This is a genomic window from Pseudomonas sp. S2_A05, assembly GCF_054668485.1.
This window is the reverse complement of sequence record NZ_CP162775.1, coordinates 3,780,789-4,239,829: the sequence shown is the minus strand read 5'-3', so window position 1 is coordinate 4,239,829 and position 459,041 is coordinate 3,780,789. Positions and strand designations below refer to the sequence as shown.

The window sequence follows — 459,041 nt, the reverse complement described above, 5'->3', positions numbered from 1 at the left end:
TATCAACGAGCCACGCGACCCGCCAACCGAGTGCGCCCATGTCCCAGGATTTCTACTTTTTACTGATGCCGGGGTTCTCTGCCATCGGCTTTATTTCCGCGATCGAACCGTTGCGCGTGGCCAACCGTTTTCGCGGCGAGTTGTACCGCTGGCATGTGCTCAGCGCCGATGGCGGCGCGGTACTGGCGAGCAACGGCATGTCGGTCAACGTCGATGCGGCGCTGGAGCCGCTGAAGAAAGGTGCGACCTTACTGGTGGTGGCCGGCTTCGAACCGCTGAAGTTCATCACGCCGACGCTGGAACACTGGTTGCGCAGGCTGGATAAGGACGGCGTAACCCTCGGTGCGATCGACACCGGCAGCTTCGTCCTTGCCGAAGCAGGCCTGCTCGACGGCCATCGCCTGACCCTGCACTGGGAGGCGATCGATGCCTTCAAGGAGTCTTATCCACAGCTCAGCGTCACCCAGGAGCTGTTCGAGATCGACCGGCGGCGGATCACCTCGGCGGGAGGTACGGCCTCGATTGATCTGATGCTCGACCTGATCGCCCAGGCCCACGGCCCGCAACTGGCGATTCAGGTCAGCGAGCAGTTTGTGCTCGGGCGCATACGCCCGCGCAAGGATCACCAGCGCATGGAAGTCGCCACGCGTTACGGCATCAGCAACAAGAAACTGGTGCAGGTGATCGGCGAGATGGAACAGCACAGCGAACCACCGCTGACCACGCTGCAACTGGCGGAGTCGATCAAGGTGACCCGGCGGCAACTGGAGCGCTTGTTCCGGCTGCATCTGAACGATACGCCGAGCAATTTCTATCTGCGGTTAAGGCTGGAAAAGGCCCGGCAGTTGCTGCGCCAGACCGACATGAGCGTGCTCGAAGTCAGCATTGCCTGCGGGTTTGAATCGCCGTCGTATTTCACCCGCAGTTATCGCGCGCGTTTCGCCCGCTGCCCCCGGGAAGACCGGCGTACCGCGCAGGCGTGAATGGTTTCAGCACCACCCTAGAACCCTGTGGGAGCGGGCTTGCCCGCGATGAGGCCAGCACATCCAACATTGTTATTGCCGGACACACCGCCATCGCGGGCAAGCCCGCTCCCACAGGTTCCAAGGTGATTTCGGGAATCGGCTTATTTCTTCACCAACGCCGAGCACGCCGCCTTGTAAGCCTCATGCTGATATTTGTTCAACGTCCCGGGCAGTTCGAAATTGTGCTTCTTGGCCTGGGCATTGATCGTCTGCGGCGACAGCAGCGTTACCTCACAACCATCGAGCAGTTGAAACACGCCCTCGATCTTGAATGTCGTCGGCCCACCGGCAAACTCGCCCTTTTTGCTGCGCTTCTTGATCGCAATCCGGTCCACCGAGTTCTCCCGCACAAACGATGCCACCTGCGCCGCGAACCGCCGCACGTTCGCCGCCTCGTCGTCGTCATCCAGAGCAATCTTCTTCGTGGCGAGAGGGACGTGGCTCAACGTCGAACCATCGAGCGCCGCCACGGCGATGATCGCTTCGCTGCCTTTGATTTCAATGCCGCAGATGTTCATGGGAATCCTTAGACTGGCTTAAGAGGTTCAGCTTACAGCTCAAAACACTCACTCCTGCCCAATCGACTCCAAAAACTCCGACCGTTCATCACTCATCCGCGCGACACAGTCATTCTGCGCAATGGTGAAGGCCTTGCTCCCCGCCGTGGACGGGAACGCTTCCACCGCGCAATCCGCATCCCGCGTCTTCAACCACTGCTGCTGGGCGGTTTTCAGTTTGGCGGTGATGTCGGCCAGTTGCGTCGGGTTCTTGCCGTAGGCGGCCTGCATGCGCTCGTTGAGGCTGGCGTAGTTGTCTTTGAGCAGGTCTTCGGCGGTGCTGCGGCTGTAGGCGGAGCATTCCAGGGTCTGGATGTCGTTTTCCACCGCGTCGCACGGGTTGTTCTCGGATTCTTCGGCGGCGTGGGCGCCGGTCGCAATCAGTGCCAGGGCGAGGATTATTGATTTCATTGGGGTCGCTCTAATCCGTTGGTAGGTGCAGGCTGCGGCAGATTCTGGCGCAAGCGCGCGGGCTTGAACAGCCAGCCGATGAGGACGGCTGACGACCCTTTGTCGCGGATTGACGCTTTCGGCAATTCCCCTGTCGTTTTTGCACCCGGTCGCCCCGGCACCGAGGCATATGCTGGCCCCAAAGCGCCGGCAGACGATTCGGCGCATGAATTGCCAATAAGGGGACGCCTGATGAGCCCAGCCGAATTACACGCCGACAGCATCGTTATCGACGGTCTGATCATTGCCAAATGGAACCGCGAGCTGTTCGAAGACATGCGCAAGGGCGGTCTGACGGCAGCCAACTGCACTGTGTCGGTGTGGGAAGGCTTTCAGGCGACCGTGAACAACATCGCTGCCAGCCAGAAACTGATCCGCGAAAACAGCGACCTGGTGATGCCGGTGCGCACCACCGCCGACATCCGTCGCGCCAAGGAGCAGGGCAAGACCGGCATCCTCTTCGGCTTCCAGAATGCCCATGCCTTTGAAGATCAGATCGGCTATGTCGAGGTGTTCAAGCAGCTCGGCGTCGGTATCGTGCAGATGTGCTACAACACCCAGAATCTGGTCGGCACCGGTTGCTACGAACGCGACGGCGGACTCTCGGGTTTCGGTCGCGAGATCGTCGCCGAGATGAACCGCGTCGGCGTCATGTGCGACCTGTCCCACGTCGGTTCCAAGACCTCCGAAGAAGTCATTCTCGAATCGAAAAAACCGGTCTGCTATTCGCACTGCCTGCCGTCGGGTCTCAAAGAACATCCGCGCAACAAGTCCGACGCAGAGTTGAAGTTCATTGCCGACCACGGCGGTTTCGTCGGCGTGACCATGTTCGCGCCGTTCCTCGCCAAGGGCATTGATTCGACCATCGACGATTACGCCGAAGCCATCGAATACACCATGAACATCGTCGGCGAAGACGCCATCGGCATCGGCACCGACTTCACTCAGGGCCACGGTCAGGATTTCTTCGAATACCTGACCCACGACAAGGGCTACGCCCGCCGCCTGACCAGCTTCGGCAAGATCATCAACCCGCTGGGCATCCGCACAGTCGGCGAATTCCCCAACCTCACCGAAACCCTGCTCAAGCGCGGCCATTCCGAGCGTGTGGTGCGCAAGATCATGGGTGAGAACTGGGTAAGCGTTCTTAAGAACGTCTGGGGCGAATAACGCTTTCTCAAGACCGCCGCCGATCTGCCCCCTCTCCTGCGGGAGAGGGCTGGGGTGAGGGCCGCGGCCAACACTGAACCATCATTTTTCTGGAGTTAAGTTTCCATGGCCAAGATCGCCCCGCAATTGCCTATCGAAGTCGACAGCGAGACCGGTGTCTGGACCTCCGACGCCCTGCCAATGCTCTATGTGCCGCGTCACTTTTTCGTCAACAACCACATGGGCATCGAGGAAGTGCTCGGCGCTGAAGCCTACGCCGAGATCCTCTACAAGGCCGGCTACAAATCCGCCTGGCACTGGTGTGAAAAGGAAGCCGAATGCCACGGCCTGGAAGGCGTCGCGGTGTTCGAGCACTACATGAAACGCCTGTCGCAGCGCGGCTGGGGTCTGTTCAAGATCCAGGACATCGACCTCGACAAAGGCACCGCCAGCGTCAAGCTCGAGCACTCGGCGTTTGTCTATGTCTACGGCAAGGTCGGGCGCAAGGTCGACTACATGTTCACCGGCTGGTTCGCCGGTGCCATGGATCAGATCCTCGAAGCCCGTGGCAGCAAGATCCGTACTGTGGCCGAACAAGTCTACGGAGGCTCCGAAGAGGGCCACGATGACGGCCTGTTCATCGTCAAGCCGTTGTAAGCCGAGGATCGTGCCATGGCTTTCGAAGCAATGTTCCAGCCGATCCAGATCGGCAAACTGACCATCCGCAACCGCGTGCTCAGCACCGCGCACGCCGAGGTCTATGCGACTGACGGTGGCATGACCACCGACCGCTACGTCAAGTATTACGAAGAGAAAGCCAAGGGCGGCATCGGCCTGGCCATCTGTGGCGGTTCGTCCGTGGTGGCGATCGACAGCCCGCAGGAATGGTGGAGTTCGGTCAATCTGTCCACCGACCGGATCATTCCGCACTTCCAGAATCTGGCCGACGCCATGCACAAGCATGGCGCCAAGATCATGATCCAGATTACCCACATGGGCCGTCGCTCGCGCTGGGACGGCTTCAACTGGCCGACCTTGATGTCGCCCTCGGGCATCCGTGAACCGGTGCACCGCGCCACTTGCAAAACCATCGAGCCGGAAGAGATCTGGCGGGTGATCGGCAACTACGCTCAGGCGGCGCGCCGCGCCAAGGCCGGTGGCCTTGATGGTGTCGAACTGTCGGCCGTGCACCAGCACATGATCGACCAGTTCTGGAGCCCGCGCGTCAACAAGCGTACCGATGAATGGGGCGGCAGCTTCGAAGGGCGGATGAAGTTCGGCCTGGAAGTCCTCAAAGCCGTGCGCGCCGAGGTCGGTGACGATTTCTGCGTGGGCATGCGCCTGTGCGGTGACGAGTTCCACCCGGACGGCTTGTCCCACGAGGACATGAAGCAGATCGCCAAGTATTACGACGACACCGGCATGCTCGATTTCATCGGCGTGGTCGGCTCGGGTTGCGACACGCACAACACCCTGGCCAACGTCATTCCGAACATGAGTTATCCACCGGAGCCGTTCCTGCATCTGGCTGCCGGGATCAAGGAAGTGGTCAAGGTGCCGGTGTTGCACGCGCAGAACATCAAGGACCCGAACCAGGCTACGCGCATTCTTGAGGGCGGTTACGTCGACATGGTCGGCATGACCCGCGCGCACATCGCCGACCCGCACCTGATCGCCAAGATCAAGATGGGCCAGATTGACCAGATCAAGCAGTGCGTCGGCGCCAACTATTGCATCGACCGTCAGTATCAGGGTCTGGACGTGCTGTGCATCCAGAACGCCGCGACCTCCCGTGAGTACATGGGCGTGCCGCACATCATCGAGAAATCCACCGGGCCGAAGCGCAAGGTGGTAATCGTGGGTGCCGGCCCGGCCGGGATGGAAGCCGCGCGCGTGGCTGCCGAGCGTGGCCACGACGTCACGCTGTTCGAGAAAAAAGACTTCATCGGCGGGCAGATCACCACCGCATCGAAAGCACCGCAGCGTGACCAGATCGCCGGCATCACTCGCTGGTTCCAGCTGGAACTGGCGCGGCTGAAAGTCGATCTGCGCCTGGGCACGGCGGCGGATGCCGACACCATCATGGACCTGCGTCCGGACGTGGTGGTGCTGGCGGTCGGCGGTCATCCGTACCTTGAGCAGAACGAACACTGGGGCGCGGCCGAAGGGCTGGTGGTCAGCAGCTGGGACGTGCTCGACGGCAAGGTTGCGCCGGGCAAGAACGTGCTGGTCTACGACACCATCTGCGAGTTCACCGGCATGTCGGTGGCCGACTTCCTCGCCGACAAGGGCAGCCAGGTCGAGATCGTCACCGACGACATCAAACCGGGCGTGGCCATCGGCGGCACGTCGTTCCCGACCTACTACCGCAGCATGTACCCGAAAGAAGTGATCATGACCGGCGACATGATGCTGGAGAAGGTCTACCGCGAGGGCGACAAGCTGATCGCAGTGCTGGAGAACGAATACACCGGCGCGAAAGAGGAGCGGGTGGTCGATCAGGTGGTCGTCGAAAACGGCGTACGCCCGGACGAGGAAATCTACTACGCGCTCAAGGACGGCTCGCGCAACAAGGGCCAGATCGACGTCGAAGCGCTGTTCGCGATCCAGCCGCAACCTTCGCTGAGCGAAGCGGGCGACGGCTACTTGCTGTTCCGCATCGGCGACTGCGTGGCGCAGCGCAACACACACGCCGCGATCTATGACGCACTGCGGTTGTGCAAGGATTTCTGACGGCTTGCACCAAACCCTGTGGGAGCGAGCCTGCTCGCGAATGCAATCTGTCAGTTGACGATGATGTCGACTGACTCACCGCTTTCGCGAGCAGGCTCGCTCCCACAGTAAAGCGGATCGTGTTTCTCCAGGTTGCACTGGTGGGAGCTTCACCTATGTTGAACACCCTTCTTCCAATCCTGTTGTTCGCAGCCCTGGGCCTTGCTGTCCTCGGCGCGTTGCGGCGGATGAACATGTGGCGCCGGGGGCGGGCGGCGAAGGTCGATCTGCTCGGCGGTCTGCTGGCCATGCCCAAGCGCTACATGGTCGACCTGCATCACGTCGTCGCGCGGGACAAATACATTGCCAACACCCACGTCGCCACGGCGGGCGGTGCGGTGGCGTCGATTGTGCTGGCCATTCTGGTGCACGGTTTCGGCCTGCATAACCGCATCCTTGGCTACGCCTTGCTGCTGATGTCGGCGGTGATGTTTGTCGGTGCGATCTTCATGTACCTGCGTCGGCTCAATCCGCCTGCACGTCTGTCGAAAGGCCCGTGGATGCGCCTGCCGAAAAGCCTGCTGGCCTTCTCCGCGTCGTTTTTCCTGGTGACCCTGCCGGTGACGGGGATCCTGCCGGAAAACTTCGGCGGCTGGGTGCTCGCAGCCATCCTCGGTGTTGGCGTGCTGTGGGGCGTGTCGGAACTGTTCTTCGGCATGACCTGGGGCGGGCCGATGAAACATGCCTTTGCCGGTGCGCTGCACCTGGCCTGGCACCGTCGCCCGGAACGCTTTGGCGGCGGGCGCTCGACCGGTCTGAAACCGCTGGACCTGAACAATCCCGATGCGCCGCTGGGCGTGGAAAAACCCAAGGATTTCACTTGGAACCAGTTGCTCGGTTTCGACGCCTGCGTGCAGTGCGGCAAGTGCGAAGCGGCTTGCCCGGCCTTCGCCGCCGGACAGCCGCTGAACCCGAAAAAACTGATTCAGGACATGGTCGTCGGCCTCGCCGGCGGCACTGACGCGAAGTTCGCCGGCAGCCCGTATCCGGGCAAACCGATCGGCGAGAATGGCGGCAATCCGCATCAACCGATCGTCAACGGTCTGGTCGACGCCGAAACCCTGTGGTCGTGCACCACCTGCCGCGCCTGCGTCGAGGAATGCCCGATGATGATCGAGCACGTCGATGCGATCGTCGACATGCGCCGGCATCTGACCCTGGAAAAAGGCGCTACGCCGAACAAGGGCGCCGAAGTCCTCGAAAACCTGATCGCCACCGACAACCCCGGCGGTTTCGCCCCGGGCGGGCGGATGAACTGGGCAGCGGACCTGAACCTCACTCTGCTCAGCGAAAAGAAATCCACCGACGTGCTCTTCTGGGTCGGCGACGGCGCGTTCGACATGCGCAACCAGCGCACCCTGCGTGCCTTCGTCAAAGTGCTGAAGGCAGCGAAAGTCGACTTCGCTGTACTCGGTCTTGAGGAGCGCGACAGCGGAGATGTGGCGCGGCGTCTCGGCGACGAAGCAACGTTCCAGCAGCTCGCCAAACGCAATATCCAGACATTGGCCAAATACAGTTTCAACCGCATCGTCACCTGCGATCCGCACAGTTTCCATGTGCTGAAAAACGAGTACGGCGCCTTCGACGGCAACTATCTGGTGCAGCACCACAGCACTTACATGGCCGAGATCATTCAGGCCGGCGCGCTCAACCTCGGGCAGCACAAAGGCAACAGCGTGACCTATCACGATCCGTGCTACCTGGGCCGCTACAACGGCGAGTACGAAGCGCCGCGCGAAGTGCTGCGTGCCCTCGGCATTGAAGTCAAAGAGATGCAACGGTCCGGCTTCCGCTCGCGCTGCTGCGGCGGCGGTGGCGGCGCGCCGATCACCGACATTCCGGGCAAGCAGCGCATCCCCGACATGCGCATGGAAGACATCCGCGAAACCGGCGCCGAACTGGTGGCGGTGGGTTGTCCACAGTGCACGGCGATGCTCGAAGGCGTGGTCGAGCCGCGTCCGCTGATCAAGGACATCGCCGAACTGGTCGCCGACGCGTTGCTCGAAGACGCCGCGCCAAGCAAGCCTGCCACCCCGGCCAAACGTGAACCTGCGGAGGTGCACTGATGAGCGACATTATCCGCCGCGACCCGCGCGCCGAATGGATTGCGCGCAACCGCCTGCATCCGCTGCACGCGGCGATGCAACCGGCGCAGCACAGCTGGATGGGTCCCAATGGCGTCATCCGCAAGAATCTGCACGGCATGGGTTTTATCGGCCCCAACGGCATCAAACGCATTGACCGCAGCGGCGCGCAGCAGGGTGGGGCGGTCAAACGCTCGGCTGCTGTTGAAGTGCAGTTGCCGCTGCATCAGGTACCGGCCCCGGCGTTCTACATCAGTGTGGTGCCGGATATGGTCGGTGGTCGCCTGAGCAGCCACGACCGCGATCTGCTCGGCCTTGCTCACCAACTGGCCGGCACCGATGGTGCGGTGCTCGCCGTGGTGTTCGGCGAGCACAAGGAAAGCGCTTTCGAAACCGCGGGCGTTGATCGCTTGCTGGTGCTTGAAGGCGAGGAATTCAGCGGTTATGCACCGGAGCAACGGGTGCAGGGGTTGCGCGCTGTGGATAACCAATTCAACCCGCGTCACTGGTTGCTGCCGGACAGCCGCAGCGGTGGCGGCGAACTCGGCCGGCGCTTTGCTGCTGCACTGGGCGAGCGCCCGGCCACGCGGGTCTGGCAGGTCAAGGATCAGGAGTGCATCGGCCGCGCCGGGGCCGGATTGCAAGATCTGGCGCGTCCGGTGGCGCGGTTGATTCTCGCCGCTGCCGAATGCGCAGAACCGGTCAGCGAAACTCGTCACGAAGCGTTGCCAGTGGAGTTATCCACAAGCGTCGCGCGCAGCTTGTCGCGAATCGAAGATCTTGGTGCCGTGGCGGTGGATCCGGCTGCTATTCCGATGGCCGAAGCGGAGTTCATTTTCTCCGGCGGCAACGGCGTCAAGGACTGGCAGTTGTTCCACGAAACGGCAGCAGCCCTCGGCGCCACCGAAGGCGCTTCGCGGGTGGCGGTGGACGACGGCTTCATGGCGCGCGATCGTCAGGTCGGCGCGTCCGGCACCTGGGTCACTGCGCGGGTTTATGTGGCTGTGGGCATCTCGGGAGCGATCCAGCACCTGCAAGGCATTGGCGCCTGCGACAAGGTGGTGGCAATCAACCTCGATCCGGGTTGCGACATGATCAAGCGTGCCGACCTCTCGGTGATCGGCGAAAGCGCAGAGATTCTGCAAGCGTTGATCGAAGCGGTCGCGGCTTACCGCAACGAAGCCAAGCGCGATGCGGCGTAAGGAAACCCTATGAACACGAACGTTATCAGTCTGGTTTCAATCGGCGCTCACCCGACCTCAGGTCGGCCACGGCGCGCCGATCAGGATGCGCGCGCGGTGGAACTGGGCCTGCAATTGGCTGGGGATAACCTGCAAGTGCTGCATGCCGGTGATGTTGCCGAACCGGCCCTGCGTGCCTATCTGGGCATGGGCCTGGAACAGCTGCATGTGCTGGAACAACCCGCTGGCGCCGACGCCTTGCCGGCGCTGACCGCGTACCTGCGCGATGCCGGGGCGCAAGTGGTGCTGACCGGCAGTCAGGCGGAAACCGGGGAAGGTTCGGGAATGTTGCCGTTCCTCCTGGCGGAAGGTCTGGGCTGGCCGCTGGTGGTGGGCCTGGCGCAGGTCGAATCGATCAATGACGGTTCGGCGCTGGTCCTGCAAGCGTTACCGCGCGGGCAGCGACGCCGCTTGAAGGTGAAACTGCCGTTTCTGGCGACTGTGGATAACGCCGCCCCCAAGCCTCGGCAGAGCGCGTACGGCCCGGCGCGACGGGGCGAATTGGCCGCCGATGACGTTGAAGTTGTTGAGGACCAATTGTTGGCCGTCGCCACGCTGCAACCGGCCAAGCCACGACCCAAGCGCTTGAAGGTGATCAAGGCCAAGAGCGGCGCCGACCGGATGAAAGCAGCGACAGCTAAGGCCAGTGGTGGCGGTGGGCAGGTGCTCAAAGGCGTCACCGCGCAGGCCGGGGCGGAGGCGATCCTGAAGTTGCTTATTGAAGAGGGCGTTGTCCGCTAGTCACCCTCTTCCAGGGAATAACTCCTGTGGGAGCGAGCCTGCTCGCGAAAGCGCACTGTCAGCCGACACATGCATCGACTGACCCGACGCATTCGCGAGCAGGCTCGCTCCCACATTGGCATTTCTCCACCGCCAATCTGTACTGCTTACCCACAATCGCTGTTGGCGAAGCTGTGGATAACGTGTTCGCCCTTCCGCGCACCCCACGCCGTTCAAGCCTTCCAGCCATAAGATCAAAAAACGATCAGTGTAACTCACGGATTTAACGGGCTTTTCACTCGGTATTAATCGAGAAGTTGCCCCCAATCTCTGTTGGCGCTTCTGTGGATAAGATGTTCGCTACCAGCTATAGGCCATATGGAGCAGGGCTTACATGGGTTTGATCAATTATTGATCAAATGTGATCCCCGGGGGCCAAGAGCTGTTAACGCGAAGGGTTTTTCCCCAGTCACAGGTGTTTTTCCACAGGAGATTGAAAGTTGTCCCCGATCTCTGTTGGCGCTTCTGTGGATAACATGTTCGCTACCCGCTACAGGCCTCTGAATACGTGTTGTGTACGAGTGTGATGAAAAAAAACGATCAATTGTTTTGAGAAACCGCGATTCAGCATAAGTCACGATTTTTCTTTGCAAATCAGCAGGATATTTTTTGAGTCATCCACAGTTACCCCCATTTGCTGTGGGCGGGTATGTGGATAACTTGTTTGCGGAAGGCTGGAGGGCTTGGTGGGTATGGGTGCGAGGGTGGTTGATCGGAAATTGATCAGCTGGAAGATGTAGCGTGGGTCAGGGCGTCTTCGCGAGCAGGCTCGCTCCCACAGGGGAATGCATTCCACCTGTAGGAGCTGCCGCAGGCTGCGATCTTTTGCTCTTGATCAGCACTGAACCGGTACGCCTTTGAGGTAAGGCGCTGGCTCAGCCCCGAGGTTGTTCAACATCCGCTCGCTGTACCAGTCGACGAAGTTGACCACGCCGAATTCATAGGTCTTCGAGTAAGGCCCCGGCTGGTAAGCGGTGGAGTTGATCCCGCGCTGGTTTTCCTCGGCCAGACGGCGGTCCTGATCGTTGGTCGCGTCCCACACCTGGCGCATGCGCTCGACGTCGTAATCGACACCTTCCACCGCATCCTTGTGCACCAGCCACTTGGTGGTGACCATGGTTTCCTGAGCGCTGATCGGCCACACGGTGAAGACGATGATGTGGTCGCCCATGCAGTGGTTCCACGAGTGCGGCAGGTGCAGGATGCGCATCGAGCCCAGGTCCGGGTTCTTGATGCGGCCCATCAGTTTGGCGCAGCCCTGTTTGCCGTCGAGGGTCATCGACACGGTGCCCTTGAGCAGCGGCATACGCACGATCCGGTTGCGCAAGCCGAAACTGGCGTGAGCGTAAGGGATCTTTTCCGCTTCCCGGGCAGCGGCGGAGGCGGCGACGTGATCCTTGAATGCCTGATCGGCGCGCGGGTCGGTGACGTCGTCCCATTCCAGCAGGGTTTTCAACAGTTCCGGGTGCGATGCGTTGCAGTGGTAGCACTCGCGGTTGTTTTCCAGCACCAGTTTCCAGTTGGCCTTTTCCATCAAGGTGGTGGTGATCGCCACCTTGGTGTTTTCCATGTCGTACGGTTCCATGTAATGGTTGAGCGTCGACAGGAAGTCATCGATGGCCGGCGGGTTCTCCGCCAGGCTGATGAAGATGTACCCGCCAGCGGTTTTCACGTTCACCGGTTTCAGGCCGTACTGCTTCATGTCGAAGTCGGCGCCCATCTCGGTGCCGGCGAACAGCAGGCGGCCGTCCAGTTCGTAAGTCCACTGGTGGTAATGGCAGACCAGTTTGGCGACTTTGCCTTTTTCACTGGTGCACAGGCGCGAGCCACGGTGGCGGCAGACGTTGTGGAACGCGTGCACCACGCCCTCGGCGCCGCGAATGACGATGATCGGGTTCTTGCCGACCTGCAGGGTCAGGTAGTTACCCTTGGCCGGGATCTCGCAGGTCATGCCGGCGATCAACCATTCCTTCTGGAAGATCTCCTGCATGTCGATATCGAACAGGCGCTCGTCGCTGTAGAACGGCTGTGGCAGCGAGAAGGTGCGCTCGCGCTCCTGCAGCATTTGTGCGGTGGCCTTGCGTGCGGGTTCCAGCGGATCGCCCAGGCTGATTTTTGCGGTGACGTCCATCGATGTAATCCTCATGGCCCTCTGCGTGGCCGGCGAAAGTGGCTGATCAGGTGTGCTGCAAAACGGTTGCTACGCAAGGTGTAAAGAAGTCGTCTTGTGTTGGGGCGAGTGTGGGGCCGGCGCTGGGGGGAACCTTATCCATGCGCGACATGGCGCAATCTGTTCCCGACGCGCAAGCCCCGGTGTTCAAGGGCTGGTCGCGATAAGTATGTCAATGTCGCGGATAGGTAAACGCACGGTCTGCGCTATACGCAGAATCGCCGACAAGAGGCCGACAGTCGGCCGTGGAGAACAGCATGTCCAACAGCTTCCTGAATCCGGTCACCACCCAGACCTGGGCCAATGGCCGACACATTGTCCGTTGCGTCAAAGTCATCCAGGAAACCTGGGATGTGCGCACCTTCTGCTTTATGGCCGACCAGCCGATCCTGTTCTTCTTCAAGCCGGGGCAGTTCGTCACCCTGGAGTTGGAAATCGAAGGCCAGCCGATCATGCGCTCGTACACCATTTCAAGCTCGCCGTCGGTGCCGTACAGCTTCTCGGTGACGATCAAGCGCGTGCCGGGTGGCAAGGTCTCCAACTGGTTGCACGACACTTTGCATGAAGGTCAGGAGCTGGCGGTGCATGGCCCGGTCGGGCTGTTCAACGCCATCGACTTCCCGAGCCCGAAAGTCCTCTACCTGAGCGGCGGCGTCGGCATCACGCCGTGCATGTCGATGGCGCGCTGGTTCTACGACACCAACGCCAATGTCGACATGACCTTCGTGCACAGCGCGCGGTCGCCGAAAGACATCATTTACCACCGCGAGCTTGAGCACATGGCGTCGCGGATCGACAACTTCAGCCTGCACCTGATCTGCGAAAAACACGGCCTCGGTGAGCCATGGGCCGGTTATCGCGGTTACCTGAACCACAAGATGCTCGAACTGATGGTTCCGGACTTCCTCGAACGCGAAGTGTTCTGCTGCGGCCCGACGCCGTACATGACTGCGGTCAAACGCTTGCTGGAAGCGGCCGGCTACGACATGTCGCGCTACCACGAAGAATCCTTCGGCGCCACGCCACCCGAGGCCCGCGCCGACGCGGTGGAACAGGCCGAACAAGCCGCCGATGCGCCGGAAATCGACGCCGCGGATCTGCATCAGGTGGAATTCACCGCCTCCGGCAAAAGCATTCGCGTCGGCCCGGGCGAAACCGTACACGCAGCCGCCGCCAAGCTCGGCCTGATGATCCCGAAAGCCTGCGGCATGGGCATTTGCGGCACATGCAAGGTGATGAAACTGGGCGGTGAAGTTGAGATGGAGCACAACGGCGGGATTACCGAGGATGACGAGGCTGAAGGGTTTATCTTGTCGTGCTGCAGCGTGCCGAAGGGGGATGTGCGGATTGAGTTTTAAATAGGCATGAACTTGGGTCGATCTCCTAAATGAGGAGATCGACCGGGAAAGTGCAATTTCAAATCAGCCCGAACAAAGCGAGCAGGCCGAAGCCCACAAAGGCAAAGCCAAATATTTGCTGGTATTTATTCAGTTTGAGCAGGTCGCGTTTGAGTTTTGGCGGGAAATTCTTAACATCTCTTGCGCTGACTTTGCCTTGGGAAATGTACCGTGCGGGTTTTTTGAGGATGCCGAAAATTTCACCCAACATATAAATACGTCCCCCCAGGCCCGCTTGCCATAACATGAGCAAAGACGATGTGATTGAACTGCGTTTTAGGCTGTTTAGGATCGTTTCCAGTCTTCTCTTGGCGGTATAAAGTAAAATTCCATTTACCACTAAAAGACCTGTGAAACTCACCAGTGTCATGATCACAATTGGATCTTTTACGATATTGTTAATTTGATCTACGGATGAGCTTATTCCCAGGCACATCATAATTGCAAAAAAAATGAAAACCAGTTTGTATAAAATAATCAGGTTCTTTTTCAGTTTTTTGGGGAAGTTTTCGAAGTCTTTCGCGCAAAGCTTTCCTGTGTGAATGTAAAATTCAGGGTTTCGCATGATGTCGAACACTTCTCCCATCATGTAGATTTTGCCCCAAGGACCTCCGTGCCAAAGCATTATCAGTCTGCTCGAAATAGAACTGTTTGTTAGATGATCCAATATGATTTCGGTCTTTGTTTTCGCGACATACAACATCACTCCTATCAAAGTAAATATGCCGACGAAGTCTACAATACCAATCAACAAGAATATTTTCTCTGAAGTATGAAGAGTCATTTAACAGCCTCGTATACTTTCTGTGCGATCCGTTCGCCGCCTTTCTCGCCCAAAGTCCCGCCGGCATAATTTCCGAGTCCTGCCAGTAGCGCACTGCAAAGTACAGTGCCAAGCCCGCCTGTCGGGAGGCCAGCGCCTACGCAAATCGTTGAGGCAGTCAAGCTTACGAGCGCGCCGGCAACCATTCCGCCACCCACACCACCCAAAAAGCTTCCGCTCTCCGTGAACTTCACTTTTTCACATGCCTCCGCGCTTCCGTGCATGCAGACATCCTGCACCTTTAAGGCGGAGGCGCCACCACCCACCGCTGTACCGATCCAGCCGCCATATTTAACGTACTGTGATGCTTGGCTGACTGCCCGAATATGCGTGGCATAACCTGGGTTCTGGCCGATGCCGCCGGCTTTTCGCCAGTGGTGCACAAGATAGGGATGATCAATGCCTAGAGTGGTCTTCAGGCTCGGGTAATCGGGGATGCCAATACTCTGCCGGGTGAACCGATTGAGTTGGACGTCCAGCTTTTTGAGTAATTGGTCACGCTTGTTTATGAATTCTTCAGAGGCCCGGTGGCCTTTTACGCCCAGCGTTTGAACATGCAACTTCTCAAGATCTGCGAGAACATTTTTTATGCCATCCAGATGATTGGCTGCCATGGCCGTGACGACCCCGATCACTTTTGATTCATAGGCGAGTGCGGTCTGGATCACGCCATAGTGCTGCGCCATGAAATCCGCTTCCTCCACGGTCAGCGGTTCCAGCGTCGCACTGACGAAACGCGCGGTCTGCATCAGCAATGCTTCCTCGTATGTGCATTGCTGATTGTCAGGGTCGCTCAGCACGATCATCGAACCGGCTTTAATCATGTCCGGGGTCGGATTCAAACTTCTGAATCTGGCGATGACATTCGGGTTGGCGGAGGGGAGCAGTTGTGCCTCAAGCTTCTCGGCGACAATACTTTTCGGCACGATGTAAAAACCCGGCTCCGATGGGGCCGGACGATCTTGCGGCCAGTGCTCGCTGGGGAAGAACTTCAAGTCGTTGATGGGGTGAGGGCTGCGCGCGGTGCTGCTGTTATTAACGCGCGCCACCCTGAGGTTCTGCTGATGAATCGCGCGCAGCAACCTGTCTGGATCGGAGCGCGAGGCAGGCTGCCTGAGCATCGATAACAGGCGTTTTTTCACCGCTTCAGGAACGGCACCTTTGGTGCCGCGTACCAGAACTCTGGATTGGTTCAGAAGATGACGCTGTTCCTGTGCAAAGGCGTCAAGGCCCATGTCCGCTGAAAGGCGGCCGCTGGCGACATCATCGACAATGCCCTTGGCGAAGCGCGCGACCTCCTGATTGAACTGCACGCGCGCACTGCCGAATGCCAGATGACGTGAGCCGACTGTCTGTGCCTGTGCGAGCAGCTTGCCGGCAACGTGTCGAACGTCGCTGAGACCATGGCGCCGATCGCTCAACCTTCTTCGCCCCACGAGGCATGGCCGCTGGTCCCGGCGAGGTGATGCACCCAGCTGATGCCACGATAACGAATGGCGACCTGCTCCTGAGGTTCCGCGTCGTTGTGCAGAATGACGTGGGGCATATCCAGGTTCAGTTCGGTGAGCACCGCACCGTCGATCGAGACAGAAAAGTATTTTTCCTGCTGACCCTGAGGGGAGGTTCGGTAGAAGTTGATCTTGCAGTCGATCTCTTCACGGTTGGCCAGTGCCTGGGCCAGCAGCGGTGAAGATTTGTCGACGACTTTGGTGACAATGACCGGCGCGTGGGTGGCTCGGTGAGAGTTGTCGAGGTTGGCGAGGTTGTGGCTGTACGACAGCACCATGATTTGATCGGTGTGTGCCGCCTGATATCTGTTGCCGACCGAATCAGGCGTTGAGCAGCCTGCCGAAATCAGCCCTTGGGTCTTGCCCGTGATCGTCATGTAGCCGGGAATTGCCATCGCGTGCGCTCCTTGAATCGGGAGCGGGCAGTCTATGGCGGGATTTTCTTGCTTTCTGTAGGCCTTGGTGTAGTCCGATTCTGAAAATGCAGGTCTGCGACGCGCAGCCTCTGGGTTGCATTCCCGTGCTGAGCATGGGAATGCAACTTGGAGGGGAATCAGGCCGACATGACCTCGCGAATATCGCGCGCCAGTTCGCGCACGCGTTCTTCTTCGGTGTCCCAGGAGCACATGAAGCGTGCGCCGCCCTTGCCGATGAAGGTGTAGAAGCGCCAGTTCTTTGCAGTCAACGCAGCGATGGCCGGCTCCGAGAGTTGCAGGAACACGCCGTTGGCCTGAACTGGGAACATCAGTTCGACCCCGGGAATGTCGCTGACCAGTTCTGCCAGCAGTTGCGCGCAGTGGTTGGCGTGGCGGGCGTATTTGAGCCAGGCGTCGTTTTCCAGAATGCCGACCCACGGTGCCGACAGAAAGCGCATCTTCGACGCCAGTTGCCCGGCCTGCTTGCAGCGGTAGTCGAAGTCTTCGGCCAGTTTGTGGTTGAAGAACAGGATCGCTTCACCCACCGCCATGCCGTTTTTCGTGCCGCCGAAGCACAGCACGTCGACGCCGGCTTTCCAGGTCAGGTCGGCGGGCGAGCAGCCGAGGAATGCGCAGGCGTTGGAGAACCGCGCGCCGTCCATGTGCAGGTGCAGGCCCAGTTCCTTGCAAGTGGCGCTGATGGCGCGGACTTCTTCCGGGGTGTAGACACTGCCGACTTCGGTGGCTTGAGTCAGGGTCACCACGCGCGGTTTCGGGTAGTGGATGTCCTGGCGCTTGAGTGCAACTTCGCGGATCGATTGCGGGGTGATCTTGCCGTTTTCGGTGCCGGCGATCAGCAGCTTCGAGCCGTTGGAGAAGAATTCCGGAGCGCCGCATTCGTCGGTTTCGACGTGGGCGGTTTCCGAGCAGATCACGCTGTGGTAACTCTGGCACAGCGACGACAGGGCCAGCGAGTTGGCGGCGGTGCCGTTGAAGGCGAAGAACACTTCGCAGTCGGTTTCGAACAGTTTGCGGAAATGATCGGCCGCGCGGGCGGTCCATTCATCGTCGCCGTAAGCGCGCTGGTGGCCGTGGTTGGCCTGTTCCATGGCGGCCCAGGCTTCAGGGCAGATCCCGGAATAGTTGTCGCTGGCGAATTGTTGGCTCTTGTCGGTCATGGCCGGCTTCCGTAATCGAGACTCTTGTGAAGGCTCGTGGTCAATGAGGATGCGCACTTTACCGAAGATCTTCCGGGGAGCACATGCAATGTCGGGTGGGGAAAATTACCAGTTTATGGGCCGATTATGCACCTGAGCCAACGCGACGGTGCCCTGGATCTGCTCAAGTGGCTGGCGCTGCTGAGCATGTTGCTCGATCACCTGCGATATGTCGGCTTCTCCGCCGATTGTTTGTATGTGCCCGGGCGATTGGCGTTTCCATGGTTTTGCCTGGCGATGGCGGCGAATCTGGCACGAGACGGTTCGCGCAAGATGGAATGGCGCTATCTGGGCTGGCTGTTGTTGTTCAGCGCCATCAGCGAAATCCCTTATCGCTTTTATATCCCCGACCCTGACACGTTCAACGTGATGCCGACGCTGGCGCTGGGCCTGCTGGTGGCGCGCGGCTGGCAGGATTCAGCCTCGGTGGCGCGATTGCTCGCACTGGCCGCGCTGGTGGTTGCGGCGGTTTTTTCAGAACGACTGATGTTCGGTTTCTTCGGCGTATTGTTGCCATTGGCGATGCTGCTGGTGTTCTGCCGACCCTGGTATTTCAGCCTGTTGCCGGGGCTGGTGTGTCTGGCGGCGAACCAATGGCAGGTGTTGCTCGAATCGGCGCGCTTCGGCAACAGCGTGGCGATTCTCGGCCTGGCGACATGTCTGCTTGCGCCAATGCTGGGAATGTTCCTGTTGCGACATGGGCGACATCTGCAGCCACCACCGATGCGGCGCTGGGCATATGCGCTGTATCCCGCGCATTTCTTCCTGCTGCTTGCCATCCGCCAAATCATCGCCTGACCCCTGTGGGAGCGAGCCTGCTCGCGAAAGCGGTCTGCCAGCCAACTTCTATGTCGGATGTGCCGGCCTCTTCGCGAGCAGGCTCGCTCCCACAGGGGATCTGCGGCGTTTCGAAGAGGTCATTTCCAGCCATGTCGTAAACGCACCTTTGCGTGGCGTCCGCAGGCATTTGAGCTGTCTGTGCCGGTCATACCATCGCATCAAAGGGCACTGCCATCATTGCCAGTGCCTTACCGAGACGAATGGCGCACAGATGCCGCTGGGAGAGACGCGATGTTCAGCAAGCAAGACCAGATCCAGGGTTACGACGATGCACTGCTGGCGGCGATGAATGCCGAGGAGCAACGTCAGGAAGATCACATCGAGCTGATCGCGTCGGAGAACTACACCAGCAAGCGCGTCATGCAGGCGCAAGGCAGCGGGCTCACCAACAAATACGCCGAAGGCTATCCGGGCAAGCGCTACTACGGTGGCTGCGAGCATGTGGACAAGGTCGAAGCGCTGGCCATCGAACGCGCCAAGCAACTGTTCGGCGCCGACTATGCCAACGTCCAGCCGCACTCCGGCTCCTCGGCCAACAGCGCCGTGTACCTGGCGCTGATCCAGCCGGGCGACACTATCCTCGGCATGAGCCTGGCCCACGGCGGTCACCTGACCCACGGCGCGAAAGTGTCGTCCTCGGGCAAGCTCTACAACGCCGTGCAGTACGGCATCAACACCGACACCGGACTGATCGACTACGACGAAGTCGAGCGTCTGGCGGTCGAGTGCAAACCGAAAATGATCGTTGCCGGTTTCTCCGCTTACTCGAAGACTCTGGACTTCCCGCGCTTCCGTCAGATCGCCGACAAGGTTGGTGCACTGCTGTTCGTCGACATGGCCCACGTCGCCGGTCTGGTCGCTGCTGGCCTGTATCCGAACCCGCTGCCGTACGCCGATGTGGTCACCACCACCACGCACAAGACCCTGCGCGGTCCGCGTGGCGGGCTGATCCTGGCCAAGTCCAACGAAGAGATCGAGAAAAAGCTCAACGCGGCCGTTTTCCCCGGCGCCCAGGGCGGTCCGCTGATGCACGTCATCGCCGGTAAAGCGGTGTGCTTCAAGGAAGCGCTGGAGCCTGGCTTCAAGGCCTATCAGCAACAAGTGATCGACAACGCCCAGGCGATGGCCAGCGTGTTCATCAAGCGTGGCTACGATGTTGTGTCCGGCGGTACCGACAACCACTTGTTCCTGGTCAGCCTGATCCGTCAGGGCCTGACCGGCAAGGACGCCGACGCCGCGCTGGGCCGTGCCCACATCACCGTGAACAAGAACGCCGTGCCGAACGACCCGCAGTCGCCGTTCGTGACCTCGGGCCTGCGCATCGGCACCCCGGCGGTGACCACGCGCGGCTTCAAGGTCAGCCAGTGCGAAACCCTCGCCGGCTGGATCTGCGACATCCTCGACAACCTCGGCGACGCCGATGTCGAGGCCAATGTCGCCCAGCAGGTCTCGGCCCTGTGCGCAGACTTCCCGGTTTATCGCTGAGTCGGTTTTGGAGTAATGACTATGCAACGCTATTCCGGCTTCGGCCTGTTCAAACACTCGCTCAGCCACCACGAAAACTGGCAGCGCATGTGGCGCACGCCCACCCCGAAAAAGTCTACGACGTGGTCATCGTCGGCGGCGGCGGGCACGGCCTGGCGACGGCCTACTATCTGGCCAAGGAGCACGGCATCACCAATGTCGCCGTGGTCGAGAAGGGCTGGCTCGGCGGCGGTAACACCGCGCGCAACACCACCATCGTGCGCTCCAACTACCTGTGGGACGAGTCGGCGCACCTCTACGAACACGCGATGAAATTGTGGGAAGGCCTGTCGCAGGATCTCAACTACAACGTGATGTTCTCCCAGCGTGGCGTCTACAACCTGTGCCACACCCTGCAGGACATCCGTGATTCCGAGCGTCGGGTCAGCGCCAACCGCCTCAACGGCGTCGACGGCGAATTGCTCGACGCCAAGCAGGTTGCGGACGAGATTCCGTACCTGGACTGCTCGAAAAACACCCGCTACCCGATCATGGGCGCGACCGTGCAGCGTCGCGGCGGCGTCGCCCGTCACGATGCCGTGGCCTGGGGCTTCGCGCGTGCCGCCGATGCCTTGGGCGTGGACCTGATCCAGCAGACCGAAGTGATCGGTTTCCGCAAGGAAAACGGCGTGTGCATCGGCGTCGAAACCAACAAGGGTTTCATCGGCGCCAAGCGCGTCGGCGTGGTGACGGCCGGTAACTCCGGGCACATGGCCAAGCTTGCCGGTTTCCGCCTGCCGATCGAATCCCACCCGCTGCAAGCGCTGGTGTCCGAGCCGATCAAGCCGATTATCGACAGCGTGATCATGTCCAACGCCGTACACGGTTACATCAGCCAGTCCGACAAGGGCGACCTGGTGATCGGCGCCGGTATCGACGGTTACAACGGCTACGGCCAGCGTGGTTCGTACCCGGTGATCGAACACACCATTCAGGCTATCGTCGAGATGTTCCCGGTGTTGTCCCGCGTACGCATGAACCGCCAGTGGGGCGGCATCGTCGACACCACCCCGGACGCTTGCCCGATCATTTCCAAGACGCCGGTACCAAACATGTTCTTCAACTGCGGTTGGGGCACCGGCGGTTTCAAAGCCACACCTGGCTCGGGCAACGTGTTTGCCGCGAGTCTGGCCAAGGGTGAAATGCACCCATTGGCTGCACCTTTCTCCATCGACCGTTTCCACAACGGTGCGTTGATCGATGAACACGGCGCTGCTGCGGTTGCCCACTAACAGGAGAAATCCCCATGTTGCATATCTTCTGTCCTCACTGCGGCGAACTGCGCTCTGAAGAGGAATTCCACGCATCCGGTCAGGCGCACATCCCGCGGCCGCTGGATCCGAACGCCTGCTCCGATGAGGAGTGGGGTGACTACATGTTCTTCCGCGATAACCCGCGCGGTCTGCACCACGAGTTGTGGGACCACGTTGCCGGTTGCCGCCAGTACTTCAACGTCACTCGCGATACCGTGACCTACGAGATTCTCGAGAGCTACAAGATCGGCGAGAAGCCGCAATTCACCGACAAGGCTGGCACTGCGAAAACAGCCACGACGGCGCTGGGAGAGAAGGTATGAGCCAGACCAATCGCCTGTCCAACGGTGGACGGATCGACCGCAACAAAGTGCTGAGCTTCACCTTCAACGGCCAGACCTACAAAGGCTACGAAGGCGACTCGCTGGCCGCTGCACTGATCGCCAACGGCGTCGACATCATCGGCCGCAGCTTCAAGTATTCGCGCCCTCGCGGCATCTTCGCTGCCGGTTCCGAAGAGCCGAACGCCGTGCTGCAGATCGGTGCCACCGAAGCCACGCAGATTCCCAACGTGCGCGCCACGCAACAGGCGTTGTATCAGGGCCTGGTCGCCACCAGCACCAACGGCTGGCCGAGCGTCAACAACGACATGATGGGGATTCTCGGCAAGGTCGGCGGCAAGCTGATGCCGCCGGGCTTCTACTACAAAACCTTCATGTACCCGCAATCGTTCTGGATGACTTACGAGAAGTACATCCGCAAGGCTGCCGGCCTCGGCCGTTCGCCGACCGAGAACGATCCGGACACCTACGACTACATGAACCAGCACTGCGACGTGCTGATCGTCGGCGCTGGCCCGGCCGGTCTCGCCGCTGCCCTGGCCGCTGCGCGCAGCGGTGCCCGCGTGATTCTGGCCGATGAGCAGGAAGAGTTCGGTGGCAGCCTGCTTGATTCCCGCGAAAGCCTCGACGGCAAACCGGCGATGGAATGGGTCGCCAGCGTCATCGCTGAATTGAAGAACACCCCGGACGTGCTGCTGTTGCCGCGCGCCACGGTCAACGGTTACCACGACCACAACTTTCTGACCATTCACGAACGCCTCACCGATCACCTCGGTGACCGCGCGCCAATCGGTCAGGTGCGTCAGCGCATCCACCGTGTCCGCGCCAAGCGCGTGGTGCTGGCGACTGGCGCCCACGAGCGTCCGCTGGTGTACGGCAACAACGATGTGCCGGGCAATATGCTCGCTGGTGCGGTGTCGACTTACGTGCGTCGTTATGGCGTAGCGCCGGGCAAAAAACTGGTGCTGTCGACCAACAACGATCACGCCTATCGCGTCGCTCTGGATTGGCTCGATGCCAGTCTGCCAGTAGTCGCCATCGCCGACGCGCGCAGCAATCCGCGCGGTGCATTGGTTGAGGAAGCGCGCGCCAAAGGCATTCGCATCCTCACCGGCAGCGCCGTCATCGAAGTGCGTGGCAGCAAGCGTGTGACCGCTGCCCGCGTCGCCGCGATTGACGTAAAGGCCCACGCCGTGACCAGTCCGGGCGAATGGCTCGACTGCGACCTGGTGGCCAGCTCCGGTGGTTACAGCCCGGTGGTTCACCTGGCTTCGCACCTCGGTGGCAAACCGGTCTGGCGCGAAGACATTCTCGGTTTCGTACCGGGCGAAGCACCGCAGAAGCGCGTGTGCGTCGGTGGCATCAATGGCGTCTACGCGCTCGGCGATTCGCTGGCCGACGGTTTTGAAGGTGGCGTGCGCGCTGCTGCCGAAGCCGGTTTCCAGACCGTCGAAGGCGTGTTGCCGAAAGCCCTGAGCCGTCTCGAAGAGCCGACCCTGGCGCTGTTCCAGGTGCCGCACGAGAAGAACTCGGCGCGTGCACCGAAGCAATTCGTCGACTTCCAGAACGACGTCACCGCCGGTGGTATCGAATTGGCGACCCGTGAAGGTTTCGAGTCGGTCGAGCACGTCAAACGCTACACCGCGCTGGGCTTCGGCACCGATCAGGGCAAGCTCGGCAACGTCAACGGTCTGGCCATTGCCGCCCGTTCGCTGAACGTGACCATCCCGCAGATGGGCACCACCATGTTCCGTCCGAACTACACGCCGGTGACCTTCGGCGCCGTGGCCGGTCGACACTGCGGGCACATCTTCGAACCGGTGCGCTACACCGCGCTGCATGCCTGGCATGTGAAGAACGGCGCCGAGTTTGAAGACGTCGGTCAGTGGAAACGTCCCTGGTACTTCCCGAAAAACGGTGAAGACCTGCACGCGGCGGTCAAGCGCGAATGCAAAGCCGTGCGCGACAGCGTTGGCCTGCTCGATGCTTCGACCCTCGGCAAGATCGACATTCAAGGCCCGGATGCCCGCGAGTTTCTCAACCGCGTGTACACCAACGCCTGGACCAAGCTCGACGTGGGCAAGGCTCGCTATGGTTTGATGTGCAAAGAAGACGGCATGGTCTTCGACGACGGTGTGACGGCTTGCCTGGCCGACAACCATTTCGTCATGACCACCACCACCGGCGGCGCGGCTCGCGTGCTGCAATGGCTGGAGCTGTACCACCAGACCGAATGGCCGGATATGAAGGTGTACTTCACCTCCGTTACCGATCACTGGGCAACCATGACCCTGTCCGGGCCGAACAGCCGCAAGCTGCTCAGCGCCGTGACCGACATTGATCTGAGCAACGAAGCGTTCCCGTTCATGACCTGGAAAGAAGGTCTGGTCGGCGATGTGCCGGCGCGGGTGTTCCGTATCTCGTTCACTGGTGAGCTGTCGTACGAAGTCAACGTGCAGGCCGATTATGCGATGGGCGTGCTGGAGAAAATCGTCGAGGCCGGCAAGCAGTACAACCTGACGCCGTACGGCACCGAAACCATGCACGTGCTGCGGGCCGAGAAGGGTTTCATCATCGTCGGCCAGGACACCGACGGCTCGATGACCCCGGACGACCTGAACATGGGCTGGTGTGTCGGTCGCACCAAACCGTTCTCGTGGATCGGCCAGCGTGGCATGAACCGCGAAGATTGCGTCAAGGAACAGCGCAAACAACTGGTGGGCCTGAAGCCGATCGATCCGACCAAATGGCTGCCGGAAGGTGCGCAGCTGGTGTTCAACACCAAGCAGGCGATCCCGATGACCATGGTCGGCCACGTGACCTCGAGTTACGCGCACAACTCCCTCGGTTATTCGTTTGCCATGGGTGTGGTCAAGGGCGGCCTCAAGCGCATGGGCGAGCGGGTGTTCGCACCGCTGGCCGATGGCAGCGTGATCGAGGCGGAAATCGTGTCTTCGGTGTTCTTCGATCCGAAGGGTGATCGCCAGAATATTTGACACTGATCGTTCCCACGCTCTGCGTGGGAATGCATCCCGGGACGCTCCGCGTCCCAAGAGCGGACACAGAGCGTCCATGGCGGCATGCCCACGCAGAGCGTGGGAACGATCAATACAAGAAGGTGCTTTATGACCACAGCCAATGTTTACCAGCAACGCCCGACCACCGGCGCCCGTGCCGAGTCGTCGCTGCACCATGCAGACCTCGCCAGCCTGGTCGGCAAGGGCCGCAAGAACGCCGGCGTGATCGTGCGTGAGAAAAAACTCCTCGGCCACCTGACCATTCGTGGCGATGGCCACGATGCAGCCTTCGCGGCCGGTGTGCACAAAGCGCTTGGCATTGAATTGCCCGGCGCGCTGAGCGTGATCGTCAAAGGCGAAACCAGCCTGCAATGGATGGGCCCGGACGAGTGGCTGCTGATCGTGCCAAGCGGCGAAGAATTCGCCGCCGAGCAGAAACTGCGCGAAGCGCTGGGCGATCTGCACATTGCCATTGTCAACGTCAGCGGCGGCCAGCAGATCCTCGAACTGAGCGGGCCGAACGTGCGCCAGGTGCTGATGAAATCCACCAGCTATGACGTGCACCCGAACAACTTCCCGGTCGGCAAAGCGGTGGGCACGGTGTTCGCCAAATCGCAGCTGATGATTCGTCATACCGCCGAAGACACCTGGGAACTGCTGATCCGGCGCAGCTTCTCGGATTACTGGTGGTTGTGGTTGCAGGATGCTTCGGCCGAGTACGGCCTCAGCGTTCAGGCCTGAAAGATCAAAAGCTACCCCCTCACCCCAGCCCTCTTCCCCAAGGGGGAGAGGGGAAAGGGAGCAGATAGATGATCGTTCCCACGCTCCGCGTGGGAATGTATCCCGGGACGCTCCGCGTCCCAAGAGCGGACGCAGAGCGTCCATGGCGGCATTCCCACGCAGAGCGTAGGAACGATCAGAGGAAAAAATATGAGCCGCGCCCCAGACACATGGATTCTGACCGCCGACTGCCCCAGCGTCCTCGGCACGGTGGACGCGGTCACGCGTTTTCTGTTCGAGCAGGGCTGTTATGTCACCGAGCACCACTCGTTCGATGACCGCCTCTCCGGGCGTTTTTTCATCCGCGTGGAATTCCGTCAGCCTGATGGTTTCGACGAACAATCTTTCCGCGCAGGTTTGGCCGAGCGCGGAGAAGCGTTCGGCATGCTCTTCGAGCTGACCGCGCCGAACTACCGGCCGAAAGTTGTGATCATGGTCTCCAAGGCCGATCACTGCCTCAACGACTTGCTCTACCGCCAGCGCATCGGCCAGTTGTCGATGGACGTGGCGGCGGTGGTGTCCAACCATCCGGATCTCAAGCCGTTGGCCGACTGGCACCAGATTCCCTACTACCATTTCCCTCTCGACCCCAACGACAAACCGGCGCAGGAGCGTCAGGTCTGGCAGGTGATCGAAGAGGCCGGTGCCGAACTGGTGATCCTCGCCCGCTACATGCAGGTGCTATCGCCGGAGCTGTGCCGCAAGCTCGACGGCAAGGCGATCAACATTCATCACTCGCTGTTGCCGGGCTTCAAGGGCGCCAAGCCTTATCACCAGGCTTACAACAAGGGCGTGAAACTGGTGGGCGCGACGGCGCATTACATCAACAACGACCTCGATGAAGGGCCGATCATCGCCCAGGGCGTCGAGGCGGTGGATCACAGTCATTACCCCGAGGACCTGATTGCCAAGGGCCGGGATATCGAAGGCCTGACCTTGGCGCGGGCGGTTGGGTATCACATCGAAAGACGGGTGTTCCTGAACGCCAACAGAACCGTCGTTCTCTAGATCGCTTTCGCGAGCAGGCTCGCTCCCACAGGGGTATGCATTCCAATGTGGGAGCGAGCCTGCTCGCGAAGGGGCCAAAACAAACAACGCAAGACCAACAAGCAATACCCGAGCACTCAACGCGCTGCCCAACCGGGGCAACGCAGTTCCATAAAAACAACAGCGAGGTGAAAGCATGTCTGGCAATCGTGGTGTGGTGTATCTCGGCGCTGGCAAGGTCGAAGTACAGAAAATCGACTATCCGAAAATGCAGGACCCGCGTGGTCGCAAGATCGAGCACGGGGTCATTCTCAAAGTGGTTTCCACCAACATCTGCGGCTCCGACCAGCACATGGTGCGCGGCCGGACCACGGCGCAGACCGGTCTGGTGCTGGGTCACGAAATCACCGGCGAGGTGATCGAAAAGGGCTCCGATGTCGAAAACCTGAAGATCGGCGATCTGGTCTCTGTTCCGTTCAACGTGGCTTGCGGGCGCTGCCGTTCCTGCAAGGAGCAACACACCGGCGTCTGCCTGACCGTCAACCCGGCCCGTGCCGGCGGCGCATACGGTTACGTCGACATGGGCGACTGGACCGGTGGCCAGGCCGAATACGTGCTGGTGCCGTACGCCGACTTCAACCTGCTGAAACTGCCGGATCGCGACAAGGCCATGGAGAAAATCCGCGACCTGACCTGCCTCTCCGACATCCTCCCGACCGGTTACCACGGCGCGGTTACTGCCGGCGTTGGCCCGGGCAGCTCCGTGTACATTGCCGGCGCCGGTCCGGTCGGTCTGGCCGCTGCCGCTTCCGCACGCTTGCTCGGTGCTGCGGTGGTGATCGTCGGCGACGTCAACACCATCCGCCTGGCCCATGCCAAGGCGCAGGGCTTTGAAGTCGTCGACCTGTCCAAGGATACCCCGCTGCACGAACAGATCGCCGCGCTGCTGGGCGAGCCGGAAGTCGACTGCGCAGTGGACTGCGTCGGCTTTGAAGCACGCGGCCACGGCCACGACGGCGTCAAGGCCGAAGCCCCGGCCACGGTGCTCAACTCACTGATGGGCGTGGTGCGCGTTGCCGGCAAGATCGGTATCCCGGGCCTGTACGTCACCGAAGATCCGGGCGCCGTCGACGCTGCCGCGAAAATGGGCAGCCTGAGCATTCGCTTCGGCTTGGGCTGGGCGAAATCCCACAGCTTCCACACTGGGCAAACTCCAGTGATGAAGTACAACCGCCAACTGATGCAGGCGATCATGTGGGATCGTATCAACATCGCTGAAGTAGTCGGCGTGCAAGTGATCAGCCTCGATCAGGCGCCAGAAGGTTACGGCGAGTTCGATGCGGGCGTGCCGAAGAAGTTTGTGATTGATCCGCATAAGTTGTTCAGTGCGGCGTAAGTTCTACCCATGTAAGAAGGGCAGCCGATCGGGCTGCCCTTTTTTGTTCTGAACACGATCAGTTATTTAAAGGCGCATTTGCGGGCGTCACCATCCTTGGTTGCACACTCATCACCATTCCAATTGCTACCGGTGGCTTGAACCGGAGTGTCGTTTCTGTAGCCAGCCGAGACGCCAAGGTCTGCCTCACCTTCGTATCGGCAGATGACAACTGAATTAGCAGTGTCTTTATCTTTAAGTCGGGCAGAAGTGAAGGTTACATCTTCGGCGCCTTGCGCATGAGTCACTGATATCGTTGGGCAGGTTGCAGCATAGGCAGTACTCATCATGGTCAGACCAAGCAGGGCGCCAGTGACAATTTTCAACTTCATCTTTTCGTACTCCGTTACGTAATTGGAGTGGAGATATTCACTTGCATCGTTATGACTGCCAACTGTCAGATCTGACAGTTGGTTAGTTCCAATCGAAATAAATAGTCGGGTTTTCAGTGTGAAGTCGAATAGTGAAGTGGCTATTCAACGATTGAACAATTCATTTAGGTGAGTGCGTAGAGAAGGGGATGCGCCGGGAGGAACATGCCGCCCAATACCCGGTCAAACCGGCAGTTTCGTCGCCGTTGTCCGGTGGCAGCTTTTCCACAAGAGGATGTCTGAATGAAGATTTCACGCGGTTTTGCCTTGGCATCGCTCCTGACTCTGGCCGCCGGGCCGGTGTTTGCCGGTTTCAGTTTGAACGACGTGGCCGGTGCGGTAGCGGGGATGCAAGGTGGTGACAAGGCGGCCGCTGCAGCGCCGACTTCGGAGACCGCTGGTTTGTTGAGTGCTTTGAGTGCGCTGGACGTCACGCCGGAGCAGGCCGTTGGCGGTACCAGTGCGATGCTTGGGCTGGCGAAGAATCAGTTGAGCAGCACCGACTATTCGCAACTGGCCAAGGAAGTGCCGGGCATCGACAAACTGTCCGGTGGCAGCGGCAATCTGGCGGCGCTCGGGGCTTTGCTCGGTTCGTCCGGCAAGTCCGCAGGCCTTGAGAATGCACTGGGCAATGTCAAAGACAGCAACGATCTGAACAACGCGTTCAGCGCGCTGGGCATGGACAGTGGCATGATCGGCCAGTTTGCCCCGGTGTTGCTGCAATATCTCGGTCAGCAGGGCGTCGGTGGTTCGCTGTTGAGCAGCCTGGGCAGCATCTGGGGCACCGGCACCGGCACTTGAGTCAGCCGCGCTCGTTGCGCAGCTCGACGATGCGCTGATCCTTCTCGGTCCAGAGCTGGTTGACCCAGTTCTGGACGCGCTGGCGAAACGCCGGATCTTTCTCGTAATCGCCCTGCCACAGCGCCGGGTCGAGTTCGCGGGTCCTGATGTCGATGATCACTCGCGGCACGTTGCCGCTGATCAGGTCCCAGAAGCCCGGGATCTTTTCCTGCGGATACACCACCGTCACGTCGAGCATCGCGTCGAGCTGTTCACCCATCGCCGCCAGCACGAACGCCACGCCGCCGGCCTTGGGTTTGAGCAAGTGGTTGAACGGTGATTCCTGCTGGGTGCTTTTCGCCAGGGTGTAGCGCGTGCCTTCCAGATAATTCACCACCGTCACCGGCTGGCGCTTGAACAGCTCGCACGCCGCTTTGGTGATTTCCAGATCCTTGCCTGCCAGCTCGGGGTTCTTTGCCAGAAAGGCTTTGGTGTAGCGCTTCATGAACGGGTAATCCAGCGCCCACCACGCCAAGCCCAGGAACGGCACCCAGATCAGCTCTTTCTTCAGAAAGAACTTGAAGAACGGCGTGCGCCGGTTGAGGGTCTGGATCAGTGCTGGAATGTCGACCCACGATTGATGGTTGCTGACCACCAGATAGGACGTGTCGCGGCGCAGATCGTCGCCGCCGCGAATGTCCCATTGCGTCGGGATGCACAGCCGGAAGATCAGCTTGTCGATTTCGGCCCAGGTCTCGGCGATCCACATCACCGCCCCCGATGCGTAATCCCGCCAGCGCCCGGGTGCGACCAGTTTGAGCAGGGCAAACACCATCAATGGCCCGATCAGGATCAGGGTGTTGAGCAACAGCAGCAGGGTGACGAAACAGCCGGTGAGCAGGCGGCGCATAAGCAACTCTATGAAGTGGCAGGGGCGAGCCATGATAAGCAGCTTCGCGCGACAGGCCAAATCGGCGCTGACGAATGTTTCACTTTTTGCCGGGTATGCTTCGCTCAAGATTGGATCTGAATGCACTGGCCTCTTCGCGAGCAGGCTCGCTCCCACAGGGGAATGCATTTCAAATGTGGGAGCGAGCCTGCTCGCGAAGAGGACCGAAGCGAACGAATAACTCGGCGCGTGTCTAAAACTCCAGTCCGCCGCCCTCAATTTCCAAGGAAGCCCCTTACGTGAAATCCCTCCTTGCTCTGTTTGCCCTCGTCGCGCTGCCGGTCATGGCCGCCGAGCCGACGCTGTACGGTCGCTACGAATACATCGCGCTGCCGGAAATCGGTGGCGAAGTGCTCAAGGCCAAGATGGACACTGGCGCGCTGACCGCCTCGCTGTCGGCCAAGGACATCGAGACCTTCACCCGTGATGGCGAAGACTGGGTGCGTTTTCGCCTCGCCACCAAGGACGCCAGCAACAAGGTTTTCGAGCACAAGGTCGCGCGGATCAGCAAGATCAAAAGCCGTTCCGACGAGGACGATGAAGAGCGCGACAGCAGCGATGTCGCCAAGCGCCCGGTGGTCGATCTGGAACTGTGCCTCGGGCAACGTCAAGCGCACCGTCGAGGTCAATCTGACCGACCGCAGCCACTTCAACTATCCGCTGCTGATCGGCGCCAAGGCTTTGCGTGAGTTCGGCGCGGCGGTCAACCCGGCACGGCGTTACACCGCCGACAAGCCTGACTGCTAAGTGGTCTGATTGACGTAACCCCGGGCTTGGGGCACCGTTCGCGCACTAACTGCCACGGGCTCGGACGCCATGCCGCACATCCTGATTGTCGAAGACGAAGCGGCGATTGCCGACACACTGATTTTTGCCTTGCAGGGCGAGGGGTTCAGCACCACGTGGCTGAACCTCGGCGCGGCGGCGCTGGAGCATCAGCGGCAAACCCCGTCCGACCTGATCATTCTCGATATCGGTCTGCCGGACATCAGTGGCTTCGAAACCTGCAAGCAGTTGCGGCGCTTCACGGAAGTGCCGGTGCTGTTTCTCAGCGCCCGCGACGCCGAGATCGACCGCGTGGTGGGTCTGGAGATCGGTGCCGACGATTACGTGGTCAAGCCGTTCAGCCCGCGTGAAGTGGCGGCGCGGGTCAAAGCCATCCTCAAACGCATGGCGCCGCGCGCAACCCTGGAAGCAGGCTCAACGCTGTTTCGCATCGATGCCGAACGCGTGCAGATCAGCTATCGCGGCCAGCCGCTGAGCCTGACCCGCCATGAATTCCGCTTGTTGCAATGCCTGCTCGAACAACCTGAGCGGGTGTTCAGCCGCGAGCAATTGCTCGATGCGCTGGGCGTAGCGGCAGACGCCGGTTACGAACGCAGCATCGACAGCCACATCAAAAGCCTGCGCGCCAAGTTGCGCCTGGTGCGCGCCGAAGCCGAGCCGATCCAGACCCATCGCGGCCTCGGTTACAGCTATAGCCCGGGGCACAGCTGATGTCGCTGGGGCTGCGGATCTTTCTGGTGTACGTGCTGTTTGTCGGCCTGACCGGTTATTTCGTCCTCAACACGGTGATGGAGGAAATCCGCCCCGGCGTGCGCCAGTCCACCGAAGAGACGCTGGTGGACACCGCCAACCTGATGGCAGAAATCCTGCGCGACGATTTCAAGGCCGGCACCCTCAGCGAGAACCGCTGGCCGCAATTGCTCCGCGCCTATGGCGAGCGGCAGCCGCAAGCGACCATCTGGGGCTTGCCGAAAAATCAGGTCAACCACCGCATCTACGTCACCGACGCCAAGGGCATCGTCGTGCTCGACTCCAGCGGCGTCGCGGTCGGCCAGGATTATTCGCGCTGGAACGACGTCTACCTGACCCTGCGTGGCGAGTACGGCGCGCGCTCCAGCCGCAGTGATCCTGACGATCCGAGCTCTTCAGTGATGCACGTCGGTGCGCCGATCCGCGACAACGGCAAGATCATCGGCGTGGTCACCGTGGCCAAGCCCAACAGTTCGTTGCAACCCTACGTCGATCGCACCGAGCGGCGTTTGCTGTTTTACGGCGCCGGACTGATCGGCCTCGGTCTGCTGTTCGGTGCACTGTTGTCGTGGTGGCTGAGCCGTGCGCTACATCGTTTGACCGGTTATGCCCAGGCGGTCAGCGAAGGCCGGCGCGTGGAAGTGCCGCATTATCGCGGCGGCGAACTGGAGCAACTGGCGACGGCGGTCGAGCAGATGCGCACGCAGCTCGAAGGCAAGGCCTACGTCGAGCGCTATGTGCACACCCTGACCCATGAATTGAAGAGTCCGCTGGCGGCCATTCGGGGTGCGGCTGAGTTGCTGCAAAGCGAGATGCCGGCCGTCCAGCGTTTGCGCTTTGTCAGCAACATCGACAGCGAAAGCGCGCGGATGCAGCAGTTGATCGAGCGCCTGCTCAACCTGGCGCAGGTCGAACAGCGCCAAGGGCTGGAAGAACGGGTGGCAGTACCGCTGGCGCTGTTGGTCGCAGAACTGCTCAAGGCGCAGGCCGCGCGGATCGAGGGCAAACAACTGCGCGTCGAGCAAGCGATCGGCGAGGATCTGCTGTTGATTGGCGAGCCGTTTCTGCTGCGCCAGGCGTTGGGCAATCTGCTGGAAAACGCCTTGGATTTCACCCCGGCGCAGGGCCTGCTGCGCTTGCGTGCCGAGCGGGTTGGCGAGCAGATCGAGTTCCGCCTGTTCAACCAGACCACGCCGATTCCCGATTACGCCTTGCCGCGCCTGACCGAACGCTTCTACTCGTTGCCGCGCCCGGACAGCGGACGCAAGAGCACCGGGCTGGGGCTGAACTTCGTTGAGGAGGTGGTCAAGCTGCATGGTGGGGTGATGCGCATTGGCAATGTCGAGGGCGGGGTTGAGGTGGTATTGCGCTTGCCGTGAGACCCAGTTGCTGCCTTCGCGAGCAGGCTCGCTCCCACAGGAGAATGCATTCTCCACACAATCTCCATATTCCCCCCACACTCCCACCACAGCGCATCAGCAGACTCCCCCCATCCAAACAGGGAGAGTCCCATGAACAAGAATCTGACCATCAAGCTCGGCGCGATTGCCTTGTTGATCCTGCTGTTGCTGATACCGCTGTTGATGATCGACGGCATCATCGACGAACGTCAGCAACTGCGCGACGGTGTGCTCGAAGACATCGCGCGCAGCTCCAGTTACAGCCAGCAGCTGACCGGGCCGGTGATGGTAGTGCCATATCGCAAGGTGGTGCGCACCTGGAAAACCAACGAGAAAACCAACAAGCGCTACGAGGAGATCGGCGAAGCGCGCGGGCGTCTGTACTTTCTGCCAGAGCGTTTTGAACTCGACGGCCAGGTGCAAACCGAACTGCGCAAACGCGGCATTTACGAGGCGCGACTGTTCCACGCCGACAACCGCATCGATGGGCATTTTTCCCTGCCGGCGCAGTTGGGCATCAAAGAGAACTTTGCCGATTACCAATTCGACGCGCCGTTCCTGGCTGTGGGTATCAGCGATATTCGCGGCATCGAAAACGCGCTGAAACTCGAGCTCGGCGGCCAGCAACTGGACTTCGTGCCCGGCAGCGAAGTGGCCTGGATCGGCGAGGGTGTACACGTCACTCTGCCGGCGCTCGACGCCAGCAAAGCCACGCAACTGACCTTCGGTTTCGACCTGCGCCTGCAAGGCACCGGCTCGCTGCGAGTGGTGCCGGTGGGCAAGACCAGCAGCGTCAGCCTCGCCGCCAATTGGCCGCACCCCAGCTTCGTCGGCAACTTCCTCCCGGCCAAGCGCGAGATCAACGATCAGGGTTTCAGCGCCGACTGGCAGACCTCGTTTTTCTCCACCAACCTGCAAGAGGCAATGGAGCGCTGCGTCGCTGGCGACTGTGATGCACTCAACGGGCGCAGCTTCGGCGTGAGCTTCATCGATCCTGTGGATCAGTACCTGAAGAGCGACCGGGCGATCAAATACGCGCTGCTGTTCATCGTCCTGACATTCGCCGGTTTCTTCCTCTTCGAAGTGCTCAAGAGCCTCGCGGTGCACCCGGTGCAATATGCCTTGGTCGGTGTCGCGCTGGCGTTCTTTTACCTGCTGCTGTTGTCGCTGTCGGAACACATCGGTTTTGCGCTGGCGTATCTGTTGTCGGCGAGTGGCTGCGTGTTGCTGATCGGCTTCTATGTCAGCCACGTCCTGCGCAGCGCGCGGCATGGCTTGAGTTTTTCGGCGGGGCTGGCGGCGCTGTATGGCCTGCTGTACGGATTGCTAAGTGCCGAGGATTACGCGCTGCTGATGGGCTCGCTGATGCTGTTCGGTCTGCTCGGGGTGTTCATGGTGCTGACGCGCAAACTGGACTGGTACGGGATTGGTTTGAAGCCGGCCAGGCCGCTGGAGTTTGACGTGGAGGCGATGCAATGAGCGGGTGGCTTGGGTTACGCGAGGAACAGCGGGAAGCGGAGGTTTTGGTGACGCTGCTTATTGCGTCACTACCTCCGAAACCGAGTTGGTGCATTCGCGAGCAAGCTCGCTCCCACATTGGAATGTGGTCAACTGTGGGAGCGAGCCTGCTCGCGAAGAGGCCGGAACAGGCAGCCCAGATCTAAGGCTTGGGCATCGTCGCCACCATGGACGGTCGCTGACTCACCTCGAAATACCAGTTGGCCAGTTGCGGATTGGCTGCACGCCAGTCCATGTCCGGGAAGCGCAGATCCAGATAGCCCAGTGCGCAGGCCACGCTGATCGCCGCGACATCGAAATGGCTGGTCAGCTCGGCAATTGCTTCGTTTTCCAGCACGGCGAGGGCGCGGCGGATCTTGTCGCGCTGGGCGTCGAGCCATTCGTCCCAGTGTTTTTCCACCGGGCGCAGCACAGTTTCATAACGCACCATCACCGAGGCATCCATGATCCCGTCAGCCATCGACGCCAGGGTCAGGCGCCGCCAGCGCGCCGCACCTTCCCGGGGGATCAGCGGATTGCCGACGTGCTGCTGATCGAGGTATTCGAGGATGACGCGGCTGTCATGGATGACATTGCCATCGGCCAGACGCAGGGCAGGGATCTTGCTCAGCGGGTTGTCGGCAATCAGCGCCGGGTTCGGGCTGACCGGGCTGAGCACGCAGTCCTGCAGCGCTACACGATCCTGCTGACCGGTTTCGTGCAGCAGCACCATGACCTTGCGGACGAAGGGCGACAGGGTGTTGTGGTACAGGGTCATGCTGGGGGCGGACATGGCAAGGTCTCGATCAGGACAATGATCGGGCAGCATAGCCTGCTCGCGTGCGGCGCAGAACCCATGTGGGAGCGAGCCTGCTCGCGAAGGCGTTGTGACAGTCGACTTTGATGTTGAATGTCTGGGCGCTTTCGCGAGCAGGCTCGCTCCCACAAGGGATTCTCAGCTTCGCCGCATTAATCCTTTCATGGCCAGAAATGCCGGCACGCCAAGCCCGACCCAGCTCAACGCATCCCAGATTCCATCCCCCAGCAAGGCCGCAAACAGCCCCGCCGCACTGAGCAAGGCGATCACGATCGGTGTGCTGAAAACCTTCCAGAAACTCGACTGACGCGGCTTCATGCCGAGGCCTCCGCCGCTTCCAATACAGGCTTGGCCGCCTTGCGCCGCACCACCCACAAATACACACCACTGGCCAGCACGATGATCGTCAGCACATCCAGCGTCGCCCAGAGAATCTTCATCGGCATGCCGCCGTAGTCACCAAAGTGCAGCGGCTGCGACATGCCCATGGCGTCCATGTACCACGGCCGTTCGGCCACGGCGGTGACCTGCAAGGTCGTGGCGTCGATCAGCACCGGTGTCAGCAGGTGCGAGGTCAGGTGCGTGCCGCCCTTCATGAACACCGAATAATGGTGCTCGCTGGAAAAACGGGTGCCGGGGAAGGCGATGAAATCCGGCTTCATCCCCGGTGCGACTTCCTCGGCGATGTCGAGCAGCCGCGTAGCCGGCGCCAGTTGAGTCAGCGGCGGCGCATCGCGATACGGCGCGATCAGGGTGGTCAGCGCGTCGTTGCGCCAGGCGGCGATGAGCAGGTCGGCGCAGGCGCTGATCACCCCGGTCACGCCCACCACCAGGCACCAGGTCAAAGTGACGACGCCGATCAGGTTGTGCAGATCGAGCCAGCGCAGGCGCGTTGATTTGTCCTGGCGCACGGTGCCGAATTTCAAGCGGCGCATGAATGGCAGGTACAGCACCGTGCCGGAGACGATCGCCACGACAAACAGCAGCCCCATGAACGCCAGCAGCAGCTTGCCCGGCAGCCCGGCGAACATGTCGACGTGCAGGCGCAGGATGAACAGCATCAAACCTCCGTTGGCCGAAGGGGTTTCCAGCGCTTCGCCAGTGCGCGCATCGAGCATGAAGGTGTGCGAAGAGTTCGGCTCGGTGTCGGCAGTCCTGGCCATGATCGCGAACGCCGCGTTCGGCTCTTCGTCGTCATAACCGAAGTACTGCATGACTTCGCCCGGGCGATGTTTCTGCGCGGCATCGACCAGTTGCTGCAGGTCGAGTTGCGGCGTGTCGGCCGGCATCTCGCGCAGCTCCGGGGCGTTGCCGAGCAAATGATCGATCTCGTGGCTGAAAATCAGCGGCAGACCGGTCAGCGCCAGCATCAGCAGAAACACCGTGCAGATCAGGCTGGTCCAGGTGTGAATGAACGACCAGCGGCGGATGGTTTTACTTTTCATTGCATGACCTTCAAAAACACCGAAGCCGCCCGGTTCGGACGGCTTGGTAACAGGGCCTGTTTCAGCTCACTGGCTTACCACTTGTAAGTGGCGCTGGCGACGACACTGCGCTGGTCGCCGTAATAGCAGTAGAAGCTGTCGCAGGTGGAAATGTAGTCCTTGTCGAACAGGTTGGTCGCGTTCACCGCCAGCGACGCACCTTTGAGGCTGTTGTCCAGACGGCCGAGATCATAATGCACGCTGGCGTCGAACACGGTGTAGGCGTCAGCCTTGCCCAGCCAGGTGTTGGCCTTGTCGCCGTAGGTATTGCCGGTGTAGCGCACGCCGGCGCCAATGCCGAAACCGTCGAGCACGCCGGCGTGCCAGGTGTAGTCGGTCCACAGCGAGGCTTGTTGGTTGGGCATCAGTTGCAGACGATTGCCCTTGTCGACGCCTTTTTGCACTTCGGACTTGGCCAGGGTGTAGGCGGCGATGACTTTGAGGTTGTCGGTCACATCCGACACGGCCTCGAGTTCCAGGCCTTTGACCTTCACTTCGCCGGTCTGGCTGGTCACCGAAACGTTGTTGACGAAGGTGTTCACCGCGACGTTCTTCTGGGTCAGGTCATACACGGCGGCGGTCAGCAGGGTCTTGCTGCCCGGAGGCTGGTATTTGATGCCCAGTTCCCACTGCTTGCCTTCGGTTGGCTTGAGCGAGCCGGTCGAGGTGGCATCGGCGCCCGTGGTCGGCTGGAATGATTCGGCGTAGGACAGGTACGGCACGAAGCCGTTATCGAAGACGTAACTGAGCGCCGCGTTGCCGCTGAATTTCTTGTCACGCTGGGTGTTGGTGGTGTCGCTCTGGTTGATGAATTGGGTGCTGGTGTGCACCCAGTCTTCACGGCCGCCGAGGGTCAGGCGCCACTGGTCGAGGGCCATTTGGTCCTGCACGTAGAGGCCGGTCTGGTAGGTCTTCTGGTTGTAGTCGTAAAACGCGGTGGAGCGTGCTGGACGTACGATCGGCTGGCCGTAGATCGGGTTGATAACGTTGGTTTGCAGACCATCGCCAAAAATCGAGGTGTAGTTGGTGTTGCTGCGCTGGTGATCCAGACCCAGCAGCAAGGTGTGGCGAATGTTGCCCGTGGCGAAGTCGGCCTGGAAGTTGTTGTCCACGGCGAACTGGCTGATGTCTTCGTCGGCGTTAGTGGTACTGCGACCGACATTGCCTTGATCGTCCACGGTAAATCCGGCAAACGATGGGTTGTAACTGTTGACGGTCACGGTCTGGAACGACAGGTCGGATTTGGTGTAGCGCAGATTCTGCTTGAACTGCCAGACATCGTTGAGGCGATGTTCGAAGGCATAACCCAGCGCGTAATAGGTGCGGTCGTAATAATCGTAGTCGGGATCGCCGAGATTCTTGTGATGGGAAATCTTGCCGAACGGCATGTCGATCTTGGTGCCCTGGATGGGATAGAACTGGCTGGTGACGCCGGTATCGTCGCGGGTGAACTGGCTCAGTAGAGTGATTTTTGTATCGTCGTCGATGTTCCAGGTCAGGCTCGGTGCGATGTTGTAGCGCTTGTTGTCGATGTGGTCGATTTGCGTATCGCTGTCGCGCACCACGCCGCTGAGGCCATAGAGAAACTGCCCGGCGTCATCGATCTTGCCGGTGCTGGCGAAGTTGATCTGGCGGTGGTTATCGCTGCCGTATTGCAGCTGGATTTCACTGCTGGCTTCAGCGCTCGGGCGGCGGCTGACCATGTCGAGCAAACCACCCGGCGGGGTCTGGCCGTACACCGACGAGGCCGGGCCACGCAGCAGGGCGAGGCGGTCGAGGTTCCAGGTTTCCTGTTTCGGGTTGGCGTACACGCCTTTGGGCAGCGGCAGGCCATCGAGGAATTGGGTCGGCTCGAAACCGCGTACGCGCAGCCAGTCGGCACGGGTGTCGCTGCCGTAGCTGCTGGCGGTGATGCCCGGCATGTAGCGCACGGCGTCATCGAGGCTGTGCACGCTGCGGTCGTCCATTTGCTGGCGGGTCGCCACCGAAATCGAACGCGGTGCTTCGACCAGCGCAGTGTCGGTCTTGGTGCCGGCGGCGGTGCGGGTCGCGGTGTAGCCTTCGACTGGGCCCCAGGCGCTTTCGAAGTTTTCCACGCCGATGACCGAAGTTTCCGGCAGGGCCAGCGTGCCTTCAGGCACGGCCACCAAGGTGTAGGTGCCGGCGCTGCTCTGTTCCAGTTGCAGACCGGTACCGCGCAAAGCCGCGCGCAGGGCCCCGGCGGCGTCGTACTGGCCGTTAACCGGCGCCGAGGTTTTGCCGGCGGCCAGCGCAGGATTGAGCGACAGGGCGAGGCCGCTCTGGCTGGCGATCTGGTTCAGGGTGGTCGACAGCGGCGCCGCCGGCAGGTTGTAGGCGCGCACGCTGGACGCTTGCTCAGCGGCGAGCAACGGGCTGCTGATCAGCGGCGTGCCGAAAGCGATGGCAAAAGCCAGCAGACTGGGGCGCAACAAGGTGTCTGGCGAACGGGACATACGGCGGCTCCTGAATGGAAATATTTCTCAATTGCCTGTGTGCCGGACGAGATTGGAAAAGTGATAGGGCTCGGTGGAAATTATTTTTTGCTGGAAATGGTTGTGCGGCTGATGCCGTCATCGCGAGCAGGCTCGCTCCCACAGGTGATCGCATGCCAATGTGGGAGCGAGCCTGCTCGCGAAGGCGGTTTTCCTGCCGACGCATTACTCAGGCTTGATATCAGCCTTCGCCACGGTGACCCAATACGGCGTATGCCGCTCGATCTGCACCGGCAGAGTCGGCAGCAAAGCGCTCAGGGCCTTATCAGTGTCGTGCAACGGAAAGCTGCCGGTAATGCGCAGATCGGCCACTTCCGGCGCCACGCCCAGATGGCCACGACGATAGCGCCCCAGCTCGTGCACCAGATCGCCCAGCCGTGCGTTGTCCACCACCAGCATGCCGCGCGTCCAGGCATCGGCGCCGGGGGCGAGGGCGGCAATCGAGCCCAGCCCGTCACTGCGCAGCAACACCTGCTGGCCTTCGCGCAGAATCTGTTCTTGCGGGTTGGCCTGGGCATGGGCCGCGACCGCCGACTGCAACACGCTCAGGCGGGTGCCATCGTCCTCGCGCTTGACCAGAAACCGCGTGCCCAGCGCGCGCATGCTGCCTTCGCGGGTTTCGACGATAAACGGCCGCGCATCGCCATGGCCGGTCTCGACGAGGATTTCGCCTTCCTGCAACACGATCAAGCGGCGCTCGTCATCGAAGCGTACGTCGACCGCGCTGTGGGTATTGAGGTTGAGCAGAGTGCCGTCGGACAGGCGCACGGTGCGCTGTTCACCGGTGGCGGTGCGCTGATCGGCGAGCCAGTAATCCAGCGGCAGATAGCGCTCGCTGACAAACAGCCCGAGCCCGATGATCACCACGACACTGGCCAGCCCGCTGCCGAGTTTTCGCACGCGCCGACGGATGCCTTCGCGCGATTGCAGCAACGCACTTCGGGCCGGGCCTTTGGCGACGCTGAAACGCTGATCGAGCATGCCCAACTGACGCCAGGCGCGGGCGTGTTCTTCATGTGCCGCGTGCCATTTGGCGAATTCCTCGCGCTCCAGTGCGGTGCTCGAATCGAGGGTCAATTGCCGGGCAATCGCCGCGTCCAGCACATGCGCCGGCACCGGCCGCGAACTGGCCGCGGTCATGTCGGTTCACCGTAAAGGGCGATGTAGCACTGGCGCAGGCCTTGGGCCAGGTACTGCCGCACGCGCGGCACTGACACGCCGAGTCTGGCGGCGATTTCGCCGTGGCTGAGGCCGTCGAGGCGGTTATACAGGAAGGCCGCACGAGCCTTGGTCGACAACTTGCCGAGCAGGCGATCGATGGCCTTTAGGTCGTCGAGGATCATTTGCTGTTCTTCCACCGACGGCTGTTCGTCTTCGGGGATCAGCATCAGTTCGGTGAGGTAGGCCTGTTCCAGCGCGGCGCGGCGGAAGTAGTCAAACAACAGGCCTTTGGCGATCGCCACCAGAAATGCCCGAGGTTCGCGCGGCGTCAGCAGTTCGTCGCGGTTGAGCAGGCGCACGAAGGTGTCCTGGCTCAGGTCCTCGGCACGCTGCGGACACGCCACATTGCGCCGCAACCACGCCAGCAGCCAACCGCGATGGTCGCGATACATCGCACCGACGAGCTCACTGTGGGGGTTGGGCACTGACGACACCGGACATCACCGATTGGGAAATGTTAACTAACGAGAATAGTTCGCGATTCTGGCAGAGGTGGGAATGGTTAGCAATTGGCCACTGGTCAGGTGATCTGAAGCAACGCGTTGCCTTGTGGGAGCGAGCCTGCTCGCGAAGGCGGCTGGGGAGGTGCCGAAAAGCTAGAAGGACGGCGCCTGCTGCCGCCGCTTCCACTGGCTCAACCGCTGCTGCAACTGCAACGGACTGTAAATCTGCTGCGCCCGAGCGCGGCTGAACAGAATCAACGCCAACTCCGCCGTGGCCAGTGCATCGGCACTCGCGTTATGCCGCTCGAACACTTCAAGGCGAAACCACTCGATCCACTCATCCAGCCCGGCCTCGCGAATCTGCGCCTGCGGACACAGAAACGGCGCAATGTCCGCCACATCCAGAAACACATGCTGCAGCTTATGCCCCAAGTGCTCCTTCACTGCACGCCCGAGCATGTGCTGATCGAACGGCGCATGAAACGCCAGCACCGGGCTGTCGCCGATGAACTCCAGCAACTCCAGCAACGCTTCCGCTGGGTCGCTGCCTGCGGCAATTGCACTAGGGCCGAGGCCATGAATCAGCACGCTGGGGCTGAGCTTCAATTCGCGGCATTGCAAGGTGCGTTCGAACTGCTGACGGAAATCGATCGCGCCGTCCTCGATCACCACCGCGCCGATCGACAGAACCCGATCCTTGCTCATATTCAGGCCGGTGGTCTCCAGGTCCAGCACCACCCAGCGCTGCTCGCGCAGGCTGCATTCGCTCAGCTCGGCAAGCGCCGGCAGCTTCGCCAGCCGCTGCTGCAAGTCCGCCGACACCACGGGGCTGGCCGGGCGTAGCCAGGAGAACAGGCTCATAGCTGATACCGCAAGGTCAGGCTGCTTTGCAGGCGCTGCGCCTGGCGCAGGGATTCGCGCAGGATGCGCCGGTCGAGATGATTGAGGCTGTCGGGATCGACGCGGTTGGAGTACGGCTGATTTTCCCGGGTTTGCAACTGATGCTGCTGCATCCGCGTTTGTTGAATGAAGTGATAGGCCTCTTCATACGCCGCGCCGTCGAGCGGCTCGATGACCTCTTTATCGACCAGTTGGCGAAAGCGTTCGAGGGTGTTGTTGGCGTCAATGCCATTGGCCAGCGCCAGCAGACGGGCGCCGTCCACGAACGGCGTCAGGCCCTGGATCTTCAGATCCAGCGTGGCTTTCTCGCCGTTCTTGCGGGCCAGCACGAATTCACGGAAGCGCCCAACGGGAGGGCGATTGCGCAGCGCGTTCTCGGCCAGCATGCGCTGGAACAAACGGTTGTCGGCGACCTGATCGAGAATGCCCCGGCGCAATTGCTCGCAGCCTTGCTCATCGCCCCAGACCACGCGCAGGTCGAAATAAATGCTCGAGCCCAGCAGGTTCTCCGGCGTGGCTTCGCGGATGAACGCCGCGAAGCGTCGTGCCCATTCGGCCCGCGACAGACACAGCTCGGGATTGCCGGCCATTATGTTGCCCTTGCACAGTGTAAAGCCGCACTGCGCCAGGCTCTGGTTGATCTGCTGGGCAATCGGCAGCAGCTTGCCGCGTATTTCTGCTGCGTGCGCCGCATCGCGAGCATCGAACAGGATGCCGTTGTCCTGGTCGGTGTGCAGCGTCTGCTCGCGTCGACCCTCGCTGCCGAAACACAGCCAACTGAACGGCACGCCCGGGTCGCCCTTTTCGGCGAGGGTCAGTTCAATGACCCGACACACCGTATGATCGTTGAGCAGGGTGATGATGTGAGTGATCTGCGTCGACGACGCGCCGTGGGCGAGCATGCGCTCGACCAGTTGGCCGATCTCGCCGCGCAAGGTCACCAGTTGCTCGATCCGTTGCGCGCTGCGGATGGTCCGGGCGAGGTGGACCAGATCGACCCGTTGCAGGGAGAACAGGTCACGCTCGGACACCACACCGCACAGGCGTTGATCCTTGACCAGGCAGACGTGAGCGATGTGCCGCTCGGTCATGGCGATCGCCGCATCGAAGGCGCTGTGATCCGGCGACAGATAAAACGGTGAACGGGTCATGTGCTGTTCGATGGCGTCGCTGAAATCACCGACACCTTCGGCGACCACGTGGCGCAAATCGCGCAGGGTGAAAATCCCCAGCGGCGCCTTGTGCTCATCCACTGCGACGATGCTGCCGACCTGTTGCTCGTGCATCAGCTTCACCGCTTCACGCAGCGGCGTCTCGGCGCTGCAAGTCACCGGATGGCGCATCGCGAGTTCACCGAGACGAGTGTTCAGCGAGTATTGGGTGCCGAGGGTCTCCACGGCTTTTTGCTGGACTTGCTGGTTGACCTGATCGAGCAGGCTGCTCACCCCACGCAAGGCGAAATCGCGGAAGGCGCTGGAAAGGGCGAACAGTTTGATGAACGCCAGTTTGTTCAGTTGCAGGCAGAAGGTGTCTTCGCCCGCCAGATGTTCGGTGCGTGTGGCGCGCTCACCGAGCAGCGCCGCCAGCGGAAAGCATTCGCCGGTGGTGATTTCGAAGGTGGTCTCTGTGCCGGGCTTGGTGATGTGCTGGCGTTCGCCGACCACCCGACCCTGTTTGACGATATAAAAGTGCTCCACCGGGCCGTCAGCCGGTTTGATGATGCTCTCGCCCTGGGCAAAAAAACGCAGCTGACATTGCTCCACCAGATAGGCGAGGTGGGCGTGTTCCATCTGATTGAAGGGCGGGAAGCGCTGAAGGAATTGCAGGGTGCCCTGAATGTTCTGCAACACCGCGGTTTTCCCTGCCTGGGTGAAGGCGTCCGCTTTGCTCATAACCATTACCGCAGTCTTTTTCGAATTGTTGTTGTCGGATCGTTGCCACCATGGTCAACCCCGGCGGGCAGGGTGCCCATTGGACGTAAGTCTAGGTTTTGCCACCATTGGCCGATTTTCGGAAATAACCTACGCAAAAGCTCGGAAAAGCTTGCGCTAGCCACTTGGAAAAAAATCCGACGAAGTGCACATTGAAGCGCTGTCCGGTGATGTCTGACGACTTGCCAGGGATTGTTTGAACATTTAGAGAGCGCCATGTCCGACCACGATATTTTGAGCGACGCCGAGCGGGAAGCGCTCAGCGCAGTGATGCTCGAACCTGATCTGCCGCCGCAGCGTGTCCTGATCGTCGACGACGACAAGGACGCCCGCGAGCTGTTGTCGGAGATACTCGCGCTGGACGGCATTCGCTGCATGACCGCAGCCAGCGGTGAAACCGCGCTGAAAATGCTCGATGAAAAGCCTTCGATCGGTCTGGTGATTACCGACCTGCGCATGGGCAATGTCGACGGCCTCGAGCTGATTCGCCAGGTGCGTGAATCGGTACGGGCAGCGATGCCAATCATCATCGTCTCCGGCGATGCCGACGTGAAAGATGCGATCGAAGCGATGCATTTGAGCGTGGTGGATTTTCTGCTCAAGCCGATTGATACGGGCAAGTTGCTTGAGTTGGTGAAGCATGAATTGGGCATTGAGCCCTAGAAGCCCCTCACCCTAACCCTCTCCCAGAGGGAGAGGGGACTGACCGCGGTGAATGTTGGAGGTACACCGACCTGAATTTCATGAGTCGAACTCAGGAATTGAAACTTCCCCAATCTGCTCCCCTTTCCCCTCTACCCCTTGGGGGAGAGGGCTGGGGTGAGGGGGATGGATCTCAAGCCCACCACAACAATCCAATCCACCTCACAAACAAAAAGGCCCTGATCTCTCGATCAGGGCCTTTTTCACTTCCAGCGTCAGCGCAAATTACAGACCATTCGCGGCCTTGAACTCACGACGACGACGGTGCAGCACCGGCTCGGTGTAGCCGTTCGGTTGCTTGGTGCCTTCGATGACCAGTTCGACCGCCGCCTGGAAGGCGATGTTGCTGTCGAAGTCCGGTGCCAGCGGGCGATACAGCGGGTCGTTGGCGTTCTGGCGGTCAACCACTGGCGCCATGCGCTTGAGGCTTTCCATCACTTGCTCTTGGCTGACGATACCGTGGCGCAGCCAGTTGGCGATGTGCTGGCTGGAGATCCGCAGCGTCGCACGGTCTTCCATCAGGCCGACGTCGTTGATGTCCGGCACTTTGGAGCAACCGACACCCTGGTCGATCCAGCGCACCACGTAACCGAGAATGCCCTGGGCGTTGTTGTCCAGTTCGTTCTTGATCTGCTCTGGTGTCCAGTTCGGGTTGACCGCCAGCGGGATGGTCAGGATGTCATCCACCGAGGCACGGGCACGTTTGGCCAGTTCGGCCTGACGCGCAAACACGTCAACCTTGTGGTAGTGCAGCGCGTGCAGCGCAGCGGCAGTCGGCGATGGCACCCAGGCAGTGTTGGCGCCGGCGAGTGGGTGAGCGATTTTCTGCTCGAGCATCGCTGCCATCAGATCCGGCATGGCCCACATGCCTTTACCGATTTGCGCACGACCTTGCAGGCCAGTGCTCAGACCGATATCGACGTTCCAGTTCTCGTAGGCGCCGATCCACTTCTCGGCCTTCATGTCCGCCTTGCGCACCACTGGGCCGGCCTCCATGGACGTGTGGATTTCGTCGCCGGTACGGTCGAGGAAACCGGTGTTGATGAACACCACGCGCTCGCTGGCGGCCTTGATGCAAGCCTTGAGGTTGACCGTGGTGCGGCGCTCCTCGTCCATGATCCCGACTTTCAGGGTGTTGCGCGGCAAGCGCAGGACATCTTCGATGCGCCCGAACAGCTCGTTGGTGAACGCCGCTTCTACCGGGCCGTGCATCTTCGGTTTGACGATGTACACCGAACCGGTGCGGGTGTTGCGCCGCGAGGTGTTGCCGTTGAGGTTGTGCATTGCCGCCAGACAGGTCACCAGACCATCGAGGATACCTTCCGGTACTTCGTTGCCTTGGCTGTCGAGGATCGCATCGATGGTCATCAGGTGGCCGACGTTGCGCACGAACAACAGCGAACGACCGTGCAGGGTCACTTCTCCGCCATTGGGCGCGGTGTAGGTGCGATCCGGGTTCATGGTGCGGGTGAAGGTCTGGCCGCCCTTGGACACGGATTCCGCGAGGTCGCCCTTCATCAGGCCGAGCCAGTTGCGGTAGATCACCACTTTGTCGTCGGCATCGACGGCGGCCACGGAGTCTTCGCAGTCCATGATCGTGGTCAGCGCCGCTTCCATGAGGATGTCTTTGACCCCGGCGGCATCGGTCTGGCCGACCGGAGTGCTGGCATCGATCTGGATTTCGAAGTGCAGGCCGTTGTGCTTGAGCAGAACGGCGATCGGCGCGTTGGCGTCACCCCGGAAACCGATCAACTGAGCGTCATCGCGCAGGCCGCTGTTGCTGCCGCCCTTGAGCGTCACGACCAGTTTGCCGTCAGCGATCCTGTAGCCGGTCGAATCGACGTGGGAGCCTGCGGCCAATGGCGCGGCTTCGTCGAGGAAGGCGCGGGCGAAGGCGATGACTTTGTCGCCACGCACCTTGTTGTAGCCTTTGCCTTTTTCCGCGCCGCCGTCTTCGCTGATCGCGTCGGTGCCGTAGAGAGCGTCGTACAGCGAGCCCCAGCGGGCGTTCGAAGCATTGAGCGCGAAGCGCGCATTCATCACCGGCACGACCAATTGCGGGCCGGCGGTGCGGGCAATTTCATCATCGACGTTTTGCGTCGTCGCCTGGAAATCAGCCGCTTCTGGCAGCAGATAACCGATCTCTTGCAGGAAAGCTTTGTAGGCCACGGCGTCGTGCGCCTGGCCGGCATGCTGCTGATGCCAGGCATCGATGCGCGCCTGGAAGTCATCGCGTTTGGCGAGTAGGGCTTTGTTCTTCGGCGCCAGGTCATGAATAACCTTGTCGGCACCTTCCCAGAATTGTTCGGCGGTGAGGCCGGTACCGGGAATGGCTTCGTTGTTCACGAAGTCGAACAGGACTTTGGCGACCTGCAGGCCACCGACTTGAACGTGTTCAGTCATTGCTTGCCTCACTCTGCTCAGCTATTTCGCTTTTCAGCTCGTCAATTTAACAATGAAGCTTCCGGCCATTTAAACCACAAACCTGCGGACCAGTACATGCCATTGCTGGCGGCTGGGCTAGGACCAATCAACGGCTTGGAGGCCTTGCTGACGGGGCTTTCAGGGTTGCGAAGGGCCTTGGGCAGACATCGATCCAGCGTTATGTAGTGCGCGCTGCGGCATACTACATGATGAGTTGCGCTTGTGAAAATCAGACTAATTACGTCGTTCTGCGACCTCATGACGCATTGCGGTCACGTCGCGGAACGGGATGTTCTCAAAAAAGCATTGGATTGTTCCAGCTAAATATCGAAAGTTGTACACATAATTACTGTTTGACTGCTATGGCGCGATTTGGCGTCTCCCCCTTTGCGATGAGCGAATCTGTGGCGAGGGGATTTATCCCCGTTTGGGTGGCGAAGCCGCCCCCTGCGGTCCGGCTGGCAGACCCAATTGGCAGGACTCACGACTGCTGCGCAGCCGGACGGGGATAAATCCCCTCGCCACAGGTCATCATCTGCCAGCACTGGGTCAGGCTGAATCAAGCCGCTTGCCTATACTTGCCCTTCGATAACAAAAGTCATGACAAGAGGGCTGCGCCATGGACCATCTCGTACTCACCGTTTTCGCCCCGGACAAGCCCGGGCAGGTCGAGCGCATCGCCCAATGCATTGCCGAGCACGGCGGCAATTGGCTGGAAAGCCGCATGTCACGCATGGCCGGGCAGTTCGCCGGGATTCTGCGCGTGGGCGTGCCGGCGGAGGCTTACGACGAACTGGTCGATGCCCTGCAAGCGCTGTCGGCCCATGGCATTCGGGTATTGATTGCCGAAAGCGGAGTGGAGCAGTCCTGCACGTGGAAACCGATCGCCATGGAACTGGTCGGCAATGACCGGCCGGGTATCGTCCGCGATATCACTCGGCTGTTGAGCGAGCAGGGCGTAAACCTGGAGCGACTGGTAACTGAAGTGCGCCCGGCGCCAATGAGTAGCGAGCCGCTGTTCCACGCCGAGGCGATTCTCGCGGTACCACTGACGCTGTCGCTGGATGTGTTGCAGGCGCGCCTGGAAACCCTGGCCGATGATCTGATGGTCGAACTGGTGTTGCGCACAGAGGTTTAAACGTTCACAGGGTTATTCAGGTTTAACGTGCACCTGCCTGTGGATAACCTGTAGAGACAGACCGCCACGCCACGCCGGCCGTGGCTTTGCGCAGGTTGATCAAAAAATCGCCAACATTCAGTGACTTGCGCACAAACGGCGGGGATCACGCTGTGGATAAGCTTGGGAAGGAACGATGCAGGCCACGAGAACCGTGGCCTGCGGAGGTTTGTGCGTTTTTTGATCAGGCGCGCCGGCGCAAACTTATCCACGCATCAACGCTGTAGACCGCCAGACCGGCCCAGATAAACATGAACGCGACCAGCGTGCTGGACGACAAATGCTCGCCAAACAGCAGCACGGCTTGCAGCAACACCAGCGTCGGCGCGATGTATTGCAGGAAGCCGATGGTGGTGTAGGGCAAGTGGCGGGTGGCGGCGTTGAAACACACCAATGGCACCAGCGTCACCGGGCCGGCAGCCACGAGCCACCAGGCTTCAGAGGTGGTCCAGAAGGCCGGCTGCACACTCGTGGCAGTCTGATTGAACAGCAACCATGCGATCGCAATCGGCACCAGCATCCAGGTTTCCACTACCAGCCCCGGCAACGCCTTGACCGGCGCCTGCTTGCGGATCAGACCGTAGAAGCCGAAGGTCAGCGCCAGCGCCAGCGACACCCACGGCAAGCTGCCGACCTGCCACACCTGCTGCGCCACGCCGATGGCAGCGAGACCGACCGCGACCCACTGCATGCGCCGCAGCCGTTCGCCAAGGATCACCATGCCCAACAGCACGTTGACCAGCGGATTGATGTAGTAACCCAGACTCGCCTCGAGCATGCGGCCGTTGTTCACCGACCAGACATAGGTCAGCCAGTTGGCCGCGATCAGCGTGCCGCTCAGGGCCAGAATCGCCAGGCGTTTTGGATTGTCGAGCAGCTCGCGCAGCCAGCCCGGGTGTTTCCATACCATCAGTAGCAACGCACCGAACAGCGCCGACCACAGCACCCGATGGATGATGATCTCGACGGCCGGGACTTCGGCGATGGCTTTGAAATAGATCGGGAACAGGCCCCAGATGATGTAGGCGCTCAGGCCCAGAATGTACCCGCGACGCGGGTTGGCGGCTTGCATGCAGAATCCTTGCTCAGGCAGCTGACAAAGGAGGGATTGTAAGGAGATTTGTCTGCAAGTGAGTTGTGAATTTGTGAACACCGGACAAATGTAGGAGTGAGCCTGCTCGCGATAGCGTCGGGTCAGCCAACATCAAAGTTGAATGTCCGTCCGCTATCGCGAGCAGGCTCGCTCCCACAGGGTTCAGGTTTGAATCAGAAAAGTTTCAGCGGCTCTTCATTCAGTGCCGCCAGCTGCTCACGCAACGCCAGCACCTGGTCGCCCCAATACCGCTCCGTGCCAAACCACGGAAAGCTGTGCGGGAATGCCGGGTCGTCCCAGCGCCGCGCCAGCCAGGCGCTGTAGTGCATCAGGCGCAGGGCGCGCAACGGTTCGATCAGTGCCAGTTCGCGCGGGTCGAAATCATGGAATTCGTTGTAGCCGTCCATCAATTCCGACAACTGCCCCAGACACTCCTGGCGATCGCCGGCAAGCATCATCCAGATGTCCTGCACCGCCGGGCCCATGCGGCAATCGTCGAGGTCGACGATGTGGAACATCTCGTCGCGGCACATCATGTTGCCGGGGTGGCAGTCGCCGTGCATGCGGATGTTCTGGTGCGGCGTGGCGGCGTAGACATCTTCGACGCGTTTGAGCAGGTCGCGGGCAACCGACTCGTACGCCGGCAGCAGGCTCTTGGGAATGAAATTGCCCTCAAGCAGGGTGTTCAGCGAGGCATGGCCGAAGTTTTGCACCGCGAGGGCTTCGCGGTGCTTGAACGGCTTGGTACCGCCCACCGCATGCATGCGCCCGAGCAACTGGCCGAGGCGATACAGCTGATCAAGGTTGCCCGGCTCCGGCGCACGGCCCCCACGGCGCGGGAACAGGGTGAAGCGGAAACCGGCGTGCTCATGCAGGGTTTCGCCGTTGTGGATCAGCGGCGCTACTACCGGGATGTCGATGTCGGCCAGTTCGAAAGTGAACTGGTGCTCTTCGAGGATGGCCTCGTTGGTCCAGCGCTGCGGACGATAGAACTTGGCAATCAGCGGCTCGGAGTCTTCGATACCGACCTGATACACACGGTTTTCGTAGCTGTTGAGCGCCAGAATGCGCGCGTCGCTGAGGAAACCGATGCTTTCAACGGCATCCAGGACGAGATCGGGGGTGAGGGTTTCAAACGGGTGGGCCATGCTGACTCCTGCGCGCAGCAGGCTGCTGCGTCCGGCCCGGCATGGTAGCGCAGATGGCAGCGCGAAGGGTGTTGGTGTCTGCCCGGGCCTCTTCGCGAGCAGGCTCGCTCCCACCTTGGAATGCGATTCCCTGTGGGAGCGAGCCTGCTCGCGAAAGCGGTTTATCAGGCGCCGACGATCCCGCCGTCTTCGCGGGTAATCGCCATCACCGAAGACCTTGGCTTGCCGTTGGGCAGGTGCTCGGGGAAGGTCGAACCACCGTTTTCGCCCGGATGCTGGATGCCGACAAACAGGGTTTTCTGATCCGGCGAGAAGCTGATTCCGGTCACTTCACAACCCACCGGCCCGACCATGAAACGGCGAATCTCACCGGTCGCAGGATCGGCGCAGAGCATCTGGTTGTTGCCCATCCCGGCGAAGTCGCCAGCGTTGCTCGAATCGCCGTCAGTGAGAATCCACAGGCGTCCGGCCTTGTCGAACCCCAGACCGTCGGGGCTGTTGAACATGTTCTGCGGGGTGATGTTGGATGAGCCACCCTTCGGCGTCCCGGCATGCACGCCCGGGTTGCCGGCGACCACAAACAGATCCCAGGCAAACGTCTTCGAGGCGTGATCGTTGCGGTCGGTACGCCAGCGCAGAATCTGCCCGTAAACGTTCTTCTCGCGCGGGTTTGGACCGCCCACCGGTTGCCCGTCTTCACCGCGCTTGGCGTTGTTGGTCAGGGTGCAATAAACCTGGCCGTCCTTGGGGCTGACGACGATCCACTCCGGGCGGTCCATGCGCGTTGCGCCAACCACGCTGGCGGCAAGGCGCGCGTGGATCAGCACTTCCGCCTGATCGGCAAACCCGCTGCTGGCGTCGATGCCGTTCTTGCCGTGGGTCAGTTCGATCCACTGGCCCCGGCCTTTCGGGTGATCAGGGTTGCGGTCGCCGGCATCGAATTTGGCTACATACAACGTGCCGTGATCGAGGATGTCGCGGTTGGCTTTCTGATTGCGATGGTTGATGCGGTCGCGGCTGACGAATTTGTAGATGAACTCGCCACGTTCGTCGTCGCCCATGTACACCACAGCGCGACCATCGTCGGTCTCGGCGAGTGCGGCGTTTTCATGCTTGAAGCGGCCCAGCGCGGTGCGTTTGACCGGAGTCGATTGCGGATCGAATGGGTCGATCTCGACCACCCAGCCGTGACGGTTGAGCTCGTTGGGGTTCTTGGCCATGTCGAAGCGCGGGTCGTGCGGGTGCCAGTTGATGTCCTTGCTGCTGGCGACAACGCCGTAGCGCTTTTGCGCGGCATCGAATTGCTGCTGGGCGTTGCTGCTGCCGAAGCAGTCGGTGAAGTTTTCTTCGCAGGTCAGGTAGGTGCCCCACGGCGTCTTGCCGTTGGCGCAGTTCTGGAAGGTGCCGAGGACTTTTTTGCCGTGCTTGTCGGCGGCGGTTTTCATCAAGTCGTGGCCGCGGGCCGGACCGCTGATGCGCAGCGGCGAGTTACCGTGAATCCGACGGTTGTAGCGCGAGCCCTGGACGAATTGCCACTGGCCGTTCTTGCGCTGCACTTCGATCACCGACACGCCTTCGCAGGCCAATGCCTTGCGCACGTCTTCAGCCGACTGCGGCATGCCGCCATGCGGATACAGGTAGCGGTAGTTGGTGTATTCGTTGTTGATCGCCATCAGCGCGCGGTTCTTGTCGTCCGGGAAGGCGAACAGGCTCATGCCGTCGTTGTTGTCGCCGAACTGCACTTCCTGTGCGGCAGCGGTGCCGTTACCGCTCGGATCGAAGGCTGGGCCGTTCTTGTGCAACGGCTGGCCCCAACTGATCAGCACCGAAGACTTGTAGCCCTTGGGCAGGCTGATGGCGTCGCTGGTCGCCGCCGGAATGCTCTCGAAACCGAGCAGGCGGCTGTTGCCGGCGCTGACGCTGGCGGCCATGACGCTGCGGCTCAACAGGTTGCCGCCGAGGAACATCGCCGCGCCGCACAATGCACCGGCGCTGATGAAACCGCGACGGCTGAGGCCGACCATTTTTTCCAGATCAGTGGATTGGTTTTCTTCTAATAGGCTCACATCAGGCTCCCTGCTTGGTTATGGGCAACACCTTAATGCGGGTCGATGACGCTTTTGTGGCAAGGACAAATCAGAGCGGCGTGCCGATCAGCACGTTGGACGGCGCGCATTGCACCTGCACCGCAGACCCCACGGCGAGTTGCTGGTTGCGCAAGTGCAGCGGTTCGGCCAAGGCGCAAAGTGTCTGGCCGTTGGGCAGGGAAATGCGCACCTCGCTGGGACCGTCCTCGGCATCGAGGATGGCTTCGATGGTGCCGCGCAGGACATTGTGTCCGGGCGTGGCCGGCTGATCGGCGCCGAGCAACTCAAGCCAGCCAGCCTTGATCAGCGCCATGACTTCGGTACCGACCTGCAATTCCAGATGCACGGTGCTGTCGTGGGTGATCTGTGCCTCCAGAGCAATGCCTTCTGCCAGTTCGAGGCGGATCAGATCGTTGCGCCCCTGCGGCTGAATGGCCGCGACCGTGCCATGCAGCTGATTGCGCGCGCTGGTCCTGAGCATCAGCCGCCCGAGCAGGTCGAGATCACTGGCGTCTTCCGCCGCTTCCAGCACCTGTGCCTGCAACGCCTGCAATTTCTGATACAGGCGCAGCACTCGCTCGCCCTCGCTGGACAATCTGGCGCCACCGCCACCCTTGCCGCCCACCACGCGCTCGACCAAGGGTTTCTGCGCCAGGTTGTTCAGCTCATCGATCGCATCCCACGCCGCCTTGTAACTGAGCCCCGCGCTCTTCGCCGCACGGGTGATCGAGCCTTGCTCGGCGATGTGTTGCAGCAGGGCAATGCGCTGCGGGCGGCGGACGATGTGCTGGGACAGCAGGGTGGGCAGGGACATGGCAGAACGCTTCTGGCTCGGGCGATGAAATGGACGTTGGCCACTTGCAACGCATGAGTCAAGCCTGACGCAAAGCCCCCTGTGGGAGCGAGCCTGCTCGCGAAAGCGGTTTGACCAACAACAGCTTTGTTGAATGTGATGCCCATTCGCGAGCAGGCTCGCTCCCACACGATATCTGTATTCGCTTCAGGTACCGGGTTTCGGCGTGCGGGCCAGGCAATACACATCGACCCGCGCCGCACCTGCATTCATCAGCAACCGCGCCAGCGCTTGAGCGGTCGCGCCCGTGGTCAGAACATCATCCACCAGCGCGCAATGGCGGCCACTGACCTGCGCGTCAGGCACCAGCGCAAAGGCATTGCGCAAATTGCGTTTGCGCGCCTTGGCGTCGAGATCCTGTTGGGCATCGGTGTCGATGACTCGCCGCAGCAGCTGTTCTTCGCACGGCAAATCCAGCGAAAAACTCAACCAGCGCGCGAGCATCGCCGCTTGATTGAATCCTCGCCGACGCAGTCGTTTATTCGCCAACGGCACCGGTAGCAACACATCGGGGCGCGGCAGGTCCTCGGCGAAGCGATGCTGCAGGTATTGGCCGAGAACGTCGGCGAGCAGGTGACCAAACGGCCATTTCGCGTTGTGTTTAAACCGTGTAATCAGACTGTCCACGGGGAAGCCATAAACCCAGGGCACGGCGACCTGTTCGAAGGCCGGAGGCTCTAGCAGGCATTCGCCGCAAGTCAGGCCATCCGCCGCCAGCGGCAAAGCGCAGGTCTGGCAGTGACTGCCGAGCCAGGGCAGCTCGGTTTCACAGGCCTCGCACATTGGCATTTGTGCTTCTGCGGGCTCATCGCACAGCAAACAGGCCTGTACGTTTTTTAAACAGATGTAAACCTGTCCTTGGTATTGCGGTTGACAGCGCATCGCTCTTCCTTAAATATGCCGAACATCCGTGTAGCGGCTGTGGGTATTCCGTTTCCCCCAGCGCCAGCCAAGCATAACCAAGGAATTGCCCATGAGCGCGAGCACCACCGCCACCCTGCGTCACGATTGGTCTCTGGCCGAAGTCAAAGCACTCTTCGTACAGCCATTCAACGACTTGCTGTTCCAGGCGCAAACGGTGCACCGCGCGCATTTCAACGCCAACCGCGTGCAGGTCTCGACACTGCTGTCGATCAAGACCGGCGCCTGCCCGGAAGACTGCAAGTACTGCCCGCAGTCCGGGCACTACAACACCGGTCTGGAAAAAGAAAAACTGATGGAAGTGCAGAAGGTCCTCGAAGAAGCGGCCCGCGCCAAAGCCATCGGTTCGACGCGATTCTGCATGGGCGCGGCGTGGAAACATCCGTCGGCCAAAGACATGCCGTATGTGTTGAAGATGGTTGAAGGAGTAAAAGCCCTCGGCCTGGAAACCTGCATGACCCTCGGCCGTCTCGATCAGGAGCAGACTGAAGCGCTGGCCAAGGCCGGTCTCGATTACTACAACCACAACCTCGACACCTCGCCGGAGTTCTACGGCAGCATCATCACCACCCGCACTTACAGCGAGCGCCTGCAGACGCTGGCCTATGTGCGCGAGTCGGGAATGAAAATCTGCTCCGGCGGCATTCTCGGCATGGGCGAATCGCTGGACGATCGCGCCAATCTGCTGATCCAGTTGGCCAACCTGCCGGAGCACCCGGAATCGGTGCCGATCAACATGCTGGTAAAAGTCGCCGGCACGCCGCTGGAAAACGCCGAAGACATCGACCCGTTCGACTTCATCCGCATGCTCGCCGTCGCGCGCATCCTCATGCCGCAATCCCACGTGCGCCTGTCCGCCGGTCGCGAAGCGATGAACGAGCAGATGCAGGCCCTGGCATTTTTCGCTGGCGCCAACTCGATTTTCTACGGCGACAAATTGCTCACCACCGCCAACCCGCAGGCGGACAAGGACATGCAGCTGTTCGCGCGCCTCGGTATCCAGCCTGAGGCTCGCGAAGAGCACGCGGATGAGGTGCACCAAGCGGCGATCGAGCAGGCGCTGGTGGAGCAGAAAAGCAGCGAGCAGTTCTATAACGCTGCCGTTTAAAAGCTGCACGGATTGCGCTGAAGGAATGCAAAACCCCTGTGGGAGCGAGCCTGCTCGCGAAAGCGGTTTGGCTGCGAATATCCATGTTGGATGTGACGCCCATTCGCGAGCAGGCTCGCTCCCACAGGGGATCTGTGTCATTTGAAAATCGAGGCCTGCATGTCTTTCGATCTCGCCGCACGCCTTGCTGCCCGTCGTGCCGACAACCTTTATCGCCAGCGCCCGCTGCTCGAATCGCCGCAAGGCCCGCAAGTCGTGGTCGACGGCCAACCGCTGCTCGCTTTCTGCAACAACGATTATCTGGGCCTGGCCAATCATCCGCAGGTGATCGAAGCCTGGCGCGCCGGTGCCGAGCGCTGGGGGGTCGGCGGTGGCGCGTCGCATCTGGTGATCGGCCACAGCAGCCCGCATCACGCACTGGAAGAAGCGCTCGCCGATCTGACCGGGCGCCCACGTGCGCTGCTGTTCACCACCGGCTACATGGCCAACCTCGGCGCGGTCACCGCGCTGGTCGGGCAGGGCGATACGGTGCTCGAAGACCGGCTCAATCATGCCTCGTTGCTGGACGCAGGCCTGTTGTCCGGCGCGCGTTTCAACCGCTATCTGCACAACGACGCCGAAAGCCTGGGCAAACGCCTGGAGAAAGCCACTGGCAACACACTGGTGGTGACCGATGGCGTATTCAGCATGGACGGTGACATCGCCAATTTGCCGGCACTGGCCCGCGCGGCCAAGGCCAAAGGCGCGTGGCTGATGGTCGACGATGCCCACGGCTTCGGCCCGTTGGGCGCCAACGGTGGCGGTATCGTCGAGCATTTCGGCTTGAGCCAGGACGATGTGCCGGTGCTGGTCGGCACCCTCGGCAAAGCCTTCGGCACCGCCGGGGCCTTTGTCGCTGGCAGCGAAGAGTTGATCGAAAGCCTGATCCAGTTCGCCCGCCCGTACATCTACACCACCAGCCAACCGCCGGCGCTGGCCTGCGCGACGCTGAAAAGCCTCGAGCTGTTGCGCAGTGAACACTGGCGCCGTGAGCATTTGCAGACACTGGTCCGCCAGTTCCGCCACGGCGCCGAGCAGATCGGGCTGGAGCTGATGGACAGCTTCACGCCGATCCAGCCGATCATGATCGGCGATGCCGGCCGCGCGGTGCGGCTGTCGCAAATGCTCCGCGAGCGCGGCTTGATGGTGACCGCAATTCGCCCACCGACCGTGCCGGCCGGCAGCGCGCGGTTGCGCGTCACGCTGACCGCCGCCCACAGCGAGGCGCAGGTGCAACAGTTGCTGGATGGGCTGGCAGATTGTTTCGCCCGATTGTCGTTGGAGCCAGGCCATGCGTAATCGTCTGATCCTGCTGCCCGGCTGGGGCCTCGGCGTGTCGCCGCTGGAACCGCTGGGCGCAGCATTGCGTGGCCTCGACGAACATCTGCAAGTCGAGATCGAACCGCTGCCGGAGCTGGACTCCGCTGATCTTGAAGACTGGCTCGACGAACTCGATGCGCGCATTCCGCAGGAAGTCTGGCTTGGTGGCTGGTCTCTGGGCGGCATGCTCGCCAGCGAACTGGCGGCACGACGCGGCGAGGCGTGCTGCGGGCTGCTGACGCTGGCGAGCAACCCTGCGTTTGTCGCCCATGAGCAGTGGCCGAGCGCGATGCCTGGCGAGACCTTCGATGCGTTTCTTGCCGGTTGCCAGGCCGATCCGCGTACCACGCTCAAGCGCTTCTCTCTTTTATGTGCGCAAGGTTCACCAGACCCGCGCGGCTTGTCGCGCTTGCTGCTCGCTGGCGCGCCGGCAACCGCGCCGGCCGCGCTGATGGCAGGGCTGGAGCTGCTTGCGCAACTGGACACACGCCAGGCGTTGCAGGGGTTTCGCGGCCCGCAGTTTCATCTGTTCGGCGGACAGGACGCGCTGGTCCCGGCGGAAGCGGCCGGCGCATTGTTCGCGCTATTGCCGGATATCGAAATTGGTCTGATCGAACAGGCCAGCCATGCTTTTCTGCTGGAAGACCCGCATGGAGTCGCGGGCGCGATCCAGGCTTTTCTACATGAGTGCGCTGATGACTGACCTGTCCCTTGTGCTGCCTGGGGGCTTGCCCGACAAGCGCCAGGTGGCGGCGTCTTTTTCCCGCGCTGCGGCCAGTTACGACAGTGTCGCGGAGTTTCAGCGTGACGTCGGCACGCAGCTGCTTGAGCGTTTGCCTGGGAGTTTCATGCCGTCGCGGTGGCTCGATCTCGGTTGCGGCACCGGCTATTTCACTCGCGCGCTGGCCTCGCGTTTCACCCAGGGCAGCGGTGTCGCGCTGGACATCGCCGAGGGCATGCTCAATCACGCACGGCCGCTGGGTGGCGCTGAGCATTTCATTGCCGGCGATGCCGAAAGGCTGCCGTTGCAGGACGCGAGCTTTGATCTGATTTTCTCCAGCCTTGCAGTGCAGTGGTGCGCCGACTTCGAGGCGGTGCTCAGCGAAGCCTTGCGCGTGCTTAAACCGGGCGGGATTTTTGCGTTTGCTAGTCTCTGTACAGGGACGCTGTTCGAGTTGCGTGAGAGTTGGCAGCAGGTCGACGGGCTGGTGCACGTCAATCGCTTCCGCGAGTTCGCCCGCTATGAACAGTTATGTGCCGGCAGTGGCATGCGCATTTTGGCGCTGGAGAATCAGCCGCACGTGTTGCATTACCCGGATGTGCGCAGCCTGACCCATGAGCTGAAGGCGTTGGGCGCACACAATCTGAATCCCGGCCGGCCGGGCGGTTTGACCGGACGGGCGCGGATTCTCGGGCTGATCGACGCGTACGAGCGGTTCCGTCAGGCGTCGGGGCTGCCGGCAACGTATCAGGTGGTATACGCCGTGTTGGAGAAACCTCTATGAGCGCAGCCTATTTCGTCACCGGTACCGACACCGATGTCGGCAAAACCACCGTTGCTGCCGGATTGCTCCATGCGGCGCGGTCGGCAGGCTTGAGCACGGCGGCGGGCAAACCGGTGGCATCGGGTTGCGACGTCACGCCCAAGGGCTTGCGCAATTCCGACGCCCTGGCGCTGCTGGCCGAATGTTCGTTGCCGCTGACTTATCAACAGGTCAACCCGGTGGCGTTCGAGCCAGCGATCGCTCCGCATCTGGCGGCGCGCGAAGCAGGAGTGGCGCTGACGGTGCAATCGCTGCTGGCGCCGATGCGCGGGATTCTGGCGATGAACGCCGATTTCACCCTGATCGAAGGCGCGGGCGGCTGGCGGGTGCCGTTGGCGGATCAGGACAATCTCTCGGACCTGGCGATTGCGCTGAAGCTGCCGGTGATTCTGGTGGTGGGCGTGAGGCTGGGGTGCATCAGTCATGCGTTGCTGACCGCCGAGGCGATTGCCCGCGATGGTCTGCAATTGGCGGGGTGGGTGGCGAATATCATCGATCCGAAAACTTCGCGGCTGGAGGAAAACCTCGCGACCCTGGCCGAGCGCATCCCCGCGCCGTGCTTGGGCCGGGTGCCGAAACTCAAGGCGTTGAGCGCCGAAGCGGTGGCCGAGCATTTGCAACTGGATTTGCTCGATTAAGTTTCTCGCTATGAACAGGCACTGTGCCATTAGTGTTTTTGACGGGCGTTTTGCCGGCGCGTCTGCTTCAATGGCGAGCATTGATCCTTTGCAGGGATGAGAGTGACTATGGAAATCTCCGGCAACACAGCTTTTTATGCGGGGCTGAGCTCGATTCAGTCCGGGCAGAACCGCGTCGATCAGGCCGCCAGCCAGATCGCCAACAACACTATCGAACGTTCGGTGACCAGCCAGTCGTCCGAAGTGCAGGTAAATCGCCTGCGCGGTGTGGATCGCGCACAAGAATCGGACCTGACGAGCAATATCGTCGAGCTGTCGCAGGGCAAGATCCAGGCAGAGTTGGGTGTGAAGGTGGCCAAGGCATCCGACGAAGTGCTCGGGACGATCATCGATACCTTCGCCTGATCGAATTTGTTGTAGACCCCGAAACGCCGCGCCCTGTCGCGGCGTTTTTCGTTTAAGTCCTTCTTGCTCAACTAATCTTTTTACAACGCCCGTGGCTTACGTGAAGTCGCGGCGATTTCCAGTTTCCGGCATTTGGAGAACGTGATGACGAACGGCAAAAGAACGATGCTTGACAAGATTTCGGCGTAAACGTATGTTTCAAACAACTGTTTGACCGTCACAACAACTCAACACGGTCGTTCATTCCCGGTTACATCAGCAGAGGTTTATCGCTATGCCTGACTACAAGGCCCCCTTGCGTGATATTCGCTTCGTTCGTGACGAACTGCTCGGCTACGAAGCGCACTATCAGAGCCTGCCAGCGTGCGCAGACGCCACGCCGGACATGGTTGACGCCATCCTCGAGGAAGGCGCCAAGTTTTGTGAGCAGGTACTGGCGCCGCTGAACCGCGTGGGCGACATCGAAGGCTGCACCTGGAGCGAGTCCGGCGTGAAAACCCCGACTGGCTTCAAAGAGGCGTACAAGCAATTCGTCGAAGGCGGCTGGCCAAGCCTGGCGCACGACGTCGAGCACGGCGGTCAGGGCCTGCCTGAGTCGCTGGGTCTGGCGGTGAGCGAAATGGTCGGCGAAGCCAACTGGTCTTGGGGCATGTACCTGGGTCTGTCGCACGGTGCGATGAACACCATCTCCGAGCACGGCACCCCAGAGCAGCAGGAAGCCTATCTGACCAAACTGGTCTCCGGCGAATGGACCGGCACCATGTGCCTGACCGAACCGCACTGCGGCACCGACCTGGGCATGCTGCGCACCAAGGCCGAGCCTCAGGCCGACGGTTCCTACAAAGTTTCCGGCACCAAGATCTTCATCTCGGCCGGTGAACACGACATGGCCGACAACATCGTCCACATCGTACTGGCCCGCCTGCCCGATGCACCGGCTGGCACCAAAGGCATCTCGCTGTTCATCGTTCCAAAGTTCCTGCCAAACGCCGATGGCACCATTGGCGCGCGCAACGCAGTGAGCTGCGGTTCGCTGGAACACAAGATGGGCATCCACGGCAACGCCACCTGCGTGATGAACTTCGATGGCGCCACTGGTTACCTGATCGGCCCGGCGAACAAAGGTCTGAACTGCATGTTCACCTTTATGAACACCGCTCGCCTCGGTACCGCACTGCAAGGTCTGGCTCACGCCGAAATCGGCTTCCAGGGCGGTCTGAAATACGCTCGTGATCGCCTGCAAATGCGCTCGCTGACTGGCCCGAAAGCGCCGGACAAAGCCGCTGACCCGATCATCGTCCACCCGGACGTGCGCCGTATGCTGTTGACCATGAAGGCGTTCGCCGAAGGCAACCGCGCGATGGTCTACTTCACTGCGAAGCAGGTCGACATCGTCAAATACGGCGTCGATGAAGAAGAGAAGAAGAAGGCCGACGCACTGCTGGCGTTCATGACCCCGATCGCCAAAGCGTTCATGACCGAAGTCGGTTTCGAAGCCGCCAACCACGGCGTGCAGATCTACGGCGGCCACGGTTTCATCGCCGAGTGGGGCATGGAGCAGAACGTTCGCGACAGCCGCATTTCGATGCTGTACGAAGGCACCACCGGCATCCAGGCCCTCGACCTGCTCGGCCGCAAAGTGCTGATGACTCAAGGCGAGGCTCTGAAAGGCTTCACCAAGATCGTCCACAAGTTCTGCCAGACCAACGAAGGCAACGAAGCCGTCCAGGAATTCGTCGCGCCGCTGGCTGCACTGAACAAGGAATGGGGCGAGCTGACCATGAAGGTCGGTATGGCTGCCATGAAAGATCGCGAAGAAGTCGGCGCGGCCTCCGTGGATTACCTGATGTACTCCGGTTATGCCTGCCTGGCTTACTTCTGGGCAGACATGGCACGTCTGGCTGCGGAAAAACTGGCTGCCGGCACCAGCGACGAGGCGTTCTACACCGCCAAGCTGCAAACCGCGCGCTTCTACTTCCAGCGCATCCTGCCGCGTACCCGTACGCACGTGGCCACTATGCTGTCGGGTGCTGGCAACCTGATGGACATGAAAGAAGAAGACTTCGCACTGGGCTACTAAGCCTTAACGCAGTCTGACGAAAACCGCTGCTCCCGTTAGGGGGCAGCGGTTTTTTTGTTTGTGGATCGCTCAGATAGTCGAGCTTCCGGCCGTTACAGAGACCGTGTGTGATCTGGATCACATTGTATGGGCTTGGCCGCACTTTGCAGGCACAATGCCATCTCTTTGCTATGACGGGTCGGAGCTTACCCTTGCCGCGTTCTTCCGCTGTACGTTTCAGCCATTTCCTGCCATCACTGCTGTTATTGCTTGCGGGGCTGGCGGCTGCGTACGTCAAAGACCTCAGTGTATTCTTCACGTCACTGTTCAACGTCCTGCCGACATTGGTTCTGCTCCTCGGTGGCGCGTATTGCGCGGTGTACCGACGTCAGCGCGAACTGTTTCTGATGCTGACGGTGTACATCGCCTACTTTCTGCTGGACACCCAGACAGATTTCTACCGCGACAACGGCAAGGTCCGCGAAGACGCTGCGGTGGTGTTTCATCTGGTCTGCCTGCTGCTGCCGTTGTTGTTCGGATTATTCGCCGCATGGCAGGAACGTACCCATCTGTTTCAGGACATGGTCGCGCGCTTTGCCGTGCTGCTGGCATTTGGCAGCGTGGCGCTGGGACTGGAGCAAAGTTACCCACAGGCGCTGCTGCTGTGGTTGTCGGAGATCCGCTGGCCGGCGCTGCATGGGGCATGGATGAGTCTCATCCAGTTGTCCTATCCGGTGTTCATCTCGGCCTTCCTGCTTCTGGCCTGGCAATACTGGCGCAACCCGCGCCCTTTGCACGCGGCGCAACTGGTTGGCTTGCTCGGTGTGTTCTGGATGCTGCCGAAGACCTTCATTCTGCCGTTCACCCTGAACATCATGTGCAGCCAGGTGATGCTGATGATCGCCGCCGCCGTTGCGCATGAGGCTTACCAAATGGCCTTCCGCGACGAGCTCACCGGCCTGCCGGGACGACGTGCGCTCAACGAACGTATGCAGCGACTGGGGCGCAACTATGTGCTGGCGATGAGCGACGTCGATCATTTCAAGAAATTCAACGACACCCATGGCCACGATGTCGGTGACCAGGTGCTGCGCCTGGTCGCCAGCAAACTGTCGAAAATCAGCGGTGGCGGTAGGGCGTATCGCTACGGCGGTGAGGAATTTGCCTTGGTGTTCGCAGGCAAGACCCTTGAGGAGTGCATGCCGCACCTGGAAGTGATCCGTGAATCGATTGCGTCTTACAGCATTCAGTTACGCAACCAGGAAAACCGCCCGCAGGATGATCAGCAAGGTCGCCAGCGCCGTAGCGGTTCTGGGGCTTCGGCGGTGTCGGTGACGGTGAGTATCGGCGTCGCCGAACGTGTCGAGCAGCGCACCCCTGAAGAAGTGCTCAAGTCCGCCGACCAGGCGTTGTACAGCGCCAAGGGCGCCGGGCGTAACTGCGTCATGGCGTTCGGGCAGAACCGCCGTGGCGCGGTGCGCATGGACGCTGCTGCGGGTTGAGTGATGACGGCGCATTCAGCGCCTGCACAGTGATTGTCGCGCGTGGTGGCCAGCAGTAGGTTGAACAAATCTGCTGACGGAGAAGCCACTATGCCCGAGTACAAAGCTCCCCTGCGCGACATGCGCTTTCTGATCGATCACGTCTTCGACTTCCATACCAACTACGCCAATCTCGGCGCGCATGACGCCAGCCCGGACATGATCAGCGCGATCCTCGAAGAAGGCGCGAAGTTCTGCGAGAACGTGCTGGCCCCGCTCAATCGCAGCGGCGATGAAGAGGGCTGCCATTTCGACAACGGCGTGGTGACAACGCCTACAGGCTTCAAGCAGGCCTTCGCACAATATGTCGAGGGCGGCTGGCATGGATTGGCGGCCGATCCGGCTTACGGTGGCCAAGGGTTGCCGAGTTCGCTGGGGCTGGTGATCAGCGAGATGGTCGGCTCCAGCAACACGTCCTGGGGCATGTACCCCGGCCTGACCCACGGCGCGATGTCGGCGATCCACGCCCACGGTACCGCCGAGCAGAAAGACACCTATCTGAGTAAACTCACCGCTGGCCAGTGGACCGGCACCATGTGCCTGACCGAAGCGCACTGCGGCACTGATCTGGGCATCATCAAGACCCGCGCGGTGCCACGGGCCGACGGCAGCTACGCGATCACCGGCAGCAAGATTTTCATTTCCGCCGGCGAGCATGACCTGAGCGACAACATCATCCATCTGGTCCTCGGCCAAGCTGCCGGACGCACCGGCCGGAACCAAGGGCATTTCCCTGTTTATCGTGCCCAAGTTCCTGCCCGATGCAGCAGGCGAAGCGGGAGAGCGCAATGGCGTTTCCTGCGGCTCGATCGAGCACAAGATGGGCATCAAGGCTTCAGCCACCTGCGTGCTGAATTTCGATGCCGCCACGGGTTACCTGATCGGCGAGCCGAACAAGGGCCTCAACTGCATGTTCACCATGATGAACCACGCGCGGCTTGGTACTGGCATGCAGGGTCTGTGTCTGGGCGAGGCGAGTTTTCAGGGTGCGATCAAGTACGCCAACGACCGCCTACAGATGCGCGCGCTGACCGGCGCCAAGGCCCCGGAAAAACCTGCCGATCCGATCATCGTCCACCCCGATGTGCGGCGCATGTTGCTGACCATGAAAGCCTTCAACGAAGGCAACCGCGCGCTGACCTATTTCACCGCGCAGATGCTCGACGTCGCGCACCTGAGCAGCGACGCCGAGGCGCGTCAGGAGGCCGAAGACCTGTTGGCGTTCCTCACGCCGATCTGCAAGGCCTTCATGACCGACACCGGGCTGGAAGTGACCAACCACGGCATGCAGGTGTTTGGCGGCCACGGCTTCATTCGTGAGTGGGGCATGGAGCAACTGGTGCGCGATTGCCGGATTGCGCCGATCTACGAAGGCACCAATGGCATTCAGGCGCTGGACCTGCTCGGGCGCAAGGTGCTGGGCAGTCAGGGCAAGCTGCTGCGCGGCTTTACCAAAATCGTCCACAAGTTCTGCGCAGCGAACGCCGACCACGCGCAATTGGGCCGCTTCGTCGCGCAACTCAACGGGCTCAACGAACAGTGGGGCGACCTGACCATGAAGGTCGGCATGGCGGCCATGAAGAACCCGGACGAAGTCGGCGCCGCATCGGTGGATTACCTGATGTACAGCGGATACATCATCCTGGGCTACCTGTGGCTGCGCATGGCGTTGGTGGCCCAGGCACAGCTGGAGGCGGGCGAGGGTGAGGCTGATTTCCTCAAGGGCAAACTGGCGACGTGCGAGTTCTACTTCAAGCGCTTGCTGCCGCGTACGGCTGCGCATCAGGCGGCGATCGAGGCGGGGAGTGATTGTTTGATGAATTTGCCGGCGCAGGCGTTTGCTTTGTAGGGCAGATCGAAAGATCGCGGCGATCTTTTTCCGGTGACCAGAAATAACAAATCAGTCACCGGTTGACCCTATGTGTCGCAAAAGTTGTTGAGGTACACTCCGGATCAACGAAAACATCATTCCACGAACCACCTGTTTAGATCTTGCGAGGTTTGCCATGGCTGACTACAAAGCGCCGCTGCGCGATATGCGCTTCGTCCTCAATGAAGTGTTCGAAGTCGCCAAACTCTGGGCCGAGCTGCCGGCGCTGGCCGAGACCGTCGACGCCGAAACCGTTGAAGCGATTCTCGAAGAGGCCGGCAAGGTCACCAGCAAAAGCATCGCGCCACTGAGCCGTGCCGCTGACGAGGAAGGTTGCCATTGGGCGGACGGTGCCGTCACCACGCCGGCCGGTTTCCCACAGGCCTATCAGACTTATGCTGAAGGCGGTTGGGTCGGTGTTGGCGGCGATCCGGCCTACGGCGGCATGGGCATGCCCAAAGCCGTGTCGGCGCAGGTCGAAGAAATGGTCAACTCCGCCAGCCTCGCGTTCGGTCTGTATCCGATGCTGACCGCCGGCGCCTGCCTGTCGATCAATGCCCACGCCAGTGAAGAACTGAAAGCTGCGTACCTGCCGAACATGTACGCCGGCATCTGGGCCGGTTCCATGTGCCTGACCGAGCCGCACGCCGGCACCGATCTGGGGATCATTCGCACCAAAGCCGAACCTCAGGCCGATGGTTCCTACAAGGTCAGCGGCACCAAGATCTTCATCACCGGCGGCGAGCACGACCTCACCGAAAACATCATTCACCTGGTACTGGCCAAGCTGCCGGACGCGCCGGCCGGTCCAAAAGGTATTTCGCTGTTCCTGGTGCCGAAGTTCATGGTCAATGCCGACGGCAGCCTCGGTGCGCGTAACCCGGCCAACTGCGGTTCGATCGAGCACAAGATGGGCATTCAGGCCTCGGCGACCTGCGTGATGAACTTCGACGAAGCCGTGGGTTATCTGGTCGGCGAGCCGAACAAAGGCCTGGCGGCGATGTTCACCATGATGAACTACGAGCGCCTGGGTGTTGGTATTCAAGGCCTGGCCACGGGCGAGCGCTCTTATCAGAACGCTGTTGAATACGCGCGCGATCGTCTGCAGAGTCGTTCGCCGACCGGTGCGCAGAACAAGGACAAAGTCGCCGACCCGATCATCGTCCATCCGGACGTGCGACGCATGCTGCTGACCATGAAAGCCTCGAACGAAGGCGGCCGTGCGTTCTCCACGTATGTGGCGATGCAACTGGACACCGCCAAGTTCAGTGAAGACGCGACCACCCGCAAGCGCGCGGAAGATCTGGTGGCGTTGCTGACGCCGGTAGCGAAAGCCTTTCTGACCGACCTGGGTCTGGAAACCACTGTCCACGGCCAGCAGATTTTCGGCGGCCACGGCTACATCCGCGAGTGGGGCCAGGAGCAACTGGTGCGTGACGTGCGCATCACCCAGATCTACGAAGGCACCAACGGTATTCAGGCGCTGGACCTGGTCGGGCGCAAGATCGTTGGCAGTGGCGGCGCGTTCTACCAGCTGTTCGCTGACGAGATCCGCCATTTCACCGCAACCGCCAGTGCTGATCTGGGCGAGTTCACCAAGCCGTTGAACGATGCCGTCGACACCCTCGACGAGTTGACCGCGTGGCTGCTGGACCGGGCGAAAAACAATCCGAACGAAATCGGCGCGGCCTCGGTCGAATATTTGCAAGCGTTCGGCTACACCGCTTACGCCTACATGTGGGCGTTGATGGCCAAAGCCGCGCTGGGCAAGGAAGCGCAGGAGGATTTCTACGCGAGCAAGCTGGGCACCGCGCGCTTCTATTTCGCCCGTCTGCTGCCGCGTATCCACTCGTTGAGCGCGTCGGTCAAGGCCGGTAGCGAGTCGCTGTTCCTGCTGGATGCGGCACAGTTTTGATCCTGTAGACGTCATGTAAGCATTTGCTTACGTGACGTGCTGCTGTTCTCCCATATCCGTATATTGGATCCACGGCTAATCTACATTTCATGGACGTCGCGCAGGAAGCGCAAAGTAAACAACACGGACACGTAGGATTCTGCCAGGGTGGCGGAGTGAAATGGATGTCAGGGAAACAGTCTGCAAAGCCCCGCTTCGGCGGGGTTTTCTTTTGCCTGAAGAAAAGTTTCAGGCGAGCGGATCAAGGGGCGGCTTCGTTTCGCGGTCGATCACCTCTTCAAGCAATGTCCGCAGCAATGCCAACGAGGCCTGCTGGCGTTGCACATCACGGCACACCAGGCCAACTTGCAACGGCACCCGTGGTTCGCTCAGCGGTTTCCATAGCAGATCTTCATCGTCATATTCCTTTTGCGAACGTCCCGGCAGCACCGTTGCCAGCCTGGTGTGCGGCAGGCTGTCGAGAATCCCCAGCATAGTGTTCAGCTCGGCCTGCACCTGCGGGCGTCGTCCGAGGCTGGTCAGTTGTGCCTGCCAGATCTGTCGGATCTGGAACTCTTCGCCGAGCAGCAACATGGGCAGCTCTGCAGCCTGGCGCATCGAGACCTTCTTGAACTCGCGCAAGGGATGGTCCGCCGGGATCACCAGCGTCAGTTCGTCTTCATACAGCAACACCCCGTGCAGACCGGGTTGGCGCGGCGGCAGATAGCTGATGCCGATGTCCAGCGAACCATTGAGCAGACGCCGCTCGATTTCCAGCCCCGTAAGTTCATAGATCTGCACCACCAGATGCGGCTGCGCCTTGCGCACACGCTCGAGCATTTGCGGCACGAGGCTGGTGTGCACCGTTTGCAACACACCGATCGCCAGGGTGCGCAACGCCTGCCCCTTGAAATTACCCAATGCCTCGCGTGCCCGCTGCAAGCCATCGAGCAATGGCAACGCGTGGTTGTACAGCGTATGCGCAGCGAGGGTCGGCAGCAGGCGTTTACTGCTGCGTTCGAACAAGGTGACGTCGAGATTCTGCTCCAACTGACGGATCTGTTGCGACAGCGCCGGTTGCGAGATCGACAAGCGCTCAGCCGCACGGCCGACATGGCCTTCTTCGTAGACCGCGACGAAATAACGCAGTTGTTTGAAATCCATAAGTAGCGCTTATCGAAATGGCTGAAAAATCGAAATGGCCTGAAGCCGTTTGCGCGCCTAGTCTAACCGCATTCACAAGGCTTGCAGGGCCAGAAAGCGTGACGAATTCAATTTGCTTCGTTCGTGATTACATAGGCAGTTCAAAAACCTCCAGCGAGGTTTTTCCGCATGAATCTGTTCAGTTTGCGGCGCCAGACGCCGAGTCTGGATGACCTCTGCTTCGAGGCGGGGCCATCCGCTATGACCGACCATCTCAATGCCCAACGCCTGATGCCCAGCGTCGATCGGCCGCAACAAGTGTTCGTTCGCGGCCAGGGTTCATGGCTATGGGACAGCAACGATCGCGCCTACCTCGACTTTTCCCAGGCCGGCGGCGCCAACAGCCTTGGCCACAGCCCCACGGCGCTGGTCAAAGCCATCGCCAATCAGGCCCAGGCGCTGATCAATCCAGGCTGCAATCTGCACAATCGCGGCATGCTCAGCCTCGCCGAGCGTCTGTGCGCCAGCACGTCCAGCGAACAGGCGTATCTGCTCAACAGTGGCAGCGAGGCTTGTGAGGCGGCGATCAAACTGGCGCGCAAATGGGGGCAGCTGCATCGCGGCGGCGCCTCGCGGATCATCATGGCTGAGCAGGGTTGTCATGGCCGCAGTCTGGCGACGATTGATCGAGTGCCATTCAACGACCTGCCGGCGCTGCATGCGGCGGTGGACGCGCAGACCGTGGCGATCATGCTGGAGCCGATCCAGAGCGACGCCGGGGTCATTCCGGCGACCGAGCATTACCTCAAAGGGGTCGAGCGACTGTGTCGTGACCTGGGCATTCTGCTGATTCTCGACGAAGTGCAGACCGGTATCGGCCGCTGCGGCAGCTTGCTCGCCGAACAGTCCTACGGCATTCGCGCCGATATCGTCGTGCTCGGCAAAGGCCTTGGCGGCGGCTTGCCATTGGCGGCTTTGCTGGCGCGGGGCACGGCCTGCTGTTTCGGCGTTGGCGAATTGTGCGGCACTCATCACGGTAATGCACTAATGACGGCGGCCGGTCTGGTAGTGCTCGACAGCATCCATGACCGCAGCTTTCTCCAGCAGGTTAACGACAGCGGCCAGCATTTGCGCGAAGGCCTTGCGCGACTGGCGCACCGCTACCGCCACGGCGAGTTGCGCGGCCAAGGCCTGTTTTACGGGTTGACGCTGTCCGAGGAATGCGCCGACGCCGTCGTCCATGCCGCACTTCACGAAGGCCTGATATTGAACGCCGCGCAGCCTGACTGCCTGCGCTTCACCCCGGCCCTCACTGTCAGCAAAGCCAACATCGACGAAATGCTTCTGCGCTTGGGCCGCGCCTTCTCGCGAGTGCGCACCGCCCAAGTGCAATGTCGCAAGGGCATTGCCGTGTGAGCTGAGCAGCCCCAACCGATTACTCGAACCGTCTCGCGGTATAACGCACGCCCCACGCCTGATTCTTTTGGCGTGGGGCGTTTTTTTGTGGTGCTGGCGATCAAATAGCAAGCGTAATGAACCCTGACGAACGGCGCAGGTCGATTAGCTTGTATGGCTCAAGTGAGCCAACCCCCATTCAGGAGCTGCCCCATGGATTTCATTCGTATCATCATCGCTATTCTGTTGCCGCCACTGGGCGTGTTTCTGCAGGTCGGGTTTGGCGGGGCGTTCTGGCTGAACATTCTGCTGACGCTGTGCGGCTACATTCCAGGGATCGTGCATGCGGTGTATATCATCGCCAAGCGTTGAGTCCAGTGGCGTCTGATCAATAGCTATCGCGGGCAAGCCCGCTCCCACAGTGTTATGAGTGATCACAATTTTTGTGTACACCAAATAACCTGTGGGAGCGGGCTTGCCCGCGATTGGAGCTACGCAGTCTCAAAGTGAGGGCTCAGTCAGTTAGCCCCATCACCCGCCGATAAAACGTCCACTCCTGCTCCAGCGCATGTGCCTGGTTGGCCGCGCGGCGGAAGCCGTGCCGTTCGTCAGGGTAGTAATGCGCTTGGACCGGGACGCCGTTGTGCTCCAGCGCCGCGACCATGTCGCGGGTCTGTTGCGGCACGACCACCGCGTCCAGTTCACCTTGAAAGAAAATCACCGGCACGCGAATGTTGTCTGCGTGCAGCAGTGGCGTGCGGGAGGCATAGCGTTCGGCATCTCCTTCGGGATCGCCGATCAGCCAATCCAGATAATCGCCCTCGAACTTGTGCGTGGCCCGGGCCAGCGCGACCGGGTCGCTGACGCCATAGAGGCTGGCGCCCGCGCGGAAAACCTGCCTGAACGCCAGTGCACACAATGTGGTGTAACCACCTGCACTGCCACCGCGAATGAACGCGCGGTCGCCATCGATCAAACCTTGGTCAGCGAGATAAGTCACCACCGCGCAGGCATCCTCGACATCCACCTCGCCCCAGCGCAGATGCAGCGCTTGCCGATATTCGCGACCATAGCCACTGCTGCCGCGATAGTTGAGGTCGGCGACAGCAAAGCCGCGCTGGGTCCAGTACTGGATACGCGGATCGAGGATCGGATAGCACGCCGATGTCGGGCCGCCGTGGATAAACACCACCAGCGGAGGTTTCGCTTCACCGCTCATGGCCGGGTAAAAGAAACCGTGCGCCTCGCCGGAGCCGCTCGGATAACGCAAGGTCTGCGGACGGCTGATGCGTTCGGCAGGCAATGGAGCCACGCCGCCAGCGAGGATTTTCACGGCATGCGACACACGATCAATGGCGATCACTGCCGACGGGCTGGTCGGCGATGCAGCGATGCAATAGATGAATTGTTGATCCATCGCCAAGTGGCGGAAGCGGCTGTAGTCACCGCTGAAATCTTCACTTCCAAGGGCCAGGCGACCGAAACCACCCTCGCTCCAACTGGCTAAAAATTGATCACCGACAGGCAGCCACGTGCAGCCGCCTAGCTGCCACGGCGCGGGCGCGTGATCGGCCTCGGCACTCGGTAGCGCGTGCAAGCCATCAGACGTTTCGCCCCACGGCTGCCAGTAGCCGCCACGGTCCGTCAGGCAACAGAGCCGCCCATCAGCGTCGAATCGCGGCTGCTGGATCGACTCCTCCATCTGCTCACCGGCAGCACAGCGAGGCGCAGAAAAATCGCCTTGCGCGACCATCAACCGGGTCGAGGTCCACGGCTGATGCGGGCGACTCCACTCGATCCACGCCAGCCGCTGGCCATCGGGGCTGAGCGTTGGCGACGCATAGAAATCCGCACCTTCGGCCAGCACCTGTCGCGTACCGGTCGCCAGATCGATCGCCACCAGGCGATGTCGATCCTGCTGCTCTTCGACCGCCAACACCCGGCCAGCGGCGAATTGCAGATCGCCGTAGCGGCAGTCAGTCGACGTCAGCGCGACCGGCTCGCCATCCAGCGCCTGCCGATACATCTGCTGATCCGCTTCATTGACGAAAACCACCCCGTCAGGCGTCAGACAAAACGCACCACCGCCATATTCGTACACGCGGCTACGCACGCTGAAGCCGTCCGGCGTCAGACTTTTCGCTGCGCCATCGCGCCAATGCCAGATCCGGCATGCGGCATCCTCGGGGCGGTATTCATTCCAGAACACACCATGGGCGCCGAGCTGCAGTTCGGCGAAGTCGGTTCCGGCGGCGACGGCCTGGGCGGCGCTGAAAGGCTCAGCCCTTGGCGATGAGGCGTGAGTTTCGTTCATTGCGAAAGGCCAATTGTTCGATGGTTTGAGTGGCGGTCTCGGCTTCTTCGCGGGCCTTGAGGATCACGCCGTGATGTTCGGACTTGCTGCACACCGGGTCGGCATTACTGGCGTCGCCGGTGAGCATGAACGCCTGGCAGCGGCAGCCGCCGAAGTCTTTTTCTTTCTCGTCGCAAGAGCGGCACGGCTCGGGCATCCAGTCGTAATCGCGAAAACGGTTGAAGCCGAACGAGTCATACCAGATGTGTTGCATGCTGTGATCGCGCACGTTGGGAAACTGCACCGGCATCTGGCGGGCACCATGGCAGGGCAGGGCGGTGCCGTCCGGGGTGACGGTCAGGAAGATGCTGCCCCAGCCGTTCATGCAGGCTTTCGGGCGTTCTTCGTAATAGTCCGGAGTGACGAAAATCAGCTTGCACGGATGCCCTTCGGCTTCCAGCCTGGCCCGGTATTCGTTGGTGATGCGTTCGGCGCGCACCAGTTGCACCTTGGTCGGCAGCAGGCCAACACGGTTGAGCTGCGCCCAGCCGTAGAACTGGCAAGTGGCGAGTTCGACGAAGTCGGCCTCCAGCGCAATGCACAGTTCGATAATGCGGTCGATCTTGTCGATGTTGTGCCGATGGGTGACGAAGTTCAGCACCATCGGATAACCGTGGGCCTTGACTGCGCGAGCCATTTCCAGCTTTTGCGCAAAGGCCTTTTTCGAACCGGCGAGCAGGTTGTTCACTTGCTCGTCGCTGGCCTGAAAACTGATCTGGATGTGATCGAGCCCGGCCTTTTTGAAGTCGCTGATTTTCTGCTCGGTCAGGCCAATGCCGGAGGTGATCAGGTTGGTGTAGAAACCCAGCTGCCGCGCTTCATGGATCAGTTCGGCCAAGTCCTGACGCACCAGCGGTTCGCCCCCGGAAAAGCCCAATTGCGCCGCGCCCATCTCCCGCGCTTCGCGGAACACCTTGATCCATTGCTCGGTGGTCAGCTCTTTGCCCTGCTCGGCGAAATCCAGTGGGTTCGAGCAATACGGGCATTGCAGCGGGCAGCGGTAGGTCAGCTCGGCGAGCAACCAAAGGGGCAGGCCGACTTCAGGTTTCGGCGGTACTTGCACTGACGAATCAGGCAAGTTCGATCCAGTGCTGCGCACGGGCAACCTCCATGAATTGCTCGATGTCGTCACCGAGCTCGGGCACGCCGGGGAACTGCTCGTCGAGTTTGGCAATGATCGCCGCGACATCGCGTTCACTATCAATCAAGCCGCCGATCAGTGCGGCGCTGTCGTTGAGTTTGATCATGCCTTCAGGGTAGAGCAGCACGTGACCCTTTTGCGCCGGCTCGTATTGGAAGCGATAGCCCGGGCGCCAGCTCGGCACTTTGCTGCGGTCGAAACTCATAAGATGATTCCTTTATGCCAGACCCGTTGTTCGGTCACGCTGTGATACGGCGGACGGTTCAGTTCGTAGGCCATGCTCATGGCATCGAGCATGCTCCAAAGAATGTCCAGTTTGAACTGGAGAATTTCCAGCATGCGCTCCTGGCCTTCGCGGGTCTTGTAGTGCTCGAGGGTGATCGCCAGCCCATGTTCGACGTCACGCCGCGCCTGACCGAGGCGGGTGCGGAAATATTCATAACCGGCCGGGTCGATCCATGGGTAATGCTGCGGCCAACTGTCCAGACGCGACTGGTGGATCTGCGGCGCGAACAGTTCGGTCAGCGAGCTGCTGGCGGCCTCCTGCCAACTGGCGCGACGGGCGAAGTTGACGTAGGCATCGACGGCGAAACGCACGCCGGGCAGCACCAGTTCCTGGGAGCGCAATTGGTCCGGGTCGAGGCCAACAGCCTGGCCCAGACGCAGCCAGGCTTCGATGCCGCCATCTTCACCGGGTGCGCCGTCGTGGTCGAGCAGGCGCTGAATCCACTCGCGGCGGATTTCCCGATCCGGGCAATTGGCGAGGATCGCTGCGTCCTTCAGGGGAATGTTCACCTGATAGTAGAAGCGGTTGGCGACCCAGCCCTGAATCTGCTCGCGGGTCGCACGGCCTTCGTACATCGCCACGTGGTAAGGGTGGTAGATGTGGTAGTAGGCGCCCTTGGCGCGCAGGGCCGCTTCGAATTCGGCGGGGGACAGCGGGGTGTCGGTCATGTCTGTTCTCCGGGAACAACCCCGGAAATCTCTGGTGTCTGTGCTGGCCTCTTCGCGAGCAGGCTCGCTCCCACAGTTGATCGCATTCCATTGTAGGAGTGAGCCTGCTCGCGATAGACCGCGCAGCGGTCTCGATTGCTTAAAGCACGATACTCATGCCATCAAACGCTACTTCAACGTCACGCCGCGCCAGTTCGGCACGCTCCGGCGAATCCTCGTCGAGGATCGGGTTGGTGTTGTTGATGTGGATAAGCACCTTGCGTTGCTCGGGCAACTGCTCCAGCACTTCGAGCATGCCGCCGGGCCCGTTCTGCGCCAGATGGCCCATCTCGCGACCGGTGCGGGTGCCGACGCCACGGCGCTGCATTTCATCGTCATCCCACAGCGTGCCGTCGACCAGCAGGCAATCGCTGCCCGCCATGATTTCCAGCAACGGCGCATCGACCTTGCCCAGTCCCGGCGCGTAGAACAGCTTGCCGCCAGTGTTGAGGTCTTCAACGATCAAACCGATGTTGTCGCCCGGATGCGGATCGAAACGGTGCGGTGAATACGGCGGCGCGGCGCTGCGCAACGGCAACGGGGTGAAACGCAGATTCGGGCAGGCGGCTACGGTGAAGCTCTGGTCGAGCTCGATACGGTTCCAGTCCAGCCCGCCGTTCCAGTGGGTGAGCATCTTGAACAGGGGAAAACCGGTGCTCAGGTCTTCGTGAACCATGTCCGTGCACCACACCTGATGCGGGCAGCCTTCGCGCAGACTGAGCAGGCCGGTGGTGTGGTCGATCTGGCTGTCCATCAGGATGATCGCGCTGATGCCGGTGTCGCGCAGCGCCCGGCCCGGTTGCATCGGGGCGAAGCTTTGCAGTTGCGCGCGGATGTCCGGCGAGGCATTGCACAACACCCAGTTCACGCCGTCATCGGAAATGGCGATGGACGATTGGGTGCGGGCCTTGGCGTTCAGGCTGCCGTCGCGAAAACCTGCGCAGTTGACGCAGTTGCAGTTCCACTGCGGAAAACCGCCACCGGCGGCCGAACCCAGAATCTGGACGAACATGAACGCTCCATCATTTCAACGCGGAAAATAAAACGCCTCGGCGAGCCGAGGCGTTGCACTGCGATTCTGCGTAGGCAGAACTCAGCGGCTGGCGAAGTACATGGTGACTTCGAAGCCGATACGCAGGTCGGTGTAAGCAGGTTTGGTCCAGGCCATGAGATGTCTCCTTCTGAGGGTTGGGATAGCGCTATCCATAGTTATAGTCCACGGTAGCGCGGTGATGTTCCAATTAGTTAGGCGGCTATGTTACTCAAAATTTCAACGCCGTGACCCGTGAATCTTTGAGAAAGCTCCTTGCAGCCTCGGTAATGATCAGTTTGTCGCTTGCCACGGTGTGCCCGGCATCGATTCATTGGCCAGGCAATGGTAGCCGCCCTCGGCATTGATCAGGCGTTGCGCAGCGGCCAGCAAAGCCTGGCGATCGAGTTGCCGGATCGCCGTGACCAACTGCTCCCGGTAATCCGACGAATGGCCGGCAAGTTTGCCTTGCCAGAGGAGTTCGGCGGCATCCTTGGTGGACAGTGTGGTGTCGTCGAACTGATCGGCGAGGCTTTGACGCTGTTGCTCGAGGCTTGCTTCATCGAGCGTTTCGATCAACGCGGGAATGCCGTTGAAGAACTCCTGAATGTATTCGAGCAACTTGCCCGCCAGGTTCGTCGGCGATTGCACGCCAAAGACAATCGCGGTCATGCCGTGCAATTGACGCAGCGCGCTGAACACGGCGTACCCCAATTGCAATTCGACGCGCAGGCGCTGGTAAAAAGGCGTCTGGCACAACTGAGCCACAAGGCGCCACGCCGCTTCGTCAGCAATATCGCGGCTGGCTGTCGGGCAGATCAGCAGCAAGGCGTGTTCGCTGGAGGCCGTGTTGATCTGGCTCCAGTGGTACTTGCCTTGGGCGATCGGTGTCACCGGTAGCTGATTGTCCGGTGTGCCGGGAATGCGGCTCAGCGCCAGGCCCAAGGCTGACTGGGTGGATTGGTTAAGGCCTAGAGCGAGGCCGTCCCAGCGCGAAGTTGTCCACAGCTGATTGGCGTCATCGCTGGTTTCAATCGTGGGCAGGGATTTCTCTGGCAACGCTTCGAGTAGTTGGCGGATCGGCATCGACGGTATCTGCACCTCGTCGCGCGGCGAATCGGCGTCGATCATCGTCAGACATTTCAGCGCATGCTCGAGGATGCTGGGCATCGGTTCCTGTAGTCCGGTCATTTTCAGCAGGCATTGGTTACCTGCGGCGCTGAAAGACAAGTCCACTCCGGCTTCGGACGCATCCTGTTGGGTCTGGCGCAGACTGCGCTGCAATCTTGCGCGCAGATCGGCGCTGGCCGCCGTCTCGACCTGCCAGCGCAGGTAAATCGCGCCCTCATCGCTGTTGTCCGGCAGGGCCTGGCTGAACTGCATCGGCGATCGCTCGCGACGACTGCGCGAGCGATCCTGGGCGAAGGTGCGCAGGCCACGGTGGGCGCTGGTCTGGCCGCGAATCAGCCCGGCGTTGGCCAGCGGTTCACTGGCGCGCAAGAAAGGGTTGGCGGCGGGCAGGAGCCAATGATCGCTGAAGTTATCCACAACAGCGATTTCGCGGAGGATGTGCTCAAGCGCGGCAGCGCCGGATTCGGACAGGCCGAATGCTTGCTGCTCGATGTCGGTTCGCGCCAGTTGCAATGCGCCGCTGACTTGCTGCTGGCGCTGAAGCAGGGCGGCGTATTCCTCGCGCAACGGCGTCCAGTCCTGACGGGCGAAGAAGCTCAGCCAGTCCAGCAGGTGTTCGCGAATGGTATCCAGGCGGTCGCCGCCAGCATTGAATTGAAGATGCAGCAGCGCTTGGCCGGCGAACTGGTAGAGCGGCGTGGCTTTCAGGCTGTCAGCCAGATTCTGTTGATGCAGGTATGCGAGCAATCCACCAGGTTTTGCGCTATTCAACCAATGACAGAGAAAAGCCATCGCCTCGGCGGATGACTCGGGCAACGCGTCGAAAGCGAATAACAGGTTCGCGTGAGCGCCGACCTGTTGATAACTGTTCACTGCCAACAGTGGCGGTGCGGCCTGGGCAACTTTATCCCCAACCGGCAACACCGCTGCGAATTGCTGCGCCAGCTCCCGAAGCTCATCGATACTTTGTGGCCCGACCATACTCAGGCTCATTTGCCCGGTTCGATAAAACTGCTGATGGAAGTCTTGCAGCGCCCACTGAAACCCTGGCGATTCGACCTGCAAGCTGTCCCGATTGCCCGCATGAAATCCACGCAACGGGTGGTGCGCGGGTAAACCTGCATACAGGGCAAACTGCTGTTGCGCTGTCGGATCCTGCGACCAGGCGACAAACTCCGCCTGCAGCACTTCCCGTTCACGCAGTTGATCGTCCCGATTCATCCGTGGCCGGGCGAGCATGTCTGACAGACGCTCGAGCCCCGCGCTGAAGGACGACACAGGCAACTCGAAGAAAAAATCCGTGGTGCGCTCACGGGTGCTGGCATTCACTTGGCCGCCGTGACGTTGCACGTAGGCCATCAGCCCTTCGTCTGTGGGAAAACGCTCGGTGCCGAGAAACAGCAAGTGCTCAAGAAAATGCGCCAGCCCCGGCCATGCCAATGGCACGTCATGGCTGCCGGCCGCCACGCGCAACGCGGCAGCGCTGCGCTTGAGACCGGGCACGTGACGCAGGGTCACGCGCAGGCCGTTGGCCAGGGTTTCAGAGTGGGGGCGGGGATGAGTCGGCGCGGGCATGGGCACTTCCAGAACAGTGAAGTGCCCATGCTAGCGGATTAGCGGCGGTTGAGCGCGCCGTAAAGCTCCGGGCGGCGATCGCTGAGATAGCGATTGGCCCGGCGTGAATCGTTCATCAGTTGTCGATCCAGTTCACCGACGATCAACGCCTCGTCCAGACCTGCCAGAGCGATGCGGCTGCCGTCCGGCGCGGCAATGCTGCTTTGCCCGCAATACTGGATATCGCCTTCATGTCCGCAGTAATTGGCGTAAGCCACGTAGCACTGGTTTTCGAAGGCGCGGGCACGCACGGTGACATCGGCAACGAAATCGAACGGAATCATGTTGGCCGTCGGCACCACGATCAGCTCGGCGCCGGCCAAGGCCAGGCGCCGCGCGTTTTCCGGAAACTCCAGGTCGTAGCAGATCAGGAAGCCGAGCTTCCAGCCGTTCAGCTCAACCACCGGCAACTCCGCTTCGCCGGAGCTGAACATCGACCGATCGAGGTCGCCGAACAGATGCGACTTGCGGTAATTGCACAGGCGCTCGCCATGGGTGTCGATCAGTTGCACGGCGTTGTAGATCTGCCCGTCGGCGGTGCGCTCCGGGTAACCGTAAACGATCGCCAGACCCGCAGCCTTGGCAATCCGGCCGATCTGCTGCGCCCATTCACCGTTATAGACCTCGGCCAGCGTGCTGACCGCTTCGGCGCCGATGTTGTAGCCGGTCATGAACATCTCCGGCAGCACCAGCAGATCGGCGCCTTTGGCCTCCATCGCTACTTGATGCAGGCGATGCAGGTTGGCGGCGGGGTCCAGTGGCAGCGGTGGACATTGGTAAACGGCTACGCGCATCGGGGAATCCTCTTACTCGGGCAGGGCGATAGGGCCGATGTCTTTGAACACATCACCCGGGCCGGGGTTCTCTTTATGTGTGGAGCCGCCGAAATGTTTCATGATGCCCCACACCGCGTTGAGCGAAGTCTGCACTGCGCCTTCGACCCACGCCGGTGTCCACGACACGTCGTCGCCGGCGATGAAAATCCCGCGCTGCTCGGCCGGCATGTCGTCCTGCATGAAGTGCGCGTACATGCGCTGGTTGTAGCGGTAATGGCCGGGCAGGGCGCCTTTGAAGGCACCGAGGAAATACGGATCGGCTTCCCACGACACGGTGATCGGGTCGCCGATGATCCGCGCGGCGATGTCGACTTTCGGGTAGATCTTTTTCAGTGCGTTCAACGCCAGCTCAACGCGTTTTTCCACCGGATGCGGGAGCATTTTCAACGCGTCGCTCATCCACGAGTACGACAGGCAGATCACCCCCGGCTTGTCGTCGCCGTTGTCGAACAGATAGGTGCCACGGGTCAGGCGATCGGTGAGGGTCATGCTCATCACGTCGCGGCCGGTCTCCGGATCCTTGTCTTTCCAGAATGGCCGGTCGACCATCACGAAGGTTTTCGACGACTGCATGTAGCGCGTGCGGTCGAGGGCCATCCACATCTTCTGCGAGAACAGGGTTTCATCGCATTCGATCTGAGTGGTCAGCAGCCAGCTCTGGCAGGTTGTCAGGACGGCGGCGTATTCGCGGGTGTCACCGTTGTTGTCGGTAACGGCGAAACGGCCTTGCGGTGCGTGAGCAATTTTCTTCACACCGGAACGCGGTGCGCCACGGTGCAGGGATTTCAGGCTGGTGCCGGCCGGCCAGTGCACGCAGCGCTCCGGCACATGGCGCCAGATGCCCTGTGGCACCTGTTCGACGCCACCGACCACCAGGTGTTGGTGATCGTCGCAATTGGTCATCACCACGCGGAAGATTTCCAGCATCGAATTGGGGAAGTCCGAATCCCAGCCGCCGGTGCCGAAACCGACCTGCCCGAACACTTCGCGATGCTGGAACGACAATTTGGCGAAGGCTTTCGAGGTGGCGACGAAGTCATAAAAGGTCCGGTCGTCCCACAGCGGCACCAGCTTGTTCCACAGCTCTTTCAGGCGCGGCACATCGCGATCGCGAATGGCTTGCTGGATATCGGAGAACTGCGAACCGGCTTCCAGCGCATCTGCCCAGGCGTCAGCGACTTCCTGGAACAAAGCAGGAAGATCCTTCAGGCTTTCGGCGTAATAGGTTTCGCCTTCCAGATCGATCACGGTACTGCCCGAAGCACCGGTCAGCGGGTTGGGGAAAGGCTTGGTTTCGAGGCCGAGCTTGTCCACGTAGTGATAGAACGCCGTGGAGGACACTGGAAAGCGCATGCCGCCAAGCTCGGCGACGATGGCGTCGGTACCGTTGAAGGCTTGCGAGCGCAGACGACCGCCGAGTTTCGACGCCTCGTACACCACTGGCTTCAAACCGAGTTTCATCAGTTCATACGCAGCCACCAGACCGGCAATGCCCGCCCCGACAATCGCCACCTCAGCGCCATGGTGCTGCTCAGGAATGCTCCCCAGCCCGGCGGGATGCTCGATCCAGTCGTCAAACGCGAACGGAAAGTCCGGACCGAAAATGGTGACTGGTTTTTTTCCGTCTGCAGGATGGCGGTTGTTCTTGTTCATGGCTGACCTTGTTGGCGACCCGACGCAGGATTCACGTCTGAGTATAGGAAAAGATGTCAGCCATTCTAGGGAGCGTGGAGCGCGTTAATAAGACGCAATGTGTCGTCGTTTTGCCTGATTATTGTGCAGATTGACGATTTCAGGCTGCATACCGACCAAAATGTGGGAGCGAGCCTGCTCGCGAAGAGGCTCTGAAATTCACCCGAGAAGCTCGATCAAAATCTTAAACCGGCTGACCCCGATCTATCTTGCTACTCAGAATGATAGAAGTCGTGGTCTTCTCCACCCCATCGACACTGCCAATCTGATCCAGCAGCTGATCGAGCTGCTCCGGCGAATCGGTGCGTAACCACGCCACATAATCAAACTCGCCACTCACCGCACACAACTGCTGCACCTGCGCCATCGCACTCAAACGCCGCAACACGTCCTTGCCGGAACGCGGCTGCACCTTGATCCCGACGTACGCCTGCAAGCCACCATCGACTACACGCTGACCAAGACGCACGCCATAACCGGTGATCACTCTGGCCTTTTCCAGCCGGGCCAGGCGCGACGTCACCGTCGTGCGAGCAATGCCTAGCTGACGGGCGAGCATGGCCACGCTTTCGCGGGCGTTGATTTGCAGCGCGGCGATTAGCTGGCGGTCGATTTCGTCGAGGATGGGTTGGCGGGTGTCTGGCAAGGTGGGCTCCATTGGCGTTGAGTCGGAGGGAGGCGCACTTTACAGGCAAATAAGGAAAGGCTTTTGCGCCATAGCAAAGTGGTCACTGATGAATTTGATGAAACAAATGTTCTGACAATTGATTTGACTTGTCTGCCCTGTTTCCCAAGAATGCCAACAAGAGCGCGAAATCTGCTGCCTTGCAGGGCATTAGCAGATGTAGGTACCTCAGCGATGCTGCAACATCGGTGTCAGGTGAGACCTCTTCATCCCATTTCCTGAGGATGCAAATATCAGGATTTAGATGTTACGGGCAGCCCGATGGCTGCCCTTTTTTTGTCCGTAAGAATGTACCGCCTATACAAAAGCTCGCCTTTTCGATGCCTGTTCATGGCTCTCGCCGGAGCGTGCATAAAATTCCACAGAACGTGTCCATTCCGAATGTCTACAACCACAAGCATGTCATTTTTTGCCTCATAGGCATTGATGAATGCCACGCGGTGTCCGCCGTTATCGTATCGGACTTTCCATATTTCAAAGGGTCCCGTTAAGGTATCGATAGCGTGTCGAACATAGCGCTCGCGCGAGTCCGGGCGTTTTTCAACGATGTGGGCCAGTTTGTCTCTCGCAACCGCAACGTTTCCAATCGGCGTCAGGATCGTGACGGCCATAACAGACTCATCGATGAATCCGAAGTATTCCAAGAGTATTCCCAAGGCACCCGCTGCATCGTCAGCCCTTTTTTATTTCTGTGATTGCGGCTGATCGAAGTTCTTTTGAGAGTGTTCTCAAGTCGGGTAGGGCAAGATCGATCCAGGTTGCTTGGTCGGCTGCTTCGCTGATTGTTGGAGCAGCATTCATGAGCATGGAAACAGTCCTGGGCGGCGATGGCGTCAGGAGATTAATTGCTCGCAGGAAAGCCTCACAAGGCTGCAAACGTCCCGGAAGCATCGCTTCAGAATGATCCTACAGATAGCGCAGCTTTCTTCCTGGGTCGGAATTAGCCAGACTGAGAAACCGCACCCACAAAAAAGCCGCGCATTCAGCGCGGCTTTTCAATTTGGTGGGCCCACACGGACTCGAACCTTTATGTGGTACTAAAATTGTGCGCTCGGAAACTGTCCGTCCGGTCTGAATGTCATCGTAAGTCAGCAAGTACAGGGGATTATGGCCATTAGTCAATCGCCACAACTATGGTTTTATAAATACAACCTTGGTGTTGTATTTGGATGGTTTGGCTAGTAAGCAGGACTTCGAAATATTGAGCATTAAACACTCGCCAAAATCCCACATACCCGCAGTCCCCGGGGGCCTGGATGGCTGTGTCAAAGTCGCGGCAATCGCTGACTTGTTTGGAACCCAGCCAGGTTGTCGGTGCTTGAAAGGTTTGGCTGACCAGCGCTGTACTCTCGCGGGCTCCCTCAATGCGTTCGGTCATATCGTCGCGGACGGTGCAGTTGAGCTTTCGACCGATTGCCAGGCCCAAGTCCTGGCCGGGGCATATCTGCACATCCTCGATGGTCACTAGACTGGCCGATCCGCTGGACAACACCTTAATCGCACCCAGTGCCTCAATCGTCTTGATCCCAGCGACGGGCTCGCTGCTTTGCTTGTCGACCTCGACAGCACTGGTCTGATAACGCTCGCTGTTCTCCAGCGCCTGCACCTTGCGCTCTCTGGCGTGGTTGGCAATCCGGGCAATCTGTCTGCCGGCACCAGTTGCCCTCGGCGTCAGCGCGTTGCTGCACGGCTTGGCTGTGTTGCCACAATGTTCGGGAGCTCAAATTCGACGAAGCGCAGATGGTGTATCTGGAGGACGAACATATTGGCCACCTACTGACCCATCTGGCAACGTTGCAGGATGATACGCTGCTGATTTCGGAAGTATGTCTGGCGACCGGTGCGCGCTGGGGTGACTCAGAAGGCCTGCAACCTTGTTAGGTGCGCGGTAGGGCGATTCACTAAGGCAAGACGGAGTCGAGTAAGAATCGAACCATTTCGATCTCTGAAGAGCTTGAGGTGCGGTTGAAGAATGCGCTGTCGTTCAAGCCGTCCTACGATACTTTCAGGCGGGCGGTTGCTGCTATGGAGCTTGATCTGCCAACTGGGCAGTTAACGCATGTTTTGCGGCATACGTTTGCCAGCGGTTACATGATGAATGGCGTGGATATCATTACGCTGCAAAAGGTGTTGAGGCATGCGGCGTTGGCTATGACGCAGAAGTACGCACATTTTATTCCGGGGCATATGGCGGTAGTTATTAATATGAATCCGTTGGCGAAGTTTAGGTAGGGTAGTTGACCGGATGAGTCGGAAAAATTTAGATACAGATTGGGTTCGCAAAGCTTTTGGACTGGACTTTGTAGGGCCGCGTTTGCCTTTGCCGGAATATCCGGTAGATAAGAAAGTACCTTTAAGGAAAGTTTTTGAGGCGATCCCGCTGAGTCCTTTGGGTGCCACCCTTCAGTCCATGAGTCTGACTAGAGGGCAGTGGATTGATCTTGCGGCTAGTGAGCTATTGGCTGGAGTGGTAGCTAAGTGGAATAAGTTATGTGAAGGCGCTGAAAGTGTTGTTTTTCACTATAAGTCGCTATTGGCTTTTCGCGATATTACATTCGTGTATAAAACATTTGATGACTTTAAGAGCTGTTCAAGCTTCAGGTTCTTAACTTCTGGTCTATCTTTTGCGGATGTTTTGCAAGAACATTATGGCTCAAATCGTAATCAAATCAATGCACTGTTTTCAAATATAGAAAGCTCTGCTGCAAGTCGGAAATTAAGAAAAGCAGTGCTTGAGCTTTTGCGGGGCGACTTAGGTAGTAAATATTCAGTCGAATATTTGATGTTGGTGATTATTATAGTTCTCGGGTTTATGGGGAAAGTCACAGATGTTGACGGATTTATCTCTGTTGTTTGTAAAACCCTTCCGTCAGAAAATGTTTCTTCTGACTATTACTCAAACATTTGTGCATGGCAAAAAGGGTCTAGCAAAAGCGACGAAAATCAGTTCGCAAGCTCCGGGGCATGGTTTGTAAAAAGAGATAATGTTCACCTACGGAATGGGCCAGTGTAAATTTTGACTCCGTCGTGAGGTTGCGGGAATACGGCACATTTCAATTGGTGGAAGATCCAGGTACCGGATGGCTGAAGATCAAGACGGAGGTGCAAGGACTGAGGTACGAAGGTTGGATGGCCAAGAGGTTTGCTGTACATATCAGGGACTCAAAAAAATGAGTGTGGACGCTTTCATGAATTAGAGGGCGGGCGACGTGATAGAAAAGGGGAGGCTTTCAAAGTGGTGGGCCCACACGGGCTTGAGTAGTGAGCATTTTCTTGCGTGTCCGGAGTCATTACAGCAACACCACGGGGCGCTGCCCCAGACCCCGCTCTGCCCCGCCCGAGGGGCTCGGGAAGCGGTCAGGCAGAGCCTAACCCCTTCCAGAGCTTAGGCTGTCGCTGCGCTGGGCAGTGGTGCTGTCAATAAAAATAACGGTTTCTACCCGAGCTTTGCCGGGCAGACACTCCGTGATTTTTTTTGACAGTTCAGTACCGAGGTGGAGCAGGGGTAAAGATCTCAAATCGAGAATCCCACGCACAGGGTATCGCTGCGGTTTGGTCGAGCCACGCCTTGCTGTAAAAGCGTTTGGGTGCTCAGGATTAGGGCCAGTCGTTTGGATCGGGAGATGGCCGTGTACAGCATACTCCGCTCCACGAATTCGCTCTCGCTGAGTGAGCAGATGATAGATGTCTGATACTCACTGCCCTGAGCCTTATGGATTGAGATGGCATAAGCAAGCTTTACGCCTAGCAGGAACAGCTCTATCCGAGAGAGGACGACTTCGAGCCCATTGATGCTGAAGATGCCAGCGCTCTCCCCATCAACGACTGTCATACCGGACATCACACCAGTGTTTCCGTTGAACAGGTTATGTTCGTAGCTGTTCTGCGTGACGATGACTGGATCGTTAACGCGCAGCCAATACTTACCCAGTTTGATGCCTGGCGTCTCATCCGTATGTTGAAGGACGCTTTGCAGATGATTGTTAATCTTATGGCCAGAATCAGGCATTCGATCAGACATGTGAGGCGTCAAGATCTGAGCATCGGGGATGAGCTGCTTGATTCGAGCCAGGTGGCGAAGCAAATCCTTTGTGGTGGTGCAGGGAATGAGAAACACCCCGTCGCGCTCACCGTTCCATATTGGAAGGGTGCTCAGTTGCCCTGAGCGAATCTGCATGGAGGTCTTCTGAAGGTCACTATCGCCAACCGTCCTGTGAACCTTGGTCAAGTGGGTTGATGGTATCGCCTTTGACTTAGCCAGCGCGTGAAAGAAGATGCCATAGCCTACCGGGGATAGCTGACCAGTATCGCCGACTAGGAGAAGTGAAAGCTCTTTCTTGGCGAAGGCATTGAGCAGCTTGAGCATCAGTGCGATGTCGACCATGCTGGCCTCGTCAATGACCACAAGCGGGTCGCCACCACCGTTAACCCCAGACGACTCTGTGCTGATCTTGATCAAGAAGCTGTGGATCGTATGAGTGTCTCGATCAATCGCCTCCCTGGCTCGCTCCTTGGCTTTACCACTGAGCGCTAGGACGTGTACAGGGCGGTGTTCTGAAGCGATATCAACAATTGTCCTCAGCACCGTCGTTTTCCCGGTGCCCCCGAAACCAGTCAGCGTACTGATTCGGTTCGTAAGGGCCATTAGCACCGCGCCCTTTTGTTCTAATGTTAGCGAGTGTCCAGAGGATGCCTCCATGCGAGCGCAGTAGCCCTCAATGGTCTTCTCCAGTTCTCGTGGTGAGCTATGGAGGAGCGACATCTGGGCAGATGTTAAGTTGGCTATACGCTGCTCAAGCTGGCTCTCAACCAGCGCGGCACCTAGCGGCTGTATGAAAGGCACACCGCCCAGTCTCTTGATGCATACAGCTCGCCTATTAAGGGCGGAAGTTATTGATAGGTCGACTAGGTCAGGAGCTGGGATTTTCTGCCTCAGTAGCGCCTTAAGATCTTCTAGCGAACATGCTGTGTGTCCCTGATCAAGGCGGGTGTACAGCAGGTATTCGACTATCCCTGAAAGCCTGCGAGGGTCATCTACAGTGATCCCCAGTTTGGCGGCTGCAGCTTCAACCGTTTTCCAAAGGTTTGGATGAACTCCATGAAACGCCACTAGGCTGTAAGGGTTGCGCTTTATCCGTTCAACGGTGTCTGTCTGGCACACCTTGAGAATGCTCTTGGCAAGTCCTGGGTCGAAATCATGCTCCATCAGAAATTGAATGGTTGAAATCTCGTTCTGTAGAGTTCCCCATGCCTCAACGAGTTTCTGGGCTAAGTCAGGATTGATGACTTCAGCCAAGTGGCTGGTTCTTCCAGCTGTCAGGGTCTGAGCAAGGTTCTCAGCACCGAACTCCCGAACCAGCTTTGCTACTTTGGCTTTCCCGAATGCAAGTCCCCGAAATGCCGGATGCTTGATGAGGAGGCGTTCGACATACGCAGCCACCGGCAGGTTAACAATGTGGCAGCTTTCGACCAGCACAAAATTTCTGAACTGATCATGACCCACGATCGCCCCCCTGACTTGCCAGCATTCACCTGGCTGCGGAACGCGGGTGATAATTTTGTAGCTGGCTTTGCAGGTGAAGATCTTATTCTCACCAATGATGCGACCTGAGAAGATAGCACCGCCGAAACTGCCGGGCTTCACCGAGCCCACCTGCACTACATTGGATAGTTGACTCATAGAATGAATGACCGTCCAGAATCAATCATCAGATCTTGCTGGCCATTGACCTCTGAAGCAGCCGAGCGAAGCACGCGCAACTCATCTGAGAGACGCTCTACTTGCTCTCGAAGTAATTCATTTTCCTTTGACTTCTGCTCAAGCATGGATCGCAGTCGGCTGGCCTCTTTGCTCTTGGAATCAGCCATCTCCATTAGGACTGATTCAGGGTCTTTGGGGGTATAGACCTCGCTCCCTATTCGACGAATGTCTTTAGCTATCACCTGCTCAAGAGTATCGCCTTGGGGGCAGAAGACCTTTTTGGCGCTTTCAGAAAACCACTGTCGCCGGTTGCCGCAGTCGTCAGCAATCCGACTGAAATTGACATCCCCGAATTGGTTAACGGGAAACTTTTTGCCAGCCTGCTCCAACTGTGCAACATAGTCTCTGTAGCGCTCAAATGGTGTCCGCTTCGGATTATTGCTGGCCATGATTTTTCTCTTTGGATTTCAACCAAGCAACGAATGGTTCGGTTAGCTCCTTTGGCGCAAGCCCTTCCTCTGGTTCAAGGTCGTTATAAGCGCACGTAATTTTTTTGGTTTGCATATCAACGGAAAACATACCGTCACTGGCGTCCAACACTAGTTTCAAAGCACGACAAGTTTTGTCAAACTTCGTCAGGTTCGATTGATCTCTGTCCTGTTCGTTCGGAATTGGCTTTGGCGCGGCGCCATGTAGCCGGAGGGCAGCTCGAAGAGCCTCCACCTCATTCTGTAATCTTTCAACTTCAGACTGAAGATCGTTTGCCCGCTGTGCAGCCAGCTTTCCCACAAGCTTGTCTTTTCTGGGCCCCATGCTGTCTTTAAAGTCCCAATATCTGTAATAGAGCGGGCCGATCAATGCCCAGTAGTCAGAGCTCTGCACAAAGGTTCTGTATCCGATCTTCTTCTCGTTGACAGGAAGCCCTTCATTGTACAGTTCGGCACAAAATCTGGAGAATGGTGTGATTCCCTCAAATGTGGCCTTGCCTGCGTAGGCCTTTAGTTTTGGTATTACTTCCTCTTTGATCCTACCGATTCGGTAATCAAGATTGCGCTTCTGCGAGCCCGCAAAACGATTCTGGCCTGGCTTGGCACCCTTGCTCATACTTCGACGCTCTCAGGGTTGGATATAAGCTTGAGAATCGAATTGGGACGTTCTATGGCCATGGGCTTACTCATTGCCTCACTCAGGTCATGGAGAGAGAGGCCTAGAACTTCGCAAGCCGATCGGATGAGGCCCCTGAACTCATCGATCAATGTGAACCCGGTAGGCGCTTCTTGAAGCATTCGGTTGAAGTCTCCGGTAAATGCCAAAAGTTTGTTCCGCGCGACCATTATCTGACGTTTGAGTTGAGGGGTGAAGTATTCGGCATGTGATTTAGCTTCGGCAGTTTTGGCTATCAGATTGGTTAGCGTGTGGTCTTCCAGTACTAGGCGTTCCAAGTGTTCTGTTACGATCTCAGGCTTTTCTATTAAAAGGTCAGAACGCGCTTTGACATCTTTCAGCATTTGCTCAAGGCAGTGAGCTGTAACGCTCCATGAAATTATTTCAGAAGCAAGAAACTTACGATGATTGGCCTTCTGAACCAGGCTCTCGGGCGATGCTCCGTTTCTTTTAGCTTCGGCGATATGGCTTTCCAACTCGGTGCATTCATCGGTCAGTACACGGATATGGCCGTGGATTCTGGGCAGATGATCTACCGTCTTGATCGAATAGTAACAGCCCCCGCAGGGCATTACTGACCCAGGCACTGCGCCAAAATCTCGAACGACATCTGCAGTACAGTGATTGGCGTATGGGCAGATGTGAGTCGGCATAAACGCTAGTGAATCGATCGGGCGCTGCTTTGCAGCCCTAATTCCTGATACCACGTCATCCTTAGTTTCACGGTCAAATGATATTGCACCGAAGTCGAGGAGAGTCTGCTCTTTGTTTCGGCGAAACGCCTGCTGTAGTTTAGAGTTCACATCCTCAGCTTTGATAGACGAAAAAGCTGGGCGATCAAGATGCCAGCCCTGCTCGACACTCATTTTCTGATATCTGGCTAAGGATTTTAAGTAAGCTGGGTCTACCTTGGCGTAATACATGACATGAGCCTCGGTCGCCTGCCCTGTCAAATAAGTACCGATGATGTGCGGAGGAAGAATACGAATGTATTCCGACACCACAGATACCCTGCATGAGTGCGGTGTGTGCTCGATTAGCTTGCAGGCCTCTCCTTCAAGCTTAATGGCTGACAAAAAGTCAACAGGTTCATCGATTGTATCAAGTTCAGACAACGCTTCTGGCATCTGATTGGATGCGTCCACAAGCAACTGATACCGGCAAAATAGATCAAAAGAATAAATCAATTTTTTGAAATATTTCATATAGGTATCTGGGTTGAGTGGCCCCGGCTTCATCCAGTTAGGGAAAATCGTTATGATTTTTCCAAACCTGCTGTCCTCATGGTCGTCATACCATACCTCTTCTGACATTGAAGGGTCTTCGAACCAATCAAGCATCGCACACTGCCGATCTAGCAGGTCGATTACACTTTTTGATACAGATGCATCCCAAGGGCCGTTGGCCTTGTCTGTATTGACGTGGAGCTTGCAGATGGGTGGCAACCTACGAGAACGATCAATGCTCTTGTCGTACTTTCTTTTGTCGAGCCATCGGATATGAATGCTCCGAACTCCAGTCTCCAAAGCCACAATGTTATGACGGATGTAGTTGGCCTGAGGATAAAACACCCAAGTGCCATTGTTTTCTATCGAGTGCTCAATTATAGGTACTACCGATCTAGATATGAGTTTCAGTGGCTCATATTTGATCGGCTGATTATCTGGGCTTTTAGGAGTGGAGGGGTCGAATAGTGGGTTCTTGTAGAATACTACTGGCACGTAACCCAGCTTCTCGGTTTGGATGACTTTATGTGCATCATGCCAATTCTTGGATTTGATGTCAGATCTATATTGTTCGTCGTACAGGTTTATCTGTTCGTAGTGAACCTTCTCGGACAGGTAGGTCGTGAATGATTCAATGGCGTAGCAGTATTGAAGTAGGTATGGGAAGTGCTCTGAGTGGAATGCAGGCTTATTGCTGCTAGAGCCCCTTCTGACGATCGGAAAATCAATGTCGGCAATCGGGTTGGAAAATCCAGCCAAGCCCTTGTCGGAGCTGGAGTGTGCAGTTAAATAGTCAAAATACGCATTCAGCTGATACATGAGCTGTTGCACTGTGGATGAAGATCTTCCTGTCTTGATTTCTTTAAGAAGACCTTTGTATCCGTCGCCTTCCATATGCGTGCGATTGAACTCGCTTGGTAGTGGAGGGCGAAGACCAACTTCGGGTAGCGTACCAAATAAGAAGGTATTCAGTATTGCTAAAGCGCGCCAGTATGAGTCGTAGGTCTTAATTCCGCGAGACTTCAGCGTATCAACGAACTTGTCTTGGTATTTCAGCCATAATGAAACTGTTTCCGAATGTTCGTCCGGAATATGAAATTCGCCCTTGTTGATTGCAGCTTTTGAGGCCTGCAAGTCATTCTTGATTTTGTTATCCCGGTCTTCAGTCCTGCACCTGTCAGGGTAAAGTCTCTGGATGTACGAGAATAATGCTTTGGGCGCAAGTGGGTATGTTATCCAGTTGTTGGTGCCCTTTCTAGCAGAAACTAAAGCGTTGGCGCACTCTGCGATGTCGATCGGGTCAATATCTTCAATAACGTACCAGTTGGTTGCACGTACAAGTCTCCATGCATTCCAACCGAAATTGTCAACAGCAGATGCCTTCATCACTGTGCGGATGTCAGGTATGTCAGCATGTTGATAATGGGTCACATTTGGAGTGCTGACAAGTGCCAGGACTTCATGATATGTAGAGGCGGCGAATTCTTTGAAGTTCGATCCCGTGACGGAGTCTCGTACGGTTGGCTTCTTCAGCGTCATTGGCAGTAGAACTGCACCTACGTGCCATAGGAAATGGAGAATCAACAAGGCGTCTTGGCTGAGTCTTGCTAGAGAGGTCTTATTGAGCCAGCTGTGTGCACTTATAGGTAGTACTCGCCTTGCCAACTCTGGAGTCGGTGTTTTTAGCGCGCACAAGAATAGGCTATGCACCCATTCTTCATCCAAGATCAAAGAGTCAGAGCAGTCTAGATGATTTTCGAAAAGCCGGAATATGGAGGCTTGATAGAACTCATTTCTAGGAGAGCTCGTAACCTTGCTTGGGGATATAAATGCCCCATTATATAGCTCGTTCTTTACGCAATCCTTGGAGAGTGAGATCGCAGACTTAATGCAGTCTGATAGCTCCAAGCCTGACTTGATAGGCATTACTTCGCGAGTCAGATTAATCATGCCGCACGCCCCTCAATCCGATCTGCTTCTTTTCGCAAAATTTCAAGCTGTCGGATATGGAACTCTTGGCGTATTGTTCTGATTGACTGTTCGCCCTGCTGAGTAACATATTGATTAGCATGCTGCAGGTAAGCTTCTAACATATCCGTGTCTTGCCTAGCGTACTTCATTGTCGAGGTTATACTGGAGTGACCCATTAGGATTTTTACATATGTGATTGGCAAGCCTGTGGTGCTTTGGCCAGGTAACGGCATGTAGTTCAGGGTGTAGGTTCCGTACATATGCCTAAGGGAATGCAGGCTGATCCCCTTGATATTTGGCAACCCCGACGCCTTAGCATACTTCTTGAAGGTTTTGTCTCGGCTGCTCCTGTCGCTTGCGAAGAAAGGCCGGCCATCGGCATCCTGAAAGACGAAATCATGGTTCACGCTGGAGTTGTATTCGAGGCTCAGGTACTTCTCAAGGTTGTCCCAAAAAATACTGGCGAATGGTTCAATCATGAAAGTCATTTCCGTGTCTCGACCCTTCCATGAGAGAAGTTCGTATTCGTCCTCGGTGATGCCAGGAATTTTCCTGCTGAACGGATCGCGAAGAAATACCTTGAATTCATCGCTGTCGATGTCACACATCCTGAGCTGCAAAACTTCGCTTGTCCGGGCGCCAGTAGCACTCAGCAGGGCATAGAGCGACATATCGCGATGAAAGGTTCTGGATCTCTTGGGCTTGGCTTGCCTGACCAAATCGACAGACCGTTCGATGGGATACGCGGTGGTCTTGAAGGGCTGTTTGTCGTTTTTCCTGTCTCTGCGCTTCGCTTGCGGAAATAGTTTGTCCTGTCTGCTCTTAGGGATTGCTGAATTCAGCGAATCGCGAATGACGCCGGCTAACCACGAGTTGGCTTTCTGACCCGAAATCTCGTGTTGGCTCCGGTACTCGTCGCGACTCAGGTAAAACGGACTGAATAGCTGATCGGGGGCGACGCTGTTACTCGCAGCTGCCCCCTTCAGAAACCAAACTATGGCCGTCTCGATGGTTTGAGCCAGTGAGTTATGGCTGGTGAGTTTTTCTTTGCCCAGGGTTTGAGCCAGCGTGCGGGCAATGGGATTTGCCGAATCTTTACCGAACAGAAGAAACGATTGGTAGCTGTAGATGATGGTCTGAATGGTGAGTTCGACATCTGCTGGGAAGGGGGTCTTCGATGCCTCGTAGACGTAATCAATGAATCGAGCAACGTGCTCGGAATAGAGCTTCTGGGTGTTGAGAGCGAAGCCTCTGCTCGCTAACCAGGTCGAGTAGCGGGAGAAGGGTTGGAAGACCCTTTCCTCGTCGGATAGGCCTCGATCAAGGCGAAGCAGGAGGTATCTCGCCTCGCTTGTCTGCGGCGCATCGATCAGGATGAAATTTTTCATGAGCCCACTTCCAAATACCACACCTTTTTTAGCATTGCGGTGTGGCACTTGTGGTGTCAACAAGTTTTTTCAGACACGAGTTCTTTGGTGGTGGCTACTCCCGCCAGATCGGGCAGTGATCTCTTGAATTAGCCGATGCCTGCTAGGGAGGAGGCAGCTTGTGGAAGCTCAGCTGACCACATTGGGGCCAGTCTCAGAGGGGCAGTGCTTTTGAGCTGGAATGAAAAAGCCAGACCTGGCGGTCTGGCTTTTGGAATGGTGGGCCTCCCCGGAGTCGAACCGGGCACCAACGGATTATGCTTACCAGCTACAGCTTTCGCTGCCCCTTTCGGGTTTGTGGTCTGGACTGTCTCTTGCCTTTACGGCTCGCCCGTACAGTCTCTACACCTTCCTCTTTCGAGGCTTGGCTCGGGATTACCACGCCGAAGCAGAGGCTTCCCCGAATTTGAGCGATTCTACCAAGGGACAGAGTTAACTTACCCCAGGGCAACCCATTCGTTCAGTACCATGCCAACAGGGTTAGGTACTGAGCTGCTAAGTCCGCTGCTCTAACCAACATGAGCTAGAGGCCCTAAAACATCGCGTTAAACTATCAAAAACCGGTTCCAAATACCACACCGGCATTCATACCACATAAGAACCGTGGACCAAAGGATTATGAGTCCTCTGCTCTAACCAACTGAGCTATAGGCCCTCAGTAGGCCGCGGATTATAGCGACGGTTTCGCGGCTGTGCTATCCGAAAAATCCGATACGGTTATATGCAGAAACGTCGCGGCGAATTCGTCCGGGGGCAGCGGCAGGCTGACGATGTAGCCCTGGATCTGTTCACAACCTTCTGCGGCGAGGAATTGTTGTTGCGCCTGGGTTTCCACGCCTTCGGCAATCACGGTGAATTGCATGCTGCGACCGAGCGCGATGATGGCGCGCACAATGGCCGCGTCGTGGGGGTCGTCAGGCAGTCCGCGGACGAAGGACTGGTCGATCTTGAGGATGTCCAGCGGCAGGCGTTTGAGATAGCTGAGCGAGGAGTAGCCGGTGCCGAAGTCATCGATCGCCAGTTGCACGCCGAGGTGTTTGAGCTGGTGCAACACTGCCAGCGCCTCTTCGGCCTGACTCATGATGAAATTCTCGGTAATTTCCAGTTGCAGTAAATCCGGCCTGAGGCGGTTGTCCTTGAGCAGTTGCTCGATGCGCACCAACAGGTTCGGCTGACGCAGCTGTGCGCCAGCGAGGTTTACCGAGAGCGGCCCGAGCGGTTGGTAGATCCGGCTCCACTCGAACATTTGCCGGCAAGCGGTTTCGAGCACCCAGTCACCGATCTGCAGGATCATGCCGTTCTCTTCGGCCAGCGGAATGAAATGCTCGGGCGGCACGTCGCCGAAGGTTGGGTGGCGCCAGCGAATCAGCGCCTCTGCACCGACCAGACTGTGGTCGACCAGGCTGATTTTCGGTTGGTAATAGAGAAACAGCTCATCGCGCTCGATGGCGCGGCGCAGTTCGTGTTCCAACGCTACGCGCTCGCTGGCTTGGGCGGTGAGGTCGCGGGTGTAGCTTTCGACGCGGTTACGCCCCTTGGCTTTGGAGCGGTACATCGCCGCGTCGGCGTTTTTCACCAGTGTGGCGACATCGCAGCCGTCGCGGGGATAAAGGCTGGTGCCGATGCTCGCGCTGATAAAAAACTCGTGTTCGCCGGCCTGGAACGGTGCACCGAAGCAGTTGAGCAGTTTCGTCGCGATGTTGTCGGCGTCGCTGGCTTGCTGCAGGCCCGGTAGCAGAATGATGAACTCGTCGCCGCCCAGCCGCGCGACCGTGTCGATATCGCGCAATTGTTCTTTCAAGCGCACGGCAATGCCCTTGAGCAACAGGTCGCCGACCGGGTGGCCGAGGCTGTCGTTGATGTGTTTGAAACGGTCGAGATCGAGAAACAGCACGGCACCCTGGCCGCCATTTTCCTGCTGGCTGGTCAGGGCCATTTGCAGGCGGCTCTCGAACAAGGTGCGGTTTGGCAAGCCGGTGAGCGGGTCGTGGTGAGCCTGGTAATCAAGCTTGGCCTGGGCATGCTTGAGGCTGGAAATATCGGCGAACACCGCGACGAAGTGGGTGATGAACTTGTCGCGATTGCGCACGGCGCTGATGGTCAGCCAGCTTGGGTACAGCTCGCCGTTCTTGCGCCGGTTGGAAATCTCGCCCTGCCAGTGGCCTTCGTCGGTCAATTGGTGCCACATCGCCGCGTAGAAAGCGCTGTCATGCAGCCCTGACGCCAGCAAGCGTGGCGTGTGGCCCAGCGCTTCACTTTCGCTGTAACCGGTGATTTCGGTGAAAGCGCGATTGACGGCGCTGATGTGTTGTTGAGTATCGGTGATCAACACGCCCTCGGCGGTGCTCTCGAAAACGGTCGCGGCCTGCTGCAGTTTTTCCTGCATGAGATGGCGTTCGGTGATGTCGCGGGCGATGGTCAGCATGCAATCCTCGTCGCCGATCGGCAGCGGGCGACTGGACACTTCGCACAGGCGAATCTGCCCGTCGCTGCGACGGATGTGGCATGTGAAGTCGCGGACAAACCCGTCGCGCTTTAGCAGATCGAGCATCTGTTTGCGTTCGTTGAGGTTGACCCAGATGCCCAGATCCAGCGTTGAACGATCCACCGACATGGCGCTGTTGAAACCAGTGATACGACTAAAACCTTCGTTGACCTCCAACAGCAGGCCGTCGCTCTGGCGCGACAGCAACAGGCCATCCGGCGACGCATGGAAAGCCTTGGCGAACTTCTCTTCAGAGGTTTGCAGTTGCTGTTGGGTTTCCTTGAGCTGGCTGATGTCGCGAACTACCACCACCAGCGCCGGGGTGGTGTCGAGGTCGAAAGGCTCGGCGGAAATCAGCCCGGTGAACAATTGGCCGTTGTTGCGGCGAAAGGGCATTTCCAGATTACGGATGCTGCCGGCCTGCAAACGCTGCAAGAGGCCCGGCCCCACCCCGGGGATGCCCCAGATATTGAGGTTGGTGGCGGTCTGGCCGATCACCTCCTCGGCCCTAAGGCCGATCTGCTCTTCGAAGGCCTCGTTAACCTCCAGCAGGCAGCCGTCGGACAGGCGCGCAATCACCAGAATGTCCGGGCATTGCTCAAACACCGAAGCGAACTTCTGCTCGGACAGGCGCAGCGCCTCTTCGGTGCGTTTGATTTCGCTGATATCGATCATCAACCCGCGCATCACCGGTTCGTGGCCATGCTCGATCAGGCTGACAATGTCGCGCACCCACAGGCAGCGGCCGTCGGCGGTGATCACGCGATAATCAACGATGTGATCGCGGCCCTGGCGCAGCGCTTCCCTGCAATAGTTTTGCGTGCGGGTCAGGTCGGCCGGGTGAATGATGTTGTGCCAGAAACCCGGAATCAGCCAGTGAGACTGTGGATACCCGAGCAGGTCTTCAGCATGGGGCGACACATAGCTGTAGGTGAAGTCGCTCATCCGCGCTTCCCAAGCGATCGCCGACAAGCTCTCCACCAGACCGCGGTAGTGATATTCGCTGCTGCGCAATTCCTGTTCGAGGTCGATGCGCCGGGAGATTTCCGAGCTCAGGCGGCGGTTGATGCGAATCACCACGGCCAGCACCGTCATCAACAACAACAGACCGGGCAGGCCATACATCAGCAGATCTGACCAGAATGTGCGGTGGTCGAGCACATTACCGACCCAATGTTCCTGAATGCTGCTGATTTCCGCCGGTGTCATGTCGGCCAGGACTTTATCGAGAATGCCCACCAACATCTTGTTGTAGCGGGGCACGGCCATCGCCAGTTGATAGCGATACGGGGTTTCGCCGCTGACGTAGAGGCCGTCGAGTTTGAGCTGGCGCAGGCTCCAGACGCTGGAAGCCAGATCGCCGACCACCGCGTCCACTTCATCGGTCGCCAGGGCTTGCAGCGCCGAACTGACATTGGGCATGGCCACCAGATTCAGATCGGGATGGTGAGTGCGCAGCAGTTCGTGGGGAGCGTAGTTTTCCACTACGGCGATTTTCAGACCGTAGAGGTCGTCGAGTTTGCGCGGCTGGGCCCCGCCGACATGGGCCAGAATGACGATCGGGAAGTCGAGATACGGCCGGGTAAATGACAGGTAATTCTGGCGTTCCGGCGTGGACATGATTCCCGGCAGCAAATCGATCTTGCTTTTTTTGACCTGCTCCAGCACCACCGTCCAGCTTGCCGGTTCGATGGGCGTCAGCTTGATCGCCAAACGTTGGCGAATCACGTCGATATAGTCAGCGGCGAGACCCTGATAGCGGTTCTGGTCGTCACGAAATTCGAAAGGCGGCCACGACGCGTCGACACCCAGGCGCAAGTCAGGGTGAGCCGCCAGCCAGCTGCGTTCTTCATCGGTGAGAGTCAGCGCGTCAGCCGTGGCGGTGCAGATCATCAATGACAGCAGAAAAAGCACGGGCGCCAGTCTGGGCATAACGCTCTCGTCAGGGCTTGGGATGATTGTTTCGAGTGTAGACGGGGTACGCGACGGGGAGGGCGGAGCGGGGAATTTAATCTGCCATAAAGCAAAACCCCCGGCCTGGGCCGGGGGTTCTGGTATCACTCGTCGAGGAAGGAGCGCAGATGCTCGCTTCGCGTCGGGTGGCGCAGCTTGCGCAGCGCCTTGGCTTCGATCTGACGGATCCGCTCACGCGTTACGTCAAACTGTTTGCCCACCTCTTCGAGCGTGTGGTCGGTGTTCATGTCGATACCGAAACGCATGCGTAGTACCTTGGCTTCACGGGCAGTGAGGCCGGACAGCACTTCGCGAGTCGCTTCCTTCAGGCTTTCCACTGTGGCGACATCGATTGGCGACTGCATGGTCGAGTCTTCGATGAAGTCGCCCAGATGGGAGTCTTCGTCATCACCGATCGGGGTTTCCATGGAGATCGGCTCTTTGGCGATCTTCAGTACCTTGCGGATCTTGTCCTCAGGCATTTCCATGCGTTCGCCAAGCTCTTCCGGAGTCGGTTCGCGACCCATTTCCTGCAACATCTGCCGGGAAATACGGTTGAGCTTGTTGATCGTCTCGATCATGTGCACCGGGATACGGATGGTGCGCGCCTGGTCGGCGATCGAGCGAGTGATCGCCTGACGGATCCACCAGGTGGCATAAGTCGAGAACTTGTAACCGCGACGGTATTCGAACTTGTCCACCGCCTTCATCAGGCCGATGTTGCCTTCCTGGATCAGATCGAGGAATTGCAGGCCGCGGTTGGTGTACTTCTTGGCGATCGAGATCACCAGACGCAGGTTGGCTTCAACCATCTCTTTTTTCGCGCGGCGGGCCTTGGCCTCACCGATCGACATGCGACGGTTGATGTCCTTGATTTCTGCGATGGTCAGGCCGGTCTCGGTTTCCAGCGCAATCAGCTTCTGCTGGCAACGGATGATGTCCGGCTGCACGCGACCGATGGCTTCGGCGTACTTGCTCTTGCCTTTGGCCAGGGCGTCGGACCAGCTTTCGTCGACTTCGTTGCCCGGGAACTGACGCAGGAAATCGGCGCGCGGCATACGTGCATCACGTACGCACAGCTGCATGATCGCGCGCTCTTGCTGACGCAGGCGATCCAGGGCACTGCGTACACGCTCGACCAGGGCTTCGAATTGCTTCGGCACCAGTTTGATCGGCATGAACAGCTCGGCCAGGGCCAGCAACTCGGCAACGGCTGCCTTGTTGTGACGACCGTGCTTTTTCAGGGCCTTGCGGGTGATTTCCATCTGGTCGGCGACGGCACCGAAGCGCTGCGCAGCGATGACCGGATCCGGACCGCTTTCGGCTTCTTCTTCATCGTCGGAAGATTCGGCATCATCGTCGTCGGTATCGTCGTCGGCCTTGACGGCTTTCGGGTCAACCGGCGGCGGCACTTCTGCCGCAGGCGGCGCGATGCCGTCGTCCGGGTCGATATAACCGCTCAGGACGTCGGACAGGCGACCACCTTCGGTGGTGACGCGGGTGTACTCGGAGAGAATGTGGTCAACCGTGCCTGGGAAGTGCGCAATCGCGCTCATCACTTCACGAATGCCTTCTTCGATCCGCTTGGCGATTTCGATTTCGCCTTCACGGGTCAGAAGCTCGACCGTACCCATTTCACGCATGTACATGCGCACCGGGTCAGTGGTGCGACCGATATCGGTCTCCACCGCCGCCAACGCAGCGGCTGCTTCTTCCGCAGCGGCCTCGTCGGTATCGGCGTCGGCCAACATAAGGGCGTCCGCATCCGGAGCACTCTCGTGTACGGGGATCCCCATGTCGTTAATCATGCGGATGATGTCTTCCACCTGCTCCGGATCTGAAATATCCTCGGGCAGGTGGTCGTTGACCTCGGCGTAAGTCAGATACTTCTGCTCACGACCCAGTTTGATCAACTCAATAATACGAGACTGCTGTTGCGCTTTTCCGGACATAACACCCTATCCACTGAAGGTCTTGGCGGGCAAAAAACAAGCCGAGGATTATACCTGAGCTATGACCTCACGCGCCAGTTGAGGTCGGGTTTGATGCGGAAACATTGCGACTTAAAAGGTCGCGCAGTTGATTTTTCTCTTCGCCGCTCAGTTCGCTTTGCCGCGCTTTCCTGAGTAACTGTTCGAGATTTCGCTCGCGTTGGCGGGCGGACAAGCTAGTAATGGTGTCGAAAAACTGTTGTTCAAGGTTATCTCCGTCAATCAGCCATTCCTTTTCTGCCAGCGCCTTGAGTAAGCGACCCTGTTCAGTACCGTGCCATCGCGCGATCAGCTGAAATGAGTTTAGCTTGGGATTCTTCTGTACGGCTTCGAGCAGCGCCACAAGCAGCTGGGCGTTGGTCTGATTTTCATCGGCAATGTGCCCGGCGTCTTCGACGCGCTTGGCCAGTTGCGGATGATGGAGCAATGTTCGCAGTGCCGTCAGGGTTGGCGATTCAACGCCAATCGGCGTACGCGGGCGCTGCTGTTCGCGATCGCCACCACGCTTGCCGTTCTTGTCCCACGGTTTCTTGTCCCACTTCTTGCCGCCGGCGCCGGGTTTCTTCGGCGTCCATTCCTGCTGCGGCGCATACATGTCCTGCGCCTGCGGCTGATGGTAGTCGCTGTAGTCCGGCATGGCGTCATAATCGAAGCCCGGATCGTAGGCGGGCGGTGCTTCCTGCGGCGCATTCTGAACCAATTGGCTGACGGTCTCGCTGCTCAGGCCGGTAATCTCGGTCAGGCGCTGACGCATGAGGATGCGCAGGTTCGCTCCCGGCACCTTGTCGATCAATGGCGCGGCGAGGGTGGCCATGTGCGCCTTGCCCTCAAGTGAGCGCGGGTCGGCTTCTTCGGTCAGTTGCTGGAAAAAATAATCGGCCAGCGGCTGCGCGTGCTGATTGATGCGCGCCTTGAAAGCATCGGTGCCTTCGGCGCGAACCAGGGTGTCCGGGTCTTCGCCTTCGGGCAAAAACAGGAACCGCGCGCGACGACCGTCCTGCAGGCACGGCAGGGTCGCTTCCAGTGCACGCCAGGCTGCGTTGCGGCCGGCCTGGTCGCCGTCGAAGCAGAACAATACGTTCGGGACGACGCGGAACAAGCGCTTGAGGTGTTCTTCGCTGGTCGCGGTACCCAGCGTGGCGACGGCATTGCGCAAGCCTTGCTGGGCGAGGGCTATGACGTCCATGTAACCCTCGACGACGATGATTTCGTCGAGGTTGCGATTGTTCTTGCGTGCTTCATAAAGGCCGTAGAGTTCCTGGCCTTTATGGAATACCGGGGTTTCCGGTGAGTTCAGGTACTTGGGCTTGTCGTCGCCCAGTACGCGACCGCCGAAGGCGATGATCCGTCCACGGGTATCGCGAATCGGGAACATCACGCGATCGCGGAAGCGGTCATAGCGTTTGCCGGTTTCGGCGTTCTCGATCAGCAGGCCAGCTTCGATCATGGCCTTCTGTTGCAACGTGTCGCTGCTCAGATGCTTGAGCAGGTTGTCCCAGCCCGGCGGCGCAAAACCGAGGCCGAAATCCCGAGCGATCTCGCCCGTCAGCCCGCGCCCCTTGAGGTAATCCACCGCAGCCTTGCGCGACGGATGACTCTTGAGTGCCTGTCGGTAAAAATCAGCGGCGGCGGTCAGCAGCGGGTACAGCGGCGAATCGGTCGGCTGGCGCGGCTTGCGCTCGCGACCGCTTTCTTCGCGGGGGATTTCCATGCCGGCGGCTTTGGCCAGATCTTCGACGGCCTGGGGGAAGTCCAGGTTGTCGTGATCCATGAGAAAGCCGAGGGCGTTGCCGCCGGCGCCGCAACCGAAGCAGTAATAGAACTGTTTGTCGGGGCTGACGCTGAATGACGGGGTTTTCTCTTTATGGAACGGGCAGCAGGCGGTGTAGTTCTTGCCGGCCTTCTTCAATTGCACGCGCGAGCTGACCACGTCGACGATGTCGGTGCGGTTCAGCAGGTCGTCAATGAAGCTCTGGGGAATCAGCCCGGCCATGGCGTTCTCGTCGTCTGCGCTGCAATAAATCCGTTGCGACAGGCCGTCGGACGCGGGCCATTGCTGGAAACGCACAAAAGTGCGGCTCGACCGGTGTCGTCTGCGTAATCGCTGTCGGGAAGTGTATCTGCCGAAAATCCACTGACGTTAGTACCTATCAGTCTTCGACTATGTGAAAGTGTTGCGCTGAATCCGCTGACGGCCGATTGTCGACCTCGGATAGCTCAATAAAGCGGGCACGCATGCAGGTGCCTTGGGCTGATCGTCGTAAGAGGAATCAGTGGGTGTGCTCGTCAGTAGCCTTGAAAGGCTCGTCAGAAAAGACGTGCACCGCTGGCAAAAGAGCCAGGCCTGACGCGGTGAAGCAGATTTGTCTCGGTCGCATCGGCGGCGTCGACGGTGAAGCATCAAGCGTTTTACGCAAATGCCATTAGCCCGGCTGAGGGCCGGGCTTAGGCAAGAAGCTTGCTACGAACGTCTGTGGATTAGTACAGACGAACGGCGCGGCGCTGTTCGCGCTGAACTTTCTTGGCGTGACGCTTAACAGCGGCTGCTGCCTTGCGCTTACGCTCAGAAGTTGGCTTCTCGTAAAATTCGCGGCTACGAACTTCAGCCAGTACACCGGCTTTTTCGCAGGAGCGCTTGAAACGACGCAGAGCTACGTCGAAGGGTTCGTTCTCTTTTACTTTGACGGCTGGCATCCAGAGCTACCTTCATTCATTACCGGGGTCAACATCCTCGCGGCAAAAGAGCACTTGAAGACGTCGGTTTTTAAGGGTTGCGGATGTTAACCCCTCATCGCTCGGAATGCAAAGCCTCTGATCGAAAACCGCTGGTCGGGGCATCACGTGGCGACTATTATGCGCGCCTTCGAATTCAGCCTAAACAAGGCGCAAACCCATGCTAGTACTGGGATTAGAAACCTCCTGCGACGAAACCGGCGTCGCATTGTATGACAGTGAACGCGGTCTGCTGGCCGACGCGCTGTTCAGTCAGATCGACCTGCACCGTGTCTATGGCGGTGTGGTGCCGGAGCTGGCCTCGCGTGACCACGTCAAACGCATGCTGCCCTTGATCCGTCAGGTGTTGGCCGAGGCCGACTGCGTGCCGACCGAGATCGATGCAATCGCCTATACCGCAGGTCCTGGCCTGGTCGGCGCGTTGCTGGTCGGTGCTTCCTGCGCGCAGGCGCTGGCGTTTGCCTGGGGCATTCCGGCTCTCGGTGTGCACCACATGGAAGGCCACTTGCTGGCGCCGATGCTGGAACCGAAACCGCCGGAATTTCCGTTCGTCGCTTTGTTGGTTTCCGGTGGTCATACCCAGTTGGTTCAGGTCGACGGCATTGGCCAATACAGCCTGCTCGGCGAGACGCTCGACGATGCGGCCGGCGAAGCTTTCGACAAAACCGCGAAGATGATGGGCCTCAATTACCCCGGCGGGCCGGAAATCGCCAAGCTGGCCGAGAAGGGCGTCGCAGGACGTTTCACCTTTCCGCGTCCGATGTGTGATCGCCCGGGTCTGGACTTCAGTTTCAGCGGCTTGAAAACCTTCGCCCTCAATACCTGGCAGCAATGCGTCAGCGCCGGGGACGACGGCGAGCAAGCCCGTTGCGACATCGCGCTGGCGTTCCAGCAGGCCGTGGTGGAGACTTTGACCATCAAGTGCAAGCGCGCCCTGAAACATGCAGGCATGAAGCGACTGGTGATTGCCGGCGGCGTCAGCGCCAACAAGGCGTTGCGGGTTTCGCTGGAAAAGATGCTCGGCGATATGAAGGGTGATGTGTTCTATGCGCGCCCGGAGTTCTGCACCGACAATGGCGCGATGATCGCATTTGCCGGTTGCCAGCGCCTGAAGGCCGGCCAGCAGGAAAGTCTGGCCATCACCGTGCAGGCACGCTGGCCAATGGAGCAGTTGTCGGCGCTGTAATGAGCGACGCTCATGGACGGCAGTCAGAAATGCCGTTCGCGCCCGGCAAACAGGTCGCGTAGATTGCCGCGATGGCGCCAGACAATCAGCAAGGTCAGCGCGCTCATTGGCAGCAAGGCTTCCGGCTCCTGCCAGGCCAGCAATGGCAGGGTCAGTGGCGTGGCAATCAGCGCCGCCAGCGAGCTGGTGCGAGTCAGGTAGAACGTCAGCAGCCAGGCGCACACCGCCAGCAGCGCGGCGGGTGGATACAGACCGAGCAGCATGCCGGCGGCAGTGGCAACGCCTTTGCCGCCGCGAAAGCGAAAGTACAAAGGGAACAGGTGACCGATCACGGCGCACACGCCAATCCAGGCCTGATCCTGCAGTGAAAGGCCCGCGCCCGAGGCGATCAGCACCGGCAGCAGGCCTTTGCACAGATCACCGAGCAGGGTCAGGATCGCCAGTTTGCGACCGGCCAGGCGCAGCATGTTGGTGGCGCCGGCATTACCCGAGCCACTCATTCGCGGATCCGGATTTCCGGTCAGGCGGCTGAGCAAAATGGCAAAGGACAGCGAGCCGAGCAGGTAGGCGAGAATCGCCAGTAGCCAAAACATGCTAACTATTCCGGGCGAGGACGCCCTGATTCTAACGGCGCATCGCGCCCTTGTCGTGCAGCGGAGAGAAGTGCTTGGACAGAGTGTTTATCGAGGGCCTGGAAGTCGACACCGTGATCGGTGCCTACGACTGGGAGCGCGGCATCCGTCAGTGCCTGCGTCTTGATCTGAGCTTCGCCTGGGACAATCGCCCGGCCGCCGCCGGTGACGACCTGACCCTGGCGCTCGATTACGCCAGTGTTTCCACGCGCATTCAGGCCTTTGCCGAGCAGGCGCAATTCCAACTGGTCGAAACCTTCGCCGAGCGTCTGGTTGAAGTGCTGATGGCCGAATTCAAGATCACCTGGGTGCGACTGAAACTGACCAAGCCGGGCGCCGTTCCAGCGGCCAAGGGTGGTGTGGGTGTGGAGATCGAGCGCGGATGTCGCTGACTCAGGTCTACCTCGGGCTCGGTAGCAATATCGAGCGTGAAACCCATTTGCGCGCCGGTCTCGATGCGCTGGCCACGTTCCTGGTGGATATCCGTTGTTCGGCGGTGTTCGAGAGCCAACCGGTGGGCATCAAGAGCGGGCCGTTCTTCAATTTTGTGGTCTCGGCCTACACGGACCTGCCATTGATAGAGCTTGATCGCCGTTTGAAATTCATCGAGGCGGACAACGGTCGTTATGCCCCGGATCGCAAAGGTCTGCCGCTGGATATCGACGTGCTGCTGTATGGCGATCTGGTGGGTAATTTCGATGGATTGATGCTGCCGCGTGCTGAAATCCTGAAAAATGCCTTTGTGCTGTGGCCGCTGTCGTTGATTGCGCCGGATCGGGTGCATCCGGGAGTGGGCAAGAGCTTTGCGATGTTGTGGGCTGAAGCGCAGATTGATCAGGTGTTGGCGCCGGTTGCGTTCGAATGGCGGGGGGAGCAGCTCACGCCTTCGGATTTGCGGTGATATCAAATGCGCTTTCGCGAGCAGGCTCGCTCCCACATTGGATCGAGGTCTCATGTGGGAGCGAGCCTGCTCGCGAAGTTTTTTATCAGGCTGTCGCCGCCTCTTTGTAGGCTTTCAACGCCTTCAGTCGTTCCCGCTTCAGCGCTTCGCCCAGTTCCGGCCCCTTGAATCCCTGCTCCAGCAACGGCTGCACCGCCACCGCTCGCGCAGCCTTCGCCGCTCCGCGCAAATAATCGGCCTGTGGATAACTGCGCTGCTCCAGGCCCTTGCGGCCACGGGCGTCCATCTCGCACGCGGCGATAAATTCCTCGAAGCGCTGTGGCCGGCGATAGATATCGAAACTTTGCAGCAACTCCAACAGCGTCGAGGCTTTCAACTCGAGCGCCCGGTGCCCATGGGTGTGGTACTGCCCCACCAGCAGCGCCAGTTCCTGACAGTCCTTGGGGACCTTGAAGCGCTCGTTGACCGCTTTGATCAGCTTCAGCCCGGTGTGCTCATGGGCGATATGCCCGGGCCACTCATCTTCCGGCGTCAGGCCTTTGCCCAAGTCATGCAGCAGGCAGGCCCAGCGCACTGTCAGTGGTTGTTTGTGCTGGGCTGATTGCTCCAGCACGCTCAGGGTGTGCAGGCCTGTGTCAATTTCCGGGTGATGGGTCTCTGGCTGCGGCACGCCGAACAAGGCGTCGACTTCCGGCAATAGCTCTTTGAGTGCGCCACAGTCGCGCAAGACTTGGATGAACACCTGTGGATGATCTTCCATCAGTGCCCGGGAAATCTCCTTCCAGCTACGTTCGGCAGTCAGCGCCTGCAATTCGCCGGACTCACTGAGCTGGCGCATCAAGTCCATGGTTTCATCGGCGACCGTAAAGCCCAATCCTGCGTAGCGCGCAGCAAAACGGGCAACACGCAGGACACGGAGCGGATCTTCGGCGAATGCCGGGGATACATGGCGCAGGATTCGCGCTTCAAGATCGCGCTGGCCATGGTACGGATCGGTAAGGTTGAGCTGATCGTCCTCGGCCATGGCATTGATCGTCAGGTCGCGGCGAATCAGGTCTTCTTCAAGCGTCACTTCGGGACTTGCGTAGAAGGTGAAGCCGCCGTAACCCCGGCCACTCTTGCGTTCCGTACGGGCGAGGGCATATTCCTCACCGGTTTTGGGGTGCAGAAACACCGGAAAATCGGCGCCAACCGGGCGGTATCCCTTGGCGAGCATTTCCTCCGTGGTGGCGCCCACCACGACCCTGTCGATGTCAGTGACCGGCAACCCCAACAGGCGATCACGTACTGCGCCGCCAACCTTGTAAACCTGCATAAAAAACCTCCGTCAGTCCGACAGGATAACCCTTGCGTCAGACTTTCGGAGGCCGGAACCGGATCAAAGATGAATCACGGCCAGATCGAGCCGGCCGTAATCGCCTTCGCTGTGTTCACTGCGTGGCGGCACGTGATGGGTTTTCATGATCTGGTCGCCTTGCAGGGTTTCCAGATGAATGTCGAAGCCCCAGAGCCGGTGCAGATGCTTGAGGACTTCTTCGGTGGAGTCGCCCAAGGGTTTGCGGTCGTGCTGCTGATGGCGCAGGGTCAGCGAGCGATCACCGCGCCGATCGATGCTGTAGATCTGCACGTTCGGCTCACGATTGCCGAGGTTGTATTGCGCTGCCAGGGTTTCACGGATGATGCGGTAGCCGCCCTCATCATGAATGGCCGGCACCAGCAAGTCGTCTTTCTGGTCGTCATCGAGAATGCTGAACAGCTTCAGATCACGGATCACCTTGGGCGACAGGTACTGCAGGATGAAGCTCTCATCCTTGAAACTGCTCATGGCGAACTTGATGGTCGACAGCCAGTCGGAACCGGCGATGTCCGGGAACCAGCGGCGATCCTCTTCGGTAGGCTCTTCGCACATGCGCCGAATGTCGCGGTACATGGCGAAACCCAATGCATAGGGGTTGATACCGCTGTAGTACGGACTGTCGAAACCCGGCTGGAACACCACGCTGGTGTGCGAGGTGAGGAATTCCATCATGAAGCCGTCGGTCACCAGGCCTTCGTCATACAGGTCATTCATCAGCGTGTAATGCCAGAACGTTGCCCAGCCTTCGTTCATGACTTGGGTCTGGCGCTGCGGATAGAAATACTGGGCGATCTTGCGCACGATGCGCACGATCTCGCGCTGCCAGGGTTCCAGCAGCGGCGCGTGTTTCTCGATGAAATAGAGGATGTTTTCCTGCGGTTCGGCCGGGAAGCGGGCGTTGTCCTTGTCGCTGTATTTGTCCGCGCCTTTGGGAATGGTGCGCCACAGATCATTGATCTGCTGCTGCATGTGCTCTTCGCGATCCTTCTGCCGCCGGCGCTCTTCTTCGGCGGAAATCGGATACGGGCGCTTGTAGCGGTCGACACCGTAATTCATCAGGGCATGGCAGGAATCGAGCAGGTCTTCCACGGCATCGATGCCGTGGCGCTCTTCGCACTGCATGATGTACTGCTTGGCGAACACCAGGTAATCGATGATTGAACTGGCATCGGTCCAGGTGCGGAACAGGTAGTTGCCCTTGAAAAAACTGTTGTGGCCATAGCAGGCGTGAGCCACCACCAGCGCCTGCATGCAGATGGTGTTTTCTTCCATCAGATAGGCGATGCACGGGTCGGAGTTGATGACGATCTCGTAGGCGAGGCCCATCTGTCCGCGACTGTAGGATTTTTCGGTACTGAGGAAGTGTTTGCCGTAGGACCAGTGGTGGTAACCCAACGGCATGCCCACCGAGGCATAGGCGTCCATCATCTGCTCGGCGGTAATCACTTCGATCTGGTTGGGATAGGTATCCAGCGCGTAACGGGCCGCGATCCGGGCGATTTCGCGGTCGTAGGTCTGGATCAGCTCGAATGTCCATTCGGAGCCGGTGGATATGGGTTGGCGCTTCTGCTCTTTGGCGGTCATGTCACTAACCTGCGCTGGAAGAGTTCACGGAAGACCGGATAGATATCTCCGGCCGAGACCAGTTGCTGCTGGGCAAATGTGTCAGAGAAGGCTTCGGCGATGCGTTCGTATTCGTACCACAGGGCCTGATGTTCGCGCGGGGTGATCTCCACATAAGTGTAGTACTGCACAAACGGCATGATCTGGTTGATCAGGATGTCGCGGCAGATCGGCGAATCGTCGTTCCAGTTGTCGCCATCGGAGGCCTGAGCGGCGTAGATGTTCCACTCGTTGCTCGGATAGCGCTCGGCCATGATTTCCTGCATCAGCTTCAGGGCGCTGGAAACAATGGTGCCGCCGGTCTCACGAGAATAGAAAAACTCCTCTTCGTCCACTTCCCGGGCGCTGGTGTGGTGACGGATGAACACCACGTCGATCTTGTCGTAGTTACGCTTGAGAAACAGGTACAGCAGGATGAAAAAGCGCTTGGCGATGTCCTTGGTGGCCTGCGTCATAGAACCGGACACGTCCATCAGGCAGAACATCACTGCTTTGGAACTGGGATTGGGTTGCTTGACCAACAGGTTGTATTTCAAGTCGAAGGTGTCGAGGAACGGCACGCGGTGAATGCGCGCGCTGAGTTTCTCGATTTCAGCTTCGAGTTCCTGAATATCGCCGAAGTTGTCCGGTTCTTCGCGCTTGAGCCGCGCCAGCTCTTCCTTGGCTTCGCGCAGTTTCGCGCGACTGCTGCCGGACAGGGCGATACGACGCGCATGAGCCGAGCGCAACGTGCGGATGATATTGATGCGTGAAGGGTTACCTTCGTTGCTGATCCCGGCGCGGACGGTTTTGAACGTGTCGGTGCCGGTCAGGTTGCGTTTGACCAGATTCGGCAATTCAAGGTCTTCGAACATGAATTCGAGGAACTCTTCCTGAGTGATCTGGAAGACGAACTCGTCCATTCCTTCGCCTGAATTGCCGGCCTTGCCCGGGCCGCGCCCACCGCCGCCGCCCGGTGGACGGGCGATATGTTCACCGGCCGTGAACTCTTTGTTGCCGGGATGCACCACGGTCTGTTTGCCGCCGCGTCCGTGATGGAGCACCGGTTCGTCGATGTCGCGACCGGGAATGCTGATCTGCTCACCGTGCTCCATATCGGTAATGGAGCGGCGACTGACTGCCTCTTCGACAGCCTTTTTGATGTGGTCACGGTAACGCCGCAGAAAACGCTGACGGTTTACCGTGCTCTTGTTCTTGCCATTGAGGCGTCGGTCGATCACATAGCTCATAAGGCCCCTCCGGGGAGCTTCAAGTTTTGAGCTGCAAGCTGCAAGTGGAAGCAAATGCCCGTGTTTCAGGGTTCACACGCTTTGTTCTTGCAGCTTGTGGCTTATAGCTTGCAGCTGCCTCACTGCGACTTGCGGACCCGCAGGTACCATTCGGACAGCAGGCGTACCTGTTTATCGGTGTAGCCACGTTCAACCATTCGCGTAACAAAGTCGTTGTGTTTCTGCTGATCCTCCTTGCTGGCCTTGGCGTTGAAGCTGATGACGGGCAGCAGGTCTTCGGTGTTGGAGAACATTTTCTTCTCGATGACCACCCGCAGTTTTTCGTAGCTGAGCCAGGTCGGGTTCTTGCCGTTGTTGTTGGCCCGGGCGCGCAGGACGAAGTTGACGATTTCGTTGCGGAAATCCTTCGGATTGCTGATGCCGGCCGGTTTTTCGATTTTTTCCAGCTCTTCGTTCAGGGCTACGCGGTTGAGGATCTCGCCGGTTTCCGGGTCGCGATACTCCTGATCCTGAATCCAGAAATCCGCGTACAGCACGTAGCGATCGAAGATGTTCTGGCCGTATTCGCTGTAGGACTCCAGATAAGCGGTCTGGATTTCCTTGCCGATAAACTCGATGTAGCGCGGCGCCAGGTACTCCTTCAGATAGCGCAGGTAACGTTCGCGGGTTTCGGCCTGGAACTGTTCCTGTTCGATCTGTTGTTCCAGCACATAGAGCAGGTGCACCGGGTTGGCGGCGATTTCATGCGGATCGAAGTTGAATACCTTGGAGAGAATCTTGAAGGCGAAGCGGGTCGACAGGCCGTTCATGCCTTCGTCGACACCGGCCGAATCGCGGTACTCCTGAATCGACTTGGCCTTCGGATCGGTGTCCTTGAGGTTTTCGCCGTCGTAGACGCGCATCTTCGAATAGATGTTGGAGTTTTCCGGCTCCTTGAGGCGCGACAACACGGTGAACTGCGCGAGCATTTTCAGGGTGTCCGGTGCGCAGTGCGCCTTGGACAGGGAGCTGTTGAAAAGCAGTTTGTCGTAGATCTTCACTTCGTCGCTGACGCGCAGGCAGTACGGCACTTTGACGATGTAGATCCGGTCGATGAACGCCTCGTTGTTCTTGTTGTTGCGGAAGGTGTGCCACTCCGATTCATTGGAGTGAGCCAGCAGGATGCCGGTAAACGGAATCGCGCCGAGGCCTTCGGTACTGTTGTAGTTGCCCTCTTGGGTAGCAGTCAGCAATGGGTGCAGCACCTTGATCGGCGCCTTGAACATCTCGACGAACTCCATCAGGCCCTGGTTGGCCCGGCACAGCGCACCGGAGTAGCTATAGGCGTCAGCGTCGTTCTGTGGGAATTCTTCGAGTTTGCGGATATCGACCTTGCCGACCAGCGCCGAGATGTCCTGGTTGTTCTCGTCACCGGGTTCGGTCTTGGCCACGGCAATCTGATTGAGGATCGACGGGTACAGCTTGACCACGCGGAACTGGCTGATGTCGCCGCCGAATTCGGCCAAGCGCTTGGTCGCCCAGGGCGACATGATGGTGTTCAGGTAGCGCCGTGGAATGCCGAAATCTTCCTCGAGGATCGCGCCATCTTCGGTGGCGTTGAACAGACCCAGAGGCGACTCGAAGACCGGCGAGCCCTTGATGGCATAAAAGGGCACTTTCTCCATCAGCTGTTTCAGCTTCTCGGCCAGGGACGATTTACCGCCACCGACGGGGCCGAGCAGATAAAGAATCTGTTTCTTCTCTTCCAGGCCTTGGGCGGCGTGGCGGAAATACGAGACGATCTGGTCGATGCATTCTTCCATCCCGTGGAAGTCTTCAAAGGCCGGATAGCGGCGGATCACCTTGTTGGAGAAGATGCGCGACAGCCTCGAATTGGTCGAAGTGTCGAGCAGTTCCGGTTCGCCGATCGCCATCAACAGACGTTCGGCGGCGGAAACGTAGGCGCTGCGATCGTTTTTGCACAGCTCCAGGTACTCCTGCAGAGAGAGTTCTTCCTGGCGTGTGGATTCGAAGCGTTGTTGGAAGTGGCTAAAGATACTCATGACGTCACCTCGCTCGATACGTGGAGCCGACGCCGGATCACTCAGTCGATGCTGGCAGCAGTCGCTGTGGCAGCTGCTGTTTACCCCCCAGAATTCTCCCACGGTCGACAAACCGCGAAAGCTACTCCCGATGACCCGCGCGCCGGTGTACCGGCTCTCCCCTGTTTTGGATGGCCTGCGCTTAAGGATAGTTGGGAATTCGAGAGGTAAAGGCGAGATACGTAATTAGTTGTGGCAGACCGTTCGTCTGCCGCGCGCAGGCCCACGGCAGCCGGGGCCTGCGCTGCGCAAAAAATTATTCGGCGGTGCCTTGCGCGGTTTCCGACGGATAAGTCGTACGCCACAGCTCAAAGCCGCCGTCCATGCTGTAAACGTCGGAGAAGCCTTGGCTGACCAGATAGGCGGCTGCGCCCTGGCTGGAATTGCCGTGGTAGCAGACCACGACGGTCGGTGCATCGAGGTCGGCGCCTTGAATGAAAGCGTGCAGGGAATGGTTGTCGAGATGTTTGGAGCCGCTGATGTGCAGCGCGGCGAAGGTCGCTGGATCGCGTACGTCGACTACGACTGCGCCCTGTTCACGCAGGGCCTGCGCCTGTTCCGGCGGGATTCGTTTGAATTCGGTCATGACAAAGTTCCTGTGCTCAACTGAAGGCGCAGTCTAACGCGAGGCGTTGACGGGCGAATCGTTAGGGGAGAGTGGGGCGACTGATGGCGCAAGCCCGCCGTGCTCGTCGCATTTGCATGAAAGGCGTTCGCCGCTGTCGACGTTCATCAGCGTCAGGCTGCCGCCCCAGACGCATCCGGTGTCCAGCGCGGAAATGCCCGGCTCGTGGATATTGCCCTCGAGCGCCGCCCAGTGACCGAAGATGATGCGCAGGCCTTTGGTCTTGCGCTCCTTGTGCTGAAACCACGGCTTGTAGCCGGGTGGGGCGCTGTCGAGGCCTTCCTTGCTTTTGAGGTCGAGCTTGCCCTCGGCGGTGCAAAAGCGCATGCGTGTGAAGTAATTGGTGATCACTCGCAGACGATCAATGCCTTTGAGGTCGTTGTCCCATTTTGCCGGCTCGTTGCCGTACATACCGTCAAGGTAGGCGGGGAATACGTTATCGTCACGCAGGGCGGTCTCGACTTCGGCGGCGCACTTCAACGCACGGCGCAGCGACCATTGCGGCGGGATGCCGGCATGGACCATCGCAACATCGCGTGTCTCGTCGTAATGCATCAGCTTCTGCTGGCGCAGCCATTCCATCAGCTGCGGCCCATCGGGGGCCTCGATAATTTCGCGCAGTGTGTCGCTTTTCTTCAAACGCTCGATCTTCTTCGCGGCGGCCAGCAGGTGCAGGTCGTGATTGCCGAGCACGCAGACCAGCGACTCACGCATGCCAAAGAGAAAACGCAGGGTTTCCAACGACTGCGGGCCACGGTTGACCAGATCGCCGACCAGCCACAGCCGGTCAAGCGCCGGGTCGAAGGCAGCTTGTTTGAGCAGGCACTTGAGCGGTTCGAGGCAGCCTTGCAGGTCACCGACGGCATACGTCGTCATCAGTGCAGGGCTCCGGGCACGGCGAGGCGAAACGGTTTGATGACGGCATCGAAATGTTTGCCGTCGTCGGCGAGCATTTGATAAGTGCCCTGCATGGTGCCGACCTTGGTGGTCATCACTGTGCCGCTGGTATACGTGTGGCTCTTGCCTGCATCGATCAACGGTTGCTGGCCGACGACGCCTTCACCGCGCACGTGTTCGACATGGCCGTCACCATCGGTGATCACCCAGTGCCGGGACAGAAGCTTGGCCGCAACCTCGCCGTTGTTCTGTACGGTGATGGTGTAGGCGAAGGCGAAACGGTCGTGTTCGGGTTGCGATTGGTCTGGCAGATAGCGGGTGACGACGCTGACATCGACCTGATAACGGGAATCGGACATGCAAGAAGGCCTTAACGAAGCGGAACGCGGGGCGTAGCTGATGGGGAATCAGTCTAGGCAAGTATCGGGCAGTAAACCAGAGTGGTGTGCTGCCCGATAGCGTTCATCGCGAGTCAGTCGGCGGCAGGAGTGGCCGGGACCTGTATCGCGAGCTGGTCGGCCAGACGCACGAATGCAGCCAGATCCAGCTGCTCGGGACGCAGGCTGCCATCGACGCCGGCGGCTTCGATTTCGGCATTGCTGAGCAATTGCTTGAGGGTGTTGCGCAAGGTTTTACGGCGCTGATTGAAGGCTTCGCGCACCACGCGCTCCAGCAACTTGTGATCTTTGGCCGGGTGCGGCAGTACCGCGTGGGGCACCAGACGAACGATCGCCGAGTCGACTTTCGGCGGCGGGTTGAATGCGCCCGGGCCGACGTTGAACAGATGTTCCACGCGGCAATGGTACTGGACCATGATCGACAGACGACCCCAGTCACCGCCACCCGGGCCTGCGGCCAAGCGCTCGACCACTTCTTTCTGCAGCATGAAGTGCATGTCGCGAATGATGCCGGCGTTGTTCAACAGGTGAAAAATCAACGGCGTGGAGATGTTGTACGGCAGGTTGCCGACCACCCGCAGGCTGTTTGGCGCGGCGTTCAGTGTATTGAAGTCGAACTTCAGCGCATCGCCCTGATGCAGGTTGAAATTACTCATGCCGGCAAACTGCTGGTTGAGGATCGGGATCAGATCCTTGTCCAGCTCCACTACGTCGAGTTGCGCGCCGGAGCCCAGCAAACCTTGGGTCAGCGCACCCTGACCGGGGCCGATTTCCAGCAGGCGATCGTCAGGCTTGGCATGGATGGAGCGCAGGATGCGGTCGATAACGCCGGCATCGTGCAGGAAGTTCTGACCAAAGCGTTTGCGCGCCTTGTGTTGATATTGCTCGTTCATAAACGGGTCTCGGCCATCTGGTAGGCGGTTTCCAGGGCGACTTGCAGGCTGCCGGTATCGATCCTGCCGCTGCCGGCCAGATCCAGGGCGGTGCCATGGTCGACCGAGGTGCGGATGATCGGCAGGCCCAGCGTCACGTTGACGGCAGCGCCGAAGCCTTTGTACTTGAGCACGGGCAAGCCCTGGTCGTGGTACATCGCCAGCACTGCGTCGCAGTGCTCCAGATATTTGGGGGTAAACAGAGTGTCGGCAGGCAGCGGGCCACGAAGGTCCATGCCCTCGCCGCGCAGGCGCTCTAATGTCGGTTCGATGATGTCGATTTCTTCATGGCCCAGGTGGCCGCCTTCACCGGCATGCGGGTTGAGACCGCAGACCAGGATGCGGGGCCGGGCGATGCCGAATTTGTCTTGCAGGTCGGCGTGCAGGATTCGCGTGACCCGCTCCAGCCGCTCCGGGGTGATCGCGTCGGCAATCTCGCGCAGGGGCAGGTGGGTGGTGACCAGCGCCACGCGCAAACCGCGAGTGGCCAGCATCATCACTACTTGCGCGGTGTGCGTCAGGTCGGCGAGAAATTCAGTGTGTCCAGAGAACGCGATGCCCGACTCGTTGATCACACCTTTGTGCACGGGCGCGGTGATCATCCCTGCGAAATCACCGTTCAGGCATCCGTTGCCGGCGCGGGTCAGGGTTTCGAGGACGAATGCAGCGTTGGCCTTGTCCAGTTGCCCGGCGATTACCGGTGCGCTGAGCGGCGTGTCCCAGACGTACAGGCTGTTGGCCGGTGCTGGAACATCTGGCCACTGCCCCGGCGCGACATCCAGCAGACTGACGGCCAGCCCCAGCTGCGCGGCCCGCTCAAGGAGTAGGTCGCGGCTGGTGATGGCAATCAGGGGATGTGGCTGGGCTTGCGAGGCGAGCAGCAGGCACAGGTCGGGACCGATGCCGGCCGGTTCGCCGGGTGTCAGCGCGAAACGCTTGGGTTTCACTGCGCTGCCTGGTCTGCACCAGGGAGTTTGATCTCTACGTATGCTTCGTCACGGATCTGACGCAGCCAGGTTTGCAGCTCTTCATCGTATTTGCGGTTACGCAGTACAGTCATTGCTTGCTGCTCACGGGCCTGTTCGGTGCCGTCAGTGGCGCGACGGCCAAGGACTTCCAGCACGTGCCAGCCGTATTGGGTCTGGAATGGCTTGGACAGCTGACCTTGTGGGGTCGAAGCCATCACTTCGCGGAATTCCGGTACCAGCACGTTCGGGTCGATCCAGTTCAGGTCGCCGCCGTTGAGGGCGGAACCCGGATCTTCCGAGTAGTTTTTCGCCAGCTCGGCAAAGTCTTCGCCGGCGGTGATGCGGTCATACAACGATTGCACCAGTGCCTTGGTCTTGGCTTCGTCGCGGATCGGGCTCGGCTTGACCAGGATGTGGCGGACATGCACTTCGTCGCGCATCTGCGCTTCGCCGCCACGTTTGCCCAGCAGCTTCAGAATGATGAAGCCGCCCGGCGTGCGCGCAGGCTGAGTGATGTCGCCAACCGCCATGCTGCTCAGCTCACGATCGAACGGAGGTGGCAGTTGTGCGGCTTTACGCCAGCCCATCTCGCCGCCTTCCAGCGCGTTGTCGCTACCGGATTTGGCCACGGCCATCTGACCGAAGTCGGCGCCTTGCTTGAGCTGCTGGTATACATCCATCGCCTGACGATAAGCGCTCTGAATGGCTTCAGAGTTGGCGCTTTCCGGGGTCGGAATCAGGATGTTGGCCAAGTGCAGTTCTTCGGACAGCTGCATCTTACCGAGGTCGGAGGCGAGGAAGTTCTTCACTTCCTGCTCGGACACCTGGATACGCTCCGCCACACGACGCTGACGCACACGGCTGATGATCATCTCGCGCTTGATCTGATCACGGGCGTCGTCATAGTTCAGGCCGTCACGAGCGAGCGCAGCACGAAACTGATCGACACTCATGTTGTTGCGCTGAGCAATGGTGCCGACAGCCTGGTTCAACTCTTCGTCAGTGATGCGGATGCCCGAGCGTTCGCCGATCTGCAGTTGCAGGTTTTCGACGATCAGACGCTCGAGCACTTGCTGATCGAGCACGCCCGGAGGCGGCAGACCGCCACCGCGCTTGGCGATGGTCTGCTGAACTTCGTGAACGCGCTGGTCCAGTTGGCTCTGCATGACCACGTCGTTATCGACGATCGCCACCACTTTATCGATGGACTGTACGGCGGCGTTGGCCGCCGTACCCAGGAACAGCGCGCCCAGCAGCAGCGGGCGCAGACAATCAGAAAGCTTGGTCTTCACGTTCACGATAACCTTGAATGCCTTTGTCGAGGAAGCTCTCTACCTTGGCGCCAGTCAGGCCGCCGAGTCCCTTCAGAACAATTTGGAGGAAGATGCCATGGTCGCCTTTTTCGTTTTCCGGGGCGTTCTGACTGTTTTCGTCATAGGCGACCCAGTAACGGTTGATCAGGCGCAGTTTCCAGCAGCAGTTGTCGTATTCGAAACCACCGAAGGCTTCCAGCGTGCGATTGCGGTTGTAGTCGTACTGCCAGCGACTGATGGCGTTCCACTGCGGAACGATCGGCCAGATGACCGAGAAGTCATGCTGCTGGATCTTGTAGTAGTCCTTCACGTAGCCAGGTTGACCCGGGGTGCCGTAGTCGCCGCCGCCCACCGACCATTGACCAGTATTCTGATCGTATCGAACCTGGTCGTTGCGATAGCGGTAACCGGCGTTGATGACCTTGTTCGGGTTGTCCGCAGGCTGGTAATGGAACATCGCGCTGCCGGAGCGCGGGCTGCGGCTGTCCGGATCCCAGTTGTAATCGGCAGTGGCGCGCCAGTCACGGTTCCAGCGGTATTCATATTCGAGCGCGTACGGCGAAACACTGGATTTGGAGTCTTCACGAGTTTTCGCATCGATACCAGGCAATTGCACTTCGCGGTTCTTGAAGTAGTACGCCTGGCCCACGCTGATGCGCTGACGTTCAAACCCGTTTTCTTCGATCCAGCGACTGGTAACGCCCAGCGATAGTTTGTTCTCGTCGCCTACACGGTCGGCGCCGGAGAAGCGGTTGTCGCGGAACAGCGAAGAGTAATTGAAGGTATATTCGCTGGTGTCGAATACTGGAATGTCTTCCTGATCTGTCTCGGGAACATAGAGGTAGAACAGGCGTGGTTCCAGAGTCTGGCGGTAATTCTTGCCGAAGTAGGAAGTATCGCGATCGAAATACAGGCCGCTGTCGATGCTGGCAATCGGGACGCCGCGGCTCTGGTTGCTGTCGAACTTGCCGTAAAGCTTCTGGTTTTCCGGCGACAGCGCATCAATCTGGGATTTGCCGGTGTTATCCAGATCAAGCTGATACTGCGTGTACTGATACTTCAACGATGGTTTGAGGAAACCATAGGTCCAGTTCATCGGCAGGCTGACGCCCGGCTTCAGATTCAGGCGATCACCGTTAGCGCGGGCCAGACCGCTGATGTTTGTGTCCAGACGACGCTCGGCAATGCCATCTTCATTGATGAAGTCGCCATCACGTAGATCGCGATCGAAACGAACCAGCTCGGTCTCGTAATCGAAATTCAGACCTTCCGGATGGTACGGCAGCTGACCATTGAAGGTGATCTGCGGCAGACGACCATACGGTGTGATGTTGGAAACGGTAGCCAGCTGATATTGCTGAGCATTCAGGCGTGCGGTGTAGTTGTCGCCACGGTAGCTGACCGCACCCTGCTGATTGACGAAATCATCGCTCTTCACACCAATCTGATCGGTCTGCAGATCCTGGAAGTAATACGGATCGCTGATCTTGGTGTAATCAACTTCTGTGAGCACACGGGAATCGAGCCCGCCCTTGTGCTGCCAGTTGTACATATAGCGAGTGTCTTTGTAGTCGGACTGAAGCTTGCGATCGTCGTTCTCATCATTGAGGTACGCCGCACCGAACTGACCTTCACTCGACTTGGTCAGGTAGCGGAACTCACCCTCCACCAGCATGCCGCGCTTGCTCATGTAACGCGGGTACAACGTGGCGTCATAGTTCGGCGCCAGGTTGAAGTAGTACGGGGTGACCAGCATGAAGCCGGTGTCGCTGCCCGAACCGATGGTCGGCGGCAGGAAGCCTGACTGGCGACGGTCGTCGATCGGGAAGTAGATGTACGGGGTGTACAGAATCGGGATGTCTTTGACGCGCAACGTCACGTTGGTCGCGGTGCCGAAACCGGTCGCCGGGTTCAAGGTGATGTTGTTGCCCTTGAGCTGCCACGCGTTGCTGTTCGGTTCGCACGTGGTGTACGTGCCGTCCTTCAAGCGGATGATCGCGTTTTCGGCACGCTTGGCATACAGCGCGTTACCGCGGATGCGCGATTTGTGCATCACGTATTCGGCGTTGTCGACCTTGGCTTCACCAGTGTCGAGCTGTACATCGGCGTGGTCGCCGACGATCAGCGCGCCGTTGTCGCGGATGCGCACGTTGCCGGCCAGTTCGCCACGGCTCTCGGCCTGATACAGATTGGCCTCGTCGGCTTCGACCTGCATGCTGCCCTGACGCATGATCACGTCACCGGCAAGGCTGGCGACCTGGGTGTCCTGCTCGTAACGCGACGCTTTGGCACCGATGAAGGTCGGCGCGTCACTTTTATTCGTCTTGTCATTCATGCCAGGACGAATCGGTTCGATATAGGAACCAGAGCAGTAAGGACCGGTCTCGGCCAATTGCGCGGCGGTGAGCTTCTCGCGCGGAACCCAGTCGAGGTGACTGTAGTCTTCGCTACGGGATTTCAGGCCACGGCCCTTGGACTCGGTGACCAGTGCGGTTTTCGCGCCAGTGTCGGCGTCGGAACCCTTGTCGGCCGCAGGCTCGCCGGCGGCGCTGACGGCACTGCCGTCATGCACCGGACGCGGCGGCAATGCCGCGGCGGGCGACTTGGGCGCACAGTCCCAGCCACCCGTAGCCGAGACGGAGCAGTCATACTGCTCGGCGGCAACAACGAATTGACTGGCCAGAGGTTGCATAGCCAGCAGACTGCCGGTTACCAACAATGGAAATTTTTTACGAAACGCGGGGGATTTCAATGCCATCTTATTAGTCCGGGCTTCCTGCGTGCCATCTGCCCGCGGTGTGGGCCGCACGCCTCTCGATGGTCTGAAAAAGATGCTGGATAATAAAGCATGACCCGCTTGACGGCTAGCGCCGTCGGAGACCCTTGCAATGCCTGACCAAGATGTACGCTTGCAACACCTGAAAGTTTGGCTCGATGAGCAGTTGGCAAAGTTGTTTGCCGAGCAGGGCTGGGGCACCGTGCCCCCGGCCACGTTGACCGCGGCCAGCAGCGACGCGAGTTTCCGCCGCTACTTCCGCTGGGAGGGCGATGGTCGCAGCTTCGTCGTGATGGACGCGCCGCCACCCCAGGAAAACTGCAAACCGTTCGTGGATATCGCTTTTTTGCTGGCGAAATCCGGAATTAATGTGCCGAAAATTTACGCCGAAGACCTCGAACGCGGTTTTCTTTTGCTCAATGACCTGGGCAACAAGACCTATCTCGACGTCATCGATGGCGAAAATGCCGACGCGTTATTCCACGATGCCCTGCAAGCGCTGTTGGCTTTTCAACAGTTGCCGATGGTTGCGCCGTTGCCCAGTTACGACGTCGCCTTGTTGCGTCGTGAGCTTGAGTTGTTCCCCGAGTGGTACGTCAAGCATGAGCTGGGCGTCGAGTTCGATGCGGCCCAGCAGCAACAGTGGCAGCACATCAGCGAGCTCTTGATCGACAGCGCGCTGGCGCAGCCGAAAGTGCTGGTGCACCGCGACTACATGCCGCGCAACCTGATGCTCAGCGAGCCGAACCCTGGCGTGCTGGACTTCCAGGACGCGGTGTACGGCCCGGTGACCTACGACGTGACTTGCCTGTTCAAGGACGCTTTCCTCAGCTGGCCGGAAGAACGTGTACGCGGCTGGCTGGAAAGTTATTGGCAGCAAGCCTCGGCACTGGACATTCCGGTGCAAGCTGATTTCGAAGACTTCCTGCGCGCCAGCGACTTGATGGGCGTGCAGCGTCACCTGAAAGTCATCGGCATCTTCGCGCGTATCTGCCATCGCGATGGCAAGCCGCGTTATCTGGCCGATGTGCCGCGCTTCTTCACTTATATAGAAGCAGTGATCGCGCGCCGCCCTGAACTGGCGGAACTGCAAGCGCTGTTCAGCAGCTTGCGTGCTGGAGCGACGGCATGAAGGCAATGATTCTGGCAGCGGGCAAAGGCGAGCGCATGCGCCCGCTGACCCTGACTACGCCGAAACCGCTGGTGCGTGCCGCTGGCGTGCCGCTGATCGAGTATCACCTGCACGCCCTCGCGGCCGCAGGTTTCAACGAAGTCGTCATCAACCACGCCTGGCTTGGTCAGCAGATCGAGGATCATCTGGGTGACGGTTCGCGTTTCGGCCTGAGTATCCAGTACTCGCCGGAAGGCGAGCCGCTGGAAACCGGTGGCGGGATTTTCCGTGCGCTGCCGTTACTTGGTGACGATGCGTTTCTGGTGGTCAACGGCGACATCTGGACCGATTACGACTTCAGCGTGCTGCACCAGCCGATCAATGGCCTGGCGCATCTGGTGCTGGCGGACAATCCGGCGCATCACCCGAAAGGCGACTTCACTCTCATCGACGGCAAAGTGCAGGACGGCGAGCCTGATGCGCAGACGCTGACCTACAGCGGCATCGCCGTGCTGCATCCGCAGTTGTTCGATGGTTGCAGCGATGGCGCCTTCAAGCTCGCGCCTCTGCTGCGCAAGGCCATGGCCAAAGATGAAGTGACGGGCGAGCGGCTGAAGGGGCATTGGGTGGATGTCGGTACCCACGAGCGTCTGGCCGAAGCCGAAGCCCTGATAGAAGCGAGTCGCTGAGATGCTGTGGCCAGGGACTCTGATTGGAGCCGGAGTGGGGTACGCGATTGCCAGCATTCCGGGGGCCATGCTTGGGGCGTTGTTGGGGCAGGCGCTGGATCGGCGCCTGCACTTGCAGAGCTGGGGACACTTGCGCGAAAAGCTCGGCGGCCGGCCGATGCTGCGTAACGATGAACTGCTGTTCGTGTTGCTCGGGCGTCTGGCCAAGAGCGACGGGCGCGTCACTGACGGGCATATCCAGCAGGCGCGCAATGAAATGCGCGCGCTGGAAATGAGCGAGCCGGCGACTCGGCGGGCGATTGCCGCGTTCAATCGCGGCAAGTCCGGCAGCGACAATCTGCGCGGCTATCTGCGTCGTTTGAGTGCGCAACCGCACGCGGCCGAAGGTGTGTTGCGCGCCTGTTGGCGAATGGTTTGGGCTGATGGTCGCGCCGGGGTCAGCGAACGCGAGTTGCTGGCGCAGTGGGGCAAGTGGCTCGGCTGGACGTCGCAGCAGGTGCAAGCGCTGGCCAGCGATTACGAGCCGGGCAAGCGGCCGATCGTCAGTGCGGCAGTGAGCTATCAGGAGGCGATGAAGCTGCTTGGGGTGTCGGCGAGCAGCGAGCCGGCACAGATCAAGCGCGCTTACCGGCGATTGCTCAGTCGCCATCACCCGGACAAAATCGCCGGCAGCGGGGCGACCCCGGCGCAGGTGCGTGACGCGACCGAGCGTACGCGGGAATTGCATAACGCCTATACGCTGATTCGCGAGCGGCGGGATTTTCGCTAGAAGTTAGATGGGTGTTGCTTGTGCTTGCCCCTTCGCGAGCAGGCTCGCTCCCACATTGAATTGTGCATAGATCCAATGTGGGAGCGAGCCTGCTCGCGAATTAAGGGCGATTCGGTGTGACAGTCAGTCAACAGCCTGAGGATTCAACCAGCCCCGCACCCGCCGAAACAACTGTTCCTGCTCAGCCTTCTTGTCCGGCAACACCTTCAGCGCCACCTGGCTGAACGCCGAGGTCTTCAGGCGCTTGCTCGCCTGCATGCGCTCCAGCGCTGCGTTGCGATCCAGCGCTCTGTCCATGTAGAAAATATCCACCGTCGGCAGCTTCAGTGTCGGCGTCAGTTCGGCGAGTGGCGGCAGGGCTTTGGCTGGTGCTTGCGCGTCAACCATCACCAGTTTCTCCACCTGCGGCGTCTGCCGCTCGCTGAGAAAACGCGCCGCCCAATAAGCGCCGGTGCCGTGGCCGAGCACGACAATGCTGCGCGCGCTCTGCTGTTCGGCGTAGGCAATCGCCGCGTCGATGCGTCCGAAGATGCGATCGGCATCGGCCTTGGCTTGTTCTTCGCTGGTCTCGGCGACCACCTGTTCGGCAACTTCCGCTTCCCCACCAGCGGCTTGCTCGATCGGTTGCGCGGTGGTGGCATCCTTGCTTGTGGTTTCCGGGGCTTTCGGCGCCGCGGCCGGTTCGATCACGCGCGGAGCAAGGGCGTCGCCTTGCAGATCCGGCAGCGTGATACTCAGGCTGCTCCACTCGACGTCCGGCAATTTGCGTCGCAACGGGCCGATTGCCTGCGGCCAGTCAGCGGTTTCGCCGGCACCGGGGACGATGATCACCGCACCTTTGGGTTCGGCGCTGTTGGCCGGTTTCCACAGGGCGAGGAAAGTGTCGCTGCCAGCCTGCAGTTGTTGCTGCTCTTGCGCCGGCAGTTTACGTTGCAGTGCGGCGGCCTCTTCCTGACTACGCTCAAGCAGTAGCTGGCGCTCGGCCGGTTTTTCCTCGGCGGGTTTATCCGTGGCGGCGGGCGCCGGGTCGGCGGCTTCGGCGGAAAACGCACAAGGCAGGATCAGCGACAGGCACAATGCTGGCAGTGCCAGGCGGTAGACAGAGGGCATCGGTTATTCCAGGCCAGAAAGTATCCCGGCAGCCTAATGGGTTGGTCAGAATTTGTCAGTGTATGAGACTTCAATGAAGCGATTTTGCTGCCTGTGGGTTATCGGCTGTTTGTGGTTTCCCTTGATGGGCTGGGCGGCGCCTGCGCCGCCGGGCCATGCCGCGCAATTGTCGCCAGAGCAGCAACAATGGCTGGCGCAGCACAACGAATTGCGCGTCGGCCTGGTGTTGCAGGCGCCCTATGCGACCTACGATCGGCGCCTGCAGCGATTGTCCGGGGCCAACGTCGAATTGATGAAGCTGCTGGCCAAAACCCTCGGCGTGGAACTGAGCTGGCGCAACTTTCAGGATCTCGGGCAGTTGGAAAACGCTTTGCGCGAGGGCGAGATCGACATCGCCCCGGGCCTCAGCCAGACCCCGAGCGCGCTGCGCCTCTGGCAGTTTTCCGACCCGTACATGCGCGTGCCGCAACTGGTGGTCAGCGATCAGAAAAGCAGCGGCGCGGTCGATCTGGAAAAACTCGACAGCCAGACCCGCGTCGCCGTGCGCATGCCCAGCAGCACCGCCGATTACCTGCGCAGCAACTATCCGCACTTGAATTTGCAAGGTGTGCCGTTGGAGCGTCAGGCCTTGCAACTGCTGTTGAGTCAGCAAGCCTCCTACGCAGTGGTCGACGAAGCGCAGTTGGGGCGTCTGTCGGTGGAGCCGGAGTTTGCCGAACTGGTGGTGGTCGGCGATATCGGCCTGCCGCAGCTGCTGCGTGTGGCCTCGCGCCGCGATTGGCCGGAACTGGCCGGCATTGTCCAGAGCGCCTTGCGCGCAATACCGGCCAAGGACCTGGAACAACTGCACAACCAATGGCTGCAACCGAAATACCCACGGCTGACCGAGTCGCCGGGGTTCTGGCAGAACCTCAGCCTGTTGTTCGCGGTGATGCTGCTCAGTTGCGCGGCCATCGTGGTCTGGCAGCGGCGCCAACAACACAGCCTCGAACAACGCTTGCTCAGCGCCCGCGAGGACATCGCGTTGCGCGCCGCCAGCGAAGAGGCCCTGCGACTGACGCAGTTTTCCATCGACCAAAGTACCGTCGGCATTCTTTGGGTCAATTGGGACAGCCATGTGCGCTACGCCAACCGCGCGGCGGAAAACATGCTCGGCTATCCCTCGGGCGGGCTGATCGAACGGCCGCTGATCGATTTCGAGCCCGGCCTGCACATGGATCGCTGGCTCAATCTGTGGAAGCGTGCGCGGGCCAGTGAAGAAGGGCCGCTGAGCTTCGAAACCAGCTGCCTGCGCGCCGATGGCAGCGTGCTGCCGGCGGACGTTTCCCTGAGCTTTCTGCGTTTTCGCGACAGTGAATATCTGGTGGTCTACCTCACCGACGTCACCGACCGCCGCCGCGCGCTCGCCGCTTTGCAGGAAAGCGAGGCGCGCCTGCAAGGCATCGCCGCCAACGTTCCGGGTCTGGTGTTCAGGCTGGAGCGGGCACCGGTCACCGGGCAGATCGACTTTGCCTACATCAGTGAGGGCAGCGAAAGTCTGGTCGGCTACGCACCGGCAGCCATCGCCCATCGCGACATGGGCCTGCGCAGCCTGGTGCACCCCGATGACAGGGCCAGTTATCACCGTACCCAGGATCAGGCGCTGGACACTGACAGCGACTGGTCGTGGCAGGGCCGCATCGTCACGCGCCAGGGCGAGCAACGCTGGGCCGAGATCAAGGCGATCACCCGCCAGTTGGAGGACGGCGCCTATGTGTGGGACGGCATCGTCTGGGACATCAGCGAAAGCAAACGCATCGAGCTGGAACTGGCCGCCTCGCGCGAGCAACTGCGCGAATTGTCGGCGCATCTGGAGAGCGTGCGCGAAGAAGAGAAGGCGCGTATCGCCCGGGAAGTTCATGATGAGCTGGGGCAGATGCTCACCGTGCTGAAACTGGAGACATCGATGTGCGAACTGGCCTACGCGCAACTCGATCCGGGTCTGAACGAGCGGCTCAACAGCATGAAGCGCCTGATCGCGCAGTTGTTTCAGCTGGTGCGCGATGTGGCGACCGCGTTGCGTCCGCCGATTCTGGATGCCGGGATTGCCTCGGCGATCGAGTGGCAGGCGCGGCGGTTCGAGGCGCGCACGCAGATTCCGTGTCTGGTGCAGGTGCCGGACAACCTGCCGGCGCTCAGCGATGCCAAGGCGGTGGGGCTGTTCCGGATTTTGCAGGAGGCGCTGACCAACGTGATGCGCCATGCTCAGGCGCACACGGTGGAGCTGACGCTGGTGCTTGCGGGCGATGAATTGTGTCTGACCGTCAGCGATGATGGCGTAGGATTTGTCGCCGCCGAGGGTCGGCCGACCTCGTTTGGTCTGGTCGGCATGCGTGAGCGGGTGCTGATCATGGGCGGGCGGCTGGAGCTGGTGAGTGAGCCGGGGGAGGGCACCAGTCTTCAAGTGTGGGTGCCGGTAAGTGAGGTCTGAAGTTTTGTATTGTGAGTGCTGACACCTTCGCGAGCAGGCTCGCTCCCACAGGGACTGGTGTGTACCTGAAATCTGGAGAACAACGTGATCCGTGTATTGGTAGCTGAAGACCACACCATCGTCCGCGAGGGCATCAAGCAATTGATCGGCTTGGCCAAGGATCTGCAAGTGGTGGGGGAGGCGAGCAATGGCGAGCAACTGCTCGAAACCCTGCGCAGCGTACCTTGCGAGGTGGTGCTGCTGGACATCTCCATGCCCGGGGTCAATGGCCTGGAAGCGATCCCGCGCATTCGGGCGCTGAACAATCCGCCAGCAATTCTGGTGCTGTCGATGCACGACGAAGCGCAAATGGCCGCGCGCGCGTTGAAGGTCGGCGCGGCCGGGTATGCGACCAAGGACAGCGATCCGGCGCTGCTGCTCACGGCGATCCGCAAAGTCGCAGCGGGCGGGCGTTACATTGACCCGGAACTGGCCGACCGCATGGTCTTCGAAGTCGGCCTGACCGATACCCGCCCGCTGCATTCGCTGTTGTCAGAACGCGAATTCTCAGTGTTCGAGCGCCTCGCTCAGGGCGCGAACGTCAACGAAATCGCCCAGCAACTGGCCTTGAGCAGCAAGACCATCAGCACGCACAAGGCGCGGCTGATGCAGAAGCTCAACATCACCTCGCTGGCGGAGCTGGTGAAATATGCGATGGAGCACAAACTCCTTTGACCGTCACCGCCCTCATGTGGGAGCGAGCCTGCTCGCGAAGGCGGCGTAACAGTCAGCCATTCAGTTTGATGACCCACCGCATTCGCGAGCAGGCTCGCTCCCACAGGTTCGGAGTTGGCATATCCATTAGCGACAGACGCTTTTGCCTTTACTAGCGGCTTGCAGCTTGCCCCTTGCCGCTGCGTTTGCCCAAACGCGCCATCCTTGTAGGGCAATCCCTACCCCCAACCTTCCATTGCGCTTAAGCGATTCTCTCCTGCACCCCGATTTGCGTGGCCGCCGCCAGCCACTAGGCTTGATGAACAAGCAGTCATCAACAACAAAGGTGTGGGTATGAGCCAGGTCGATACAAGCGCAGGGACCAGTGATGTGCTGGTCAGCTTTCGTGGTGTGCAGAAGAGCTACGACGGCGAGAACCTGATCGTCAAAGACCTCAACCTGGACATTCGCAAGGGCGAATTTCTTACCCTGCTCGGGCCGTCCGGTTCCGGCAAGACCACCAGCCTGATGATGCTCGCCGGATTCGAAACGCCGACCGCCGGTGAAATCCTTCTGTCCGGGCGTTCGATCAACAACGTGCCGCCGCACAAGCGCGATATCGGCATGGTGTTCCAGAACTACGCGCTGTTCCCGCACATGACTGTCGCGGAGAACCTTGCTTTCCCGTTGACCGTGCGCGGCCTGAATAAAAGCGATGTCAGCGAGCGGGTGAAGAAAGTCCTCAGCATGGTTCAGCTCGATGCCTTCGCTTCGCGCTATCCGGCGCAGTTGTCCGGCGGTCAGCAGCAGCGTGTGGCACTGGCCCGCGCGTTGGTGTTCGAGCCGCAACTGGTGTTGATGGACGAACCGCTGGGCGCCCTCGACAAACAACTGCGTGAACACATGCAGATGGAGATCAAGCACCTGCACCAGCGCCTCGGCGTGACCGTGGTCTACGTGACCCACGACCAGGGCGAAGCACTGACCATGTCCGACCGCGTCGCGGTGTTCCATCAAGGCGAGATCCAGCAGATCGCGCCACCGCGCACGCTTTACGAAGAACCGAAAAACACCTTCGTCGCCAACTTCATTGGCGAGAACAACCGCCTCAACGGCCGCCTGCTCAGCCAGAGCGGCGAGCGCTGTGTGGTCGAGTTGGGTCGTGGCGAAAAGGTCGAGGCACTGGCAGTCAACGTTGGCCAGACCGGCGAGCCGGTGACCCTGTCGATCCGTCCGGAGCGCGTCAGCCTCAACGGTTCGAGCGATCAATGCGTCAACCGCTTCTCAGGGAGGGTGGCGGAATTCATCTATCTGGGCGACCACGTCCGGGTGCGCCTGGAAGTCTGCGGCAAGACCGACTTCTTCGTGAAACAACCGATTGCCGAGCTCGATCCTGCGCTCAGCGTCGGCGACGTGGTACCGCTTGGCTGGCAGGTCGAGCACGTTCGTGCGCTCGATCCGCTTTTAGAGGCGCACTAAGCGCCCCGGCAATACCAACACCAACCCTGCACGTGGAGAGAACAATAAATGTTGAGATCCCTGAAGTTCACCGCCCTGACTCTGGGCCTGATGGGTGCGACCGGCGCAATGGCCGCCGGCCCGGACTTGACCGTGGTGTCGTTTGGCGGGGCGAACAAGGCGGCGCAAGTCAAAGCCTTCTATGCACCCTGGGAAGCGGCGGGTAACGGCAAGATCGTCGCTGGCGAATACAACGGCGAGATGGCCAAGGTCAAAGCCATGGTCGACACCAAGAGCGTGTCGTGGGATCTGGTCGAAGTTGAATCGCCAGAGCTGTCCCGTGGCTGCGACGAAGACATGTTCGAACAACTCGACCCGGCGCTGTTCGGCAAGACTGAAGACTACGTCAAAGGCGCGATTCAGCCTTGCGGCGTGGGCTTCTTCGTTTGGTCGACTGTACTGGCTTACAACGCCGACAAGCTGAAAACCGCGCCGACCAGTTGGGCGGATTTCTGGGACACCAAGAAATTCCCGGGCAAGCGTGGCCTGCGCAAAGGCGCCAAGTACACCCTCGAATTCGCGCTGATGGCCGATGGTGTGGCGCCGAAAGACGTCTACAAAGAGCTGGCGAGCAAGGGTGGCCAGGATCGCGCGTTCAAGAAACTTGATGAGCTGAAGCCGAGCATCCAATGGTGGGAAGCCGGTGCGCAACCGCCGCAATACCTTGCTTCCGGTGACGTGGTGATGAGCTCGGCGTACAACGGTCGCATTGCGGCGGTGCAGAAAGAATCCAACCTGAAAGTGGTATGGAACGGCGGCATCTACGACTTCGACGCCTGGGCCATCCCGAAAGGTCTGGACGCCAAGCGCGCCGAAGCGGCGAAGAAGTTCATTGCCTTCTCGGTGCAGCCGCAGCAGCAGAAGACCTACTCGGAAAACATCGCCTACGGCCCGGCCAATACCCAGGCTGTGCCGCTGCTGGCCAAGGATGTCCTGAAAGACATGCCGACCACCCCGGAAAACATCGCCAACCAGGTGCAGATCGACGTCAGCTTCTGGGCTGACAACGGCGAGCAACTGGAACAGCGTTTCAACTCTTGGGCTGCCAAATAAGCCAAGCATGCGGACCGATGGCTTTCCGGATGATCGTTCCCACGCTCTGCGTGGGAATGCCGCCCGGTACGCTCCGCGTCCCTGTGTGACGCAGAGCGTCACTGGATTCATTCCCACGCAGAGCGTGGGAACGATCACTGGCAAAAGTTCGAGGTGGTTCGCCACCTCTGTAACGATCAAAGATTTGCGGAGTACGTCATGGCCATCGCCGTTCCCCTGAACGAGGGCAACAGCCCCACCTTGAAGCAGAAGCTCAAGCACGCCGAGCGGGTCAACCGCTGGAAGGCCCAGGCACTGATTGCGCCGCTGGTGCTGTTTCTGCTGCTGGTGTTTCTGGTGCCGATCGTGGCGCTGCTCTATAAAAGCGTCGGCAACCCGGAAGTGGTTGGCGGCATGCCGCGCACTGTCACTGCCATCGCGAGTTGGGACGGCCGTGGTCTGCCGGCCGAACCGGTGTACAAGGCGGCCAGCGAAGACCTCGCCGAAGCCCGCAAAAACCAGACGCTGGGCGATCTGTCCAAGCGCTTGAACATGGAGTTGGCCGGCTATCGCAGCCTGCTGACCAAAACCGCCCGGGCGCTGCCGTTCGCCAGCGAACCGGCTTCTTATAAGGAAGCGCTGGAAGCGCTCGACGAGCGCTGGGGCGATCCGGCTTATTGGCAAGCGGTGAAACGCAACACCAGCAGCATCACTCCGTATTACCTGCTGGCGGCAGTCGATCACCGTATCGATGATCTCGGCGAACTGGCCCCGGCCACCCCGGATCAGGCTATCTACCTCGACATCTTCGCCCGCACCTTCTGGATGGGCCTGGTCATCACCGCGATCTGCCTGCTGCTCGCCTATCCACTGGCTTATCTGCTGGCGAACCTGCCTTCGCGGCAGAGCAACCTGCTGATGATCCTGGTGCTGCTGCCGTTCTGGACTTCGATTCTGGTGCGGGTCGCAGCGTGGATCGTGCTGCTGCAATCGGGCGGTCTGATCAACAGTGCGCTGTTGGCCATGGGCATCATCGATAAACCGCTGGAACTGGTGTTCAACCGCACCGGCGTGTACATCTCGATGGTGCACATTCTGCTGCCGTTCATGATTCTGCCGATCTACAGCGTGATGAAAGGCATCTCGCCGACCTACATGCGCGCGGCGATTTCCCTCGGCTGTCATCCGTTCGCCAGTTTCTGGCGGGTGTACTTCCCGCAGACCTACGCCGGCGTTGGCGCCGGCTGCCTGTTGGTGTTCATCCTCGCGATCGGCTACTACATCACCCCGGCGCTGCTCGGCAGCCCGAACGACCAAATGGTCAGCTACTTCGTCGCTTTCTACACCAACACCAGCATCAACTGGGGCATGGCCACCGCGCTCGGCGGCTTGCTGTTGCTGGCGACCGTGGTGCTTTATCTGATCTACAGCTGGCTGGTCGGCGCCAGTCGCTTGCGCCTGAGCTAAGGGGAATTTGCGATGCTGAGTCCTTACATGTCGCCCATCGAACGGGTGTGGTTCTACAGCCTGCGGATTCTCTGCGGCCTGATTCTGTTGTTCCTTATCCTGCCGGTGCTGGTGATCGTGCCGCTGTCGTTCAACTCGGGGAGTTTTCTGGTGTACCCGCTGCAGGGTTTCTCGCTGCAGTGGTACCACGACTTCTTCGCCTCGGCGGAATGGATGCGCGCGCTGAAGAACAGCATCATCGTCGCCCCGGCGGCGACGGTGCTGGCGATGATCTTCGGCACGCTGGCGGCGATCGGCCTGACCCGTGGCGACTTCCCTGGCAAGTCACTGGTGATGGCGCTGGTGATTTCGCCGATGGTGGTGCCGGTGGTGATCATTGGCGTGGCCAGCTATCTGTTCTTCGCGCCACTGGGGCTGGGTAACAGCTTCTTCTCGCTGATCGTCGTGCATGCGGTATTGGGTGTGCCGTTTGTGATCATCACCGTGTCGGCGACGTTGCAGGGTTTCAATCACAACCTGGTGCGTGCTGCTGCGAGTCTCGGTGCATCGCCGCTGACTGCATTCCGCCGGGTGACCTTGCCGCTGATTGCGCCGGGAGTGATTTCCGGGGCGCTGTTTGCCTTTGCGACTTCTTTCGATGAAGTGGTAGTGACGCTGTTCCTTGCCGGGCCTGAGCAGGCGACATTGCCTCGGCAGATGTTCAGCGGGATTCGCGAAAACCTCAGCCCGACGATTGCAGCGGCGGCGACGTTGCTGATTGCCTTCTCCGTCATCCTGCTGCTGACGCTGGAATGGCTGCGCGGGCGTAGCGAGAAACTGCGTACTGCGCAGGTCTGAGATCAAGGTCAAAAGCCACCCCTCACCCCAGCCCTCTCCCAAGGGGGCGAGGGGGAAGGGAGCAGATCTTCGAGGCTTTCGCGGCCGGAGTTCGACTCGGTAATTCAGGTCGATGTATTTCGAGAGTACAACCCGGTCAGTCCCCTCTCCCCTCCGGGAGAGGGTTAGGGTGAGGGGCTCTTGATCTTCCTATCCGATCAACCATTCACACCCTGAATAGCAGACAACCCCAAATCCCCAGCTAATCTTGTGCCCAGCTCCCACATCTATAAGAGGCTGCGCACCATGAGTCTGTCCCAGTTCAAAATCGCTCATAAACTGATCACCGGCGCCGCAGCCATCGAACAACTGGCCGCTGAACTCACCCGTCTGGACATCGACAATCCGCTGATCGTCACCGACGCCGCGCTGGTCAAGTCCGGTACTGTCGAACTGGCGCTGGTGCAACTCGGCGGGCGCGAATACGAGATTTTCGACCGTGTGCTGCCCGATCCGGAAATCGCCATCGTCGAAGACTGCATGCGCGCCTATCGCGAAGGCGGCCATGACGGTTTGATCGGCCTCGGGGGCGGCAGCGCCATCGATATTGCCAAAAGTGTCGCCGCCTACGCCGGATATCACGGCGCGCTGGAAGATCTGTTCGGCGTCGATCAGGTGCCGCGCAAAGGCCCGCCGCTGATCGCCATCCCCACCACCGCCGGCACTGGTTCCGAAGTCACCAACGTGGCGATCCTCTCCGACAAGGTCGCGCAGTTGAAGAAAGGCATCGTCAGCGACTATCTCCTACCGGATGTGGCGCTGGTCAGTCCGCAAATGACCCTGACCTGTCCGCGCAGCGTCACCGCCGCCAGTGGTGTCGATGCACTGGTGCACGCCATCGAATCCTACCTGTCGGTGAATGCCTCGCCGATCACCGACTCCCTCGCCATCGGCGCGATCAAGCTGATCGCCAGCGCTCTGCCCAAGGCCTACGCCAACGGCGCCAATCTGCAAGCGCGCGAAGACATGGCCACCGCCAGCCTCATGGCCGGCATGGCGTTCGGTAACGCCGGGGTCGGTGCGGTGCATGCGTTGGCGTATCCGCTGGGCGGGCGCTTCAACATTGCCCACGGTGTCAGCAACGCCTTGCTGCTGCCCTATGTGATGACCTGGAACAAAATGGCCTGTGTCGAACGCATGCAGGATATTGCCGAAGCCATGGGCGTGAAGACCGCGCATCTGAGCGCCAGCGAAGCCGCGGACAAAGCCGTGCAGGCCATGACCGACCTGTGCGCGGCAGTGGAAATCCCTGCGGGGCTGCGCAGTTTCGGCGTGCCGGAGGAAGCAATTCCGGCGATGGCCGTGGAGGCCGCCGGCATCGAGCGCTTGATGCGCAACAACCCGCGCAAACTCAGCGCCGGCGACATCGAGAAGATCTACCGCGCGGCTTACTGAGACGCGGACGCTGAGGGCTCATGGCACAACCCAATCATCGCGGTCCCGGTGCGCGCGTGGAAACTTGAGGTATACAATGCGCGCCATCGTGATTTAGCTCAGCACAGGTGCGTCATGCAGCCCTTCGTAATTGCTCCGTCGATCCTCTCCGCCGACTTCGCCCGCCTCGGCGAGGAAGTGGACAACGTTCTCGCCGCCGGCGCCGACTTCGTCCACTTCGATGTCATGGACAACCACTACGTGCCCAACCTGACGATCGGCCCGATGGTCTGCGCGGCGCTGCGCAAGTACGGCGTGACCGCGCCGATCGACGCGCACCTGATGGTCAGCCCGGTGGACCGCATCGTCGGCGACTTCATCGAAGCCGGCGCGACTTACATCACCTTCCACCCGGAAGCCACTTTGCACGTCGATCGCTCGCTGCAACTGATCCGCGAAGGTGGTTGCAAATCCGGCCTGGTGTTCAACCCCGCGACTCCGCTGGACGTGCTCAAGTACGTGATCGACAAGGTCGACATGGTCCTGCTGATGAGCGTCAACCCGGGCTTCGGTGGGCAGAAGTTCATTCCCGGCACCCTCGACAAATTGCGTGAAGCGCGGGCGATCATCGACGCTTCCGGTCGCGACATCCGTCTGGAAATCGACGGCGGCGTCAACGTCAACAACATCCGCGAAATTGCCGCTGCTGGCGCCGATACCTTCGTCGCCGGCTCGGCCATTTTCAACGCGCCAAACTATCAGGAAGTCATCGACAAGATGCGTTCCGAACTGGCACTGGCGCGCCCATGAGCGGTTTTGAGCAGTTGTTCCCGGGGCAGTTGCCACGGTTGGTGATGTTCGATCTGGATGGCACGCTGATCGATTCGGTTCCCGACCTGGCAGCGGCGGTGGACACCATGCTGCTCTCCCTCGGCCGTCCGCCGGCAGGTATCGAAGCGGTGCGCGAATGGGTCGGCAATGGCGCGCCGGTGCTGGTGCGTCGGGCCTTGGCGGGTGGCATCGATCACTCGGCAGTGGACGACGCTGAAGCCGAGCGCGCACTGGAGATTTTCATGGAGGCGTACGGCGCCAGCCATGAACTGACCGTGGTCTATCCCGGTGTGCGCGACACGCTCAAGTGGCTGCACAAACAAGGCGTGGCCATGGCGTTGATCACCAACAAGCCGGAGCGCTTCGTCGCGCCGCTGCTCGATCAGATGAAAATCGGCCGCTACTTCAAGTGGATCATCGGCGGCGATACCCTGCCGCAGAAGAAGCCTGACCCGGCGGCGCTGTTTTTCGTAATGAAAATGGCCAACATTCCGGCCTCGCAATCGTTGTTCGTCGGCGACTCGCGCAGTGATGTGCAGGCGGCGAAAGCAGCGGGGGTCAAGTGTGTGGCGCTGAGTTACGGCTATAACCATGGCCGGCCGATTGCCGAGGAATCGCCGGCTCTGGTGGTCGACGATTTGCGCAAACTAATTCCCGGTTGCCTGGATCTGGCCGGTGGGATAACGTTGCCCGACGCTGTTCAACCCCCTTCTGGAAACGCCATCGTGGTGGTCACCCGCAAACTCTGGATGAAAGTCATCAAGGCCCTGGCCCGCTGGCGTTGGCGCGCCTGACTGATTCTGGCCGGCCCTGCCGGCGCGTTTGCATACTTGACTGATTGCACCTCACCCCACGAGGCACTTTATGAATCGCGAAGAATTCCTGCGTCTGGCCGCTGACGGCTATAACCGCATCCCGTTGGCCTGCGAAACCCTGGCCGACTTCGACACGCCGCTGTCGATCTACCTGAAACTGGCCGACCAGCCCAACTCCTACCTGCTCGAGTCGGTGCAGGGCGGTGAGAAATGGGGCCGTTACTCGATCATCGGCCTGCCGTGCCGCACCGTGCTGCGGGTGCACGATCATCACGTCAGCATCACCGTTGATGGCGTCGAGACCGAAAGCCACGAGGTTGAAGACCCGCTGGCGTTCGTCGAAACCTTCAAGGCGCGCTACAACGTGCCGACCATCGCCGGCCTGCCGCGCTTCAACGGTGGACTGGTTGGTTACTTCGGTTACGACTGTGTGCGCTATGTCGAGAAGCGTCTGGGCAGGTGCCCGAACCCCGATCCGCTGGGCGTGCCGGACATTCTGCTGATGGTTTCCGACGCCGTCGTGGTGTTCGACAATCTGGCTGGCAAGATGCATGCGATCGTCCTCGCCGACCCGGCCCAAGCCGATGCCTTCGAGCAAGGCCAGGCGCGGTTGCAGGAACTGCTCGAGCAACTGCGTCAGCCGATCACCCCGCGTCGTGGCCTGGATTTCAGCAAACAGCAATCGGCCGATCCGGTGTTCCGTTCCAGTTTCACTCAGGACGATTACGAAAAAGCCGTCGACACCATCAAGGAATACATCCTTGCCGGCGACTGCATGCAGGTGGTGCCGTCGCAGCGCATGTCGATCGACTTCAAGGCTGCGCCGATCGATCTGTATCGCGCGCTGCGTTGCTTCAACCCGACGCCGTACATGTACTTCTTCAACTTCGGCGATTTCCACGTCGTCGGCAGTTCGCCGGAAGTGCTGGTGCGCGTCGAAGACAACCTGATCACCGTGCGCCCGATCGCCGGCACGCGCCCACGCGGCGCCACCGAAGAAGCCGACGTGGCGCTGGAGCAGGACCTGCTCTCGGATGACAAGGAGATCGCCGAGCACCTGATGCTGATCGATCTGGGCCGCAACGATACCGGGCGAGTCTCGGAAATCGGCTCGGTGAAGCTCACCGAGAAAATGGTCATCGAACGTTATTCCAACGTGATGCACATCGTCTCCAACGTCACCGGCCAGTTGAAGTCGGGCCTGACCGCGATGGACGCACTGCGAGCAATTCTGCCGGCGGGTACTTTGTCCGGCGCACCGAAGATTCGCGCGATGGAAATCATCGACGAACTCGAGCCGGTCAAGCGTGGCGTGTACGGCGGTGCGGTCGGTTACTTCGCCTGGAACGGCAACATGGACACCGCCATTGCCATTCGTACGGCGGTGATCAAGAACGGTGAATTGCACGTGCAGGCCGGCGGCGGCATCGTCGCCGACTCGGTGCCGGCGCTGGAATGGGAAGAAACCCTGAACAAACGCCGCGCGATGTTCCGCGCCGTGGCCCTGGCCGAGCAAACCCCGGACGCCTGATCCACGCAATTTTCCATGTGGGAGCGAGCCTGCTCGCGAAGAGGTGAGTCAGTCACCGTTGATGCTGACTGACCCAGCGCTTTCGCGAGCAGGCTCGCTCCCACATTGGGTTTTGTGTTGAGGCATAAAAAAAGCGGCGCCCTGACAGGCGCCGCTTTTTTGCATCTACGACTCAGAAATCCAGCACAACCCCGACATTCAGGCCCTGCTGCTTGAAGTCATCATCCTTGCGGAACGTATAACCCCCACGCAGCGCCAGATCAGCCGTCAGCTTGTGACTGACGCCCAGGCTCAAGCGGTTCAGGTGACTTGCCGGTGTGTAGCCTTCAAGGGTGAAGTCATTGGCCGGCAGGGTGTTGAGGGCGATGTTGACCTTCTGCACGTCATCTTCGTACTCACGCTCGTGGGCGTATTCGCCATACACCTGGGTTTGCGCGGTGAAGTTGTACTTGCCTTGAATCCCCAGGCCCAGGCGTTTCGAATCGCGGCTCTGGTCATCGAAGGTCAGCGCGGTGGCGCGGTTGCTCTTTTCCGAGTAACCGTCGACATCGACACTGGCGTAATCGGCGCTGACAAACGGCGACAGATGCCATTGGCTGCCCGGTTGCGCAATGTCATAGCCCAGGCGCGTGCTGAACGCCCACAGGCTGCCGTCGGTATCGCCTTTCTCCGCGCCCTCGCTGGCGCCGAGGTCGAACTTGCGCTTGAGGTTGTCGTAGTCGAGTTTGCCGCCGGTCAGCGCCGCGTCGGCCCACCAGCGGTTCTGCTGGAACTGGGCGAACGCGGTGGCCATGTAGCTGTTGAGTTTGTAGTCGGAATCGTTGTGCCCGGCCTCGAGATTCTGCCGGTACAAACCGGCCGCCACGCCCACGCGCCAGGCCTCATTGAGGCGATAGCTGCCGCCGACGTTAAGGTTGTAACCGCTGCCATCGGCGCTGGCGCCGCTGCTTTGGCTGTCGACATCCAGACGCTGTCCGCCGGCCGAGACAATCGCACGCCATTGGCCGACCGCTTGCCAGTTCTCCCAGTCCGCCTGCCATTGATTGCGCAATTCATCCTGATGCGCGCGCACGGTGCCGTGGGCCATTTCCGGTAGCAGGCTCAATTCCCATGGCGCAGCCAACAGCGAATAGGCGTAATCGGCGATCAGTTTTTGCCCGGATTCGGTCGGGTGTACGCCATCGTTGTAGATCAGTTTGGTCGGATCCGGCGTGGCGCTGTTGATCCCGTAACGGGCGTTTTCCGTGCAGCTATTGCCACTGAAGCAGGTCGCGGTGAGGTTCTGGTCGGTAGCCAGACCAAAGCGCCCCGGGTCGGCGAAGACTTCCGAGAGCAGCACCGGAATGTTCAGCGGAATGACTTCGGCGTTGATGCCTTGCAGGCGCGTCACCAACTGACTGTTGAACTGGTTGGCGAGGGTGCTGCTGAACGCTTGCAGCGGCGTGCCGTTCAGAGCAGGTGTCAGGCCCACGTCGGGCAGCAGCCAGACCATCACGTATTTGGCGCCGGCGGTCTGCAGGGTTTGCACGCTATCGGCCAGTCGATCGGCTGCGGCGTTGGCCTGGGGCAGGCTGAGAATGCGGCCCTGGAGGAAATCGTTGCCGCCACCGGAAATGTAATACAGCGCATTCGGGTCGGCGCGGAAGCCGTTCGACGGCAGGTAACCGGCGCGGGTGCGTTCGCCGGTGGCAGATTGGGTGGTGATCGAGTCGAGAATCTGGTCGGTGCGATAACCACCGACCGCCCAGTTGTTGCCGTCAGGCTGGCCGTTTTCCGCGCGCACTGCGGAGCTGGAAGAGGCTGTCTGGTCGGCCGAAAAACCCAGGCGGCCGCCAAGCAGCTGGGTGGAATTCAATGAAAAAACTTCGCCGCTGCCATCCTGATACACCGGCCCGGTACGGTTGGTGTAACGCTCGGTGGAGCCCGCCGGGCCACCGGTGTCGGCGAAGGTGCCGGCATCGTTGAGGCTGTCACCGAAGACGATGAAACTGGAATAAGGATTGGGCGCTGCATTGGCCTGGGCGCAGGCGAGTGCGAGCAAGCAGCTGGCCAGCGGTACAAACAACGTCTGTCTGATCATGAGCAAGTCCGTTTATTTATTGTTGTAGGTGAACGAAACGACAGTACCAAAAACTTTCGGCATTTTGCCATCGGTCGCGAATCCTTCTGCCGTTTTATAACCCGCAGGCCCCGCCATATTGCACGCTCCGCCCAGCTAAGTTACTGTGCCGGAACGTATGAACGAGACCTTCCCCGTGTTGATCACCAGCAAACTCCTGGATCAAGTCATCAAGGCACACGCCCGCTGGCGTTGGCGCGCCTGAATCTTCTCTGCCGGCTCCGCCGGATCTGTATCGCTTTGCCTTCCTTGTCTGTTTGAAATGCCGCTGTGCTGGCGCCCTCTGCGCGTCCGACATCGCGCAGCGCCCTGCGGGCAAGTCATCTGAAGGCTGTCATCAAGTCAGAATTCAAGAGGTTCGAAACGCCATGTTGCTGATGATCGACAACTACGACTCCTTTACCTACAACGTTGTGCAATATCTCGGCGAGCTGGGTGCCGAGGTCAAAGTGGTGCGCAACGACGAACTGACCATCGCCGAAATCGAAGCGCTGAATCCCGAGCGCATCGTGGTTTCCCCGGGGCCGTGCACGCCCACCGAGGCGGGCGTTTCCATCGACGCGATCAAGCACTTCGCCGGCAAACTGCCGATCCTCGGCGTCTGCCTCGGCCACCAGTCCATCGGCCAGGCCTTCGGCGGTGATGTAGTCCGCGCCCGCCAAGTCATGCACGGTAAGACTAGCCCGGTATTCCACGAGGACAAGGGCGTGTTTGCCGGCCTCAATCATCCGCTCACCGTTACCCGTTATCACTCGCTGATCGTCAAGCACGACAGCCTGCCCGATTGCCTCGAGCTGACCGCATGGACCCAGCACGATGACGGCTCGGTCGACGAGATCATGGGCCTGCGTCACAAGACCCTGAACATCGAGGGTGTGCAGTTCCACCCCGAATCGATCCTCACCGAGCAGGGTCATGAACTGTTTGCCAATTTCCTCAAACAAACCGGCGGCACGCGCTAAGGACTTCCCATGAATATCAAGACAGCCCTCAGCCGTATCGTCGAACATCTCGACCTCAGCACCGATGAAATGCGCGATGTGATGCGCGAGATCATGACCGGCCAGTGCACCGAAGCGCAGATCGGCGCGTTTATGATGGCCATGCGCATGAAAAGCGAGAGCATCGACGAAATCGTCGGCGCCGTGTCGGTGATGCGCGAGCTGGCCGATCAGGTCGAGCTGAAAACCCTCGACGGCGTAGTCGATGTGGTTGGCACCGGCGGTGACGGTGCGAACATCTTCAACGTATCGACCGCGTCTTCCTTTGTTGTCGCAGCCGCCGGTTGCACCGTCGCCAAGCACGGCAACCGCGCGGTGTCCGGCAAGAGCGGCAGTGCCGATCTGCTGGAAGCTGCCGGCATTTATCTGAACCTGACCCCGGTGCAGGTCGCGCGCTGCATCGACAACGTCGGCATCGGTTTCATGTTCGCCCAGACTCACCACAAAGCGATGAAGTACGCCGCCGGCCCGCGCCGCGAACTCGGCCTGCGCACGCTGTTCAACATGCTCGGCCCGCTTACGAATCCGGCCGGTGTGAAACATCAGGTAGTCGGCGTGTTCACTCAGGCGCTTTGCCGGCCATTGGCCGAGGTCTTGCAGCGACTGGGCAGCAAACACGTGCTGGTCGTGCATTCGAAGGACGGCCTGGATGAGTTCAGCCTCGCCGCGCCGACCTTTGTCGCTGAATTGAAAAACAACGAAATCACTGAGTATTGGGTCGAACCGGAAGACCTCGGCATGAAGAGCCAGAGCCTGCACGGTCTATCGGTTGAAGGCCCGGAAGCGTCGCTGGCGCTGATCCGTGACGCCCTCGGCAAGCGCAAAACCGAAAACGGCCAGAAAGCTGCCGAGATGATTGTGCTCAATGCCGGTGCGGCGCTGTATGCCGCCGACCTCGCAAGCAGTCTGAAACAAGGTGTGGAGCTGGCGCACGACGCGCTGCACACCGGCCTCGCTCGGGAAAAACTCGAGGAGCTGGGTGCCTTTACCGCGGTATTCAAAGTGGAGAATGAAGGATGAGTGTACCGACGGTTCTGGAAAACATTCTGGCGCGCAAGGTTGAGGAAGTCGCCGAGCGCAGCGCTCGGGTCAGCCTGAGCGAGCTGGAAAGTCTGGCCAAGGCGGCCGATGCACCCCGTGGTTTTGCCCAGGCTTTGCTGGCGCAAGCGAAGAAGAAACAACCGGCCGTGATTGCCGAAATCAAAAAGGCTTCGCCGAGCAAAGGCGTGATCCGCGAAGACTTCGTCCCGGCAGACATTGCCAAGAGCTACGAAAAGGGTGGGGCCACCTGTCTGTCGGTGCTGACCGATATCGACTACTTCCAGGGCGCCGATGCCTACCTGCAACAGGCGCGCGCCGCCTGCAAATTGCCGGTGATCCGCAAGGATTTCATGATCGATCCGTACCAGATCGTTGAAGCCCGCGCGCTTGGCGCCGATTGCGTGTTGTTGATCGTCTCCGCTCTGGACGACGTGAAAATGGCTGAGCTGGCCTCCGTGGCCAAAGGGGTCGGTCTCGACGTCTTGGTGGAAGTGCACGACGGTGACGAACTGGAGCGCGCGCTTAAAACCCTCGACACGCCGCTGGTCGGGGTCAACAACCGCAACCTGCACACATTCGACGTCAGTCTGGAAACCACCCTCGACCTGCTGCCGCGCATCCCGCGCGATCGCCTGGTGATCACCGAGAGCGGCATCCTCAATCGGGCCGACGTCGAGCTGATGGAAATCAGCGATGTGTACTCGTTCCTGGTCGGCGAAGCGTTCATGCGCGCGGAAAATCCGGGCATTGAATTGCAGCGCCTGTTTTTCCCGGAGCGTGGTGTGCCGATCAGTGGTTCGACCCTCGACTGACCGAGTCGACCTCATTCGCGAGCAGGCTCGGTCCCACATTTGGAATGCATTTCCCCCTGTGGGAGCGAGCCTGCTCGCGAAGGGGCGCTAAATTCCGCTAAAGAGATTCAATCTGCCGGAGCTCACCATGTCGCTGCCAACCCCGCTGACCATCGAATCCGGCCTGCAAGCCGAACAGGACTTGCTGGCCTCGGTCTGCGCCGGCGACGCCGAATTCGGCCTGCTGTTCTGGCAACCCACCGATCGCGCGCTGGTCATGCCGCGCCGCCTCAACCGTCTCCCGCATTTCGACCACGCCTGCGAAGTTTCCGCTGCTGCTGGCTGGCCGGTGCTGTTGCGTGAAACCGGCGGTGAGCCCGTCCCGCAATCCGCTGCGACCGTCAACATTGCCTTGGTATATGCCCCGCCTCGCAGCGAAGGCGATCTGAACCGCATCGAAACCGGCTACCGCCGCCTGTGCGATCCGATCTGTCAGTTGCTGGATGAGTTGGGTGGCACCTCGTCGGTCGGGGAAATCGACGGCGCATTCTGCGACGGCCGTTTCAACGTCAATCTCGACGGTCGCAAGATGGTCGGCACCGCCCAGCGCTGGCGCCAGAGTCAGGGAGGCCAGCGTCCGGTTGGCCTGGTGCATGGTGCGATGCTGATGGATGACGAGCGCGAAGCGATGGTTGCTGCGGTCAATCGCTTCAATGAAGCCTGCGGCCTGGAGCAGCGGGTGAGGGCGCAAAGCCACATTGCCCTGTATGAGAAATTCAACGCGCCACAGGCATTGGCGCGTCTCGATGAATTGTTTCGTTTGATGCTGGCGCAGATTTACGTCTAGCGCGTGCCGAAGACCACCATGGTCTTGCCTTTCACATCGACCAGATTGCGTTCTTCCAGATCCTTGAGCACGCGGCCGACCATCTCTCGCGAACAACCGACAATCCGACCGATTTCCTGACGGGTGACTTTGATCTGCATGCCGTCCGGGTGAGTCATGGCGTCCGGTTGTTTGCACAGCTCCAGCAGGCAGCGGGCGACGCGGCCGGTGACGTCAAAAAATGCCAGGTCGCCGACTTTGCGCGTGGTGTTGCGCAGGCGTTGTGCGATTTGTCCGCTGAGGGCGTAAAGAATGTCTGGATCTTGCTGCGACAGTTCGCGGAACTTGGCGTAGCTGATTTCCGCGGTTTCGCATTCAACCTTGGCACGCACCCAGGCGCTGCGCTCCTGCTCCTGACCTGCCTGCTCGAACAGACCCAGTTCGCCGAAGAAATCCCCGGCGTTCAGGTAAGCGATGATCATCTCGCGACCATCGTCGTCTTCGATGAGGATGGTGACCGAGCCTTTGATGATGAAAAACAGCGTGTCCGAGCGATCCCCGGCGCAGATTATATTGCTCTTGGCCGCATGACGCCGGCGCTGGCAATGCATCAACAGCTTGTCGATGTTCTTGATTTTGGGTGTGGGGGTAATAGCAACCATGGTTGTATCCCGAAAAGACTGCACGGTGATGTTTGAGTTTTTATGAGGCGCTGAAGGCGGTCGCTACAGAGCTGACGAATTGGCGCCAGCGAATTGGCGCCAGCTTACCAGACACTTCGTCGAGAATTCGAGAAATTACCTACAGCCAGAAAGCATCCGTCCTAGGACGTCGTTCCTGTCGGGACAAAGTGCTGTGCTAAGCTGGCGACCCTTTTTTTACAGTGGAGTCTGGGCGATGAAGGCACGCATCCAATGGGCTGGCGAAGCCATGTTCCTCGGCGAATCCGGCAGCGGTCATGTCGTGGTGATGGACGGCCCGCCAGATGCCGGTGGGCGTAACCTCGGGGTTCGCCCGATGGAAATGCTCTTGCTGGGTGTCGGCGGTTGCAGCAACTTCGACGTGGTCAGCATCCTGAAGAAGTCGCGCCAGGCCGTTGAAAGCTGCGAAGCCTTTCTCGACGCCGAGCGTGCGACTGAAGATCCCAAGGTGTTTACCAAGATCCACATGCACTTCGTGGTCAAGGGCCGGGGCCTGAAGGAAGCTCAGGTCAAGCGCGCCATCGAGCTGTCGGCCGAGAAGTATTGCTCGGCGTCGATCATGCTCGGCGCGGCTGGCGTGGCAATCACCCACGATTATGAAATCGTCGAACTCGGCTGAACCGACATTCAACTATCATAAAAGCAGTGCAGACTCTGGCGATCCCCCGCTGACGTCTGCATAATGCGCCACTTTTTTCAGGGCAGTGATCGGTCAGCCGACGGGTCATCCGCCTGAACAGATAACCAAAATCGCCATCGCGAAGAGGTGTTAACCGTCCTACGCAGGTGCGTTGTTCGCACTTGACGGGCATGCTTGATCACGCGGCCGCGCCGCATACATAGAGAGTTTTTAACGGTGAAAAGCAAACTCAAGCTCCACGGGTTCAATAACCTGACAAAGACCTTGAGCTTCAACATCTATGACATCTGCTACGCGGAAACCCCGCAAGACCAGCAGGCTTACGTCGAGTACATCAATCAAGAGTACAACGCGAAACGCCTGACGCAGATTCTCACAGAAGTTGTCGAGATCATTGGTGCCAACATCCTGAACATCGCCAGTCAGGACTATGAACCCCAGGGCGCCAGCGTCACGATTCTGATTTCGGAAGAGCCGGTAACCCCGACTGACAGCCAGATCGAAGAATCGCCGGGCCCGTTGCCCGAAATCATTCTGGCCCACCTCGACAAGAGCCACATCACGGTGCACACCTATCCGGAAATCCATCCGGACGACGGTATTGCAACGTTCCGTGTGGATATCGACGTGTCGACCTGTGGTGTCATTTCACCGCTCAAAGCGCTCAACTTCCTCATTCACCAGTTCGATTCGGACATCGTGACCGTGGATTACCGTGTGCGCGGTTTCACCCGTGACGTTGAAGGCAACAAGCACTTCATCGACCACGAGATCAACTCGATCCAGAACTACCTCTCCGAAGACACTCGCGACGCGTACCAGATGACCGACGTGAACGTGTATCAGGAAAACCTGTTCCACACCAAAATGCTGCTGAAGAACTTCGAACTGGACAACTACCTGTTCGGCGACGCCACCAGCAACCTCTCGCCCGAGCAGCGTGCCCAGGTGACCGACCGTGTGAAACACGAAATGCTGGAAATCTTCTACGCGCGCAATATGCCGACCTAAGATTCCCGGAAACAAAAAAGGCGACCTCCTGGTCGCCTTTTTCATGCTTCAAACAAAACCGCTGTGGGAGCGAGCCTGCTCGCGAAGAGGTCATCAGCACCGACACGGATCTCAGATCCGATAAGTACTCTTGGTCATCACCTTCGCCAACAAACTCATGCCGAACTTGACCGGCGCCGGAAAACGAAACCCGCCCGCATCCAGGGCACTTTCCGCATGGTGTTCTTCATCGATGCGCATCTGCTCAAGAATTGCCCGGGACTTCTCGTCCTCGGCCGGCAATTGCTCCAGATGTTCGTTCAAGTGTTTGCAGACCTGATGCTCGGTCGCCGCAACGAAACCAAGGCTGACCTTGTCGCTGATCAGTCCGGCCACCGCGCCGATACCGAACGACATGCCGTAAAACAGTGGATTCAGCACGCTGGTGTGGCTGCCCAACTGATGGATGCGCTGCTCGCACCAGACCAGATGGTCGATCTCTTCTTCAGCCGCGTGCTCCATGGCTGCGCGTACCTGCGGCAACTTGGCGGTCAGCGCCTGCCCCTGATACAGCGCCTGGGCGCAGACTTCGCCGGTGTGGTTGATGCGCATCAGGCCGGCGACGTGGCGAGTGTCTTCATCGCTCATCTGCGTATCCGGCTGCAGAATCGCTGGCGACGGGCGGTACGGCTGGCCACTGAAGGGCAACAGAGTGCGCATCGCGGCATCGGCTTGCAGCAGCAGACGGTCTATGGGCGAGTAGTGACGTTGGGTAGTCATGCTGACCTCCGGGAAGAATCTCGGCGGCCAGTTTAACCGAATCGGCCGGCGAGGGTTTGCGCTGGGTCACTTGCTGCGCGGTCAGGCTTTTTTGTGGGAGCGAGCCTGCTCGCGAAAGCGGATTATCGGATACTGAAGTGTTGAATGTATCGGCGCCTTCGCGAGCAGGCTCGCTCCCACAGTTGGTTGTCGCCAGTCAGCCCGGCGGCCAGTTCATCTGGCGCTGACCCAGCACGTGCATATGAATGTGATAGACAGTCTGCCCACCAAGTTCATTGCAGTTCATCACCACGCGGAAGCCCTCTTCGCAACCCAGTTCCAGCGCCAGACGCTGCGCGGTGAACAGGATGTGCCCGGCCAGCGCCTTGTCGTCTTCGGTCAGGTCGTTGAGCGTGCGCACCGGTTTTTTCGGGATTACCAGAAAGTGCACCGGAGCCTGGGGGGCGATGTCGTGGAAGGCCAGAACCTGGTCGTCCTCGTAAATGATCTTCGCCGGGATTTCCCGGTTGATGATCTTGGTGAACAGAGTATCCACTGCTGTTTCTCCGTTGAGTTGGGCTGAATCGAGTGTACCGCTTCGAAGTTGTCTTCCTAGCGGGGGCAGTAAGCTTTGTTGATCATGCCGACGATGGTGCGATTGAGCCAGCGCGAACCCAGCCGCGGCAGGAACGCCAGCCAGCGATTGCGTCGTCCCGGAATGATGATGGCGCGGTTTTTATCCAGTGCGCGTACGGCATGCAGTGCCACTTCTTCCGGACTCATCAGCGAGTGGCTGCTTTCGATCTTTTCGCTACTCATCTGTGCGGTTCGGAAGAACGGTGTGCGCGTCGGGCCGGGGCACAGCACCGAAACTTTCACGCCGCTTTGTTTGAGCTCCACGCGCAAGGCTTCGGAAAAATGCAGCACATAGGCTTTGCTGGCGTAGTACGTGCTCATCCACGGGCCAGGACTGTAGGCGGCGACCGACGCGACGTTGAGAATCTGCCCGCCACCCAGCAGCGCCATGCTGTTACCCACCGCATGACAGAGGCGGGTGAGGGCGAGAATGTTGACCTCGATGAGGTCCTGCTCGGTCATCCAGTCCTGCGCGAGGAATGGCCCGCAAGTGCCGATGCCGGCGCAGTTGACCAGTAGATCGATCTGCCGGTCACCTTCTTCGAGCTCCAGCAAAAAACCGGAAAGGCGCAACGGTTCGCCGAGGTCGCAGGCGCGAAACAATACTTCGACATCGAAACGCTGGGTCAGCTCGATGGCGATACTTTCCAGCTGATCACGCTGTCGTGCCACCAGAATCAGGCTGCGGCCGCGCCGGGCCAGTGCTTCGGCCATGGCCAGGCCGATGCCGCTGGAAGCACCGGTGATCAGAGCGTAACGGGTCATGCAGTTCTCCATCGCAACAGCTCCGCGCCGGCGACGCGGTTGTCGCGGCAGGGAGCGCTGTTCATTCTTGCGCAGAGTCTACAGGGGCCTGCGCCGGTTCGGCTGCCTCGTCGGCGGAAATCACTGGCTGTTCGACGACCTCAACTTCGTCGGTGGTCACCGCGCCGCTGTCATAGCTGCTCTCCAGATTGCTTTCATATTCTTCCTGCACAGCCGAGAAGCCGCCAAGAAGGCCTCCGGCAAAAATCAGTGCGAAGAATACGATCCATAACGAGCACAGCACTTTGACGGCCGTGCTGTTCGGCGGTGGCGGCGGCCCATAGCGGTTGGCGCCGGTATTGCCGGGTACGACCATCATTACCAGCGGGAAGAAACTGCCGACGAACGGCACCAGATTCAACAGCCACAGCCAGCCCGACCAGCCGATATCGTGCAGGCGCTGAACGCTGAACAGAATGCTGACGATCATGAAGCCGAGGAACAGGAAGACCGCCAGAATGCCGCCGAGGATCAGGCCGGTAGTCGAGTCGCCGCTGACCAGGCCCAGCGCAATCAAGGCAAACACGCCGACGATGGGCAGGGTCACCAGGCTCAAGACCATGGTCCAGGCGAGAAAGCGCAGGCGACCGATCCGGCCTTCGACGCTGAATGGCTTGAGCGTGGCGAATGGCGGCAGGGCTTCACCGACATTGGCGCGCGGTGGGGCGTAAGGCGAGTCCGGTTCCGCCGCCGCTGCAGGGTTATCGTGGACATCCGCCAGATCCAGCTCAATGGTGGTTTCCGCTTCGATCCGCGCATCGATCCCGGTTTTGTTCAATGCCTGCAGATACGTCTGGGCATCGCTGTGGGACAGATCACGTTTGAGGGCGACGGTGCGGCCACTGAACAGGCGCTCGATGGCGGCCACATCGCTTTTGAACAGATCCGCCAGATTCAGTTTGGCGGTGGTGAGGTCGACGCCGGGCTGCAGCGCGCCGTCGAAGACGATCTTGTAACGGGTGTCGCTCATGGCCGAGGCATCCTTGTCGCGATTAGGTTTGCAGTAGTCAGTTCAAGGCCAGTCTGATAGCGACTGGCCGGGGGTATTGCTCAGCGCGGCCAGCGTTCCGGCAGCTGTGCGGCGCGCGCCTGAGCCTGACGATATTCTGCGTCGAGCCGTGCGATCAACTGATCCACGCTTGGCAGGTCACCAATCTGGCCAACACCCTGGCCCGCCGACCACACGGTCTTCCAGGCTTTGGCTTCATCGTTGATCGGCTTGAGCTTGTCGCCGAAGTTCACCTCGCCCTTGCCTTGCAGTGCCGCCATGTCGAAACCGGCCGCCTCCAGGCTCTGGCGCATGAAACTGGCCGGCACTCCCGACACTGCTGGAGTATGAATGATGTCGGCGGCCTTGGCTGTCAGCAGCATGTCTTTGTATGCGTCAGGCGCGTGACTTTCTGTGGTGCCGATAAATCGCGTACCGAAGTAGGCCAAATCCGCACCGAGCAACTGTGCGGCGAGAATCTCATGGCCGTGGTTCAGACATCCTGCAAGCAAGAGTGTCTTGTCGAAGAACTCACGAATCTCGGCAATCAGCGCAAACGGGCTCCAGGTACCAGCATGCCCGCCGGCACCGGCCGCAACGGCAATGAGCCCGTCAACACCGGCTTCAGCGGCTTTCTCGGCATGGCGCCGCGTGGTCACGTCGTGAAACACCAGACCGCCATAGCTGTGCACCGCGTCGACCAGTTCCTTCACCGCGCCGAGACTGGTGATCACGATCGGCACCTTATGCTCCACGCAGATGTCCAGATCCGCCTGCAGGCGCGGATTGCTGTGGTGAACAATCAGGTTCACCGCATAAGGGGCCGGATTATCCAGCGTCGCCAGGCCCGCTTCGATCTGTTCCAGCCAAGCCTTGAACCCACTGCTTTCGCGTTGGTTCAGCGCCGGAAAGCTGCCGACCACACCATTGCGGCAGCAGGCGAGCACCAGTTCCGGATTGGAGATCAGGAACATCGGTGCCGCCACCACGGGCAGACGCAGACGTTGTTCGAGCAAAGCGGGCAGCGACATTGTGAACACCCCGAAGATTTTTATTGATTGAAGTTAGAACGGCTTGACCACGACCAGAATTACGATAGCCAGCAATATCAGAACCGGCACTTCATTGAACCAGCGATAAAAGACATGGCTGCGGGTGTTTTCGCCACGGGCAAAGCGTTTGACCTGCGCGCCGCACATGTGGTGGTAGCCGATCAGCAATACGACCAGGGTCAGTTTGGCGTGGATCCAGCCGCCCTGGCTGAAAAGGCTAGGGTTGAGGTAGATCAGCCAGCCACCGAAGATCAGCGTGGCGATCATCGCCGGGCCCATGATGCCGCGATACAGCTTGCGCTCCATGACGCTGAAGCGTTCCTGGCTGATCGTGTCTGCGCTTTGCGCGTGGTAAACGAACAGGCGCGGCAAGTAGAACAGTCCGGCAAACCAGCAGACGACGCTGACAATGTGAAACGCTTTGAGCCATAGATAGAGCATTTTTGGGTATTCCCTCATTCACGGTAGCCAGATAGTAGAGGCTTGAGCGTCCGCGCGTCACCTTGGCGGTTGTCGCAGGCGCGCGCGGCCCCTATTATCGACGGCTTTCCAGTGGGTTCGTTGAGGGCAGGTTTATGGTCAAGGTCGGTATCGTCGGCGGCACGGGTTACACCGGTGTCGAACTGCTGCGTCTGTTGGCACAGCATCCGCAGGCAGAAGTGGTCGTCATCACTTCCCGATCCGAGGCCGGTCTGGCCGTAGCTGACATGTACCCGAACCTGCGCGGTCACTATGACGGGCTGGCCTTCAGCGTGCCGGACGTGAAAACCCTTGGCGCCTGCGATGTGGTGTTTTTCGCCACGCCGCACGGTGTGGCTCACGCCTTGGCAGGCGAACTGCTGGCGGCGGGCACCAAGGTCATCGACCTGTCCGCCGACTTCCGTCTGCAAGACGCTGATGAATGGGCCAAGTGGTACGGCCAGCCGCACGGCGCGCCAGATCTGCTGGACGAAGCTGTTTACGGGTTGCCGGAAGTCAATCGCGAGCAGATCAAGAAAGCGCGCCTGATTGCGGTACCAGGTTGCTATCCGACCGCAACGCAATTGGGTTTCCTGCCATTGCTGGAAGCAGGTCTGGCTGACGCATCGCGTTTGATCGCCGACTGCAAATCCGGTGTCAGTGGTGCCGGGCGTGGCGCGGCTGTAGGTTCTTTGTACTCCGAGACGTCGGAAAGCATGAAAGCCTACGCGGTAAAAGGTCATCGCCACCTGCCGGAAATTCGCCAGGGCCTGCGTCGCGCGGCGGGCAAGGATGTCGGCCTGACCTTCGTACCGCACCTGACGCCGATGATTCGCGGTATTCACTCCACGCTCTATGCGACTGTGGTCGATCGCTCGGTGGATCTGCAGGCGCTGTTCGAAAAGCGCTACGCCAACGAACCGTTCGTCGATGTAATGCCAGCCGGCAGCCATCCGGAAACCCGTAGCGTGCGCGGCGCCAACGTGTGCCGCATCGCCGTGCATCGTCCACAGGATGGCGATCTGGTGGTGGTACTCTCGGTGATTGACAACCTGGTCAAGGGCGCGTCGGGCCAGGCGGTGCAGAACATGAACATTCTGTTCGGACTGGATGAGCGCTTCGGTCTGTCCCACGCCGGTATGCTTCCTTAACGGCCGTCACAGGTCAGGCGCCGCAAGCTTGAAGCTCACCGCTTGAAGCTTGCAGCTGCCTTTCTAATAGTTGACCAATTTTCTAGGACAAGCGGATAATGCGCGTCATCACGCATTATGGCGGCGTAACGCCGGGAGATAGTCAGCATGAGCGTCGAATCCTTCACCCCCACGGCTTTGCAATTCACCCAAGGTGCTGCGCACAAGGTGAAGAGCCTGGTCGATGAAGAGGGGAATGATCGCTTGAAGCTGCGCGTATTTGTTACGGGCGGCGGTTGTTCAGGGTTTCAATACGGTTTCACCTTCGATGAAGATGTTGCCGAGGACGACACCATTGTCGAGCGCGAAGGCGTGAGTCTGGTGGTTGATCCGATGAGTTTCCAGTACCTGGCCGGTGCGGAGGTGGACTACCAGGAAGGTCTGGAAGGTTCGCGCTTCGTGATCAAGAACCCGAACGCGACAACGACTTGTGGTTGCGGGTCGTCGTTCTCGATCTGATCGCGCTTTACAGCACACAACAAAACGCCGCAGAGCCTTTCGGTTCTGCGGCGTTTTTGTTTCTGAAGGTTATGCCGGGTAGATGGCGCCGAGGACGCGCAGGCCGCGAGCGCCGGTGACGCTTGGCCGATTGGCGGCGATGCCTTCCAGGCAGCAATGGGCGAGCCAGGCGAAGGCCATGGCTTCCACCCAATCTGGATCAACCCCGTGAGTTGCGGTGCTGGCCACTTGGGTATTTGGCAGCAGGTCCGCCAGACGTTTCATCAGCGTGGCGTTGTGCGCGCCGCCGCCACAGACCAGCAGTTCCTGAGTGCCCGATTGAGCGCTTTGTAGCGACTCGACGATGGTCAGCGCCGTAAGTTCGAGCAGGGTGGCCTGAACGTCTTCGGCAGCGAAAGTCGGCAGACGCGATAGATGCTGTTCCAGCCATGGCAGATTGAAGACTTCCCGGCCCGTACTTTTCGGGCCTTTGGTCACGAAGAACGGGTCGCTAAGCAGTGCCTTGAGCAGGGCTGGTTCAACCTTGCCGGTCGCAGCCCATTTGCCGTCCCGGTCATAGTTCTCGCCCCGTTGCCGGCTAATCCAGGCGTCCATCAGAACATTTCCCGGCCCGCAGTCGAAGCCGGCTACAGGTTTGTTCGGCTCAATCAGGCTGAGATTGCTGAATCCACCGACATTCAAGACTGCCTGGTTACCGCTACGCTCTTCAAACAACGCTTCATGAAAGGCTGGCACCAGAGGCGCACCTTGGCCACCCGCTGCGACATCGCGACTGCGGAAATCGCTGACGACGGTAATACCGGTCAACTCAGTCAGCAGGGCTGGATTACCGATCTGCACGGTAAACCCGCGCGCCGGCTCATGGCGAATGGTCTGACCGTGGCTGCCGATAGCGCGGATTGCTTCGGGCTTGAGTTGTTGCTGCGCGAGGAGGGTGTGAATGCCCGACGCGGCAAGTTCGACCCAGTGTTGCTGGGCAATCGCCGAGCGGGCGATCTCGTCGGGGCCGCTGGCGCACAAGCCAAGCAGCTCGGCGCGCAGGGAGTCAGGCATTGGCAGGTAGTGGGTGGCGATCAGTTTGATCGCCGAGGTCTGCTCGATCAGGGCGATGTCCAGCCCGTCGAGACTGGTTCCGGACATCACACCGATATACAGGGCCATGGCTTAGCGCTTGCTCGAAGCCAGCATGGTGGCCTTCTCTTGATCCATGCGCGCCATCAGTGGCTGGCTCTGCGCGAGGAAGCGCGCGCGTTCGGACTTGGCGATCGGATCGGCCATTGGCAGCTTCTGGCCCAGCGGATCGACGTGAACGCCGTTGACCTGGAACTCATAGTGCAAATGCGGGCCGGTGGACAGTCCGGTGGTGCCGATATAGCCAATGACTTGACCTTGCTTGACGCTGCCACCGGTTTTCACGCCTTTGGCAAAGCCTTGCATATGGCCATAGAGCGTACGGTAAGTGTTGCCGTGCTGAATGATCACAGTGTTGCCATAGCCACCACGACGACCGGCCAGCAACACTTTGCCGTCACCGGCAGCCTTGATTGGCGTACCCCGTGGCGCTGCGTAATCGACACCTTTGTGGGCGCGGATCTTGTTGAGGATCGGGTGCTTGCGGCCCATGGAAAACTTCGAGCTGATGCGGGCGAAGTCAACAGGGGTGCGGATGAAGGCCTTGCGCATGCTGTTGCCATCGGCAGTGTAATAGCTGCTGTTGCCTTGTTTGTTGGTGTAGCGAACGGCGGTGTAAGTCTTGCCGCGGTTGGTGAAGCGCGCCGACAGGATCGGGCCGGTGCCGACGGCCTTGCCGTTGATGACTTTCTGCTCGTAGATCACATCGAATTCATCGCCCTGACGAATGTCCTGCGCGAAGTCGATGTCGTAGCCAAAGACACTGGCCATGTCCATGGTCAGGCTGTGAGAAAGACCGGCGCGGGCTGCGGACTGCGACAGTGAGCTGTTGATGACACCGTGGACGTAGGCAGTGCGAACAGTTGGCTTGGCAGTCACTCGGTTGAACGAATAACCCTTGTCATTCTTGGTCAGGGTGATGGTTTCAACGTCGCTGACCTTGCTGTGCAGGCTGGTCAACTGGCCTTCAGGACTCAGTTCGAACTCGAGTTTCTGGCCGCGCTTGAGCTGGCTGAACTGTTTGGCTTGCTTGTCGCTTGCCAGTACTTCGTGCACGGAGGCTGCAGGCAGACCGACTTTTTCAAACAGGGTAGACAGTGTATCGCCTTTGGAAACCACGACTTCACGGTGCCCAGGCTCTTTCGGTTTCTCAGCAGGCGCCACAGGTGCTGGCGCGGTTTCAGCGGTTTGCGCGGCGTTTTCGTCGCTGTTTTCGATTTGGGCGAACGGCGAAGCTGCGGGCTCGTTTGTGGCTTGAGCCGCATCGGCAGCGTCTTGATCTTGTGTCAGTTGTTCAGCAGGACTTTCCAGTTCAAGACTCAGAGTCGTCTTTTTGGCTTCAACATCGCTGGAGGGAAATACCAGCAGCGCCAGGCTGAGAAGGGCGGCGATTCCACTTGCGGCGAGCAGGTGGGTCTTCGGGTAAAGCGGGGGCGCTTTAGACGGTTCTGTGGTCATAGGTAATTTTTGACTTTGAAATAGATGAATTGGAAAAGATGAATGACATGATGAAGATGAAATAACTGTATAAAATATAACCAAATCATCGCTGAAGCAAGTCTACAGACCTCGGGTCTGTGGATTGGTGTCCGTGCGCCGGGCAAAACTTGTAATTGGTGCGCGTTCTTGTATGGTTGGTTCCCTTTGAATCTGAGCCTTGCGGGTCTGTTATGAAGTCGGTTGAAGAGCAGCTAGCGCTGATTAAACGTGGTGCGGAAGAACTGTTGGTCGAGTCCGAGCTGGTCGAGAAGCTCAAGCGCGGCCAACCGCTGCGTATCAAGGCTGGTTTCGATCCAACCGCTCCGGATCTGCATCTGGGTCATACGGTGCTTATTAATAAGCTGCGCCAGTTCCAGGAGCTGGGGCACCAGGTCATCTTCCTTATAGGTGACTTCACCGGGATGATCGGTGATCCGAGTGGCAAAAGCGCAACGCGTCCACCGCTGACGCGTGAACAGGTTCTGGAAAATGCTGAGACTTACAAGACTCAGGTTTTCAAAATCCTTGATCCGGCGAAAACCGAAGTTGCCTTCAACTCCACCTGGATGGACAAGATGGGGCCGGCGGATTTCATTCGCCTGACTTCGCAATACACGGTCGCTCGCATGCTTGAGCGCGATGACTTCGACAAGCGCTACACCACCAACCAGCCAATCGCTATTCACGAATTCCTCTATCCGCTGGTTCAGGGTTATGACTCGGTCGCGCTGCGCGCCGATGTCGAGCTGGGCGGTACCGATCAGAAATTCAACCTGCTGATGGGGCGTGAGTTGCAGCGTGGGTATGGTCAGGAGGCACAGTGCATTCTGACGATGCCATTGCTGGAAGGTCTGGATGGCGTGAAGAAGATGTCCAAGTCGCTGGGCAACTATGTCGGTATCCAGGAAGCACCAGGCGTCATGTACAGCAAGCTGGTTTCCATCCCGGATGCGCTGATGTGGCGTTACTTCGAGTTGCTCAGCTTTCGCTCAATGGACGAGATCAACGCCTTCCGGGCTGACGTCGAAGCTGGAGCGAATCCACGCGACATCAAAATCAAGCTGGCTGAAGAGATCGTTGCGCGCTTCCATGGTGAAGAGGCTGCGGCGAATGCTCACCGAGGCGCCGGCAACCGTATGAAGGATGGCGAGCTTCCAGATGACTTGCCTGAGATCGAGCTGTCTTCGGTTGAGGATATGCCGATCGCTGCCGTCCTTAATAAGGCAGGCCTGGTGAAGAACTCGGCGGCGGCGCGTGATCTGTTGGCGGCGGGCGGAGTCCGGGTCGATGGTGAAGTGGTTGATCGCTCCTTTATATATGTACTGGGCACGACTCACGTTTGTCAGGCCGGCAAGAAGGCTTTTGCACGTATTACGCTGAAATCTGAATAAAGTTGGAATTGGGGGTTGACGGCGAATTTTAGAAGTCTATAATTCGCCCCACTTCCGGCGCAGTCGAAACGGAAAACTCCTTGAGATTCAAAGAGTTACGCAGTTTTCGACGGCGGCTTGCTTCAGATCATCGAAGTCTGGAAGGAGTTGAAAGAGCAGTGATGTGTAGCTCTTTTAACGGTTCGATCTTCTCGGTCGAAAGCGGAGAAAAAGAGGTGTTGACAGCAGCGATTAACGCTGTAGAATTCGCCTCCCGCTAACGAGAGATCGGAAGCGCAAGTGGTTGAAGTTGTTGAAGAATTCTTCGAAAACTTCTGAAAATAATCACTTGACAGCAAATGAGGCTGCTGTAGAATGCGCGCCTCGGTTGAGACGAAAGATCTTAACCAACCGCTCTTTAACAACTGAATCAAGCAATTCGTGTGGGTGCTTGTGCGGTCAGACTGATAGTCAACAAGATTATCAGCATCACAAGTTACTCCGCGAGAAATCAAAGATGTAACCAACGATTGCTGAGCCAAGTTTAGGGTTTCTTAAAAACCCAAAGATGTTTGAACTGAAGAGTTTGATCATGGCTCAGATTGAACGCTGGCGGCAGGCCTAACACATGCAAGTCGAGCGGATGAGAGGAGCTTGCTCCTGGATTCAGCGGCGGACGGGTGAGTAATGCCTAGGAATCTGCCTGATAGTGGGGGACAACGTTTCGAAAGGAACGCTAATACCGCATACGTCCTACGGGAGAAAGCAGGGGACCTTCGGGCCTTGCGCTATCAGATGAGCCTAGGTCGGATTAGCTAGTTGGTGAGGTAATGGCTCACCAAGGCGACGATCCGTAACTGGTCTGAGAGGATGATCAGTCACACTGGAACTGAGACACGGTCCAGACTCCTACGGGAGGCAGCAGTGGGGAATATTGGACAATGGGCGAAAGCCTGATCCAGCCATGCCGCGTGTGTGAAGAAGGTCTTCGGATTGTAAAGCACTTTAAGTTGGGAGGAAGGGCAGTAAATTAATACTTTGCTGTTTTGACGTTACCGACAGAATAAGCACCGGCTAACTCTGTGCCAGCAGCCGCGGTAATACAGAGGGTGCAAGCGTTAATCGGAATTACTGGGCGTAAAGCGCGCGTAGGTGGTTTGTTAAGTTGGATGTGAAATCCCCGGGCTCAACCTGGGAACTGCATCCAAAACTGGCAAGCTAGAGTATGGTAGAGGGTGGTGGAATTTCCTGTGTAGCGGTGAAATGCGTAGATATAGGAAGGAACACCAGTGGCGAAGGCGACCACCTGGACTGATACTGACACTGAGGTGCGAAAGCGTGGGGAGCAAACAGGATTAGATACCCTGGTAGTCCACGCCGTAAACGATGTCAACTAGCCGTTGGGAGCCTTGAGCTCTTAGTGGCGCAGCTAACGCATTAAGTTGACCGCCTGGGGAGTACGGCCGCAAGGTTAAAACTCAAATGAATTGACGGGGGCCCGCACAAGCGGTGGAGCATGTGGTTTAATTCGAAGCAACGCGAAGAACCTTACCAGGCCTTGACATCCAATGAACTTTCCAGAGATGGATTGGTGCCTTCGGGAACATTGAGACAGGTGCTGCATGGCTGTCGTCAGCTCGTGTCGTGAGATGTTGGGTTAAGTCCCGTAACGAGCGCAACCCTTGTCCTTAGTTACCAGCACGTAATGGTGGGCACTCTAAGGAGACTGCCGGTGACAAACCGGAGGAAGGTGGGGATGACGTCAAGTCATCATGGCCCTTACGGCCTGGGCTACACACGTGCTACAATGGTCGGTACAAAGGGTTGCCAAGCCGCGAGGTGGAGCTAATCCCATAAAACCGATCGTAGTCCGGATCGCAGTCTGCAACTCGACTGCGTGAAGTCGGAATCGCTAGTAATCGCGAATCAGAATGTCGCGGTGAATACGTTCCCGGGCCTTGTACACACCGCCCGTCACACCATGGGAGTGGGTTGCACCAGAAGTAGCTAGTCTAACCTTCGGGAGGACGGTTACCACGGTGTGATTCATGACTGGGGTGAAGTCGTAACAAGGTAGCCGTAGGGGAACCTGCGGCTGGATCACCTCCTTAATCGACGACATCAGCTGCTGCATGAGCTCCCACACGAATTGCTTGATTCATTGAAGAAGACGATAGAAGCAGCCCGAAATTGGGTCTGTAGCTCAGTTGGTTAGAGCGCACCCCTGATAAGGGTGAGGTCGGCAGTTCGAATCTGCCCAGACCCACCAATTTTGTGTGGGAAACGCCTGTAGAAATACGGGGCCATAGCTCAGCTGGGAGAGCGCCTGCCTTGCACGCAGGAGGTCAGCGGTTCGATCCCGCTTGGCTCCACCACTACTGCTTCTGAAGTTTGAAAGCTTAGAAATGAGCATTCCACCGGTTTGGTGATGAATGTTGATTTCTAGTCTTTGACTAGATCGTTCTTTAAAAATTTGGGTATGTGATAGAAAGATAGACTGAACGTTACTTTCACTGGTAACGGATCAGGCTAAGGTAAAATTTGTGAGTTCTCTTAGTTGAGAAATTCGAATTTTCGGCGAATGTCGTCTTCACAGTATAACCAGATTGCTTGGGGTTATATGGTCAAGTGAAGAAGCGCATACGGTGGATGCCTTGGCAGTCAGAGGCGATGAAAGACGTGGTAGCCTGCGAAAAGCTTCGGGGAGTCGGCAAACAGACTTTGATCCGGAGATGTCTGAATGGGGGAACCCAGCCATCATAAGATGGTTATCTTGTACTGAATACATAGGTGCAAGAGGCGAACCAGGGGAACTGAAACATCTAAGTACCCTGAGGAAAAGAAATCAACCGAGATTCCCTTAGTAGTGGCGAGCGAACGGGGACTAGCCCTTAAGTGGCTTTGAGATTAGCGGAACGCTCTGGAAAGTGCGGCCATAGTGGGTGATAGCCCTGTACGCGAAAATCTCTTAGTCATGAAATCGAGTAGGACGGAGCACGAGAAACTTTGTCTGAATATGGGGGGACCATCCTCCAAGGCTAAATACTACTGACTGACCGATAGTGAACTAGTACCGTGAGGGAAAGGCGAAAAGAACCCCGGAGAGGGGAGTGAAATAGATCCTGAAACCGTATGCGTACAAGCAGTGGGAGCAGACTTTGTTCTGTGACTGCGTACCTTTTGTATAATGGGTCAGCGACTTATTTTCAGTGGCGAGCTTAACCGAATAGGGGAGGCGTAGCGAAAGCGAGTCTTAATAGGGCGTCTAGTCGCTGGGAATAGACCCGAAACCGGGCGATCTATCCATGGGCAGGTTGAAGGTTAGGTAACACTGACTGGAGGACCGAACCGACTACCGTTGAAAAGTTAGCGGATGACCTGTGGATCGGAGTGAAAGGCTAATCAAGCTCGGAGATAGCTGGTTCTCCTCGAAAGCTATTTAGGTAGCGCCTCATGTATCACTGTAGGGGGTAGAGCACTGTTTCGGCTAGGGGGTCATCCCGACTTACCAAACCGATGCAAACTCCGAATACCTACAAGTGCCGAGCATGGGAGACACACGGCGGGTGCTAACGTCCGTCGTGAAAAGGGAAACAACCCAGACCGTCAGCTAAGGTCCCAAAGTTATGGTTAAGTGGGAAACGATGTGGGAAGGCTTAGACAGCTAGGAGGTTGGCTTAGAAGCAGCCACCCTTTAAAGAAAGCGTAATAGCTCACTAGTCGAGTCGGCCTGCGCGGAAGATGTAACGGGGCTCAAACCATACACCGAAGCTACGGGTATCACCTTCGGGTGATGCGGTAGAGGAGCGTTCTGTAAGCCTGTGAAGGTGAGTTGAGAAGCTTGCTGGAGGTATCAGAAGTGCGAATGCTGACATGAGTAACGACAATGGGTGTGAAAAACACCCACGCCGAAAGACCAAGGTTTCCTGCGCAACGTTAATCGACGCAGGGTTAGTCGGTCCCTAAGGCGAGGCTGAAAAGCGTAGTCGATGGAAAACAGGTTAATATTCCTGTACTTCTGGTTATTGCGATGGAGGGACGGAGAAGGCTAGGCCAGCTTGGCGTTGGTTGTCCAAGTTTAAGGTGGTAGGCTGAGATCTTAGGTAAATCCGGGATCTTAAGGCCGAGAGCTGATGACGAGTGTTCTTTTAGAACACGAAGTGGTTGATGCCATGCTTCCAAGAAAAGCTTCTAAGCTTCAGATAACCAGGAACCGTACCCCAAACCGACACAGGTGGTTGGGTAGAGAATACCAAGGCGCTTGAGAGAACTCGGGTGAAGGAACTAGGCAAAATGGCACCGTAACTTCGGGAGAAGGTGCGCCGGTGAGGGTGAAGGACTTGCTCCGTAAGCTCATGCCGGTCGAAGATACCAGTGCCGCTGCGACTGTTTATTAAAAACACAGCACTCTGCAAACACGAAAGTGGACGTATAGGGTGTGACGCCTGCCCGGTGCCGGAAGGTTAATTGATGGGGTTAGCTAACGCGAAGCTCTTGATCGAAGCCCCGGTAAACGGCGGCCGTAACTATAACGGTCCTAAGGTAGCGAAATTCCTTGTCGGGTAAGTTCCGACCTGCACGAATGGCGTAACGATGGCGGCGCTGTCTCCACCCGAGACTCAGTGAAATTGAAATCGCTGTGAAGATGCAGTGTATCCGCGGCTAGACGGAAAGACCCCGTGAACCTTTACTATAGCTTTGCACTGGACTTTGAATTTGCTTGTGTAGGATAGGTGGGAGGCTTTGAAGCGTGGACGCCAGTTCGCGTGGAGCCATCCTTGAAATACCACCCTGGCAACTTTGAGGTTCTAACTCAGGTCCGTTATCCGGATCGAGGACAGTGTATGGTGGGTAGTTTGACTGGGGCGGTCTCCTCCTAAAGAGTAACGGAGGAGTACGAAGGTGCGCTCAGACCGGTCGGAAATCGGTCGTAGAGTATAAAGGCAAAAGCGCGCTTGACTGCGAGACAGACACGTCGAGCAGGTACGAAAGTAGGTCTTAGTGATCCGGTGGTTCTGTATGGAAGGGCCATCGCTCAACGGATAAAAGGTACTCCGGGGATAACAGGCTGATACCGCCCAAGAGTTCATATCGACGGCGGTGTTTGGCACCTCGATGTCGGCTCATCACATCCTGGGGCTGAAGCCGGTCCCAAGGGTATGGCTGTTCGCCATTTAAAGTGGTACGCGAGCTGGGTTTAGAACGTCGTGAGACAGTTCGGTCCCTATCTGCCGTGGACGTTTGAGATTTGAGAGGGGCTGCTCCTAGTACGAGAGGACCGGAGTGGACGAACCTCTGGTGTTCCGGTTGTCACGCCAGTGGCATTGCCGGGTAGCTATGTTCGGGAAAGATAACCGCTGAAAGCATCTAAGCGGGAAACTTGCCTCAAGATGAGATCTCACTGGAACCTTGAGTTCCCTGAAGGGCCGTCGAAGACTACGACGTTGATAGGTTGGGTGTGTAAGCGCTGTGAGGCGTTGAGCTAACCAATACTAATTGCCCGTGAGGCTTGACCATATAACACCCAAGCAATTTGCTGACCTGAAAAGGCACCAGATTGCGGTGTGTGAAGACGAAACGAACCGAAAGTTCGAAACGCACAAACACCTAGCTGTCACATACCCAATTTGCTGAAGCGAGGCCATCCGGTCCCGAGTCAGTACCCGAATTTCTTGACGACCATAGAGCGTTGGAACCACCTGATCCCATCCCGAACTCAGCAGTGAAACGATGCATCGCCGATGGTAGTGTGGGGTTTCCCCATGTGAGAGTAGGTCATCGTCAAGATTAAATTCCGAAACCCCAATTGCGAAAGCAGTTGGGGTTTTGTTTTGCCTGCGAGAAATGTGTCCGCTTGATTTCTATGCAACGGCCCGGGGCATGGCTATTATGCGGGCCTCATTATGAGGCGATACCTGCATGCTGACGTTGTTGAACCTACTGAAGGATGGACGATTCCATTCCGGACAGGACTTGGGCGTTGCCCTGGGAATTAGCCGAAGTGCTGTATGGAAGCAGCTACAACAGCTTGAAGCTGAACTCGGCCTGTCGATCCATAAAGTTCGCGGTCGCGGATATCAATTGTCGGCGCCTCTGATGCTCCTTGATCCACTTGAAATAACCAGGAAGATGCCCGAATGGCCGGTGCGTGTGTTCGACTCCGTCGACTCGACAAATGCCGAAGCTCTGCGCTCCATCAGCGAGGGCGCCCCCGCGCCGTTTTTGGTGCTCGCGGAGCGACAATTGGCAGGCCGTGGTCGTCGAGGCCGCAAGTGGGTGAGCCCATTTGCGGAAAATCTTTATTACAGCCTGGTTCTTCGAATAGATGGCGGCATGCGTCAGCTTGAGGGGTTGAGCCTTGTTGTTGGCTTGGCCGTGATGCAGACCTTGCGAAGCGCCGGCGTGCCCAATGCCGGTTTGAAGTGGCCCAACGATGTTTTGGTGGGTAACAAGAAAATAGCCGGCATCCTGCTCGAACTCGTCGGCGATCCGGCGGATGTATGTCATGTTGTATTGGGTATAGGAATCAACGTGAATATGCAGGTTGCCGATGAGGTCGACCAGCAATGGACTTCTATAAAACTGGAGTCAGGCAAAGCCTGCGATCGCAATGCTCTGGTGGTTGAGTTGAGTAATCAACTCAAAGCTTATACCCATAAACACCAGCTCAACGGGTTCGCAAGTCTGCAGGCAGAATGGGCGGAAAATCATCTGTGGCAGGGTCGATCCGTGTCGTTGATCGCGGGTAACAGCCATATCGATGGGATAGTGCTCGGGATTGATAGCCAAGGCGGGTTGCGCTTGATTGTAGATGGTGTTGAAAAAGTCTTTAGTGGTGGAGAGCTCAGCCTGAGGTTGCGTGATGATTCTTGAGCTTGACTGCGGCAATAGTTTTATCAAATGGCGCGTGCTGGATGCGTCGGCGAGTGGGCTGGTTTCGGAAGGGGTTGTAGATTCCAATCAGGCTTTGCTTGAGAGTCTACGGATCATAAAGCCGCTCTCGCTGCGCAAGTGTCGTTTGGTAAGCGTCAGGACTAACGAGGAAACCAGCGCTTTAACCGAAATGCTTGAGCGCGCGTTCGGTATTCCTATCGTGTGTGCGAAACCCGCCCGCGAGATGTCCGGTGTTCGAAACGGCTATGAAGACTATGAGCGTCTGGGGCTTGATCGCTGGCTGGCGATGCTCGGCGGCTTCCACCTGGCTGCCGGAAGTGCTTGCCTGGTTCTCGATTTCGGTACCGCGGTCACTGCCGATTTTGTCGCGGCTGACGGTGAGCATCTCGGGGGGTTCATTTGTCCTGGTATGCCTTTGATGCGAAACCAGTTGCGCACCCATACCCGTAAAATTCGTTATGGTGATGAAGCAGCAGAGCGCGCCCTTTCCAGTCACGTCCCGGGACGGACCACCGTTGAAGCGGTGGAGCGCGGTTGTTCTTTGATGCTGAGGGGCTTCGTTCTCACTCAATTAGAGCTGGCTCGAGCGTACTGGGGAGAGCAATTCGCCGTCTTTATTACGGGAGGGGATGCCGAGTTGGTTAAAGGCGTCGCGCCTGACGCCAGGGTTGTGCCCGACCTGGTTTTTGTCGGCTTGGCGATGGCTTGTCCCTTGTCTTGAGGTTTATATGCGTTGGTTGTTCCTGCTGCTGGTTGTACTCAATGTTTTTTACTATGTCTGGCATCAGCAGGAAGCGCCCTTGCGAGCCAAAGATGTAACGCCTCTTAATCTGTATCGTGGTTCGCAGCAGGATATCCGTCTGCTGAGCGAAACCGCAGGTGAAGGTCGAAGAGGCGAGGTGGCGCCGCGTCAGCAGTGCTTGTTCCTTGGTGGATTTTCTGACGAAGATTCAATTGCCAGGTTGCAACAGCGTCTGGTGGCGATGAAAGTCAATGTGCAATCCCTGCCGAAAGATGCTGCCGGAAGCGGGTACTGGCTGGCAGCTGCGCCGGACAGCCAGCGTTTGTTGGGCGATCTGCAGTTGCAAAACCTTTCCAAGGAATTCAATGAGTTAAAACATAAAATAATGCTGTGCGAAGGGGTTGCACCTGCTCAATAGTTTGCATAGAATGGCGCCCGCTCCACAGCGAACACCTTAAACGGGATTCGAAGTGAAGCGTGTCAACGCAGCTAACCTCAGGTTTTTAAATGAGAAAATGCTTGACAGGGGTTTGGCATGATATAGAATGCCGGCCTGATTAGGAGGGGTTCCCGAGCGGCCAAAGGGATCAGACTGTAAATCTGACGTCTACGACTTCGAAGGTTCGAATCCTTCTCCCTCCACCAGATTTAAGCGTGAGCTGCAGGCTCCGCGGGTATAGTTTAGTGGTAGAACCTCAGCCTTCCAAGCTGATGATGCGGGTTCGATTCCCGCTACCCGCTCCAAGTTTGCAGGTTGTGCAAAAGGGTTTTGCTCTTGTAGCTCAGTTGGTAGAGCACACCCTTGGTAAGGGTGAGGTCAGCGGTTCAAATCCGCTCAAGAGCTCCATATAACAAGGCAGATATGAAAATATCTGCCTTTGTTTTAATGGTTGATATTGTTTGTCTAATTTCTTCTGTAGAGGGTGATATCGATGGCTAAGGAAAAATTTGATCGTTCCCTGCCCCACGTCAACGTTGGGACCATTGGTCACGTTGACCACGGTAAAACCACTCTGACTGCTGCTCTGACTCGCGTTTGCTCCGAGGTTTTCGGTTCTGCAATCGTTGACTTCGACAAGATCGACAGCGCACCAGAAGAAAAAGCTCGCGGTATCACCATCAACACCGCGCACGTTGAGTACAACTCGAAGATCCGTCACTACGCTCACGTTGACTGCCCAGGTCACGCTGACTACGTGAAGAACATGATCACCGGTGCTGCTCAGATGGACGGCGCTATCCTGGTTTGCTCGGCCGCTGATGGTCCGATGCCGCAAACCCGTGAGCACATCCTGCTGTCCCGTCAGGTTGGCGTTCCGTACATCGTGGTCTTCCTGAACAAGGCTGACCTAGTAGACGATGCTGAGCTGCTGGAACTGGTTGAGATGGAAGTTCGTGACCTGCTGTCGACTTACGACTTCCCGGGCGACGACACTCCGATCATCATCGGTTCGGCTCGTATGGCGCTGGAAGGCAAAGACGACAACGAGATGGGCACCACTGCCGTCAAGAAACTGGTTGAAACTCTGGATGCCTACATCCCAGAGCCAGTTCGTATGATCGATAAGCCATTCCTGATGCCAATCGAAGACGTATTCTCGATCTCGGGTCGCGGTACTGTTGTGACTGGTCGTATCGAGCGCGGTATCGTTCGCGTTCAGGACCCGCTGGAAATCGTTGGTCTGCGTGATACCACCGTTACTACTTGCACCGGTGTTGAAATGTTCCGCAAGCTGCTCGACGAAGGTCGTGCTGGCGAGAACTGCGGCGTTCTGCTGCGTGGTACCAAGCGTGACGACGTTGAGCGTGGCCAGGTTCTGGTCAAGCCAGGTTCGGTCAAGCCGCACACCAAGTTCACCGCAGAAGTTTACGTTCTGAGCAAGGAAGAAGGCGGTCGTCACACTCCGTTCTTCAAAGGCTACCGTCCACAGTTCTACTTCCGTACTACTGACGTGACTGGTAACTGCGAGCTGCCAGAAGGCGTTGAAATGGTAATGCCAGGTGACAACATTCAGATGACTGTTACCCTGATCAAAACCATCGCGATGGAAGACGGTCTGCGTTTCGCTATCCGTGAAGGCGGTCGTACCGTCGGCGCTGGCGTCGTAGCAAAAATCATCGAATAAGCGGTTGTAATGTATTTTTCGGGCCGGCATAATGGTCGGCCTGATTTTGTTTTAGGTCAGTAGCTCAATTGGCAGAGCGACGGTCTCCAAAACCGTAGGTTGGGGGTTCGATTCCCTCCTGACCTGCCAGATTCACTCGGTGTATCTGGCTTTCTTTTCACAGGATCTTCATAGATGACTCCTAAAGCTGAAGCTCAAGGCTCTCGCTTCGATCTGCTCAAGTGGCTTGTAGTAGTCGCTTTAGTGGTTGTTGGCGTTGTTGGCAATCAGTATTACGCTGCTTCGCCGATCCTGTACCGTGTACTCGCTTTGCTTGCCATTGCTGCCGTAGCTGCCTTTGTAGGCCTGCAAACCGCGAAGGGCAAGTCTTTCTTTGTACTGGTTAAGGAAGCTCGCACCGAGATTCGTAAAGTCGTGTGGCCAACTCGCCAAGAAACCACGCAGACCACGCTGATTGTCGTGGCTGTTGTTCTGGTTATGGCGTTGCTGTTGTGGGGTCTTGATTCCCTGCTCGGCTGGCTTGTTTCCTTGATTGTCGGCTAAGGGTGTCCCGTGGCTAAGCGTTGGTATGTTGTGCATGCTTACTCGGGTTACGAGAAGCATGTGATGCGCTCGCTGATCGAGCGCGTAAAGCTGGCTGGCATGGAAGATGGCTTCGGCGAGATTCTGGTTCCCACTGAAGAAGTGGTTGAGATGCGTAACGGCCAGAAGCGCAAAAGCGAACGGAAGTTCTTTCCAGGCTATGTGCTGGTCCAAATGGATATGAACGAGGGTACTTGGCACTTGGTCAAGGATACTCCTCGGGTGATGGGTTTTATCGGCGGTACCGCTGACAAGCCTGCGCCAATTACAGATAAAGAGGCAGAAGCGATTCTGCGTCGCGTTGCTGATGGTAGCGACAAGCCGAAGCCGAAGACTTTGTTCGAGCCGGGCGAGACGGTACGTGTCAATGACGGTCCATTCGCTGATTTCAACGGCGTTGTGGAAGAAGTTAACTACGAAAAGAGCCGGATCCAAGTGGCAGTGCTCATTTTCGGTCGCTCTACTCCGGTGGAGCTCGAGTTCAGTCAGGTCGAGAAGGTCTAGCTGGACAAGCAATCCCAACCCCGCAGCCTTAGGCTGTGGGGTTTTGTCGTCACTGGGATAAACGCGCAAGTAACCGGGGAGCCTTTCGAGGCGTTCGAACCCGTAATTGGAGTGCCTCATGGCCAAGAAGATTACCGCTTACATCAAGCTGCAAGTGAAGGCCGCTCAGGCTAACCCAAGTCCACCGGTTGGTCCTGCTCTGGGTCAGCACGGCGTGAACATCATGGAATTCTGCAAGGCTTTCAACGCCCGTACTCAGGGTCTTGAGCCAGGTCTGCCGACTCCAGTGATCATCACTGTCTACAGCGACCGTAGCTTCACTTTCGAAACCAAATCCACCCCTGCTTCGGTTCTGCTGAAGAAGGCGGCCGGTCTGACCAGCGGTTCCGCTCGTCCGAACACCGTTAAGGTTGGCACTGTTACCCGTGCTCAGCTGGAAGAAATCGCGAAAACCAAAAACGCGGATCTGACTGCAGCTGATATGGATGCAGCCGTGCGTACTATCGCCGGTTCTGCTCGTAGCATGGGCCTTAACGTGGAGGGTGTGTAATGGCTAAGCTGACCAAGCGTCAAAAGGCTATCGCCGGCAAAATCGAAGCAGGCAAGGCCTACAACATTGTAGACGCCGCTGCTCTGCTGGCCGAGCTGTCGACTGTCAAGTTCAGCGAGTCGTTCGACGTTGCTGTAAACCTGGGTGTAGACCCGCGTAAATCCGACCAGGTTGTTCGTAGCGCTACTGTGCTGCCACACGGCACTGGCAAGACCGTTCGCGTTGCTGTGTTCACCCAGGGTCCAGCTGCTGAGGCCGCTCTGGCTGCCGGCGCTGATCGTGTAGGTATGGACGACCTGGCTGCCGAAATGAAAGGCGGCGACCTGAACTATGACGTAGTGATCGCATCCCCGGATGCCATGCGCGTTGTAGGTCAGTTGGGTCAGATCCTCGGTCCACGTGGCCTGATGCCTAACCCTAAAGTCGGCACCGTAACTCCAGACGTAGCCAACGCGGTCAAGAACGCCAAGGCTGGTCAGGTTCGTTATCGCACCGACAAAAACGGCATCATCCACACTTCCGTTGGCAAGATCGGCTTCGACGCCGTCAAGCTGAAGGAAAACGTTGAAGCCCTGATCGCTGATCTGAAGCGTATCAAGCCAGCTTCCTCGAAAGGTATTTACGTCAAGCGCGTTACCCTGAGCACCACTATGGGCCCAGGTCTGGTTATCGACCAGAGCTCGCTCGACGCGTAAGACAAAGGTTGGCGCGGATTGCCGCGCCAATTGAAAGATTGGGGTCCCTGCCTGGCGGGGGCTATCCAAGACCGTAGGCGGCGCAAGCCTTAAACCTCAAGCCTACGCAGATGGTGCTCCCGGTTCCTTACCGAATCAGACACCAAAACGACATTCGGTTCCGATCGAATGAAACGGTAACAAGCAGGAGTTAAACCCGTGGCAATTAATCTCGAAGACAAGAAGGCCATCGTCGCTGAAGTCAACGAGGCTGCCAAAGTCGCTCTGTCCGCTGTCGTGGTTGATGCACGTGGCGTAACAGTAGGCGCAATGACCGGACTCCGTAAAGAGGCTCGTGAAGCTGGCGTTTACGTACGTGTTGTACGTAACACCCTGCTCAAGCGCGCTGTTGCTGACACTCAATACAGTGTTCTCAACGACGTGTTCACCGGCCCGACCCTGATTGCATTCTCGAACGAACATCCGGGCGCTGCTGCCCGTATCTTCAAAGAGTTTGCCAAGGGTCAGGACAAGTTCGAGATCAAGGCAGCTGCGTTCGAGGGCAAGTTCCTCGCAGCTAATCAGATCGACGTACTGGCAACTCTGCCGACCCGTGACGAAGCAATTTCTCAGCTGATGAGCGTGATTCAAGGCGCAACCAGCAAATTGGCTCGTACTCTGGCGGCAATTCGCGACCAGAAAGAAGCTGCCGCAGCCTAAGGCTCGTCACTTCTCGCGTTTTTTGTTTATTTCGATGGTCGCGTAGGCCGTCCCCCAATTCAGGAATTGAGTCATGTCTCTGACTAACGAACAAATCATCGAAGCAATCGGCCAGAAATCCGTAGTGGAAATCGTTGAGCTGATCAAAGCGATGGAAGAAACCTTCGGTGTTACCGCTGCTGCCGCTTCGGCTGGCCCAGCTGTAGCTGCTGCTGCTGTTGAAGAGCAAACCGAGTTCAACGTTGTTCTGCTGGAAGCTGGCGAGAAGAAGGTTAACGTGATCAAGGCAGTTCGTGAACTGACCGGTCTGGGCCTGAAAGAAGCCAAAGAGAAAGTAGACGGCGCTCCTCAGGTTGTAGCTGAAGGCGTTTCGAAAGAAGCGGCTGAAGACGCCAAGAAGAAGCTGGAAGAAGCAGGCGCTAAAGTCGAGCTGAAGTAAGCATCGACTTTGCTCCTCCAGCCCGAGCGTCAAGCGACAGGCTGATGGCTGGTGGCTCTTGCCACCGGCCTTTTTCCGTTATTGGCAGCCGACTGGGTCGGTGCTGATAAAGGCGCTGTAACCACCCGATGCGGTGGCGCAAACCATGGGGTTTGCACGATTTTCTGGCTGCTCCCGTCGGGAGGGGCCAAACAAGCAGGTGACCAAGCTGGGGAACGCTGATGGCTTACTCATATACTGAGAAAAAACGTATCCGCAAGGACTTTAGCAAGTTGCCGGACGTCATGGATGTGCCTTACCTCCTGGCCATCCAGCTGGATTCGTATCGTGAATTCTTGCAAGCGGGAGCGACTAAAGATCAGTTCCGCGACGTGGGCCTGCATGCGGCCTTCAAATCCGTTTTCCCGATCATCAGCTACTCCGGCAATGCTGCGCTGGAGTACGTCGGTTATCGCCTGGGCGAACCGGCATTTGATGTCAAAGAATGCGTATTGCGCGGTGTAACTTTCGCCGTACCTTTGCGGGTAAAAGTGCGCCTGATCATTTTCGACAAAGAATCGTCGAACAAAGCGATCAAGGACATCAAAGAGCAAGAAGTCTACATGGGTGAAATTCCCCTGATGACTGAGAACGGTACCTTCGTAATCAACGGTACCGAGCGTGTTATCGTTTCCCAGCTGCACCGTTCCCCGGGCGTGTTCTTCGACCACGACCGCGGCAAGACGCACAGCTCCGGCAAACTGCTTTACTCGGCTCGCATCATTCCTTACCGCGGTTCGTGGCTGGACTTCGAATTCGACCCGAAAGACTGCGTCTTCGTGCGTATCGACCGTCGTCGCAAGCTGCCGGCCTCGGTACTGCTGCGCGCACTCGGTTACACCACCGAAGAAGTGCTGGACGCGTTCTACACCACCAACGTATTCCACCTGAGCGGCGAAACCCTCAGCCTGGAACTGGTGCCATCGCGCCTGCGTGGTGAAGTTGCGGTTCTGGACATCCAGGACGAGAAGGGCAAGGTCATCGTTGAGCAAGGCCGCCGTATTACCGCGCGCCACATCAACCAGATCGAGAAGGCCGGTATCAAGACGCTGGACGTGCCACTGGACTACGTCCTCGGCCGCACCACCGCCAAGGCTATCGTGCACCCGGCTACCGGCGAAATCCTGGCCGAATGCAACACCGAGCTGAACACTGAAGTCCTGGCAAAGATCGCCAAGGCCCAGGTCGTTCGCATCGAGACCCTGTACACCAACGACATCGACTGTGGTCCGTTCGTCTCCGACACACTGAAGATAGACTCCACCAGCAACCAGTTGGAAGCGCTGGTCGAGATCTATCGCATGATGCGTCCGGGCGAGCCGCCAACCAAAGACGCTGCCGAGACCCTGTTCAACAACCTGTTCTTCAGCCCTGAGCGTTATGACCTGTCTGCGGTCGGCCGGATGAAGTTCAACCGTCGTATCGGTCGTACCGAGATCGAAGGTTCGGGCGTGCTGTGCAAGGAAGACATCGTCGCGGTCCTGAAGACTCTGGTCGACATCCGTAACGGTAAAGGCATCGTCGATGACATCGACCACCTGGGTAACCGTCGTGTTCGCTGCGTAGGCGAAATGGCCGAAAACCAGTTCCGCGTTGGCCTGGTACGTGTTGAGCGTGCGGTCAAAGAGCGTCTGTCGATGGCTGAAAGCGAAGGCCTGATGCCGCAAGACCTGATCAACGCCAAGCCAGTGGCTGCAGCGGTGAAAGAGTTCTTCGGTTCCAGCCAGCTGTCGCAGTTCATGGACCAGAACAACCCGCTGTCCGAGATCACCCACAAGCGTCGTGTCTCTGCACTCGGCCCTGGCGGTCTGACTCGTGAGCGCGCAGGCTTCGAAGTCCGTGACGTACACCCGACTCACTACGGTCGTGTCTGCCCGATTGAAACGCCGGAAGGTCCGAACATCGGCCTGATCAACTCCCTGGCTGCGTACGCTCGCACCAACCAGTACGGCTTCCTGGAAAGCCCGTACCGCGTGGTGAAAGAGGGTGTGGTCACCGACGAGATCGTGTTCCTGTCCGCTATTGAAGAAGCCGATCACGTGATCGCGCAGGCTTCGGCGACCATGAACGAGCAGAAAGTCCTGATCGACGAACTGGTTGCGGTACGTCACCTGAACGAATTCACCGTCAAGGCGCCGGAAGACGTCACCCTGATGGACGTTTCGCCGAAGCAGGTTGTGTCGGTTGCAGCGTCGCTGATTCCGTTCCTCGAGCACGACGACGCCAACCGTGCGTTGATGGGTTCGAACATGCAGCGTCAGGCTGTACCGACTCTGCGCGCTGACAAGCCGCTGGTAGGTACCGGCATGGAGCGTAACGTAGCCCGTGACTCCGGCGTTTGCGTCGTGGCTCGTCGTGGTGGCGTGATCGACTCCGTCGACGCCAGCCGTATCGTGGTTCGTGTTGCCGATGACGAAGTTGAAACCGGTGAAGCCGGTGTCGACATCTACAACCTGACCAAATACACCCGCTCGAACCAGAACACCTGCATCAACCAGCGTCCGCTGGTACGTAAAGGTGATCGGGTTCAGCGTAGCGACATCATGGCCGACGGCCCGTCCACCGACATGGGTGAGCTGGCACTGGGTCAGAACATGCGCATCGCGTTCATGGCATGGAACGGCTTCAACTTCGAAGACTCCATCTGCCTGTCCGAGCGTGTTGTTCAGGAAGACCGTTTCACCACGATCCACATTCAGGAACTGACCTGTGTGGCCCGTGACACCAAGCTTGGCCCAGAGGAAATCACTGCGGACATCCCGAACGTGGGTGAAGCTGCACTGAACAAGCTGGACGAAGCCGGTATCGTTTACGTAGGTGCTGAAGTAGGCGCAGGCGACATCCTGGTGGGTAAGGTCACTCCGAAAGGCGAGACCCAACTGACTCCGGAAGAAAAACTGCTGCGTGCAATCTTCGGTGAAAAAGCCAGCGACGTTAAAGACACCTCCCTGCGCGTGCCAACCGGCACCAAAGGTACTGTCATCGACGTACAGGTCTTCACCCGCGACGGCGTTGAGCGTGATGCTCGTGCACTGTCGATCGAGAAGTCCCAGCTGGACGAGATCCGCAAGGATCTGAACGAAGAGTTCCGCATCGTTGAAGGCGCGACTTTCGAACGTCTGCGTTCCGCACTGGTAGGCCACAAGGCCGAAGGCGGCGCCGGCCTGAAGAAAGGTCAGGACATCACCGACGAAGTACTCGACGGTCTTGAGCACGGCCAGTGGTTCAAACTGCGCATGGCTGAAGATGCGCTGAACGAGCAGCTCGAGAAGGCTCAGGCCTACATCGTTGATCGTCGCCGTCTGCTGGACGACAAGTTCGAAGACAAGAAGCGCAAACTGCAGCAGGGCGATGACCTGGCTCCAGGCGTGCTGAAAATCGTCAAGGTTTACCTGGCAATCCGTCGCCGCATCCAGCCGGGCGACAAGATGGCCGGTCGTCACGGTAACAAGGGTGTGGTCTCCGTGATCATGCCGGTTGAAGACATGCCGCACGATGCCAATGGCACCCCGGTCGACGTAGTCCTCAACCCGCTGGGCGTACCTTCGCGTATGAACGTTGGTCAGATTCTCGAAACCCACCTGGGCCTCGCGGCCAAAGGTCTGGGCGAGAAGATCAACCGGATGGTCGAAGAGCAGCGTAAAGTCGCTGAACTGCGCACTTTCCTGGACGAGATCTACAACCAGATCGGCGGTCGTAACGAAGATCTGGACAGCTTCTCCGATCAGGAAATCCTCGATCTGGCGAACAACCTGCGTGGCGGCGTTCCAATGGCCACTCCAGTGTTCGACGGCGCCAAGGAAAGCGAAATCAAGGCCATGCTGAAACTGGCAGACCTGCCGGAAAGCGGCCAGATGCAGCTGACCGACGGCCGTACCGGCAACAAGTTCGAGCGTCCAGTTACCGTTGGCTACATGTACATGCTGAAGCTGAACCACTTGGTAGACGACAAGATGCACGCGCGTTCTACCGGTTCTTACAGCCTGGTTACCCAGCAGCCGCTGGGTGGTAAGGCGCAGTTCGGTGGTCAGCGTTTCGGGGAGATGGAGGTCTGGGCACTGGAAGCATACGGTGCTGCTTACACTCTGCAAGAAATGCTCACAGTGAAGTCGGACGATGTGAACGGCCGTACCAAGATGTACAAGAACATCGTGGATGGCGATCACCGTATGGAGCCGGGCATGCCCGAGTCCTTCAACGTGTTGATCAAGGAAATTCGTTCCCTCGGCATCGATATCGATCTGGAAACCGAATAACACGTGACGCGAATCGAGAGCGGGGCAGGATTGCCCGCTCTCTGCTCCGCCAGGAGGAAAGGCCTTGAAAGACCTACTGAATTTGCTGAAAAACCAGGGTCAAGTCGAAGAGTTCGACGCCATCCGTATCGGATTGGCCTCGCCGGAGATGATCCGTTCGTGGTCGTTCGGTGAAGTTAAAAAGCCGGAAACCATCAACTACCGTACGTTCAAACCTGAGCGTGACGGCCTGTTCTGCGCCAAGATCTTTGGCCCGGTAAAGGATTACGAGTGCCTGTGCGGTAAGTACAAGCGCTTGAAGCACCGTGGTGTGATCTGCGAGAAGTGCGGCGTTGAAGTTGCACTGGCCAAGGTTCGTCGTGAGCGCATGGCGCACATCGAGCTGGCTTCGCCGGTTGCCCACATCTGGTTCCTGAAATCGCTGCCGTCCCGTATCGGCCTGCTGATGGACATGACCCTGCGTGATATCGAGCGCGTTCTCTACTTCGAGAGCTATGTCGTTATCGATCCAGGCATGACCACCCTTGAAAAAGGTCAGCTGCTGAACGACGAGCAGTACTTCGAAGCGCTTGAAGAGTTCGGTGACGATTTCGATGCCCGCATGGGTGCTGAAGCTGTCCGTGAACTGCTGCACGCTATCGACCTGGAGCACGAGATTGGCCGTCTGCGCGAAGAGATTCCGCAAACCAACTCGGAAACCAAGATCAAGAAGCTGTCCAAGCGTCTGAAGTTGATGGAAGCCTTCCAGGGTTCCGGCAACCTGCCAGAGTGGATGGTACTGACCGTTCTGCCGGTTCTGCCGCCAGATCTGCGTCCACTGGTCCCGCTGGATGGCGGTCGTTTCGCGACCTCCGACCTCAACGATCTGTATCGTCGAGTGATCAACCGTAACAACCGTTTGAAGCGCCTGCTGGATCTGTCCGCTCCGGACATCATCGTGCGCAACGAAAAGCGCATGTTGCAGGAAGCGGTCGATGCATTGCTCGACAACGGTCGTCGTGGTCGCGCTATCACCGGTTCCAACAAGCGTCCTCTGAAATCCCTGGCTGACATGATCAAGGGTAAGCAGGGTCGTTTCCGTCAGAACTTGCTCGGTAAGCGTGTTGACTACTCCGGTCGTTCGGTAATTACCGTAGGCCCGACCCTGCGTCTGCACCAGTGCGGTCTGCCGAAGAAGATGGCTCTCGAGCTGTTCAAGCCGTTCATTTTTGGCAAGCTGGAAATGCGTGGTCTGGCGACCACCATCAAAGCGGCCAAGAAAATGGTCGAGCGCGAACTGCCAGAGGTTTGGGACGTTCTCGCTGAAGTGATTCGCGAACACCCGGTTCTTCTCAACCGTGCACCGACCCTTCACCGTCTGGGTATCCAGGCGTTTGAACCGGTACTGATCGAAGGTAAGGCTATCCAGCTGCACCCGCTGGTCTGCGCCGCGTACAACGCCGACTTCGACGGCGACCAAATGGCCGTGCACGTACCGCTGACACTGGAAGCCCAGCTCGAAGCGCGTGCGTTGATGATGTCGACCAACAACATTCTGTCGCCAGCCAACGGTGAGCCAATCATCGTTCCGTCGCAGGACGTTGTATTGGGTCTGTACTACATGACTCGTGAAGCGATCAACGCCAAGGGCGAAGGTCGTGTGTTCGCGGATCTGCAGGAAGTCGACCGTGTGTTCCGTGCCGGCGAAGCTGCACTGCACGCCAAGGTCAAGGTTCGTATCAACGAAACCGTCAACGACCGTGACGGCAACAGCGTGAGCGGTACCCGTATCGTCGACACCACTGTCGGCCGTGCGCTGCTGTTCCAGGTTGTGCCGAAAGGTCTGTCGTTCGACGTCGTCAACCTGCCGATGAAGAAAAAGGCGATCTCCAAGCTGATCAACCAGTGCTACCGTGTGGTTGGTCTGAAAGAGACCGTGATCTTCGCTGACCAGTTGATGTACACCGGTTTCGCTTACTCGACCATCTCCGGCGTTTCGATCGGTGTTAACGACTTCGTTATCCCGGATGAAAAAGCCCGCATCATCGGTGCAGCCACCGACGAAGTGAAAGAGATCGAGAGCCAGTACGCCTCCGGCCTGGTAACCCAGGGCGAGAAGTACAACAAAGTGATCGACCTCTGGTCGAAAGCGAACGACGAAGTTTCCAAGGCGATGATGGCCAACCTCTCGAAAGAGAAAGTCATCGACCGTCACGGCGACGAAGTCGACCAAGAGTCTTTCAACTCGATGTACATGATGGCCGACTCGGGTGCGCGGGGTTCCGCAGCACAGATTCGTCAGCTGGCCGGTATGCGTGGTCTGATGGCCAAGCCGGACGGTTCCATCATTGAAACGCCGATTACTGCGAACTTCCGTGAAGGTTTGAGCGTACTTCAGTACTTCATCTCGACTCACGGTGCTCGTAAAGGTCTGGCGGATACCGCGTTGAAAACTGCGAACTCCGGTTACCTGACTCGTCGTCTGGTAGACGTGGCGCAGGATCTGGTTGTAACCGAGATCGATTGCGGCACCGAACACGGTCTGCTGATGACTCCGCACATTGAAGGCGGTGACGTTGTAGAGCCGTTGGGTGAGCGCGTATTGGGTCGTGTCATTGCCCGTGACGTATTCAAGCCAGGCACCGAGGACGTCATCGTTCCTGCCGGTACTCTGGTAGACGAGAAGTGGGTCGAGTTCATCGAGCTGAACAGCATCGACGAAGTGATCGTGCGTTCGCCGATCAGCTGCGAAACCCGCTATGGCATTTGCGCCAAGTGCTACGGCCGTGATCTGGCTCGTGGTCACCAGGTGAACATCGGTGAAGCGGTCGGCGTTATCGCTGCCCAGTCCATCGGTGAGCCGGGTACCCAGCTGACCATGCGTACGTTCCACATCGGTGGTGCGGCAAGCCGTACTTCCGCAGCCGACAGCGTTCAGGTGAAGAATGGCGGTACCGTCCGTCTGCACAACCTGAAGCACGTCGAGCGAGTGGATGGTCACCTGGTTGCTGTGTCCCGTTCCGGTGAGCTGGCAATCGCTGACGATTTCGGTCGTGAGCGCGAGCGTTACAAGCTGCCGTACGGTGCTGTGATTTCGGTTAAAGAAGGTGACAAGGTCGACGCTGGCGCAATCGTGGCCAAGTGGGATCCGCACACTCACCCGATCGTTACCGAAATGAAAGGTACCGTGACCTACGTGGGCATGGAAGAAGGCATCACGATCAAGCGTCAGACTGACGAATTGACCGGTATGACCAACATTGAAGTACTCGACGCGAAAGATCGTCCTGCAGCGGGCAAAGAAATTCGTCCTGCAGTGAAGATGGTCGACGACAACGGCAAGGATCTGTTGCTGCCAGGCACTGACGTAATCGCTCAGTACTTCCTGCCAGCCAACGCCCTGGTCGGTGTGGCTGACGGTGCGAAGATTGCGATCGGTGATGTTATCGCTCGTATCCCGCAGGAAACTTCGAAGACCCGTGACATCACCGGTGGTCTGCCGCGTGTTGCCGACCTGTTTGAAGCGCGTCGTCCGAAAGAAGCGTCGATTCTGGCTGAAGTCAGCGGCACCATCGCGTTCGGTAAAGAGACCAAGGGCAAGCGCCGTCTGGTCATTACCCCGAACGACGGTAGCGATCCGTACGAAGAGCTGATTCCGAAGTGGCGTCACCTGAACGTCTTCGAAGGCGAACAGGTAAACCGCGGCGAAGTTATCTCCGACGGTCCAAGCGATCCGCACGACATCCTGCGTCTGCTGGGTGTGAGCGCGCTGGCCAAGTACATCGTCAACGAGATCCAGGACGTTTATCGTCTGCAAGGCGTGAAGATCAACGACAAGCACATCGAGACCATCCTGCGTCAGATGCTGCGTAAAGTTGAGATCTCCGAGTCCGGCGATTCCAGCTTCATCAAGGGCGACCAGATGGAGCTGACTCACGTTCTGGTCGAGAACGAACGTCTGAGCGCGGAAGACAAGTTTGTCTCCAAGTTCACTCGCGTTCTGCTGGGTATCACCAAGGCGTCGTTGTCCACCGAATCGTTCATCTCGGCGGCTTCCTTCCAGGAAACCACTCGCGTACTGACCGAAGCGGCAGTCACCGGCAAGCGCGATTACCTGCGCGGCCTGAAAGAAAACGTAGTCGTGGGTCGTCTGATCCCGGCCGGTACCGGTCTTGCCTATCACAGCGAGCGCAAGCGTCGCCGTGATGCCGACAAGCCGTTGCGCGTAAGCGCCAGTGAAGTGGAAGCTGCACTGACCGAAGCGCTGAACTCGAGCGGTAACTGAGTTCTGCGATAAACGAGAGTGAGGCCCTGATCGCTCCGTTCGTCGAATCGAGACATTAAGTCAAGGTTCGATGGGCGGGGAGGTCGGGGCCTTGCCTTGACTGGAATCAAGATCCTCTTTAGACTCTTGATCCCCTAAATTTGGCGGGAATTCGTTCCTGCCATTTTGCTTTTCTTGCAAGACAATAGCGTCGCAAGACAACAGTGGAGCTAGTAGATGGCAACTATCAACCAGCTGGTACGTCAGCCGCGTAAGCGTATCGTCGAGAAATCCGACGTGCCTGCGCTGCAGAACTGCCCGCAACGTCGTGGCGTGTGCACCCGTGTGTACACCACCACGCCGAAAAAACCTAACTCGGCACTGCGTAAAGTATGCCGTGTGCGTCTGACCAACGGTTTCGAGGTTTCCTCGTACATCGGTGGTGAAGGCCACAACCTGCAAGAGCACAGCGTGGTACTGATCCGCGGCGGTCGTGTAAAAGACTTGCCAGGTGTTCGTTACCACACCGTTCGCGGCTCCTTGGATACTTCCGGCGTTAAAGGCCGTAACCAGGGTCGTTCGAAGTACGGTACCAAGCGTCCGAAGTAATCGGCCGTTTTGCAGATTTTTATTTTATTGAGTCGATAAGAGTAAGGTCGGGCACGCATCCTCTGGATCTGTCCCGAGCTAACCTGAAGACCGCTTGAGGGCTTATCATGCCAAGACGTCGCGTAGCAGCAAAGCGTGAGATTCTGGACGATCCGAAATACGGAAGCCAGATCCTCGCCAAATTCATGAACCACGTTATGGAAAGCGGCAAGAAAGCCGTTGCCGAGCGTATCGTTTATGGTGCCCTGGAAACCGTTGCGGCCCGTAAGGCTGGCACCGATCCCCTGGAACTCTTCGAAAAAGCACTCGACGCCATCGCTCCGCTGGTCGAAGTGAAGTCGCGCCGCGTTGGTGGTGCTACTTACCAGGTTCCGGTCGAGGTTCGTCCTTCCCGTCGTAACGCTCTGGCAATGCGCTGGTTGGTAGACTTCGCCCGTAAGCGCGGCGAGAAGTCTATGGCTCTGCGTTTGGCTGGCGAACTGCTGGATGCTGCTGAAGGTAAAGGTGCTGCTGTTAAGAAGCGTGAAGACGTGCACCGTATGGCCGAAGCTAACAAAGCTTTCTCGCACTACCGCTTCTAATTTTAGCTTCACTAATTTTGCGAGGGCTTTATGGCTCGTACTACTCCGATTAGCCGCTACCGTAACATCGGTATCGTCGCTCACGTGGATGCTGGTAAAACCACCACCACCGAGCGCGTACTGTTTTACACCGGCAAAAGTCACAAAATGGGCGAGGTGCATGATGGCGCCGCGACCACAGACTGGATGGTTCAGGAGCAGGAGCGTGGTATTACCATTACTTCTGCTGCCATTACCGCCTTCTGGAAAGGTTCCGAGAAGCAGTACTCTCACGAGCACCGTTTCAACGTAATCGATACCCCGGGCCACGTTGACTTCACCATTGAAGTTGAGCGTTCCCTGCGCGTACTCGACGGCGCTGTCGTTGTGTTCTGCGGTACTTCGGGTGTTGAGCCGCAGTCGGAAACCGTATGGCGTCAAGCCAACAAATACGGCGTTCCACGTCTTGTTTACGTAAACAAGATGGACCGTGCCGGCGCCAACTTCCTGCGCGTGATCGGTCAGATCAAGCAGCGTCTGGGTCACACTCCGGTGCCGATCCAGTTGGCCATCGGTTCCGAAGACAACTTCCAGGGTCAGATCGATCTGATCAACATGCAAGCTGTCTACTGGAACGACTCCGACAAAGGTATGGTCCCTGTTCGCAAGGACATTCCTGCCGAGCTGCAAGAGCTGGCGGAAGAGTGGCGCAACAACATGGTTGAAGCTGCCGCCGAAGCCAACGAAGAGCTGATGAACAAGTACCTGGAAGGCGAAGAGCTGTCGATCGAAGAGATCAAGGCGGCTTTGCGTCAGCGTACTATCGCCGGCGAAATCGTTCTGGCCGTTTGCGGTTCTTCGTTCAAGAACAAGGGCGTTCCCCTGGTTCTCGACGCCGTTATCGACTACCTGCCTGCTCCGACCGACATTCCTGCTATCAAGGGTTCCAACCCTGATAACGAGGAAGAAGAGATGGAGCGTCATGCAGACGACAACGAGCCTTTCGCGGCTCTGGCGTTCAAGATCGCTACCGACCCATTCGTGGGTACTCTGACCTTTGTCCGCGTTTACTCGGGCGTGTTGAACTCCGGCGACGGCGTGATCAACTCGGTCAAAGGCAAGAAAGAGCGCGTGGGTCGTATGGTGCAAATGCACGCAAACGCCCGTGAAGAGATCAAGGAAGTACGCGCTGGTGACATCGCGGCCCTGATCGGCATGAAGGACGTCACCACTGGTGAAACCCTCTGCAACGCTGACAAGCCAATCATCCTGGTTCGCATGGACTTCCCGGAGCCGGTTATTTCGGTTGCCGTAGAGCCTAAGACCAAGGATGACCAGGAAAAAATGGGTATCGCTCTGGGCAAACTTGCTCAGGAAGACCCGTCTTTCCGCGTTAAAACTGATGAAGAGACTGGTCAGACGATCATCTCCGGCATGGGCGAGCTGCACCTGGACATCCTGGTTGACCGGATGCGCCGTGAGTTCAACGTCGAAGCCAACATCGGCAAGCCTCAGGTTTCGTATCGTGAGCGCATCACGAAGAACTGTGAAATCGAAGGCAAGTTCGTTCGTCAGTCCGGTGGTCGCGGCCAGTTCGGTCACTGCTGGATCCGTTTTGCTCCTGCTGACGAAGGTCAGGAAGGTCTGCAATTCGTGAACGAAGTTGTAGGTGGTGTGGTTCCTAAGGAATACATCCCGGCTATCCAGAAGGGTATCGAAGAGCAGATGAAGAACGGCGTTGTTGCCGGCTATCCGCTGATCGGCCTGAAGGCTACCGTGTTCGATGGTTCTTACCACGACGTCGACTCCAACGAGATGGCGTTTAAAGTGGCTGCTTCCATGGCGACCAAGCAACTGGCCCAGAAGGGTGGTGGTGAGTTGCTCGAGCCGATCATGGCGGTAGAGGTTGTTACGCCTGAAGACTATATGGGTGATGTGATGGGCGACCTTAACCGTCGTCGCGGCATGATCCAGGGTATGGAAGACACAGTGTCCGGCAAGGTTATCCGTGCCGAGGTTCCACTGGGTGAGATGTTCGGTTATGCGACCGACGTTCGTTCCATGTCCCAGGGTCGCGCAAGCTACTCTATGGAATTCAAAAAATATGATACGGCTCCGTCGCACATCGTCGAATCCGTAACCAAAAAACAAGGCTGATTCAGCCCCTTTAGGCTAGGAGTTAATTGTCGTGGCTAAAGAAAAATTTGATCGTTCCCTACCGCACGTCAACGTTGGCACCATCGGTCACGTTGACCACGGTAAAACCACTCTGACTGCTGCTCTGACTCGCGTTTGCTCCGAAGTTTTCGGTTCTGCAATCGTTGACTTCGACAAGATCGACAGCGCACCAGAAGAAAAAGCTCGCGGTATCACCATCAACACCGCGCACGTTGAGTACAACTCGAAGATCCGTCACTACGCTCACGTTGACTGCCCAGGTCACGCTGACTACGTGAAGAACATGATCACCGGTGCTGCTCAGATGGACGGCGCTATCCTGGTTTGCTCGGCCGCTGATGGTCCGATGCCGCAAACCCGTGAGCACATCCTGCTGTCCCGTCAGGTTGGCGTTCCGTACATCGTGGTCTTCCTGAACAAGGCTGACCTGGTAGACGACGCTGAGCTGCTGGAACTGGTTGAGATGGAAGTTCGTGACCTGCTGTCGACTTACGACTTCCCGGGCGACGACACTCCGATCATCATCGGTTCGGCTCGTATGGCGCTGGAAGGCAAAGACGACAACGAGATGGGCACCACTGCCGTCAAGAAGCTGGTTGAAACTCTGGATGCCTACATCCCAGAACCAGTTCGTATGATCGACAAGCCATTCCTGATGCCAATCGAAGACGTATTCTCGATCTCGGGTCGCGGTACTGTTGTGACTGGTCGTATCGAGCGCGGTATCGTTCGCGTTCAGGACCCGCTGGAAATCGTTGGTCTGCGTGACACCACCGTTACTACTTGCACCGGTGTTGAAATGTTCCGCAAGCTGCTCGACGAAGGTCGTGCCGGCGAGAACTGCGGCGTTCTGCTGCGTGGTACCAAGCGTGACGACGTTGAGCGTGGCCAGGTTCTGGTCAAGCCAGGTTCGGTCAAGCCGCACACCAAGTTCACCGCAGAAGTTTACGTTCTGAGCAAGGAAGAAGGCGGTCGTCACACTCCGTTCTTCAAAGGCTACCGTCCACAGTTCTACTTCCGTACTACTGACGTGACTGGTAACTGCGAGCTGCCAGAAGGCGTTGAAATGGTAATGCCAGGTGACAACATTCAGATGACTGTTACCCTGATCAAAACCATCGCGATGGAAGATGGTCTGCGTTTCGCTATCCGTGAAGGCGGTCGTACCGTCGGCGCTGGCGTCGTAGCCAAAATCATCGAGTAAGACTTTTAAAGTCAGCTTGATGGATTGAAAAAGCCCCCGCTCAGCGGGGGCTTTTTTATTGGGTTGACACCTATCGGGGGCGTCTATAGAATTGCGCCTCCTTTTAACGGGCGTATTGCGCCCGGTGGGAATAGCAGCCGGAGTCTGAAATCCAATGCAAAATCAGCAAATCCGTATCAGGTTGAAGGCTTTTGACCATCGCCTGATCGACCAATCAACCCAGGAAATCGTGGAAACCGCGAAACGTACTGGTGCTCAAGTGCGTGGTCCAATTCCACTGCCTACCCGTAAAGAGCGGTTCACCGTTCTGGTTTCCCCGCACGTCAACAAAGACGCGCGTGACCAGTACGAGATCCGCACTCATAAGCGTGTTCTGGACATCGTCCAGCCAACGGATAAAACCGTTGACGCGCTGATGAAGCTTGATCTTGCGGCCGGTGTGGAAGTGCAGATCAGCCTCGGCTAAGACTCGGTCTTGGTCGTGTAACGCTCTGAAATGGGCGGCCATAGCGGGTGAAAGCCCCGTACACTCATGAGGTTTACAACATGACTATTGGTGTAGTCGGTCGTAAATGCGGTATGACCCGTATTTTCACCGAAGAAGGTGTCTCCATTCCGGTCACGGTCATTGAGATCGAGCCGAATCGCGTCACCCAGTTCAAAACTGAAGAGACCGATGGCTATCGTGCAGTGCAAGTCACTGTCGGCGAGCGTCGCGCTTCGCGTGTAACAGCAGCTCAGGCTGGCCACTTCGCTAAAGCGAACGTTGCCGCTGGTCGCACCACCATGGAATTCCGCCTTGAAGAAGGCGAGTACCAGGCTGGCGATCTGATCAACGCTGAAATCTTCGCCGCTGGTCAACTGGTTGATGTAACCGGTCAGTCCAAGGGTAAAGGCTTCCAGGGTACGATCAAGCGTTGGAATTTCCGCGGGCAAGATAACACCCACGGTAACTCCGTATCCCACCGCGTCCCAGGCTCTATCGGCCAGTGCCAGACTCCTGGTCGTGTATTCAAGGGCAAAAAAATGTCCGGTCATATGGGCGCTGAGCGCGTGACCGTGCAGTCCCTGGAAGTAGTGCGCGTGGACGCTGAACGCAATCTGTTGTTGGTCAAGGGTGCTGTTCCTGGCGCTACTGGCGGCAACCTGGTTGTACGTCCAGCAGCCAAGGCTCGCGGTTAAGGGGAAGCTGACATGCAATTAAATGTAAATGACGCTCAAGCGATCGAAGTTTCCGAACTGACATTTGGCGGCGAATTCAACGAGACGCTGGTTCACCAAGCAGTCGTGGCCTACATGGCCGGCGGCCGTCAAGGTAGCAAGCAGCAGAAGACCCGTTCCGACGTTCGTGGTGGCGGCAAGCGCCCATGGCGTCAGAAAGGTACTGGCCGTGCTCGTGCCGGTACTATCCGTAGCCCAATCTGGCGTGGCGGCGGTACCACTTTCGCAGCTCGTCCACAGGATCACTCCCAGAAGCTGAACAAGAAGATGTATCGCGCAGCAATGCGTTCCATCCTTGCTGAGCTGGTGCGTACTGATCGTCTGGTCGTGGTTCAGGATTTCGCTGTTGAAACTCCGAAAACCAAAGATCTGCTGGGCAAACTGAACAACATGAGCCTGACCGACGTTCTGATCGTGTCGGACGCTGTTGATCAGAACCTGTACCTGGCTGCTCGCAACCTGCCGCACGTAGATGTACGTGACGTGCAAGGTTCCGATCCAGTTAGTCTGATCGCATACGACAAGGTGTTGATCACCGTGTCGGCCGTGAAGAAATTCGAGGAGCTGCTGGGATGAACCAGGAACGCGTATTTAAAGTTCTGCTTGGCCCGCACGTTTCCGAGAAGGCTACGGTTCTGGCAGACAAGAAAGGCCAGTTCGTTTTCAAGGTTGCTACTGATGCAACCAAGCTGGAAATCAAGAAGGCCGTCGAAAGCCTGTTCAGCGTGAAAGTAGAGCGCGTCACTACCCTGAACGTTCTGGGTAAGAGCAAGCGCACTGCTCGCGGTCTGGGCAAGCGTAATGACTGGAAGAAGGCAGTTATCTCCCTTCAGCCAGGCCAAGATCTCGATTTCAGCAGCAGTGCTGAGTAAGGAAGGGGTGCATCATGGCAATCGTTAAATGCAAACCGACTTCCCTGGCCGCCGTTTTGTGGTCAAGGTGGTCAACCAGGAGCTGCATAAAGGCGCTCCTCACGCACCGCTGCTCGAGAAAAAATCGAAGTCTGGTGGTCGTAACAACAATGGCCGTATTACCACTCGTCACATCGGTGGTGGTCATAAGCAGCATTACCGTATGGTCGATTTCCGTCGCAACGACAAAGATGGCATCGTCGCCACTGTCGAGCGTATCGAATACGATCCAAACCGTACTGCTCACATCGCACTGCTGTGCTACGCAGACGGCGAGCGTCGCTACATCATCGCCCCTAAAGGCGTGAGTGCTGGCGACCAGCTGATCGCAGGCGCTCTGGCTCCAATCAAGCCAGGCAACGCTCTGCAACTGCGCAACATTCCAGTCGGTTCTACCGTACACGGCATCGAATTGAAGCCAGGTAAAGGTGCACAGATCGCTCGTTCCGCTGGTGCTTCGGCTCAGTTGATCGCTCGTGAAGGTGTCTACGTGACCCTGCGTCTGCGTTCCGGTGAAATGCGTAAAGTCCTGGCTGAATGCCGTGCGACCCTGGGTGAAGTCTCGAACTCCGAGCACAGCCTGCGTTCGCTGGGTAAAGCTGGTGCCAAACGCTGGCGTGGCGTTCGCCCAACCGTTCGTGGTGTTGCCATGAACCCGGTTGACCACCCACATGGTGGTGGTGAAGGTCGTACCTCTGGTGGTCGTCATCCGGTATCGCCATGGGGCTTCCCGACTAAGGGCGCGAAGACTCGTGGTAATAAGCGTACCGACAAAATGATCGTCCGTCGTCGCAAGTAAATAGAGGGATACGACAGTGCCACGTTCTCTGAAAAAAGGTCCTTTTATTGATCTTCACCTACTGAAGAAGATCGAAGTGGCGGCGGAAAAGAACGATCGCAAACCAATTAAAACCTGGTCGCGTCGTTCGATGATCCTGCCACAAATGGTCGGTCTGACCATCGCAGTACACAACGGTCGTCAGCACGTCCCAGTTCTCGTTAACGAAGACATGGTCGGCCACAAACTGGGCGAGTTCGCCGGTACCCGCAACTATCGCGGGCACGTGGCTGACAAGAAAGCCAAGCGTTAAGGGGTAAGGAAATGGAAGTAGCCGCTAAGTTGTCGGGCGCTCGAATCTCCGCCCAGAAAGCCCGCTTGGTCGCCGACCAGATCCGCGGGAAGAAGGTGGGCGAAGCGCTCAACCTGTTGGCTTTCAGCAGTAAGAAAGCCGCCGAGATCATGAAGAAAGTGCTGGAGTCGGCCGTAGCCAACGCCGAGCATAACGAAGGCGCAGACGTTGATGACCTCAAGGTCAGCACCGTTTTCGTCAACGAAGGGCGTTCGCTGAAGCGCATCATGCCACGTGCCAAAGGCCGTGCTGATCGCATCGTCAAGCGGTCTTGCCATATCACTGTCAAGGTTGCTGACAAGTAACGGAGTCGAAGAGATGGGTCAGAAAGTACATCCCATTGGCATTCGCCTGGGAATCGTCAAGGAGCACACCTCCGTCTGGTACGCAGACGGTCGGACTTATGCGGACTACTTGTTCGCAGATCTGAAAGTGCGTGAGTATCTCCAAGACAAACTAAAAAGCGCGTCCGTAAGCCGTATCGATATCCATCGTCCGGCCCAAACTGCACGCATCACCATCCACACCGCTCGTCCAGGTATCGTTATCGGGAAGAAAGGTGAAGATGTTGAGAAACTGCGTCAGGACCTGACCAAGCAAATGGGTGTGCCTGTGCACATCAATATCGAAGAGATCCGCAAGCCGGAGCTCGACGGTATGCTGGTTGCGCAGAGCGTAGCTCAGCAGCTGGAGCGTCGTGTAATGTTCCGTCGCGCTATGAAGCGCGCTGTACAGAACGCCATGCGCATTGGTGCCAAAGGCATCAAAATCCAAGTGAGCGGTCGTCTCGGCGGTGCTGAAATCGCACGTACTGAATGGTATCGCGAAGGTCGTGTGCCACTGCACACCCTGCGTGCCGACATCGACTATGCCAACTACGAAGCTCACACCACTTACGGTGTGATCGGTGTAAAGGTTTGGATCTTCAAAGGCGAAGTTATTGGTGGTCGCCAAGAAGAACTGAAACCACAAGCACCAGCGCCTCGTAAAAAAGCTGCTAAGTAAGGGGTACGCCAAATGTTGCAACCAAAGCGTACGAAGTTCCGCAAGCAGATGACCGGCCACAACCGTGGTCTGGCACTGCGCGGTAGCAAAGTCAGCTTCGGCGAGTTCGCGCTGAAGTCTGTTGCTCGTGGTCGTCTCACCGCTCGTCAGATCGAGTCAGCGCGTCGTGCTCTGACCCGTCACGTAAAACGTGGCGGCAAGATCTGGATCCGTGTATTCCCGGACAAGCCGATTTCCAAGAAGCCTCTCGAGGTTCGTATGGGTAAAGGTAAGGGTAACGTGGAGTACTGGGTTGCCCAGATTCAGCCAGGCAAAGTCCTGTATGAAATCGAGGGTGTTTCTGAAGAGCTGGCGCGTGAGGCTTTCGCCCTGGCTGCTGCAAAGCTGCCGCTCGCCACCTCCTTTGTTAAACGGACGGTGATGTGATGAAAGCGAATGAACTTCGTGAAAAATCCGCACAGCAGCTGAACGAGCAACTGCTCGGCTTGCTGCGCGACCAGTTCAATCTGCGCATGCAGAAAGCAACTGGCCAGTTGGGGCAGTCTCATCTGCTCTCGCAAGTTAAGCGTGACATCGCTCGCGTGAAGACTGTGCTCAACCAGCAGGCAGGTAAGTGATCATGGCTGAAGCCGAAAAAACTGTCCGTACGCTGACTGGCCGTGTTGTCAGCGACAAGATGGACAAAACCATCACCGTTCTGATCGAGCGTCGCGTAAAGCACCCGATCTACGGTAAATACGTTAAGCGTTCGACTAAGCTGCACGCGCACGACGAAACCAATCAGTGCCACATCGGCGACAAAGTCACTATTCGTGAAACTCGTCCGATGGCCAAGACCAAGTCTTGGGCGCTGGTTGATGTTCTCGAACGCGCTGTGGAAGTCTAAGGGCTAGGGGTCGGAGAAATTATATGATTCAGACTCAATCCATGCTCGATGTGGCCGATAACAGCGGCGCTCGCCGTGTTATGTGCATCAAGGTGCTGGGTGGCTCCCATCGTCGTTACGCTGGTATCGGTGACATCATCAAAGTTACCGTGAAGGAAGCAATTCCTCGCGGTAAAGTGAAAAAAGGCCAAGTGATGACTGCTGTTGTAGTCCGCACTCGTCACGGCGTACGTCGTGCTGATGGCTCCATTATCCGCTTTGATGGCAACGCTGCTGTTCTTCTGAACAACAAGCAAGAGCCGATCGGCACCCGTATCTTTGGGCCAGTGACCCGTGAACTTCGTACTGAGAAGTTCATGAAGATCGTCTCGCTCGCCCCAGAAGTGCTGTAAGGAGATCCGACATGCAAAAGATTCGTCGTGACGACGAGATCATCGTGATCGCCGGCAAAGACAAAGGTAAGCGCGGTAAGGTGCTGAAGGTTCTTGCTGACAACCGTCTGGTTGTTGGTGGTCTGAACCTGGTCAAGCGTCATACCAAGCCTAACCCGATGTCGGGCGTACAGGGCGGTATCGTCGAGAAAGAAGCGCCACTGCACGCTTCCAACGTCGCCATCTTCAACGGCGAAACCAACAAGGCTGACCGCGTTGGTTTCAAAGTAGAAGACGGTAAGAAAATTCGTGTCTTCAAGTCGACCCAAAAAGCGGTTGATGCTTGAACACTGCTAGGTAGAAGACCATGGCACGACTAAAAGAGATTTACCGGAAGGAAATCGCTCCGAAACTTAAGGAAGAACTTAAGCTTTCGAACGTGATGGAAGTTCCGCGCGTTACCAAAATCACCCTGAACATGGGTCTGGGCGAAGCGATCGGCGACAAAAAAGTCATCGAGCACGCTGTTGCTGACCTGGAAAAGATCACCGGCCAGAAAGTCGTTGTGACCTACGCTCGTAAATCCATCGCTGGCTTTAAAGTCCGCGAAGGATGGCCGATCGGCGTCAAAGTGACCCTGCGCCGTGAGCGTATGTACGAGTTCCTGGATCGTCTGCTGTCGATCTCCCTGCCTCGGGTTCGCGACTTCCGCGGCCTGAATGCCAAGTCCTTCGATGGTCGTGGCAACTACAGCATGGGCGTGAAAGAGCAGATCATCTTCCCGGAAATCGACTACGACAAGATCGATGCTCTCCGCGGTCTGGACATTACCCTGACCACCACTGCCAAGAACGATGATGAAGGCCGCGCTCTGCTGCGTGCTTTCAAATTCCCGTTCCGCAACTGATTGGAGTAGGAAAATGGCCAAGAAGAGCATGAAGAACCGTGAGCTGAAGCGTCAGCTCACCGTTGCCAAGTACGCCACCAAGCGTGCAGCGCTGAAAGCTATCATCGTCGATCTGAACGCAAGTCCAGAAGCGCGTTGGGAAGCTACCGTAGCTCTGCAGAAGCAACCACGTGACGCAAGCGCTTCGCGCATGCGTAACCGTTGCCGCCTGACTGGTCGTCCGCACGGCGTGTACCGCAAGTTCGGCCTCGGCCGTAACATGCTGCGTCAAGCTGCAATGCGTGGTGACGTGCCAGGTCTGGTTAAAGCCAGCTGGTAATTGTTGTCAAAGTCTCGATGTTCGGGTTCGCAAGAACCTGACCATCGGTGGCCTTGAATCTGAATCAAGCCCCTTTTGGGGCTTGATTCATTTCTGGGGTGTGTCTAGAATGACCGGCTCGCCTGAGCCCGTGTTTTTCTGCCCGGAAGTTCTCGGCGACAAGTAGTAGCCGCAAGGCTAATTTTTTTGTATTAGGAGCGTCTAGCCCATGAGTATGCAGGACCCGTTAGCGGACATGCTAACTCGAATCCGTAATGCCCAGATGGCTGAAAAGTCTGTCGTAAGCATGCCGTCTTCCACGTTGAAGGCTGCTGTAGCAAAAGTCCTGAAGGACGAAGGTTACATCGCGGATTTTCAGATCACCACCGACGCCAAGCCGTCGCTGTCCATCTCGCTGAAGTACTTCGAAGGCCGTCCGGTTATCGAAGAAGTGAAGCGCGTTAGTCGTCCAGGCCTGCGTCAGTACAAGTCCGTTGAAGATCTGCCGAAAGTTCGTGGCGGTCTTGGCGTGTCTATCGTCTCCACCAACAAAGGTGTGATGACTGATCGTGCTGCGCGCGCTGCCGGTGTCGGCGGCGAAGTTCTTTGCACTGTGTTCTAAGGGGGGATAAGCATGTCTCGCGTCGCTAAGAACCCCGTTAAGCTGCCAGCCGGTGTCGAAGTCAAATTCGCAGGCCAACAGCTTTCGGTGAAGGGTGCCAAGGGCACTCTTGAACTGAACATCCATTCGTCCGTTGAGATCGTTGAAGAAGCTGGTGAGCTGCGTTTCGCTGCTCGCAATGGCGATCAACAAACTCGCGCAATGGCCGGTACCACGCGTGCGTTGGTAAACAACATGGTCCAGGGCGTAAGCCAAGGCTTCGAGCGCAAGCTCCAGCTGGTCGGTGTTGGTTACAAAGCGCAAGCAAAAGGTCAGGTTCTGAACCTGGCTCTTGGCTTCTCGCACCCAGTGGATTACGAACTGCCGGAAGGCATCACCGCTGAGACTCCTAGCCAGACCGATATCCTGATCAAGGGCATCGACAAGCAGCTGGTAGGTCAAGTGGCCGCCGAGATCCGCGACTTCCGTCCACCAGAGCCGTACAAAGGCAAAGGTGTGCGCTACGCGGACGAAGTCGTCCGTCGTAAAGAAGCCAAGAAGAAGTAGGGCATAGCAAATGACCGACAAAAAAGTTACTCGACTGCGTCGCGCTCGCAAAGCACGCCTGAAAATGCACGAACTCGAAGTCGTGCGTCTCTGCGTGTTCCGCTCGTCGCAGCACATCTACGCCCAGGTCATCTCGGCCGACGGCAACAAAGTCCTGGCAAGTGCCTCGACTTTGGATAAAGAACTGCGTGATGGTGCCACTGGCAACATCGACGCGGCCACAAAGGTTGGCCAGCTGGTCGCTACGCGTGCTAAGGCCGCTGGCGTATCGCAAGTGGCTTTCGACCGCTCTGGCTTCAAGTACCATGGCCGCGTTAAAGCGCTGGCTGATGCTGCTCGTGAAGCTGGGCTGGAGTTCTAAGTTATGTCAAATAACGACCAAAAGCGCGACGAAGGCTACATCGAGAAGCTGGTTCAAGTTAACCGCGTAGCCAAAACCGTTAAAGGCGGCCGTATCTTCACTTTCACCGCGTTGACCGTGGTTGGTGATGGTAAAGGGCGTGTTGGCTTCGGCCGTGGCAAGTCGCGTGAAGTGCCTGCTGCGATCCAGAAGGCAATGGAAGCTGCTCGCCGTAACATGATTCAAGTTGACCTGAACGGCACCACTCTGCAGTACGCGATGAAGTCCGCTCACGGCGCTTCGAAGGTGTACATGCAGCCTGCTTCTGAAGGTACCGGTATCATCGCTGGCGGCGCTATGCGTGCTGTCCTCGAAGTTGCTGGCGTTCAGAACGTTCTGGCCAAGTGCTACGGCTCGACTAACCCGGTAAACGTGGTTCACGCCACTTTCAAGGGTCTGAAGGCTATGCAGTCTCCTGAGTCCATCGCTGCCAAGCGTGGCCTGCGTGTTGAGGAGATCAAGTAATCATGGCTACCGTTAAAGTTACGCTGATCAAAAGCATGACCGGCCGCATCCCTAACCACAAACTGTGCGTTAAGGGTCTGGGTCTGCGTCGCATCGGTCACACTGTAGAAGTCCAGGATACTCCCGAGAATCGCGGGATGATCAACAAGGCTTACTACATGCTGCGTGTCGAGGGTTAATCGATGAAACTCAATGATCTGAGTCCAGCGCCGGGTTCCCGTCGCGAAAAGCATCGTCCGGGCCGTGGTATCGGTAGTGGTTTGGGCAAGACTGGTGGCCGTGGTCACAAAGGTCAGACCTCCCGCTCCGGTGGCACCATCGCTCCAGGCTTTGAAGGCGGTCAACAGCCGCTGCATCGTCGTCTGCCTAAGTTCGGTTTCGTTTCCCTGAAAGCCATGGATCGCGCAGAAGTGCGTTTGTCCGAGCTGGCTAAAGTGGAAGGCGACATCGTTACTGTGCAGTCCCTGAAAGATGCCAACGTGATCAACGTCAACGTACAGCGTGTGAAAATCATGCTGTCCGGTGAAGTGACTCGCGCTGTCACTATCGGCAAGGGAATCGGCGCCACCAAAGGTGCGCGTGCGGCTATCGAAGCAGCTGGCGGCAAGTTCGAGGAATAAATGGCTAAGCAAGGTGCTCTCTCTGCGCTCGGCAAAGGCGGTATGTCTGAACTCTGGGCTCGTCTGCGTTTTCTGTTCCTGGCGATTATCGTCTACCGAATAGGCGCACACATCCCGGTTCCAGGTATCAACCCGGACCGACTCGCAGACCTGTTTCGACAGAATGAGGGGACCATTCTTAGCTTGTTCAACATGTTCTCCGGCGGCGCGCTGGAACGGATGAGCATCTTTGCACTGGGGATCATGCCGTACATTTCGGCATCGATCATCATGCAATTGATGACCGCCGTCAGCCCGCAGCTGGAGCAGTTGAAGAAGGAAGGTGAAGCTGGCCGTCGCAAGATTAGCCAGTACACCCGCTACCTCACCGTCGCTCTCGCTCTGGTCCAGGCTATTGGCATGTCCATTGGTCTGGCGGGGCAGGGCGTCGCGTTCACTGGTGACTTTGGCTTCCATTTCGTCGCGGTAACCACATTTGTGGCTGGTGCGATGTTCATGATGTGGCTGGGTGAGCAGATTACTGAGCGTGGTGTTGGCAACGGTATCTCGATGTTGATTTTTTCGGGTATCGTCGCCGGTCTTCCGAGAGCAATCGGGCAGTCTTTCGAGTCTGCGCGTCAGGGCGATATCAACATCTTCGCCCTGGTTGCCATCGGTTTGCTGGCAGTAGCGATTATCGGTTTCGTGGTGTTCATTGAGCGTGGTCAGCGTCGTATCGCTGTTCATTACGCCAAGCGTCAGCAGGGCCGCAAGGTTTTTGCTGCGCAGACAAGCCACTTGCCGCTGAAGGTGAACATGGCCGGTGTTATTCCGGCTATTTTCGCGAGCAGCATTTTGCTGTTCCCGGCTTCGTTGGGTGCCTGGTTCGGTCAGTCTGAAGGTATGGGCTGGTTGCAGGACATCTCGCAGTCGATCGCTCCTGGTCAGCCGTTGAATATTCTGCTGTTTAGTGCAGGGATTATTTTCTTCTGCTTCTTCTATACGGCGTTGATGTTCAATCCGAAAGACGTAGCGGAAAACCTGAAGAAGTCCGGTGCCTTTATTCCGGGCATTCGTCCAGGTGAGCAGTCTGCGCGCTATATTGATGGCGTTCTGACCCGCTTGACCCTGTTCGGTGCTCTTTACATGACGGCCGTGTGCCTGTTGCCCCAATTCCTGGTGGTTGCAGCAAACGTTCCGTTCTACCTTGGCGGGACCTCGTTGCTGATCGTGGTCGTGGTTGTGATGGACTTCATGTCCCAAGTACAATCGCACCTCGTTTCGCACCAGTACGAATCCCTGATGAAGAAAGCCAACCTGAAGGGTTACGGCAGCGGCATGTTGCGCTGAGTACCCATAAGGTTCGAGGAGTTGGTGATGAAAGTTCGTGCATCGGTGAAAAAGCTGTGCCGTAACTGCAAGATTATTCGCCGCGAAGGTGTTGTTCGAGTAATTTGCAGCGCGGAACCGCGTCACAAACAGCGCCAAGGCTGAGTGTGATTGTGCTTCAAGCCCGGTAGCTAGTGCGCTACCGGGTTGATTATTTGTTATTACAGCGATATTATCTCGCGCCCTATTTCTTGGCTTCCGGGGCGTAGGTAGCTGTCAATTGGAGTCCCACTGAATGGCCCGTATTGCAGGCGTTAACATTCCAGATAACAAGCATACTGTTATCTCGCTGACCTACATCTATGGTGTTGGTCGCACTACTGCGCAGAAGATCTGTGCAGTGACTGGGGTAAACCCAGCAGCAAAGATCAAAGATCTGAGCGACGAGCAAATTGAACAGCTGCGTGGCGAAGTGGCGAAGTTCACCACTGAAGGTGACCTGCGTCGCGAAATCAACATGAAAATCAAGCGCTTGATGGACCTCGGTTGCTATCGCGGTCTGCGTCATCGTCGTGGTCTGCCAGTACGCGGTCAGCGTACCAAGACCAACGCGCGTACCCGTAAAGGTCCGCGTAAGCCGATCCGCAAGTAATCGCCCCAGCGAATCGACAGGAATTTAATCATGGCAAAACCTGCTGCTCGTCCTCGTAAAAAAGTTAAAAAGACAGTGGTTGATGGCATCGCCCACATCCATGCATCTTTTAACAACACCATCGTGACCATTACCGACCGTCAAGGTAACGCTCTTTCCTGGGCTACCTCCGGTGGTTCGGGTTTCCGCGGTTCCCGCAAGTCCACCCCGTTCGCTGCTCAAGTAGCTGCTGAACGTGCTGGTCAAGCTGCGCTGGAATACGGCCTGAAAAACCTCGACGTCAACGTCAAGGGTCCAGGTCCAGGTCGTGAATCCGCAGTCCGCGCTTTGAACGGCTGTGGCTACAAGATCGCCAGCATCACCGACGTGACGCCAATCCCGCACAACGGGTGCCGTCCGCCGAAGAAGCGCCGCGTGTAATCCAGGAGATTGTAAAGAATGGCTCGTTACATTGGTCCAAAATGCAAACTCGCTCGTCGCGAAGGCACCGATCTCTTCCTGAAGAGCGGCGTGCGCGCGATCGAATCGAAGTGCAACATTGAAGCAGCACCTGGTATCCACGGCCAGCGCCGCGGTCGCCAGTCCGACTACGGCACCCAACTGCGTGAAAAGCAGAAGGTCCGTCGTATCTACGGCGTTCTCGAGCGTCAGTTCAGCGGCTACTACAAAGAAGCTGCTGGCAAGAAAGGTGCAACCGGTGAAAACCTGCTGCAACTGCTCGAATGCCGTCTGGACAACGTTGTATACCGTATGGGCTTTGGTTCGACTCGTGCCGAATCCCGTCAACTGGTATCGCACAAGTCGATCAGCGTTAACGGTCAGACCGTAAACGTTCCGTCGTATCAGGTTCGTGCTGGTGACGTGGTTGCAGTTCGCGAGAAAGCAAAAAACCAGCTTCGCATTGTCCAAGCTCTCGATCTGTGTGCCCAACGTGGCCGCGTAGAATGGGTAGAAGTAGACACTGAGAAGAAGTCGGGCGTTTTCAAGAACGTTCCTGCTCGCAGTGATCTGTCCGCCGACATCAACGAAAGCCTGATTGTCGAGCTCTACTCCAAGTAAGGGCTAGAAAATAGGTGCATCCATGCAGATTTCGGTAAATGAGTTCCTGACACCCCGCCACATTGATGTGCAGGTTGTCAGTCCAACCCGCGCCAAGATCACTCTCGAGCCTCTCGAGCGTGGTTTTGGCCACACCCTGGGCAACGCGCTGCGCCGCATCCTGTTGTCCTCAATGCCCGGCTGCGCAGTAGTCGAGGCCGAGATTGACGGTGTGCTCCACGAGTACAGCGCCATCGAAGGTGTACAGGAAGACGTAATTGAAATCCTGTTGAACCTTAAAGGTCTGGCCATCAAGCTGCACGGTCGTGACGAAGTTACGCTGACCTTGTCGAAGAAGGGTTCGGGGGTGGTTACCGCTGCCGATATTCAGCTGGATCATGATGTCGAGATCGTTAATCCCGATCACGTAATCGCTAACCTGGCGTCTAACGGCGCCCTGAACATGAAGCTCACCGTAGCTCGTGGTCGTGGTTATGAACCAGCCGACTCGCGTCAGAGCGATGAAGACGAAAGCCGCAGCATCGGTCGCTTGCAGCTCGACTCTTCGTTCAGCCCGGTTCGCCGTATCGCTTACGTGGTGGAAAACGCCCGTGTCGAACAGCGTACCAACCTGGACAAGCTGGTTATTGATCTGGAAACCAACGGTACCCTGGATCCTGAAGAGGCTATCCGTCGCGCTGCAACCATCCTGCAACAGCAGCTGGCTGCGTTCGTCGACCTCAAAGGTGAAAGTGAGCCGCTGGTTGTCGAGCAGGAAGACGAGATCGATCCGATCCTGCTTCGCCCGGTTGACGATCTGGAACTGACTGTACGTTCGGCTAACTGCCTTAAGGCGGAAAACATCTACTACATCGGCGACCTGATTCAGCGTACCGAAGTAGAGCTGTTGAAGACTCCGAACCTGGGCAAGAAATCCTTGACTGAAATCAAGGACGTTCTGGCCTCCCGCGGTCTGTCCCTCGGCATGCGCCTCGACAACTGGCCGCCTGCAAGTCTTAAGAAGGACGACAAGGCGACTGCCTGATCGTCGTAATCACCGAACGTAGTGTTTGGTAAGGAATGAACCATGCGTCATCGTAAAAGTGGTCGTCACCTGAGCCGCACCAGCTCGCACCGCAAGGCCATGTTCCAAAACATGGCGGTGTCGCTGTTCGAGCACGAGCTGATCAAAACTACTCTGCCAAAAGCCAAAGAACTGCGCCGCGTTGCCGAGCCGCTGATCACTCTGGCCAAGACAGACAGCCTGGCTAACCGCCGTCTGGCTTTCGACCGTACTCGTTCGAAAGCTATCGTTGGTAAGCTCTTCAACGACCTGGGCAAGCGTTACGCTACCCGTGAGGGTGGCTACCTGCGCATCCTCAAGTGCGGTTTCCGCGCTGGCGACAACGCGCCTATGGCGTACGTCGAGTTGGTTGATCGTGCTACTGCTGGCGAAGCTGTATCCGCCGAGTAAGACGTCAGTCTGAAACGAAAAACCGGGCCTAGTGCCCGGTTTTTTGTGCCCGTAAGAAATGCGCCGTCCATACAAGTTTCTGACATGGCTGAACTGCCACTATGTGCCGGGAAAACATAATTAGTAATTATCTATCGATGCTTGCAGGTTAATGAATTTGTAGCTGTAACGTTGATGATCAATACTTCCCGCCAAGCCCATTAGCCGGCAGTTCAAGACTGACAGAGGAAGAAGACCGCATGAGCCAGACCAAGACGCTTACAACCGCCAGTGGCGCGCCAGTCGCTGACAACCAGAATTCCCGCTCCGCCGGCCCACGCGGTCCGCTGCTTCTCGACGATTTCCATTTGATCGAAAAACTCGCGCACTTCAACCGTGAAAACATTCCTGAGCGCCGTGTCCACGCTAAAGGCTCGGGCGCCTACGGCACGTTCACCGTTACCCGTGACATCACTGAATACACCAGTGCGAAGTTGTTCGAGACGGTAGGCAAACAAACGCCAACCTTTCTGCGCTTTTCCACCGTAGGTGGCGAGCGTGGTTCAGCCGACACCGAGCGCGATCCGCGCGGCTTCGCCTTGAAGTTCTACACCGATGAAGGCAACTGGGACATCGTTGGCAACAACACGCCAGTGTTCTTCATCCGTGATCCGCTGAAGTTTCCGGACTTTATCCACACGCAAAAGCGTCTGCCGCAAAGCAACCTGAAAAGCGCGCAGATGATGTGGGATTTCTGGTCGCATTCGCCTGAGGCGCTGCACCAGGTCACCATCCTGTTTTCTGATCGTGGCATCCCTGACGGCTATCGCCATATGCACGGCTTCGGCAGCCACACTTACAGCCTGATCAACGCCAAAGGCGAGCGTCACTGGGTGAAGTGGCACTACAAGACCCAGCAAGGCATCAAGAACCTGACGCCGGCCGACGCCGCCCGTTTGGCGGGTACCGACCCGGACTATGCGCAGCGTGATCTGTTCGAAGCGATCGAGCGCGGTGAATTCCCGAAATGGCGCGTGTGCATTCAGATCATGACCGAAGCGCAAGCGGCGGCTCATTATGAGAATCCGTTTGATGTGACCAAGACTTGGTCGCAGAAAGAGTTTCCGTTGATCGAAGTTGGTGAGCTGGAGTTGAACCGCAACCCGCTGAACTACTTCGCTGAAGTTGAACAGGCTGCGTTTGGCCCGAGCAACATGGTGCCAGGCGTGGGTCTGTCGCCGGACCGTATGCTGCAGGGTCGCGTATTCGCCTACGCTGACGCGCACCGCTACCGTGTGGGCACCAACCACCAGCAATTGCCGGTGAACGCTCCGCGCAGCCCGGTGAATACTTATCAGCGTGACGGCTCTATGGCGTTCGGCAGCAATGGCGGCGCGGCGCCGAACTATGAACCGAACAGCTACGTTGAGTCGCCGAAGCAAGCGCCACATTACGCTGAGCCAGCGCTGGCCTTGAGCGGTGCCGCTGATCGCTATGATCACCGCGAAGACACCGACTACTACAGCCATGCCGGTGCCTTGTTCCGCTTGATGAGCGAAGAGCAAAAAGCGCTGCTGGTTAGCAACATTGCCGGTGCGATGGCGGGTGTTTCCAGCGACGTCGTCGATCGCCAGTTGCAGCATTTCTACAAAGCCGATCCAGCGTATGGAGAAGCAATCGCAAAGCTGCTCAGCCTACAGCTTAACGAAGTCTAAACGAGAAGCAGAACCGCCCTCATTTGGGCGGTTTTTGCGTTATTTGGCCTGCTTTTCTCAGAATATCTTCGCTTTTATTGCGTGCGGTGAGTGACCTTCCAGTCAGGTTGGTTCAAACTACAGACTTTCAGGAAGGGAGATGTAGGGCGATGCAAGGCCACCCAGATGTAATCGATTACCTCAATACGTTGCTGACCGGCGAGCTGGCCGCGCGTGACCAATATTTCGTTCATTCGCGGATGTATGAGGACTGGGGGTTCACCAAGCTCTACGAGCGCATCAACCACGAGATGGAAGAAGAAGCCGGCCACGCCGATGCATTGATGCGGCGGATTCTGATGCTTGAAGGCACGCCGCGCATGCGTCCGGATGATCTGGACGTCGGTACCACCGTGCCTACGATGCTCGAAGCTGATCTGCGCCTCGAATACAAAGTCCGCGCTGCGCTGTGCAAAGGCATCGAGCTTTGCGAGCAGCATCAGGATTACGTCAGCCGTGAGATTCTGCGGGTTCAACTCAATGACACCGAAGAAGATCACACCTACTGGCTGGAAAAGCAGCTGGGCCTGATCAAGCTGATCGGTCTCGAGAACTACCTGCAATCCCACGCGTCCTGATTGCACCAGCTACAAAAAAGCCCCTGGCACCTCAACGGTGACAGGGGCTTTTTCATGCTTGGCAGTTACGCCCGATCACGGATCAGCAGCGGCTTGAGGTAATGGCCGGTGTGAGATTGCTTCATCTCGGCAACTTCCTCCGGCGTACCGGTGGCAATGATCTGCCCGCCCTTGGAACCGCCTTCAGGACCGAGGTCCACCAGCCAGTCAGCGGTCTTGATCACATCAAGGTTATGCTCGATCACCACCACGGTGTTGCCGTGATCGCGCAGACGATGCAGAACATCGAGTAACTGCTGGATATCGGCGAAGTGCAGGCCGGTGGTCGGCTCGTCGAGGATGTACAGGGTCTTGCCGGTATCGCGTTTGGACAGCTCGCGCGACAACTTGACCCGCTGTGCTTCACCGCCGGACAGGGTCGTCGCCGACTGCCCGAGCTTGATGTAGGACAGGCCGACATCCATCAGCGTTTGCAGCTTGCGCGCCAGTGCCGGCACTGCATCGAAGAACTCCCGAGCTTCCTCGATGGTCATTTCGAGGGTCTCGTGGATGCTCTTGCCCTTGTACTTGATTTCAAGGGTTTCGCGGTTGTAGCGCTTGCTCTTGCACACATCGCAGGGCACGTAGATGTCCGGCAGAAAGTGCATTTCCACCTTGATCAGGCCGTCGCCCTGGCACGCTTCGCAGCGACCGCCCTTGACGTTGAACGAGAAACGCCCCGGGCCGTAACCCCGGGAGCGCGACTCGGGCACGCCGGCAAACAGTTCGCGGATCGGCGTGAACAGCCCGGTATAGGTCGCCGGGTTGGAGCGCGGCGTACGACCGATCGGGCTCTGGTCGATGTCGACGACTTTGTCGAGATGTTCCAGACCTTTGATGCTGTCATGTGCGGCCGCTACCAGTGTGGTCGCACCATTGAGCGCCGTGGCGCTCAGCGGGAACAGCGTGTTGTTGATCAGTGTCGATTTGCCCGAACCGGATACGCCAGTCACGCACGTCAGCAAGCCGATCGGGATGTCCAGATCGACATTGCGCAGATTGTTGCCGCGCGCACCCTTGAGCGACAGGTTGAGCTTCTTGTTGCGTGGGGTGCGTTTGGCCGGCACTTCGATCTTCACCCGGCCGGACAGGTATTTGCCGGTCAGCGAATCAGGGTGTGCCATGACTTCGTCCGGCGTGCCCTCGGCAACGATCTGCCCGCCGTGCACACCGGCGCCCGGGCCGATATCGACGACATAGTCAGCCAGACGAATCGCGTCTTCATCATGCTCGACCACGATCACCGTGTTGCCGATATCGCGCAAATGCTTGAGCGTACCGAGCAGCCGGTCGTTGTCGCGCTGATGCAAGCCAATGGATGGTTCATCGAGGATATACAGAACGCCGACCAGGCCCGCGCCAATCTGGCTTGCCAGACGAATCCGTTGCGCCTCGCCACCGGACAATGTGTCGGCACTGCGATCCAGCGACAGATAGTCGAGGCCGACGTTGACCAGAAATTGCAGACGCTCGCGGATTTCCTTGAGGATCTTGTCGGCGATCTCGCCACGCCGACCGGTCATCTTCAGCGCACCGAAGTATTCACAGGCATCGCCGATCGGCAGATTGGTCACTGCCGGCAGGGTTTTCTCGCCGACCCAGACGTGCCGCGCTTCGCGGCGCAGACGCGTGCCACGGCAATCCGGGCAGGCCTGATGGCTGAGGAACTTGGCCAGCTCTTCGCGCACGCTCGCCGATTCGGTTTCGCGATAGCGGCGCTCAAGATTCGGCACGATGCCTTCGAACGGGTGCGAGCGTTTGACGATGTCGCCACGGTCGTTCAGGTATTTGAAGTCGACGTTCTGCGAGCCGCTGCCATGCAGGATGAACTTCTGCTGCTCGGCGCTCAGCTCGTTGAAGGGCTTGTCCAGGCTGAACTTGTAGTGCGAGGCGAGTGAGCCAAGCATCTGGAAGTAATAGACGTTGCGCCGGTCCCAGCCACGGATCGCGCCCTCGGCCAGGGTCAGCTCGCCATTGACCAGACGCTTGATGTCGAAGAACTGCTTCACACCCAGGCCATCACAGGTCGGGCAGGCGCCGGCCGGGTTGTTGAAGGAAAACAGCTTGGGTTCCAGCTCGCTGATCGCATGGCCGCAGATCGGGCAGGCGAAGCGTGCGGAGAAGATCATTTCTTCGCCCGGCTCGTCGTCCATCGGCGCGACCAAGGCAATGCCGTCGGCGAGTTTCAGCGCAGTCTCGAAAGACTCGGCCAGACGTTGCTGCAGATCGGCGCGGACCTTGAAGCGGTCAACGATCACATCGATCGAATGCTTCTTCTGTTTATCCAGCTTCGGCAGCTCGTCGAGCTCGCAAATGCGTCCGTTGACCCGGGCGCGGACGAAACCTTGCGCACGCAATTCCTCGAAGACCGACAGGTGTTCGCCCTTGCGCTCGCGGATCACCGGCGCCAGCAGCATGAGTTTGCTGCCTTCCGGCTGCGCCAGCACCAGATCGACCATCTGGCTGACGGTCTGCGCCTCCAGTGGAATGTCGTGATCCGGGCAACGCGGCGTACCCACGCGGGCATAGAGCAAGCGCAAGTAGTCGTAGATTTCGGTGATGGTGCCGACCGTCGAACGCGGGTTGTGCGAGGTCGACTTCTGTTCGATGGAGATCGCCGGCGACAGGCCTTCGATGGTGTCGACGTCGGGTTTTTCCATCATCGACAGGAACTGCCGGGCATAGGCCGACAGCGATTCGACATAGCGGCGCTGACCTTCGGCATACAGCGTGTCGAACGCCAGGGACGACTTGCCGGATCCGGACAGGCCGGTGATGACGATCAGTTTGTCCCGCGGCAGGGTCAGGTCGATGTTCTTCAGGTTGTGGGTACGGGCCCCACGTATCAGGATCTTGTCCAAAGTGGCCTCGCTTGGCGGGCGTCGAAAACGTAGGAGTATACGGGCAAATACTGGATGGATGCACACTATCAAACGAAGGGCGTTTTGCCGTTCATGAAGAGAGTTTCATCTATACGCGTCATAGCGTCGCGATATACCCCGTCTTCCGATGGGACTGGTAGAATCGCCGCCGGTTCACACGAGGTTTTTCCATGCACGATCCCCACAGCGAACGCATGAGTGGCAGCGAGACCCGCGCGGCGAGCGGTCTGGCCCTGGTGTTCGCCTTCCGTATGCTTGGCATGTTCATGGTGTTGCCGGTGCTGGCGACCTATGGCATGGATCTGGCGGGAGCGACCCCGGCCCTGATCGGGCTGGCGATTGGCGCTTACGGTCTGACCCAGGCAATTTTCCAGATTCCGTTCGGGATCATTTCCGACCGCATCGGTCGCCGGCCGGTGATCTACCTCGGCCTGATCGTCTTCGCTCTGGGCAGTGTTCTGGCTTCCCAGGCCGATTCGATCTGGGGCGTGATCGCCGGGCGGATCCTGCAGGGCGCCGGGGCGATTTCTGCGGCGGTGATGGCGCTGCTTTCCGACCTGACCCGCGAGCAGCATCGCACCAAAGCCATGGCGATGATCGGCATGACCATCGGCCTGTCGTTTGCCGTGGCCATGGTGGTCGGGCCGTTACTGACCAGTGCGTTCGGGCTGTCCGGGCTGTTCCTCGCCACTGGCGCCATGGCGCTGGTCGGCATCCTGATCATCATGTTCATGGTGCCGCAATCCACCGGGCCGTTGCAGCACCGTGAGTCCGGCGTCGCCCGGCAGGCACTGATGCCGACGCTCAAACACCCGGACCTGCTGCGCCTGGATCTGGGCATCTTTGTGTTACATGCCATGTTGATGTCGAGCTTCGTGGCCTTGCCGCTGGCACTGGTGGAAAAAGCCGGTTTGCCCAAGGAGCAGCACTGGTGGGTCTACCTCACCGCGTTGCTGATTTCGTTCTTCGCCATGATCCCGTTCATTATCTACGGCGAGAAGAAACGCAAAATGAAACGAGTTTTGCTCGGCGCCGTCATGACATTGATGCTGACTGAACTATTCTTCTGGCAGTTCGGCGACAGCCTGCGTGCTCTGGTGATCGGTACGGTGGTGTTTTTCACCGCGTTCAATCTGCTCGAGGCATCGTTGCCGTCGCTGATCAGCAAGGTTTCACCGGCAGGCGGCAAGGGCACGGCCATGGGCGTGTACTCCACCAGCCAGTTCCTCGGTTCGGCACTCGGCGGGATACTCGGCGGCTGGTTGTTCCAGCATGGCGGTCTGTCGGTTGTGTTCCTCGGATGCGCCGCGCTGGCTGCACTTTGGCTGGCCTTTGCTGTTACCATGCGCGAACCTCCCTACGTGACGAGCCTGCGCTTGCCGTTGTCGCCCGAAGCGATCCGCGAAGCGGGTCTGGTCGAGCGCCTCAAGGCCCTGGTAGGGGTAACAGATGCAGTGATAGTCGCCGAAGAGGCGGCTGTTTACATCAAACTGGACAAAGAATTAGTGGATCGCACCACCCTCGAACGCCTGGTCAACAACCCGGCCGGGGCTGCGTGCGACGCTTAGGAGAACGTTATGGCCCGTGGGGTTAACAAAGTCATATTGGTCGGCACTTGCGGCCAGGATCCCGAAGTTCGCTACCTGCCTAACGGTAATGCCGTGACCAACCTGAGTCTGGCCACCAGCGAACAATGGACCGACAAGCAGACCGGTCAGAAGGTCGAGAAGACCGAGTGGCACCGTGTGTCGATGTTCGGCAAGGTTGCCGAGATCGCCGGTGAATACCTGCGCAAGGGTTCGCAGGTCTACATCGAAGGCAAGCTGCAGACCCGCGAGTGGGAAAAGGACGGCATCAAGCGTTACACCACTGAAATCGTGGTCGACATGCAAGGCACCATGCAACTGCTCGGCGGCCGTCCACAACAGGGCGACCAGCAAGGCGGCGGCAACAACTACCAGCAGCAGGCGCCACGTCAGCAGGCACCGCGCCCGCAGCAGTCGGCTCCACAGCAGCGTTCGGCTCCGCAAGCACCGCAGCAGGCCGCACCGCAACCGGCTCCGGATTTCGACAGCTTCGATGACGATATTCCGTTCTAGGCCATACCTTAGAGCTTTTTGTAAAGTTTAGCCACGAAGCCCCCGCCATGCGGGGGCTTCGTCTTTTCTGAGCGTTAAAAATATTCTGAGCAAATTCCTGTGAGGTACTACCCTGTAAAAATGTAAAGAATAGGTGGCTGCTATGAACCTCTCTCTTCGTAGGGTTAAGTCCTCAAATGGTGAGCGGCTCATCGTTCTCGTCGATGAGCTTGGGATGCCTCTGTTTTACCCTGCGCTTTACGTAACCGTGCACATGCGCGGACGCTCATTAGCTCTGAATACAATTCAAAGCGCACTCAGTGCCCTCAAAGCCATGTATGCATGGCAGCGTTACTACAACATTGATGTCGAATCGCGTTTTTCGTCTGGTGAGCTGCTGCTAAGTCACGAAATCCATTCGCTGCGTGATTTCATGCAGAAGCCCTTGGCCGATGAGGATGGGGGGAGTGTCGTTTCAATTTCCCGCAGGGTGCGAACCGTAAGTAAGGGCAATCAGTACGCGCGGATGTCAGTAATTGCGGACTATCTGGGTTTTCTCGCAGACCAGAATCTACCGGCCTCTATTTCGAGCCATGATGGTGTTGAGCGAATGGTGTCGCAGATCAAGGCCAACCGACCAAAGACGTCGGATAAATCCATTGTGAGTCGAGAAGACAAATATCTGGATGACACGGTGCTTGATACGCTCGAGATTACGCTGAGGCCTGGCTCAGCCAACAACCCGGTGCGAGAGTATGCCGTCCAGGTACGTAACGCGCTGATGTTTGCCATTCTCCGTATCACTGGGCTGCGCCGAGGCGAGCTGTTAAATCTAAAAGTCGAAGATATAGACTTTGGAATGAATACAATGCAGGTCGTCAGGCGCCCCGATTCAAAGGGGGATGCGAGGGCCTATCAGCCAGTCGTAAAGACGCGGGAGCGTGTCTTCCCGCTGATACCTGAACTTGCAGATCAGATTTATAACTATGTAGTCAGGCTCAGAAATAAAGTACCTGGCGCCAAAAAGCACGGCTATCTCTTCATAACGCATAAGTCGGGAGGTTCGCAGGGGCTACCGTTATCGAATGCCGGGTTTGGTAAATTCATGGGGATGCTGAAAAATATCGTCGAAGGTAATCGCGATATCCACGCTCATGCGCTACGCCATCATTGGAACTATTCTTTCTCGAAGACCTGCGAAATCCAAGGCATAACACCTCAGCGCGAAGAAAAAATCCGTTCATATCTCATGGGTTGGAGTGAGACTTCTGGCACTGCTGCGACCTACAACCGCAGGCATACCAAAGAACTGGCAAGTAAAGCGGTTCTTGAACTTCAATATAAACATCTAGATAAGGCTCTTAAGGGCGGTGCTTTATGAGCGTGCTTACATCATACACTGGTGCCACTGAAGAGTTTTACTCAAGAGAGGGGTATTTAGTTAGGGTTGATAGTGATCGGTGGAAGCTAAGTAAGGATGTTGAAATACCTATTTCTGTTGTGACACCGCTTTTAAGTGAGATTATGTACCTAGCCTTTCGGCAAGTACTCGCATTTTACGCCAGATCCGGTTCACCTTCGCACGTCCAAAATTTATTTTATCGCTGTAAGTATTACCTCGAGTCTACCGTAGGGGGCAAGCCTTTCAGTTCCGAGTCGCTGATTTCGTATCGCTCTACTTTGGACGCGAAAACGGAATGGTATTTGGGGACACTGCGTGGACTCATAAGGCAGTGGGATAGACTTGGATATGCAGGTATTCCTAAGGACGCGCTAACCCTATTAGACAAATGGACGCTCAAAGGGAATGAAAAAGGCTATGCGGTTCAATCGATGTGCCCCGATAGCGGACCGCTGACAGATATCGAAATGCAGGGCATTACAGCAGCAGTCATCAGGGACTACGTGGCGAATCGATTGGCGCTGATTGATGCGTGTTATGCACTGACTTTGGCCATGACAGGGCGGCGACCTAGTCAGATTACCGGATTGAAATTGCGCGATCTTATTTGTCGATCTGACAGATACTTCATCAGTTTTCCACGTGCTAAGCAGCGTAATCAGTCTTGGCGTACATCTTTCAAAGAGTTCTCGATAGTCGAAGACCTCTGGCTAATTCTGCAGCAGCAGGCCGAGGAAGTTCAGCGTGCATTTTCCCGCGTGCTGGGAAGAGAAGTTCCGCTGGACTTGGTGGGGGAGCTGCCGCTATTTCCAGCAATCGGTGCGTTAGATGCGCGATCCGATCTCAGAAGCCAGTTGGTAGGAGATCGTTTGCACGCACCCAGCGCTTCAGTGAAGGAGTCGATGGATCTGGTGGCAAAAACGACGGGCGTTTTCAGTGAGCGCACGGGGGGATTGCTGCACCTGAATCCGACCCGCTTTCGTTACACGCTGGGCACCAATTTAGCCAGAGAGGGCAGGGGCGAACTTATCATTGCGGAAGCACTTGATCATTCCGATACTCAAAACGCTGGAGTGTACGTCCGGAACATTCCTGAGATTGTCGAACGAATTGATAAAGCGGTTGCCTTGCAATTGGCGCCCATCGCACAAGCGTTTCAAGGCGTGCTTGTCGTGTCTGAGAGAGACGCGAAGCGCGGAGATGACCCAAACAGCAGAATTTCCAATGGTGCTGCAAACCTTGGCACCTGCGGTAGCTATGGTTTTTGCGGCGCCCTTGCCCCCATTGCGTGTTACACCTGCAGTCACTTCCAGCCGTGGTTGGACGGACCCCACGAAGCTGTTCTGAAGGGCTTGATCAATGAGCGCGACAAGGTCATGGAACGGACGGAAGACAGGAAAATCGCTTCCGTAAACGACCGATTGATTCTTGCCGTAAGCGATGTGGTTAACCGCTGCAATTCGATGAAAAAGGAGGTTGGTCGTGGCTGAAATCCTCCTGTTCAGACCGAAGAATGTAATCGATGCCAAAAGCAATCTCAGTGATTTCATTGAAATGTGTCGTGACAGGCTTACGGTATTCGGGGCTGATCTTGAGTGGGAGCGCGATACCTGCCCAGGGGTGGGCAACTTCACCGTTATGGGGGCCCCCGCTCGTGGATTTACCGACAGGCAGCTACTAAATTTCGAAATCGTCCCTTTCGCCAAGGCGTATGTGCGGTACCAGCAGGGGCATAAACCCAACAAGCTCAAGAATGAGTTTAAAGCGATTCGCTGCATCGAGAAGGCGCTTTTGCAAGTCAAAGGGCGAGCGGATATCACGTTAACAGATATTCAAGTTATGGATGTAGCCGCTGAGGTTGCCCGAGAATACAAGTCGACTGCATATCAAGCGGGCAGTAGCTTGGTGCACCTCATAAATTTTCTCAACGAAAGTAAAATCATTCCAAGGCCTATCAATTGGAGAAATCCGATCTCTAAGCCTAAGGAAATACACCGAACAGACATGGAGGCGAAAAAGAAGCGAGCTGAAAAAATGCCCGAACAGCACTTGCTTGAGTATATGGGCGAGATGTTTGCAAATAATCTTCAGGCTCCTCGAGATCGTTTCACGACTTCGATATTCGCCCTATTGATGTGCGCTCCATCACGTATTAGTGAAGTTCAGGATTTACCGATTAACTGCATGCACTTAGAGGTCGACAGCAAAGGTGTCGAGCGCCTTGGTCTGCGCTTCTACTCTGGTAAAGGTTATGGCGCTGATATCAAGTGGGTTTCGACCGTCACAAAGGATATAGCCGTCGAAGCTGTGCGTCGTCTGGCTGAGATGTCTGAAGAAGGCCGAAGGTTAGCTACCTGGTATGAAACACATCCCGATAAGTTTTATCGGCATGCTGGCTGCCCAAATGTTGGCGAGCTGGAGCCGCTATCGGATGAACAGGCTGCCATGGCGCTCGGTTTATCCCTACAGCATCTGAATGTCGATCCTTATTTCAAAGGTTACGAGCCCTATCAGGAGCTCAAGGCGAAGGGAGAACGGTTGACCTTGGCATTCCTGAACACATTTGCTCATAGCCAGCTACCGGAAGGCTGGCCTTGGAAGAACAAGGATCGGCATATCAGGTATTCGCAAGCACTTTGCTGCTTCCGCCTTCACCAGTTCCACCTCGATCGTGCGACCAGTCCTTTACTGCTTTGGACGCCGGGTAAAAGCACCTTCACGACCGACCTAAATTACATTCCCGGTCAAGAGAGCAATATCTGGCGTCGTCATGGCTACGCCAATCTGGATGGCAACGAAATTTCAATGACTTCGCATCAGTTGCGACACTTTTTGAACACGGTTGCGCAAAGAGGTGATCTCGGTCAGCTAGATCTCGCTAAGTGGTCAGGTCGCGCGAATATCCATCAGAACGCTACCTACAACCACATGAGCGACGTGGAGTACGTTGATCTGGCTAGGCAGGCTGGAGTAGGTGGCGTTCTCGCTAAAATTAAAGCGAACACACCGGTGACTCTTACTGACCTAAATGCCATAGGTGATGGGATCGCTCACGTAACCGAGTATGGGTTCTGCGTCCATGACTTCTCAATGTTGCCATGCCAGAAGCACCGCGATTGCTTGAACTGCACCGAACAGGTTTGTATCAAGGGAGACGATGAAAGATTAGAGCGCTTGAAGCAGCAACGCGATGGAATTTTCCATCAGCTAGAAAAGGCACGAGGGGCAAGTGAGGACGGCTTGTACGGCGCAGATCGGTGGAGTCAACATCAACATAAAACCTTGGAGCGGGTCACTCAGCTCATCGAGATACTTGAATCGCTGGAAACGCCGATAGGATCAGTGATTTGCTTGAGCGATGATCAGGAGTTCAGCCCGCTTAAGCGTGAACTGGATGCCCGATCTAAGACCCCAAATAACGTTCCGACAGTCACGTCAGGACTGCCTTCGCTTGATGATAAGCGAGCGCTGCTTAGGAGGAATGATGGCTAGGCATTTGACCCGCAGGGACATCGAAATCCTGGTCAATATCATCGATGTGTGGGAAGGGAAGTTGAGTTGGGACGCGCTGTGCGATGCCGTCGCACCTCTCATTGGTGGGCGACCGACTCGACAGACACTCAGCTCGCATGGCCAGGTTAAGACGGCGTTCTCGCATAAGAAAGAGCAGCAAAAAACAGGCATTGTTGCTGGGAAAAGGCCAGCAAGCTTGAGTATTGCCGAGCAACGAATCAAGCGTCTCGAAAATGAAAATGATCGACTTCGCGCTGAGAGCTCTAGATTGCTCGAGCAGTTTATCCGGTGGCAATACAATGCGTATAAGCATGGTTTGTCGAAAGACAAGCTTGATGCGCCATTACCCAATATTGAGAGATGAAGGCGAGAGCGCTACGTTTTCTATCTTTTCGCGGGCCACCTATCACATGCCGAGCTCTTTGCGCACCAGTGCCATCAGGTCTTCCGCTGACAGGGATCTATCTTTAACAAGGTAGCTTTTTGCAAGAATCGTCACGGGATGAATGCCAAGAGTTGAGGCGAATTCATCCAGCTTCTCGATAGAGGGGGTCTTCAGGCCGCGCTCGACGTCACTCACGTAGCTTTGACTTGCACCTATGCTTTCCTGCGACAGATCCTTACTCATTCTGAGCTCTCGCAGAGCCTGCCCAAATGCGTATTTCAGTTCCAATGTGCATTACTCGCAAAAGGAACGATAAGGCCTTCACAGGAATGAAAGTGCTATACTCGATAGAGTATAAAATGGAGTGATGCGATGTTTCGTACCTACGCAGATGCTGAAATTCAGATTGGCGAGGCTTTCGGACCAGATTGTCACCTGTGGCGATTTATTGAGCATGGACTTCATCAGCCCTGGTTCTATGTGACTGTGGCGAAAATAACTAAAGACGGTAAATATCGAGATATGTTAATGCTATCTGATGTTTTTAGTCTTGAACGTTTGGTTTTATCTCGAAGTGAGTTGGTAAAAGTTGAAGAAGTACAATTGGTCAGTCCTGGATACTTTAATAAAAGCGGGTCTTGGTTGATGGAGCAATTATTGAGTATCTCCAAGGGTAAGTTTGTGTCTGGTGATTGCTACTATGTGTATAGGGTTTTAGGGGGAGGGTGCTACATTTCTAGCGGAGTTGGCTGCATTTCTGATCGTATAGAGTCAAGTGAGGTTTTAGTATTTGAGGGTGGGGCTGATGATTAGCTGTTACGTTTGGCGGTAAGTTGCAAGGATTAGTGAGTTGATTTTTGCTTCCGACGCTTCTCGGTTGCAGTTGTTTTGTGTCGCTAATGGATGAGCGGCGGTGATCCAAGATGTGACTTCATGATTGACATAGTGATTGTCGATTGACTATTGTTGATATGCGCTTAGGCGAGAACCACCGGGTGGTTACAGGGATCTTCGGATCGCACCCCGCTTTTGATGAAAGTCAGATGGCCCAGTGCCAGGTAACAGCGTCCTGCCCCGTCGAACGCATGCAATCGACGGCTGAGAATCCCGCCTAGAGCGGGATTCGCCGTTTTTGGCTCTTCACTTTTACGGCTTCGGCCGACTCCTTACTTCCTTGGGGCATTGACTCTTGGGCTTTTTGGCGTAACTCAGAGCTGCTCACAGTCAGCCCGAGCGGTAGCGCTGAAAAGCCCTAAAGCGGGACTGGGCTATCGAGTCGAAGGCATCATCACTGAATAAACTCCTGACGCATGCCATCTGCATGCATCAACTCCACATGAAGATTCTGTCGTCCGACCACCACAGCAAACAGCGGGCGTCGATCCGCGCGGCTCGTGGCCAGAGTTTCCCATTCATCCAAATCGATGTGTGAAGGGCTAGGCACCTCTTGCGGGTGGGTATGCCATTCTCCGATGTACCGCACCAAGCCGTTGGTCTCCTGGGAAACATGATTACATTGATTTGATCGATACCACTTCCACATACCGGAATTTTTTCCTGGCTGCTCTGGTGGCTTCCTGCTCTGCCAGCAGCGTACTCAGAGTATCGGCTTCATGGACGATCTCAAGCGTCCTTCCTTCAAACTCATTGCTCACAAGGAGCGTCACTAGAATCCTGGGATTAAAAGCTTTGGGGGCTTTCTTTTTCGCCCCTTTTGATACGGGCACGGCAGCGACGTGCGGCTGGATTTCTTCCACGGGGGCAGTGCTCACTGGAGCAGATATTTCAGCGTTGCCGAACAACGCTTGGCGCATCTCTTCTTCGGTCCATTCTTCGTTCATGCTTCTACTCAAGGGCCTGATCACTAAACCAGTGCAATTCTAACAGCTAGCCTTGGCGAGGCAGTTTCCAGCACAGAAATGTGTTCTGAGTACTACTCTCCGGTGGGGAATAACGCTGGTCAATTCGCATCGGTACTCCCCACACCTCAAATGATCAGATCCAGCGCATCGGGTGATAGATTACAGGTTGATTCAGCAGAATCATTTCGGTATCTGCAAGGGGGAACTATCCAGTTGTATCGCTGAATGAGATATACGCTCCACGATGACCTCTAAGCTTCGAAAAGAGAGATCATCGATGATAGCGAATAGTCATGCATTGCTACTTGCCTGGGCTTGGATAGAATCAGTGGAAAGCCTCTGCCCAAGTGGCCATGAAATGAGTGTCCAAGTATTCGTGGATTGATTCTCCAAATGACCATGGAATCCACATTCCACCCTCACCAATGGCTCCCTGCCACTAAGGTACCCTTCCGACCCGCTTTATACCGTGATACAAGCCAATCACAGCCACACAGCGCTCGGAATGCCTTACGCCATCCGGGACAGGCTTTCCAACAGGGCGGAGAACCAAGATGCATTTGAAGCGGATCAGGGCGTCAAATTTTCGGGCATTTGGCGACGGTACGGTTGCCCCCTCACTTGATTGGGAGCTTGCCCCAGGACTTAACATCCTTGTCGGGGAAAACGATTCCGGCAAAACGTCTGTAATCGACGCGATTCGCTACGTGCTGTGGACAACCAGCTACGAGTTCATTCGCCTCTTCGAAACCGACTTTCACATTACGGGCACAGCACGTGCTCGCTCCCTGTTCATTGAAGCCACCCTTGTGGACCTAGACCCCGCGCAAGAGGCCTCGGTTCTCGAATGGATGACCCACGAAGCAGACGGGTCTCATAGTTTGATCGTATATCTGCAGGCGCGTTGGATACCTCCGAAGGCCAACAAACCTGGGCGGGTCGAGGCAATCACCTGCTCGGGCCCGAACGGCACGGGGCCAGAGATCGGCACGGCGGTTCGCGAGCTCATCCGAGCCACCTACTTGCGCCCCCTTCGAGATGCCGAAGCCGAGCTACGCCCTGGTCGCCAGTCTCGGCTGTCCCAAATTTTGGGCGCTCATAAACGCATTGATGGGCAGGAGCAAAATGACTTCGACCTAGCAGCTCCAGCTACCGTCCCCAGCAACCTGGTCGGGCTGATGGCGTTTGCTCAGCACCACCTAGGCGAGCATCAGGTCATTAGAGATGTCCAGGACGACATCAACGACAACTACCTGAACAAGTTCGCGTTTGCCGGCGATGCCCTATCCTCACGTATCCAGATCGCTCCGCAGTTGGGCCTGCAGCCCATTCTGGAACGCTTCGAATTGGCGCTGCTGCCATCCTCCACCATCGATCCAGGTGAGCGGTGCATTCGGGGGCTCGGCTATAACAACGCTCTGTTCATGGCGACCGAACTGGTTCTGCTGAGGGAAGGTGATGAACTCGGACTGCTGCTGATCGAGGAACCCGAGGCCCATCTCCATCCGCAACTGCAGGAGCGCGTTCAGCAGCTCCTCGAACGTACCTCCAAGGCGGCGGAGCCAGATAGCCGCCCTGTTCAGATCATCATGACTACCCACAGCCCATCTCTGGCGGCGGGTGCGGACATCGCAAGCCTGACCTTGGTAAACCGTGCCCACCTATTCAGCCTAGCTCACGGGAAGACCAAACTGCTGAAAAGCGATTACGAGTTTTTGAGGCGCTTTATCGATGCCACCAAAGCGAATCTGTTCTTCGCTCGCGGCGTTGCGATCGTGGAAGGGCCAGCAGAAGCGCTGCTGCTGCCCGCTCTGGCTGCAGCTTCAGGATTCTCGTTCAACGAACACGGCATTTCTTGCGTTAACGTCGGCGGAGTTGGACTTTATCACTACGCGCGAATCTTGCAGCCGATTGATGGCTCGGCGATTCCCATTCCTGTTGCCTGCATCACGGATCGTGACATCGTTCCCAATGAGGCCACCTACATATCTCCTCCCAAGAACAACCGTAAACGATTCGAAAAAGACTACACACCAGAGGAAGTCGAGGCGCTGGTCAAAACGAAGGTCAACCGCGCCCAGGGTGGTAGCACAATTGTCTGCGTATCCAACAACTGGACGCTGGAATTCGATCTCGCCCTTCATGGATGTGCCCAGTTGATGCATGACGCAATTCACCTAGCGAAGAAGGCCGATTCGAGGGGTGAACGGCTGACGGAGGACGACGAGAAGAAAACGATCGTCGAGGCAGGCGAGCGTTGGAAAGAACTCTCGAACGCCGGACACTCGCCAGTGGAACTGGCGTCACTCATCTACCAGCCGCTCGTTGAAAAAGAGGCATCAAAAGCGATCACCGCCCAATACGCTGCTCACCTGATTTCAACAGGCGACTATGGGAAAGGCGATGAGCTGTTCAATAAGCTGCCGCCTTACCTACAGCAGGCGTTACGGCATCTGACTGGCAGGTCTGAGCCATGACAGTCCCTATGATCAATGCTGCCGATCTTGCGGCTCTACGCGAACTGACACCCGACTTGAACTTCGATGATCAAGAGCGGCGTGCCGTATTGCTGGAGAACCAGTCTCGTGACATCAATGCCGCGCCAGGCAGTGGCAAGACCACGGTACTAGCCGCGAAGCTTATGATGCTGAGCCGCAGATGGACGTCAAGCCGCGCAGGCGTTTGTGTGCTCAGTCATACCAATGTCGCCCGTGATGAGATTCAACATCGGCTAGGTACAAGTCATGACGGGAGTCGCCTGCTCACGCATCCCCACTTCATCGGGACGATTCACGCCATGGTGAATCAGTTTCTGGCTCTGCCCTACCTGCGAAGCAATGGGATGACTGTCGATGTGATCGACAATGATATCTTTGCTCGCCGGGCATTGGCGTTAGCCCAAGCTAATTTTGGCTTGAAGCTTTACATGCAAAAGAATGCGAGCGTCGCGCCCATGCTAGAGGGGCTGGTCTACAAAGGTGCCTCTCTGGACCTCGCCAGCGAGTTTGGCTCGCTTCCTAAACCAGGCGCGAAAACCCTTCCGACAATCGTCGGTATCAAAGAAAAACTCTCCGCTGAAGGGGTTTTCCGGCACGCGGACATGTTCGCGTACGCAGAACGTTTGTTGACCCTTTTCCCCAAGGTTCGCACCCAGCTATCCCGACGGTTCCCTATCGTCTTCATCGACGAAATGCAGGACACGTCCTGGGAGCAAGAGCGTTTGTTGCAGCTGATGTTCGATGAGACCGTCACCATTCAGCGCTTCGGCGACATCAACCAACGAATCCTTGGAAGCTCGTAAGGCGCGGAAAACCTGACTTTCCCTAGAGGTGACGTACTACCGATCTCCTCCAGCAAGCGCTTCGGTCCCCACATCGCTAAGTCCGTGTCTAGAGCCCAACTGGCAGGTACCGCTATTACCGGAGAGGGCGAAGATCGTCACGCGTCTATGCTGATCGTCTATAGCACCGGACGAGTACAGGAAGTGATCTCGACGTTTGGAGATCATGTACTAGACCGGTTCAGCGATACCGATCTGGCCAGTGGAAAAGTCAAAGCCCTTTGCGCTCGCAAACAGGGGGATGCCATAACACAGTTAGCAGGCCGAACCCTCTTAGACTACTGGCCGGCCTCGGGCGGCGACCAATCACCCGGACTCAAGCTTGTGCGAATCTGGGCGCTGCTCGGGGGGCCCAAGCCTGCTGTAAATGCATCATTTTCATCAAGATTTGAGGAGATCCGCAGAGCACTATTTCTGATACTACGCGCAGCCAAGGCAGAGATTGTCGAAGGCTTAAAAACCGATCATCAGCTAATTCGAAAACTCCGTGACGCTGATGGAGATGTTTCAGCCTTCCGACTACTAATTCGTGATCTGTGCATGACAAACGTGAGCGATGCGGATGAAGCTAGGCGTATCCGTATCGTGAATTTTTTATACGTGAGGCTGCGCCCGTTGCTCCCAAATCACATGACGCCACAGATATTCGCCGCGCTCCCGGTTTTTGAGCGACCAGAGGCCATGGCTATTCACGGAGCCCACCGGTCCATGTGCGCTATCGAAAAAAATGGTCGCAGCTTAGTTATTCATATCGGTACCCTCGCCTCGATGAAAGGCGAAACGCATCTGGCAACCCTCGTCATGGAGTCTCTAGGCCATCCAAGTCGTCGCTTCGACCTACAGCTGGCATTACCCATCATTGCCGGGATTGGCACTCGCTCCGGGAAAATGCCTGAGACTCAGCTTTCTCAATTTCGGAACCTGTATGTCGGTATGTCGCGACCTACCAGTTTTCTATGCTTGGCAGTCAATGCAGAACGGGTTTCGGACGAGTGTAAGGCGGCATTGGCCGATCAAGGGTGGGCCATCACCCACTTGCTGTAGCAGGACAAGAAGTGCAGCCTTCGAGAACGAGGGCTTCCTGACAGTCTTTGAGTCATTAACGCTCCATCGTCCAGAACTGATCGAGCCGTGTGGCGTACGTCTGGCTCATCATCTCCCTCTGCATACCCCATACCTGTGCAGACGGACCATGGATGGCCATTGATTAGGGGAGGGGGGTTAATTGCAGGGGGTAAAGGGGGACCGGTAACCTTGCCAGGTTGCCGGGCGCGTGACTGGAGCAGTCTCAATGAGTTTGGACCGTCAAAGTAGATCGGATATGATCGAGAGCTCTCTACTTAGAATTTGTTTTGCGATCTCGAACGAAGGCTTCAACTCTCTTAGAGAGTAAAGCTGTTTCTTCGTCAAAAGCATTATTTATCTTGGTAGCTTTTTTTTCACCGTGTTTAGTTACGAAAAGCTGAGTTGCATGTTTGAAATCACTGTGATCCATGAGCATTTGAGGACCGACTTTTTTCATGATATGTTCACTTCCAATACGCATAGCTATTTGCGATCCGGCAGCTTCGTACATAATAAATCCTTGCTTTTCATACATTTCAACTAAATCCGGGAAGCACGCAAGAGCGATTTCAGTGAAGTTTGACTTCAGATGATCAATCATCAAGGTCATTAAACCCTGATTTCTGTGTTTGGCATCAATGCAGACGTAGTTTAATCCACAGGCGGTGGAGGAGTCATAAGCGCGATTATAAGTTAGAAACCCTATAGCCTTTGATTCATGATCTGTAACTAGTATGAGCCCGGATCCCATCCGGCTGCTTGTGTACGGATCTAACTGAAGTTCAATGTCTGCTAACATCCAAGCGGTAGTCAAGCCAAACATTGGGTGATTAGATTTGACTGGCCGATTTATCAGTTGGGAACTATTGCGCTTCGCCAAGCGCAAAATATCTTTTTTATGTGATGGTTCGAGGGTTTTAAGGTCGCAAATTTGCAAAACGTTCATAGACTATCCTTAGTGTTTCAAACAATTATATTGCCTTGAACGTTGAATAATCTACTGCCCCTCCGAATTTTCAATTTGGCATTTTGGCGTCATACCTCGACCGGTTGGAATAGCCCATCAGGTACACCCAAGCTCCGCCGCCGAACGCGGGGCCATTGGTTGCTGCGCCTGATACCCTAATGGACTACGCGTACATGTTGTACCCGGCTGGTGCAAGCAAGGAGATCTACCGTGATGACTCGGCGCCCGATCATCCTGACTTGCCATTTTTTCCCGATCATGAACATGAGCGGCCCTCGAAAAAACGAGGAGATCGTACCAAGCTTCCGTATGGCAACCCACTGTTGGATCTGAAACCGTTACAGCGCTTAGAAAAGGACCTACGCTTTGCCTGAAGGCACCGAAACTATGTCGGAACGCGGGCGACCACTTTAGGCCCAGGCTGTGTAAAAAAGGCGTTGCCCAAATTCAAGTGCTCGTTTCTACGTTAAATCTGAAGTTTATCGGCAAGTGAGCAGATACGGATTTTGCGTAGGGCCGTGATTTCCAGATCGTTTTTAGATGCCTATTTCGCCGAAAATCGTTTTTCACACACTCTGCGCCAATAGCGGACGATGCGACGGCCTGCTACGCGACTTCCAACTAGGATTTGAATCTAGGTGCTCACTTTCTGCTGAGGAAAAATACTATCATCTTTATGAGTTTTTATTACACAAGTTCAGTCAAGGGCCCTAGAGATTGTCTTTCGGTTTTACGAAGTACAACAGTAAGGCACTCCTTCAACCATCGAGAGACTGTGCCATATGGATGTCTTTGACCCCGCACATCCGAACTCCCATCAATTGACTGTTATCGCCAGAGCAGGATTGATCCAGTTACCGAAACTTCACTGACCCAAGCTCCTAACTCGGGGAACATTACCAGTGCTGGATTTTTGCCAATTGGTGTTGGGTCAGCGTGGCATCGGCCACTGGGTCAATTCGGCGTCAACGCCAACAGGGATGGGCGTCATTAAGCCACTCGGAGGTGGCTTCAACGCGAGGGGCTATTAGCGAGCCATCAGAAATAGCTGCATAAATTTGACAGATAATGCCACTGTGCTATTACTTCAGGAACGTTGTCGCACTGCCTGATTAATTACAAAGAAGAGGGCCCTTCGAAAATGCGCTTTAGGCTCCCTCCGGTGGTACCTAGTCCCTTACGTCGACAATGACACAGGCGACATGCTTCAAGAACTTCACCGGCGTTGTATAGCTGATAGCCTTTTTTAGGTGCCATCATGAATAGAGCTTTGGTTACTTTTTCAATCGCTGCGTCAGTCCTCCATGTCGGATGCACGACCGAGTTGCAAAGCCGGCAGGAAGGATATGCACAATACACGGAAACGCCTGGCAGTTCTGCTGTCGAGATTGGTAGCAGTTATGGAATTCCTATGCTTCAATTTAAACTATCGGTTCGTCGCACTTTGCTGCAATGCACTAACGAAGATGGAAAGGCCGATATCCGGTTTTTGACAAAAGTTGAAGCGGCTCCATCCTATATTGTTGGTGAGCGGTTTTCTATAGACAGTGAAAAGATGTCGAGTTGGAGTAAAACTTCAAAGCTATCGTTTGATACTTATGAGAGCGGTGTAATAAAGAGCCTTAACGCATCAGCCGTAGACCAAACTAAGGCGATCGTTAGCGGTGCGGTAAAGAGCGGTATCAGTGTCTTGAATTTGGTCGCAGAGGTCCCGCTCGGGAACTTGGGCTTGGAGCCTCACGAGGATGGCGAGCTTCCGGGGCCGCCCCGCACGTATATTTGCAGCGATGGTGCTATCTCCGCTTTGAGAGAGATTGAAGCAGAGACCAAAAATCTTGAAACACAAACCAATAAGTTAGTGACCTTAACTGACGAAATAGCAAGATTAGAACGATTAGCCACCTTGGAAGCTCTTACAGAAGAGACAAAATACGCTCTTAATCAAGCCCAGAAGGACGCATCTGCTCAAACGAAAATCGTAAAAAAATCTGACCAAGCGCTAGCCAAGTGGACCAAACGTGTTTCAGTGACTGACGAAATAATTTGGCCGCGGGCTCCCCAAGAAATAACTTTAAATGCTGCGCCAAACCTGCAAAGCAAAGTGGCACTACTTGCCCTTTTCAAACCAGGGAAAAACGGATACAGCGAAGCGCAACTGCTATCAACTTTAGACTTGAAAGGCAGGCTTGCTCCCGTCGTCGAGCTCCCAAAACCAATCGATTGTATTTCAAATGCTCCGTTGTGCAGCCGTAAACGGGTTAAGCCCGACGCGGGTGAGGGCTTAATCTTTCGCGAACCTATTGCAGCTCGCCTGCTAATTTGTGAAGTGGCTGACGTACGCAGTTGCGACGTGAACGGCGCGTCAGGTGTTGTTGTCAGCAGTGTCGTAATGGTCCCCCAAATGGGAATGTTACGGTTGCTTCCATTCCGAAATGGTGTTTTCCAGAATAACGAACTTAAGGTCACGTTTCGGGAAAATGGTGGTGTCGCAACCATTAACTACGATGAAAAGTCGGCTCGGGGCCAAGAACTGGTTGAAACGATGAGTGGCGGCTTGGATCAAGTACTTACATATAGAGATGCCCAGCAAGCTTATGAGTCTAAAAAAGACGCGGATAAAAAGGCTAGGGCAGAAGCAGAGCGGCAGTCCGTACTCGATGAACTGGATGCTAGAATTGCGATCCTTCAGAAGACCAAGCAAGCCAACGAACTTAACGCTGAAATGAGCCAAAATTTCGCCCTAGCTGATGTCAAAGCTGATACGGCTCGGTTGAATGCCCAAATTGCGTTGCTTGAAGCGCAGCGCAAGGTGCGTGATGCCGAGTTGGCCTTGGCAGGAGTGCAGCGGCCATGATCCTGCAGGATAGCTATCGCAATTTCTTAAAGTGCAGTCTTTACATTTTGTTATGGGGGGCGACATGTCTGACATTAAGTCCAGGGGGGGCAGGGGCTGACCCTTCGGTGCGGACCCTATCAGACCAAAGCACTTTTTCGATTAATTTCAAGGGGAACACATTTATCGTTTATCCGTATGGAGCTGTGGAAGAGCGAGCCGTTTGGATGAAGCCTGAATGGACATCTGCAGGTGAAAAACTCATCGATGTTTGCTGGGAAAATATTTCTGATTCCTCTCTCATACTCCGAGAGGCCGTGAGAGACTCAGTATCCAAGACGTGGCAGCACTACAGCATGGTCAAATTTGTCGGCTGGAATGAATGCAAAAACAGTTCCCTAGGAATTCGCATAGGCATAAGCGCAACAGAATCAAAAACTGTGCTCTTAGGTCAAAAGATCGCTGGGATTACTAATGGCATGCTGCTTCGCATGGACTATTCGGCGTTCAAAAGCTGCAAGGATCGAAATGAGTACTGTGTTAGAGCTACTGCCGTTCATGAGTTTGGCCATGCCTTAGGTCTGGCACATGAGCAGAACCGCGATGATGCAGACTCAAAAGATGAGGATATTTCCTGGTGTATAGAAAATAGGAAGCAGGGAGATTTTCCGGATCTAATGCTAACCTTATATGATCCACAATCTATCATGAACTACTGCAATAAAGCTTGGAACAACAAGGGTTTTCTTAGCGAGAAGGATATTGAGGCGGTTTCAAAGCTCTATGGCGCTCGAGCATGAAGTTGAATATCAACCTTGTCTACAACCTCAACAGCGCCACACAAATGGAAAGACAGCGGATGTGCAGTTCCATGACTGTATCTCGGCGGCCCGAACTACACCACCGAACGCTTTAAGGCGTTGGGCTAGGGCCGCTGAACCGTTACCTGGTTTGGAAAATTGCATAAATTTCCTCCCTAGACGCCCATCCAGTCCCTTGATGCGGCTGGTATGAATGAGCAGGTCCAGACTGCTCCACTTTCAGTGTTCGCCGGACACAAGGGGTGGCACACCTACCGGTGTTGCGCCGCATCCCGAAGGCAATTTTTCCACCCATAGACAGTGCCTTGCCAAAGCAGCACGACGCCGCCACCGTGTTCTTAATTGCCTGCTCGCCACCTTGTAGCGTTTGCGCGTAGCGCCTCGATCAGTTGTGTCATGGGCGGACTTTTCCTCGAACTATTCGTCAGTCGCTGTCCTAGCCTACAGTCACCCCGTCTACGGTTAGGGTCAAGAGTACAGGCCAGGTAGAACCGTTCTTTATATCCCACACATAGAAGTGTCTGCCAGGGTTACCCATGACCTGCGAGTTATCTTCGACTTGAAGTCGCGCCTGGTCGTCCCGCGCGCTTACCTGGACGGCGTACCGCGGCCTACCCGTTTCCTGGTCATACGGACCTGCCTGCCGGCGAAATCGAGAGCCGGGGGACAGTGTGATTTTGTGATCGTTCTTGTCTTTGTTCACGGTCGTTTCTTCCTTCGTGCGAATTGGTGTACCGTAACCTCGAAATAGGATCCACCAAACGATTCAAACACTTTATTCAGATATATAGTGTCGCGTCGTCTGTACGTGCTCGCGGATTCTGAACTGTGCATATAATTGTGTTCCAATACATGAGGTTGGTCCCCGCTATTTTATAACTCCGTATATTTTTGCCCTACGCAAGAAAGCTTCCCGAGCTCCCTCCAAAATTTTGCACGCTGCTACCCGCGCCTTTTCATCGTCTATGGATCCGCGAGCTACAATCATGCTTTTCTCGCTAGTGCTTTTGAGGACAATTAACTGTTCAGCGTCACCCAGAACTGCAATGTTAGCATTGTGAGTCACGATTACAACTTGTCGACGCTCTTTGGCCCTGCGCAATACCGGAACAAACGTGTGAACAATAAATTCACTATCTAGATTGTCCTCAGGTTGATCTATAATTAACGGGCGTTTACTGTCCGACGATAGTATCAGAGCCAATAAAACCGATTGCTGTTGCCCTAATGAAAGCTGAGTAAAATCCTTATGTATGAATCTTACTTGGACTGGGTCGTCCGCTTTTTTAGTTACAGTTAGTTTTGGAAGATCATTGACTTCGCATTTCTCAAGAGCAGCCATTACAGTCGGCTCGCTTAGAGCAGCCATTATGCCCCTCACATCCGCAGGCGAGAACATTTTAACGCCGTCTGCCATAACCTCCTGCAAGGGGGCAGTCTTCATTTTTTCTAAGGCGCTCAACAGTCCCGGCAAAGTCAATTGACTCACCATCGCCTTCGCCTTCGCGTGGCTCACCGCCTTCCAGCCCATGGCATTGGCAATAATAGTCACGGCCTCTTGAGAGTAGGCGCTTTCCGCATAGATGAGCTTAACCTGCAAATCATCTAACACTTCGGCGAGCGCCTTGGACGCCTTTATTGCATATCTTTGACGAGCGTTAGATACTGCCTTACGCGCCAACCAACGCGCTCTTAAAGCTTCGGCATATTCCTCTTTTCGCTGCGTCAGATGAGGGATCCAGGTTTTCAGCTTGTCCAAATTTGCTTTATATTGACTTTCTTGTTGGGTAAGTCTTGCAATATGAGCCATATCCAGCTTTACACCTTTGGCCTCGAGCTCGCTGCGCTTATTTTCAATGTCTAACTTTAACGGCTGCTCTTTTGCTTTCCAAGATTTAGAAGCATCATCTGTACTGGTTTGTAGCTCAACAAATGACTCAGCAATACCCTTGTAAAACATATTGATTGCTAACGAAAATTTATCAACGGCCGCGCTAATGGCTAGTGCCTGCTCCTTTCCGATAGCTATGCCTTGATCATTTGCTAATTCACGCATCTCGTCGATAATGTCAATAACAACATCTGGATTAATATTAGCCCTTAGAGACGCTATCGCATTACTCAGCGAATTTCTGGTTTCGTTCTCACCAGCCATTGTTCTTTGGATATTGACGAGTTCAGAGCCTTGAACTGCTTCAAACGCAGCAAGCTGCTGTTGCGCTACACTCAATAACCTCTGTGTTTCTGGAATCTTTCCTACATTACCCTCGGCAGTTAATACCTGGTCTCGCAGCACTCCGAGTTTGACGATGCATTCACGCTCAAGTGATAGCGCTTGTTGGGCATCCGTGAACGTATCTAGATATTTTAAAAGAGCTAGCGGGTCTTTTTTTGCGTTTTCCCGCACTCGGGAGGCCTCACCCTGACCAAAGCAATCTATTTCAAATCTCACCGGGCCGTTAGCGGCGTCGTCTAAATTGCCAAGCACTCCACCTGCGGGGCGACATAACGAATGCTGCTGCCCTGCTTCATCTTGCCAGAATAAAAATAATTGCTGAGGCCATACTTCAGAGTCGACTACCTCTGCACCTGAGTCATTCCCAACCAAACAACGGATCGCTTCGAATGTCGTTGACTTTCCTGACCCCCTACCACCTATGATGCAGTTTAAGTTTTTACTGAAGTTTATTTTTTGGTTTGTTAAATAGCCTCCTTCTAAACTTGCAGCTAATATATAGGGAGTAGACTCCGGTATTTCAGTTTCAAGTCTGATACGTGAATCATTCTCCTGTAGAGCTAACACGAGCCCATTGAATGTCGGTGTTTCCATTTTGTAACGCGTCAACCTTCGATCTTGAGAAGCGTTCCGACCTAAAGCGCTTAGCGTATGCGAGTCTGAGTTTAGTACGCGCGCCAAATACTGCTTAGCTCCTAATTCAAGACGCTCAATTCGATTCCTTCCAATTAAGGCGCGGGCCGAATCAGGATCTTCGCTCGAAAAAGAAACAACAGATTCTGCGTTTTTCAGTTCTATTGCTAAAAGTGCCGGATGACACAATATGTCGGCTTTATGCGGTGCACCGCCTGGAAAGTTAGTTTCCAGTCCGTTACCCCCGTCCACGTGAGCCAAGACGCCAAATCCGCCCAAATCTCTTACGATTTCAAGACAAGCAAACATCGCATTTTGACAGCGACTGGTGGATGCACCACGATCAACAATATCAAGTCGACCGTGGAATCGCCGCAGCATTTCAACGGTTGGAAAATAGCACAGCAAATGGCCTTCGGGCGTTGACAGCTCAACAGCGGGTATTACAAGCACCCCGTGAGCATTTCCCGCCTGAACTGCAGCCTGAACGTTTTCGATTTCGTTATGGTCCGCTACAGCAATTATGTGCAGATTTTCGGCAAGGGCCGTGGCAACTATCGCCTCGGCCGTCATCCCTTCATCCTTAACATCATGTGATGCCTCGAAAGAATGGATGTGAAGATCTCCCCGGTAAAATCGTGAGCCATTGGATAGCTTAAGACAAGCATCTAACTTCTCATTCATGCGCCAAACTCCCTATGTAATTTTTGCATGACTGCCTCATGGTGTTGGCGCTGATGCCGAATTAACCCAGTTGCCGAGATTTCACTGACGCAGTCTGAATCCTCGTGGATCATTGTCTGTGCTGGATTTTTGCAGGTTTGGAGATGGGGCGATCTTGCGTCGGCAACTGGGTCAATCCAGGGGCAGCGCCAACACCCATGGGCTCAAAATGCTCGGGAAACAGGTTTGAGATGAAAACCGTCAGGACACGAACTCCTTTCAGTAGCGAGCTGGTGAAGGGAAGGGCGGGCAGGTAAAACTGTGCATAGGGGAGCAGCTGTTGCCCTGCCTGATTGGTGGGCACGCCTTCTTCGGGGCGGAACAGGAGGACGTTAACCAGCCAGCTTTCTTCGTCTGTGCCAAGAGGACGAAAGCCGCCGGCACTGAATTTTATGGCAGGGCGTGCCAGGCGTTGCTTGATTTCTGAAGTGTCCATGGAAATGGTGCGTTTCCTTTTTTGTTATCGGGCGTAAACGCTATAGCGGGTGGTTTTGTATGCTGTTCTCGGGCGACGTGGGCCTAGTGTAGATCTTCGTGACTGGCAGAAAACGTCTAGGAGCAGACACTCAAAAAGCGTGCTGAACGATCAGTTTGTCATGTAATGAAATCATCCAGCTGTCGTACCATCCGCTCGTCGACAGAACGGAGGTTGATATGGGAAATGGTCAGGCCAAACGAGTCGTTGTCATCGGTGCAGGCATCGTTGGCGCGTCATTGGCGACTGAATTACAGTTGAACCACGCCGTAGGGTTCACTGTAGGCTAATTTTGACACCTCACTCTCTGCGCACGTCTAAAACTTGGATACCAGCATAAATTGGACACTTCATGCATAGCCTTCTTCTTGGAAATGGCATTAACCGCGTAGCGATGCAGAGAGGTTGGAACGAAATTCTTCAGGAATTGGCGAGAACATTTGACGGCCTGGATTTGATTGCCGGCATTGAAGCTAAGCCACTATCCATGTTCATTGAGGAGTTATGTGCTAGATCGTCCCTGTCATTTCAGAAAGCCGAGCATGCGGTAAAGGTTGAGTTCGCCAGGCTGCTGAAACAGATTCAGTCAGTCGAGGCACACGAAAAAATATGTAGCCAATTCAGCGTGATCATGACCACAAACTATGACTTTACGATCGAGGAGGTGTTTGCGGGACCACTGCACTCGCCCACGTTTCTTGCGCCGGAATCGCGATACAGTCTTTTTCGACGGCATACCGCCGGAACAAAGGATGTCTGGCATGTGCATGGCGACGTAGCCCGGCCGGGATCCATGGTTTTAGGGTTTGACCACTATGCTGGGTACCTGCAAAAAATCCGCAACTACGTGACAGATTCAGTCGAGGTTAAAGGTCAGCCACACGGACGCGTCGGAAGCCCAGTAAAAGGGGGGAACCTCGAATTTACTGAAAATCGTTCTGTGTATTCTTGGGTGGATTATTTCTTACGCGACCACATACATATCGTGGGGTTGGGCTTGGATTTTACGGAGATCGACCTCTGGTGGCTCTTGCTGCACAAACGGCGACGTCGGCACCAAACTGGGCAGGTTTTTTACTACCATGTGTCACTCGATATTGAAGCAGGTGAAACGCCTGTCACATCGTTACTGCGATCACTTAGTGTCAACGTGGTTCCAGTCGTTGCGGGGAGCTATCACGACTGTTACTTAAAAGTGGCTGACCTCATAGAGCGGCAAATCGCATTCTTTCCTGGTCATCACCCCATTCCGGCACGTTGCGATGAAAGACAGTCGAGCACGCCAATGGTCGCAAGCACCCGCTCTGCGCAGGGTAGGCTTAAATTTTCGAGACGGAAGAAGCTTGGGTGAACCCGGATTGGCGGGCAAAGTGTCCGGATATCTGCCATAAGCCGATGAAAATCTCCAAACAGGGCCGCTTCAGCAACGCCAGCCCGGCGGGTTTCCCGCCGGCTGACGCATGACTGCATCATGCAGGAAGGATGTCGAACCACGCGTACCTACCCTCTGCAGGTCGGTCCTAGCCTAGAGAACCGACCAACACTTTCGTTCTCAGACTAGGAAATCTTATTTCGCAAACTTTCAAGGTAAGTGCGGTATTTTCCTGGCTCGGTGGCGGCTATGGCCTTGTTTAGATCATCAATCGCATCGGGGTCAGCTCTTGTCTGGCGAACCTTAAAACGGTGAGCCAAAAATGCTCCGGAAAATTTCTGCTTCGCCTCATCGAGTGCTTTTAAGGCTGCATCGATGAGGAAAAGTGCCTCGTCGGCATCACCCAGGCCGAGCTTTGCCTGCGAGAGGCGATAGGTCGCGAAAGCATCGGAATTGATGTTAGATATGCGCCGTAGCACCACCTCAGCTTCTGAAAATTGCGTCAGGTCAATTAGAACTTCTCCATATTTTTGAAGCTGGAAGTCGCTTGGCTCGGCAATAGAGCGGTAGTAGCAGACGGCCTGTTTTTGAAGTTCCCGATCAGGCGGATAACCGGACTTGGCGAGCTTCAGCAGAATTTCCCCGAGGGCCGCAGAAGTTCGGTCATCGGCTGTTTCGACGGCCGGAACAGGTATTGCGCCGAAAATTTTCTTGAGCTTCTCAGGCTCGTGCCAAGACCAATACCTACCGACAGAAGCCAGCGCGGCGTAAGCCTGTTCTAGCCCAGCGTCGGCTGCCGCGATGATCTCCCGTTCGATTAGGTCCGCATGTTTATCGAATAAAGCCTGCAAAGCGGGGCCCTTCGCCCAAGACAGGTTCTCCACAACGCCAAGGACTACCGAACTTATGACCGTTAGGGGTGTTTGAGCAGCGGTGAGAATTTCATCTGCGAGATGAACAGCCCGGTCGTTTTTCCCGGCGTAGAGACGAATAAGTTGCAAGCGAGTCGCATCTAGCGGGTCGGCGCTGGACAACACCACTTCGAACTCTCTAGTAGCTTCTTCGATATGACCTAAGATCTTTAAAGCTTTACCCCAGTGATGCCGCGTTTCGGCGAATGACCGAGAATTGTCCAGTTTTAGCGCTAAGAGCCGCTCGAAAAGTGGCAGACGCTCAGCGAGCTTAGCCTTGGCAGCATCAAGGGACTCAAGCTTGTTGAAGCGATACAGGCTTTCGATAGTCTCGAGGATGAGCCTCACCTCCACGTATGATACGGGCGTACCGCGAACCTCAAAATTAGAAAGATAAGTCTCTGGAGTACTGAAAGCGTCCGTGTCTATATCGTCTGGCCGCCATACGGCCAGGAGCGCAACCAGCACGGCCGGGGAAAAACGCGTCTTAGCTATAGATTCGAGCTTTGTACGCATGATGGTGGCCAGCACAAGAAGCGCCAGGCTTTCCTCCTCGATTAGCACACCTAGATGGGCGTCGAGCTGCTGATCAAGGGCCTGAGCTCGCGCTTCTGAAAGCCAGTCTTGAACTTTCAAACTGGCAAAAACCACATCGTGGAGTCGGATGATCGCAGGACGATCGGCCGCTCGCAGGCCTTGACCGCCAATCTTCATCATTCCTGGCATTCGAATGATGGATTTAAGGAAGCGGTAATCGCAGCTCGCTTGGCCCACCCAATCGAATACGGCCAGTTCTGTCGCAAGTAACGGCTTCAAACGGCCTAAAATCCGGTCAGCGAGTCGTTCGCGTCCATCGATAAGTTCGGCGATGCTGTCGCAATCCTCTCCGATCTCGCTCCACGGTACCCCTGAAGCTGCGGCTTTGTTTGCGAGAGCAAGGCTCAGAGGATGGCCTCCAACGACTTTCATCAAAGCCTGCAACACTGCATCGGGGCAGAGTTCGGACATGTCACGATCCAAGAGCTCCCGCGCCTCTGATGTACTTAGTGCGGGAATCGAAACATCACCCTGCGCACTTTCCCGCCGTGTCACCAGAATGTGTGTGCCCGAGATGCATAGGGGCTGTAGATCGGCAGGGGAAATGTTGGCTGGCAAATCGTCGATGACTAGGAGGCAGCGCTTAATCCGTAGCATGCCGGCAATGTTTAGATCCGCGCCGCCTCGCCACAAGCGCTTCGATGTGAGATCTGCTACTTGTGACAGCTCTGCACCTTCTACCCACATGGTTGTCTGGTAACGATCGCGTCTGCTGTTCACATAGGCCGCTGCCGCATCCGATTTACCACTCCCAGCGATGCCAGAAATAGTTACAACCGGACTTCCGCTCATCAAGGCCGCATCGATGGCATCATCGACGGTGATCAATGCAACCCTGCGAGGGTCTATCGCTGGTACCGTCAGCGTTGCTCGGTGCTCGTTCAGAACCCGGTCCAGGACAGGTAAGTGCTCTACCAGCGCGCGTACGGCCGCGTCGTCAAGCAGCAACTCGTCAACGATGACCTCGGCGATCCGACGTGCGTCGTAGTAGTGAATCGTCCGGCCGTGGAAGCCGGGCCAATCTTTCACTCGCGCCTTGGCAGCCTTTATATCCGCTGGTGTCGAGCGCTGCGATGAGACCAAGTAGACGTCACTGACCTCAGGATGCAGCTTTAGGACGTGAAGCACATCATTGGTGGGTTTTGCCCATCGCGCTTGAAAATAATCCTTCTCGATTGAATATTCGGCGGCGAGTTTGCCTGCATCGTCGACACTGTCTACTGTACCGCCGACGGGGTTGAGCTGGGCGTTAAGGCCGCGGTGAACCAGATTCGCGTCCAAATGATGGTCAAGAAACTTGGCACCGAAGCGTTCGAATATCGACCCTGGACCGATCAGTCCGATCCCTGTGATTAGCCGTTCGATGTGCTCGACTCGCTGCGCTTCATGCATGGAGAATCTCCGCCTGGTAATTTCTTGCCGACATACTAACCGAGCTAAAGAATCGGAATGCCGCTTCTTGTCATGGTGATTGTGGCAAGCCCGGTGCAACTGTACTCAAGGTGGTCGAGCAGCACTTGACGAGTACGATTGTGCAAAATCGCAGGTGTCCACATTCCATAAAATGTGGACGCCTGTAAGAGACAATCGCGGCAATAGTCAATCGATTTTGCTGGTAGAAAAATGTAAACCTCGGATGGGTATCTTCAGTCATCTTTCCGCTGAAATGACTGGGGGGCCACATTCATGAAGCTGAATGAATTTGGCTCAATATCTTTTCTAAGCAACAGTCTTTTATTGGAAACATATTTGCCGAGCCAATTTAGCTTTTCAACGACACGAGGATCATTTGAGTAGCTTTCTAGATCCTCACTAACTCGATTCATCACAGTTTGCTTCACAGACTCAATCGTGAGGGTGTCAGAGCCAATGATAAGCTTTCCACTTCTCTGCAAAACACTGAAAGGATTAACAAAATATGAGCTTTGTTCTACCTCGGATATAAAGGGGGGGGCAGTGAATAGTGAAATTAGGTTCTCGTCAATTTTTGATTGATCATGTTCCCAATCAAAAACTTGTTTTCCTATATCATGATCGAATTGGAGTCGCGGAAAAAATGCTTCTCTTGATTCAATTTCATGTGCGCGCTCTACGGCGGGTCCGAAAAAACCCAAATCGTCAATAAATACATCTCCAAGAGCCACGCCACCTCTTGCAAGAAATCCTTTGCTCATAAGCCTTAAAATTGTTTGCGATACATTATATGAAGCTATATAAGCAAGATTGACGTCATTCTTTCTATTATCTTCGATCCCATCCTTGTAATGGAAGAAAAAATATGCGCAATCCGAAAAACCAAAAACCTTTCTATCATAAACCACATGTGGTATGTCCAGTTGGCGCTTTGCTTGAATGGCTACTTCCTCATGAAATAGTCTATGGAGTTCATGTTTTTTTGAAAAATCAGTTATGTTTTTGTATCCAATGACATCCAAGAATATTGCGACCATTTTTTTATACGCCACGGACTTCTCCTTGCTGTTGGCAGACCCATATTGTCTATTTTAACCCAATGGCGATCACCTAAGCAGATAAGTGAGCAGCCTTTGGCGGCCGGCGAGAAAAAAACAAGCGGGCTTGAGCACATTGTTAAAGCCTGTTAGAAATCGACTGCCTTGGCCAATATCTCGGCTTCTAACGACAAAAGCCTATCCTGCAGTGGTTGTCGATTCGCGGGATGGTTTTCGTCGTAATTGGTAACAATCACATCAGACACATCGCCTGGGTCGCCAATTGCCGCGGATATGGCTTGATCTATTTCGGGCACAGATTCGTCCCAAAATACAACATCACATTCATAGTTGAAGTCTTTATCGAGACCAAAGGCGCGTCTTGTTATGTTGCTGCTCCCAATAATCCCAACAAGTGGGGTGTTTCCTTGTTTAGCCAAAAACACCTTTGCATGCCAACCCATGCTTGGAATCCGCTTCTGAACAGCCGAAAAGCATGAACATGTGTTCTGGGCTTGCAGTTGCGCAAAGAAAGTTGAGTACTGTGCTTTCCAACTGTATGAATACAGACCAAGTGCTGTGATTTTTAATGAGTTGCAACGCCGATGAGAAACTAAGTCAAAATCCGCTCCGGCTGAATATTTTCCATCGTCCTGAAAAAAACCACTACACAAGAGAGCATTGTCCACAAGGTCCGTTCTCAGCGTACCAAGAATGGCGGCTCGGAATTTGTTAACTGATCCTGTCTTTCGTAGAAATATCGCAACTCTTCTCATCAGTCCCAACTATAAGCAGGCGACATATGTAGGGTGATTTTACGCCACTTATGCCGCATAACGTTCCTTGTACATGCGTAACCCCATGAGCCAGTCGAACACCGCGGTAGACACACGATATGGGCTCAGAAGAAAAAGCGACAAGACCTACACGCAGATTACGAAGTAGTTGGCAGTGTGTCTATGGTTAGCTCTGGATTGATCCCCCTCCGTAAACGTCCGAGATTGGCCGATATCTGTCTGTCACCTCATGGGCTCGGATTCACTAGTTGCGGATGGCGAGCGGGGTCGCTAGGCGGGTGCCCATTTTCATTTTTAAGTTTTTGTTGACGATCCTGCTTCCTCTGTTAAGAATACAAATTCTTGCTAGTCGATCTTGAGATCGGCTGACACGGTAGAAAGCTGGTCTACTCAAATAAACAGCCACCCAACCTTCGCATCACCGCATCGCTTAACTACCCATCGGGATCCGTCCCATGCGGCGGTTCCCCTTTTTCAAGGAGAGTCGCTTCGTTGATCCATAACACTTATCCTCATGACCGCCACGTCTCATACGCTAGACGAGATGTAAACAAATACGCGTGAATGATCCGATTTATTGACAAAAAACTGAACAGAAGTGCTGTTTATGCAGCCTACTGCTTGTTTTATAAGGATAAATCGCAATGCTTGCTGTTTTAAGGTAGGCATAACCGTTCTGATTTGCCGCTGTAACCGTCTTGAATGAAAAAGGCCCGTCGCTTAAACGACGGGCCTTTTTTGTGAGGCAATTTCAGCGCGACCCCTATCACCTGTAGGAGCTGACGAGTGCAACGAGGCTGCGATCTTTTGACGTTGCTTCTGAAGATCAAAGATCGCAGCCTCGTTGCACTCGTCAGCTCCTACATGAGGAATTGTTTCAGTCGAGGATCAGGTGCGGCAAAAATCGACTTGAATCCTTGGTGATCAGACTATTGTCTTCACGCACACCAATCCCCGCTGCCTCATCGCCAATCACCCACGAGCCAATCAGCGTGTAGCTGTCGCCAAACTTCGGCAGCGGTGCGAACTCCTGCAGGATGAATGGCGCATCGGTGTAAGGCCCGTCCTCTTTGACGATCAGACCTTCCACTGTTTGCAGTTCGATGTTGGCACCTTCGCGGGAAAAGTACGGCTTGCGCACCCAGCCCTTCGGCACCGCACTCTGCGGATTCGGATCAAGGTGCGCAGCGAGCAGATTCGGATGTCCCTTGTGCAATTCCCACAGCAGCGGCAGGGCACCTTTGTTCGACAGAATCGCCTTCCACGCCGGTTCGAAAAACTGCGTATCGCATTCGGCGATCGCTGCGCCGAACGGCTCGTGGAAGATGAATTCCCAGGCGTGCAGCTTGAACAGGTGCGGGATCCAGCGATCCTGCAGATCGACGAAACGACCTTCAGCCGTCAGGCCAATGTCTTCGATATCGATGTGGCGTGATTCGATGCCGACCTTTTCCGCGATCAGCCGCAGGTAATCGGTGGTGCCTTTGTCCTCGACCGAATCCTTCATCGACGCAAAGTAGAACGGCCGCTTCAACTGCAACTCGGCGAAGGCCTGATGCAGCTTGGTGTCGATGCTGTTGAACTGGTCAGCATGTGGCGGCAGCGTGCCACGCTCGATGCACTGTTCCAGCCAGCCCCATTGAAAGGCTGCCGCTTCATAGAGGCTGGTCGGCGTGTCGTAGTTGAGCTCCAGCAGTTTCGCCGGCCCGTTGCCGCTGTAGGAAAAGTCCATGCGACCGTACAGATGCGGATGACCCTCGCGCCAGGAGGTTCGGATCATGTCGTAGTACGCCGCCGGGATACTCAGGCGATCGAGCAACTCCTCGCTGTTGACGACGCGATCCACCAGGTCCATGCACATCTCATGCAGTTCGGTGGTCGGGTCTTCCAGATCGTTTTCGATCTGCGCGAGGCTGAACTGGTAGTAGGCGCTTTCGTCCCAGTACGGTTCGTCGTCGATGGTGTGGAACAGGAAACCGAGGCTTTCGGCGGTGTGTTTCCAGTCGGGGCGCTCGGCGCAGTGGATTTTTTTCATGTCAACTGCTCGAGCGTCCGGAACTGCTGCCCCAGCCACCCCAACCGCTGCGGGCGCTGGACTGGCTGCCGAAACCGCCGCGCGAAGTCGACGACGCAACGTTCACCGGTTTGCTCTTGCTGCTCTCGTAATCCGATTGGCTGCGCGAGGTTGTGTCAGCTCGGCGGTACTGCGTTGAGGTGTTGTACGGCTGGCGCGTTTCGCGATCACGGTAAACGGTGCGTTCGGCGTTGTTGCTCATTGCGTTGCCGATCAGCCATCCGGTCAGCCAGCCATTGCCGCCGCCACCTGAGCCACCGGAATAGTGCGAGCCGCCGTGGCTGGCACTGCTGCTGGTGGTGGTGTCGCCCGCCGGCATTTGCGAATTGGCGATGGCATCGAGATCTTGCGGCGTCTCGGCATTGCCCGGCACTTTGAAGCCGCCGAGTTTCGGCACGAAACGGCCATCGGAATTTTTCTGACACCAGCCAGCGGCAAAGTCTGCGTCGCACTTGGCCTTGTCGTTGTAGGCCGGGGCGATGCGCCGGTGTTCGTTCAGGGCGGCGACGTAGGCGCTGGAGCAGAGATCGGCGGCCAATTCGGCGTCGACACACTGTTCAACGCTCTGGAAGTTGCGCGGCTGATCCAGCGCCGCTGCTTCACCGGAAATCGCCATCGCCACCGATGCGGCGAGGGACAATTGCACGTATTTGCTGCGTTTCATCGAGAGGCTTCCTGCCGGTCAGTGGGACGGGGTCATGCACGCGGCATTGAGCATGCCGACGCTGATCGCCACGGCAGCCACATAGATGCCGGCCGCCACTTCGCCGTTGGCGATGCGCTGGGAAGTGCCCTTGAGCACCAGCCCGGTCGCAACGAACGCCAACAGCTGCACGACGGCGGCGATGACCGCCCAGAGGACGAAGTCGAGCACGTTGACCGAGTAGGCGATCACGTTGCTCGCCGGAATCGCGAAACCGATGATCGCCCCGGACAGGGCAATGGCGGCGGCAGTGTTGCCGGCACGGATCAGCTCGAATTCCTTGTGCGCGGTGATGCGCGTGTAGACGAATTGAAACAGCATGAACAGCAACACGGCGCCGATCAGGTAGACGACAAAACCGACCAGCGCGGTTTTGTTCAGAGAAACGGCCAAGACTTCCAGCATGAAAAACTTCCTTTTTTAGATGGCGCTCAAATCAGTCGTGTACAGCGAGATGCCCAGCGAAGTGCTCAGGCTGACCGTGCCTTCTTCGTCCTGTTCGACGGAGAACAGCAGCAGTTCGCGGCGATCGGTCAGGCCGGTGTCGCGGGCATACAGCATGGCGTGGTGCTTGATGGTGTAGGACTCGTCCGGATTGACCACGTGTTCGGTCATTGGCACCAGTTCAGTCTGATGCAGTTCGGTGCCCCATTCGCGGGTGTATTCAACACCGTCGTGGTGGTAGGTCGGCAGACCGATCAGGCTGTTGGGGCCGGCCAGACGCTGCAGTTCGGCGTCACTGTTGACCGTCACATAGCTGATGTAATTGAACAGGGTGACCGACTCGACCTGATCATCGCCGGTGACGTGGATCTGCACCCAGAAATCCTCGTCGTTCATGTAATAGCGGTGCAGTTTGTTGGACTGGCCGAGATCGACCCAGCCGGCGCTCCACACCGCTTGATCGAATGGCACCCGCACCGAAGTCGAGCCTTCCAGCAGCAACGCCAGGGTCGTGTCGAAGCGCACGCCTTTGCCTTGTGCCATGCCCAGCGGACCGCTGGCGCCGGTGCTCGTTGGCGCAGCGGTCTGCCAATTGCTGGTGCCGAGCAAGTCTTTAAACCATCCCATGGGTACGTTCCTTGAAGCGGGTGGAGGTGTTCGGGTGTGAAAAAGTGGCGGTAGTGTACCGGGCGAAGCGGTGAACGAGCAGAGGCAATTACGCCGCAAAACCATGTGGGAGCGAGCCTGCTCGCGAATGGGTTGTGTCAGTCACTCGATTATTTGACTGTCACGACGCTTTCGCGAGCAGGCTCGCTCCCACAAGTTACCGTTCAGTCCTTACTGCGCGGACTTCTGCTTCAGGCGCTCAAGGATCGCATTGGCGCTGCCTTCGTTCGGCGTGATGCCGGCGTCGCGCAGTTTGCGTTCCAGGTCGTTGCCGGTGGAGGCATCGGCCAGTTCGTCCGCTGCGCTCAGCTCGGCAGCGCGTTGCTGCTGCTTGGCTTGCAGGCGGTTCAGGGTGCCGACCGCGGTTTCCAGTTTGCCGTTGGCGCCGCCGCTGGCAATCGAGGCGCTGACCTGGGCTTTCTGCACGCTGTCGCGGGCCTTGGCCATGTCCACTTGCTGGCGCAGGCTCTTGATCCGCGATTCGGCTTTGCTGATGTCTTTGCGCATGTTGTCGGCGTAGGCGCCGAATTCATCGCTGAGTTTCTTCTCGGCAGCAAGGTCGTTGGTCAGGGTCGAAATCGCTTCGGCCACTTCCAGCGCAAGGTCTTCGCGGCCGGCATTCAACGCGGCCACAGCCTTGGCTTCGAGGTCCTTGATCTTGGCGTCGTATTCGCTGACGCGGTCGGCGGCCAGTTTGTGCTTGGCCATGATCGTTACCAGTTCGCGGCGGGCATTGGACAGCGCGGTGTCCGCGTCGCGGATTTCCTGATCGAGGATGCGCAGGGCCTGCTGGTCGGCGATGGCTTCGCCGACTTCATTGGCGCCGCCGCGCAGTGCGGTGAACAACTTGCTCCAGATGGACTGAGTCATTGGATATTCCCTGTTGATTACTTGAAGAAGTGTTCGAAGGCTTCGCTGGCGCGCTGCACGTTGTCGACCAGGGTTTTCACCTCGGTGACGACGTTGGTCAGGCTCGAATCAGCACTGAGCGCGCCGAACATGTTGTAGACGGTCTGCCCGTTCGGCATCGATTCGATCCCGATCGAAGACAGCGGGAACATCTCGCGGCTGCGCAGCACGGCATCGTTGAACGCCTGGACATTGCTGATCGAATCGATGTCCACCAGCACGGTGTCGACGATGATCTGCTGGCCGGCCAGGGCGATGTGAATCGGCAGGCCGCCGAATTCGTTCATTTCCAGCTTGATGCTCGGCTCGGAGCTCTGGATCAGGGACAGCGAAATCTCTTGGGAAGCCACCTCGTCCAGCGCCTTGAGGGCATTGAAGAGGCTGTCGATGGTCCAGTTGTTGCCTGCGCTCATGTATTTCTCCGACATGAAAGAGCCAGCCAGAATCGGTTGGCGTAGCTGTTGCTCCATTTGCTTGAGCAAGCTTCGGTTTTCCGGAAGCACCCAAGTTTCGTGTTTCACATAACCGGCGGCGGCCAGGCCTGCGCGCATCTGCTTCATGTAGAAGCTCGACGGTTTTTTCGCTGACGTCTTGCCACGCTCGCCCTTGGGGCTGGCTGCGGCAGGCGTCGGAGTGCGGCTTGTCATGGCTGGAATCCGGTTATGAGCGTCTCACGCGTGGGCCACACTACAACCAATGCAAAGTGCCATCAATGACTCACGCGTGAGATTTTCATGACAGACGCAAAAAGGCCCGCAACGTGGCGGGCCAGTAGATTGCGCAGTTGTTGCTAGGCGTTGCTGCTCAGGAACTCGTCAGTGGATACCACGCTGGCATAGGCGAAACCCAGCGCCGCCATGAAGGCTGCGTGCACATGAGCGGCCGGCACCGTCAGGCCATTGAATTCCAGATCACGGCTGGCGCAGGCATCGTGAATCACCGTGACCGCATACCCCATGTCCGCCGCCGCGCGGGTGATGCCATCGACGCACATATGGCTCATGCTGCCGACCACCACCAGGTCGGTGATGCCGTGTTCGTCTAGTACTGCTTTCAGTTCGGTTTCACGGAACGAGTTGACGAAGTGCTTGAGCACCACCGGCTCGTCGGCGCGGTTGAGCACTTTCGGATGCAGTTTCGCGCCCTCGGAGCCGGGAGTGAAAAACGGCGCGTCTTCGGAGGTGAATTCATGCCGAATGTGCACCACCGGATCGCCCGTTTCGCGAAAGGCTGCGATCAGCCGTGCGGCGTTGTCGGCAGCGGCGTCGGCGCCGACCAGCGGCCACTTGCCTTGGGGGAAGTAGTCGTTCTGGATATCGACTACGATGAGCGCTTGCTTGGCCATGGGATTGTCCTCGAGACGGTGATTGGGTGTGGCCTCAGTATTGACGCTGGCCGAGGATTCGAGGATTGGCCGCACCGACAATAGGCAGGGGAAAACTGACAATGGCTGCACAAAGAGCCGCCACCGCTGAACTGGGCGTGCTGATTTACCCCGGCGCGCAACTGGCGGCGGTGCACGGTCTGACAGATCTGTTCGCCGTGGCCAATCGCATCGCTGCCGAGTATCAGGCTGTGCAATTGCCCGTGCTGCGGGTCAGTCACTGGCAGGTTGAGGGCGAGCAGCTGCCGACGCGGGTCTATGACAGTCATCCGGGCGACGAGGACGGTTTGCTCGCCGTGCTGATTCCGCCGTCCCTCGGCGGGTTCGATGCGGCGCAGATGACTGCGAGTCTTGCGCAATGGCTGCGCGATCAGCATGCGCGCGGCGCAACCCTTGGTGGTGTTTGTGTGGGCTCGTTGATGCTCGCCGAAAGCGGCTTGCTCGACGGTCGCAGCGCCACCACGCACTGGACCTCGGCCCAGGCTTTTGCCGAGCGTTACCCGAAGATCAAACTCAAGGCCGACACGCCGATTGTCGACGACGGTGACCTGATCACCACGGCCGGGCTGATGGCATGGTCGGAATTGGGGTTGCGCCTGGTCGATCGCTTGCTCGGCCCGAGCATCGCCACCGCGACCGCGCGTTTTCTGGTGATGGAACACAGCGACAGCGCCAGTGAATGCGGAAGCAATTTCGCACCGATCCTCAGCCATGGCGACGCGGCGATTCTCAAGGTCCAGCACTGGCTGCAAAGCACCGGGGCGACGGATGTTTCGCTGACGGCAATGGCCGAGCGTGCGGGACTTGAAGAGCGTACTTTCCTGCGCCGATTCCGCGCCGCGACAGGCTTGAAACCGACCGAGTATTGCCAGCACTTGCGGGTCGGCAAGGCGCGGGAAATGCTCGAGTTCACCAATGGCACGATCGACCACATTGCCTGGACGGTGGGCTATCAGGATCCGGGCGCGTTTCGTGCGATCTTCAAGAAGATTACCGGGCTTGGGCCGAGTGAGTACCGGGGGCGGTTTGGTGTGAATCCCGCTCCCAGAACGACGATGAACTAATGTGGGAGCGAGCCTGCTCGCGAAGGCGCTGGATCTACAGAATTGTAGTCGGCTGACACTACGCTTTCGAGAGCAGGCTCGCTCCCACAATGATCGCGGCGAGGGTGAGAGATCGTGCAATTTGCCGGAGTTTTGCGCGGTGTCGTGCAGTTTGAAACAGGCGTGATGCCAGCACAGTCACGGCAAGCTCCCGATTATCGGGCGGTTCGTGGGGATCGTTGATTGGCCTGATCTCTGCAATTTCCTTTGAGAACCCATCGACTGATAAAAGGGGAACGCATGACCCCGACACCCAGCAACAAAATCGTCGTGGCCCATTCGGTGCGTGCCGAGGCGCCGCAACATGAAGTCGAGACCAACAAGGCCCTGGCGCGTTGGCTGGCGCAGATTCTCGGCTGCAAATTCGGCGGCAGTTTCGATCCGGCCAAACATCAGGGCCGCGAGCTGTATCTGCTGCCAACGCAAACCATCGTCGGCGCCGCCCACGCGCAAGCGCTGGGCATCAAAGGCCCCGATGACTTGTGGGGCGGTTACGTCGAATACGATTTCATCTGCACCAAAGCCATCAGCCACGGTTTGCGCAGTCATCTGGCGCACGCGCCGCAGGGCTGGTCGCCGCTGTTTTCGGAGCGGGTGCGCAACGTTGTGCTCGACGGTCTCAGCGTATTCGCCCTGGAAGATGCGCGGCCCGCCGCCGAGCATCTGTTGTACGCCGGGCCGATTCGCTTGAAGCCGATTCACGCTTGCGCCGGTCGCGGTCAGGAAGTGATCAAAAGCCTCGATGCGTTCGATGAAATCCTCGCTCGTCCCGAAGCGCAAAGCCTGTTCAGCGACGGCGTAGTGCTGGAGCAGGACTTGAGCAACGTCGTCACCCACAGCGTCGGCCAGTCGTTCATCGGCGGCAAAGTGTTGAGCTATTGCGGTGATCAATACTTGACCGAGGACGGTCAGGGCGAAGAGGTCTACGGCGGCTCGAATCTGCTGGTGGTGCAGGGCGGCTATGACCAATTGCTCGCGCTGGATCTGCCTGATGATGTGCGTCTGGCCATCGAGCAGGCGCAGGTCTTCGACAGTGCCGCCAACGAAGCTTACCCGCGCTTCTTCGCCTCGCGGCGCAATTACGATATCGCCCAAGGCCTCGACGCCAGCGGCAACCCGCGCAGCGGCGTGCTCGAACAATCCTGGCGCATGGGCGGTGCCAGCAGCGCCGAAGTGGCGGCGCTGCAAAGCTTCGTCAACGATCCACAGATGCGCGCGATTCGCGTGTCGTCGGTGGAAACCTATACCGATCAGGCGCTGCCGGCGGACGCCATCGAGGTCTATCGCGGTCCGGCTGAAAACAGCGCGTTTCTTCTCAAATATGTGACGGTCCAATCCTATGACGGCTAGAAGCGAAAGCATTCAAATCGACATTGATGATGAACAGATGAGCGGGACCTTTCTCAGTCCCAAATCGAAAGTCCCGGGGTGTTGTTCGTGCACGGTTGGGGCGGCAGTCAGGAGCGTGATCTCGAGCGGGCCAAAGGCATCGCGGGCCTGGGTTGCGTATGCCTGACCTTCGACCTGCGCGGGCATACCGGCGGCACCGGAATTCCGCTGACCCGGGTGACCCGTGAAGACAATCTGCGTGATTTGCTGGCGGCCTACGATCGCCTGCTGGCGCACCCGGCCCTCGACACTTCGGCGATCGCCGTGGTCGGCACCAGTTATGGCGGTTATCTGGCCTCGATCCTGACGTCACTGCGCCCGGTGCGCTGGCTGGCGCTGCGCGTGCCGGCGCTGTACCGCGACGAGCAATGGCACACGCCCAAACGCGATCTGGACAAGGCCGACCTGCGCGATTATCGCAATACGCTAGTGCGCGCCGACAGCAATCGCGCCCTGCATGCCTGTTCGCAATTCACGGGCGACGTGCTGTTGGTGGAATCGGAAACCGACGACTTCGTGCCCCACGCGACGATCATGAGTTACCGCGCCGCCTGTCAGCAGACTCACTCATTGACCCATCGGATTATTGATGGCGCCGATCATGCATTGAGTGATCCGGTGTCGCAGCAGGCCTACACCTCGATCCTGGTGGACTGGATTACCGAGATGGTGGTGGGGGAGCGGTTGAGCATTATCCAATCCAGATGATTCTGTCGCATGTACCGGCCCCTTCGCGAGCAGGCTCGCTCCCACAGGTTGAACGCATTTCAAATGTAGGAGCTGCCGAAGGCTGCGATCTTTTGATGTTGATTCTAATGTGTGGGTTTCTTCTCGATCCGCAGCGCCTTGGCCTTGGCCTCCACCACCAGATACATCACCACCGTGATCAACAGCGGCAGCAGAAAATAAATCGCCCGATACGCCAGCAATCCCGCGACCAGACTGCCGCGCGATGCCTCATGCTGCAGCAACGCCACGAACACCGCCTCCAGCACACCCAGCCCCGCCGGAATGTGCGTAATGACCCCGGCAATCGCGCTGATCAACAGCACCCCAAGCACCAGCGGATAATCCAGTTTGCTCGGCAGCAGAGTGAAGATCACCGCCGCCATCAGCGACCAGTTCAACGCGCCCAAGAGCAATTGCAGCACCGCCATGCGCAGCGACGGCAGGTTGATTTCCACGCCGCGTATCGACCACTCGCGGCGCTTGGAGAACTGACACGCCGCCAGATAGCCGGCACTGACCAACAGCAATAACACCCCGACCAGTTGCAAGGCCGAACTGCTGAGTTTCCAGCCCGGCGGCATAGTCACCAGACCGCTGCTGAATACTACGCCAGCGATGGTCATGTAGCCGAACCAGTTGGTTGCCAGGCTCAGGCCGAGAATCTTGGCAATGTTGCCTTTGCTCACGCCCAGCCGCGAATACAGGCGATAGCGCATGGCGATGCCGCCGACCCAGGCGCTAAGGTTGAGATTGAAGGCGTAGCTGATGATGCCCACCGGCAGGATCTGCTTCCAGGTCAGGTCTTGCCGAATGTAAGTGCGGCCGATCAGGTCGAAACTGGCGTACACCAGAAAGCTCAGCAACGTCAGGCTGGCGGCGATGATCAGCGTGCGCACCTTGAAATCGGCGAGGGTCTCCAGCACCTCGGCCCATTCGATGCGGGTGGCGAACATCGTCAGGAGGACGATCAGCGCGAGGAAAAACAGGATGGTCAGCGGACGTTTCCAGCGGCTCCATTTCGACGGCGCCGCTTGTGTCGAATGGCTATCGGAGTGCACTTCGGAATGACTCATGGACGCGCACCTCGGAAAGGCTTCAGACGCGGTTTATGCGCCGGCAGCCAACCGGCCATGGCCGGGAAGTGCCGCAGGAAGTGGAACACCAGAAAGCCCACGGTCATGTGCCAGATGCGCCCGCGCGGCAACAGCTTGGCGTCCATGGCTTTGCAGTGGTTCTGGCTGAGATCTTCGAGGCGTTCGTACAGGTGCTGATTGAACGCGCGGTCGCGGATCAGTACGTTGGCTTCCAGATTCAGCGACAGGCTCAGCGGGTCGAGATTGCTTGAGCCCACGGTGCTCCAGTCATCGTCGACCAGCGCGACTTTGCCGTGCAGCGGGCGTTGGCAGTATTCGTGAATCTGCACGCCGGCACGCAGCAGATAATCGTAGGTCATGCGCGCCGCCAGTTTCGCCACGAGCATGTCCGGCTGGCCTTGCAGGATCAGCCGCACCTCGACGCCACGGCGGGCGGCGTTGCGGATTTCACGCAGCAGCCGGTAACCGGGAAAGAAGTAGGCGTTGGCGATGATCACCCGGCGCTTGGCCTTGCGCAGTACTTGCAGATACACGTCTTCGATATCGGTGTTGTGTTGATCGTTATCGCGGAACACCAGGCGCACCTGGCCGTCGTGATCGGTGAAGGCCATTTCCTCCAGGCGCTGGCGCCGGCGCTGCCACCAGAACCGCGCGCGCCCGGGACGACCGCTTTGCAGCAGGGCGAAGTGATGGATATCGGCGACCACCGGGCCTTGGATCTCCACCGAGTAATCCTGCTTGGCTTCAGGGCCGAAGTCGGCCAGGTGATCGCCGGAAAAGTTGATCCCGCCAATGAACGCGATCAAGCCGTCGACCACCACGATCTTGCGGTGCAAGCGGCGGAACCAGTTGGTGCGGATGCCCAAATGCTTCGGCGCCGGATCGAAGATTTGCAGATGCACGCCGGCATCGCTCAAGGCCGACAGATAGCCGGTGCTCAGCTCGCCACAGCCGAAGCCGTCGAGGCTGACCGTGGTGCGCACGCCGCGCTGGGCGGCTTCGATGAGGATTTGCTGCAACTCGGCGCCGACCTTGTCTTCGAAGACGATGAAGGTCTCCAGCAGGATCTCGCTCTTGGCTGCGCGCATCGCTTCGAATACCCGGGGGAAATATTCCTCGCCGTTCTCCAGCAGCTCTACGCGGTTATTGCTGTGCCATTGATACTCGACGTCCACGTGGCCGGGCTCGCGCACCGGCGGGTTCAGCGGGACCGGGTCGACGGCGGATTTTTCCAGTGGCGCACTGTTCATAGTTCAATCTCCACCGATAACGGTGCGTGGTCGGAAAGGTGGGACCAGGGCCGGTTGGTCAAAACTTTCGGCCGGCTGGCCTTGAGGTTGCGTACGTAGATGCGGTCGAGTCGTAGCGCTGGCAGCCGCGCGGGAAAGCTGCGCGCCGGCTTGCCGTACTGCTCGGCGAACACTTCGCGCAGGCCACAGGGCTTGAGCTGCGCGTCGGCGCGCTGGCGCCAGTCATTGAAATCGCCAGCGACGATCACCGGGGCATCAGCGGGCAGTTCGGCGAGACGTTGCATCAGCAGATCCAGTTGCGCATTGCGGTGGCTCTCGCGCAGGCCCAGATGCACGCAGATCGCGTGCACTTCGGTGCCGTCGCCAGGCAGGCGCAGCACGCAATGCAGCAGGCCACGGTTTTCATGGCCGCTGATCGACACGTCGAGGTTGTCGTGGCGGATGATCTGGAATTTCGACAGCAGCGCATTGCCGTGGTCGCCCGCCGGGTACACGGCATTGCGCCCGTAGGCGAATTGCGGCCAGAGGCTGTCGGCGAGGAATTCGTATTGCGGCATCGTCGGCCAGTTGTCGTAGCGTTTCGGATGCTGCTCGTGCGTGCCGTGGACTTCCTGCAGAAACACCACGTCGGCGGCGACGCTGCGCACTGCTTCACGCAGCTCCGGCAGAATGAAACGCCGGTTCAGCGCGGTGAAGCCCTTGTGGGTGTTGACAGTCAGTACGGTGAAGGTGCGCACCGAGGGCGCAACCACGGAGCCTTCGTCGGTGAAACCGACCGGTTCGGGAATGCTCATGACAGAACTCCTTCTGCGGCGACTTGCCCGGGAGTTGTGGCGAGGTCTTTGTCGAGGTCCAAGCGCTGCAACAAGTTGCGTGCGTCGTAGGGCGCGCGGACTTTGATGTCGTTGTCGAAGTAGCAGAACACTTCGCGGGATTTGCGCGCGCGGGGTTTCAGGCGTGGGGCTATCAGGTGGGCGTCCTCTGGCTGTTTACCGTGATGCCAGGCGTCGATGCGCTCTGCCCAGCGCTTGAGCGCTTGTTCGGAATAACCGCTGGCGTAGAGCTCTTCGGCGCCGTGCAGGCGCAGATAGACGAAGTCGCTGGTGAGGTCTTCGCGGTACGGCCATTTGCCGGCGGTGTCGGCAATGACCAGCGCGGTGTTATGGCGCTTGAGCAGGCGCACGAACTCCGGGTCGATAAAGCTCTCGTGACGGATTTCCACGGCATGGCGCAGCGGTTTCTTGCGCCAGGCTTTGACGCTGGCGTTGCCGGGCAGATGCGAGTCGTGCTGGCGGGCGAGGGCGGCTGCGGCTTGGGTATCGTGGGGCAGTTGCGCGAGAAAGTGATCGAAGCGCTCGGCGTCGAATTTGAAATTCGGCGGAAACTGCCAAAGGATCGGCCCGAGTTTTTCCTTCAGTTCCAGAACGCCCGAGGCGAAGAAATTCGCCAGCGGTTTTTCGATTTCGCGCAAGCGGCGCACGTGGGTGATGAAGCGCGGCGCCTTGACGCTGAAGACGAAGTCATCGGGGGTTTCGGCGTACCACTGGGCGTAACGTTCGGGTCGTTGCAGGGCGTAGAACGATCCATTGATTTCAATGCTGTTGACCGCGCGGGAGGCGAACTGCAATTCGCGCTTCTGCGCCAGTCCCTTCGGGTAGAAATCCCCGCGCCACGGGGCGTAGCGCCAGCCTGAAATACCGATGTGAATCGTCGCCATCCCATCCTCCCGTAGAAAGTCCTCGTGTTGCCGATGTTCTGTGATGACTGCGGCGGGGGCGGGAAAGTTTCGGTGGCGTTACGGACGGTCGCGGGTGAAGCGAAGATCAAGAGCTTACCCCCTCACCCCAACCCTCTCCCCCAAGGGGGCGAGGGGGAAGGGAGCAGATCTTCATGCCTCCTGAAATCGCGTACGACTGTGAAGGGAGCAGATTTTCATGGTTTTCAGGACTTGAGTTCGACTCAAGACGTGCAGTTGGTGATTTTGGTCATGCAACTCGGTCGGCTCCCTCTCCTGGGGGAGAGGGCTGGGGTGAGGGGGCTCTTGAACTTGCCGCGCAATTACCGATCAGTTCCTTACCAGGGTCAGCCACGGGAGATCGGAGCTTTGCGCAATTTCAGGATCGCCATTCTGCTGGGAGCGCTGCTGTGCTTGGGCGTCAACACATCGCAAGCCGTCGCGCTACCGGGCGTTCCGGCTGCCGCCGACACGGCAGAGAAACCCGCCGAACCGGAACCGCTGGTGCAGGGTGGTCTGCTCGGGGCGATCAGTACGAGCATCGACGATGTGCAGGAAAAACTCGATCTCAACGAACACCTGGTCGATGCCTGGCGGCTGCGCGCCGACCGCGCGGCGGATGAGGTCGATCGGCTGGTCAAGCAACCGTCGAATCGCTCGGGCTGGAGCGTGGCAGGGGATTTCCTCACGCTGTCGGGAGTCTGGCTGGGCAGTTTCGCCCTGCTCACCGTGCTCGGCAGTCTGTTGGCCAAGCGTCTGCGTGAGGGCCGCTGGTTGCGCACCCGCCAGCGCAGTCAGGATCTGCTCGGCTACGTGCTGCCGTACACCGTGCCGGCGCTGATCTGCCTGCCTTTGACGCTGTATGTCAGCCATTTTCTGCAAGCTTCGGTGGGCCGTGCGCTGGCGCTGTGTCTGGCCTATGCCACCAGCAGCGGTATCTTCTCCACATCGATGTTGTTGTGCGTGGTGGTGATGTTCAACGTCGGGCACAAGCGCGCCGCCGCGCGAATCATCCGTGAATACTGCCCGCGCCCGCTGTTCCTCATCGGCTTTCTCGCCGCGCTCAGCGATGCCCTGACCAGCCCGCAGATCGCCCGGCAACTGGGCGGCAATATCACCAGCAGCATCGCCGTGTTCACCGGGCTGATCGCCTCGGTGATTTTCGGTTTGCTGGTGATTCGCCTGCGCCGGCCCGTGGCGCATCTGATCCGCAATCGCCCGCTCAGTCAGCGTTTGAAACAACCGTCGCTGCAGGAGTCGCTGCGGATATTTTCCGGGCTGTGGTATTGGCCGATCGTGCTGATGGTGCTGGTCTCGGCAGTCAGCCTGATCGGCATCGGCGAGGACAATCAGAAAGCCCTGCGCTGTGCCTTGTTCACCACCGTGCTGCTGATCGCCACGGTGTTTCTCAGCACGGTGTTGCAGCACCTGTTCAAGTCGCGCAAAGCCGAAGCGATCCAGCGCAGCAGTGCCTACAAGGAACGCTTTCTCAGCCTGTTGCATGCGTTGCTGCGCATCGTCATGGCGATTGTGTTCATCGATATTCTCGGGCGGATCTGGGGCGTGTCGTTGCTCGATTTCGCCCAGAGCAGCACCGTCGGTCGAGCGATCAGCAACGCCTTGAGCAGCATCGGCCTGATCTTCCTGGTGACGTGGCTGCTGTGGGTGGTGCTCGACACGGCGATTCAGGAAGCGCTGAAACCGCCGCTGAGCAAACGCGCGGCACGCCAGCCGAGCACGCGGGTGAAAACCATCCTGCCGCTGCTGCGCAACGCGATCAAAATCATCCTCGTGGTGATCTGCGCGATTACCACCATGGCCAACCTCGGCATCAACGTCGCGCCGCTACTAGCCGGTGCGGGCGTGGTCGGTCTGGCGATCGGTTTCGGTTCGCAGCAACTGGTGCAGGACGTCATCACCGGGTTGTTCATCATCATCGAAGACACCCTGTCGATCGGCGACTGGGTGGTGCTCGATTCCGGCCACGCCGGCACCGTGGAAGGTTTGACCATCCGCACCTTGCGCCTGCGCGACGGCAAGGGTTTTGTGCACTCGGTGCCGTTCGGCCAGATCAAGGCTGTGACCAACCAATCACGCCAGTTCGCCTTCGCATTTTTCTCGGTGCAGTTCACCTACGACACCGATGTCGACAAAGCCATTGAGCTGATTCGCGAGGCCGGTGATTCGATCCGCGAAGACCCGTTCCTCAAGTACAACCTGCAAGGGCCGCTGGATGTGTTTGGCGTGGACAAAATGGACTTGAACGGCGTGGTGTTGACGGCGCAATTTCGCACGGTGTCAGGTGGGCAATATGCGGTGAGCCGCGCGTTCAACCAGCGCTTGAAGAAGCTTGTGGATAACACACCCAATGTGCATTTTGCGCAGACTTATCCACAGCAGGTTCTGTTGCCAAAGCGACAGGAGGAGGGGGCGGTGGTTGCGGGTGAGGTGCCGCAGGAGTCGCGGACCTGACGCCTGTTTGTGTAGAGACAGGGCCGGCGCTTTCGCGAGCAGGCTCGCTCCCACAGGGGCAATGGGATTGGACTGTGGGAGCGAGCCTGCTCGCGAAGACGCCGGTGCGAACACTCTCAATGCCGGATCAGCTTGGCATGCAGTTGTCCCATGGCTATCGGATCCAGCTCTACCCAAACCTGCTGCTTGCCGGCAATCACCGCGGCCACCGGCACCCCATCGCGATACACCAGCCGATTGCTCACCAGCGCCGGCACTTTCACCCCGGGCAACAACGTTCCGGCCAGATTCAATGGATCAACCCCACACACCGCCACCAGGCTGCCGTCCTGCGGGCGGCGGCGTACTTCGCGCAGCAAGGGAATGGCTTCGGGCAAGGCAAACTGCTCGCCAGCCAGACCACTGACAAACCGCCCGCCACGAATCTCGCCCCGCGCCTCCAGACGATGAAAGGTGCGCAGCAATTCCCGCCAGCTCGGCAACCAGTCCGCTTCGCGTTCCAGCAGACGCCAGAACACCACGCCGTAGCGGCGCAGCAGGGTCATGGCGACATGTTCGAGTGTCTCGGCGGCATCGGCTGACGAACCCCGTCGCAGCAATGCCCAGCGCCCGGCATCGTCCATGCCACCGATAAAAGCGCCGCGCCCGCGTCGGCTACTGCGCTGCTGGCGCTTGCTTGCAGGAGTGATCAACGCGCGCAGGCCGGCGAAGCTGTCGGCGTTCACCAAACCTGCGGCGACCAGTTCCTGCAGGGCGATTTCCAGTTCGCTGCGCAGCAGGCGCGCTTCATGAATCAACTCATCGAAAAACAGCGCGCCATGCTGACTCAGCGCCTCGAAGACTTTCTGCGTTTTCGGCGATAACTCACTCACTGGCGTCTGCTCAGCCAACGCACTCCACAAACCCACTTGGCTACGCGGCAGCAGCACAATCGGTGTACTGCGCAATGCCGAGCCGCTGACCTTCTGCCGCGCGCTGATGCGCGTCCACACCAGTTTGCCGTTGCGGCACAGTTCATCCAGCCAGCTCGGCGAATAGTCCTTGAGGCGGGCCGGCAGGATGTCGCTGTCCCACGCCGAAGCTGCCGCCGGGTAGCCTTCGAACTGGCCGACAATCGCCGGCAACACCGCACTGCCCTGGCCTTGGGTGGCCGGCGTCAGATGCTGCCAGTCGAACAGAAAACGCATGAAATCCTGCAATGCCACCGGTTCGATTTCCCGGCGCAGGCGCTTGACCGTGTAGCGATGGATACGCGCCAGCAGATGGCGTTCGCACCATTCTTCAATCGTGCTTTTCGGCGTGAACTGGCCGCGCAAGACGTAGCCTTCACGCTCCAGTCGGGCGAGGGCCTGACTCACTTGCGCGGCGGGCAGGGCGAGCGGCTCGGCAATGGCGGGCAACGGGATTGGCCCAAAGGCGCCGAGGCGGGCGCGGATCACTTCGACCAGCGCCTCATCGAATGCCCACGTGTCGTCGAAGCCGGGCAGCACCACCGCCTCAGTCAGCAACGTGGCCTGTGGATAAAGTGCTTGCAGGCAACTCAACCGTTCGCGGGCCAGCCATAACTGATGCTCGGCGTCGATCTGCAACCGGCAGGCGCGGCCGCTGGCCATCAGCGTTTGCAGCCAGTCCGGCCAACCCGCGTTGGCGCGCGCTTCGGCGTCACTGATGCAGGCGAGGCTCATCAGCGCTTCATGCATCTCATCCAGGGAGTTGGGCGACGGCCAGGCTTCTTCGCGCACCGCCGTGATCGCGTCGGCGTCCAGCGCGCCGAGATCATCGGTCGACTGCGGATCGCTCCAGCGTCGATTGATCACCGCTTGCGTGCGGCGTTCCTCCAGCGGCGCATCGTCGAGAAACGTGTACGGCCGGGCGCTGAGGATTTCTGCCGCCAGCGGCGACGGCGCCGGCAAATCCCGGGCGATCAGGCGCACCTCGCCACGCTCCATGCGCCGCAGCAGGGTCAGCCAGCCTTCGCTGTCCATCGCTTCGTGCAGGCAATCGTCGAGGGTCTGTTCCACTAACGGATGTTCGGGGACTTCGCGCTCGCCGGCGAGGTTTTCCAGGCAGGCGATCTGGTCGGGAAACACACTGGCGATGAGGTCTTCGCTTTTCATCCGTTGCAGTTGCGGAGCGACTTTGCGCCCGCCGGTAAAACGCGGCAACGCCAGCGCCACCCCGGCATTCCAGCGCCAGCGCACGCCAAACAAGGGCGCATCGAGCACGGCTTGAATAAGGGTGTGTTCGGCGCTGTTGCTGTGCAGGTAACGCCAGACTTCGTCGAGCTCGAAGCTGTGACTGGTGGACAGCGACAGCACGATCGCGTCTTCGCTGGCGGCGGCCTGCAACTCGAAGTTGAAGGTGCGGCAGAAACGCTTGCGCAAGGCCAGGCCCCAAGCGCGGTTGATGCGGCTGCCGAACGGCGTGTGAATGATCAGTTGGGTGCCGCCGGACTCGTCGAAAAACCGCTCCATCAACAGCGTGTCCTGCGAGGGCAGGGCGCCGAGGGTTTGCCGCGCGCGGGCGAGATATTCGACCAGTTGCTCGGCGCTGGCGAGGTTGAGGCCGAGTGTGGTGGTCAGCCAGTCGAGCGCCGGTTGCAGATTCCCGGGCCTGGCGCTGAGCAATTCGTCCAACTGCGCTTGCAGGCGCGCGACGGCCGCCGACAGTTCATCACTGCGCCCCGGCGCTTCGCCGAGCCAGAACGGAATGGTCGGCGGCATGCCCTGCGCATCCTCGACCCGCACCTTGCCGCTTTCTACCCGCAGGATGCGGTACGAGGTATTGCCGAGCTGGAACACATCGCCGGCGATACTTTCCACGGCGAAATCTTCGTTGACGCTGCCGATGTTCAAGCCCTGGGGTTCTAGCAATACGCTGTAGTCGGCGTTGTCCGGAATGGTGCCGCCGCTGGTCACGGCGGTCAGTTGCGCGCCCCGCCGGCCACGCAAGGTGCGGCTGACGGCGTCGCGGTGCAGGTAGGCGCTGCGGATGCCCTGGCGACCGTTGTAGCCCTCGGCGAGCATGCTCAGCAGGGCCTGATAGTGTTTTTCGTCGAGATCGCGATAGGGCCAGGCTCGGCGGAACATCGCAAGCAACGCGTCCTCCGACCATTCCTGGCAACTGACCTCGGCAATGATCTGCTGCGCCAGCACATCCAGCGGTTTTTCCGGAATGTGCAGCGTATCGAGCTCGCCCCGGCGCACGCAGTCGAGCAGGGCGGCGCACTCGATCAGGTCGTCGCGGGTGGTGGCGAACAAACGGCCCTTGGGCGTGCCGCCGACCTGGTGTCCGGAGCGACCGACTCGTTGCAGAAACGCAGCAATCGAACGCGGTGAACTGATCTGGCAGACCAGGTCGACTTCACCGATATCGATGCCCAGCTCCAGTGATGCAGTGGCGATCAGCACTTGCAGCTCGCCGCGTTTGAGGCGCTGTTCCGCATCGAGGCGAAACTCTTTGGCCAGGCTGCCGTGGTGCGCCGCCACGGCCTGCTTGCCGAGGCGCTCGCTCAGATGCCGGCTAAGGCGTTCGGCAAGGCGTCGGGTGTTGACGAAAATCAGCGTGGTGCGATGCTCGCGGGCGAGTTCGGCGAGGCGCTCGTACACCAGTTCCCAGACATCGTTGGCCATCACTGCAGACAACGGCACCGGCGGCACTTCGATACCCAGGTCTCGTGGGCGGGCGTGGCCAATGTCGACGATTTCGCAGGGGCAATCGTGACCGACCAGAAACCGCGCCACGGCTTCTACCGGCTTCTGCGTGGCGGACAGGCCGATGCGGGTCAGCGGTTCGGCGCACAACGCTTGCAGCCGTTCAAGGCTCAAGGACAGATGACTGCCGCGCTTGCCGGCGGCCATGGCGTGGATTTCGTCAATGATCACCGTGCGCGTGGTGCCGAGCATCCTGCGCCCGGATTCCGAGCCAAGCAGCACGTACAGCGATTCCGGGGTGGTGACCAGAATATGCGGCGCGCTCTTGCGCATCGCGGCGCGGTCTTTTTGCGGCGTGTCGCCAGTGCGTACGGCGGTAGTGATGGTCAGCTCCGGCAGGCCCATCTCGCGCAATTGCGCGGTAATGCCGGCGAGCGGATTCTGCAGGTTGATCTGGATGTCGTTGGACAGTGCCTTCAACGGCGAGACATAGACCACCAGGGTTTCGGCGGGCAGACCGTCGGGGTGTTCCAGACCGCGATGGACAAGCTCATCGAGCACGGCGAGGAACGCGGTCAGGGTTTTCCCCGAGCCAGTGGGCGCGGCGATCAGCGTCGACCGACGCTGGCGAATCAACGGCCACGCACGGGCCTGAGCGGCGGTGACCGCCGGGAAAGTCTTGTTGAACCAGGCGCTGACGGCGGGGTGAAAACCGGCCAGCGCGCTGTTGGCGGGGAGGGGCAGATTCATGACTGAAGTTATGCGGGCGGGGGCGGGAAGATGCAAGTACCGTTCGGAGCCCTTCGCGAGCAGGCTCGCTCCCACCCTGGAATGCGGTCCCCTGTGGGAGCGAGCCTGCTCGCGAAGGGGCCGGCCAGGACGGCGCAAATTCGCGGATCTACACTTTACGGATGACGGTTGCGCACTAAACCCGCAAAATGCAACGATTCCGGCAATTATCGACGACGGTTCCACAAGAACCGTCGCTAAAGCCATCGTTCCAATCAGACTGGGCCTGCTGACTCTATGCGAATGCGCCTTATGTTACTGGGCGGCGGAAATGCCCTTGGGCAGGCGCTGATTCGCCTCGGTGCGGAAGAAGACATCGGTTTCCTCGCCCCCCGCCCGCCCGAAAACGGCTGGGATGCCGCGAGCCTCACCCAACTGCTCGACGACACCCGTCCCGATGCGTTGATCAACCTCGCCTACTATTTCGACTGGTTCCAGGCCGAGAGCGTCAGCGAAAGCCGCATGAGCGGCCAGGAACGCGCCATCGAGCGTCTGGCCGAGCTGTGCCAGCACCACAACATTGTCCTCGTGCAGCCGTCGAGCTATCGCGTGTTCGACGGCTCGCGGGCCACGGCCTACAGCGAAAAAGACGAACCGGTGCCGCTGGGCCTGCGCGGTCAGGCCTTGTGGCGCATCGAGCAAAGCGTGCGCGCGACCTGCCCGCAACATGTGCTGCTGCGTTTCGGCTGGCTGCTCGACGACAGCCCGGACGGCACCCTCGGACGCTTCCTCGCCCGGGCGGAACAACCCGAAGAGTTGTTGCTGGCCGATGATCGTCGCGGCAATCCGACTCCGGTCGATGACGCCGCGCGAGTGATCATCTCCGTGCTCAAGCAACTCGACTGCGCCGCGCCGCTGTGGGGCACTTACCATTACGCCGGCCACGAAGCGACCACACCGCTGGCGCTGGGCCAGGCGATTCTCACCGAAGCACGCAGCCTGCATCCGCTGGCGATCGAAGCACCGACCGCGCAGGCCCACGCCGCGCGCCCGGACGCCGCCGAAGAGCCGCAACACGCAGTGCTGGCCTGCAAGAAAATTCTCCACACTTTCGGGATCAAACCGCGCGCCTGGCGTGCCGCACTCCCGGGTCTACTGGACAGGTTCTACCGACATGGCTGAAGCAACGGTTTTAATCACTGGCGGAGCCGGCTTCATCGGCTCGCACCTGACCGATGCCTTGCTCGCCAAGGGCTATGCGGTACGCGTGCTCGACGACCTGTCGACCGGCAAGCGCAGCAACCTGCCGCTGGACAATCCCAAGGTTGAACTGGTAGTGGGCGATGTCGCCGATGCCGCCCTGGTCGCCCGCGCCATGCAAGGTTGCAGCGCGGTCGCGCATCTGGCGGCCGTGGCCTCGGTGCAAGCCTCGGTGGACGATCCGGTGAAAACCCACCAGAGCAATTTCATCGGCACCCTGAATGTCTGCGAAGCCATGCGTCTGGCCGGGGTCAAGCGCGTGGTGTATGCCTCCAGCGCGGCGGTGTACGGCAACAATGGCGAGGGCGAGTCGATTGATGAAGACACGCCGAAGGCGCCGCTGACACCCTATGCCTCGGACAAACTGGCCGGTGAGCAGTACTTCGATTTCTACCGTCGCCAGCATGGCCTGGAGCCGGCGATTTTCCGCTTCTTCAACATCTTCGGCCCCCGCCAGGATCCGTCCTCGCCGTATTCCGGTGTGATCAGCATCTTCAGCGAACGCGCGTCGAAAGGTTTGCCGATCACCGTGTTTGGCGATGGCGAGCAGACCCGCGATTTTCTTTATGTCGGTGATCTGGTGGATTTGCTGGTGCAGGCGCTGGAAAAGCCTGAAGTGCAGGAGGGCGCGGTCAATGTTGGCTGGAATCAGGCGATGAGCCTGAAGCAGATGCTCGAAGCATTGAAATCAGTGGTCGGTGAACTGCCGCCCGTGAGTTACGGGCCGGCGCGTTCGGGTGATATCCGCCATTCGCGAGCGGATAACCGACGCTTGCTGCAGCGCTTCGAAATGCCGCCGCAGACGCCGATGAGTGTGGGCTTGGCGCGCTTGCTCGGGCGCGGATGAAACAAGCTTTCGTCCGAGACCTTCTTCCGAACGGTCGGACAGCGGACATGAAAAAGGCGCCCTGCAACAGGCGCCTTTTTCACGGCCGGAATATCGCTATCCCTGTGGCGAGGGAATGTTATTCCCCGATCGACTGCGTACGGTCGTCGTCAGGTCTGTGCCTGCCCGCCACCAAGCCTCATTCACCACCACGTGAACGTTCGGTCAAAGTCAGCTTAGAACTTATAGCCCAGACCGACCATGTAGATGAACGGATCGACATCCACATTCACCCGTGCGCGGGTGCCGGGTGCGACGGCGTTGTTCTCGACGGTCGCGCGTGTATCGATATCGATGTAGCGCACTTGGGCGTTGAGCATGATGTTGTCGGTGATCATGTAGTCGGCGCCGACCTGCCAGGCCAGACCCCAGGAGTTTTTCGCCTTGAAGTTGCTGAAGCCGTTGGCGCTGGCTTCGCTGCCGACGTGTTCGTCGTAGATCCAGGTGTAGTTGATGCCACCGCCGACATACGGCTGGAAAGCCGATTTCGAATCCAGCGGGTAGTAGACGACGCTGAGGGTCGGCGGCAGGTGTTTCAGGGTGCCGAGCTTGCCGTTGGCGGCGGGCAGGGCGGTGCCCTTGAGCTTGACGTCGTGCTCGAACGGCGTGGCTGCCAGCAGCTCGATACCGATGTTGTTGGTGAGCATGTAGGCGAAGTTCAGACCCAGTTGGGTGTCGCTGCTCATGGTCGCCTTGCCGCCCAGATCAGTGCCGCTCAGCGGACCCTGATCGACCTTGACGCTGGAACTGTCGGCCTTCGGGTTGACGGTGATCGCACCGGCGCGCACAAGGATGTCACCGGCTTCGTGGGCGTGGGCTAGCGGGGCTGCGAGCGCGAGGGCAAACAGCGAGGCGCTGAGCAAGGACTTGTTCATGGGGGCTCCGAAAGGACGTAAAAATTCGATGTCCTAGGGTACGAAGCCGTCTGATACGGTGTTTTGACTCAGCTCAATGAAACAGTGAAGGGGCGGGGTTTTGTGGAACCTTTGAGGGCCTATTCGCGAGCAGGCTCGCTCCCACCTTGGAATGTGATCACCTGTGGGAGCGAGCCTGCTCGCGAAGACGATAGACCAGCCAATACAAAATTACCGGGAATTACTCCGGCAGTTCATACGCATAAATCTTCTCCGCCTCCATCTGATACCCGGCATCGGCCAGCTCACTGCTCGAGGCTTTCACCTGCAACGGTCCTTCGACCCAGTACGGCTGATACAGCTCATCGAGCTTCACGCCCAGTTCGCTTTTCACGTGGACGATCTGGTTCGACGGCGGTGGCGGGACGTGGATGCAGGCGCCGAAATATGGCACCAGCAAGAAGTCCGTGGTGCGCCCCTCTTCGCTGACTTCCAGCGGCACGATGTAACCCGGCAGGCGAATGTTCTGCCCGTCGAGGCTTTTCACTACCGGAGCGTTGGGCATGTCCTGCTTGGCCGCCGGCGCGGACTCGGCAGAGAGTGCGTCGCCCATCTTCGACAGGTCGTGCAGCGGGGTCATGTTCGGCACTTCCGGCGCGGCGTCCGGCGGGATCATTTCCGACCAGGTCAGGTCTCTCGGCGCCGCCGCCCACACGGGCAGGGCGACCAGCATCAGCAGCGCAAGCAGGGCGCGGGGCATGGTGAACATCCTCATAAACGGATCGACAGGCCATCGGCCAATGATTGGCGATACGCGCGCCAGGCCGGCACGCTGCCCATCAGCAGCGCGGCCGCCAGAATGCCACCGAGCAGCGTCCATTCATACTCGCTCGGCCATGCCAGCGGCAGGTATAAACCGTAATTGGCCTGCACGTACCCTTGCGCAGCGGCGATGCCGACGTACAGCAATGCCAGTCCGGCGATGACTCCAGTCAGCGCCAACGCAAAGGCTTCCAGCACCAGCAGGCTTGCGATGTGCCACGGCCGCGCCCCCACCGAACGCAGAATCGCCATCTCGCGGCGACGTTCGTTGAGGCTGGTGAGAATCGCCGTGAGCATGCCGATCAACCCGGTCAGCACAACGAACAGCGAGACCACGAACAAGGCTTTCTCGGCCGTACTCATCAGGCTCCACAATTCCTGCAAGGCCACGCCCGGCAGGATCGCCAGCATCGGTTCGCCACGGTATCCGTTGATCTCGCGCTGCAAGGCGAAGGTGGAAATCTTGCTGTTGAGGCCGAGCATGAACGCGGTGATCGCTTGTGGCGTCAGGTCCATATTGCGCGCCTGATCAGCGCTGATCCTGCCGTTGCCGCGCGCCGGCACGCCGTTGTGCCAGTCGATGTGGATCGCCTCCATGCCGCCGAGGCTGATGTGCAACGTGCGGTCCACCGGGGTGCCGGTGCGCTGGAGGATGCCGACCACGGTGAAGGGTTTGTCGTCGTGCTTGACCAGGCTGATCGCCGCCACGCCGTGGGCCAGTACCAGTTTGTCGCCGAGCTTGTAGTGCAGCGCTTCGGCGACTTCGGCACCGAGCACCACTTCGAAAGGATCGGTGGCAAACGCGCGACCGTCGGCCAGCGCCAGGTGTTGCTGGCGCCCGTACTGGTAGTGCTGGAAATAGGCTTCGGTGGTGCCCATCACGCGATAGCCGCGATGGGAATCGCCTAGGGACATGGGGATTGCCCACTTCACTTTCGGGTTGTTGGCGAAGTGTTCAAAGCTGTCCCAACGGATGTTGTTGGTAGCGTTGCCGATGCGGAACACCGAATACAGCAGCAGGTTTACCGACCCCGAACGAGCGCCGACGATGAGGTCAGTACCGCTGATGGTGCTGGCGAAACTGGCCTTGGCTTCGGTGCGCACGCGCTCGACGGCGAGCAGCAGGCACACCGACAGGGCAATGGCAAAGGCGGTGAGCAATGCGGTGAAACGGCGGTTGGCCAGGCTGGCCATGGCCAGACGAAACAGATACATCTCAGACCTCGGCGGACGTGGCGGCGCGATTGAGATCGGCCAGGGACAGATGACGGTCGAACAGCGGCGCCAGGCTCTGGTCATGGCTGACGAACAACAGACTCGATCCGGCCTCGCGGCACTCGGCAAACAGCAGGCGAATGAAGTTTTCGCGGGCGTCGTAATCCAGCGCCGAGGTCGGTTCGTCGGCGATCACCAGCTCCGGTTGGCCGATCAATGCGCGTGCGGCGGCGACCCGTTGTTGCTGGCCGATCGACAGCGAGTCGGCGCGGCGGCTGAGGATGCTTTCGTCTTTCAGACCCAAGTGGGCGAGCAGGGTGGCGGCGGCTTGATCGACGCTGCCGTGGCGCTGTTTCGCCCGTTGCGCACGCAGTTTTGAAAAATGACACGGCAACTCAACGTTCTCGCGCACCGAGAGAAACGGCAGCAGGTTGAATTGCTGGAAAATGTAGCCAGTGTGATCGACACGAAACGTATCGCGCTTGCCGGCAGAAAGCTCGGTCAGCTCCTGGCCGAGCAGGCGAATGCTGCCCCGATTGGGCTTCTGCACCCCGCCAAGCAGGCCGAGCAGCGTGGTCTTGCCACTGCCGCTGGGGCCTTTGAGAAACAGGGTTTCGCCGGCTTCCAGACGAAACGCCGGGATGTCCAGCAGCGGCGGGTGACCGGGCCAGTTGAAGCCAAGGTCGGAAAGTTCGATGAGTGCTTGGGTCATGGCACCGATTTTCATGAAGTGAACACATAACCCTGTGGGAGCGAGCCTGCTCGCGAAAGCGCTGGGTCAGACACCCACCTGTCAACTGACACGCCGCCTTCGCGAGCAGGCTCGCTCCCACAGGGGATTTCGGTGGATCCTAGAATTTCAGCGCAGCCGATTTCGCCGTCACTTCGGTACCTTGCTGGCCGGTCGCGCTGATCAGTTGTACCTGAATCTTCTGCGTCGCCGGGAAGGTCTTGAAGATGTTCGTCAGGTTCAGCGTGCTCAGCGCGCCCGGTGTGGCGCAGCTGAATTGGTAATGCGCATGGATTTCGCTGTGGTCGTGGTGATGCTCGTGACCGTCCTTGTCCGCTTCATCTTCGTCGTGATCATCGGCGTCCGGCTTGTCGCCGAACAGCGGGCTTTCCAGTTCCTGGCTGACCACTTTGCACCCTGCCGCAGCGGGCAGGCTGAACAGAGCCAATGGTTTTTCCAGTTGCGCACGAGCGGCAGCGACTTTGGCCTTGTCGGCATCCGACGTCGCGGCGTGTTCAAAACCCACCAGATTCATCGCCGGGCTTTCCAGCTCCAGCTCCAGGGTCTGACCATCGAGCGCGGCGTTCAGCCGACCCACACCATGCTCATGGGCGCCGAGGCTGCCGTGCTCATGATCGTGATCGTGCTCATCCACCGCATGAGCAGCGGCCAGCGGCAACAGGGCAAACGGCAAAGCGAGCAGCAAACGACGCATGACGGACTCCGAGAAAAATGAAAAGTTTGTTATGTAATCTTATAACGAAAGTGCGCAAAGTGTGCCCGTGCGCTTGGGATTGCGCAAGACATGGCTAAGCACCGCCCGGGATGAGTTCGCGGGCGGTGCTGGGATTGGATGTCATGCTTGCAGAATCAGAAGCCTGCGCCGGGATAGTCGAACCAATAGTGTCCCGAAAGAACATCGTTGATCAGATTTGCGTCGAGCACGCTCGGGGCATCGCGACTGAAACGCTGTCGCCAAGCCGGAAGCCACCAGTAGTTGATGGCTGTTCCGCGCGGAAATACCACCAGAGTCAGCACCTCCTTATCCATTTTGCCCTGCGTGTAGAGTTGATGACTGCGATCCATCAGGGCCATGTACTGGTCGATTGGCAGTCTGAACATAAGTGCCATGGTGAAGATTTTTTCACTCTGACTGAACGCCGGACTCTGCAGTACCCGCAATGCTTCGCAAGTGTGTGAATTCGGTTGACTCGCTATGCTCTGGCCTTCGGGGGTTGAAAGTATGTCGAAGCGATCATCCATGTCTCGCCAGTCGGTTCGGCTATTGCGCTCAAAGTAATCACGAATAACAAGGGTCAGTGGACCTGCAGTTTCCCCGTCAGCGGGACAAGCCGAAAGATCGGCAGGCAACCAGATGCGCCATGCCACGATGAGCAAAAACGGAATTATGAGGAGGAGCGAATAAGGGCGTTTCATTGTGGCGTGCTGTGTTTGTAGCGTCGGAAAATAGTGAAGTCATGGTCGCTGGGATTTGCATTACCGGTCGCATGGCGAAAACCTGCGTCGTTAACTTCAACTTTTTCCCACCCTGCAGAAATGCATACGCCCTTCGTTAGAACGAAGCCGACATGGCCGCTGGCGTCGGAATAATTCATTGCGTAAGCGCCGACGTCCCCGGGCAACGGCGTGCGCTCGACTTTCCAGCTGTTGAGCAATCGTTGTCCATTCGCCCATTCACCCGCGAGCGGAGGACTAACCTTGGAGAAATATGGCAGGTATTTCGATTTGCCATGTTCAATCAACGCCACGTTGACCCCAATTGCGGTCAGCACGTCGTAGACGAACAGATTGCATTTATTTGTGTTTGGTGGAAATTCCACGCTCTGCCTTAGAGTAGGGTGTGGCAGCGACTTTTTGCTTTTATTCCCTGCCCACTGTGTTGATCCCCGGTGTGACAGCGCCTCCATCAGTATCCTGCGCGGCATGTCCTGAATGACGACTTTCACCGTTCGGGTTTCATTTGTACGTTTCACACCATATTCGACTTCGTAGAACGCGTCGTTCGAGACAGCGCCGCTGGTCGTTAGCGGGACTTTTACCCACGGTGATATCGCTACGATCGAAAGAGACTTCCCTGGATTCAACGTAGCAGTGTGCATACCTTTTTTTGTACCGGAGTTCCCCACAATCTGAACCGTCACTTCGTGGGTGTCTCGGGTTTTGATCGACGGTAGTTCCTTGCCCGCGAGCGTTATAGCGATCTGGCCGTTTTTGGATATCAATGAATAAATGCGAGGCCTGTCATCGTTTTGAACGATGTTGTCATCTACGACCTGACCGTCGATAAGCAGCTGAAATTTTACGCCTGGCGGTGGCTGCATCAGAAAGTCTTTAAAGATGAGTTTGATTTCCGATTTCATGACAAATCCTGTGTCAGGGGCTCTTCATAGGCATAGAAAGTCCATTCGGAATCTTCCCCTACCAACAGGGTGTCGTAATCCGAAGCGTTTTTTACCGGGTGTTCGCAGCCTTCGCCTGTGAGGTTGCAAGTGCTGTCTTGTAAAACGGCAACCTTCGCCTTGTCCTTGAGTTTGTAAGCCAAACCTGGCTTTTCCGTGTCATCAAGGCGTTCGATGATGACCTGCAAGTAGCGATAAGAGGTCAGGGCAGCAATCGGTGGCCCCATGTCAATTGGAGCGGGCCGGCCAATTCCTGCGAAACCACTGTGTTGCTGAGTGAGCAGCTTATTGGTCATGGGCGGACAACCGCAGGCGACGTAGTCACCCTCTAGCGCAGCTGGTCCGGCAGGTAAAATCAGCGTTCTTTCACCCACTGCTACGATGGGGCCTTTGCCAGGCCCACAGACCGGACAACTGGCGAGTTGTCCAATGGAAGCGATTATTCTTCCTTCGATATTGAGGTTCTCATTTCCTTCAAGTATCACGCCACCTGTAGAGGTCGGGCCTCCTTTAGAGGCCAGTTTTCGTCCTGAAGACATTGGGAATCCTTCCCGCAAAAAGAGATTAATTTAGCCGATCAACCGGGAATTACCAGATGTGTTTGGCGCCCTTTACTTGGCGTTGCACAAGTCCCGTGGGAGCATGCAGGTCAGAAAAGTGCAGGAGCGAACTCGATGTTGCGGATACGCGGAACGGTCGGCGAGGTGCCGGTGGATTTGACGGTGGAGCTGGATGACAGCGATTGGGCCAGGCTGGGTTCGGCGCTGAGCGGGCAGGCGCCGGTCGCGCAGTCCGAGGCAGTGGCGTCGGCCCCGGCGGCGAAGCCGGTGAATCAGGATGATGCGCTGTGGCAGGTGGCCAAAGACTTGTTGCGCAACGCCGGGCAACTTAGCGGGCCGGATCTGCTCGATCAACTGGAAGCGCTGACCGGCAGTGCGGCAGCGGGCAAGCGTTTGCTCGTGCGCTTGCGCCACAGTTCCGATGTGAAAGTGGCGAGCGGCGGGGATACGCCGCTCTATAGCTGGATCGGGTAAGGCCTTAATACAGCGCCGCAAACACTTTGCGACGGTAAGCCGTCACCAACGGATGATCATTGCCCAGCAGTTCGAACACCTGCAGCAAGGTCTTGTGCGGCAAGCCTTCGCCGTAGCTGCGGTTGCGGATGAATAGCTTCAGCAAGGCGTCCAGCGCTGCTTCGTATTGCTGGCGCGCCAGTTGCTGGATCGCCAGTTGGTACACCGCTTCATCATCCTGCGGATTTTGCGCCAGGCGGCTCTTCAGGTCGGCGGCGTCCGGCAGATCGCGGGCGAGGCCGAAGAACTGGATCTGCGCTTTGGCGCCGGCCAGTGCGGCTTTGTGCTCATCGCTCTTGACCGCGTCGAGCACGGTTTGCGCTTCGCCCAGTTCGCCGCGTTCGGTCAGGCAGCGTGCGTAAAGGATCAGCGCTTTGGCGTTGGTATTGTCTTCATTGAGAATGGTCACCAGCACCGCTTCCGCCTCGGCGAAGTGACCTTCGTCGAACATCGCTTGGGCCTGTTCGAACGGGTCGGCAGCGGCCGGTGGCGGCATCTGCACATGCGGTTCGAGCAGGGCGCGCACGGCGGATTCCGGTTGTGCCCCGGCAAAGCCATCGACCGGCTGACCATCCTTGAACAGCACCACGGTCGGCAGGCTGCGAATGCCGAAGCGGGCGACGATGTCCTGCTCGATGTCGCAGTTGACCTTGGCCAGCAGCAACTCGCCCTGATAGCTCTCGGCAATGCCTTGCAGCATCGGCATCAACGCCTTGCACGGCGCACACCATTCGGCCCAGAAATCCACCAGCACTGGTTTGTTGAAGGAGGCTTCGATCACCGACTGGTCGAAATCGGCAGTCGTGGCGTCGAAGATATACGGCGTTTGCTCACTCATGGGGGATCTCGTCAAAGCGTGGATGGGGCAACTATAAGGCTTGGTGGGGGGTGGCCGGAAGCGGGGCGGGTCGAGAGGTGTGTTGCATGGGCGGACGCCTTCGCGAGCAGGCTCGCTCCCACAGGGGATTTATGAACGACACAGATCCAGTGTGGGAGCGAGCCTGCTCGCGAAGCTTTAGCTAGCGCCGTGCATGGTAGAGGCTGACATGTCTGAATTCTTCGGGCTCCGCCAGATCGGGGAGGGTCATCGCCTCCAGCATCTCGATCCGTTCATACAACGGATGCCGAAAATCCCGCACCCGTGAATCCGCCACCAGCGCCTCGCGTCCGCGACTGAGAAACGCGTCGAGCAGCGGCAAGTTCGCCCGGTCGTACAACACGTCGGCGACCAGGATCAGATCGAAGCGATCGGCTTCAGCAAAGAAATCCGTCGAGTAGCTCATCTGCACAGCATTGAGCTCGGCATTTGCCCGGCAAGCGGCGATCGCCAACGGATCGAGATCGCACGCCACCACTTCCAGCGCCCCGGCCTTCACCGCCGCGATCCCGGCAATCCCGGAACCAGCGCCGAAATCCAGCACGCGCTTGCCGCGCACCCACTCTGGAAACTGTGCCAGATAACGCGCCACGGCCAAGCCGCTGGCCCAGCAAAAACTCCAATAGGGCGGTTCATGCAGGATGCGCTGGGTTTCTTCCTGGCTGAATTCGCGGGCCATGTTGTCGCCGTCGATCAACCACAGCTGCAAATCGGTGCCCGGCAACGCGCAGGCTTTCAGTCTGGCGTCGCCGAGCAACTCCCCCAAGGCCTGTTGCAGGTCGAGCGGTGCTGTCATGGCGCTTTGACGAATTGCAGCTGGCCCAACGCCTGAGTGGTCGGTTGGGTGATGGTCTGCGACGGTAGATGCAGGATCAGTTGCCCGGACTGGCTGGCGCGCCCGCGCAGCTCGACCCGTGCGCCGGCCGGAAACGCCTCGGGGTTGAACCGCAGGTGAAACGGCAGGATCTGGTTGTTGCCGATCAGGCTGGAACTGGCGAGCAGTTGCTGTGGGCGGTCCTTTTCATCGATCACCAGGAGCGCCAGTTCGACTTCGGCGCCGGCCGGCACCCCTTGCAGGCTGCCGCTCAATTCGCGCTGATGCGCCGGCAGCGGGCCGAGTTCGGCAGCCTCTTTGGCTTTTTTCTGCGCCTGCTGCGGCGCGGGGCCTGGGGTCGGCGGTTGCGGCTTGGGTGCGTCGCTGCCACAGGCCACCAGCAGGCTGAAAAGACTGAGCAGAATGAGCGGACGTAACGGCATTGGAGGCTCCGGCAGAATGAATTCCATGGATCAGACGATCATGCCGTTCTGTATACCGCAAAGCCTATGGCTTGTCTTGCCACGGGGATGCGCTACCATGGCCCTCCCATTTTTTGTTGCCAGCCACCATGCACTGTCCCTTCTGCGGTGCCAACGACACCAAGGTCATCGACTCGCGTCTGGTCGCCGAGGGCGAACAGGTGCGCCGCCGGCGTGAATGCCTGGCCTGCGGCGAACGTTTCACGACGTTCGAGACGGCCGAACTGGTGTTGCCGCGCCTGATCAAAACCGACGGCAGCCGCCAACCGTTCGACGAAGAAAAACTCCGCGCCGGCATGCAACGCGCGCTGGAGAAACGTCCGGTCAGCGTCGAGCGCCTCGAATCCTCTCTGGTCCACATCAAGCACAAGCTGCGCGCCACCGGCGAGCGCGAGGTCAAGTCCCTCGTGGTCGGCGAACTGGTCATGGCCGAGCTGCAAAAGCTTGATGAAGTCGCCTACATCCGCTTCGCTTCGGTGTACAAGCGCTTCCAGGACCTCAATGAATTCCGCGAAGAGATCGACCGCCTCGCCCGCGAACCGGTGAAAGAATGACCACCGCCGCCGAGCAGGCGATCCTCGACGCGCATTTCATGGCCCGCGCGCTGGAACTGGCGCGCAAAGGCCACTACACCACCCATCCCAATCCGCGGGTCGGTTGCGTGGTGGTGCGTGACGGCCAGATTGTCGGCGAAGGCTGGCATGAGCGCGCCGGCGAACCCCATGCCGAAGTCCACGCCCTGCGCGCCGCCGGCGAGCAGGCCCGGGGCGCCACGGCGTACGTGACCCTCGAACCTTGCAGCCACCACGGGCGCACGCCGCCGTGTGCCGATGCCTTGGTGACCGCTGGCGTTGCCCGGGTCGTCGCGGCGATGCGTGATCCCAATCCGCAGGTCGCCGGGCGCGGTTTGCAGCGCTTGGCCGAGGCCGGTATCGCCACTGAAAGCGGGGTGCTGGAAGCAGAAGCACGCAAGCTCAATCAAGGTTTTCTGAAACGCATGGAGCATGGCTTGCCATTCGTGCGGGTCAAGCTGGCCATGAGCCTCGACGGTCGCACAGCGATGGAAAGCGGCGAGAGCCAATGGATCACCGGCCCGGCGGCGCGTTCGGCGGTGCAGCGTTTGCGCGCTGAGGCGGCGGTGGTGCTGACCGGCGCCGATACGGTGCTGGCTGACGGCGCACGCTTGACCGTGCGCGCGGACGAACTCGGTCTCGACAGCGAGCAAACCGCGCTGGCCATGAGTCGTCCACCATTGCGGGTGTTGATCGATGGCCGCCTGCGAGTGCCGCTGGATGCGCCGTTCTTCAAGGCCGGGCCGGCACTGGTCGCCACTTGTGTCGCGGTGGAAGAGCAATATGCCAATGGCCCGGAATGCCTGATCGTGCCGGGTGCCGACGGCCAGGTCGATCTGCATCAATTGCTTATCGAACTGGCCAATCGAGGCACCAACGAGGTGCTGGTCGAGGCCGGGCCGCGTCTGGCCGGTGCCTTTGCGCAATTGGGTCTGGTCGACGAATTCGTGATCTTCATTGCCGGCAAATTCCTCGGCTCCACGGCGCGTCCGCTGCTCGACTGGCCGCTGGCGCAGATGAAAGAAGCGCCGGAACTGAAAATCACTGAAATCCGCGCGGTGGGCGATGACTGGCGAGTCACTGCGATCCCTGTCCCTTCAGCCCGCGTATAATTCCCGGCCATTGCGTTAGCGCTGGCCTCGTTCTCAAGGAGAACCCCATGTTCACCGGCATCATCGAATCCATCGGCAGTATCCGCGCACTGACCCCAAAGGGCGGTGATTTGCGGGTGCACGTCGCAACCGGCAAGCTCGATCTGAGTGACGTCAAACTCGGCGACAGCATCGCGGTCAACGGCGTTTGCCTGACCGCCGTCGAGTTGCCGGGCGACGGCTTTGCCGCCGACGTCAGCCGCGAAACCCTTGATTGCACCGCCATGAATGACCTGAAAAGCGGCAGCCCGGTCAATCTGGAAAAAGCCCTGACCCCGACCACTCGCCTCGGCGGGCATCTGGTCAGCGGTCACGTCGATGGTGTCGGCGAAGTGGTCTCGCGCAGCGACAACGCCCGCGCCGTGGAATTTCGCATCCGTGCGCCGAAAGAGCTGGCCAAGTACATCGCCCATAAAGGCTCGATCACCGTCGACGGTACCAGCCTGACCGTGAACGAAGTCGATGGCGCCGAATTCATGCTGACGATCATTCCGCACACCCTCAGCGAAACCATCATGGCTTCTTACAAGCCGGGCCGCCGGGTGAACCTGGAGGTCGACTTGCTGGCGCGTTATCTGGAGCGTCTGCTGCTGGGTGACAAGGCTGCGGAAAAGACCGCCGGCAGCACCATCACCGAAAGCTTTCTGGCCCAAAACGGCTACCTCAAATCCTGACTGAAGGGGGTGCCTTGTGGCGCTCAATAGCATCGAAGAACTGGTTGAAGACATCCGCCAAGGCAAGATGGTCATCCTCATGGATGACGAAGACCGCGAGAACGAAGGCGACCTGATCATGGCCGCCGAATGCTGCCAGGCCGAACACATCAACTTCATGGCCAAGCACGCCCGTGGCCTGATCTGCATGCCGATGAGCCGCGAGCGCTGCGAACTGTTGAAGCTGCCGCTGATGGCGCCGCGCAACGGTTCCGGTTTCGGCACCAAGTTCACCGTTTCGATCGAAGCTGCCGAAGGCGTGACCACCGGCATCTCCGCCGCCGATCGCGCGCGCACTGTGCAAGCGGCAGCCGCCAAAGACGCCAAGGCTGAAGACATCGTCAGCCCGGGCCACATTTTCCCGCTGATGGCCCAGGCCGGCGGCACCCTCGCTCGCGCCGGCCACACCGAAGCCGCTTGCGACCTGGCGCGCATGGCCGGTTTCGAGCCGAGCGGGGTGATCTGCGAAGTGATGAACGACGACGGCACCATGTCCCGTCGCGCTGAACTCGAAGCATTCGCCGCCGAACACAACATCAAGATCGGCACCATCGCCGACCTGATTCACTACCGGATGATCCACGAACGTACCGTTCAGCGGATTGCCGAGCAGCCGCTGGACAGCGAACTGGGCCAATTCAACCTGGTGACCTATCGTGATTCGGTGGAAGGCGACGTGCACATGGCCCTGACGCTGGGCACTGTCTGCGCTGAGGAGCCGACGCTGGTTCGCGTGCACAACATGGATCCGCTGCGCGATCTGCTGATGGTCAAGCAACCGGGCCGCTGGAGCCTGCGCGCCGCCATGGCTGCGGTCGCCGAGGCCGGCAGCGGTGTGGTGCTGCTGCTCGGTCACCCGCTTGATGGTGACGTGCTGCTGGCGCATATCCGTGAAACCGGCGAGCAGGCAGCGCCGAAAAAACCGACCACTTACAGCATTGTCGGTGCCGGTTCGCAGATCCTGCGTGACCTCGGCGTGCGCAAAATGCGCTTGATGTCGGCACCAATGAAGTTCAATGCGATATCCGGTTTCGATCTGGAAGTTGTAGAATACGTGCCCTCCGAATAATGACCGGCTGTTTCCGGACTCCGATTCGCGGCAAATAATCACTGAGGGGCGCGTAGCAGACGCGTCCCGGCTCTTTAAGAGAACTGACGAATGACCCTGAAGACCATCGAAGGTACCTTCATCGCCCCTAAAGGCCGCTACGCTCTGGTAGTGGGCCGCTTCAACAGCTTCGTGGTTGAAAGCCTGGTCAGCGGTGCCGTTGATGCCCTGGTTCGCCACGGCGTGAGCGAAAGCGACATCACCATCATCCGCGCGCCGGGCGCCTTCGAAATCCCGCTGGTTGCGCAGAAAGTCGCCCAGAAAGGCGAGTTCGCAGCGATCATCGCCCTTGGCGCGGTCATTCGTGGCGGTACTCCGCACTTCGAATACGTGGCTGGCGAGTGCACCAAAGGCCTGGCCCAGGTCTCCATGGAATTCGGCGTACCGGTTGCGTTCGGTGTGCTGACCGTTGATTCCATCGAACAAGCCATCGAACGTTCCGGCACCAAGGCCGGTAACAAAGGTGCCGAAGCTGCCCTGTCCGCTCTGGAAATGGTCAGCCTGCTGGCACAGTTGGAGGCCAAGTGATTAGCGACGAAAGCGATCGTTTCAACCCGCGCGATCCGAAACCTGCGGATGCCGGCAAGCCGTCGAAAAGCGCCAAGCGTCGCGAAGCCCGTCAGCTCGCGACCCAGGCGCTGTACCAGTGGCACATGGCCCGGCAATCGCTGAACGAGATCGAAGCGCAGTTTCGCGTTGATAACGATTTCACCGATGTTGACGGTGCCTACTTCCGTGAAATCCTTCACGGGGTTCCGCAGTTCAAGACCGAAATCGACACCGCCCTGACGCCGTGCCTGGATCTGGCGATCGAAGAGCTGGACCCGGTTGAACTGGCGGTACTGCGCCTGTCGACCTGGGAACTGCTCAAGCGCGTCGACGTGCCGTACCGCGTTGTGATCAACGAAGGTATCGAACTGGCCAAGGTGTTCGGTTCGACCGACGGCCACAAGTTCGTCAACGGTGTGCTCGACAAGCTGGCCCCGCGCCTGCGTGAAGCTGAAGTGAAGGCGTTCAAGCGCTGATCGGCGCTTGAATACTTTTTCTCGGCCATGGGCGAGTTTGAGCTGATCCGCAATTTCTTCGCCGCCGCGCCTTGTGCGCAGGGCGGCGAAGGCGTTGCTCTGGGGATCGGCGACGACTGCGCCTTGCTGGCGGTTCCCGCTGGGGAACAGCTGGCGGTTTCCACCGATACGCTGGTGGCCGGTGTGCATTTCGCCGACCCCTGCGATCCGTTTCTGCTCGGTCAGCGCTCGCTGGCCGTCGCGGTCAGTGACCTGGCCGCCATGGGCGCCGCGCCCGTTGCCTTCACCCTTGCCCTGACCTTACCGACGGTAACCGCCGATTGGCTGCAAGCCTATGCCCTTGGTTTGAACCGCATGGCGCAAAGCTGCGGCGTGGCCTTGGTCGGCGGTGACACCACGCGCGGGCCGTTGAGCCTGACGGTCACCGTGTTCGGCCGTGTACCCGCTGGCCAGGCCTTGACCCGCAGCGGTGCGCAGGCCGGTGATCTGCTCTGCGTCGGCGGCGAACTGGGCAATGCGGCCGGCGCCTTGCCGCTGGTATTGGGTCAACGTGATGCCGAAGCGCATATCGCCCAGCCGCTGCTCGAGCATTACTGGTCGCCACAACCGCAACTGGCGCTCGGTCAGGCCCTGCGCGGCAAGGCCACGGCGGCACTGGACATCTCCGACGGCCTGCTCGCCGATTGCGGGCATATCGCGCTGGCGTCGAAGGTGCGACTTGAGATTGAACGCGAGCGTGTACCGTTGTCGGATGCTTTAGTCGCGTTTCTCGGCCAGCGCGGTGCCGAGCGCGCGGCATTGAGCGGTGGTGATGATTACGTACTGGCCTTCACCTTGCCGTCCGCCGAGTTGCCGGCACTGCTGGCCGACGGCTGGCCGATCCATGTGATCGGGCGAGTGCTGCCGGGCCAGGGCGTGGTGCTGCTGGACCGCGACCGACACGACATCACTCCGCAGATTCGCGGCTACCAACATTTTCAGGAGACACCGTGACAGATCACCCGAAACAGGTTCCTGCCGAATTCGTGCCTCCTTCGGTCTGGCGCAATCCGTGGCATTTCCTCGCGTTCGGCTTCGGCTCCGGCACCTTGCCAAAAGCGCCGGGCACGTGGGGCTCGCTGGTGGCGCTGCCGTTCATTCCGCTGTGGCAGATGCTGCCCGACTGGGGCTACTGGCTGATGCTTGGCATCACCATGCTGTTCGGCTTCTGGCTGTGCGGCAAAGTCGCTGACGATTTGCGCGTTCACGACCACGAAGGCATCGTCTGGGACGAAATGGTCGGCATGTGGATCACCCTGTGGCTGGTGCCGGAAGGCTGGTACTGGTTGCTCGCGGGTTTTCTGGTGTTCCGCTTCTTCGATATTCTTAAGCCGTGGCCGATCCGCTGGATCGACAAGCATGTGCATGGCGGCGTCGGCATCATGCTCGACGACGTGCTGGCCGGTGTGTTCGCCTGGCTGGCGATGCAAGGGCTGGTATGGGTATTCGCCTGATTCGACTCACGTGAGGAACCACGCAATGCTGCGACGCGGGTTGGCGCTGCTGCTTCTGGCTCTGCTGGGCACGTTCGCCCACGCGCAGGCCGCCGCGCCTGTGCCTGCGGTCATCCACCTGGCCAGCGAAGACTGGGAGGATTACACCGCCGCCGATGGTCACGGTCTGGCCTGGGACGTGTTGCGCAAAGTGTTCGAGCCGGCCGGGGTCAAGCTGGATATCCGCACGGTGCCGTACACCCGTTCGATCGGGCTGGTGCAGTTGAAGGAAGTCGACGCGCTGGTCGGCTCCTACCGCGACGAAGCCACGCAGGTGCTGTACCCGCAGTGGAAGTTCGATTCTGATCACATCTACGCGCTGGGCCTGGCCAGCAGCCCGCCGCCGACCCTGGCGACCCTGGGCAGATACCGTTTGGCCTGGGTGCGCGGCTACCGTTACGAAAACTACTTGCCGAACATTCAGCGCTTCAACCAGATCGAACGGCGCACCGGCATTCTGCTGATGCTCAAGCAGGGGCGGGCGGATTACTACATCGATGCGCTGACCGAAATTGAAGCGGTCGTGCGCGATGCCGCGGATCCCGCGCAGTACCGCTATTCGCATCTGGCTGAGTTGCCGCTGTTTCTCGGTTTCGCCGATACCCCACAGGCTCGCGCCTTAATGGCGCTGTATGACCGGCGCATGGTGGAACTGGTCAAGAGCGGAGAGTTGAAGCCGGTCTTCGAAAAGTGGCAGCAGCCGTATCCGTTCAACCCGAACTGAAGCCGACTCAGATCTCTGTAGGAGCTGCGGCACGCTGCGATCTTTTGATCTTGATATCAAGCCAGATCAAAAGATCGCAGCCTCGTTGCACTCGACAGCTCCTACAGGGAGCGGCGGTGCTGGCGGCAGCTGTCATCAAACTTTTTGATGTTTATGCCCGATAATTCAGCCTAAGCGTCTACAGGAACCTGCTGTTACAATGCCGGCCTGCGAATTTTCAGTCTTCTAGATCAGGAGCACATCGGTGCCTGTCGTCTTCGTCGCCGCTTCCAAGCTGCCAACGCCTTTTGCGCAATTCACCATGCACGGCTTTCTCGATGAGAGCACCGGGCGTGAGCACGTCGTGCTGAGCCTCGGTGAAATTGCCGATGGCGCCCCGGTACTCGGTCGCCTGCATTCCGAATGCCTGACCGGCGATGCCTTGTTCAGCCAGCGTTGTGACTGCGGCTCGCAACTGGAAGCCGCGCTGCAGGCGATCGCCCGCGAAGGCCGTGGCGTGCTGCTGTATCTGCGTCAGGAAGGGCGCGGCATCGGGCTGCTGAACAAGATCCGTGCCTACGAGTTGCAGGACGGCGGCGCTGACACCGTGGAAGCCAACGAGCGTCTGGGCTTTGCCGCCGATCAGCGCGACTACGCCATGTGCCTGCCGATGCTCGAACACCTGGGCGTGAAATCCCTGCGTCTGATGACCAACAACCCGCGCAAGGTCAAAGCGCTGACCGACATGGGCATCGTCGTCGCCGAACGCGTGCCGCTGCACACCGGGCACAATCCGCACAACAAACTCTACCTGGCGACCAAGGCCAGCAAGCTCGACCACATGATGGGCAACGAGCATCAGGGCGAGGCCGACCGCGCGTGACCCGCGGCCAGGTGCGGCGGCGGTTGGCGGTGGCCTGGTGGCAATACCTGGCGCTGGCGCTGTTGCCGCTGTTTGTGCTCAACGCGCTGTTCGGTGAAGGCCAGGGCCTGTTGCCAGTGCTGGCAATGCCCTTGTTCATCGCCGGCGTCGCCTCGATGTTTGTCAGCCTGAAGTATTTCGCCCGCTACAAACACGCGTTGATCGCCACGCAAAAAGCCCTCGATACCGCCGAAGAACCCGCCGCCTGGATTGCCCTTGCGGCGCGTCGGCGTGCAGCGTTGCTGGTGGCGTCTTTGCCGGCGTGGATTGGCGCACTGGCGGTGTTCGTCGGCCTCGAAGCCGTGCCGTTGATGCTGCTGGCGCTGTCCACCGCCGTGCTGTTCTACCTCTACCGTATTCCGCGTCAACTCGGTTGATGCCTCGCCTGTGGCTGGCGGTTGTGCTGCTCGCCCTGAGCAGTCAGGTTCCGGCCGCATTGCGGGTTGTCAGCCTCGCGCCGTCGCTTTCCGAAATCGTCGTTGAGCTGGACTCTGCCGACCTGTTGGTCGGCGTGCTGGATGCGGGCGAGCGGCCGCCGGCAATCGCCGATGTTGCGTCTGTGGGGCGCTACGGTCAGCTCGACATGGAGCGCTTGCTCAGCCTGAAACCGGATTTGCTGCTGCTCTGGCCCGGCAGCGTCGGCGCCGGGCAGCGTGATCAGCTCAGGCGCCTGAACATTCCGACCTTCGTCGCCGAGCCGCACACGTTGACGCAACTGGCGACGCAGATCGAAGCCATTGCCGAACAGCTCGGGCGCCCTGAGCGTGGGGCGAAACGAGCGGCCGAATTGCGCGAGCAGCTGAATGATCTGCGCCAGCGTTATCGTCGTGATGTGCCGCTGCGGGTGTTTTATCAGGTCTGGGACAAGCCGCTGTACACCATCGGTGGCGGGCAGATCATCAGCGATGCGCTTGAGGTGTGCGGCGCGCGCAATATCTTCGCCGAGCTGAATCTGCCGGCACCACAGGTGAGTATCGAGGCGGTATTGCAGCGTGATCCCGAAGTGATTGTCGCAGGTGATCAGGCGCAGCTAGGGGCGTGGAAGGCCTGGCCGCAGGTGGCGGCGGTCAGGCAGGGGAGACTGCTATTGGTCACTGACAAAGGCCTTGAGCGACCGAGCGGGCAGATGATCAGCGCGACTGCCAAGCTTTGCCAATTGATCGCGCCGGATCGGTAGATCGTATCGCCTGTATTCGCGAGCAGGCTCGCTCCCACACTGGACTTGCGGTGAAAACAAAAGGTGTGGCCGCACTCCGTCAACTGTGGGAGCGAGCCTGCTCGCGAAGAGGCCAGCCCGCCAAAAAAATCTCAGCTCAGAGTTCAGGGGTCCAGGTCACCCCGAACATCCACGCCCGACCTTCTTCGCGATAGCCATACTGCGCGCCGTCATAGCTGTAGTTCGCCCGGCTGTAACCCTTGTCCAGCAGGTTATCCACCTTCAGATCCAGCTTGATCTCACGAGTAAGCGCCCAACTGCTGCGCAGCCCGAGCGTGCCGTAGCCGCCCAGCGACTGGGTGTTGTTCAAGTCGTCGTAACTGCCACTGACCAATTGCCAGCTGGCGCCCACACCCAAGCGATCGAACTGCCGATCCAGATCCCAACTGGCCGTGCGCCGCGCCCGTCGCGCCAGCGTATGCCCGGTATCGCGATCTCGCGGGTCAATGATTGCCACGCCGAGATTGCTCTGCCAGCCAAACAGCTCCTGCTTCAGCGCTGCTTCAAAACCGTTGATGCGCGCTGACGCAACGTTCTGCGGGCGTGAGTTGCTACCGAAGATGATCGCGTCTTGCAGATCGGTGCGGTAAATCGAGGCCTCCAGCCGCGCGCTGTCGCTCAATTGGCTGCGCCATTGCAGCTCGTAGCTTTTCGAGGTTTCCGGTTTCAGGTCGGGATTGCTGAAATCCGGGTAGTACAGGTCGTTGAAGGTCGGCGCACGGAACCCTTCGCTGTAGCTCAGCAGCACGTCGTTATCCGGATTGAGCGGCAGGGTGAAAGTACCGCTCCAAGTGTTCTGGCTGCCGAACTGCTGGTTGTCGTCGTGGCGCACGCCGATCTCGGTGGAGAAGCTGTCGGCCTGATAGCGATGCTGGATGAACGCTGCGCGATTCCAGCGGCTGTCCTCGTCGAACGCAGTGCTGCTGTTGATCCGGTCTTCGTACCAGTCACCACCGAGGATCAGGCTGTTGCGCGGGTCGAGCGTCAGGTCGTTCTGCCAGTTCACTGAGTCGCGATAGGTGTTGAACACCGTGCGCTCGTCACTGAGCTTGTCGAAAGTCTTCTCGCGGTTTTCGCTGTGGCCGAATTCGACACGGGTTTTCCAGGTTTCGTTGACCCGGGCATCGACGTAACTGCTCACGCTACTGATATTGAAGTCGCTGTACGGCTGCTGTTGCACCGACTCGAACGTATCCATGTCGAAGCGGCCGAACGGATTGTCGAATTCGCTCCTGCCACGGTTGTCCAGCAGATTGGCGCCGACTTCGATGTCCTCGGTCAACGCGTGGCTGAGGCTCAGGCTCAGGGATTTGTTGCGATAGGCGTCATGGTCGCTGTCGCTTGGATACGAATCGTGAGTACGGTCGATCCCGGCCGTTTCGTCGAGGCTGGCGCCGAGGTTGAAACGGGTTTTGTCGTCACCGCCGGACAAGCCGAGGCTGCGTTCCCATGTCTGCTGACTGCCGAAGCCCAGATGCAGGCGTGGCTGCAAGCCTTGCCCAGTGCCGCGTCGGGTGAAGATCTGGATTACCCCGCCAATCGCGTCGCTGCCGTAAATCACCGAGCGTGAACCACGCAGCACTTCGACGCGCTCGATCTGCTCGATGTTCAGATGTTGCAGATTGCTGTCGCCGGAAGTCGAATTGCCGATGCGCTGGCCATCGACCAGCACCAGGCTCTGCGCCGATTGCGTGCCGCGAATGTAGATCCCCGGCAGACTGCCGCGTCCGCCAGTCTGCGCCACTTGCACGCCGGGCACGCGACGCAGCAGATCGGGCACGTCGCTTGGTTGCAGGCGATCAATGTCTTCGCGGGTGAACACGGTGTTGGCGGCGCTGCTGTCGTTGCGCGCTTCGACCTGACGATTGGCGCTGATCAGCGTGTCCGGCAGCTTCAGCGCCTGATCGCGCTCGAATGTATCGGCAAGGGCGCTGGCGGTTGGCAGCAGGAGGAGGGGCAGGGCGAGGCGCGAGAGGTTCATGGACAGTCCAACGGGAGTTTCAGGTGTACACAAATCAAATGTGGGAGCGAGCCTGCTCGCGAAGGCGGTGTATCAGTCAGTTCGTCTGTGACTGACAGTCCGCTTTCGCGAGCAGGCTCGCTCCCACAAGGGTATTGCGTTTATTGGGCGAGCAATGCCAGCCGCTGGCGAATCGACGCTTCGATCCCGGCCTCATCCAGCCCGCACTCGGCAAGCATCTGGGCCGGTTTCGCATGCTCGACGTAAATGTCCGGCAAGCCCAGATGCAGCATCGACTTGAGGATGTTCTCGCGGGCGAGGAATTCGCTGACCGCGCCACCGGCGCCGCCCATGATTGCGTTCTCTTCGATAGTCACCAGCAACTCGTGGTTGCCGGCGATCTCGCGCACCAGCGCTTCATCCAGCGGTTTGACGAAACGCATGTCGACCACGGTGGCGTCGAGCTTCTCGGCGACTTTCAAGGCTTCGCTCAGTTGCACGCCGAACACCAGCATGGCGACCTTGCTGCCCTGACGACGGACGATGCCCTTGCCGATTTCGATCGCTTCGAGATCTTTTTCGATGACTGCATTCGGCCCGCTGCCACGCGGGTAACGCACTGCCGCCGGGCCGTTGTAGAGGTGGCCGGTGGTGAGCATTTTGCGCAATTCGTTTTCATCGCTCGGGGTCATGATGAGCATGCCCGGGATGCAGCGCAGGTACGACAGGTCGTAGCTGCCAGCGTGGGTCGGGCCGTCTTCGCCGACCAGGCCGGCACGGTCGATGGCGAACAGCACGTCAAGGTTCTGCACGGCGACGTCGTGTACCAGTTGGTCGTAACCGCGTTGCAGGAATGTCGAATAGATCGCCACCACCGGTTTCGCGCCTTCGCAGGCCATGCCGGCAGCGAAAGTGACCGCGTGCTGCTCGGCAATCGCCACATCGAAATAACGCTCGGGGAAGCGCTCGCTGAACGCCACCAGATCCGAGCCTTCCTTCATCGCCGGGGTGATCCCGACCAGACGAGCATCAGCCGCCGCCATGTCGCATAGCCACTCGCCGAACACCGCCGAATACTTCGGCCCGCTGGCGGCTTTCGGCGCAGCGGCCGGGGCGTCCAGAGGTTCGAGTTTGGTGATGGCGTGGTAGCCGATCGGGTCGACTTCCGCCGGGGCGAAGCCTTTGCCTTTCTTGGTGACGATGTGCAGGAACTGCGGGCCTTTGAGATCGCGCATGTTGCGCAGGGTGGCGATCAAGGTTGGCAGATCGTGGCCGTCGATCGGGCCGATGTAGTTCCAGCCCAGCTCTTCGAACAGGGTGCCGGGGACCAGCATGCCTTTGGCATATTCTTCGGTACGACGGGCGATTTCCCAGGCGCCGGGCAGGCGCGAAAGGACTTTCTTGCTGCCCTCGCGCATGCTTGCGTAGGTGCGGCTGGAAAGGATCTTCGCCAGATAATTCGACAGCCCGCCGACGTTGCGCGAGATCGACATATCGTTGTCGTTGAGAATCACCAGCATGTTGGCGTTCACTTCCGGCGCATGGTTGAGCGCCTCGAAGGCCATGCCGGCGGTCAGCGCGCCGTCGCCGATCACGGCAATGGCCTTGCGATCGCTGTCCTGCAGGCGGGCAGCAATGGCCATGCCCAGCGCAGCGCTGATCGAGGTGCTGGAGTGGCCGACGCCAAAGGTGTCGTACCCGCTCTCGGAGCGGCGTGGGAACGCGGCAATGCCGTCCTTCTGACGCAGGCTGGCCATGCGCTCGCGGCGACCGGTGAGGATCTTGTGCGGATACGCCTGATGCCCGACGTCCCACAGCAGACGGTCGTCAGGGGTGTCGAAGACGTAATGCAGCGCGATGGTCAGCTCGATCACGCCCAGGCCGGCACCGAAATGCCCACCGGTCTGGCCGACCGTGTAGAGCAATTCCAGGCGCAACTCATCGGCCAGGGTTTCCAGCTCGGCTTCGCCTAACCGGCGCAGGCCGTCCGGCGTGTTCGCGCGGTCGAGCAGGGGCGTGGTCGGGCGCTTGCGGGGAATCTCATGAAACGTCGTGGGCATCAGGCGAATCGTTATAGGTATAAAAGATGCGGCAGTTTACCTGATGCATCGGCCCCTGCCCACGCGTTGGTCTTTTTTGGCCGATACGCCGTCAGTTGCGCCGCTCGACGATATACCGCGCCAGCTCGCGCAGCGGCTCGGAGGCCGCGTCAAACGGTCGCAGCGCCTGCAGGGCCTGATCGCGCAGTTCCAGAGCGTAGGCCTTGGCAGCGTCGAGGCCGAGCAGGGCCGGGTAGGTCGGTTTGTCCCGGGCAATGTCGGCGCCCTGACGTTTGCCGAGGGTAGCGGTATCGCTTTCCACGTCGAGGATGTCGTCCTGCACCTGAAAGGCCAGGCCGATGGCCTGTGCATAAGTCTGCAATGCCTGCAGCTGATCAGGCTGGGCGCGGCCGCTGGCCAGGGCACCAAGCTTGACGCTGACCTCAATCAGCGCGCCGGTCTTGTGTCGGTGCATCTGTTCCAGGGCTGTTTGATCGAGCTTGAGACCGACCGAACCGAGATCAATGGCCTGGCCACCGACCATGCCCGCCGGACCGGCTGCGTGGGCCAGCGCTGTGACCATCTGCAGACGGATTTCGCTGCTGCATTCGCTCAGGCGCGGGTCGAGCAGGGCGCTGAAGGCCAGGCTCTGCAAGCCGTCACCGGCGAGGATCGCGCAGGCTTCGTCGAATTTCTTGTGGGTCGTCGGCTGGCCGCGACGCAGATCGTCATCGTCCATCGCCGGCAAATCGTCATGCACCAGCGAGTAGGCGTGGATCAGCTCGACCGCACACGCCGCGCCACTGGCCTGTTCAGCCTTTGCGCCGAGGGCTTCGCACGCCGCGTAAGCCAGCAACGGGCGCACGCGCTTGCCGCCGTTCATCACGCTGTAGCGCATCGCTTCGTAGAGCCGCGCCAGTTCCGGCAGCGGCGCGTCGAACAGCGTTTCCAGCGCCGCGTTGACCCGGGCCTGACTGCTCGCCGAATACGCCGCGATCATTCTGGCTCATCCGCGTCGAAGGGTTCCTCGGCGAGTTCGCCATCGCGCTCCAGCAGCACCTGCACTTTCTGCTCGGCCTGGGCCAGCGCCGCCTGGCAGTCACGGGTCAGACCGATGCCCTGCTCGAAAGCGGTCAGCGAGTCTTCCAGCGACAATTCACCGTTCTCCAGACGCTCAACCAGTGTTTGCAGGTCGGCGAGGGATTGTTCGAAATCCAGTGCAGCTTTTTTGCGGGCCATGGCGGCAATTTCCGGTAGACGTTAAACCGGCGCGACACTAGCAGATAGGGGGGGTATGGGCAAATGAGACGCCCCACCCAAAGCCGCGCACATGACCCCGTGGCGAGGGGATTTATCCCCGCTGGGTTGCGTAGCAACCCTAAAACCAGACGACCGATACTCTCAGGAAAATCGAAGTCGCCGGTTTTACGACTGCTGCGCAGCCGAGCGGGTTAAATCCCCTCGTCACAAAGTTAATGTGTTTCGGGGCTGAGGCTTATTCGGCTCATTTTATGAGCCGAATAACTTCGCTATTCGGCTCACGCCCTCTCGAAAGCGAGATTCCTACAGCAATCACACATGTATCCGATTGTTAAAAAACTGCCGAATCGCTAATCTTCGCGGCTTCTACGGCCCCGACAGTTGCGGGGCGTTCAGACGAAACGCAGTTCACCGCTGTGAAGTACCGAGGATCGGGTGCAAGGTTTCGTTCAAGGCATGGCAGGAGGCGTCACATGCGTTCATTTCTTTTGCTGCTGATCGGCTTCGCCTGCGCGCCTGTGCTGTGGGCCGCGCCGGCTGCGCAATTGTCCGAGCCGGTCGGCGGCTGGCGTTATCATGGCCTGCTCGATCGTTCGGAAAATCCGCAGGTCGCCTACCCGACGCCGCCGATCGATCGCGGCATTCAGCGCAATCGCACGATGATCCAGGGCCAGCTCAAAGCCCTCGGCCACATGCGTCCGCCGCACAGCCTCGCCGTCAACGGCAATCCATTGAATCTGTACACCGACGATCAGGGGCGTTTTGCCCGGCCCTACGCCTTCGGCGCCGGCTCCAACAGCGTTGAAGTGATCAGCGCCGAGGGCCAGTCGCTCAAGCGCGTGCAATTTTATGAAGCAAATAATCTGCGCACGCCGGCGAAGATTCGTCTTGTCTTGGGATGGGACGACCCGAAAGCCGAGCTGGATCTGCATATTGTCACCCCCGACGGTCAGCATGCCTTTTGGGCACGGCCGGCGCTGAGCAATGGCGGCGGCCTCGACCCGGATGGTGTCGACGGCCCCGGCCCGGAAATGTTCACCATGACCGCGCCGCTGCACGGCACGTATCTGGTCTACGTCAACTATTGGGGCAACTACGGCGATGGTGGCTATAACTTCGAGGAAACCAGTAATCAGAACGAGGTGATCACCTCGCAGATCACCCTGGTGCTCAACGAAAACACCGTCGACGAAAAACGCGAAACCTTCATCGTGCCCCTGCGGGCGATCGGTGATTTGTTGCTGGTCAAGACTTTCAACTATTAAGCATCCCGCCACGGATGAACTCGGATGTTGTGAACATGAGCGATAACACTGTGACTCCAGCTGCCGCGACACCGGCGGCCAAACCTTCGCGGCGCTGGCCGCTGGTCGTGCTCGGCCTGTGCCTGGTGGCCGGTGTGGCGGGCGGTTTCGGCTGGCTGCTGCTCAAGCCCAAAGCGCCGCCAGCGGCACTGGCCAGTGACAGGCTCGGCCTCGGCCGTCCGGATGCCTTGCTCGAAACCCGTTCACTGAGCCAGTTGCCCAAGGACCTGCTGACGGTGCCGTTCCTCAAGGCCACGCTTACCGAGGATTTCGTCTTCTATTACGAAACCCACGCCGATCGCCTCGGCCTGATCGGCAGCCTGCGGCGGATCATCTACGAGCATGACCTGAAGTTGCAGGACAGCCTGATCGAGCAGCTTTTCGATCAACCGGCCGATGTTGCGCTGTGGCGTGGCGCCGATGGTCGTTTGAAGGATTTCCTGCTGGTGATGGATCGCGGCGGGTTGGCCAAGCTGCTCGAGCCATTGGCGAAAGTGGCGCTGGATGACACTCAGCTCAGCATCTTCGGCACTCTCGAAGTCGGCAGCGACGAAGTGCCGCTGTATCAACTCAGCTACAACGCCAGCAAATCTCTGCTGTTCGCGTCGCGCGGCGACAAACTGGTGGTGCTGTCCAATCCAGCCAAGTACTACGACCCCGAGAGCGGCGTCTCGGAAGAGTCGGGCCGCGTTTCCGCGCAAGCGCTGGCGGCGTTGCTCAACGGCGAAAAACTCTTCCCCGAAGCGTTCGGCTTGCCAGCGAAAAACCCGGAAATCAAGCAGCGTCTGTCGGTCAATTCCAGCGTGCTCGCGATGGGCTATCAGCGCTTCATCCCGAATTTCGCCGGGCTGCGTTTCGACATGGACGACAAGGGCTGGCACAGCTATCTGGCCATGGATGAGCTGGAAAACCAGCCTGACTTCGACTTCAAACCGGTCTGGCAAGCGATGCCGCTGGGGGCGAGCGCTTGCGTGACCCTGCCGGTGGCGGCCGAGCCGCAGAAACCGATCCTGATCAAACTCGGCGCTGAAGAAGCGGTGGCGCAGACCCTCACCGAACACGTCGCTGGCGCGGCTGGCCTGTGCTGGTACGCCGATTCGCGGCTGTATACACCATTGCTGGTCGCCAGCCTCAAAGACGAGGACAGCAGCAAGCTTGATGGTGATCTGGGCAAATTGTTCGGCTCGATGGTCGGCGCGTTCGAAGCCAATGTCGCCGAAAGCGTATTCCCGGTGATCGACAAGCAGGAAGGCCAGAGCCACGTCTGGCAGCGTCAGGTCAGTTCCAGTTTCGGGCCTTACGCGGCGAAGACCGCTGAAAACCCAGAGGCGATTTCCGGCAAGGCGTTCATGAAAGTCAGCCTTGCCCGTCATGGCTCGACGCTGCTGTTTTCCCTCGACGACAAACTCGTCGACAAAGCCCTCGGCACCCTCGACAAGCGCTTCCCGCCGATGGCCGACGTTTTGCCAAAAGACGTACTGATGCCGATCTACCTCGGCCCGGACGCGATGGCGCAACTGATGCAGCGCGAAACCCTCGACAGCCTGCCGCAGGACATGGAGCCGGTGTTCTACAACGCCGCGCAAACCTACCTGATGCCGAAACTGCGCACCCTCGGCGGCTACGGCAAATATGCCCTGACTCTGCCCGAAGGCAGTGAGCCTGACGGCCACTGGCAATGGCTGCCGCTGGAATGGAAGGCGCTGTGAGCGCACTGATCCGCAGCCTCGGCTTGCTTGCTTTGCTGCTGAGCGCAGGCGCCCGTGCGGTTGAAGCGCCAGCGCTCGACCCGGCGCAATCCCAGGTGTTTCGCGCCTGGTTTGTGCGTATTGCTCAAGAGCAATTGAGCCAAGGCCCAAGCCCGCGCTGGTATCAGCAGGACTGCGCCGGCCTGGTGCGCTTTGCCGCCAACGAAGCGCTGAAAGTCCACGACGACAAATGGCTGCGCAGCAATGGTCTGTCCAATCGCTACCTGCCGCCGGAACTGACGCTGAGCAACGAGCAACGCAAGCTCGCGCAACAGTGGCAGCAGGGCGGCGGCAAGGTCGGGCCGTACGTCAACGCGATCAAACTGATTCAGTTCAACAGCCATCTGGTCGGCCGCGATGTGGCGCAGGCGCGGCCCGGTGACCTGATGTTTTTCGATCAGGGCGACGACCAGCACCTGATGATCTGGATGGGCCGCTACATCGCCTATCACACCGGCACCACCACCCCCACTGACAACGGCATGCGTTCGGCAAGCCTGCAGCAACTCATGACATGGAAGGACACCCGATGGATACCCGACGCAGCCAACCCCAACTTCATCGGCGTCTATCGACTGAACTTTCTCTCCCAATGACCGGTGCCCGCATGTTGCGTATCTGTTCGCGAATTTCTTTGCTGTTAGCGTTGTTGCTGCCGTTTACCTGGGTCAACGCCGAAGACTCGGTGGAGCCGAGCAATTACACGCCGGTGGCCGGTGAGAGTTTCTTCCTGCTCGCCGACAGCAGTTTTGCCAGCGACGAGCCGGCGATGGTCCGCCTCGAAGCCCCGGGTCGTGACTACCGGCGTTTTCGCATGGAGCCGTACGGCGGCGCCGACATTCGCGTGTATCGCATCGACAAGCCGCTGGATTTCCTCAAGCGCCAGAAGAACCTGCACCGCGTCGTCAGTGACGGCCAGTTCAAGGGCGAAGGTTTGTCCAACACTCTCGCGTATCTGTGGGACAACTGGTATCGCAAATCCCGGCGGGTGATGCAGCGTGCGTTCTCTTACGAGTCGCGCAAGCAGGTCACCGAAGAAGTGCCGGAGCTGAAAATGGGCGAGGCCATGGCCGCGCCGACGCCGTACGACGCGCAGCCGCAATTTGCGCTGATCCCGGGTCTGCCGGTGGTCAGCCAGTTCCGTTATCCACTGTGGCAGGCCAAGCCGATCCAGCCACCGACCGGGGTCAATCTGGCCGGCTCGTCCAGTGACTTCGTCAGCGTCTCGCCGGGCAACGTTTACATTCCGCTGGGTAATCTGAAACCGGGGCTGTATCTGGTCGAAGCGCTGATCGGCAAGTACCGCGCGACCACCATGGTGTTCGTCTCCAACACCGTCGCGGTGAGCAAGATTGCCGGTGATGAACTGCTGGTCTGGGCCGCGCGCAAGCACGAAGGCAGTTCGGTGCCGAAGGTCAATGTGCTGTGGACCGATGGCCTCGGCGTGATGAGCAGCGGTGCTACCGATGCCGACGGTCTGCTGCGCCTGAAACACGTCAGCCCGGAGCGTTCGTTCGTCATCGGCGAGGACGAAGAGGGCGGCGTGTTCGTCTCGGAAAACTTCTACTACGACAGCGAAATCTACGACACCAAACTGTATGCCTTCACCGATCGGCCGCTGTATCGCCCGGGCGATTGGGTGTCGCTGAAAATCGTCGGTCGCGAGTTCAAGAATGCCCGGGATTCGGTTCTGCCGGGCGCGGCGGATGTCAGTGTCAGCGTGCTTGATGCCACGGGGACCGAACTGCAGACCCTCGATCTGAAGCTTGATTCGAAAGCAGGTACCCAGGGCCGTTTCCAGTTGCCGGATAACGCCGTGGCCGGTGGTTACGAGATCCGTTTCAACTACAAGAATCAGGCCTACAGCAGTGCTTTCCGCGTTGCCGAATACATCAAGCCGCACTTCGAAATCTCGCTGAATCTGGCCAAGCAGGATTACCGCACCGGTGAGCCGGTGAAAGGCAATCTGGTGCTGCTCTATCCGGACGGCAAACCGGTGGCCAACGCCAAATTGAGCCTGAGCCTGCGCGCCCAGCAACTGTCCATGGTCGACAACGAGCTGCAATACCTCGGGCAATTTCCGGTGGAGCTGACCAGCACCGAACTGACTACCGACAGCAAAGGCAACGCGACCCTCGATTTGCCGGCAGCCGATAAACCGAGCCGCTACATGCTCACCGTGTTTGCCAGCGACGGCGCGGCTTATCGGGTCAAAACCACCAAGGAAATCCTCATCGACCGTGGCGCGGCGAGTTTCCGCTTGAGTGCGCCGCAGCGTTTCAGTGCAGTCGGTGACAAGGTTGCCTTCAGCTACGCCAACGAGGGCGGCACCGAACAAAGCAAAGCCGTAACGCCGAGCAGCTACGCCTGGGTGCGCCTGGAAGATCAGAGCACCGGCGAAGGCAAACTCGCCGCAACGGACAAAGGCTTCAGCCTCGCCTTCGAACGTCCGGGCACCTACAACCTGACGCTGAAGGATCAACACGGTCGCGTCCTCGGCGCCACCGGCCAATCGGTCACCGGCGACGGTGTGAAAGCGGTGCCGGGCACAGTGGAAATCGTCCTCGACAAGCCCGAGTACAAGGCGGGCGAAGAAGCGCTGGCGCTGATCACCTTCCCTGAGCCGGTCAGCGACGCACTGCTGTCGCTGGAGCGCGACAAGGTCGAGGCCACTGCGCTGCTGGCCAAGGGCGGCGACTGGCTGAAACTGGAAAAACTCAGCGACACCCAATACCGCGCGCGCATTGCGGTGAAAGACAGCTTCGCGCCGAACCTGACCTTCTCCGTGCTCTACACCAAGGGCGGTCAGTACAGCTTTCAGAACGCCGGGATCAAAGTGGTCGCGCCGCAAATCGACGTGGCGATCAGCACCGACAAAGCGGTGTACCTGCCGGGCGATACGGTCACGGTCGACCTCACCACGCAGTTCGCCGGCAAAGCGGTTCCGGCACACTTGACGGTCAGCGTGGTCGACGAAATGGTCTACGCGCTGCAACCGGAAGTCGCGCCGAGCATTGACCAGTTCTTCTACCACCCACGGCGCAACAACGTGCGCACCAGTGCCAGCCTGTCGTTCATCAGCTACGACGTGGCATTGCCGGGTAGCCCCGGCGCCCCGGGTAAAGCCAATCGCAGCGAACGCGGCGTGAAGGTGCTTGAGCGTCCGCGCCGTGAAGACGTCGACACCGCTGCGTGGCAGCCGGAGCTGTTGACCGGCGCCGACGGCAAAACCCGCTTCACCTTCAAGATGCCGGACTCGCTGACCCGCTGGCGCATCACCGCTCGAGCGATTGCCGATGACGGTCAGGTCGGGCAGAAGAAGCAGTTTGTCCGTTCGGAAAAACCGCTTTACCTGAAGTGGAGCGGGCCGAGCAAATTCCGCAAGGGCGATCAGCCGCAGCTGGGTGTGTTCGCTTTCAGTCAGGCAGAGAAACCGGTCAAGGCGGAACTGGTGACTCACTATGCCGGTACCGAACAACGTCTGCCGGTGACCCTGAACAGCGGCATCAATTACCTGCCACTGCCGGCGTTCGCTTTGGCCTCTGGCGAGTGGACGGCGGAGTTGGTGCAGGACGGCAAAGTCGCCGATGCCCTGGCTGTGCGCTTGAGTGCCACCGGTGAAGGCTGGCAAGTCACGCAAACGCAAAGTCTCGATGTGGTCAGCGGCGACACACCCTTGAGTTTGCCGGCGGATGCCACGGATATCCGCCTGCGTCTGGATGACAGTCCGCAAGCGCTGTTCCGTTCCGCCCTCGATGATCTGCTCGGCTACCCGTACGGCGGCGTCGAGCAGACGGCCAGTCGCTTGCTGCCGCTGAGCATCGCTTATCCATCGCTGGCGTCGAACCCGCAGATTCGCGATCGCTTGCGCCTGATCATGCAGAACAGCCGTCTGCGTCTGGTGCAAATGGCCGGGCCGTCGGCGAGCTTTACCTGGTGGGGCTACGACGGCGAGCCCGATGCCTTTCTCACCGCCTATGCCTATTACGCCGACTGGAATGCCAGCCGCGTACTCGACCTGACCCTGCCGCCGGAGCACTGGCAGCGCGTACTGGAGGTTTATGCCAAGCAAGCGCCGAATACACCGTTGCTGCAACGGGCGCTGATTCTGTCGTTCGCCAAACAGATGCAGCTGCCAGTGAACACGCTGCTCAGCGGTTTGATCGACGATCTGGCCAAGGCCGGTGAAGGCGCTGCCGAAACCTTGCTCGACGACGGTCAGGACAGTCTGGTGATGAACGACCCGGATTCGGCGCTCGGTCTGGCGGCGGCGCGGGTACTCACTGCATCGTTGGCGACGCAGGCGAAAGTTGCTTTGCCGGAGGCGTTCAATCGGCAACTGGGCGCAGCGCAACAACGTCTGGCGGTCAGCTCGCAGCCCTTCGTTGAAGCACTGAACCTGTCGCTGCAACCGTTTGATCAGGCCCGTGCGACGGCGTTGTTGCAACGTCTGTTGCCGCAGCAATCGACACTGGAACGTGCACTGGCGCTGACCTGGCTGCAACGCAGCATCGCTCAGGCCTCGCCGACCATCGCGCTGATGCCGGGTGAGGGCTGGAAGAAAAACTACGGCGCCAGCGGCGAGATGTACTGGACATGGCAAGGCGCGACGCCTTTGCCGAACATACTGAGCGTGTCCGGCACGCAAGAGCGGCCGTTGCGTGCAGCGCTGAGCTTCCAGACTCAACAGCCGCAGGTCGATCCGATGGCCGTGAGCGTCACTCGGCGTCTGTCGCGGCTGGTGCCGGGCGACGAAGCGTTCACCTTCAAACTCGAGCCGGTCGGCACCAAGCCGCTGTCCAGCGACAGCCTGTACCTGGACGAGGTGATCCTTACCAGCAAAGCGCCGAAACCGCTGCGCTACGGCATGCTTGAAGTGCCGCTGCCACCGGGCGCGGATGTCGAGCGCACGACATGGGGCATCAAATTGCAGGGCAAGGACGGCACCGAACCGACCGCGCTCGAGAAAGCGCGTTTCGAACCGGGTCAGTTGGCTTACGCGGTGCCGGTCGATGCATTGAGCGGTGAGTTGCGCCTGCGCCATCTGGTGCGCTTCTCGCAGAAGGGCCAGTTCAACCTGCCGCCGGTACGCTTCAAGCAAGTGTATGCACCGCAGCATCAGGCCCAGGAGGCTAAAGCTGCCCTCGGTCAGGTCACGGTCAACTGACATGCGCCGGCCGCTGTTGTGGCTGCTGATGGGTGTGATGCCTGCGCTGGCGACAGCGCAGGATGAGCCGTTGCGCGTGGCCTATCAGGGCGAGTTGTTGTCGTTGAGTCAGACGCAACTGATCAAGCGCGAACCGTTGCCAGCGTCGCTGGATGCGCCGCTGGGCAGTCTGTGGAAGTTGTTCGTCTACGCCTGGCTGGTGGATACCGGTGCGCGGGAGCCGGCTTATGAATGTCGCGGGCAGTCCAAAGAAGAAGTTTATTGCTGCTCGGCGGGCGGCAAGATCGAGCGGGATCAGGCACTGGTGAAATCCTGCGGTCTGTATTTCGACCCCGCGCGGTTGGGCATTGCAGCGAAGGATTGGCGAGCGTATTGGCAGTCGCGGCAGGCACCGTCGTGGTTGCTGGATTTGCCAGCCGTGCAACCGGCAACAAGGGTTTCGGTTGCCGAGTTATCGAGCGTTCTGGCATTGCTGCCAGCGCAGGATCAGACGCGCCGCGTGCTGCTCGATGTCGTGCTGAACGCGGCGGACGGCAATGTCGTCGGCGAGTTGGGCGGGCGCCTGCGGGTGAAAACCTGGAGCTGGCTCGGCGACCAGGATGCACTATCGCGGCAAGGTGGATTCGCCGGTTGGACCGCCGACGGCGCACCGATCTGGGCGGGTGGACCCGGTACCAGTCAAATGGTTCTGCGGCATTACGGTCAGGCGCTGGCCAGCGTATTACCGACGGCTTGGCTAGCGGACGCGGGGCGTTGTGTGGAAGTCGGGCTGTTCTCGAAATACCCGGTGTCGAAAGTTCTGGCCGGAGATCGTGTTGCCACGTCCGGGCCATTGCGCGGCGACTACCGCGTCGAATTCGCCAACGGCAACACGCTGGACATCCACAGCGATGGCGAATTGTTTCTGCTCAACGACAAACTCGTTGCAAGGCTTGATCGCGAAGAATATGTCGCCCGTGTCCTTGAGCGCGAAGCCAAACCTGAACCTGCCGAAGCCGCCAAGGCGCTGGCCGTAGCGATCCGCACTTATCTGCTGCAAAACGCCACGCGCAACGGCGACTGCCTGAGCATCGACGACAGCAGCAATCGCCAGCGCGTCGCCCCGCGTCCAGCCTCTGCCGAGTCACGCAACATCGCGGCGTGGACGGCGGATCTGGTACTGGCCGGCAGCACCGTCACCTATCACTCCGACCAGCCCGGCCCGGACAAACTCGCTTGGCAGCAAGCCGTCGAGCAAGCGAACGCCCGCCAGCGCTACGACGCGATTCTGCTGCACGCCTATCCACGCGCCAGCCTCAGCCGCTGGGACAACCCGGTCGCCTCCTGCGAAGCATTACCCGCCGCGCAAGACTGGCTGCAAAAGCAGCGACGCGGCTGGCGTCCGAGGCTCGAAAGCGAAACCGGCTACAACGAAGTCAGTACTTTCGCCGTATGCAAACTTGCCTTCGGCCGGCCCTTCGTCGACCGCGAACGCCAGCGCATATACGTGCGCGGCGTGCTGAGCCTGCAGGATCGCCTCGATCTGACCCACGAATATCTGCACCTGGCCTTCGAAGCACACCCCAACGGCCAGGATGAAACCTACATCGAAGGGCTCGCCCGTCACCTTTTGCTGGAATAGACCATGACACTCCGTTATCCACAGGTCTTGCTGCTGCTCTGTGCCCTCAACGTGCTGCCGCAAGCGTTCGCCGCCGATGGCGTCAAACTCGACACCCCGGTGGGCGGCTGGCGCAGCGGCGCACCGCAAGGCGAGGGCGAGAGCTTTCGCCAGACTGTCAACTACCCGGCCTCGTCGGTCAACACACCGCTTGGCCAGGCCAATACCGCCAGAATCAGCGGCCAGATCAAAGCCGTGCCGAAGAACAACGAACCCGGGCGCCTGATCGTCAACGGCGTCAGCATGCCACTGAAAATCGACCCCGCCGGCGGCTTCGATCGCCCGTTCTCCTTCCCCAACGGCAGCAACAGCGTCGAAGTGCGCAGCGCCGACGGCCAGCAACGCCACCGCACGCAATTCCTCAACGCCCGCGGCGGCTCCACCCCGGCCAAACTGCGCGTCCTGCTGGCCTGGGACAGCGACGGCACCGACCTCGACCTGCACCTGATCACCCCCGACGGCGCCCACATCTGGTACGGCAACCGCAGCGCCGCCAACGGCGCCGCCCTCGACGTCGACGTCACCACCGGCTACGGCCCGGAAATCGCCGCCATGGCCGCGCCGATCAAGGGGCAGTATCTGGTGTATGTGAATTATTACGGCGGTGGATATCGCGGAGATGACGAAGGTGGGGATGAAGCGGTTCAGGCGCTGACCACGGCGCAGGTGACGGTGATTACTGAAGAAGGCACGCCGAGCGAGAAGATGGAGACGTTTGTAGTGCCGATGCGGACGGCGGGGGAATTGACGCTGGTGAAGTCGTTCAGTTATCCGTGAGGGGGAATTTGTCCAACGGGTTGTTGGACAAATTCAGCAACTGTAGCTGGGCGCTCGAACAGCTTACAGATCAGCCAGACTGACCTGCATTCGCTGAGGAGCGGCGAGGCGCTCGTGAACGATGGCGGCAAGTTCGTCATCTTCTTCACTGGCCAACTTATCTTCGGCAGGCGGCTCGCCTCGTTCGGCGGCGCGCTTCAGCGCGTCCTCAATGGGGAATGAGGTTTTGGGCATTTGGTGTTTCCTGCGATATTTGGCGGGACGGTAACCAGTGCATTGGGCGCTATACAAGCTGGAATGCAATTTCAGCAATGGATATGGTTTGTTGCAGGCATTAAAAAGCCGGCTTGTGGCCGGCTTCTCGGGGACTGGCTTGGTTTATTTTTGGTAAACCGCGCCAGCCTTCAAAACGTACATCCGGATCTGCGTCCGGCTGTGGGACTTGGTCAGACGTTGGTCTGCCGCGTCGGGCGTCATTCGAGCCGCTGGGCGGGTCGATGCGCGAATGTGGGGCGCAGGATACTGAGTTTTGCTTTGGATTCCCAGTCTCAAGTGCGGTTTAGAGCGACTGAAGCGCTACAAACTCCGGATTTGTACCGGTTGTCAGGGCCTTTTCGCGGGCAAGCCCGCTCCCACAGGTTCTGGCAAACAATCACAGAAACGGCACCACCGGCCGGCGCTTGCCCAGTGTCGACCACCAGAACACCCAGCCAAGAATATGAATCCGCTGCTCTTCGATCTGCGCTGGCCGGAAGACCTCGTCGGGGTATTCGGCGCTGTTGTGGCTGCGCATGCGCAGGCCGTTGCCGGGCATGCGGTGCAGGTATTTGATGCGCAGCATGCCGTCGTGCTCTACGGCGTAGATTTCGCCGTCGACGACCTGGGTCAGGCCGCGGTCGATGGCGACGATGGAGCCGTCTTCGATGCGATCGGCCATGCTGTTGCCGATCATGTGCGCGCAGATGGCGTTGGCGTGCTGGATGTCGAGTTGATCGAGGTGGGCGCGGGGCAGGCGCAGGGATTGGTCGGGGTCGAGGATGACGTGGGTTTTACCGTCGCCGTTGGCGATCGGGGTTTCCTTGAAAAATGCCAGGTCGATGTCGCTGGGGTTGATGACGGTGTAGACGCCGCAGATGGCCTGGGCATCGAACGTGTCGCCATTGCTGGCGGGTGGGTGCAGGCGCGCGACCTCCTTGACGCCTTCCCCGGTTTTCAGCCATTCACTATTGACCGACAACAGGCGTGAGACTTCTTCCATGCGATACGCCGGGACGCCCCGGGTGTACCAGTTATGAACGTTTTGGGCTTCCGTGCCCCAGAACCTTGCGAAATCCGTGGTGCTGATGTTCGCTGCTTCCAGGAGTGCCTTGAATCGTGGACCGCTAGTGTTCTTTCTCATAAACACGGAGTCTACGGCCGGACTAGAGCGGTTTGAATAAACCGGGCGTTCAAAAAAAGCCTGTATTTTGCGACGGGATGTAAGACGTACTTGTGGGAAATTAAACAGATTAAAACTGCATGTAGGAATTTAAACGGTTTGTTTAGTCGGGCTTTTTCAAGAGCCCCTCACCCCAACCCTCTCCCGGAGGGGAGAGGGGGCCGACCAAGGTGTATTTCGAGTTACATAGACCTGAACAACCGAGTCGATTATGCAGACGCCAATAACAAAAAACCCCGGAAATCCGGGGTTTTTTCAAGCGTCACGCAAGGCGCAATTGCTTAGCCCTTGTAGGCGGCAACCGACTTGGTGATCGCTTCGCGGGCGGCGTCTGCACCGGCCCAGCCTTCGATCTTGACCCACTTGCCCTTCTCGAGATCCTTGTAGTTCGCGAAGAAGTGCTCGATCTGCTGGATCAGCAGGGGTGGCAGGTCGGTGTATTCCTTCACATCGACGTACAGCTGCGACAGCTTGTCGTGTGGCACGGCGATGACTTTGGCATCGCCGCCGCCGTCGTCGGTCATGTTCAGGATGCCGACCGGACGGGCGCGGATTACCGAGCCTGGAGCAACCGGGTAAGGGGTTACGACCAGCACGTCGAGGGGATCACCGTCGTCAGCCAGGGTGTTCGGAATGTAACCGTAGTTGGCCGGGTAGAACATTGGGGTGGCCATGAAACGGTCAACGAACAGGCAATCGCTGTCTTTGTCGATTTCGTATTTGATCGGCGCGTGGTTGGCCGGGATCTCGATCGCGACGTAGATGTCGTTCGGCAGGTCTTTGCCAGCCGGAATCTTGCTGTAGCTCATTGGGCGTTGCCCCCGTAGTTGACCAAAAACACTTGGCCGGATTGACCAAAAAGTGGCGGCGATTATAGGCACATTCCTACGCCGACGCCACGTACCAGAAGTCGTGCAGAGCTTAGTCGTGCGCCTGATAGACCGGGTCTGTGGCCTGAAGTTGCCGCAGTCTGCCCAACGGATCCTGCCGGTAGAAAAGCTGCAGTTGCAAGTAGACCTGTGGATAAGCCTCGTGCAGCAGATCCGGGGCGCTGAAGAAGTATTCGCTGGTGACGGCGAAGAACTCCGCCGGGTTCTCGGCGGCATAGGGATCGATGGCGGTTTCGGTGTCGGGATCGTGGTCGAGTTGGCGGTTGAGGTCGTCGTAAGCGGCCTGCATCACTTTGGCCCAGTCGCTGACGCGCATGTCGGTGTGCAGTGGCGGCAGGCCGTTGGCGTCGCCGTTGAGCATATCGAGCTTGTGCGCCAGCTCGTGGATCACCAGGTTGTAGCCTTCCCAGCCACCGCTGGCCTGTACGCCGGGCCAGGCGAGAATCACCGGCCCCTGCTGCCAGGCTTCACCGCTGTGTTCACCGTCCCACTCATGCTCGACGCCGCTGGCATCGCGATGGCGTTGCGGGCTGAGGAAGTCGTCCGGGTACAGCACGATCTCGTGGAAACCCTGGTACCAGTTGAGATCACCGAGATGCATCAGCGGCAACTGTGCTTGCGCGGCGAGCAGCAGGCGTTGCTCCTGATGCAGTTCGACACCGGGCAGGGCGGTCAGGTGTTTGTCGTCGAGAAACAGCACGCAGGCTTCGCGCAACCACTGGTCTTCAGCAGCGCTGATGCCATCGAGGAAGGAGAGTTGATGGCGCACCCGTTGCCACAGGTCGTCGGCAATCGGGTGCCTGGCCAGGAGGCGCCGGCGTCGCCAGGCGCTCAGTGACCACATCGGATCAGTGCGATTGCACTTTGGTGCCGCCGAACCGGCTGCGCACCACGCCGATGATCATCGGCACCAGCGACAGCAGAATGATTGCCACCACCAGCAGCGAGAGGTTTTTCTTGATGAACGGCACGTTGCCGAAGAAGTAACCCAGAGTGACCAGACCGCCGACCCAGAGGATGGTGCCGAGCACGCTGAAGCCGAAGAAACGCGGGTACGGCATCCGCGCCACGCCCGCGACGAACGGCGCGAAGGTGCGGATGATCGGCAGGAAACGCGCCATGGTCACGGTCTTGCCGCCGTGCTTGTCGTAGAAGTCGTGGGTTTTTTGCAGGTAATCGCGACGGAAGATTTTCGAGTTCGGGTTGCTGAACAGCTTCTCCCCGGCCGTACGTCCGATCACGTAGTTGGTACTGTCGCCCATGATCGCCGCCAGCATCAGCAGGCCACCGAGCAGCACCGGATCCATGCCGCCGCCGGCCGCCACTGCGCCAGCGATGAACAGCAGCGAGTCGCCCGGCAGGAACGGCATCACCACCAGACCGGTTTCACAGAAGATCACCAGAAACAGGATGGCGTAGATCCATGGCCCATAGTTGTTCACCAGCAAATCGAGATACACATCGAGATGCAGGATAAGGTCGAGCGGGTTGAAATCCATGGGGGCACCTGTATGACGGCCCGACTCGGCAGGCCTGTGCGGATGACTTCGTGTAAGCCTACAGCGGGGTGTAGTTTTTCTTACAAGCCGGAAAGATCGGGATTATACGGTCTGAGCGATGAAAAGCGCGTCGGTTTTGTAGCGGGGAGTGTCGCGAAGTGAGCAATTGTCAGGGAAAAGGTGGCCGTGGCGAGGGAGCGTACTCCCTCATCACCGAAGCCGTTGGAGTCAGAGCTCGTCGCTGATCGGCAGTACGTAGTTCTTGAACTCGGTGTCTTCCTTGAAGCCGATCGATTCGTAGGTTTTCTGCGCCACTTCGTTGTTTGCGCTGGTCGAGACGCGCATGCGCACGGCCTGGGTTTCCTTGGCCATTTTCTTCGCGGTACGGATCAGATTGTCGGCGACCAGTTGCCGGCGCGCGTCTTCAGCAACGTAGATATCGTTGAGAATCCACACGCGTTTGAGCGACAGCGACGAAAAGCTCGGATAGAGCTGGCAGAAACCCATGAGTTTCTTGTCGTCATCGTCGGCCAGGGCCAGATAGATCACCGACTCTTTGCGGCGCAGGCGCTTTTCGAGGAACGCGCGGGAGGAATCCGGGTAAGGCAGGGAGCCGTAGAACTCGCGATATTTGACGAACAAAGGAGTCAGCAAATCCAGATGTTCGAGGGTCGCTTGAATAATCCGCATGATAGGTCTCGTCTTCAAGTGGCTGTCTTCAACTGCTCCGACGGCGATGGGAAACCCGGGCGGCCGTGCGTCGATCCTGCCTGAAAGCAGCGCAGAAAGGCAATGCGGAAACGGTTCAGGCTGGCGGTGGATCGAGCAGGAAGTTGCCTTTCATGTCGACAGCGTCGTCCGCCTCCAATGTGTGCAGCTGAGCTTCATCCTTCAGGTTGACCCCCGACAGCTGGCGCCGACAGGCCTCGCGCATCAGATACAGCAAGCGATGCGCCGCCATGCCGTAGCTCAAACCTTCAAGCCGAACATTGGAAATGCAGTTGCGATACGCGTCGGTGAGGCCGACCTTCGGCGCGTAGGTGAAATACAGCCCGAGGCTGTCCGGCGAACTCAGGCCCGGACGCTCGCCGATCAGCATCACAACCATTTTCGCCCCGAGCAGCTGGCCGATTTCGTCACCGATGGCGACGCGGCCCTGCTCGACCAGCACCACCGGTGCCACGGACCAGCCGTCGCCGCTCATCTGTTCTTCCAGGCGCGTCAGGAACGGCAGCGTGTGGCGGTGCACCGCCAGCGCCGACAGGCCATCAGCGACGACCATCACCAGATCGACGCCGCCCGGGTGTTCGCTGGCGTAGTCGCGCAAGGTCTGCGCCGATTCATCGCTGAGCTTGCGCCCCAGATCCGGGCGTTGCAGATAGGTGTGTCGATCCGGCGCGGCGCTTTGCAGCGCCAAGGTTTCCCGCCCGCGCTCGCTCAGTTGTGCGCGGATTTCGCTGTGATCGAAGGCCAGGTGCACAGCATCGCGGGCCTGAGCGTGGGCAAACTGAAAATCCAGCTGCGCCCGCGTCGGCAGACTGGTGCCGGTGCGGCCCAGGGCAATGCGTGCCGGGGTCAGGCGGCGCAGTTCCAGCCAGGGGTTTTGCGGATCGACCGGTGGTTTTTCCATAAGACTCATCCCAAGTGCGCCAAGGCCTGGCGGAAGGCCGGCGGCAGGTTGTTGCCGAAGCGAACCTTGCCGTCCGCCTGGGTGAAGATGCCCATGTTGGCCAGCCATTGTTCGAACTCCGGCGCCGGTTTCAGGCCCAGGGTCTGGCGGGCGTACAAGGCGTCGTGAAACGAAGTGGTCTGGTAATTGAGCATGATGTCGTCGGAGCCGGGGATGCCCATGATGAAGTTGATCCCGGCGACGCCGAGCAACGTCAGCAGGGTATCCATGTCGTCCTGGTCGGCTTCGGCGTGGTTGGTGTAGCAGATGTCGCAGCCCATCGGCACGCCGAGCAGCTTGCCGCAGAAGTGATCTTCAAGGCCGGCGCGGATGATCTGCTTGCCGTTGTAGAGGTACTCCGGGCCGATAAATCCTACGACGGTGTTCACTAGGAACGGCTTGAAATGTCGCGCCACGGCGTAGGCCCGTGTCTCGCAAGTCTGTTGATCGACGCCGTGGTGGGCGTTGGCCGACAGCGCGCTGCCCTGACCGGTTTCGAAATACATCAGGTTCTGCCCGAGTTTGCCGCGCTTGAGACTGAGCCCGGCGTCGTAGCCTTCCTGCAAGACATTCAGATTGATACCGAAACTGGCATTGGCCGCCTCAGTGCCGGCAATCGACTGGAACACCAGATCCAGCGGCACGCCACGGTTGATCGCCTCGATCGAGGTGGTGACGTGGGTCAGCACGCAGGCTTGAGTCGGGATGTCGTAGCGCTGGATGATTGCGTCGAGCATCTCCAGCATCGCGCAGATCGAAGCGATGCTGTCGGTGGCCGGGTTGACCCCGATCATTGCGTCACCGTTGCCGTAGAGCAGGCCGTCGAGAATGCTCGCGGCAATGCCGGACGGCTCGTCGGTCGGGTGGTTGGGTTGCAGGCGGGTCGACAGGCGCCCGCGCAAACCGAGGGTGCCGCGAAATTGGGTGACCACGCGGATTTTCTGCGCGACCAGCACCAGATCCTGTACACGCATGATCTTCGACACGGCGGCGACCATTTCCGGGGTCAGGCCGGGGGCGAGGGCGCGCAGGCTGATTTCGTCCGCCGCGTCACTGAGCAGCCAGTCGCGAAAGCCGCCAACGGTGAGGTGACTGACCACGGCGAAGGCTTGTTTGTCGTGGGTGTCGATGATCAGCCGGGTGACTTCGTCGGCTTCGTAGGGAATCAGCGCTTCCTGCAGGAAGTGCGTGAGCGGGATGTCCGCCAGGGCCATTTGCGCAGCCACCCGTTCGCCGTCGTTGAGCGCGGCGATCTCGGCGAGAAAATCCCCCGAGCGGGCGGGGCTGGCCTTGGCCATGACGTCTTTGAGGCTGTCGAAGCGGTAAGTCTGCGCGCCGACCGTGTGAGCAAAACTGGCCATTCAGCGTTCTCCGTGACGGCGCAGAACAGCTCTGCGCCGTGGTTTTCGACAATCAGTGCAAGGCTTGTTCAGCTTTTTGAATCGCCGCGAATTCTTCTTCCGGCGTGCCCGCTACCAAGTGATGCCGACTGTAGAAAGCAAAGTAAGCAATTAACACTCCATAGATGATCGCGGCGCCGATCACCACCCGTGGATCGACGAGGAAACCCGCCACCACGGCGATGCACGCCAATACCAGCGCCACACCCGAGGTGAAAATGCCGCCCGGCGTGCGATACGGCCGGTCCATTTTGGGGCGCCGGATACGCAGGGTGATGTGCGCGGCCATCATCAGCACATAGGAAATGGTCGCGCCGAACACCGCGACCAGAATCAGCAAATCGCCCTGGCCGGTCAGCGACAGACCAAAGCCGATGATGCCGGGAATCACCAGAGCCAGCACCGGTGCCTTGCTCTTGTTGGTCTGCGACAGTTTGCGCGGCAGGTAACCGGCCCGCGACAGCGCGAAGATCTGCCGCGAGTAGGCGTAGATGATCGAGAAGAAACTGGCGATCAGCCCGGCCAGACCGACGAGATTGACGAAGCTGCCCATCCAGGTCGAGCCACCGTAGGCCTTGCTCAGCGCTTCGACCAGTGGATTACCGGAGGTCAGCAGCGAATTCGCACCGGCGCCGCCGGGGCCGACGATCAGAATCAGCAGGGCAAACATCAGCAGCACCAGCATTGCCCCGATCAGGCCACGCGGCAGGTCGCGCTTGGGGTTTTTGGTTTCTTCAGCGGCCAGCGGCACGCCTTCGACGGCGAGGAAAAACCAGATCGCATAGGGAATCGCCGCCCACACGCCGACGTAGCCGAACGGCAGAAACGGGCTGGCACCGACCGCAGTGGTCACCGGGATGTCGAGCAGGTTGGCAACGTCGAAGTGCGGCACCATCGCCACTAGAAACACCCCCAGCGCCAGCGCGGCGACGGCGGTAATGATGAACATCAGCTTGAGCGCTTCGCCGACCCCGAAAATGTGGATGGCGATGAAGATGATGTAGAACGCCAGATAGATCATCCAGCCGCCAATACCGAACAGCGACTCGCAGTAGGCACCGATGAACACCGCGATGGCGGCGGGGGCGATGGCGTATTCGATGAGGATCGCGGTGCCGGTGAGAAACCCGCCCCACGGCCCGAACGCACTGCGGGCGAAACCGTAGCCGCCGCCAGCGGTGGGAATCATCGACGACAATTCGGCCAGGGAAAAACACATGCACAGGTACATGGTCGCCATCAGCAGCGTGGCGAGAAACATCCCGCCCCAGCCACCCTGGGCGAGGCCGAAATTCCAGCCGGCGTAGTCGCCGGAAATCACATAAGCGACGCCGAGGCCCACCAGCAGGACCCAGCCGGCGGCGCCTTTTTTCAGTTCGCGTTGTTGGAAATAATCGGTGCCGACTTTTTCGAAGTCGACGGAGGAGCCGGTCGCCGGAGCGCCGGCCGGGGATTCGCTTGGCATAGGGTTCACCATTTTTATTGTTTTATTGGCCCGGCTACAGCCAGGAACCTGATCGTTCCCACGCGCAGCATAGGAATGTATCAACGGACGCTCCGCGTTCGGCTTTGAAGGAACGCGGAGCGTCCCGGGCTGGATTCCCACGCAGAGCGTGGGAACGATCAGCATCGCAGGATCAGAAGAATCCCAACGGATTGATGTCGTAGCTCACCAGCAGGTTCTTGGTCTGCTGATAATGGTCGAGCATCATTTTGTGGGTTTCACGCCCGACGCCGGACTTCTTGTAACCGCCGAACGCGGCATGCGCCGGGTACAGGTGGTAGCAGTTGGTCCACACGCGACCGGCCTTGATCGCCCGGCCCATCCGGTAGGCGCGGTTGATGTCGCGGGTCCACAGGCCGGCGCCGAGGCCGAACTCGGTGTCGTTGGCAATCGCCAGGGCTTCGGCTTCGTCCTTGAAGGTGGTGATGCTCACCACCGGGCCGAAGATTTCTTCCTGGAACACGCGCATCTTGTTGGTGCCCTTGAGCAGGGTTGGCTGGATGTAATAACCGGTGGCCAGGCTGCCCTCGAGTTTTTCCACCTTGCCGCCGGTCAGCAGCTCCGCACCTTCGCCCTTGGCGATTTCCAGGTACGAGAGGATCTTGTCGAATTGCTGCTCCGATGCCTGGGCGCCGACCATGGTGTCGGTGTCCAGCGGGTCGCCACGTTTGATCTGGCTGACTTTCTTCATCACTGCCTGCATGAATTCGTCGTAGATCGATTCCTGCACCAGCGCGCGGGAAGGGCAGGTGCACACTTCGCCCTGGTTGAAGAACGCCAGCACCAGGCCTTCGGCGGCTTTTTCGATGAAGCTCGGCTCGGCCTGCATGATGTCTTCGAAGAATATGTTCGGCGACTTGCCGCCCAGTTCCACGGTCGACGGAATGATGTTTTCCGCTGCGCATTTCATGATGTGCGAGCCGACCGGGGTCGAGCCGGTGAAAGCAATTTTGGCGATGCGCTTGCTGGTCGCCAGCGCTTCGCCTGCCTCTTTACCGAAGCCTTGCACGACGTTGAGCACGCCCGGCGGCAGCAGGTCGCCGATCAGTTCCATCAGCACGCAGATGCCCAGCGGGGTTTGCTCGGCGGGCTTGAGCACCACGCAGTTACCGGCGGCCAGCGCTGGCGCGAGCTTCCACGCGGCCATCAGCAGCGGGAAGTTCCACGGGATGATCTGGCCGACCACGCCCAGCGGTTCATGGATGTGATAGGCCACAGTGTTGCCGTCGATTTCCGCAGCGCTGCCTTCCTGGGCGCGCAGGCAACCGGCGAAATAACGGAAATGGTCAGCGGCCAGGGGGATGTCGGCGTTGAGGGTTTCGCGGATGGCTTTACCGTTGTCCCAAGTTTCGGTGATCGCCAGCAGTTCGAGATTCTCTTCGATGCGGTCGGCGATTTTCAGCAGGATCAGCGAGCGTGCCTGCACGGAAGTGGCGCCCCATGCATCGGCGGCGGCGTGGGCAGCATCCAGCGCCTTGTCGATGTCTTCGGCGGTGGAGCGGGGGAATTCGGCGATTGGCTGGCCATTGACTGGCGAGGTATTGGTGAAGTACTGACCTTTGACCGGCGCGACGAATTCGCCGCCGATGTAGTTACCGTACTTGCTCTTGAACGAGACTTTGGCGCCGTCGGTACCGGGATGGGCGTAACGCATGATGATGTTCTCCTTGGCTTTGTACTTATTAGAGAAACGCGCAAGTGCGCTTGCTATAAGCGTAGAGCAAGGCTCGGGCCACTGCCGTGCAGGGCAGGCAAATCAAGGGCTTGGCCTGTTTGTCTCGGACGAATGGAGAGCCGCTGTGACGGTTTCGGTACAGCGCGCGTGACAATTTGTACCGGTTGCGACACAGCCCGTGACCGGACGGTCTTGCCAGCATTGCAATGCGTCGGTGGCTGGAGGATGCTGGGCGTCACCTCATGCTTTGGGCCGTCGCGCCCCGGGGAGAACAATAAGAAATGCACGACAACCATCTGAGTCGCCATGCCCGCCAGGTTCTCACCGTCACCCAGGGCAAACCGCACGTGCACGGCCCCGGCGCCGATCCATCGATCGCCCGTTCGTGGCTGCGTTGCCTTGAGGACTATCACCTCGATCCTTCTGTGACCATGGCGCCGACCGTGCTCGAGCATGGCCGGGTGCTGGAAAGTCGCGAACGTCTGCAGCAAGTGCTGCAAATCGCCGGCACCGAGATGAGCAGCCTGCATCAGCAACTGTCCGGCGCCGGCCATGCGGTGCTGCTGACTGACGCGCGCGGTGTGATCCTCAATTGCGTGACCGCGCCGGCCGAACGGAAGATTTTCGAGCGCGCCGGTCTCTGGCTCGGCGCTGACTGGAGCGAAGCCTGCGAAGGCACCAACGGCATCGGTACCTGCCTGGTCGAGCGTCAGGCGCTGACCATTCACCAGGACGAGCATTTTCGCGGCCGCCACACCGGGCTGACCTGCTCGGCGAGCCCGGTGTTCGATCCCCATGGTGAATTGCTGGCGGTACTTGATGTGTCCTCGGCCCGGCCGGACGTTTCACGCCAAAGCCAGTTCCACACCATGGCGCTGGTCAATCTGTCGGCGAAGATGATCGAGAGCTGCTATTTCCTGCGCTGTTTCGATAATCAATGGTTGCTGCGTTTTCATCTGCAGGCCGAGTCCGTCGGCCTGTTCAGCGAAGGGCTGCTGGCGTTTGACGGCGAAGGGCGGATCAGTGCGGTCAACCAGAGTGCGCTGAACCTGCTCGGGCATATTCGCGGTGGTTTGCTCGGGCAACCGGTGGAAGCGTTTTTCGACTGTTCGCTGGATGACCTGCTCGGTCGCGCGAGTGCCAACGCCAGCGCCAGTTGGCCGCTGCGCACCCGTGATGGCCGGCATCTGTTTGCCGTGTTGCGCGGTGAATCGCGCAAACCTACTGCCATTGTTCCAACGCCAATCACTGCTCCAGCGCCCCGCCTGTCCGGCATTTGCCTCGGCGACGAAGCGTTGCAGGCGGAGTTTCGCAAAGCCCTGCGCGTGTTCGAGCGCGACGTGCCGCTGTTGATCAACGGCGAAACCGGCTCGGGCAAGGAGGCGTTTGCCAAGGCAGTGCATCAGGCCAGCCAGCGCTGCGGCAACGCTTTTGTCGCACTCAATTGCGCGGCCATTCCGGAAAGCCTGATCGAGAGCGAACTGTTCGGCTATCGCGGCGGCAGCTTCACCGGCGCACGCAAGGACGGCATGCGCGGCAAGCTGCAACAGGCCGATGGCGGCACTTTGTTCCTCGACGAAATCGGCGACATGCCACTGGCGTTGCAGACGCGTTTGCTGCGGGTGCTGGAAGATCGGCAAGTGGTGCCGATTGGCGGCGAGCCGCAAGCGGTAGACGTGCGCATCATCAGTGCGACGCACCGCAACTTGCTCGAACGAGTCGAGGACGGCAGTTTCCGTGAAGACCTGTATTACCGCTTGAACGGGCTGGAAGTGGCGTTGCCGGCATTGCGTGAGCGCAGTGATAAATCGCAGTTGCTGGATTTTCTCCTGGCCGAGGAGGCAGGGGGCGAAACGATTCTGATCGACGAACCGGCGCGGCAGGCGTTGTTGGCATTCAACTGGCCGGGCAATGTGCGGCAGTTGCGCAATGTCCTGCGCACCCTGGCGGCGTTGTGTGATGGCGGGCGGGTCGGCGTTGAGGATTTACCGGTGATCATTCGGCAGGCGCGACCGGCGGCTGCGCCTGCGCAGATTGCCGCGCAGCCACTGGATGACGCCGAGCGTGTCGCATTGCTCAATGCGCTTGAGCAGACGCGCTGGCATATGACCCATACAGCGCAGCAACTGGGCGTAAGCCGCAACACCCTTTATAGAAAACTGCGTAAACACGGAATTGAGCGGCGTGTCAGCTGAAAGCCCTCACCCTAACCCTCTCCCAGAGGGAGAGGGGACTGACCGAGGTGTTTTGGCGATTTACGCCGACCTGAAATATCGAGCCGAACTAAAAATTTGAAAGCGACCGAGATCGGCTCCCTCTCCCTCGGGAGAGGGCTGGGGTGAGGGGCTGCGGTCTGAAGCCGTGCGCAGATGTAGCCGCCAACCCGTCTCCATCCTTCAGCTAAAGAGTGCCATTTCCCCCTCCCTACGCTAACCTGCGGCCATGTTTTACGAGGTCGACTATGCACATTCATATTCTGGGTATCTGCGGGACTTTCATGGGCTCGATGGCAGTGTTGGCCAAAGAGCTGGGTCATCACGTCACCGGCTCCGACGCCAACGTCTATCCGCCGATGAGCACGCAGCTCGAGGCCCAGGGCATTCAGCTGACGCAGGGTTATGACCCGGCGCAGCTCGATCCGGCGCCGGATCTGGTGGTGATCGGTAATGCCATGTCCCGTGGCAACCCGGCGGTGGAATATGTGCTGAACAAAGGCCTGCCGTACGTCTCCGGCCCGCAGTGGCTGGCTGACCACGTGCTGCAAGGTCGCTGGGTATTGGCCGTGGCCGGTACGCATGGCAAGACCACCACCAGCAGCATGCTCGCCTGGGTGCTGGAACATGCCGGCATGAGCCCGGGTTTCCTCATCGGCGGCGTGCCGCAGAATTTCTCGGTGTCGGCGCGCCTGGGCGGTACGCCGTTCTTTGTGATCGAGGCTGATGAATACGACAGCGCCTTCTTCGACAAGCGCTCGAAATTCGTCCACTACCGTCCGCGCACTGCGATCCTCAACAACCTTGAGTTCGATCACGCCGACATCTTCCCCGATCTGCCAGCAATCGAGCGTCAGTTCCACCACTTGGTGCGCACCATTCCGAGCGAAGGGCTGGTTATCTATCCGACCACCGAGCCGGCCTTGCAGCGCGTGATCGAGATGGGTTGCTGGACCCCGGTGCAAACCACCGGCGCCGGCGGTCAGTGGCAGGTAAAACTACTGAGCGAGGACGGCTCGGCGTTCGAAGTGATGTTCGAAGGCGTGTCCCAGGGCACCGTCGAGTGGGAATTGACCGGTCAACACAACGTCGCCAATGCCTTGGCCGCGCTGGCTGCGGCGCGTCACGTTGGCGTGGTGCCATCGATGGGCATCGCCGGGTTGAGCGCGTTCAAGAACGTCAAACGGCGTATGGAGAAAGTCGCCGAGGTGCGCGGCATCACCATTTACGACGACTTCGCTCACCACCCGACCGCTATCGCCACCACGCTTGATGGCCTGCGCAAACGCATCGGCGACGCGTCACTGATTGCGATCATCGAGCCGCGCTCCAATTCGATGAAGCTCGGCGCCCACCGTGACGGTCTGCCGGACAGCGTGGTCGATGCCGATCAGGTGATCTGGTATGCCCCGGCCAACCTCGGTTGGGACCTCGGCGCCACCGCAGCGTTATGCACCGTGCCGTCCATCGTCAGCGATTCGCTGGAAGGCATCATCGAGCGCGTGAAGAGCCAGGCGCAGCCCGGCACCCACGTGGTGATCATGAGCAACGGCGGCTTCGGCGGCCTGCACGGCAAGCTCGCCGAGGCACTGCAATGAACACTTTTCCCAGGCCGGCGGCCCGGAACGCATCACCCTGGCGATGACCGGCGCATCGGGCGCGCAGTACGGCTTGCGCCTGCTCGATTGCCTGGTACGCGAAGATCGCGAAGTGCACTTCCTGATCTCCAAGGCCGCGCAACTGGTGATGGCCACCGAGACCGACGTGTCCCTGCCGAACAAGCCGCAGATGATGCAGGCCTTTCTGACCGAATACACCGGCGCCGCTGCCGGGCAGATTCGGGTGTATGGCAAGGAAGACTGGATGTCGCCGGTGGCTTCGGGCTCCGGCTCGCCGGCAGCCATGGTGGTGGTGCCTTGTTCGACCGGCACGCTGTCGGCGATTGCCACCGGCGCCTGCAACAACCTGATCGAACGCGCGGCGGACGTTACGCTGAAAGAGCGCCGCCAGTTGATTCTGGTGCCGCGCGAGGCGCCGTACTCGAGCATTCATCTGGAGCACATGCTCAAGCTGTCGAATCTGGGCGTGACGATACTGCCGGCCTCGCCGGGCTTCTATCACCAGCCGCAGACCATCGATGATCTGATCGACTTCGTTGTGGCGCGGATTCTCAATCTGCTCGGCATCCCGCAGGACATGCTGCCGCGTTGGGGCGAGCATCACTTGAGCAGCGATGAATAAGCTGCTGGTGCTTGTGCTGGCACTGCATTTGGCTGGATGCGCTACCGTGCGCACACTGGATGCGGCCAAACCCGGCGCGCCGGTGGTGTATGCCGGGACGCGGCTGGATTTGTATGCGTTGAACGGCGGGTGTTGTGCGATGGACCGGTTCGGTGCCGAGGCGCCGAGCTATCCGGGAGTGGACCTGCCGGCCAGCGCGTTGCTCGATACGCTGTTGTTGCCGTTGTCGTTGCTCACCGTGATTGGCGTGGGCTTTCAGGCGACTGGTGGATTGTAGCGACTGATCGTTCCCACGCTCTGCGTGGTAACGCATCCTGTGACGCTCCGCGTCACGCTTTTTAGGACGCAGAGCGTCCATGGCTGCATTCCCACGCAGAGCGTGGGAACGATCATCATGGGTGGATGGATTATTTGCCGAGCTTCCTCAGTTCATCCGATTCGATCACTCGCACGCCATCCTGTTCTTCCAGCGCCAGGCGCCACATCGCTCGCGCCAACTGGCACGCTTCGATGCCGTGGTATTTCCCCGGAATCAGCTTCGACAATGGCCCGGCCAGTTGCTCGACCAGACGTGGTTCGGTGCGTTCGCCAAGCAACAGCGAAGGTCGGCAAATGGTCAGCTGCGGCCAGTTCTGCGCGCGCAGGGCCTGTTCCATTTCACCTTTGACCCGGTTGTAGAACACCGAGGAATTCGGATCGGCGCCAATCGCACTGATCACGATCAGGTGCCGCGCGCCCATCTCCCGCGCGCGCTTGGCAAACGCCACGACCATGTCCAGATCGACTGCGCGAAAGGCTTCTTCGGAGCCGGCCTGCTTGATAGTGGTGCCGAGGCAGCAGTAGGCGATATCGACCCGGCCACTGAGCTGCGGCAGAAACGCCTGCGGGTCACCGACCGGGTTTTCCAGATGCGGATGCTCGGCCAGCGGCCGGCGCGAAGGGGCGAGGACACGGGTAATGGTTGGCTCGTTGAGCAAACGGTCGAGCAGATGTTCACCGGTCAGTCCGGTGGCTCCGGCAAGCAATACGTGCTGAGGCGTCAAGTACATAGTGTCTCTCCCTTGATACTGTTCAGCTTAGTTGCCTTTTTTCGCCGCGTCGTTCAATGCGCTGCTGTGCAAAGCTTTACGTGCTTGCTGTTTGCGCAGCAGTTGCCAGTGCGACAGCACGGTTTTCGGCGCCCAGATCTGCGGCTCCGAGGCTTCGAAGCCGTCGGCCAGCTCACGTTCGGCGACGGTGGCCTTGGCCAGTTTGAATGCCTGCTCAAGGTCGTCGGTCTGGTTCAGCGCCTGGGCGAACAGCGCGTCGCCGAAATAGGTGAAGTTGGCTTCTTCCGAGCAACCGAACGACACCCGATCGGCGCGCGAGGCAGTCATGATCAGCGTGCGTTCGTCCTTCAGCGCCGGGATAAATCCACCGGAATAGCACGAGGAAATCACGATGACCTTGTCGCGATGCTTCAGCGGCGCGAGCACGGCGGCGAGTTCATCGGCGGGCAGGTCGGCCAGCTCCATGCGCGGCTGATCGAGCACCAGTTCATGTTCGGCGGTGCCGTGGCTGGTCAGATAAATGAACAGCAGATCTTCCGGCCCGCTGCGTTCGGCGAGGGCTTGCGCGGCGCGGCGCAGGTTTTCGCGAGTGGCCATCGGCCGGTCGCCGAGATGATCGCGATGATTGACCAGGCGGATCTGGCCGTAGGCGCCGAAGCGCGTACTGAGCATGTTGGCGACGTAATCGGATTCACGCAGGAACACGCTTTGCTTGCCGTCGCCACCGAGGGTCAGGGTGTACAACTCGACTGCCGGAGTCGAAGCGGGGATCGCCGCCAGTGCCTCGTCCAGCAACCGACCCTGGGCGAGCAAGCCGAGTTCGAGGGTGTCGGGGAGTAATTTGCCGTCGGCGTCGCGTACGCGTTGGCCATTGATCCAGGTGCCGCTGAGCACGCTGCCATCGGTCAGCACCAGAGTACCGCGTCCTGAATAGCTGTCGTTGTCGAAGCCGCCGATGTAGAAGCTGCCATCGGCGAGGTTCAAACGGCCTTGGCCGGTGAAGCGCCAGTCATTGAACACACCGATGTAATGGCTGCCATCAGCGCCGATCAGTTCGCCCTTGCCGGTCAGCGCGCCTTCCTTGAACTGGCCGAGCCAGACGTCGCCGTCGGCGTTCTCGTAGCGGCCTTTGCCGTGCAATTGATTGTTCTTGAAGCCGCCGACGTAGATATCGCCGTCGGCGCTGTTGTAAGTGCCGTTGCCTTCCAGTTGACCGTTGACGAAATGGCCCGTGAACGAATTGCCGCTGGCATCGCCGCGCTGGCCTTCGCCGTTGGGTTTGCCGTGGGCGAACTGGCCTTGATAGGAGCTGCCGTCGTCCATTTCCAGACGGCCGAGGCCGGAATACTGGTCAGCCTTGAACTCGCCGCGATAGGTCATGCCGTTTTCTTTCAGCGTACCTTCGCCATCGCGCCGGCCCTGCTTGAAACCACCGGTGTAGCTGCTGGCATTGGTGCTCAGGCTGCCCTGTCCATCAAACAGACCTTGCTGGAACTGGCCGCGATAGACCTCGCCGTTGCTGCCATGCCATTCGCCTTGCCCGTGCCACTGACCCTTGTCGAACTCTCCGGCGTACCAGCTGCCGTTGGGGTAGTCGACGCGGCCCTGACCTTGCAGCAAGCCGTCGACCAGTTCACCGCGATAGCGACCGCCATCGGGCAGGCGCGCATCCGGCGGCAACAGCGATTCGCCGTCGCCGCAAGCGGTGAGCATCAGGGTCAGGGCAAGGGGTGCAAGTCGAGCGATTGAGCGCATAGCGGGATCCGGGCAATTAGGCGACCGAGTATGCCGCAGCTATGCGCCGCATATATAGAGACGTGACGCGAAACAGCGTGCGCTGCTTCGCATCCGGGATGATCAGACGAAGCAGAGTGACAGCGGCTCGGCGATATAGGCCGGTTTGTCCGAGCCTTCTATCTCCAGTGTCGCGGTGGCCTTGAGCAGCCACTGGCCGGGTTTTTCTCGGTCACTTCGACCATGTCGACCTTCAGTCGGACTTTCGAATTGACCTTGACCGGCTGGATGAAACGCACGCTGTCCAGGCCATAGTTGACGACCATCTTCACGCCTTCGGGCAGCACGAGGATGTCTTCCATCAGTTTCGGCATCAGCGACAGCGACAGGAAACCATGGGCGATCGTGCTGCCAAACGGCGTTTGGGCAGCCTTGACCGGATCGACGTGAATGAACTGAAAATCACCGGTGGCTTCGGCGAACAGGTTGATGCGCTCCTGATCGATGGTGAGCCATTCGGAACGTCCAAGTTCCTTGCCGACATAATCTTTGAGCTCTGCAACTGGAACATAGGGCATTGAGACTCTCCTTGGGTTCATCGGTTTTATAGTTTTTCAGGGGGCGGATTTGACCGGCCTGCGAACCACTGTAGATCATCATGGCGATTTGCTCAGGTCAACCGACCATGCTTTTGGCGAATGCCGGTCCATAGCGCTGGCATGCTTATAATGCCGAGCCCCTGCTGGGTGAAATAGAAGACGGAGATGTCAGATGTTGTTACGTGGCCTGACCCTGCTGGTGCTGTTCCAACTGCTCGGCACGGCGCTCAATCATTTGCTGTTGCCGATATTGCCGGGGCCGATCATCGGGCTGCTGCTGTTGCTGGTGTTCCTGATCATTCGCGGTGAAGTCGGCGAGCCGCTGAATCAGGCGGCGGGCAGCCTGCTACGTTATCTGCCGTTGCTGCTGGTGCCGCCAGCGGTGGGCGTGATGGTGTATGCCACGGCGATTGCCGCCGATTTCTGGGCGATCGTCGGCGCGCTGGTGGTCTCGCTGATCCTGTCGATGGCCTTTGCCGGCGTGCTCATGCAGCGGCTGGTCAAACGTCACGCGCCGCCGGCGGAGGAATCCTGATGCTGTTCGACTGGCAAGGCGCGTGGGCGTCGGTGATTCACCATCCGCTGTTCGGCATTGGCATCACCCTCGGTGCCTATCAACTGGTGCTGGCGGCGTTCGAGAAAACCCGCTGGATCTTTCTGCAACCGGTGCTGGTCTCCATGTTGTTGGTGATCGGTGTGCTGGTCGGCTGCGGCCTGACCTACGCGGAGTACCGCAAGAGCACCGAAATCCTCAGCATTCTGCTGGGGCCGGCCACGGTGGCGCTGGCGGTGCCGCTCTACCTGAATCTGCGCCGCATCCGGCAATTGTTCTGGCCGATTTTTACTACGCTGGTGATAGGCGGGGTGGTCGCAACGGGCATGGGCGTGGCGCTGGGCTGGTGGTTCGGTGCCGATCACATGATCCTGATGACCATGGCGCCTAAATCGGTGACGTCGCCGATCGCCATGCTGGTTGCCGAGCAGATCGGCGGTGTGGCGGCGCTGGCAGCGGTGTTTGTACTGATCACCGGGGTCATCGGCGCGATCTTCGGCCCTACGCTGCTGACCCGCCTCGGCGTGCACAGCCCTGAAGCGCGCGGCATGGCGCTGGGCATGACCGCTCATGCGGTCGGCACGGCGGTGGCGATGCAGGAAAACGATGAGTGCGGCGCGTTCGCCGCGCTGGCAATGAGTCTGATGGGTGTGGCCACGGCGGTGTTCCTGCCGTTGGCGGTGTCGATGGTGGTGTAAGGAAATGTCTATGAGTCTGCCGCTTTTTCCGCTGAACACGGTGCTGTTCCCCGGCTGCAACCTCGACCTGCAGATCTTCGAGGCGCGCTACCTCGACATGATCGGCCGCTGCATGAAGCAGGGCGTCGGTTTCGGTGTGGTGTGCATTCTGGAGGGCAACGAAGTCGGTGTGGCACCAGAAGGTTTTGCGTTGGTTGGCTGCGAAGCGCGGATCACCGATTTCCAGCAACAGGACAACGGCCTGCTCGGCATTCGTGTCCAGGGCGGGCGGCGTTTCACGGTGTTGCGCACCGAAGTGCAGCGCGATCAGTTGATCGTCGCCGACGTCGAATGGCTGGACGATGAGCCCGAGCAACCGTTGCAGGACGAGGACGCCGATCTGGTCGCGCTGCTCAAGGCGCTGGCCGAACACCCGATGGTCGAAGCGTTGGACATGGGCACTGAAGCCGCCGGTCAACAGTCACTGGCCAATCAGCTTGCCTACCTGTTGCCGTTCGCCGAAGAAGACAAGATCGATCTGCTGCAACTCGACGACCCTCAGCAACGGCTGGATGCGATCCAGGCATTACTCGACGAGTTGCAGGGCGAACTGTTCGCCTAGTTTCACTTGCAAAACGCATGACTCAAGGCGCAAACGAAGATCAGCGCAGGCCCACCCTGGCACGATGTTGAAACCGGCAGCGCACCGTCAGCTCATGTTGACCGGGATGAACAGACCTTCGCGGTCGACGCGCTCTTGCAGATCATTGAGCAGGCGCCATTGATTGCTCACCGAGTTGTAAACCAGCGTGCCCGCTGTCTCGGGTTTGTAGCCGATGTGGGTGACGTAGACCCGCGCGGCCAGTTCGTGGCGCTGTTTGTGCTTGTCGATATCCGTCAGCAATGCCTCGACACTGGCGTAGCCACGAGCATCGATCACATACAGCTGCAACACCTCAAACAGCAGCGAGACTTCATAAATGTTGCCGGCTGACGTCACCACACCGATGCACTCCACCGGAGTGTCATCCAAGATGTCCGGCAACTCCACCGTGACGCTGGCAATGCGCAGGCGGTTGCCCTGGAGCTGAATGTCGGCGCGCGTGACGGTTTCTGTCAGGGTACGGGTGAACAGATTCCATCTCGATGCATTGGCCGTTTTTGCCGCAGCGCCCGGTGTGGCCAGACGCAGGATGCTGTTGCTGGCGAGATAGACGTCGTAAGTCGCGCTTTTGCCTTCGAGCAGATAAATCCCGGTGTGCGACCGCGATTCGATGACCACTTTGCTGTTCTGGGCGCCCAGTGATGGTTTCTCGCTGACCAGCGGACGGATGAATGGATATTTTCCGTTGCGCCGCTTCAACCAGCTCCGCGAGCTGAGCACTCGGATGCCGGGATTTCTGGCGTCGTCCCGGTAATCGAACGCGGGCACCTGCACGCGGTATGAAACGTCATCCTGCATGACCAGCACGATGTCCCGGGCCAGAAGCGGTGTCGTGACCTTCAGGCTGTTTTGGCCACTGTAGCCCGTCGCGGCGGCAATCGTCTGGATCACGCCCTTGAAGGCCAGCACTCTGGATGGCAGCAGAATCGACAGGCTGATGTTGTTGTAGGTCAGGTGCGTATTGCCCGAAACACCCTGGCGCAATTCCACGCCATAGCTGACCACCACGTCGACGATCTCGCTGTCCTGGTAATCCAGGTAAATCGTACGGGCGCCGGTAGCGTTGCCTGTGGCGACGAATTCGACCCTGTGCTCGGTACGTGCGACGAAGTGGCGCTGCACGTCCTGACCGTCCAGCGCCACCGTGCCACCGTTGACGATTGCCGGGGCGGGTGCCGGCCGTCCGCTGACAGTGACGGCAACCTCGATGTCCTGACTCAACGCTTCACCAGGTCGAGTGGGCAGTTGCGCGCGCAGTTCATAGCCATCGAGAGTGCGGAACACCCACCGAGCATTGTTCAATTGACGCTGACCGTTGACTGTCTGGTAGACGTTTTCAAGGGTCAGCACATGGTCGGGGTCGCTGCCGTCCCTGCCGCGCAAAGAATTGACCACCAGTGAGGTGCCGATGATTTGCCAGCGTTGAATGACCGCCATCGGCCAGCCGAATTCGATCAGGCTCGAATGGTCGCCACACTCGATGATCGTTGTACGTGCATTGGTGTCGGCGATGTAATAGCGATCTTCGCCGCCGCCGCCCTCTATCGTGCACTCGGTACCAGTGATTGCGATCGTGTCGTTGCCGTCGCCGGCGCTGATGCGGTCGTAACCGTTGGCGGAAATCTGGTTGGGCTGGTCATTGCCCGTGATAGTGCTCGTGCCTTTGCGCAAGGTCGCAACGTTTTCAATGGAGGTCAGATGGGCGACTTCGAGGGTGTCGTTCGCAGAGTCCGGGCCGCGAAGTGAGACCTTGCCGGTCTGCAGATTGACGTCGTGACCGATGTAACGCGTGTCGGTAATCGGGCGGACGCCTTCGAACGCAACCAGGTCGTTGCCCGAACCGCCATCCAGCACATTGATGTGCGGCGGTTTGCTCGATCGATCCAGTTCCTGATCAGAGACTTCCTGGTAGAACGCATCATTTGTGTCGCCGCCCGTCAGTGCCTTATGGCCGTCGCGGTAAGTGAAGAGGTTGGGCCGCGCCTTGACGCCAACCACGCGGTCGTTGCCATCACCCAGACGCCAGAACACGCCTTTGCCTTCGCCTGGGCTGCCGCTGATCATGCCTTTGAGGTTGTCGGGTAATCCGAGGCTCGCGTCGACTGCATCGTCGCCGCCAACGATCACCGCTTGGCTGTCGAGTTTGAACGGCAACTGCCCGGCGCTTTCGTCCCACTGGTAACGCCACAGTTCGACAGGGCGCAGTTCAGCGCGAAACGCGCCATTGACGACCTGTGCGATGGAGTCCTTGTAAGCACCGGCCAGCATGTCTTTCGCCGACAGTTCGAGCTGTTTTCCATAGTCACTGTAAAGCCTGGACAGTTTGAAGCGATCCATCACCTCGGTGTCCAGTTCCCTGCCGGTGAAGGCGAACCATCCCGAGCGCAGACGCTCGAGTGTCGTCAGTTCGATGTAGTCGTCGATATCGTCGACGACCCCGGCGGCCTGATAAATCATCGATCCGCCGATGAGCAGCGCAGCGGCCGCAAGGCCGAGCGGGCCGGCAACGCTGCCGAAGCCGGCCAGCGCGGCGACGCCCAGCACCAGGCTGATACCCGCGCCCGCTACACTCAGGGCACCGCTGAAATAATGATCCTGAGCTTGTTTGCCCGATGTTGCGGCGGCGGCGTTGAAGGATTTGATCGCGTCAACGATGTCGAACGGCAAGGTAATCGCGCTGGCGAACAGTCCCGCACCACGGCTCATGTATTTGCCGATTGAGGTCAGCGCAAAACCCCTCAGCACGTTGCTGCCCTGAGTCAGCATCGCCTGGCCTGTTCTGGTCAGGCCCTGCTCGATGATCAGCGAGCCGAGTTCTGCAGCGATGGATCCGCCGTAGTACAGCATTTCCAGTGCCTCGCCTTTCTTGATCGCATCGGTCAGCGCCATGTAGCTGCTGTAGATGCCGAAGGCTTGCATGCCGACTCCCGCGCCGCTCATCAAATAGCTTTTGCTCTTGTTGATCCAGCCCGGTGTGTTTTCAAACGCGTCCGCACGGTGGATTTCCAGCTTTTGCGCAGCCTTGCCCAGCTTGTTGAGGCGATCCATGGCGCTGCCGGAAACCAGCGGCCTATCACTGATGAACAGTGGGCCGGCATCCACCGAGCGCTTGCAGGCAATTTCGTAAAACAGCATTGCCGCCATGTCATTGTCTGGGAAATCCACGGCCTGCAAGCGCGACTGTACCTGCGCCGATTGAAAATTGAGTCCGTCGAGAAATGCCTGATCCACGCTCTTGATGTGGGCGTTCGCCGCACTGACCGGTTGACCGTCAACGGTCGCTCCCAGCGCTTGCAATTCGACCCGACTGATCATGATCTCACCGATGCGTAGCAGGCCCAGATGCTTGTCCAGGGCTTTGAGGGTTTTGCGAAGCGACGGATCAATGTCAGGCGCCTGCGTCTGATTGCGCATATGGGTGGGCGGCGCATGGGGATTCGCCGAGACGTCGATGGGGGTAACTTCAAGTGCGCGAACGTGGGCGATATGGGTCGCAGGGACGATGAGTTTCGACACGTATTAATCCTTTAATGGTGTGCATGAGGATGCCGGTCTCCTCTCCGGCGTTGTATGGGCGTGCCCGGTTCAGGGCCAGGCGATGTCGTATGCAAACTCGTTTTTATTGCCTGACAGCCTGAGGATTGGCAGTCCTGCCGCTTCCACTTTGTCGATCAGTCGGTCGTATTGGAATTTGTTGGCGTGCCCGGCATGGGTCGCCGCCTCGATGCGCTCAGCGTCCGCGCCGGCCTGTTCCTTGATGTCTGCGACCCTGGCGCCTTTGCTCAGGTCTGTGTTCAGCAACCAGATACGCTCGGCTGGAACTCCGCTGCGGGTGACCGAAATCAGCCCCTCGAAATCGTCGGAGGGAAACCAGGTCGGCGGGTTCTCACGCGCAGCGGAATTGAACGCCATGTTCTCTTCGTGCGGGACGACTTCCAGATTGCGCGTGTCGAGGGCGTACATGAACATTTCTGTCTGCCGCGTGCGTGAGGACCGATAACCCCGCTCGTGATCCCAGGCGACGGGACTCTCAGGATCAGACCAGTCGGATGAGGAACTGCTGGAATCATCGGCGTCGCTTGCGCCGCTGTCTGAGCTGCTGTCACCCGCGTCGCGCCCCGGATATTTGTGGGTCTGGCTGTTGAAGCGCAGGTATGCGGGATCGGGGGCGCTGGCATACATCTGGCCCTGCTCGAGACTGAACGTCGCGCTGATCGGCTTGTGCGTGGTGGCGCCGGGTTCGTGGTGGTAGCGGGGCAGCATGGTGCCGTCATTCGCCAGCTCGAACGGCGTGCGCTCGTCACCGCGAAACAGTGCCGGGATGTCCGTGCGATACAGGCAATTGTGTTTGTTGCGCAGGTAACCGAGCTGTTTCAACAGCGCTTCGCGGACCTCGGGGGTCAGGCCTTGTTCGGCGTCGTACCAGTCGTGGCGGGCATTGTGCTTGAGGTTGAGCTGCTCGACCGCATCTGTGGCCAATTGCTCAAAGCGTTGCGGGTGGGTGATGTCATCCAACAGGCGCTTGTGCGCCAGTGCCCAGGCTGGAATCGCCAGATGGTCGCTCATCTCCTGCTGCAAGCGGGTCAATTGCCTGGGCAGCAGATTGAACGATTGCAGAAAGGCTTCGCGCTCTGCACGGCTCATCTGCGGATGCAGCCAGCGCAGTGAGTCGCGCAGCAGATCGGTCAGCGGATTTCCGGTGGTTGTGGGATGTGCCCACTGTGGCGGCATGCCGCTGGCCTGAGCTTCGACACGAAAGCGCGCGATGTCCTGGCCCTGCAAGCCATATAGCTGCCAGATCTCATGATCGGTCCACTGTTTGAGGTGGGTCGGCGACGCCGCGAATCCGCCCGACGGAGGATCTACCGGAATGAAATTGCCAAATGAATCCCTGAAGGCGAACAGGGGGGCGTCTGTGCGCGCTGCAAAAAGCGGATGCATTTCGTAGTAACCCTGAGCATCCGGCGAACGCCCCGATGGACTGTAACGGCTTTGATTGATGGGCGTTGTCGCGGGGGCGAGCCGCGCTCGCTTCGGCGCGGGTTGTTCGGTCAGGCGCCAGGTGGGGCTGTCTGCGTTTTTATACAGAGGCGGCCCGGAGGGCACGCGCTCGGTCAGCAACTTGCTGCGCCATGCGCCGGTTTCATCCACGCCGACGTGAGTGGTTTGCAAAGCGCCCTGATATTCGACGTCGACGAACTTTCTGCCAACGACCCAGCGAAATCCATCGGGGTCAGCGGGCTTCATCCCACGCAGAAAAGCCTCTGACAACCAGTAATCGGTTATTGAAGTGGAATGTTCAGAACGATAAGCGCCATGTGCCGGTAACTGGAAGATTTCGATCGCCGGAAGTCTCGGGTTTGCATCGGCGAGGGGGCTGCCGGAAGTTGTTGGGGGCAGCGTCTGATCGTGACTACCGGTCCTTCTCGATATTTCAACGGCGCTGGCATCGATCAAGGGGCGATGTGGTGCCGGTGCGTGCGGATCAGTTTGATGCGGCGTTGTAACAGGCGTCTTGCGGGGTATCTTTGGACTCATGAATAACTCGACAAAGAATGAATTGATAAATGCCTCGGCAGAACTTCAATGCCGGGTCCGGATAAATATTGATTGTTGGCAAGTGCTCAAGCCGGGCGGATTGAACTCACGGATTTTCTGTTGCGCGAAATACTTCGCCACCGTGTTCCGGCTGGACTATGTAACGCTAGTTTGGCGTCGATTGGGAATGCGGAAACGTCGGTTTTATAACCAGGAAAGTTAACCGCAGGAGGGGAAGTTTGCGTAGGTTATCAACGCCGCTCTTGTCGGAATATTCCGAAAGAGCGGCGTATAAAAAATCTGGCTTGTGAGTTGTCTGGTTTAGTAGGCGTAACGCAACAATGTATGTGGCAAGTGGCGCAGTACGAAGAAGCCGAACAGAGCAACCATCGATGGCAGGATCAGCCACCAGATCTTGAACGGCATCGCATTAAGGGACGCCTGCCGTTGGCTCAACCACAGCATTGCAGCACACACGCAACTGGCGAGCATCGCCCCGGCCAATATGTCGGTTGGCCAGTGCGCGCCCAGATACACCCGCGACAGGGCGATAGAGAGTGCCGGGATGCAGGCAATCAGCAGCCAGGTCAGGCGCATGCGCGGCGGCTGACCGCGTCCGGCGAGTACACCCAGCGTCAGGAACAGGGCGAATGCGCCAGAAGCGTGGCCGCTGGGCATGCTGTAGGTGGTCAATGGATCGCTGAGCACTTCCGGGCGCACCCGGGCGAAAAAATACTTGGTTCCGGTATTGGCCATTGCGGTGACCAACATGGTGGCGCCCGCGAACATTGCCTGGCGCCACTGCTTGCACAGCACCAGCAGAATGACGAGCAGGGCACTGAACAGCAGCATGTTGCGGAATTCGCCGATCAGGGTCAGCGTCACGGCGATTTCGTCCAGCGCTGGCTGGCGGTGCTCCTGCACCAGGGTCATCACGCCGTTGTCGAGCGCGGTGAGGTATGGATAGCCGATGAACAGACCGATCAGGATCAGCAGGCTCATGCCGCCGATCCAGATTGTCGCGCGACGATGGCGGCGCACGCTGCTGTTGACGCTCAGGCCGACCATCACCGCGATGCTGGCGGCGACAATCCCGGCCTCCAGCCAGAACCCTTCAGGCAATGGCAGACGGAACGCCGCGCCGGTGGCCCAGCCCGGCAGCAGATAAGCCAGGCTCCAGCCAGCAGCGGCCAACAGGCTGACGGCGAAAAAACGCGGGAAGGGCATGTCGCACATCCCGGCGACCATTGGCAGCATTGGTCGTAGCGGGCCGATGAAACGCCCGACCAGCAAGCTGGCGATGCCATAGCGCTGGAAGTACGACTCGGCGCCGGCCATCCATTCGGGGTGATGGCGCAGCCCGGGAAGGCGGCGGATGTTCTGGTGGAAATGGCGGCCAAGGAAATACGACATCAGATCGCCAAGAATGCCGCCAAGAAAGCCCAGCAACAGTGTTTCGCTCAATGACAGCGCGCCACTGCCGGCCAGTACCGCCACGCCGAACAACAGCACCGTGCCCGGCACGATCAGCCCGGCGATCGCCAGACACTCCACGCACGCAACGATGAACACCGCTGCGGCCAACCACTGCGGATTGGCGCCGAGCCATCCAGTGATGCTATCGAGCCATGGGCCCATACAGAAAAACTCCATTCATTCTTTAAGTAATTGTTACGCGGTTGACTGCTGACCTGTGGGAGCGAGCCTGCTCGCGAATACGCTGTGTCAGACGATAGAAGCGTTGGCTGGCACGACCCCTTCGCGAGCAGGCTCGCTCCCACAGGAGGGACATCATTCATTGACGGATGCGGCGTCGGTTACGGGAAGCAAAATATAATCCCGGCCTTCGACCTGACCCCGTCGCAGCGGGTTCCGCGTGCACCATTGCGCATACGCAGCGTCAACGAAGCGATACATCAAGTGTTCATCACGGCCCAGCGGAATGCCCAACCGGGTGGTTTGAATGATCTGCGCGGGTGGCGGTCCCGGGTCCTCGACCAGCAACAGTTCATGATCGAAACGCTTGGCGTCCCACATCGGCACTTTCAAACCCAGCGCCTTGCACAGCAGGGTCTGTCCGGCGCAGAGCTTCTGTGTCGGACGCGGTCGGCCCTGGGCATCGGGATTGTTCAGCAGCATCTGCGCCAGACTCGCCGGACCGCTCACTTCATCGACCCACGGATAGGCGGATTTGATCAGCACCGCGTTGCCCGGCCCCTGCGCACTGAAGTTCAGCGAATCACCGCCGCGTGCGTAGTACATATAGATGTGGCCGCCATCCAGAAACAAAGCCTTACGCTTTTCTGTATAGCCGAGCGAGGCGTGGCTGCCTTTTTCCGCGCAGTAATAGGCTTCGGTTTCGATGATTCGCGCACTCAGCCACAGATCGCCGACGCGATGGCGGATGACTTTGCCGAGCAGCGCCTGCGCCAGCACCTGGGCGTCGCGGTCGAAAAAACTGTCCGGCAGGCCCACGGGCAGGCGCGCGGACTCGGGGCAAAGGGGCACGTTGGTCATGATGGGCAAGGTTGATCCAGGCTCAAGAGGTCGTGATGATAACAACGCTGAGCTTAATTACGTCTGAACGACGGGCAAACGCAGCTCATTTCGACCATCCGCCCGTCACCGCTGTTAGTCCCGGGACGCGACAGCTATAATCTGCCGCTTTCCTCTTTGCCAAGACCCCAGCAGACCATGACTGAGTCCGTTCTTGACTACATGACCCGATTGGGTCGCGCCGCCCGCGCTGCCTCCCGGGTCATCGGTCGCGCCAGCACCGCGCAGAAAAACCGCGCCTTGCAGGCTGCCGCCAATGCTCTGGACGCTGCGCGCGCCGAGCTGGCCGCCGCCAATGAGCTGGATCTGGCTGCCGGTCGCGCCAACGGTCTGGAGCCGGCGCTGCTGGAGCGTCTGGAACTGACCCCGGCACGCATCGACGGCATGATCATCGGCTTGCGTCAGGTTGCTGCACTGGCGGATCCGGTCGGCGCGATTCGCGACATGAGCTTCCGTCCGTCGGGTATTCAGGTCGGCAAGATGCGCGTACCGCTGGGCGTGATCGGGATCATCTACGAATCCCGTCCGAACGTGACCATCGATGCCGCCAGTCTGTGCCTGAAGTCCGGCAACGCGACCATCCTGCGCGGTGGCTCCGAGGCAATTCATTCCAATCGCGCGATTGCCGCGTGCATTCAGCGCGGTCTGGCCGAGGCCGAACTGCCCGCCGCCGTGGTGCAAGTGGTGGAAACCACCGACCGTGCCGCCGTCGGCGCGCTGATCAGCATGCCGGAATACGTCGACGTCATCGTGCCCCGTGGCGGTCGTGGCCTGATCGAACGCATCAGCCGCGATGCTCGCGTACCGGTGATCAAGCACCTGGACGGCATCTGCCACGTTTATGTCAGCGAACACGCCGATCTGGCCAAAGCCCAAAGCATCGCCTTCAACGCCAAGACCTACCGTTATGGCATCTGCGGCGCGATGGAAACCCTGCTGGTCGATCAGGCCGTTGCCGTGGATTTCCTGCCTTCGATGGCCGCGCAGTTCCGCGAAAAAGGCGTCGAGCTGCGCGGTTGCGAGCGCACCCGGGCGATCATCGAAGCGGTCGCGGCCGGCGAAGACGACTGGCACACCGAGTACCTGGCGCCGATTCTGTCGATCCGCGTGGTCGACGGTCTGGAGCAGGCGATCGAACACATCAACCATTACGGCTCCCATCACACCGACTCGATCGTCAGCGAAAACCTCGCTGACACCCGCCGGTTCGTGGCGGAAGTCGACTCGGCCTCGGTGATGATCAACACGCCGACCTGCTTTGCCGATGGATTTGAATACGGATTGGGTGCCGAGATCGGCATTTCTACTGATAAGCTGCACGCCCGCGGCCCGGTCGGGCTTGAGGGGCTGACCTGCGAGAAGTACATCGTGGTCGGCGATGGCCAGTTGCGCGGCCAGGCGACGGTCTGACTTGACCGACCTCGACCTGACAGCGCCGCACACCGGCAGCGAGTCGCGCCCGCAACGCATTGGCGTGCTGGGCGGTACGTTCGACCCGGTGCATATCGGCCATTTGCGTGGCGCGCTGGAAGTTGTCGAAGCGCTGACGCTGGACGAGTTGCGCCTGATGCCGAACGCGCGGCCGCCACATCGCGGTACGCCGCAGGTGTCGGCGCAGGACCGGCTGGCGATGGTCGAGTGCGCGGTGGCCGGATTGCCGCCGCTGGTGGTGGACGCCCGCGAATTGCAGCGGGACAAACCGTCCTGGACCATCGATACCCTGGAGTCGCTGCGCGCAGAGATGCCCGCCGAGACCCAGGTTTTTCTGCTTTTGGGCTGGGACGCATTTTGCGGCCTGCCCACTTGGCACCGCTGGGAAGAGTTGCTCCAGCATTGCCACATCCTGGTGCTACAGCGCCCGGACGCCGACAGCGAACCGCCGGATGCCTTGCGCAACCTGCTGGCAGCGCGTTCGGTGAGCGACCCGCTGGCCCTGAAAGGGCCGAGCGGACAGATTGCATTCGTCTGGCAGACACCGCTCGCGGTTTCCGCCACCCAGATCCGTCAACTGCTGGCCAGCGGTAAGTCGGTACGTTTCCTGGTGCCCGACGCGGTCCTGGCCTACATCGATGCGCACGGTCTGTACCGTGCGTCGAACTGAACAAGGCGTGCTTCACCGATACGGATCACCGTATCCCCAAGCCGCCGAATACATGAGCAAAACGAGTTACATATGACTGATAAAGATCTACCGAAAGTAAAGCGCAAAGGCACGTTCAAGAGCGCACCACTGCCGGAAGCCGTCAACACCAACGAGCCGCTCAAGGGCGACGAACTGGTCAAGATTGCCGTCGCTGCGCTGGAAGACGTCAAGGCCCAGGACATCCAGATCATCGATGTGCGCGACAAGCAGAGCATCACTGACTACATGATCATCGCCACCGGTACCTCCAATCGCCAGATCAACGCGATGCTCGACAAGGTCCGCGAGGAAGTGAAAAAGCAGGGCGCCAAGCCGCTGGGCGAAGAAGGCAAGGGCGACAGCGATTGGGTACTGCTCGACCTCGATCTGGTGATCGTGCACATGATGACTGCCTCGGCGCGTCAGTTCTACGACCTGGAGCGCCTGTGGGCCGGTGCCGAGCAAAGCCGTGCGGCCGATGCCAAGCACCACAGCCCGGAGAACACCCACGAGCATTTCACCAAGCTCAATAAAGACCAGTTCTAAGGGATTGCTGTGCGACTGCGCCTGATCGCCGTCGGTTCACGCATGCCCAAGTGGGTGGAAGAAGGCTGGCATGAATATGCCAAGCGTCTTCCGTCCGAACTGGCGCTGGAACTGGTGGAAATTCCGCTCAACACCCGTGGCAAGAATGCCGACGTGGCCCGTTTCATCCGCCAGGAAGGCGAAGCCATGCTGGCCAAGGTCGGGCACAACGAGCGGGTCGTCACGCTGGAGGTTCACGGCAAGCCGTGGAGCACCGAGCAACTGGCGGTCGAACTCGATCGCTGGCGCCTGGATTCGCGCACGGTCAACTTCATGGTCGGCGGCCCGGAAGGGCTGGCACCGGAAGTCTGTGCCCGCGCTGACCAGCGCTGGTCGTTGTCGCCGCTGACCTTGCCGCACCCGCTGGTGCGGATCCTGATCGGCGAACAGTTGTACCGTGCCTGGACCGTGTTGTCCGGCCACCCTTACCACAAGTAAGCCTGCCCTCATGTCTCAGCCGATCCGCATCAAGGACCACGAAAAGGACGCCCGTCTGGTGCGCAGCCGTGTCGTGTTCGGTGCGATCGTGATCGTGGCGCTGATCTGTGTGCTGATCGCGCGTCTGTATTACCTGCAGGTGATCCAGTACGAGTACCACTCGACCCTGTCGGAAAACAACCGCGTCCACGTGCAGCCGATTCCGCCGACGCGCGGGCTGATTTTCGATCGCAACGGCGTGGTCGTGGCCGACAACCGGCCGAGCTTCAGCCTGAGCATGACCCGCGAGCGCTCCGGCGACTGGCAACAGGTGCTCGACGTCATCGTCGAGGTGCTGGAGCTGACGCCCGAGGACCGGGTGATCTTCGAGAAACGCATGCGTCAGGGCCGTCGGCCGTTCGAGCCGGTGCCGATCCTGTTCGAGCTGACCGAAGAGCAGATCGCCCGCATTGCGGTGAACCAGTTCCGCCTGCCCGGGGTGGAAGTGGTCGCGCAACTGGTCCGGCATTACCCGCAGGGCGCGCATTTTGCGCATTCGGTGGGCTACATGGGGCGGATCAACGAGAAAGAGCTGAAGTCGCTGGATCCGGTCAACTACAGTGGCACCCACCACATCGGCAAGACCGGCATCGAGCGTTTCTACGAGCCGGAATTGCACGGTCAGGTCGGTTACGAGGAAGTCGAGACCAACGCCCGTGGCCGCGTATTGCGCGTGCTCAAACGCACCGATCCGATTCCCGGCAAGGACATCGTCCTGAGCCTCGACATCAAGTTGCAGGAAGCCGCCGAGGCCGCGCTGGGCGGGCGACGTGGCGCGGTGGTGGCGCTCGATCCGAAAACCGGCGAAGTGCTGGCGATGGTCAGTCAGCCGAGTTTCGACCCCAACCTGTTCGTCACCGGTATCAGCTTCAAGGCCTACGCCGAGTTGCGCGATTCCATCGACCGGCCGTTGTTCAACCGCGTGCTGCGCGGTCTGTACCCGCCGGGCTCGACGATCAAACCGGCGGTGGCAATTGCCGGTCTCGACGCCGGCGTAGTCACGGCTTCGAGCCGGGTGTTCGACCCAGGCTATTACATGCTGCCCAACTACGACCACAAGTATCGCAACTGGAATCGCACTGGTGACGGCTTCGTCGACCTCGACACGGCGATCATGCGTTCCAACGACACCTACTTCTATGACCTGGCGCACAAGCTCGGCATCGATCGGCTGTCGACCTATATGAACAAGTTCGGCATCGGCCAGAAGGTCTCGCTGGACATGTTCGAAGAGTCCCCAGGCCTGATGCCGTCACGCGAATGGAAACGGGCAACGCGCAAACAGGCATGGTTCCCCGGCGAAACCCTGATTCTCGGGATCGGCCAGGGCTACATGCAGTCGACGCCGCTGCAACTGGCCCAGGCCACGGCGCTGGTGGCCAACAAGGGCATCTGGAACCGTCCGCACCTGGCCAAGTCCCTCGACGGGGTCAAACCGGTGGATGAAAACCCGATGCCGAACATCATCCTGCGCGACCCGTCCGACTGGAACAAGGTCAACCATGGCATGCAGCAGGTGATGCACGGTGCCCGTGGTACCGCGCGCAAAGCGGCGATCGGCGCGCAATACCGCATCGCCGGCAAGTCCGGTACCGCGCAGGTGGTGGCGATCAAGCAGGGCGAGAAATACGACCGCTCCAAGGTCCAGGAACGCCACCGCGACCACGCGTTGTTTGTCGGCTTCGCCCCGGCCGATGATCCGAAAATCGTCGTGTCGGTGATGGTCGAGAACGGTGAGTCCGGTTCCGGCGTTGCCGCGCCCGTGGTGCGCCAGGTCATGGACGCCTGGTTGCTCGACCAGGACGGCCACCTGAAAGCCGAGTACGCCAGCCCTATCACTGCGGAGGCCCCGGCCCGTGATGAATAACTTCGATCGCATGCTCTCCAGCGAGGATGTGATGCGTCGCCGCGCGACGTTGCTGCAAAGACTGCATATCGATGGCCCGCTGTTGATCCTGCTGCTGATACTCGCCGCCGGCAGCCTGTTCGTGCTGTATTCGGCCAGCGGCAAGAGCTGGGATCTGCTCGGCAAGCAGGCCACATCTTTCGGCATCGGTCTGGTGGCAATGATCGTCATCGCCCAGTTCGAACCGCGTTTCATGGCGCGCTGGGTGCCGCTCGGTTACGTGATCGGCGTGATATTGCTGATCGTCGTCGACATCATGGGCCACAACGCCATGGGCGCCACGCGCTGGATCAACATCCCCGGGGTGATCCGCTTCCAGCCCTCGGAATTCATGAAGATCCTGATGCCGGCGACCATCGCCTGGTATCTGTCCAAACGCACCTTGCCGCCGCAGCTCAAGCACGTCGGCATCAGCCTGATGCTGATCGGCGTGCCGTTCATTCTGATCGTGCGCCAGCCGGATCTCGGTACCTCGTTGCTGATTCTTGCCGGTGGCGCCTTCGTCCTGTTCATGGGCGGCCTGCGCTGGCGCTGGATTCTCAGCGTATTGGCGGCGGCGGTGCCGGTGTCGGTGGCGATGTGGTTCTTCGTCATGCACGACTATCAGAAGCAGCGTGTCCTGACTTTCCTCGACCCGGAAAGCGATCCGCTCGGCACCGGCTGGAACATCATCCAGTCGAAAGCCGCGATCGGCTCCGGTGGCGTATTTGGCAAAGGCTGGCTGCTCGGCACCCAGTCACACCTGGACTTTCTCCCGGAAAGCCACACCGACTTCATCATTGCCGTGCTTGGCGAAGAGTTCGGTCTGGTGGGGATTTGCGCGCTGCTGCTGATCTATCTGTTGTTGATCGGTCGCGGGCTGGTGATCACCGCTCAGGCGCAAACGCTGTTCGGCAAATTGCTCGCCGGCGCGTTGACCATGACTTTTTTTGTTTACGTTTTCGTCAACATCGGTATGGTCAGTGGCCTGTTACCGGTCGTGGGGGTGCCGTTGCCGTTCATTAGCTACGGAGGAACTTCGCTGGTGACGCTGCTGTCAGCGTTTGGGGTTTTGATGTCGATCCATACCCATCGCAAGTGGATCGCACAGGTTTGAATAAGGTGAAGAGTGCAATGCAAGTAATGCGTGGCTGGGCGACTCGATGCGCGCCGCTGGTTGGCCTGGTGGGCCTGCTGGGGAGCGTGCAGGAAGCGCTGGCCGGCGACTATGAAGGCTCGCCGCAGGTGGCCGAATTCGTCGGCGAAATGACCCGCGACTACGGTTTCGCCGGTGAACAACTGATGGGTGTGTTCCGCGAGGCGCAACGCAAGCAGTCGATTCTCGACGCCATCTCCAAACCCGCCGAACGGGTCAAGCAGTGGAATGAATATCGCCCGATGTTCATTACTGACGCGCGTATCGCCCGTGGTGTCGACTTCTGGCGTCAGCACGAGGCGACCCTGGCCCGTGCCGAACAGGAATACGGCGTGCCGGCACAAGTGATCGTGTCGATCATCGGCGTCGAGACCTTTTTCGGACGTAATACCGGTAATTTCCGCGTGATCGATGCTTTATCGACCCTCGGCTTCGACTATCCTCCCCGTGCCGAATTTTTCCGCAAGGAACTGCGTGAGTTCCTGCTGCTGGCCCGCGAAGAGCAGGTCGATCCACTGACCCTGAAAGGCTCGTACGCCGGGGCCATGGGCCTGCCGCAGTTCATGCCGAGCAGCTTTCGCGCCTACGCGGTGGATTTCGACGGTGACGGCCACATCAATATCTGGAACAACCCGGACGATGCCATTGGCAGCGTCGCCAGCTACTTCAAGCGTCACGGCTGGGTCGCCGGCGAACCGGTGGTCAGCCGTGCCGATGTACGCGGCGAGCAGGTTGATGAAGGCCTGACTACTGGTATCGAACCGGTGAAAACGGTCGCAGAGTTGCGGGCGCTGGGCTGGTCAAGTCATGATGCGCTGCGCGATGATATGCCGGTTACCGCATTTCGCCTCGAAGGCGACAACGGCCCTGAATACTGGATGGGCCTGCAGAATTTCTACGCGATCACGCGTTATAACCGCAGCGTGATGTACGCCATGGCCGTACATCAACTGTCTGAACAGCTGGTACAAGCACGGGGCGTCAAGTAATGCAGGCATTGCCTAACAATAAACCCCTGAAGCTGGTGGCTTTCGCTGCGTTGGCAGTCCTGGTCGCCAGTTGCACGACCAGCCGCACGCCGACGCAGAAAACCCCGTCCACCGCTGTCCGCGCCCAACCGGGCCTGGACATCAACCGCGCGCACAAAGACGGCGCGCCGTGGTGGGATGTCGATGTTTCGCGCATCCCGGATGCGACACCGACCCTGCACACCGGCCCGTACAAGGCCAACCCGTACACCGTGCTGGGCAAGACCTACTTTCCGTTGCAGGAATCCAAGACCTACGTGGCTTCGGGTACGGCGTCCTGGTACGGCACCAAGTTCCATGGCCAGAACACCGCCAACGGCGAAGTGTATGACCTGTACGGCATGAGTGCCGCGCACAAGACCTTGCCGCTGCCAAGTTACGTCCGGGTGACCAACCTGGACAACAACAAGACCGTGATCCTGCGCGTCAACGACCGTGGGCCGTTCTATTCCGATCGCATCATTGACTTGTCTTATGCTGCGGCGAAGAAGCTCGGCTATGCCGAAACCGGCACCGCACGGGTCAAGGTCGAAGGCATCGATCCGCAGCAGTGGTGGGCGGCCAAGGGCCGTCCGGCGCCGCTGATGCTCAATGAGCCGCAAGTGGCGCAGAATAGCGCCCCGGTCATCACCGCGTCGGCCGGTACCGTCGAGCAATGGACGCCGCCGCCGCAGCAACACGCCGCGGCCGTGGTGCCCGTGCAGATCGATGCAAAAAAACGCTTCTGCACCAGCGTCTGGCCAGTATCTGCAGGTGGGCGCGTTCGCCAACCCGGACGCTGCCGAGCTGCTGAGGTCGAAGCTCAGCGGGATGGTGAGCGCGCCGGTGTTCATCAGCTCGATCGTGCGCAATCAGCAGACCCTGCACCGGGTACGCCTGGGGCCGATCGGCTCGCCGGGTGAGATCGCCCAGGTGCAGAACAGTGTGCGGCTGGCCAATCTGGGTTCGCCCAGCGTGGTCACCGAGTAACACGTAGACCTTGATTGACGGTTCACTTGCGGTATTCGGGGGGTGAACCAGGTTGTTGGCTCGTCGAAGAACAAAAGCCCGGCAAGGGTGACTGGAGTGAGCAACTGAACACGCGATGGCCCGTTAGAAGGCTGTCTGAATAAGTTTTGCCTTCGGGCAAGTTTCCATTAGCGATTTCGAGAGACGGATGAACATCACCACCTTTGCCAAACGCCTGTGTCTGCTAGTCCCGCTGCTCCTCTCGCCAGCCGCCTTCGCGGCCGAGATGATGCCGTCGCCACCACAACTGGCCGCCAAGGCCTACGTTCTGATGGACGCCAGCAGCGGCAATGTGCTGGTCGAAAACAACGGCGACCAGCGTCTGCCACCGGCCAGCCTGACCAAGCTGATGACCGCCTATATCGCGACCCTGGAAATCCGTCGCGGCCAGATCGGTGAAAACGACCCGGTGACCGTCAGCGAAAACGCCTGGCGCACCGGCGGTTCGCGGATGTTCATCAAGGTCGGTTCGCAGGTGACTGTCAGCGATCTGCTGCACGGCATCATCATCCAGTCCGGTAACGACGCCAGCGTCGCCCTGGCCGAGCACATCGCCGGCAGCGAAGACGCGTTCGCCGATCTGATGAACAAGACCGTCACCGAACTGGGCATGACCAATACCCACTTCATGAACCCGACCGGTCTGCCAAACCCTGAGCACTACTCGTCGGCGCACGACATGGCGATCCTGGCCCGTGCGATCATCCACGAAGACCCGGCTCACTATGCGATCTACTCGCAGAAAGAGTTCTTCTGGAACGGCATCAAGCAGCCTAACCGCAACCTGCTGCTGTGGCGCGACAAGACCGTTGACGGTCTGAAAACCGGCCACACCGATGAAGCCGGCTACTGCATGGTGTCCTCGGCGGTACGTGATGGCCAGCGCCTGATCGCCGTGGTGTTCGGCACCAACAGCGAAGTGGCTCGCGCCGCTGAAACCCAGAAGTTGCTGACCTATGGTTTCCGCTTCTTCGAAACCCAGACCTTCTACCAGAAGGGCACTGAACTGGCGCAGGCGCCGGTATGGAAAGGCACCACCAGCCAGGTCAAGGCCGGTCTGGCGCAAGACCTGACCATGACTCTGCCAAAAGGCCAGTTGAAGAAGCTCGCTGCCAGCATGACCATGAACCCGCAACTGGTTGCGCCAATCGCCAAGGGCGACGTGATCGGTAAAGTCGAAGTCAAACTGGAAGACAAGGTGGTGCACAGCGCTGACCTGATCGCTCTGGACGGCGTCGAGGAGGGTGGTATCTTCCGCCGCATGTGGGATAGCATCCGTCTATTCTTCTACGGCTTGTTCAACTGATTTTGTGTTGACCTGCATGGCCCCGCCCCGATCCGGTGCGGGGCCATGTGCGTTACCACGGCTTGCGCTATAGAGGCCGTTACGCCATGACCGATACCGAAGTAAAGGCGCCAAAGATCGAATTTCCCCAGACTGATTATCCGATCAAGGTGATCAGCGATACGGGTGTTGGCAACAAGGACAAGATCATCGCGATCGTCCTGAAACACGCGACCATCAATGATGAGCGCATCGACGAGCGTCAAAGCAGCAACGGCAAATACACCACCATCCAGTTGCACATCGTCGCCACCGATCAGGATCAGCTGTACAACATCAACAGCGAACTGCGGGCTTCCGGCATCGTGCACATGGTGTTGTGATGCACGGCACGCTGGGCTTTCGCGAACTGGGCCAGATGCCTTACGAGCCGGTCTGGCATGCCATGCAGCGCTTTACCAACGAACGCGGCAGCGATGCCGCCGACGAAATCTGGCTCGTCGAACACCCGCCGGTGTTCACTCAGGGCCAGGCCGGCAAGGCCGAACACCTATTGCTGCCGGGTGATATTCCGGTGGTGCAGGTCGATCGTGGCGGCCAAGTGACTTATCATGGCCCCGGGCAACTGGTGGCTTATCTGTTACTGGATGTGCGCAAGCTGGGTTTCGGCGTGCGTGATCTGGTCAGCCGCATGGAAGCCTGCCTCATCGAACTGCTGGCCAGCTACGGCGTCACCGCCGCCGCCAAGCCAGATGCTCCCGGCGTGTACGTCGATGGAGCGAAAATCGCTTCTCTGGGTTTGCGCATTCGCCACGGTTGTTCCTTTCATGGCCTGGCCCTGAACGTGGATATGAACCTGGAACCGTTTCGACGGATTAATCCCTGCGGCTACGCCGGGCTGGCCATGACCCAGCTGAGCGATCACGCAGGATCGATTGAATTTGCCGAGGTAAGTGCCCGGCTGCGCGCGCAGCTCGTCAAACACCTCGACTATGCTGAGCAGACGACCCTCACGGGCGGAATCGACTGATATGACTACTGATGCAGTGCAAACCATGATCCCGACGCTCGACGTGACCGAGCGCCCGGCCCCGCGTCCCAAGGTTGAAGCCGGCGTCAAGCTGCGCGGCGCCGAGAAGGTTGCACGCATCCCGGTCAAGATCATCCCGACCACCGAACTGCCGAAGAAACCCGACTGGATCCGCGTGCGCATCCCGGTTTCGCCGGAAGTCGACCGCATCAAGAGCCTGCTGCGCAAGCACAAGCTGCACAGTGTCTGCGAAGAAGCGTCCTGCCCGAACCTCGGCGAATGCTTCTCCGGCGGCACCGCAACCTTCATGATCATGGGCGACATCTGCACCCGTCGTTGCCCGTTCTGCGACGTTGGCCACGGTCGTCCGAAGCCACTGGACGTCAACGAGCCGGAAAGCCTGGCCATCGCCATCGCCGACCTCAAGCTCAAATACGTGGTGATCACTTCGGTGGACCGCGATGACCTGCGTGACGGCGGTGCCCAGCACTTTGCCGACTGCATCCGCGAAATCCGCAAGCTGTCGCCGAACGTGCAGCTCGAGACCCTGGTCCCGGACTACCGTGGGCGCATGGACATCGCCTTGGAAATCACCGCCGCCGAGCCGCCGGATGTGTTCAACCACAACCTGGAAACCGTGCCGCGCCTGTACAAGGCTGCGCGTCCGGGTTCGGACTATCAGTGGTCGCTGACCCTGCTGCAACGCTTCAAGCAGATGATGCCGCATATCCCGACCAAATCGGGCCTGATGCTGGGTCTGGGCGAGACTGACGAGGAAGTCATCGAAGTCATGAAGCGCATGCGCGAACACGACATCGACATGCTGACCCTCGGTCAATACCTGCAACCGTCGCGCAGCCACTTGCCGGTGCAGCGTTTCGTGCACCCGGACACCTTCGCCTGGTTCGCCGAAGAAGGTTACAAGATGGGCTTCAAGAACGTTGCGTCTGGCCCGCTGGTACGTTCCTCGTACCACGCCGACGAGCAGGCGAAGCTGGTCAAGGCCGAGCTGCTGGGTTCCTGATTCACTGCTGATGTAAAAATGCCCGCCGAGGACGGTTCCTCGGCGGGCATTTTTTTGCCTGAGACAAGGGGCTTTTGTTTGCCTCTTGAGCTGTCTACTGTGTGTGCATGACTTTACCGCTGGAGCCCAAGGATGACCGTTCGACCGAGCCACACCCTCGTTGCCCACCGAGCCGTACCGGCGCTGCCCTCCGAAGGGACGATCGGCGTCATCGCGCCTGCCGGCCCCGGCGCCCTCGACACTGAAAAAGCGCTGCAATGGATGCGCGCGCGCGGCTATGGGCTGAAGGTGTTTCCCGGTGTCTATGAGAAGGACGGCTATCTGGCGGGCAGTGACGACGTACGCCTGCGCGATCTGCACGCGGCATTCGCTGACCCTGAAGTCGACGCGATCATTTGCCTGCGCGGCGGCTACGGCACGCCGCGCCTGCTGGACCGAATCGATTACGACCTGCTCAGCCGGCACGCCAAACCCTTTATCGGCTACAGCGATATCACCGCGCTGCACCTGGCCATCAGTCGCTACGCCGGGTTTGTGACCTTTCACGGGCCGCTGCTCAATGCCGACCTGCTGGGCGACAAGGAACCGCCTACCGTCACCTCATTCTTCGCCATGCTGCGCGGGCAAATGAAGTCAGGGAGTGTGCTCAGCCATCCGGCGGCTTATCCGTTATCAACCGTCGAACCGGGCATCGCTCACGGGCGGTTGCTTGGCGGCAATCTGGCGATGATTGCTGCAACCCTCGGCACGCCCTACGAGATTGATGTCGAAGGGGTGATTCTGTTTATCGAAGACATCAACGAGCCGCTGTATCGGATTGATCGGTTGCTGACCCAGATGCGTCTGGCCGGCAAGCTGGCCAGACTGCGCGGTGTGCTGGTCGGTGATATCGCCGGAGTGGAGGTCAACGCGCTGAATCGCCTGCTCAAGCAAACCTTTGAGCCGTTGCGGATTCCGGTGCTGTCGGGCTGGCGCAGTGGTCATTGCGACCCGAACCTGACGCTGCCGTTGGGCGCGCTGGTGCGCCTGGATGCAGGGAAGCAGGAGTTGCTGCTGGAGCAGGATGTGGTCATCCGATAATTCGGGAGGCAAAAGATCGCAGCCTTCGGCAGCTCCTACATGGGATTGATGATCGTCCTGTAGGAGCTGCCGAAGGCTGCGATCTTTTGATTTGCTCTATTGGTTGCGCAGGCTCTCAAGCAACTTGTGCGTCGGATAACCATCCGCCGGCCAGCCCAGCGCCTGCTGGGCACTGCGAATCGCTTTGCGCGTATTGGCGCCGATAATCCCGTCCGCCGTGCCAGCGTCGTAATTACGCGCGCTCAATAGCGTCTGCAGTTCGATGCGTTCGGTGCGGCTTAGCGGCAGATCATCTTTGGGCCAACTGCCATTGATCAGGCCCGCTCCTTCGAAACGCTCGGACAACAGGCTCACCGCCAGCGCATACGACGACGAATTGTTGTACTTGAGAATCGCCCGGAAGTTGTCGAGGATCAGGAACGCCGGGCCGCGATAACCGGCTGGCAGCAGCAGGGCAGCGGACAGTTGTTCGGAACCGGCTGGCACCTGCGCACCATTGGGCAGGTTTACACCCAGTTGCCGCCATTCGGCGACGCTTTTGCGAATCGCGCCATCGGCCAGGGTGTAGTTGAAGCCGCTCGGCAATTGCACTTCGAAACCCCACGGCTGGCCACGCTGCCAGCCCGAGCTTTGCAGGTAATGGGCGGTCGAGGCCAGCGCATCGGCCGGGCTGCCCCAGATGTCGCGGCGGCCGTCACCGTCAAAGTCCACGGCGTGGGTGTTGTAAGTGGTCGGAATGAACTGGGTCTGGCCCATCGCGCCGGCCCAGGAACCGAGCATCTTCTCCGGGGTGATATCGCCCTGTTGCAGAATCTGCAGGGCGGCGATCAGTTGCGCGTGAGCAAAGCCCGGACGACGCCCCTCGTAGGCGAGTGTGGCCAGCGAATTGATCACCGACTTGCTGCCCTGGAACTGGCCGAAATTGCTTTCCATGCCCCACACCGACACCAGCGCCTGGCGATCAACGCCATAACGCTGCTCGATGCTTTGCAGAATGTCGGCGTACTGATTGATCAGCGCCTGGCCCTTGCGGACGCGCAGTGGCGACAGCGCACCGTCGAGGTATTCCCACACCGGGCGGGAAAACTCCGGCTGACTGCGATCGGCGCGAATCACGCTGGCGTCGAAGCTGATATTGGCAAATGCCTGATCGAACAGCTCGGGGCGAATCCCGGCGGCGAGGGCGTCCTTGCGGAAACCCGCCTGCCATTCGGCAAAGGTCTGGGTCGGTTGAATATCGAGCGGGTCGGCGGACGGCACTACCGGCGGAATGATCGCTGGGGCCGTGGTGACCGGGGCGGCTTGAAGCGGTTGTGCATCGGCGGCGGTGGGTTTTTCCGCGCAGGCGACAAGCAGAATGAAGCTGGAGGCAGCGATCAATTGGCGCACGGGCCAACGACGGGAAAGACTTGGGGGCATGCACAGTTCCAGGGGAAACGAATCAGGTGCAGACCTTAACATGAGCGAGGGGTAGTGCGCTTCAGGCAGCCAGAAAGTAAAAAGCCTCCCGGTTGTCAGACCGGAAGGCTTCGCGGCGGTAGCTGCCTTTGCCCTTGGCTGGTCGTTCCTGGCGGCTGCGGAACAATGGCTGGGCGACGATGGATTTGGCCTTGTTGGGGCCATGCTTTGCTGGCTTTTTGCTCATGAGGGTTCTCTCGGCGTGGTGGGTTTTGCGCCGGGAATAATCTGCCGATGTGGCGCATCTGTCCAGTAGCTCATGCGTAGGAATATTCTGGCGCTTTCGCGAGCAGGCTCGCTCCCACATTGGTACGCGGTCAGCTGTGGGAGCGAGCCTGCTCGCGAATGGACGCTACGCGGTCGACTGCCTTATTCGGCAGGCAAAGACAGTCGCTGGCCAGCCATCAACAGCGCCAACCGACTCAGGCTCATCCACGGTGAACCCGCCGCCTGGCCCTTGATCTGCGCATCGATGCGCTGCGCTTCAAGTAGTAACTGCGCCCAGCGTTGCGCCGAGTAACGTTGCAGCGCCTTGCTCATCAGCGGCTTGCGCTTGTCCCAGACCGGCGGTTTCGACTGGCTGAAGCATTTGTCCAGTGGCGTGCCCTGGCTGTATTGCAGGGAGATGTTGGCCAGCAGGCGCAACTCCCGCGCCAATGCCCAGAGGATCACCGGCGGTTCGACGCCTTCACCGCGCAGGCCTTCAAGCATGCGCAACGCGTGCGCCGGTTCGCCGTTGAGTACCGCGTCGGTCAGGCCGAACACGTCAAACCGGGCACTGTCGGCCACGGCGGCCTGCACGGTTTCGACGGTGATCTGCCCACCTTCGGCCATCAACTTGAGCTTTTCGATTTCCTGGGCGGCGGCGAGCAGGTTGCCTTCGACACGCGCGGCAATCAATTCGACCGCGTCCTGACTGGCCGACAGGCCTGCCTGGGACAGGCGCTGACGAATCCAGCTCGGCAGCTGATTGGCATCCACCGGCCAGATCTGCACGAACTGGGTTTGCTGGCCTTCGACCAGTGCCTTGCCCCACTTGGTTTTCTGCGCGCTGCCATCGAGCTTCGGCAAGCTGATCAGCAGAACCGTGTCTTCCGCAGGACGCGAGCAGTATTCGATCAGCGCGGCGGCGCCTTTATCGCCAGGCTTACCGGACGGCAGGCGCAGTTCCAACAGGCGTTTTTCGGCGAACAGCGACATGCTTGCGCCGGCCTGCAGCAACGTACCCCAATCGAAATTGGCGTCGGCGGCGAAGACCTGACGTTCGTCGAAACCTTGCTGGCGAGCAGCGGTGCGGATGGCGTCGGCGGCTTCCTGACACAGCAACGGATCATCGCCGCTGATGATGTAGACCGGCGCAAGTGCGCCTTGCAGGTGTTTGCCGAGTTGCGCGGGAGCGAGCTTCATAAGGAAGGGCGAGCGGGGCGCCTGAGCGCCCCGGCCGTCTTACTGCTGCGGGATTTCGAGCGGCGACTGACGCGGAGTTTCCGCCTCAGCCTTCTGCGCCGCTTCCAGCGCATCGGCTTCAGCCTTGGCGCGGTCGTTGGCGGTTTGCTGCAGTTGCTGCAACTGGCCCGGGGTCAGCTGCGACAGGCGCAGCATCATGCGCTGCACCAGCTCGCGACGGATTTCATGACGGGCGTCGTTGGCTTCCTGATCGGAGCCGACGAGGTTGTTGCCGTCGTGAATGAACACCTTCTGCACTTCGAGCTTATCGCTAAGCAGGGACAGGTCTTTGTCGCCGCGGATGTCATAGCTCAGCACAGTGTTGACCTGATACTCGCCTGTGCGCCCGGCACCGGCATAGCTGAGGATGCGCTGGCTTTCCTGCTCGTCAGCCAGATACAGCTTGTACGGCGCGCCGCTGTAAACCTTGACGCCGCTGGACTCCAGCGTCTGACGCAGCTGTCTTACGGTTTCGCCATAAGCGTTACGCGCGCTCAGGTCGATTTCCTTGATCGACAGTTCGTTGGTGCCGGTACCACGCAACTGGAAACCGCAGGCGCTCAGCAGAACGGCGAGGCCCATCACCAGCAGATTGCGTTTGATCATTGTGTTGCTCCCCTTGAAACCAGGTGAGCCGACTCTGCGGCCCGAAAGGTTTTACTGGGTGCCAGGCGAGCCCGGCACCCGATCCAATTTAGCTGGCGACGATGTTGACCAGTTTGCCCGGCACCACGATCACTTTGCGAATGGTCAGGCCATCGACGAAACGCAGCACGTTCTCGTTGATGCGCGCGGCGGCTTCGATCTCTTCGCGAGTGGCACTGGCCGGCATTTCGATCTGCCCGCGCAGCTTGCCGTTGACCTGAATGACCAGGGTCAGGTTGTCCTGCACCAAGGCACTTTCGTCCACGGCCGGCCAGCCTGCATCGATCACCGCATCGGCGTGACCCAACTGCTTCCACAGTTCATGGCTGATGTGCGGGGTGATCGGCGCCAGCAGCAGGGTCACCGCTTCCAGACCTTCGTGCAGCAGCGCGCGGTCCTGTTCGGTGCCTTGGGCGGCTTTTTCCAGCACGTTCATCAGCGTCATTACCTGGGCGATGGCGGTGTTGAATTTGTGGTTCTGGCCGACGTCATGGCTGGCCTGCTTGATCGCCAGGTGAATCGCACGACGCACGGTTTTCTGCTCGTCGCTCAGCGCGGCGATATCCAGTTTGCCCGGCAGGCCTTGGGTAACGTGCGCTTGCGCCAGGCGCCAGACACGCTTGAGGAAACGGTGCGAACCTTCAACGCCGGAATCGGACCATTCCGCGCTCATGTCAGGCGGCGAGGCGAACATCATGAACAGACGGCAGGTGTCGGCACCGAACTGGTCGATCATCGACTGCGGGTCGACGCCGTTGTTCTTCGACTTGGCCATCTTCTCGGTACCGCCGATTTCCACCGGCAGGCCGTCGGATTTCAGCTTGGCGCTAATCACCTTGGCTTTGCTGTCACGCTCCAGTTCCACGTCTGCCGGGTTGAACCAGGTGTAAGCGCCATTGGCTTCGCGACGATAGTAAGTCTCGGCGATCACCATGCCCTGGGTCAGCAGGTTCTTGAACGGCTCATTGGAGCTGACCAGACCTTCGTCACGCATCAGCTTGTGGAAGAAGCGCGCGTAAAGCAGGTGGAGAATGGCGTGTTCGATACCACCGATGTACTGATCCACCGGCAGCCAGTGATCGGCTGCGGATTTTTCTACCAGGCCACCTTCAAAATGCGGCGAGGCGTAACGGGCGTAGTACCACGACGACTCGACGAAGGTGTCCATCGTGTCGGTTTCACGCTTGGCCGGCGCGCCGCATTTCGGGCAGCTGCATTCGTAGAACTCAGGCATGCGCGCCAGCGGCGAACCGGCGCCGTCCGGCACCACGTCTTCCGGCAACACGACCGGCAGTTGATCTTCCGGCACCGGCACGTCGCCGCACGCGGCGCAATGGATGATCGGGATCGGGCAGCCCCAGTAGCGCTGGCGGCTGATGCCCCAGTCGCGCAGGCGGAACTGGGTGCGCGAGGCGCCCAGTTGTTTCTTGATCAGGGCCACTTCCATGGCGTCGAACGCGCCGGCGAAGTCGAGGCCGTCAAAGTCGCCGGAGTTGATCAGCGTGCCGTGCTCGCCATAGGCGTCCTGCCACGGCGCCGGGTTGGTGTCACCGGAGCTGGTGCGTACCACCGATTTCACCGGCAGGTTGTACTTGTGCGCGAACTCGAAATCGCGCTCGTCGTGCGCCGGAACCGCCATGACTGCGCCGTCGCCGTAATGCATCAGCACGTAGTTGGCGACCCACACCGGGAGCTTTTCGCCGGTCAGCGGGTGCTCGACGAACAGGCCGGTCGGCAGGCCTTTCTTTTCCTGGGTGGCGACATCGGCTTCAGCGACGCTGCCGCCCTTGCATTCAGCGATGAACGCTTGCAGCTCAGGATTGTTCTGCGCGGCCAGGGTGGCCAGCGGGTGCTCGGCAGCGACGGCGACGTAGGTCGCGCCCATCAGGGTGTCCGGACGGGTGGTGAAGACTTTCAGGGTGCCGGCTTCGCCGATCGAATCGACGTTGTACGGGAACTGCACTTCCATGCCACGGGACTTGCCGATCCAGTTGCGCTGCATGGTCTTGACCTGTTCAGGCCAGCCAGTCAGTTCGTCGAGGCTTTCCAGCAGCTCGTCGGCGTAAGCGGTGATCTTGAAGTAGTACATCGGGATTTCGCGCTTTTCGATCAGCGCGCCGGAGCGCCAGCCACGGCCGTCGATGACTTGCTCGTTGGCCAGAACGGTCTGGTCGACCGGGTCCCAGTTCACGGTGCCGTTCTTGCGGTAGATCACGCCTTTTTCGAACAGGCGCGTGAACAGCCATTGTTCCCAGCGGTAGTAGTCTGGCTTGCAGGTGGTCACTTCACGGGACCAGTCCACCGCGAGGCCGAGGCTGCGCAGCTGCGACTTCATGTAGGCGATGTTCTCGTAGGTCCACTTGGCGGGCGCTACGTTGTTTTTCATTGCGGCGTTTTCCGCCGGCATGCCGAACGCATCCCAACCCATTGGCTGCAGAACATTCTTGCCCTGCATGCGCTGGTAGCGCGAGATCACATCGCCAATGGTGTAGTTGCGCACGTGGCCCATGTGCAGCTTGCCGCTGGGGTAAGGGAACATCGACAGGCAGTAGTAGGTTTCCTTGCCTGGCTGTTCACTGACTTCAAAGGACTTTTGCTCATCCCAGAACGACTGGGCGGCGGCTTCGATCTCACGTGGCTGATATTGTTCGTGCATGGCTACTTTTGTACTGGATAGGGGTGGCCTAATCCTCTTCGACGGCAGCATCCGGGATGGCCCGGGTGCGCTGGAAGTGGAATGACAGGAAGCGCCGTAGCATACATGACCGCGCTTGGCCGAGGGAAACCCTGATTACAGCTGTTTGCCCGACCTTTTGGACGACGAGGGCCGTTGGTCGCGGCGTGTAGCCGGTTCGTGCAGCGAAGCTAAGCTCTAATTGGGGAGTGAGTCTTATCTTCAATGAGGTGAGGGATGGTGGAGCAACGGAAAAAGAACGTAACGAAACCCGAGTTGTATGAAAGGTTGATCGATCGTCTGGGCATGGCGCTGGACGCCGTGAAAACCGCTGACCGGCTGCGCGACGAGCGCCCCCTGGAACTGGAATTGCGTGGCTTGAGCCCCGCCGAGTTCAAACTGGTCAAGGCCTATCTGGATCGCAGTGAACGTGAAACGCAGGGATGCCTGTCTCAAGCAGTGAAGCAACTCGATGCAGCACATTCGGCCAAGGTCATCTGGCTCAAGGACAAGGCGCCGCGCAGAGACACCGGCAAGGTGCGTTCTGTGCAGGCCAAGTAAGCGCATGGCAGGTCAGGAAACGGATCTTTTGCAACAGGATCCCGCCTAATGGTTGTAACGCGTAATCAACACTTTTAGGCTTCGGGCATCTTTGGAGATGCCCGATGCCCTTTCGCTATTTCATCAAACAACTTTTATTGCCGCCCGGCATTCTTTTGCTGCTGTTGCTGGTCGCCTGGTGGCTGCGCCGTTCGCGGCCACGCCTGGCTGGCGTGTGTTTTGCCGTCGGTTTTGGTGGCCTGCTGCTGATGAGCCTGCCGGTGGTCGTGCAGTGGAGCGCCAAGGCGCTGGAACGTGAGCCGCCGCTGGCGCGGTCAGAGTGGACGACGCTGGCGCAACGCGCCGATGCGATTGTGGTGTTGGGCTCGGGGCGCGAGCGCGGTGATCTGGCCTGGGGCGAAGACCAGCCGACCGGCATCGGACTGGAGCGGCAGCGTTACGCGGCGCGCCTGGCCAAGGCCTCGGGCCTGCCGATCCTGACCAGCGGCGGCCTGCACTACGGCACGCCGCCGACCGAAGCGAAATTGATGGCAGATTCGTTGCGTGATGATTTCGACGTAACGGTGCGCTGGCAGGAAGGCGAGAGTCGTACCACATGGGAGAACGCGAAGATGACGGCAGATATCCTCTTGCCGCAAGGGATCAAGCGGGTCGTCGTGGTGACGCAGGCGTGGCACATGCCTCGTGCAGTGTGGAGCTTTGAGCAGGCCGGATTCGAAGTGGTGCCGGCACCGGTGGGCTTTTTAGGTACTGACAACGCCCGGCCTTTTGGCGGCTGGTTGCCGGAATTCAAGTCGATCTGGCAGAGCGGGCAATTGCTCAATGAAGCGGTGGGGCAGGTGGGGTATTCGTTGTTTTACCGCTGAAGATCATTGTGGCGAGGGGGATTTATCCCCGATGGGGCGCGTAGCGACCCCTCTCTTACCTTCAGAAGAGGGGACTGCTGCGCACTCCAGCGGCGATAGATCCCCTCGTCATATTTCTCAGAGGGTCTTCGACATCCGGCTCGCCATCAGCGCCCAGCCAAACAGCAGCAGGCACAACGCGATCAACGGCCACGAGCGCCATTGCAGATACGGCGTCAGATCGTGCATCGGTACCACTTCGCCGTACAGCACACCTTGTTCGAACTGCGGAATCTGTTCGGTGATCTGCCCAAACGGGTTGATCAGGCCAGTAACGCCGTTGTTGGTCGCGCGGATCATCCAGCGTCCGGCCTCCAGCGCGCGCATCTGCGCCATCTGTAAATGCTGCAGCGGGCCGATCGACGTGCCGAACCAGGTGTCGTTGCTGATCGTCAGCAGCAGGTCGCTGCGTGCCGACAGGCCGGCGGCGAATTCCGGATAGACCACCTCGTAGCAGATGAACGGTGCAATCTGGTAACCCTTGGCTTGCAAGAGCGCTTGATCCGACGGGCCGCGGGCGAAGTCCGACATCGGCAGGTCGAAGAACGCGATCAAGCCGCGCAACACGTCCTGCAACGGCACGTACTCGCCGAACGGCACCAGTTTCTGCTTCAGGTAAGTGCCGTCGCCTTCGCCGACCACGGTGATGCCGTTGAAGAAGCGCCGTTCGTGATGCACGGTCTGGCGGATCGGCACGCCGGTGATCAACGCCGACTTACGCTCGGCGGCGAAGTTGCCCATCATCGTCAGGTAGCCCTCGGCGGACTCCTTCAACACCGGCACGGCGGTTTCCGGCCAGATCAGCAGATCGACTGGTTTGGAGCGGAAACTCAGATCACGGTACAGCGCCAGTTGCGCGTTGAGTTCGGCCGGGTCCCATTTCATGCTTTGCGCGACATTGCCCTGAATCGCGGCGACCGTCAGCGGTGCGCCGGACGGGCTGGTCCACGCGTGGCCCTTGAGGGCAATGCCCGCCACCCAAGGCCCCGCCAGAAGTACCAGACCGGCCGCGATGAAACCCTTGCGGCGCGCCTGCAACAAGCGCGGCGCGTTGTAGATCAGCGCTGCGGTCAGTGCCAGAACAAACGAGACCAGCCACATCCCGCCCACCGGCGCGAGCCCGGCCAGCGGGCCGTCGAGCTGGCTGTAACCGGAATAAAGCCATGGGAAACCGGTGAGGAACCAGCCGCGAAAGGCTTCCTGGCCGACCCACAACGCCGCAAACGCCAAGGCATCCGCCAGCGGTGCTTCGTTACGCCGCAACCAGCGCGCCCACAGCCACGCGGGCAGGGCGAAGAACCAGGCAATCGCCGCGGTGAACAGCAGCATCAGGAACCCGGCGAGCAACACCGAAGCGCCGCCGAAATGATGAATGCTGTAATAGATCCAACTGGTGCCGGCACCGAACAGGCCGAAGCCGAAGCACCAGCCACGGCCGAGCGCCTGACGCGGGCTCAGCTCACGCAAACCGGCATAGAACAGACCAACCGCCAGCAATGCCAGCGGCCAGATGTCGAACGGTGCGAGAGCGAATGTGGTGATTGCACCGGCCGCCACGGCCAGCAGGTTACCGGGCCAGCCGGGGCGGGTTGTCCAGCGCATTTCAGTCCTTAGAATTAACGAGCGATAGGCGTCAGTCGCAGCAAATGAATCCGACGGCTGTCGGCGTTCAGGATGCGGAAACGATAAGCGCCGATTTCAGTGGTTTCGTTGCGTTTTGGCAAGTGCCCGAACGCGCTCATCACCAGGCCGCCGACGGTGTCGAATTCGTCGTCGGAGAACTCGCTGTCGAAGAACTCATTGAAGTTCTCGATCGGCGTCAGCGCCTTGATCAGGAAATCACCGCTGGGCAGCGGCTTGATGTAGCTGTCTTCTTCGACGTCGTGCTCGTCCTCGATGTCGCCGACGATCTGCTCGAGCACGTCTTCGATGGTCACCAGACCGGCCACACCGCCGTATTCGTCGATGACGATGGCCATGTGGTTGTGGTTGGCGCGGAACTCACGCAGCAACACGTTCAGACGCTTGGACTCCGGCACGAAGGTGGCCGGGCGCAGCAGGTCCTTGATGTTGAAGCTGTCGCCGTTCTCCTTGAGGATCAGCGGCAGCAGATCCTTGGCCAGCAGCACGCCCATCACGTCGTCATGGCTTTCGCCGATGACCGGATAGCGCGAGTGGGCCGAGTCGACCACGGCGGGGAGGAATTCGCGGGGTGTCTGGGTCGCCTTGATGCTGACCATCTGCGAGCGCGGCACCATGATGTCGCGCACTTGCAGGTCAGCCACCTGGATGGCGCCTTCGACGATGGCCAGCGCTTCGCTGTCCAGCAGTTTGTTCTGATGTGCATCACGCAGCAGCTCGAGGAGCTCCTGACGGTTCTTCGGCTCGTGGGCAAAAGCCTGGGTCAGTTTACCCAGCCATGACTTCTGCCCGTTGCTCGATCGATCTTCGCTCATAGCGATTACTCTGAATCCTTTGTTGTAACGATGGGGGAGTGTTCGGTTTCGTCGTCCGCGTACGGATCGGGATAGCCCAGTTCAGCAAGCAACTCGCGTTCCAGTGCTTCCATTTCCTCGGCTTCGTCGTCATCTATATGGTCGTAACCCAACAGATGCAAGCAGCCGTGAATGACCAGATGTGCCCAGTGCGCCTTTAGTTCCTTGCCCTGCTCGGCGGCTTCGCGTTCGACCACGGCCACGCAGATGACCAGATCGCCGAGCAGCGGGATATCGAGAAACTCGTCAGGCACTTCCGCCGGGAACGACAACACGTTGGTCGCGTAGTCCTTGTGGCGCCAGGTGTGATTGAGCTCGCGGCCTTCTTCCTCGTCGACCAGACGAATGGTCATTTCCGAATCAGCGGTGCGCTGGCGCAGGGCCAGTTCGCACCACTGGCGGAACTCGGCTTCACTCGGCGCGCTGGCCTCAGTGGCGATTTGCAGATCCAGCTCAAGCATCGCGCGAGGCTTCCTTCGCGGCTTCGGCACGGGTTTCGAAGCGCTCGTAGGCCTCGACAATCCGCTGCACCAACGGGTGGCGCACGACGTCCTTGGGCTGGAAGTGGGTGAAGCTGATGCCCGGCACGTCTTTGAGCACTTCGATCACATGGTGCAGCCCGGACTTGGTGCCGCGCGGCAGGTCGACCTGGGTGATGTCACCGGTGATCACGGCGGTGGAGCCGAAGCCGATGCGCGTGAGGAACATCTTCATCTGCTCGACGGTGGTGTTCTGGCTTTCGTCGAGAATGATGAAGCTGTTGTTCAGCGTACGACCGCGCATGTAGGCCAGCGGCGCGACTTCGATCACCTGTTTCTCGATCAGCTTGGCGACGTATTCGAAACCGAGCATTTCGTACAGCGCGTCGTAGAGCGGGCGCAGGTACGGGTCGATCTTCTGCGACAGATCGCCGGGCAGGAAGCCGAGCTTTTCTCCCGCTTCGACTGCCGGACGCACCAGCAGGATGCGGCGGATCTGCTCGCGCTCCAGCGCATCCACCGCGCAGGCCACGGCCAGATAGGTCTTGCCGGTACCGGCCGGGCCGATGCCGAAATTGATGTCGTTGCCGAGGATTTCCTTCACGTAGCGCTGCTGATTCAAGCCGCGCGGGCGAATCATGCCTTTCTTGGTGCGCAGGGCGACTGTCGCTTCGGCAGGGGCCGGGTTGTCGATATCTGCTGATTCCTGAATGAACAGGTGCACCAGGTCTGGCGACAGCTCGGTACCCTTGGTTTCCCGGTACAGGCGGCGCAGCAGGTTTTCCGCGGACGTGGTGAGTTTTGGATCGCCAATCAACTCGAACTGGTTTCCGCGATTGCGGATCTCGATGGCCAGGCGCTGTTCGATCAAGCGCAAATGCTCGTCGAATTGCCCGCACAGATTGGCGAAGCGGCGAGCCTCAAAAGGCTCGAGGAGAAAACGATGTGGTTCGATGGGTGCGTTCAAGGTCGTATTTAGCCGCCCTGGGGCAATGAGGATGAAATCAAGGATAACGCCAGTGGCCTGGGTGCGAAAGCTCTTAAATATCGACGCTGCTTTCGAACCCATTCTCTGTGGCTGGCGGGGTCATTTGTGGTGAGGGGATTTATCCCCGATGGGACGCGAAGCGGTCCTGAAACCATTATCAGAGGTGTATCAGATCACCCGGAGTGCAGGTTTTGGGTCGGCTGCGCCAACCATCGGGGATAAATCCCCTCACCACAGAAGCCCCATCCACAATGCGATGGTGTTATTGAACCAGCGAACCACGCAGCGAGTGCGGTTGCGCGGCGTCGATGTGCACATCGGCGAACTGGCCGATCAGGGTGGGATTGTCGCAGCGGAAGTTGACGATACGATTATTCTCGGTGCGGCCCTGGAGCTCGCCCGGGTCTTTCTTCGAATAATCGGTCACCAGAATGCGCTGGATCGAGCCGACCATTTGTCGGCTGATCTCGAAGCCCTGCTGATTCAGACGATGTTGCAGCGCGTTCAGACGTTCTTTCTTCAATTCTTCCGGTGTGTCATCGGCCAGATCGGCAGCGGGCGTGCCCGGGCGCTGGCTGTAGACGAACGAGTAGGAGAAATCGAAGCCGACATCGGCAATCAGCTTCATGGTCTGCTCGAAGTCTTTCTCGGTTTCACCGGGGAAGCCGACGATGAAGTCCGAACTGATGCAGATCCCCGGCACGGCAGCGCGCAATTTGCGCAGCTTGGATTTGTACTCCAGCGCCGTGTGGTTGCGCTTCATCGCCGCGAGAATCCGATCCGAGCCCGACTGCACCGGCAAGTGCAGGTGCTTGACCAGCTCCGGCACTTCGGCGTGGGCCTGGATCAGGCTGTCGGAGAACTCCAGCGGGTGCGACGTGGTGTAGCGGATGCGGTCGATGCCATCGACAGCGGCGACCACGCGGATCAGTTCGGCCAGGTCGGCCAGGCGACCGTCGTGGGTCTGGCCGCGATAGCCGTTGACGTTCTGCCCGAGCAACGTCACTTCACGCACGCCGTGTTCGGCAAGGTGAATGATTTCCGCGATCACGTCGTCGAACGGCCGGCTGACTTCTTCACCACGGGTATACGGCACCACGCAGAACGTGCAGTACTTGCTGCAACCTTCCATCACTGACACATAAGCGCTCGGGCCGTCGATACGCGGCTCGGGCAGGTGGTCGAATTTTTCGATTTCCGGGAACGAGACGTCGACTTGCGGCAGCTTGCTGCTGCGCGCGGCGTCGATCATTTCCGGCAGACGGTGCAGGGTCTGCGGGCCGAACACCACGTCAACGTAGGGAGCGCGATCGCGGATCGCCGCGCCTTCCTGACTGGCCACGCAACCGCCGACAGCGATGACCATGTCCGGGTTGGCCAGCTTCAGTTCGCGCCAGCGGCCGAGCTGCGAATACACGCGGTCTTGCGCGCGTTCGCGGATCGAGCAGGTGTTGAGCAGAATCACGTCGGCGTCTTCCGCGCGGGCGGTGACTTCCAGGGCCTGATGTTCGCCCAGCAGATCGACCATGCGCGAGCTGTCGTACTCGTTCATCTGGCAACCGTGGGTTTCGATGTAAAGCTTCTTGGCCATGGATTCGGGTCGTCACGTGATTCAAAGAACCGCGCATTATAGGGAACAAGCCGTCAGGTTCCTACCGCTGTGCGTCCGGTGGCTATGCTATAGTTCGCGCCCTCATTTTTACCCCGATGTTATCCGCCCGCCATGACCAAACGCGAAGCTCCAATCTACAAGGTGATTTTCCTCAACCAGGGCCAGGTGTTCGAAATGTACGCCAAGCAGATCTATCAAAGTGATCTGTGGGGTTTCCTGGAAGTTGAAGAATTCGTCTTTGGCGAGCGTACGCAAATGGTCGTCGATCCGAGCGAAGAAAAGCTCAAGGCGCAGTTCGAAGGCGTGGTGCGCAGCTTTGTGCCGATGCATTCGATCGTGCGCATCGATGAGGTCGAACGTCTGGGTACACCGAAAATCAGCGAAGCCCGTGGCGCGGTCGGCAATGTCATGCCGTTTCCGATGCCGATGCCTGAGAAGTAACAGCGGATTCTGGATTGGGATGAGTTTGTGGTGAGGGGGAGCGAAACGTCGCACCGCCCCGTTGGGCTGCGAAGCAGTCGCAGCTCCATTCAGTAAGGTGTGTCAGACAGAATCGGGTTGCAGGTTTTGGGGCCGCTTCGCAGCCCAGCGGGGATAAATCCCCTCGCCACAGGTAATCTCCGCAGCCTTTAGGGCAATGGTGAGAATGGCGTACGCCCATCGGCGTTCTGCAGTTCCATCAGGTATTTGCGGAAAATCTGCCCGAGCACCTGAGTGGCGGTTTCGAGATCTTCGCGGGACATCTTTTCCGAGACTTCGTCGGCCGTGTCCAGCGCCTCTTCGGCACCGTTGACCGCTGCCATCTTCAGCACGATGTAGGCCTGGATATTGTTGGCCTGCACACCTTCACCGTGGAAGAACATGCTGCCGAGCTTGTATTGCGCCTGGGCGTGGCCTTGCAACGAGGCCTTTTCGAAATAGCTCAGGGCTTGATTGAGGTCGCGCGGCGCGTTCTTGCCGTCGTAGTAGAACTCACCCAACTCGTATTGCGCTTGCGCGTCCCCTTCGTCCGCCGCTTTCTGGCAGGCGGCCAGTGCCTGCGTGACGTCTTGCGGCTGAGTATTGAGGGTGCAACGACCCATCGCCGGGATCAACAACGAGTTGCCGCCTGCTTGTGCATGCGCGAGCAGGGGCTGAAGGAGCAACAGGCAGCCCAATGCAAGGGTGCGGCCGGTGCGGTTCATGGGAATCGACTTACCTCTGAAGGGCACGCGGACCCGTCGAGGGATCCAATAAGCGCGCATTATGAAATAAGCAGGGCCAACCTTACAAAGTCTTTACTCGTTTTTCTGCTGCGTGGGGAATATATCGCCCGATTCGGGCAGGATTTTCGCAGGCACGTCGGAAAAACCGAGCGGATGTAGGCGAAAGCTGACGCTGGCCATAGCCAACGTCAGCGGTACGGCGATTATTTCAATGCGGCGAAGGCGCGCTCGGCGGCGTCCAGTGTCAGTTGCAACTCGGCTTCGCCATGGGCGATCGAGGTGAAACCGGCTTCGAAAGCGCTCGGCGCCAGGTACACGCCACCTTCCAGCATCAGGTGGAAGAAGCGACCGAACATTGCTGCGTCGCTGGCCATCACGTCGTCGAAGGTGACGATGTCATCGGCGCCGCTGAAGTACAGACCGAACATGCCGCCGGCCTGGGTGGTCACGAACGGGATGCCCGCAGCATCGGCACGCTGTTGCAGACCGTCGAGCATGCGCGCGGTGTAGTCGGTCAATTCGGCGTGGAAACCCGGGCGGCTGATCAGACGCAAGGTCGTCAGGCCGGCAGCCATCGCCAGCGGATTACCCGACAACGTACCTGCCTGATACACCGGACCGAGCGGGGCGATGCGCTGCATGATCTCGCGCTTGCCACCGAAGCAGCCCACCGGCATACCGCCGCCGATGATCTTGCCGAACGTGGTCAGGTCCGGCGTCACGCCGTAGTGCGCCTGGGCACCGCCGAGGGCGACGCGGAAACCGGTCATCACTTCGTCGAAAATCAGCACCACACCATGCTTGTCGCACAGCGAACGCAAACCTTCGAGGAAGCCTGGCGCCGGCGGCACGCAGTTCATGTTGCCGGCGACCGGCTCGACGATGATGCACGCCACGTCCTCGCCCACTTCGGCGAGCATCGCTTCAACCGCGTCGATGTCGTTGAACGGCAGGGTCAGGGTGTGTTTGGCGAACGCTGCAGGCACGCCGGCCGAGCTCGGTACGCCCTGGGTCAGAGCGCCGGAACCGGCCTTGACCAGCAGGCTGTCGGAGTGGCCGTGGTAGCAGCCTTCGAATTTGATGATGCTGTCGCGACCGGTGTAACCACGGGCCAGTCGGATCGCGCTCATGGTCGCTTCGGTGCCGGAGCTGACCATGCGCACCATCTCCATCGACGGCACCAGCGAGCAGACCAGATCGGCCATCTCGGTTTCCATCGACGTCGGTGCGCCGTAGGACAGGCCGTGTTGCAGCTGATTGCGCACCGCGTCGAGCACGTCCGGATGGCTGTGGCCAAGGATCATCGGCCCCCACGAACCCACGTAATCGACATAACGCTTGTCATCTTCGTCGGTGACGTAAGCGCCTTCGGCGTGTTTGAAGAACAGCGGGGTGCCGCCAACGCTCTTGAACGCGCGCACCGGCGAGTTGACGCCGCCGGGGATGTGTTTTTGAGCATTGGCAAACAGGGTTTCGGAACGAGACATGATCGGGCTCTCAAATCAGATTTTCAGAAGTTCGTTGAAGGCGCGGGCGCGACGGGTCACTTCGGCGCTGCTCTCGGCGCCGAACAAACCGTGGATCACGGCGAGCAGATCGACACCGTGCTCGACCAGTGGCGCGGCGTTATCGAGGGTGATCCCGCCAATCGCGCAGACCGGCAAGTGCAGCGTGCGCTTGGCTTCGTCGAGCAAGTCGAGGCTGCAACTCGGCGCACCGGGTTTGGTGGTGGAATTGAAGAAGCGGCCGAAGGCGACATAACTCGCACCTTCTTTAGCGGCTTGTTCGGCCAGGGCGATTTGCCCGTGACAAGTCGAACCGATGATGGCTTTCGAGCCGAGCAGGGCGCGGGTCGGCGACAGCGGGCCATCGGTCTGGCCCAAGTGCACGCCGACGTTGAGGCGCGCGGCCAGTTCGGCGTCATCGTTGATGATCAGCTGCGTTTTATAGCGCTCGCACAAGTTGCGCAGCGTTTCGGCCTCGCGCAGACGGCGGGCCTCGTCGCTGCTCTTGTCGCGGTATTGCAGCAGGGTGACGCCGCCGTCGAGCGCCGCCTCCACGTAAGACAGAAACTTGCCGGCCAGCAACTGGCTGTCGGTAATGGCATACAGGCCACGTAGTTTCATCGGGCAGACCTCACGACGTTACGAGCAGAAATCCAGCGGCAGGCGACGCGGCACGAACTGGCCTTTGCCCAGTTGTTCGGCATCGCGCAAAGTGCGCCAGGTGTAATCCAGCGCACTGCGCACGGCACTGGCCAGGTGTTCGCCCTGAGCCAGGCGACCGGCGAGGGCGCTGGCCAGCGTACAACCGGAGCCGTGATAGCTGCCCGGCAGGCGCTGGCAGATAAAGGTTTCGCGCAGGCCGTCGCGGCTGTACACGCGGTTGTGGATTTCAGTTTCGTCGCCATGGCCGCCGGTGATCAGCAGGTTTTTGACGAATGGCAGGAGTTTTTCTGCGCACTCGTCGGCCGTGCCTTCGGGCAGTTCGGCGAGGATGCGCGCTTCAGGAAGATTGGGGGTAGCAATGATCGACAGCGGCAGCAGACGCTCGCGCATCGCATAGCCGACCTCGTCCTTGCCCAGGCGTCCGCCGCCGCCGGCACGCAGCACCGGGTCGCAGACCACCGGCAGATGCGGGTGCGCCGAGAGCAGTTCGACGACCGTGTCGACCATCTCCAGCGAACCGAGCATGCCCAGTTTCACTGCGGCGACTTCGGAATCGTTGAGCACGGCGTTGGCCTGGGCCAGTACCCACTCACGGTCGAGGACGCGGAAGTCAGTGACGTTGACGGTGTCTTGCACGGTCAGGGCGGTGACGGCCGGAGCCGCATGGCAACCCTGCGCGAGCAAGGCTTCGATATCTGCCTGCAAGCCGGCGCCACCACTGGGGTCGTGGCCGGAGAGACAGAGGACAACGGGGCGGGAGCTGTAGATATTCATGGTGCGCGAGCTTACCACCAAAGCTGATTTTGGGGTTCAGTACTCACGGTGTTTGCGAGCAGATTGTCGGACAACCCCGCAGTCTTTATTTGGAGCACATTTGTGGCGAGGGGATTTATCCCCGTTGGGCTGCGAAGCGGCCCCAAACCCTGCAATCCGGTTCTTTCTGACACACCTCGCTGGATGGACTGGCGACTGCTTCGCAGCCGAACGGGGATAAATCCCCTCGCCACAATTGGTCATCTATCAAGGAGGCTGTCGTCGCGAGTTGACCAACCCAACAGCTCTATCTCGGTGCTTTGCCCTGGAACGCCCGTTCTAGAGCCGTTGTAGGAAAAATTTCCATGGTGCTCAATGGCCATCAACGGCTATGCTAGGCTGGATCCAAACAATCACAGGTAATACCGGTTTTACGTCTACTCAAAGGGAATGGGGGGCTTCCTGACACAACCGGACGAGCCACGCTGGGGCTTCAATGCGCTATTTGCTGATGTTGCTGTTCTGCTTGCCCCTCATGGCGAGCGCTGTCGAATTCGACGAATTCACCCAGAGCCTGCCACTGGGCCGATCGCTGCAAGTGTTCGAAGACCCGAGCGGTCAGGCGACGATTGCCGACGTCCGCGCGCAAGACGCCGCCGGCCAGTTCAAAGCCCACGACAAAGCCACGCTCAACGCCGGTTACTCGCGTTCGGCGTTCTGGCTGAAGATCGACCTGCATTACCGCCCGAGCAACCCGGCCGCCCAGCGCACCTGGCTGCTGGAACTGGCGTATCCGCCGCTTGATCACCTCGATCTGTACTTGCCTGGCGCCAACGGCGAATACCGGCTGGTGCGCCAGACCGGCGATGCCTTGCCCTTCGCCAGTCGCGAGATCCGCCAGAACAACTACCTGTTCGACCTTCCCTTCAAACCGGATCAACAGCAGACGCTGTACCTGCGACTGGCCAGCGAAGGCTCGATCCAGGCGCCGGTGACGTTGTGGTCGAGCAGCGCATACCTCGAAGACCAACCGGTGCGCCTGTATGTACTCGGCATCATTTATGGCGTGCTGCTGGGGATGCTGGTCTACAACCTGTTCATCTACTTGAGCGTGCGCGACACCAGTTACCTCTATTACATCTTCTATATCGGCTCGTTCGGCCTCTATCAATTGTCGGTCAATGGCGCGGCGGTCGAGTATTTCTGGCCGGACAACCCATGGTGGGCCAACGCCGCGACACCGTTCTTCATCGGTTGCGCCGGTCTGTTCGGCAGCCAGTTCGCCCGCAGTTTCCTGCAGACCAAGACCCACAGCCCCTGGCTGGATCGCTTGCTGATCGGCCTGATTGCCTTCAGTGCGCTGGTGATCGGCCTGTCGCTGATGACCAGTTACGCCCTGGCCCTGCGCCTGGCGACCACACTGGCGCTGACCTTCACCGTGGTGATCTTTGCCGCCGGGATTCTTGCCTGGTGGCGCGGCCTGCGTGTGGCGCGTTACTTCATCATCGCCTGGTCGGCGTTCCTGCTCGGCGGCATCGTCAATACGCTGATGGTGCTGGGCCTGCTGCCCAACGTGTTCCTGACCATGTACGCCAGCCAGATCGGTTCGGCCATCGAGGTGGCGCTGCTGTCGCTGGCGCTGGCCGACCGCATCAACGCGATGCGCGAACAACAGGCGCAGACCTTGTTCGACGCCGGGCAGAAACTCGAAGTGCTCAACCAGCAACTGGCCCACAGCAACAAGCTCAAGGATGAATTCCTCGCGACGTTGACCCACGAACTGCGCACGCCGATGAACGGCGTGATCGGTTCGCTGGAACTGATGCAGACCGTCGACCTCGATCCCGAGCTTGAGCAATATCAACAAACCGCCGCCGGTTCTGCTCGCGACATGATGCGCATGGTCAATGGCATCCTCACGCTCACTGAATTGCAGGCCGGCAAACTCAAGGCGACGCCGGGCAGTTTCAGCCTGCGCGCAGTGGTCGAGGCGTTGCGCGTGCAGTTCGAAGGTAATGCAGCGAGCAAGTCGCTGGACTTCAAGGTCGAGGTGCTGCCGACCCTGCCGGATCGCTTGCTCGGCGACAGCGCGAAACTGGCGCAGTGCCTGGAATGCCTGCTGGACAATGCGATCAAGTTCACCCGCGTCGGCGGGCTGGCACTGCGCGTTACCGGGCGGCCGTCGGCGGATGAGCGCATGGCGCTGTCGTTTGCGGTGATCGACACCGGTATCGGTTTCACTGATCTGGGCGAGGCGACCCTGTATCAGCGTTTCTTCCAGCTCGATGGTTCGATGACTCGCGAATACGGCGGCCTGGGGGTGGGGCTGGCGATCTGTCGGCAGCTGGTCGAATTGCTCGGCGGCAAACTCACCCATCGTTCCGAGCCGGGACGCGGCAGCCGCTTCCAGCTCGATGTCGAATTCGAACTGCCGGTGATCGAAGCGCCTGCGGATCAGCCGACCCGCGATTGCATTCGTGCGCCGCAGGACTGCACGGTGCTGCTGGTGGACGACAACAGCGTCAATCAACTGGTCATGCGTGGCATGTTGCTCAAGCTCGGTTTCCGCGTGCGCAGCGCTGACAACGGCGCCGCCGCGCTGGACTGCCTGCAACGGGAAAGCTTCGATGCGGTGCTGATCGATTGCCAGTTGCCCCGCCACGAAGGCGCATCGCTGTGCTGCCAGATCCATGCATTGCCGGGCTGTGCGCACTTGCCGGTATTCATGCTGGCGCTGGGTGCGGATCGCGAGCAATGCGCCCCGGGCGCGCCTATCGACTATCTGCACAAACCGGTCAAATTCGAGGATCTGCAGGCTGCATTACAGCGCCGCGTGCTCAGTTGCTGATGGGGTAAAAGCGCCGCAAAAACGGCGTCTATGACACTTTGTTCAAAAAAGCACCAGTGCTTAACTGGTGCCATTGCTGAACACGGAGCGCCGTCATGAACCTGCATCAGTTCGCCGAAACCCACGAAGTCACCAATCAGCCGCCGTCGCTGGATGGCACCAACCTGTACCGCATCGACCTGCCGCTGCAAGAGTGGTCGCGGCGTTTTGGCGCCGATTGGGCCGAGTCGCGCATCGATGCCTATGGCGCACTCGCGGGTGGGCCTTTGATGGAAGCGGGGTTTCTCGCCAACCAGAACAAACCGGTGTTTGCCAGCCATGATCGCTACGGTCACCGCATCGATCTGGTCGAATTTCACCCTGCCTACCACGAGCTGATGCGCACGGCGATCGAGCATGGCCTGACCTCGCTGCCGTGGGCGCACCCGCAGGACGGCGCACATGTCGCCCGCGCGTCGATGACCTATCTGCACAGCCAGGCCGAGGCCGGCAGTGGTTGCCCGTTGACCATGACTTTCGCCAGCGTGCCGGCCCTGCGCTTGCAGCCGGACCTGGCCGAACAGTGGCTGCCGAAAGTCCTCGCCACCGACTACGACCCGCGCAACGTCGGCATGGCGCACAAGGCCGGCGTGACCATCGGCATGGCGATGACCGAGAAGCAGGGCGGCACCGATGTGCGCGCCAACACCACCAAAGCCTATCCGGTCGGCGCCAGCGGCCCGGGTCAGGCCTATGAACTGGTCGGGCACAAGTGGTTCTGCTCGGCGCCGATGTGCGACGCCTTCCTGACATTGGCGCAAACCGACAAGGGCTTGAGTTGCTTCCTGCTGCCGCGCCATCGCCCGGACGACACGCGCAATCAGTTCTACATCCAGCGTCTGAAAAACAAACTCGGCAACCAGTCCAACGCCTCCAGCGAAGTGGAGTTTCGTGGGGCGCTGGCGTGGATGATCGGCGAAGAAGGGCGCGGCGTGCCGACCATTATCGAAATGGTGGCGATGACCCGCTTCGATTGCATGGTCGGCTCCAGCTCGCTGATGCGTCAGGCGCTGACCCAGGCCAGTCATCACTGCGCGCACCGCAAGGTCGGCGGCAAACTGCTCAGCGAGCAGCCGCTGATGCAAAACGTGCTGGCCGATCTGGCGCTGGAGAGCGAAGCCGCGCTGGCCCTGAGTCTGCGCATGGGCAAGGCGCTCGATCATCTGGATGATCGCCACGAAGCGCAATTCGCGCGGCTGGTGACGGCGGTGGGCAAATACTGGATCTGCAAACGTGCGCCAGGAATGATCAACGAAGCCGCCGAATGCATGGGCGGCGCCGGTTATGTCGAAGACAGCATCCTGCCGCGTCTGTACCGCGAAGCGCCGGTGAATTCGACGTGGGAAGGGTCGGGGAATGTGCAATGTCTCGACGTGCTGCGCGCATTGTCAAAAGAACCGGGCGTGCTCGATGTGCTGTTCAGCGAACTGGGCGACGGCCATGGCGACAAGCGTCTGGCTGCGCATATCCAGCAGTTGCAGGCGCAATTCAAGGACACCAGTGATATTCAGTATCGGGCGCGGCAGTTGACCGAGGACATTGCGCTCGGTTTGCAGGCCAAGCTGTTGCTCGAGGCGGGCAACTCGGTGGTCAGTGATGCCTTCATTGCCAGCCGTCTGAGCGGTGGAGGTCGCGTCTACGGCGCGTTGCCGCGTGGGCTGGACGTCGAAGCCATCGTCGCGCGCTCGACTCCACAGCTTTTCTGACCGCAATTTTCCCGACACCACAAAACCCTGTGGGAGCTGGCTTGCCAGCGATGGCGGTCTGTCAGTCAACATCGATGTTGAATGTGACGGCCTCATCGCTGGCAAGCCAGCTCCCACAGGGATTCGGGTTACCTGAAAGATTTCGGTACACCCACAACGCCACTGTTCCCGTGCGACCACGATGCAGGCAAGATGAAGCTCTGCAAGTCAGAACACAGGAAGCTGATCGTGACCGAAGCGTTTATTGTCGTTCAAACCGCCGAACAAGCCGTGGATCGTCTGGCCGAGCTGCATGAGCGGGCCACCACTGCGCTGAATTCTGCCCTCAAGCGTTACCTCAAGGACCGCGTCGAACCCGACGCCGAACAGCGTGCCCTGTTTCGTTATCCCGAACTGCGTCTGACCTACCACTGCCAGGGCGAAGTGCCGCAGACCACCCGCGCTTACGCCAAGGTGCAGTTGCCCGGTACTTACAGCGTCACCGTCACTCACCCGGCGGCGTTTCGCAAATACCTGCTCGAACAACTGACGCCGTTGATGCACGACTTCACCGTGACCGTCGAAGTCGGCGTCAGCCAGCAGAACATTCCGTATCCGTATGTGGTCGAGCAGGGCGATGAACTGGCCGGTTCCGGTGTCACCGCGGCGGTGCTGGCGCGGGTGTTCCCGAGTACCGATCTGTCCGCCGCGACCGATGGCATTGCCGACGGCCTCTACGACTGGGAAAACACCGATCCGCTGCCACTGGCGCTGTTCGATGCGGCGCGCGTGGACTTCTCGCTGCGCCGTCTGGTGCATTACACCGGCAGCGACTGGCGCCATGTGCAGCCGTGGATTCTGCTGACCAACTACCATCGCTACGTCGATCAGTTCATCGTTCATGGTCTGGAGCAGTTGCGCCGCGATCCGCGTTTCGTGCGCATGGTCCTGCCGGGCAACGTGATCATCGAGAAGAGCATGGATCACGGCGAAGCCTCGGCGATTGCCGCCGGCGTGGTCTGGCACCGTTACCAGATGCCGGCCTATCACCTGATCGCCAACGATGGCCACGGCGTCACACTGGTGAACATCGGCGTCGGCCCGTCCAACGCCAAGAACATCACCGATCACTTGGCCGTGCTGCGCCCGCATTGCTGGCTGATGATCGGCCACTGCGGTGGCCTGCGTCAGTCGCAGACCATCGGCGATTACGTGCTGGCCCACGCCTACATGCGCCGCGACGGCATTCTTGATCGTGTGGTGCCGCCGAATATTCCCATCCCGGCACTGGCCGAAGTGCAGCTTGCTCTGCAGCAGGCGGCGGCGAATGTCACCGGCGAGAAGGGCGACGACCTGAAAAAACGCCTGCGCACCGGCACGGTCCTGACCTACGACGACCGCAACTGGGAACTGCGCTGGGCTCAGGAGCGGCCGCTGATCAACCTGTCCCGCGCGGTTGCGGTGGACATGGAAAGCGGCACGATCGCAGCGCAGGGTTATCGCTTGCGGGTGCCGTACGGCACGCTGCTCTGTGTCTCGGACAAACCACTGCACAGCGAAATCAAACTGCCGGGCTCGGCCAACGCCTTCTATGAACGCGCGGTCAGCCAGCATTTGAAAATCGGCATCGAAGCGGTGGATCTGCTGCGTACCGAACTCAACTCGCTGCACTCGCGCAAACTGCGCAGCTTCGACGAGCCGCCGTTCCGTTAACGGTTAGTCGTGGTCATTTGGTGGTCGGGGCACTAGCATTGTCAGCCCTGACCGCTAAATGTTCTGTCTCTTATGTCCCGTCCCCCGCGTCCACCTTCGCGCCGTCCCGGTGTGAAGCCGCAATCGTCCTCGCCACGCCGTGTCGCAAAAGCACCACCGGCTGAGCCGAAGCTGATCCTGTTCAACAAACCCTTCGATGTGCTGACGCAGTTCAGCGACGGTGAGGGGCGGACGACGCTCAAGGATTACATCGATGTGCCGGGGATTTATCCGGCCGGACGTCTGGATCGCGACAGCGAAGGTTTGTTGCTGCTGACCAACGACGGCCAGTTGCAGGCGCGCATCGCCGATCCGAAACACAAACTGGCGAAGACCTATTGGGTGCAGGTGGAGGGCGAGCCGACGGCTGAGCAGTTGCAGCGCCTGCGTGATGGCGTCGAGCTGAATGACGGCATGACTCTGCCCGCCCAAGCGCGGCAACTGGCTGAGCCGCAGTTGTGGCCGCGCAATCCGCCGGTACGCTTTCGCGCGACCATACCGACTTCGTGGCTGGAACTGGTGATTCGCGAAGGGCGCAACCGTCAGGTGCGGCGCATGACGGCGGCGGTCGGGCTGCCGACGTTGCGTCTGGTGCGAGTCAGGATTGGCGACTGGACCCTTGAAGGGCTGGATCAGGGCCAGTGGCGGGAAGTGCCGGCGCGCTTATAAGGCGCCGGACTCGATCAGGCCGATCACCACACTCTTGATGATGAACGCGGCCACGCCCAGGCCCAGCACGAAAAACAGAATGAACGAGCCGAACCGCCCGGCCTTGGACTTCTTCGCCAGATCCCAGACGATGAAACCCATGAAAATGATCAGGATGCTGACCAGACCGGTCATCATCCACTCTTCGAACAGTGCTGGATCCATTGGCGATCTCCGGCGCGGACAGGGCTGAAAGGGCGGCGGCGAGTATACGCCATGGTCGGTGGGGTGGCATTGATCTGGGTCTGATCCGCAATTGTTCCCCTCACCCTAACCCTCTCCCGGAGGGGAGAGGGGACTGACCGAGGTGTCTGGCGTCTTACATCGATCTGAAATATCGAGTCGATTATGGATTCACAACAGAACTTTCAGGTCGGCGTACTTCTAGAGCATCTCTTGGTCGGCTCCCTCTCCCTCCGGGAGAGGGGACTGACCGAGGTGTCTGGCGTCTTACATCGACCTGAAATATCGAGTCGCTTATGGATTCACAACAGAACTTTCAGGTCGGCGTACTTCTAGAGCATCTCTAGGTCGGCTCCCTCTCCCTCCGGGAGAGGGGACTGACCGAGGTGTCTGGCGTCTTACATCGACCTGAAATATCGAGTCGCTTATGGATTCACAACAGAACTTTCAGGTCGGCGTACTTCTAGAGCATCTCTAGGTCGGCTCCCTCTCCCTCCGGGAGAGGGGACTGACCGAGGTGTCTGGCGTCTTACATCGACCTGAATATCGAGTCGATTATGGATTCACAACAGAACTTTCAGGTCGGCGTACTTCTAGAGCATCTCTCGGTCGGCTCCCTCTCCCCTCCGGGAGAGGGCTGGGGTGAGGGGCTTTTGCTTAGCTACGCAAATGAGTCAGCGGCAGTTCAGTACTGTTCAAAACCTGATTCAGCACAAAACTCGACCGCACGCTGGTGACCCCCTCGATCCGGGTCAGATGCCCCAACAGCAACTTTTGATAGTGATCCATATCCGGCACCACCACTTTCAACTGGTAGTCGGCATCCACTCCGGTCACCAGACTGCATTCCAGCACTTGCGGCAATGTGCGGATCGCCGCCTCGAAATTCTCGAAGCGCTCGGGGGTGTGCCGATCCATGCCGATCAGCACATACGCGGTCAGGCTCAAGCCGAGCATCTTGCGATCGAGCAGCGCAACCTGGCGCGAAATATAGCCATCGTCTTCCAGCTGCTTGACCCGGCGCGAGCAAGGCGAGGGCGACAGACCGATGCGTTCGGCCAGTTCCTGGTTGGAGATACGGGCGTCGCGCTGCAATTCCGCCAAAATACTCAGGTCATACCGGTCAAGTTTGCTCATCAATCTGTCCTTGGTCGTAACTATTGCGGCAGATTATCTATCCAGGGTTAAAAATTGCGCAAGCGGTGTTTAATTGAGCAATTTTCGCAATCCTGTGTCGCAGCCTCAGGCTTATTCTTAACACCAGAATCACTGCTCGGTAACACAGTCCACGCGGCCCGCCCAATCAGGCCCGCCGAGGCCGCCACCCCCACCGGGGATGTGCCGGCCCCCGAGCTGCACACTGCCCAGAAGACAGCGTGAGGTGAGCCGACGTCAAAAGCGTCGAGCCAGGACGAAGTTCTCCAGAAGGGAGGCCGACGGGTCTCCCTTTTTTCTTGCCTGCGATTTCATGTTGGCGCCTCAATAAATAAGTCGCGCGACTGATAACCTGTTGCAGAACCCGATGGGGCTGTTTCGAGTCTCAGCAACAAGCCCTGCCAACGACAGGCTCCCACAGTGAGGAAAAGCATGAATTCGCGCATCTGGCGTCTGGCCGGTGTTGGTTTGCTGTGTGTGGGTGTCAGTGCGCAAGCGCTGGCCGATGAGCCGCAGAATCGCGGGCCGGGCAACGGGCCGCAGAACGACGGGATTATCCGTGGCGACAACAGCCGTCAGTTCGAGCACAACGGCCAGCCGCATAACAATGACGGTCAATGGCAGAACCGCAACCGTGTCGATGATCGTCCAGAACCGCCTCGCCAGCCGGGCAACAACCTGCCGATCCAGCCGCGACCCGACGCCGTGCACCAGACTCAGGAGCCGCGTCAGGGTTACTACCGCGACGAGCGCCCGCAGAATGGTTACCACAATCAGCAATGGCAGACGCGGCCACGTCCCGATGACAACCGCTGGCCGGGACGGCCGAACGGTCATGGCAATGGCTGGGGGCCTGGCCCGCAATATCGTCCGGGCCATGTGATCGATCGTTTCCCGGATCGTGATTACCGCGTGCCGTATCGCGGTCAGGATTACTTCTATTCCGGCGGCTACTGGTATCGCCCGCAAGGCCCGCGCTACATCGTCGTGCAGCCGCCGCGCGGGATCCGCATCCAGTATTTGCCGGATTACGCCCGTGAAGTGTGGATCGGCGGCTCGCTGCTGTTCCTCGCCGCCGGCTCGTATTACGCCTATCAAGAGGCAACGCAGGATTACGTGGTGGTCGAGCCGCCGCTGCAGCAACCGCCGCAACCACAATCTCAACGCTATGACGTCGAAGCCTACCCGGCCAACGGCCAGTCACCGCAGCAGGTGCAGCAGGACGGTTACCAGTGCTCGCAGTACGCGGTGCAGCAAAGCGGTTTCGACCCGCGCACCGCGACCTACCAACCGGCGCCCGAGGTGGTTCAGGCTTATCGCCAGGCGCAGGGCAACTGCCTGAGCAGTCGCGGTTACCAAGTCAATTACTGAGTGCGGGCGGCGAGCACCACTTCCTGTGGGTCGGCGTGCACCAGCACCTCGGCCTTCGGATATTCCTTGTGAATCGCCGCCGCCGCTTGATCGCTGATGCCATGGGCGACTGACAGGGTCAGTTCGCCCGGCAATTCCAGGTGCAATTGCACGAACCAGTGGTTGCCGGAAATCCGCGTGCGCAGGTCATGTGCACCGAGTACGCCGGGGACGCTGCACGCCAGCTCAAGCATGTGCTGGCTGACATCGGTTGGCAGTTCCTCGTCCATCAACACCGAAAAACTTTCCCGGGCGATCTGAATCGCACTCCAGAAAATGTACACGGCGATCCCCAGCCCGAACCACGCGTCCAGTTGCGCAAAACCCATCCCGGCCAACACCAGCGCGATCAGGATGCTGCCGTTGAGCAGCAGGTCCGAACGGTAATGCAGGGAGTCGGCGCGCACGGCGTTGGAGCCGGTCTGCTTGATCACCCGGTGCTGCAACATCAGCAGCGCGGCCGTCAGCAGCAGGGAAAACACGATCACACCGATGCTCAGCCACGGCGCGCCAAGCGGCTCCGGCGTCTGCAAGCGTTGGTAGGCCTGGAACGCGATCAGCACCGCGCTGCCACCGATGAACAACGCCTGCGCCATGCCCGCCAGCGATTCGGCTTTGCCGTGGCCATAACGGTGATCGTCATCCGCCGGACGCAGTGCGTAATGCACCGCCAGCAGATTGAGCATCGAGGTGACGCCATCCAGCGCCGAGTCGGTGAGGCCGGCGAGCATGCTCACCGATCCGCTGAGCCACCAGGCAATCGCTTTGGCGACGATCAGCGTGCACGCGACCGCCACCGAGGCGCGGGTCGCCAGCCGCAGCAGGCGGGCGTGTTCGGGGCTGGAGGTCATTGAACGTCCTTGTTCAAGCGGCGGGTTGCAGGCCGAACATCGCCAGTTGCTGAGTGCTGCCCTTGTGCTGGATCAGGCGCGGGTCGTCGAGAGGAAAGTCTTTACCCAGTTCGCTCTCGAGAATCGCCTGCAACTTGTGATTGTCGACCTGCCCGTCAGGGCCGATGGCTTGCTTGAGCTTGGCCGGATCGATCTGCGCGGTGTGGCCCGGTTCGAAATAGATCGCCCCGGTGGCGAAGTCGACGGCAAACGCGATCAGCCCGGGAATGATGTAGAACAGCAGGCCGACGGCATCGAGCACGGCAATCGCCGGGTCGATCTTGCCGTCGATCTGGCCACGGCGGTCCGGGTAGAAAATCGAACCGCACGCCGACAGTTGCGTGAGCAGAGTGGCAACCAGAACACCGCCAATCAGGCGAGAGGGTAAGCGCATGGAAATGTCTCCTGAGTCATCAAATAACGAAGCTTCGTCTTGTGAAGTTAAGACCCTGACGAACGTCAGACAGTTCGTCGTTATACTCGCCGCTCTGTTTGGGAGCCAGCATGATTTCTTTGCCGATCGACGATGTTTTACCCGCCCTGCGTGAAGCCCTCGCGTCACGCCACGAAGCCGTGCTCGAAGCACCGCCCGGCGCCGGTAAGACCACCCGCGTGCCCTTGGCCTTGCTCAACGAAGCCTGGCTGGCCGGGCAGACCATCGTCATGCTCGAACCACGGCGTCTGGCCGCGCGCGCAGCGGCGGAACGTTTGGCCAGCGAGCTCGGCGAGCAGGTCGGTGAAACCGTCGGCTATCGCATCCGCCTCGACAGCAAAGTCGGCCCGAAGACGCGTATCGAAGTGGTCACCGAAGGCATTCTCACCCGGCGCTTGCAGGACGACCCGGCGCTGGAGGGTGTGGGCCTGCTGATCTTCGACGAATTTCATGAACGCAGTCTCGACGCCGATCTGGCGCTGGCCCTCAGTCTGAACGGTCGCGAGCTGTTTCGCGCTGAACAGCCGCTGAAGATTCTGCTGATGTCGGCGACCCTCGAAGGCGAGCGCCTGGCGGGGTTGCTCGATGACGCGCCGATCCTGCGCAGCGAAGGCCGCATGTACCCGGTGACGATGCGCTGGGGCCGGCCGTTCCAACCAGGGGAATACATCGATCAACGCGTTACCCAAACCGTGCTCGAAGCGCTGCACGACGAGACCGGCAGCCTGTTGGTGTTCCTGCCCGGGCAAGCGGAGATCCGTCGCGTACATCAGCAACTGGTCGACGCAATTGGCGAGCGCAAAGACATCTTGCTGTGCCCGTTGCACGGCGAACTCGACCTCAATGCGCAACGCGCGGCGATCGATCCGGCGCCGCCCGGTCAGCGCAAAGTGGTGCTGGGAACCAACATCGCCGAGACCAGCCTGACCATCAACGGCGTGCGCGTGGTCATCGATGCCGGGCTGGCGCGGGTGCCGCGTTTCGACCCGGGCAGCGGCATGACCCGCCTCGACACTCAACGCATCTCCAAGGCCAGCGCCACCCAGCGTGCCGGCCGCGCCGGGCGATTGGAGCCGGGCGTGTGTTATCGCTTGTGGTCACAGGATCAGCACGAACAACTGGCGGCCTATGGCAGCGCGGAAATTCTCTCGGCGGATCTGGCCAGCCTCGCTTTGCAGCTGGGGCGCTGGGGCGTGACCCCGGGCGAACTGGTCTGGCTGGATGTGCCGCCGGCGGCCGCGTATGCGCAAGCGCAGGATCTGCTGCAACGGCTGGGCGCCTTGCACGGTGACACGCTGACGGCCCACGGCCAGGCCATGGCTGAACTGCCGGCGCATCCGCGCATTGCGCATTTGCTGTTGCGCGGTCAGGCGCTGGGGCTGGCGGCGATGGCCTGCGATGTGGCGGCGCTGCTCGGCGAGCGCGATATCCTGCGCGGTGCTGGCGCGGATCTGCACAGCCGATTTGTTCTGCTTTCCGGCGAAGAACGTGCCGGTCGTGGGGCGCAGGGCGGGGTGCAACGTGCCCGGCAATTGGCTCGGCAATATCGCGGCTATCTGCGCGGCAAGCCGAGCGAACCGGTAAACGATCCCGAGCATCCACGCTGGCTCGGCGCGCTATTGGCGCTGGCCTACCCGGATCGCGTCGCCCAGCAACGGCGTGCCGGGGGGGCCGAATACCGCTTGGCCAACGGTCGCGCCGCGCTGTTCGCTGAGGCCGACAGCTTGATGAAGCATGAGTGGATTGTCATCGCCGACCTCGGCAGCCGTCAGGGCCAGCGCGAAGAACGCATCTATCTGGCGGCGGATTTCGATCCGGCGCTGTTCGATTCGGTGCTCGCCGAGCAAGTGCGCAGCGTTGACCAACTCGATTGGGATGAACGCGAAGGCGTGCTGCGTGCCGAGCGCCAGCGCAAGGTCGGCGAGCTGATTCTCAGCCGCGAACCGTTGACCGGTCTCGATGAAAGCGCGCGCAGTCAGGCACTGGTCAATCTGGTGCGACGCAAGGGTCTGGAGCTGCTGCCATGGACGCCGGAACTGCGCCAGTGGCAAGCGCGGGTGGCGCTGTTGCGCCAGCTCGATCTGCGCACTCAGGACGACAGCCAATGGCCGGATGTCAGCGATACAGCGCTGCTCAATACCCTGGAAGACTGGTTGCTGCCCTATCTGGGCAAGGTCTCGCGGCTGAGCCATTTCGCCAACCTCGACCTGTCGAGCATCGTGCGCAATCTGCTGCCGTGGCCGCTGCCGCAGAAGCTCGACGAACTGGCGCCGCATCATTTGAGCGTGCCGTCGGGTTCATCGATTCGCCTGGATTACAGCGACCATCCACCGATTCTCGCGGTGCGCTTGCAGGAGTTGTTTGGTCTGGCCGATACGCCACGGATTGCCGGCGGCCGGCAAGTGGTCAAGCTGCATCTGCTGTCGCCAGCGCGGCGACCGGTGCAGGTCACGCAGGACCTGGCCAACTTCTGGCGCAGCACCTATGCCGAGGTGAAGAAGGATCTGAAGGGGCGTTATCCGAAGCATTATTGGCCGGACGATCCCTTGGTCGCCGAAGCCACGGCGCGGGCGAAACCACGGGGCACCTGACCCGCAATGGCTGCGTGCCATTAGCCCATCCGTGCTAATTGCCCTTGGTTGTTCAGGCTCGCAAAATCGCCGCCTGAACAATATCAAGCCTTGTTGCCTGACAACTTGCGCCCAAGGAACGGAACTGCCCATGAGCTCTTTCTTCAAGTTCAAGAAGTTGATCTTCTTGTCGGCTGCGCTGCTGGCCGCCTCTGATCCGGCAATGGCCGAAGAGTCCAACCCGATTGGCGACTGGTGGATTATCTACGGCAACGGCGTGCCCCAGAAAAACATCATGTACGTCGCCGATGCCACCTCGGTCGTGCCTTCGCAGAAAACCAAAGGCGCAACCATGGTCGCAGTGACCCTGGTGTATGAAGAGCCGGGCAAACCGATGATCGACGTCTACAACCTCGAAGCCCAATGCTCTACGGGCAAGGTGCGTTTTATCAATGGCCAGTCCATCGAGCGTCTTGCCTACACCATGCGTCATCTGAAAGTTGCCAATCAATGGCAGACCCCCAAAGAGTTCTGGGTCCAGCAAGCGCTGAAGTTTGCCTGCGCCTCTGGCAGTCGCGCCAAAAACGACATGGCCGCCGTGGGCAAGATGGAATACCTGCAGATGATCGAGATGCTGCAGCAGATGTTCTTCAAGCTCGCGCCGATTCAGCAAAAGAGCCAGATGATGGACAACATCGACAGCCTGCTCGAACTGAAGAAATAAGCCGGGGCATCCAATGACTTACACACGTTTGTGGCTGGCAACCCTGGTGGCAGGATTGCTCTTGAGCGGTTGTGGCACTATCGCGCAGAGCCGCTGGGAAGGCCGCGATCTCCAGGAAGCACTGGACCTGTTCGGCACGCCTGATTCGATGAAAAAAGAAATTGGCCCAAATGGCGAACCCTTGGCCGTGCTGACCTGGTACAAGTCCGCGAGCTGGACCACCACCGAAGCGGCTGGCACTTCGATGACCCATACCGGCAACGGCATGGTGTACACCGAGCATTATCAGCAAGTTGGGCACAGTTCCGATTGCAAATTGCAGGCGAAGATCGATCAACAGAAGAAGATTGCACAGTTCCTGATCGAGGACGGGCGAATCCTGCATGGCAAGTGCCTGGGCGTCCGGTTTGTCCCCGGTTACATTCCGCCCGGCTTCTAAGGGCAGAGCGCTCAGGGCGCAGCAGGCAGGAGGAACCGCGCAATCACCGGCATGTGGTCGGAGATGCGCAAGGTATCGTCCTGCCGCACCTGCGCTTGCACTCGTTTGAGCTTCGGGCTGTAGAACAGATAATCCACCGTGCGATCCGGGCCGTTGAGGCCGGGGTCGTTGGGGTAATGGGTCAGCCATTTGGCCCGGTCGATGCCGCCAGCCTCGTTGTTGGTCGGGATCATCGGGTACTTGTCCCACAGCAGATGCAGTTCGCTGTCGGCAGAGTAGGGCGCGCGCCGCTCGACGGGCAGGCGTCGGTACTGGCCCAGCGGCAACAGATTGAAATCGCCACCGATCAGCCAGGGCAGGCCTTGGCTTTCATATTTGTCTAGCACCTTGGCCACGGCGGCGACTTGCGCCTGCAAGTGGCCGTCCGCCTGGCTGGCGCGCTGCAAGTGGGTGTTGAACACGGTCAGTTGTCCGCCATCGCTGAGCGGCAGTTTGACTGCCAGCAAAGCGTCTTTGGGCTGGAACTGGCGGCTGATGAAGTTGCTCGGGGCCACGGGCAGTTGCAGGCGTTCGGCGTGTTCGATGCGATAGCGACTCAACGTCGCCAACTGGCGGCCGACGCTGCCGTAGATATGTGGCTCGGGAACAAAATCCGCCTTCCAGTCGAAGGCGCTGGTGCTGCACGGGTACAGATCGGCGACACGTTCCTGCAACAGCTTTAGCTGATTCTGGTAGTCGCTGGCCTTGGCGCCGTCGTCGAGCTCCTGCAACAGCACCACATCGGGTTGTTCGTCGCGGATCACCCGCGCCACTTCGTCGAGGCTGAAGGCCATGTCTTCGGCGGTCGGCGCTTCGTCGTCGCCCTGAGCCAGGTCATTCCAGAATACGTAGCGCTTGCCGGCGAGGAACTGCACGTTCCAGGTCATGACTTTCAGTGCTTGCCCGGGCACCAGCGTCGGCGCCGTGGCGTTGCAACTGACCGGCAGGGTTTCGCGGGCATCGGGGCGCCAGGTCAGGCTGAACAGCAGTACGCCGAACAGGACGACGGCAAGGATGACGAGAAGCAGGGTGTAGCGCAGCAGACGGGTCATGGCTCGGCTTATAGCGTTACAGGAAGTGGCCCCGAGCATACCTGACGGCAGCCGCGAAGCCCAAGCACGGCGCGGTCAGACCGCTCCGTTACGTTTGTCAGGCAATTCGCTGATCAGCATGAACAGGCGGAACAGCACCACACTGGTGAACAGTTGCAGAAAGCTGTGAGCGCTGTCGATCAGCCCGGCAATCAGCGGATTCTGCGGTTCGGGGTACACCGCCAGCGTCGCGCCCTTGAGCAACCACAACGGCGTCATCACGCAGAGAATGCACAGCAGGATGCGCCAGAAGTGCCCGCGCGTCAGGCGCAGGCTTTCCTTCATCGCCTGCAACGGCCCGAGGCCGCGCAGCACCAACAGGTATTCAGCGAAGGCGAGCATGACCATCAGCATCAGGCCCGGGAGGAAGTACAGCGACAGGCCCAGCAGAATCAGCAAGGTATTGAGCGCGGTCAGCACCGCGAAGCGGGGCCACAGGGTTGCGGCCATCGCCAGCAGGTCGCGGTTGCGCGGCGACTCGCCACGGCTGCGCGCATCGAGAAACAGAATCAGCGCGGCGGTGTACAGCGGATACACCAGCAGGCCGACGATGATGCTGACTCCGGCGAAGGTGTCCGGCCCGGTGGCGTGATCGACCGCCTGCTGCAAGAAAGCTTCGACAATCACCAGCGGCAGGCACAACTGCACGATGCTGCCCAGATGGCGTTTGAAAAAATACAAAGAGTCGCGCAGTACTTCGAGGGCATTCATCAGTCGGTATCGCAGGTCGAAAACAGTGGCTCACTTTAACCGATGCAACGCGGGGCGACACAAACGTAAACATTCGGTAAAGGTCATTGAAACGTTTTGTCACTGTCTCCATTACAGGAGAACACCGCGCCCAGAGTGGGTGCGGGCATGTTATTACGGGCAATCTACGAGGTCGCCATGAACAGCGAAGAGCAAACCCTGATCGATGGACTGTTTTCCCGGCTGCAACAGGCCGAAACGGAGGCAGCCCCGCGCGACGCCCAGGCCGAGACGCGGATCAAGGAACACCTGACGCGCCAACCGGCGGCAGGTTATTTCATGACCCAGGCGATTCTGGTGCAAGAGGCCGCGCTGAAAAGCCTCGACGAGCAGAACAAGCAACTGACCCAGCAAGTCCAGCGCCTGCAGGCCGAGCTGCAATCGGCCAAGGCCCAGAGTGGCGCACCGGCAGCGAGCGGTAGCGGTGGCTTCCTGTCGAGCATTTTTGGTGGCGGCAATTCACGTCCGGCGCCGAGCCAGAGCGCAGCGCCGTCGTCCTCCGGCGGCTGGCGTGAACCGGCACCGCAGCAGAGCTACCAGGCACCGGCGCCACAACAGAGCTTCGGCGCCGCGCCGCCCAACTATGCGCAGCAGGCAGCCCCGGCGGCGGGCAACAGCTTCCTCGGCGGCGCGCTGAAAACCGCCGCTGGCGTGGCCGGCGGTGTGATGCTGGCGCAGGGCATCAGCAGCCTGTTCCACCACAATCAGCAACCGGAAGAAATCGTCGAGGTCATCAAGGAAGAACCGGCGCAAGTCGCCGACCAGAGCAACAACGGCTGGGGCGATGATCAGCGCGTGGCGGACAACGGCTTCTCGGGCAATGACCAGGGCGGTTTCAGCGACGCCGATTACAGCAGCGACAATTCGTCGTTCTTCGATGACGACGACTCTTTCGTCTGACATAGCCTTTCAAGGCTGACATCGACCCCTGTGGCGAGGGGATTTATCCCCGTTGGGCTGCGTAGCAGCCCCGCTTTTCCTAATTGGAGCGAGGACTGCTGCGCGGCCCAGCGGGGATAACTCCCCTCGCCACAACACCGTTTGTCAGGGACACCTCGGCGCCAGCCGGTGATTATTCGCTGAATCTTTCTCCTGGCTGGCATACTGAGCGCCTTTTTCGGGCCTGATCGCCTGACCCCGCTTCGTGCGCTTGTGCGCCCACAGGAACTCCGGTGAAAAAAATCGCAGTGTTCGCCGATGTGCAGAACCTCTACTACACCGTGCGTCAGGCCTATGGTTGCCACTTCAACTACGCCGCATTGTGGGCGGACATCAGCAAGAACGGGCAGATCGTCGAGGCCTACGCCTACGCGATCGACCGTGGCGACAGCAAGCAGCAGCAGTTTCAGCAGATCCTGCGCAACCTCGGCTTCATCGTGAAGCTCAAGCCCTACATCCAGCGCAGCGACGGCTCGGCCAAGGGTGACTGGGACGTGGGCATTACCCCGGACATCATGGACGCCGCCGACCATGTCGACGAAGTGGTGCTGGCCTCCGGTGACGGCGATTTCGACATGCTGCTCGAGCGCATCATCAACAAGCACGGTGTGCAAGCGGTGGCCTACGGCGTCCCCGGCCTGACCGCCAACTCGCTGATCCGCGCCGCCAGCCGCTACGTGCCGATCGAAGGCGCACTGTTGCTCAAGAGCTGAGCTGAACAATAGATTTGAACGGAGTACACCCCGGTTTGGAACGCATCGCAGTCATCGACTTTGAAACCACCGGCCTGTCGCCGAACAGCAGCTGCCGCGCCACGGAAATCGCCGTGGTCATGCTGGAAAACGGCCGCATCGTCGAGCGTTACCAGAGCCTGATGAACGCCGGCGTGCGCGTCCCCGCGTTCATCGAGCAACTGACCGGCATCAGCAACGCCATGCTGCGCACCGCGCCGCCGGCCGAGCGGGTGATGGAAGAGGTCAACGAATTCGTCGGCTGCACGCCGTTGCTGGCGCACAACGCCTCGTTCGACCAGAAGTTCTGGGATTTCGAACTGGGGCGGATCAAACGCACACGCCTGCAGAATTTCGCCTGTTCACTGCTGCTGGCGCGGCGCCTGATGCCGGCGGCGCAGAATCACAAGCTCGGTACGCTCACCACGTTCGCGCAGTTGCCGCACACCGGCCAGGCTCACCGGGCCATGGCCGACGCCGAGATGGCCGCCAATCTGATGGCGCATTTGGCGGAAGAGTTGCGGGGCAAGCACGGGGTGCGCGAGTTGAATCACGACCTGCTGTGCAAATTGCAGAAAGTCCCTGCGGCGAAAGTCGGCGAGCATCTGCAGCGTTATCGCTGATCCCGGGTACTCCGACTGATCGTTCCCACGCCCAGCGTGGGAATGAAGCCCGGGACGCTCCGCGTCCCTTTCAAAGCCGAACGCAGAGCGTCCGTTGAGGCATTCCCACGCGGAGCGTGGGGACGATCCATGCGGTGTGTCATTCAACGCAACTGTGACTGATACACCGCTTTCGCGAGCAGGCTCGCTCCCACAAGGACCTTAGCGGTCTCAGTTGCTTTCATGCAAAAGTGTACCGGCGCGAAAAACAGGTTTTGTAACTTATTTTTGCGCGGCGGCCTTTCTAGAATAAACCGTTCACCGAATCTGACTGTCGAGCTGCCCATGCCTGCCTTGCGCCGTTTTTCCCTGCCGTTGATCGCTGCGTTTTTTGCGTTGTACGTGATTTGGGGATCGACCTATCTGGTGATTCGCATTGGCGTCGAATACTGGCCGCCGCTGTTGCTGGCCGGGGTGCGCTTCGTCATTGCCGGCAGCTTGATGTACGCCTGGCTGCGCTGGCGCGGTGCTCCTGCGCCGACCTGGGCGCAGTGGAAAGCGGCGGGGCTGGTCGGCATTCTGCTGCTCAGTTTTGGTAATGGCGCGGTCAGCGTGGCCGAGCACACCGGGGTGGCTTCAGGTGTTGCCGCGCTGGCGGTGGCGACGGTGCCACTGTTCACCTTGTTATTCGGCTACTTCTGGGGCGCGCGCAATACGCGGCTGGAGTGGGCCGGTGTGGCGTTGGGGATTATTGGCATCGCCATGCTCAACATGGGTTCCAACCTGCAATCGAGCCCGCTCGGTGCGATGTTGCTGATCTTCGCGGCGGCGAGCTGGGCGTTCGGTTCGGTGTGGAGCAAATACCTGCCATTGCCGGCGGGGGCGATGGCCAGCGCGGTGGAAATGCTCGTCGGCGGCGTGGTCTTGCTGATCGGCAGTGCGCTGAGTGGCGAGCACCTGCAAGCCATGCCGCCGCTCGAGGGTTGGCTGGCGCTGGCCTATCTGATCTTCTTTGGCTCAATCATCGCCTTCAATTCCTACATGTATCTACTCAAACACGTGCGCCCGGCGGCAGCGACCAGTTACGCCTACGTCAACCCGGCGGTGGCGGTGTTGCTCGGTGTAGTGTTTGTCGGCGAGACCATCGGCATCGAAGAAGCGCTGGCGATGCTGGTGATCATCAGCGCCGTGCTGCTGATCAGCCTGCCGCAGTGGCGTCGACCTGCGCAGCCACCCGTGGAAGAGGCGAAAGCCGTTCCGACGGAAGCGCGTACGAATTAGGGTAAACTGCGCGGCATTGCATCCCCGCGTCATTTTTTCCTACGGTACTCCCATGACTTTCGCCTCCCTTGGCCTGATCGAACCCTTGCTGCGCTCCCTCGAGACGCTCGGCTACCAGACCCCGACGCCGGTGCAGGCGCAAGCCATTCCGGCGGTGCTGGCCGGTCGCGACCTGATGGCAGCGGCCCAGACCGGCACCGGTAAAACTGCCGGTTTCGCCTTGCCGCTGTTGCAGTTGCTGGCCATGGAAGGGCCGAAAGTCACCGCCAACTCGGCGCGTGCGCTGATTTTGGTGCCGACCCGCGAGCTGGCGGAGCAGGTCCATGAAGCCGTGCGCCAATACGCCGAGAACCTGCCGCTGCGCACATATGCGGTGTACGGCGGTGTCAGCATCAACCCGCAGATGATGAAGCTGCGCGGCGGCGTCGATGTGCTGGTCGCCACACCCGGCCGTTTGATCGACCTGTTCCGCCAGAACGCGCTGAAACTCGATCAACTGCAAACGCTGGTGCTGGATGAAGCCGATCGTATGCTCGACCTGGGCTTCTCCGAAGAACTGGCGAACATTTACCGCATGCTGCCGAAAAAGCGCCAGACCCTGCTGTTCTCCGCGACCTTCTCCGATGATATCCGCCTGCTTGCCGGGCAGATGCTCAATGATCCTTTGAGCGTCGAAGTCAGCCCGCGCAACGTCGCTGCCAACACGGTCAAGCAGTGGATCGTCACCGTAGACAAGAAGCGCAAGGCCGAACTGTTCGTGCACCTGATGCGCAAGAACAAGTGGAAGCAGGTGCTGGTGTTCGCCAAGACCCGCAACGGCGTCGATGCGCTGGTGGAAAAACTTCAGGGCCTCGGTGTGAATGCTGACGGCATCCATGGCGACAAACCCCAGGCTACGCGCCAGCGCGCGCTGGACCGGTTCAAGCTCAGCGAAGTGCAGATTCTGGTGGCGACCGACGTCGCCGCCCGTGGTCTGGACATCGAAGATCTGCCGCTGGTGGTCAACTTCGATCTGCCGATCGTCGCCGAGGATTACATTCACCGCATCGGCCGCACTGGCCGCGCAGGTGCCACCGGTGAGGCGATCTCGCTGGTGTGTGCCGATGAAGTGAACATGCTCTCGGCCATCGAAATGCTGACGCGGCAGAACCTGAAGCGCCAGAACGAGCCGGATTTCGAACCCGAGCACCGCGTGCCGGACACCGATGCCAGCGGTCAGGTGATCAAGAAACCGAAAAAACCGAAGAAGCCGAAAGCATCGGGCGGTGGCGGTGGAAAACGCAATCTGGGCAAGTGGGTCGACAGCGGCGAGACCTCGGCACCGGAGCCATCGATCAAGCCGGTGCGCAAAGTGCCGGTGTTCAATACCGGACCGCGTAAGCGCAAGCCTTGATTTGATGCGGCGTCTGCGATAACGCCTTCGCGAGCAGGCTCGCTCCCACATTGGGGATGCGTTTCCCTGTAGGAGCTGCGGAACGCTGCGATCTTTTGATGTTGATGTTGATTTTTGAAGATCAAAAGATCGCAGCCTCGTTTCACTCGTCAGCTCCTACAGGGGGTTGTGCTTAAGCCATTGCACGATTCCCAGCCCAGCCGCGCGCCCGCTGGCAAAACACCCGGTCAGCAAATACCCTCCGGTTGGCGCTTCCCAGTCGAGCATCTCGCCCGCACAAAACACCCCCGGCAACGCCTTGAGCATCAAGCGCTCATCCATCGCTTCAAACCGCACTCCACCGGCACTGCTGATCGCTTCGTCCAGCGGACGGGTTTTCACCAGAGTCAGCGGCAACGCTTTGATCGCTCGGGCCAACAGCGCCGGATTGGCGAAGGTTTCGGCATCGGTCAGCTCGCGCAACAACGCTGCTTTAACCCCATCAATCCCCACCTGACTGTGCAGATGCTTGGCCATTGAGCGCGAGCCGCGTGGTTTGCTCAGGGCTGCCTGCAATTTATCCACAGGCCGGCCGGGCAGCAGGTCGATGTGGATAACCGCTGCGCCATAGCGATTGATTTCCTCACGAATCGGCGCCGACAGCGCATAGATCAGGCTGCCTTCAATGCCGGTCGCGGTGATCACGCATTCGCCCAAGCGCGGGATGTCGTCGTTCAAACCGATGGCAATGTTTTTCAGCGGCGCGCCGGCGAATTTGCTCACCATCAGCTCGCTCCAGGCCTGCACCTCGAAGCCGCAATTGCTTGGCTGCAACGGTGCCAGATCCACGCCGCGCTGCTCCAGCGGCAACATCCACGCGCCATCCGAGCCCAGGCGCGACCAACTGCCGCCGCCGAGGGCGAGCAGGGTGGCGTCGGGGTTTACGCTGATTTCGCCTTGCGGACTGGCGATGCGCAATGTGCCGCTTGCGTTCCAACCGAGCCAGCGATGGCGTGTGTGGATAACCACGCCACTGTCGCGCAGGCGTTTGAGCCAGGCGCGCAACAGTGGCGCGGCTTTCATGTCGGTGGGGAACACGCGGCCGGAGCTGCCGATGAAGGTTTCGATGCCCAGATCGTGAATCCACTGGCACAAGGCATCGGCATCGAATGCGCGCAGCAGCGGGGCGATCTGCGGTGCGCGTTCAGCGTAGCGGGAGAGGAACGCCGGGTACGCTTCGGAGTGGGTGATGTTCATGCCGCCGACCCCAGCCAGCAGGAACTTGCGCCCGACCGAGGGCATGCCGTCGTACACGTCGACGCGGATTCCGGCCTGGCTCAGCACTTCGGCGGCCATCAGGCCGGCGGGGCCACCGCCGATGATAGCGACGTGGGTGTTGGCGGGGGCGGAGTTCTGGGTCATGGGCGTGTGCTGCGGTATGGCGGGACAAGGCGCGCATTCTAACAGCGCTGAACCCCTGTAGGAGTGAGCCTGCTCGCGAACGCGGTCTGTCAGTCAATTAGATGTTGTAGGTGCTAAAGCTTTCGCGAGCAGGCTCGCTCCCACCGGGGCTGCGGTGTATTTCGAGGCTGGTTAAAAAACAAACAGTGCGCTGGGCGCCTTGCCCAGCATGGCCTGCAGTCCCTTTCACTCAGGTTATCCACAGCCAGTTCCACAGCGATTGTGGGTAACGCAGCACGTTTCAATGACAGCCGTGTGAATCCCACACTCGTTGCGCGCTGTGATGGAGGATGCCGTGGCGGCGGGCGAGGGCGTGGCGATCCTTGCTATAGCCGCCGCCGATCACCCCGACCACCGGGATGTCGCGGCCCAGACAATGGCGCATCACCCGTTCATCGCGCTCGGCCACCCCGTCGTCGGTCAGTTGCAGATAACCGAGGGCATCGTCCTTGTGCACATCAACGCCAGCGTCGTAGAGCACCAGATCCGGTTGATACAGCGGCAGCAGGTAATTGAGCGTGTCATCGACCACCTGCAGATAGTCGGCATCGCCCATGCCTTTGGGCAGCGGGATGTCCCAGTCACTTTCGGCTTTGCGTGCGGGAAAATTCTTCTCGCAGTGCAGGGAAACGGTAATCGCCTCCGGCGTGTCGTGGAGAATCCGCGCGGTGCCGTCGCCCTGATGCACGTCGCAATCGAAGATCAGCACGCGATTGACCCGGCCGCTCTGCAACAGGTACTGGCTGATGATCGCCAGGTCATTGAAGATGCAGAAGCCGGCAGGGTAATCGTAGTGAGCGTGATGGGTGCCGCCGGCCAGATGACAGGCCAGACCATGCTCAAGGGCTTGCTCTGCCGCGAGGATCGAACCGCCCACTGCACGCACGGTGCGTCGCGCCAGCGCTTCGTTCCACGGCAGGCCGAGGCGCCGTTGGTCTTCGCGGGACAACTCGCCGCTCATGTAGCGTTCGATATAGCTGCGGTCATGGGCGAGGGCGAGGATGTCGTTGGGGCAGATCTGCGGGCGCAGCAGGTCGGCGTCGCGGGTCAGGCCGCTGTCGACCAGGTGATCGCGCAACAGACGAAACTTGTCCATGGGGAAGCGGTGCTCCGCAGGAAACTCAGGGCTGTAGTCTTCGTGATAGATCAACGGCAGAGGCATGGCTTGTTTCGCGCAGAACCTGGGAAAGAATGAACGATCCTACCAGCGATGTAGACTCAACGGCATGGAAATGGAGGGGACGATGGAGCCGATACTGGAGCTGCAAAGCGCGCGGTTATTGATGCGTCAATGGCAGGACGAGGATTTGCCGGCATTCGCCGCGATGTGCGCCGATCCGCAGGTGATGCGCTACTTTCCGGCACCGTTGACCCGGCTCGAAAGTGCCGCATTGATCGGCCGCGTGCGCGGACATTTTGCCGAGCATGGCTTTGGCCTGTGGGCGCTGGAGCGCAAGGACACGGGCGAGTTCATCGGTTTCACCGGGTTGGGCGTGGTCGGCTTCGATGCGCCGTTTACCCCGGCGGTGGAGATCGGCTGGCGTCTGGCCAAGGAACACTGGGGCCTGGGTTACGCCAGCGAAGCGGCGTGGACCGCACTGCGCGCGGGTTTCGACCAGTTGAAGCTGGAGGAAATCGTCTCGTTTACCGCCGGGCAGAATGCGCAGTCGGAGAAGGTCATGCAAGCGATCGGCATGCATCACGATCCACAGGATGATTTCGATCACCCCAAGCTTGCGCTCGATCACCCGTTGCGCCGCCATGTTCTGTATCGCATCAGCCGCGAACAATGGCTGCAAACCTTGCATGAATAAGCCGACACGGACGTTTACAATGGCCGCCATCGTATTTGGCCCGTGCCAGAACCTGAATCGTCCGCCGCAGCCAAGACTGCGCGGCCATTGCTTTGTGTGAGGAGTGCCTAATGAGCCAAGTGCTGGAAGATCTGGTCGATCTGCTGACCCTGGAACCGATCGAAGAAAACCTGTTCCGTGGCCGCAGCCAGGATCTGGGGTTCCGCCAGTTGTTCGGTGGTCAGGTGCTCGGCCAGTCGCTGTCGGCGGCCAGTCAGACGGTGGAAGAAGCGCGCCACGTGCACTCGCTGCACGGTTATTTCCTGCGCCCGGGCGATGCCAAGTTGCCGGTGGTCTATTCGGTTGATCGCGTGCGTGATGGCGGCAGCTTCAGCACCCGCCGCGTGACGGCGATTCAGAAGGGCCACCCGATCTTCACGTGCAGCGCTTCGTTCCAGTACGACGAAAAAGGCTTCGAGCATCAGGGCCAGATGCCCGTGGTGGTCGGCCCGGAAAACCTGCCCTCGGAACTGGAACTGATCCAGCAGCGAGCGCACCTGATTCCCGAGCACATGCGTGAAAAACTGCTGTGTCCGAAACCGATCGAAGTACGCCCGGTTACCGAAAAAGACCCGTACAACCCGCAACCGGCCGATCCGCTGAAGTACGTGTGGTTCCGCGCCGACGGCGCCTTGGCCGACATCCCGGCGCTGCACAAATACCTGCTGGCGTATGCCTCGGACTTCGGCCTGCTGACCACGTCGATGCTGCCCCACGGCAAGTCGGTCTGGCAGAAGGACATGCAGGTCGCCAGCCTTGATCACGCGCTGTGGTTCCACAATGATCTGCGCGCCGATGACTGGTTGCTCTACGCGATGGACAGCCCGTGGGCCGGCAACTCCCGTGGTTTTTCCCGTGGCAGCGTGTTCAACCGTGCCGGGCAACTGGTCGCTTCGGTGACTCAGGAAGGTCTGATCCGCCATCGCAAGGACTGGGCATGAGCCTGACCGAGGTTCGTCATTGGGTGTTCGACATGGACGGCACGCTGACTGTCGCCGTGCATGATTTCGCGGCGATTCGGGTGGCACTGGCGATTCCGCCGGAGGATGACATCCTCACCCACCTCGCTGCATTGCCAGCGGATGAAGCAGCGGCCAAGCATGCCTGGTTGCTCGAGCATGAACGCGATCTGGCGCTGGGCTCGACCCCGGCCACCGGCGCGGTAGAGCTGGTGCGCGACCTGCATGCGCGCGGTTATCGCCTCGGCATTCTCACGCGCAATGCGCGGGAGCTGGCGCACGTGACGCTGGAGGCGATCGGCCTGGCCGACTGCTTCGCGGTCGAGGATGTGCTGGGTCGCGACGAAGCACCGCCGAAGCCGCATCCGGGCGGTTTGCTGAAACTGGCCGAGGCCTGGCAAGTGCCGGCCAGTGACATGGTGATGGTCGGCGATTACCGCTTTGATCTGGATTGCGGTCGAGCAGCGGGGGCGCGGACGGTGTTGGTGAACCTGCCGGATAACCCGTGGCCGGAGTTGACCGATTGGCATGCGAAGGATTGTGTCGAGTTGCGGCGGATGCTGCAGGCCTGAGATCGTTGTTGTCTGATCGGACGCCTTCGCGAGCAGGCTCGCTCCCACAGGGGAATGCATTCCGAGTGTGGCATTTATTCCAAATGTGGGAGCGAGCCTGCTCGCGAAGGGGCCGGTGGATTCATTAGAAAACTCACTGATCAAACAAAGCCTTCTGCCCCTCCGCCGACGTCAGCATGCCATCCCCGTCATGCCCGACCCCAGGCACTTCAATCAGCCGCTGATTGACCCCCTCGGGATGCCGGCGCAGTAAGTAGCCGAAATACATTTTTCCGCGCATCAAGCGGTAAGCCCCTTGCGCCTCGGCCGCGCAGCTCTTGTCCAGCGCCGGATGTTCCGGGTCGACGTCCTGCTGCCCGAGCAGATAAATCACCTCGCGTTTGACGTAAGCGCTCTCGACCTGCAACGGCGTTTGCCCGCCGGCATACACCGGCATGTCCGCCAGGCCGTACTTCCAGCGATTGAAGCCCGGGCATTGTGCGTGGTCGAACGCCACTGGCCGCTGCTCGTTGAAGTACGCATAAGAAGAAGGATTGGCCACTACATAGCGCAAGCGAATGCCGTTGGCCTTGAGCGCTGGCTGATCCTTGGCCAGCAGGGCGTAACGCTGCACCACCTGACCCCCACCGGAGTGGCCGAAGATCACGATCTGCTTCACGTCCGGAAACTGTTTGCGATCGCTGACCCGCGCGACGATTTCATCCAGCGCCGCGTAGGAGCTCAGCGGATTTGGCCCGCTGGACAAGCCGCCGCCCATCCACTCGTTGCCCTGCCAGCGCAGCACCGTTGGCGGCAAGGAGTACAGGGTGACGTCGCTTTCATTGAGAAACTGCGGAGCGATCACCAGCGTGTGCGCGGTCTGCCCGGCGAGTTCGGCGGCGCTTTCCGCGCTTTTGCGGTAGGTCTCGGCGTTGCGCAGGCGACCGTGAATGACGATCAGCACCCGCTCGATCTTCTCCGGTGCCGGGCCGATGCCCACTGCCATTTCCCCGGCCTTGAGTTGCAGGCGACCGGGGCTGATCGCATCGACGCCGGCCGCTTGCGCGGTGCCGACGATGAACAATAACGCCACGAGCCATTTATGCATTTACAGGGTTTTCGCCGCGAAGGTGTCGCACTGGCTTACCTGGCCTTGCGCGAATCCGGTTTTGAACCAGCGCACCCTTTGCGCTGACGTACCGTGGGTAAACGAGTCCGGGACCACACGGCCCTGGCCCTGTTGCTGCAAGCGATCATCGCCGATGGCGTTGGCGGCGTTCAAGGCTTCTTCGATGTCGCCGGGTTCCAGCCAGTTCAGGCGTTTCTGCGCGTTATACGCCCAGACGCCGGCAAGACAGTCGGCCTGCAATTCCTGGCGAACCAGCAAGCCGCCGTCGCCTTCCATCTGCCGGCCTTGCTGACGCGCCGCCTGCATCTTCGCCGAGACGCCCAGCAGCGTCTGCACATGGTGGCCGACTTCGTGCGCAATCACGTAAGCCTGAGCGAAATCGCCGGCGGCTTTGAAGCGCTGCGACATTTCCTGAAAGAACGCCATGTCCAGATAGACCTTCTGGTCTGCCGGGCAATAGAACGGGCCGGTGGCAGAAGTGGCCATGCCGCACGCGGAGTTCACCCGATTGCTGAACAGCACCAGTGTCGGGTCTTTGTATTGGCGTCCGGCCTGCTGGAAGATCGGACCCCAGGTGTCTTCGGTGTCGCCGAGAATCGAGCGGACGAATTCGGCCTGTTCATCATTGGCCGGTGGCGCCTGACGGGTTTGCGAGGTGGGCGCCGGTTGTTCCATCTGGCCGGTCAACTGGCCGAGGATCTGCATCGGGTCCTGGCCGGTGAGCCAGCCGATGCCGACGATCAGCACGATGGCCGTCAGGCTCAGACCCTTGCCGCCACCGAAGCGCATGCCGCCGCCACCGCCGGCATCATCACCCCGGGCGTCGACCACGTTGTCACTGCGTCGGCCTTTTTTCCATAGCATGTGGGAATCCTCTTTTATTGCCGGTGATGAATCTGCTGGTGATGAGTGTTGCCGCTGTGTGAGTGTGGCGCCAGTCCGGTCGTCCGTCCATGCACACGCGCCCACATGGTGCGGGCCTGGTATTGACGGTCGAGCGGGCCGTGAATTCAATCCCGAGTGGAATTTCTTCTGCCGATTCATGAACCCGCTGTTTCGACGGCAGTCTGTGATGTTGCACACTGGCCGGGCGCCGAAGTGGCGGGAATCTTGCCTCGAGGTTTTGCTTAACGGCGGTTTCCCGGCGAAGAAGAGTGCAATCTGTGCGGTTGCTGAAAGCTCTGCCGACTATGATTGCCACACCGATTGCCGCCAGCGCGAACGCTCGCCCGGGTATTTTTTCAGAGATTGCCAATGACCGTCAGCACCCCGCTCTCCGGTGTCAACCAGCCCTTCAAGGGGATCTTGCTGATTGTCGTGGCGACGTTCCTGTTTTCCAGCCACGACGCGTTGTCGAAATACCTCTCCGGTTTTTATCCGATCGTGATGGTGGTGTGGGCGCGCTATGTGGTGCACACCTTGTTGATGGCGGGGATTTTCCTGCCGCAGTCCGGTTTGCGCGTTCTGCGCACCAAAAAACCGTTATGGCAGCTCGCCCGTGCCCTGTGTCTGCTCGGCACCAGCCTGTTTTTCACCACGGCGCTGCTGTACATCCCGCTGGCGGAAGCCACGGCGGTCAACTTTCTCGCGCCGGTACTGGTGACGGCGTTATCGGTGCCGCTGCTCAAGGAACGAGTGACGCGCGGGCAGTGGATCGCGGTGATCTGCGGCTTCATCGGCGTGCTGATCATCGTCCACCCGGGCGGCGAACTGTTCACCCCGGCAATCCTGCTGCCGTTCTGCTCGGCGCTGTTCTTCTGCTTCTACCAATTGCTGACGCGCAAGCTCGCCGAAGTGGACAGCCCGACCACCAGCAACTTCTTCGCCGGGCTGTGCAATACCCTGGTGATGAGCGCGCTGGTGCCGTTCTTCTGGCAGGTGCCGACGTTGCCTCATGCCGCGCTGATGCTGGCGCTGGGCAGTTGCGGGATGACGGCGCATCTGTTCCTGACTCAGGCCTTCCGTCACGCTGCACCAGCCTTGCTGGCGCCGTTCGGCTATTGCCAGATCGTCTTTGCCGGGTTGTTGGGCTGGCTGCTGTTCAATCACACACCGAGCGGGTTGACGGTGATCGGTATTGCGGTGATCTGTTGCAGCGGATTGGCGGCAGCGTGGCAGCAGAGCCGGCGCTGAAGAGCGGAATCCCGGTACAACTTGTGGGAGCGAGCCTGCTCGCGAAAGCGGTGTGTCAGTCACCCTGTTCAGTGGCTGACTTGACGCCTTCGCGAGCAGGCTCGCTCCCACAATGGGATGTATGCAGGCAGGTTATTCGGTAATGGTCGGAATCTTGCGCGGTGCCATGAAGTACATCCACGTCAGTGCGAGGAAGTACATCGCCGGAATCAGCGTGAACAGCACCGTGTAGTTGTTGTTGGTAACGGTGAGGATGTGGCCGACGATCTGGGTCATGAACATCCCGCCGATCGCCGCGCACATGCCGCCGAAGCCGAACACCGTGCTCATCATGTGCTTGGGCGTGTAGTCCATCACCAGGCTCCAGATGTTCGCAGTCCAGGCCTGATGCGCGCCGATCGCCAGCGAGATCGCCGCCACCGCCACCCACAGATTCGCCGAACCGGCGGCCATCACCACGCCGATGATGCAGCAGGCAAACAGCAACATCGACAGCAGCCGCGCCTTGATCGAGTTCATCCCGCGACCGATCAGGAACGAGGACAGAATCCCGCCGCCGACACTGCCGAAGTCAGCCGTGACGTAGATGATGATCAGCGGAATACCCATCTGCGTCACGTTGATGCCGAGGTTGTATTGCTGATTGAGAAACGGCGGCAGCCAGTACAGATAGAACCAGAACACCGGCGCGGTCAGCGAGTAGGCGAGGGCGAAGGCCCAAGTGCCGCGCATGCGCAGGATCTTGCTGAACGGCACGCGGGCCTGTTCCGGTTCGACTTGCTGCTGGATGTAATCGAGTTCCGACTGCTTCACCGTCGGGTGATCTTCCGGATTGAAATACTTCAAGCCCCAGAACAGCAGCCAGATGCCGCCGAGTGCCGCCATGCACAGGAACGCCGCTTGCCAGCCCCACACATGCAGGACCAGTGGCAGCAGCATCGGCGTGAACATCGCGCCGACGTTGGTGCCGGCGTTGAAGATGCCGGTAGCGACAGCGCGTTCACCGGCCGGGAACCACAGGCGCGTGGTTTTCACACAGGCCGGGTAGTTGGCCGCTTCCGTCAGGCCGAGGATGAAGCGGCAGACCATGAAGCCGACTGCCGAGGTCGCCAGGCCATGGGCGCCAGTGGCCAGGCTCCAGAGCAGTACGGCGCAGAAGAACACGCGCTTGACGCCGACCCGGTCGATCAGGCGTCCCTGCAGGACAAAACCGATCGCGTAGCCGACCTGAAACCAGAAGTTGATGTTGGCGTAGTCCATCGCCGTCCAGCTCATTTCCTTGGCGAGGATCGGCTGCATGACGCCGAGGGCGGCGCGGTCGATGTAGTTGAGGGTGGTGGCAAAAAACACCAGCGCCAGCATGCCCCAGCGGGTCTTGCCGACGGCCATGGCGCCGCGGATCTTGTCGCCAATGCCACCCGTGGCAGTGCTCATGGCCGGAGCCATGCGGGAAGTCTGTGAAGGAATCATGTGTTCCACCCGTTTTTGGATTTGTTATTTGGTGTTCTTTTCTGTCGAACACCTTGCCCGGTGGTTAGTGGCCGGACTCGATGTGCAACCGATGTTGGGCAGTGAACAAAAAATCGTCAATTCGCCAAATCGCCTTAGTGTTCGATAATCGCACGCAAAACTAACCGGGTAGTACACTTTAAATTGCTGCGCGCAGGGATGCAGCCAATAATTTCCCTCACTATAAAAACCCATTCCCCGGTAGGAGCTGCCGAAGGCTGCGATCTTTTGATTTTGCTGTTTTGGTAATCAAGATCAAACGATCGCAGCCTTCGGCAGCTCCTACAGTAAAGATAAAGCGGCGCAGTCCGGGAGTTGAAACATGCAGCGTTCCATTGCCACCGTTTCCTTGAGCGGCACCCTGCCGGAAAAACTCGAAGCCATTGCCGCCGCCGGGTTCGACGGCGTGGAGATTTTCGAAAACGACCTCCTTTACTACGACGGCAGTCCCCGGGAAATTAAGCAGATGTGCGCCGATCTGGGGATCGCCATCACCCTGTTTCAGCCGTTCCGTGACTTCGAAGGCTGCCGCCGCGAGCGCCTGGCGCGCAACCTTGAGCGTGCCGAGCGCAAATTCGATCTGATGCAGGAGCTCGGCACCGACCTGGTGCTGGTCTGCAGCAACGCCTCGCCGGACAGTGTCGGCGATCAACAAATCCTCGTCGATGATTTGCGCCTGCTGGCTGAACGCGCCGGCGCCCGTGGCTTGCGCATCGGTTACGAAGCGCTGGCGTGGGGCCGTCACGTCAATACTTATCAACAGGTCTGGGACATCGTCCGTCAGGCTGATCACTCCAACCTCGGCGTGCTGCTCGACAGCTTCCATACCCTGTCGCTGAAGGGCGATCCCAGCGCGATCGCCGACATTCCCGGCGACAAGATCTTCTTCGTGCAAATGGCCGACGCACCGATCCTGGCCATGGATGTGCTGGAGTGGAGTCGGCATTTCCGCTGTTTCCCGGGGCAGGGCGAATTCGATCTGCCGGGTTTCCTCGCGCCGATCATAAAGAGTGGTTATACCGGGCCGCTGTCGCTGGAAATCTTCAACGACGGCTTTCGCGCCGCGCCGCCACGGGCCAACGCCGCCGACGGTTTGCGCTCGCTGCTGTATCTGGAAGAGAAGACCCGTCAGCGTCTCGAGCAGGAAGCGGCGCCGGTGGCCAACCGTGAGATTCTTTTCGAAACGCCGCCGGCCAGCGAATACAACGGCGTGGAATTTCTCGAATTTGCCGTCGACGAAGCGCTGGGCGCGAAGCTCAGTCACTGGCTGCAACGCCTCGGTTTCGCCAAGGCCGGGCAGCATCGCTCCAAGAGTGTCAGCCTGCTGCGTCAGGGCGATATCAACCTGATCCTCAACTCCGAGCCGTATTCCTTCGCCCACAGCTTTTTCGAAGCCCACGGCCCGTCACTGTGCGCCACGGCCGTGCGGGTCAAGGACAGCGCCAGTGCGCTGGCCCGCGCGGTCGCTTACAAGGGGCAGCCCTATCGCGGCCTGGTCGGGCCGAATGAACTGGAGCTGGCGGCGGTGCGCGCACCGGACGGCAGCCTGATTTATCTGGTCGATGCGGAAGCCGATGTGTACGGCACCGATTTCAATCTGTTGCCGGACGCGCAGACCGGCGGCGGCCTCAAGCGTATCGATCACATGGCCATGGCACTGCCGGCGGACAGCCTCGACAGTTGGGTGCTGTTTTACAAAAGCCTGCTGGATTTCGAAGCCGACGATGAAGTGGTGCTGCCCGATCCGTACGGTCTGGTGAAGAGCCGCGCACTGCGTAGCCGCGACAGTTCGATCCGGCTGCCGCTGAACATTTCCGAGAACCGCAACACTGCCATTTCGCATGCGCTGTCGAGTTATCGCGGCTCCGGCGTGCATCACATCGCCTTCGATTGTGACGACATCTTCGCCCAGGTCAGTCGCGCCAAAGAGGCCGGTGTGCCGCTGCTGGACATCCCGCTGAATTACTACGACGACCTCGCGGCGCGTTTCGATTTCGACGATGAGTTTCTCAGCGAGCTGGCCTATTACAACGTGCTCTACGACCGTGACGCCCAGGGCGGCGAGTTGTTTCACGTCTACACCGAGCCGTTCGAGGGGCGTTTCTTCTTCGAGATCATCCAGCGCAAGAATGGCTATGCCGGCTACGGCGCGGCCAACGTTGCGGTGCGGCTGGCGGCGATGGCCAAATCCCGCAGCGGTGCGGTGCGTCAGGCGAAGTTGTAGGGAATTCGTAAACGCGGGATTAAACACCGGCTGCGCGGCTTCCTTCACTGTCCCGCGCGGCCCATAATCGCCAGCTTGTGCAGTGATGGCCGTGAGCCCGCGATGACCATGAATTCAGAACTTTCCGCCGCTGCTGTCGAGTCCGACGCAGTGCCGCGCAAGAGTCGCAAGAACAACCCGGAAAAGACCCGCGAAAACATTCTCCAGGAGGCGATCGTCGAGTTCGTCCAGCAGGGCTTGTCCGGCGCCCGCGTCGACGCGATTGCCGAGCGCATCCACACCTCCAAGCGCATGATCTATTACTACTTCGGCAGCAAGGAGCAGTTGTACGTCGAGGTGCTGGAGAAGCTTTACGGCGATATCCGCAGCACGGAAAACCGCCTGCACCTGGACGAGCTGCCGCCCGAGCTGGCGATCCGTCGGTTGGTGGAATTCACCTTCGATCACCATGACCACAACGTCGATTTCGTGCGCATCGTCAGCATCGAAAACATCCACAACGCCGAGTACGTAAAGCGTTCCGATGCGATCAAGGCGCTGAACAACACGATCCTCGACACCTTGGGCGGGATTCTGCAACGAGGCGCGGACGAAGGTCTGTTCCGGCGTGGCATCGATGCGCTGGACGTGCACCTGCTGATCAGTTCGTTCTGCTTCTATCGCGTGTCGAACCGCCACACGCTGGGAGAAATCTTCCAGATCGACCTGCCGGACGAAACCATCAAGCAGCGCCACCGAGAGATGATCTGCGAATCGGTGTTGCGCTACCTGAAGGCCTGACTCGATCCCCCCTGTGGGAGCGAGCCTGCTCGCGAAAGCGGTGTGTCAGTCGCCCTGTTCGTTGACTGAATCGACGCCTTCGCGAGCAGGCTCGCTCCCACAAGAGTTACCCTGTTGGTCAGCCATTCATGCTCTGAAAATGCTCGAGCATGCGCTGCGCATCCGGCACCACGCCGCTGAACAATTCAAACGCCTTCACCGCCTGAAACACCGCCATGTTGCCGCCATCCAGGGTGCGGCAGCCCAAGGCGCGGGCGTCGCGCAGCAGTTCGGTTTCCAGCGGGAAATACACAATTTCCGCGACCCACATTTCCCTGCGCAGCAACCCGGCCGGCACCGGTGAACCCGGCAGCTTGGCCATGCCCATCGGCGTGGTGTTGACCAGACCATCGGTCTGCGCCAGCGCCCTGGGCAAATCCGCTCCGGCCTGCGCGCGACCGGCGCCAAAATGTTGATTCAGATTGTTCGCCAGACTTTCCGCGCGCTCGCGATCGACATCAAAAATCGTCAATTGCCGTACGCCTTCGCTGAGCAGCGCGTGGGCCACTGCCGCGCCAGCCCCACCGGCGCCCATCTGGACGACACGTTCACGGGCAGCGTCTGTCAGACCCCGGCGAAAGCCCTCGGCGAAACCGAGGCAATCGGTGTTGTGGCCGACACGCTTGCCGTCCTTCAGCACCACGGTGTTGACCGCGCCGATGCCACGGGCTTCCGGCGATAACTCATCGAGCAGCGGGATGACCGCCTGTTTGCACGGGAAAGTGATGTTCAGTCCGGTGTAATTCATCCGCTCCGCCGCTTGCAGCAGGTCGGGCAGGGCCGTGCTGTCGAGGTGCAATTGATCGAGGTCGATGAGCTGGTACAGATAACGCAGGCCCTGCGCATCACCTTCGTGCTCATGCAGTGCCGGTGTACGTGAAGCCTGAATCCCGGCGCCGATCAGCCCGGCGAGTATCACCCTGGAACGCGACATGGTTCTTACCTCTGCAACCGCTGACTGAAATGCTCCAGCGCCAGGCGGTAGCCATGGCTGCCGAACCCGCACATCACCGCCGTGGCGATGCCGGAAACAAATGAATGATGACGAAACGGCTCACGGGCATGCACGTTGGACAGATGCACCTCGATCACCGGCAATTCACTGGCGACCAGTGCATCGCGAATCGCCACGGACGTATGCGTCCACGCCGCCGGATTGATCACGATCCCGGCACAACGACCACGCGCGGCGTGAATCCAGTCGAGCAGCTCGCCTTCATGATTGGTCTGGCGAAATTCCACGGTCAGGCCGAACTCGTCAGCCGCGCGACCACACAGTGCAGAAATATCGGCCAGGGTTTCATGACCATAAGTCGCCGGCTCGCGGGTGCCGAGCAGGTTCAGGTTCGGGCCGTTAAGCACCAGAACGATAGGGGGCATGGGGTAACTCCACTTATTGTTTTTGGCATTGGCCGAGAGGGTTCAGCCTGTGGAGATAAAATGTACTAGATGGTTACATCGGTCAATTGGACAACTTTAAGAGCTGTAATTTTCGTTCGGTGATCGCACAGGGGGGATCATGCCAAGCGTAATTTCAAAACGTAACGACAGCTTTTCTTACGTTTTTCTCGGCTCATTTCTCGAGCACCAACCCCACGCCCGCTAGTCTTCAGTGACCTCCGGCACATCGCTTTGTGTTAACCGGTCGTCGGACTCGAAAGGAAATTCGAGCTCTGGAAATCAATTAACCTAACGGATGGGTTAGCATGAAGATATGCAGCTACAAAGGAATGTCGATTCGCATCATGTTGAGAGACGAACACTGCCCACCGCACGCCCATGTAGATGCGGGTGCCTGGAATGCCCGCTTCCGGTTCAGCTTCTGGCACAACGAAGTTGATCTGTGGGATGTCGTGCCGCTGTCCCGACGACCACCGCTCGCTGTGCTGAACGGCTTGTGTCTGTCACTTGGACAACCGGCGCACCTGCGTCGAGCACGAGGGATCTGGTGGTCGGGCTTGAAGACCGTTTGTCTCGATAATCAGATATGGGACTGCCAAGCAAACGAAGTGCCCGTGATGAAGCCAGTCACCGACGAGACCTACAGGATCGGATCGGCGCGCTATGAACCCGATGAAGACAAGGTGCTGCTGTCCTTGATCGGCAAGTTGGAAGGAGTTGAGATCGAATTATGAAAGTCATCAAGGCAAAACCGTCGGTGCATCGCCCCCTGACGGAAGAAATGCTCGATGCCGCCATCACACTTGGCGAAGTACGACAGGCCAATGGTTTGCAGGCCGTGTCAGTGAGCTTCGAAGAATCCTCTTTGGTCATTCGTTTCGAGGACGGCAGCGGTGTTTTGCTTCCGGTGAAGCTGTATCCCGAATTCGCGGGGTTTGAAGCGGGCGATTATGCAAGCCTGACGATCGGCTTCGCCGGCACTGCGCTGTGCCATGAGGGTAAGGATCTGGATATTTCCATTGCCGGAATGATTTCAGCGAGCCCGCCACTTATGCGCATGGCCGCGTCGATCGTCGCCTCGCGCAACGGGCGTCAAAGCAGCGCTGCGAAATCTGCGGCAGCGCGAGCCAATGGCAAAAAAGGCGGGCGTCCACGTAAAACTGATATCGCGCCATAGCACCCACAAAAAAGCCGTCAATCACGACGGCTTTTCCGTATCCGCTACCCGCAATCAACGCCGGGTCAGCAGCACACCGGATTCCATGTGGTGGGTCCACGGGAACTGGTCAAACATCGCGCACTTGGTAATGCGGTGGGTGTCATGCAGCTGGGCGATGTTGGCCGCCAGGGTGTCAGGGTTGCAGGAGATGTAGAGGATGTTGTCGAAGCGTCGTGTCAGCTCGCAGGTGTCCGGGTCCATGCCGGCGCGTGGTGGGTCGACGAAGACGCTGCCGAATTCGTAACTCTTCAGATCGATGCCGTGCAGGCGGCGGAACGGGCGCACTTCGTTGAGCGCTTCGGTCAGCTCCTCGGCGGACAAACGCACCAGCGTAACGTTATCCACAGCGTTTTCGCTGAGGTTGCTCAGGGCCGCGTTGACCGAAGTCTTGCTGATTTCGGTAGCGAGCACTTTGCGCACGCGAGTCGCCAGCGGCAGGGTGAAGTTGCCGTTGCCGCAGTACAACTCGAGCAGATCGTCGCTGCGATCGCCCAGCGCGTCGTATGCCCAATTGAGCATTTTCTGGTTCACCGTGCCGTTGGGCTGGGTGAAGGCGCCTTCGGGCTGGCGATAGCTGAAGGTGCGGCCGCCGACTTCGAGTTTCTCGACGACATAGTCCTGACCGAGCACTTCGCGCTTGCCTTTGGAACGGCCGATGATGCTCACGCCGAGATCTGCCGACAGCTTCGTTGCTGCCGCATGCCAGTGCTCGTCCAGCGGACGGTGATAGCACAGGGTGATCATCGCGTCGCCGGCCAGCGTGGTCAGAAATTCGACTTGGAACAGCTTGTGGCTCAGCGCCGAACTGGCTTGCCACGCGGCCTTCAACTGCGGCATCAACTGGTTGATGCGCAGGCTGGCAATCGGGAATTCTTCGATAAGGATCGGTGTGCGTTTGTCGTCCTGAGAGAACATCGCGTAGTGGCGTTCGCCGCCCTCGCGCCACAGGCGGAATTCGGCGCGCAGGCGGAAGTTCTGCAGAGGCGAGTCAAACACCGTCGGCGCAGGTGCATCGAACGGTGCCAGCAGATCACGCAAGCGCGTGACCTTGGCTTCGAGTTGTTCGGCGTAGGCTTGGGAATCGAAACTCATGCGTTGAACCAACCCAACTTGATCACAAACAGAATCGACAGAATCACCAGTGCCGGGTTCAGCTCACGGGCGCGGCCGGACAGCAGCTTGATGGCGGTCCAGGCGATGAAGCCGAAAGCGATGCCATTGGCGATCGAATAGGTGAACGGCATCGCCAGTGCTGTGACCACAACCGGCGCAGCCACGGTGATGTCGTCCCAGTCTATTTCCGCCAGGCCGGAAGTCATCAGCACGGCGACGAACAGCAGCGCTGGTGCGGTGGCGAATGCCGGAACGCTGGCCGCCAGTGGCGAGAAGAACAGCGCCAGCAGAAACAGGATCGCCACGACGATGGCGGTCAGGCCCGTGCGGCCACCGGCACTGACGCCGGCAGCGGATTCGATGTAACTGGTCGTGGTCGAAGTACCCAGCAGCGAGCCGGCCATGGCCGCCGTGCTGTCGGCGATCAGCGCGCGGCCCATTTTCGGCATGTGGCCGTCCTTGCCCATCAGGCCGGCGCGCTTGGCGACGCCGATCAGGGTCCCGGAGTTGTCGAACAGGTCGACGAACAGGAAGGCGAAAATCACGCTGACCAGACCGATGTCCAGTGCGCCTTTGATGTCCAGTTGCAGGAAGGTTGGCGCCAGCGACGGCGGCATTGACATGATGCCGCCGAAGTCGGTGACGTTCAGTACGATCGAGGCGATGGTCACTGCCAGAATGCCGATCAGCACCGCGCCGCGCACTTTCAGCGCTTCGAGGGCGACGATCACGGCAAAGCCGACGGTGGCCAGAATCGGTGCCGGTTTGGTCAGATCGCCGAGGCCGACCATGGTCGCCGGGTTGCTGACCACGATGCCGGCATTGTGCAGGGCGATCAGTGCCAGGAACAGGCCGATACCGGCGGCAATCGCCGAGCGCAGCGGCAGCGGAATGGCGTTGATGATCCATTCACGGATGCGGAAGATCGACAGCAGAAAGAACAGCACGGCGGAAATGAACACCGCACCCAGCGCCACCTGCCAGGTGTGGCCCATGTGCAGCACCACGGTGTAGGTAAAGAAGGCGTTCAGGCCCATGCCCGGAGCGAGAGCGATCGGGTAGTTGGCGATCAGGCCCATCACGGTCGAGCCGATGGCAGCCGCCAGACAGGTGGCGACGAAGATCGCGCCCTTGTCCATGCCGGTCTCGCCGAGGATGCTCGGGTTGACGAACAGAATGTAAGCCATGGCCAGGAAAGTCGTGACGCCCGCAAGAATTTCGGTGCGCACGTTGGTGTTGTGTGCCTTGAGTTGAAACAGCCTTTCCAGCATGTCTGCTCCCCGTGGCGCGCGTTGCGCCGTGAATGTATCGACCTCAACAGCAAAGCACAGACCGTCGCAAGCGCCTGGAAAATTGTCGTGGGCCGGAAAAAGCCGCGCATCATACCAGCCGCGTGAGGAATTTGGCGGATGTTGGTGTCGATCGTCGGCGAAGTTTTGCGCAGCCGACAACTGCGCCATACTGCGCGCTGATTTTTTGGAGTGGGCAGGCATGCGCAACGGTTGGATCAGGATTTTCGGATGGATTGCAGCACTGCTGCTGACAGCTCCGGCGTTCGCGGCATCGGCGCCGCCACTCTCCGAGGTGAAGGTGATCAAAGTGCAGTCACCGTCCTGCGGCCTGGAAGATATTGCCGATAACCAGCCGCAAACCCAATGCAATCACAGCGGGCCGAATATCAAAGTCTTCGTGCTGGAAGTCGGCTATGGCCAGAACCAGCCACACGTGACTCTGGATGGCTTCGAGGTCAACGGCACCAGAGGTCCGGTGTGCGCCTTCGATAATGGCAATCTCACCGAATGCACCCCCGGCAGCAAAACCGTCGGATCTCTTTATACCTTCGATCTGGCCGGCAAACAGGAAGGCACCTTCAACTTCAGCAACACCTCGATCAACGCCCCGCGCAACACGCTTTCGACCCAGCTTTACATCAAGTAACGGCTGTCTGCGAACAGGGTGGGACAAAGCTGACTACGCTTGACTGACTATCCAGCGGAAAGCACCCATGACTTCCAGAGCCCTGATTGCCCTCGCCGAGGGCATCGACGATTTGCAAAGCGTGACCCTGATCGACGTGCTGCGCCGCGCCGGCTTCGAAGTGGTCGCCGCCAGCATCGAAGGCCGACGCATGCTGACCTGTGCGCGCGGCACCCGGCTGACTGCCGACGGCATGCTGGTCGATGTACTGGCACAGACTTTTGACCTCATTGTCCTGCCGGGCGGTGCCGTCGGTTCCCGGCATCTGGCGGCGCATCAACCCTTGCAGCAATTGCTCAAGGACCAAGCCAGCGCCGGCCGCCTGTTCGCCGCCATCGGCGAAGCTCCAGCTGTCGCGCTGCAAGCATCAGGCGTGCTGCGCCAGCGACGCATGACCTGCCTGCCCGGCGCCAGCCATCAACTATCAGGCTGTACGTTTGTTGATCAAGCGGTGGTGGTCGACGGCAACTGCATCACCGCCCAAGGCTCGGGCGCGGCGCTGGAATTTGCCTTGACCCTGGTCGAGCAGCTTGCTGGCAAGGCGTTGCGGGCGAGGGTAGCGGGGGAGTTGATGGCCTGAAGGATTCAGGCCTTCTCTTCCACCGGCACATGCATCCGATCCCGACTCGCCAACGTCGGAAACAGTTTGATCCACGTCCCCGTTACCACCAGCGTGCCGATCCCGCCCATCACCACGGCCGGCACGGTGCCGAACCAGTGGGCGGTGAGGCCGGATTCGAATTCGCCCAACTGGTTCGATGCGCCGATGAACAGGCCGTTGACCGCACTGACCCGGCCGCGCATTTCGTCGGGGGTTTCCAGTTGTACGAACGAGGCGCGGATGACCATGCTGATCATGTCCGCTGCGCCGAGCACCACCAGCACCGCCAGCGAGAACCAGAACGAGGTCGACAGGCCGAACGCGATGGTAGCGACGCCGAAGATGCCGACGGCGGTGAACATCACCCGGCCGACATTGCGTTCCACGGCAAATCGCGCCAGAAACAGCGACATCAGCAACGCACCCACCGCCGGCGCCGAGCGCAACAGGCCAAGGCCCCACGGGCCGGTCAGCAGAATGTCCTTGGCGAACACCGGCAGCAGCGCTGTGGCGCCACCGAGCAACACGGCGAACAGGTCCAGCGAGATCGCTCCGAGGATGTCCGGGCGGCTGCGGATGAAGCGAATTCCCGCCAGCAGCGAGTCCAGCGTGGCTTTGCCTTTATTCAATGGCGTCTGGCGTGCCGGCAGGTTGAGCATCAGCGTGCAGGCGATCACGTATAGCAGCACGGTCGGGCCGTAGACCCAGACGCTGCCGAACGCGTAGAGCAAACCGCCAAGAGCCGGAGCGACGATAGTGGCCGACTGTTGCGCCGATTGCGCGGCGGCAACTGCGCGGGGGAACAGCGCACTGGGGACGATGCTCGGCAGCAGCGCCTGAGTCGTCGGCATCTCGAACGAACGGGCGGCGCCGAGCAGGAAGGCGAGGATGAAAATCATCTCGCGGGTGACGTGATCGGTGGCGCTGCCGATAGCCAGCGCCAAGGCAATCAGTGCCTGCAACGACTGGCAAAGCGCGGCGACCTTGCGCCGATCATAGCGATCGGCAACGTGCCCGGTGTGCAGCATGAACAGCACGCGCGGGGCGAATTCGACCAGACCGACCAGGCCCAGATCCAGCACGTTGCCAGTCAGCTGATACAGGTTCCAGCCGATCGCGACGGTGAGCATCTGGAAACCGCTGGCGGTGAAAATCCGCGCCAGCCAAAAGGCCATGAATGGTCGATGGTGACGTAACAGCAGGGGCTCTTGAATGGGCATCTGAAGGCAGGTCTTGGGCGAGTGAACGGCGAGATTATCACCAGTCTGTAACAGGAAGTTGCTAGGAGAAACAATTCAGTTAGCCAGACATCGATCTTTCATGCTGACAATCAACCCTGTGGTGAGGGGATTTATCCCCGTTGGGTCGCGCAGCGGCCCCAAAAGCTGGAAGCGACGACTGCTGCGCAGCCGAACGGGGATAAATCCCCTCGCCACAGGGGAGTGAGGCAACTTGTCACGCGGCAAACCACCACGCAGTTCATTGGTAAAAATGGGACTACTCTTTCAACGTTGCTTGATCCAGATCAAGACCCCGACCGGAACTGATCTGGCGGCCATTTGGCCAGACTCCCTGCGTTGCGATGGTTGCAAAAAAAGAACGAATCCGAATTCGCCGCACTCCATATCCGTGGGGGCAGTGGTGCAGGCCTCCGGGCCAGCTACCCGTATTACCTGACAGAGGAAGCCATATGTTCGGTTTAGAGGCTCTCGATCTCGCCCGAATTCAGTTCGCGTTCACCATCTCGTTCCACATTCTGTTCCCGGCCATCACGATTGGCCTGGCGAGTTACCTGGCGGTGCTCGAAGGCTTGTGGCTGAAGACCCGCAACGACACCTACCGCGATCTCTACCATTTCTGGTCGAAGATTTTTGCCGTCAACTTCGGCATGGGCGTGGTTTCCGGGCTGGTCATGGCTTATCAGTTCGGCACCAACTGGAGTCGTTTTTCCGACTTCGCCGGTGCCGTCACCGGGCCGTTGCTGACCTATGAAGTGCTCACCGCGTTCTTCCTTGAGGCCGGTTTCCTTGGCGTCATGCTGTTCGGCTGGAACAAGGTCGGGCGCGGCCTGCACTTCTTCTCGACGGTGATGGTAGCGATCGGCACGCTGATTTCGACCTTCTGGATTCTCGCCTCCAACAGCTGGATGCAGACCCCGCAAGGCTTTGAAATCGTCAACGGTCAGGTCATCCCCACCGACTGGCTGGCAATCATCTTCAACCCGTCATTCCCTTACCGGCTGATGCACATGGCCACGGCGGCGTTCGTCGCCACGGCGTTCTTCGTCGGCTCGTCGGCGGCCTGGCACCTGCTGCGCGGCAGGGACAACCCGGCGATCCGCACCATGCTGTCGATGGCCATGTGGATGGCATTGATCGTCGCGCCGATTCAAGCGGTGATCGGCGACTTCCACGGCCTCAATACGCTCAAGCATCAGCCGGCAAAAATCGCTGCGATCGAAGGCCACTGGGAAAACCATGGCGACGAAGCGACGCCGCTGATCCTGTTCGGCTGGCCGGACATGAAAGAGGAACGCACCAAGTTCGCCGTAGAGATTCCATACCTCGGCAGCCTGATTCTGACCCACTCGCTGGATAAACAAGTACCGGCGCTGAAGGAATTTCCACCGGAAGACCGGCCGAATTCGACCATCGTGTTCTGGTCCTTCCGGATCATGGTCGGTCTCGGTTTCCTGATGATCTTCACCGGTTTGTGGAGTCTGTGGCTGCGCAAACGCGATTCGCTGTATACCTCGCGGCCGTTCCTGCATCTGGCGTTGTGGATGGGGCCGTCCGGCCTGATCGCAATTCTTGCCGGCTGGTTCACCACGGAAATCGGCCGTCAACCGTGGGTGGTCTATGGCCTGATGCGCACCGCAGATGCTTCGTCCAACCACAGCTTCATGCAGATGAGCATCACCCTGATCATGTTCGTAGTGGTGTATTTCGCGCTGTTCGGCGCGGGGCTCGGCTACATGATGCGCCTGGTGCGCAAAGGGCCGAAGATCAGCGAAGGCAGTGAAACGCCGGACGGTGGTCCAGGCAAGAAACGCACCCCGGCGCGTCCGTTGTCCGCAGCCGACGATCCGGCCGAGGGCGAGCACGAAGACAACACTCGCTTGACCAAGGAGATTTGACTCATGGGTATCGATCTTCCGCTGATCTGGGCCGTGATCATCATCTTCGGCATCATGATGTACGTGGTCATGGACGGCTTCGACCTGGGCATCGGCATTCTCTTCCCGTTCGTGCCCGGCAAGACCGATCGCGACGTGATGATGAATACGGTCGCCCCTGTATGGGACGGCAACGAAACCTGGCTGGTGCTGGGCGGGGCGGCGTTGTTCGGCGCCTTCCCGCTGGCCTATTCGGTGGTGCTGTCGGCGCTGTACCTGCCGCTGATCTTCATGCTCATGGGCCTGATCTTTCGCGGTGTGGCCTTCGAGTTCCGCTTCAAGGCGAAGGATGAAAAACGTCACCTGTGGGACAAGGCATTCATCGGTGGTTCGATCGCGGCGACGTTCTTTCAGGGCGTGGCGCTGGGAGCGTTCATCGATGGTCTGCCGGTGGTCAATCGCCAGTTCGCTGGAGGTTCACTGGATTGGCTGACGCCGTTCACGCTGTTCTGCGGCGCGGCGCTGGTGGTGGCCTATGCCTTGCTCGGCTGCACCTGGCTGATCATGAAAACCGAAGGCAAGTTGCAGGAACAGATGCACGACCTGGCGCGGCCGCTGGCGTTCGTGCTGCTGGCGGTAATCGGTATCGTCAGCCTGTGGACACCCCTGTCGCATCCGGAAATCGCCTCACGCTGGTTCAGCATGCCGAATCTGTTCTGGTTCATGCCGGTGCCGATTCTGGTGCTGGTCACTTTGTACGGCCTGATCCGCGCGGTGGCACGTAACGCCAACTACACGCCGTTCCTGCTGACCCTGGTGCTGATCTTCCTCGGCTACAGTGGCTTGGGCATCAGCCTGTGGCCGAACATCGTGCCGCCGTCGATCTCGATCTGGGACGCCGCCGCGCCGCCGCAAAGTCAGGGCTTCATGCTGGTCGGCACGTTGTTCATCATCCCGTTCATCCTGGGGTATACCTTCTGGAGCTACTACGTGTTCCGCGGCAAGGTCACCCACGAAGATGGTTATCACTAATCCAATTGCTGGGCTTGCCCTGTGGGAGCGAGCCTGCTCGCGAAGGCGTCCGCAGTGACGCCTTGGCTTAACGGAGATCGATGCAATGACCGGCAAACATTCCCTGCACGACATTGAAGAAGCCGAAAAAAAACCGCTGTGGCAGCGGCTCGGCTGGTTGGCCCTGATCTGGGTTGGCAGTGTCGGCGTGTTGTTCATCGCCGCCAGCCTGATGCGCATGTTCATGAATGCCGCGGGTTTGACCACCCACTGAAATATCCCGTCCCGGCGCCTTCGGGTATGGACTTGCGACCCTCCTCACGGAGGGTTTTTTTATGCCGCAGATTTATTTGCGCGCTTTGAGGATGACGAATTTCGGCGTGGCCGCCACTTGCTCGACGCCACGAAACAAGCGCGCCAGTTTGCTGTGATAGCCCAGATGCCGATTGCCGACAATGTACAGCGCACCGCCGACCACCAGCGCCTCGCGCGCCTGCTGGAACATGCGCCAGGCGAGGAAATCGCCGACCACCTGTTGCTGATGGAACGGTGGGTTGCACAGCACCACGTCCAGCGACTGCGGCGCCTGCCCGGCCAGACCATCGCCAGCGCGCACGATGACTTCGCGATCGCCCAATGCCGCGCGCCAGTTCTCGGCAGCCGATTGCACCGCCATGAACGATTCGTCGACCAGCGTGTAATGCGCATCCGGGTTCTGCAAGGCGCTGGCGATTGCCAGAACACCGTTGCCGCAACCGAGATCGGCGACTCGCGCGCTGCCAAGGTTCTTCGGCAGATGCGGCAGAAAAGCGCGAGTGCCGATGTCGAGGCCTTCGCGGCAGAACACATTGGCGTGGTTGAGCAGTTCGATTGCCGGTTCGTCGAGGCGATAGCGAGTCGGATAGGGCGATGTGGCGAGCGCTTTGGTTTCAGGCGTGGCGATCAGCAGTCGGGCTTTCTTCACGGCCAGCGACGCCTGCACCGGGCCAATGTAGCGCTCGAGCAGATCGCCGGCAGCGCGCGGCAGATGCTTGACCATGGCGGCGGCGATCACTTGCGCGCCCGGCGCGAGTTGCCCTTGCAGGCGGATCAACTGTTCTTCCAGTAGCGCCAGCGTCTTGGGAACGCGGATCAGCACCCGGTCAAACGGCCCGACCAAAGGCTCACTGGCCGGAATCGGACGAATCGCATCGAACGCCTGGCCATTGCGTAGCAGATTCTTTTCCAGCCCGACGAAACCGAGGAACGAGTCGCCGCTGCTGCTCACCTCGACCTTGCCCAGCAGGCTGATCGCCAAGGCGCCAAAGCTGTCATTGAGCACCAGCACGCGGGTGCTGCTCTGAGGTTGTTCGCTGGCGAGATGATTGAGCAGGTATTCGTCCGCCGCATCGAAGGCTTGCAGCGGTTCATTCTGCTGTTCAGGCTGGCGGATCAGGTCGAGCTGGGCGAAAGGCGTTTCGAGCAAGGGCATGGGGCGGGGACTCAGGATATTCGGCAGATATCCCGTTGCCAGCAGATGGTGCGACGGGATCCGACCGAGTGGACTGCGATGCAAGCAGGTTGCGTCATCACTCGGAAAGGCCTGAATGGTACGTTTTTTTGCGCGTAAATACTCGCAGGATTACCGTGCGATATCGCTCGTCAGTCAGATAATCCCGGCACGAGCGGCGGCAATCACTGCGGAAATCTTGTTGCAGACGTTGAATTTTTCGATGACGTTTTGCACATGATAGTTAACGGTGCGTTCGCTCAGGCTGAGGATTCTCGAAATATCGTGAGCGGTCTTGCCCATGGCGGACAATTTCATGATCTCCAGTTCCCGGGACGATAGCCTCGGTTTGCTGGGTTTGGCCGGTGTGGGAACGGTGCGGGCATACAGGTCACTGAAGTGTCGGTTGGCAAAAAACAGATAACCGTAATGCTCATACAGTTCGAGCGGGCTGATCGGGCAGTGGGTTCGAGCCAGACTGATGATGCTGCACAAACCGCTGGTTTCGTCATGAAAGGCCTGCGACCAGCCATGCTGCAGCCCATTCTGTTTCAACGCCTGCCACAACTCGGGTGCATCGTTGAAGACTCTTTCTTCCCAGACGATGGGTAATATTGAGTGATTGCAATGCGCTATTACCGGATCAATATTGCGGAAGTTCTCTTTGTTGTACTGAATGTTCCATTCTTTAGGGTAGTTATTGATCTGCAAGGCATTCAGGTGGACATCACGATGAGGGGACGTCACTGCTATTGCACAGTAGTTAAAGCCCAGATTCTCGGCAAATCTCAGCAGTATCGGGTATGCCGCTTCAATGCCTTTGGCAAATGTCAGTTGTTTCAATTGTGATTCCTTCCACGTTTCCATGAACTTTGCCTCTGTATCTTGATATCGGGGTGCGGAATGGATCCAAAAGATCCGGCACGAATCGAAGTGTAGGATCTTTCCTGCGAAACGCCTTACATTTTTTCGAGATTGAAACTTTGATGTTTTTTATAAAGTGTTCTTAGCAATACGCGCTGTTATATTTTAACTGCCATCTTAAAGTTATTACTCTAGATCTAAAATTGACATCACATCGAATGTGCAGCGCTGATTCTGTCAATATCATTACCGTTGGCAGGTGTTTGGCAGCGCGGTTTTGCGGGACACTGTAGGCAATCGTTTCAAGGAGTGCCTCATGACTGCCAGTGCCGAGAAGTACACCACCCAGACCTTGCTCGATGTGCAACCGTTGACGCCGAACCTGTTCACGCTGCGCACCAGCCGCGACCCCGGCTTTCGCTTTCGTGCCGGCCAGTTCGCCCGACTGGGCGTCACCAAGGCCGATGGGAGCACGGTCTGGCGCGCCTATTCGATGGTGTCGTCGCCGTTCGACGAGTTTCTCGAGTTCTTTTCCATCGTCGTGCCGGGCGGCGAATTCACCAGTGAGCTGAGCCGGCTCCAGGTCGGCGACAGCTTGATGGTAGAACGCCAGGCGTTCGGCTACCTGACGCTGGATCGCTTTGTCGATGGCCGAGACCTGTGGTTACTGTCCACCGGCACCGGGGTGGCACCGTTTCTGTCGATCCTGCAGGACTTCGAGATCTGGGAGAAATTCGAGCGAATCATTCTGGTTTACAGCGTGCGGGAGGCGCGGGAGCTGGCTTATCAGGAGTTGATCGCCGGGTTGGCGCAACGGGACTATCTGAGCGAATACGCCCACAAGCTGCAATTCATCCCCACTGTGACCCGCGAAGCGCATCCAGGCGCGCTGGGGGGCCGGATTACTACGCTGATTGAAAACGGCGAGCTGGAACGTGCGGCGGGCGTTGAGCTCTCGCCAGAGCATTCGCGTGTGATGTTGTGCGGCAACCCGCAGATGATCGACGACACCCGCGCCTTGCTGAAACAGCGCGACATGCGCCTGAGCCTGACGCGCAAGCCGGGGCAGGTTGCGGTGGAAAATTACTGGTAACGAAAACGGCACCCGCGGGTGCCGTTTTGATGACTACCGAATGCCTCAGGGCCGCTCGTTCTGCGCCTTGAGCAGGTCGCGAATTTCGCCCAGCAGTTGCTCTTCCTTGCTCGGGATCGGCGGCGCGGTCGGTGCTACGGCTTCTTCACGCTTGAGGCGGTTGATGGCTTTGACACCCATGAAAATCGCGAAAGCGACAATCACGAAATCCAGCACCGTCTGCAGGAATTTGCCGTAAGCCAGCACCACTGCGGGCGCATCGCCCTGGGCGGCTTTGAGCGTGACAGCCAGATCACTGAAGTCCACCCCACCGATCAACAGGCCAATCGGCGGCATGATCACGTCGCCGACAAACGACGAAACGATTTTGCCAAACGCCGCGCCGATGATGATACCGACGGCCATGTCGACCACATTGCCTTTGACCGCGAAGGCCTTGAACTCGCTAAGCACGCCCATAGTTATTTCCTTGTTACAGATGAGTTTGGTGTTGGCAGTGTAAATCAGCGAAACGCCTCCTGCGCGAAACACCTTCTTACAATGCCCGTTTTTATCGACACATCAATTGAAGATTAGTTTGCAAAATGCCAGCAATCGCGCGCGGAATACGCGCTAACCCGCTGACGGGAAAGCCAATTTCTTCAATCATGGTGTTACGTTCTTTCTATTTATGTTCTGCGGCACAGGCCTCTAGCCTTGGTATGGCGCACCTGGATGCGCCCAATAAAACCAGAGGAACCTGATATGACATCCACTCCTGGACTGGGGGCTTTTCCCTTCCGCCGCACCTTCGGCGTACTGACTGCCGGGCTGCTGACCTTCTCGGTCAACGCCGCTCCGCTGACCCGCGATAACGGCGCGGCAGTCGGTGACAATCAGAACTCGCAAACTGCCGGCGCCAACGGCCCGGTGCTGCTGCAGGATGTGCAACTGATCCAGAAGCTGCAGCGCTTCGATCGTGAACGCATCCCCGAGCGCGTCGTACACGCACGCGGCACCGGCGCTCACGGCACCTTCACCGTGACCGATGACCTCAGCGACCTGAGCAAGGCCAAGGTGTTCGCCGCAGGCCAGAGCACGCCGGTATTCGTGCGTTTCTCGGCGGTGGTGCATGGCAATCATTCCCCGGAAACCCTGCGTGACCCGCGTGGTTTCGCCACCAAGTTCTACACTGCTGACGGCAATTGGGATCTGGTCGGCAACAATTTCCCGACCTTCTTCATCCGTGATGCGATCAAATTCCCGGACATGGTCCACGCCTTCAAGCCCGATCCGCGCACCAACCTCGATGACGATTCGCGCCGGTTCGATTTCTTCTCCCATGTACCGGAAGCCACCCGCACGCTGACCGAGTTGTATTCCAACTACGGCACTCCGGCCAGTTATCGGGAAATGGATGGCAATGGTGTTCATGCCTATAAGCTGATCAATGCCAAGAATGAAGTTCACTACGTGAAGTTTCACTGGAAGAGTCTTCAAGGCATCAAGAACCTCACGCCAAAACAAGTCAGCGAAGTTCAGGGTCAGGATTACAGTCATATGACCAACGACTTGGTGAGTAATATCAACAAGGGTAACTTTCCGAAGTGGGACTTGTACGTGCAGGTTCTCAAGCCACAGGATTTGTCCAAGTTTGATTTCGATCCACTGGATGCAACCAAGATCTGGCCGGGTATTGCCGAGCGCAAAGTTGGACAAATGGTCCTGAACCGTAATCCGGCCAATGTCTTCCAGGAAACCGAACAAGTTGCCATGGCTCCAGCCAACGTAGTTCCGGGTATCGAACCTTCGGAAGATCGTTTGTTGCAGGGGCGAGTGTTCTCTTATGCCGATACGCAGATGTATCGCCTCGGCGCCAACGCTTTGCAATTGCCGATCAACGCACCGAAAACCGCAGTGAACAATGGCAATCAGGATGGTGCGATGAATTTCGGCGCCAGCCAGTCCGGCGTCAACTACCAGCCAAGCCGCCTGCAACAGCGTGAAGAAACGCCAGCGGCGCGTTACAGCCAGTCGGCGCTGGCGGGCAGCACCCAGCAGGCGAAGATCCAGCGTGAGCAGAACTTCAAGCAGGCCGGTGATCTGTATCGCTCGTACAGCAAGCAGGAACGCCGCGACCTGATCGACAGCTTCGGCGGCTCACTGGCCACCACTGATGACGAGAGCAAGCACATCATCCTGTCGTTCCTGTACAAGGCCGACCCTGAGTACGGCAGCGGTGTGACCGAAGTGGCCAAGGGCGACCTCAGCCGTGTGAAAGCACTGGCGGCGAAACTGACCGACTGATAGCCATGCGGCGCACGCGAGGGCCAGTGCGGCCTCGCGTGCGTTCAAGGAGAGAGCCCGATGCGTATTTTTCTTTTGTGCCTGGCCGGGTGCCTGTCGCTTACTGCGTGGGCAACCCCGGTCGAGCAGAGCCCCGAAGCGATCAAGGCGCAGTTGCAGGATTACTACTTCGACGCCGCCCGCCGGGGTGATGTGCCGATGCTCGAGACCTTTATCGAGTCCGGCTATTCCCTCGATACCCGCGATAGCAAGGGGTACACCGCGCTGATTCTGGCGGCCTATCACGGTCAGGCGCCGGCGGTTGAACGCCTGCTCGCCGCTGGCGCGGATGCCTGTGCTCAGGACCAGCGCGGCAACACGGCGCTGATGGGTGCGATTTTCAAAGGCGAATTACAGATCGCCCGGCGCCTGATGGCCACCGATTGCAGCCCCGACCAGCGTAACGGCGCCGGGCAGACAGCGGCGATGTACGCCGGGCTGTTCAAGCGTCTGGAATTGCTTGATGCGTTGAAAGCCAAGGGCGCTGACCTCAATGCCGAGGATCCGCTGGGCAACAGCGCCGCGCGTCTGGCCAGCGGCGAAATCCGTACCGCTGCGCCGCGCTGATCATCGATGGCTGCGTTATCATCGCGTCTTTTGTTCCGGGGGTTCTGATGGCCAAGGCCAAGCGCATGTACGGCTGCACCGAGTGCGGCGCAACCTTTCCCAAGTGGGCCGGGCAGTGCGGCGAGTGCGGTGCCTGGAACACTCTGACTGAAACCATGATCGAAAGCGGCGGCGCCACGGCACCTACCGGGCGCACCGGTTGGGCTGGCCAGCAGGCGCAGATCAAGACGCTCGCCGAAGTCAGCATCGAAGAGATTCCACGTTTTTCCACCGCCTCCGGTGAGCTCGACCGCGTGCTCGGCGGTGGTCTGGTCGATGGCTCGGTGGTGCTGATCGGCGGTGATCCGGGGATCGGCAAATCGACCATTCTGTTGCAAACCCTGTGCAATCTGGCCAAAAGCATGCCGGCGCTGTACGTCACTGGTGAGGAATCCCAGCAGCAGGTGGCGATGCGCGCCCGCCGTCTCGGCCTGCCGCAGGATCAACTGCGGGTGATGACCGAAACCTGCATCGAAACCATCATTGCCACTGCCCGCCAGGAAAAACCCAAGGTGATGGTGATCGACTCGATCCAGACCATCTTCACCGAACAGCTGCAATCGGCGCCGGGCGGCGTGTCGCAGGTGCGTGAAAGTGCGGCGCTGCTGGTGCGATACGCCAAACAGAGCGGCACGGCGATCTTCCTCGTCGGCCACGTCACCAAAGAGGGCGCCTTGGCCGGTCCGCGTGTTCTGGAACACATGGTCGATACCGTGCTGTATTTCGAAGGTGAATCCGATGGTCGTCTACGTCTGCTGCGTGCGGTGAAGAACCGTTTCGGGGCGGTCAACGAATTGGGCGTGTTCGGCATGACCGACAAGGGCCTGAAAGAAGTCTCCAACCCATCGGCGATTTTTCTCACCCGCGCCCAGGAAGAAGTCCCGGGCAGTGTGGTCATGGCGACGTGGGAAGGCACCCGACCGATGCTGGTGGAAGTGCAGGCACTGGTCGATGACAGCCATCTGGCCAACCCGCGTCGGGTGACGCTGGGGCTGGATCAGAACCGTCTGGCGATGTTGCTCGCGGTGCTGCACCGCCACGGCGGGATTCCGACCCACGATCAGGACGTGTTCCTCAACGTGGTCGGTGGCGTGAAGGTGCTGGAGACAGCGTCGGATCTGGCGTTGATGGCGGCGGTGATGTCGAGTTTGCGCAATCGGCCGTTACCGCATGATCTGCTGGTGTTCGGCGAAGTCGGCCTGTCCGGCGAGGTGCGCCCGGTGCCAAGCGGGCAGGAGCGGCTGAAAGAAGCGGCCAAGCACGGTTTCAAACGCGCCATCGTGCCGAAGGGTAATGCTCCGAAGGAATCGCCGGCGGGGTTGCAGATCATTGCCGTGACCCGCCTTGAACAAGCACTTGACGCACTGTTTGAGTGAACGCCGAACCTCTGTGGTGAGGGGATTTATCCCCGTTGGGGCGCGTAGCGGCCCTGAAAAAAACGGGTCTGCTGCGCAGCCCAACGGGGATAAATCCCCTCGCCACATAAGTCCCTTCACCACATAGATCCCCCTCACCACAGGGCATTCCAATTCGGGGTTGGGGGTGGCGCTAGATTTCGATCAGCGCACCCAGTTCGCGCTCCAGCTCGGCCTCATCCGCCAGATTCAGTTCGATCAAGCGGCGCAGGCGCTGGATCGATTCCAGGCTGATGTGCCGGCAGATGAACCCCAAGTGGCCGTTTTCCTCGTGGGCCAGATGCACGTCCATTTCGATATCGACGTCTTCGCTCAGATGAATGTCGACTAGGAAGTCCTGCTCTTTATCCCCAAGCCACGGCTCCGGTCGCTCGATCAGCAGGCCCTTGAGCGACAGGTCGATCAGTTTGACCGGCCAGATGTATTCGCCCTGTTTCAGCTCGGTTCGGGCATCGAACGCAATACGTTTGAAACGACGTCGATTGGCGGGGTGCTCGCTCATGGCGCAATCCTCATGAAGGTTCGCTGACTATAGACCGCGAATGCGGGCGCCAGCCAATCGCTCAAGCGTCTAGACCTATGTCGGGGTATGGCCTTTGGCGCCGTAAGCGCTAAACTCGGGGTGGCTGTCTTTCTTGTCCACCCTGGCTGGAATAATAAAATGAAAAATAATAATAGCCTGCTGCGCCACTTACCCTGGCTCGTGCTGGCAATCGTAGGAGCGTGCGCCCTGGGCGTAGTGGCATTGCGCCGCGGCGAGGCGATCAACGCCTTGTGGATTGTGGTCGCTGCCGTGGCCATTTATCTGGTTGCGTACCGTTACTACAGTCTGTTCATCGCCAACAACGTGATGCAACTGGATCCGCGTCGGGCCACCCCCGCCGTGCTCAACAACGATGGTCTGGACTATGTGCCGACCAACAAACACATTCTTTTCGGTCACCACTTCGCGGCCATCGCTGGCGCGGGGCCGCTGGTCGGTCCGGTGCTGGCGGCGCAGATGGGGTATCTGCCCGGCACACTCTGGCTGATTGCCGGTGTGGTGCTGGCGGGCGCGGTGCAGGACTTCATGGTCCTGTTCATGTCGACCCGACGCAACGGCCGTTCCCTGGGCGACATGGTGCGTGAAGAGATGGGCCGGATTCCCGGGACCATCGCACTGTTCGGCTGCTTCCTGATCATGATCATCATCCTCGCGGTGCTGGCGCTGATCGTGGTCAAGGCCCTCGCCGAGAGCCCGTGGGGCATCTTCACCGTGATGGCGACCATCCCGATCGCGATGTTCATGGGCATCTACATGCGCTACATCCGCCCGGGCCGCATCGGCGAGATCTCCGTGGTCGGTGTGTTGCTGCTGCTCGGCTCGATCTGGCTGGGCGGGCAGATTGCTGCCGATCCGGTATGGGCCAAAGCCTTCACTTTCACCGGTGTGCAGATTACCTGGATGCTGGTCGGTTACGGTTTTGTCGCCGCGTCGCTGCCGGTCTGGCTGATTCTGGCGCCGCGTGACTATCTGTCGACCTTCCTCAAGATCGGCACCATCGTCGCCCTGGCGATCGGTATTCTGGTGACCATGCCCGAGCTGAAAATGCCGGCGCTGACCCAGTTCGTCGACGGCACCGGCCCGGTGTGGAAGGGCGGTCTGTTCCCGTTCCTGTTCATCACCATCGCTTGCGGCGCGGTATCGGGTTTCCACGCGCTGATCTCGTCGGGCACCACGCCGAAGCTGCTGGATAACGAAACCAACGCCCGCTACATCGGTTACGGCGGCATGCTGATGGAATCGTTCGTGGCGATCATGGCCATGGTTGCCGCTTCGGTGATCGAGCCAGGCGTGTACTTCGCCATGAACAGCCCGGCCGCCGTGGTCGGCAGTGATGCCGCGTCAGTGGCGCAAATGGTCACCAGCTGGGGCTTCGCGATCACGCCGGAGGCGCTGCAAGCCGTGGCCCACGACATCGGTGAAACCACCATTCTGGCCCGTGCTGGCGGTGCGCCGACCCTGGCGGTCGGTATCGCGCAGATCCTGCACAGTGTCCTGCCGGGTGAAAACACCATGGCGTTCTGGTACCACTTCGCGATCCTGTTCGAAGCGCTGTTCATCCTCACTGCTGTGGACGCCGGTACCCGTGCCGGGCGTTTCATGCTGCAGGATCTGCTCGGCTCCTTCGTACCGGCGCTGAAACGCACCGAATCCTGGACCGCCAACCTGATCGCCACCGCCGGTTGTGTGGCGATGTGGGGCTGGTTGCTGTATCAGGGCGTGATCGATCCACTGGGCGGCATCAACACTCTGTGGCCACTGTTCGGTATCTCCAACCAGATGCTCGCCGGTATCGCGCTGATGCTCGGCACCGTGGTCCTGATCAAGATGAAGCGCCAGCGCTACATCTGGGTCACCCTGTTGCCGGCCACCTGGCTGTTGATCTGCACCACCACTGCTGGCTTCATCAAGCTGTTCGACGCCAACCCGGCGATCGGCTTCCTGTCCCTGGCCAAGAAGTACAGCGATGCGCTGGCCAACGGTCAGGTGCTGGCGCCGGCGAAAAGCGTCGAGCAGATGCAGCACGTGATCTTCAACGCCTACACCAACGCCACACTCACCGCGCTGTTCCTGTTCGTGGTGTTCAGCATCCTGTTCTATGCGCTCAAGGTCGGCATCGCCGCCTGGGGCAAGAAAGAGCGTACGGATAAAGAATCGCCATTCCAGGCCCTGCCGGATGCGTAACCAGAGGATTGCAGCATGTTCAATGACCTGAGTCGCCTCGGTAAATACCTCGGTCAGGCCGCGCGCCTGATGGTCGGCATGCCCGACTACGACACCTACGTCGAGCATATGCAAACCAAACACCCGGACAAACCGGTGATGAGCTACGAGATGTTCTTTCGCGAGCGTCAGGAAGCCCGTTACGGTGGCAAGGGTGGGCCGAAGTGCTGTTGAGCTGACAGCCTTCGGTTGAGGTAATCCCCTGTGGGAGCGAGCCTGCTCGCGAATACGGAGTGTCAGTTGATGAAGGATTTGACTGACACACCGCTTTCGCGAGCAGGCTCGCTCCCACATTTGTTTTTGTGTTCTTTTCAGGAGATCGGGTTTTGTCTTCTCCCATTCCGGTAACGGTCCTCAGCGGTTTCCTCGGCGCCGGCAAGACCACTTTGCTGCGTCATTTATTGAAAGCCGAGCACGGCCTGAAAATCGCCGTGATTGAAAACGAATTCAGCGACGCCGGCATCGACACCCAACTGCTGGGTGACGAGCCGGTGCAGGTCATGACCCTGGCCAACGGCTGCGTCTGCTGCACCATTCACACCGATCTGACCAAGGCGCTGTACTTGCTGCTCGAGCGCCTGGACAGCGGCGAAATTGCCTTCGATCGTCTGGTGATCGAGTGCACCGGTCTCGCCGATCCGGCACCGGTGGCGCAGACGTTCTTCATCGACGAAGAGCTGCGCGAGCGTTACCTGCTCGACGGCATCATCACCCTGGTCGACGCCGCTCACGCCGACGTGCACCTGACCCAGACCATTGCCCAGGCGCAGATCGGTTTCGCCGATCGCTTGCTGGTGAGCAAGACCGACCTGGTCGATGAGGCGACGTTCACCGCGCTGAGCGAACGCCTCACCCGAATCAACCGCCGCGCACCAATCCGTGTGGTCGAGCATGGCAACATCGATCTGGCCGAACTGCTGGATGTGCGCGGCTTCAACCTCAATGCTGATCTGGGCGGTGGTTTGAGCCTGCGTCCGGTGAGCAAGGCACCGTCGATCGATCGCATCTCCAGCCTGGTGCTGCGCACCGATCAGGCGCTGGATATCGATCAGCTCAGCGATTTCATGAACGAGTTGCTGGAAGAGCATGGCAAGCAATTGCTGCGTTACAAAGGCGTGCTGAATATTGCTGGCGAAGATCGGCGCCTGGTGTTTCAGGGTGTGCTGAAACTCTATGGTTTCGACTGGGACACCGAATGGGCCGAGGGCGAGACGCGGGAAAGTGTGATCGTGTTTATCGCCGATGACTTGCCGGAAGAGAAGATTCGGGCGGGGTTTGCCAGGGTTGCAGCGCAACAAGCCTGATAATTTCAATAGCTCAACGGGCCTCTTCGCGAGCAGGCTCGCTCCCACAGTAGAACGCATTCTGTCAGAAGGAATGCAATCCACTGTGGGAGCGAGCCTGCTCGCGAAGGCGGTCTAACCGACAGCACAATGCTCAAGATCTGAACCCAGCAGTGTCTGCTCAAGATGATCCAGATGCCGATTCATCAGCCCCTCTGCCTTAGCAGCATCACCTCGCTCCACAACCTCAACCAACGCCAAATGCTCCTGCCACGCGCAACAGCTGCGCGTCGGGCACCGACTCCGCGCAATCGCCAACGACGTCAGCGGCACCAGACTGTGCAGAAAATGCGCCAACGGCACATTAGCCGCCATCCGCGCCAACTGCAGATGAAACTCCCCCGATAACCGAATCGCCGCCCCGCGCCGATCCTGCTCGACGGCGCGCTTCTCGCGCTCTATCAACGTGCGCAAGCAATTCAAATCGTCTGGCTGCGGACGCTGACACGCCAACCCCACCAACGTGTTCTCAGCCAACCGTCGCGCATGCAAGGTCTGCCGGATCAGCTCCCGATCAGGCGCAGCCACTCGTGGTCGATGATTGGCGCGCAATACCACGATCTGCTCATGGGACAACTGCGTCAGCACCCGTCGTACATCGGCGCGGCCGGCGCCGAACATCGCTTGCAGACTGTCCTCGGTGAACCGGCTGTCTTCATCGATACGCTGCTCCAGTATCGCGTCGAACAGTCGCGGATACAGATCCTCCGTCGGCGTGCCGAGGCGAGAGACGGGCAGGGCGGTCGAATGCGCATGCGAGGCTGAAGCAAAACTGTTCATGGCCGTTCTCCTGGCAAATCAGGTGGGCAGGTTGTCGTCCGGAATATTCAGCTCAACGCCCATGCGCTGGCCTTCGCGCAGAATGTGCCGACGCATTTCGGCGCTGGCCTGAGCGCTGTTCTTGCTGCGGATCGCGCGGACTACGGCTTCGTTTTCTTCCAGGCGTTCGGCCAGATGCTCCGGTGAATTGCGCAACACTTCGGCACTTTGCTTGAGCGCGTTGCTGGTCTGCTGCACCACGCTCTGGAAAATCGGGTTCGAGGTCAGCGTGAACAGTTCTTCGTGAAAGGCGATGTAGGCGCTGACCCCGGCTTCACTGTCACCGGCTTCGAGGGCTTCGCGCATGTCCATCAGGGTCAGGCGCAACTGGCCGACTTCCTTGCTGCTGATCGATTGCGCAACCAGCCCGACAATGAACGGCTCGAGGGTGTAGCGCAGTTGCAGCACATCTTCCAGGCTCGCCCCGGCGACTGCGCTGTCGTGGCTCTGGCTGTCGCTGAGTTGCGCATCGAGGACGACCACGCCTTTGCCCGGCATCGAGCGCACCAGGCCGAGTGTTTCCAGCACGATCACCGCTTCGCGCAGGCTCGGCCGGCTGATGCCCAGCTGTTCGGCCAGTTCACGCTGGCCCGGCAGCATGTCGCCGGAGCGCCACTGGCCTCGGGCCAACGCGGCGCGGAGTTTTTCCACCACTGAATTGACGACGGTTGAAGTTGTAATCACGTATTGGCTTCCTGCGCCGTGCCTGCGCATTGGCAGGCACGGCACTCATTCAGAATTCTTTGGCCGCCGCCGGAGCGACGGTTTTTCGCGGTTGAAAGTTATAGCCCTGTTCGCCATTGAGCACCTTGTTCGCGCGCTGCACGTCGATGTCCTTTTCCCAGCGGGCGATGGCCACGGTGGCGACGCAGTTGCCGATCAGATTGGTCAGCGCGCGGCCGATGCCCATGAACCAGTCCACGGCCAACACCAGCACCAGGCCGACCACGGGAATCGCCGGAATCGCCGTCAGCGTTGCCGCGAGAATCACCAGCGCCGAACCGGGAATGCCGTGGGCGCCTTTGGAGGTGATCAGCGACACCAGCAGAATCGTCAGCAAATCGGTCATCGCCAGCGGTGTGCCGGTGGCATTGGCGATGAACACGATGGCCAGGGTCAGGTAAATCGAGAAACCGTCGAGGTTGAACGAGTACCCGGTCGGGATCACCAGACCGACCGTCGAGCTGCCGATACCGAGGTGTTCGAGCTTGCGCATGATCTGCGGCAGCACGGCGTCGGAAGAGGCAGTGCCCATGACGATCAGCAGTTCTTCCCGCAGGTACTTGAGCAGCGGCCACATGCGCAGGCCGGAGACGCGCATCACCAGACCGAGGATCAGCGCGACGAAGGCGATGCAGGTCAGGTAGAACAGACCGACCAGACTGCCCAGGTGCTGCAGCGAGTCGAGACCGTATTTGCTGGTGGTGAAGGCGATGGCGCCGAATACGCCGATCGGCGCCAGACGCACGATCATGCCCATGATGCGGAAGATCACGTGGCTGAGTTCGTTGATCAGCCGCGAGATTCCCGAAGCGGCTTCGCCAACCAGATTCAGCGCACTGCCGAACAGCACCGAGAACAGCAGCACCTGCAGAATATTGTTGTCAGCGAAGGCACCGATCACCGAGGTCGGGATCAGGTCCATCAGGAATTGTGTGGTGGTGTGCATGTGCTGGCCACGCTCGGCGAGGTCGCCCATGTCGGCGCTGGAGAGTTGCTCCAGATGAATGTTCGCGCCGCTGCCAATGCCGGTGCTGAAGGCGAACACCAGACCAATCACCAAGGCGATGGTGGTCAGCACTTCGAAATAGATCACCGATTTGAGGCCAATGCGCCCGACCTTCTTCAGATCGCCCGCGCCGCTGATGCCGCTGACCACCACGCAGAACACGATCAGGCCAATCAGCATCTTGATCAGTTTGATGAAGCCATCGCCGAGCGGTTTGAGCTGAGCGGAGTATTCAGGAAGGGTCAGCCCGCAGACGATGCCGAGCATCAGTCCGAGAACCACTTGAAGGAAGATTGAACGCGAGCACCATCTGAGCATGGGAGGAATCCTGGGTCGGTGTCCTGGCTGCCGCACGCGTTGCGCAGCGGATGCAGGACTTAATTATTGTGGTCTTACCGGTATGTCCAGTGCAGGCGCAGTCTAGGCTTGGTTTTTTCCTGATTACAAGGGGGAAACATGAAATTGGCATGACCGGTCTGACCAGTGGCCCCAAACGCGTATAGGAGCTGCCGAAGGCTGCGATCTTTTGATCTTGTTTTTAAAATCCAGATCAAAAGATCGCAGCCTTCGGCAGCTCCTACAGGTGAATTGCAGGCGAAAAAAAACCGGCCAATCACTTGGCCGGTTTTTCATGCTGCTGGTTTAACGTCGCGATTAAGCGCCGTACACCGGCAGTTTCTTGCAGATGGCTTTGACTTTCTCGCGAACGGCATCGATCACCGCTTCGTTGTTCAGGTCAGCCAGGATGTCGCAGATCCAGCCGGCCAGCTCTTTGCACTCAGCCTCTTTGAAACCGCGAGTGGTCACAGCCGGAGTACCGAAGCGCAGGCCGGAAGTCACGAACGGCGAGCGTGGATCGTTCGGCACGGAGTTCTTGTTCACGGTGATGAACGCTTTGCCCAGAGCGGCGTCGGCGTCTTTACCGGAGATGTCCTGCTTGATCAGCGACAGCAGGAACAGGTGGTTTTCAGTACCGCCCGAAACCACGTCGAAACCGCGCGCGATGAACACTTCGGCCATGGCCTTGGCGTTCTTCACCACTTGTTGCTGGTAAGCCTTGAACTCAGGCTGCAGCGCTTCCTTGAAGCAGATCGCCTTGGCCGCGATCACGTGCTCCAGCGGGCCACCCCGGGCGCCCGGGAACACTGCGGAGTTGAGCTTCTTCTCGATCTCGGCGTTCGCTTTGGCCAGGATCAGACCGCCACGTGGACCGCGCAGGGTCTTGTGCGTGGTGGTGGTCACGACGTCGGCGAACGGCACCGGGTTCGGGTAGACACCAGCGGCAACCAGACCGGCGACGTGAGCCATGTCGACGAACAGGTAAGCGCCAACCTTGTCAGCGATTTCGCGGAAGCGCGGGAAGTCGAGGATCTGCGAGTAGGCAGAGAAACCGGCAACGATCATTTTCGGCTTGTGCTCGACCGCCAGACGCTCGACTTCGTCGTAGTCGATCAGGCCGTTGGCATCGATACCGTATTGAACGGCGTTGTACAGCTTGCCCGAGGAGGAAACGCTGGCGCCGTGGGTCAGGTGACCGCCATGGGCCAGGCTCATGCCCAGAATGGTGTCGCCACCTTGCAGCAGAGCCAGGTAAACAGCGGCGTTGGCTTGGGAACCGGCGTGCGGCTGAACGTTGGCGTAATCAGCACCGAACAGTTCCTTGGCACGGTCGATGGCCAGTTGCTCAACCACGTCCACGTATTCGCAACCACCGTAGTAACGCTTGCCCGGATAGCCTTCGGCGTACTTGTTGGTCAGGACCGAGCCTTGAGCTTCCATCACCGCTGGGCTGGTGTAGTTTTCCGAAGCGATCAGCTCAATGTGTTCTTCCTGACGCTGAGCTTCTTGCTCCATGGCGGCAAAAAGGTCGGCGTCGTACTTGGCAATAGTCAAATCACGGCTGAACATGGCGGTCCTCAAGGATCGGGGGCAGAAAAGGGGGGCATTCTAACCCAACCGCTTTTGGATGACATATGAAACGACGTCATGTCGCAGACAAGTGGCGTTCATGACAGATGTGCGGTGCTTTTGCCGGCCCTTTCGCGAGCAGGCTCGCTCCCACATTTGAGATGCATTCCCCTGCTGCAATGCATTCCCCTGTGGGAGCGAGCCTGCTCGCGAAGGGCGCGCCGCAGATGTTCAGTCGAACATGAACAGCGCATCGTTACAGAACTGCGCTTCAAACCGTCCCGCCGGCATCGGCCGGCCGAACAGATAGCCCTGCACCTCATCGCAACCATGCTCACGCAGGAAGTCCAGTTGCTCGTGGGTTTCCACGCCCTCGGCGATCACCGCCAGGTTCAGGCTGTGGGCCATGGCGATGATCGCCCGGGCGATCTGCGCGTCCTGTTCGCCGGACGGCAGGCCGTCGACGAAAGTACGGTCGATCTTCAGCACGTCGATCGGGAATTGCTTGAGGTAGTTGAGCGATGAATAACCGGTGCCGAAGTCATCGACTGCGATGCTCAGGCCGAGGTTCTTCAGCCCGGCAAGAATCTGCATCGCCTCGCTGACTTCGCGCATCAGGATGCTTTCGGTCAGTTCCAGCTCCAGACACGCCGGTGGCAGGCCGGTTTCGCGCAGGATCGTCGCGATTCGGGTGCCCAACTGGCCGTCGGAGAACTGCCGTGCGGAAATGTTCACCGACACCTTCGGCACCCGCACCCGTTGCTGGTGCCAGGTTTTCAGCTGTCGACAGGCCTCGCTGATAACCCAGTCGCCAACGTCCACCACCAGGCCGAGCTCTTCCAGCACCGGAATGAAATCACCCGGCGGCACCAGCCCGCGACGCGGATGGCGCCAGCGCAGCAGCGCTTCGGCGCCGGTCAGGCGCTTGCCGTCGCCACTGAACTGCGGCTGGTAATACAGGACGAATTCGTTCTGCTCCAGCGCATGGCGCAGATCGCTTTCCAGTTCCAGACGCTCCAGCGCACTGGCGTTCATGTCGGCCTGATAGAACTGGAAGTTGTTCTTGCCGCGTTCCTTGGCGTGGTACATCGCCGTGTCGGCGTTCTTCATCAACTGGCTGAGTTCGTTGCCGTCCTGCGGACTCAGGGCGATGCCGATACTGGCGGTGACGAAGAACTCGCGGCCCTCGAGCACGAACGGCCGCACCAGGCTGGCGAGAATCTGCTCGGCGACATGAATTGCCCGGTTCAGCGCCAGTTCGCGGTTGGAGCGATGCTGCAGCAGCAAGGTGAATTCGTCGCCGCCCATGCGCGCCACGGTGTCATCGTCATCGACGCAGGCCAGCAGGCGCGTGGCCATGTCCTTGAGCATGCGGTCGCCGGCGGCGTGGCCCAAGGAGTCGTTGATCGGTTTGAAACGGTCGAGGTCGAGGAACATCAGCACCACCCACGACTTCTGCCGTTCGGCCGCTTGCAGCGCGGTGTGCAGACGATCCTGGAACAGCGTGCGGTTCGGCAAATGGGTGAGGGCATCGTAATAGGCGAGGCGGTGGATGCGCTGCTCGCTGGCCTTGCGCTCACTGATGTCGCTGAAGAAACACACGTAACTGGCCAGATCGCCCTCGTCGTCGAGCACGGCAGTGATGCCGACCCACGCCGGGTAATGCTCGCCGTTACGGCGCTTCATCCACACTTCGCCTTCCCAGGTGCTGTGCTCGTGCAACTGCTTGAGCACGTAGCGCAGGTGCGCATCCTGCTGCTCGTCGACGGTGAGCATGTTCGGCAACTGGTCGAGCACTTCGCCGACGCTGTAGCCGCTGACCCGACTGAACGCTTCGTTGGCCTGAACGATATAACCGGCCGGGTCGGTGATCAGGATCGCCGAGGTAGAGTGCTCGAATACCGTGGCGGCCATGCGCAAATCTTTTTCGGCACGGCGCTGCTGGCTGATATCGCGGCCGACGCCGAGCACGCCTTCGAACGCGCCGTGTTCGTCCCACACCAGCACCAGGCGCAGTTCGATCGGAATCTTGCGGCCATCGGCACGCAGGCAATCGAAGAGGAACAGTTGCGTTTGCACCTGACTGCGCAGCAATGCCAGTTGCTCGGGCTTGTCCAGCGCCTTGCTGACGCGGTCCATCAGCACATGAATGCCGTTCAGTTGCCCGGGATTGGCGATGATCGATTGCCAGCCGTTCTGGAAGATCCATTCGGCGTTGTAGCCAAGCACGGCCTGCACCGACGGGCTGACGTAGTTCAACGAGAGCTTGCTGTCGGTGGAGAAAATCACGTCGCTGATGCTCTCGGCGAGCATGCGGTAGCGCTGCTCGCTGTCACGCAGCGATTCGCTCGCCTCAATCTGTTCGGTGATGTCCTTGGCGACGCCGATGATCCGCGTGACCTGATCGTGCTTGTCCCGCGCCAGTGCCTGTTCACGAATGTCAAAGCGCCGCCACTTGCCGTCGCGATGGCGGAAGCGCAGCTGGCATTGCAACAGCTGGCTGTAACCGGCGTGGCGCTGCAACTGCCGCGAACGATGGTAATAATCGGCGTCTTCCGGATGCAGAAGGATTTCCCAGAAGTATTCGCCCATCTGATGCAGTTCAGTGCGGTTGTAGCCCAGGGTCTGGCCGAGGTGGTGGTTGCTGAAAATCATCCGCTGGCTGATCACGTCCTGCACATACAGATGATCCGGCACGGTGCGCACCACGTCCGACCAGAAGCCTTCGCGCTCCAGCAACGACAGCTCGATCAGCTTGCGGCTGGTGATGTCGTTGATGCTGAGGATCACCGCTTTATAGTCGTGCTGCTCGCTCGGCAGGCGCAAAACCATCCACAGATGCTGGTCGCGACCGTTGCTGTTGGGCAGTTTGATTTCCAGTTCCAGCTGTTTCTGCTGCTGCAGGACGGCGTCGAGGATCTGCTGACCGATCGCGCACTGCGGATGGCGCTGGCCATCGATCAGCAGTTGCCAGGCATCGTCGCAGGAGTGCACATCGAGCAGTTGCAGGGCGACCTGATTGACCTCGGTGACGCGCATTTCCCCGAGCAACTGCTGGCGCTGATGCGGTTGGTCGAGCCAGGCCTTGAGCTGGTCGCTGGTCTGAATCTGCGCCTTGTCGAACGTCTGCTTGAGGCCGGACAGGTCGAGTACGCACAAGGCCACGCCGGTGCCTTCGAAAATATCCTGATAACGCCGCCGGCCTTCATGCACCTGGCGCTGGCGCCGACGCATGTTCAGCAGCGCGATCACCGGCAACATCGAGAACGCCAGGCCGAGCAGGCATTTGCCGATGAACGCCGGCAGCAATTCTTCCAGTACGCGCTGGCGGTCGAACAGCCCGCGCAGTTGCCAGTCGCTGCTGCTCAGCGGCACGGTCAGTACGGTGTTGGCGACATCGTCAGGCGTCAGCCCGCCAGCCTTGACCGAGGGCAGCCCTGCTTCGCGGCTGATGATCTGGTGATTGAGGCGGTTTTCCACCAGCCACAACGGGCGCAGGGCGGTGGCGTCCTGTTTGGTCAGCGAGTCGAAGAAGGTTGGCGTCAGGCGCAAGGCCCAGTAACCGCGACTGCTGCCGCTGGCCTGATGCAACAGCAGGTGCACCACCGAGCCGTCATCGGCATTGCTGAAGTAATGCGCCTGGGCGCGGCTGCGGCGCACCAGTTCGGTCAGGTAATCGGCGTCGGAACTGTCGGTGGCGCTGTCGCTGATGATGCGGCCGGAGGGTGAGAGCAGGGCCATGCTGCGCAGGTCGGGCAGCGAGCGTTGCAACTTGCGCAGGAGCATCTGCTGTTCGTCGGCAGTTTGCGGTTGTTCGACGATCGGTAGCAGATTGAGGGCGATTTGCGCATTCAGCGCCATGTTCAGGCTGACCTGAGCGGCGAGATCGGCGGTGTAATCGATGGTGTACTGGCGCTGGTTCTTCTGGGTTTCACGCAATTGATCGAGCAGTTGCCAGAACAGCAACGCGAGCAATAACAGCACGAGGGTGGCCAGCGCACCCTTCAATGTCCCGCGCAGGGGCGAGCCGGGCGCCGGTGGGGTGCTGCTCACAGAGGCTGGCGGAGTGACATTGGTCAAGCTGTGATCCTGCGATTTGGCTGGACTGGCGCGACGTGCACTATAAGCCGGACGCCCGAAGGGCGGCTAGCATGCCTTGAGTTGTGGCGAAGTGCCAGCCCCTCTCGGCTGGACTGCCTTCCGGCATTAAGGTAGCTTTGCCGGTTAGACCGGGGGCGTTCCAGCCCCTACAATCAGACTTTTTCCAGCGCGCACGCATTGATTGCGATCAAGTGAACGACGCGCACAGTCTGGCCAGGCATCGCCTGCGCTCCAATCATTCATCTGTCACTGACCCAAGGTTCTCCATGGCTCAATACGTCTTCACCATGCATCGGCTGGGCAAAGTTGTTCCGCCGAAGCGGGAAATCCTCAAGAACATTTCGCTGTCCTTCTTCCCCGGCGCCAAGATCGGCGTGCTCGGCCTCAACGGTTCGGGTAAATCCACGCTGCTGAAAATCATGGCTGGCGTCGACACCGAGTTCGAAGGCGAAGCCCGCCCGATGCCGGACCTGAACATCGGTTACCTGCCGCAAGAGCCGCAGCTCGACCCAGCCAAGACCGTACGTGAAGTGGTCGAGGAAGCGGTCAGCGTGATCAAGGATGCGCAAGCGCGTCTGGACGAGGTCTACGCGGCTTACGCCGACCCGGATGCCGACTTCGACAAGCTTGCTGCTGAACAGGCCAAGCTCGAAGCGATCCTGCAGGCCAGCGACGGCCACAACCTCGAGCGCCAGCTGGAAGTTGCTGCCGATGCACTGCGTCTGCCGGCCTGGGACGCGAAAGTCGAACACCTGTCCGGTGGTGAAAAGCGCCGTGTCGCCCTGTGCCGTCTGCTGCTGTCCGCGCCGGACATGCTGCTGCTCGACGAACCGACCAACCACCTGGATGCCGATTCGGTGGCGTGGCTGGAGCATTTCCTCCACGACTTCCCGGGCACCGTGGTCGCGATCACGCACGACCGTTACTTCCTCGACAACGTCGCCGGCTGGATTCTGGAACTCGACCGCGGCGCGGGCATTCCTTACGAGGGCAACTATTCGGGCTGGCTCGAAGCCAAGTCCGATCGTCTGGCCCAGGAATCAAAGCAGCAGTCGGCTCACGAAAAAGCCATGAAAGAAGAACTGGAGTGGGTGCGCAAAGGCGCCAAGGCCCGCCAGTCGAAATCCAAGGCACGCCTGCAACGCTTCGAAGAAATGCAATCGCAGGAATTCCAGAAGCGCAGCGAGACCAACGAGATCTACATCCCGGCCGGTCCACGCCTGGGCGACAAGGTCATCGAGTTCAAGAACGTCACCAAGGGCTACGGCGATCGCGTGCTGATCGACAACCTGTCGTTCTCCATGCCGAAAGGCGCCATTGTCGGCGTGATCGGTGGTAACGGTGCCGGTAAGTCGACGCTGTTCCGCATGCTGATGGGCAAGGAAACCCCGGATTCGGGCAGCATCGAAATCGGCGAAACCGTGCAATTGGCCTGCGTCGACCAGAGCCGCGAAGACCTCGACGGCAGCAAGACCGTGTTCCAGCAGATTTCCGACGGTTCCGACCAGATCCGCATCGGCAACTACGAGATCCCGTCGCGCACTTACGTCGGCCGCTTCAACTTCAAGGGCGGCGATCAGCAGAAGTTCGTCAAGGATCTGTCCGGCGGTGAGCGCGGTCGTCTGCACCTGGCGCTGACCCTGAAGGAGGGCGGCAACGTCCTGCTGCTCGACGAACCGTCCAACGACCTCGACGTGGAAACCCTGCGTTCGCTGGAAGAAGCCCTGCTGGACTTCCCGGGCGCCGCCATTGTGATCTCCCACGATCGGTGGTTCCTTGACCGTGTCGCCACGCACATCCTGGCGTATGAAGACGACTCGCAAGCGGTGTTCTTCGAAGGCAACTACACCGAGTACGAAGCCGACCGCAAAAAACGCCTCGGCGAAGCAGCGGCCCAGCCTCACCGGGTACGTCACAAGAAACTGGCCTGATTCGGGTTGGTTGCACAAGAGCGGAGCCTTCGGGCTCCGTTTTTTTTGCCCTGGGTTTTTCCTGATAAACCGAGTTGCGGCTTTCGCGAGCAGGCTCGCTCCCACAGGGGTAACGCATTCCAAATGTGGGAGCGAGCCTGCTCGCGAATACGGTGTAACTGTTGGTGCAAGTCTTGGATCTGTGCTCCCCACTCAGGTGCAAAAACGGATCAAATACCCCTCGGATTTATATCCTGTGCACCATTTAATTTCATAACTGCGACATTTTGCTCTGTTCCTGTGCGCAATTCGTTTGTTACAGTCCGGCCCAATCTCCTCCAACGACAATAAATTTGCCGAGACTTTGCCCATGATCGAATCCGTCGAATCCTTCCTTGCGCGCCTGAAAAAACGCGACCCGGATCAACCTGAATTCCACCAGGCTGTCGAAGAAGTCCTGCGCAGTCTGTGGCCGTTCCTTGAAGCCAATCCGCATTACCTGACTTCAGGCATTCTCGAGCGCATCTGCGAGCCCGAGCGCGCGGTGGTGTTTCGCGTGTCGTGGGTCGACGATCAGGGCAAGGTCCAGGTCAATCGCGGCTTCCGTATCCAGATGAACAGCGCCATCGGCCCTTACAAGGGCGGCCTGCGCTTCCATCCATCGGTGAACCTCGGCGTGCTGAAATTCCTCGCCTTCGAGCAGACCTTCAAGAACTCGCTGACCTCCCTGCCCATGGGCGGCGGCAAGGGCGGTTCCGACTTCGATCCGAAGGGCAAGAGCGACGCCGAGGTCATGCGTTTCTGCCAAGCGTTCATGAGCGAGTTGTATCGCCACATCGGCGCCGACGTTGACGTGCCGGCCGGTGATATCGGTGTCGGTGCGCGGGAGATCGGTTTCCTCTTTGGCCAGTACAAGCGCCTGAGCAACCAGTTCACCAGCGTCCTCACCGGCAAGGGCATGACCTACGGCGGCAGCCTGATTCGCCCGGAAGCCACCGGTTTCGGCTGCGTGTACTTCGCCGAGGAGATGCTCAAGCGCCGCGGGCAGGGCGTGGAAGGCAAGCGCGTGGCGATTTCCGGTTCCGGCAACGTTGCTCAGTACGCGGCGCGCAAAGTGATGGACCTGGGCGGCAAAGTGATTTCCCTGTCCGACTCCGAAGGCACGCTGTACTGCGAGGCAGGCTTGAGCGAAGCACAGTGGCTGGCGCTGCTGGAGCTGAAGAACATCAAACGCGGGCGCATCAGCGAACTGGCGAACGCCCATGGTCTGGAATTCCGCGCCGGCCAACATCCGTGGTCGCTGCCGTGCGATATCGCGCTGCCCTGCGCGACACAGAACGAACTTGATGCCGAGGCCGCGCGCACGCTGCTGCGCAATGGCTGCGTCTGTGTGGCTGAAGGCGCGAACATGCCGACCACGCTGGAGGCTGTGGATATCTTTATCGAGGCCGGTATTCTGTTCGCACCGGGCAAGGCGTCGAATGCGGGCGGTGTTGCCGTCAGCGGTCTGGAAATGTCGCAGAACGCCATGCGCCTGCTGTGGACGGCGGGCGAGGTGGACAGCAAGCTGCACGCGATCATGCAATCGATCCACCACGCCTGCGTGCATTACGGCGAAGACAACGGTCAGATCAATTACGTCAAAGGCGCGAACATTGCCGGCTTCGTCAAAGTCGCCGATGCGATGTTGGCGCAAGGCGTGGTTTAAGCCGGTTCGATGCGGATCACTTCGATCAGTTGGTCGCCGGCAGGCCGCTGCCATAGCACTTCATCGTTGAGCCGGGCGCCAAGCAAAGCCCGGCCCAGCGGTGAGTCCCAGTTGATCAGGCCCTGACTGGCGTCGGCCTGATCCTCGCCGACCAGTTGCACGCGGTGTTCAGTGTCGTGTTCATCGGCAAAAGTCACCCAGCTACCGATTTGGACCTTGTCGGTGGAGGTCGCAGCGACTGCGACTTGGGCGCTGCTCAGGCGTTGAGTGAAATAGCGCAGATCCCGTTGCAGATCGGCCAGACGTTGCTTGTCGGCCTGCTCGCCCTTGGCCGTTTGCTCGGCGTGCAGGCTTTGCAGCTCGGTGACCTTCGCCTGCAACTGCGCCAGACCTTGCGGGGTGACGTAGTTGGGCTGCGTGCTGACCTGACGTTCGACCGGCTGATCGGCCTGCGCGGCGGCGTTGTCTTCGTTGACGAATGCGCGACTCATGAAGTCCTCCTGTTAAAGGATTTGGGCCATGGTTGCCGGCATTTGGTTTCAACGGATGTCTGCAAGCGACCTATTGCGAGCGATAAGCCCGCCCGACGTCCTGGTCCTTCTGCTGCTGCCAGGCACGTTCGCGCTCATCCCAATGTTCGTTGCGATATTGCTCGCGATCCCTGTTTTCCAGCATCGCCTGACATTGGCGGAAGCCGTCGACCCAGCCGTCGGCGTATTGCTGGTCCTTGAGATAGCGCGGCACATTCTTGCGAAACTCACCGCTGATCGAGCCCGCCGCTTGCCGGCCGCTGACGCAACCGTCATCGAAACCGTCGGCGAAGGCCGGTGGATAACCCTTAGCGATCAAGTCTTCATGGGTGGTCTGGCAACCGCCCAGCGCCAATACAACGCCCAACAATCCCACGTACCGCCACATCGCACTCTCCCGCGCCGATACTCGGCTCATAAGGAAAGTCTAGAAGGGGATTCATGAGGCGGCTGTCGAAGGCCTGTGAAAAATCCATTGCACACCACAGGCCCCTGTGGGAGCGAGCCTGCTCGCGAAGGCGTCTTGTCAGGCAACACTGCTATTGACTGACCCACCGCTTTCGCGAGCAGGCTCGCTCCCACAGGGAGATTTACACAGGCTCGGGATCAGTAGTGATACCACTTCACTTCAAGCATGACTTCCGTTTCCGGGCTGGCGAGCTGGCTGAACTCGCGCTGCGCGCTCAGGCGCAAACCGAGGTTGCGCGAAAGCTCCCACTGCTGATTCAGGCTCAGGCTGCGGCGCACTTCGCCGTTGAAGAAGTAGTCGCCCTTGGCCTCCAGGCTCAGATTGCCTAGCGGGTTTTTCCACAGCACGCCGGTGTTGAAGCCACCGGCCGGGGAAACAAACTCGGCGAAGTCATTGTTGTGTTCCACGCGTACCGTGCCCAGCGCGAAGCCGAGCACGTCTTCGCCCAACTGCCACGTGCCGCCGCCGCCACCGTTGACATGGCTGACCAGCGTCTCGTCATCATGCTTGCCCGGCACGCGCTCAAGGCCACCGGTGACTTGCCACGACAGCGGTTGCAGCAGCTCGTTGCGCGGTGTCAGCGAACGAATGGTGGCCAGATCCAGTTGCTGTAACTGCCAGTCATTGCCTTCGTACTGGCGCAGCTTCAGTTGCAGGATCTCGATCTGCGCCCCGAGAGGAAAGCTTTCGGCGTTGTCATTGAGGTCGTGATAGGCCATGCGCAGGCCATATTCGCCAAAGGCGCGATCGCCTCGCGTACCTAGGCCGGCCTGCCAGGTGCGGGACTCGTGGCCATCTTCGGGCAGACCGGGTTGCGGAATTTCCAATTCCGGCGCCGGGTTCTTGTTGATCGCCCGCAGCAGTTCAAAACTGCGCTGCGCTCGTTGCGGGTCGCGCTCCTGACCGTTGGCACGGTAGCGCTCCAGACGATAGGCGGCGTCGACGATCAACGCCTGACGTGCGCGCGGCAGGGCTTTGAACGTTGGCTCTTGCAGGACTTTTTGATCGGCGCTGACTTTCAGCACCCATTGCTGTTCTTCATCGCTCAACGGTTCGGCGCGGCTGAGCAGTTCACGTTCGCGGGACGGGCGATATTCGATGTGTTCGACCAGCCCGGCCTCTTTCACCGCTTTGACAGTGTCGGTCGGGATCGCGGTCAGCGGGAATTGTTCGGTCAGGCGCAGGCTCGGTCGCGCCACTTGCAGCAGTTCCAGCAAACGATACGAGCAGTTTTCGTCGAAGAAGAAGTAGTCGAACTGGATCTGCTTGAGCTCCCACACATGTTCGACCATGCGTGCGGTTTCTTCCTGAGTCAGGTTGAGGCGGTATTCCCACAGGTCGCGGTTTTCCAGGCTGCGGTATTCCGAGAGTTTTTCCTGATACGGCACCAGCGCAAACAGCCCCGGGTAGCCGCCCATCAAGCCTTTCCAGGCATACAGAATGCTGTTGTCCGAGCCTTCGATGTAGGCACCGAAGTTGATCGCGTAGCTGAGCAGCGAAGTCTTGTCGGCCTGCACATCCGCCTGATCGATGCGCAGCAGGGTGTGGCCGAACATCGACGAAGGGCTGTTGAGATACGCCGCCGGGAAGATCATCACCGCGCTGTGCGGCGAGACGTCCTTGAACCATTGCTTGTATTCGGCGCATTCGGGCGCTGGCAGGTCGGCGAGATTGAGCTGCGCTTTCAGCCAGCGTGTACGCGCCGGGTAGACGCATTGTGCGTGTTGCTCGCCGAGGCTGGCCGGGGCGTACAGCGCCTGCACGGTGGCGGCCAGTTCGCGGTCCGGATGCTCGTTGCCGTCGGGCGCGAGAAAGAACTTCTTGTCGCTGACATAGCTGCGCCAGCCGCCGAGTTTGGCGGTTTCGTAATGACCGAGGGAAATCCAGAAGCGGTCGTTGGCCAGTTGCTGCAAACGTTGAGGATCGATGTGAGGCGCGGCGGACAGCGGGGCGCAGACACAGAGCGCCAGCCAGGCAAGGCGTTTGAGCATAGTCGGCAACTTGAACAGGAAAAGAAATAAAAGACCCAAAGAGGGGCGGGCCAAAAAAAACAAAACCCGCTTCCCGAAGGAAGCGGGCGGGGTCGAGCTTAAGCCTGAGTTGCGTACTTGGCCAGACGTGGGTCCGATTTCAGTACCGCCAGGGTGTTGGTATGCACGTCTTCAGCGGTCACGTCAGCCTTGCTGAAGATCTGCTGGAAGTGCTCGTGGGTCACTTGCGCGAAGTGCGCGCGATCTTCCGGTGCTACGCCCAGGACCACGGCATAAGTGGTCAGCGCTTCGCCATTGCCTTTGGCCATGTCTTCGGACAGCTCGTTCATCATGCCATTCATGGCGAACCAGGATTTGCCGCCGTAGGTCAGCGATGCGTTGGTCGAGCAACCGTTGGTGCCGGAAGTCATACCGAACGTGGCGTTACCGGAAGTGCCGTTGGTGGTGGAAGCAAGGAAGTGCGCCGGGGTGCCACGCTGACCTTCGAACAGCATGTTGCCCCAACCGCAATCCGGGCCGCCCGGGGCTTGCGCCATTGCGTTGATGGATACAGCGGTGAAGAGAGTACCGAGAAGAATCCGTTTCATAGCTTTGTTCTCTTTATGTGCATACCAATGGACAGGGTTCTGGCCCTTCGCGCTCTGCCCGAGGACAGAACCGAAAGTGTCAGTGGGCCGGTATTAGTTCCAGCCGCGCAGTTTGGAGTTTAGGCACGTTCCAGCGGTTCCGTGATTTTTTGCAAAATATTTGGAATAAACCTCTGATTTATCGGGATGCGTCGGCCGGCCGCGCGCTTGTCTATGCTTTGTCATGTGGCGCGCCTTGCCAGTGGGGCACGGGCAGCGCCAGAATGCCGCTACCTGCCCCGCCTGATTGTTAAGGAAGCCCGATGCCTGATCCTGTTGCTGCCAGCCTGCGTCTTGCGCCCGAAGCGCTGACTCGTCCGTTTTCCGCTGAACAGTTCAGCTTCACTAGCACCAATGATCTGGAGCCCTTTCGCGGTGTGCTCGGCCAGGAACGCGCGGTCGAAGCCTTGCAGTTCGGTGTGGCGATGCCACGCCCCGGTTACAACGTATTCGTCATGGGCGAGCCCGGCACCGGCCGTTTCTCGTTCGTCAAACGCTACCTGAAAGCCGAAGGCAAGCGCCTGCAGACCCCGGCGGACTGGGTCTACGTCAACAACTTCGATGAACCGCGCGAACCACGTGCACTGGAGCTGCCATCGGGCACGGCGGCCTCGTTCATCGCTGACATCAACGGCCTGATCGACAACCTGCTGGCGACTTTTCCGGCGGTTTTCGAACACCCGTCCTACCAGCAGAAAAAAAGCGCCATCGACCGCGCCTTCAACCAGCGCTACGACAAGGCGCTGGACATCATCGAGCGCCTGGCCCTGGAAAAAGACGTCGCCCTGTACCGCGACAGCAGCAATATCGCCTTCACGCCGATGCTCGACGGCAAGGCCCTGGACGAAGCCGAATTCGCGCAGTTGCCGGAAGCCGAGCGCGAGCGTTTTCACGATGACATTTCCGGCCTCGAAGAGCGCCTGAACGAAGAACTCGCCAGCCTGCCGCAGTGGAAGCGCGAGTCGAACAATCAACTGCGCCACCTCAATGAAGAAACCATCACCCTGGCCTTGCAGCCGTTGCTGGCGCCGCTGTCGGAGAAGTACGCGGAGAACGCCGGGGTCTGCGGTTACCTGCAAGCGATGCAGGTCTACCTGCTGAAAACCGTGGTCGAACAACTGGTCGACGACAGCAAGACCGACGCCGTCGCGCGCAAGTTGCTGGAGGAACAATACGCACCAAGCCTGGTGGTCGGGCATCCGGCCAGCGGCGGTGCACCGGTGGTATTCGAGCCACATCCGACCTACGAAAACCTGTTCGGCCGCATCGAGTACACCACTGATCAAGGTGCGCTCTACACCACTTACCGGCAGTTGCGTCCGGGTGCGCTGCACCGCGCCAATGGCGGTTTCCTGATTCTCGAAGCGGAAAAAATGCTCAGCGAGCCGTTCGTGTGGGATGCGCTCAAACGCGCCCTGCAATCGCGCAAACTGAAAATGGAGTCGCCGCTGGGCGAGATGGGCCGCTTCGCCACCATGACCCTGAATCCGCAGCACATCCCGCTGCAGGTCAAAGTCATCATCATTGGTGCGCGCCAGCTGTATTACACGCTGCAGGATCTCGATCCGGACTTCCAGGAGATGTTTCGCGTTCTGGTCGACTTCGACGAAGACATCCCGATGGTCGACGAAAGCCTCGAGCAGTTCGCCCAGCTCCTGAAGACGCGTACTTCGGAAGAAGGCATGGCGCCGTTGACCGCCGATGCGGTGGCACGATTGGCGACCTACAGCGCACGGCTGGCCGAGCATCAGGGGCGCTTGTCGGCGCGCATTGGCGATCTGTTCCAACTGGTCAGCGAGGCGGATTTCATTCGCCATCTGGCCGGCGATGAAATGACCGACGCCGGCCATATCGAACGCGCCCTGAAAGCCAAGGCCACCCGCACCGGGCGGGTCTCGGCGCGGATTCTCGACGACATGCTCGCCGGAATCATCCTCATCGACACTGACGGTGCAGCAGTCGGCAAGTGCAACGGGCTGACGGTGCTGGAGGTCGGTGATTCGGCGTTCGGCGTGCCGGCGCGGATTTCCGCCACGGTGTACCCGGGTGGCAGCGGTATCGTCGACATCGAACGTGAGGTCAACCTCGGCCAGCCGATTCACTCCAAAGGCGTGATGATCCTCACCGGTTATCTGGGCAGCCGTTACGCCCAGGAATTCCCGCTGGCGATTTCGGCAAGCATTGCGCTCGAGCAGTCGTACGGTTACGTCGACGGCGACAGTGCATCGCTGGGCGAGGCGTGCACGCTGATTTCGGCACTGTCGAAAACCCCGCTCAAGCAATGTTTTGCCATCACCGGTTCGATCAACCAGTTTGGCGAAGTGCAGGCGGTCGGCGGGGTCAACGAGAAGATCGAAGGCTTCTTCCGCCTCTGCGAAGCACGCGGTCTGACCGGCGAGCAGGGCGCGATCATTCCCCAGGCCAACGTCGCCACGCTGATGCTCGATGAGAAAGTCCTCGCCGCCGTGCGCGCCGGCCAGTTCCACGTGTATGCGGTGCGTCAGGCCGATGAGGCGCTGAGCCTGCTGGTGGGCGAGCCGGCCGGAGAGCCGAACGCCGATGGCGAATTCCCCGAAGGCAGCATCAATGCCAGAGTGGTCGAGCGCCTGCGCGATATCGCCGAGATGATCAGCGAAGAGGACTTGAAAGAGGCCGAGAAGGAGCTGGCGCAGGAGGCTCTCGCCGAAGCCAAACCGGCCTGACAGGCTTGCAATAAACCCTGTGGGAGCGAGCCTGCTCGCGAAAGCGCTGTTTGAGTCGACGAATGAGTTGGCTGATCCATCGTCTTCGCGAGCAGGCTCGCTCCCACAATGCTTTTCCAGATTGATCTCTGCGGGGATCTTCGGGGAATGTGCCACTACTCTGACGCCAATATTCACACAATGACCATTCGGCGCCTTCTGGTTCCATTTGGCTTGCGCTGGACACTTTTCTTCTATTCTCAGGTCAAGGATATCGACAGTATCACTGGATCGAGCCAGTCCTCCCATGGGGGCTGAATACCGGCTTTACCGAGGGTCGCCGCCATGTCGCGCAACCTCTGTCTCACCCGTCAATGCCTGGGTCTGGTGACCCGGATCGAATGCGCCGTCAAGCCGCTGGCCGGCGACAACGGCATGTGGACGCTGCTCTTCGCGGCCGGCATGGCCGGCGAACAACCTTCCGCGATCAAAGCCCAAGGCCCGTTCCATGGCCCGGTGGCGGCCGAGTCGATTCTCGACACCATCGTTGAAAGCCTGACCTTGCATGGTTACGAACTGGCCGATGATCCGCAGATCTGGAGCCTGCACCTGCAAGCCCAGTTGCGGCAGATCAACGGCGGCCGTGGGCGCAGCCTCAACGGTTAAGGTGCTGACTGGTCGACCTGCGCCTTGTCGAGCTTGACCTCAAAACCGTATTGCACGGTGGCGAGGTCGGTGCGCTGATAGGTTTCCACGCGAGTCGGGCGACCGTAAAAATAGTGCACGCCGAGTAGCGCCGGGCCTTCTGCACTGGCGTCGTGGCTGACCGAAAGAATCTGCTTGAGGTAGTGGCCACTGTCGTCCTTGACGAAGAAACGCCATTCGTTGGCCGGGAAGGTTTTCAGGTCGACCACCAGCGTGTTGTCCTTGATCGCCAGGCCTTTAGGCAATGACTGCGCGTCGTAGGATTGCTTGGCCACCGTGGCCAGAAATAAAGGCATCGAGCCCACGGCAATCGCCGGGGTTTCCGGAAACAGGTTCAGATCATATGTAATCGTCGCTTGCAGCGGATCGACCTGATACGCCTCGGGCGGCAGTTCGATCGGCTCGTCGAGTTTGCCGCCGCGCTTTTCCGTGAAGAAAGTCACCGGGCTGACGCCGGGATTGAGTTGGTCGCCAAGCAATTCGTCATTGAAGGTGCGGCGGTGGGAAAACTCGATACGCGCCGCGCTCGGCTCTTCCACCGATTGATGAATGCGCACGCCGGCCTTCAATTGTTCTTCCGTCAGGTCCGCGCCTTTGAGCCAGTTGGCGGCGAGATCGTCATACACCACAACTGGCAGGTCCAGCGCCTGCACGGCTTTGGCCGTGGTGTGCGGATTGAAGGTGCGCACCGGCAGGTCCAGGGATTTGCGCGTCACTGTTGCCGAGGAGAAGTCGAGCACACTGACTTCCAGTGTGTCGATCGGGCCGTGGAAATAGACTTTTTTGTAGCGGCGCGGGTGGTCTTTCTCGAAGGCTTGCTGGTCGTCGCTGAGCTGTTTTTCCAGGGTGTCGCTCCAGCTCTTCTGCTTCTGTAACTGCGTCAGTTGCTTCTGGTAAAACTCGACCTGCTCCGGGCTTTCGTTGATCGAACCGGCGCGCACCAGGTATTGGCCACTGGCGTCGCGGGCCTGGACGATCAGCGGATTGATCCGGGTTTCGGCGACTTCTGCCGCGAGCGGCAGGCTGTTGCTGACTTCGACCTCGGCGTAGTTTTTTTCCAGCTTGAGCAGTTTGACGCTGAGATTGTCGTTGCTGCGGGTCTGGCCGACGTCTTTCTGCGTCAGGTCGAAACTGTACAAGCGACGGGGCGCAATGACCTCGACCTGGCCTTGCAGGCTGACCGGTTGCGGCAGGCTTTTTTTGTCGACGTTGAGGCCATCGATGAACGGGTAGGTCACCGTCAGGTCATCGGGGTTGGTCACGTTGGAGCTGGACGGGCTGAGCTGAATGCCGGGGTCGGTCTCCGACCACTCCGGCTGCCAGGCGATCACCCGTTTGTTGCTCAACGTGACCGAATGCCATTCGATGCCGTGCGGGAACAGAAAACCGCCGGGAATGTTCAGGTTGAACGGGAATACCGGTTGCAGATCGGTCAGGTAATCCGAGCTGGCGTCCTTGTGCAGCACGAACAGGCCATTGATGAAGGTATCGACCAGCGCCTGCGGGGTAAGGTAGTGCTTGAGCACGGCGAGGGCGTCTGCGCCGTATTCGGTATGCGGGGTGATGTCGTCGAGCTTGAGTCGGGCGCGTTCGAGCAACAGCAGCGAACCGCCGAGTTCGGTGATGGCGTCCTTGAGCTTCGGATCGCTGATCGTGTCCAGGGACTGTTCGAAGGTGGCGGTCTTTTCGTCAAGGTTGGCGACTTGTTTTTCATCGCCGGGCGAGCAACCGCCGATGAGCAAGGCGAGGCAGATTCCGGCAGTCGTCAAGGCTGATCGCACATCCATTTCCACGCGTCCTGTCCACTGTCATTGGGCTGTCAATGCTTTGGACACTAGCAGAAAAACTTTGTCACACACACGCAGGTGGCGGATTTTCCGGCGGTTTCTGGCTGTCACAGCGGGCTGTTATACTCGCCGCCATTTCCAGCCCCTTGTGTGAGAGTCAATGGAACGCTTTATCGAAAATGCAATGTACGCCACCCGCTGGCTGCTGGCGCCGATCTACATCGGCCTGTCCCTCGGTCTGCTGGCGCTGGCATTGAAGTTCTTCCAGGAAATCATCCATATCCTGCCCAACGTCTTCGCCATGGCTGAATCGGATCTGATTCTGGTGCTGCTGTCGCTGATCGACATGGCGCTGGTGGGCGGTCTGCTGGTGATGGTGATGATTTCCGGTTACGAGAACTTCGTCTCGCAACTGGACATCGACGAAGGCAAAGAGAAGCTCAGCTGGCTGGGCACCATGGACTCGTCGTCGCTGAAGATGAAAGTTGCGGCGTCGATCGTGGCGATTTCTTCGATCCACCTGCTGCGCATCTTCATGGATGCCAAGAACGTCGATCCTGAGCATCTGATGTGGTACGTGATCATTCACATGACTTTTGTGGTGTCCGCGTTTGCCATGGGTTACCTGGACAAGGTCACCAAGCACTGATCAGCCGATCAAGGCAAAAGAGCCGCCCGTCTGTTGCGAAACAGACGGGCGGTTTAGTTTGTGGCTTGTGCTTTCAAGCGCACCGGCCTATCCCTGTAACGGTGTGATTCGCCATGTGTGAGGTGCTTCCATGAACCTGCAAGAGTTGAACGCGTTTGCTGTTGCCAGGAAGGTCGATGAGTTGAACCTGATCTCGATGGAGGGTGGCATTTACCTGTTGGAAGCGAGGATGCATGGGGCGGCGTATCCGTTGAGCGATCTCAAGGGCAATATGCTGACGCTGCGCTCAGTGGAGCACGCGCGGGATCTGCTGCATGCCTTTCCGGTACTGCCCTTCAATCTTGTGCACACCTCGGTCCACGACGAAATGTGTGGCCTGGTCGGTGACCTCGATGAAAGCCTGAAAGTGCCGCTCGCCTGGCGTTCGGCCCTGTAGCCCCGGCCCCAAGTCCGGGGTATCTGTGCTAGTCTGCTCGCCCTTTTGGTTCCGGGCGCGCCGGGACGCGCTGTGCACGCACGGCAAGTCCTGTGGCCGTCCGCACAGCGGAGCAGTGTCATGTCCGAAGTAAATCTGTCCACCGACGAAACCCGCGTCAGCTACGGTATCGGCCGTCAACTCGGCGACCAGCTGCGCGACAACCCGCCACCAGGTGTCAGCCTGGACGCGATCCTGGCCGGTCTGACCGACGCTTTCGCCGGCAAGCCAAGCCGTGTTGGCCAGGAAGAAATGTCCGCCAGCTTCAAGGTGATCCGCGAGATCATGCAAGCCGAAGCAGCGGCCAAGGCTGAAGCCGCGGCTGGCGAAGGCCTGGCCTTCCTCGCCGAAAACGCCAAGCGTGACGGCATCACCACCCTGGCTTCCGGCCTGCAATTCGAAGTGCTGACTCAGGGCGACGGCGCCAAGCCGACCCGTGAAGACCAGGTACGTACGCACTACCACGGCACCCTGATCGACGGCACTGTGTTCGACAGCTCCTACGAGCGCGGCCAGCCTGCAGAATTCCCGGTTGGCGGCGTGATCGCTGGTTGGACCGAAGCCCTGCAACTGATGAATGCCGGCAGCAAATGGCGCCTGTACGTGCCGAGCGAACTGGCTTACGGCGCACAAGGCGTGGGCAGCATCCCGCCGCACAGCGTTCTGGTGTTCGACGTCGAGCTGCTGGACGTTCTGTAATACCGAGCCTGCTTGATGGCGGGCTAAAAAATGTGGGAGCGAGCTCGCTCGCGAAGGCGGTTTTTCAGTCGACTCATTCGTTGACTGATTTATCGCTTTCGCGAGCAAGCTCGCTCCCACAGGTTTTTTTAATGCTGCTCATATTTCGATCTTGTTGTGCAGCTCATTGGTCGGGCGCAATGCCCGGGCATAGCAGAACAGGAACAGATTGCGCACCAGCTCCTTGAGTACCAGCGGCTCGCTGGAATTGAGGCTGCTGACGTCCAGATCACCTTGATCCTGCAGCTCATGCAAGGCTTCTTCTTCAAGCACCGCACAGACTTCGCCGGTTTCTCGATGGAGGATTCTGAGGTACGGGTGTGGGCGATCCAGCCAGGCGTCGATCAAATAAGTCATGGGTCTCATCTCCTTGAAAGGTTTCAATGAGAATAATTCTTATTCGTCAAATAGCAAGTGCCTGTTGGCGGATCGTGGACTTTTCCGGGTAAAGGTTGTGTCAGGTCAAAATGGCTGGCTTATGGCCATGCGCGAATTCATTGAGCTGGAGCGGGAGGGCAAAGCTCCATCCCACGACTGGCGCGGGATGGCTGACGCAAGGCTCAGACTTTTCTGACGAACTCGGATTTGAGCTTCATCGGGCCGATGCCGTCGATCTTGCAGTCGATGTCGTGATCGCCATCGCACAGGCGGATATTCTTGACCTTGGTGCCGACCTTGACCACCAGCGACGTGCCTTTGACCTTGAGGTCCTTGATCACGGTGATGGTGTCGCCGTCCTGCAGGACGTTGCCGACCGAATCTTTCTTCACGGCATCATCGGCCGCCACTTCGGCTTCGCCGCTGGCAGACCACTCGTGGGCGCACTCGGGGCAGACCAGTTGGGTGCCGTCTTCGTAGGTGTATTCGGAATTGCATTTCGGGCAGGGTGGCAACGTGCTCACTAAGGTTCCTTGGGTATCAGGAGGACTAAAGGGCGCACATTGTATAGGGTTTTACGCGGAGGAGGGCATAGCGCAGAAACAACTGTGGGAGCGAGCCTGCTCGCGAAAGCGCTGTGTCAGTCAACATTGAGTCGATTGGCAGATTGCTTTCGCGAGCAGGCTCGCTCCCACAGGGGATGAATCAGTGCGTGCGGGCGACCGCGAACTCGCTCAGTTCCACCAGCGCATCGCGGTATTCGCTGGCCGGCAGCGCCTCCAGGCACTTGATCGCGCGGGCCACGTAATCGCGGGCCAGTTGCGCGGTGTACTCCAGCGAGCCGGACGCTTCGACGGCGATGCGGATGCTTTCCAGGTCTTCGATCCCGCCTTTCTGGATCGCCTGACGCACCAGTGCCGCCTGTTCGGCCGTACCTTCGCGCATGGTGTAGATCAGCGGCAGGGTTGGCTTGCCTTCGGCCAGATCGTCGCCGACGTTCTTGCCCAGGGTTTCCGCGTCGCCTTTATAGTCGAGCAAGTCATCAACCAGCTGGAACGCCACACCCAGGTGATCGCCGAACGTGCGCAGGGCTTCGCTCTGCTCGGCGGTCGCACCAGCCAGGGCGGCGGCGCTGTGGGTCGACGCTTCGAAGAGCATTGCGGTCTTGCCGCGGATGACTTCCATGTAGGTTTCTTCGCTGGTGCTGGCGTCTCGCACCTTGGACAGCTGCAACACTTCGCCTTCAGCGATGATCCGCGTGGCTTGAGACAAAATCTTCATCACCGGCATCGAGCCCAGTTCGACCATCATTTCGAACGAGCGCGAATACAGGAAGTCGCCGACCAGCACGCTCGGGGCATTGCCCCACATGGCGTTGGCGGTCGAGCGGCCGCGGCGCATCCCGGACATGTCGACGACGTCGTCATGCAGCAGGGTCGCGGTGTGCAGGAATTCGATGGTGGCGGCCAGCAGGCGCATGTCGTCGCCTTCGCGACCCAGGGCCTTGCCACACAGCAACACTAATAAAGGACGCAGGCGTTTGCCGCCGGCCGACGTGATGTAATCGCCGATTTTCGATACCAGCGGCACTCGAGACGTCAGCTGCTTCTTGATGATGCCGTCGACGGCGCTAAAATCGTCCGCCACCGCGCGGTAGAAAGCTTGGGGTTGCATCAGCGAGAGTCGCTCCAGAAGGGTTGCGCGGCATGCTAGGACCCCCATCCAGACCTGTCAAGGCGCGATGGACGGCCACTTGCGCGAGGCAGATTGCTTGCGTACAATCGCGCACCCTGAACTTCCTGGGCAGCACCTGCCTTACGCAATTGCACTTGGGCCGTTCCAGCCCCATGCAGCCATGCCAGCCAATACCTCTTCTTATAAAGAGCTGGGTGAGCAGGATTATCGGAGAAATACCATGTACGCAGTAATCGTTACCGGCGGTAAGCAATACAAGGTCGCTGAAGGTGAATACCTGAAGATCGAAAAACTGGAAATCGCTACTGGCGAATCCGTGACTTTTGATCGCGTTCTGCTGGTCGCCAACGGCGACGACGTGAACATCGGCGCACCAGTTGTTGCTGGCGCAACCGTCAAGGCTGAAGTGATCTCCCAAGGTCGTCACGATAAAGTCCGCATCATCAAGTTCCGTCGCCGTAAGCACCACATGAAGCGTATGGGCCACCGCCAGTGGTTCACCGAGATCAAAATCACCGGTATTCAGGCTTAATTACAGCCTAATTCCTCACTAGGAGAATTGAACTCATGGCACACAAAAAAGCTGGTGGTAGTACCCGTAACGGTCGCGACTCAGAAGCCAAACGCCTTGGCGTGAAGATGTATGGCGGCCAGGTCATCAAGGCCGGCAACATCATCGTGCGTCAGCGCGGCACCCAATTCCACGCTGGCTACGGCGTTGGCATGGGCAAGGATCACACTCTCTTCGCTAAAATCGAAGGCGTGATCAAGTTCGAAGTAAAGGGCGCCTTCGGTCGTCGTTACGTGAGCGTAATCGCGGCTTAATCGCGAGATCGCTGGAGAAGCCCTGTCTTGCGACGGGGCTTTTTCGTTTGTGGGGTGAGTCTCTTGCAAAGCTGTTTGTATGGGCTGTCGGCGTGCGATGCAGGTCGTGTCTTGGGGTCGCTGCGCTCATTTTTGCAAGAGTCTTATGTCTTGATTGTTTTTCGGCTCGTCCGTACGGCGAGAGGCGTTGGTTATGAAGTTTGTTGATGAAGTATCGATTCGCGTAAAGGCCGGTGACGGTGGCAACGGTGCCATGAGTTTCCGCCGGGAAAAATTCATTGAAAACGGCGGCCCGAACGGCGGTGATGGCGGTGACGGCGGTTCCATCTACATGATGGCCGACGAAAACCTCAATACCCTGGTCGACTACCGTTACACCCGTCACTTCGATGCCGAGCGTGGCTCCAACGGTGGCAGCACCGACTGCACCGGCAAGAAGGGCGAAGACCTGATCCTGCGCGTGCCGGTCGGCACTACCGTGATCGACTCCGCCACCCAGGAAGTCATCGGCGACCTGACCAAGGCTGGTCAGAAACTGATGGTAGTGCAGGGCGGCTGGCACGGTCTGGGTAACACCCGTTTCAAATCCAGTACCAACCGTGCGCCGCGTCAGACTACGCCAGGCAAGCCGGGCGAGCAGCGTGACCTGAAACTGGAAATGAAAGTGCTGGCCGACGTCGGTCTGCTGGGCTTGCCGAACGCCGGTAAAAGTACCTTTATCCGTTCGGTCTCGGCCGCCAAGCCGAAAGTCGCCGACTACCCGTTCACCACACTGGTGCCGAACCTGGGTGTGGTCAGCGTCGATCGCTGGAAGAGCTTCGTCATTGCCGACATTCCGGGCTTGATCGAAGGCGCTTCCGATGGTGCCGGCCTGGGTATTCGCTTCCTCAAGCACCTGGCGCGTACGCGTCTGCTGCTGCACCTCGTCGACATGGCGCCGCTGGATGATTCCAGTGCTCCGGACGCAGCTGAAGTGATCGTCAACGAGCTGATCAAGTTCAGCCCGTCGCTGGCCGAGCGTGATCGCTGGCTGGTGCTGAACAAGTGCGATCAGATCCTTGAAGAAGAGCACGATGCTCGCGTCAAGGAAATCGTCGATCGCCTGGAATGGACTGGTCCGGTGTACGTGATCTCGGCCATCGCCAAGATCGGTACCGAGCGTCTGTGCCACGACATCATGCGTTACATGGAAGACCGTGCCGATCGCCTCGCCGCAGACCCTGCGTACAAGGAAGAGCTGGCCGATCTCGATCAGCGCATCGAAGACGAAGCCCGTGCGCAGTTGCAGGCGCTGGACGACAAGCGTGCCCTGCGTCGCAGTGGCGTGAAGTCGGTCCATGACATCGGCGACGATGACTGGGACGAAGAAGATGTGGATGACGAAGACGGTCCGGAAATCATTTACGTGCGTGACTGATCCGTTGCGATAAACTTGAACGCCGCTCAATCGAGCGGCGTTTTAGTATCCGGAAATCGATCGTTGGTCAGCAATCGCCACGATTAACGTCACGGGCAGTGCCAGGTCGCGCTGCCCTCAAGCTAAGGTTGAAGATGATGCGGAGCAAGGTGACAGGTGCGCAGCGTTGGGTCGTGAAGATCGGCAGCGCTTTGCTGACAGCTGACGGCAAAGGGCTGGATCGCGCGGCAATGAGTGTCTGGGTCGAGCAGATGGTGGCGCTGCATGAGGCGGGCGTCGAGCTGGTGCTGGTGTCCTCCGGGGCGGTAGCGGCCGGCATGAGTCGCTTGGGCTGGACCGCACGACCCAGTGCCATGCACGAGCTCCGTGCGGCCGCTGCAATCGGTCAGATGGGGTTGGTGCAGGCGTGGGAGTCGAGCTTCGCCGAGCATGGCCGGCACACTGCACAGATTCTCCTGACCCACGACGACCTGTCCGACCGCAAGCGCTACCTCAATGCCCGAAGCACCTTGCGTGCACTGGTCGAGCTGAAAGTCATTCCGGTGATCAACGAAAACGACACTGTGGTCACCGATGAAATCCGTTTCGGCGACAACGACACGCTGGCGGCGCTGGTGGCCAATCTGGTCGAGGCCGATCTGCTGGTGATCCTCACTGATCGCGACGGCATGTTCGACGCCGATCCGCGCAACAATCCCGATGCGCAGCTGATTTATGAAGCGCGCGCCGATGATCCGACGCTCGATGCGGTTGCAGGTGGTACCGGCGGTGCGCTGGGGCGTGGCGGCATGCAGACCAAGTTGCGTGCGGCACGCCTGGCAGCGCGTTCCGGTGCGCACACCATCATCGTTGGCGGGCGGCTTGAGCGTGTGCTTGATCGTCTCAAGGCGGGCGAGCGCATCGGCACGCTGCTATCGCCGGAGCGTGGCATGCTTGCTGCGCGCAAGCAGTGGCTGGCCGGTCATCTGCAAACCCGTGGCACTCTGGTGCTGGATGAGGGGGCGGTGTCGGCGTTGTCCAAGGGCAACAAAAGTCTGCTGCCGGTGGGGGTGAAACTGGTTCAAGGCAGTTTCCGTCGCGGTGAGATGGTCGTCTGTGTGGCGCCGGACGGTCGGGAGATTGCGCGGGGTCTGGCCAATTACAGCGCCCTGGAAGCGCAAAAAATCATCGGTCAGTCGTCGGATGCGATTGTCGGTTTGCTCGGTTACATGGCGGAGCCGGAACTGGTTCACCGTGACAACCTGATTCTGGTCTAAGGAAAATTCGATGCGTGTAGCGAAAGGGTTGTTGGGCCTGCTGATGGCCATGCCGTTGCTGGTCTCGGCCGAGGAAATCGGTCAGGTGTCGACGGTGTTCAAGTTTGTCGGGCCGAATGACCGGATTGTGGTCGAAGCGTTCGACGATCCGAAAGTCGAGGGCGTGACCTGCTACCTGTCGCGTGCCAAGACCGGCGGAGTGAAGGGTGGTCTCGGTCTGGCCGAGGATCGTGCCGAAGCCTCGATCGCTTGTCGTCAGGTCGGGCCGATCAAGTTCAAGGGTGAGTTGAAGGACGGCGACGAGGTGTTCAAGGAGCGCACCTCGCTGGTGTTCAAGACCATGCAAGTGGTGCGTTTCCTCGACAAGAAGCGCAACACGCTGGTGTATCTGGTCTACAGCGATCGCTTGATCGAGGGTAGTCCGCAGAATGCGGTCACGGCCATCCCGATCCTGCCGTGGGTGCCGGTCCAGCAATAAGCGCCACCAATCCGAACTGTGGGGGCGAGCCTGCTCGCGAAGAGGTCATGTCGGTCGATAGAAATATCAACTGGCAGATCGCATTCGCAAGCAGGCTCGCTCCCACACTTTTTTGCCTGTAGCTTGTTGAATCACAGGCAATAAAAAACCGACCCTGAGGTCGGTTTTTTAATGACTACGTCGATTAAGCGGCTTCTTTCAGCGCTTTGACGTGGCCATTCAGACGGCTCTTATGACGAGCAGCCTTGTTCTTGTGGATGATGCCTTTATCGGCCATACGGTCGATAACTGGCACAGCCAGAACGTATGCAGCTTGAGCTTTTTCAGCGTCTTTTGCGTCGATGGCCTTAACTACATTCTTGATGTAGGTACGAACCATGGAACGCAGGCTGGCGTTGTGGCTGCGACGCTTCTCAGCCTGTTTTGCACGTTTTTTGGCGGAAGGTGAGTTGGCCACCGTCGAGCTCCTCGAAAGACTTTTTAGGAAATAGCAAACAAAATAGGCCGCGAATCATGCCGATGAAGACTTGTCTTGTCAAGGGCACTTGAATCGTTCCGCTAAGTGGTAGGTATAAAGAGGCGGGATATTTATTTCCGGCGCTTGACCTGTAAACTCGCGAGCTTTGGCTCTGTGCTGTTGCGGCGCGGAGTATCGCACAAGTAGGCGCATTGTTCGCCTGCTGTTTATCGACAGGCACAAACTCTCTCAATGAATCTGCTCAAATCGTTGGCCGCCGTCAGCTCTATCACGATGCTTTCCCGGATTCTGGGTTTTGTTCGTGACACGCTGATCGCGCGGACATTCGGCGCCGGGATGGCCACGGATGCCTTCTTTATTGCGTTCAAACTGCCCAACCTGCTGCGGCGCATCTTTGCCGAAGGGGCTTTCTCCCAGGCGTTCGTGCCGATCCTGGCCGAATATAAAAGCCAGCAGGGCGAAGAGGCGACGCGTACCTTTATTGCCTATGTATCGGGCCTGTTGACGCTGGTGTTGGCGGTTGTGACTGCACTGGGCATGATCGCTGCGCCCTGGGTGATCTGGGCCACAGCGCCCGGTTTTACCGATACCCCGGAAAAATTCCAGCTCACCTCCGATCTGTTGCGGGTGACCTTTCCTTATATATTGCTGATCTCGCTGTCGTCGCTGGCCGGCGCGATTCTGAATACCTGGAACCGCTTCTCGGTGCCGGCCTTCGTGCCGACTCTGCTCAACGTCAGCATGATCGTGTTTGCGCTGTTCCTCACGCCGTACTTCGATCCACCGGTCATGGCCCTTGGCTGGGCGGTGCTGGTCGGCGGTCTGGCGCAGTTGCTGTATCAGCTGCCGCACCTGAAAAAGATCGGCATGCTCGTGCTGCCACGCCTGAACCTGCGCGACAGCGGCGTGTGGCGGGTGATGAAGCAGATGCTGCCGGCGATTCTCGGCGTGTCGGTCAGTCAGATTTCGCTGATCATCAACACCATTTTCGCCTCGTTTCTGGTCGCAGGTTCGGTGTCGTGGATGTATTACGCCGACCGTTTGATGGAATTGCCGTCGGGTGTGCTGGGCGTGGCGCTCGGCACGATTCTCCTGCCAACGCTGGCCAAGACCTACGCCAGCAAGGATCGCCACGAATACTCGCGGATCCTCGATTGGGGGCTGCGCCTGTGCTTTGTGCTGGTGTTGCCGTGCGCGCTGGCACTGGGGATTCTTGCCGAGCCGCTGACTGTTTCGTTGTTCCAGTACGGTCAGTTCAGTGGCTTTGATGCCGAGATGACCCAGCGCGCGCTGATTGCCTATTCGGTCGGCCTGCTCGGGATTATCGTGATCAAAGTGCTGGCGCCGGGCTTTTATGCGCAACAGAACATTCGCACCCCGGTAAAAATCGCAATTTTCACGCTGGTCTGCACGCAGTTGTTCAACCTGGCACTGATCGGGCCGCTGGCCCACGCCGGCCTTGCCTTGGCGATCAGTGCCGGTGCTTGCCTGAACGCCGGGCTGCTGTTCTACCAACTGCGCAAGCAAAAGATGTATCAACCGCAACCGGGCTGGGGCAAATTCGGCTTCAAGCTGGTCGTTGCGGTGACCGTGATGTCGGCGGTCTTGCTGGCCGGCATGCATTTCATGCCCGCCTGGGATGAGGGCCATATGCTTGAGCGCTTCTTGCGCCTGGGCGCGTTGGTGGTGGCCGGTGTGGTGGCGTATTTCGGTATGTTGCTGCTGCTGGGTTTCCGTCTGCGAGACTTCAATCGCAAGGCCTTGAGCTGAGGTTTCAGCCTTCATGAGCAGGCATGGGCCGGCGGTTTTGTCGGCTCGTTCACTTTGCGTTACGGTGTTGCCTGTCGTCGGCCGTCGGGTGTGGTTATAATCGACCACTTTATGAGCAAGAAGCGCGTTATGCAGCTGGTTCGAGGCCTCCACAACTTGCGCCCCCAGCATCGGGGCTGCGTCGCCACTATTGGCAACTTTGACGGTGTTCACCGTGGTCACCAGGCTATCCTGGCCCGGCTGCGTGAGCGTGCGCTCGAGTTGGGCGTACCCAGCTGCGTGGTGATTTTCGAGCCGCAGCCACGGGAGTTCTTTGCGCCCGATACCGCACCGGCACGTCTGGCGCGGTTGCGCGACAAGCTGCAATTGCTGGCCGCTGAAGGCGTCGACCGGGTGTTGTGCCTGGCTTTCAACCAGCGGCTGAGCAAGCTCAGCGCCAGTGAATTCGTCGATACCATTCTGGTCGATGGCCTTGGCGTGCAGCATCTGGAGGTCGGTGACGATTTCCGTTTCGGTTGCGACCGCCTCGGCGATTTCGATTTTCTGATGCAGGCCGGGCAGGTTCACGGTTTCACCGTCGAAGCGGCGCAAACCGTCGAGCTGGACGGCATTCGCGTCAGCAGCACGCAGGTGCGCAACGCCTTGGCTGCGGCCGATTTTGCCTTGGCCGAACGCTTGCTCGGCCGTCCGTACCGCATCGCCGGTCGCGTGCTGCATGGGCAGAAACTGGCCCGGCAACTGGGCACGCCCACTGCCAACATTCAACTCAAGCGTCGTCGCGTGCCGTTTACCGGGGTGTATCTGGTGAATGTCGACATCGACGGCAAGACCTGGCCCGGCGTCGCCAATATCGGCGTGCGCCCCACGGTGCAAGGAGATGGCAAAGCCCACCTCGAGGTCCATCTGTTAGATTTTGCCGGCGATCTGTATGACCGGCGTTTGACGGTGGTTTTCCACCAAAAGCTGCGTGAAGAGCAGCGCTTCGCCTCTCTGGAGGCATTGAAAACGGCGATCAATGCGGATGTCGCCACCGCCCGTGCACTAGCCGCACCTAGCGCCCATCGCTAATGAAGAGCCTTAAATGACCGACTATAAAGCCACGCTAAACCTTCCGGACACCGCCTTCCCAATGAAGGCCGGCCTGCCACAGCGCGAACCGCAGATCCTGCAGCGCTGGGACAGTATTGGCCTGTACGGAAAGTTGCGCGAGATTGGCAAGGATCGTCCGAAGTTCGTCCTGCACGACGGCCCTCCGTACGCCAACGGCACGATCCACATCGGTCACGCACTGAACAAGATTCTCAAGGACATGATCATCCGCTCGAAAACCCTGTCGGGTTTCGACGCGCCGTACGTCCCGGGCTGGGACTGCCACGGCCTGCCGATCGAGCACAAGGTGGAAGTGACCCACGGCAAGAACCTCGGCGCGGATAAGACCCGCGAGCTGTGCCGTGCCTACGCCACCGAGCAGATCGAAGGGCAGAAGTCCGAGTTCATCCGTCTCGGCGTGCTGGGCGACTTCGCCAACCCGTACAAGACCATGGATTTCAAGAACGAGGCCGGTGAAATCCGCGCCCTCGCCGAAATCGTCAAGGGCGGTTTCGTCTTCAAGGGCCTCAAGCCGGTGAACTGGTGCTTCGATTGCGGTTCGGCTCTGGCTGAAGCGGAAGTCGAGTACGAGAACAAGAAGTCCTCGACCATCGACGTTGCGTTCCCGATCGCCGACGAAGCCAAACTGGCTGCGGCCTTCGGTCTGGCGTCCCTGAGCAAACCTGCTGCGATCGTGATCTGGACCACCACCCCGTGGACCATCCCGGCCAACCAGGCGCTGAACGTGCACCCGGAATTCAACTACGCCCTGGTCGATATCGGCGACAAGCTGCTGGTGCTGGCTGAAGAGCTGGTCGAAGCCTGCCTGGCGCGCTATGGCGTGGAAGGTTCGGTCATCGCCACCACCACCGGTAAAGAGCTGGAGCTCATCAACTTCCGTCACCCGTTCTACGATCGTCTGTCGCCGGTGTACCTGGCTGACTACGTTGAACTGGGCGCAGGCACCGGCGTGGTTCACTCCGCCCCGGCCTACGGCGTGGACGACTTCGTGACCTGCAAGAAATACGGCATGGTCAACGACGACATCCTCAACCCGGTGCAGAGCAACGGCGTGTACGTGCCGTCGCTGGAATTCTTCGGCGGCCAGTTCATCTGGAAGGCCAACCCGGCCATCGTCGAAAAACTGACTGAAGTCGGTGCGCTGATGCATACCACCGTCATCGAACACAGCTACATGCACTGCTGGCGCCACAAGACCCCGCTGATCTACCGCGCTACTGCGCAGTGGTTCATCGGCATGGACAAGGAGCCAACCAGCGGCGACACCCTGCGCGTGCGCTCGCTCAAAGCCATCGAAGACACCAAGTTCGTTCCGGCCTGGGGCCAGGCGCGTCTGCATTCGATGATCGCCAACCGTCCGGACTGGTGCATCTCGCGTCAGCGCAACTGGGGCGTGCCGATCCCGTTCTTCCTCAACAAGGAAAGCGGCGAGCTGCACCCGCGTACCGTCGAGCTGATGGAAGAAGTCGCCAAACGCGTTGAAGTCGAAGGCATCGAAGCCTGGTTCAAACTCGACGCCGCCGAACTGCTGGGCGATGAAGCGCCGCAATACGACAAGATCAGCGACACCCTCGACGTCTGGTTCGACTCCGGCACCACGCACTGGCACGTCCTGCGCGGTTCGCACCCGATGGGCCACGAGAGCGGCCCGCGTGCCGACCTCTACCTGGAAGGTTCCGACCAGCACCGTGGCTGGTTCCACTCGTCGTTGCTGACCGGTTGCGCCATCGACAACCACGCACCGTACCGCGAACTGCTGACGCACGGCTTCACCGTCGACGAGTCCGGCCGCAAGATGTCCAAGTCGCTGAAAAACGTGATTGAGCCGAAGAAGATCAACGATACGCTGGGCGCCGACATCATGCGTCTTTGGGTCGCGTCGACCGACTACTCTGGCGAAATCGCTGTGTCGGATCAGATCCTGACCCGCAGCGCCGATGCCTATCGTCGTATCCGTAACACCGCGCGCTTCCTGCTTTCCAACCTGACCGGTTTCAACCCGGCCACCGACCTGCTGCCGGCCGAAGACATGCTGGCGCTGGATCGCTGGGCGGTGGATCGCACGCTGCTGCTGCAACGCGAGTTGCAAGAGCATTACGGCGAATATCGTTTCTGGAACGTCTACTCGAAGATCCACAACTTCTGCGTGCAGGAGCTGGGCGGTTTCTACCTCGACATCATCAAGGACCGCCAGTACACCACCGGTGCCGACAGCAAGGCCCGGCGCTCGTGCCAGACCGCGCTGTTCCACATCTCCGAGGCGCTGGTGCGCTGGATCGCGCCGATCCTCGCCTTCACTGCCGACGAGCTGTGGCAATACCTGCCGGGCGAGCGTAACGAGTCGGTCATGCTCAACACCTGGTACGAAGGCCTGACCGAGCTGCCGGAAGGCTTCGAGCTGGGTCGCGCCTACTGGGATCGCATCATGGAAGTGAAAGTCGCAGTCAACAAAGAGATGGAAATCCAGCGTGCGGCGAAAGCCGTCGGTGGCAACCTGCAGGCCGAAGTGACGCTGTTTGCCGAAGAGGCGCTGAGCGCCGACCTGGCCAAGCTGAGCAACGAGCTGCGCTTTGTCCTGATCACCTCGACTGCCAGCGTTGCACCATTCGTGCAGGCTCCGGCCGATGCAGTGGCCACCGAAGTCAGCGGTCTGAAACTGAAGATCGTCAAATCGGCGTTCCCGAAATGCGCGCGGTGCTGGCATTGCCGCGAAGACGTCGGCGTGAACCCGGAGCATCCGGAAATCTGCGGTCGTTGCGTCGACAACATCAGCGGTGCTGGCGAGGTTCGTCACTATGCCTGATGCCATTGGCCGTTTCGGACGGCTGAGCTGGCTGTGGTTGAGCCTGCTGGTCCTGGTCATTGACCAGGCCAGCAAGTTCTACTTCGAAAGCAAGCTCGAAATGTTCCAACAGATCGTGATCATTCCCGATCTGTTCAGCTGGACGCTGGCCTACAACACTGGCGCTGCGTTCAGCTTCCTCGCCGACAGCTCCGGCTGGCAGCGCTGGCTGTTTGCGCTGATCGCCATTGTCGTCAGTGCGGTACTGGTGGTCTGGCTCAAGCGTTTGGGTCGCAACGACACCTGGCTGGCCGTCGCCCTGGCACTGGTGCTGGGTGGCGCGCTGGGCAACCTGTATGACCGCATTGCCCTGGGCCATGTGATCGACTTCATTCTGGTGCACTGGCAGAACCGCTGGTATTTCCCGGCGTTCAACATTGCCGACAGCGCGATCACCGTTGGCGCGATCATGCTGGCACTGGACATGTTCAAATCGAAGAAAACCGAAGAGGCTGCTCATGACTGAACCGCAATCGACTGAGCAACGCATCGGCCAGAACACCGAAGTCACCCTGCACTTTGCCTTGCGCCTGGAAAACGGTGACACCGTCGACAGTACCTTCGACAAGGCCCCGGCGACCTTCAAGGTCGGCGATGGCAACCTGCTGCCGGGGTTCGAAGCCGCACTGTTTGGCTTCAAGGCCGGCGACAGGCGCACAGTGACCGTTGAGCCGGAAAACGCTTTCGGACAGCCAAACCCGCAGAACGTGCAGACCATCCCGCGTTCGCAGTTCAACGACATGGAGTTGTCGCCGGGTCTGCTGGTGATCTTCAACGATGCGGCCAATACTGAATTGCCAGGAGTGGTGAAGGAATTCGATGACACGCAAGTGACCGTCGACTTCAACCACCCGCTGGCGGGCAAGACGCTGACCTTTGACGTGGAAATCATTTCCGTCAAAGCGATCTAAAAATGCAGGAGTGAGCTTCTGTGGCGAGGGGATTCATCCCCGCTGGGGTGCGAAGCGCCCCCAGACCAGTCAACGGATTCTGAGATAAGTCCGTTGAAGGTCTGCGACTGCTACGCAGCCGAGCGGGGATGATTCCCCTCGCCACAACAAGCAGGTCTCCACAGTCTGTTTTCCATTGTTTTCGCGCGCAAGACACGAGGCACAGCATGCAAATCAAACTCGCCAACCCCCGTGGCTTCTGCGCCGGTGTGGACCGGGCGATCGAAATCGTCAACCGCGCCCTGGAAGTCTTCGGGCCGCCGATCTATGTGCGTCATGAAGTGGTGCACAACAAGTTCGTCGTCGAAGACCTGCGCAGCCGTGGCGCGATTTTCGTCGAAGAGCTCGATCAGGTGCCCGATGACGTGATCGTCATCTTCAGCGCCCACGGTGTTTCCCAAGCCGTGCGCAACGAAGCTGCAGGTCGTGGCCTGAAAGTCTTCGATGCAACCTGCCCGCTGGTGACCAAGGTGCACATCGAGGTCGCTAAATACAGCCGCGACGGTCGCGAGTGCATCCTGATCGGCCACGCCGGTCACCCGGAAGTTGAAGGCACCATGGGCCAGTACGATGCCAGCAACGGCGGCGCGATCTACCTCGTCGAAGACGAAAAGGACGTGGCCGCATTGCAGGTACGCGATCCGGAAAGACTCGCCTTCGTCACCCAGACAACCTTGTCGATGGACGACACCAGTCGCGTTATCGATGCCCTGCGCACGCGCTTCCCGGCGATCGGTGGCCCGCGCAAGGACGACATCTGCTACGCCACACAAAACCGCCAGGACGCCGTCAAGCAACTGGCCGACGAGTGCGACGTGGTACTGGTGGTCGGCAGCCCGAACAGCTCCAACTCCAATCGCCTGCGCGAATTGGCTGAGCGCATGGCGACTCCGGCGTACCTGATCGACGGTGCCGAGGACCTGCAACAGAGCTGGTTCGACGGCGTCGAGCGTATTGGCATTACCGCTGGCGCCTCGGCACCGGAAGTGCTGGTCCGGGGCGTGATCCAGCAATTGCAGGCCTGGGGCGCGACCGGTGCCGATGAGCTGGCTGGCCGTGAGGAAAACATCACGTTCTCGATGCCGAAAGAGCTGCGCGTCCGTTCGATCTGACGCTTCTGCCTTTGTCGCACAGCGCCTGCTCGGTTTCCTGACTGTTCAGGCGCACGCGACCGGTTGCCGCCAGCACGATCTGCCGCTGGCTGACCGGCTCGCGCGGCGAGCAGACGTGTATTGTCCCCGCCTGAAATCGCCGTCCCGGCATCAGCGGCTGTCCCAGATGACTGAACCGCACGTAGCGGCTCACCCACCAGTTGCCGACAATCGCCACCTTCGCCTCACTGGCGCGTTCAACCAGCAGCGGATTGCTGCTGTCCTCCGGCCCCTTGCCGCTAAGATCCAGAATGATTCGCCAACCCTGACTCCAGTCGCCGTCAATGCCATGGATCACCACACTTTGATTGTGGGTCATAGCCAGGGTGCGAGCGTGGCGGATGCCCTCGAGCAGCGACTGCGCTGCGTGGTCGCGCTGAGTCGCTTGCTTGAGCGCGGCGAACGCCGGGCTGACCAGCAGCAGAACAATTGCGCCAATCGCCAGTCCCATAAGCAGTTCAATCAGGCTGAAACCGTGTTGCGGCATGAAAAATCCCTCCGTGGAATGGTATGAGCAGCGCAATCCGTGCGCCGCGCAGGGCAAATCAGTCGGCGCGTGCCGAGCGAATGTTCTAGCGTGTAAAAGCAGGTATAGCCGACGGCAACGGAGGGCACCGATGGATCTTCGTACAAAAGGTTTCACGCTGGTCGAGTTGCTGGTCGCCATTGCGGTGTTCCTGATACTGATCACGCTGGCGGTGCCGGCCTTTACCCGTACGATCCAGAGCAGCAAGGCAGATACCGAAGTCGGCGACTTGCAGCGGGCAATCAATTTCGCTCGCCTCGAGGCAATCAATCGCGGCGTGACCACGCGTCTGCGTCCGACCGCTGGCGGCAGTGTCTGGACCGGTGAACTGGCGGTCTACGACAGTACTGGCAATCCGGCCAATGTGTTGCGGGTTGTTCCAGCAATGAGCAGTGGCGCGACTCTGACGCTACCCTCAGGAGTGACCGCACTGGATTTCAACAACCTCGGCGGTCTGGCGGCACCGTCGACGGCGGTGGTCATCGGTTACACGCTGGGCACGCAAAGCAGGACGCTGAACGTGTGTTTGAACGGACGCATTCAACTGGGTGGAAATTGCGGATGAGGGCAGGGAGCAAAAACGCACAGGAGGGCATGACGCTGATCGAAGTGCTGGTCGCGTTGCTGATTCTTACCGTCGGGCTGTTGGGCGCAGCGGCGGTGCAGCTCAATGCGCTGAAGTACACCGACAGTTCGCGGATGACCAGTCAGGCCAGTTTCATCGCCTATGACATGATGGATCGCATCCGCGCCAATTCCGGCGCCAACTACACCGTTACGCCGCCGACCTCGGGCAATCTGAGTAATGCGCGGGACCAGGACCTCTACGACTTCACCACCAATATCGCCAACTTCGGCGGCCCGACCGCGACGGGCAGCATCACCCTCAATCAGCGGGTCTACACCATCACCATTACCTGGAGCGATGCGCGCGCGGCGAACGCTGCCAGTGCACAGCGCAGTTTCGTGTTGACCAGCCGGGTGGCGGTCGATCCGGTGGCCACACCATGAAGCGTGCCAGCCGTGGTTTCGGCCTGATCGAATTGCTGATTGCCCTGGCTTTGGGGCTGATCGTCGTGCTCGGCGTGGTACAGATTTTCATCGCCGCAAAAAACACCTACGTCAGCCAGAACAGCGCCGCAGCGATGCAGGAAGATGCGCGCTTCGTCCTCAGCAAAATGATTCAGGAAATCCGGATGGTCGGCATGTTCGGCTGCCTCGGCACCATCGTCGACTCCAGCTCAGCAGGGGATTTCAACACTGCGCAACTCATCCCGATCAGCTGGGATAACGCCAGTCTCAAGCTGACCATGGTCACCGCCGATGTCGGCAGCGGCGGGGGGAACGCCGACCTGGACGGTGATTTCCGATTGTCGCAACAGCGCGGTCGCCTACAGCGGATTGCGCAGCCCGACCACGGGGCAGATCGCGTTCCCGATCCGGCGCCTGATCTACAGCTTCAGCAATAACCAGATCCTCATGGGCACTGGCAGCGGCAATCCGGCGCAGCAAGTGCTGGTGAACAACGTCAGCGCCTTCAACGTCACATTCGGTCTGGCCAGCTCCGCGACCGACGTCGCAGCTTCAACGTACAGCAGCAACCCCGGCGATCCGGCGCGCATCCGCAGCGTGCGCCTGAGCCTGACCCTCACCGACCCGAACAATCGGGTGCGCAATCAAACCTTCAACGTGGTTGCGGCATTGCGCAACCGCTTGCCATGAGGGGGCGGCGATGAGGATTTCCTTGCAACAACGTCAGGCCCAGCGCGGCATGGTCCTGTTGGTGAGCCTGGTGTTTCTGCTGTTGCTCACATTGATCGGTTTGTCCTCGATGCAGAGCGCCAACCTGCAAGAGAAAATGGCCGGCAGCGTAAGCCTGCGCAATCAATCGTTTCAGGCTGCGGAAGCGGCGTTGCGTATCGGCGAAAGTGCGGTGCAGCTGGACAGTTACTCGTTGGCGGTGTGCAGCGGCACGACCCAATGTCTGCCGCCGGCGGAGTCGTCAGTGGTCAGCTCGGCCGGCTTCAATTCGACCTCCGGGGTGACCTGGATCGCCGCCGGTAATGGCTTTTATGGCGTGCAGAACATCGGCACGACCCTGACGGCGGTGAACGTACCAAGTAACACTTCGGCGACGTTGTATCGAGTCACTGCGGTCGGCATCGCCGGCAATTCGCGTAGCGTGGTGGAGAGTGTCTATGCGAAGTATTGAGCGCGGCCTGTCGCTGCTGATCGGCATGCTGCTGAGTTGCTACCTGGCGGCACCGGCCTGGGCTTTCACGCCTTCCGATTCGCCATTGCTGAGCGCGGCTGCGGTGGCGCCAAACGTGATGCTGCTGATCGACGACTCCGGCAGTATGAACAGCATCATTTACGCCGCCGGATTCGACCCGAACGTCAACCGCACTCCCGCCCGGCAGTGCAATGCCTTCCTCGGCTTGTGCTCTGCACTCAACGCGCCGCAGATTACCGGCGACACGGTGTTTCTATCGAGCCTGCCGACTTCCGGGTGCTCGGGAGGCGCCTATGCGTTCTACAACAACAGCGTGGCGCCGTTGTGCCTCAAGCTCCCAGACCCGGTAGGCAACGAGAACACTCGGTATTCCGCCGATTACATTTCCTACATAGTCAGCCTCGCCAACAGCACCGGCACCCGCGACTTCACTACGGGGGCGATTCCCAACGATTACCGGATGAACGTGGCGCGCAACGTTTCCACCGCACTGGTGAGCAGCAACCGCACTTTGCGCATGGGCCTGTCGACATTCAATCCGGCGACCAGCAGCAACCCGGGCAACGGCGGTTTCATCGCTCGCTCAATCACCGATTTGTCACCCGTCGCGGGCAGCGTCACCCAGGCCCAGGCAGACACCAATTACAACGCGCTGATCTCATCGATCAACGGCTTGAACGCCGTGGCCAACACGCCATTGGCCGAGAGCTATTACGAAGTCACGCGCTACATGCGTGGGTTGGCGCCTTACTACAACGGCACGCCGGCGAGCTATACCAGTCCGATTCAATACCGCTGCCAGAAAAACTACGGCGTGGTGATTACCGATGGCTTGCCAACCTATGACCGTACCTTCCCGACCAACGATCCGCTGGGAGGCAGCCGGCTACCGAACTGGGATGGCGTGAATAACGATGGCGACAACCTCAACGGTGACGGTGAAGGCGACACGCTTTATCTGGATGACATCGCCAAATTCGCCTTCGACATCGACATGCGTACGACCGGTACTGACGCAGCAGGCAAGAGCTGGAACGCGGTGGATTTTCCCCGGCAGAACATGAACACCTACACCGTGGGTTTCGCGGCGGATAACGACATGTTGTCCGACGCCGCCAGTTACGGGCAGGGCAGGTACTACCAGGCGACCGACAGCTCCGGGCTCAATGCGGCGTTATCGTCGGCATTGAGCGATATCACTTCCAAGGCCGGCTCCGGTGGTGCCGGTGTTGCCAGCAGCAGTACGTTGACCAGTGGCAGCAGTTTTTACCAGTCAACCTACGATCCCAAGGATTGGCGCGGCACGATCAGGTCGTTCGGCTTTACCTCGACTGGCACGGTAAATACCTCGGCGGCGCAATGGTCGACCGACACCACCATCGTGCCCTCTGCCACAGCGCCGACTTTCCAGTCATGGAACACCTTGAGCAACACGCCCATTGCTCTGGCATTCGGCAACTTTTCCCCAGCCCAGCAGAACACGCTGAATCAGGGCCTGCCCACCGGTATCAGCGGTACTGAACTGGTGGAGTGGAGCAAGGGGACCAACAAGGCCGGGCTCAAAGTGCGCACTGCGCTGCTGGGCGACATCATCAATTCGCCGCTGGTGCTCGCGTCGCCTTCAGACAAGACCGCATCCGATCTGACGGGTGACAGCAGTTACACCAACTACCTGACGACCAAGGCTGCGAACATGAACACCAGTCTGGTGGTGAACGCCAACGACGGTTTCGTCAACGTGATCAATTCGACGAACGGCACCCGCCGTTATGCCTATATGCCCTCCAGCGTGCTGCCTTTCCTGCGACTGATCGCGGACACCAACTACATCAACGGCGTCAGCCACAAATTTCTGGTGGATGGTCAGGTCGGCGTGTTCGATGCGCAGGCCGGTACCACCTGGAAAACCCTGGCCATTGGCGGAACGGGGGCCGGCGGCAAAACCTTCTATGGGCTGCAACTGTTCGATGCCTCGGCAGGTAACGTGATCAGGGCACTGTGGGAAGTCAGTGCGCCGGCCACGGCCAACACGGCGAATGCTTTCAATGATCTGGGTTACGCCTACGCGCGTCCGGAAGTGGCACGCTTGGCCAATGGTCGCTGGGCGACATTCATCGCCAATGGTTACGGCAGCAATTCGGGGGTTGCAGCGTTGTATGTGCTGGATGCGCTGGATGGTTCGCTGATCAGGAAAATCGTCATCGACAGCACGGAAACCGGCAACGGTCTGTCTTCGGTAAAACTCAGGGTCAATTCCTCGAACGTGGTGCAGGCTGCCTACGCTGGTGACCTGAAGGGGCGTATGTGGAAATTCGACTTGAGCGCACCCGGGGCAGAAAACTGGGGCGTGGCGTTTGCCGGCAAGCCTTTGTTTACAGCCCCGGGTGGGGCAACGCAGCCGATCACTGCGCAACCGCTGCTGGCGGATAACCCACAGGGCGGCAAGCAGGTGTTTTTCGGCACCGGCAAGTTCAACGAAACCGCCGACAAGACCAACAAGGATCTGCAGGCGTTCTATTCGATCTGGGATGCGGAAGGAGGCTCAGGGCAAATCACCGTTAGCAGCTTGCAGGCACAGGCGATTACCGGCTCGTTCTCCGGCAGTTCCGGGCAGTTTCTGACCACCAGCCAGAATGAAACGACGTATCCGGCAGAGAAAGGCTGGTATCTGCCGCTGGTGTATAACAACGTGCAGACCGGTGAACGCGTGATCAATCAGGCCAGTATTGTATTGGGGCGAGTTGTTTTCACCACTGCCAGCGTCGATACCACCGACCCTTGTTCGAGTTTTGGTACGGGCCGACTGGTCGAACTCGATGCGTTCAACGGTAAGATGCTCAACTACGCCGTGATCGACACCACCGGTGACCGTTTGGTCGACAGCAACGATACGATATCCAGTGGCGTGATTTTTACCGGCGGCATTCCGACCCTGAACTTCATCTCCGCTAACGGCGAGCGCAAGGGCACGACTGACACCAGCGGCGCGGTCACGGTCATTGTGGAAAAAGGTGGCGGCGGCAGCCGTCGTATCATGTGGCGACAAATCCAGTAAGCGAGAATTTGAGGCATGCGCAGAACCAGCCGAGGTTTTACCCTGATCGAGATCATGATCGTCATCGCGATTATCGGGATCATCCTCACCATCAGTATCCCCAGCTACAACGAATACGTGAGGAAGGGCCGTCGCGCCGAAGTGGTCTCGCTGCTCTCGGAGCAGGCGCAGACCCTCGAACGCTTCTACACCCGCAACAATGTCTACACCGGCGTCACCGGACTGAGCCCGGGCAATGATTTCTACACCATCACCCCGACGCTGACCGACCAGACCTTTGTGCTGACCGCGGTGCGTAAAACCGGCTCGGCCATGGCCACCGACAAATGCGGGGATTTCACCCTGACCAATACCGGCGTGCGAAGCATGAACAACGCGACCACCGGAGTGACCGCCAAGGATTGCTGGGGCCGCTGACGCATTCTTTTTCGGGCGCCTTTTGCGCCCACTGTCTTTTTTACGGTTGGATCAAACATGACCAGGCAACAGCAAGTGGTGATTGTCGGCGGCGGGGTGATTGGCCTGCTCACTGCCTACAATCTCGCCTCCGAAGTGCGCAGCGTGGTGCTGCTGGATCGCTCGAATGTCGGCCAGGAATCGTCCTGGGCTGGCGGCGGCATCGTCTCGCCGTTATACCCGTGGCGCTACAGTCCGGCAGTCACCGCGCTGGCGCATTGGTCGCAGGATTTTTATCCACAGCTCGGCGAGCGGTTGTTTGCCGACACTGGGGTTGATCCTGAGGTGCACACCACTGGTCTGTATTGGCTGGATCTGGACGATGAAGCCGCAGCCCTGGCCTGGGCCGCGCGGGAAAATCGGCCGCTGCGGGCTGTGGATATCTCGGCGGCACATGACGCGGTGCCGGTGCTCGGCAGCGGTTTCAGCCGAGCGATCTACATGGCCGAAGTCGCCAACGTGCGCAATCCACGGCTGGTCAAATCGCTGAAAGCCGCGCTGCTGGCGCTGCCGAACGTGACGATTCACGAGCAATGCGAAGTCAGTGGTTTCGTCCGCGAGGGCGAGCGCGTGGTCGGCGTGCAGACTCCGACGGGCGCGATCAACGGCGATCAGATTGTGCTGACGGCGGGGGCGTGGAGCGGCGATCTGCTCAAGACGCTGAACCTGACGCTGCCGGTCGAACCGGTCAAAGGCCAGATGATTCTCTACAAGTGCGCGGCTGATTTCCTGCCGAGCATGGTGCTGGCCAAGGGACGTTATGCGATCCCGCGTCGCGACGGTCACATTCTGATCGGCAGCACGCTGGAGCACGAAGGTTACGACAAGACCCCGACCGATGTAGCGCTGCAAAGCCTCAAGGCCTCGGCGATCGAATTGCTGCCGGCGTTGGCGGATGCCGAGGTAGTCGGGCACTGGGCCGGGCTGCGGCCGGGGTCGCCGGAAGGGGTTCCCTTTATTGGCCGGGTGCCGGGGTTCGAGGGGTTGTGGCTGAACTGCGGGCATTACCGCAACGGGCTGGTGCTGGCGCCGGCATCGTGTCAGTTGTTTGCCGATGTGATGTTGGGGCGAGCGCCGATTATTGATCCGGCGCCGTATGCGCCTGAGGGCCGGATTTAGTCAGAGGCTGGTAGACCGCCTTCGCGAGCAGGCTCGCTCCCACAGGAATACTCATTCCAAATGTGGGAGCGAGCCTGCTCGCGAAGGGGCCTTCAATCCAGTCCCAATTTCTTCAGCCGATAACGCATCGACCTGAACGACAGACTCAACCGCTGCGCCGCCGCCGTGCGGTTCCAGCGGGTTTCCTCCAGCGCCTGCAAAATCAGCTTCCTCTCGACGCTCTCCAGATAATCCTCGAGATTGTCGATCTGCGTCAGATCGGCCATCGCCCCGTCCGCCGTGCAATTGCCTTCGCTCAAACGCAGATCCTGCGCTTCGATCGTGCGGTTTTCACACAAGGTGTGCGCGCGTTCGAGAACATTCTCCAGTTCGCGCACGTTGCCGGGAAAGCGATAGTTCTTCAGCGCCTCCAGCGCTTGCGGGTGCAGGCGCGCTTCGGGTTGTCCGGTGTCTTTGGCCAGGCGCTTGAGCACGTGCATGGCAAGCGCCTCGATGTCGTCGCGGCGTTCGCGCAGGGACGGCACGCGCAGTTCGATGACGTTGAGCCGGTAATACAGATCCTGGCGGAAGCGTTCGGCCGAAACTTCGGCTTCAAGGTCTTTGTGCGTGGCGCAAAGGATACGCACGTCGACCACCGTTTCCTGCTGGCCGCCGACGCTGCGCACGGCTTTTTCCTGAATTGCCCGCAGCAGTTTCACTTGCATCGACAGTGGCAGATCGGCGACTTCATCGAGAAACAGAGTGCCGCCATGGGCCGCCTGGAATAGCCCCGGCTTGTCTTCGACGGCACCGGTGAAGCTGCCTTTGCGGTGGCCGAAAAATTCGCTTTCCATCAGTTCCGACGGAATTGCCCCGCAGTTCACCGGCACAAACGGCTGGCTGGCGCGCGGGCCTTGTTCGTGAATCAGACGCGCGACCAGTTCTTTGCCGCTGCCGGATTCACCACTGATGTACACCGGCGCCTGACTGCGTGCGAGCTTGTCGATCTGCTTGCGCAGATTGGCCATCGGCGGCGAATCGCCCAGCAAGCGTCGCTCGATTGCCGTGCTCAAGCCGCCCGCTGTCGGCAGGCGCAGCGCCGAGCTGACCAGTTCGCGCAGGCGCGGCAGCTCCACCGGTTTGGTGAGGAAATCGAACGCCCCGGCCTTCAATGCATTGATGGCCGTTTCCAGGCTTCCGTACGCAGTGATCATCGCCACCGGCAGGTTTGGATCGCGTTGCTGAATGTGTTGCACCAGCTCCAGCCCGGTGCCGTCGGGCAGGCGCATGTCGGTCAGGCACAGGTCAAAGTGCTCGCGCTGCAACAGCGCCTGAGCCTCGCCCAGATTGCGTGCGCTGAAGGTCTCGAGTTTCATCCGTCCCAGGGTGATTTCCAGGAGCTCGCGGATATCCGGTTCGTCGTCGACGATTAGAATTTTTGCCGTGGGCTTGTATTCAACTTTGTTTCCGTCCGTGAGCAAAAGTGATGCAAAAGCAGCCGCCGCCTTGGCGTGATTTGAAGTCTAGGCGTGCCTGGTTGCTTTCGCACAGCTCACGGGACAGATAAAGGCCAAGACCGGTGCCCTGACTGCTCGTAGTGAAGAACGGCTCAAACAGATGCGCCTGTTCATCGGCCGACACGCCGGGGCCGTTGTCCTGCACTTCGAGCACTGCCAATTGGCTGTCGGGGTCGACGAACAGTGCCAGCCAGACGTCGGCCTGCTCGTGCAGTTGGGCACTGTGACGCCAGGCGTTGCGGATCAGATTGTCGAGAATCTGCCGCAGCTGGTTGGGGTCCATCAGTGTGGTGAAATCGCCGGAATTGATTCGCAGATGAATGTGCTGGCGTTCGGTGGCCTGCTCGCGGGTTTCGCCGACGAAGTCTTCCAGCCACGGCTTGAGGTCCAGCCGTTGCGGCGCGCTTTGCTGGCGGCGGGACAGTTGCAGGACGTTTTCGATGACTCGGTTCATGCGCTGGGAGTGGTCTTGAATAATCTGCGTCAGACGTCGATCTGCGCTATCGAGTTCCTCGGACTCGGCCAACAGCTGCGCGGCATGACTGATCGCGCCCAGTGGATTGCGAATTTCATGGGAGATGCCGGCGGTCAAACGCCCGAGCGCAGCGAGCTTGAGTTGCTGGGCTTGTTGGGTGATTTGCGCCAGGTCTTCGAGAAACACCAGTGTCTGCTGGTTCGGACTCTGCTCGAGAGCGATGAAGCTGGGTTGCAGCTCAAGGCCATTGCCGGGGATTTTCAGGCTCTGCGGGCGCAAGGTCGGGTTGTTGCGCCACAGTTGCAGGCGCTCGACGAGTGCTGGCGAATATTCGTCGATCAAATGACCTTGCAGGTGACTATGGCCGAGCAGACTCTGCGCACTGTAATTGGCCAGTTGCACCCGGCGTTGTTCGTCGAGTACCAGAATGCCGGTGCGCATGCGTTGCAAGATCAACGCATTCAACGCCTCCAGGCTGACCACCTCGCTGGCGCGCTGTTCGGCCAGGGTCTCGCTGACTTCGAGGCGGCGGATCAACCCTTGCACCAGCAGCGAGGCGGCAAAGCACAGCGCACCGAGGGTGCCAGCTTGCAAGTAGGCGTTTGCGCTCAAGGGGCGGCTGAGCCCCAGCAGAAAGCTCAGGCCGACAATGCCGATCGCCGCAATGGCGGCAATCAGCAGGCCGATGCGTCGGCGTAGCAGGGTGTTGCTGATTGCCACCGAGACCACCAGCAGATTGCCCAGCGCACTGGCCACGCCGCCCGCCGCGTAGAACAGGCCGCACAACAGCAGCACGTCGACGAAGGCCAGGGTGAACAACTGCGCCGGGCGCCGGGTGTTTTCGAGGAACACCACCAACAGCATATTGATGATCAGGTACAGCCAGCTGCCACCGCGCAGCAGATCGTCGTTGGCCGACGTCAGCAGGCGGTTGTCCATGTTGCTGGAGATCAGCAACACCAGAGTGATGCCGACACTTAAACGGTAGAGGTGATAAAGGCGCAGCAGACGCTGCGCCTGTTTCTGGTCGGCGTTGACGGCCTCAGCGACCACTGGCGCCCGGGCCTTGCTCGAGATGAGCCTGGCTGCAATACCACAGTTGCTGGTTGCCCAGCGCGCGGTCGCGCGGCAGGTGCACGCCGCAGTGGGCGCAACGCACCATCGGCGGCGCGTCCCGTTCGCGCGGCGATCGGGCGGACGAGGCGGGGGCCTTGAATTTGCGCCAGAGCCAGATGGCGGCGAAGATCAGGGCAATCCAGAACAATAAACGAAGCATGATGAGCGGCTTTTCGACTGATGATCCGGCAGTTTAGCCAAGGACCCGATCAGCGCACAGCCTATTAAAGCGCGGCAATAAAAAAGGGAGATCCGCGGATCTCCCTTTTTTCGTACAGCCGGTGTGATCAGTCGAACACGCCGAAGGTCATGTAGCTGAACCACGAGCGGTCGGTGTCGCTGGATTCCGGTTCTGGCTCTTCGATCACGTCGCCGTTCTCGTCTTTAGGCTTGAGCTCGTTCGGGATCGCATCTTTCGCGTCCTGGAACTGCTTCTGCACGTCCTGGTTGGCGCGGGTTTCGCCCGGCGGCAGCGGTGGACGCGATTCGATCAGGCCCAAAGTCGCTTTGCTCAGGAACGAACGGTTGTCAGCTTCGGCTACGCGTGGCACGAACTGGCCATCCTCCAGGCTCGGGTGGTCCGGGTAGTTGAGCTTCAGGGTTTCCAGGCTGGTGGCCGCCAGATCGTCGAGGTGCAGACGCTGGTAGGCTTCAGTCATCACCGCCAGGCCGTCGCCGACCGATGGGGTTTCCTGGAAGTTCTCCACGACGTACTTGCCACGGTTGGCAGCGGCTACATAAGCCTGACGGGTCAGGTAGTAGTCAGCGACGTGGATTTCGTAGGCGGCCAACAGGTTGCGCAGATAGATCATGCGCTGCTTGGCGTCCGGCGCGTAGCGGCTGTTCGGGTAGCGGCTGGTCAGCTGCGCGAACTCGTTGTACGAGTCGCGGGCGGCGCCCGGGTCACGCTTGGTCATGTCAAGCGGCAGGAAGCGCGCCAGCAGGCCGACGTCCTGGTCGAACGAAGTCAGACCCTTGAGGTAGTACGCGTAATCCACGTTCGGATGCTGCGGATGCAAACGAATGAAACGCTCGGCGGCAGACTTTGCAGCTTCCGGCTCGGCGTTCTTGTAGTTGGCGTAGATCAACTCCAGCTGAGCCTGATCGGCGTAGCGACCGAACGGATAACGCGACTCCAGAGCCTTCAGCTTGGCTGTGGCGCTGGTGTAGCTGTTGTTGTCCAGGTCAGTCTGAGCCTGCTGATACAGCTCGGCTTCGCTGAGGTTTTCGTCTACGACTTCCTTCGATGAGCAAGCAGCGGTCAATGCGAGGATGGCGATCAGCAGCAGGTGTTTCACTTGCATGGCGGCTTGCGTCCCTATGACGGCCGCTGTCTTGGGCGGGGCCGTCCTGTTATGATGAGCGCCCCGTTGAAAAGCCTCGGGGCAAAAGACGCCGTATTTAACCACAAGCGCGCAGCCGAAACCAAAGGCTGTGCCGACGCCCAGTCCGAGCATGTCCGATAAAATTGAACTTCGCGCAGAGGTGCCGTCCGAATTGGGCGGCCAACGCCTCGATCAAGTCGCCGCCCAACTCTTCGCTGAGCACTCACGCTCGCGCCTTTCCGCCTGGATCAAAGAAGGTCGCCTGACTGTGGACGGGGCGGTGATCCGCCCGCGCGACATTGTGCATGGCGGTGCCGTCCTTGAGCTGACTGCCGAGCAGGAAGCCCAGTGGCGAGTGGATCGCCCAGGACATCGAGCTCGACATCGTCTATGAAGACGACGACATCCTGGTGATCAACAAGCCTGCGGGCCTGGTGGTGCACCCGGCCGCCGGTCACGCCGATGGCACCCTGCTCAACGCTTTGTTGCACCATGTGCCGGACATCATCAATGTCCCGCGCGCCGGTATCGTGCATCGTCTGGACAAGGACACCACCGGTCTGATGGTGGTGGCCAAGACCATTCAGGCGCAGACCAAACTGGTTGCGCAATTGCAGAGCCGCAGTGTCAGCCGCATCTATGAGTGCATCGTCATTGGCGTGGTCACCGCCGGTGGCAAGATCAACGCGCCGATCGGTCGTCACGGCCAGCAACGCCAGCGCATGGCAGTGATGGAAGGCGGCAAGCCTGCCGTCAGCCACTACCGCGTGCTCGAACGTTTCCGTTCGCACACCCACGTGCGGGTGAAACTGGAAACCGGTCGGACCCACCAGATCCGCGTGCACATGGCGCACATCAACTTCCCGTTGGTCGGCGATCCGGCGTACGGCGGGCGTTTCCGCATTCCGCCTGCGGCCAACCCGACCATGGTGGAATCGCTCAAGCACTTCCCGCGTCAGGCGCTGCACGCGCGCTTCCTTGAACTCGATCACCCGACGAGCGGTGAGCGCATGAGCTGGGAATCGCCGCTGCCGGAAGATTTCGTCTGGCTGCTGACCCTGCTCAAGCAGGATCGCGAGGCCTTCGTCGGATGAACTGGCTGACGCCGGACTGGCCTGCGCCGGCCAGCGTCAGGGCCTGTGTCACCACCCGCGAGGGTGGTGTCAGCGAGGCGCCGTTCGACAGCCTGAATCTGGGCGATCATGTCGATGATCGTCCGCAGGACGTCGCTGAGAACCGTCGACGCTTGACCGATCACTTCTCCATACAGCCTGCCTGGTTGCAGCAAGTGCACGGGATCACCGTTGCCCATGCTGATCCGGGCGTCGTTGCGACTGCAGATGCCAGTTGGACGGCAGCGCCGGGTATTGCCTGCGCGGCGATGACGGCAGACTGTTTGCCGGCATTGTTCTGCGATCGTGCCGGCACGCGTGTCGCGGCCGCTCATGCCGGTTGGCGGGGTCTGGCGGCGGGCGTGCTTGAGGCAACTCTCGACAGCCTCGATGTTCCTGCTGACGAGGTACTGGTCTGGCTCGGCCCGGCCATTGGCCCCAAAGCCTTTGAAGTCGGTCCGGAAGTACGGGAAGTCTTCATCAATCAACTGCCTGAAGCAGCAGAAGCGTTCGTACCGAGCAACAATGCCGGCAAGTTCATGGCTGATATCTATCTGCTGGCGCGCCTGCGTCTGGCTGAACGGGGTGTCACGGCTGTTTATGGTGGCGGTTTCTGCACCGTGACCGATCCGCGCTTCTTCTCCTATCGCCGTGCGTCGCGCACCGGTCGTTTCGCCTCCCTTGTTTGGCTCACCCGCTAAACTCTCTGATCTGCATCAACTCTCCGACGCTTGAATCTCCCAGAATCGACCGCATCTACAGTGGTATCTGGCAGGTTTCTTTATTCAGGATGGTTTCTTAGGTCCGGCCTGCTCAAAAGGAAGGTGACCCATGCGTATTGACCGTTTAACCAGCAAATTACAGTTGGCCCTGTCCGACGCCCAGTCGTTGGCGGTTGGCCACGATCATCCGGCCATCGAGCCGGCGCACTTGATGCAGGCCATGCTTGAACAGCAGGGCGGTTCGATCAAGCCGTTGCTGATGCAAGTAGGCTTCGACGTCAACAGCTTGCGTAAAGAGCTGACCAAAGAGCTCGATCAACTACCGAAAATCCAGAACCCGACCGGCGACGTCAACATGTCGCAGGATCTGGCGCGTCTGCTCAATCAGGCTGACCGTCTCGCTCAGCAGAAGGGCGACCAGTTCATTTCCAGCGAACTGGTGCTGCTCGCCGCGATGGACGAGAACAGCAAGCTCGGCAAGTTGCTGCTCGGCCAAGGCGTGAGCAAGAAAGCCTTGGAAAACGCGATCAACAACCTGCGTGGTGGCGAAGCGGTAAATGACGCCAACCACGAAGAGTCGCGGCAGGCGCTGGACAAGTACACCGTCGACCTGACCAAGCGCGCCGAAGAAGGCAAGCTTGATCCGGTGATCGGCCGTGACGACGAGATCCGCCGCACCATTCAGGTTCTGCAACGCCGCACCAAGAACAACCCGGTGCTGATCGGTGAACCGGGCGTGGGTAAAACCGCGATCGCCGAAGGGCTGGCGCAGCGCATCATCAACGGCGAAGTGCCGGACGGCCTTAAAGGCAAGCGCCTGCTGTCGCTGGACATGGGCGCGCTGATTGCCGGCGCCAAGTATCGCGGTGAGTTCGAAGAGCGCCTGAAATCGTTGCTCAACGAACTGTCGAAGCAGGAAGGGCAGATCATTCTGTTCATCGACGAACTGCACACCATGGTCGGCGCTGGTAAGGGCGAAGGCTCGATGGATGCCGGCAACATGCTCAAGCCTGCGCTGGCTCGCGGCGAGTTGCACTGCGTCGGCGCGACCACGCTCAACGAGTACCGCCAATATATAGAGAAGGACGCGGCGCTCGAGCGGCGTTTCCAGAAAGTCCTGGTGGACGAGCCGAGCGAGGAAGACACCATCGCAATCCTGCGTGGCCTTAAAGAGCGTTACGAGGTTCACCACAAGGTGGCGATCACCGATGGCGCGATCATCGCTGCGGCCAAGCTCAGCCATCGCTACATCACGGATCGACAGCTGCCGGACAAGGCCATCGACCTGATCGACGAGGCTGCCAGCCGTATCCGCATGGAGATCGACTCCAAACCGGAAGTACTCGATCGTCTGGAGCGGCGCCTGATTCAGCTGAAGGTGGAATCCCAGGCGCTGAAGAAAGAAAGCGACGACGCGGCGAAGAAACGCCTGGAAAAACTCCAGGAAGAAATCGAGCGTCACGAGCGTGAGTATTCCGATCTGGAGGAAATCTGGAACTCGGAGAAAGCCGAGGTGCAGGGTTCTGCGCAGATTCAGCAGAAGATCGAACAGTCGCGCCAGGAACTGGAAGCCGCGCGGCGCAAAGGCGACCTGAATCGCATGGCCGAGTTGCAATACGGGGTGATCCCCGATCTGGAACGCAGCCTGCAAATGGTCGACCAGCACGGCAAGAGCGAAAATCAGTTGCTGCGCAGCAAGGTGACTGAAGAAGAGATTGCCGAAGTCGTGTCGAAGTGGACCGGCATCCCGGTGTCGAAAATGCTCGAAGGCGAGCGCGACAAGCTGATGAAAATGGAGAGCCTGTTGCACAAACGGGTAATCGGTCAGGAAGAAGCGGTCGTGGCTGTGGCCAATGCCGTGCGGCGTTCCCGCGCCGGACTGTCCGACCCGAATCGTCCGAGCGGCTCGTTCATGTTCCTCGGCCCGACCGGTGTCGGTAAAACCGAGCTGTGCAAGGCGCTGGCCGAATTCCTTTTCGATACTGAAGAGGCGATGGTGCGGATCGACATGTCCGAGTTCATGGAGAAACATTCCGTGGCTCGTCTGATCGGTGCGCCACCAGGCTACGTCGGCTATGAAGAGGGCGGTTACCTGACCGAAGCGGTGCGTCGCAAGCCGTACTCGGTGATCCTCATGGACGAAGTCGAGAAGGCGCACCCGGATGTGTTCAACATCCTCCTGCAAGTGCTTGAGGATGGCCGTCTGACCGACAGTCACGGGCGTACGGTGGACTTCCGCAACACGGTGATCGTGATGACGTCCAACCTCGGGTCGATGCAGATCCAGGAACTGGTCGGTGATCGTGAGGCGCAGCGTGCTGCTGTGATGGACGCGCTGACCTCGCACTTCCGTCCTGAGTTCATCAACCGCGTTGACGAAGTGGTGATCTTCGAGCCGCTGGCGCGGGATCAGATCGCCGGCATTACCGAGATCCAGTTGGGCCGCCTGCGCAGCCGCCTGGCCGAGCGCGAGCTGAAGCTGGAGCTGAGCGCGGAGGCGATGGACAAGCTGATCGCCGTCGGTTACGACCCGGTGTATGGCGCACGTCCTTTGAAACGGGCGATCCAGCGCTGGATCGAAAACCCGCTGGCGCAGTTGATCCTGTCGGGTCATTTCATGCCGGGCGACACCGCCACCGGCAAGGTCGAGAACGACGAAATCGTTTTCGGCTAAGCCTCAGCGGCAATGAAACCGGGAAGGCCTCGCATTGCGAGGCCTTTTTTTCGCCAGGCTGTTGAACTCAAAGGAAAAGGCTTGTAAAGTGCGCCCCGCAGTCAGTCACCGGCAGCGTTTCAACCCACCGGGTTGGAATCTGAAATAAGTTGCAAATCATTAACTTGAAAGCAATTTAGGGGGTTGACAGAGGTGTTCTAGGTTGTAGAATAGCGCGCCTCAGACACACGAACGCAGCGATGCGAACGGGTGGCGAGATGCAACAAAGCTTCACCGTTGTAAATTGAAATGTGTAGTTCCGTGATAGCTCAGTCGGTAGAGCAAATGACTGTTAATCATTGGGTCCCAGGTTCGAGTCCTGGTCACGGAGCCAATTTCAAACCGGGGTATAGCGCAGTCCGGTAGCGCGCCTGCTTTGGGAGCAGGATGTCAGGAGTTCGAATCCCCTTACCCCGACCATATTTGGGTCGTTAGCTCAGTTGGTAGAGCAGTTGGCTTTTAACCAATTGGTCGTAGGTTCGAATCCCACACGACCCACCATTTTTGAAACCAGTTTGCGCTGGGATCGAATCTTAAGATCAGAGGCCAAAAGCGCTGATCGAAGAAGGCGATCTTTGAAAGGTCGCCTTTTTTTTACCGGGGTATAGCGCAGTCCGGTAGCGCGCCTGCTTTGGGAGCAGGATGTCAGGAGTTCGAATCCCCTTACCCCGACCATATTGAAAATCCTCGTATCGAAAGATGCGGGGATTTTTTTTGCCTGCTGAAAGGCGAATCCCTTCAAGTCGTCATACAACCTGCCGATAGCCCGCTAACACGAGGGGACTGCCAACGCTTCGCCCCTTGATCTGGCCATTACAAGAATAAGGGCGTTCGTCATGTTGCTTCGTCAGTTGAATATTGCTCCCCGGGCTGCCCCGGGATTTGCCCTGATCGCGGTGTTGGTGGCCTTGCTCGGCGTGTTTGCGCTGGGGCAGATGTCGAGCATTCGCGACAGTGAGGTGGCGGTGGAGAACCGCTGGTTGCCGAGCATTCGTGGCGGCGACGAGATCCGCGAGCTGATGTTGCGCATCCGTACCATCTCCCTGCGCATGGCGCTCGATCAGGATCCGGCCAATATCGCCACCTATCGCGGCCAGATGGACACCCGCGACAAGGAACTGAGCGAGAAAATCGCCGCCTACGACAAACTGGTCGACACTGCCGAAGGTCAGCAGCTGTATGACCAGTTCAAGAAAACCTTCGCCGCCTATCGCACCGGCATCGCCCAGTCATTCACCCTTGCCGAGCAAGGCAAGCGTGACGAGTTGACCAAATTGTTGCTGGTTGACATGAAGACCGTGGTCGACGGCTCCGGCAAGCAACTCAACGATCTCGCCGATCTGTTCGCCCGCCAGGTCGCCGCCGAAAGCGAGAAGTCCGCCGCGCATTATGAAACCTCGCGGACCATCGTCAGCCTGTTCATTGGTCTGGCAGCGCTGGCCACGGTGGCGCTGGCGATGTTGCTTACGCGCAGTATCGTGCGCCCGCTGAGCAGCGCTGTGGATGCCGCTGAAAGTGTCGCCAAGGGCGATCTCACGCGGCCGATCGAAACCCATGGCAACGACGAAGTCAGCCGCTTGCTCAAGGCCTTGGCGACGATGCAACAGAACCTGCGCGAGACGCTGCAAGGTATCAGCGGCTCAGCCACACAACTGGCCACCGCCGCTGACGAACTGAGCGCCGTCACCGTCGACAGCACCCAAGGCCTGCAAGAGCAGAACAACGAAATCGAACAAGCTGCCACTGCGGTCAACGAGATGACCGCTGCGGTGGAGGAGGTCGCGCGCAACGCGGTGTCGACGTCCGATGCCACGCGCCAGTCCAGTCAATCAGCGCAATTGGGCCAGGAGCGCGTCAGCGAAACCGCCAGTGCGATCAACGCCCTGGCCAGTGATGTACAGAACACCGGCGAACTGGTGCAGTCGCTGGCCAATCAATCGCAAGACATCGGCAAGGTTCTGGACGTGATTCGCGCAATCGCTGAGCAGACCAATCTGCTGGCGCTCAACGCTGCCATCGAGGCAGCACGTGCGGGCGAAAGCGGTCGCGGCTTTGCGGTGGTAGCCGATGAGGTGCGCGCGCTGGCGTATCGCACCCAGCAATCGACGCAGGAAATCGAACAGATGGTGCAAGGCATGCGCAGCGGTTCGAGCCAGGCGCTGGAGTCAATGCAGGCCAGCGCATCTCGTGCGGCGAGTACGCTGGTTCTCGCAGAGCGGGCAGGTGAGGCGTTGGTGACGATCACGGCGTCGGTGCACGAGATTCACGAGCGCAACCTGGTGATCGCCAGCGCTGCCGAGGAGCAGGCGCAAGTGGCGCGGGAAGTGGATCGCAATCTGGTGAACATTCGCGACCTGTCGGTGCGTTCGGCTGCGGGTGCTGACCAGACCAGCGCGTCGAGCCATGAGCTTTCGCAACTGGCCAATGCGCTACAGGGCATGGTGCGACGCTTTCAGCTCTGATGAACAGAGATCAATTGCAGGCCTTCGCCTGCTGATTTGCGCACAACACGAAACAATGTGGGAGCGAGCCTGCTCGCGAAGGGGCCGGATCATTCAACGACAGTGTTGACAGACCCACCGCTTTCGCGAGCAGGCTCGCTCCCACAGGTTGGCGCTTTAGTGCAGTTTCAGACGCGGTTCGGTGCCACGACCAATCTTGCTCCCCAGCATCAACATCGCTGTGCGGAACGGCCCGTACAGCGCCATCTGGTGCATACGGTACAGCGACACATAGAACATCCGCGCCAGCCAGCCTTCGAGCATGACGCTGCCGGTCAGGTTACCCATCAAGTTACCCACAGCAGAAAAACGCGACAGTGAAATCAGCGAGCCGTAGTCGGTGTATTTGTACTCCGGCAGGGTCTTGCCTTCGATGCGCAATTTCAGCGACTTGGCCAGCAGCGACGCCTGTTGGTGTGCCGCTTGTGCCCGTGGCGGCACGTTGCGATCGGTGCCCGGTTGCGGGCAGGCCGCGCAGTCGCCGAAGGCAAAGATGTTTTCGTCGCGAGTGGTTTGCAGAGTCGGCAGCACTTGCAGCTGATTGATGCGGTTGGTCTCCAGACCGTCGATGTCCTTGAGGAAACCCGGTGCGCGAATGCCGGCAGCCCAGACCTTCAGGCTGGCCTTGATCTCGTTGCCATCGGCGGTGATCAGGCTGTCGGCAGTCACTTCGCTGACTGCTGCGTTGGTCATCACATTGACCCCGAGCTTCTCCAGGGTCTTGTGCACCGGCCCGCTGATGCGCTCCGGCAGGGCAGGCAGCACCCGTGGGCCGGCTTCGATCAGCGTGATGTGCATGTTTTCCGGTTTGATCCGGTCCAGACCATACGCGGCCAATTCATGGGCGGCGTTGTGCAACTCTGCCGCCAGTTCGACGCCAGTGGCGCCAGCGCCGACGATGGCCACGCTGATCTGCTCGACCACGTCGGTCTGCCCGGCGTGGGCGCGCAGATAATGGTTGAGCAATTGCTGGTGGAAGCGCTCAGCCTGTTTGCGCGTATCAAGGAACAGACAATGCTGCGCCGCGCCCTGGGTGCCGAAATCGTTGGTGGTGCTGCCGACGCTGATCACCAGCGAGTCATAAGCCACTTCACGCGCCGGCACCAGCTCGACGCCGTTTTCGTCATAGGTCGCGGCCAACTGGATTTTCTTCTGCGCGCGATCGAGCCCGCTCATGCGCCCGAGCTGGAACTCGAAGTGGTTCCATTTCGCCTGCGCGACATAGTTGAGTTCGTCTTCGGAGGAGTTCAGGGAACCGGCGGCCACTTCGTGCAGCAGCGGCTTCCAGATGTGGGTCAGGTTCGCGTCGACCAGCATCACGCTGGCCGTGCCGCGCTTGCCCAGAGTCTTACCCAGGCGGGTAGCCAACTCCAGACCGCCGGCGCCGCCGCCGACAATGACAATACGATGGGACATAGGGATAACTCGCAAGGTTTTTAAAGGAAATCGGTGCGGTTACCCGAGGGAGCGCAAGGCAGCTCATAACGTCAGGTAACTGATAAATCGGCTCAACAGGCCCAGACCAATGGTCACTGCCAGCACCAGCACCAGGAGCATCCACGGCCGGAAAGGCCGGCGCTCGACACGGTGTTGGGACAATTGCAGGTACTCTTCGACATGCTTTTGGTCTTCGGGGTTCAGGCGGCTGGTCATATTTGCCTCGTCAGGTAGACGTTACTGAATGAGCACAGGCTACAGCGGTTTTCAGCCCGGATTGAACGCAGCGTAGCCGCTGTCCGGAACCGGTTCGACGCACACGCTATCGTCGAGGCGAATGATGCCGCTTTGTAACACCCGGGCGGTGATCCCGCCATGCCCGCGCACGGCTTGAAACGTGCCCGGGCCGAGATTGTTCTGCAAGCGTGCGCAGGGCTGACACCAGCCAGTGGTTTCGAGTATCGCTTGCCCGATGCGAAAGCGCCGCCCCTTCAGGCTAAACAAATTGATTCCGCTTATAACGAGATTGCGCCGCAGATCTTCAGGCCGGACCGGCTCGTCATCGGGACGGCCCATCAATGCATTGATCACCGCCAAGTGCTCCCACTGGATCAGCGTCACCTGTCGCGCATTGCGAATGCCCGGGCGGGCGTGGTCGCCGGTGAGCCCGGCTTCCAGCCGCGCCTCGACCGCGTCCAGCTCAAGCATCGGCCCACGGGATTCTGGACGCACACCGATCCAGCGCACACGACCGGTTTGCGGAACCTCGGCGATCAACTGCTGCAGCGGCGTCACAGGCTGATACCCACGTCGAACACAATGCTGCGGCCGAGGTTGCTGCGCAGAAAGTCCGGTGCGTCGGGGTGGGCGAACAACACGCGGGCGAATGTCGGGCCGACCAGCGACAGCGAGCGCCAGCCCTGACGCAGATATTCGGTCGGTGGCGGGAAATGACTGTTGAGATCGAGCACTTCGCGCTTGAGGCTGGCGAAGGCGATGATGTCCAGTTCACCCAGATCCATGCCGCGTTCCTTGTAGTTGTGCGCCTTCTTGCGCAGGGTTGGCGCCAGGCGCAGGAGAAATTCATTGGCCGGGATGCGCTTAGGTTTGGCTTCGCGGCGCACCAGTTGGCTCAGGGAAAACGCGCTGCGCCGACGCTGCAATTCGTCGCGCCATTCATCATTGAGACGGCGGCCCTCATCGAGGACGAAAAAAACTTCGAAATTGGCATCGCGAAACAACACGTCCGGCGGCTCACCGGCCGGGGCGAATTCGTCGGCGCGGTAGGGGATGTTCAGACCTTGCAGCAGGCGCTGGCAGACCCAACGCTCACGCTCCCATTTGCGGGCATTGGACAGGAACGCGTTGGCTTGCTCGGCCGCGATGGTCAGCAGGCGTAAATAATCTGAATCATCCATAAGCCCAAGCTTAGCGTCCAAATGCGACAAGCAGATAGCTTTGCATCGGCTCAGACATAAACGTCGCGCGATTGCGCCCTTGTAGGAGCTGCCGAAGGCTGCGATCTTTTGCTTTTATAAACAAGATCAAAAGATCGCAGCCTTCGGCAGCTCCTACAAAAAAGCGTGTCGAGTAGCAGGTGAGGGAATCATGATCGGTGCCGAACTGCTTTCAACGGCAAGCCTGACACTCGGCTGGCTGATTTATCTGCCGGCGCTGCTCTGGGCGATCATGCGTGCGCCATGGGTCGAGCTGTTCAGCGACAGTCGCCGGCAGCACTTGCTGTTCGGCACGGTGTTCGCGCTGTTTCTGCTGTGGCTGGTGCGCAGGGATTTCGACACCGGCGTGTCGTATCACTTCATCGGCATGACCGCGGTGACGCTGCTGCTCGATTGGCCGCTGGCGATTGTCGGCGGGCTGGTTGCGCAGATTGGCCTGGTGTTGTTGGGGCGACAGGATCTCGCAGCGGTCGGCGTCAATGGCGCGTTGCTGATTCTGCTGCCAGTGCTGATCACCGAATGCGTGGCGATTCTGGTCGAGCGTGCGCAGCCACGAAATCCGTTCGTTTACATCTTCTGTTCCGGTTTCTTCGCCGCCGCGTTGTCCGGCCTGTTGTGCCTGATCCTCAGCCTGACGCTGCTGTGGTACGACGGCCTCTTCGCCATGCCGGAATGGCTGGAAGATTTCGTCGGCTACCTGTGGTTGCTGCTGTTTCCCGAGGCTTTTATCAACGGCATGGTCGTCAGTGCATTGGTGGTGTTCTGCCCGGAATGGCTGGAGACCTTCAACCGCACCCGCTACCTTTCGGCGCCGTGGAAGGACGACGATCCGAAGTCTTGATCCACATCAAACCGGCCAGGCAGCAGAGATTTCATGCTCGCGCAAATTCCTTCAGGAGCAGTGGCATGGGCGTTTACGAATGGGCGCGGCAGGAAACCCGGCAGAGTCTGGAACTGGCGCAGGAGGTGGGCTTTGACCCGGGCCTGAGTTTGCGCGCCCTGCTCAGCGCCGTGGTGCAGCAGAGCAAGGCAGTGCGCAATGCCGAAGACTTGGCCGACGAGTTGCGCTTTCTCGCAGAGAACCTCGACGACAGTCAGGACTACGGCTTCATGCGGCCCTGAGGGCTCAGTGACGCGGATCGAAATCGCCGGAAAACAGCTCGTCCTCGGCATCCGGGGCGACCGGAATCTTGTGTTCTTCCGAGGCCCAGGCGCCGAGGTCGATCAGTTTGCAGCGGTCGGAGCAGAACGGACGGAATTTGTTCGCCGGGGTGAATTCGACGGGGGCGCCGCAGGTCGGGCATTCAACGGTTGGAATCTGGCTCATGCTTGGCCTCCGGATAAAGTCAGATAAAAGTGATGCAGACGCTCGACCTCGCTGTGCAGCCAGGCAACGTCGCGATCGTTGACGATCACATCGTCGGCACGGCTCACGCGGTCTTCACGGCTCGATTGCGCCTTGAGGATCGCCTGCACCTGCGCTTCGCTGGTCTGGTCACGCTGCAAGGTGCGTTCAATCTGCAGTTGTTGCGGCGCATCGATGACCAGAATGCGCTGGGTCATCGCGTATTGCCCGGACTCGATCAGCAACGGTGAAACCAGAATCGCGTAAGGCGATTTTGCCTGCGCCAGATGATGAGCGATTTCTTCGCCGATCAACGGATGCAACAGCGCCTCTAGCCAACGTCGCTGTTCGGGGTCTTCAAAAATCAGTTTGCGCAGGGCGGCGCGGTCCAGTGTGCCGTCGGCCTGCAACACGCCGGAACCGAAATGCTCGGCGATTTTCGCCAGCGCTGGACGCCCCGGCTCGACTACCCAGCGCGCCGCATGATCGGCATCCACCACATGCACACCGAGATCGATGAAGTGCTGCGCCGCCGCACTTTTGCCGCTGCCGATGCCGCCGGTCAGGCCGAGGATCCAGGGTTTTTCCACAGGGGTATTCATTTCAAACCGACAGACTGCCAATAGAAGTCGGTTATTTGACCACCCCAGAGCAAGGCAATCCAGCCGGCAATCGCCAGAAAGGGTCCGAAGGGGATCGGCGTCGAGGTTTCCTGGGCGCGCAGACGCAGCATGACAACGCCCAAAATCGCCCCCACCAGGGAAGATAGAAGAATCGTCAGCGGCAGAATCTGCCAGCCACCCCATGCGCCGAGCAAGGCCAACAGCTTGAAATCGCCATGGCCGATACCGTCCTTGCCGGTGAGCAGTTTGAACAGCCAGAACACCGACCACAGCGCCAGATAACCCGCGACCGCGCCCCACAACGCATCGGGCAACGCCACGAACACGCCGAAGCTGTTGACGA

At 59.3% G+C, this 459,041-nt stretch carries 406 protein-coding genes, 10 tRNA genes, 3 rRNA genes and 10 pseudogenes (1 of these 429 only partly in view); 247 read left to right on the top strand and 182 right to left on the bottom strand.

Translation table 11 applies throughout. The features are described from left to right. Positions 1-38: 38 nt before the first annotated feature. Entirely contained in the window at positions 39-983 is a 945-nt protein-coding gene (locus tag AB4O12_RS19340) for a GlxA family transcriptional regulator (protein ID WP_460059528.1), read from the top strand. Between the two features lie 143 nt (positions 984-1,126). Here the strand turns inward: AB4O12_RS19340 and AB4O12_RS19335 are convergent, their stop codons facing one another. Both AB4O12_RS19335 and AB4O12_RS19330 read right to left on the bottom strand, forming a co-directional pair. After that, the gene (locus AB4O12_RS19335; protein WP_016772815.1) at positions 1,127-1,543 is read right to left on the bottom strand and encodes a DUF3010 family protein; all 417 of its coding nucleotides are present in this window, start codon (positions 1,541-1,543) and stop codon (positions 1,127-1,129) included. Positions 1,544-1,591: 48 nt separating this feature from the next. Next, positions 1,592-1,993: a lysozyme inhibitor LprI family protein gene (locus tag AB4O12_RS19330; protein ID WP_236167684.1), complete on the bottom strand. Its 402-nt coding sequence runs from the start codon at positions 1,991-1,993 to the stop codon at positions 1,592-1,594. 231 nt (positions 1,994-2,224) lie between these two features. Here AB4O12_RS19330 and AB4O12_RS19325 point away from each other — a divergent pair, with 231 nt between their 5' ends. The 6 genes from AB4O12_RS19325 to etfB all read left to right on the top strand — a co-directional run bounded on the left by AB4O12_RS19325 (position 2,225) and on the right by etfB (position 10,019). Further along, on the top strand, positions 2,225-3,202 hold the full coding sequence (locus AB4O12_RS19325; protein WP_024014597.1) for a dipeptidase: 978 nt from the start codon (positions 2,225-2,227) through the stop codon (positions 3,200-3,202). 105 nt (positions 3,203-3,307) lie between these two features. Then, positions 3,308-3,838 (top strand): 4-vinyl reductase, encoded by a 531-nt coding sequence (locus AB4O12_RS19320; RefSeq protein ID WP_039757633.1) that lies wholly within the window; start codon positions 3,308-3,310, stop codon positions 3,836-3,838. 15 nt (positions 3,839-3,853) lie between these two features. Continuing rightward, entirely contained in the window at positions 3,854-5,914 is a 2,061-nt protein-coding gene (dgcA, locus tag AB4O12_RS19315; protein WP_041476756.1) for a dimethylglycine demethylation protein DgcA, read from the top strand. Positions 5,915-6,069: 155 nt separating this feature from the next. Further along, positions 6,070-8,019: a dimethylglycine demethylation protein DgcB gene (gene dgcB / locus AB4O12_RS19310; RefSeq protein WP_460059524.1), complete on the top strand. Its 1,950-nt coding sequence runs from the start codon at positions 6,070-6,072 to the stop codon at positions 8,017-8,019. Further along, on the top strand, positions 8,019-9,239 hold the full coding sequence (gene etfA, locus AB4O12_RS19305; RefSeq protein WP_151551871.1) for an electron transfer flavoprotein subunit alpha: 1,221 nt from the start codon (positions 8,019-8,021) through the stop codon (positions 9,237-9,239). The genes dgcB and etfA overlap by 1 nt, the downstream gene beginning before the upstream one ends. Positions 9,240-9,248: 9 nt before the next feature. Then, complete coding sequence (etfB, locus tag AB4O12_RS19300) at positions 9,249-10,019, top strand: electron transfer flavoprotein subunit beta (protein ID WP_024014592.1); 771 nt, start codon at positions 9,249-9,251, stop codon at positions 10,017-10,019. 874 nt (positions 10,020-10,893) lie between these two features. Here etfB and gbcA read toward each other — a convergent pair. Then, positions 10,894-12,189 carry a glycine-betaine demethylase subunit GbcA gene (gene gbcA, locus AB4O12_RS19295; protein WP_460059521.1) on the bottom strand — a complete coding sequence of 432 codons (1,296 nt, stop codon included), beginning with the start codon at positions 12,187-12,189 and terminating at the stop codon, positions 10,894-10,896. Positions 12,190-12,485: 296 nt separating this feature from the next. Between gbcA and gbcB the strand changes: the two genes are divergently transcribed. Further along, positions 12,486-13,586, top strand: a complete 1,101-nt coding sequence (gene gbcB / locus AB4O12_RS19290) for a glycine-betaine demethylase subunit GbcB (RefSeq protein WP_016772824.1) — start codon at positions 12,486-12,488, stop codon at positions 13,584-13,586. A gap of 58 nt (positions 13,587-13,644) precedes the next feature. On the opposite strand, the gene AB4O12_RS19285 is transcribed toward gbcB, so the two are convergent. The 4 genes from AB4O12_RS19285 to AB4O12_RS19270 all read right to left on the bottom strand — a co-directional run bounded on the left by AB4O12_RS19285 (position 13,645) and on the right by AB4O12_RS19270 (position 17,550). Beyond that, positions 13,645-14,409: a hypothetical protein gene (locus tag AB4O12_RS19285; protein ID WP_310218959.1), complete on the bottom strand. Its 765-nt coding sequence runs from the start codon at positions 14,407-14,409 to the stop codon at positions 13,645-13,647. After that, positions 14,406-15,761, bottom strand: coding sequence for a hypothetical protein (locus AB4O12_RS19280; protein WP_460059518.1), 1,356 nt, complete (start codon positions 15,759-15,761; stop codon positions 14,406-14,408). The genes AB4O12_RS19285 and AB4O12_RS19280 overlap by 4 nt, the downstream gene beginning before the upstream one ends. A 104-nt stretch (positions 15,762-15,865) precedes the next feature. Then, the gene (locus AB4O12_RS19275; protein ID WP_256808021.1) at positions 15,866-16,351 is read right to left on the bottom strand and encodes an Hcp family type VI secretion system effector; all 486 of its coding nucleotides are present in this window, start codon (positions 16,349-16,351) and stop codon (positions 15,866-15,868) included. 158 nt (positions 16,352-16,509) lie between these two features. Then, complete coding sequence (locus tag AB4O12_RS19270; protein ID WP_016772826.1) at positions 16,510-17,550, bottom strand: threonine aldolase family protein; 1,041 nt, start codon at positions 17,548-17,550, stop codon at positions 16,510-16,512. A 126-nt stretch (positions 17,551-17,676) separates the two neighbouring features. Here AB4O12_RS19270 and AB4O12_RS19265 point away from each other — a divergent pair, with 126 nt between their 5' ends. The 8 genes and pseudogenes from AB4O12_RS19265 (at position 17,677) to fdhA (ending at position 27,727) form a co-directional block, all read left to right on the top strand. Then, the gene (locus AB4O12_RS19265) at positions 17,677-18,387 is read left to right on the top strand and encodes a TraX family protein (protein WP_460059515.1); all 711 of its coding nucleotides are present in this window, start codon (positions 17,677-17,679) and stop codon (positions 18,385-18,387) included. A gap of 273 nt (positions 18,388-18,660) precedes the next feature. Next, entirely contained in the window at positions 18,661-19,914 is a 1,254-nt protein-coding gene (gene glyA, locus AB4O12_RS19260; protein ID WP_024014589.1) for a serine hydroxymethyltransferase, read from the top strand. 21 nt (positions 19,915-19,935) lie between these two features. Then, positions 19,936-21,185 (top strand): annotated as a pseudogene (locus tag AB4O12_RS19255) (sarcosine oxidase subunit beta family protein). Positions 21,186-21,199: 14 nt separating this feature from the next. Next, entirely contained in the window at positions 21,200-21,529 is a 330-nt protein-coding gene (locus tag AB4O12_RS19250) for a sarcosine oxidase subunit delta (protein ID WP_460059513.1), read from the top strand. Beyond that, the gene (locus tag AB4O12_RS19245; protein WP_460059511.1) at positions 21,526-24,543 is read left to right on the top strand and encodes a sarcosine oxidase subunit alpha; all 3,018 of its coding nucleotides are present in this window, start codon (positions 21,526-21,528) and stop codon (positions 24,541-24,543) included. Before AB4O12_RS19250 ends, AB4O12_RS19245 begins: the two co-directional genes overlap by 4 nt. 129 nt (positions 24,544-24,672) lie before the next feature. Beyond that, positions 24,673-25,305: a sarcosine oxidase subunit gamma gene (locus AB4O12_RS19240; protein WP_016772832.1), complete on the top strand. Its 633-nt coding sequence runs from the start codon at positions 24,673-24,675 to the stop codon at positions 25,303-25,305. A 189-nt stretch (positions 25,306-25,494) separates the two neighbouring features. Beyond that, positions 25,495-26,352 (top strand): formyltetrahydrofolate deformylase, encoded by an 858-nt coding sequence (gene purU / locus AB4O12_RS19235; protein ID WP_016772833.1) that lies wholly within the window; start codon positions 25,495-25,497, stop codon positions 26,350-26,352. 175 nt (positions 26,353-26,527) lie between these two features. Continuing rightward, positions 26,528-27,727, top strand: coding sequence for a formaldehyde dehydrogenase, glutathione-independent (fdhA, locus tag AB4O12_RS19230; protein ID WP_016772834.1), 1,200 nt, complete (start codon positions 26,528-26,530; stop codon positions 27,725-27,727). Between the two features lie 62 nt (positions 27,728-27,789). Here the strand turns inward: fdhA and AB4O12_RS19225 are convergent, their stop codons facing one another. Further along, on the bottom strand, positions 27,790-28,098 hold the full coding sequence (locus AB4O12_RS19225; protein WP_056786558.1) for a hypothetical protein: 309 nt from the start codon (positions 28,096-28,098) through the stop codon (positions 27,790-27,792). Between the two features lie 282 nt (positions 28,099-28,380). Here AB4O12_RS19225 and AB4O12_RS19220 point away from each other — a divergent pair, with 282 nt between their 5' ends. Next, a complete protein-coding gene (locus tag AB4O12_RS19220) occupies positions 28,381-28,938 on the top strand; it encodes a DUF2780 domain-containing protein (protein WP_123443808.1) in 558 nt (185 codons plus the stop codon). Between the two features lies 1 nt (position 28,939). Here AB4O12_RS19220 and AB4O12_RS19215 read toward each other — a convergent pair whose 3' ends face one another. Further along, a complete protein-coding gene (locus AB4O12_RS19215) occupies positions 28,940-29,827 on the bottom strand; it encodes an acyltransferase (protein WP_256808042.1) in 888 nt (295 codons plus the stop codon). A gap of 278 nt (positions 29,828-30,105) precedes the next feature. Between AB4O12_RS19215 and rloA2 the strand changes: the two are divergent. The 4 genes and pseudogenes from rloA2 to creD all read left to right on the top strand — a co-directional run bounded on the left by rloA2 (position 30,106) and on the right by creD (position 34,281). Then, positions 30,106-30,613: pseudogene (gene rloA2, locus AB4O12_RS19210) on the top strand (retropepsin-like aspartic peptidase RloA2). Positions 30,614-30,682: 69 nt separating this feature from the next. Then, entirely contained in the window at positions 30,683-31,363 is a 681-nt protein-coding gene (creB, locus tag AB4O12_RS19205; RefSeq protein WP_252877021.1) for a two-component system response regulator CreB, read from the top strand. After that, positions 31,363-32,781 carry a two-component system sensor histidine kinase CreC gene (gene creC / locus AB4O12_RS19200; RefSeq protein ID WP_252877020.1) on the top strand — a complete coding sequence of 473 codons (1,419 nt, stop codon included), beginning with the start codon at positions 31,363-31,365 and terminating at the stop codon, positions 32,779-32,781. Before creB ends, creC begins: the two co-directional genes overlap by 1 nt. 132 nt (positions 32,782-32,913) lie before the next feature. Beyond that, entirely contained in the window at positions 32,914-34,281 is a 1,368-nt protein-coding gene (gene creD, locus AB4O12_RS19195; RefSeq protein WP_256808045.1) for a cell envelope integrity protein CreD, read from the top strand. Between the two features lie 181 nt (positions 34,282-34,462). Here the strand turns inward: creD and AB4O12_RS19190 are convergent, their stop codons facing one another. From AB4O12_RS19190 to AB4O12_RS19155, 8 genes are all read right to left on the bottom strand, one after another. Continuing rightward, positions 34,463-35,092 (bottom strand): glutathione S-transferase, encoded by a 630-nt coding sequence (locus AB4O12_RS19190; RefSeq protein WP_095181385.1) that lies wholly within the window; start codon positions 35,090-35,092, stop codon positions 34,463-34,465. A gap of 162 nt (positions 35,093-35,254) precedes the next feature. Then, positions 35,255-35,434: a hypothetical protein gene (locus tag AB4O12_RS19185; protein ID WP_122748151.1), complete on the bottom strand. Its 180-nt coding sequence runs from the start codon at positions 35,432-35,434 to the stop codon at positions 35,255-35,257. Then, positions 35,431-36,561, bottom strand: coding sequence for a PepSY-associated TM helix domain-containing protein (locus AB4O12_RS19180; RefSeq protein ID WP_460059505.1), 1,131 nt, complete (start codon positions 36,559-36,561; stop codon positions 35,431-35,433). Before AB4O12_RS19180 ends, AB4O12_RS19185 begins: the two co-directional genes overlap by 4 nt. 74 nt (positions 36,562-36,635) lie before the next feature. Next, on the bottom strand, positions 36,636-39,074 hold the full coding sequence (locus tag AB4O12_RS19175) for a TonB-dependent siderophore receptor (RefSeq protein WP_460059503.1): 2,439 nt from the start codon (positions 39,072-39,074) through the stop codon (positions 36,636-36,638). Between the two features lie 204 nt (positions 39,075-39,278). Then, positions 39,279-40,253 (bottom strand): FecR domain-containing protein, encoded by a 975-nt coding sequence (locus AB4O12_RS19170; RefSeq protein WP_460059501.1) that lies wholly within the window; start codon positions 40,251-40,253, stop codon positions 39,279-39,281. Next, a complete protein-coding gene (locus AB4O12_RS19165) occupies positions 40,250-40,726 on the bottom strand; it encodes an RNA polymerase sigma factor (protein WP_221264883.1) in 477 nt (158 codons plus the stop codon). The genes AB4O12_RS19170 and AB4O12_RS19165 overlap by 4 nt, the downstream gene beginning before the upstream one ends. Before the next feature lie 204 nt (positions 40,727-40,930). Beyond that, entirely contained in the window at positions 40,931-41,638 is a 708-nt protein-coding gene (locus tag AB4O12_RS19160) for a 3'-5' exonuclease (RefSeq protein WP_282387023.1), read from the bottom strand. Further along, positions 41,635-43,569 (bottom strand): putative nucleotidyltransferase substrate binding domain-containing protein, encoded by a 1,935-nt coding sequence (locus AB4O12_RS19155; protein WP_317633866.1) that lies wholly within the window; start codon positions 43,567-43,569, stop codon positions 41,635-41,637. Before AB4O12_RS19155 ends, AB4O12_RS19160 begins: the two co-directional genes overlap by 4 nt. Positions 43,570-43,824: 255 nt before the next feature. On the opposite strand from AB4O12_RS19155, the gene AB4O12_RS19150 reads away from it, so the two are divergent. Then, complete coding sequence (locus tag AB4O12_RS19150; protein WP_016772851.1) at positions 43,825-44,271, top strand: response regulator; 447 nt, start codon at positions 43,825-43,827, stop codon at positions 44,269-44,271. Positions 44,272-44,535: 264 nt separating this feature from the next. Here the strand turns inward: AB4O12_RS19150 and AB4O12_RS19145 are convergent, their stop codons facing one another. Beyond that, positions 44,536-46,713, bottom strand: coding sequence for a malate synthase G (locus AB4O12_RS19145; RefSeq protein ID WP_460059498.1), 2,178 nt, complete (start codon positions 46,711-46,713; stop codon positions 44,536-44,538). 640 nt (positions 46,714-47,353) lie between these two features. On the opposite strand from AB4O12_RS19145, the gene AB4O12_RS19140 reads away from it, so the two are divergent. After that, positions 47,354-47,872: a glycine cleavage system transcriptional repressor gene (locus AB4O12_RS19140; RefSeq protein ID WP_016772854.1), complete on the top strand. Its 519-nt coding sequence runs from the start codon at positions 47,354-47,356 to the stop codon at positions 47,870-47,872. 223 nt (positions 47,873-48,095) lie between these two features. Here AB4O12_RS19140 and rarD read toward each other — a convergent pair whose 3' ends face one another. From rarD to AB4O12_RS19115, 5 genes are all read right to left on the bottom strand, one after another. Further along, positions 48,096-48,983: an EamA family transporter RarD gene (gene rarD, locus AB4O12_RS19135; protein ID WP_041476730.1), complete on the bottom strand. Its 888-nt coding sequence runs from the start codon at positions 48,981-48,983 to the stop codon at positions 48,096-48,098. Between the two features lie 194 nt (positions 48,984-49,177). Then, the gene (locus AB4O12_RS19130) at positions 49,178-50,152 is read right to left on the bottom strand and encodes a serine/threonine protein kinase (protein WP_056786600.1); all 975 of its coding nucleotides are present in this window, start codon (positions 50,150-50,152) and stop codon (positions 49,178-49,180) included. Between the two features lie 164 nt (positions 50,153-50,316). Next, on the bottom strand, positions 50,317-52,218 hold the full coding sequence (locus tag AB4O12_RS19125; protein ID WP_460059495.1) for a PhoX family protein: 1,902 nt from the start codon (positions 52,216-52,218) through the stop codon (positions 50,317-50,319). 70 nt (positions 52,219-52,288) lie between these two features. Continuing rightward, positions 52,289-53,053, bottom strand: coding sequence for a TOBE domain-containing protein (locus AB4O12_RS19120; RefSeq protein WP_460059493.1), 765 nt, complete (start codon positions 53,051-53,053; stop codon positions 52,289-52,291). A 186-nt stretch (positions 53,054-53,239) separates the two neighbouring features. Next, positions 53,240-53,974, bottom strand: a complete 735-nt coding sequence (locus tag AB4O12_RS19115) for a double zinc ribbon domain-containing protein (protein ID WP_460059491.1) — start codon at positions 53,972-53,974, stop codon at positions 53,240-53,242. Between the two features lie 91 nt (positions 53,975-54,065). On the opposite strand from AB4O12_RS19115, the gene bioB reads away from it, so the two are divergent. From bioB to AB4O12_RS19065, 10 genes and pseudogenes are all read left to right on the top strand, one after another. Then, a complete protein-coding gene (gene bioB / locus AB4O12_RS19110; protein WP_110603564.1) occupies positions 54,066-55,121 on the top strand; it encodes a biotin synthase BioB in 1,056 nt (351 codons plus the stop codon). Between the two features lie 159 nt (positions 55,122-55,280). Next, positions 55,281-56,459: an 8-amino-7-oxononanoate synthase gene (gene bioF / locus AB4O12_RS19105; RefSeq protein WP_460059489.1), complete on the top strand. Its 1,179-nt coding sequence runs from the start codon at positions 55,281-55,283 to the stop codon at positions 56,457-56,459. Next, positions 56,452-57,183, top strand: a complete 732-nt coding sequence (locus AB4O12_RS19100; protein WP_460059487.1) for an alpha/beta fold hydrolase — start codon at positions 56,452-56,454, stop codon at positions 57,181-57,183. Before bioF ends, AB4O12_RS19100 begins: the two co-directional genes overlap by 8 nt. After that, a complete protein-coding gene (gene bioC, locus AB4O12_RS19095; RefSeq protein ID WP_252882778.1) occupies positions 57,176-57,985 on the top strand; it encodes a malonyl-ACP O-methyltransferase BioC in 810 nt (269 codons plus the stop codon). Before AB4O12_RS19100 ends, bioC begins: the two co-directional genes overlap by 8 nt. Further along, complete coding sequence (gene bioD, locus AB4O12_RS19090; protein WP_041476721.1) at positions 57,982-58,662, top strand: dethiobiotin synthase; 681 nt, start codon at positions 57,982-57,984, stop codon at positions 58,660-58,662. Before bioC ends, bioD begins: the two co-directional genes overlap by 4 nt. A gap of 108 nt (positions 58,663-58,770) precedes the next feature. Continuing rightward, positions 58,771-59,067, top strand: coding sequence for a pyrroloquinoline quinone biosynthesis protein PqqE (locus AB4O12_RS19085; RefSeq protein WP_071173831.1), 297 nt, complete (start codon positions 58,771-58,773; stop codon positions 59,065-59,067). A 274-nt stretch (positions 59,068-59,341) separates the two neighbouring features. Then, a complete protein-coding gene (locus AB4O12_RS19080; protein ID WP_460059484.1) occupies positions 59,342-61,147 on the top strand; it encodes a phenylacyl-CoA dehydrogenase in 1,806 nt (601 codons plus the stop codon). A 191-nt stretch (positions 61,148-61,338) separates the two neighbouring features. Continuing rightward, complete coding sequence (locus AB4O12_RS19075) at positions 61,339-62,628, top strand: GGDEF domain-containing protein (RefSeq protein WP_039757672.1); 1,290 nt, start codon at positions 61,339-61,341, stop codon at positions 62,626-62,628. 90 nt (positions 62,629-62,718) lie between these two features. Then, a pseudogene (locus AB4O12_RS19070) lies at positions 62,719-64,516 on the top strand (acyl-CoA dehydrogenase C-terminal domain-containing protein). Positions 64,517-64,673: 157 nt separating this feature from the next. Beyond that, positions 64,674-66,452 carry an acyl-CoA dehydrogenase C-terminal domain-containing protein gene (locus AB4O12_RS19065; protein ID WP_041476717.1) on the top strand — a complete coding sequence of 593 codons (1,779 nt, stop codon included), beginning with the start codon at positions 64,674-64,676 and terminating at the stop codon, positions 66,450-66,452. 228 nt (positions 66,453-66,680) lie between these two features. On the opposite strand, the gene AB4O12_RS19060 is transcribed toward AB4O12_RS19065, so the two are convergent. Continuing rightward, positions 66,681-67,595, bottom strand: coding sequence for a LysR family transcriptional regulator (locus AB4O12_RS19060; protein ID WP_460059481.1), 915 nt, complete (start codon positions 67,593-67,595; stop codon positions 66,681-66,683). Between the two features lie 168 nt (positions 67,596-67,763). Between AB4O12_RS19060 and AB4O12_RS19055 the strand changes: the two genes are divergently transcribed. Continuing rightward, entirely contained in the window at positions 67,764-68,990 is a 1,227-nt protein-coding gene (locus AB4O12_RS19055; RefSeq protein ID WP_460059479.1) for an aspartate aminotransferase family protein, read from the top strand. A gap of 192 nt (positions 68,991-69,182) precedes the next feature. Continuing rightward, entirely contained in the window at positions 69,183-69,341 is a 159-nt protein-coding gene (locus tag AB4O12_RS19050; RefSeq protein ID WP_003228885.1) for a YqaE/Pmp3 family membrane protein, read from the top strand. A gap of 142 nt (positions 69,342-69,483) precedes the next feature. Here the strand turns inward: AB4O12_RS19050 and AB4O12_RS19045 are convergent, their stop codons facing one another. The 12 genes from AB4O12_RS19045 to AB4O12_RS18990 all read right to left on the bottom strand — a co-directional run bounded on the left by AB4O12_RS19045 (position 69,484) and on the right by AB4O12_RS18990 (position 82,050). Then, a complete protein-coding gene (locus AB4O12_RS19045) occupies positions 69,484-71,283 on the bottom strand; it encodes a S9 family peptidase (protein ID WP_460059477.1) in 1,800 nt (599 codons plus the stop codon). Then, positions 71,249-72,421 carry a pyrroloquinoline quinone biosynthesis protein PqqE gene (pqqE, locus tag AB4O12_RS19040; RefSeq protein WP_460059475.1) on the bottom strand — a complete coding sequence of 391 codons (1,173 nt, stop codon included), beginning with the start codon at positions 72,419-72,421 and terminating at the stop codon, positions 71,249-71,251. Before pqqE ends, AB4O12_RS19045 begins: the two co-directional genes overlap by 35 nt. Beyond that, positions 72,393-72,668, bottom strand: a complete 276-nt coding sequence (gene pqqD, locus AB4O12_RS19035; protein ID WP_460059473.1) for a pyrroloquinoline quinone biosynthesis peptide chaperone PqqD — start codon at positions 72,666-72,668, stop codon at positions 72,393-72,395. Before pqqD ends, pqqE begins: the two co-directional genes overlap by 29 nt. After that, on the bottom strand, positions 72,665-73,417 hold the full coding sequence (gene pqqC, locus AB4O12_RS19030) for a pyrroloquinoline-quinone synthase PqqC (RefSeq protein ID WP_039757691.1): 753 nt from the start codon (positions 73,415-73,417) through the stop codon (positions 72,665-72,667). The genes pqqD and pqqC overlap by 4 nt, the downstream gene beginning before the upstream one ends. 139 nt (positions 73,418-73,556) lie before the next feature. After that, a complete protein-coding gene (pqqB, locus tag AB4O12_RS19025) occupies positions 73,557-74,468 on the bottom strand; it encodes a pyrroloquinoline quinone biosynthesis protein PqqB (protein ID WP_252877004.1) in 912 nt (303 codons plus the stop codon). 81 nt (positions 74,469-74,549) lie between these two features. Then, positions 74,550-74,624 carry a pyrroloquinoline quinone precursor peptide PqqA gene (gene pqqA, locus AB4O12_RS19020; protein ID WP_003444522.1) on the bottom strand — a complete coding sequence of 25 codons (75 nt, stop codon included), beginning with the start codon at positions 74,622-74,624 and terminating at the stop codon, positions 74,550-74,552. Positions 74,625-74,780: 156 nt separating this feature from the next. Next, entirely contained in the window at positions 74,781-77,192 is a 2,412-nt protein-coding gene (pqqF, locus tag AB4O12_RS19015; protein ID WP_460059470.1) for a pyrroloquinoline quinone biosynthesis protein PqqF, read from the bottom strand. A 38-nt stretch (positions 77,193-77,230) separates the two neighbouring features. Further along, on the bottom strand, positions 77,231-78,025 hold the full coding sequence (locus AB4O12_RS19010) for a carbon-nitrogen hydrolase family protein (protein WP_460059468.1): 795 nt from the start codon (positions 78,023-78,025) through the stop codon (positions 77,231-77,233). 12 nt (positions 78,026-78,037) lie between these two features. Further along, entirely contained in the window at positions 78,038-79,720 is a 1,683-nt protein-coding gene (locus tag AB4O12_RS19005; RefSeq protein ID WP_016772878.1) for a flavin monoamine oxidase family protein, read from the bottom strand. Between the two features lie 223 nt (positions 79,721-79,943). Further along, positions 79,944-80,405, bottom strand: a complete 462-nt coding sequence (locus AB4O12_RS19000) for an Lrp/AsnC family transcriptional regulator (RefSeq protein ID WP_041476707.1) — start codon at positions 80,403-80,405, stop codon at positions 79,944-79,946. A gap of 272 nt (positions 80,406-80,677) precedes the next feature. Further along, entirely contained in the window at positions 80,678-81,055 is a 378-nt protein-coding gene (locus AB4O12_RS18995) for a PBECR2 nuclease fold domain-containing protein (RefSeq protein WP_460059465.1), read from the bottom strand. 503 nt (positions 81,056-81,558) lie between these two features. After that, positions 81,559-82,050, bottom strand: coding sequence for a hypothetical protein (locus AB4O12_RS18990; RefSeq protein WP_460059463.1), 492 nt, complete (start codon positions 82,048-82,050; stop codon positions 81,559-81,561). Between the two features lie 359 nt (positions 82,051-82,409). Between AB4O12_RS18990 and AB4O12_RS18985 the strand changes: the two genes are divergently transcribed. Next, the gene (locus AB4O12_RS18985) at positions 82,410-82,676 is read left to right on the top strand and encodes a tyrosine-type recombinase/integrase (RefSeq protein ID WP_460059461.1); all 267 of its coding nucleotides are present in this window, start codon (positions 82,410-82,412) and stop codon (positions 82,674-82,676) included. 13 nt (positions 82,677-82,689) lie between these two features. Next, positions 82,690-83,457 carry a hypothetical protein gene (locus tag AB4O12_RS18980; protein WP_460059459.1) on the top strand — a complete coding sequence of 256 codons (768 nt, stop codon included), beginning with the start codon at positions 82,690-82,692 and terminating at the stop codon, positions 83,455-83,457. Positions 83,458-83,958: 501 nt separating this feature from the next. On the opposite strand, the gene AB4O12_RS18975 is transcribed toward AB4O12_RS18980, so the two are convergent. The 9 genes from AB4O12_RS18975 to rpsU all read right to left on the bottom strand — a co-directional run bounded on the left by AB4O12_RS18975 (position 83,959) and on the right by rpsU (position 101,056). Next, entirely contained in the window at positions 83,959-86,124 is a 2,166-nt protein-coding gene (locus tag AB4O12_RS18975; protein WP_460059457.1) for an AAA family ATPase, read from the bottom strand. Beyond that, positions 86,121-86,594, bottom strand: coding sequence for a hypothetical protein (locus tag AB4O12_RS18970; RefSeq protein ID WP_460059455.1), 474 nt, complete (start codon positions 86,592-86,594; stop codon positions 86,121-86,123). The genes AB4O12_RS18975 and AB4O12_RS18970 overlap by 4 nt, the downstream gene beginning before the upstream one ends. Next, a complete protein-coding gene (locus AB4O12_RS18965) occupies positions 86,581-87,249 on the bottom strand; it encodes a hypothetical protein (RefSeq protein ID WP_460059453.1) in 669 nt (222 codons plus the stop codon). Before AB4O12_RS18965 ends, AB4O12_RS18970 begins: the two co-directional genes overlap by 14 nt. Beyond that, positions 87,246-90,074: a hypothetical protein gene (locus AB4O12_RS18960; RefSeq protein ID WP_460059451.1), complete on the bottom strand. Its 2,829-nt coding sequence runs from the start codon at positions 90,072-90,074 to the stop codon at positions 87,246-87,248. Before AB4O12_RS18960 ends, AB4O12_RS18965 begins: the two co-directional genes overlap by 4 nt. A 407-nt stretch (positions 90,075-90,481) precedes the next feature. Next, positions 90,482-91,894, bottom strand: coding sequence for a tyrosine-type recombinase/integrase (locus AB4O12_RS18955; protein ID WP_460059449.1), 1,413 nt, complete (start codon positions 91,892-91,894; stop codon positions 90,482-90,484). Between the two features lie 709 nt (positions 91,895-92,603). Beyond that, positions 92,604-96,350 carry a bifunctional diguanylate cyclase/phosphodiesterase gene (locus tag AB4O12_RS18950; RefSeq protein ID WP_056786651.1) on the bottom strand — a complete coding sequence of 1,249 codons (3,747 nt, stop codon included), beginning with the start codon at positions 96,348-96,350 and terminating at the stop codon, positions 92,604-92,606. Positions 96,351-96,475: 125 nt separating this feature from the next. Then, complete coding sequence (gene rpoD, locus AB4O12_RS18945; RefSeq protein ID WP_024014550.1) at positions 96,476-98,323, bottom strand: RNA polymerase sigma factor RpoD; 1,848 nt, start codon at positions 98,321-98,323, stop codon at positions 96,476-96,478. 67 nt (positions 98,324-98,390) lie between these two features. Next, positions 98,391-100,355: a DNA primase gene (gene dnaG, locus AB4O12_RS18940; RefSeq protein WP_460062483.1), complete on the bottom strand. Its 1,965-nt coding sequence runs from the start codon at positions 100,353-100,355 to the stop codon at positions 98,391-98,393. Positions 100,356-100,840: 485 nt separating this feature from the next. Next, positions 100,841-101,056: a 30S ribosomal protein S21 gene (gene rpsU, locus AB4O12_RS18935; RefSeq protein ID WP_002551877.1), complete on the bottom strand. Its 216-nt coding sequence runs from the start codon at positions 101,054-101,056 to the stop codon at positions 100,841-100,843. 199 nt (positions 101,057-101,255) lie between these two features. Between rpsU and tsaD the strand changes: the two genes are divergently transcribed. Next, positions 101,256-102,281, top strand: a complete 1,026-nt coding sequence (gene tsaD / locus AB4O12_RS18930) for a tRNA (adenosine(37)-N6)-threonylcarbamoyltransferase complex transferase subunit TsaD (protein ID WP_457265080.1) — start codon at positions 101,256-101,258, stop codon at positions 102,279-102,281. A 23-nt stretch (positions 102,282-102,304) separates the two neighbouring features. Here tsaD and plsY read toward each other — a convergent pair whose 3' ends face one another. Further along, entirely contained in the window at positions 102,305-102,874 is a 570-nt protein-coding gene (gene plsY, locus AB4O12_RS18925; RefSeq protein ID WP_186568892.1) for a glycerol-3-phosphate 1-O-acyltransferase PlsY, read from the bottom strand. 74 nt (positions 102,875-102,948) lie between these two features. On the opposite strand from plsY, the gene folB reads away from it, so the two are divergent. Both folB and folK read left to right on the top strand, forming a co-directional pair. Continuing rightward, on the top strand, positions 102,949-103,305 hold the full coding sequence (gene folB, locus AB4O12_RS18920) for a dihydroneopterin aldolase (RefSeq protein WP_016772885.1): 357 nt from the start codon (positions 102,949-102,951) through the stop codon (positions 103,303-103,305). Then, positions 103,296-103,814 carry a 2-amino-4-hydroxy-6-hydroxymethyldihydropteridine diphosphokinase gene (folK, locus tag AB4O12_RS18915; protein ID WP_236167653.1) on the top strand — a complete coding sequence of 173 codons (519 nt, stop codon included), beginning with the start codon at positions 103,296-103,298 and terminating at the stop codon, positions 103,812-103,814. Before folB ends, folK begins: the two co-directional genes overlap by 10 nt. 85 nt (positions 103,815-103,899) lie before the next feature. On the opposite strand, the gene AB4O12_RS18910 is transcribed toward folK, so the two are convergent. From AB4O12_RS18910 to AB4O12_RS18860, 11 genes are all read right to left on the bottom strand, one after another. Continuing rightward, positions 103,900-105,129 (bottom strand): multifunctional CCA addition/repair protein, encoded by a 1,230-nt coding sequence (locus AB4O12_RS18910; protein ID WP_460059445.1) that lies wholly within the window; start codon positions 105,127-105,129, stop codon positions 103,900-103,902. Between the two features lie 63 nt (positions 105,130-105,192). Next, on the bottom strand, positions 105,193-106,755 hold the full coding sequence (locus AB4O12_RS18905; RefSeq protein WP_460059443.1) for a SpoVR family protein: 1,563 nt from the start codon (positions 106,753-106,755) through the stop codon (positions 105,193-105,195). Further along, entirely contained in the window at positions 106,752-108,023 is a 1,272-nt protein-coding gene (locus AB4O12_RS18900) for a YeaH/YhbH family protein (protein WP_039757709.1), read from the bottom strand. Before AB4O12_RS18900 ends, AB4O12_RS18905 begins: the two co-directional genes overlap by 4 nt. A 119-nt stretch (positions 108,024-108,142) precedes the next feature. Beyond that, entirely contained in the window at positions 108,143-110,065 is a 1,923-nt protein-coding gene (locus AB4O12_RS18895) for a PrkA family serine protein kinase (protein ID WP_016772892.1), read from the bottom strand. Between the two features lie 295 nt (positions 110,066-110,360). Further along, positions 110,361-110,690 carry a thiosulfate sulfurtransferase GlpE gene (gene glpE, locus AB4O12_RS18890; RefSeq protein ID WP_095181409.1) on the bottom strand — a complete coding sequence of 110 codons (330 nt, stop codon included), beginning with the start codon at positions 110,688-110,690 and terminating at the stop codon, positions 110,361-110,363. A gap of 33 nt (positions 110,691-110,723) precedes the next feature. Beyond that, entirely contained in the window at positions 110,724-111,605 is an 882-nt protein-coding gene (locus AB4O12_RS18885) for a symmetrical bis(5'-nucleosyl)-tetraphosphatase (RefSeq protein ID WP_460059440.1), read from the bottom strand. Continuing rightward, complete coding sequence (gene apaG, locus AB4O12_RS18880) at positions 111,605-111,985, bottom strand: Co2+/Mg2+ efflux protein ApaG (RefSeq protein WP_457265089.1); 381 nt, start codon at positions 111,983-111,985, stop codon at positions 111,605-111,607. Before apaG ends, AB4O12_RS18885 begins: the two co-directional genes overlap by 1 nt. A 113-nt stretch (positions 111,986-112,098) precedes the next feature. Then, complete coding sequence (gene rsmA / locus AB4O12_RS18875) at positions 112,099-112,917, bottom strand: 16S rRNA (adenine(1518)-N(6)/adenine(1519)-N(6))-dimethyltransferase RsmA (RefSeq protein WP_016772896.1); 819 nt, start codon at positions 112,915-112,917, stop codon at positions 112,099-112,101. Beyond that, positions 112,914-113,903, bottom strand: coding sequence for a 4-hydroxythreonine-4-phosphate dehydrogenase PdxA (gene pdxA, locus AB4O12_RS18870; RefSeq protein ID WP_016772897.1), 990 nt, complete (start codon positions 113,901-113,903; stop codon positions 112,914-112,916). The genes rsmA and pdxA overlap by 4 nt, the downstream gene beginning before the upstream one ends. After that, complete coding sequence (surA, locus tag AB4O12_RS18865) at positions 113,900-115,222, bottom strand: peptidylprolyl isomerase SurA (RefSeq protein WP_310219021.1); 1,323 nt, start codon at positions 115,220-115,222, stop codon at positions 113,900-113,902. Before surA ends, pdxA begins: the two co-directional genes overlap by 4 nt. Further along, the gene (locus AB4O12_RS18860) at positions 115,197-117,995 is read right to left on the bottom strand and encodes an LPS-assembly protein LptD (RefSeq protein WP_095181412.1); all 2,799 of its coding nucleotides are present in this window, start codon (positions 117,993-117,995) and stop codon (positions 115,197-115,199) included. Before AB4O12_RS18860 ends, surA begins: the two co-directional genes overlap by 26 nt. A gap of 130 nt (positions 117,996-118,125) precedes the next feature. On the opposite strand from AB4O12_RS18860, the gene AB4O12_RS18855 reads away from it, so the two are divergent. Genes AB4O12_RS18855 through AB4O12_RS18845 form a run of 3 tightly spaced genes read left to right on the top strand, consistent with a single transcriptional unit; the run spans position 118,126 to position 120,582 of the window. After that, positions 118,126-119,145, top strand: coding sequence for an aminoglycoside phosphotransferase family protein (locus AB4O12_RS18855; RefSeq protein ID WP_252886886.1), 1,020 nt, complete (start codon positions 118,126-118,128; stop codon positions 119,143-119,145). Then, positions 119,142-119,813 carry an N-acetylmuramate alpha-1-phosphate uridylyltransferase MurU gene (gene murU, locus AB4O12_RS18850; protein ID WP_460059435.1) on the top strand — a complete coding sequence of 224 codons (672 nt, stop codon included), beginning with the start codon at positions 119,142-119,144 and terminating at the stop codon, positions 119,811-119,813. The genes AB4O12_RS18855 and murU overlap by 4 nt, the downstream gene beginning before the upstream one ends. A gap of 1 nt (position 119,814) precedes the next feature. Then, positions 119,815-120,582, top strand: a complete 768-nt coding sequence (locus AB4O12_RS18845; protein WP_252876997.1) for a TerB family tellurite resistance protein — start codon at positions 119,815-119,817, stop codon at positions 120,580-120,582. 123 nt (positions 120,583-120,705) lie between these two features. Here AB4O12_RS18845 and AB4O12_RS18840 read toward each other — a convergent pair whose 3' ends face one another. Next, complete coding sequence (locus AB4O12_RS18840; protein ID WP_460059432.1) at positions 120,706-121,692, bottom strand: alpha/beta hydrolase family protein; 987 nt, start codon at positions 121,690-121,692, stop codon at positions 120,706-120,708. Positions 121,693-121,765: 73 nt separating this feature from the next. Between AB4O12_RS18840 and AB4O12_RS18835 the strand changes: the two genes are divergently transcribed. The 10 genes from AB4O12_RS18835 (at position 121,766) to trpE (ending at position 134,299) form a co-directional block, all read left to right on the top strand. Further along, positions 121,766-124,162: a PAS domain-containing sensor histidine kinase gene (locus AB4O12_RS18835; RefSeq protein ID WP_460059430.1), complete on the top strand. Its 2,397-nt coding sequence runs from the start codon at positions 121,766-121,768 to the stop codon at positions 124,160-124,162. Between the two features lie 84 nt (positions 124,163-124,246). Next, positions 124,247-124,876 (top strand): response regulator, encoded by a 630-nt coding sequence (locus AB4O12_RS18830; RefSeq protein ID WP_041476690.1) that lies wholly within the window; start codon positions 124,247-124,249, stop codon positions 124,874-124,876. Positions 124,877-125,209: 333 nt separating this feature from the next. Beyond that, complete coding sequence (locus AB4O12_RS18825) at positions 125,210-126,334, top strand: ABC transporter ATP-binding protein (protein ID WP_041476689.1); 1,125 nt, start codon at positions 125,210-125,212, stop codon at positions 126,332-126,334. Between the two features lie 48 nt (positions 126,335-126,382). Further along, positions 126,383-127,426 carry an ABC transporter substrate-binding protein gene (locus AB4O12_RS18820; RefSeq protein WP_016772907.1) on the top strand — a complete coding sequence of 348 codons (1,044 nt, stop codon included), beginning with the start codon at positions 126,383-126,385 and terminating at the stop codon, positions 127,424-127,426. A 198-nt stretch (positions 127,427-127,624) separates the two neighbouring features. Beyond that, positions 127,625-128,872 (top strand): ABC transporter permease, encoded by a 1,248-nt coding sequence (locus AB4O12_RS18815; RefSeq protein WP_252886884.1) that lies wholly within the window; start codon positions 127,625-127,627, stop codon positions 128,870-128,872. Positions 128,873-128,884: 12 nt separating this feature from the next. Continuing rightward, the gene (locus AB4O12_RS18810; protein WP_093097808.1) at positions 128,885-129,709 is read left to right on the top strand and encodes an ABC transporter permease; all 825 of its coding nucleotides are present in this window, start codon (positions 128,885-128,887) and stop codon (positions 129,707-129,709) included. Between the two features lie 285 nt (positions 129,710-129,994). After that, positions 129,995-131,143, top strand: coding sequence for an iron-containing alcohol dehydrogenase (locus AB4O12_RS18805; RefSeq protein ID WP_016772910.1), 1,149 nt, complete (start codon positions 129,995-129,997; stop codon positions 131,141-131,143). A 114-nt stretch (positions 131,144-131,257) separates the two neighbouring features. Beyond that, a complete protein-coding gene (gene rpe, locus AB4O12_RS18800; RefSeq protein WP_007918813.1) occupies positions 131,258-131,932 on the top strand; it encodes a ribulose-phosphate 3-epimerase in 675 nt (224 codons plus the stop codon). After that, positions 131,929-132,747, top strand: a complete 819-nt coding sequence (locus AB4O12_RS18795; RefSeq protein ID WP_460059425.1) for a phosphoglycolate phosphatase — start codon at positions 131,929-131,931, stop codon at positions 132,745-132,747. Before rpe ends, AB4O12_RS18795 begins: the two co-directional genes overlap by 4 nt. 70 nt (positions 132,748-132,817) lie before the next feature. Beyond that, on the top strand, positions 132,818-134,299 hold the full coding sequence (gene trpE, locus AB4O12_RS18790; protein ID WP_460059423.1) for an anthranilate synthase component I: 1,482 nt from the start codon (positions 132,818-132,820) through the stop codon (positions 134,297-134,299). 172 nt (positions 134,300-134,471) lie between these two features. Here the strand turns inward: trpE and estP are convergent, their stop codons facing one another. After that, positions 134,472-136,379, bottom strand: a complete 1,908-nt coding sequence (estP, locus tag AB4O12_RS18785) for an esterase EstP (protein WP_460059421.1) — start codon at positions 136,377-136,379, stop codon at positions 134,472-134,474. A 407-nt stretch (positions 136,380-136,786) separates the two neighbouring features. Here estP and AB4O12_RS18780 point away from each other — a divergent pair, with 407 nt between their 5' ends. The 4 genes from AB4O12_RS18780 to AB4O12_RS18765 all read left to right on the top strand — a co-directional run bounded on the left by AB4O12_RS18780 (position 136,787) and on the right by AB4O12_RS18765 (position 140,098). Further along, entirely contained in the window at positions 136,787-137,380 is a 594-nt protein-coding gene (locus AB4O12_RS18780) for an aminodeoxychorismate/anthranilate synthase component II (protein ID WP_041476683.1), read from the top strand. A 9-nt stretch (positions 137,381-137,389) separates the two neighbouring features. Beyond that, a complete protein-coding gene (gene trpD / locus AB4O12_RS18775) occupies positions 137,390-138,439 on the top strand; it encodes an anthranilate phosphoribosyltransferase (RefSeq protein WP_041476682.1) in 1,050 nt (349 codons plus the stop codon). After that, a complete protein-coding gene (trpC, locus tag AB4O12_RS18770; RefSeq protein ID WP_056786700.1) occupies positions 138,436-139,272 on the top strand; it encodes an indole-3-glycerol phosphate synthase TrpC in 837 nt (278 codons plus the stop codon). The genes trpD and trpC overlap by 4 nt, the downstream gene beginning before the upstream one ends. Positions 139,273-139,399: 127 nt before the next feature. After that, positions 139,400-140,098 (top strand): lipoate--protein ligase family protein, encoded by a 699-nt coding sequence (locus AB4O12_RS18765; RefSeq protein WP_252868379.1) that lies wholly within the window; start codon positions 139,400-139,402, stop codon positions 140,096-140,098. On the opposite strand, the gene crp is transcribed toward AB4O12_RS18765, so the two are convergent. Beyond that, positions 140,095-140,739 (bottom strand): cAMP-activated global transcriptional regulator CRP, encoded by a 645-nt coding sequence (crp, locus tag AB4O12_RS18760; protein WP_041476679.1) that lies wholly within the window; start codon positions 140,737-140,739, stop codon positions 140,095-140,097. The genes AB4O12_RS18765 and crp overlap by 4 nt on opposite strands. 235 nt (positions 140,740-140,974) lie before the next feature. Here crp and AB4O12_RS18755 point away from each other — a divergent pair, with 235 nt between their 5' ends. Together AB4O12_RS18755 and speD are read left to right on the top strand one after the other, a co-directional pair. Continuing rightward, positions 140,975-141,397: an OsmC family protein gene (locus tag AB4O12_RS18755; RefSeq protein WP_016772921.1), complete on the top strand. Its 423-nt coding sequence runs from the start codon at positions 140,975-140,977 to the stop codon at positions 141,395-141,397. Positions 141,398-141,634: 237 nt separating this feature from the next. Continuing rightward, a complete protein-coding gene (speD, locus tag AB4O12_RS18750) occupies positions 141,635-142,429 on the top strand; it encodes an adenosylmethionine decarboxylase (RefSeq protein WP_024014530.1) in 795 nt (264 codons plus the stop codon). Positions 142,430-142,540: 111 nt separating this feature from the next. Here speD and coq7 read toward each other — a convergent pair whose 3' ends face one another. The 6 genes from coq7 to hemJ all read right to left on the bottom strand — a co-directional run bounded on the left by coq7 (position 142,541) and on the right by hemJ (position 147,088). Beyond that, on the bottom strand, positions 142,541-143,188 hold the full coding sequence (coq7, locus tag AB4O12_RS18745; protein WP_041476678.1) for a 2-polyprenyl-3-methyl-6-methoxy-1,4-benzoquinone monooxygenase: 648 nt from the start codon (positions 143,186-143,188) through the stop codon (positions 142,541-142,543). A gap of 196 nt (positions 143,189-143,384) precedes the next feature. Further along, positions 143,385-143,723, bottom strand: coding sequence for a histidine triad nucleotide-binding protein (locus AB4O12_RS18740; protein WP_017128660.1), 339 nt, complete (start codon positions 143,721-143,723; stop codon positions 143,385-143,387). Between the two features lie 56 nt (positions 143,724-143,779). Then, positions 143,780-144,568 (bottom strand): SDR family NAD(P)-dependent oxidoreductase, encoded by a 789-nt coding sequence (locus AB4O12_RS18735; protein WP_041476677.1) that lies wholly within the window; start codon positions 144,566-144,568, stop codon positions 143,780-143,782. 61 nt (positions 144,569-144,629) lie between these two features. Then, positions 144,630-145,577 carry a DUF805 domain-containing protein gene (locus AB4O12_RS18730; RefSeq protein ID WP_460059416.1) on the bottom strand — a complete coding sequence of 316 codons (948 nt, stop codon included), beginning with the start codon at positions 145,575-145,577 and terminating at the stop codon, positions 144,630-144,632. Between the two features lie 80 nt (positions 145,578-145,657). Further along, a complete protein-coding gene (locus AB4O12_RS18725; RefSeq protein ID WP_056786714.1) occupies positions 145,658-146,626 on the bottom strand; it encodes an NAD(P)H-dependent flavin oxidoreductase in 969 nt (322 codons plus the stop codon). Between the two features lie 33 nt (positions 146,627-146,659). Next, positions 146,660-147,088, bottom strand: a complete 429-nt coding sequence (gene hemJ, locus AB4O12_RS18720; protein WP_039757756.1) for a protoporphyrinogen oxidase HemJ — start codon at positions 147,086-147,088, stop codon at positions 146,660-146,662. Positions 147,089-147,222: 134 nt separating this feature from the next. Between hemJ and argC the strand changes: the two genes are divergently transcribed. After that, on the top strand, positions 147,223-148,257 hold the full coding sequence (argC, locus tag AB4O12_RS18715; RefSeq protein ID WP_041476674.1) for an N-acetyl-gamma-glutamyl-phosphate reductase: 1,035 nt from the start codon (positions 147,223-147,225) through the stop codon (positions 148,255-148,257). Between the two features lie 147 nt (positions 148,258-148,404). After that, entirely contained in the window at positions 148,405-148,755 is a 351-nt protein-coding gene (gene erpA / locus AB4O12_RS18710) for an iron-sulfur cluster insertion protein ErpA (RefSeq protein ID WP_003228776.1), read from the top strand. Positions 148,756-148,824: 69 nt separating this feature from the next. Here the strand turns inward: erpA and AB4O12_RS18705 are convergent, their stop codons facing one another. Continuing rightward, a complete protein-coding gene (locus AB4O12_RS18705; RefSeq protein WP_460059413.1) occupies positions 148,825-149,916 on the bottom strand; it encodes an anhydro-N-acetylmuramic acid kinase in 1,092 nt (363 codons plus the stop codon). Between the two features lie 3 nt (positions 149,917-149,919). Beyond that, a complete protein-coding gene (locus AB4O12_RS18700; protein WP_406227669.1) occupies positions 149,920-151,344 on the bottom strand; it encodes a peptidoglycan DD-metalloendopeptidase family protein in 1,425 nt (474 codons plus the stop codon). 212 nt (positions 151,345-151,556) lie between these two features. On the opposite strand from AB4O12_RS18700, the gene tyrS reads away from it, so the two are divergent. The 56 genes and pseudogenes from tyrS (at position 151,557) to bfr (ending at position 195,220) form a co-directional block, all read left to right on the top strand. Further along, positions 151,557-152,756, top strand: a complete 1,200-nt coding sequence (tyrS, locus tag AB4O12_RS18695; RefSeq protein ID WP_016772931.1) for a tyrosine--tRNA ligase — start codon at positions 151,557-151,559, stop codon at positions 152,754-152,756. Positions 152,757-153,309: 553 nt separating this feature from the next. Next, a 16S ribosomal RNA gene (locus AB4O12_RS18690) occupies positions 153,310-154,846 on the top strand. An 81-nt stretch (positions 154,847-154,927) separates the two neighbouring features. Next, positions 154,928-155,004, top strand: a tRNA-Ile gene (locus tag AB4O12_RS18685). 30 nt (positions 155,005-155,034) lie between these two features. Further along, positions 155,035-155,110: transfer RNA gene (locus AB4O12_RS18680), tRNA-Ala, on the top strand. A 247-nt stretch (positions 155,111-155,357) separates the two neighbouring features. Beyond that, positions 155,358-158,252, top strand: a 23S ribosomal RNA gene (locus AB4O12_RS18675). Between the two features lie 154 nt (positions 158,253-158,406). Beyond that, positions 158,407-158,522, top strand: a 5S ribosomal RNA gene (rrf, locus tag AB4O12_RS18670). The 16S, 23S and 5S rRNA genes sit together here with 2 tRNA genes alongside, the layout of an rRNA operon. A gap of 132 nt (positions 158,523-158,654) precedes the next feature. Then, positions 158,655-159,608, top strand: coding sequence for a bifunctional biotin--[acetyl-CoA-carboxylase] ligase/biotin operon repressor BirA (birA, locus tag AB4O12_RS18665; protein WP_150638814.1), 954 nt, complete (start codon positions 158,655-158,657; stop codon positions 159,606-159,608). Then, positions 159,598-160,350 carry a pantothenate kinase gene (locus AB4O12_RS18660; RefSeq protein WP_095181970.1) on the top strand — a complete coding sequence of 251 codons (753 nt, stop codon included), beginning with the start codon at positions 159,598-159,600 and terminating at the stop codon, positions 160,348-160,350. Before birA ends, AB4O12_RS18660 begins: the two co-directional genes overlap by 11 nt. 7 nt (positions 160,351-160,357) lie before the next feature. Next, positions 160,358-160,789: a hypothetical protein gene (locus tag AB4O12_RS18655; protein ID WP_095181969.1), complete on the top strand. Its 432-nt coding sequence runs from the start codon at positions 160,358-160,360 to the stop codon at positions 160,787-160,789. Positions 160,790-160,931: 142 nt separating this feature from the next. Then, positions 160,932-161,016, top strand: a tRNA-Tyr gene (locus AB4O12_RS18650). Positions 161,017-161,041: 25 nt separating this feature from the next. Continuing rightward, positions 161,042-161,115, top strand: a tRNA-Gly gene (locus AB4O12_RS18645). A gap of 27 nt (positions 161,116-161,142) precedes the next feature. After that, positions 161,143-161,218: transfer RNA gene (locus AB4O12_RS18640), tRNA-Thr, on the top strand. Between the two features lie 85 nt (positions 161,219-161,303). Further along, positions 161,304-162,497 carry an elongation factor Tu gene (gene tuf / locus AB4O12_RS18635; protein ID WP_064361246.1) on the top strand — a complete coding sequence of 398 codons (1,194 nt, stop codon included), beginning with the start codon at positions 161,304-161,306 and terminating at the stop codon, positions 162,495-162,497. Between the two features lie 53 nt (positions 162,498-162,550). Further along, a tRNA-Trp gene (locus tag AB4O12_RS18630) sits at positions 162,551-162,626 on the top strand. A gap of 45 nt (positions 162,627-162,671) precedes the next feature. Next, positions 162,672-163,040, top strand: coding sequence for a preprotein translocase subunit SecE (gene secE, locus AB4O12_RS18625; RefSeq protein WP_016772937.1), 369 nt, complete (start codon positions 162,672-162,674; stop codon positions 163,038-163,040). A 9-nt stretch (positions 163,041-163,049) separates the two neighbouring features. Further along, positions 163,050-163,583, top strand: a complete 534-nt coding sequence (nusG, locus tag AB4O12_RS18620; RefSeq protein WP_007957598.1) for a transcription termination/antitermination protein NusG — start codon at positions 163,050-163,052, stop codon at positions 163,581-163,583. Between the two features lie 118 nt (positions 163,584-163,701). Further along, positions 163,702-164,133 (top strand): 50S ribosomal protein L11, encoded by a 432-nt coding sequence (gene rplK / locus AB4O12_RS18615; RefSeq protein ID WP_003176435.1) that lies wholly within the window; start codon positions 163,702-163,704, stop codon positions 164,131-164,133. Beyond that, positions 164,133-164,828 carry a 50S ribosomal protein L1 gene (gene rplA, locus AB4O12_RS18610; protein WP_024014523.1) on the top strand — a complete coding sequence of 232 codons (696 nt, stop codon included), beginning with the start codon at positions 164,133-164,135 and terminating at the stop codon, positions 164,826-164,828. Before rplK ends, rplA begins: the two co-directional genes overlap by 1 nt. A 198-nt stretch (positions 164,829-165,026) precedes the next feature. Next, positions 165,027-165,527, top strand: coding sequence for a 50S ribosomal protein L10 (gene rplJ / locus AB4O12_RS18605; RefSeq protein ID WP_008081912.1), 501 nt, complete (start codon positions 165,027-165,029; stop codon positions 165,525-165,527). A gap of 73 nt (positions 165,528-165,600) precedes the next feature. Then, positions 165,601-165,966: a 50S ribosomal protein L7/L12 gene (gene rplL / locus AB4O12_RS18600; RefSeq protein WP_007962228.1), complete on the top strand. Its 366-nt coding sequence runs from the start codon at positions 165,601-165,603 to the stop codon at positions 165,964-165,966. Between the two features lie 221 nt (positions 165,967-166,187). Next, complete coding sequence (rpoB, locus tag AB4O12_RS18595) at positions 166,188-170,261, top strand: DNA-directed RNA polymerase subunit beta (RefSeq protein WP_016772939.1); 4,074 nt, start codon at positions 166,188-166,190, stop codon at positions 170,259-170,261. 64 nt (positions 170,262-170,325) lie between these two features. Then, the gene (rpoC, locus tag AB4O12_RS18590; protein ID WP_016772940.1) at positions 170,326-174,525 is read left to right on the top strand and encodes a DNA-directed RNA polymerase subunit beta'; all 4,200 of its coding nucleotides are present in this window, start codon (positions 170,326-170,328) and stop codon (positions 174,523-174,525) included. 216 nt (positions 174,526-174,741) lie between these two features. Further along, positions 174,742-175,113: a 30S ribosomal protein S12 gene (gene rpsL, locus AB4O12_RS18585; protein WP_003186084.1), complete on the top strand. Its 372-nt coding sequence runs from the start codon at positions 174,742-174,744 to the stop codon at positions 175,111-175,113. A 107-nt stretch (positions 175,114-175,220) separates the two neighbouring features. Then, positions 175,221-175,694, top strand: coding sequence for a 30S ribosomal protein S7 (gene rpsG, locus AB4O12_RS18580; protein ID WP_016772941.1), 474 nt, complete (start codon positions 175,221-175,223; stop codon positions 175,692-175,694). A 30-nt stretch (positions 175,695-175,724) separates the two neighbouring features. After that, the gene (fusA, locus tag AB4O12_RS18575) at positions 175,725-177,830 is read left to right on the top strand and encodes an elongation factor G (RefSeq protein ID WP_016772942.1); all 2,106 of its coding nucleotides are present in this window, start codon (positions 175,725-175,727) and stop codon (positions 177,828-177,830) included. 31 nt (positions 177,831-177,861) lie between these two features. Next, entirely contained in the window at positions 177,862-179,055 is a 1,194-nt protein-coding gene (gene tuf, locus AB4O12_RS18570) for an elongation factor Tu (protein WP_064361246.1), read from the top strand. Between the two features lie 154 nt (positions 179,056-179,209). Next, positions 179,210-179,521, top strand: a complete 312-nt coding sequence (gene rpsJ / locus AB4O12_RS18565) for a 30S ribosomal protein S10 (RefSeq protein WP_003186070.1) — start codon at positions 179,210-179,212, stop codon at positions 179,519-179,521. A gap of 80 nt (positions 179,522-179,601) precedes the next feature. Next, positions 179,602-180,237: a 50S ribosomal protein L3 gene (rplC, locus tag AB4O12_RS18560; protein ID WP_003228738.1), complete on the top strand. Its 636-nt coding sequence runs from the start codon at positions 179,602-179,604 to the stop codon at positions 180,235-180,237. 12 nt (positions 180,238-180,249) lie between these two features. After that, complete coding sequence (gene rplD / locus AB4O12_RS18555; protein ID WP_003228735.1) at positions 180,250-180,852, top strand: 50S ribosomal protein L4; 603 nt, start codon at positions 180,250-180,252, stop codon at positions 180,850-180,852. Continuing rightward, on the top strand, positions 180,849-181,148 hold the full coding sequence (rplW, locus tag AB4O12_RS18550; RefSeq protein ID WP_002555488.1) for a 50S ribosomal protein L23: 300 nt from the start codon (positions 180,849-180,851) through the stop codon (positions 181,146-181,148). Before rplD ends, rplW begins: the two co-directional genes overlap by 4 nt. A gap of 14 nt (positions 181,149-181,162) precedes the next feature. Then, positions 181,163-181,986, top strand: a pseudogene (gene rplB / locus AB4O12_RS18545) (50S ribosomal protein L2). A 16-nt stretch (positions 181,987-182,002) separates the two neighbouring features. Beyond that, positions 182,003-182,278: a 30S ribosomal protein S19 gene (gene rpsS / locus AB4O12_RS18540; protein WP_011336172.1), complete on the top strand. Its 276-nt coding sequence runs from the start codon at positions 182,003-182,005 to the stop codon at positions 182,276-182,278. A gap of 11 nt (positions 182,279-182,289) precedes the next feature. After that, positions 182,290-182,622, top strand: coding sequence for a 50S ribosomal protein L22 (gene rplV / locus AB4O12_RS18535; protein WP_003103908.1), 333 nt, complete (start codon positions 182,290-182,292; stop codon positions 182,620-182,622). Between the two features lie 13 nt (positions 182,623-182,635). After that, positions 182,636-183,322, top strand: a complete 687-nt coding sequence (rpsC, locus tag AB4O12_RS18530; protein ID WP_003176422.1) for a 30S ribosomal protein S3 — start codon at positions 182,636-182,638, stop codon at positions 183,320-183,322. Positions 183,323-183,334: 12 nt separating this feature from the next. Then, positions 183,335-183,748, top strand: a complete 414-nt coding sequence (gene rplP, locus AB4O12_RS18525; RefSeq protein ID WP_003228729.1) for a 50S ribosomal protein L16 — start codon at positions 183,335-183,337, stop codon at positions 183,746-183,748. Continuing rightward, positions 183,748-183,939: a 50S ribosomal protein L29 gene (gene rpmC / locus AB4O12_RS18520; RefSeq protein ID WP_002555481.1), complete on the top strand. Its 192-nt coding sequence runs from the start codon at positions 183,748-183,750 to the stop codon at positions 183,937-183,939. Before rplP ends, rpmC begins: the two co-directional genes overlap by 1 nt. A gap of 2 nt (positions 183,940-183,941) precedes the next feature. Then, positions 183,942-184,208 carry a 30S ribosomal protein S17 gene (rpsQ, locus tag AB4O12_RS18515; protein WP_003194644.1) on the top strand — a complete coding sequence of 89 codons (267 nt, stop codon included), beginning with the start codon at positions 183,942-183,944 and terminating at the stop codon, positions 184,206-184,208. 23 nt (positions 184,209-184,231) lie between these two features. Next, complete coding sequence (gene rplN, locus AB4O12_RS18510) at positions 184,232-184,600, top strand: 50S ribosomal protein L14 (RefSeq protein WP_002555479.1); 369 nt, start codon at positions 184,232-184,234, stop codon at positions 184,598-184,600. Positions 184,601-184,611: 11 nt separating this feature from the next. Beyond that, positions 184,612-184,926 carry a 50S ribosomal protein L24 gene (gene rplX, locus AB4O12_RS18505; RefSeq protein WP_003186046.1) on the top strand — a complete coding sequence of 105 codons (315 nt, stop codon included), beginning with the start codon at positions 184,612-184,614 and terminating at the stop codon, positions 184,924-184,926. Between the two features lie 20 nt (positions 184,927-184,946). Next, positions 184,947-185,486, top strand: a complete 540-nt coding sequence (gene rplE / locus AB4O12_RS18500; protein ID WP_003210069.1) for a 50S ribosomal protein L5 — start codon at positions 184,947-184,949, stop codon at positions 185,484-185,486. Positions 185,487-185,499: 13 nt separating this feature from the next. Next, positions 185,500-185,805 carry a 30S ribosomal protein S14 gene (gene rpsN, locus AB4O12_RS18495; protein ID WP_003186042.1) on the top strand — a complete coding sequence of 102 codons (306 nt, stop codon included), beginning with the start codon at positions 185,500-185,502 and terminating at the stop codon, positions 185,803-185,805. A gap of 208 nt (positions 185,806-186,013) precedes the next feature. Next, complete coding sequence (rpsH, locus tag AB4O12_RS18490; protein WP_016772944.1) at positions 186,014-186,406, top strand: 30S ribosomal protein S8; 393 nt, start codon at positions 186,014-186,016, stop codon at positions 186,404-186,406. 12 nt (positions 186,407-186,418) lie between these two features. Then, positions 186,419-186,952 (top strand): 50S ribosomal protein L6, encoded by a 534-nt coding sequence (gene rplF / locus AB4O12_RS18485; protein ID WP_003228722.1) that lies wholly within the window; start codon positions 186,419-186,421, stop codon positions 186,950-186,952. 10 nt (positions 186,953-186,962) lie between these two features. Beyond that, the gene (gene rplR, locus AB4O12_RS18480; protein ID WP_003186037.1) at positions 186,963-187,313 is read left to right on the top strand and encodes a 50S ribosomal protein L18; all 351 of its coding nucleotides are present in this window, start codon (positions 186,963-186,965) and stop codon (positions 187,311-187,313) included. Between the two features lie 3 nt (positions 187,314-187,316). After that, positions 187,317-187,817, top strand: a complete 501-nt coding sequence (gene rpsE / locus AB4O12_RS18475; RefSeq protein WP_007955637.1) for a 30S ribosomal protein S5 — start codon at positions 187,317-187,319, stop codon at positions 187,815-187,817. Positions 187,818-187,819: 2 nt separating this feature from the next. After that, positions 187,820-187,996, top strand: a complete 177-nt coding sequence (rpmD, locus tag AB4O12_RS18470; RefSeq protein WP_003176408.1) for a 50S ribosomal protein L30 — start codon at positions 187,820-187,822, stop codon at positions 187,994-187,996. A 3-nt stretch (positions 187,997-187,999) separates the two neighbouring features. After that, positions 188,000-188,437 (top strand): 50S ribosomal protein L15, encoded by a 438-nt coding sequence (gene rplO, locus AB4O12_RS18465; RefSeq protein ID WP_003228720.1) that lies wholly within the window; start codon positions 188,000-188,002, stop codon positions 188,435-188,437. Then, positions 188,438-189,766: a preprotein translocase subunit SecY gene (gene secY, locus AB4O12_RS18460; protein ID WP_016772945.1), complete on the top strand. Its 1,329-nt coding sequence runs from the start codon at positions 188,438-188,440 to the stop codon at positions 189,764-189,766. Positions 189,767-189,793: 27 nt separating this feature from the next. Next, positions 189,794-189,910 (top strand): 50S ribosomal protein L36, encoded by a 117-nt coding sequence (gene rpmJ / locus AB4O12_RS18455; protein ID WP_002555468.1) that lies wholly within the window; start codon positions 189,794-189,796, stop codon positions 189,908-189,910. 130 nt (positions 189,911-190,040) lie between these two features. Then, positions 190,041-190,397, top strand: coding sequence for a 30S ribosomal protein S13 (gene rpsM, locus AB4O12_RS18450; RefSeq protein WP_003186020.1), 357 nt, complete (start codon positions 190,041-190,043; stop codon positions 190,395-190,397). A gap of 30 nt (positions 190,398-190,427) precedes the next feature. Further along, entirely contained in the window at positions 190,428-190,817 is a 390-nt protein-coding gene (gene rpsK / locus AB4O12_RS18445) for a 30S ribosomal protein S11 (protein WP_002555466.1), read from the top strand. 18 nt (positions 190,818-190,835) lie between these two features. Beyond that, entirely contained in the window at positions 190,836-191,456 is a 621-nt protein-coding gene (rpsD, locus tag AB4O12_RS18440) for a 30S ribosomal protein S4 (protein ID WP_003176404.1), read from the top strand. A 22-nt stretch (positions 191,457-191,478) separates the two neighbouring features. Beyond that, entirely contained in the window at positions 191,479-192,480 is a 1,002-nt protein-coding gene (locus tag AB4O12_RS18435; protein WP_016772946.1) for a DNA-directed RNA polymerase subunit alpha, read from the top strand. Positions 192,481-192,522: 42 nt separating this feature from the next. Then, entirely contained in the window at positions 192,523-192,909 is a 387-nt protein-coding gene (gene rplQ / locus AB4O12_RS18430) for a 50S ribosomal protein L17 (protein ID WP_003176402.1), read from the top strand. 239 nt (positions 192,910-193,148) lie between these two features. Next, positions 193,149-194,603, top strand: coding sequence for a catalase (locus AB4O12_RS18425; RefSeq protein ID WP_460059400.1), 1,455 nt, complete (start codon positions 193,149-193,151; stop codon positions 194,601-194,603). Between the two features lie 149 nt (positions 194,604-194,752). Beyond that, the gene (bfr, locus tag AB4O12_RS18420; protein ID WP_130912285.1) at positions 194,753-195,220 is read left to right on the top strand and encodes a bacterioferritin; all 468 of its coding nucleotides are present in this window, start codon (positions 194,753-194,755) and stop codon (positions 195,218-195,220) included. 65 nt (positions 195,221-195,285) lie between these two features. Here the strand turns inward: bfr and uvrA are convergent, their stop codons facing one another. Continuing rightward, complete coding sequence (gene uvrA, locus AB4O12_RS18415; RefSeq protein WP_460059398.1) at positions 195,286-198,120, bottom strand: excinuclease ABC subunit UvrA; 2,835 nt, start codon at positions 198,118-198,120, stop codon at positions 195,286-195,288. Positions 198,121-198,311: 191 nt separating this feature from the next. Between uvrA and AB4O12_RS18410 the strand changes: the two genes are divergently transcribed. The 6 genes from AB4O12_RS18410 to AB4O12_RS18385 all read left to right on the top strand — a co-directional run bounded on the left by AB4O12_RS18410 (position 198,312) and on the right by AB4O12_RS18385 (position 205,498). Then, entirely contained in the window at positions 198,312-199,709 is a 1,398-nt protein-coding gene (locus AB4O12_RS18410) for an MFS transporter (protein ID WP_041477665.1), read from the top strand. Between the two features lie 9 nt (positions 199,710-199,718). After that, complete coding sequence (locus tag AB4O12_RS18405) at positions 199,719-200,240, top strand: single-stranded DNA-binding protein (RefSeq protein ID WP_041477666.1); 522 nt, start codon at positions 199,719-199,721, stop codon at positions 200,238-200,240. 142 nt (positions 200,241-200,382) lie between these two features. Continuing rightward, positions 200,383-201,600 carry a tyrosine-type recombinase/integrase gene (locus AB4O12_RS18400; protein WP_460059395.1) on the top strand — a complete coding sequence of 406 codons (1,218 nt, stop codon included), beginning with the start codon at positions 200,383-200,385 and terminating at the stop codon, positions 201,598-201,600. Beyond that, positions 201,597-203,111 (top strand): site-specific integrase, encoded by a 1,515-nt coding sequence (locus tag AB4O12_RS18395; RefSeq protein ID WP_460059393.1) that lies wholly within the window; start codon positions 201,597-201,599, stop codon positions 203,109-203,111. Before AB4O12_RS18400 ends, AB4O12_RS18395 begins: the two co-directional genes overlap by 4 nt. Further along, the gene (locus AB4O12_RS18390) at positions 203,104-205,113 is read left to right on the top strand and encodes an integrase (RefSeq protein WP_460059391.1); all 2,010 of its coding nucleotides are present in this window, start codon (positions 203,104-203,106) and stop codon (positions 205,111-205,113) included. The genes AB4O12_RS18395 and AB4O12_RS18390 overlap by 8 nt, the downstream gene beginning before the upstream one ends. Then, positions 205,106-205,498: a hypothetical protein gene (locus tag AB4O12_RS18385; protein WP_336464835.1), complete on the top strand. Its 393-nt coding sequence runs from the start codon at positions 205,106-205,108 to the stop codon at positions 205,496-205,498. Before AB4O12_RS18390 ends, AB4O12_RS18385 begins: the two co-directional genes overlap by 8 nt. A 42-nt stretch (positions 205,499-205,540) precedes the next feature. Here the strand turns inward: AB4O12_RS18385 and AB4O12_RS18380 are convergent, their stop codons facing one another. Next, the gene (locus tag AB4O12_RS18380) at positions 205,541-205,762 is read right to left on the bottom strand and encodes a helix-turn-helix domain-containing protein (protein WP_460059389.1); all 222 of its coding nucleotides are present in this window, start codon (positions 205,760-205,762) and stop codon (positions 205,541-205,543) included. A 129-nt stretch (positions 205,763-205,891) separates the two neighbouring features. Here AB4O12_RS18380 and AB4O12_RS18375 point away from each other — a divergent pair, with 129 nt between their 5' ends. Next, on the top strand, positions 205,892-206,332 hold the full coding sequence (locus AB4O12_RS18375) for a hypothetical protein (protein WP_460059387.1): 441 nt from the start codon (positions 205,892-205,894) through the stop codon (positions 206,330-206,332). Between the two features lie 475 nt (positions 206,333-206,807). Here the strand turns inward: AB4O12_RS18375 and AB4O12_RS18370 are convergent, their stop codons facing one another. Both AB4O12_RS18370 and AB4O12_RS18365 read right to left on the bottom strand, forming a co-directional pair. Further along, positions 206,808-207,062, bottom strand: a complete 255-nt coding sequence (locus tag AB4O12_RS18370) for a Mov34/MPN/PAD-1 family protein (protein ID WP_442101845.1) — start codon at positions 207,060-207,062, stop codon at positions 206,808-206,810. Next, complete coding sequence (locus tag AB4O12_RS18365) at positions 207,031-207,360, bottom strand: hypothetical protein (RefSeq protein WP_460059385.1); 330 nt, start codon at positions 207,358-207,360, stop codon at positions 207,031-207,033. The genes AB4O12_RS18370 and AB4O12_RS18365 overlap by 32 nt, the downstream gene beginning before the upstream one ends. 575 nt (positions 207,361-207,935) lie before the next feature. Here AB4O12_RS18365 and AB4O12_RS18360 point away from each other — a divergent pair. The 3 genes from AB4O12_RS18360 (at position 207,936) to AB4O12_RS18350 (ending at position 211,765) form a co-directional block, all read left to right on the top strand. Continuing rightward, positions 207,936-209,858: an ATP-dependent nuclease gene (locus tag AB4O12_RS18360; protein WP_460059383.1), complete on the top strand. Its 1,923-nt coding sequence runs from the start codon at positions 207,936-207,938 to the stop codon at positions 209,856-209,858. A gap of 8 nt (positions 209,859-209,866) precedes the next feature. Next, positions 209,867-210,682, top strand: a complete 816-nt coding sequence (locus AB4O12_RS18355; RefSeq protein ID WP_460059381.1) for a UvrD-helicase domain-containing protein — start codon at positions 209,867-209,869, stop codon at positions 210,680-210,682. Positions 210,683-210,829: 147 nt separating this feature from the next. Beyond that, positions 210,830-211,765 carry a hypothetical protein gene (locus AB4O12_RS18350; protein ID WP_460059379.1) on the top strand — a complete coding sequence of 312 codons (936 nt, stop codon included), beginning with the start codon at positions 210,830-210,832 and terminating at the stop codon, positions 211,763-211,765. A 292-nt stretch (positions 211,766-212,057) separates the two neighbouring features. Here AB4O12_RS18350 and AB4O12_RS18345 read toward each other — a convergent pair whose 3' ends face one another. Further along, on the bottom strand, positions 212,058-212,732 hold the full coding sequence (locus AB4O12_RS18345; protein ID WP_460059377.1) for a GNAT family N-acetyltransferase: 675 nt from the start codon (positions 212,730-212,732) through the stop codon (positions 212,058-212,060). A 179-nt stretch (positions 212,733-212,911) separates the two neighbouring features. Here AB4O12_RS18345 and AB4O12_RS18340 point away from each other — a divergent pair, with 179 nt between their 5' ends. The 3 genes from AB4O12_RS18340 to AB4O12_RS18330 all read left to right on the top strand — a co-directional run bounded on the left by AB4O12_RS18340 (position 212,912) and on the right by AB4O12_RS18330 (position 216,386). Next, positions 212,912-213,127 (top strand): toxin-antitoxin system TumE family protein, encoded by a 216-nt coding sequence (locus tag AB4O12_RS18340; RefSeq protein WP_460059375.1) that lies wholly within the window; start codon positions 212,912-212,914, stop codon positions 213,125-213,127. Positions 213,128-214,011: 884 nt separating this feature from the next. Continuing rightward, entirely contained in the window at positions 214,012-215,607 is a 1,596-nt protein-coding gene (locus tag AB4O12_RS18335) for a hypothetical protein (protein ID WP_460059373.1), read from the top strand. Continuing rightward, positions 215,604-216,386 (top strand): M12 family metallopeptidase, encoded by a 783-nt coding sequence (locus AB4O12_RS18330; protein WP_460059371.1) that lies wholly within the window; start codon positions 215,604-215,606, stop codon positions 216,384-216,386. The genes AB4O12_RS18335 and AB4O12_RS18330 overlap by 4 nt, the downstream gene beginning before the upstream one ends. A gap of 889 nt (positions 216,387-217,275) precedes the next feature. Here the strand turns inward: AB4O12_RS18330 and AB4O12_RS18325 are convergent. Together AB4O12_RS18325 and AB4O12_RS18320 are read right to left on the bottom strand one after the other, a co-directional pair. After that, positions 217,276-219,960 carry a TrlF family AAA-like ATPase gene (locus AB4O12_RS18325; protein ID WP_460059369.1) on the bottom strand — a complete coding sequence of 895 codons (2,685 nt, stop codon included), beginning with the start codon at positions 219,958-219,960 and terminating at the stop codon, positions 217,276-217,278. A 193-nt stretch (positions 219,961-220,153) separates the two neighbouring features. Further along, positions 220,154-220,435, bottom strand: a pseudogene (locus AB4O12_RS18320) (hypothetical protein); the annotation flags it as partial. A gap of 391 nt (positions 220,436-220,826) precedes the next feature. Here AB4O12_RS18320 and AB4O12_RS18315 point away from each other — a divergent pair. Then, a complete protein-coding gene (locus tag AB4O12_RS18315; protein WP_460059367.1) occupies positions 220,827-221,825 on the top strand; it encodes an SIR2 family protein in 999 nt (332 codons plus the stop codon). A gap of 206 nt (positions 221,826-222,031) precedes the next feature. On the opposite strand, the gene AB4O12_RS18310 is transcribed toward AB4O12_RS18315, so the two are convergent. From AB4O12_RS18310 to AB4O12_RS18265, 10 genes are all read right to left on the bottom strand, one after another. Beyond that, the gene (locus AB4O12_RS18310; RefSeq protein WP_460059365.1) at positions 222,032-224,746 is read right to left on the bottom strand and encodes an NB-ARC domain-containing protein; all 2,715 of its coding nucleotides are present in this window, start codon (positions 224,744-224,746) and stop codon (positions 222,032-222,034) included. 254 nt (positions 224,747-225,000) lie between these two features. Beyond that, the gene (locus AB4O12_RS18305; RefSeq protein ID WP_460059363.1) at positions 225,001-225,819 is read right to left on the bottom strand and encodes a hypothetical protein; all 819 of its coding nucleotides are present in this window, start codon (positions 225,817-225,819) and stop codon (positions 225,001-225,003) included. A gap of 134 nt (positions 225,820-225,953) precedes the next feature. Next, complete coding sequence (locus AB4O12_RS18300; protein WP_460059361.1) at positions 225,954-226,493, bottom strand: phospholipase D-like domain-containing protein; 540 nt, start codon at positions 226,491-226,493, stop codon at positions 225,954-225,956. Positions 226,494-227,478: 985 nt separating this feature from the next. Beyond that, positions 227,479-228,636 (bottom strand): glutathionylspermidine synthase family protein, encoded by a 1,158-nt coding sequence (locus tag AB4O12_RS18295; RefSeq protein WP_236169660.1) that lies wholly within the window; start codon positions 228,634-228,636, stop codon positions 227,479-227,481. A 1-nt stretch (position 228,637) separates the two neighbouring features. After that, on the bottom strand, positions 228,638-229,339 hold the full coding sequence (locus tag AB4O12_RS18290) for a DUF1190 domain-containing protein (protein WP_095181947.1): 702 nt from the start codon (positions 229,337-229,339) through the stop codon (positions 228,638-228,640). An 18-nt stretch (positions 229,340-229,357) separates the two neighbouring features. Then, positions 229,358-229,783, bottom strand: a complete 426-nt coding sequence (locus AB4O12_RS18285) for a DUF350 domain-containing protein (protein WP_016772952.1) — start codon at positions 229,781-229,783, stop codon at positions 229,358-229,360. A gap of 15 nt (positions 229,784-229,798) precedes the next feature. Beyond that, positions 229,799-230,449 (bottom strand): DUF2491 family protein, encoded by a 651-nt coding sequence (locus AB4O12_RS18280; protein ID WP_460059358.1) that lies wholly within the window; start codon positions 230,447-230,449, stop codon positions 229,799-229,801. 210 nt (positions 230,450-230,659) lie between these two features. Further along, positions 230,660-231,358, bottom strand: coding sequence for a PspA/IM30 family protein (locus tag AB4O12_RS18275; protein ID WP_041477670.1), 699 nt, complete (start codon positions 231,356-231,358; stop codon positions 230,660-230,662). A 17-nt stretch (positions 231,359-231,375) separates the two neighbouring features. Then, positions 231,376-231,957 carry a YjfI family protein gene (locus tag AB4O12_RS18270; RefSeq protein ID WP_225914461.1) on the bottom strand — a complete coding sequence of 194 codons (582 nt, stop codon included), beginning with the start codon at positions 231,955-231,957 and terminating at the stop codon, positions 231,376-231,378. A gap of 230 nt (positions 231,958-232,187) precedes the next feature. Next, positions 232,188-232,742: a cysteine hydrolase family protein gene (locus tag AB4O12_RS18265; protein ID WP_406227627.1), complete on the bottom strand. Its 555-nt coding sequence runs from the start codon at positions 232,740-232,742 to the stop codon at positions 232,188-232,190. Positions 232,743-232,843: 101 nt separating this feature from the next. Between AB4O12_RS18265 and AB4O12_RS18260 the strand changes: the two genes are divergently transcribed. The 3 genes and pseudogenes from AB4O12_RS18260 (at position 232,844) to AB4O12_RS18250 (ending at position 235,981) form a co-directional block, all read left to right on the top strand. Continuing rightward, positions 232,844-233,845 carry a GlxA family transcriptional regulator gene (locus AB4O12_RS18260; RefSeq protein WP_460059355.1) on the top strand — a complete coding sequence of 334 codons (1,002 nt, stop codon included), beginning with the start codon at positions 232,844-232,846 and terminating at the stop codon, positions 233,843-233,845. A gap of 279 nt (positions 233,846-234,124) precedes the next feature. Further along, a complete protein-coding gene (locus tag AB4O12_RS18255; RefSeq protein ID WP_256810169.1) occupies positions 234,125-235,234 on the top strand; it encodes a DUF3182 family protein in 1,110 nt (369 codons plus the stop codon). Further along, positions 235,224-235,981 (top strand): annotated as a pseudogene (locus tag AB4O12_RS18250) (alpha/beta hydrolase family protein). The gene AB4O12_RS18255 and the pseudogene AB4O12_RS18250 overlap by 11 nt, the downstream one beginning before the upstream one ends. A gap of 104 nt (positions 235,982-236,085) precedes the next feature. On the opposite strand, the gene AB4O12_RS18245 reads toward AB4O12_RS18250, so the two are convergent. Genes AB4O12_RS18245 through AB4O12_RS18230 form a run of 4 tightly spaced genes read right to left on the bottom strand, consistent with a single transcriptional unit; the run spans position 236,086 to position 240,063 of the window. Beyond that, a complete protein-coding gene (locus tag AB4O12_RS18245; protein ID WP_041477676.1) occupies positions 236,086-237,075 on the bottom strand; it encodes a lysylphosphatidylglycerol synthase domain-containing protein in 990 nt (329 codons plus the stop codon). Further along, on the bottom strand, positions 237,072-238,346 hold the full coding sequence (clsB, locus tag AB4O12_RS18240) for a cardiolipin synthase ClsB (RefSeq protein ID WP_016772961.1): 1,275 nt from the start codon (positions 238,344-238,346) through the stop codon (positions 237,072-237,074). The genes AB4O12_RS18245 and clsB overlap by 4 nt, the downstream gene beginning before the upstream one ends. Beyond that, positions 238,343-239,140, bottom strand: a complete 798-nt coding sequence (locus tag AB4O12_RS18235; RefSeq protein ID WP_056790768.1) for an endonuclease/exonuclease/phosphatase family protein — start codon at positions 239,138-239,140, stop codon at positions 238,343-238,345. The genes clsB and AB4O12_RS18235 overlap by 4 nt, the downstream gene beginning before the upstream one ends. Next, on the bottom strand, positions 239,137-240,063 hold the full coding sequence (locus AB4O12_RS18230) for a DUF72 domain-containing protein (protein ID WP_252876981.1): 927 nt from the start codon (positions 240,061-240,063) through the stop codon (positions 239,137-239,139). The genes AB4O12_RS18235 and AB4O12_RS18230 overlap by 4 nt, the downstream gene beginning before the upstream one ends. A 387-nt stretch (positions 240,064-240,450) precedes the next feature. On the opposite strand from AB4O12_RS18230, the gene AB4O12_RS18225 reads away from it, so the two are divergent. Further along, positions 240,451-242,553, top strand: coding sequence for a mechanosensitive ion channel family protein (locus tag AB4O12_RS18225; RefSeq protein WP_095181940.1), 2,103 nt, complete (start codon positions 240,451-240,453; stop codon positions 242,551-242,553). 116 nt (positions 242,554-242,669) lie between these two features. On the opposite strand, the gene AB4O12_RS18220 is transcribed toward AB4O12_RS18225, so the two are convergent. Beyond that, positions 242,670-246,956 carry a DEAD/DEAH box helicase gene (locus AB4O12_RS18220; RefSeq protein WP_460059352.1) on the bottom strand — a complete coding sequence of 1,429 codons (4,287 nt, stop codon included), beginning with the start codon at positions 246,954-246,956 and terminating at the stop codon, positions 242,670-242,672. Between the two features lie 276 nt (positions 246,957-247,232). Here AB4O12_RS18220 and AB4O12_RS18215 point away from each other — a divergent pair, with 276 nt between their 5' ends. Together AB4O12_RS18215 and AB4O12_RS18210 are read left to right on the top strand one after the other, a co-directional pair. Next, positions 247,233-248,117 (top strand): sugar nucleotide-binding protein, encoded by an 885-nt coding sequence (locus AB4O12_RS18215; protein ID WP_038860943.1) that lies wholly within the window; start codon positions 247,233-247,235, stop codon positions 248,115-248,117. Further along, complete coding sequence (locus AB4O12_RS18210) at positions 248,110-249,042, top strand: NAD-dependent epimerase/dehydratase family protein (RefSeq protein ID WP_460059350.1); 933 nt, start codon at positions 248,110-248,112, stop codon at positions 249,040-249,042. Before AB4O12_RS18215 ends, AB4O12_RS18210 begins: the two co-directional genes overlap by 8 nt. Before the next feature lie 215 nt (positions 249,043-249,257). Here AB4O12_RS18210 and AB4O12_RS18205 read toward each other — a convergent pair whose 3' ends face one another. The 8 genes from AB4O12_RS18205 to AB4O12_RS18170 form a co-directional block, all read right to left on the bottom strand. Beyond that, on the bottom strand, positions 249,258-249,956 hold the full coding sequence (locus AB4O12_RS18205; protein ID WP_150638354.1) for an OmpW/AlkL family protein: 699 nt from the start codon (positions 249,954-249,956) through the stop codon (positions 249,258-249,260). A 220-nt stretch (positions 249,957-250,176) separates the two neighbouring features. Beyond that, positions 250,177-250,695 (bottom strand): DUF3299 domain-containing protein, encoded by a 519-nt coding sequence (locus tag AB4O12_RS18200; RefSeq protein WP_056790810.1) that lies wholly within the window; start codon positions 250,693-250,695, stop codon positions 250,177-250,179. An 11-nt stretch (positions 250,696-250,706) separates the two neighbouring features. Then, positions 250,707-251,972: an ABC transporter permease gene (locus tag AB4O12_RS18195; protein ID WP_460059347.1), complete on the bottom strand. Its 1,266-nt coding sequence runs from the start codon at positions 251,970-251,972 to the stop codon at positions 250,707-250,709. A 1-nt stretch (position 251,973) separates the two neighbouring features. Then, entirely contained in the window at positions 251,974-252,684 is a 711-nt protein-coding gene (locus tag AB4O12_RS18190; RefSeq protein WP_056790807.1) for an ABC transporter ATP-binding protein, read from the bottom strand. Positions 252,685-252,823: 139 nt separating this feature from the next. Further along, a complete protein-coding gene (locus AB4O12_RS18185; RefSeq protein WP_056790744.1) occupies positions 252,824-253,417 on the bottom strand; it encodes a DUF2796 domain-containing protein in 594 nt (197 codons plus the stop codon). A gap of 155 nt (positions 253,418-253,572) precedes the next feature. Next, a complete protein-coding gene (locus AB4O12_RS18180; RefSeq protein WP_024014498.1) occupies positions 253,573-254,139 on the bottom strand; it encodes a hypothetical protein in 567 nt (188 codons plus the stop codon). Then, positions 254,136-255,083 (bottom strand): CHAP domain-containing protein, encoded by a 948-nt coding sequence (locus tag AB4O12_RS18175; protein ID WP_056790741.1) that lies wholly within the window; start codon positions 255,081-255,083, stop codon positions 254,136-254,138. The genes AB4O12_RS18180 and AB4O12_RS18175 overlap by 4 nt, the downstream gene beginning before the upstream one ends. Further along, positions 255,080-255,661, bottom strand: coding sequence for a PAAR domain-containing protein (locus AB4O12_RS18170; RefSeq protein WP_225930982.1), 582 nt, complete (start codon positions 255,659-255,661; stop codon positions 255,080-255,082). The genes AB4O12_RS18175 and AB4O12_RS18170 overlap by 4 nt, the downstream gene beginning before the upstream one ends. A 135-nt stretch (positions 255,662-255,796) precedes the next feature. Between AB4O12_RS18170 and AB4O12_RS18165 the strand changes: the two genes are divergently transcribed. Next, on the top strand, positions 255,797-256,156 hold the full coding sequence (locus tag AB4O12_RS18165; protein WP_076564305.1) for a hypothetical protein: 360 nt from the start codon (positions 255,797-255,799) through the stop codon (positions 256,154-256,156). A gap of 4 nt (positions 256,157-256,160) precedes the next feature. On the opposite strand, the gene trxA is transcribed toward AB4O12_RS18165, so the two are convergent. The 3 genes from trxA to AB4O12_RS18150 all read right to left on the bottom strand — a co-directional run bounded on the left by trxA (position 256,161) and on the right by AB4O12_RS18150 (position 258,329). Next, a complete protein-coding gene (trxA, locus tag AB4O12_RS18160; RefSeq protein ID WP_460059343.1) occupies positions 256,161-257,033 on the bottom strand; it encodes a thioredoxin in 873 nt (290 codons plus the stop codon). Positions 257,034-257,214: 181 nt separating this feature from the next. Beyond that, positions 257,215-257,868, bottom strand: a complete 654-nt coding sequence (locus AB4O12_RS18155) for a class I SAM-dependent methyltransferase (protein WP_056790733.1) — start codon at positions 257,866-257,868, stop codon at positions 257,215-257,217. After that, entirely contained in the window at positions 257,865-258,329 is a 465-nt protein-coding gene (locus AB4O12_RS18150; protein WP_252878976.1) for a YbaY family lipoprotein, read from the bottom strand. The genes AB4O12_RS18155 and AB4O12_RS18150 overlap by 4 nt, the downstream gene beginning before the upstream one ends. 128 nt (positions 258,330-258,457) lie before the next feature. Between AB4O12_RS18150 and nrdR the strand changes: the two genes are divergently transcribed. The 12 genes from nrdR (at position 258,458) to AB4O12_RS18090 (ending at position 267,271) form a co-directional block, all read left to right on the top strand. After that, positions 258,458-258,922 carry a transcriptional regulator NrdR gene (gene nrdR, locus AB4O12_RS18145; protein ID WP_007910946.1) on the top strand — a complete coding sequence of 155 codons (465 nt, stop codon included), beginning with the start codon at positions 258,458-258,460 and terminating at the stop codon, positions 258,920-258,922. Then, the gene (gene ribD, locus AB4O12_RS18140) at positions 258,919-260,052 is read left to right on the top strand and encodes a bifunctional diaminohydroxyphosphoribosylaminopyrimidine deaminase/5-amino-6-(5-phosphoribosylamino)uracil reductase RibD (protein ID WP_252876976.1); all 1,134 of its coding nucleotides are present in this window, start codon (positions 258,919-258,921) and stop codon (positions 260,050-260,052) included. Before nrdR ends, ribD begins: the two co-directional genes overlap by 4 nt. Before the next feature lie 47 nt (positions 260,053-260,099). Next, entirely contained in the window at positions 260,100-260,765 is a 666-nt protein-coding gene (locus AB4O12_RS18135) for a riboflavin synthase (protein WP_460059339.1), read from the top strand. 16 nt (positions 260,766-260,781) lie between these two features. Then, complete coding sequence (gene ribBA, locus AB4O12_RS18130; protein WP_039761895.1) at positions 260,782-261,873, top strand: bifunctional 3,4-dihydroxy-2-butanone-4-phosphate synthase/GTP cyclohydrolase II; 1,092 nt, start codon at positions 260,782-260,784, stop codon at positions 261,871-261,873. A gap of 90 nt (positions 261,874-261,963) precedes the next feature. Further along, positions 261,964-262,440: a 6,7-dimethyl-8-ribityllumazine synthase gene (gene ribH / locus AB4O12_RS18125; protein WP_003228649.1), complete on the top strand. Its 477-nt coding sequence runs from the start codon at positions 261,964-261,966 to the stop codon at positions 262,438-262,440. Next, the gene (gene nusB / locus AB4O12_RS18120) at positions 262,437-262,937 is read left to right on the top strand and encodes a transcription antitermination factor NusB (protein WP_024014489.1); all 501 of its coding nucleotides are present in this window, start codon (positions 262,437-262,439) and stop codon (positions 262,935-262,937) included. The genes ribH and nusB overlap by 4 nt, the downstream gene beginning before the upstream one ends. A 27-nt stretch (positions 262,938-262,964) precedes the next feature. Further along, positions 262,965-263,930 carry a thiamine-phosphate kinase gene (gene thiL / locus AB4O12_RS18115; protein WP_460059336.1) on the top strand — a complete coding sequence of 322 codons (966 nt, stop codon included), beginning with the start codon at positions 262,965-262,967 and terminating at the stop codon, positions 263,928-263,930. Further along, the gene (locus AB4O12_RS18110; RefSeq protein WP_039761886.1) at positions 263,927-264,430 is read left to right on the top strand and encodes a phosphatidylglycerophosphatase A family protein; all 504 of its coding nucleotides are present in this window, start codon (positions 263,927-263,929) and stop codon (positions 264,428-264,430) included. The genes thiL and AB4O12_RS18110 overlap by 4 nt, the downstream gene beginning before the upstream one ends. Positions 264,431-264,455: 25 nt before the next feature. Further along, complete coding sequence (locus AB4O12_RS18105; protein ID WP_353188145.1) at positions 264,456-265,193, top strand: substrate-binding periplasmic protein; 738 nt, start codon at positions 264,456-264,458, stop codon at positions 265,191-265,193. A 244-nt stretch (positions 265,194-265,437) separates the two neighbouring features. Next, a complete protein-coding gene (gene ribA, locus AB4O12_RS18100; protein ID WP_041477692.1) occupies positions 265,438-266,055 on the top strand; it encodes a GTP cyclohydrolase II in 618 nt (205 codons plus the stop codon). Further along, positions 266,052-266,471, top strand: coding sequence for an MFS transporter (locus tag AB4O12_RS18095; protein WP_460059333.1), 420 nt, complete (start codon positions 266,052-266,054; stop codon positions 266,469-266,471). Before ribA ends, AB4O12_RS18095 begins: the two co-directional genes overlap by 4 nt. Further along, complete coding sequence (locus AB4O12_RS18090) at positions 266,471-267,271, top strand: cobalamin-binding protein (RefSeq protein ID WP_460059331.1); 801 nt, start codon at positions 266,471-266,473, stop codon at positions 267,269-267,271. Before AB4O12_RS18095 ends, AB4O12_RS18090 begins: the two co-directional genes overlap by 1 nt. Positions 267,272-267,407: 136 nt before the next feature. On the opposite strand, the gene AB4O12_RS18085 is transcribed toward AB4O12_RS18090, so the two are convergent. The 4 genes from AB4O12_RS18085 to AB4O12_RS18070 all read right to left on the bottom strand — a co-directional run bounded on the left by AB4O12_RS18085 (position 267,408) and on the right by AB4O12_RS18070 (position 272,548). After that, positions 267,408-269,291, bottom strand: coding sequence for a TonB-dependent receptor domain-containing protein (locus tag AB4O12_RS18085; RefSeq protein WP_460059329.1), 1,884 nt, complete (start codon positions 269,289-269,291; stop codon positions 267,408-267,410). Between the two features lie 140 nt (positions 269,292-269,431). Then, complete coding sequence (gene dxs / locus AB4O12_RS18080) at positions 269,432-271,330, bottom strand: 1-deoxy-D-xylulose-5-phosphate synthase (RefSeq protein WP_460059327.1); 1,899 nt, start codon at positions 271,328-271,330, stop codon at positions 269,432-269,434. A gap of 91 nt (positions 271,331-271,421) precedes the next feature. Next, entirely contained in the window at positions 271,422-272,309 is an 888-nt protein-coding gene (gene ispA, locus AB4O12_RS18075) for a (2E,6E)-farnesyl diphosphate synthase (RefSeq protein ID WP_460059325.1), read from the bottom strand. Continuing rightward, a complete protein-coding gene (locus tag AB4O12_RS18070) occupies positions 272,306-272,548 on the bottom strand; it encodes an exodeoxyribonuclease VII small subunit (RefSeq protein ID WP_016772991.1) in 243 nt (80 codons plus the stop codon). Before AB4O12_RS18070 ends, ispA begins: the two co-directional genes overlap by 4 nt. Positions 272,549-273,042: 494 nt before the next feature. Between AB4O12_RS18070 and AB4O12_RS18065 the strand changes: the two genes are divergently transcribed. Genes AB4O12_RS18065 through AB4O12_RS18040 form a run of 6 tightly spaced genes read left to right on the top strand, consistent with a single transcriptional unit; the run spans position 273,043 to position 283,225 of the window. Further along, on the top strand, positions 273,043-273,834 hold the full coding sequence (locus tag AB4O12_RS18065) for a YfaP family protein (protein WP_460059323.1): 792 nt from the start codon (positions 273,043-273,045) through the stop codon (positions 273,832-273,834). Between the two features lie 35 nt (positions 273,835-273,869). Next, positions 273,870-275,582, top strand: a complete 1,713-nt coding sequence (locus tag AB4O12_RS18060; RefSeq protein WP_460059321.1) for a DUF2138 domain-containing protein — start codon at positions 273,870-273,872, stop codon at positions 275,580-275,582. Further along, the gene (locus AB4O12_RS18055; RefSeq protein ID WP_041477701.1) at positions 275,567-276,217 is read left to right on the top strand and encodes a DUF1175 domain-containing protein; all 651 of its coding nucleotides are present in this window, start codon (positions 275,567-275,569) and stop codon (positions 276,215-276,217) included. The genes AB4O12_RS18060 and AB4O12_RS18055 overlap by 16 nt, the downstream gene beginning before the upstream one ends. Continuing rightward, the gene (locus AB4O12_RS18050) at positions 276,214-280,788 is read left to right on the top strand and encodes an alpha-2-macroglobulin family protein (RefSeq protein ID WP_460059318.1); all 4,575 of its coding nucleotides are present in this window, start codon (positions 276,214-276,216) and stop codon (positions 280,786-280,788) included. The genes AB4O12_RS18055 and AB4O12_RS18050 overlap by 4 nt, the downstream gene beginning before the upstream one ends. Before the next feature lies 1 nt (position 280,789). Then, complete coding sequence (locus tag AB4O12_RS18045; RefSeq protein ID WP_460059316.1) at positions 280,790-282,409, top strand: DUF2300 domain-containing protein; 1,620 nt, start codon at positions 280,790-280,792, stop codon at positions 282,407-282,409. 3 nt (positions 282,410-282,412) lie between these two features. Then, a complete protein-coding gene (locus AB4O12_RS18040) occupies positions 282,413-283,225 on the top strand; it encodes a YfaP family protein (RefSeq protein ID WP_095181917.1) in 813 nt (270 codons plus the stop codon). A gap of 63 nt (positions 283,226-283,288) precedes the next feature. Here AB4O12_RS18040 and AB4O12_RS18035 read toward each other — a convergent pair whose 3' ends face one another. From AB4O12_RS18035 to exaC, 10 genes are all read right to left on the bottom strand, one after another. Beyond that, the gene (locus AB4O12_RS18035; RefSeq protein WP_016772997.1) at positions 283,289-283,459 is read right to left on the bottom strand and encodes a hypothetical protein; all 171 of its coding nucleotides are present in this window, start codon (positions 283,457-283,459) and stop codon (positions 283,289-283,291) included. Positions 283,460-283,877: 418 nt separating this feature from the next. Continuing rightward, on the bottom strand, positions 283,878-284,624 hold the full coding sequence (locus tag AB4O12_RS18030) for a S24 family peptidase (protein WP_041477707.1): 747 nt from the start codon (positions 284,622-284,624) through the stop codon (positions 283,878-283,880). Between the two features lie 320 nt (positions 284,625-284,944). Continuing rightward, complete coding sequence (gene ppa, locus AB4O12_RS18025) at positions 284,945-285,472, bottom strand: inorganic diphosphatase (protein WP_003205933.1); 528 nt, start codon at positions 285,470-285,472, stop codon at positions 284,945-284,947. Between the two features lie 112 nt (positions 285,473-285,584). Further along, the gene (locus tag AB4O12_RS18020) at positions 285,585-286,397 is read right to left on the bottom strand and encodes a M90 family metallopeptidase (protein WP_252886859.1); all 813 of its coding nucleotides are present in this window, start codon (positions 286,395-286,397) and stop codon (positions 285,585-285,587) included. Between the two features lie 4 nt (positions 286,398-286,401). After that, a complete protein-coding gene (locus AB4O12_RS18015; protein WP_016773001.1) occupies positions 286,402-287,052 on the bottom strand; it encodes a DedA family protein in 651 nt (216 codons plus the stop codon). A gap of 228 nt (positions 287,053-287,280) precedes the next feature. After that, positions 287,281-287,742, bottom strand: a complete 462-nt coding sequence (locus AB4O12_RS18010) for a GNAT family N-acetyltransferase (protein ID WP_016773002.1) — start codon at positions 287,740-287,742, stop codon at positions 287,281-287,283. A gap of 115 nt (positions 287,743-287,857) precedes the next feature. Further along, positions 287,858-288,682, bottom strand: coding sequence for an ethanolamine ammonia-lyase subunit EutC (gene eutC / locus AB4O12_RS18005; RefSeq protein WP_095181914.1), 825 nt, complete (start codon positions 288,680-288,682; stop codon positions 287,858-287,860). A gap of 5 nt (positions 288,683-288,687) precedes the next feature. Next, on the bottom strand, positions 288,688-290,082 hold the full coding sequence (locus AB4O12_RS18000; RefSeq protein WP_460059311.1) for an ethanolamine ammonia-lyase subunit EutB: 1,395 nt from the start codon (positions 290,080-290,082) through the stop codon (positions 288,688-288,690). A gap of 52 nt (positions 290,083-290,134) precedes the next feature. Further along, positions 290,135-291,586 carry an ethanolamine permease gene (gene eat / locus AB4O12_RS17995; RefSeq protein ID WP_024014466.1) on the bottom strand — a complete coding sequence of 484 codons (1,452 nt, stop codon included), beginning with the start codon at positions 291,584-291,586 and terminating at the stop codon, positions 290,135-290,137. Positions 291,587-291,758: 172 nt separating this feature from the next. After that, positions 291,759-293,279 (bottom strand): acetaldehyde dehydrogenase ExaC, encoded by a 1,521-nt coding sequence (exaC, locus tag AB4O12_RS17990; protein WP_024014465.1) that lies wholly within the window; start codon positions 293,277-293,279, stop codon positions 291,759-291,761. A 302-nt stretch (positions 293,280-293,581) separates the two neighbouring features. On the opposite strand from exaC, the gene AB4O12_RS17985 reads away from it, so the two are divergent. The 4 genes from AB4O12_RS17985 to AB4O12_RS17970 all read left to right on the top strand — a co-directional run bounded on the left by AB4O12_RS17985 (position 293,582) and on the right by AB4O12_RS17970 (position 298,031). Further along, positions 293,582-295,495: a sigma-54-dependent Fis family transcriptional regulator gene (locus AB4O12_RS17985; RefSeq protein WP_460059308.1), complete on the top strand. Its 1,914-nt coding sequence runs from the start codon at positions 293,582-293,584 to the stop codon at positions 295,493-295,495. A 266-nt stretch (positions 295,496-295,761) separates the two neighbouring features. Next, positions 295,762-297,111, top strand: a complete 1,350-nt coding sequence (gene mpl / locus AB4O12_RS17980) for a UDP-N-acetylmuramate:L-alanyl-gamma-D-glutamyl-meso-diaminopimelate ligase (RefSeq protein WP_252868349.1) — start codon at positions 295,762-295,764, stop codon at positions 297,109-297,111. Positions 297,112-297,154: 43 nt separating this feature from the next. Then, positions 297,155-297,754, top strand: coding sequence for a flavin prenyltransferase UbiX (gene ubiX / locus AB4O12_RS17975; RefSeq protein ID WP_460059306.1), 600 nt, complete (start codon positions 297,155-297,157; stop codon positions 297,752-297,754). Next, on the top strand, positions 297,747-298,031 hold the full coding sequence (locus AB4O12_RS17970) for a YceK/YidQ family lipoprotein (protein WP_252868348.1): 285 nt from the start codon (positions 297,747-297,749) through the stop codon (positions 298,029-298,031). Before ubiX ends, AB4O12_RS17970 begins: the two co-directional genes overlap by 8 nt. A gap of 130 nt (positions 298,032-298,161) precedes the next feature. Here AB4O12_RS17970 and AB4O12_RS17965 read toward each other — a convergent pair whose 3' ends face one another. The 3 genes and pseudogenes from AB4O12_RS17965 to AB4O12_RS17955 all read right to left on the bottom strand — a co-directional run bounded on the left by AB4O12_RS17965 (position 298,162) and on the right by AB4O12_RS17955 (position 301,115). Next, positions 298,162-298,803 carry an oxidoreductase gene (locus AB4O12_RS17965; protein WP_016773010.1) on the bottom strand — a complete coding sequence of 214 codons (642 nt, stop codon included), beginning with the start codon at positions 298,801-298,803 and terminating at the stop codon, positions 298,162-298,164. Between the two features lie 27 nt (positions 298,804-298,830). Beyond that, positions 298,831-300,558, bottom strand: coding sequence for a C13 family peptidase (locus AB4O12_RS17960; protein WP_150638399.1), 1,728 nt, complete (start codon positions 300,556-300,558; stop codon positions 298,831-298,833). Positions 300,559-300,660: 102 nt separating this feature from the next. Beyond that, positions 300,661-301,115, bottom strand: a pseudogene (locus AB4O12_RS17955) (MaoC family dehydratase). Positions 301,116-301,308: 193 nt separating this feature from the next. Here AB4O12_RS17955 and AB4O12_RS17950 point away from each other — a divergent pair. From AB4O12_RS17950 to AB4O12_RS17940, 3 genes are read left to right on the top strand one after another with little or no spacing between them, the layout of a single operon-like run. Continuing rightward, positions 301,309-301,671 carry a CidA/LrgA family protein gene (locus AB4O12_RS17950; protein WP_016773012.1) on the top strand — a complete coding sequence of 121 codons (363 nt, stop codon included), beginning with the start codon at positions 301,309-301,311 and terminating at the stop codon, positions 301,669-301,671. Beyond that, entirely contained in the window at positions 301,671-302,387 is a 717-nt protein-coding gene (locus AB4O12_RS17945) for an LrgB family protein (protein WP_460059303.1), read from the top strand. Before AB4O12_RS17950 ends, AB4O12_RS17945 begins: the two co-directional genes overlap by 1 nt. A gap of 10 nt (positions 302,388-302,397) precedes the next feature. Then, positions 302,398-302,988: an LON peptidase substrate-binding domain-containing protein gene (locus AB4O12_RS17940; RefSeq protein ID WP_256810253.1), complete on the top strand. Its 591-nt coding sequence runs from the start codon at positions 302,398-302,400 to the stop codon at positions 302,986-302,988. Between the two features lie 87 nt (positions 302,989-303,075). Here the strand turns inward: AB4O12_RS17940 and AB4O12_RS17935 are convergent, their stop codons facing one another. The 4 genes from AB4O12_RS17935 to AB4O12_RS17920 form a co-directional block, all read right to left on the bottom strand. Next, positions 303,076-306,546 carry a calcium-binding protein gene (locus tag AB4O12_RS17935; protein ID WP_460059301.1) on the bottom strand — a complete coding sequence of 1,157 codons (3,471 nt, stop codon included), beginning with the start codon at positions 306,544-306,546 and terminating at the stop codon, positions 303,076-303,078. 69 nt (positions 306,547-306,615) lie between these two features. After that, positions 306,616-308,568 carry a hypothetical protein gene (locus AB4O12_RS17930; RefSeq protein ID WP_460059299.1) on the bottom strand — a complete coding sequence of 651 codons (1,953 nt, stop codon included), beginning with the start codon at positions 308,566-308,568 and terminating at the stop codon, positions 306,616-306,618. 321 nt (positions 308,569-308,889) lie between these two features. Then, the gene (locus AB4O12_RS17925) at positions 308,890-310,206 is read right to left on the bottom strand and encodes a bifunctional DedA family/phosphatase PAP2 family protein (RefSeq protein ID WP_056790660.1); all 1,317 of its coding nucleotides are present in this window, start codon (positions 310,204-310,206) and stop codon (positions 308,890-308,892) included. A 153-nt stretch (positions 310,207-310,359) separates the two neighbouring features. Continuing rightward, the gene (locus AB4O12_RS17920) at positions 310,360-311,085 is read right to left on the bottom strand and encodes a DNA-3-methyladenine glycosylase (RefSeq protein WP_056790657.1); all 726 of its coding nucleotides are present in this window, start codon (positions 311,083-311,085) and stop codon (positions 310,360-310,362) included. 177 nt (positions 311,086-311,262) lie between these two features. Between AB4O12_RS17920 and AB4O12_RS17915 the strand changes: the two genes are divergently transcribed. From AB4O12_RS17915 to AB4O12_RS17855, 13 genes and pseudogenes are all read left to right on the top strand, one after another. Then, positions 311,263-312,534, top strand: a complete 1,272-nt coding sequence (locus AB4O12_RS17915; RefSeq protein ID WP_460059296.1) for a glutamate-5-semialdehyde dehydrogenase — start codon at positions 311,263-311,265, stop codon at positions 312,532-312,534. Then, complete coding sequence (gene nadD / locus AB4O12_RS17910; RefSeq protein ID WP_095181904.1) at positions 312,503-313,225, top strand: nicotinate-nucleotide adenylyltransferase; 723 nt, start codon at positions 312,503-312,505, stop codon at positions 313,223-313,225. Before AB4O12_RS17915 ends, nadD begins: the two co-directional genes overlap by 32 nt. A gap of 72 nt (positions 313,226-313,297) precedes the next feature. Further along, the gene (gene rsfS, locus AB4O12_RS17905; protein ID WP_016773024.1) at positions 313,298-313,792 is read left to right on the top strand and encodes a ribosome silencing factor; all 495 of its coding nucleotides are present in this window, start codon (positions 313,298-313,300) and stop codon (positions 313,790-313,792) included. 9 nt (positions 313,793-313,801) lie between these two features. Beyond that, positions 313,802-314,269: a 23S rRNA (pseudouridine(1915)-N(3))-methyltransferase RlmH gene (rlmH, locus tag AB4O12_RS17900; RefSeq protein WP_095181903.1), complete on the top strand. Its 468-nt coding sequence runs from the start codon at positions 313,802-313,804 to the stop codon at positions 314,267-314,269. 10 nt (positions 314,270-314,279) lie between these two features. Further along, positions 314,280-316,175: a penicillin-binding protein 2 gene (mrdA, locus tag AB4O12_RS17895; protein WP_041477721.1), complete on the top strand. Its 1,896-nt coding sequence runs from the start codon at positions 314,280-314,282 to the stop codon at positions 316,173-316,175. A gap of 31 nt (positions 316,176-316,206) precedes the next feature. After that, a complete protein-coding gene (gene rodA, locus AB4O12_RS17890; protein ID WP_050977864.1) occupies positions 316,207-317,310 on the top strand; it encodes a rod shape-determining protein RodA in 1,104 nt (367 codons plus the stop codon). 17 nt (positions 317,311-317,327) lie between these two features. Then, the gene (gene mltB, locus AB4O12_RS17885; protein ID WP_150638407.1) at positions 317,328-318,338 is read left to right on the top strand and encodes a lytic murein transglycosylase B; all 1,011 of its coding nucleotides are present in this window, start codon (positions 317,328-317,330) and stop codon (positions 318,336-318,338) included. Continuing rightward, positions 318,338-319,346: pseudogene (locus tag AB4O12_RS17880) on the top strand (septal ring lytic transglycosylase RlpA family protein). The gene mltB and the pseudogene AB4O12_RS17880 overlap by 1 nt, the downstream one beginning before the upstream one ends. Positions 319,347-319,533: 187 nt before the next feature. Beyond that, positions 319,534-320,691: a D-alanyl-D-alanine carboxypeptidase family protein gene (locus AB4O12_RS17875; protein WP_016773028.1), complete on the top strand. Its 1,158-nt coding sequence runs from the start codon at positions 319,534-319,536 to the stop codon at positions 320,689-320,691. Between the two features lie 86 nt (positions 320,692-320,777). Beyond that, positions 320,778-321,053 (top strand): DUF493 domain-containing protein, encoded by a 276-nt coding sequence (locus AB4O12_RS17870; protein WP_024014446.1) that lies wholly within the window; start codon positions 320,778-320,780, stop codon positions 321,051-321,053. Next, entirely contained in the window at positions 321,053-321,700 is a 648-nt protein-coding gene (gene lipB, locus AB4O12_RS17865; protein WP_150742309.1) for a lipoyl(octanoyl) transferase LipB, read from the top strand. Before AB4O12_RS17870 ends, lipB begins: the two co-directional genes overlap by 1 nt. A gap of 25 nt (positions 321,701-321,725) precedes the next feature. After that, positions 321,726-322,724 carry a lipoyl synthase gene (gene lipA / locus AB4O12_RS17860; protein WP_160768663.1) on the top strand — a complete coding sequence of 333 codons (999 nt, stop codon included), beginning with the start codon at positions 321,726-321,728 and terminating at the stop codon, positions 322,722-322,724. 132 nt (positions 322,725-322,856) lie between these two features. Further along, entirely contained in the window at positions 322,857-323,804 is a 948-nt protein-coding gene (locus AB4O12_RS17855) for a S66 peptidase family protein (protein ID WP_256810269.1), read from the top strand. A 96-nt stretch (positions 323,805-323,900) separates the two neighbouring features. On the opposite strand, the gene AB4O12_RS17850 is transcribed toward AB4O12_RS17855, so the two are convergent. The 5 genes from AB4O12_RS17850 to leuS form a co-directional block, all read right to left on the bottom strand. Continuing rightward, on the bottom strand, positions 323,901-325,223 hold the full coding sequence (locus AB4O12_RS17850; RefSeq protein ID WP_056790645.1) for a lytic murein transglycosylase: 1,323 nt from the start codon (positions 325,221-325,223) through the stop codon (positions 323,901-323,903). A gap of 61 nt (positions 325,224-325,284) precedes the next feature. Continuing rightward, positions 325,285-325,449 carry an alternative ribosome rescue factor ArfA gene (arfA, locus tag AB4O12_RS17845; protein ID WP_016773035.1) on the bottom strand — a complete coding sequence of 55 codons (165 nt, stop codon included), beginning with the start codon at positions 325,447-325,449 and terminating at the stop codon, positions 325,285-325,287. 182 nt (positions 325,450-325,631) lie between these two features. After that, positions 325,632-326,669 (bottom strand): DNA polymerase III subunit delta, encoded by a 1,038-nt coding sequence (gene holA, locus AB4O12_RS17840; RefSeq protein WP_041477726.1) that lies wholly within the window; start codon positions 326,667-326,669, stop codon positions 325,632-325,634. A 39-nt stretch (positions 326,670-326,708) separates the two neighbouring features. Next, positions 326,709-327,314 carry an LPS-assembly lipoprotein LptE gene (locus AB4O12_RS17835; RefSeq protein ID WP_073475660.1) on the bottom strand — a complete coding sequence of 202 codons (606 nt, stop codon included), beginning with the start codon at positions 327,312-327,314 and terminating at the stop codon, positions 326,709-326,711. Positions 327,315-327,402: 88 nt separating this feature from the next. Further along, positions 327,403-330,009: a leucine--tRNA ligase gene (gene leuS / locus AB4O12_RS17830; RefSeq protein WP_256810277.1), complete on the bottom strand. Its 2,607-nt coding sequence runs from the start codon at positions 330,007-330,009 to the stop codon at positions 327,403-327,405. A gap of 255 nt (positions 330,010-330,264) precedes the next feature. Here leuS and AB4O12_RS17825 point away from each other — a divergent pair, with 255 nt between their 5' ends. Together AB4O12_RS17825 and AB4O12_RS17820 are read left to right on the top strand one after the other, a co-directional pair. After that, positions 330,265-330,588, top strand: coding sequence for a hypothetical protein (locus tag AB4O12_RS17825; RefSeq protein ID WP_024014441.1), 324 nt, complete (start codon positions 330,265-330,267; stop codon positions 330,586-330,588). 104 nt (positions 330,589-330,692) lie between these two features. After that, positions 330,693-331,454 (top strand): YdcF family protein, encoded by a 762-nt coding sequence (locus AB4O12_RS17820; protein ID WP_236168734.1) that lies wholly within the window; start codon positions 330,693-330,695, stop codon positions 331,452-331,454. A 117-nt stretch (positions 331,455-331,571) separates the two neighbouring features. On the opposite strand, the gene lnt is transcribed toward AB4O12_RS17820, so the two are convergent. The 5 genes from lnt to miaB form a co-directional block, all read right to left on the bottom strand. Continuing rightward, positions 331,572-333,095: an apolipoprotein N-acyltransferase gene (gene lnt, locus AB4O12_RS17815; protein WP_150742305.1), complete on the bottom strand. Its 1,524-nt coding sequence runs from the start codon at positions 333,093-333,095 to the stop codon at positions 331,572-331,574. Positions 333,096-333,109: 14 nt separating this feature from the next. Next, entirely contained in the window at positions 333,110-333,949 is an 840-nt protein-coding gene (locus AB4O12_RS17810) for an HlyC/CorC family transporter (RefSeq protein ID WP_024014438.1), read from the bottom strand. 5 nt (positions 333,950-333,954) lie between these two features. Beyond that, positions 333,955-334,449 carry an rRNA maturation RNase YbeY gene (gene ybeY / locus AB4O12_RS17805; RefSeq protein ID WP_252868341.1) on the bottom strand — a complete coding sequence of 165 codons (495 nt, stop codon included), beginning with the start codon at positions 334,447-334,449 and terminating at the stop codon, positions 333,955-333,957. After that, positions 334,442-335,434, bottom strand: coding sequence for a PhoH family protein (locus AB4O12_RS17800; protein ID WP_016773043.1), 993 nt, complete (start codon positions 335,432-335,434; stop codon positions 334,442-334,444). Before AB4O12_RS17800 ends, ybeY begins: the two co-directional genes overlap by 8 nt. A 283-nt stretch (positions 335,435-335,717) precedes the next feature. Then, complete coding sequence (gene miaB, locus AB4O12_RS17795; RefSeq protein WP_041477732.1) at positions 335,718-337,046, bottom strand: tRNA (N6-isopentenyl adenosine(37)-C2)-methylthiotransferase MiaB; 1,329 nt, start codon at positions 337,044-337,046, stop codon at positions 335,718-335,720. A gap of 132 nt (positions 337,047-337,178) precedes the next feature. Between miaB and AB4O12_RS17790 the strand changes: the two genes are divergently transcribed. After that, positions 337,179-337,508: a DUF1820 family protein gene (locus tag AB4O12_RS17790; protein WP_016773045.1), complete on the top strand. Its 330-nt coding sequence runs from the start codon at positions 337,179-337,181 to the stop codon at positions 337,506-337,508. A 188-nt stretch (positions 337,509-337,696) separates the two neighbouring features. Here the strand turns inward: AB4O12_RS17790 and AB4O12_RS17785 are convergent, their stop codons facing one another. From AB4O12_RS17785 to AB4O12_RS17770, 4 genes are all read right to left on the bottom strand, one after another. Next, positions 337,697-338,251: a tetratricopeptide repeat protein gene (locus tag AB4O12_RS17785; protein ID WP_041477733.1), complete on the bottom strand. Its 555-nt coding sequence runs from the start codon at positions 338,249-338,251 to the stop codon at positions 337,697-337,699. A 224-nt stretch (positions 338,252-338,475) separates the two neighbouring features. Continuing rightward, positions 338,476-339,759, bottom strand: a complete 1,284-nt coding sequence (gene hemL / locus AB4O12_RS17780; RefSeq protein ID WP_122610969.1) for a glutamate-1-semialdehyde 2,1-aminomutase — start codon at positions 339,757-339,759, stop codon at positions 338,476-338,478. 15 nt (positions 339,760-339,774) lie between these two features. Continuing rightward, positions 339,775-340,398 (bottom strand): thiamine phosphate synthase, encoded by a 624-nt coding sequence (gene thiE / locus AB4O12_RS17775; RefSeq protein WP_041477735.1) that lies wholly within the window; start codon positions 340,396-340,398, stop codon positions 339,775-339,777. Between the two features lie 18 nt (positions 340,399-340,416). After that, positions 340,417-341,214, bottom strand: coding sequence for a hydroxymethylpyrimidine/phosphomethylpyrimidine kinase (locus tag AB4O12_RS17770; protein ID WP_007909650.1), 798 nt, complete (start codon positions 341,212-341,214; stop codon positions 340,417-340,419). A 475-nt stretch (positions 341,215-341,689) separates the two neighbouring features. Here AB4O12_RS17770 and AB4O12_RS17765 point away from each other — a divergent pair, with 475 nt between their 5' ends. The 4 genes from AB4O12_RS17765 to AB4O12_RS17750 all read left to right on the top strand — a co-directional run bounded on the left by AB4O12_RS17765 (position 341,690) and on the right by AB4O12_RS17750 (position 348,186). Further along, on the top strand, positions 341,690-344,041 hold the full coding sequence (locus AB4O12_RS17765; protein ID WP_252876954.1) for a hybrid sensor histidine kinase/response regulator: 2,352 nt from the start codon (positions 341,690-341,692) through the stop codon (positions 344,039-344,041). A 95-nt stretch (positions 344,042-344,136) separates the two neighbouring features. Continuing rightward, the gene (locus AB4O12_RS17760) at positions 344,137-345,786 is read left to right on the top strand and encodes an acyl-CoA dehydrogenase family protein (RefSeq protein WP_310220061.1); all 1,650 of its coding nucleotides are present in this window, start codon (positions 344,137-344,139) and stop codon (positions 345,784-345,786) included. A gap of 192 nt (positions 345,787-345,978) precedes the next feature. Beyond that, positions 345,979-347,478, top strand: coding sequence for an AMP nucleosidase (amn, locus tag AB4O12_RS17755; RefSeq protein ID WP_167351308.1), 1,500 nt, complete (start codon positions 345,979-345,981; stop codon positions 347,476-347,478). A 72-nt stretch (positions 347,479-347,550) separates the two neighbouring features. Continuing rightward, positions 347,551-348,186, top strand: a complete 636-nt coding sequence (locus AB4O12_RS17750; RefSeq protein WP_460059284.1) for a pseudouridine synthase — start codon at positions 347,551-347,553, stop codon at positions 348,184-348,186. Here the strand turns inward: AB4O12_RS17750 and AB4O12_RS17745 are convergent. Both AB4O12_RS17745 and AB4O12_RS17740 read right to left on the bottom strand, forming a co-directional pair. Continuing rightward, positions 348,181-348,390: a DUF2788 domain-containing protein gene (locus tag AB4O12_RS17745; RefSeq protein ID WP_016773053.1), complete on the bottom strand. Its 210-nt coding sequence runs from the start codon at positions 348,388-348,390 to the stop codon at positions 348,181-348,183. The two genes, AB4O12_RS17750 and AB4O12_RS17745, sit on opposite strands and share 6 nt — an antisense overlap. Positions 348,391-349,065: 675 nt before the next feature. Beyond that, a complete protein-coding gene (locus AB4O12_RS17740) occupies positions 349,066-349,545 on the bottom strand; it encodes an Lrp/AsnC family transcriptional regulator (protein ID WP_007909658.1) in 480 nt (159 codons plus the stop codon). A 450-nt stretch (positions 349,546-349,995) separates the two neighbouring features. On the opposite strand from AB4O12_RS17740, the gene AB4O12_RS17735 reads away from it, so the two are divergent. After that, complete coding sequence (locus tag AB4O12_RS17735; RefSeq protein ID WP_460059281.1) at positions 349,996-350,934, top strand: DUF6515 family protein; 939 nt, start codon at positions 349,996-349,998, stop codon at positions 350,932-350,934. On the opposite strand, the gene AB4O12_RS17730 is transcribed toward AB4O12_RS17735, so the two are convergent. Continuing rightward, on the bottom strand, positions 350,928-351,824 hold the full coding sequence (locus AB4O12_RS17730) for a cation diffusion facilitator family transporter (RefSeq protein WP_073475637.1): 897 nt from the start codon (positions 351,822-351,824) through the stop codon (positions 350,928-350,930). The two genes, AB4O12_RS17735 and AB4O12_RS17730, sit on opposite strands and share 7 nt — an antisense overlap. Positions 351,825-351,837: 13 nt before the next feature. Further along, positions 351,838-352,257, bottom strand: coding sequence for a hypothetical protein (locus AB4O12_RS17725; protein ID WP_042610556.1), 420 nt, complete (start codon positions 352,255-352,257; stop codon positions 351,838-351,840). Between the two features lie 110 nt (positions 352,258-352,367). On the opposite strand from AB4O12_RS17725, the gene hrpB reads away from it, so the two are divergent. The 3 genes from hrpB to AB4O12_RS17710 all read left to right on the top strand — a co-directional run bounded on the left by hrpB (position 352,368) and on the right by AB4O12_RS17710 (position 356,029). Next, positions 352,368-354,887 carry an ATP-dependent helicase HrpB gene (hrpB, locus tag AB4O12_RS17720; RefSeq protein ID WP_460059279.1) on the top strand — a complete coding sequence of 840 codons (2,520 nt, stop codon included), beginning with the start codon at positions 352,368-352,370 and terminating at the stop codon, positions 354,885-354,887. 130 nt (positions 354,888-355,017) lie between these two features. Next, the gene (locus AB4O12_RS17715; RefSeq protein ID WP_252876949.1) at positions 355,018-355,590 is read left to right on the top strand and encodes a hypothetical protein; all 573 of its coding nucleotides are present in this window, start codon (positions 355,018-355,020) and stop codon (positions 355,588-355,590) included. Between the two features lie 13 nt (positions 355,591-355,603). Beyond that, entirely contained in the window at positions 355,604-356,029 is a 426-nt protein-coding gene (locus AB4O12_RS17710; RefSeq protein ID WP_052392144.1) for a hypothetical protein, read from the top strand. 11 nt (positions 356,030-356,040) lie between these two features. Here AB4O12_RS17710 and AB4O12_RS17705 read toward each other — a convergent pair whose 3' ends face one another. Both AB4O12_RS17705 and AB4O12_RS17700 read right to left on the bottom strand, forming a co-directional pair. Further along, entirely contained in the window at positions 356,041-357,120 is a 1,080-nt protein-coding gene (locus AB4O12_RS17705; RefSeq protein WP_457265194.1) for an endonuclease/exonuclease/phosphatase family protein, read from the bottom strand. 75 nt (positions 357,121-357,195) lie between these two features. Then, positions 357,196-357,870 (bottom strand): YciC family protein, encoded by a 675-nt coding sequence (locus AB4O12_RS17700; RefSeq protein WP_016773061.1) that lies wholly within the window; start codon positions 357,868-357,870, stop codon positions 357,196-357,198. A gap of 177 nt (positions 357,871-358,047) precedes the next feature. On the opposite strand from AB4O12_RS17700, the gene AB4O12_RS17695 reads away from it, so the two are divergent. The 5 genes from AB4O12_RS17695 (at position 358,048) to AB4O12_RS17675 (ending at position 362,855) form a co-directional block, all read left to right on the top strand. After that, positions 358,048-358,809 (top strand): DUF2076 domain-containing protein, encoded by a 762-nt coding sequence (locus tag AB4O12_RS17695; RefSeq protein ID WP_460059275.1) that lies wholly within the window; start codon positions 358,048-358,050, stop codon positions 358,807-358,809. 272 nt (positions 358,810-359,081) lie between these two features. Then, positions 359,082-359,561: a LabA-like NYN domain-containing protein gene (locus AB4O12_RS17690; protein WP_460059273.1), complete on the top strand. Its 480-nt coding sequence runs from the start codon at positions 359,082-359,084 to the stop codon at positions 359,559-359,561. A 35-nt stretch (positions 359,562-359,596) separates the two neighbouring features. Then, a complete protein-coding gene (locus tag AB4O12_RS17685) occupies positions 359,597-360,202 on the top strand; it encodes a 3'-5' exonuclease (RefSeq protein WP_460059271.1) in 606 nt (201 codons plus the stop codon). A gap of 324 nt (positions 360,203-360,526) precedes the next feature. Beyond that, a complete protein-coding gene (gene yedA / locus AB4O12_RS17680) occupies positions 360,527-361,462 on the top strand; it encodes a drug/metabolite exporter YedA (protein WP_110602775.1) in 936 nt (311 codons plus the stop codon). Between the two features lie 52 nt (positions 361,463-361,514). Further along, a complete protein-coding gene (locus tag AB4O12_RS17675; RefSeq protein ID WP_125918182.1) occupies positions 361,515-362,855 on the top strand; it encodes a DEAD/DEAH box helicase in 1,341 nt (446 codons plus the stop codon). A 156-nt stretch (positions 362,856-363,011) separates the two neighbouring features. Here AB4O12_RS17675 and AB4O12_RS17670 read toward each other — a convergent pair whose 3' ends face one another. Together AB4O12_RS17670 and AB4O12_RS17665 are read right to left on the bottom strand one after the other, a co-directional pair. After that, complete coding sequence (locus tag AB4O12_RS17670; RefSeq protein ID WP_460059269.1) at positions 363,012-364,256, bottom strand: TIGR03862 family flavoprotein; 1,245 nt, start codon at positions 364,254-364,256, stop codon at positions 363,012-363,014. A 280-nt stretch (positions 364,257-364,536) separates the two neighbouring features. Continuing rightward, positions 364,537-365,457, bottom strand: a complete 921-nt coding sequence (locus tag AB4O12_RS17665; RefSeq protein WP_095181878.1) for a histone deacetylase family protein — start codon at positions 365,455-365,457, stop codon at positions 364,537-364,539. 82 nt (positions 365,458-365,539) lie between these two features. On the opposite strand from AB4O12_RS17665, the gene AB4O12_RS17660 reads away from it, so the two are divergent. From AB4O12_RS17660 to AB4O12_RS17650, 3 genes are all read left to right on the top strand, one after another. Next, complete coding sequence (locus AB4O12_RS17660; protein WP_024014420.1) at positions 365,540-366,109, top strand: GNAT family N-acetyltransferase; 570 nt, start codon at positions 365,540-365,542, stop codon at positions 366,107-366,109. A gap of 110 nt (positions 366,110-366,219) precedes the next feature. Beyond that, positions 366,220-367,089, top strand: coding sequence for an acyl-CoA thioesterase II (tesB, locus tag AB4O12_RS17655; protein WP_095181876.1), 870 nt, complete (start codon positions 366,220-366,222; stop codon positions 367,087-367,089). Next, positions 367,086-367,679 (top strand): HAD family hydrolase, encoded by a 594-nt coding sequence (locus AB4O12_RS17650; protein WP_056790576.1) that lies wholly within the window; start codon positions 367,086-367,088, stop codon positions 367,677-367,679. Before tesB ends, AB4O12_RS17650 begins: the two co-directional genes overlap by 4 nt. Positions 367,680-367,812: 133 nt before the next feature. On the opposite strand, the gene AB4O12_RS17645 is transcribed toward AB4O12_RS17650, so the two are convergent. Then, a complete protein-coding gene (locus tag AB4O12_RS17645) occupies positions 367,813-368,766 on the bottom strand; it encodes an alpha/beta fold hydrolase (protein WP_095181875.1) in 954 nt (317 codons plus the stop codon). Then, positions 368,767-369,651 (bottom strand): KPN_02809 family neutral zinc metallopeptidase, encoded by an 885-nt coding sequence (ypfJ, locus tag AB4O12_RS17640; protein WP_016773076.1) that lies wholly within the window; start codon positions 369,649-369,651, stop codon positions 368,767-368,769. A gap of 390 nt (positions 369,652-370,041) precedes the next feature. On the opposite strand from ypfJ, the gene AB4O12_RS17635 reads away from it, so the two are divergent. After that, positions 370,042-370,920 carry a DMT family transporter gene (locus AB4O12_RS17635; RefSeq protein WP_041477756.1) on the top strand — a complete coding sequence of 293 codons (879 nt, stop codon included), beginning with the start codon at positions 370,042-370,044 and terminating at the stop codon, positions 370,918-370,920. A gap of 132 nt (positions 370,921-371,052) precedes the next feature. Here the strand turns inward: AB4O12_RS17635 and AB4O12_RS17630 are convergent, their stop codons facing one another. After that, entirely contained in the window at positions 371,053-372,390 is a 1,338-nt protein-coding gene (locus AB4O12_RS17630; RefSeq protein WP_056790566.1) for an MFS transporter, read from the bottom strand. Positions 372,391-372,751: 361 nt separating this feature from the next. Here AB4O12_RS17630 and quiC point away from each other — a divergent pair, with 361 nt between their 5' ends. Continuing rightward, positions 372,752-374,653, top strand: a complete 1,902-nt coding sequence (gene quiC / locus AB4O12_RS17625) for a 3-dehydroshikimate dehydratase QuiC (RefSeq protein WP_252878937.1) — start codon at positions 372,752-372,754, stop codon at positions 374,651-374,653. A 102-nt stretch (positions 374,654-374,755) separates the two neighbouring features. Then, positions 374,756-375,433: a TetR/AcrR family transcriptional regulator gene (locus AB4O12_RS17620; protein WP_016773079.1), complete on the top strand. Its 678-nt coding sequence runs from the start codon at positions 374,756-374,758 to the stop codon at positions 375,431-375,433. Between the two features lie 118 nt (positions 375,434-375,551). Here the strand turns inward: AB4O12_RS17620 and AB4O12_RS17615 are convergent, their stop codons facing one another. Together AB4O12_RS17615 and aroQ are read right to left on the bottom strand one after the other, a co-directional pair. After that, entirely contained in the window at positions 375,552-376,406 is an 855-nt protein-coding gene (locus tag AB4O12_RS17615; RefSeq protein ID WP_460059263.1) for a shikimate dehydrogenase, read from the bottom strand. A 5-nt stretch (positions 376,407-376,411) separates the two neighbouring features. Next, positions 376,412-376,852: a type II 3-dehydroquinate dehydratase gene (aroQ, locus tag AB4O12_RS17610; RefSeq protein ID WP_122603859.1), complete on the bottom strand. Its 441-nt coding sequence runs from the start codon at positions 376,850-376,852 to the stop codon at positions 376,412-376,414. Positions 376,853-377,178: 326 nt separating this feature from the next. On the opposite strand from aroQ, the gene AB4O12_RS17605 reads away from it, so the two are divergent. Next, complete coding sequence (locus AB4O12_RS17605) at positions 377,179-377,607, top strand: DUF4160 domain-containing protein (RefSeq protein WP_236168713.1); 429 nt, start codon at positions 377,179-377,181, stop codon at positions 377,605-377,607. Further along, positions 377,604-378,050: a DUF2442 domain-containing protein gene (locus tag AB4O12_RS17600; RefSeq protein ID WP_236168712.1), complete on the top strand. Its 447-nt coding sequence runs from the start codon at positions 377,604-377,606 to the stop codon at positions 378,048-378,050. The genes AB4O12_RS17605 and AB4O12_RS17600 overlap by 4 nt, the downstream gene beginning before the upstream one ends. A gap of 54 nt (positions 378,051-378,104) precedes the next feature. Here the strand turns inward: AB4O12_RS17600 and trmA are convergent, their stop codons facing one another. Further along, a complete protein-coding gene (trmA, locus tag AB4O12_RS17595; RefSeq protein WP_460059260.1) occupies positions 378,105-379,184 on the bottom strand; it encodes a tRNA (uridine(54)-C5)-methyltransferase TrmA in 1,080 nt (359 codons plus the stop codon). Beyond that, positions 379,181-380,476: an NCS2 family permease gene (locus AB4O12_RS17590; RefSeq protein WP_460059258.1), complete on the bottom strand. Its 1,296-nt coding sequence runs from the start codon at positions 380,474-380,476 to the stop codon at positions 379,181-379,183. Before AB4O12_RS17590 ends, trmA begins: the two co-directional genes overlap by 4 nt. 220 nt (positions 380,477-380,696) lie before the next feature. Here AB4O12_RS17590 and AB4O12_RS17585 point away from each other — a divergent pair, with 220 nt between their 5' ends. Both AB4O12_RS17585 and AB4O12_RS17580 read left to right on the top strand, forming a co-directional pair. Then, the gene (locus AB4O12_RS17585) at positions 380,697-381,143 is read left to right on the top strand and encodes a DUF4879 domain-containing protein (RefSeq protein ID WP_256811783.1); all 447 of its coding nucleotides are present in this window, start codon (positions 380,697-380,699) and stop codon (positions 381,141-381,143) included. Between the two features lie 67 nt (positions 381,144-381,210). Beyond that, positions 381,211-381,762 carry a DJ-1 family glyoxalase III gene (locus AB4O12_RS17580; RefSeq protein ID WP_460059256.1) on the top strand — a complete coding sequence of 184 codons (552 nt, stop codon included), beginning with the start codon at positions 381,211-381,213 and terminating at the stop codon, positions 381,760-381,762. Positions 381,763-381,767: 5 nt separating this feature from the next. Here AB4O12_RS17580 and AB4O12_RS17575 read toward each other — a convergent pair whose 3' ends face one another. Continuing rightward, on the bottom strand, positions 381,768-383,003 hold the full coding sequence (locus AB4O12_RS17575; RefSeq protein ID WP_252876936.1) for an MFS transporter: 1,236 nt from the start codon (positions 383,001-383,003) through the stop codon (positions 381,768-381,770). A gap of 470 nt (positions 383,004-383,473) precedes the next feature. Here AB4O12_RS17575 and AB4O12_RS17570 point away from each other — a divergent pair, with 470 nt between their 5' ends. The 3 genes from AB4O12_RS17570 to AB4O12_RS17560 all read left to right on the top strand — a co-directional run bounded on the left by AB4O12_RS17570 (position 383,474) and on the right by AB4O12_RS17560 (position 386,183). Then, a complete protein-coding gene (locus AB4O12_RS17570) occupies positions 383,474-384,919 on the top strand; it encodes a cytochrome ubiquinol oxidase subunit I (protein ID WP_024014409.1) in 1,446 nt (481 codons plus the stop codon). A 3-nt stretch (positions 384,920-384,922) separates the two neighbouring features. Beyond that, on the top strand, positions 384,923-385,930 hold the full coding sequence (cydB, locus tag AB4O12_RS17565; RefSeq protein ID WP_016773089.1) for a cytochrome d ubiquinol oxidase subunit II: 1,008 nt from the start codon (positions 384,923-384,925) through the stop codon (positions 385,928-385,930). Positions 385,931-386,015: 85 nt separating this feature from the next. Continuing rightward, positions 386,016-386,183, top strand: coding sequence for a DUF2474 domain-containing protein (locus AB4O12_RS17560; RefSeq protein WP_016773090.1), 168 nt, complete (start codon positions 386,016-386,018; stop codon positions 386,181-386,183). A gap of 72 nt (positions 386,184-386,255) precedes the next feature. Here the strand turns inward: AB4O12_RS17560 and AB4O12_RS17555 are convergent, their stop codons facing one another. Both AB4O12_RS17555 and AB4O12_RS17550 read right to left on the bottom strand, forming a co-directional pair. Beyond that, entirely contained in the window at positions 386,256-387,380 is a 1,125-nt protein-coding gene (locus AB4O12_RS17555) for a methyltransferase (RefSeq protein ID WP_375122713.1), read from the bottom strand. Between the two features lie 174 nt (positions 387,381-387,554). After that, complete coding sequence (locus tag AB4O12_RS17550; protein WP_041477771.1) at positions 387,555-388,265, bottom strand: autoinducer binding domain-containing protein; 711 nt, start codon at positions 388,263-388,265, stop codon at positions 387,555-387,557. A 313-nt stretch (positions 388,266-388,578) separates the two neighbouring features. Between AB4O12_RS17550 and AB4O12_RS17545 the strand changes: the two genes are divergently transcribed. Continuing rightward, a complete protein-coding gene (locus AB4O12_RS17545) occupies positions 388,579-389,355 on the top strand; it encodes a ferredoxin--NADP reductase (RefSeq protein ID WP_460059251.1) in 777 nt (258 codons plus the stop codon). 45 nt (positions 389,356-389,400) lie between these two features. Here AB4O12_RS17545 and mscL read toward each other — a convergent pair whose 3' ends face one another. Further along, on the bottom strand, positions 389,401-389,814 hold the full coding sequence (gene mscL, locus AB4O12_RS17540) for a large-conductance mechanosensitive channel protein MscL (RefSeq protein WP_024014404.1): 414 nt from the start codon (positions 389,812-389,814) through the stop codon (positions 389,401-389,403). A gap of 285 nt (positions 389,815-390,099) precedes the next feature. On the opposite strand from mscL, the gene katB reads away from it, so the two are divergent. The 3 genes from katB to radA are packed head-to-tail and all read left to right on the top strand — an operon-like array spanning position 390,100 to position 393,662. Further along, on the top strand, positions 390,100-391,641 hold the full coding sequence (gene katB, locus AB4O12_RS17535) for a catalase KatB (RefSeq protein WP_095181863.1): 1,542 nt from the start codon (positions 390,100-390,102) through the stop codon (positions 391,639-391,641). Positions 391,642-391,701: 60 nt separating this feature from the next. Continuing rightward, the gene (locus tag AB4O12_RS17530) at positions 391,702-392,247 is read left to right on the top strand and encodes an ankyrin repeat domain-containing protein (RefSeq protein WP_150742268.1); all 546 of its coding nucleotides are present in this window, start codon (positions 391,702-391,704) and stop codon (positions 392,245-392,247) included. Positions 392,248-392,294: 47 nt separating this feature from the next. Beyond that, a complete protein-coding gene (gene radA / locus AB4O12_RS17525; RefSeq protein ID WP_095181861.1) occupies positions 392,295-393,662 on the top strand; it encodes a DNA repair protein RadA in 1,368 nt (455 codons plus the stop codon). A 172-nt stretch (positions 393,663-393,834) separates the two neighbouring features. On the opposite strand, the gene AB4O12_RS17520 is transcribed toward radA, so the two are convergent. Next, a complete protein-coding gene (locus AB4O12_RS17520) occupies positions 393,835-394,203 on the bottom strand; it encodes a PilZ domain-containing protein (protein ID WP_041477779.1) in 369 nt (122 codons plus the stop codon). 159 nt (positions 394,204-394,362) lie between these two features. Here AB4O12_RS17520 and AB4O12_RS17515 point away from each other — a divergent pair, with 159 nt between their 5' ends. The 3 genes from AB4O12_RS17515 to yjiA all read left to right on the top strand — a co-directional run bounded on the left by AB4O12_RS17515 (position 394,363) and on the right by yjiA (position 397,772). Then, entirely contained in the window at positions 394,363-396,429 is a 2,067-nt protein-coding gene (locus AB4O12_RS17515) for a carbon starvation CstA family protein (protein ID WP_041477781.1), read from the top strand. 15 nt (positions 396,430-396,444) lie between these two features. Then, positions 396,445-396,642, top strand: a complete 198-nt coding sequence (locus AB4O12_RS17510; RefSeq protein WP_003228401.1) for a YbdD/YjiX family protein — start codon at positions 396,445-396,447, stop codon at positions 396,640-396,642. A gap of 152 nt (positions 396,643-396,794) precedes the next feature. Continuing rightward, positions 396,795-397,772, top strand: coding sequence for a GTPase (yjiA, locus tag AB4O12_RS17505; RefSeq protein ID WP_460059247.1), 978 nt, complete (start codon positions 396,795-396,797; stop codon positions 397,770-397,772). A gap of 114 nt (positions 397,773-397,886) precedes the next feature. On the opposite strand, the gene AB4O12_RS17500 is transcribed toward yjiA, so the two are convergent. From AB4O12_RS17500 to morA, 5 genes are all read right to left on the bottom strand, one after another. Beyond that, positions 397,887-398,591 carry a GntR family transcriptional regulator gene (locus AB4O12_RS17500; RefSeq protein WP_460059245.1) on the bottom strand — a complete coding sequence of 235 codons (705 nt, stop codon included), beginning with the start codon at positions 398,589-398,591 and terminating at the stop codon, positions 397,887-397,889. An 18-nt stretch (positions 398,592-398,609) separates the two neighbouring features. Further along, positions 398,610-399,314 carry a FadR/GntR family transcriptional regulator gene (locus tag AB4O12_RS17495; protein ID WP_016773102.1) on the bottom strand — a complete coding sequence of 235 codons (705 nt, stop codon included), beginning with the start codon at positions 399,312-399,314 and terminating at the stop codon, positions 398,610-398,612. Between the two features lie 49 nt (positions 399,315-399,363). Then, on the bottom strand, positions 399,364-400,677 hold the full coding sequence (locus AB4O12_RS17490) for a C4-dicarboxylate transporter DctA (protein WP_024014398.1): 1,314 nt from the start codon (positions 400,675-400,677) through the stop codon (positions 399,364-399,366). A 336-nt stretch (positions 400,678-401,013) separates the two neighbouring features. Further along, positions 401,014-402,267: a serine hydroxymethyltransferase gene (glyA, locus tag AB4O12_RS17485; protein WP_460059242.1), complete on the bottom strand. Its 1,254-nt coding sequence runs from the start codon at positions 402,265-402,267 to the stop codon at positions 401,014-401,016. A 231-nt stretch (positions 402,268-402,498) separates the two neighbouring features. Continuing rightward, the gene (morA, locus tag AB4O12_RS17480; RefSeq protein ID WP_460059240.1) at positions 402,499-406,347 is read right to left on the bottom strand and encodes a cyclic di-GMP receptor MorA; all 3,849 of its coding nucleotides are present in this window, start codon (positions 406,345-406,347) and stop codon (positions 402,499-402,501) included. 287 nt (positions 406,348-406,634) lie between these two features. On the opposite strand from morA, the gene ettA reads away from it, so the two are divergent. Further along, on the top strand, positions 406,635-408,299 hold the full coding sequence (gene ettA, locus AB4O12_RS17475; RefSeq protein WP_016773108.1) for an energy-dependent translational throttle protein EttA: 1,665 nt from the start codon (positions 406,635-406,637) through the stop codon (positions 408,297-408,299). A gap of 349 nt (positions 408,300-408,648) precedes the next feature. Further along, a complete protein-coding gene (gene gdhA / locus AB4O12_RS17470) occupies positions 408,649-409,986 on the top strand; it encodes an NADP-specific glutamate dehydrogenase (protein ID WP_236168705.1) in 1,338 nt (445 codons plus the stop codon). Here gdhA and AB4O12_RS17465 read toward each other — a convergent pair. The 4 genes from AB4O12_RS17465 to AB4O12_RS17450 all read right to left on the bottom strand — a co-directional run bounded on the left by AB4O12_RS17465 (position 409,983) and on the right by AB4O12_RS17450 (position 413,563). Continuing rightward, complete coding sequence (locus AB4O12_RS17465; RefSeq protein ID WP_056790514.1) at positions 409,983-410,477, bottom strand: GreA/GreB family elongation factor; 495 nt, start codon at positions 410,475-410,477, stop codon at positions 409,983-409,985. The two genes, gdhA and AB4O12_RS17465, sit on opposite strands and share 4 nt — an antisense overlap. A 70-nt stretch (positions 410,478-410,547) precedes the next feature. Beyond that, positions 410,548-410,904: a hypothetical protein gene (locus AB4O12_RS17460; RefSeq protein ID WP_056790510.1), complete on the bottom strand. Its 357-nt coding sequence runs from the start codon at positions 410,902-410,904 to the stop codon at positions 410,548-410,550. Positions 410,905-411,122: 218 nt separating this feature from the next. Next, positions 411,123-412,976 carry an Lnb N-terminal periplasmic domain-containing protein gene (locus AB4O12_RS17455; RefSeq protein ID WP_252876927.1) on the bottom strand — a complete coding sequence of 618 codons (1,854 nt, stop codon included), beginning with the start codon at positions 412,974-412,976 and terminating at the stop codon, positions 411,123-411,125. 98 nt (positions 412,977-413,074) lie between these two features. Further along, a complete protein-coding gene (locus tag AB4O12_RS17450; protein ID WP_016773112.1) occupies positions 413,075-413,563 on the bottom strand; it encodes a DUF3015 domain-containing protein in 489 nt (162 codons plus the stop codon). 302 nt (positions 413,564-413,865) lie between these two features. Between AB4O12_RS17450 and AB4O12_RS17445 the strand changes: the two genes are divergently transcribed. After that, positions 413,866-416,304 carry a Lon protease family protein gene (locus tag AB4O12_RS17445; RefSeq protein ID WP_056790505.1) on the top strand — a complete coding sequence of 813 codons (2,439 nt, stop codon included), beginning with the start codon at positions 413,866-413,868 and terminating at the stop codon, positions 416,302-416,304. Between the two features lie 324 nt (positions 416,305-416,628). Continuing rightward, positions 416,629-416,949 (top strand): PA4575 family protein, encoded by a 321-nt coding sequence (locus AB4O12_RS17440; protein ID WP_016773114.1) that lies wholly within the window; start codon positions 416,629-416,631, stop codon positions 416,947-416,949. Here AB4O12_RS17440 and AB4O12_RS17435 read toward each other — a convergent pair. Further along, positions 416,946-418,775 carry a hypothetical protein gene (locus tag AB4O12_RS17435; RefSeq protein WP_460059235.1) on the bottom strand — a complete coding sequence of 610 codons (1,830 nt, stop codon included), beginning with the start codon at positions 418,773-418,775 and terminating at the stop codon, positions 416,946-416,948. The genes AB4O12_RS17440 and AB4O12_RS17435 overlap by 4 nt on opposite strands. Before the next feature lie 160 nt (positions 418,776-418,935). Between AB4O12_RS17435 and AB4O12_RS17430 the strand changes: the two genes are divergently transcribed. The 3 genes from AB4O12_RS17430 to AB4O12_RS17420 all read left to right on the top strand — a co-directional run bounded on the left by AB4O12_RS17430 (position 418,936) and on the right by AB4O12_RS17420 (position 420,598). Continuing rightward, entirely contained in the window at positions 418,936-419,424 is a 489-nt protein-coding gene (locus AB4O12_RS17430; RefSeq protein ID WP_016773116.1) for a TIGR00645 family protein, read from the top strand. Between the two features lie 130 nt (positions 419,425-419,554). Further along, on the top strand, positions 419,555-419,860 hold the full coding sequence (locus tag AB4O12_RS17425; RefSeq protein ID WP_150638478.1) for a DUF6482 family protein: 306 nt from the start codon (positions 419,555-419,557) through the stop codon (positions 419,858-419,860). Between the two features lie 120 nt (positions 419,861-419,980). After that, on the top strand, positions 419,981-420,598 hold the full coding sequence (locus tag AB4O12_RS17420; RefSeq protein ID WP_016773117.1) for an FKBP-type peptidyl-prolyl cis-trans isomerase: 618 nt from the start codon (positions 419,981-419,983) through the stop codon (positions 420,596-420,598). Positions 420,599-420,736: 138 nt separating this feature from the next. On the opposite strand, the gene AB4O12_RS17415 is transcribed toward AB4O12_RS17420, so the two are convergent. The 3 genes from AB4O12_RS17415 to AB4O12_RS17405 form a co-directional block, all read right to left on the bottom strand. Further along, positions 420,737-420,994: a PA4570 family protein gene (locus tag AB4O12_RS17415; RefSeq protein WP_016773118.1), complete on the bottom strand. Its 258-nt coding sequence runs from the start codon at positions 420,992-420,994 to the stop codon at positions 420,737-420,739. A 203-nt stretch (positions 420,995-421,197) separates the two neighbouring features. Then, the gene (locus AB4O12_RS17410) at positions 421,198-421,539 is read right to left on the bottom strand and encodes a zinc ribbon domain-containing protein YjdM (RefSeq protein WP_016773119.1); all 342 of its coding nucleotides are present in this window, start codon (positions 421,537-421,539) and stop codon (positions 421,198-421,200) included. A gap of 181 nt (positions 421,540-421,720) precedes the next feature. Then, on the bottom strand, positions 421,721-422,689 hold the full coding sequence (locus AB4O12_RS17405; RefSeq protein WP_016773120.1) for a polyprenyl synthetase family protein: 969 nt from the start codon (positions 422,687-422,689) through the stop codon (positions 421,721-421,723). A 241-nt stretch (positions 422,690-422,930) separates the two neighbouring features. On the opposite strand from AB4O12_RS17405, the gene rplU reads away from it, so the two are divergent. The 5 genes from rplU (at position 422,931) to AB4O12_RS17380 (ending at position 426,686) form a co-directional block, all read left to right on the top strand. Beyond that, positions 422,931-423,242, top strand: coding sequence for a 50S ribosomal protein L21 (rplU, locus tag AB4O12_RS17400; RefSeq protein ID WP_007924746.1), 312 nt, complete (start codon positions 422,931-422,933; stop codon positions 423,240-423,242). 35 nt (positions 423,243-423,277) lie between these two features. After that, positions 423,278-423,535, top strand: coding sequence for a 50S ribosomal protein L27 (gene rpmA / locus AB4O12_RS17395; protein WP_016773121.1), 258 nt, complete (start codon positions 423,278-423,280; stop codon positions 423,533-423,535). 193 nt (positions 423,536-423,728) lie between these two features. Next, entirely contained in the window at positions 423,729-424,952 is a 1,224-nt protein-coding gene (gene cgtA / locus AB4O12_RS17390) for an Obg family GTPase CgtA (RefSeq protein ID WP_016773122.1), read from the top strand. Positions 424,953-425,089: 137 nt separating this feature from the next. Next, a complete protein-coding gene (gene proB / locus AB4O12_RS17385; RefSeq protein ID WP_460059229.1) occupies positions 425,090-426,208 on the top strand; it encodes a glutamate 5-kinase in 1,119 nt (372 codons plus the stop codon). 10 nt (positions 426,209-426,218) lie between these two features. Beyond that, the gene (locus AB4O12_RS17380) at positions 426,219-426,686 is read left to right on the top strand and encodes a CreA family protein (RefSeq protein ID WP_041477794.1); all 468 of its coding nucleotides are present in this window, start codon (positions 426,219-426,221) and stop codon (positions 426,684-426,686) included. Between the two features lie 184 nt (positions 426,687-426,870). Here the strand turns inward: AB4O12_RS17380 and rpsT are convergent, their stop codons facing one another. After that, a complete protein-coding gene (rpsT, locus tag AB4O12_RS17375; protein ID WP_003228351.1) occupies positions 426,871-427,143 on the bottom strand; it encodes a 30S ribosomal protein S20 in 273 nt (90 codons plus the stop codon). Between the two features lie 252 nt (positions 427,144-427,395). Here rpsT and murJ point away from each other — a divergent pair, with 252 nt between their 5' ends. The 6 genes from murJ (at position 427,396) to ispH (ending at position 434,948) form a co-directional block, all read left to right on the top strand. After that, a complete protein-coding gene (gene murJ, locus AB4O12_RS17370; protein WP_122506671.1) occupies positions 427,396-428,934 on the top strand; it encodes a murein biosynthesis integral membrane protein MurJ in 1,539 nt (512 codons plus the stop codon). A gap of 129 nt (positions 428,935-429,063) precedes the next feature. Further along, on the top strand, positions 429,064-430,002 hold the full coding sequence (gene ribF / locus AB4O12_RS17365) for a bifunctional riboflavin kinase/FAD synthetase (RefSeq protein WP_016773125.1): 939 nt from the start codon (positions 429,064-429,066) through the stop codon (positions 430,000-430,002). 13 nt (positions 430,003-430,015) lie between these two features. Then, positions 430,016-432,847 carry an isoleucine--tRNA ligase gene (gene ileS, locus AB4O12_RS17360; RefSeq protein ID WP_056790497.1) on the top strand — a complete coding sequence of 944 codons (2,832 nt, stop codon included), beginning with the start codon at positions 430,016-430,018 and terminating at the stop codon, positions 432,845-432,847. Further along, the gene (gene lspA, locus AB4O12_RS17355) at positions 432,840-433,352 is read left to right on the top strand and encodes a signal peptidase II (RefSeq protein ID WP_151551936.1); all 513 of its coding nucleotides are present in this window, start codon (positions 432,840-432,842) and stop codon (positions 433,350-433,352) included. Before ileS ends, lspA begins: the two co-directional genes overlap by 8 nt. After that, positions 433,345-433,797: an FKBP-type peptidyl-prolyl cis-trans isomerase gene (gene fkpB, locus AB4O12_RS17350; RefSeq protein WP_056790492.1), complete on the top strand. Its 453-nt coding sequence runs from the start codon at positions 433,345-433,347 to the stop codon at positions 433,795-433,797. The genes lspA and fkpB overlap by 8 nt, the downstream gene beginning before the upstream one ends. Before the next feature lie 206 nt (positions 433,798-434,003). Then, complete coding sequence (gene ispH, locus AB4O12_RS17345; RefSeq protein WP_016773129.1) at positions 434,004-434,948, top strand: 4-hydroxy-3-methylbut-2-enyl diphosphate reductase; 945 nt, start codon at positions 434,004-434,006, stop codon at positions 434,946-434,948. Here ispH and AB4O12_RS17340 read toward each other — a convergent pair. Beyond that, the gene (locus AB4O12_RS17340; RefSeq protein ID WP_460059225.1) at positions 434,905-435,474 is read right to left on the bottom strand and encodes a GspH/FimT family pseudopilin; all 570 of its coding nucleotides are present in this window, start codon (positions 435,472-435,474) and stop codon (positions 434,905-434,907) included. The genes ispH and AB4O12_RS17340 overlap by 44 nt on opposite strands. A 130-nt stretch (positions 435,475-435,604) precedes the next feature. Here AB4O12_RS17340 and AB4O12_RS17335 point away from each other — a divergent pair, with 130 nt between their 5' ends. The 7 genes and pseudogenes from AB4O12_RS17335 (at position 435,605) to thiO (ending at position 442,376) form a co-directional block, all read left to right on the top strand. Next, positions 435,605-436,078, top strand: coding sequence for a GspH/FimT family pseudopilin (locus AB4O12_RS17335; protein WP_041477800.1), 474 nt, complete (start codon positions 435,605-435,607; stop codon positions 436,076-436,078). Further along, positions 436,075-436,524: a type IV pilus modification protein PilV gene (gene pilV, locus AB4O12_RS17330; RefSeq protein WP_150638492.1), complete on the top strand. Its 450-nt coding sequence runs from the start codon at positions 436,075-436,077 to the stop codon at positions 436,522-436,524. The genes AB4O12_RS17335 and pilV overlap by 4 nt, the downstream gene beginning before the upstream one ends. After that, positions 436,521-437,235 (top strand): annotated as a pseudogene (locus tag AB4O12_RS17325) (PilW family protein). Before pilV ends, AB4O12_RS17325 begins: the two are co-directional and overlap by 4 nt. Before the next feature lie 10 nt (positions 437,236-437,245). Continuing rightward, the gene (locus AB4O12_RS17320; RefSeq protein WP_095181844.1) at positions 437,246-437,725 is read left to right on the top strand and encodes a pilus assembly PilX family protein; all 480 of its coding nucleotides are present in this window, start codon (positions 437,246-437,248) and stop codon (positions 437,723-437,725) included. Next, complete coding sequence (locus tag AB4O12_RS17315) at positions 437,712-440,801, top strand: pilus assembly protein (RefSeq protein ID WP_310220185.1); 3,090 nt, start codon at positions 437,712-437,714, stop codon at positions 440,799-440,801. The genes AB4O12_RS17320 and AB4O12_RS17315 overlap by 14 nt, the downstream gene beginning before the upstream one ends. Before the next feature lie 15 nt (positions 440,802-440,816). Next, entirely contained in the window at positions 440,817-441,218 is a 402-nt protein-coding gene (locus AB4O12_RS17310) for a type IV pilin protein (protein ID WP_310220187.1), read from the top strand. Between the two features lie 57 nt (positions 441,219-441,275). Next, positions 441,276-442,376, top strand: a complete 1,101-nt coding sequence (gene thiO, locus AB4O12_RS17305; protein ID WP_460059221.1) for a glycine oxidase ThiO — start codon at positions 441,276-441,278, stop codon at positions 442,374-442,376. A gap of 92 nt (positions 442,377-442,468) precedes the next feature. Here thiO and AB4O12_RS17300 read toward each other — a convergent pair whose 3' ends face one another. From AB4O12_RS17300 to AB4O12_RS17285, 4 genes are all read right to left on the bottom strand, one after another. Beyond that, complete coding sequence (locus AB4O12_RS17300; protein WP_460059219.1) at positions 442,469-443,836, bottom strand: sigma-54-dependent transcriptional regulator; 1,368 nt, start codon at positions 443,834-443,836, stop codon at positions 442,469-442,471. Then, positions 443,811-445,400 carry a sensor histidine kinase gene (locus AB4O12_RS17295; protein ID WP_460059217.1) on the bottom strand — a complete coding sequence of 530 codons (1,590 nt, stop codon included), beginning with the start codon at positions 445,398-445,400 and terminating at the stop codon, positions 443,811-443,813. Before AB4O12_RS17295 ends, AB4O12_RS17300 begins: the two co-directional genes overlap by 26 nt. Continuing rightward, entirely contained in the window at positions 445,390-445,623 is a 234-nt protein-coding gene (locus AB4O12_RS17290; RefSeq protein WP_460059215.1) for a PP0621 family protein, read from the bottom strand. The genes AB4O12_RS17295 and AB4O12_RS17290 overlap by 11 nt, the downstream gene beginning before the upstream one ends. Positions 445,624-445,750: 127 nt before the next feature. Further along, the gene (locus tag AB4O12_RS17285; RefSeq protein WP_056790462.1) at positions 445,751-446,767 is read right to left on the bottom strand and encodes an outer membrane protein assembly factor BamD; all 1,017 of its coding nucleotides are present in this window, start codon (positions 446,765-446,767) and stop codon (positions 445,751-445,753) included. Positions 446,768-446,918: 151 nt separating this feature from the next. Here AB4O12_RS17285 and rluD point away from each other — a divergent pair. From rluD to AB4O12_RS17245, 8 genes and pseudogenes are all read left to right on the top strand, one after another. Beyond that, a pseudogene (rluD, locus tag AB4O12_RS17280) lies at positions 446,919-447,882 on the top strand (23S rRNA pseudouridine(1911/1915/1917) synthase RluD). Beyond that, the gene (pgeF, locus tag AB4O12_RS17275) at positions 447,879-448,601 is read left to right on the top strand and encodes a peptidoglycan editing factor PgeF (protein ID WP_056790460.1); all 723 of its coding nucleotides are present in this window, start codon (positions 447,879-447,881) and stop codon (positions 448,599-448,601) included. The pseudogene rluD and the gene pgeF overlap by 4 nt, the downstream one beginning before the upstream one ends. A gap of 130 nt (positions 448,602-448,731) precedes the next feature. Continuing rightward, positions 448,732-451,296, top strand: coding sequence for an ATP-dependent chaperone ClpB (gene clpB / locus AB4O12_RS17270; protein ID WP_460059212.1), 2,565 nt, complete (start codon positions 448,732-448,734; stop codon positions 451,294-451,296). Positions 451,297-451,593: 297 nt separating this feature from the next. Next, positions 451,594-451,669: transfer RNA gene (locus AB4O12_RS17265), tRNA-Asn, on the top strand. Positions 451,670-451,678: 9 nt separating this feature from the next. After that, a tRNA-Pro gene (locus AB4O12_RS17260) sits at positions 451,679-451,755 on the top strand. Positions 451,756-451,760: 5 nt separating this feature from the next. After that, positions 451,761-451,836 (top strand) — tRNA-Lys (locus AB4O12_RS17255). A gap of 97 nt (positions 451,837-451,933) precedes the next feature. After that, positions 451,934-452,010: transfer RNA gene (locus AB4O12_RS17250), tRNA-Pro, on the top strand. Between the two features lie 161 nt (positions 452,011-452,171). Continuing rightward, entirely contained in the window at positions 452,172-453,797 is a 1,626-nt protein-coding gene (locus tag AB4O12_RS17245) for a methyl-accepting chemotaxis protein (protein ID WP_460059210.1), read from the top strand. 156 nt (positions 453,798-453,953) lie between these two features. On the opposite strand, the gene AB4O12_RS17240 is transcribed toward AB4O12_RS17245, so the two are convergent. The 4 genes from AB4O12_RS17240 to AB4O12_RS17225 all read right to left on the bottom strand — a co-directional run bounded on the left by AB4O12_RS17240 (position 453,954) and on the right by AB4O12_RS17225 (position 456,691). After that, the gene (locus AB4O12_RS17240) at positions 453,954-455,252 is read right to left on the bottom strand and encodes an NAD(P)/FAD-dependent oxidoreductase (RefSeq protein WP_016773144.1); all 1,299 of its coding nucleotides are present in this window, start codon (positions 455,250-455,252) and stop codon (positions 453,954-453,956) included. Between the two features lie 63 nt (positions 455,253-455,315). Next, on the bottom strand, positions 455,316-455,489 hold the full coding sequence (locus tag AB4O12_RS17235; RefSeq protein WP_007909875.1) for a DUF3094 domain-containing protein: 174 nt from the start codon (positions 455,487-455,489) through the stop codon (positions 455,316-455,318). Positions 455,490-455,540: 51 nt separating this feature from the next. Then, positions 455,541-456,068, bottom strand: a complete 528-nt coding sequence (locus tag AB4O12_RS17230) for an MOSC domain-containing protein (protein WP_460059207.1) — start codon at positions 456,066-456,068, stop codon at positions 455,541-455,543. After that, positions 456,065-456,691 carry a DUF1780 domain-containing protein gene (locus tag AB4O12_RS17225; RefSeq protein WP_007909887.1) on the bottom strand — a complete coding sequence of 209 codons (627 nt, stop codon included), beginning with the start codon at positions 456,689-456,691 and terminating at the stop codon, positions 456,065-456,067. Before AB4O12_RS17225 ends, AB4O12_RS17230 begins: the two co-directional genes overlap by 4 nt. Positions 456,692-456,881: 190 nt before the next feature. Between AB4O12_RS17225 and AB4O12_RS17220 the strand changes: the two genes are divergently transcribed. Both AB4O12_RS17220 and AB4O12_RS17215 read left to right on the top strand, forming a co-directional pair. Continuing rightward, the gene (locus AB4O12_RS17220; RefSeq protein WP_041477814.1) at positions 456,882-457,571 is read left to right on the top strand and encodes an energy-coupling factor ABC transporter permease; all 690 of its coding nucleotides are present in this window, start codon (positions 456,882-456,884) and stop codon (positions 457,569-457,571) included. 65 nt (positions 457,572-457,636) lie between these two features. After that, complete coding sequence (locus AB4O12_RS17215; protein WP_016773148.1) at positions 457,637-457,852, top strand: hypothetical protein; 216 nt, start codon at positions 457,637-457,639, stop codon at positions 457,850-457,852. 4 nt (positions 457,853-457,856) lie between these two features. On the opposite strand, the gene yacG is transcribed toward AB4O12_RS17215, so the two are convergent. The 3 genes in view from yacG to AB4O12_RS17200 are tightly spaced (each overlapping or abutting the next) and all read right to left on the bottom strand, a layout consistent with a single transcriptional unit that may run on beyond the window. Beyond that, the gene (gene yacG, locus AB4O12_RS17210) at positions 457,857-458,057 is read right to left on the bottom strand and encodes a DNA gyrase inhibitor YacG (RefSeq protein WP_016773149.1); all 201 of its coding nucleotides are present in this window, start codon (positions 458,055-458,057) and stop codon (positions 457,857-457,859) included. Further along, entirely contained in the window at positions 458,054-458,677 is a 624-nt protein-coding gene (gene coaE, locus AB4O12_RS17205; RefSeq protein WP_460059204.1) for a dephospho-CoA kinase, read from the bottom strand. Before coaE ends, yacG begins: the two co-directional genes overlap by 4 nt. Beyond that, on the bottom strand, positions 458,674-459,041 hold the end of the coding sequence (locus AB4O12_RS17200) for a prepilin peptidase (RefSeq protein WP_256811000.1). The gene runs 505 nt beyond the window's last position; the window shows 368 of its 873 coding nt (coding positions 506-873); its start codon lies beyond the right edge, outside the window; it ends in the stop codon at positions 458,674-458,676. Before AB4O12_RS17200 ends, coaE begins: the two co-directional genes overlap by 4 nt.

Excerpts from the sequence above, each read along its gene's own strand:
- AB4O12_RS19340 (WP_460059528.1), top strand. The coding sequence starts at position 39 with ATGTCCCAGGATTTCTACTTTTTACTGATGCCGGGGTTCTCTGCCATC.
- AB4O12_RS19335 (WP_016772815.1), bottom strand. The coding sequence starts at position 1,543 with ATGAACATCTGCGGCATTGAAATCAAAGGCAGCGAAGCGATCATCGCC.
- AB4O12_RS19330 (WP_236167684.1), bottom strand. The coding sequence starts at position 1,993 with ATGAAATCAATAATCCTCGCCCTGGCACTGATTGCGACCGGCGCCCAC.
- AB4O12_RS19325 (WP_024014597.1), top strand. The coding sequence starts at position 2,225 with ATGAGCCCAGCCGAATTACACGCCGACAGCATCGTTATCGACGGTCTG.
- AB4O12_RS19320 (WP_039757633.1), top strand. The coding sequence starts at position 3,308 with ATGGCCAAGATCGCCCCGCAATTGCCTATCGAAGTCGACAGCGAGACC.
- dgcA (WP_041476756.1), top strand. The coding sequence starts at position 3,854 with ATGGCTTTCGAAGCAATGTTCCAGCCGATCCAGATCGGCAAACTGACC.
- dgcB (WP_460059524.1), top strand. The coding sequence starts at position 6,070 with ATGTTGAACACCCTTCTTCCAATCCTGTTGTTCGCAGCCCTGGGCCTT.
- etfA (WP_151551871.1), top strand. The coding sequence starts at position 8,019 with ATGAGCGACATTATCCGCCGCGACCCGCGCGCCGAATGGATTGCGCGC.
- etfB (WP_024014592.1), top strand. The coding sequence starts at position 9,249 with ATGAACACGAACGTTATCAGTCTGGTTTCAATCGGCGCTCACCCGACC.
- gbcA (WP_460059521.1), bottom strand. The coding sequence starts at position 12,189 with ATGGACGTCACCGCAAAAATCAGCCTGGGCGATCCGCTGGAACCCGCA.
- gbcB (WP_016772824.1), top strand. The coding sequence starts at position 12,486 with ATGTCCAACAGCTTCCTGAATCCGGTCACCACCCAGACCTGGGCCAAT.
- AB4O12_RS19285 (WP_310218959.1), bottom strand. The coding sequence starts at position 14,409 with ATGACTCTTCATACTTCAGAGAAAATATTCTTGTTGATTGGTATTGTA.
- AB4O12_RS19275 (WP_256808021.1), bottom strand. The coding sequence starts at position 16,351 with ATGGCAATTCCCGGCTACATGACGATCACGGGCAAGACCCAAGGGCTG.
- AB4O12_RS19270 (WP_016772826.1), bottom strand. The coding sequence starts at position 17,550 with ATGACCGACAAGAGCCAACAATTCGCCAGCGACAACTATTCCGGGATC.
- AB4O12_RS19265 (WP_460059515.1), top strand. The coding sequence starts at position 17,677 with ATGCACCTGAGCCAACGCGACGGTGCCCTGGATCTGCTCAAGTGGCTG.
- glyA (WP_024014589.1), top strand. The coding sequence starts at position 18,661 with ATGTTCAGCAAGCAAGACCAGATCCAGGGTTACGACGATGCACTGCTG.
- AB4O12_RS19250 (WP_460059513.1), top strand. The coding sequence starts at position 21,200 with ATGTTGCATATCTTCTGTCCTCACTGCGGCGAACTGCGCTCTGAAGAG.
- AB4O12_RS19245 (WP_460059511.1), top strand. The coding sequence starts at position 21,526 with ATGAGCCAGACCAATCGCCTGTCCAACGGTGGACGGATCGACCGCAAC.
- AB4O12_RS19240 (WP_016772832.1), top strand. The coding sequence starts at position 24,673 with ATGACCACAGCCAATGTTTACCAGCAACGCCCGACCACCGGCGCCCGT.
- purU (WP_016772833.1), top strand. The coding sequence starts at position 25,495 with ATGAGCCGCGCCCCAGACACATGGATTCTGACCGCCGACTGCCCCAGC.
- fdhA (WP_016772834.1), top strand. The coding sequence starts at position 26,528 with ATGTCTGGCAATCGTGGTGTGGTGTATCTCGGCGCTGGCAAGGTCGAA.
- AB4O12_RS19225 (WP_056786558.1), bottom strand. The coding sequence starts at position 28,098 with ATGAAGTTGAAAATTGTCACTGGCGCCCTGCTTGGTCTGACCATGATG.
- AB4O12_RS19220 (WP_123443808.1), top strand. The coding sequence starts at position 28,381 with ATGAAGATTTCACGCGGTTTTGCCTTGGCATCGCTCCTGACTCTGGCC.
- AB4O12_RS19215 (WP_256808042.1), bottom strand. The coding sequence starts at position 29,827 with ATGCGCCGCCTGCTCACCGGCTGTTTCGTCACCCTGCTGCTGTTGCTC.
- creB (WP_252877021.1), top strand. The coding sequence starts at position 30,683 with ATGCCGCACATCCTGATTGTCGAAGACGAAGCGGCGATTGCCGACACA.
- creC (WP_252877020.1), top strand. The coding sequence starts at position 31,363 with ATGTCGCTGGGGCTGCGGATCTTTCTGGTGTACGTGCTGTTTGTCGGC.
- creD (WP_256808045.1), top strand. The coding sequence starts at position 32,914 with ATGAACAAGAATCTGACCATCAAGCTCGGCGCGATTGCCTTGTTGATC.
- AB4O12_RS19190 (WP_095181385.1), bottom strand. The coding sequence starts at position 35,092 with ATGTCCGCCCCCAGCATGACCCTGTACCACAACACCCTGTCGCCCTTC.
- AB4O12_RS19185 (WP_122748151.1), bottom strand. The coding sequence starts at position 35,434 with ATGAAGCCGCGTCAGTCGAGTTTCTGGAAGGTTTTCAGCACACCGATC.
- AB4O12_RS19180 (WP_460059505.1), bottom strand. The coding sequence starts at position 36,561 with ATGAAAAGTAAAACCATCCGCCGCTGGTCGTTCATTCACACCTGGACC.
- AB4O12_RS19175 (WP_460059503.1), bottom strand. The coding sequence starts at position 39,074 with ATGTCCCGTTCGCCAGACACCTTGTTGCGCCCCAGTCTGCTGGCTTTT.
- AB4O12_RS19170 (WP_460059501.1), bottom strand. The coding sequence starts at position 40,253 with ATGACCGCGGCCAGTTCGCGGCCGGTGCCGGCGCATGTGCTGGACGCG.
- AB4O12_RS19165 (WP_221264883.1), bottom strand. The coding sequence starts at position 40,726 with ATGTATCGCGACCATCGCGGTTGGCTGCTGGCGTGGTTGCGGCGCAAT.
- AB4O12_RS19160 (WP_282387023.1), bottom strand. The coding sequence starts at position 41,638 with ATGAGCCTGTTCTCCTGGCTACGCCCGGCCAGCCCCGTGGTGTCGGCG.
- AB4O12_RS19155 (WP_317633866.1), bottom strand. The coding sequence starts at position 43,569 with ATGAGCAAAGCGGACGCCTTCACCCAGGCAGGGAAAACCGCGGTGTTG.
- AB4O12_RS19150 (WP_016772851.1), top strand. The coding sequence starts at position 43,825 with ATGTCCGACCACGATATTTTGAGCGACGCCGAGCGGGAAGCGCTCAGC.
- AB4O12_RS19145 (WP_460059498.1), bottom strand. The coding sequence starts at position 46,713 with ATGACTGAACACGTTCAAGTCGGTGGCCTGCAGGTCGCCAAAGTCCTG.
- AB4O12_RS19140 (WP_016772854.1), top strand. The coding sequence starts at position 47,354 with ATGGACCATCTCGTACTCACCGTTTTCGCCCCGGACAAGCCCGGGCAG.
- rarD (WP_041476730.1), bottom strand. The coding sequence starts at position 48,983 with ATGCAAGCCGCCAACCCGCGTCGCGGGTACATTCTGGGCCTGAGCGCC.
- AB4O12_RS19130 (WP_056786600.1), bottom strand. The coding sequence starts at position 50,152 with ATGGCCCACCCGTTTGAAACCCTCACCCCCGATCTCGTCCTGGATGCC.
- AB4O12_RS19120 (WP_460059493.1), bottom strand. The coding sequence starts at position 53,053 with ATGTCCCTGCCCACCCTGCTGTCCCAGCACATCGTCCGCCGCCCGCAG.
- AB4O12_RS19115 (WP_460059491.1), bottom strand. The coding sequence starts at position 53,974 with ATGCGCTGTCAACCGCAATACCAAGGACAGGTTTACATCTGTTTAAAA.
- bioB (WP_110603564.1), top strand. The coding sequence starts at position 54,066 with ATGAGCGCGAGCACCACCGCCACCCTGCGTCACGATTGGTCTCTGGCC.
- bioF (WP_460059489.1), top strand. The coding sequence starts at position 55,281 with ATGTCTTTCGATCTCGCCGCACGCCTTGCTGCCCGTCGTGCCGACAAC.
- AB4O12_RS19100 (WP_460059487.1), top strand. The coding sequence starts at position 56,452 with ATGCGTAATCGTCTGATCCTGCTGCCCGGCTGGGGCCTCGGCGTGTCG.
- bioC (WP_252882778.1), top strand. The coding sequence starts at position 57,176 with ATGACTGACCTGTCCCTTGTGCTGCCTGGGGGCTTGCCCGACAAGCGC.
- bioD (WP_041476721.1), top strand. The coding sequence starts at position 57,982 with ATGAGCGCAGCCTATTTCGTCACCGGTACCGACACCGATGTCGGCAAA.
- AB4O12_RS19085 (WP_071173831.1), top strand. The coding sequence starts at position 58,771 with ATGGAAATCTCCGGCAACACAGCTTTTTATGCGGGGCTGAGCTCGATT.
- AB4O12_RS19080 (WP_460059484.1), top strand. The coding sequence starts at position 59,342 with ATGCCTGACTACAAGGCCCCCTTGCGTGATATTCGCTTCGTTCGTGAC.
- AB4O12_RS19065 (WP_041476717.1), top strand. The coding sequence starts at position 64,674 with ATGGCTGACTACAAAGCGCCGCTGCGCGATATGCGCTTCGTCCTCAAT.
- AB4O12_RS19060 (WP_460059481.1), bottom strand. The coding sequence starts at position 67,595 with ATGGATTTCAAACAACTGCGTTATTTCGTCGCGGTCTACGAAGAAGGC.
- AB4O12_RS19055 (WP_460059479.1), top strand. The coding sequence starts at position 67,764 with ATGAATCTGTTCAGTTTGCGGCGCCAGACGCCGAGTCTGGATGACCTC.
- AB4O12_RS19050 (WP_003228885.1), top strand. The coding sequence starts at position 69,183 with ATGGATTTCATTCGTATCATCATCGCTATTCTGTTGCCGCCACTGGGC.
- AB4O12_RS19045 (WP_460059477.1), bottom strand. The coding sequence starts at position 71,283 with ATGAACGAAACTCACGCCTCATCGCCAAGGGCTGAGCCTTTCAGCGCC.
- pqqD (WP_460059473.1), bottom strand. The coding sequence starts at position 72,668 with ATGAGTTTCGACCGCAGCAAAGTGCCGAGCTGGCGCCCGGGCTATCGC.
- pqqC (WP_039757691.1), bottom strand. The coding sequence starts at position 73,417 with ATGACCGACACCCCGCTGTCCCCCGCCGAATTCGAAGCGGCCCTGCGC.
- pqqB (WP_252877004.1), bottom strand. The coding sequence starts at position 74,468 with ATGTTCGTCCAGATTCTGGGTTCGGCCGCCGGTGGCGGTTTTCCGCAG.
- pqqF (WP_460059470.1), bottom strand. The coding sequence starts at position 77,192 with ATGCCCGCGCCGACTCATCCCCGCCCCCACTCTGAAACCCTGGCCAAC.
- AB4O12_RS19010 (WP_460059468.1), bottom strand. The coding sequence starts at position 78,025 with ATGCGCGTAGCCGTTTACCAATGTCCACCGCTGCCACTGGACCCCGCC.
- AB4O12_RS19005 (WP_016772878.1), bottom strand. The coding sequence starts at position 79,720 with ATGAACAAGAACAACCGCCATCCTGCAGACGGAAAAAAACCAGTCACC.
- AB4O12_RS18995 (WP_460059465.1), bottom strand. The coding sequence starts at position 81,055 with ATGGCCGTCACGATCCTGACGCCGATTGGAAACGTTGCGGTTGCGAGA.
- AB4O12_RS18980 (WP_460059459.1), top strand. The coding sequence starts at position 82,690 with ATGAGTCGGAAAAATTTAGATACAGATTGGGTTCGCAAAGCTTTTGGA.
- AB4O12_RS18975 (WP_460059457.1), bottom strand. The coding sequence starts at position 86,124 with ATGAGTCAACTATCCAATGTAGTGCAGGTGGGCTCGGTGAAGCCCGGC.
- AB4O12_RS18970 (WP_460059455.1), bottom strand. The coding sequence starts at position 86,594 with ATGGCCAGCAATAATCCGAAGCGGACACCATTTGAGCGCTACAGAGAC.
- AB4O12_RS18965 (WP_460059453.1), bottom strand. The coding sequence starts at position 87,249 with ATGAGCAAGGGTGCCAAGCCAGGCCAGAATCGTTTTGCGGGCTCGCAG.
- AB4O12_RS18960 (WP_460059451.1), bottom strand. The coding sequence starts at position 90,074 with ATGACGCTGAAGAAGCCAACCGTACGAGACTCCGTCACGGGATCGAAC.
- AB4O12_RS18955 (WP_460059449.1), bottom strand. The coding sequence starts at position 91,894 with ATGAAAAATTTCATCCTGATCGATGCGCCGCAGACAAGCGAGGCGAGA.
- AB4O12_RS18950 (WP_056786651.1), bottom strand. The coding sequence starts at position 96,350 with ATGCCCAGACTGGCGCCCGTGCTTTTTCTGCTGTCATTGATGATCTGC.
- rpoD (WP_024014550.1), bottom strand. The coding sequence starts at position 98,323 with ATGTCCGGAAAAGCGCAACAGCAGTCTCGTATTATTGAGTTGATCAAA.
- dnaG (WP_460062483.1), bottom strand. The coding sequence starts at position 100,355 with ATGGCCGGGCTGATTCCCCAGAGCTTCATTGACGACCTGCTGAACCGC.
- rpsU (WP_002551877.1), bottom strand. The coding sequence starts at position 101,056 with ATGCCAGCCGTCAAAGTAAAAGAGAACGAACCCTTCGACGTAGCTCTG.
- tsaD (WP_457265080.1), top strand. The coding sequence starts at position 101,256 with ATGCTAGTACTGGGATTAGAAACCTCCTGCGACGAAACCGGCGTCGCA.
- plsY (WP_186568892.1), bottom strand. The coding sequence starts at position 102,874 with ATGTTTTGGCTACTGGCGATTCTCGCCTACCTGCTCGGCTCGCTGTCC.
- folK (WP_236167653.1), top strand. The coding sequence starts at position 103,296 with ATGTCGCTGACTCAGGTCTACCTCGGGCTCGGTAGCAATATCGAGCGT.
- AB4O12_RS18910 (WP_460059445.1), bottom strand. The coding sequence starts at position 105,129 with ATGCAGGTTTACAAGGTTGGCGGCGCAGTACGTGATCGCCTGTTGGGG.
- AB4O12_RS18905 (WP_460059443.1), bottom strand. The coding sequence starts at position 106,755 with ATGACCGCCAAAGAGCAGAAGCGCCAACCCATATCCACCGGCTCCGAA.
- AB4O12_RS18900 (WP_039757709.1), bottom strand. The coding sequence starts at position 108,023 with ATGAGCTATGTGATCGACCGACGCCTCAATGGCAAGAACAAGAGCACG.
- AB4O12_RS18895 (WP_016772892.1), bottom strand. The coding sequence starts at position 110,065 with ATGAGTATCTTTAGCCACTTCCAACAACGCTTCGAATCCACACGCCAG.
- glpE (WP_095181409.1), bottom strand. The coding sequence starts at position 110,690 with ATGACCGAATTCAAACGAATCCCGCCGGAACAGGCGCAGGCCCTGCGT.
- AB4O12_RS18885 (WP_460059440.1), bottom strand. The coding sequence starts at position 111,605 with ATGACGACGTATGCCGTCGGTGACCTGCAAGGCTGCCTCGAACCGCTC.
- apaG (WP_457265089.1), bottom strand. The coding sequence starts at position 111,985 with ATGTCCGATTCCCGTTATCAGGTCGATGTCAGCGTCGTCACCCGCTAT.
- rsmA (WP_016772896.1), bottom strand. The coding sequence starts at position 112,917 with ATGAACGAGCAATATCAACACAAGGCGCGCAAACGCTTTGGTCAGAAC.
- AB4O12_RS18860 (WP_095181412.1), bottom strand. The coding sequence starts at position 117,995 with ATGGCATTGAAATCCCCCGCGTTTCGTAAAAAATTTCCATTGTTGGTA.
- AB4O12_RS18855 (WP_252886886.1), top strand. The coding sequence starts at position 118,126 with ATGCCTGACCAAGATGTACGCTTGCAACACCTGAAAGTTTGGCTCGAT.
- murU (WP_460059435.1), top strand. The coding sequence starts at position 119,142 with ATGAAGGCAATGATTCTGGCAGCGGGCAAAGGCGAGCGCATGCGCCCG.
- AB4O12_RS18845 (WP_252876997.1), top strand. The coding sequence starts at position 119,815 with ATGCTGTGGCCAGGGACTCTGATTGGAGCCGGAGTGGGGTACGCGATT.
- AB4O12_RS18840 (WP_460059432.1), bottom strand. The coding sequence starts at position 121,692 with ATGCCCTCTGTCTACCGCCTGGCACTGCCAGCATTGTGCCTGTCGCTG.
- AB4O12_RS18835 (WP_460059430.1), top strand. The coding sequence starts at position 121,766 with ATGAAGCGATTTTGCTGCCTGTGGGTTATCGGCTGTTTGTGGTTTCCC.
- AB4O12_RS18825 (WP_041476689.1), top strand. The coding sequence starts at position 125,210 with ATGAGCCAGGTCGATACAAGCGCAGGGACCAGTGATGTGCTGGTCAGC.
- AB4O12_RS18820 (WP_016772907.1), top strand. The coding sequence starts at position 126,383 with ATGTTGAGATCCCTGAAGTTCACCGCCCTGACTCTGGGCCTGATGGGT.
- AB4O12_RS18815 (WP_252886884.1), top strand. The coding sequence starts at position 127,625 with ATGGCCATCGCCGTTCCCCTGAACGAGGGCAACAGCCCCACCTTGAAG.
- AB4O12_RS18810 (WP_093097808.1), top strand. The coding sequence starts at position 128,885 with ATGCTGAGTCCTTACATGTCGCCCATCGAACGGGTGTGGTTCTACAGC.
- AB4O12_RS18805 (WP_016772910.1), top strand. The coding sequence starts at position 129,995 with ATGAGTCTGTCCCAGTTCAAAATCGCTCATAAACTGATCACCGGCGCC.
- rpe (WP_007918813.1), top strand. The coding sequence starts at position 131,258 with ATGCAGCCCTTCGTAATTGCTCCGTCGATCCTCTCCGCCGACTTCGCC.
- AB4O12_RS18795 (WP_460059425.1), top strand. The coding sequence starts at position 131,929 with ATGAGCGGTTTTGAGCAGTTGTTCCCGGGGCAGTTGCCACGGTTGGTG.
- trpE (WP_460059423.1), top strand. The coding sequence starts at position 132,818 with ATGAATCGCGAAGAATTCCTGCGTCTGGCCGCTGACGGCTATAACCGC.
- estP (WP_460059421.1), bottom strand. The coding sequence starts at position 136,379 with ATGATCAGACAGACGTTGTTTGTACCGCTGGCCAGCTGCTTGCTCGCA.
- AB4O12_RS18780 (WP_041476683.1), top strand. The coding sequence starts at position 136,787 with ATGTTGCTGATGATCGACAACTACGACTCCTTTACCTACAACGTTGTG.
- trpD (WP_041476682.1), top strand. The coding sequence starts at position 137,390 with ATGAATATCAAGACAGCCCTCAGCCGTATCGTCGAACATCTCGACCTC.
- trpC (WP_056786700.1), top strand. The coding sequence starts at position 138,436 with ATGAGTGTACCGACGGTTCTGGAAAACATTCTGGCGCGCAAGGTTGAG.
- AB4O12_RS18765 (WP_252868379.1), top strand. The coding sequence starts at position 139,400 with ATGTCGCTGCCAACCCCGCTGACCATCGAATCCGGCCTGCAAGCCGAA.
- crp (WP_041476679.1), bottom strand. The coding sequence starts at position 140,739 with ATGGTTGCTATTACCCCCACACCCAAAATCAAGAACATCGACAAGCTG.
- AB4O12_RS18755 (WP_016772921.1), top strand. The coding sequence starts at position 140,975 with ATGAAGGCACGCATCCAATGGGCTGGCGAAGCCATGTTCCTCGGCGAA.
- coq7 (WP_041476678.1), bottom strand. The coding sequence starts at position 143,188 with ATGACTACCCAACGTCACTACTCGCCCATAGACCGTCTGCTGCTGCAA.
- AB4O12_RS18735 (WP_041476677.1), bottom strand. The coding sequence starts at position 144,568 with ATGACCCGTTACGCTCTGATCACCGGTGCTTCCAGCGGCATCGGCCTG.
- AB4O12_RS18730 (WP_460059416.1), bottom strand. The coding sequence starts at position 145,577 with ATGAGCGACACCCGTTACAAGATCGTCTTCGACGGCGCGCTGCAGCCC.
- AB4O12_RS18725 (WP_056786714.1), bottom strand. The coding sequence starts at position 146,626 with ATGTCGCTGCCCGCTTTGCTCGAACAACGTCTGCGTCTGCCCGTGGTG.
- hemJ (WP_039757756.1), bottom strand. The coding sequence starts at position 147,088 with ATGCTCTATCTATGGCTCAAAGCGTTTCACATTGTCAGCGTCGTCTGC.
- argC (WP_041476674.1), top strand. The coding sequence starts at position 147,223 with ATGGTCAAGGTCGGTATCGTCGGCGGCACGGGTTACACCGGTGTCGAA.
- erpA (WP_003228776.1), top strand. The coding sequence starts at position 148,405 with ATGAGCGTCGAATCCTTCACCCCCACGGCTTTGCAATTCACCCAAGGT.
- AB4O12_RS18705 (WP_460059413.1), bottom strand. The coding sequence starts at position 149,916 with ATGGCCCTGTATATCGGTGTGATGTCCGGAACCAGTCTCGACGGGCTG.
- AB4O12_RS18700 (WP_406227669.1), bottom strand. The coding sequence starts at position 151,344 with ATGACCACAGAACCGTCTAAAGCGCCCCCGCTTTACCCGAAGACCCAC.
- tyrS (WP_016772931.1), top strand. The coding sequence starts at position 151,557 with ATGAAGTCGGTTGAAGAGCAGCTAGCGCTGATTAAACGTGGTGCGGAA.
- birA (WP_150638814.1), top strand. The coding sequence starts at position 158,655 with ATGCTGACGTTGTTGAACCTACTGAAGGATGGACGATTCCATTCCGGA.
- AB4O12_RS18660 (WP_095181970.1), top strand. The coding sequence starts at position 159,598 with ATGATTCTTGAGCTTGACTGCGGCAATAGTTTTATCAAATGGCGCGTG.
- AB4O12_RS18655 (WP_095181969.1), top strand. The coding sequence starts at position 160,358 with ATGCGTTGGTTGTTCCTGCTGCTGGTTGTACTCAATGTTTTTTACTAT.
- tuf (WP_064361246.1), top strand. The coding sequence starts at position 161,304 with ATGGCTAAGGAAAAATTTGATCGTTCCCTGCCCCACGTCAACGTTGGG.
- secE (WP_016772937.1), top strand. The coding sequence starts at position 162,672 with ATGACTCCTAAAGCTGAAGCTCAAGGCTCTCGCTTCGATCTGCTCAAG.
- rplK (WP_003176435.1), top strand. The coding sequence starts at position 163,702 with ATGGCCAAGAAGATTACCGCTTACATCAAGCTGCAAGTGAAGGCCGCT.
- rplA (WP_024014523.1), top strand. The coding sequence starts at position 164,133 with ATGGCTAAGCTGACCAAGCGTCAAAAGGCTATCGCCGGCAAAATCGAA.
- rplL (WP_007962228.1), top strand. The coding sequence starts at position 165,601 with ATGTCTCTGACTAACGAACAAATCATCGAAGCAATCGGCCAGAAATCC.
- rpoB (WP_016772939.1), top strand. The coding sequence starts at position 166,188 with ATGGCTTACTCATATACTGAGAAAAAACGTATCCGCAAGGACTTTAGC.
- rpsL (WP_003186084.1), top strand. The coding sequence starts at position 174,742 with ATGGCAACTATCAACCAGCTGGTACGTCAGCCGCGTAAGCGTATCGTC.
- rpsG (WP_016772941.1), top strand. The coding sequence starts at position 175,221 with ATGCCAAGACGTCGCGTAGCAGCAAAGCGTGAGATTCTGGACGATCCG.
- fusA (WP_016772942.1), top strand. The coding sequence starts at position 175,725 with ATGGCTCGTACTACTCCGATTAGCCGCTACCGTAACATCGGTATCGTC.
- rpsJ (WP_003186070.1), top strand. The coding sequence starts at position 179,210 with ATGCAAAATCAGCAAATCCGTATCAGGTTGAAGGCTTTTGACCATCGC.
- rplC (WP_003228738.1), top strand. The coding sequence starts at position 179,602 with ATGACTATTGGTGTAGTCGGTCGTAAATGCGGTATGACCCGTATTTTC.
- rplD (WP_003228735.1), top strand. The coding sequence starts at position 180,250 with ATGCAATTAAATGTAAATGACGCTCAAGCGATCGAAGTTTCCGAACTG.
- rplW (WP_002555488.1), top strand. The coding sequence starts at position 180,849 with ATGAACCAGGAACGCGTATTTAAAGTTCTGCTTGGCCCGCACGTTTCC.
- rplV (WP_003103908.1), top strand. The coding sequence starts at position 182,290 with ATGGAAGTAGCCGCTAAGTTGTCGGGCGCTCGAATCTCCGCCCAGAAA.
- rpsC (WP_003176422.1), top strand. The coding sequence starts at position 182,636 with ATGGGTCAGAAAGTACATCCCATTGGCATTCGCCTGGGAATCGTCAAG.
- rplP (WP_003228729.1), top strand. The coding sequence starts at position 183,335 with ATGTTGCAACCAAAGCGTACGAAGTTCCGCAAGCAGATGACCGGCCAC.
- rpmC (WP_002555481.1), top strand. The coding sequence starts at position 183,748 with ATGAAAGCGAATGAACTTCGTGAAAAATCCGCACAGCAGCTGAACGAG.
- rpsQ (WP_003194644.1), top strand. The coding sequence starts at position 183,942 with ATGGCTGAAGCCGAAAAAACTGTCCGTACGCTGACTGGCCGTGTTGTC.
- rplN (WP_002555479.1), top strand. The coding sequence starts at position 184,232 with ATGATTCAGACTCAATCCATGCTCGATGTGGCCGATAACAGCGGCGCT.
- rplX (WP_003186046.1), top strand. The coding sequence starts at position 184,612 with ATGCAAAAGATTCGTCGTGACGACGAGATCATCGTGATCGCCGGCAAA.
- rplE (WP_003210069.1), top strand. The coding sequence starts at position 184,947 with ATGGCACGACTAAAAGAGATTTACCGGAAGGAAATCGCTCCGAAACTT.
- rpsN (WP_003186042.1), top strand. The coding sequence starts at position 185,500 with ATGGCCAAGAAGAGCATGAAGAACCGTGAGCTGAAGCGTCAGCTCACC.
- rpsH (WP_016772944.1), top strand. The coding sequence starts at position 186,014 with ATGAGTATGCAGGACCCGTTAGCGGACATGCTAACTCGAATCCGTAAT.
- rplF (WP_003228722.1), top strand. The coding sequence starts at position 186,419 with ATGTCTCGCGTCGCTAAGAACCCCGTTAAGCTGCCAGCCGGTGTCGAA.
- rplR (WP_003186037.1), top strand. The coding sequence starts at position 186,963 with ATGACCGACAAAAAAGTTACTCGACTGCGTCGCGCTCGCAAAGCACGC.
- rpsE (WP_007955637.1), top strand. The coding sequence starts at position 187,317 with ATGTCAAATAACGACCAAAAGCGCGACGAAGGCTACATCGAGAAGCTG.
- rpmD (WP_003176408.1), top strand. The coding sequence starts at position 187,820 with ATGGCTACCGTTAAAGTTACGCTGATCAAAAGCATGACCGGCCGCATC.
- rplO (WP_003228720.1), top strand. The coding sequence starts at position 188,000 with ATGAAACTCAATGATCTGAGTCCAGCGCCGGGTTCCCGTCGCGAAAAG.
- secY (WP_016772945.1), top strand. The coding sequence starts at position 188,438 with ATGGCTAAGCAAGGTGCTCTCTCTGCGCTCGGCAAAGGCGGTATGTCT.
- rpmJ (WP_002555468.1), top strand. The coding sequence starts at position 189,794 with ATGAAAGTTCGTGCATCGGTGAAAAAGCTGTGCCGTAACTGCAAGATT.
- rpsM (WP_003186020.1), top strand. The coding sequence starts at position 190,041 with ATGGCCCGTATTGCAGGCGTTAACATTCCAGATAACAAGCATACTGTT.
- rpsK (WP_002555466.1), top strand. The coding sequence starts at position 190,428 with ATGGCAAAACCTGCTGCTCGTCCTCGTAAAAAAGTTAAAAAGACAGTG.
- rpsD (WP_003176404.1), top strand. The coding sequence starts at position 190,836 with ATGGCTCGTTACATTGGTCCAAAATGCAAACTCGCTCGTCGCGAAGGC.
- AB4O12_RS18435 (WP_016772946.1), top strand. The coding sequence starts at position 191,479 with ATGCAGATTTCGGTAAATGAGTTCCTGACACCCCGCCACATTGATGTG.
- rplQ (WP_003176402.1), top strand. The coding sequence starts at position 192,523 with ATGCGTCATCGTAAAAGTGGTCGTCACCTGAGCCGCACCAGCTCGCAC.
- AB4O12_RS18425 (WP_460059400.1), top strand. The coding sequence starts at position 193,149 with ATGAGCCAGACCAAGACGCTTACAACCGCCAGTGGCGCGCCAGTCGCT.
- bfr (WP_130912285.1), top strand. The coding sequence starts at position 194,753 with ATGCAAGGCCACCCAGATGTAATCGATTACCTCAATACGTTGCTGACC.
- AB4O12_RS18410 (WP_041477665.1), top strand. The coding sequence starts at position 198,312 with ATGCACGATCCCCACAGCGAACGCATGAGTGGCAGCGAGACCCGCGCG.
- AB4O12_RS18405 (WP_041477666.1), top strand. The coding sequence starts at position 199,719 with ATGGCCCGTGGGGTTAACAAAGTCATATTGGTCGGCACTTGCGGCCAG.
- AB4O12_RS18400 (WP_460059395.1), top strand. The coding sequence starts at position 200,383 with ATGAACCTCTCTCTTCGTAGGGTTAAGTCCTCAAATGGTGAGCGGCTC.
- AB4O12_RS18395 (WP_460059393.1), top strand. The coding sequence starts at position 201,597 with ATGAGCGTGCTTACATCATACACTGGTGCCACTGAAGAGTTTTACTCA.
- AB4O12_RS18385 (WP_336464835.1), top strand. The coding sequence starts at position 205,106 with ATGGCTAGGCATTTGACCCGCAGGGACATCGAAATCCTGGTCAATATC.
- AB4O12_RS18380 (WP_460059389.1), bottom strand. The coding sequence starts at position 205,762 with ATGAGTAAGGATCTGTCGCAGGAAAGCATAGGTGCAAGTCAAAGCTAC.
- AB4O12_RS18375 (WP_460059387.1), top strand. The coding sequence starts at position 205,892 with ATGTTTCGTACCTACGCAGATGCTGAAATTCAGATTGGCGAGGCTTTC.
- AB4O12_RS18370 (WP_442101845.1), bottom strand. The coding sequence starts at position 207,062 with ATGTGGAAGTGGTATCGATCAAATCAATGTAATCATGTTTCCCAGGAG.
- AB4O12_RS18365 (WP_460059385.1), bottom strand. The coding sequence starts at position 207,360 with ATGAACGAAGAATGGACCGAAGAAGAGATGCGCCAAGCGTTGTTCGGC.
- AB4O12_RS18360 (WP_460059383.1), top strand. The coding sequence starts at position 207,936 with ATGCATTTGAAGCGGATCAGGGCGTCAAATTTTCGGGCATTTGGCGAC.
- AB4O12_RS18355 (WP_460059381.1), top strand. The coding sequence starts at position 209,867 with ATGATCAATGCTGCCGATCTTGCGGCTCTACGCGAACTGACACCCGAC.
- AB4O12_RS18350 (WP_460059379.1), top strand. The coding sequence starts at position 210,830 with ATGCTGATCGTCTATAGCACCGGACGAGTACAGGAAGTGATCTCGACG.
- AB4O12_RS18345 (WP_460059377.1), bottom strand. The coding sequence starts at position 212,732 with ATGAACGTTTTGCAAATTTGCGACCTTAAAACCCTCGAACCATCACAT.
- AB4O12_RS18340 (WP_460059375.1), top strand. The coding sequence starts at position 212,912 with ATGGACTACGCGTACATGTTGTACCCGGCTGGTGCAAGCAAGGAGATC.
- AB4O12_RS18335 (WP_460059373.1), top strand. The coding sequence starts at position 214,012 with ATGAATAGAGCTTTGGTTACTTTTTCAATCGCTGCGTCAGTCCTCCAT.
- AB4O12_RS18330 (WP_460059371.1), top strand. The coding sequence starts at position 215,604 with ATGATCCTGCAGGATAGCTATCGCAATTTCTTAAAGTGCAGTCTTTAC.
- AB4O12_RS18325 (WP_460059369.1), bottom strand. The coding sequence starts at position 219,960 with ATGAATGAGAAGTTAGATGCTTGTCTTAAGCTATCCAATGGCTCACGA.
- AB4O12_RS18315 (WP_460059367.1), top strand. The coding sequence starts at position 220,827 with ATGCATAGCCTTCTTCTTGGAAATGGCATTAACCGCGTAGCGATGCAG.
- AB4O12_RS18310 (WP_460059365.1), bottom strand. The coding sequence starts at position 224,746 with ATGCATGAAGCGCAGCGAGTCGAGCACATCGAACGGCTAATCACAGGG.
- AB4O12_RS18295 (WP_236169660.1), bottom strand. The coding sequence starts at position 228,636 with ATGAAAAAAATCCACTGCGCCGAGCGCCCCGACTGGAAACACACCGCC.
- AB4O12_RS18290 (WP_095181947.1), bottom strand. The coding sequence starts at position 229,339 with ATGAAACGCAGCAAATACGTGCAATTGTCCCTCGCCGCATCGGTGGCG.
- AB4O12_RS18285 (WP_016772952.1), bottom strand. The coding sequence starts at position 229,783 with ATGCTGGAAGTCTTGGCCGTTTCTCTGAACAAAACCGCGCTGGTCGGT.
- AB4O12_RS18280 (WP_460059358.1), bottom strand. The coding sequence starts at position 230,449 with ATGGGATGGTTTAAAGACTTGCTCGGCACCAGCAATTGGCAGACCGCT.
- AB4O12_RS18275 (WP_041477670.1), bottom strand. The coding sequence starts at position 231,358 with ATGACTCAGTCCATCTGGAGCAAGTTGTTCACCGCACTGCGCGGCGGC.
- AB4O12_RS18270 (WP_225914461.1), bottom strand. The coding sequence starts at position 231,957 with ATGAAGCAGATGCGCGCAGGCCTGGCCGCCGCCGGTTATGTGAAACAC.
- AB4O12_RS18265 (WP_406227627.1), bottom strand. The coding sequence starts at position 232,742 with ATGGCCAAGCAAGCGCTCATCGTAGTCGATATCCAGAACGACTACTTC.
- AB4O12_RS18260 (WP_460059355.1), top strand. The coding sequence starts at position 232,844 with ATGGCTGCACAAAGAGCCGCCACCGCTGAACTGGGCGTGCTGATTTAC.
- AB4O12_RS18255 (WP_256810169.1), top strand. The coding sequence starts at position 234,125 with ATGACCCCGACACCCAGCAACAAAATCGTCGTGGCCCATTCGGTGCGT.
- AB4O12_RS18245 (WP_041477676.1), bottom strand. The coding sequence starts at position 237,075 with ATGAGTCATTCCGAAGTGCACTCCGATAGCCATTCGACACAAGCGGCG.
- clsB (WP_016772961.1), bottom strand. The coding sequence starts at position 238,346 with ATGAACAGTGCGCCACTGGAAAAATCCGCCGTCGACCCGGTCCCGCTG.
- AB4O12_RS18235 (WP_056790768.1), bottom strand. The coding sequence starts at position 239,140 with ATGAGCATTCCCGAACCGGTCGGTTTCACCGACGAAGGCTCCGTGGTT.
- AB4O12_RS18230 (WP_252876981.1), bottom strand. The coding sequence starts at position 240,063 with ATGGCGACGATTCACATCGGTATTTCAGGCTGGCGCTACGCCCCGTGG.
- AB4O12_RS18220 (WP_460059352.1), bottom strand. The coding sequence starts at position 246,956 with ATGAATCTGCCCCTCCCCGCCAACAGCGCGCTGGCCGGTTTTCACCCC.
- AB4O12_RS18215 (WP_038860943.1), top strand. The coding sequence starts at position 247,233 with ATGCGAATGCGCCTTATGTTACTGGGCGGCGGAAATGCCCTTGGGCAG.
- AB4O12_RS18210 (WP_460059350.1), top strand. The coding sequence starts at position 248,110 with ATGGCTGAAGCAACGGTTTTAATCACTGGCGGAGCCGGCTTCATCGGC.
- AB4O12_RS18205 (WP_150638354.1), bottom strand. The coding sequence starts at position 249,956 with ATGAACAAGTCCTTGCTCAGCGCCTCGCTGTTTGCCCTCGCGCTCGCA.
- AB4O12_RS18200 (WP_056790810.1), bottom strand. The coding sequence starts at position 250,695 with ATGCCCCGCGCCCTGCTTGCGCTGCTGATGCTGGTCGCCCTGCCCGTG.
- AB4O12_RS18195 (WP_460059347.1), bottom strand. The coding sequence starts at position 251,972 with ATGTATCTGTTTCGTCTGGCCATGGCCAGCCTGGCCAACCGCCGTTTC.
- AB4O12_RS18190 (WP_056790807.1), bottom strand. The coding sequence starts at position 252,684 with ATGACCCAAGCACTCATCGAACTTTCCGACCTTGGCTTCAACTGGCCC.
- AB4O12_RS18185 (WP_056790744.1), bottom strand. The coding sequence starts at position 253,417 with ATGCGTCGTTTGCTGCTCGCTTTGCCGTTTGCCCTGTTGCCGCTGGCC.
- AB4O12_RS18180 (WP_024014498.1), bottom strand. The coding sequence starts at position 254,139 with ATGAAACGCCCTTATTCGCTCCTCCTCATAATTCCGTTTTTGCTCATC.
- AB4O12_RS18175 (WP_056790741.1), bottom strand. The coding sequence starts at position 255,083 with ATGAAATCGGAAATCAAACTCATCTTTAAAGACTTTCTGATGCAGCCA.
- AB4O12_RS18170 (WP_225930982.1), bottom strand. The coding sequence starts at position 255,661 with ATGTCTTCAGGACGAAAACTGGCCTCTAAAGGAGGCCCGACCTCTACA.
- AB4O12_RS18165 (WP_076564305.1), top strand. The coding sequence starts at position 255,797 with ATGTTGCGGATACGCGGAACGGTCGGCGAGGTGCCGGTGGATTTGACG.
- trxA (WP_460059343.1), bottom strand. The coding sequence starts at position 257,033 with ATGAGTGAGCAAACGCCGTATATCTTCGACGCCACGACTGCCGATTTC.
- AB4O12_RS18155 (WP_056790733.1), bottom strand. The coding sequence starts at position 257,868 with ATGACAGCACCGCTCGACCTGCAACAGGCCTTGGGGGAGTTGCTCGGC.
- AB4O12_RS18150 (WP_252878976.1), bottom strand. The coding sequence starts at position 258,329 with ATGCCGTTACGTCCGCTCATTCTGCTCAGTCTTTTCAGCCTGCTGGTG.
- nrdR (WP_007910946.1), top strand. The coding sequence starts at position 258,458 with ATGCACTGTCCCTTCTGCGGTGCCAACGACACCAAGGTCATCGACTCG.
- ribD (WP_252876976.1), top strand. The coding sequence starts at position 258,919 with ATGACCACCGCCGCCGAGCAGGCGATCCTCGACGCGCATTTCATGGCC.
- AB4O12_RS18135 (WP_460059339.1), top strand. The coding sequence starts at position 260,100 with ATGTTCACCGGCATCATCGAATCCATCGGCAGTATCCGCGCACTGACC.
- ribH (WP_003228649.1), top strand. The coding sequence starts at position 261,964 with ATGACCCTGAAGACCATCGAAGGTACCTTCATCGCCCCTAAAGGCCGC.
- thiL (WP_460059336.1), top strand. The coding sequence starts at position 262,965 with ATGGGCGAGTTTGAGCTGATCCGCAATTTCTTCGCCGCCGCGCCTTGT.
- AB4O12_RS18105 (WP_353188145.1), top strand. The coding sequence starts at position 264,456 with ATGCTGCGACGCGGGTTGGCGCTGCTGCTTCTGGCTCTGCTGGGCACG.
- AB4O12_RS18090 (WP_460059331.1), top strand. The coding sequence starts at position 266,471 with ATGCCTCGCCTGTGGCTGGCGGTTGTGCTGCTCGCCCTGAGCAGTCAG.
- AB4O12_RS18085 (WP_460059329.1), bottom strand. The coding sequence starts at position 269,291 with ATGAACCTCTCGCGCCTCGCCCTGCCCCTCCTCCTGCTGCCAACCGCC.
- dxs (WP_460059327.1), bottom strand. The coding sequence starts at position 271,330 with ATGCCCACGACGTTTCATGAGATTCCCCGCAAGCGCCCGACCACGCCC.
- ispA (WP_460059325.1), bottom strand. The coding sequence starts at position 272,309 with ATGATCGCGGCGTATTCGGCGAGCAGTCAGGCCCGGGTCAACGCGGCG.
- AB4O12_RS18070 (WP_016772991.1), bottom strand. The coding sequence starts at position 272,548 with ATGGCCCGCAAAAAAGCTGCACTGGATTTCGAACAATCCCTCGCCGAC.
- AB4O12_RS18065 (WP_460059323.1), top strand. The coding sequence starts at position 273,043 with ATGCGTTCATTTCTTTTGCTGCTGATCGGCTTCGCCTGCGCGCCTGTG.
- AB4O12_RS18060 (WP_460059321.1), top strand. The coding sequence starts at position 273,870 with ATGAGCGATAACACTGTGACTCCAGCTGCCGCGACACCGGCGGCCAAA.
- AB4O12_RS18055 (WP_041477701.1), top strand. The coding sequence starts at position 275,567 with ATGGAAGGCGCTGTGAGCGCACTGATCCGCAGCCTCGGCTTGCTTGCT.
- AB4O12_RS18050 (WP_460059318.1), top strand. The coding sequence starts at position 276,214 with ATGACCGGTGCCCGCATGTTGCGTATCTGTTCGCGAATTTCTTTGCTG.
- AB4O12_RS18045 (WP_460059316.1), top strand. The coding sequence starts at position 280,790 with ATGCGCCGGCCGCTGTTGTGGCTGCTGATGGGTGTGATGCCTGCGCTG.
- AB4O12_RS18040 (WP_095181917.1), top strand. The coding sequence starts at position 282,413 with ATGACACTCCGTTATCCACAGGTCTTGCTGCTGCTCTGTGCCCTCAAC.
- AB4O12_RS18035 (WP_016772997.1), bottom strand. The coding sequence starts at position 283,459 with ATGCCCAAAACCTCATTCCCCATTGAGGACGCGCTGAAGCGCGCCGCC.
- AB4O12_RS18030 (WP_041477707.1), bottom strand. The coding sequence starts at position 284,624 with ATGAGAAAGAACACTAGCGGTCCACGATTCAAGGCACTCCTGGAAGCA.
- ppa (WP_003205933.1), bottom strand. The coding sequence starts at position 285,472 with ATGAGCTACAGCAAGATTCCGGCTGGCAAAGACCTGCCGAACGACATC.
- AB4O12_RS18020 (WP_252886859.1), bottom strand. The coding sequence starts at position 286,397 with ATGTGGTCACTGAGCGCCTGGCGACGCCGGCGCCTCCTGGCCAGGCAC.
- AB4O12_RS18015 (WP_016773001.1), bottom strand. The coding sequence starts at position 287,052 with ATGGATTTCAACCCGCTCGACCTTATCCTGCATCTCGATGTGTATCTC.
- AB4O12_RS18010 (WP_016773002.1), bottom strand. The coding sequence starts at position 287,742 with ATGCGGATTATTCAAGCGACCCTCGAACATCTGGATTTGCTGACTCCT.
- eutC (WP_095181914.1), bottom strand. The coding sequence starts at position 288,682 with ATGGAAAAACCACCGGTCGATCCGCAAAACCCCTGGCTGGAACTGCGC.
- AB4O12_RS18000 (WP_460059311.1), bottom strand. The coding sequence starts at position 290,082 with ATGGCCAGTTTTGCTCACACGGTCGGCGCGCAGACTTACCGCTTCGAC.
- eat (WP_024014466.1), bottom strand. The coding sequence starts at position 291,586 with ATGCCAAGCGAATCCCCGGCCGGCGCTCCGGCGACCGGCTCCTCCGTC.
- exaC (WP_024014465.1), bottom strand. The coding sequence starts at position 293,279 with ATGCGTTACGCCCATCCCGGTACCGACGGCGCCAAAGTCTCGTTCAAG.
- AB4O12_RS17985 (WP_460059308.1), top strand. The coding sequence starts at position 293,582 with ATGCACGACAACCATCTGAGTCGCCATGCCCGCCAGGTTCTCACCGTC.
- mpl (WP_252868349.1), top strand. The coding sequence starts at position 295,762 with ATGCACATTCATATTCTGGGTATCTGCGGGACTTTCATGGGCTCGATG.
- ubiX (WP_460059306.1), top strand. The coding sequence starts at position 297,155 with ATGACCGGCGCATCGGGCGCGCAGTACGGCTTGCGCCTGCTCGATTGC.
- AB4O12_RS17970 (WP_252868348.1), top strand. The coding sequence starts at position 297,747 with ATGAATAAGCTGCTGGTGCTTGTGCTGGCACTGCATTTGGCTGGATGC.
- AB4O12_RS17965 (WP_016773010.1), bottom strand. The coding sequence starts at position 298,803 with ATGTACTTGACGCCTCAGCACGTATTGCTTGCCGGAGCCACCGGACTG.
- AB4O12_RS17960 (WP_150638399.1), bottom strand. The coding sequence starts at position 300,558 with ATGCGCTCAATCGCTCGACTTGCACCCCTTGCCCTGACCCTGATGCTC.
- AB4O12_RS17950 (WP_016773012.1), top strand. The coding sequence starts at position 301,309 with ATGTTGTTACGTGGCCTGACCCTGCTGGTGCTGTTCCAACTGCTCGGC.
- AB4O12_RS17945 (WP_460059303.1), top strand. The coding sequence starts at position 301,671 with ATGCTGTTCGACTGGCAAGGCGCGTGGGCGTCGGTGATTCACCATCCG.
- AB4O12_RS17940 (WP_256810253.1), top strand. The coding sequence starts at position 302,398 with ATGAGTCTGCCGCTTTTTCCGCTGAACACGGTGCTGTTCCCCGGCTGC.
- AB4O12_RS17930 (WP_460059299.1), bottom strand. The coding sequence starts at position 308,568 with ATGAGTCCAAAGATACCCCGCAAGACGCCTGTTACAACGCCGCATCAA.
- AB4O12_RS17925 (WP_056790660.1), bottom strand. The coding sequence starts at position 310,206 with ATGGGCCCATGGCTCGATAGCATCACTGGATGGCTCGGCGCCAATCCG.
- AB4O12_RS17920 (WP_056790657.1), bottom strand. The coding sequence starts at position 311,085 with ATGACCAACGTGCCCCTTTGCCCCGAGTCCGCGCGCCTGCCCGTGGGC.
- AB4O12_RS17915 (WP_460059296.1), top strand. The coding sequence starts at position 311,263 with ATGACTGAGTCCGTTCTTGACTACATGACCCGATTGGGTCGCGCCGCC.
- nadD (WP_095181904.1), top strand. The coding sequence starts at position 312,503 with ATGGCCAGTTGCGCGGCCAGGCGACGGTCTGACTTGACCGACCTCGAC.
- rsfS (WP_016773024.1), top strand. The coding sequence starts at position 313,298 with ATGACTGATAAAGATCTACCGAAAGTAAAGCGCAAAGGCACGTTCAAG.
- mrdA (WP_041477721.1), top strand. The coding sequence starts at position 314,280 with ATGTCTCAGCCGATCCGCATCAAGGACCACGAAAAGGACGCCCGTCTG.
- rodA (WP_050977864.1), top strand. The coding sequence starts at position 316,207 with ATGCGTCGCCGCGCGACGTTGCTGCAAAGACTGCATATCGATGGCCCG.
- mltB (WP_150638407.1), top strand. The coding sequence starts at position 317,328 with ATGCAAGTAATGCGTGGCTGGGCGACTCGATGCGCGCCGCTGGTTGGC.
- AB4O12_RS17875 (WP_016773028.1), top strand. The coding sequence starts at position 319,534 with ATGAACATCACCACCTTTGCCAAACGCCTGTGTCTGCTAGTCCCGCTG.
- AB4O12_RS17870 (WP_024014446.1), top strand. The coding sequence starts at position 320,778 with ATGACCGATACCGAAGTAAAGGCGCCAAAGATCGAATTTCCCCAGACT.
- lipB (WP_150742309.1), top strand. The coding sequence starts at position 321,053 with ATGCACGGCACGCTGGGCTTTCGCGAACTGGGCCAGATGCCTTACGAG.
- lipA (WP_160768663.1), top strand. The coding sequence starts at position 321,726 with ATGATCCCGACGCTCGACGTGACCGAGCGCCCGGCCCCGCGTCCCAAG.
- AB4O12_RS17855 (WP_256810269.1), top strand. The coding sequence starts at position 322,857 with ATGACCGTTCGACCGAGCCACACCCTCGTTGCCCACCGAGCCGTACCG.
- AB4O12_RS17850 (WP_056790645.1), bottom strand. The coding sequence starts at position 325,223 with ATGCCCCCAAGTCTTTCCCGTCGTTGGCCCGTGCGCCAATTGATCGCT.
- arfA (WP_016773035.1), bottom strand. The coding sequence starts at position 325,449 with ATGAGCAAAAAGCCAGCAAAGCATGGCCCCAACAAGGCCAAATCCATC.
- holA (WP_041477726.1), bottom strand. The coding sequence starts at position 326,669 with ATGAAGCTCGCTCCCGCGCAACTCGGCAAACACCTGCAAGGCGCACTT.
- AB4O12_RS17835 (WP_073475660.1), bottom strand. The coding sequence starts at position 327,314 with ATGATCAAACGCAATCTGCTGGTGATGGGCCTCGCCGTTCTGCTGAGC.
- leuS (WP_256810277.1), bottom strand. The coding sequence starts at position 330,009 with ATGCACGAACAATATCAGCCACGTGAGATCGAAGCCGCCGCCCAGTCG.
- AB4O12_RS17825 (WP_024014441.1), top strand. The coding sequence starts at position 330,265 with ATGGTGGAGCAACGGAAAAAGAACGTAACGAAACCCGAGTTGTATGAA.
- AB4O12_RS17820 (WP_236168734.1), top strand. The coding sequence starts at position 330,693 with ATGCCCTTTCGCTATTTCATCAAACAACTTTTATTGCCGCCCGGCATT.
- lnt (WP_150742305.1), bottom strand. The coding sequence starts at position 333,095 with ATGCGCTGGACAACCCGCCCCGGCTGGCCCGGTAACCTGCTGGCCGTG.
- AB4O12_RS17810 (WP_024014438.1), bottom strand. The coding sequence starts at position 333,949 with ATGAGCGAAGATCGATCGAGCAACGGGCAGAAGTCATGGCTGGGTAAA.
- ybeY (WP_252868341.1), bottom strand. The coding sequence starts at position 334,449 with ATGCTTGAGCTGGATCTGCAAATCGCCACTGAGGCCAGCGCGCCGAGT.
- miaB (WP_041477732.1), bottom strand. The coding sequence starts at position 337,046 with ATGGCCAAGAAGCTTTACATCGAAACCCACGGTTGCCAGATGAACGAG.
- AB4O12_RS17790 (WP_016773045.1), top strand. The coding sequence starts at position 337,179 with ATGACCAAACGCGAAGCTCCAATCTACAAGGTGATTTTCCTCAACCAG.
- AB4O12_RS17785 (WP_041477733.1), bottom strand. The coding sequence starts at position 338,251 with ATGAACCGCACCGGCCGCACCCTTGCATTGGGCTGCCTGTTGCTCCTT.
- hemL (WP_122610969.1), bottom strand. The coding sequence starts at position 339,759 with ATGTCTCGTTCCGAAACCCTGTTTGCCAATGCTCAAAAACACATCCCC.
- thiE (WP_041477735.1), bottom strand. The coding sequence starts at position 340,398 with ATGAAACTACGTGGCCTGTATGCCATTACCGACAGCCAGTTGCTGGCC.
- AB4O12_RS17770 (WP_007909650.1), bottom strand. The coding sequence starts at position 341,214 with ATGAATATCTACAGCTCCCGCCCCGTTGTCCTCTGTCTCTCCGGCCAC.
- AB4O12_RS17765 (WP_252876954.1), top strand. The coding sequence starts at position 341,690 with ATGCGCTATTTGCTGATGTTGCTGTTCTGCTTGCCCCTCATGGCGAGC.
- AB4O12_RS17760 (WP_310220061.1), top strand. The coding sequence starts at position 344,137 with ATGAACCTGCATCAGTTCGCCGAAACCCACGAAGTCACCAATCAGCCG.
- amn (WP_167351308.1), top strand. The coding sequence starts at position 345,979 with ATGAAGCTCTGCAAGTCAGAACACAGGAAGCTGATCGTGACCGAAGCG.
- AB4O12_RS17750 (WP_460059284.1), top strand. The coding sequence starts at position 347,551 with ATGTCCCGTCCCCCGCGTCCACCTTCGCGCCGTCCCGGTGTGAAGCCG.
- AB4O12_RS17745 (WP_016773053.1), bottom strand. The coding sequence starts at position 348,390 with ATGGATCCAGCACTGTTCGAAGAGTGGATGATGACCGGTCTGGTCAGC.
- AB4O12_RS17740 (WP_007909658.1), bottom strand. The coding sequence starts at position 349,545 with ATGAGCAAACTTGACCGGTATGACCTGAGTATTTTGGCGGAATTGCAG.
- AB4O12_RS17735 (WP_460059281.1), top strand. The coding sequence starts at position 349,996 with ATGAATTCGCGCATCTGGCGTCTGGCCGGTGTTGGTTTGCTGTGTGTG.
- AB4O12_RS17730 (WP_073475637.1), bottom strand. The coding sequence starts at position 351,824 with ATGACCTCCAGCCCCGAACACGCCCGCCTGCTGCGGCTGGCGACCCGC.
- AB4O12_RS17725 (WP_042610556.1), bottom strand. The coding sequence starts at position 352,257 with ATGCGCTTACCCTCTCGCCTGATTGGCGGTGTTCTGGTTGCCACTCTG.
- hrpB (WP_460059279.1), top strand. The coding sequence starts at position 352,368 with ATGATTTCTTTGCCGATCGACGATGTTTTACCCGCCCTGCGTGAAGCC.
- AB4O12_RS17715 (WP_252876949.1), top strand. The coding sequence starts at position 355,018 with ATGAGCTCTTTCTTCAAGTTCAAGAAGTTGATCTTCTTGTCGGCTGCG.
- AB4O12_RS17710 (WP_052392144.1), top strand. The coding sequence starts at position 355,604 with ATGACTTACACACGTTTGTGGCTGGCAACCCTGGTGGCAGGATTGCTC.
- AB4O12_RS17705 (WP_457265194.1), bottom strand. The coding sequence starts at position 357,120 with ATGACCCGTCTGCTGCGCTACACCCTGCTTCTCGTCATCCTTGCCGTC.
- AB4O12_RS17700 (WP_016773061.1), bottom strand. The coding sequence starts at position 357,870 with ATGAATGCCCTCGAAGTACTGCGCGACTCTTTGTATTTTTTCAAACGC.
- AB4O12_RS17695 (WP_460059275.1), top strand. The coding sequence starts at position 358,048 with ATGAACAGCGAAGAGCAAACCCTGATCGATGGACTGTTTTCCCGGCTG.
- yedA (WP_110602775.1), top strand. The coding sequence starts at position 360,527 with ATGCCTGCCTTGCGCCGTTTTTCCCTGCCGTTGATCGCTGCGTTTTTT.
- AB4O12_RS17675 (WP_125918182.1), top strand. The coding sequence starts at position 361,515 with ATGACTTTCGCCTCCCTTGGCCTGATCGAACCCTTGCTGCGCTCCCTC.
- AB4O12_RS17670 (WP_460059269.1), bottom strand. The coding sequence starts at position 364,256 with ATGACCCAGAACTCCGCCCCCGCCAACACCCACGTCGCTATCATCGGC.
- AB4O12_RS17665 (WP_095181878.1), bottom strand. The coding sequence starts at position 365,457 with ATGCCTCTGCCGTTGATCTATCACGAAGACTACAGCCCTGAGTTTCCT.
- AB4O12_RS17660 (WP_024014420.1), top strand. The coding sequence starts at position 365,540 with ATGGAGCCGATACTGGAGCTGCAAAGCGCGCGGTTATTGATGCGTCAA.
- tesB (WP_095181876.1), top strand. The coding sequence starts at position 366,220 with ATGAGCCAAGTGCTGGAAGATCTGGTCGATCTGCTGACCCTGGAACCG.
- AB4O12_RS17650 (WP_056790576.1), top strand. The coding sequence starts at position 367,086 with ATGAGCCTGACCGAGGTTCGTCATTGGGTGTTCGACATGGACGGCACG.
- AB4O12_RS17645 (WP_095181875.1), bottom strand. The coding sequence starts at position 368,766 with ATGCATAAATGGCTCGTGGCGTTATTGTTCATCGTCGGCACCGCGCAA.
- ypfJ (WP_016773076.1), bottom strand. The coding sequence starts at position 369,651 with ATGCTATGGAAAAAAGGCCGACGCAGTGACAACGTGGTCGACGCCCGG.
- AB4O12_RS17635 (WP_041477756.1), top strand. The coding sequence starts at position 370,042 with ATGACCGTCAGCACCCCGCTCTCCGGTGTCAACCAGCCCTTCAAGGGG.
- AB4O12_RS17630 (WP_056790566.1), bottom strand. The coding sequence starts at position 372,390 with ATGATTCCTTCACAGACTTCCCGCATGGCTCCGGCCATGAGCACTGCC.
- quiC (WP_252878937.1), top strand. The coding sequence starts at position 372,752 with ATGCAGCGTTCCATTGCCACCGTTTCCTTGAGCGGCACCCTGCCGGAA.
- AB4O12_RS17620 (WP_016773079.1), top strand. The coding sequence starts at position 374,756 with ATGACCATGAATTCAGAACTTTCCGCCGCTGCTGTCGAGTCCGACGCA.
- AB4O12_RS17615 (WP_460059263.1), bottom strand. The coding sequence starts at position 376,406 with ATGTCGCGTTCCAGGGTGATACTCGCCGGGCTGATCGGCGCCGGGATT.
- aroQ (WP_122603859.1), bottom strand. The coding sequence starts at position 376,852 with ATGCCCCCTATCGTTCTGGTGCTTAACGGCCCGAACCTGAACCTGCTC.
- AB4O12_RS17605 (WP_236168713.1), top strand. The coding sequence starts at position 377,179 with ATGAAGATATGCAGCTACAAAGGAATGTCGATTCGCATCATGTTGAGA.
- AB4O12_RS17600 (WP_236168712.1), top strand. The coding sequence starts at position 377,604 with ATGAAAGTCATCAAGGCAAAACCGTCGGTGCATCGCCCCCTGACGGAA.
- trmA (WP_460059260.1), bottom strand. The coding sequence starts at position 379,184 with ATGAGTTTCGATTCCCAAGCCTACGCCGAACAACTCGAAGCCAAGGTC.
- AB4O12_RS17590 (WP_460059258.1), bottom strand. The coding sequence starts at position 380,476 with ATGCTGGAAAGGCTGTTTCAACTCAAGGCACACAACACCAACGTGCGC.
- AB4O12_RS17585 (WP_256811783.1), top strand. The coding sequence starts at position 380,697 with ATGCGCAACGGTTGGATCAGGATTTTCGGATGGATTGCAGCACTGCTG.
- AB4O12_RS17580 (WP_460059256.1), top strand. The coding sequence starts at position 381,211 with ATGACTTCCAGAGCCCTGATTGCCCTCGCCGAGGGCATCGACGATTTG.
- AB4O12_RS17575 (WP_252876936.1), bottom strand. The coding sequence starts at position 383,003 with ATGCCCATTCAAGAGCCCCTGCTGTTACGTCACCATCGACCATTCATG.
- AB4O12_RS17570 (WP_024014409.1), top strand. The coding sequence starts at position 383,474 with ATGTTCGGTTTAGAGGCTCTCGATCTCGCCCGAATTCAGTTCGCGTTC.
- cydB (WP_016773089.1), top strand. The coding sequence starts at position 384,923 with ATGGGTATCGATCTTCCGCTGATCTGGGCCGTGATCATCATCTTCGGC.
- AB4O12_RS17560 (WP_016773090.1), top strand. The coding sequence starts at position 386,016 with ATGACCGGCAAACATTCCCTGCACGACATTGAAGAAGCCGAAAAAAAA.
- AB4O12_RS17555 (WP_375122713.1), bottom strand. The coding sequence starts at position 387,380 with ATGCCCTTGCTCGAAACGCCTTTCGCCCAGCTCGACCTGATCCGCCAG.
- AB4O12_RS17550 (WP_041477771.1), bottom strand. The coding sequence starts at position 388,265 with ATGGAAACGTGGAAGGAATCACAATTGAAACAACTGACATTTGCCAAA.
- AB4O12_RS17545 (WP_460059251.1), top strand. The coding sequence starts at position 388,579 with ATGACTGCCAGTGCCGAGAAGTACACCACCCAGACCTTGCTCGATGTG.
- mscL (WP_024014404.1), bottom strand. The coding sequence starts at position 389,814 with ATGGGCGTGCTTAGCGAGTTCAAGGCCTTCGCGGTCAAAGGCAATGTG.
- katB (WP_095181863.1), top strand. The coding sequence starts at position 390,100 with ATGACATCCACTCCTGGACTGGGGGCTTTTCCCTTCCGCCGCACCTTC.
- AB4O12_RS17530 (WP_150742268.1), top strand. The coding sequence starts at position 391,702 with ATGCGTATTTTTCTTTTGTGCCTGGCCGGGTGCCTGTCGCTTACTGCG.
- radA (WP_095181861.1), top strand. The coding sequence starts at position 392,295 with ATGGCCAAGGCCAAGCGCATGTACGGCTGCACCGAGTGCGGCGCAACC.
- AB4O12_RS17520 (WP_041477779.1), bottom strand. The coding sequence starts at position 394,203 with ATGAGCGAGCACCCCGCCAATCGACGTCGTTTCAAACGTATTGCGTTC.
- AB4O12_RS17515 (WP_041477781.1), top strand. The coding sequence starts at position 394,363 with ATGAAAAATAATAATAGCCTGCTGCGCCACTTACCCTGGCTCGTGCTG.
- AB4O12_RS17510 (WP_003228401.1), top strand. The coding sequence starts at position 396,445 with ATGTTCAATGACCTGAGTCGCCTCGGTAAATACCTCGGTCAGGCCGCG.
- AB4O12_RS17500 (WP_460059245.1), bottom strand. The coding sequence starts at position 398,591 with ATGAACAGTTTTGCTTCAGCCTCGCATGCGCATTCGACCGCCCTGCCC.
- AB4O12_RS17490 (WP_024014398.1), bottom strand. The coding sequence starts at position 400,677 with ATGCTCAGATGGTGCTCGCGTTCAATCTTCCTTCAAGTGGTTCTCGGA.
- glyA (WP_460059242.1), bottom strand. The coding sequence starts at position 402,267 with ATGTTCAGCCGTGATTTGACTATTGCCAAGTACGACGCCGACCTTTTT.
- ettA (WP_016773108.1), top strand. The coding sequence starts at position 406,635 with ATGGCTCAATACGTCTTCACCATGCATCGGCTGGGCAAAGTTGTTCCG.
- gdhA (WP_236168705.1), top strand. The coding sequence starts at position 408,649 with ATGATCGAATCCGTCGAATCCTTCCTTGCGCGCCTGAAAAAACGCGAC.
- AB4O12_RS17465 (WP_056790514.1), bottom strand. The coding sequence starts at position 410,477 with ATGAGTCGCGCATTCGTCAACGAAGACAACGCCGCCGCGCAGGCCGAT.
- AB4O12_RS17460 (WP_056790510.1), bottom strand. The coding sequence starts at position 410,904 with ATGTGGCGGTACGTGGGATTGTTGGGCGTTGTATTGGCGCTGGGCGGT.
- AB4O12_RS17455 (WP_252876927.1), bottom strand. The coding sequence starts at position 412,976 with ATGCTCAAACGCCTTGCCTGGCTGGCGCTCTGTGTCTGCGCCCCGCTG.
- AB4O12_RS17450 (WP_016773112.1), bottom strand. The coding sequence starts at position 413,563 with ATGAAACGGATTCTTCTCGGTACTCTCTTCACCGCTGTATCCATCAAC.
- AB4O12_RS17445 (WP_056790505.1), top strand. The coding sequence starts at position 413,866 with ATGCCTGATCCTGTTGCTGCCAGCCTGCGTCTTGCGCCCGAAGCGCTG.
- AB4O12_RS17440 (WP_016773114.1), top strand. The coding sequence starts at position 416,629 with ATGTCGCGCAACCTCTGTCTCACCCGTCAATGCCTGGGTCTGGTGACC.
- AB4O12_RS17435 (WP_460059235.1), bottom strand. The coding sequence starts at position 418,775 with ATGGATGTGCGATCAGCCTTGACGACTGCCGGAATCTGCCTCGCCTTG.
- AB4O12_RS17430 (WP_016773116.1), top strand. The coding sequence starts at position 418,936 with ATGGAACGCTTTATCGAAAATGCAATGTACGCCACCCGCTGGCTGCTG.
- AB4O12_RS17425 (WP_150638478.1), top strand. The coding sequence starts at position 419,555 with ATGAACCTGCAAGAGTTGAACGCGTTTGCTGTTGCCAGGAAGGTCGAT.
- AB4O12_RS17420 (WP_016773117.1), top strand. The coding sequence starts at position 419,981 with ATGTCCGAAGTAAATCTGTCCACCGACGAAACCCGCGTCAGCTACGGT.
- AB4O12_RS17415 (WP_016773118.1), bottom strand. The coding sequence starts at position 420,994 with ATGACTTATTTGATCGACGCCTGGCTGGATCGCCCACACCCGTACCTC.
- AB4O12_RS17405 (WP_016773120.1), bottom strand. The coding sequence starts at position 422,689 with ATGCAACCCCAAGCTTTCTACCGCGCGGTGGCGGACGATTTTAGCGCC.
- rplU (WP_007924746.1), top strand. The coding sequence starts at position 422,931 with ATGTACGCAGTAATCGTTACCGGCGGTAAGCAATACAAGGTCGCTGAA.
- rpmA (WP_016773121.1), top strand. The coding sequence starts at position 423,278 with ATGGCACACAAAAAAGCTGGTGGTAGTACCCGTAACGGTCGCGACTCA.
- cgtA (WP_016773122.1), top strand. The coding sequence starts at position 423,729 with ATGAAGTTTGTTGATGAAGTATCGATTCGCGTAAAGGCCGGTGACGGT.
- proB (WP_460059229.1), top strand. The coding sequence starts at position 425,090 with ATGCGGAGCAAGGTGACAGGTGCGCAGCGTTGGGTCGTGAAGATCGGC.
- AB4O12_RS17380 (WP_041477794.1), top strand. The coding sequence starts at position 426,219 with ATGCGTGTAGCGAAAGGGTTGTTGGGCCTGCTGATGGCCATGCCGTTG.
- murJ (WP_122506671.1), top strand. The coding sequence starts at position 427,396 with ATGAATCTGCTCAAATCGTTGGCCGCCGTCAGCTCTATCACGATGCTT.
- ribF (WP_016773125.1), top strand. The coding sequence starts at position 429,064 with ATGCAGCTGGTTCGAGGCCTCCACAACTTGCGCCCCCAGCATCGGGGC.
- ileS (WP_056790497.1), top strand. The coding sequence starts at position 430,016 with ATGACCGACTATAAAGCCACGCTAAACCTTCCGGACACCGCCTTCCCA.
- lspA (WP_151551936.1), top strand. The coding sequence starts at position 432,840 with ATGCCTGATGCCATTGGCCGTTTCGGACGGCTGAGCTGGCTGTGGTTG.
- fkpB (WP_056790492.1), top strand. The coding sequence starts at position 433,345 with ATGACTGAACCGCAATCGACTGAGCAACGCATCGGCCAGAACACCGAA.
- ispH (WP_016773129.1), top strand. The coding sequence starts at position 434,004 with ATGCAAATCAAACTCGCCAACCCCCGTGGCTTCTGCGCCGGTGTGGAC.
- AB4O12_RS17340 (WP_460059225.1), bottom strand. The coding sequence starts at position 435,474 with ATGCCGCAACACGGTTTCAGCCTGATTGAACTGCTTATGGGACTGGCG.
- AB4O12_RS17335 (WP_041477800.1), top strand. The coding sequence starts at position 435,605 with ATGGATCTTCGTACAAAAGGTTTCACGCTGGTCGAGTTGCTGGTCGCC.
- pilV (WP_150638492.1), top strand. The coding sequence starts at position 436,075 with ATGAGGGCAGGGAGCAAAAACGCACAGGAGGGCATGACGCTGATCGAA.
- AB4O12_RS17320 (WP_095181844.1), top strand. The coding sequence starts at position 437,246 with ATGAGGATTTCCTTGCAACAACGTCAGGCCCAGCGCGGCATGGTCCTG.
- AB4O12_RS17315 (WP_310220185.1), top strand. The coding sequence starts at position 437,712 with ATGCGAAGTATTGAGCGCGGCCTGTCGCTGCTGATCGGCATGCTGCTG.
- AB4O12_RS17310 (WP_310220187.1), top strand. The coding sequence starts at position 440,817 with ATGCGCAGAACCAGCCGAGGTTTTACCCTGATCGAGATCATGATCGTC.
- thiO (WP_460059221.1), top strand. The coding sequence starts at position 441,276 with ATGACCAGGCAACAGCAAGTGGTGATTGTCGGCGGCGGGGTGATTGGC.
- AB4O12_RS17290 (WP_460059215.1), bottom strand. The coding sequence starts at position 445,623 with ATGCTTCGTTTATTGTTCTGGATTGCCCTGATCTTCGCCGCCATCTGG.
- AB4O12_RS17285 (WP_056790462.1), bottom strand. The coding sequence starts at position 446,767 with ATGCAAGTGAAACACCTGCTGCTGATCGCCATCCTCGCATTGACCGCT.
- pgeF (WP_056790460.1), top strand. The coding sequence starts at position 447,879 with ATGAACTGGCTGACGCCGGACTGGCCTGCGCCGGCCAGCGTCAGGGCC.
- clpB (WP_460059212.1), top strand. The coding sequence starts at position 448,732 with ATGCGTATTGACCGTTTAACCAGCAAATTACAGTTGGCCCTGTCCGAC.
- AB4O12_RS17245 (WP_460059210.1), top strand. The coding sequence starts at position 452,172 with ATGTTGCTTCGTCAGTTGAATATTGCTCCCCGGGCTGCCCCGGGATTT.
- AB4O12_RS17240 (WP_016773144.1), bottom strand. The coding sequence starts at position 455,252 with ATGTCCCATCGTATTGTCATTGTCGGCGGCGGCGCCGGCGGTCTGGAG.
- AB4O12_RS17235 (WP_007909875.1), bottom strand. The coding sequence starts at position 455,489 with ATGACCAGCCGCCTGAACCCCGAAGACCAAAAGCATGTCGAAGAGTAC.
- AB4O12_RS17225 (WP_007909887.1), bottom strand. The coding sequence starts at position 456,691 with ATGGATGATTCAGATTATTTACGCCTGCTGACCATCGCGGCCGAGCAA.
- AB4O12_RS17220 (WP_041477814.1), top strand. The coding sequence starts at position 456,882 with ATGATCGGTGCCGAACTGCTTTCAACGGCAAGCCTGACACTCGGCTGG.
- AB4O12_RS17215 (WP_016773148.1), top strand. The coding sequence starts at position 457,637 with ATGGGCGTTTACGAATGGGCGCGGCAGGAAACCCGGCAGAGTCTGGAA.
- yacG (WP_016773149.1), bottom strand. The coding sequence starts at position 458,057 with ATGAGCCAGATTCCAACCGTTGAATGCCCGACCTGCGGCGCCCCCGTC.
- coaE (WP_460059204.1), bottom strand. The coding sequence starts at position 458,677 with ATGAATACCCCTGTGGAAAAACCCTGGATCCTCGGCCTGACCGGCGGC.